The sequence below is a fragment of the Aquimarina sp. AWH4_224 genome (genome assembly GCF_056160245.1).
On sequence record NZ_JBSWWU010000004.1, the window covers coordinates 1 to 417,243 of the forward strand.

The 417,243-nt window shown below is 35.2% G+C and carries 433 protein-coding genes, 4 tRNA genes and 1 riboswitch; of the genes, 168 read left to right on the forward strand and 269 right to left on the reverse strand.

All coding sequences use genetic code 11. From position 1 onward, the window contains the following. The 3 genes from ACXAGJ_RS08855 to ACXAGJ_RS08865 form a co-directional block, all read left to right on the forward strand. Positions 1 to 692 (forward strand): RNA 2'-phosphotransferase (locus ACXAGJ_RS08855; protein ID WP_474839018.1); only part of this gene is annotated, 692 nt, incomplete at its 5' end. An 18-nt stretch (positions 693 to 710) separates the two neighbouring features. After that, complete coding sequence (locus ACXAGJ_RS08860) at positions 711 to 1,346, forward strand: hypothetical protein (RefSeq protein ID WP_474839020.1); 636 nt, start codon at positions 711 to 713, stop codon at positions 1,344 to 1,346. Beyond that, a complete protein-coding gene (locus ACXAGJ_RS08865; protein ID WP_474839022.1) occupies positions 1,331 to 2,713 on the forward strand; it encodes a hypothetical protein in 1,383 nt (460 codons plus the stop codon). Before ACXAGJ_RS08860 ends, ACXAGJ_RS08865 begins: the two co-directional genes overlap by 16 nt. On the opposite strand, the gene ACXAGJ_RS08870 is transcribed toward ACXAGJ_RS08865, so the two are convergent. After that, positions 2,688 to 2,852: a hypothetical protein gene (locus ACXAGJ_RS08870; RefSeq protein WP_474839024.1), complete on the reverse strand. Its 165-nt coding sequence runs from the start codon at positions 2,850 to 2,852 to the stop codon at positions 2,688 to 2,690. The genes ACXAGJ_RS08865 and ACXAGJ_RS08870 overlap by 26 nt on opposite strands. Positions 2,853 to 3,051: 199 nt before the next feature. On the opposite strand from ACXAGJ_RS08870, the gene ACXAGJ_RS08875 reads away from it, so the two are divergent. The 17 genes from ACXAGJ_RS08875 (at position 3,052) to ACXAGJ_RS08955 (ending at position 12,515) form a co-directional block, all read left to right on the forward strand. Continuing rightward, a complete protein-coding gene (locus ACXAGJ_RS08875; RefSeq protein WP_474839026.1) occupies positions 3,052 to 3,513 on the forward strand; it encodes an LEA/WHy family protein in 462 nt (153 codons plus the stop codon). Next, positions 3,513 to 4,388 carry a hypothetical protein gene (locus tag ACXAGJ_RS08880; protein WP_474839028.1) on the forward strand — a complete coding sequence of 292 codons (876 nt, stop codon included), beginning with the start codon at positions 3,513 to 3,515 and terminating at the stop codon, positions 4,386 to 4,388. The genes ACXAGJ_RS08875 and ACXAGJ_RS08880 overlap by 1 nt, the downstream gene beginning before the upstream one ends. Before the next feature lie 29 nt (positions 4,389 to 4,417). After that, positions 4,418 to 5,680, forward strand: coding sequence for a hypothetical protein (locus ACXAGJ_RS08885; RefSeq protein WP_474839030.1), 1,263 nt, complete (start codon positions 4,418 to 4,420; stop codon positions 5,678 to 5,680). 134 nt (positions 5,681 to 5,814) lie between these two features. After that, positions 5,815 to 6,414: a hypothetical protein gene (locus ACXAGJ_RS08890; protein WP_474839032.1), complete on the forward strand. Its 600-nt coding sequence runs from the start codon at positions 5,815 to 5,817 to the stop codon at positions 6,412 to 6,414. A gap of 51 nt (positions 6,415 to 6,465) precedes the next feature. Beyond that, positions 6,466 to 7,098 (forward strand): hypothetical protein, encoded by a 633-nt coding sequence (locus ACXAGJ_RS08895; protein ID WP_474839034.1) that lies wholly within the window; start codon positions 6,466 to 6,468, stop codon positions 7,096 to 7,098. A gap of 11 nt (positions 7,099 to 7,109) precedes the next feature. Further along, complete coding sequence (locus ACXAGJ_RS08900; protein ID WP_474839036.1) at positions 7,110 to 7,502, forward strand: hypothetical protein; 393 nt, start codon at positions 7,110 to 7,112, stop codon at positions 7,500 to 7,502. Positions 7,503 to 7,523: 21 nt separating this feature from the next. Then, positions 7,524 to 8,045 (forward strand): hypothetical protein, encoded by a 522-nt coding sequence (locus ACXAGJ_RS08905; protein ID WP_474839037.1) that lies wholly within the window; start codon positions 7,524 to 7,526, stop codon positions 8,043 to 8,045. Between the two features lie 13 nt (positions 8,046 to 8,058). Next, positions 8,059 to 8,337, forward strand: a complete 279-nt coding sequence (locus ACXAGJ_RS08910; protein ID WP_474839039.1) for a hypothetical protein — start codon at positions 8,059 to 8,061, stop codon at positions 8,335 to 8,337. 66 nt (positions 8,338 to 8,403) lie between these two features. Then, positions 8,404 to 8,769, forward strand: a complete 366-nt coding sequence (locus tag ACXAGJ_RS08915; RefSeq protein WP_474839041.1) for a hypothetical protein — start codon at positions 8,404 to 8,406, stop codon at positions 8,767 to 8,769. Beyond that, positions 8,723 to 9,538: a hypothetical protein gene (locus tag ACXAGJ_RS08920; RefSeq protein WP_474839043.1), complete on the forward strand. Its 816-nt coding sequence runs from the start codon at positions 8,723 to 8,725 to the stop codon at positions 9,536 to 9,538. Before ACXAGJ_RS08915 ends, ACXAGJ_RS08920 begins: the two co-directional genes overlap by 47 nt. 3 nt (positions 9,539 to 9,541) lie before the next feature. After that, entirely contained in the window at positions 9,542 to 9,724 is a 183-nt protein-coding gene (locus tag ACXAGJ_RS08925; protein ID WP_474839045.1) for a hypothetical protein, read from the forward strand. Then, the gene (locus ACXAGJ_RS08930; RefSeq protein ID WP_474839047.1) at positions 9,724 to 10,152 is read left to right on the forward strand and encodes a hypothetical protein; all 429 of its coding nucleotides are present in this window, start codon (positions 9,724 to 9,726) and stop codon (positions 10,150 to 10,152) included. Before ACXAGJ_RS08925 ends, ACXAGJ_RS08930 begins: the two co-directional genes overlap by 1 nt. Before the next feature lie 39 nt (positions 10,153 to 10,191). Then, positions 10,192 to 11,190, forward strand: a complete 999-nt coding sequence (locus ACXAGJ_RS08935; protein WP_474839049.1) for a peptidoglycan-binding domain-containing protein — start codon at positions 10,192 to 10,194, stop codon at positions 11,188 to 11,190. Between the two features lie 12 nt (positions 11,191 to 11,202). Beyond that, on the forward strand, positions 11,203 to 11,862 hold the full coding sequence (locus ACXAGJ_RS08940) for a hypothetical protein (protein WP_474839051.1): 660 nt from the start codon (positions 11,203 to 11,205) through the stop codon (positions 11,860 to 11,862). Positions 11,863 to 11,864: 2 nt separating this feature from the next. Further along, the gene (locus ACXAGJ_RS08945) at positions 11,865 to 12,041 is read left to right on the forward strand and encodes a hypothetical protein (RefSeq protein ID WP_474839053.1); all 177 of its coding nucleotides are present in this window, start codon (positions 11,865 to 11,867) and stop codon (positions 12,039 to 12,041) included. Between the two features lie 20 nt (positions 12,042 to 12,061). After that, positions 12,062 to 12,280, forward strand: coding sequence for a hypothetical protein (locus tag ACXAGJ_RS08950; RefSeq protein WP_474839055.1), 219 nt, complete (start codon positions 12,062 to 12,064; stop codon positions 12,278 to 12,280). A gap of 4 nt (positions 12,281 to 12,284) precedes the next feature. Continuing rightward, positions 12,285 to 12,515, forward strand: a complete 231-nt coding sequence (locus ACXAGJ_RS08955) for a DUF4248 domain-containing protein (RefSeq protein WP_474839057.1) — start codon at positions 12,285 to 12,287, stop codon at positions 12,513 to 12,515. Between the two features lie 17 nt (positions 12,516 to 12,532). Here ACXAGJ_RS08955 and ACXAGJ_RS08960 read toward each other — a convergent pair whose 3' ends face one another. From ACXAGJ_RS08960 to ACXAGJ_RS08990, 7 genes are all read right to left on the reverse strand, one after another. Next, entirely contained in the window at positions 12,533 to 13,033 is a 501-nt protein-coding gene (locus tag ACXAGJ_RS08960) for a hypothetical protein (protein ID WP_474839059.1), read from the reverse strand. 52 nt (positions 13,034 to 13,085) lie between these two features. After that, positions 13,086 to 13,158, reverse strand: a tRNA-Lys gene (locus ACXAGJ_RS08965). Positions 13,159 to 13,161: 3 nt separating this feature from the next. Continuing rightward, positions 13,162 to 13,234 (reverse strand) — tRNA-Lys (locus ACXAGJ_RS08970). After that, a complete protein-coding gene (locus ACXAGJ_RS08975; protein WP_474839061.1) occupies positions 13,234 to 14,622 on the reverse strand; it encodes a hypothetical protein in 1,389 nt (462 codons plus the stop codon). Before ACXAGJ_RS08975 ends, ACXAGJ_RS08970 begins: the two co-directional genes overlap by 1 nt. A gap of 149 nt (positions 14,623 to 14,771) precedes the next feature. Further along, positions 14,772 to 16,370: an SEC-C metal-binding domain-containing protein gene (locus ACXAGJ_RS08980; protein ID WP_474839063.1), complete on the reverse strand. Its 1,599-nt coding sequence runs from the start codon at positions 16,368 to 16,370 to the stop codon at positions 14,772 to 14,774. Positions 16,371 to 16,458: 88 nt separating this feature from the next. Next, entirely contained in the window at positions 16,459 to 17,520 is a 1,062-nt protein-coding gene (locus tag ACXAGJ_RS08985; protein WP_474839065.1) for an XRE family transcriptional regulator, read from the reverse strand. Positions 17,521 to 17,567: 47 nt separating this feature from the next. After that, positions 17,568 to 18,191 (reverse strand): hypothetical protein, encoded by a 624-nt coding sequence (locus ACXAGJ_RS08990; protein ID WP_474839067.1) that lies wholly within the window; start codon positions 18,189 to 18,191, stop codon positions 17,568 to 17,570. Positions 18,192 to 18,580: 389 nt separating this feature from the next. Between ACXAGJ_RS08990 and ACXAGJ_RS08995 the strand changes: the two genes are divergently transcribed. From ACXAGJ_RS08995 to ACXAGJ_RS09025, 7 genes are all read left to right on the forward strand, one after another. After that, positions 18,581 to 19,480 (forward strand): DNA adenine methylase, encoded by a 900-nt coding sequence (locus ACXAGJ_RS08995; RefSeq protein WP_474839069.1) that lies wholly within the window; start codon positions 18,581 to 18,583, stop codon positions 19,478 to 19,480. A 59-nt stretch (positions 19,481 to 19,539) separates the two neighbouring features. Continuing rightward, positions 19,540 to 20,709, forward strand: a complete 1,170-nt coding sequence (locus ACXAGJ_RS09000; RefSeq protein ID WP_474839071.1) for an antirestriction protein — start codon at positions 19,540 to 19,542, stop codon at positions 20,707 to 20,709. Positions 20,710 to 20,920: 211 nt separating this feature from the next. Next, a complete protein-coding gene (locus tag ACXAGJ_RS09005; RefSeq protein ID WP_474839073.1) occupies positions 20,921 to 21,901 on the forward strand; it encodes a hypothetical protein in 981 nt (326 codons plus the stop codon). Then, positions 21,894 to 22,418 (forward strand): hypothetical protein, encoded by a 525-nt coding sequence (locus ACXAGJ_RS09010; RefSeq protein WP_474839075.1) that lies wholly within the window; start codon positions 21,894 to 21,896, stop codon positions 22,416 to 22,418. Before ACXAGJ_RS09005 ends, ACXAGJ_RS09010 begins: the two co-directional genes overlap by 8 nt. A gap of 102 nt (positions 22,419 to 22,520) precedes the next feature. After that, positions 22,521 to 23,288, forward strand: a complete 768-nt coding sequence (locus tag ACXAGJ_RS09015; protein ID WP_474839077.1) for a hypothetical protein — start codon at positions 22,521 to 22,523, stop codon at positions 23,286 to 23,288. Between the two features lie 73 nt (positions 23,289 to 23,361). Then, positions 23,362 to 24,255, forward strand: a complete 894-nt coding sequence (locus ACXAGJ_RS09020) for a hypothetical protein (RefSeq protein ID WP_474839079.1) — start codon at positions 23,362 to 23,364, stop codon at positions 24,253 to 24,255. A gap of 107 nt (positions 24,256 to 24,362) precedes the next feature. Then, the gene (locus ACXAGJ_RS09025; RefSeq protein WP_474839081.1) at positions 24,363 to 25,259 is read left to right on the forward strand and encodes a hypothetical protein; all 897 of its coding nucleotides are present in this window, start codon (positions 24,363 to 24,365) and stop codon (positions 25,257 to 25,259) included. A gap of 656 nt (positions 25,260 to 25,915) precedes the next feature. On the opposite strand, the gene ACXAGJ_RS09030 is transcribed toward ACXAGJ_RS09025, so the two are convergent. Continuing rightward, positions 25,916 to 25,989 (reverse strand) — tRNA-Ile (locus ACXAGJ_RS09030). A 55-nt stretch (positions 25,990 to 26,044) separates the two neighbouring features. Next, positions 26,045 to 26,446, reverse strand: coding sequence for a methylmalonyl-CoA epimerase (gene mce, locus ACXAGJ_RS09035; protein ID WP_474839780.1), 402 nt, complete (start codon positions 26,444 to 26,446; stop codon positions 26,045 to 26,047). Between the two features lie 353 nt (positions 26,447 to 26,799). Between mce and rbfA the strand changes: the two genes are divergently transcribed. Continuing rightward, positions 26,800 to 27,192, forward strand: coding sequence for a 30S ribosome-binding factor RbfA (gene rbfA, locus ACXAGJ_RS09040; RefSeq protein ID WP_073316214.1), 393 nt, complete (start codon positions 26,800 to 26,802; stop codon positions 27,190 to 27,192). Further along, complete coding sequence (locus tag ACXAGJ_RS09045; protein ID WP_474839084.1) at positions 27,189 to 28,391, forward strand: ABC transporter permease; 1,203 nt, start codon at positions 27,189 to 27,191, stop codon at positions 28,389 to 28,391. The genes rbfA and ACXAGJ_RS09045 overlap by 4 nt, the downstream gene beginning before the upstream one ends. A 4-nt stretch (positions 28,392 to 28,395) precedes the next feature. Here the strand turns inward: ACXAGJ_RS09045 and dusB are convergent, their stop codons facing one another. Continuing rightward, positions 28,396 to 29,388, reverse strand: coding sequence for a tRNA dihydrouridine synthase DusB (gene dusB, locus ACXAGJ_RS09050; RefSeq protein ID WP_474839086.1), 993 nt, complete (start codon positions 29,386 to 29,388; stop codon positions 28,396 to 28,398). A 240-nt stretch (positions 29,389 to 29,628) separates the two neighbouring features. On the opposite strand from dusB, the gene lepA reads away from it, so the two are divergent. Beyond that, positions 29,629 to 31,425 (forward strand): translation elongation factor 4, encoded by a 1,797-nt coding sequence (gene lepA / locus ACXAGJ_RS09055; RefSeq protein WP_473283745.1) that lies wholly within the window; start codon positions 29,629 to 29,631, stop codon positions 31,423 to 31,425. A 378-nt stretch (positions 31,426 to 31,803) separates the two neighbouring features. Here the strand turns inward: lepA and ACXAGJ_RS09060 are convergent, their stop codons facing one another. Continuing rightward, the gene (locus ACXAGJ_RS09060) at positions 31,804 to 32,625 is read right to left on the reverse strand and encodes an HAD family hydrolase (RefSeq protein ID WP_474839088.1); all 822 of its coding nucleotides are present in this window, start codon (positions 32,623 to 32,625) and stop codon (positions 31,804 to 31,806) included. Between the two features lie 141 nt (positions 32,626 to 32,766). On the opposite strand from ACXAGJ_RS09060, the gene ACXAGJ_RS09065 reads away from it, so the two are divergent. Then, positions 32,767 to 33,189: a secondary thiamine-phosphate synthase enzyme YjbQ gene (locus ACXAGJ_RS09065; RefSeq protein ID WP_474839090.1), complete on the forward strand. Its 423-nt coding sequence runs from the start codon at positions 32,767 to 32,769 to the stop codon at positions 33,187 to 33,189. Positions 33,190 to 33,256: 67 nt separating this feature from the next. Here the strand turns inward: ACXAGJ_RS09065 and ACXAGJ_RS09070 are convergent, their stop codons facing one another. From ACXAGJ_RS09070 to uvrC, 10 genes are all read right to left on the reverse strand, one after another. Next, positions 33,257 to 33,700: a hypothetical protein gene (locus ACXAGJ_RS09070; RefSeq protein ID WP_474839092.1), complete on the reverse strand. Its 444-nt coding sequence runs from the start codon at positions 33,698 to 33,700 to the stop codon at positions 33,257 to 33,259. A 101-nt stretch (positions 33,701 to 33,801) separates the two neighbouring features. Then, positions 33,802 to 37,056: a TonB-dependent receptor gene (locus ACXAGJ_RS09075; protein WP_474839094.1), complete on the reverse strand. Its 3,255-nt coding sequence runs from the start codon at positions 37,054 to 37,056 to the stop codon at positions 33,802 to 33,804. A 273-nt stretch (positions 37,057 to 37,329) separates the two neighbouring features. Continuing rightward, positions 37,330 to 38,970 (reverse strand): glucose-6-phosphate isomerase, encoded by a 1,641-nt coding sequence (gene pgi, locus ACXAGJ_RS09080; protein WP_474839096.1) that lies wholly within the window; start codon positions 38,968 to 38,970, stop codon positions 37,330 to 37,332. 2 nt (positions 38,971 to 38,972) lie between these two features. Beyond that, positions 38,973 to 40,226 (reverse strand): peptidoglycan DD-metalloendopeptidase family protein, encoded by a 1,254-nt coding sequence (locus tag ACXAGJ_RS09085; RefSeq protein WP_474839098.1) that lies wholly within the window; start codon positions 40,224 to 40,226, stop codon positions 38,973 to 38,975. 12 nt (positions 40,227 to 40,238) lie between these two features. Next, complete coding sequence (locus tag ACXAGJ_RS09090; RefSeq protein WP_474839100.1) at positions 40,239 to 41,204, reverse strand: tryptophan 2,3-dioxygenase family protein; 966 nt, start codon at positions 41,202 to 41,204, stop codon at positions 40,239 to 40,241. Continuing rightward, positions 41,205 to 41,984 (reverse strand): DUF3108 domain-containing protein, encoded by a 780-nt coding sequence (locus ACXAGJ_RS09095; protein WP_474839102.1) that lies wholly within the window; start codon positions 41,982 to 41,984, stop codon positions 41,205 to 41,207. 396 nt (positions 41,985 to 42,380) lie between these two features. Continuing rightward, positions 42,381 to 43,520, reverse strand: a complete 1,140-nt coding sequence (hppD, locus tag ACXAGJ_RS09100) for a 4-hydroxyphenylpyruvate dioxygenase (RefSeq protein WP_474839104.1) — start codon at positions 43,518 to 43,520, stop codon at positions 42,381 to 42,383. A 160-nt stretch (positions 43,521 to 43,680) separates the two neighbouring features. Further along, positions 43,681 to 44,838, reverse strand: coding sequence for a homogentisate 1,2-dioxygenase (locus tag ACXAGJ_RS09105; protein WP_474839106.1), 1,158 nt, complete (start codon positions 44,836 to 44,838; stop codon positions 43,681 to 43,683). A gap of 171 nt (positions 44,839 to 45,009) precedes the next feature. Continuing rightward, a complete protein-coding gene (locus tag ACXAGJ_RS09110; protein WP_474839108.1) occupies positions 45,010 to 47,295 on the reverse strand; it encodes a patatin-like phospholipase family protein in 2,286 nt (761 codons plus the stop codon). After that, positions 47,295 to 49,094 carry an excinuclease ABC subunit UvrC gene (gene uvrC / locus ACXAGJ_RS09115; RefSeq protein ID WP_474839110.1) on the reverse strand — a complete coding sequence of 600 codons (1,800 nt, stop codon included), beginning with the start codon at positions 49,092 to 49,094 and terminating at the stop codon, positions 47,295 to 47,297. Before uvrC ends, ACXAGJ_RS09110 begins: the two co-directional genes overlap by 1 nt. A gap of 171 nt (positions 49,095 to 49,265) precedes the next feature. Here uvrC and ACXAGJ_RS09120 point away from each other — a divergent pair, with 171 nt between their 5' ends. From ACXAGJ_RS09120 to ACXAGJ_RS09135, 4 genes are read left to right on the forward strand one after another with little or no spacing between them, the layout of a single operon-like run. Next, positions 49,266 to 49,694, forward strand: a complete 429-nt coding sequence (locus ACXAGJ_RS09120) for an ATP-dependent zinc protease family protein (protein WP_073316216.1) — start codon at positions 49,266 to 49,268, stop codon at positions 49,692 to 49,694. After that, positions 49,694 to 50,566, forward strand: a complete 873-nt coding sequence (rimK, locus tag ACXAGJ_RS09125) for a 30S ribosomal protein S6--L-glutamate ligase (protein WP_474839112.1) — start codon at positions 49,694 to 49,696, stop codon at positions 50,564 to 50,566. The genes ACXAGJ_RS09120 and rimK overlap by 1 nt, the downstream gene beginning before the upstream one ends. A gap of 5 nt (positions 50,567 to 50,571) precedes the next feature. Continuing rightward, positions 50,572 to 51,552 carry a succinylglutamate desuccinylase/aspartoacylase family protein gene (locus tag ACXAGJ_RS09130; RefSeq protein WP_474839114.1) on the forward strand — a complete coding sequence of 327 codons (981 nt, stop codon included), beginning with the start codon at positions 50,572 to 50,574 and terminating at the stop codon, positions 51,550 to 51,552. Further along, positions 51,545 to 52,126 (forward strand): 5-formyltetrahydrofolate cyclo-ligase, encoded by a 582-nt coding sequence (locus tag ACXAGJ_RS09135; protein WP_474839116.1) that lies wholly within the window; start codon positions 51,545 to 51,547, stop codon positions 52,124 to 52,126. Before ACXAGJ_RS09130 ends, ACXAGJ_RS09135 begins: the two co-directional genes overlap by 8 nt. Positions 52,127 to 52,139: 13 nt before the next feature. On the opposite strand, the gene ACXAGJ_RS09140 is transcribed toward ACXAGJ_RS09135, so the two are convergent. The 8 genes from ACXAGJ_RS09140 to ileS all read right to left on the reverse strand — a co-directional run bounded on the left by ACXAGJ_RS09140 (position 52,140) and on the right by ileS (position 60,370). Further along, positions 52,140 to 52,742, reverse strand: a complete 603-nt coding sequence (locus ACXAGJ_RS09140; RefSeq protein WP_473283719.1) for a lipoprotein signal peptidase — start codon at positions 52,740 to 52,742, stop codon at positions 52,140 to 52,142. Between the two features lie 50 nt (positions 52,743 to 52,792). Then, positions 52,793 to 53,413 carry a hypothetical protein gene (locus ACXAGJ_RS09145; RefSeq protein WP_474839118.1) on the reverse strand — a complete coding sequence of 207 codons (621 nt, stop codon included), beginning with the start codon at positions 53,411 to 53,413 and terminating at the stop codon, positions 52,793 to 52,795. 52 nt (positions 53,414 to 53,465) lie between these two features. Then, a complete protein-coding gene (locus tag ACXAGJ_RS09150; RefSeq protein WP_474839120.1) occupies positions 53,466 to 54,173 on the reverse strand; it encodes a DUF4097 family beta strand repeat-containing protein in 708 nt (235 codons plus the stop codon). Between the two features lie 35 nt (positions 54,174 to 54,208). Next, the gene (locus ACXAGJ_RS09155) at positions 54,209 to 54,964 is read right to left on the reverse strand and encodes a DUF4097 family beta strand repeat-containing protein (protein ID WP_073316179.1); all 756 of its coding nucleotides are present in this window, start codon (positions 54,962 to 54,964) and stop codon (positions 54,209 to 54,211) included. Between the two features lie 29 nt (positions 54,965 to 54,993). After that, the gene (locus ACXAGJ_RS09160; RefSeq protein ID WP_474839122.1) at positions 54,994 to 55,785 is read right to left on the reverse strand and encodes an anti-sigma factor; all 792 of its coding nucleotides are present in this window, start codon (positions 55,783 to 55,785) and stop codon (positions 54,994 to 54,996) included. Positions 55,786 to 55,789: 4 nt separating this feature from the next. Continuing rightward, positions 55,790 to 56,323 carry an RNA polymerase sigma factor gene (locus ACXAGJ_RS09165; RefSeq protein WP_474839124.1) on the reverse strand — a complete coding sequence of 178 codons (534 nt, stop codon included), beginning with the start codon at positions 56,321 to 56,323 and terminating at the stop codon, positions 55,790 to 55,792. A 254-nt stretch (positions 56,324 to 56,577) separates the two neighbouring features. Beyond that, entirely contained in the window at positions 56,578 to 56,961 is a 384-nt protein-coding gene (locus ACXAGJ_RS09170; protein WP_073316181.1) for a TraR/DksA family transcriptional regulator, read from the reverse strand. 4 nt (positions 56,962 to 56,965) lie between these two features. Further along, entirely contained in the window at positions 56,966 to 60,370 is a 3,405-nt protein-coding gene (gene ileS, locus ACXAGJ_RS09175) for an isoleucine--tRNA ligase (protein WP_474839126.1), read from the reverse strand. Between the two features lie 358 nt (positions 60,371 to 60,728). Here ileS and ACXAGJ_RS09180 point away from each other — a divergent pair, with 358 nt between their 5' ends. The 3 genes from ACXAGJ_RS09180 to ACXAGJ_RS09190 all read left to right on the forward strand — a co-directional run bounded on the left by ACXAGJ_RS09180 (position 60,729) and on the right by ACXAGJ_RS09190 (position 62,230). Continuing rightward, positions 60,729 to 60,920, forward strand: a complete 192-nt coding sequence (locus tag ACXAGJ_RS09180; RefSeq protein WP_474839128.1) for a hypothetical protein — start codon at positions 60,729 to 60,731, stop codon at positions 60,918 to 60,920. A 106-nt stretch (positions 60,921 to 61,026) separates the two neighbouring features. Beyond that, complete coding sequence (locus tag ACXAGJ_RS09185) at positions 61,027 to 61,233, forward strand: hypothetical protein (protein WP_474839130.1); 207 nt, start codon at positions 61,027 to 61,029, stop codon at positions 61,231 to 61,233. Between the two features lie 208 nt (positions 61,234 to 61,441). Then, positions 61,442 to 62,230: an amidohydrolase gene (locus tag ACXAGJ_RS09190; RefSeq protein WP_474839132.1), complete on the forward strand. Its 789-nt coding sequence runs from the start codon at positions 61,442 to 61,444 to the stop codon at positions 62,228 to 62,230. Here the strand turns inward: ACXAGJ_RS09190 and ACXAGJ_RS09195 are convergent. Both ACXAGJ_RS09195 and ACXAGJ_RS09200 read right to left on the reverse strand, forming a co-directional pair. Continuing rightward, a complete protein-coding gene (locus tag ACXAGJ_RS09195) occupies positions 62,217 to 63,824 on the reverse strand; it encodes an Ig-like domain-containing domain (RefSeq protein WP_474839134.1) in 1,608 nt (535 codons plus the stop codon). The two genes, ACXAGJ_RS09190 and ACXAGJ_RS09195, sit on opposite strands and share 14 nt — an antisense overlap. Positions 63,825 to 63,880: 56 nt before the next feature. Continuing rightward, positions 63,881 to 64,561 (reverse strand): ComF family protein, encoded by a 681-nt coding sequence (locus ACXAGJ_RS09200; RefSeq protein ID WP_474839136.1) that lies wholly within the window; start codon positions 64,559 to 64,561, stop codon positions 63,881 to 63,883. 71 nt (positions 64,562 to 64,632) lie between these two features. On the opposite strand from ACXAGJ_RS09200, the gene ACXAGJ_RS09205 reads away from it, so the two are divergent. The 3 genes from ACXAGJ_RS09205 (at position 64,633) to ACXAGJ_RS09215 (ending at position 70,471) form a co-directional block, all read left to right on the forward strand. Beyond that, the gene (locus ACXAGJ_RS09205) at positions 64,633 to 65,514 is read left to right on the forward strand and encodes a hypothetical protein (RefSeq protein ID WP_473283692.1); all 882 of its coding nucleotides are present in this window, start codon (positions 64,633 to 64,635) and stop codon (positions 65,512 to 65,514) included. 140 nt (positions 65,515 to 65,654) lie between these two features. After that, a complete protein-coding gene (locus tag ACXAGJ_RS09210) occupies positions 65,655 to 67,190 on the forward strand; it encodes a glycine--tRNA ligase (RefSeq protein ID WP_474839138.1) in 1,536 nt (511 codons plus the stop codon). A gap of 221 nt (positions 67,191 to 67,411) precedes the next feature. Next, positions 67,412 to 70,471: a GEVED domain-containing protein gene (locus ACXAGJ_RS09215; RefSeq protein WP_474839139.1), complete on the forward strand. Its 3,060-nt coding sequence runs from the start codon at positions 67,412 to 67,414 to the stop codon at positions 70,469 to 70,471. Positions 70,472 to 70,481: 10 nt separating this feature from the next. On the opposite strand, the gene ACXAGJ_RS09220 is transcribed toward ACXAGJ_RS09215, so the two are convergent. Next, positions 70,482 to 70,850, reverse strand: a complete 369-nt coding sequence (locus ACXAGJ_RS09220; protein WP_474839140.1) for a hypothetical protein — start codon at positions 70,848 to 70,850, stop codon at positions 70,482 to 70,484. Positions 70,851 to 71,002: 152 nt separating this feature from the next. Between ACXAGJ_RS09220 and ACXAGJ_RS09225 the strand changes: the two genes are divergently transcribed. Then, positions 71,003 to 71,767 carry an exodeoxyribonuclease III gene (locus ACXAGJ_RS09225; RefSeq protein ID WP_474839141.1) on the forward strand — a complete coding sequence of 255 codons (765 nt, stop codon included), beginning with the start codon at positions 71,003 to 71,005 and terminating at the stop codon, positions 71,765 to 71,767. A 13-nt stretch (positions 71,768 to 71,780) separates the two neighbouring features. Further along, a complete protein-coding gene (locus ACXAGJ_RS09230) occupies positions 71,781 to 72,740 on the forward strand; it encodes an OmpA family protein (protein ID WP_474839142.1) in 960 nt (319 codons plus the stop codon). A gap of 66 nt (positions 72,741 to 72,806) precedes the next feature. Here ACXAGJ_RS09230 and ACXAGJ_RS09235 read toward each other — a convergent pair whose 3' ends face one another. Beyond that, on the reverse strand, positions 72,807 to 73,208 hold the full coding sequence (locus ACXAGJ_RS09235; protein WP_474839144.1) for a hypothetical protein: 402 nt from the start codon (positions 73,206 to 73,208) through the stop codon (positions 72,807 to 72,809). Positions 73,209 to 73,504: 296 nt separating this feature from the next. Between ACXAGJ_RS09235 and ACXAGJ_RS09240 the strand changes: the two genes are divergently transcribed. The 7 genes from ACXAGJ_RS09240 (at position 73,505) to ACXAGJ_RS09270 (ending at position 85,292) form a co-directional block, all read left to right on the forward strand. Then, positions 73,505 to 74,032: a hypothetical protein gene (locus ACXAGJ_RS09240; RefSeq protein WP_474839146.1), complete on the forward strand. Its 528-nt coding sequence runs from the start codon at positions 73,505 to 73,507 to the stop codon at positions 74,030 to 74,032. A 440-nt stretch (positions 74,033 to 74,472) separates the two neighbouring features. Further along, the gene (locus tag ACXAGJ_RS09245; RefSeq protein ID WP_474839148.1) at positions 74,473 to 77,721 is read left to right on the forward strand and encodes a CHAT domain-containing protein; all 3,249 of its coding nucleotides are present in this window, start codon (positions 74,473 to 74,475) and stop codon (positions 77,719 to 77,721) included. A 344-nt stretch (positions 77,722 to 78,065) separates the two neighbouring features. Further along, a complete protein-coding gene (locus ACXAGJ_RS09250; RefSeq protein WP_474839150.1) occupies positions 78,066 to 81,623 on the forward strand; it encodes a CHAT domain-containing protein in 3,558 nt (1,185 codons plus the stop codon). Between the two features lie 67 nt (positions 81,624 to 81,690). Continuing rightward, positions 81,691 to 82,371 (forward strand): TerB family tellurite resistance protein, encoded by a 681-nt coding sequence (locus ACXAGJ_RS09255; RefSeq protein ID WP_474839152.1) that lies wholly within the window; start codon positions 81,691 to 81,693, stop codon positions 82,369 to 82,371. Positions 82,372 to 82,542: 171 nt separating this feature from the next. Beyond that, positions 82,543 to 82,842, forward strand: coding sequence for a hypothetical protein (locus tag ACXAGJ_RS09260; protein WP_474839154.1), 300 nt, complete (start codon positions 82,543 to 82,545; stop codon positions 82,840 to 82,842). A 126-nt stretch (positions 82,843 to 82,968) separates the two neighbouring features. Next, positions 82,969 to 83,622 (forward strand): DUF434 domain-containing protein, encoded by a 654-nt coding sequence (locus ACXAGJ_RS09265; RefSeq protein ID WP_474839156.1) that lies wholly within the window; start codon positions 82,969 to 82,971, stop codon positions 83,620 to 83,622. A 638-nt stretch (positions 83,623 to 84,260) separates the two neighbouring features. Then, positions 84,261 to 85,292 (forward strand): aldo/keto reductase, encoded by a 1,032-nt coding sequence (locus ACXAGJ_RS09270; protein ID WP_474839158.1) that lies wholly within the window; start codon positions 84,261 to 84,263, stop codon positions 85,290 to 85,292. A gap of 2 nt (positions 85,293 to 85,294) precedes the next feature. On the opposite strand, the gene radA is transcribed toward ACXAGJ_RS09270, so the two are convergent. From radA to panC, 5 genes are all read right to left on the reverse strand, one after another. Next, the gene (gene radA, locus ACXAGJ_RS09275) at positions 85,295 to 86,662 is read right to left on the reverse strand and encodes a DNA repair protein RadA (protein ID WP_073318638.1); all 1,368 of its coding nucleotides are present in this window, start codon (positions 86,660 to 86,662) and stop codon (positions 85,295 to 85,297) included. Between the two features lie 113 nt (positions 86,663 to 86,775). Continuing rightward, complete coding sequence (locus tag ACXAGJ_RS09280) at positions 86,776 to 87,924, reverse strand: alpha/beta hydrolase (protein ID WP_474839161.1); 1,149 nt, start codon at positions 87,922 to 87,924, stop codon at positions 86,776 to 86,778. Positions 87,925 to 87,974: 50 nt separating this feature from the next. Next, positions 87,975 to 88,940, reverse strand: coding sequence for a lysylphosphatidylglycerol synthase transmembrane domain-containing protein (locus ACXAGJ_RS09285; protein ID WP_474839163.1), 966 nt, complete (start codon positions 88,938 to 88,940; stop codon positions 87,975 to 87,977). A 4-nt stretch (positions 88,941 to 88,944) separates the two neighbouring features. Next, entirely contained in the window at positions 88,945 to 89,295 is a 351-nt protein-coding gene (gene panD, locus ACXAGJ_RS09290; protein WP_073318628.1) for an aspartate 1-decarboxylase, read from the reverse strand. Between the two features lie 19 nt (positions 89,296 to 89,314). After that, positions 89,315 to 90,163 carry a pantoate--beta-alanine ligase gene (panC, locus tag ACXAGJ_RS09295; RefSeq protein ID WP_474839165.1) on the reverse strand — a complete coding sequence of 283 codons (849 nt, stop codon included), beginning with the start codon at positions 90,161 to 90,163 and terminating at the stop codon, positions 89,315 to 89,317. Between the two features lie 112 nt (positions 90,164 to 90,275). Here panC and ACXAGJ_RS09300 point away from each other — a divergent pair, with 112 nt between their 5' ends. From ACXAGJ_RS09300 to ACXAGJ_RS09325, 6 genes are all read left to right on the forward strand, one after another. Continuing rightward, positions 90,276 to 91,085 (forward strand): glycogen/starch synthase, encoded by an 810-nt coding sequence (locus tag ACXAGJ_RS09300; protein ID WP_073318622.1) that lies wholly within the window; start codon positions 90,276 to 90,278, stop codon positions 91,083 to 91,085. A 16-nt stretch (positions 91,086 to 91,101) separates the two neighbouring features. Then, positions 91,102 to 92,775 carry a DUF4270 domain-containing protein gene (locus tag ACXAGJ_RS09305; RefSeq protein ID WP_474839167.1) on the forward strand — a complete coding sequence of 558 codons (1,674 nt, stop codon included), beginning with the start codon at positions 91,102 to 91,104 and terminating at the stop codon, positions 92,773 to 92,775. A gap of 12 nt (positions 92,776 to 92,787) precedes the next feature. Next, the gene (gene glmS / locus ACXAGJ_RS09310; RefSeq protein WP_474839169.1) at positions 92,788 to 94,635 is read left to right on the forward strand and encodes a glutamine--fructose-6-phosphate transaminase (isomerizing); all 1,848 of its coding nucleotides are present in this window, start codon (positions 92,788 to 92,790) and stop codon (positions 94,633 to 94,635) included. A 357-nt stretch (positions 94,636 to 94,992) separates the two neighbouring features. Then, complete coding sequence (locus tag ACXAGJ_RS09315; RefSeq protein ID WP_474839171.1) at positions 94,993 to 97,758, forward strand: TonB-dependent receptor; 2,766 nt, start codon at positions 94,993 to 94,995, stop codon at positions 97,756 to 97,758. Positions 97,759 to 97,977: 219 nt separating this feature from the next. After that, a complete protein-coding gene (locus ACXAGJ_RS09320) occupies positions 97,978 to 100,770 on the forward strand; it encodes a TonB-dependent receptor (protein WP_474839173.1) in 2,793 nt (930 codons plus the stop codon). Positions 100,771 to 100,797: 27 nt separating this feature from the next. Further along, positions 100,798 to 102,279 carry a G-D-S-L family lipolytic protein gene (locus tag ACXAGJ_RS09325; RefSeq protein ID WP_474839174.1) on the forward strand — a complete coding sequence of 494 codons (1,482 nt, stop codon included), beginning with the start codon at positions 100,798 to 100,800 and terminating at the stop codon, positions 102,277 to 102,279. Between the two features lie 55 nt (positions 102,280 to 102,334). Here the strand turns inward: ACXAGJ_RS09325 and ACXAGJ_RS09330 are convergent, their stop codons facing one another. Beyond that, on the reverse strand, positions 102,335 to 103,594 hold the full coding sequence (locus ACXAGJ_RS09330; RefSeq protein WP_474839175.1) for a sterol desaturase family protein: 1,260 nt from the start codon (positions 103,592 to 103,594) through the stop codon (positions 102,335 to 102,337). A 173-nt stretch (positions 103,595 to 103,767) separates the two neighbouring features. Here ACXAGJ_RS09330 and ACXAGJ_RS09335 point away from each other — a divergent pair, with 173 nt between their 5' ends. The 7 genes from ACXAGJ_RS09335 (at position 103,768) to ACXAGJ_RS09365 (ending at position 110,588) form a co-directional block, all read left to right on the forward strand. Further along, positions 103,768 to 104,403, forward strand: coding sequence for a TetR/AcrR family transcriptional regulator (locus ACXAGJ_RS09335; protein ID WP_474839176.1), 636 nt, complete (start codon positions 103,768 to 103,770; stop codon positions 104,401 to 104,403). Between the two features lie 12 nt (positions 104,404 to 104,415). After that, positions 104,416 to 105,198 carry a class II aldolase/adducin family protein gene (locus ACXAGJ_RS09340; protein WP_474839178.1) on the forward strand — a complete coding sequence of 261 codons (783 nt, stop codon included), beginning with the start codon at positions 104,416 to 104,418 and terminating at the stop codon, positions 105,196 to 105,198. A 24-nt stretch (positions 105,199 to 105,222) separates the two neighbouring features. After that, the gene (locus tag ACXAGJ_RS09345) at positions 105,223 to 106,077 is read left to right on the forward strand and encodes a bile acid:sodium symporter family protein (protein WP_474839180.1); all 855 of its coding nucleotides are present in this window, start codon (positions 105,223 to 105,225) and stop codon (positions 106,075 to 106,077) included. Positions 106,078 to 106,265: 188 nt separating this feature from the next. Next, complete coding sequence (gene atpD / locus ACXAGJ_RS09350) at positions 106,266 to 107,774, forward strand: F0F1 ATP synthase subunit beta (RefSeq protein ID WP_073318578.1); 1,509 nt, start codon at positions 106,266 to 106,268, stop codon at positions 107,772 to 107,774. Positions 107,775 to 107,785: 11 nt separating this feature from the next. Further along, the gene (locus tag ACXAGJ_RS09355; protein WP_073318576.1) at positions 107,786 to 108,061 is read left to right on the forward strand and encodes a F0F1 ATP synthase subunit delta/epsilon; all 276 of its coding nucleotides are present in this window, start codon (positions 107,786 to 107,788) and stop codon (positions 108,059 to 108,061) included. A 179-nt stretch (positions 108,062 to 108,240) separates the two neighbouring features. After that, positions 108,241 to 108,960: a phosphatase PAP2 family protein gene (locus ACXAGJ_RS09360; protein WP_474839182.1), complete on the forward strand. Its 720-nt coding sequence runs from the start codon at positions 108,241 to 108,243 to the stop codon at positions 108,958 to 108,960. An 8-nt stretch (positions 108,961 to 108,968) separates the two neighbouring features. Further along, positions 108,969 to 110,588 (forward strand): ArnT family glycosyltransferase, encoded by a 1,620-nt coding sequence (locus ACXAGJ_RS09365; RefSeq protein WP_474839184.1) that lies wholly within the window; start codon positions 108,969 to 108,971, stop codon positions 110,586 to 110,588. 12 nt (positions 110,589 to 110,600) lie between these two features. Here the strand turns inward: ACXAGJ_RS09365 and ACXAGJ_RS09370 are convergent, their stop codons facing one another. The 3 genes from ACXAGJ_RS09370 to ACXAGJ_RS09380 are packed head-to-tail and all read right to left on the reverse strand — an operon-like array spanning position 110,601 to position 113,942. Continuing rightward, positions 110,601 to 112,112, reverse strand: a complete 1,512-nt coding sequence (locus ACXAGJ_RS09370; RefSeq protein ID WP_474839186.1) for an ArnT family glycosyltransferase — start codon at positions 112,110 to 112,112, stop codon at positions 110,601 to 110,603. Further along, on the reverse strand, positions 112,109 to 113,008 hold the full coding sequence (locus tag ACXAGJ_RS09375) for a lysylphosphatidylglycerol synthase transmembrane domain-containing protein (protein ID WP_474839188.1): 900 nt from the start codon (positions 113,006 to 113,008) through the stop codon (positions 112,109 to 112,111). The genes ACXAGJ_RS09370 and ACXAGJ_RS09375 overlap by 4 nt, the downstream gene beginning before the upstream one ends. Beyond that, positions 112,968 to 113,942 (reverse strand): glycosyltransferase family 2 protein, encoded by a 975-nt coding sequence (locus ACXAGJ_RS09380; protein WP_474839190.1) that lies wholly within the window; start codon positions 113,940 to 113,942, stop codon positions 112,968 to 112,970. Before ACXAGJ_RS09380 ends, ACXAGJ_RS09375 begins: the two co-directional genes overlap by 41 nt. 183 nt (positions 113,943 to 114,125) lie before the next feature. On the opposite strand from ACXAGJ_RS09380, the gene ACXAGJ_RS09385 reads away from it, so the two are divergent. Beyond that, positions 114,126 to 115,796 (forward strand): ArnT family glycosyltransferase, encoded by a 1,671-nt coding sequence (locus tag ACXAGJ_RS09385; RefSeq protein ID WP_474839192.1) that lies wholly within the window; start codon positions 114,126 to 114,128, stop codon positions 115,794 to 115,796. A gap of 8 nt (positions 115,797 to 115,804) precedes the next feature. Here the strand turns inward: ACXAGJ_RS09385 and ACXAGJ_RS09390 are convergent, their stop codons facing one another. Further along, entirely contained in the window at positions 115,805 to 116,860 is a 1,056-nt protein-coding gene (locus tag ACXAGJ_RS09390) for an NAD-dependent epimerase (RefSeq protein WP_474839194.1), read from the reverse strand. A 27-nt stretch (positions 116,861 to 116,887) separates the two neighbouring features. After that, positions 116,888 to 117,508 carry a dual specificity protein phosphatase family protein gene (locus ACXAGJ_RS09395; protein WP_474839196.1) on the reverse strand — a complete coding sequence of 207 codons (621 nt, stop codon included), beginning with the start codon at positions 117,506 to 117,508 and terminating at the stop codon, positions 116,888 to 116,890. 312 nt (positions 117,509 to 117,820) lie between these two features. On the opposite strand from ACXAGJ_RS09395, the gene ACXAGJ_RS09400 reads away from it, so the two are divergent. Then, complete coding sequence (locus ACXAGJ_RS09400) at positions 117,821 to 118,834, forward strand: hypothetical protein (protein ID WP_474839198.1); 1,014 nt, start codon at positions 117,821 to 117,823, stop codon at positions 118,832 to 118,834. A 172-nt stretch (positions 118,835 to 119,006) separates the two neighbouring features. Then, complete coding sequence (locus ACXAGJ_RS09405) at positions 119,007 to 121,886, forward strand: alpha/beta hydrolase family protein (protein ID WP_474839200.1); 2,880 nt, start codon at positions 119,007 to 119,009, stop codon at positions 121,884 to 121,886. Here the strand turns inward: ACXAGJ_RS09405 and ACXAGJ_RS09410 are convergent. Next, positions 121,864 to 122,406: a GNAT family N-acetyltransferase gene (locus tag ACXAGJ_RS09410; RefSeq protein WP_474839202.1), complete on the reverse strand. Its 543-nt coding sequence runs from the start codon at positions 122,404 to 122,406 to the stop codon at positions 121,864 to 121,866. The two genes, ACXAGJ_RS09405 and ACXAGJ_RS09410, sit on opposite strands and share 23 nt — an antisense overlap. A gap of 98 nt (positions 122,407 to 122,504) precedes the next feature. On the opposite strand from ACXAGJ_RS09410, the gene ACXAGJ_RS09415 reads away from it, so the two are divergent. The 3 genes from ACXAGJ_RS09415 to bioA are packed head-to-tail and all read left to right on the forward strand — an operon-like array spanning position 122,505 to position 125,626. Further along, positions 122,505 to 123,656 (forward strand): aminotransferase class I/II-fold pyridoxal phosphate-dependent enzyme, encoded by a 1,152-nt coding sequence (locus ACXAGJ_RS09415; RefSeq protein WP_474839204.1) that lies wholly within the window; start codon positions 122,505 to 122,507, stop codon positions 123,654 to 123,656. A gap of 18 nt (positions 123,657 to 123,674) precedes the next feature. Next, complete coding sequence (bioD, locus tag ACXAGJ_RS09420; RefSeq protein WP_474839206.1) at positions 123,675 to 124,316, forward strand: dethiobiotin synthase; 642 nt, start codon at positions 123,675 to 123,677, stop codon at positions 124,314 to 124,316. Continuing rightward, complete coding sequence (gene bioA / locus ACXAGJ_RS09425; RefSeq protein ID WP_474839208.1) at positions 124,313 to 125,626, forward strand: adenosylmethionine--8-amino-7-oxononanoate transaminase; 1,314 nt, start codon at positions 124,313 to 124,315, stop codon at positions 125,624 to 125,626. The genes bioD and bioA overlap by 4 nt, the downstream gene beginning before the upstream one ends. A gap of 22 nt (positions 125,627 to 125,648) precedes the next feature. On the opposite strand, the gene ACXAGJ_RS09430 is transcribed toward bioA, so the two are convergent. From ACXAGJ_RS09430 to ACXAGJ_RS09440, 3 genes are all read right to left on the reverse strand, one after another. Next, a complete protein-coding gene (locus ACXAGJ_RS09430) occupies positions 125,649 to 125,921 on the reverse strand; it encodes a hypothetical protein (protein WP_073318543.1) in 273 nt (90 codons plus the stop codon). 96 nt (positions 125,922 to 126,017) lie between these two features. Next, positions 126,018 to 127,052 (reverse strand): hypothetical protein, encoded by a 1,035-nt coding sequence (locus ACXAGJ_RS09435; protein WP_474839210.1) that lies wholly within the window; start codon positions 127,050 to 127,052, stop codon positions 126,018 to 126,020. Continuing rightward, positions 127,030 to 127,482: a cytochrome c oxidase assembly factor Coa1 family protein gene (locus ACXAGJ_RS09440; RefSeq protein ID WP_474839212.1), complete on the reverse strand. Its 453-nt coding sequence runs from the start codon at positions 127,480 to 127,482 to the stop codon at positions 127,030 to 127,032. Before ACXAGJ_RS09440 ends, ACXAGJ_RS09435 begins: the two co-directional genes overlap by 23 nt. Positions 127,483 to 127,623: 141 nt before the next feature. On the opposite strand from ACXAGJ_RS09440, the gene ACXAGJ_RS09445 reads away from it, so the two are divergent. The 3 genes from ACXAGJ_RS09445 (at position 127,624) to ACXAGJ_RS09455 (ending at position 130,909) form a co-directional block, all read left to right on the forward strand. After that, positions 127,624 to 128,787 carry a beta-ketoacyl synthase N-terminal-like domain-containing protein gene (locus tag ACXAGJ_RS09445; protein WP_474839214.1) on the forward strand — a complete coding sequence of 388 codons (1,164 nt, stop codon included), beginning with the start codon at positions 127,624 to 127,626 and terminating at the stop codon, positions 128,785 to 128,787. Positions 128,788 to 128,899: 112 nt separating this feature from the next. Beyond that, on the forward strand, positions 128,900 to 130,003 hold the full coding sequence (gene bioB, locus ACXAGJ_RS09450; protein ID WP_474839216.1) for a biotin synthase BioB: 1,104 nt from the start codon (positions 128,900 to 128,902) through the stop codon (positions 130,001 to 130,003). 39 nt (positions 130,004 to 130,042) lie between these two features. Then, complete coding sequence (locus ACXAGJ_RS09455) at positions 130,043 to 130,909, forward strand: cupin-like domain-containing protein (protein WP_474839218.1); 867 nt, start codon at positions 130,043 to 130,045, stop codon at positions 130,907 to 130,909. Between the two features lie 31 nt (positions 130,910 to 130,940). On the opposite strand, the gene ACXAGJ_RS09460 is transcribed toward ACXAGJ_RS09455, so the two are convergent. The 11 genes from ACXAGJ_RS09460 to ACXAGJ_RS09510 form a co-directional block, all read right to left on the reverse strand. Continuing rightward, positions 130,941 to 131,423, reverse strand: coding sequence for a regulatory protein RecX (locus ACXAGJ_RS09460; RefSeq protein WP_474839220.1), 483 nt, complete (start codon positions 131,421 to 131,423; stop codon positions 130,941 to 130,943). Positions 131,424 to 131,445: 22 nt separating this feature from the next. Further along, complete coding sequence (locus tag ACXAGJ_RS09465; RefSeq protein ID WP_474839222.1) at positions 131,446 to 131,871, reverse strand: hypothetical protein; 426 nt, start codon at positions 131,869 to 131,871, stop codon at positions 131,446 to 131,448. An 85-nt stretch (positions 131,872 to 131,956) separates the two neighbouring features. After that, positions 131,957 to 133,261, reverse strand: a complete 1,305-nt coding sequence (locus ACXAGJ_RS09470; protein WP_474839224.1) for an HlyD family secretion protein — start codon at positions 133,259 to 133,261, stop codon at positions 131,957 to 131,959. Positions 133,262 to 133,275: 14 nt separating this feature from the next. Continuing rightward, positions 133,276 to 135,537, reverse strand: coding sequence for a peptidase domain-containing ABC transporter (locus tag ACXAGJ_RS09475; protein ID WP_474839226.1), 2,262 nt, complete (start codon positions 135,535 to 135,537; stop codon positions 133,276 to 133,278). 19 nt (positions 135,538 to 135,556) lie between these two features. Then, positions 135,557 to 137,152 (reverse strand): vitamin K epoxide reductase family protein, encoded by a 1,596-nt coding sequence (locus tag ACXAGJ_RS09480; protein ID WP_474839228.1) that lies wholly within the window; start codon positions 137,150 to 137,152, stop codon positions 135,557 to 135,559. Between the two features lie 49 nt (positions 137,153 to 137,201). Beyond that, positions 137,202 to 138,461 (reverse strand): retroviral-like aspartic protease family protein, encoded by a 1,260-nt coding sequence (locus tag ACXAGJ_RS09485; protein ID WP_474839229.1) that lies wholly within the window; start codon positions 138,459 to 138,461, stop codon positions 137,202 to 137,204. A 29-nt stretch (positions 138,462 to 138,490) separates the two neighbouring features. Next, on the reverse strand, positions 138,491 to 139,690 hold the full coding sequence (locus ACXAGJ_RS09490) for a lanthionine synthetase LanC family protein (RefSeq protein ID WP_474839231.1): 1,200 nt from the start codon (positions 139,688 to 139,690) through the stop codon (positions 138,491 to 138,493). A gap of 345 nt (positions 139,691 to 140,035) precedes the next feature. Next, on the reverse strand, positions 140,036 to 140,203 hold the full coding sequence (locus ACXAGJ_RS09495; protein ID WP_139242034.1) for a class I lanthipeptide: 168 nt from the start codon (positions 140,201 to 140,203) through the stop codon (positions 140,036 to 140,038). Between the two features lie 203 nt (positions 140,204 to 140,406). Continuing rightward, positions 140,407 to 140,574 carry a class I lanthipeptide gene (locus ACXAGJ_RS09500; protein WP_139242033.1) on the reverse strand — a complete coding sequence of 56 codons (168 nt, stop codon included), beginning with the start codon at positions 140,572 to 140,574 and terminating at the stop codon, positions 140,407 to 140,409. A gap of 45 nt (positions 140,575 to 140,619) precedes the next feature. Next, positions 140,620 to 141,516, reverse strand: coding sequence for a thiopeptide-type bacteriocin biosynthesis protein (locus tag ACXAGJ_RS09505; protein ID WP_474839234.1), 897 nt, complete (start codon positions 141,514 to 141,516; stop codon positions 140,620 to 140,622). 2 nt (positions 141,517 to 141,518) lie between these two features. Beyond that, positions 141,519 to 143,699, reverse strand: a complete 2,181-nt coding sequence (locus ACXAGJ_RS09510; RefSeq protein WP_474839236.1) for a lantibiotic dehydratase family protein — start codon at positions 143,697 to 143,699, stop codon at positions 141,519 to 141,521. Positions 143,700 to 144,381: 682 nt separating this feature from the next. Between ACXAGJ_RS09510 and ACXAGJ_RS09515 the strand changes: the two genes are divergently transcribed. From ACXAGJ_RS09515 to ACXAGJ_RS09525, 3 genes are all read left to right on the forward strand, one after another. Then, positions 144,382 to 146,124, forward strand: a complete 1,743-nt coding sequence (locus ACXAGJ_RS09515; RefSeq protein WP_474839238.1) for a helix-turn-helix domain-containing protein — start codon at positions 144,382 to 144,384, stop codon at positions 146,122 to 146,124. A gap of 176 nt (positions 146,125 to 146,300) precedes the next feature. Continuing rightward, positions 146,301 to 146,489 (forward strand): hypothetical protein, encoded by a 189-nt coding sequence (locus ACXAGJ_RS09520; protein WP_073318496.1) that lies wholly within the window; start codon positions 146,301 to 146,303, stop codon positions 146,487 to 146,489. Positions 146,490 to 146,592: 103 nt separating this feature from the next. Then, positions 146,593 to 148,686: a prolyl oligopeptidase family serine peptidase gene (locus ACXAGJ_RS09525; protein WP_474839240.1), complete on the forward strand. Its 2,094-nt coding sequence runs from the start codon at positions 146,593 to 146,595 to the stop codon at positions 148,684 to 148,686. A 57-nt stretch (positions 148,687 to 148,743) separates the two neighbouring features. On the opposite strand, the gene ACXAGJ_RS09530 is transcribed toward ACXAGJ_RS09525, so the two are convergent. Together ACXAGJ_RS09530 and ACXAGJ_RS09535 are read right to left on the reverse strand one after the other, a co-directional pair. After that, positions 148,744 to 150,282, reverse strand: coding sequence for an Rne/Rng family ribonuclease (locus tag ACXAGJ_RS09530; protein ID WP_474839242.1), 1,539 nt, complete (start codon positions 150,280 to 150,282; stop codon positions 148,744 to 148,746). Between the two features lie 287 nt (positions 150,283 to 150,569). Continuing rightward, complete coding sequence (locus ACXAGJ_RS09535) at positions 150,570 to 150,860, reverse strand: HU family DNA-binding protein (RefSeq protein ID WP_024768281.1); 291 nt, start codon at positions 150,858 to 150,860, stop codon at positions 150,570 to 150,572. A gap of 133 nt (positions 150,861 to 150,993) precedes the next feature. On the opposite strand from ACXAGJ_RS09535, the gene mutY reads away from it, so the two are divergent. The 5 genes from mutY to ACXAGJ_RS09560 all read left to right on the forward strand — a co-directional run bounded on the left by mutY (position 150,994) and on the right by ACXAGJ_RS09560 (position 155,448). Further along, positions 150,994 to 152,046, forward strand: coding sequence for an A/G-specific adenine glycosylase (gene mutY / locus ACXAGJ_RS09540; protein ID WP_474839245.1), 1,053 nt, complete (start codon positions 150,994 to 150,996; stop codon positions 152,044 to 152,046). A 39-nt stretch (positions 152,047 to 152,085) separates the two neighbouring features. Next, complete coding sequence (locus ACXAGJ_RS09545; RefSeq protein WP_073318487.1) at positions 152,086 to 152,544, forward strand: single-stranded DNA-binding protein; 459 nt, start codon at positions 152,086 to 152,088, stop codon at positions 152,542 to 152,544. A 25-nt stretch (positions 152,545 to 152,569) separates the two neighbouring features. Next, the gene (gene gldE, locus ACXAGJ_RS09550) at positions 152,570 to 153,904 is read left to right on the forward strand and encodes a gliding motility-associated protein GldE (RefSeq protein ID WP_474839248.1); all 1,335 of its coding nucleotides are present in this window, start codon (positions 152,570 to 152,572) and stop codon (positions 153,902 to 153,904) included. Beyond that, positions 153,901 to 154,482: a gliding motility lipoprotein GldD gene (gene gldD / locus ACXAGJ_RS09555; protein ID WP_474839250.1), complete on the forward strand. Its 582-nt coding sequence runs from the start codon at positions 153,901 to 153,903 to the stop codon at positions 154,480 to 154,482. The genes gldE and gldD overlap by 4 nt, the downstream gene beginning before the upstream one ends. A gap of 90 nt (positions 154,483 to 154,572) precedes the next feature. Continuing rightward, positions 154,573 to 155,448 carry a DMT family transporter gene (locus ACXAGJ_RS09560; RefSeq protein ID WP_474839252.1) on the forward strand — a complete coding sequence of 292 codons (876 nt, stop codon included), beginning with the start codon at positions 154,573 to 154,575 and terminating at the stop codon, positions 155,446 to 155,448. 49 nt (positions 155,449 to 155,497) lie between these two features. Here ACXAGJ_RS09560 and ACXAGJ_RS09565 read toward each other — a convergent pair whose 3' ends face one another. Next, positions 155,498 to 157,564 (reverse strand): insulinase family protein, encoded by a 2,067-nt coding sequence (locus ACXAGJ_RS09565; protein ID WP_474839254.1) that lies wholly within the window; start codon positions 157,562 to 157,564, stop codon positions 155,498 to 155,500. A 17-nt stretch (positions 157,565 to 157,581) separates the two neighbouring features. Next, complete coding sequence (locus ACXAGJ_RS09570; RefSeq protein ID WP_474839255.1) at positions 157,582 to 158,907, reverse strand: M16 family metallopeptidase; 1,326 nt, start codon at positions 158,905 to 158,907, stop codon at positions 157,582 to 157,584. Between the two features lie 174 nt (positions 158,908 to 159,081). On the opposite strand from ACXAGJ_RS09570, the gene ACXAGJ_RS09575 reads away from it, so the two are divergent. From ACXAGJ_RS09575 to ACXAGJ_RS09590, 4 genes are all read left to right on the forward strand, one after another. Beyond that, positions 159,082 to 159,555 (forward strand): DUF4199 domain-containing protein, encoded by a 474-nt coding sequence (locus tag ACXAGJ_RS09575; RefSeq protein WP_474839257.1) that lies wholly within the window; start codon positions 159,082 to 159,084, stop codon positions 159,553 to 159,555. 95 nt (positions 159,556 to 159,650) lie between these two features. Beyond that, positions 159,651 to 160,199 carry a 50S ribosomal protein L21 gene (gene rplU, locus ACXAGJ_RS09580; protein WP_474839259.1) on the forward strand — a complete coding sequence of 183 codons (549 nt, stop codon included), beginning with the start codon at positions 159,651 to 159,653 and terminating at the stop codon, positions 160,197 to 160,199. A 52-nt stretch (positions 160,200 to 160,251) separates the two neighbouring features. Continuing rightward, positions 160,252 to 160,512: a 50S ribosomal protein L27 gene (rpmA, locus tag ACXAGJ_RS09585; protein ID WP_073318462.1), complete on the forward strand. Its 261-nt coding sequence runs from the start codon at positions 160,252 to 160,254 to the stop codon at positions 160,510 to 160,512. A 149-nt stretch (positions 160,513 to 160,661) separates the two neighbouring features. After that, on the forward strand, positions 160,662 to 161,243 hold the full coding sequence (locus ACXAGJ_RS09590) for a DUF3332 domain-containing protein (protein ID WP_474839261.1): 582 nt from the start codon (positions 160,662 to 160,664) through the stop codon (positions 161,241 to 161,243). 56 nt (positions 161,244 to 161,299) lie between these two features. Here ACXAGJ_RS09590 and ACXAGJ_RS09595 read toward each other — a convergent pair whose 3' ends face one another. Then, the gene (locus tag ACXAGJ_RS09595) at positions 161,300 to 161,902 is read right to left on the reverse strand and encodes a hypothetical protein (protein WP_474839263.1); all 603 of its coding nucleotides are present in this window, start codon (positions 161,900 to 161,902) and stop codon (positions 161,300 to 161,302) included. Positions 161,903 to 162,004: 102 nt separating this feature from the next. Continuing rightward, positions 162,005 to 163,321, reverse strand: coding sequence for an adenosylhomocysteinase (ahcY, locus tag ACXAGJ_RS09600; protein WP_474839265.1), 1,317 nt, complete (start codon positions 163,319 to 163,321; stop codon positions 162,005 to 162,007). Positions 163,322 to 163,455: 134 nt separating this feature from the next. Between ahcY and ACXAGJ_RS09605 the strand changes: the two genes are divergently transcribed. From ACXAGJ_RS09605 to ACXAGJ_RS09625, 5 genes are all read left to right on the forward strand, one after another. After that, on the forward strand, positions 163,456 to 164,088 hold the full coding sequence (locus ACXAGJ_RS09605; protein WP_474839267.1) for a 4'-phosphopantetheinyl transferase family protein: 633 nt from the start codon (positions 163,456 to 163,458) through the stop codon (positions 164,086 to 164,088). Positions 164,089 to 164,264: 176 nt separating this feature from the next. Next, positions 164,265 to 165,830 carry a DUF4301 family protein gene (locus ACXAGJ_RS09610; RefSeq protein ID WP_474839269.1) on the forward strand — a complete coding sequence of 522 codons (1,566 nt, stop codon included), beginning with the start codon at positions 164,265 to 164,267 and terminating at the stop codon, positions 165,828 to 165,830. Beyond that, entirely contained in the window at positions 165,827 to 166,228 is a 402-nt protein-coding gene (gene arfB / locus ACXAGJ_RS09615; protein ID WP_474839271.1) for an alternative ribosome rescue aminoacyl-tRNA hydrolase ArfB, read from the forward strand. Before ACXAGJ_RS09610 ends, arfB begins: the two co-directional genes overlap by 4 nt. A gap of 207 nt (positions 166,229 to 166,435) precedes the next feature. Then, on the forward strand, positions 166,436 to 166,753 hold the full coding sequence (locus tag ACXAGJ_RS09620) for a hypothetical protein (RefSeq protein WP_474839273.1): 318 nt from the start codon (positions 166,436 to 166,438) through the stop codon (positions 166,751 to 166,753). A gap of 169 nt (positions 166,754 to 166,922) precedes the next feature. Beyond that, the gene (locus ACXAGJ_RS09625) at positions 166,923 to 168,275 is read left to right on the forward strand and encodes a sigma-54-dependent transcriptional regulator (RefSeq protein WP_474839275.1); all 1,353 of its coding nucleotides are present in this window, start codon (positions 166,923 to 166,925) and stop codon (positions 168,273 to 168,275) included. Here the strand turns inward: ACXAGJ_RS09625 and ACXAGJ_RS09630 are convergent. Then, the gene (locus ACXAGJ_RS09630; protein ID WP_474839277.1) at positions 168,272 to 170,698 is read right to left on the reverse strand and encodes a hybrid sensor histidine kinase/response regulator; all 2,427 of its coding nucleotides are present in this window, start codon (positions 170,696 to 170,698) and stop codon (positions 168,272 to 168,274) included. The genes ACXAGJ_RS09625 and ACXAGJ_RS09630 overlap by 4 nt on opposite strands. 217 nt (positions 170,699 to 170,915) lie before the next feature. Then, a riboswitch (TPP riboswitch) is annotated at positions 170,916 to 171,016 on the forward strand. A 76-nt stretch (positions 171,017 to 171,092) separates the two neighbouring features. Between ACXAGJ_RS09630 and thiS the strand changes: the two genes are divergently transcribed. The 7 genes from thiS to thiH all read left to right on the forward strand — a co-directional run bounded on the left by thiS (position 171,093) and on the right by thiH (position 177,186). Next, positions 171,093 to 171,293 carry a sulfur carrier protein ThiS gene (gene thiS, locus ACXAGJ_RS09635; RefSeq protein WP_474839279.1) on the forward strand — a complete coding sequence of 67 codons (201 nt, stop codon included), beginning with the start codon at positions 171,093 to 171,095 and terminating at the stop codon, positions 171,291 to 171,293. A 52-nt stretch (positions 171,294 to 171,345) separates the two neighbouring features. Then, entirely contained in the window at positions 171,346 to 173,205 is a 1,860-nt protein-coding gene (gene thiC / locus ACXAGJ_RS09640; RefSeq protein WP_474839281.1) for a phosphomethylpyrimidine synthase ThiC, read from the forward strand. A 74-nt stretch (positions 173,206 to 173,279) separates the two neighbouring features. Next, positions 173,280 to 173,882 carry a thiamine phosphate synthase gene (locus tag ACXAGJ_RS09645; protein ID WP_474839283.1) on the forward strand — a complete coding sequence of 201 codons (603 nt, stop codon included), beginning with the start codon at positions 173,280 to 173,282 and terminating at the stop codon, positions 173,880 to 173,882. Between the two features lie 3 nt (positions 173,883 to 173,885). Beyond that, positions 173,886 to 174,656, forward strand: a complete 771-nt coding sequence (locus ACXAGJ_RS09650) for a hydroxymethylpyrimidine/phosphomethylpyrimidine kinase (protein WP_474839285.1) — start codon at positions 173,886 to 173,888, stop codon at positions 174,654 to 174,656. Positions 174,657 to 174,672: 16 nt separating this feature from the next. Then, positions 174,673 to 175,323: a thiamine phosphate synthase gene (locus tag ACXAGJ_RS09655; protein WP_474839287.1), complete on the forward strand. Its 651-nt coding sequence runs from the start codon at positions 174,673 to 174,675 to the stop codon at positions 175,321 to 175,323. Next, the gene (locus ACXAGJ_RS09660) at positions 175,311 to 176,081 is read left to right on the forward strand and encodes a thiazole synthase (RefSeq protein WP_474839289.1); all 771 of its coding nucleotides are present in this window, start codon (positions 175,311 to 175,313) and stop codon (positions 176,079 to 176,081) included. Before ACXAGJ_RS09655 ends, ACXAGJ_RS09660 begins: the two co-directional genes overlap by 13 nt. Next, positions 176,074 to 177,186, forward strand: a complete 1,113-nt coding sequence (thiH, locus tag ACXAGJ_RS09665) for a 2-iminoacetate synthase ThiH (protein WP_474839291.1) — start codon at positions 176,074 to 176,076, stop codon at positions 177,184 to 177,186. The genes ACXAGJ_RS09660 and thiH overlap by 8 nt, the downstream gene beginning before the upstream one ends. Positions 177,187 to 177,190: 4 nt before the next feature. On the opposite strand, the gene ACXAGJ_RS09670 is transcribed toward thiH, so the two are convergent. Continuing rightward, positions 177,191 to 177,625 (reverse strand): hypothetical protein, encoded by a 435-nt coding sequence (locus ACXAGJ_RS09670; protein WP_473283512.1) that lies wholly within the window; start codon positions 177,623 to 177,625, stop codon positions 177,191 to 177,193. 120 nt (positions 177,626 to 177,745) lie between these two features. On the opposite strand from ACXAGJ_RS09670, the gene greA reads away from it, so the two are divergent. The 3 genes from greA (at position 177,746) to ACXAGJ_RS09685 (ending at position 179,158) form a co-directional block, all read left to right on the forward strand. Next, complete coding sequence (gene greA / locus ACXAGJ_RS09675; protein ID WP_473283510.1) at positions 177,746 to 178,222, forward strand: transcription elongation factor GreA; 477 nt, start codon at positions 177,746 to 177,748, stop codon at positions 178,220 to 178,222. A 125-nt stretch (positions 178,223 to 178,347) separates the two neighbouring features. Then, positions 178,348 to 178,737, forward strand: a complete 390-nt coding sequence (locus ACXAGJ_RS09680; RefSeq protein WP_474839294.1) for an HIT family protein — start codon at positions 178,348 to 178,350, stop codon at positions 178,735 to 178,737. A gap of 4 nt (positions 178,738 to 178,741) precedes the next feature. Further along, positions 178,742 to 179,158, forward strand: a complete 417-nt coding sequence (locus ACXAGJ_RS09685) for an acyl-CoA thioesterase (protein WP_244548169.1) — start codon at positions 178,742 to 178,744, stop codon at positions 179,156 to 179,158. A 2-nt stretch (positions 179,159 to 179,160) separates the two neighbouring features. Here ACXAGJ_RS09685 and ACXAGJ_RS09690 read toward each other — a convergent pair whose 3' ends face one another. The 3 genes from ACXAGJ_RS09690 to ACXAGJ_RS09700 all read right to left on the reverse strand — a co-directional run bounded on the left by ACXAGJ_RS09690 (position 179,161) and on the right by ACXAGJ_RS09700 (position 181,024). Next, positions 179,161 to 179,523 carry a hypothetical protein gene (locus ACXAGJ_RS09690; protein WP_474839296.1) on the reverse strand — a complete coding sequence of 121 codons (363 nt, stop codon included), beginning with the start codon at positions 179,521 to 179,523 and terminating at the stop codon, positions 179,161 to 179,163. A 45-nt stretch (positions 179,524 to 179,568) separates the two neighbouring features. Continuing rightward, entirely contained in the window at positions 179,569 to 180,753 is a 1,185-nt protein-coding gene (locus ACXAGJ_RS09695; protein WP_474839298.1) for a sensor histidine kinase, read from the reverse strand. A gap of 91 nt (positions 180,754 to 180,844) precedes the next feature. Next, positions 180,845 to 181,024 carry a hypothetical protein gene (locus ACXAGJ_RS09700; RefSeq protein WP_474839300.1) on the reverse strand — a complete coding sequence of 60 codons (180 nt, stop codon included), beginning with the start codon at positions 181,022 to 181,024 and terminating at the stop codon, positions 180,845 to 180,847. A gap of 162 nt (positions 181,025 to 181,186) precedes the next feature. On the opposite strand from ACXAGJ_RS09700, the gene ACXAGJ_RS09705 reads away from it, so the two are divergent. The 4 genes from ACXAGJ_RS09705 (at position 181,187) to upp (ending at position 184,008) form a co-directional block, all read left to right on the forward strand. Next, entirely contained in the window at positions 181,187 to 182,059 is an 873-nt protein-coding gene (locus tag ACXAGJ_RS09705) for a flavin reductase family protein (RefSeq protein WP_474839302.1), read from the forward strand. 12 nt (positions 182,060 to 182,071) lie between these two features. Next, a complete protein-coding gene (locus ACXAGJ_RS09710) occupies positions 182,072 to 182,449 on the forward strand; it encodes a DUF3127 domain-containing protein (protein WP_474839304.1) in 378 nt (125 codons plus the stop codon). Positions 182,450 to 182,687: 238 nt separating this feature from the next. Next, on the forward strand, positions 182,688 to 183,326 hold the full coding sequence (gene aat / locus ACXAGJ_RS09715) for a leucyl/phenylalanyl-tRNA--protein transferase (RefSeq protein ID WP_474839306.1): 639 nt from the start codon (positions 182,688 to 182,690) through the stop codon (positions 183,324 to 183,326). Positions 183,327 to 183,345: 19 nt separating this feature from the next. After that, positions 183,346 to 184,008, forward strand: a complete 663-nt coding sequence (gene upp / locus ACXAGJ_RS09720; RefSeq protein ID WP_474839308.1) for a uracil phosphoribosyltransferase — start codon at positions 183,346 to 183,348, stop codon at positions 184,006 to 184,008. Here the strand turns inward: upp and ACXAGJ_RS09725 are convergent. Then, positions 184,005 to 184,568 carry a DNA-3-methyladenine glycosylase I gene (locus ACXAGJ_RS09725; RefSeq protein WP_474839310.1) on the reverse strand — a complete coding sequence of 188 codons (564 nt, stop codon included), beginning with the start codon at positions 184,566 to 184,568 and terminating at the stop codon, positions 184,005 to 184,007. The genes upp and ACXAGJ_RS09725 overlap by 4 nt on opposite strands. 110 nt (positions 184,569 to 184,678) lie before the next feature. Between ACXAGJ_RS09725 and ACXAGJ_RS09730 the strand changes: the two genes are divergently transcribed. Continuing rightward, positions 184,679 to 185,299 carry a thioredoxin family protein gene (locus tag ACXAGJ_RS09730; RefSeq protein WP_474839312.1) on the forward strand — a complete coding sequence of 207 codons (621 nt, stop codon included), beginning with the start codon at positions 184,679 to 184,681 and terminating at the stop codon, positions 185,297 to 185,299. A gap of 4 nt (positions 185,300 to 185,303) precedes the next feature. Here ACXAGJ_RS09730 and ACXAGJ_RS09735 read toward each other — a convergent pair whose 3' ends face one another. The 7 genes from ACXAGJ_RS09735 to ACXAGJ_RS09765 form a co-directional block, all read right to left on the reverse strand. Beyond that, positions 185,304 to 186,002, reverse strand: coding sequence for a hypothetical protein (locus ACXAGJ_RS09735; protein WP_474839314.1), 699 nt, complete (start codon positions 186,000 to 186,002; stop codon positions 185,304 to 185,306). Between the two features lie 33 nt (positions 186,003 to 186,035). Beyond that, positions 186,036 to 186,743, reverse strand: a complete 708-nt coding sequence (gene truB / locus ACXAGJ_RS09740) for a tRNA pseudouridine(55) synthase TruB (protein WP_474839316.1) — start codon at positions 186,741 to 186,743, stop codon at positions 186,036 to 186,038. A gap of 6 nt (positions 186,744 to 186,749) precedes the next feature. Beyond that, on the reverse strand, positions 186,750 to 187,544 hold the full coding sequence (locus ACXAGJ_RS09745; RefSeq protein WP_474839318.1) for an undecaprenyl-diphosphate phosphatase: 795 nt from the start codon (positions 187,542 to 187,544) through the stop codon (positions 186,750 to 186,752). 61 nt (positions 187,545 to 187,605) lie between these two features. Next, a complete protein-coding gene (locus ACXAGJ_RS09750; protein WP_474839320.1) occupies positions 187,606 to 187,872 on the reverse strand; it encodes a DUF3098 domain-containing protein in 267 nt (88 codons plus the stop codon). After that, positions 187,853 to 188,260, reverse strand: coding sequence for a hypothetical protein (locus ACXAGJ_RS09755; protein WP_474839322.1), 408 nt, complete (start codon positions 188,258 to 188,260; stop codon positions 187,853 to 187,855). Before ACXAGJ_RS09755 ends, ACXAGJ_RS09750 begins: the two co-directional genes overlap by 20 nt. A gap of 3 nt (positions 188,261 to 188,263) precedes the next feature. Continuing rightward, positions 188,264 to 189,091 carry a prolipoprotein diacylglyceryl transferase gene (gene lgt, locus ACXAGJ_RS09760; protein WP_474839324.1) on the reverse strand — a complete coding sequence of 276 codons (828 nt, stop codon included), beginning with the start codon at positions 189,089 to 189,091 and terminating at the stop codon, positions 188,264 to 188,266. A gap of 2 nt (positions 189,092 to 189,093) precedes the next feature. Then, positions 189,094 to 189,972, reverse strand: coding sequence for a cell division protein FtsX (locus ACXAGJ_RS09765; protein ID WP_474839326.1), 879 nt, complete (start codon positions 189,970 to 189,972; stop codon positions 189,094 to 189,096). A 177-nt stretch (positions 189,973 to 190,149) separates the two neighbouring features. Between ACXAGJ_RS09765 and ACXAGJ_RS09770 the strand changes: the two genes are divergently transcribed. Together ACXAGJ_RS09770 and leuS are read left to right on the forward strand one after the other, a co-directional pair. Continuing rightward, positions 190,150 to 191,073, forward strand: a complete 924-nt coding sequence (locus tag ACXAGJ_RS09770) for a 2-dehydropantoate 2-reductase (RefSeq protein WP_474839328.1) — start codon at positions 190,150 to 190,152, stop codon at positions 191,071 to 191,073. Positions 191,074 to 191,350: 277 nt separating this feature from the next. After that, a complete protein-coding gene (gene leuS / locus ACXAGJ_RS09775; RefSeq protein ID WP_474839330.1) occupies positions 191,351 to 194,164 on the forward strand; it encodes a leucine--tRNA ligase in 2,814 nt (937 codons plus the stop codon). A gap of 75 nt (positions 194,165 to 194,239) precedes the next feature. Here the strand turns inward: leuS and ACXAGJ_RS09780 are convergent, their stop codons facing one another. Then, positions 194,240 to 194,419 (reverse strand): hypothetical protein, encoded by a 180-nt coding sequence (locus ACXAGJ_RS09780; RefSeq protein WP_474839332.1) that lies wholly within the window; start codon positions 194,417 to 194,419, stop codon positions 194,240 to 194,242. 87 nt (positions 194,420 to 194,506) lie between these two features. Here ACXAGJ_RS09780 and ACXAGJ_RS09785 point away from each other — a divergent pair, with 87 nt between their 5' ends. From ACXAGJ_RS09785 to ACXAGJ_RS09795, 3 genes are all read left to right on the forward strand, one after another. Further along, on the forward strand, positions 194,507 to 194,812 hold the full coding sequence (locus ACXAGJ_RS09785) for a SemiSWEET family sugar transporter (protein WP_474839334.1): 306 nt from the start codon (positions 194,507 to 194,509) through the stop codon (positions 194,810 to 194,812). Positions 194,813 to 194,945: 133 nt separating this feature from the next. After that, on the forward strand, positions 194,946 to 196,061 hold the full coding sequence (gene ald, locus ACXAGJ_RS09790; RefSeq protein ID WP_474839336.1) for an alanine dehydrogenase: 1,116 nt from the start codon (positions 194,946 to 194,948) through the stop codon (positions 196,059 to 196,061). A 106-nt stretch (positions 196,062 to 196,167) separates the two neighbouring features. Further along, the gene (locus tag ACXAGJ_RS09795) at positions 196,168 to 196,860 is read left to right on the forward strand and encodes a zinc metallopeptidase (RefSeq protein ID WP_073318356.1); all 693 of its coding nucleotides are present in this window, start codon (positions 196,168 to 196,170) and stop codon (positions 196,858 to 196,860) included. Positions 196,861 to 196,914: 54 nt separating this feature from the next. Here the strand turns inward: ACXAGJ_RS09795 and ACXAGJ_RS09800 are convergent, their stop codons facing one another. Together ACXAGJ_RS09800 and ACXAGJ_RS09805 are read right to left on the reverse strand one after the other, a co-directional pair. Further along, entirely contained in the window at positions 196,915 to 197,385 is a 471-nt protein-coding gene (locus ACXAGJ_RS09800; protein ID WP_073318353.1) for an Lrp/AsnC ligand binding domain-containing protein, read from the reverse strand. 101 nt (positions 197,386 to 197,486) lie between these two features. Next, a complete protein-coding gene (locus ACXAGJ_RS09805) occupies positions 197,487 to 198,857 on the reverse strand; it encodes a saccharopine dehydrogenase family protein (protein WP_474839339.1) in 1,371 nt (456 codons plus the stop codon). A 150-nt stretch (positions 198,858 to 199,007) separates the two neighbouring features. On the opposite strand from ACXAGJ_RS09805, the gene ACXAGJ_RS09810 reads away from it, so the two are divergent. Both ACXAGJ_RS09810 and pckA read left to right on the forward strand, forming a co-directional pair. Further along, entirely contained in the window at positions 199,008 to 199,400 is a 393-nt protein-coding gene (locus ACXAGJ_RS09810) for a DUF423 domain-containing protein (protein WP_473283472.1), read from the forward strand. A gap of 59 nt (positions 199,401 to 199,459) precedes the next feature. Further along, complete coding sequence (gene pckA / locus ACXAGJ_RS09815; protein WP_473283470.1) at positions 199,460 to 201,076, forward strand: phosphoenolpyruvate carboxykinase (ATP); 1,617 nt, start codon at positions 199,460 to 199,462, stop codon at positions 201,074 to 201,076. A gap of 94 nt (positions 201,077 to 201,170) precedes the next feature. Here the strand turns inward: pckA and ACXAGJ_RS09820 are convergent, their stop codons facing one another. Both ACXAGJ_RS09820 and ACXAGJ_RS09825 read right to left on the reverse strand, forming a co-directional pair. Continuing rightward, complete coding sequence (locus tag ACXAGJ_RS09820; protein ID WP_473283469.1) at positions 201,171 to 201,917, reverse strand: uroporphyrinogen-III synthase; 747 nt, start codon at positions 201,915 to 201,917, stop codon at positions 201,171 to 201,173. Positions 201,918 to 201,950: 33 nt separating this feature from the next. Continuing rightward, the gene (locus tag ACXAGJ_RS09825) at positions 201,951 to 202,604 is read right to left on the reverse strand and encodes a DUF4271 domain-containing protein (protein WP_474839342.1); all 654 of its coding nucleotides are present in this window, start codon (positions 202,602 to 202,604) and stop codon (positions 201,951 to 201,953) included. A 95-nt stretch (positions 202,605 to 202,699) separates the two neighbouring features. Here ACXAGJ_RS09825 and ACXAGJ_RS09830 point away from each other — a divergent pair, with 95 nt between their 5' ends. From ACXAGJ_RS09830 to ACXAGJ_RS09840, 3 genes are read left to right on the forward strand one after another with little or no spacing between them, the layout of a single operon-like run. Next, complete coding sequence (locus ACXAGJ_RS09830) at positions 202,700 to 203,431, forward strand: polyprenol monophosphomannose synthase (RefSeq protein ID WP_474839346.1); 732 nt, start codon at positions 202,700 to 202,702, stop codon at positions 203,429 to 203,431. 2 nt (positions 203,432 to 203,433) lie between these two features. Further along, on the forward strand, positions 203,434 to 204,774 hold the full coding sequence (locus ACXAGJ_RS09835) for a dihydroorotase (RefSeq protein ID WP_474839782.1): 1,341 nt from the start codon (positions 203,434 to 203,436) through the stop codon (positions 204,772 to 204,774). Next, the gene (locus tag ACXAGJ_RS09840; protein WP_474839348.1) at positions 204,774 to 205,310 is read left to right on the forward strand and encodes a DUF4296 domain-containing protein; all 537 of its coding nucleotides are present in this window, start codon (positions 204,774 to 204,776) and stop codon (positions 205,308 to 205,310) included. Before ACXAGJ_RS09835 ends, ACXAGJ_RS09840 begins: the two co-directional genes overlap by 1 nt. Here ACXAGJ_RS09840 and ACXAGJ_RS09845 read toward each other — a convergent pair. Both ACXAGJ_RS09845 and ACXAGJ_RS09850 read right to left on the reverse strand, forming a co-directional pair. Then, positions 205,285 to 206,292 (reverse strand): NAD-dependent epimerase/dehydratase family protein, encoded by a 1,008-nt coding sequence (locus ACXAGJ_RS09845; protein WP_474839350.1) that lies wholly within the window; start codon positions 206,290 to 206,292, stop codon positions 205,285 to 205,287. The two genes, ACXAGJ_RS09840 and ACXAGJ_RS09845, sit on opposite strands and share 26 nt — an antisense overlap. A 31-nt stretch (positions 206,293 to 206,323) precedes the next feature. Next, entirely contained in the window at positions 206,324 to 209,461 is a 3,138-nt protein-coding gene (locus tag ACXAGJ_RS09850) for a CHAT domain-containing protein (RefSeq protein WP_474839352.1), read from the reverse strand. A 181-nt stretch (positions 209,462 to 209,642) separates the two neighbouring features. Between ACXAGJ_RS09850 and tyrS the strand changes: the two genes are divergently transcribed. Beyond that, positions 209,643 to 210,938: a tyrosine--tRNA ligase gene (gene tyrS / locus ACXAGJ_RS09855; RefSeq protein ID WP_474839354.1), complete on the forward strand. Its 1,296-nt coding sequence runs from the start codon at positions 209,643 to 209,645 to the stop codon at positions 210,936 to 210,938. 123 nt (positions 210,939 to 211,061) lie between these two features. Here tyrS and ACXAGJ_RS09860 read toward each other — a convergent pair whose 3' ends face one another. The 5 genes from ACXAGJ_RS09860 to ACXAGJ_RS09880 all read right to left on the reverse strand — a co-directional run bounded on the left by ACXAGJ_RS09860 (position 211,062) and on the right by ACXAGJ_RS09880 (position 214,599). Beyond that, positions 211,062 to 211,511: a YHS domain-containing (seleno)protein gene (locus ACXAGJ_RS09860; RefSeq protein ID WP_474839356.1), complete on the reverse strand. Its 450-nt coding sequence runs from the start codon at positions 211,509 to 211,511 to the stop codon at positions 211,062 to 211,064. A 103-nt stretch (positions 211,512 to 211,614) separates the two neighbouring features. After that, a complete protein-coding gene (locus tag ACXAGJ_RS09865) occupies positions 211,615 to 212,133 on the reverse strand; it encodes a DUF350 domain-containing protein (protein ID WP_474839358.1) in 519 nt (172 codons plus the stop codon). Beyond that, a complete protein-coding gene (locus ACXAGJ_RS09870; RefSeq protein ID WP_474839360.1) occupies positions 212,123 to 213,160 on the reverse strand; it encodes a hypothetical protein in 1,038 nt (345 codons plus the stop codon). The genes ACXAGJ_RS09865 and ACXAGJ_RS09870 overlap by 11 nt, the downstream gene beginning before the upstream one ends. Position 213,161: 1 nt before the next feature. Then, positions 213,162 to 214,142 carry an acyl-CoA synthetase family protein gene (locus ACXAGJ_RS09875; RefSeq protein ID WP_474839362.1) on the reverse strand — a complete coding sequence of 327 codons (981 nt, stop codon included), beginning with the start codon at positions 214,140 to 214,142 and terminating at the stop codon, positions 213,162 to 213,164. Between the two features lie 109 nt (positions 214,143 to 214,251). Continuing rightward, complete coding sequence (locus ACXAGJ_RS09880; RefSeq protein ID WP_073318309.1) at positions 214,252 to 214,599, reverse strand: T9SS type A sorting domain-containing protein; 348 nt, start codon at positions 214,597 to 214,599, stop codon at positions 214,252 to 214,254. Positions 214,600 to 214,890: 291 nt separating this feature from the next. Here ACXAGJ_RS09880 and ACXAGJ_RS09885 point away from each other — a divergent pair, with 291 nt between their 5' ends. Beyond that, positions 214,891 to 216,297, forward strand: a complete 1,407-nt coding sequence (locus tag ACXAGJ_RS09885) for an MATE family efflux transporter (RefSeq protein WP_474839364.1) — start codon at positions 214,891 to 214,893, stop codon at positions 216,295 to 216,297. A gap of 82 nt (positions 216,298 to 216,379) precedes the next feature. Here ACXAGJ_RS09885 and ACXAGJ_RS09890 read toward each other — a convergent pair whose 3' ends face one another. From ACXAGJ_RS09890 to ACXAGJ_RS09900, 3 genes are all read right to left on the reverse strand, one after another. Next, entirely contained in the window at positions 216,380 to 219,217 is a 2,838-nt protein-coding gene (locus tag ACXAGJ_RS09890) for a TonB-dependent receptor (RefSeq protein WP_474839366.1), read from the reverse strand. Between the two features lie 90 nt (positions 219,218 to 219,307). Continuing rightward, entirely contained in the window at positions 219,308 to 220,600 is a 1,293-nt protein-coding gene (locus ACXAGJ_RS09895) for a hypothetical protein (protein ID WP_474839368.1), read from the reverse strand. A gap of 770 nt (positions 220,601 to 221,370) precedes the next feature. Further along, complete coding sequence (locus ACXAGJ_RS09900; RefSeq protein WP_474839370.1) at positions 221,371 to 221,730, reverse strand: toxin-antitoxin system YwqK family antitoxin; 360 nt, start codon at positions 221,728 to 221,730, stop codon at positions 221,371 to 221,373. 471 nt (positions 221,731 to 222,201) lie between these two features. Here ACXAGJ_RS09900 and ACXAGJ_RS09905 point away from each other — a divergent pair, with 471 nt between their 5' ends. From ACXAGJ_RS09905 to ACXAGJ_RS09915, 3 genes are all read left to right on the forward strand, one after another. Next, complete coding sequence (locus tag ACXAGJ_RS09905; RefSeq protein WP_474839372.1) at positions 222,202 to 224,598, forward strand: inorganic phosphate transporter; 2,397 nt, start codon at positions 222,202 to 222,204, stop codon at positions 224,596 to 224,598. A gap of 136 nt (positions 224,599 to 224,734) precedes the next feature. Next, complete coding sequence (locus tag ACXAGJ_RS09910; protein WP_474839374.1) at positions 224,735 to 225,418, forward strand: response regulator transcription factor; 684 nt, start codon at positions 224,735 to 224,737, stop codon at positions 225,416 to 225,418. Next, positions 225,419 to 226,498 (forward strand): sensor histidine kinase, encoded by a 1,080-nt coding sequence (locus ACXAGJ_RS09915; protein WP_474839376.1) that lies wholly within the window; start codon positions 225,419 to 225,421, stop codon positions 226,496 to 226,498. On the opposite strand, the gene ACXAGJ_RS09920 is transcribed toward ACXAGJ_RS09915, so the two are convergent. Then, positions 226,436 to 227,491, reverse strand: a complete 1,056-nt coding sequence (locus tag ACXAGJ_RS09920; protein WP_073318287.1) for a glycosyltransferase — start codon at positions 227,489 to 227,491, stop codon at positions 226,436 to 226,438. The two genes, ACXAGJ_RS09915 and ACXAGJ_RS09920, sit on opposite strands and share 63 nt — an antisense overlap. Positions 227,492 to 227,700: 209 nt before the next feature. Here ACXAGJ_RS09920 and trmB point away from each other — a divergent pair, with 209 nt between their 5' ends. From trmB to ACXAGJ_RS09935, 3 genes are read left to right on the forward strand one after another with little or no spacing between them, the layout of a single operon-like run. Beyond that, positions 227,701 to 228,375, forward strand: a complete 675-nt coding sequence (gene trmB / locus ACXAGJ_RS09925) for a tRNA (guanosine(46)-N7)-methyltransferase TrmB (RefSeq protein WP_073318284.1) — start codon at positions 227,701 to 227,703, stop codon at positions 228,373 to 228,375. Between the two features lie 14 nt (positions 228,376 to 228,389). Then, complete coding sequence (locus ACXAGJ_RS09930) at positions 228,390 to 229,019, forward strand: LysE family translocator (protein ID WP_073318281.1); 630 nt, start codon at positions 228,390 to 228,392, stop codon at positions 229,017 to 229,019. Then, positions 229,010 to 229,366 (forward strand): methylated-DNA--[protein]-cysteine S-methyltransferase, encoded by a 357-nt coding sequence (locus tag ACXAGJ_RS09935; RefSeq protein ID WP_473283429.1) that lies wholly within the window; start codon positions 229,010 to 229,012, stop codon positions 229,364 to 229,366. The genes ACXAGJ_RS09930 and ACXAGJ_RS09935 overlap by 10 nt, the downstream gene beginning before the upstream one ends. Here ACXAGJ_RS09935 and ACXAGJ_RS09940 read toward each other — a convergent pair. Next, positions 229,363 to 230,202: a hypothetical protein gene (locus tag ACXAGJ_RS09940; protein WP_474839380.1), complete on the reverse strand. Its 840-nt coding sequence runs from the start codon at positions 230,200 to 230,202 to the stop codon at positions 229,363 to 229,365. The two genes, ACXAGJ_RS09935 and ACXAGJ_RS09940, sit on opposite strands and share 4 nt — an antisense overlap. A gap of 193 nt (positions 230,203 to 230,395) precedes the next feature. Between ACXAGJ_RS09940 and ACXAGJ_RS09945 the strand changes: the two genes are divergently transcribed. Then, the gene (locus ACXAGJ_RS09945; RefSeq protein WP_474839382.1) at positions 230,396 to 231,535 is read left to right on the forward strand and encodes an Mrp/NBP35 family ATP-binding protein; all 1,140 of its coding nucleotides are present in this window, start codon (positions 230,396 to 230,398) and stop codon (positions 231,533 to 231,535) included. 3 nt (positions 231,536 to 231,538) lie between these two features. Then, a complete protein-coding gene (locus ACXAGJ_RS09950) occupies positions 231,539 to 231,778 on the forward strand; it encodes a NifU family protein (protein WP_073318271.1) in 240 nt (79 codons plus the stop codon). A 16-nt stretch (positions 231,779 to 231,794) separates the two neighbouring features. On the opposite strand, the gene ACXAGJ_RS09955 is transcribed toward ACXAGJ_RS09950, so the two are convergent. The 5 genes from ACXAGJ_RS09955 to ACXAGJ_RS09975 form a co-directional block, all read right to left on the reverse strand. After that, a complete protein-coding gene (locus tag ACXAGJ_RS09955) occupies positions 231,795 to 232,940 on the reverse strand; it encodes an acyltransferase family protein (RefSeq protein ID WP_474839384.1) in 1,146 nt (381 codons plus the stop codon). A 106-nt stretch (positions 232,941 to 233,046) separates the two neighbouring features. Then, complete coding sequence (locus tag ACXAGJ_RS09960) at positions 233,047 to 234,234, reverse strand: helix-turn-helix domain-containing protein (RefSeq protein WP_474839386.1); 1,188 nt, start codon at positions 234,232 to 234,234, stop codon at positions 233,047 to 233,049. Positions 234,235 to 234,243: 9 nt separating this feature from the next. Next, a complete protein-coding gene (locus tag ACXAGJ_RS09965; protein WP_474839388.1) occupies positions 234,244 to 235,140 on the reverse strand; it encodes a serine/threonine protein phosphatase in 897 nt (298 codons plus the stop codon). 99 nt (positions 235,141 to 235,239) lie between these two features. Beyond that, positions 235,240 to 235,422 carry a hypothetical protein gene (locus tag ACXAGJ_RS09970; protein WP_474839390.1) on the reverse strand — a complete coding sequence of 61 codons (183 nt, stop codon included), beginning with the start codon at positions 235,420 to 235,422 and terminating at the stop codon, positions 235,240 to 235,242. 31 nt (positions 235,423 to 235,453) lie between these two features. After that, on the reverse strand, positions 235,454 to 235,723 hold the full coding sequence (locus tag ACXAGJ_RS09975) for a heavy-metal-associated domain-containing protein (RefSeq protein ID WP_474839392.1): 270 nt from the start codon (positions 235,721 to 235,723) through the stop codon (positions 235,454 to 235,456). A 170-nt stretch (positions 235,724 to 235,893) separates the two neighbouring features. Here ACXAGJ_RS09975 and hpf point away from each other — a divergent pair, with 170 nt between their 5' ends. Continuing rightward, positions 235,894 to 236,196, forward strand: a complete 303-nt coding sequence (gene hpf / locus ACXAGJ_RS09980; protein WP_474839393.1) for a ribosome hibernation-promoting factor, HPF/YfiA family — start codon at positions 235,894 to 235,896, stop codon at positions 236,194 to 236,196. Positions 236,197 to 236,277: 81 nt separating this feature from the next. Here the strand turns inward: hpf and ACXAGJ_RS09985 are convergent, their stop codons facing one another. Next, positions 236,278 to 236,550 (reverse strand): acylphosphatase, encoded by a 273-nt coding sequence (locus tag ACXAGJ_RS09985; RefSeq protein ID WP_474839395.1) that lies wholly within the window; start codon positions 236,548 to 236,550, stop codon positions 236,278 to 236,280. 125 nt (positions 236,551 to 236,675) lie between these two features. Between ACXAGJ_RS09985 and ACXAGJ_RS09990 the strand changes: the two genes are divergently transcribed. Further along, complete coding sequence (locus tag ACXAGJ_RS09990) at positions 236,676 to 237,515, forward strand: universal stress protein (protein WP_474839397.1); 840 nt, start codon at positions 236,676 to 236,678, stop codon at positions 237,513 to 237,515. 77 nt (positions 237,516 to 237,592) lie between these two features. Here the strand turns inward: ACXAGJ_RS09990 and deoC are convergent, their stop codons facing one another. The 6 genes from deoC to ACXAGJ_RS10020 all read right to left on the reverse strand — a co-directional run bounded on the left by deoC (position 237,593) and on the right by ACXAGJ_RS10020 (position 240,902). Continuing rightward, complete coding sequence (gene deoC / locus ACXAGJ_RS09995) at positions 237,593 to 238,237, reverse strand: deoxyribose-phosphate aldolase (protein WP_474839399.1); 645 nt, start codon at positions 238,235 to 238,237, stop codon at positions 237,593 to 237,595. Positions 238,238 to 238,239: 2 nt separating this feature from the next. Beyond that, positions 238,240 to 238,539 carry a thioredoxin gene (gene trxA, locus ACXAGJ_RS10000; protein WP_474839401.1) on the reverse strand — a complete coding sequence of 100 codons (300 nt, stop codon included), beginning with the start codon at positions 238,537 to 238,539 and terminating at the stop codon, positions 238,240 to 238,242. A 60-nt stretch (positions 238,540 to 238,599) separates the two neighbouring features. Then, positions 238,600 to 239,496, reverse strand: coding sequence for a hypothetical protein (locus tag ACXAGJ_RS10005; protein WP_474839403.1), 897 nt, complete (start codon positions 239,494 to 239,496; stop codon positions 238,600 to 238,602). Between the two features lie 7 nt (positions 239,497 to 239,503). Then, entirely contained in the window at positions 239,504 to 240,001 is a 498-nt protein-coding gene (locus ACXAGJ_RS10010; RefSeq protein WP_474839405.1) for a ClbS/DfsB family four-helix bundle protein, read from the reverse strand. Between the two features lie 147 nt (positions 240,002 to 240,148). Further along, positions 240,149 to 240,433, reverse strand: a complete 285-nt coding sequence (locus ACXAGJ_RS10015; RefSeq protein ID WP_073318238.1) for a hypothetical protein — start codon at positions 240,431 to 240,433, stop codon at positions 240,149 to 240,151. A gap of 64 nt (positions 240,434 to 240,497) precedes the next feature. Beyond that, on the reverse strand, positions 240,498 to 240,902 hold the full coding sequence (locus ACXAGJ_RS10020; protein ID WP_474839407.1) for a hypothetical protein: 405 nt from the start codon (positions 240,900 to 240,902) through the stop codon (positions 240,498 to 240,500). A gap of 106 nt (positions 240,903 to 241,008) precedes the next feature. Here ACXAGJ_RS10020 and ACXAGJ_RS10025 point away from each other — a divergent pair, with 106 nt between their 5' ends. From ACXAGJ_RS10025 to ACXAGJ_RS10045, 5 genes are all read left to right on the forward strand, one after another. Next, a complete protein-coding gene (locus ACXAGJ_RS10025; RefSeq protein ID WP_474839409.1) occupies positions 241,009 to 242,232 on the forward strand; it encodes a PAS domain-containing sensor histidine kinase in 1,224 nt (407 codons plus the stop codon). Positions 242,233 to 242,283: 51 nt separating this feature from the next. Further along, positions 242,284 to 243,342, forward strand: coding sequence for a response regulator (locus ACXAGJ_RS10030; RefSeq protein ID WP_474839411.1), 1,059 nt, complete (start codon positions 242,284 to 242,286; stop codon positions 243,340 to 243,342). Between the two features lie 77 nt (positions 243,343 to 243,419). After that, entirely contained in the window at positions 243,420 to 244,259 is an 840-nt protein-coding gene (locus ACXAGJ_RS10035; RefSeq protein WP_474839413.1) for a universal stress protein, read from the forward strand. Between the two features lie 16 nt (positions 244,260 to 244,275). Further along, a complete protein-coding gene (gene hemN, locus ACXAGJ_RS10040) occupies positions 244,276 to 245,637 on the forward strand; it encodes an oxygen-independent coproporphyrinogen III oxidase (protein WP_474839415.1) in 1,362 nt (453 codons plus the stop codon). 101 nt (positions 245,638 to 245,738) lie between these two features. Further along, positions 245,739 to 246,098 (forward strand): rhodanese-like domain-containing protein, encoded by a 360-nt coding sequence (locus ACXAGJ_RS10045; RefSeq protein ID WP_474839417.1) that lies wholly within the window; start codon positions 245,739 to 245,741, stop codon positions 246,096 to 246,098. Between the two features lie 6 nt (positions 246,099 to 246,104). Here ACXAGJ_RS10045 and ACXAGJ_RS10050 read toward each other — a convergent pair whose 3' ends face one another. From ACXAGJ_RS10050 to ccoS, 7 genes are read right to left on the reverse strand one after another with little or no spacing between them, the layout of a single operon-like run. After that, positions 246,105 to 246,809 carry a sulfite exporter TauE/SafE family protein gene (locus tag ACXAGJ_RS10050; protein WP_474839419.1) on the reverse strand — a complete coding sequence of 235 codons (705 nt, stop codon included), beginning with the start codon at positions 246,807 to 246,809 and terminating at the stop codon, positions 246,105 to 246,107. Further along, positions 246,810 to 247,256, reverse strand: coding sequence for a FixH family protein (locus ACXAGJ_RS10055; protein WP_474839421.1), 447 nt, complete (start codon positions 247,254 to 247,256; stop codon positions 246,810 to 246,812). A gap of 34 nt (positions 247,257 to 247,290) precedes the next feature. Then, positions 247,291 to 248,712: a cytochrome c oxidase accessory protein CcoG gene (ccoG, locus tag ACXAGJ_RS10060; protein WP_474839423.1), complete on the reverse strand. Its 1,422-nt coding sequence runs from the start codon at positions 248,710 to 248,712 to the stop codon at positions 247,291 to 247,293. A gap of 15 nt (positions 248,713 to 248,727) precedes the next feature. After that, the gene (locus ACXAGJ_RS10065) at positions 248,728 to 249,669 is read right to left on the reverse strand and encodes a cbb3-type cytochrome c oxidase N-terminal domain-containing protein (protein WP_474839425.1); all 942 of its coding nucleotides are present in this window, start codon (positions 249,667 to 249,669) and stop codon (positions 248,728 to 248,730) included. Next, a complete protein-coding gene (locus ACXAGJ_RS10070) occupies positions 249,666 to 249,851 on the reverse strand; it encodes a CcoQ/FixQ family Cbb3-type cytochrome c oxidase assembly chaperone (RefSeq protein WP_073318205.1) in 186 nt (61 codons plus the stop codon). Before ACXAGJ_RS10070 ends, ACXAGJ_RS10065 begins: the two co-directional genes overlap by 4 nt. Positions 249,852 to 249,855: 4 nt before the next feature. Continuing rightward, positions 249,856 to 252,063 (reverse strand): cytochrome-c oxidase, cbb3-type subunit I, encoded by a 2,208-nt coding sequence (gene ccoN / locus ACXAGJ_RS10075; RefSeq protein ID WP_474839428.1) that lies wholly within the window; start codon positions 252,061 to 252,063, stop codon positions 249,856 to 249,858. Between the two features lies 1 nt (position 252,064). Next, positions 252,065 to 252,259, reverse strand: coding sequence for a cbb3-type cytochrome oxidase assembly protein CcoS (gene ccoS / locus ACXAGJ_RS10080; RefSeq protein ID WP_474839430.1), 195 nt, complete (start codon positions 252,257 to 252,259; stop codon positions 252,065 to 252,067). Positions 252,260 to 252,381: 122 nt separating this feature from the next. Here ccoS and ACXAGJ_RS10085 point away from each other — a divergent pair, with 122 nt between their 5' ends. After that, complete coding sequence (locus ACXAGJ_RS10085) at positions 252,382 to 252,534, forward strand: hypothetical protein (RefSeq protein ID WP_170864617.1); 153 nt, start codon at positions 252,382 to 252,384, stop codon at positions 252,532 to 252,534. Positions 252,535 to 252,570: 36 nt separating this feature from the next. Here the strand turns inward: ACXAGJ_RS10085 and pdxH are convergent, their stop codons facing one another. From pdxH to ACXAGJ_RS10100, 3 genes are all read right to left on the reverse strand, one after another. Beyond that, positions 252,571 to 253,191: a pyridoxamine 5'-phosphate oxidase gene (pdxH, locus tag ACXAGJ_RS10090; protein ID WP_474839432.1), complete on the reverse strand. Its 621-nt coding sequence runs from the start codon at positions 253,189 to 253,191 to the stop codon at positions 252,571 to 252,573. Beyond that, positions 253,184 to 255,577 (reverse strand): heavy metal translocating P-type ATPase, encoded by a 2,394-nt coding sequence (locus ACXAGJ_RS10095; protein ID WP_474839434.1) that lies wholly within the window; start codon positions 255,575 to 255,577, stop codon positions 253,184 to 253,186. Before ACXAGJ_RS10095 ends, pdxH begins: the two co-directional genes overlap by 8 nt. A gap of 92 nt (positions 255,578 to 255,669) precedes the next feature. Continuing rightward, entirely contained in the window at positions 255,670 to 255,894 is a 225-nt protein-coding gene (locus tag ACXAGJ_RS10100; RefSeq protein WP_474839436.1) for a hypothetical protein, read from the reverse strand. 145 nt (positions 255,895 to 256,039) lie between these two features. Between ACXAGJ_RS10100 and ACXAGJ_RS10105 the strand changes: the two genes are divergently transcribed. The 11 genes from ACXAGJ_RS10105 to ACXAGJ_RS10155 all read left to right on the forward strand — a co-directional run bounded on the left by ACXAGJ_RS10105 (position 256,040) and on the right by ACXAGJ_RS10155 (position 264,361). Continuing rightward, positions 256,040 to 256,888 carry a universal stress protein gene (locus ACXAGJ_RS10105; RefSeq protein ID WP_474839438.1) on the forward strand — a complete coding sequence of 283 codons (849 nt, stop codon included), beginning with the start codon at positions 256,040 to 256,042 and terminating at the stop codon, positions 256,886 to 256,888. Between the two features lie 11 nt (positions 256,889 to 256,899). Beyond that, positions 256,900 to 257,748, forward strand: a complete 849-nt coding sequence (locus ACXAGJ_RS10110) for a universal stress protein (RefSeq protein WP_474839440.1) — start codon at positions 256,900 to 256,902, stop codon at positions 257,746 to 257,748. Between the two features lie 67 nt (positions 257,749 to 257,815). Continuing rightward, positions 257,816 to 258,664 carry a universal stress protein gene (locus tag ACXAGJ_RS10115; protein WP_474839442.1) on the forward strand — a complete coding sequence of 283 codons (849 nt, stop codon included), beginning with the start codon at positions 257,816 to 257,818 and terminating at the stop codon, positions 258,662 to 258,664. Positions 258,665 to 258,731: 67 nt separating this feature from the next. After that, complete coding sequence (locus ACXAGJ_RS10120; protein ID WP_474839444.1) at positions 258,732 to 259,577, forward strand: universal stress protein; 846 nt, start codon at positions 258,732 to 258,734, stop codon at positions 259,575 to 259,577. Positions 259,578 to 259,592: 15 nt separating this feature from the next. Next, entirely contained in the window at positions 259,593 to 260,006 is a 414-nt protein-coding gene (locus ACXAGJ_RS10125; protein WP_474839446.1) for a hypothetical protein, read from the forward strand. Between the two features lie 454 nt (positions 260,007 to 260,460). Beyond that, on the forward strand, positions 260,461 to 261,063 hold the full coding sequence (locus tag ACXAGJ_RS10130) for a matrixin family metalloprotease (protein WP_474839448.1): 603 nt from the start codon (positions 260,461 to 260,463) through the stop codon (positions 261,061 to 261,063). A gap of 114 nt (positions 261,064 to 261,177) precedes the next feature. Then, complete coding sequence (locus ACXAGJ_RS10135; RefSeq protein WP_474839450.1) at positions 261,178 to 261,591, forward strand: hypothetical protein; 414 nt, start codon at positions 261,178 to 261,180, stop codon at positions 261,589 to 261,591. A 97-nt stretch (positions 261,592 to 261,688) separates the two neighbouring features. Then, positions 261,689 to 262,132 (forward strand): Hsp20/alpha crystallin family protein, encoded by a 444-nt coding sequence (locus ACXAGJ_RS10140; protein WP_474839452.1) that lies wholly within the window; start codon positions 261,689 to 261,691, stop codon positions 262,130 to 262,132. A gap of 64 nt (positions 262,133 to 262,196) precedes the next feature. After that, a complete protein-coding gene (locus tag ACXAGJ_RS10145) occupies positions 262,197 to 262,715 on the forward strand; it encodes a hypothetical protein (RefSeq protein ID WP_474839454.1) in 519 nt (172 codons plus the stop codon). Then, entirely contained in the window at positions 262,708 to 263,376 is a 669-nt protein-coding gene (locus ACXAGJ_RS10150) for a hypothetical protein (RefSeq protein WP_474839456.1), read from the forward strand. The genes ACXAGJ_RS10145 and ACXAGJ_RS10150 overlap by 8 nt, the downstream gene beginning before the upstream one ends. After that, positions 263,357 to 264,361: a 2-hydroxyacid dehydrogenase gene (locus tag ACXAGJ_RS10155; RefSeq protein ID WP_474839458.1), complete on the forward strand. Its 1,005-nt coding sequence runs from the start codon at positions 263,357 to 263,359 to the stop codon at positions 264,359 to 264,361. The genes ACXAGJ_RS10150 and ACXAGJ_RS10155 overlap by 20 nt, the downstream gene beginning before the upstream one ends. Here the strand turns inward: ACXAGJ_RS10155 and ACXAGJ_RS10160 are convergent. The 8 genes from ACXAGJ_RS10160 to ACXAGJ_RS10195 all read right to left on the reverse strand — a co-directional run bounded on the left by ACXAGJ_RS10160 (position 264,350) and on the right by ACXAGJ_RS10195 (position 271,501). Further along, complete coding sequence (locus ACXAGJ_RS10160; RefSeq protein WP_474839460.1) at positions 264,350 to 264,763, reverse strand: DUF6691 family protein; 414 nt, start codon at positions 264,761 to 264,763, stop codon at positions 264,350 to 264,352. The two genes, ACXAGJ_RS10155 and ACXAGJ_RS10160, sit on opposite strands and share 12 nt — an antisense overlap. 4 nt (positions 264,764 to 264,767) lie before the next feature. Continuing rightward, positions 264,768 to 265,325: a YeeE/YedE family protein gene (locus tag ACXAGJ_RS10165; protein WP_474839462.1), complete on the reverse strand. Its 558-nt coding sequence runs from the start codon at positions 265,323 to 265,325 to the stop codon at positions 264,768 to 264,770. Between the two features lie 81 nt (positions 265,326 to 265,406). Continuing rightward, the gene (locus ACXAGJ_RS10170; RefSeq protein ID WP_474839464.1) at positions 265,407 to 266,819 is read right to left on the reverse strand and encodes an MBL fold metallo-hydrolase; all 1,413 of its coding nucleotides are present in this window, start codon (positions 266,817 to 266,819) and stop codon (positions 265,407 to 265,409) included. 119 nt (positions 266,820 to 266,938) lie between these two features. Then, on the reverse strand, positions 266,939 to 267,736 hold the full coding sequence (locus tag ACXAGJ_RS10175) for a sulfite exporter TauE/SafE family protein (protein WP_474839466.1): 798 nt from the start codon (positions 267,734 to 267,736) through the stop codon (positions 266,939 to 266,941). Positions 267,737 to 267,800: 64 nt separating this feature from the next. Continuing rightward, positions 267,801 to 268,433 (reverse strand): Crp/Fnr family transcriptional regulator, encoded by a 633-nt coding sequence (locus ACXAGJ_RS10180; protein WP_474839468.1) that lies wholly within the window; start codon positions 268,431 to 268,433, stop codon positions 267,801 to 267,803. A 2-nt stretch (positions 268,434 to 268,435) separates the two neighbouring features. Further along, entirely contained in the window at positions 268,436 to 269,206 is a 771-nt protein-coding gene (locus tag ACXAGJ_RS10185) for a patatin-like phospholipase family protein (protein ID WP_474839470.1), read from the reverse strand. An 11-nt stretch (positions 269,207 to 269,217) separates the two neighbouring features. Beyond that, positions 269,218 to 270,651: a cardiolipin synthase gene (gene cls / locus ACXAGJ_RS10190; RefSeq protein WP_474839472.1), complete on the reverse strand. Its 1,434-nt coding sequence runs from the start codon at positions 270,649 to 270,651 to the stop codon at positions 269,218 to 269,220. Positions 270,652 to 270,664: 13 nt separating this feature from the next. Then, positions 270,665 to 271,501, reverse strand: a complete 837-nt coding sequence (locus tag ACXAGJ_RS10195; protein ID WP_474839474.1) for a universal stress protein — start codon at positions 271,499 to 271,501, stop codon at positions 270,665 to 270,667. 163 nt (positions 271,502 to 271,664) lie between these two features. Between ACXAGJ_RS10195 and ACXAGJ_RS10200 the strand changes: the two genes are divergently transcribed. Then, positions 271,665 to 272,651: a hypothetical protein gene (locus tag ACXAGJ_RS10200; protein WP_474839476.1), complete on the forward strand. Its 987-nt coding sequence runs from the start codon at positions 271,665 to 271,667 to the stop codon at positions 272,649 to 272,651. Further along, the gene (locus ACXAGJ_RS10205) at positions 272,648 to 273,613 is read left to right on the forward strand and encodes a hypothetical protein (protein ID WP_474839478.1); all 966 of its coding nucleotides are present in this window, start codon (positions 272,648 to 272,650) and stop codon (positions 273,611 to 273,613) included. Before ACXAGJ_RS10200 ends, ACXAGJ_RS10205 begins: the two co-directional genes overlap by 4 nt. A gap of 6 nt (positions 273,614 to 273,619) precedes the next feature. Here ACXAGJ_RS10205 and moaA read toward each other — a convergent pair whose 3' ends face one another. From moaA to ACXAGJ_RS10250, 9 genes are all read right to left on the reverse strand, one after another. Further along, complete coding sequence (gene moaA / locus ACXAGJ_RS10210; protein WP_474839480.1) at positions 273,620 to 274,630, reverse strand: GTP 3',8-cyclase MoaA; 1,011 nt, start codon at positions 274,628 to 274,630, stop codon at positions 273,620 to 273,622. Further along, the gene (gene moaCB / locus ACXAGJ_RS10215) at positions 274,623 to 275,534 is read right to left on the reverse strand and encodes a bifunctional molybdenum cofactor biosynthesis protein MoaC/MoaB (RefSeq protein ID WP_474839482.1); all 912 of its coding nucleotides are present in this window, start codon (positions 275,532 to 275,534) and stop codon (positions 274,623 to 274,625) included. The genes moaA and moaCB overlap by 8 nt, the downstream gene beginning before the upstream one ends. A 68-nt stretch (positions 275,535 to 275,602) precedes the next feature. Then, a complete protein-coding gene (locus ACXAGJ_RS10220; protein WP_474839484.1) occupies positions 275,603 to 276,046 on the reverse strand; it encodes a molybdenum cofactor biosynthesis protein MoaE in 444 nt (147 codons plus the stop codon). A 7-nt stretch (positions 276,047 to 276,053) separates the two neighbouring features. Continuing rightward, on the reverse strand, positions 276,054 to 277,145 hold the full coding sequence (gene moeB, locus ACXAGJ_RS10225; RefSeq protein ID WP_474839486.1) for a molybdopterin-synthase adenylyltransferase MoeB: 1,092 nt from the start codon (positions 277,143 to 277,145) through the stop codon (positions 276,054 to 276,056). A gap of 9 nt (positions 277,146 to 277,154) precedes the next feature. Next, positions 277,155 to 277,391, reverse strand: coding sequence for a MoaD/ThiS family protein (locus tag ACXAGJ_RS10230; protein WP_474839488.1), 237 nt, complete (start codon positions 277,389 to 277,391; stop codon positions 277,155 to 277,157). Next, complete coding sequence (mobA, locus tag ACXAGJ_RS10235; RefSeq protein WP_474839490.1) at positions 277,375 to 277,959, reverse strand: molybdenum cofactor guanylyltransferase; 585 nt, start codon at positions 277,957 to 277,959, stop codon at positions 277,375 to 277,377. The genes ACXAGJ_RS10230 and mobA overlap by 17 nt, the downstream gene beginning before the upstream one ends. Next, the gene (locus ACXAGJ_RS10240; RefSeq protein WP_474839492.1) at positions 277,956 to 278,291 is read right to left on the reverse strand and encodes a winged helix-turn-helix domain-containing protein; all 336 of its coding nucleotides are present in this window, start codon (positions 278,289 to 278,291) and stop codon (positions 277,956 to 277,958) included. The genes mobA and ACXAGJ_RS10240 overlap by 4 nt, the downstream gene beginning before the upstream one ends. 124 nt (positions 278,292 to 278,415) lie before the next feature. Then, positions 278,416 to 279,591 (reverse strand): molybdopterin molybdotransferase MoeA, encoded by a 1,176-nt coding sequence (locus ACXAGJ_RS10245; protein WP_474839494.1) that lies wholly within the window; start codon positions 279,589 to 279,591, stop codon positions 278,416 to 278,418. A 285-nt stretch (positions 279,592 to 279,876) separates the two neighbouring features. Continuing rightward, a complete protein-coding gene (locus ACXAGJ_RS10250) occupies positions 279,877 to 280,443 on the reverse strand; it encodes a hypothetical protein (protein ID WP_474839496.1) in 567 nt (188 codons plus the stop codon). A 335-nt stretch (positions 280,444 to 280,778) separates the two neighbouring features. On the opposite strand from ACXAGJ_RS10250, the gene ACXAGJ_RS10255 reads away from it, so the two are divergent. From ACXAGJ_RS10255 to ACXAGJ_RS10275, 5 genes are all read left to right on the forward strand, one after another. Continuing rightward, on the forward strand, positions 280,779 to 280,937 hold the full coding sequence (locus ACXAGJ_RS10255; protein ID WP_474839498.1) for a hypothetical protein: 159 nt from the start codon (positions 280,779 to 280,781) through the stop codon (positions 280,935 to 280,937). Positions 280,938 to 281,030: 93 nt separating this feature from the next. Continuing rightward, positions 281,031 to 282,962, forward strand: coding sequence for a tetratricopeptide repeat-containing sensor histidine kinase (locus ACXAGJ_RS10260; RefSeq protein WP_474839500.1), 1,932 nt, complete (start codon positions 281,031 to 281,033; stop codon positions 282,960 to 282,962). A gap of 15 nt (positions 282,963 to 282,977) precedes the next feature. After that, on the forward strand, positions 282,978 to 283,646 hold the full coding sequence (locus tag ACXAGJ_RS10265) for a response regulator (RefSeq protein WP_073318122.1): 669 nt from the start codon (positions 282,978 to 282,980) through the stop codon (positions 283,644 to 283,646). Positions 283,647 to 284,439: 793 nt separating this feature from the next. After that, entirely contained in the window at positions 284,440 to 285,414 is a 975-nt protein-coding gene (locus tag ACXAGJ_RS10270) for a zinc-binding metallopeptidase (protein ID WP_474839502.1), read from the forward strand. 30 nt (positions 285,415 to 285,444) lie between these two features. Beyond that, positions 285,445 to 285,873 carry a DUF6438 domain-containing protein gene (locus ACXAGJ_RS10275; RefSeq protein ID WP_474839504.1) on the forward strand — a complete coding sequence of 143 codons (429 nt, stop codon included), beginning with the start codon at positions 285,445 to 285,447 and terminating at the stop codon, positions 285,871 to 285,873. An 89-nt stretch (positions 285,874 to 285,962) separates the two neighbouring features. Here ACXAGJ_RS10275 and ACXAGJ_RS10280 read toward each other — a convergent pair whose 3' ends face one another. Next, positions 285,963 to 286,187, reverse strand: a complete 225-nt coding sequence (locus tag ACXAGJ_RS10280) for a hypothetical protein (RefSeq protein ID WP_474839506.1) — start codon at positions 286,185 to 286,187, stop codon at positions 285,963 to 285,965. Between the two features lie 440 nt (positions 286,188 to 286,627). On the opposite strand from ACXAGJ_RS10280, the gene ACXAGJ_RS10285 reads away from it, so the two are divergent. From ACXAGJ_RS10285 to ACXAGJ_RS10325, 9 genes are all read left to right on the forward strand, one after another. Then, the gene (locus ACXAGJ_RS10285) at positions 286,628 to 287,350 is read left to right on the forward strand and encodes a glycoside hydrolase family 11 protein (RefSeq protein WP_474839508.1); all 723 of its coding nucleotides are present in this window, start codon (positions 286,628 to 286,630) and stop codon (positions 287,348 to 287,350) included. Between the two features lie 72 nt (positions 287,351 to 287,422). Further along, positions 287,423 to 288,265, forward strand: a complete 843-nt coding sequence (locus ACXAGJ_RS10290; RefSeq protein ID WP_474839510.1) for a formylglycine-generating enzyme family protein — start codon at positions 287,423 to 287,425, stop codon at positions 288,263 to 288,265. 674 nt (positions 288,266 to 288,939) lie between these two features. Next, positions 288,940 to 289,899, forward strand: a complete 960-nt coding sequence (locus tag ACXAGJ_RS10295; protein ID WP_474839512.1) for an FHA domain-containing protein — start codon at positions 288,940 to 288,942, stop codon at positions 289,897 to 289,899. A 52-nt stretch (positions 289,900 to 289,951) separates the two neighbouring features. After that, positions 289,952 to 293,962 (forward strand): TOMM system kinase/cyclase fusion protein, encoded by a 4,011-nt coding sequence (locus ACXAGJ_RS10300; protein ID WP_474839514.1) that lies wholly within the window; start codon positions 289,952 to 289,954, stop codon positions 293,960 to 293,962. Between the two features lie 24 nt (positions 293,963 to 293,986). After that, positions 293,987 to 294,622: a hypothetical protein gene (locus ACXAGJ_RS10305; RefSeq protein ID WP_474839516.1), complete on the forward strand. Its 636-nt coding sequence runs from the start codon at positions 293,987 to 293,989 to the stop codon at positions 294,620 to 294,622. Positions 294,623 to 294,643: 21 nt separating this feature from the next. Further along, positions 294,644 to 296,878 carry a TOMM precursor leader peptide-binding protein gene (locus ACXAGJ_RS10310; protein WP_474839518.1) on the forward strand — a complete coding sequence of 745 codons (2,235 nt, stop codon included), beginning with the start codon at positions 294,644 to 294,646 and terminating at the stop codon, positions 296,876 to 296,878. Positions 296,879 to 296,896: 18 nt separating this feature from the next. Then, on the forward strand, positions 296,897 to 298,183 hold the full coding sequence (locus ACXAGJ_RS10315) for a KamA family radical SAM protein (RefSeq protein ID WP_474839520.1): 1,287 nt from the start codon (positions 296,897 to 296,899) through the stop codon (positions 298,181 to 298,183). A 1,232-nt stretch (positions 298,184 to 299,415) separates the two neighbouring features. Next, positions 299,416 to 299,865, forward strand: a complete 450-nt coding sequence (locus ACXAGJ_RS10320) for a hypothetical protein (protein ID WP_474839522.1) — start codon at positions 299,416 to 299,418, stop codon at positions 299,863 to 299,865. A gap of 379 nt (positions 299,866 to 300,244) precedes the next feature. Next, positions 300,245 to 301,003, forward strand: a complete 759-nt coding sequence (locus ACXAGJ_RS10325) for a LytR/AlgR family response regulator transcription factor (RefSeq protein ID WP_474839524.1) — start codon at positions 300,245 to 300,247, stop codon at positions 301,001 to 301,003. A 127-nt stretch (positions 301,004 to 301,130) separates the two neighbouring features. Here ACXAGJ_RS10325 and ACXAGJ_RS10330 read toward each other — a convergent pair whose 3' ends face one another. From ACXAGJ_RS10330 to ACXAGJ_RS10425, 20 genes are all read right to left on the reverse strand, one after another. After that, positions 301,131 to 301,961 carry a hypothetical protein gene (locus ACXAGJ_RS10330; RefSeq protein WP_474839526.1) on the reverse strand — a complete coding sequence of 277 codons (831 nt, stop codon included), beginning with the start codon at positions 301,959 to 301,961 and terminating at the stop codon, positions 301,131 to 301,133. A gap of 164 nt (positions 301,962 to 302,125) precedes the next feature. Continuing rightward, positions 302,126 to 302,902: a hypothetical protein gene (locus ACXAGJ_RS10335; protein WP_474839528.1), complete on the reverse strand. Its 777-nt coding sequence runs from the start codon at positions 302,900 to 302,902 to the stop codon at positions 302,126 to 302,128. Between the two features lie 136 nt (positions 302,903 to 303,038). Then, complete coding sequence (locus ACXAGJ_RS10340) at positions 303,039 to 303,788, reverse strand: hypothetical protein (protein ID WP_474839530.1); 750 nt, start codon at positions 303,786 to 303,788, stop codon at positions 303,039 to 303,041. 66 nt (positions 303,789 to 303,854) lie between these two features. After that, on the reverse strand, positions 303,855 to 304,655 hold the full coding sequence (locus ACXAGJ_RS10345; RefSeq protein WP_474839532.1) for a hypothetical protein: 801 nt from the start codon (positions 304,653 to 304,655) through the stop codon (positions 303,855 to 303,857). Positions 304,656 to 304,890: 235 nt separating this feature from the next. Further along, positions 304,891 to 305,313 (reverse strand): PH domain-containing protein, encoded by a 423-nt coding sequence (locus tag ACXAGJ_RS10350; RefSeq protein ID WP_474839534.1) that lies wholly within the window; start codon positions 305,311 to 305,313, stop codon positions 304,891 to 304,893. A gap of 38 nt (positions 305,314 to 305,351) precedes the next feature. After that, entirely contained in the window at positions 305,352 to 305,978 is a 627-nt protein-coding gene (locus tag ACXAGJ_RS10355) for a hypothetical protein (protein WP_473283278.1), read from the reverse strand. Between the two features lie 168 nt (positions 305,979 to 306,146). Continuing rightward, complete coding sequence (locus tag ACXAGJ_RS10360; RefSeq protein ID WP_139242030.1) at positions 306,147 to 306,467, reverse strand: hypothetical protein; 321 nt, start codon at positions 306,465 to 306,467, stop codon at positions 306,147 to 306,149. A gap of 102 nt (positions 306,468 to 306,569) precedes the next feature. Further along, positions 306,570 to 306,851, reverse strand: coding sequence for a hypothetical protein (locus ACXAGJ_RS10365; protein ID WP_073318049.1), 282 nt, complete (start codon positions 306,849 to 306,851; stop codon positions 306,570 to 306,572). Positions 306,852 to 306,872: 21 nt separating this feature from the next. Further along, positions 306,873 to 307,754 (reverse strand): hypothetical protein, encoded by an 882-nt coding sequence (locus ACXAGJ_RS10370; protein WP_073318047.1) that lies wholly within the window; start codon positions 307,752 to 307,754, stop codon positions 306,873 to 306,875. Positions 307,755 to 307,824: 70 nt separating this feature from the next. Next, positions 307,825 to 308,358, reverse strand: coding sequence for a hypothetical protein (locus tag ACXAGJ_RS10375; RefSeq protein WP_474839538.1), 534 nt, complete (start codon positions 308,356 to 308,358; stop codon positions 307,825 to 307,827). 31 nt (positions 308,359 to 308,389) lie between these two features. After that, the gene (locus tag ACXAGJ_RS10380) at positions 308,390 to 308,935 is read right to left on the reverse strand and encodes a hypothetical protein (protein WP_474839540.1); all 546 of its coding nucleotides are present in this window, start codon (positions 308,933 to 308,935) and stop codon (positions 308,390 to 308,392) included. 28 nt (positions 308,936 to 308,963) lie between these two features. After that, positions 308,964 to 309,527 (reverse strand): hypothetical protein, encoded by a 564-nt coding sequence (locus tag ACXAGJ_RS10385; RefSeq protein WP_474839542.1) that lies wholly within the window; start codon positions 309,525 to 309,527, stop codon positions 308,964 to 308,966. Between the two features lie 31 nt (positions 309,528 to 309,558). Then, on the reverse strand, positions 309,559 to 310,161 hold the full coding sequence (locus ACXAGJ_RS10390) for a hypothetical protein (RefSeq protein ID WP_473283270.1): 603 nt from the start codon (positions 310,159 to 310,161) through the stop codon (positions 309,559 to 309,561). 34 nt (positions 310,162 to 310,195) lie between these two features. Then, complete coding sequence (locus ACXAGJ_RS10395) at positions 310,196 to 310,690, reverse strand: hypothetical protein (RefSeq protein WP_474839544.1); 495 nt, start codon at positions 310,688 to 310,690, stop codon at positions 310,196 to 310,198. Positions 310,691 to 310,708: 18 nt separating this feature from the next. Then, entirely contained in the window at positions 310,709 to 311,551 is an 843-nt protein-coding gene (locus tag ACXAGJ_RS10400) for a DUF4138 domain-containing protein (RefSeq protein WP_474839546.1), read from the reverse strand. 38 nt (positions 311,552 to 311,589) lie between these two features. Beyond that, the gene (locus ACXAGJ_RS10405) at positions 311,590 to 313,935 is read right to left on the reverse strand and encodes a TraG family conjugative transposon ATPase (protein WP_474839548.1); all 2,346 of its coding nucleotides are present in this window, start codon (positions 313,933 to 313,935) and stop codon (positions 311,590 to 311,592) included. Between the two features lies 1 nt (position 313,936). Further along, positions 313,937 to 315,190: a conjugative transposon protein TraM gene (gene traM / locus ACXAGJ_RS10410; RefSeq protein WP_474839550.1), complete on the reverse strand. Its 1,254-nt coding sequence runs from the start codon at positions 315,188 to 315,190 to the stop codon at positions 313,937 to 313,939. 9 nt (positions 315,191 to 315,199) lie between these two features. After that, positions 315,200 to 315,739, reverse strand: a complete 540-nt coding sequence (locus ACXAGJ_RS10415; RefSeq protein ID WP_474839553.1) for a M23 family metallopeptidase — start codon at positions 315,737 to 315,739, stop codon at positions 315,200 to 315,202. 20 nt (positions 315,740 to 315,759) lie between these two features. Next, positions 315,760 to 317,712, reverse strand: coding sequence for a type IV secretory system conjugative DNA transfer family protein (locus ACXAGJ_RS10420; protein ID WP_474839555.1), 1,953 nt, complete (start codon positions 317,710 to 317,712; stop codon positions 315,760 to 315,762). A gap of 364 nt (positions 317,713 to 318,076) precedes the next feature. Continuing rightward, positions 318,077 to 318,158 (reverse strand) — tRNA-Leu (locus ACXAGJ_RS10425). Between the two features lie 152 nt (positions 318,159 to 318,310). Here ACXAGJ_RS10425 and ACXAGJ_RS10430 point away from each other — a divergent pair. The 4 genes from ACXAGJ_RS10430 to ACXAGJ_RS10445 all read left to right on the forward strand — a co-directional run bounded on the left by ACXAGJ_RS10430 (position 318,311) and on the right by ACXAGJ_RS10445 (position 323,441). Further along, a complete protein-coding gene (locus ACXAGJ_RS10430; protein ID WP_474839557.1) occupies positions 318,311 to 319,699 on the forward strand; it encodes a dipeptidase in 1,389 nt (462 codons plus the stop codon). Positions 319,700 to 319,821: 122 nt separating this feature from the next. Then, positions 319,822 to 320,193, forward strand: a complete 372-nt coding sequence (locus ACXAGJ_RS10435; RefSeq protein ID WP_073318010.1) for a BlaI/MecI/CopY family transcriptional regulator — start codon at positions 319,822 to 319,824, stop codon at positions 320,191 to 320,193. Next, positions 320,190 to 322,220: a M56 family metallopeptidase gene (locus ACXAGJ_RS10440; protein ID WP_474839560.1), complete on the forward strand. Its 2,031-nt coding sequence runs from the start codon at positions 320,190 to 320,192 to the stop codon at positions 322,218 to 322,220. Before ACXAGJ_RS10435 ends, ACXAGJ_RS10440 begins: the two co-directional genes overlap by 4 nt. Positions 322,221 to 322,340: 120 nt before the next feature. After that, a complete protein-coding gene (locus ACXAGJ_RS10445) occupies positions 322,341 to 323,441 on the forward strand; it encodes a DUF4407 domain-containing protein (protein ID WP_474839784.1) in 1,101 nt (366 codons plus the stop codon). A 12-nt stretch (positions 323,442 to 323,453) separates the two neighbouring features. Here the strand turns inward: ACXAGJ_RS10445 and ACXAGJ_RS10450 are convergent, their stop codons facing one another. From ACXAGJ_RS10450 to ACXAGJ_RS10465, 4 genes are read right to left on the reverse strand one after another with little or no spacing between them, the layout of a single operon-like run. Further along, entirely contained in the window at positions 323,454 to 324,698 is a 1,245-nt protein-coding gene (locus ACXAGJ_RS10450; protein ID WP_474839562.1) for an NAD(P)/FAD-dependent oxidoreductase, read from the reverse strand. A 27-nt stretch (positions 324,699 to 324,725) separates the two neighbouring features. Then, positions 324,726 to 325,736, reverse strand: a complete 1,011-nt coding sequence (locus ACXAGJ_RS10455) for a 4-hydroxyproline epimerase (protein WP_474839564.1) — start codon at positions 325,734 to 325,736, stop codon at positions 324,726 to 324,728. A 1-nt stretch (position 325,737) separates the two neighbouring features. Then, positions 325,738 to 327,321: an aldehyde dehydrogenase (NADP(+)) gene (locus ACXAGJ_RS10460; protein WP_474839566.1), complete on the reverse strand. Its 1,584-nt coding sequence runs from the start codon at positions 327,319 to 327,321 to the stop codon at positions 325,738 to 325,740. Positions 327,322 to 327,360: 39 nt separating this feature from the next. After that, entirely contained in the window at positions 327,361 to 328,284 is a 924-nt protein-coding gene (locus tag ACXAGJ_RS10465) for a dihydrodipicolinate synthase family protein (protein ID WP_474839568.1), read from the reverse strand. 128 nt (positions 328,285 to 328,412) lie between these two features. Between ACXAGJ_RS10465 and ACXAGJ_RS10470 the strand changes: the two genes are divergently transcribed. Then, positions 328,413 to 329,258, forward strand: coding sequence for an AraC family transcriptional regulator (locus tag ACXAGJ_RS10470; RefSeq protein WP_474839570.1), 846 nt, complete (start codon positions 328,413 to 328,415; stop codon positions 329,256 to 329,258). A gap of 38 nt (positions 329,259 to 329,296) precedes the next feature. On the opposite strand, the gene ACXAGJ_RS10475 is transcribed toward ACXAGJ_RS10470, so the two are convergent. From ACXAGJ_RS10475 to ACXAGJ_RS10875, 81 genes are all read right to left on the reverse strand, one after another. Then, a complete protein-coding gene (locus ACXAGJ_RS10475; RefSeq protein ID WP_474839572.1) occupies positions 329,297 to 330,520 on the reverse strand; it encodes a DUF418 domain-containing protein in 1,224 nt (407 codons plus the stop codon). Between the two features lie 125 nt (positions 330,521 to 330,645). Then, positions 330,646 to 331,071, reverse strand: coding sequence for a hypothetical protein (locus tag ACXAGJ_RS10480; RefSeq protein WP_474839574.1), 426 nt, complete (start codon positions 331,069 to 331,071; stop codon positions 330,646 to 330,648). A gap of 15 nt (positions 331,072 to 331,086) precedes the next feature. Then, positions 331,087 to 332,040 carry an acyl-CoA thioester hydrolase/BAAT C-terminal domain-containing protein gene (locus ACXAGJ_RS10485; RefSeq protein WP_474839576.1) on the reverse strand — a complete coding sequence of 318 codons (954 nt, stop codon included), beginning with the start codon at positions 332,038 to 332,040 and terminating at the stop codon, positions 331,087 to 331,089. A 24-nt stretch (positions 332,041 to 332,064) separates the two neighbouring features. Next, positions 332,065 to 332,583: a hypothetical protein gene (locus ACXAGJ_RS10490; RefSeq protein WP_474839578.1), complete on the reverse strand. Its 519-nt coding sequence runs from the start codon at positions 332,581 to 332,583 to the stop codon at positions 332,065 to 332,067. A gap of 239 nt (positions 332,584 to 332,822) precedes the next feature. After that, positions 332,823 to 334,868: a penicillin acylase family protein gene (locus ACXAGJ_RS10495; RefSeq protein ID WP_474839580.1), complete on the reverse strand. Its 2,046-nt coding sequence runs from the start codon at positions 334,866 to 334,868 to the stop codon at positions 332,823 to 332,825. A 191-nt stretch (positions 334,869 to 335,059) separates the two neighbouring features. Continuing rightward, on the reverse strand, positions 335,060 to 335,617 hold the full coding sequence (locus ACXAGJ_RS10500) for a hypothetical protein (RefSeq protein WP_474839582.1): 558 nt from the start codon (positions 335,615 to 335,617) through the stop codon (positions 335,060 to 335,062). 82 nt (positions 335,618 to 335,699) lie between these two features. Continuing rightward, on the reverse strand, positions 335,700 to 337,343 hold the full coding sequence (locus ACXAGJ_RS10505; protein WP_474839584.1) for a serine hydrolase domain-containing protein: 1,644 nt from the start codon (positions 337,341 to 337,343) through the stop codon (positions 335,700 to 335,702). Between the two features lie 118 nt (positions 337,344 to 337,461). Continuing rightward, positions 337,462 to 338,508: a helix-turn-helix domain-containing protein gene (locus ACXAGJ_RS10510; protein ID WP_474839586.1), complete on the reverse strand. Its 1,047-nt coding sequence runs from the start codon at positions 338,506 to 338,508 to the stop codon at positions 337,462 to 337,464. A 69-nt stretch (positions 338,509 to 338,577) separates the two neighbouring features. Continuing rightward, complete coding sequence (locus ACXAGJ_RS10515) at positions 338,578 to 338,967, reverse strand: hypothetical protein (protein WP_474839588.1); 390 nt, start codon at positions 338,965 to 338,967, stop codon at positions 338,578 to 338,580. Between the two features lie 103 nt (positions 338,968 to 339,070). Further along, positions 339,071 to 339,319, reverse strand: a complete 249-nt coding sequence (locus tag ACXAGJ_RS10520) for a DUF7220 family protein (protein WP_474839590.1) — start codon at positions 339,317 to 339,319, stop codon at positions 339,071 to 339,073. Beyond that, positions 339,273 to 339,992 (reverse strand): metallophosphoesterase family protein, encoded by a 720-nt coding sequence (locus ACXAGJ_RS10525; protein ID WP_474839592.1) that lies wholly within the window; start codon positions 339,990 to 339,992, stop codon positions 339,273 to 339,275. Before ACXAGJ_RS10525 ends, ACXAGJ_RS10520 begins: the two co-directional genes overlap by 47 nt. A 68-nt stretch (positions 339,993 to 340,060) precedes the next feature. Beyond that, positions 340,061 to 340,915, reverse strand: a complete 855-nt coding sequence (locus tag ACXAGJ_RS10530) for a helix-turn-helix transcriptional regulator (RefSeq protein WP_474839594.1) — start codon at positions 340,913 to 340,915, stop codon at positions 340,061 to 340,063. A gap of 35 nt (positions 340,916 to 340,950) precedes the next feature. Continuing rightward, positions 340,951 to 341,646 (reverse strand): cyclase family protein, encoded by a 696-nt coding sequence (locus ACXAGJ_RS10535; RefSeq protein WP_474839596.1) that lies wholly within the window; start codon positions 341,644 to 341,646, stop codon positions 340,951 to 340,953. Between the two features lie 154 nt (positions 341,647 to 341,800). Continuing rightward, positions 341,801 to 342,949, reverse strand: a complete 1,149-nt coding sequence (locus ACXAGJ_RS10540) for a serine hydrolase domain-containing protein (protein WP_474839598.1) — start codon at positions 342,947 to 342,949, stop codon at positions 341,801 to 341,803. A 26-nt stretch (positions 342,950 to 342,975) separates the two neighbouring features. Next, a complete protein-coding gene (locus tag ACXAGJ_RS10545) occupies positions 342,976 to 343,410 on the reverse strand; it encodes a hypothetical protein (RefSeq protein ID WP_474839600.1) in 435 nt (144 codons plus the stop codon). Positions 343,411 to 343,453: 43 nt separating this feature from the next. Further along, on the reverse strand, positions 343,454 to 343,888 hold the full coding sequence (locus tag ACXAGJ_RS10550; RefSeq protein WP_474839602.1) for a hypothetical protein: 435 nt from the start codon (positions 343,886 to 343,888) through the stop codon (positions 343,454 to 343,456). Positions 343,889 to 344,056: 168 nt separating this feature from the next. After that, positions 344,057 to 345,094: an alpha/beta hydrolase family protein gene (locus ACXAGJ_RS10555; RefSeq protein ID WP_474839604.1), complete on the reverse strand. Its 1,038-nt coding sequence runs from the start codon at positions 345,092 to 345,094 to the stop codon at positions 344,057 to 344,059. A gap of 49 nt (positions 345,095 to 345,143) precedes the next feature. Beyond that, a complete protein-coding gene (locus ACXAGJ_RS10560) occupies positions 345,144 to 345,836 on the reverse strand; it encodes a hypothetical protein (RefSeq protein ID WP_474839606.1) in 693 nt (230 codons plus the stop codon). A gap of 80 nt (positions 345,837 to 345,916) precedes the next feature. Continuing rightward, complete coding sequence (locus ACXAGJ_RS10565; RefSeq protein WP_474839608.1) at positions 345,917 to 346,495, reverse strand: Crp/Fnr family transcriptional regulator; 579 nt, start codon at positions 346,493 to 346,495, stop codon at positions 345,917 to 345,919. Positions 346,496 to 346,564: 69 nt separating this feature from the next. After that, positions 346,565 to 347,671: a ligand-binding sensor domain-containing protein gene (locus tag ACXAGJ_RS10570; protein ID WP_474839610.1), complete on the reverse strand. Its 1,107-nt coding sequence runs from the start codon at positions 347,669 to 347,671 to the stop codon at positions 346,565 to 346,567. Continuing rightward, positions 347,661 to 348,506 carry a sialate O-acetylesterase gene (locus tag ACXAGJ_RS10575; protein WP_474839612.1) on the reverse strand — a complete coding sequence of 282 codons (846 nt, stop codon included), beginning with the start codon at positions 348,504 to 348,506 and terminating at the stop codon, positions 347,661 to 347,663. The genes ACXAGJ_RS10570 and ACXAGJ_RS10575 overlap by 11 nt, the downstream gene beginning before the upstream one ends. Before the next feature lie 141 nt (positions 348,507 to 348,647). Next, positions 348,648 to 349,148: a DinB family protein gene (locus ACXAGJ_RS10580; RefSeq protein WP_474839614.1), complete on the reverse strand. Its 501-nt coding sequence runs from the start codon at positions 349,146 to 349,148 to the stop codon at positions 348,648 to 348,650. A 5-nt stretch (positions 349,149 to 349,153) separates the two neighbouring features. Next, positions 349,154 to 350,197, reverse strand: coding sequence for an alpha/beta hydrolase family protein (locus ACXAGJ_RS10585; protein ID WP_474839616.1), 1,044 nt, complete (start codon positions 350,195 to 350,197; stop codon positions 349,154 to 349,156). A gap of 30 nt (positions 350,198 to 350,227) precedes the next feature. Beyond that, positions 350,228 to 350,860, reverse strand: coding sequence for a hypothetical protein (locus ACXAGJ_RS10590; RefSeq protein ID WP_474839618.1), 633 nt, complete (start codon positions 350,858 to 350,860; stop codon positions 350,228 to 350,230). A gap of 101 nt (positions 350,861 to 350,961) precedes the next feature. Further along, positions 350,962 to 351,384: a VOC family protein gene (locus ACXAGJ_RS10595; RefSeq protein ID WP_474839620.1), complete on the reverse strand. Its 423-nt coding sequence runs from the start codon at positions 351,382 to 351,384 to the stop codon at positions 350,962 to 350,964. A gap of 91 nt (positions 351,385 to 351,475) precedes the next feature. Further along, positions 351,476 to 351,997, reverse strand: coding sequence for a hypothetical protein (locus ACXAGJ_RS10600; RefSeq protein WP_474839621.1), 522 nt, complete (start codon positions 351,995 to 351,997; stop codon positions 351,476 to 351,478). A gap of 27 nt (positions 351,998 to 352,024) precedes the next feature. Further along, the gene (locus tag ACXAGJ_RS10605; protein ID WP_474839622.1) at positions 352,025 to 352,477 is read right to left on the reverse strand and encodes a nuclear transport factor 2 family protein; all 453 of its coding nucleotides are present in this window, start codon (positions 352,475 to 352,477) and stop codon (positions 352,025 to 352,027) included. Positions 352,478 to 352,515: 38 nt separating this feature from the next. Continuing rightward, positions 352,516 to 353,277: a carbon-nitrogen hydrolase family protein gene (locus tag ACXAGJ_RS10610; protein WP_474839623.1), complete on the reverse strand. Its 762-nt coding sequence runs from the start codon at positions 353,275 to 353,277 to the stop codon at positions 352,516 to 352,518. A gap of 149 nt (positions 353,278 to 353,426) precedes the next feature. Beyond that, positions 353,427 to 355,589 (reverse strand): TonB-dependent receptor, encoded by a 2,163-nt coding sequence (locus ACXAGJ_RS10615; protein ID WP_474839624.1) that lies wholly within the window; start codon positions 355,587 to 355,589, stop codon positions 353,427 to 353,429. Positions 355,590 to 355,663: 74 nt separating this feature from the next. Beyond that, a complete protein-coding gene (locus ACXAGJ_RS10620; protein ID WP_474839626.1) occupies positions 355,664 to 355,981 on the reverse strand; it encodes a DUF6660 family protein in 318 nt (105 codons plus the stop codon). 70 nt (positions 355,982 to 356,051) lie between these two features. Beyond that, a complete protein-coding gene (locus ACXAGJ_RS10625; RefSeq protein ID WP_474839628.1) occupies positions 356,052 to 356,474 on the reverse strand; it encodes a hypothetical protein in 423 nt (140 codons plus the stop codon). Positions 356,475 to 356,514: 40 nt separating this feature from the next. After that, entirely contained in the window at positions 356,515 to 356,817 is a 303-nt protein-coding gene (locus ACXAGJ_RS10630; protein WP_474839630.1) for a hypothetical protein, read from the reverse strand. 59 nt (positions 356,818 to 356,876) lie between these two features. Further along, positions 356,877 to 357,362, reverse strand: coding sequence for a DinB family protein (locus ACXAGJ_RS10635; protein WP_474839632.1), 486 nt, complete (start codon positions 357,360 to 357,362; stop codon positions 356,877 to 356,879). A gap of 57 nt (positions 357,363 to 357,419) precedes the next feature. Next, a complete protein-coding gene (locus tag ACXAGJ_RS10640; RefSeq protein WP_474839634.1) occupies positions 357,420 to 357,908 on the reverse strand; it encodes a nuclear transport factor 2-like protein in 489 nt (162 codons plus the stop codon). Positions 357,909 to 358,074: 166 nt separating this feature from the next. Then, on the reverse strand, positions 358,075 to 358,551 hold the full coding sequence (locus ACXAGJ_RS10645) for a VOC family protein (RefSeq protein ID WP_474839636.1): 477 nt from the start codon (positions 358,549 to 358,551) through the stop codon (positions 358,075 to 358,077). Positions 358,552 to 358,690: 139 nt separating this feature from the next. Beyond that, a complete protein-coding gene (locus ACXAGJ_RS10650; protein WP_474839638.1) occupies positions 358,691 to 359,215 on the reverse strand; it encodes a GNAT family N-acetyltransferase in 525 nt (174 codons plus the stop codon). A gap of 128 nt (positions 359,216 to 359,343) precedes the next feature. Then, the gene (locus tag ACXAGJ_RS10655) at positions 359,344 to 360,141 is read right to left on the reverse strand and encodes an RNA polymerase sigma factor (RefSeq protein WP_474839640.1); all 798 of its coding nucleotides are present in this window, start codon (positions 360,139 to 360,141) and stop codon (positions 359,344 to 359,346) included. Positions 360,142 to 360,196: 55 nt separating this feature from the next. Further along, positions 360,197 to 360,706, reverse strand: a complete 510-nt coding sequence (locus ACXAGJ_RS10660; RefSeq protein WP_474839642.1) for a YybH family protein — start codon at positions 360,704 to 360,706, stop codon at positions 360,197 to 360,199. A gap of 191 nt (positions 360,707 to 360,897) precedes the next feature. After that, positions 360,898 to 361,200: a DUF1330 domain-containing protein gene (locus tag ACXAGJ_RS10665; RefSeq protein WP_474839644.1), complete on the reverse strand. Its 303-nt coding sequence runs from the start codon at positions 361,198 to 361,200 to the stop codon at positions 360,898 to 360,900. A 21-nt stretch (positions 361,201 to 361,221) separates the two neighbouring features. Then, the gene (locus tag ACXAGJ_RS10670; RefSeq protein WP_474839646.1) at positions 361,222 to 362,217 is read right to left on the reverse strand and encodes an SMP-30/gluconolactonase/LRE family protein; all 996 of its coding nucleotides are present in this window, start codon (positions 362,215 to 362,217) and stop codon (positions 361,222 to 361,224) included. Between the two features lie 82 nt (positions 362,218 to 362,299). Continuing rightward, a complete protein-coding gene (locus ACXAGJ_RS10675) occupies positions 362,300 to 363,160 on the reverse strand; it encodes a helix-turn-helix domain-containing protein (protein ID WP_474839648.1) in 861 nt (286 codons plus the stop codon). 179 nt (positions 363,161 to 363,339) lie between these two features. Continuing rightward, the gene (locus ACXAGJ_RS10680) at positions 363,340 to 364,302 is read right to left on the reverse strand and encodes a S41 family peptidase (RefSeq protein WP_474839650.1); all 963 of its coding nucleotides are present in this window, start codon (positions 364,300 to 364,302) and stop codon (positions 363,340 to 363,342) included. A gap of 98 nt (positions 364,303 to 364,400) precedes the next feature. Continuing rightward, a complete protein-coding gene (locus tag ACXAGJ_RS10685) occupies positions 364,401 to 364,940 on the reverse strand; it encodes a sugar O-acetyltransferase (protein ID WP_474839652.1) in 540 nt (179 codons plus the stop codon). 59 nt (positions 364,941 to 364,999) lie between these two features. Next, positions 365,000 to 365,578, reverse strand: coding sequence for a hypothetical protein (locus ACXAGJ_RS10690; protein WP_073317879.1), 579 nt, complete (start codon positions 365,576 to 365,578; stop codon positions 365,000 to 365,002). 17 nt (positions 365,579 to 365,595) lie between these two features. Next, on the reverse strand, positions 365,596 to 365,991 hold the full coding sequence (locus ACXAGJ_RS10695; RefSeq protein ID WP_474839653.1) for a VOC family protein: 396 nt from the start codon (positions 365,989 to 365,991) through the stop codon (positions 365,596 to 365,598). A gap of 31 nt (positions 365,992 to 366,022) precedes the next feature. Further along, the gene (locus ACXAGJ_RS10700) at positions 366,023 to 366,427 is read right to left on the reverse strand and encodes a helix-turn-helix domain-containing protein (protein ID WP_474839654.1); all 405 of its coding nucleotides are present in this window, start codon (positions 366,425 to 366,427) and stop codon (positions 366,023 to 366,025) included. Positions 366,428 to 366,501: 74 nt separating this feature from the next. Beyond that, the gene (locus tag ACXAGJ_RS10705; protein WP_474839655.1) at positions 366,502 to 367,395 is read right to left on the reverse strand and encodes a hypothetical protein; all 894 of its coding nucleotides are present in this window, start codon (positions 367,393 to 367,395) and stop codon (positions 366,502 to 366,504) included. 34 nt (positions 367,396 to 367,429) lie between these two features. Then, positions 367,430 to 368,251: an alpha/beta hydrolase gene (locus tag ACXAGJ_RS10710; protein ID WP_474839656.1), complete on the reverse strand. Its 822-nt coding sequence runs from the start codon at positions 368,249 to 368,251 to the stop codon at positions 367,430 to 367,432. 63 nt (positions 368,252 to 368,314) lie between these two features. Beyond that, on the reverse strand, positions 368,315 to 368,845 hold the full coding sequence (locus tag ACXAGJ_RS10715; protein ID WP_474839657.1) for a helix-turn-helix domain-containing protein: 531 nt from the start codon (positions 368,843 to 368,845) through the stop codon (positions 368,315 to 368,317). Positions 368,846 to 368,892: 47 nt separating this feature from the next. Next, positions 368,893 to 369,429 carry a GNAT family N-acetyltransferase gene (locus ACXAGJ_RS10720; protein WP_474839658.1) on the reverse strand — a complete coding sequence of 179 codons (537 nt, stop codon included), beginning with the start codon at positions 369,427 to 369,429 and terminating at the stop codon, positions 368,893 to 368,895. A 28-nt stretch (positions 369,430 to 369,457) separates the two neighbouring features. Further along, positions 369,458 to 369,922 (reverse strand): hypothetical protein, encoded by a 465-nt coding sequence (locus ACXAGJ_RS10725; protein WP_474839659.1) that lies wholly within the window; start codon positions 369,920 to 369,922, stop codon positions 369,458 to 369,460. A gap of 141 nt (positions 369,923 to 370,063) precedes the next feature. Then, complete coding sequence (locus ACXAGJ_RS10730; RefSeq protein ID WP_474839660.1) at positions 370,064 to 370,888, reverse strand: hypothetical protein; 825 nt, start codon at positions 370,886 to 370,888, stop codon at positions 370,064 to 370,066. A gap of 123 nt (positions 370,889 to 371,011) precedes the next feature. After that, positions 371,012 to 371,305: a hypothetical protein gene (locus tag ACXAGJ_RS10735; RefSeq protein WP_474839661.1), complete on the reverse strand. Its 294-nt coding sequence runs from the start codon at positions 371,303 to 371,305 to the stop codon at positions 371,012 to 371,014. A 134-nt stretch (positions 371,306 to 371,439) separates the two neighbouring features. Beyond that, positions 371,440 to 372,114: a suppressor of fused domain protein gene (locus ACXAGJ_RS10740; RefSeq protein WP_474839663.1), complete on the reverse strand. Its 675-nt coding sequence runs from the start codon at positions 372,112 to 372,114 to the stop codon at positions 371,440 to 371,442. Positions 372,115 to 372,243: 129 nt separating this feature from the next. Further along, positions 372,244 to 372,687, reverse strand: a complete 444-nt coding sequence (locus ACXAGJ_RS10745) for a hypothetical protein (protein WP_474839665.1) — start codon at positions 372,685 to 372,687, stop codon at positions 372,244 to 372,246. Between the two features lie 56 nt (positions 372,688 to 372,743). Next, positions 372,744 to 373,352 carry a GrpB family protein gene (locus tag ACXAGJ_RS10750; protein ID WP_474839667.1) on the reverse strand — a complete coding sequence of 203 codons (609 nt, stop codon included), beginning with the start codon at positions 373,350 to 373,352 and terminating at the stop codon, positions 372,744 to 372,746. A gap of 118 nt (positions 373,353 to 373,470) precedes the next feature. Beyond that, entirely contained in the window at positions 373,471 to 373,839 is a 369-nt protein-coding gene (locus tag ACXAGJ_RS10755; protein ID WP_474839669.1) for a hypothetical protein, read from the reverse strand. A gap of 78 nt (positions 373,840 to 373,917) precedes the next feature. Beyond that, positions 373,918 to 374,478 carry a Crp/Fnr family transcriptional regulator gene (locus ACXAGJ_RS10760; protein WP_474839670.1) on the reverse strand — a complete coding sequence of 187 codons (561 nt, stop codon included), beginning with the start codon at positions 374,476 to 374,478 and terminating at the stop codon, positions 373,918 to 373,920. A 16-nt stretch (positions 374,479 to 374,494) separates the two neighbouring features. Beyond that, entirely contained in the window at positions 374,495 to 375,433 is a 939-nt protein-coding gene (locus ACXAGJ_RS10765) for an alpha/beta hydrolase family protein (RefSeq protein WP_474839672.1), read from the reverse strand. Positions 375,434 to 375,505: 72 nt separating this feature from the next. After that, on the reverse strand, positions 375,506 to 378,700 hold the full coding sequence (locus tag ACXAGJ_RS10770; RefSeq protein ID WP_474839674.1) for an AsmA-like C-terminal region-containing protein: 3,195 nt from the start codon (positions 378,698 to 378,700) through the stop codon (positions 375,506 to 375,508). A gap of 180 nt (positions 378,701 to 378,880) precedes the next feature. Further along, the gene (locus tag ACXAGJ_RS10775; RefSeq protein ID WP_474839676.1) at positions 378,881 to 380,125 is read right to left on the reverse strand and encodes a serine hydrolase domain-containing protein; all 1,245 of its coding nucleotides are present in this window, start codon (positions 380,123 to 380,125) and stop codon (positions 378,881 to 378,883) included. 118 nt (positions 380,126 to 380,243) lie between these two features. Next, the gene (locus tag ACXAGJ_RS10780) at positions 380,244 to 381,029 is read right to left on the reverse strand and encodes a hypothetical protein (RefSeq protein WP_474839678.1); all 786 of its coding nucleotides are present in this window, start codon (positions 381,027 to 381,029) and stop codon (positions 380,244 to 380,246) included. A 13-nt stretch (positions 381,030 to 381,042) separates the two neighbouring features. Continuing rightward, the gene (locus ACXAGJ_RS10785; RefSeq protein WP_474839680.1) at positions 381,043 to 381,576 is read right to left on the reverse strand and encodes a hypothetical protein; all 534 of its coding nucleotides are present in this window, start codon (positions 381,574 to 381,576) and stop codon (positions 381,043 to 381,045) included. 98 nt (positions 381,577 to 381,674) lie between these two features. Beyond that, positions 381,675 to 382,349 (reverse strand): hypothetical protein, encoded by a 675-nt coding sequence (locus ACXAGJ_RS10790; protein WP_474839682.1) that lies wholly within the window; start codon positions 382,347 to 382,349, stop codon positions 381,675 to 381,677. A gap of 17 nt (positions 382,350 to 382,366) precedes the next feature. Beyond that, on the reverse strand, positions 382,367 to 382,708 hold the full coding sequence (locus ACXAGJ_RS10795) for a hypothetical protein (protein ID WP_474839684.1): 342 nt from the start codon (positions 382,706 to 382,708) through the stop codon (positions 382,367 to 382,369). A gap of 92 nt (positions 382,709 to 382,800) precedes the next feature. Further along, complete coding sequence (locus ACXAGJ_RS10800) at positions 382,801 to 383,217, reverse strand: hypothetical protein (RefSeq protein WP_474839686.1); 417 nt, start codon at positions 383,215 to 383,217, stop codon at positions 382,801 to 382,803. A gap of 179 nt (positions 383,218 to 383,396) precedes the next feature. Further along, a complete protein-coding gene (locus tag ACXAGJ_RS10805) occupies positions 383,397 to 383,876 on the reverse strand; it encodes a hypothetical protein (RefSeq protein ID WP_474839688.1) in 480 nt (159 codons plus the stop codon). A gap of 133 nt (positions 383,877 to 384,009) precedes the next feature. Then, entirely contained in the window at positions 384,010 to 384,801 is a 792-nt protein-coding gene (locus tag ACXAGJ_RS10810) for a class I SAM-dependent methyltransferase (protein WP_474839690.1), read from the reverse strand. Between the two features lie 107 nt (positions 384,802 to 384,908). Continuing rightward, positions 384,909 to 385,166 carry a hypothetical protein gene (locus tag ACXAGJ_RS10815; protein ID WP_474839692.1) on the reverse strand — a complete coding sequence of 86 codons (258 nt, stop codon included), beginning with the start codon at positions 385,164 to 385,166 and terminating at the stop codon, positions 384,909 to 384,911. 232 nt (positions 385,167 to 385,398) lie between these two features. Next, the gene (locus ACXAGJ_RS10820; protein WP_474839694.1) at positions 385,399 to 386,058 is read right to left on the reverse strand and encodes a peroxiredoxin-like family protein; all 660 of its coding nucleotides are present in this window, start codon (positions 386,056 to 386,058) and stop codon (positions 385,399 to 385,401) included. Between the two features lie 98 nt (positions 386,059 to 386,156). Next, complete coding sequence (locus tag ACXAGJ_RS10825) at positions 386,157 to 386,609, reverse strand: Crp/Fnr family transcriptional regulator (RefSeq protein ID WP_474839696.1); 453 nt, start codon at positions 386,607 to 386,609, stop codon at positions 386,157 to 386,159. Positions 386,610 to 386,764: 155 nt separating this feature from the next. Continuing rightward, positions 386,765 to 387,298, reverse strand: coding sequence for a hypothetical protein (locus ACXAGJ_RS10830; protein WP_474839698.1), 534 nt, complete (start codon positions 387,296 to 387,298; stop codon positions 386,765 to 386,767). A gap of 51 nt (positions 387,299 to 387,349) precedes the next feature. Then, entirely contained in the window at positions 387,350 to 387,769 is a 420-nt protein-coding gene (locus ACXAGJ_RS10835) for a hypothetical protein (protein ID WP_474839700.1), read from the reverse strand. Positions 387,770 to 387,902: 133 nt separating this feature from the next. Continuing rightward, positions 387,903 to 389,147, reverse strand: a complete 1,245-nt coding sequence (locus ACXAGJ_RS10840; RefSeq protein WP_474839702.1) for an alpha/beta hydrolase-fold protein — start codon at positions 389,145 to 389,147, stop codon at positions 387,903 to 387,905. 167 nt (positions 389,148 to 389,314) lie between these two features. Then, positions 389,315 to 389,596, reverse strand: a complete 282-nt coding sequence (locus ACXAGJ_RS10845; RefSeq protein ID WP_474839704.1) for a hypothetical protein — start codon at positions 389,594 to 389,596, stop codon at positions 389,315 to 389,317. 62 nt (positions 389,597 to 389,658) lie between these two features. Then, positions 389,659 to 390,099: a DUF4174 domain-containing protein gene (locus ACXAGJ_RS10850; RefSeq protein ID WP_474839706.1), complete on the reverse strand. Its 441-nt coding sequence runs from the start codon at positions 390,097 to 390,099 to the stop codon at positions 389,659 to 389,661. Between the two features lie 268 nt (positions 390,100 to 390,367). Beyond that, the gene (locus ACXAGJ_RS10855; protein ID WP_474839708.1) at positions 390,368 to 390,715 is read right to left on the reverse strand and encodes a hypothetical protein; all 348 of its coding nucleotides are present in this window, start codon (positions 390,713 to 390,715) and stop codon (positions 390,368 to 390,370) included. Positions 390,716 to 390,750: 35 nt separating this feature from the next. Beyond that, positions 390,751 to 391,389, reverse strand: a complete 639-nt coding sequence (locus ACXAGJ_RS10860) for a YIP1 family protein (RefSeq protein WP_474839710.1) — start codon at positions 391,387 to 391,389, stop codon at positions 390,751 to 390,753. Between the two features lie 96 nt (positions 391,390 to 391,485). Continuing rightward, complete coding sequence (locus tag ACXAGJ_RS10865; RefSeq protein ID WP_474839712.1) at positions 391,486 to 392,106, reverse strand: hypothetical protein; 621 nt, start codon at positions 392,104 to 392,106, stop codon at positions 391,486 to 391,488. A 117-nt stretch (positions 392,107 to 392,223) separates the two neighbouring features. Then, positions 392,224 to 392,751 (reverse strand): GNAT family N-acetyltransferase, encoded by a 528-nt coding sequence (locus tag ACXAGJ_RS10870; protein WP_474839714.1) that lies wholly within the window; start codon positions 392,749 to 392,751, stop codon positions 392,224 to 392,226. 61 nt (positions 392,752 to 392,812) lie between these two features. Next, positions 392,813 to 393,463 (reverse strand): hypothetical protein, encoded by a 651-nt coding sequence (locus ACXAGJ_RS10875; protein ID WP_474839716.1) that lies wholly within the window; start codon positions 393,461 to 393,463, stop codon positions 392,813 to 392,815. 159 nt (positions 393,464 to 393,622) lie between these two features. On the opposite strand from ACXAGJ_RS10875, the gene ACXAGJ_RS10880 reads away from it, so the two are divergent. Further along, positions 393,623 to 394,372, forward strand: a complete 750-nt coding sequence (locus ACXAGJ_RS10880; protein WP_474839718.1) for a hypothetical protein — start codon at positions 393,623 to 393,625, stop codon at positions 394,370 to 394,372. 34 nt (positions 394,373 to 394,406) lie between these two features. On the opposite strand, the gene ACXAGJ_RS10885 is transcribed toward ACXAGJ_RS10880, so the two are convergent. Continuing rightward, complete coding sequence (locus ACXAGJ_RS10885; RefSeq protein ID WP_474839720.1) at positions 394,407 to 394,781, reverse strand: lipocalin family protein; 375 nt, start codon at positions 394,779 to 394,781, stop codon at positions 394,407 to 394,409. 251 nt (positions 394,782 to 395,032) lie between these two features. On the opposite strand from ACXAGJ_RS10885, the gene ACXAGJ_RS10890 reads away from it, so the two are divergent. Then, positions 395,033 to 395,449, forward strand: coding sequence for a DUF2178 domain-containing protein (locus ACXAGJ_RS10890; RefSeq protein WP_474839722.1), 417 nt, complete (start codon positions 395,033 to 395,035; stop codon positions 395,447 to 395,449). Then, on the forward strand, positions 395,433 to 395,624 hold the full coding sequence (locus tag ACXAGJ_RS10895; RefSeq protein ID WP_073317777.1) for a helix-turn-helix transcriptional regulator: 192 nt from the start codon (positions 395,433 to 395,435) through the stop codon (positions 395,622 to 395,624). The genes ACXAGJ_RS10890 and ACXAGJ_RS10895 overlap by 17 nt, the downstream gene beginning before the upstream one ends. A gap of 113 nt (positions 395,625 to 395,737) precedes the next feature. On the opposite strand, the gene ACXAGJ_RS10900 is transcribed toward ACXAGJ_RS10895, so the two are convergent. The 5 genes from ACXAGJ_RS10900 to ACXAGJ_RS10920 form a co-directional block, all read right to left on the reverse strand. Further along, a complete protein-coding gene (locus ACXAGJ_RS10900; RefSeq protein ID WP_474839725.1) occupies positions 395,738 to 396,331 on the reverse strand; it encodes an acyl carrier protein in 594 nt (197 codons plus the stop codon). A 144-nt stretch (positions 396,332 to 396,475) separates the two neighbouring features. Next, the gene (locus ACXAGJ_RS10905; RefSeq protein ID WP_474839727.1) at positions 396,476 to 396,937 is read right to left on the reverse strand and encodes a hypothetical protein; all 462 of its coding nucleotides are present in this window, start codon (positions 396,935 to 396,937) and stop codon (positions 396,476 to 396,478) included. 148 nt (positions 396,938 to 397,085) lie between these two features. After that, positions 397,086 to 397,532, reverse strand: a complete 447-nt coding sequence (locus ACXAGJ_RS10910; RefSeq protein ID WP_474839729.1) for a hypothetical protein — start codon at positions 397,530 to 397,532, stop codon at positions 397,086 to 397,088. A gap of 29 nt (positions 397,533 to 397,561) precedes the next feature. Next, on the reverse strand, positions 397,562 to 397,975 hold the full coding sequence (locus tag ACXAGJ_RS10915) for a hypothetical protein (protein WP_474839731.1): 414 nt from the start codon (positions 397,973 to 397,975) through the stop codon (positions 397,562 to 397,564). Between the two features lie 195 nt (positions 397,976 to 398,170). After that, positions 398,171 to 399,064, reverse strand: a complete 894-nt coding sequence (locus tag ACXAGJ_RS10920) for a LysR family transcriptional regulator (RefSeq protein ID WP_474839733.1) — start codon at positions 399,062 to 399,064, stop codon at positions 398,171 to 398,173. A gap of 77 nt (positions 399,065 to 399,141) precedes the next feature. Between ACXAGJ_RS10920 and ACXAGJ_RS10925 the strand changes: the two genes are divergently transcribed. Beyond that, complete coding sequence (locus ACXAGJ_RS10925) at positions 399,142 to 399,768, forward strand: NAD(P)H-dependent oxidoreductase (protein ID WP_474839735.1); 627 nt, start codon at positions 399,142 to 399,144, stop codon at positions 399,766 to 399,768. 89 nt (positions 399,769 to 399,857) lie between these two features. Here the strand turns inward: ACXAGJ_RS10925 and ACXAGJ_RS10930 are convergent, their stop codons facing one another. From ACXAGJ_RS10930 to ACXAGJ_RS11035, 22 genes are all read right to left on the reverse strand, one after another. Further along, on the reverse strand, positions 399,858 to 400,577 hold the full coding sequence (locus ACXAGJ_RS10930) for a YARHG domain-containing protein (protein ID WP_474839737.1): 720 nt from the start codon (positions 400,575 to 400,577) through the stop codon (positions 399,858 to 399,860). Positions 400,578 to 400,651: 74 nt separating this feature from the next. Continuing rightward, on the reverse strand, positions 400,652 to 401,293 hold the full coding sequence (locus tag ACXAGJ_RS10935) for a hypothetical protein (RefSeq protein WP_474839738.1): 642 nt from the start codon (positions 401,291 to 401,293) through the stop codon (positions 400,652 to 400,654). Between the two features lie 186 nt (positions 401,294 to 401,479). After that, positions 401,480 to 402,181, reverse strand: a complete 702-nt coding sequence (locus tag ACXAGJ_RS10940) for an SUMF1/EgtB/PvdO family nonheme iron enzyme (RefSeq protein ID WP_474839740.1) — start codon at positions 402,179 to 402,181, stop codon at positions 401,480 to 401,482. 164 nt (positions 402,182 to 402,345) lie between these two features. Next, complete coding sequence (locus ACXAGJ_RS10945) at positions 402,346 to 402,717, reverse strand: hypothetical protein (RefSeq protein WP_474839742.1); 372 nt, start codon at positions 402,715 to 402,717, stop codon at positions 402,346 to 402,348. Positions 402,718 to 403,022: 305 nt separating this feature from the next. Next, a complete protein-coding gene (locus ACXAGJ_RS10950) occupies positions 403,023 to 403,571 on the reverse strand; it encodes a DUF2199 domain-containing protein (RefSeq protein ID WP_474839744.1) in 549 nt (182 codons plus the stop codon). Positions 403,572 to 403,648: 77 nt separating this feature from the next. Then, positions 403,649 to 404,038, reverse strand: a complete 390-nt coding sequence (locus ACXAGJ_RS10955; protein WP_474839746.1) for a hypothetical protein — start codon at positions 404,036 to 404,038, stop codon at positions 403,649 to 403,651. A 112-nt stretch (positions 404,039 to 404,150) separates the two neighbouring features. After that, entirely contained in the window at positions 404,151 to 404,753 is a 603-nt protein-coding gene (locus ACXAGJ_RS10960) for a hypothetical protein (protein ID WP_474839748.1), read from the reverse strand. 192 nt (positions 404,754 to 404,945) lie between these two features. Next, positions 404,946 to 405,176 carry a hypothetical protein gene (locus tag ACXAGJ_RS10965; protein WP_474839750.1) on the reverse strand — a complete coding sequence of 77 codons (231 nt, stop codon included), beginning with the start codon at positions 405,174 to 405,176 and terminating at the stop codon, positions 404,946 to 404,948. Between the two features lie 239 nt (positions 405,177 to 405,415). Further along, on the reverse strand, positions 405,416 to 406,630 hold the full coding sequence (locus tag ACXAGJ_RS10970) for an alpha/beta hydrolase-fold protein (RefSeq protein WP_474839752.1): 1,215 nt from the start codon (positions 406,628 to 406,630) through the stop codon (positions 405,416 to 405,418). 122 nt (positions 406,631 to 406,752) lie between these two features. After that, positions 406,753 to 407,490: a LytTR family DNA-binding domain-containing protein gene (locus ACXAGJ_RS10975; protein ID WP_474839754.1), complete on the reverse strand. Its 738-nt coding sequence runs from the start codon at positions 407,488 to 407,490 to the stop codon at positions 406,753 to 406,755. Between the two features lie 347 nt (positions 407,491 to 407,837). Next, entirely contained in the window at positions 407,838 to 408,941 is a 1,104-nt protein-coding gene (locus tag ACXAGJ_RS10980) for a serine hydrolase domain-containing protein (protein ID WP_474839756.1), read from the reverse strand. A 195-nt stretch (positions 408,942 to 409,136) separates the two neighbouring features. Continuing rightward, on the reverse strand, positions 409,137 to 409,748 hold the full coding sequence (locus ACXAGJ_RS10985) for a hypothetical protein (RefSeq protein ID WP_474839758.1): 612 nt from the start codon (positions 409,746 to 409,748) through the stop codon (positions 409,137 to 409,139). A gap of 188 nt (positions 409,749 to 409,936) precedes the next feature. Continuing rightward, positions 409,937 to 410,404 carry a hypothetical protein gene (locus ACXAGJ_RS10990; protein WP_474839760.1) on the reverse strand — a complete coding sequence of 156 codons (468 nt, stop codon included), beginning with the start codon at positions 410,402 to 410,404 and terminating at the stop codon, positions 409,937 to 409,939. 147 nt (positions 410,405 to 410,551) lie between these two features. Further along, entirely contained in the window at positions 410,552 to 411,217 is a 666-nt protein-coding gene (locus tag ACXAGJ_RS10995) for a hypothetical protein (protein ID WP_474839762.1), read from the reverse strand. A gap of 205 nt (positions 411,218 to 411,422) precedes the next feature. Next, positions 411,423 to 411,923: a hypothetical protein gene (locus ACXAGJ_RS11000; RefSeq protein WP_474839764.1), complete on the reverse strand. Its 501-nt coding sequence runs from the start codon at positions 411,921 to 411,923 to the stop codon at positions 411,423 to 411,425. Positions 411,924 to 411,987: 64 nt separating this feature from the next. Beyond that, complete coding sequence (locus ACXAGJ_RS11005) at positions 411,988 to 412,428, reverse strand: hypothetical protein (RefSeq protein ID WP_474839766.1); 441 nt, start codon at positions 412,426 to 412,428, stop codon at positions 411,988 to 411,990. 242 nt (positions 412,429 to 412,670) lie between these two features. After that, entirely contained in the window at positions 412,671 to 413,099 is a 429-nt protein-coding gene (locus ACXAGJ_RS11010; protein WP_474839768.1) for a hypothetical protein, read from the reverse strand. Positions 413,100 to 413,182: 83 nt separating this feature from the next. Beyond that, positions 413,183 to 414,511, reverse strand: a complete 1,329-nt coding sequence (locus tag ACXAGJ_RS11015; RefSeq protein ID WP_474839770.1) for a tetratricopeptide repeat protein — start codon at positions 414,509 to 414,511, stop codon at positions 413,183 to 413,185. Between the two features lie 218 nt (positions 414,512 to 414,729). Further along, a complete protein-coding gene (locus ACXAGJ_RS11020; protein WP_474839772.1) occupies positions 414,730 to 415,275 on the reverse strand; it encodes a hypothetical protein in 546 nt (181 codons plus the stop codon). An 89-nt stretch (positions 415,276 to 415,364) separates the two neighbouring features. After that, positions 415,365 to 415,886: a hypothetical protein gene (locus tag ACXAGJ_RS11025; protein ID WP_474839774.1), complete on the reverse strand. Its 522-nt coding sequence runs from the start codon at positions 415,884 to 415,886 to the stop codon at positions 415,365 to 415,367. Between the two features lie 11 nt (positions 415,887 to 415,897). Then, positions 415,898 to 416,356: a DUF1877 family protein gene (locus tag ACXAGJ_RS11030; protein ID WP_474839776.1), complete on the reverse strand. Its 459-nt coding sequence runs from the start codon at positions 416,354 to 416,356 to the stop codon at positions 415,898 to 415,900. A 215-nt stretch (positions 416,357 to 416,571) separates the two neighbouring features. After that, complete coding sequence (locus tag ACXAGJ_RS11035; RefSeq protein WP_474839778.1) at positions 416,572 to 417,009, reverse strand: hypothetical protein; 438 nt, start codon at positions 417,007 to 417,009, stop codon at positions 416,572 to 416,574. Positions 417,010 to 417,243 lie beyond the last annotated feature (234 nt).

Here is a 417,243-nt window from a genome sequence, read left to right on the forward strand (position 1 = left end):
ATAAAGCTGGTTTAGTAAGCCTATCTGAAAGTTTTGATAAAGTAAGATGGAAAATTGATCTTACAGGAAACAAAATAAAAGCTACTCATGGGCATTCAATTTCCATATGTCAGGAATTGGTGTCTACTATTCCACCTCAGGTTTTATATCATGGTACCAGTGTCAAGAATCTGGAAGCAATCCTGGAAGTAGGTCTAAAGTCTATGCAAAGACAATATGTGCATTTGTCTGAGGATATGTATTTGGCAAAGGAAGTTGGGCAGCGATATGGTAAGCCGGTCATTATTGAGATAGATACTCCAAAACTTATAGATAAAGGGTGGGAGTTTTATAAAACTGAAGAGAACGTATGGCTGACCAGGGATATTCCTGCTTCCAACCTATCGTTTGAACCTTGGGATTTTGATATTGATCAGGACACCAAAGAAACCGTTTTGAAAGAATTAAAGAAAGAAATAGGTTTAACACATTCACTTTCAAACAAGACCAATAAACTTGAGCTGGTTGCAAGACATGGTTCTAACGATGATTGCTTATTCAAAAACTTAAAAAATAGTGAGTATTATGTGGTTCATCTTACATGGAGTGGTAAAAAAGAAAAAGATGGATGGCCAAGAATTGAAATATATCAAAGTTTTAAAGAGTGGGTCAATAAAAGATTAATATTTGATCAAGAGGATTGGTATAACTAAACATTATCTCTAAATAAAATGGTGGAGCATTTTAAAGATAAATTTAAAAATAAAACAGATGAAGAATTGTACTTCATTCTGGAAAATTCAGATAGTTATAATAAAGATGCTGTACAGGCTGCTGATATCATACTCGAGATGCGCAAAGGGATCAATATTGAGATAGTTGCTGAACCCTTAACAGAAGAATTACATGAAGAAGATGCAAAGATATCTCATTTTGACCTGAAACCTTTTTTGAGAACTTTTAACAGCAAGGATGTACTAACTGCATTTTCTTCAGCTGTTTTATGGACTGCCTTGCAAGAAGGTTTTGCATTTTTCAAAAGTGAAGACTATTTTGACGGTTTGGAAGTTTGGATTAACCTTCTAATATTCTTATTTGTTTTTACCGTTAACCACGTTATTTATCGAATGGACCACAATAGATCAAATAATTATTTGGGTAGAGTGCTTCATAGCTTATTGGTTTTAGCTTTTTTTATTGTGATAAAAAGTTTGTTTTACTCTTTAGTAGATTTGAGTTTTATTTCATTTATCGGAGGACATAACGTTTGGAATTTATTAGGCTTCATTATTTTTATTTCTTTTTCCGAGCTATTAATTGGGGTGTTAAGACGATTTTTTAAATTCATACGATGGGAAATACTCTAAAGATCAAAATAATCATATCGGTTTTCTCGATTTTATTGTTAATGAGTATTGCTCTGATCGAGAATAACTTTTACAAGACTCCTACTTATAAGAGATGGGGCAATTTGGAATGGAATGACTTTAATGGAATTACAAGCCCATTTACAGATTTTGACGCTGCCATTTTTAGTGACATATATTTAGAACAGGATTCATTGAATAATACGTTTAGAGCATATGCGGCTCAAAATAATCAAAGATCTTGGAAAAAGGATCAAGATGAGGACTCTGATGATTTATTAAATCATGAACAATACCATTTCAATATTGCAGAAGTTTATGCAAGAAAAATGAATGCTTTTATTAAAGAGAATCCCGGCGAAGATTATCAGTTTTATGAAGATCAGCTTTCTTTATTTAAGATTGAGGAGCAAGAAATGCAAGATCAATATGATCAAGATTCTGATCATAGTATTTCTAGGGTGAATCAAGTGATTTGGGAGTATAAAATTGATTCTTTATTACAACAATATTCAGATCAGACAGGTGTTATAACTGATTATTATTCAGGTGCTCAGGTATATTTTTCACAAAAACCTGAATTTCAAAATGGTATGGATTCAATTAATGAGAGTAGCTATAGAAATTTTGAATTGCAAAAATATGATATGGAGTTGTCTTTGACTTCATTTCAATATCTGATTCCTGAATTCGATGACATAGAACAAAGCATCAAGGAGTATTATGAGGATAATGATGTTGAATTGAAGTCATTTGAGAAAATTAATGTCAACGATGATATAAAGATATTCGCAACGGTCGAAGATACTAGTTATAACATTTTGGAAAAGAATACTTGGTTGTATTCGAAAGATTATTTATATAAGCTAGTAGCGAGCTATCCTTCGGAATACCAGGAAAATTTTAAGTATGTTAGGATTGTAAATAATTTCATGGACTCATTTAATGTCATAAATACGGATGAATATTGGTTAAAAAAGTTTCAGCATTCAGATATAGATTATAAACATAGAGATTTAACACAAACTAAAGAGGGTGAGGATTGTTTGGTTTATGGTTATGAAAATCAATATGTCTTTTTTAGAGGACCAATCTTTACAAAAAATGGCACCTTAGTTTTGGTTCAGAATATTCCTTCTAGGGACAAAATCGATATTAAGTACAATTTTTTGAGATTACACAATCATGCTTTTCAGTATAACATGGAGGACACACAGGATCAATTTCTAAAGATCCCTTTTGAAAAAGTTCCGAAAAACACTTTCGAAGTTGAATTTGGATTCGTGCCTGATAGTACTGTTGCCAACGACTGTTATGAGTTTAATTACCAAACCTTGGAAATTACTCCTCAACCCCAAACGCCTTAAAAACCATCCTTACCTCATAAGGATATAATAACTGCCTACGTCCTGTATCCAATCCTTTAATTTCCTTTAATTTTAATCGCAGTGTTTCACGACTAATTCCAAACTGTTGAGCAAGTTCAGCTTTGCTCCAAAATCTCATTTCCATTGTTTTGTATTTAAGGTTATATAGGTCTTTTTCAGATCAAAGAACCAAGTATATACTTAGGATATAAACATAGCTCAGAGACCTCACTAAACTACCATAGTTTCTGTAATAAACCATAACCAAAACAGGCTTGTACAATCCCATTTGTTACCTATAGATTGATCGCTTTCCTTTGATTAAAAATCAGTAGATCATGTTCAAATGGATTGCCGGAGGATTGGCCGCTTTTTTCTCGATTAGGTATTTGTCCCGTTTACAAAGGGCAAGTACCAATATTACATCCAGGATACGGGTAAAGATCCATAAGGTCAACCTAACGGGTATCGAATTAAAAGCAGAGGTACAGTTACAAAATCCAAATCCTGTGAATTTGAGAATTCAACATCCTTTTGTAAAGATTTTATTCAAAGATAAAGTGTTGGGCACTTCTACCATCGAGAATCGAGTCATCAAACTGGAAGATAACAGTGAAAAGCGATTTGACCTAAATATTAAATCTGCTGGATGGTTGACGTTGATCCAAATTCTCGGGACTAAAATTGCCAGTGATATCCGAACAGGAAATCCGGTGGAGCTACCCATACAGACCCAGGTTACTACCCGAGTAAATGGACTCCCTTATGAAAAGACAGATAACATCATAGTTCAATTATAATGCAGGCGCAGCAGTCAAGACATATTCATCCCGGTAAGCAATACGAAGCTTTAATTCCAAAGAGCATTCGACAAGATACCGTGATCAAAGGACCAGGAAAGGCAGAGCTTAAAGATACTCTTGAGCTTATGAAGCGGATGATTGTAGAAACGCTGTCGGACACCAGGTTACTAGCTCACAAATTGCGAAGTACTTCGCTGTTCAATACCTGTAAAAATATCTGGTATTTTGTATATCAGCATATCCAATACAAAATGGATAAAAGAGGGATAGAGCAAGTGCGTAGACCCTCTCGAACCTGGGCAGATCGAAAAACGGGTGTGGATTGTGATTGCTATACCGTGTTTATCGGAAGCATTTTGATGAACTTGGATATTCCATTTAAGATCCGAATTACCAAATATGGAGGGAAATCTCATTTTCAACATGTATATCCAGTAGTGTTTACAAAGGGTAAACCAATTATTATGGATTGTGTTACAGATCGCTTTGATCATGAAGTCCCTTATTCACAAAAAAAAGATATTGAGATTAACACTTCTGGTTTAAGTGGTGTGGATACAATTGACATTAGTTTAGATGCTCTGGAGCAACCCAGGATCCCTTTACATCAAATCATTAGGCCCAAGATTTTCCCTTATGTTTATTGTACTTCCAAGACTACCCCAACACCTATCTCAAAAGCTACAAAAACAGGAAGATCGGTATCTCCTTTTCGATTGGAAACTGGAAAAATGATGGATTCAGGAACAGATAAAGAAGGTTTTGATCTCTTGGATTTTTTGATCAAAGCAGGAATTTCTGTAGGACTAGGGATAGGAGTGATACGATTATTAACCAAAAGACAAACATCAAGAACCAGAGTTAAGAACTGATCTTTAAGGATTAGAAAAATGAAACAATTATGGAATTACACCGATTAGATGGATTAGATGCCACAGGCATAGATCATATGGAAATAGAGGATACTACATCTTTTATGGGTAGCATTGAAGAACCCCCTGAGATCGCTTATGAAATTTTGGATGAAGAAGGTAATGTAGTGCTGTATGCTGATGCTGAAGAAAATATCTATGTGATTGATGGTTTGAATGGCTTTTTTAGAAAGATAGGAAGAGGACTTAAAAAATTTGTAAAGAATGTAGGTAAAAAAGTAGTCAAGCCTGTAGTTCGAACCTTTAATCGTTTTTTGAACCCTGCCACTATTCTATTGCGAAATGGATTTTTGTTGGCGATGAAAGCGGATATGATGAAAGTAGCGAGTCGATTGCGCTTTGGATACCTTAGTGAAGCCCAAGCAAAGAAAATGGGCATTGATATTGGTAAACATCGAAAATTAAAAAAGGCCATAGCCAAGGCAGAAAAGATCTATCGTTTGGCGGGTGGTAGAGGTAGAAACCTTAGAAAAGCAATTTTAAAAGGTAAAGGGAATAAAGACAGAAAGGTACCTCTTAGTGGTTTTAGCTTAGGGACTATTGATAGCGAACCTGAAATCTTTAATGATCCATTTGAGAAATTTGTAGTAGAATCTGATCTGGATACTTTTGAAGCTTTTCTAAATAATGAAGTAGCAATTGATGGATTAGGTGCAGTAGCCACCGGAACTGCTATGGCTACAGCTAGTGGAGCAGTAGCAAGTGTGGCCACTATATTAAACAAGATTGGAAACATCTTTGGTCAGGCAAATAAGGTAAAAGATCAGGCTAATGAGATTAGACGACAAGCACAAACCTTATTTCGTAAACCAAGATCGCTACCAAGACTTCCTTCAAGAACACCTATTCGCAACGGGGTACCTAGATCTATTCCTTCTGGTTCTGTGATACGCCCTTCTCCTTTTTCAAGAAGAACAATACCGCGAGTGCAGACAATCTCTCAAAATCAATCCTTAACCAAAACAAATAATACTGAAGGTAAAAGAGGATTTTTTGCAAAGAATAAAACTGCACTACTAGTAGGAGCTGGAGTTTTGGTAGCTGGATCCGCAATAGCAATTGCTGTAAAATCAAACAAACCAAAACGCTCAAAACCAGTATCAGGAACTCCTAAAAAGAGAAACACAGGAAGGGATTCTTTAGGAAGATTCACCAAAGGACATTCGATTAAGAGAAAGAAAAGAGTACAACAAAAAGCCTCGGAGAAACTAGTGCCAAAAGCACTGCTGTAAACCAAGGCTCTGTTATGATTTTGATTTTTAGAATACTAATGCTCGGCTAATTCCAATTCAAAATCTCCCTAACTAAACACATTCAAAAGTAAAGCTACTCTGTAGCGTAAGCGTGAACTAAAGATTAAATTATTATGAAGACAAAAACAAACGTAAAAGATAGTCTACTTGATGTAGGCAAGCATTTAAGTTCCGGGGTATTAGGCATGGTATCCGGATCTTATGTAGGAAGGCATTCCCTCATTCTTGGTGCGCTGACCATTTTTGGGGGAGCCTACTATCAAAAAGATTGGATCGTAACTGCAGGAGCTACTATGGCATTTTCGGGAATGGCAAAGTCAGGTGATCCTCAAACCACCCAAGGTATAGATGGAGTTAAAGATGATTTAGAAGAAGCAAAAGATAGAGCTGTGACTTCGCTTAAAGCCATTGGTAAGAAGTTATATCTGGATAAGTTATCTCCATCACTAGCACAAAAACTCTCCCTTGGGAATCTAGAAGATAGACCTTTGGTTTTTATGGGTTCTGAAGTGGTAGACGAAGGTGATTTTGATACTTCAGAAGTTGATGATATCATCCAGCGTATTGAAGCTGGAGATCCTCTACCTACTGCTGATATCCAAAATGTCATTGAAGGAGTAGATGGAGATATGGCAAGCGAAGATTTTGGAAATATCGATATCGATGCCCTTGATGGGGCTGAAGATATCAGAGAACTCAACGCTATTGCATAAGAGACGAATCATTTCAATCAAACTAATAATTCTTAACAAACATAATAGACTATGAAACCCATGATAAAAAGCTCTAGAAGTCAATTTCTAGAAATTGTAAATGCACATATTTCGCTTAGAGATCAAGCTAAGAAATTTGATCCGGCAATGGTAAAAGTTGCTACGGATATCAAAGAAGGGCGGTTACAATTGGCAGATGCTGCCTATTACTCGATCAAATTTGCGGGTAACAGAGCAAATATCGACATGTTCGAAACCCAGGATGCCAAAGAGATCGGTATTACTAATGTCACTCAATCCAAACTACAAAAGGATCGCTTGTTTTTGTGTAATCGGATCATTCTTTTGGGAGCAGAGATAGAAGGAGATCTTCCTGATAGTGATCTGCAGCTTAAAAAATTAATGAAGCAAACAGACTTTGATAGTATCAAGAAAGTAGCAGGATTACAGAATGGTGTATTCTCTCTTGTAGCCAATAAGAAAACAATTATCGATGAGCGCCCTATGCAGGAGTTTATCACAGACAACAACCAGATGACCAATTTAGGAACGTATTATCTGGAGAGTCCAAGATTCATTCGAGATGATGAAGAATTTGAATTCAATATTGAATTGGGAGAAGATGCTCCAGAGAAAACCTTGCTTAAAGTAGTACTAGCGGGCACCGTAACTATTCCTGCATAATTCAAGAGGTAATGGAGCAAAAAGTAAAAGAAACCCGTATTGCTTTTCCCTTTACAGTAAAAGAAGCAAATAAACTAGTATCGGTAGATAATCTGGAGCTTCCTAAACATACGAAAATAGTAAAGGGAATACAGTTGCTCTCGGACAGGCCAGATAAGTTGTATTACAGAGGGAGTCAACGTATTGAGATTGGAGGAGAAGAACTTTTTCCAGATGGATTTGATAGTAAGATTCTGATGGCCTCTGTAAGCGTTGCTCCAAGAGAACGGTTCTTTGACTTGGGAGAAGTATTGCCGGGAGATCTACTAGTAAAGGTTCGATTTGAAGATAAAGATCATACGCAAGCTCCTTTTGAAGATGGATATAGGGTGACTTTGGTGCTGCTTATTGATGAACATATTTAGAACGAATAATAAAAGGCTAATATGAAATGTTTTAGTAGGTTATACAATAAAGAGGGCAGTAGTTCTGTTATTGTGCGCAGGAAGTTTGTGCCTATACGATTTCAAATAACAAGGGAAAATCAATATGTTAACGCAACTGCCAAACTTCCTTTTACTTTCAATACGCTTGTAGGGCTATTGACTATAAGTAAAGCAGAACCTTGCAATGAAACACCGTATCCACCCACTTATTATTTTGGTATCTCTGATACTGAGATGATAGATGATCAGTTTTTAACCACTGATTCAGGAAATACGTATGATAGCCCATATCCTCCAGATATACGAATTGAAAACACTGAAGGTAAGTGGTGGTATTTTGTACACCCTTTGCTAGATAGAAATCCTTATCAGTTAGGTCCACAAGGGTTTCGCCCTTTAGAAAACCCAAAGCAATTAGAGATACATCACCCAGGACAATGTCTGCCGGAATACTATGCCTTATGGAGTAGACCAGTAACAGCATCGGGAACTATATTTCTATCCTTTTTTCCTGAATCTTAAATAAGAAAGAACAATGGTATTAGGAACCTTACAATTACGACAACCAAGAGGATTGTTTTATCATGAAGATCAGTTACATGTGAGTGATAGTTTTGCCAATAGTGAGAAAGAGGAGCTAACTACAATGGCAAATACGTTTTCCAAGCTTGAAAAATTACCAGAACAATACCGGCTTACTCCGGTAGATGAGTCTGAAAATATAGATTATATCACTGCCACTTTTGAAGATAATGGTCAAGCCAGCTATCCTTATGAAGTTACCGTATGGCTACTAATAGAAGAGGCCACATAGTGGCCATTTGAAATAATAATACGACATCTTACCCATTTGAGTGAGATGTCAAAATTGACGATGTCAATGAGAGAAGAATTTGCAGTTACATATGCCGATAGAAGAGCAAAAGAACGAGGATATGAGAATTATCGAATCGTATATAGAGAATTTGTTATTCCACCTAATGGAGCTTTAAAGTTTCAGGGGTATAATGAGATTTGGTTGGTCACCTACATCTCCTGGGGACTTATTGTAAAATCTCCTTATGGGAGATACACCAATTGGTACACCCAGGGGATTGTAGAAAACACCCATGAGCATGCGGATCGAATAGAAATTATCAATACCCGAAAGTATCAAAGAAAGATTCGGTTTTTACAGGTAATTCTTAAAAAGGAAGAAGATGGAAGTACGCAAGAAAAAACCGGGATCGGTGAGGTTAACAGATGAGCAATACCAAGAGATGTATCAATTGGGTATAAGCAGTGAAAGCGCCTTTGTAAAGTATAAACTGGATCAGGCCCAGGGAAAACTAGAAGTGTTGAAAGGTTCAAAAGAAGAACCAGCGATAAAGACACTTCCTGTGGCTCAGGAAAAAATAGCTCAAAATACTATGGTTGAAGACAAGCTCACTATACAGCGTTTGGTTCTTGAAAACCAGAGTTTAAAAAACAAACTAGAGGAGATCTCAGAGAACAATCAGCAGACCTTAAGTGGAGTAAACCATAAGGTACATGCGATGCTGCAGGAGGAATTAATGAAACGAGACTTTGAAGCATTAAAAACCACTACATCAAAACAGGAAGAGCAAATAGAAAAGTTAGAAGAGGAGCTAAAAAAATCGCGAAAAGAAACTGAGACTAAACAGGAGGAGATAGAAGCTTTGGTCAAGAAATTAGGTTTAGTAGAATTAGGTAAGGCCCTGCTTCCTGGTGCGATATCTGGATTAGCCAAACAATATCCTCAACAAATGAAAGGTATAGCAACCACACTAGGGAGTTTGGGCCTTAAAGAAGCCAATGAAAATACTGATCAAGATCAAGATTATCTGCTTGAAGTATTAAATCACTTGAGCGAAATATTTACCGAAGAGCAGTTTGTACAAGTAGTGCAGCTAATGATGAAGTTAGGAGAGCAGATGGAAGAAGATCAACAGCTCGTACAAAAGATAAGTTACTATATGGATCAACTTAAAGAAAAAAGAAACAATCAAGAATAGAATATGAGAACACCAATAACCATAACCATAGAGGTAAAAGATAAGACAGAAGCGCATCAAGTCAGAAAGGCTTTTGAGACCATGAACAGACATTTTAAAGCTAGAGGGATTATCAAAATGGAGCAGCTTTTTTTAAGTGATGCCTTTATTAGAAATCTGGTTAAAATGAAAATCAATAAACGATAATGGCAGCACCATTGGTGGCATTGGCAAAGGGAGGAATTCAAAGAAAGCCACAAATAAATTTCAATTCCAAAGTGACGACAGTCCTTTTAGCCACAGGTTTGGGACTTGGAATGTTCTTCGGTGTACGATCGCTGGTTCGAAAGCTAAAAAGAAACCATAGAGAGCGACAAGCATTGAATGATGGGAATCCTTCTAGCTATGCCACCCGATTGAAGATGGCCTTTGAGAATGATAATGCTTTTGGATGGGGAACAGATGAGGAAGCTGTATACATAGCGCTGGAGCAGATACCATCTGCTTCTATGATGCGAAAAGTATTAAGAGCATATAAAGACTTATACAATCAAAACCTATCGGCAGATTTAAAAAATGAACTGACTAGTCAAGAATATGCTATTGCCCTGGATATCATCAACTCAAAGCGGTAAGCAAGAGCAATTTCTTTTAAACTTTAAAAAAACTTATAGATGAAAAGAAGAACAATTTCCAAATCAAAACCTAAGCCTAAAAGAGATTCAGAGAATAAACCTCCAAAGAAATATGTAATGTATGGTTTAGGTATTGCAGCCTTGCTCGGTGGAGGGTATTTAGCCTTTCAGTTTTTTAGAAATAAAGCTGCCAGGCAAAGAGGAATAGAAGAACCTATAGCAGTGCCCAAACCTAGAGATATTGTTACCACACCTATATTACCAGTTGCACCTTCCGGAGATTTTCCATTACGAAAAGGAAGCAGAGGATCTTTGGTACAATTACTACAAAAAGCATTGTTAGGTAAAGGAGGGCAAGCGGCTTTGATCATTAAAGAAACCAGTCTAAAAGCTGGACAACCTGATGGTATATTTGGCAGAGGGACGGAGCGTGCGTTACGAGCCGCTGGATTCCCTTCAGTAATCACACAAACGATATTTAGGTCATTGGTAGGCAATAGCAAAGATGGTTCGGCCTTTAATCCTGGAATGATAGCTAATGATATTATTGCAGCAGCCAATACTCGAAATTTGTTTGGAGTTCTAGGTGGGTTAAAGAAAATCGGTACCACAAAACAGTATAGCCAGGTCAGCAACTTTTTTCAAAACATTAGAATCTTGGGAGTAAGAGTTAGCTCATTAGTTAATGCGCTTTTAAGTGTAGCATTTGTAAGAAAGGAACTAGAGAAGGTGAAAATCCGTGCCGAGTTTAGACGAATGGGATTAAAACAAAACAGTCGAGGAATTTGGTTTATACCCTCCTTAGGTGGAGTTGAAGATTTTATGGATGTTGATGATCAGATAGCATACGAATGGAATTTAGCAGTAGCTAATACGCCTACTATACTTCGATCTGAGGATGGAACTTTTATTGTTCCGGAGGTGTTACCAAAGACTGTGGTTGGATATATTACAGGGATGAGGGATGGAGTAACACGAATACTTACACAATCTGGAGAAACCGTTTTTGCTCCAACACAGAATTTAAGTACAGTATAGATTTAAAAATGGATGTTGACCAAAAGTTTACAAATACTAAAAAGCAAACAATACAAGGTTTACCATGAACCTTATCGATTAAACATCGTAGGGTATAGAAGTCGTAAGGTCCGAAGTAATACATTTGATGATGAGATCCATGTGTTTTATACAACAGACAAAGGGAAGTGGGTTTATCATATATTTAAAGCAACTACAGATCCTGGACAATATTGGTTAGAAAATCCTATGCATCCGCAAGGAACGGCATTTTTAAAGAAAGGACAATATATCGACTCTCATAGCTTGGGATTACACAGAGGAGTATATCAAGCATTAGTACAAACAAAACCAGTAAATATTGTAAGAAACTATAATCGAAAAGGATTATTTAAATGGTTTGAAAGTGGAACTCAACACACAGGTAGATTTGGTATCAATATACATAGAGCTAGAAAACAAGGAACAACCAAGGTAATTGATGGATTCTCTGCAGGCTGTTTGGTTTTTGCAAATGCAAAAGATTTTGACCGCTTCATAGGGATTACTAAAGAACATCAAAAACGATACGGGAACTCGTTTACACTAACTCTTGTAGATTTTAGGGATGAGAGAAGAAGGCGATTACAAAAGATTGCTTGGGGATCCTTATTAGCTGGAGGAGCAATGCTACTTATTAATCGATTAAACTAACAATGAGGTTATCAAAAACGACAAAGAAAGCCGGACTGGCCCTTATAGGAAGTATGCTGGGATTTATCATTGCTAAAAGATACTCTCCAAAAGAAACCTATCCCTTTATTTTGATTGGAGGGTTTATTGGAAATTGTTTGGGAGAAGAATTAGTAGAAGAAGATCAACTAGGGCTATAATAATACCAAAAACGAAAACAATGAAAATCAATCTTAAGAAACTATATGTCGTATACAAACCTGTAAAGCATGCTGAAAAAGTAGATGTATTTAGTAATAGACCTACTTCTATACATGATCTGTATTTACAATTCAGAGGAGGGTTGCAACCTAAGAGAATTTATGGGATCTATACTACAATTTCAGAGGCTAAAAAGGTTGCCAGTGGTATTTACAGAAAATACAATATTAAAAGATGATAGTATGAGTGTAACAAAAACAAATACTACCTATTTTGAGGGCGAACAACCAGTAAAAATTAAGGCCTACTACAAATATGAATTGGCGGCTTTATATAATGTATGTACAAAAACTTTTGCATCCTGGATGCATATATACATAGAAGAGTTAAGACAATATGGGTATAAAAAAAGCACCAAACTTCTTAGACCAGAAGTGGTGCGTTTTTTGTTTGAGCGTTTGGGTGAGCCTTGATTTGTAATGGTTAAGTCTTAACTATTACAATTTACGTATTCATCGATCCATAGTTTAGCTTGTTCCTTAAGAATTTGTTCAATGTTGCTTAAATCAGCTTCTGGATAATAGTAATTTTCTTCTTCATATTCAAGTTGTGCCCAAGCATGGTAAATAAGATAAAAAACTGTTAATCCATGTTCATGGTCAATCCGATTATATAGTTTATAAAGTTCATTTAAGTTTTTTCTTAATGAACTATTAATCAGAATTTCGTTCAGGTGGAAATGCGCCTTAGCTATTGTTGAAAATACACCGTACTTTTCTTCAAGATTCAAGTCACTTAATACAGCTGAAACATAAGGTTTAATTTCGTAGCTTTCTACAGGTTTAGAAAATGAGGCTAACATAAGAACATTATCCGAAATAATTCCTTTATTCATTAACTCTAAAGCCCAATCTATTGTTAGATTGTAATCAAAGGATTCAATAGCATTATGCCATTGAATTAAATCATTATATTTTGATTCTTTTTTCATTTTAGATTACACGCATCGCTTCATATACCTAATTGCAGCCGGTTGTTTTTCGGTCTGATAGTAGGGCTCGAACCTACGTCCATCCGGTTAAAGAGCCGGACGCTCTACCACTGAGCTATATCAGACTTAGATAGGTGCAGGGCTCGAACCTGCGTCCATTCGGGTGAAGAGCCGAACGTTCTACCACTGAACTAACCTATCTAATTTCTTTCTGGGAAAAATGTTTCTGCTTCTTTTCCAGAAAAATATTTATGTTTTTTAAGAATAGTTGCTAAATAAGGATTTGAAACTATTACACCGTGTACAAGTTCGGGAGTAGGTTTAAATTCTACAACTCCGTGCATTCTTGGTGATATCCATCCTGATTTTTCTGGATCTATTCCGGCATTTTTACAATATTTTATAACTAGTTCTTTATTACAATTTTCATAGCCTTGAAATACTTGCCAAGGTAATGGTAATTTATTCCATACATCTGTATTTGGGTCAAGTTTACCACCAGTTGAATGATGCCAAGCAAAGACATCTGCAGCCATTAATCTTAATACTTTTCCAAAACAAATTTCATCGAGTATATATTCCATACCAAGTGAATAAATAAGATTCATCCAATTGTCTCTGGCTTTATTCCAAGCTCCAGCAGTATTATTCCACGTTGTTGAATCATTACCTCTTTTCACAATCATTGTCTGCCTATTAATATCGCTTTTTTTCCATATTTCTCCTAGGAAATAAGAGATATCCTGAAGCATACTTGTCCACTTCCCTAATAATTTTCCTTTTTGCTCATCAGAAAGTTTACTTAAAACTTCTTGGCTGGTATAAATATGCGAAATAGCCCACCAATTAGTCAAAACACTCGATTCTTGTTTTGTTTCTTTTTTGAATATCCCTAAAACAGAACTTGACTTTATTCCTTTACAACGATTTAGTAGCATTTCAGAGATTTCATCAAAAGCTCTTTCCTGACTTGTATTTGTAAATACACTTCTAAGGTTACATCTTGAATTAAAATATGCTATAAAACATGCAGAATTGAGATCTTTTTGAAATTCATCATAATCTATGGTATGAGATAGTCCGTGCTTTCCAACTTTTTGAAATTCAATTTTCTTAATTTCTCTACTATACTTGATAAGCTTTTTTTCTAATCGTTTCAATAGCCTCCATTTCTTATTATAGCTCCTTTTGCTTAAATCAAGACCTTTTTCTTTTCGCTGTTCCTTATTTAATCTATCAGTAAGAAAGTTATTTGCACCAACTATTTTGTTAATTAGGGGAGAAACTTCTTCAACAAACTTTTTAATATCATCTATACTATCGTAATCAATAGATTCTTTGTCATTTAATTTAAAGATTTCGATTGTCTTTTCAATTTGCTTTTTTGCGCCCACGGCTGTTGCAAATTCTTGCATCATTGATGTATATCCAAAAAGAGTCTTTTTCAGTGAACCTTTAGTCGCCTTTCTCAAAATGTCTTTTTCTGAAGAAGAGAGGTCATCTTCTAAAACTTCAAAAATTATTTGAGCTACATCCTCCGGACGTTTCCTTTGTTTTAGAGTTTTATGTAGTTCTTCTAATGCTTTCATTTAATAAGATTTTAAATCTTATGTAAGTTTATCAGCTAAGTGCGTAGTCTTTTTGCGTAGTTTGTTTAATTTACTACAACGTTTCTTGTATGTCCCGTTTGCTTCCCTAAAGAAGTACATATAATAGACAAATTGTTGCTATAGGTTTTTTATCCACAACATTTTTTGAATTTAATTCCACTTCCACAAAAACAGTAATCGTTTCTACCGATATTTTTAATGGTTTCTGGAAAATTCATTTCATATTTTTGCATTAATGGTCTATAATAATCTAGATCAAATTTTTGAGCAAAATCAGCATCAAATGCCACAAGATCCGAGTCGGATCTTTTTTGAAGTTTTGTTCTTAGATAACCACTAAAAAACCCCAATTCACTTTCAGCGACAAAGTATTTTGAATTAAGGGTACGTTTTTTAAAATAATCGAATAAAGTTTCAAAATTGTGTATGTATTCCATTATAATTTCAAGGTCAAAAATGCTCATTGTAATCGGAGTTACTTCTTCTTTATGAAAAAACAACCTAGTGTGAGCTGTAATTGAAGGATAACTATCCAACACTATAGAAGCTGAATAAATTTCATCTATTTTTTGAAATTCGATCTTTTCCCCATTAATTTTATATTGAAAGTAACACTTGTCATCTAAAATTAGTTCATAAGGTAATATAGCTTGATTGTATGCGTCTTGAACTGCAAGTTTAAAATCTTTTTCGAACGTTTCGATATTGCCGTTCTTAGATAGTTGACTTAATCTTTTTGATTTAACCTGGAAAATCAACATTTTATTACCTTTTACAACACAAACATCAATATCAGTTATAGTCTTTGCCTTTACTTCTTTTACTTCGACTTCTGAATGAATGAATTTCTGATTAATTTTTCTTGACAGCAATTCTGCTACAATTAATTCTGCAATATTTCCTCTATTTTCTAGAGCTTGACTTCGATATTTTTTATCTTCTATCATCCAATAGAAGGGGCTGTCGTAAATTGCTTCGGCTAACGTATATGGCAACGGAATAATATAGCTATTCTGTGTCTTGATTACTGGTCGAATTTTGAATTGGTTTAAATCTCCAATTCCGTTAAAATTTTGATTTAGGATTTCAGTTTGTTCAAATGATAGAGCATCTAATATTTTAATAAAATTTGGATTCTTCTTGAAAATGTAATTATTGAAATTAAAAGTGTAGAGTTCGGCAAAATTATCTCCGAAATCCTTTACATTTAGTTTGAGATTTATGATTGATTTTAAACTGACATAAAGTTTTTTGGCATCCGTAATGTTGAAGTTTTTATTATTCAATAACCATTTTCTATCATTCGAATATTTGGTTTCTAAAAAATTCATGAATTGATAGTCGTATGCACCAGAAGGTGCATAAAAGACTGTTTCTCTAACACATTCAGGAGTTGTCCTAAATGCCAAATGATAATTTTCATATTCTCTAGGATTAGGAAAATGTTTCAAAAAAGTTAGATGATATTCATCCATTAATTGATGAACTCTTTTTGCCCTAGTCTTAAAGTGTTCTTTGGTAAATATTTTTTTATGGCCGTTTTTTAGCCAAAGCCCAAATAAAAAGGTTATTTCATTTTCGTTTAAAAGAGCCCTAAAATCTCGGTTTGTTAATTGATCTGTATAACAATTAAGGTTTTCTCCAACTAAATAAAGTAAGACTTTTAGAAAATCAGAATGAGATGAAAACTCATTTAGTTTAGTAATAATTTCTTTTTCATCTCGCATTCTTATTAAATGTATGGCAACGTTAAGTGTATGAAGCATAGCATCCCGAAGGATGCTATAATTTCACGTACAATATTATCTCTAGTTTTTATATCAGAACTCTAAGTTTTGAATTTCCTTTTGAAAAGTTACAAAACCTCTTGATTACATCTAAGGGCAAACCAAAAGCTTCTGCTAATTCGGCATCCGAATATTCTAAATCATTCTTATGCATTTTGTAAGCGGTTTTAAAAAGCTTAGGTTCATCAATAAATACTTTTATTGGTTCATTTTTTCTGCCCCATTTTCTACTTAATTCAATGTTTAAATATCTGTATCTGTCAATAGAAATACTTCCATTATCTTTGGCACTTCTAATTATAGATGCCATTGAAGTCAACCAATACATTTTCAACTCTGCAAGATCTGAAAGTTTTAAATTTCTCAAGGATGACTTTATATGTTCTCCAGGCATTAAAAACTCTGAAGCAAAATCATTTGCTTCGTTTTCAACATTTCTATATTCTGGTATAATAAAATTCCCTGCAATATGCATTATTATATGACCTAATTCGTGAGCAATAGTGAACCTTTTCCTATCGTTGCTGAAATTTCCGTTAATGACAATTACAGGATTTCCTTTATCAGTAAGAAAAGAAACTCCATCGAATTTGTTTGTTGTGTCAAATTCTACGACGATTATACCGTTACTTTCTAGTAGGTTAAAGATATTTTTAACAGGTTCATCAATTAGCAAACCAATTTGTTTTCTTGTATATTTTGCTATCGTTTTTGGAGAAAAACCATCTTCCACATCTATTGGTTTAAGATTGAAATCAGGCCATTCAAGGGAACTTGTCATCTGGTCAATTATAAATCCTATTACTTTGGTGCTATACTCAATATCTAATCTAATAGCTTTAGTAATTGCTGATTTTTTTCTGTAATGCGCGTTTTCAACTCTGTTAGAAATCTTCTTATTAAAAAACTTTTCAGGAAAATCTAAAAATGAAATTATTTTTTGAATGATTTCTTCGGAAAGAGTACCTAAGCCCTTTTCAAATTTTGATAAATTTGATTGAGATAGTCCTTTAATATTAGAAGCTAAATCAGTTTGCGAATACTTCCTATATTCACGCGCAAAGATTAACTGCTTATAATTAATTTCCATTTCTTCATTTTATTTGTTTGATAAAAATAGGTTGCATCCAATTCTAATTATTTATTTGAAACATTTTTTTTAACAACTTCCGGCCGTAGTTTCGGAATGGCGACTTTTTCCTCTTTTGGAATAGAAATTGTTTTGGTGGTTGAGATATTATCTCTATTAATTTCCCATTTTACCTGGTCTTCATCGATATAGACAAGTTTAGGATTTATTATTCTTCCTATTTTGTCTTTACTGTAACCAAAAAATAAGATTGGCTCTGCCACAAAAGTGGTGTCATCAAACAGCGGAATTGATAGTTGCTGAGAGATAGCATTTACAGATTTGGTTTTAATATTCATTGGCAACCCTTTTTGATTAAACTTCTTAAAAAGGATTATATATCCATTAATACGTAGAGTGAAACGCTTGTATTTGCCAAATTTCCAATTTTTTGGAAAGTATTCTTGGATACTTTGAATCATTTTGGAATTTAAAAGCGACGCTTCAAATCCTCTAGCTCTTGCCTCTGGAGGCGTTTGAACAACCTCTTCTTGATATTTTTTCAGAGCACTGTAAAACGCTGAAAACATCAGTAAAAGTTCATTCTTTAAATCATTTTTACAACCTTTCAATGAGGCTAACCGTCTTTTATATGACGGATTTTCGGTTTTTTTTTGTATCTTTGTATTCATAATTACAAACTACCTTTTTAAATTATACAATAATCGGATGCAACCGATTTTCCATATCTCTGTTAGCGCAGAGATATTTTTTAATCTACAAATATATAAAAAATAATTTAAATTGTATAATTTATTATATAATTTTTTATAAAAATTGTATGCATTAAGTATTACGAGCTTTATTCGTTGTGTTAAATTAGCAAAGTTATGTTAATGAAGTGATTGTATATCCAAATATTAAGAAGTATAGTTATCCAAAGGACTTTATATTTGAGAAAGTAAAATAATAAAAACAACGTCTTGTAAGCTTTGGTCTTTTTTTGATGATAATCGTCAATCAGGAATGATCAGGAAATTGCTAGTGCTTAGTTTTTTATCATTGCTGAAATCTAGCAAAAATGATAGGATCTCCATTAGACAGGCCAATCAAAACCCCGATCACATATTATGGAGGTAAACAAACCATGTCCAAATTAATAATCTCATTAATTCCAGATCACAATTTGTATTGTGAACCTTTTGTAGGTGGTGGTGCAGTATTCTTTGCGAAGGAGCGAAGTTCTGTAGAAGTTATTAACGATTTAAATGGTGATGTGGTTAATTTTTATCAAATATGCATACAAGAATTTTCTAAACTAAATAAACTGATCCAAGCCACACCGCATAGCAGGAAGTTACATTCAGAAGCTGCAAGGATACTTAAAAATGGAAAGGAAAAAGATAATATAAAGAGAGCTTGGGCATTCTGGGTACAAACCAATATGAGTTTTTCTGCAAGGATATTTGGTGGTTATGCTTTTGAGCGGAAAACTAATGGAGTTTCCAAAGCTATTTTTAATAAAAAACAAGCATTCACTAAAGCAATTTGCGATCGTTTGGATTTGGTAGATATCGAATGTAATGATGCCTTAAAAGTGATTCAAAGCAGAGATACAAAAGATAGCTTCTTTTATGTGGATCCTCCTTATTTTAATTCAGATATGGGGCATTATGGAGGGTATACAGAAAATGATTTTAGGGACCTATTAGAACTTCTAAGTAAGATCAGAGGGAAATTTCTGTTGAGTAGTTATCCATCCAACATTTTAAGTGAATATAAAAGTAGAAACAACTGGTTTCAATATTCCTTAGAAAAGAAGGTAGCAGTCACAAAACAAACGGATAAAAAGAAGACTGAAGTGATTACTGCCAACTATAATATCAAAAGGAAAATTAATAATCTTTCTGGGATTGTCAATACAGAAAATATTCGATTACACTCCAAGGCTTTAAAATTTAGACTATTGAATCATAAATAATCAGGAACAAAAAGGAGGTAACTAGAAACCGATAGACCTGAGCTTTCTAGTATTGTTTTATGAAAAAAGAAATTATCTCTTTCGAGAACTATCAAAAGCAAGTCAATTCTACTACCATTACTAGTCTTCCTAAAACTTTGCAAGAAGGCCATCAATTTCTTTTGGATGCAAAAGAATTTTATCATATTGAACCATTAGTAAAGGAAACTATTAACTTATATCTTGATAGATTAAATACGCATTTATCTAGAAAGAGGAATGAAAATATTTTGGGAGAGGTTTCATTGATTGAATTAGAGTTTATAAAACGGTTCCTGGAGATGCATAGAAAAATTATATCTCGAGAGGAATTGAAACACTATATTTTTGATCTCCAAAAAGCAATTTTAGAGAAACAAATTACCAAGGATTCCCAAGTAGCAGATCACCTTACCTTAATACAAGAAAAACTCATTAAACAGCATAACAATCTAATTTTAAAAGAACAAGTTAGGATTGTTATCAACAGAAAATGGTTACGACAGTTAAGGAGCATTCTTAAAGATCCTTCCAAACTTGATAATACTATTAATGGGTTGGAAGGTGATCAAGAAAAGAATAGGTCTTTAAATTTATTCTTGCCAATCAATGCACAGCACATGGCAAAATCAAAAAATACGTTTAGACTCAATGGAGCTCTTGGAGAACTTTTAGGGGATCTAGAGAAATTTGAATTAGCCATAACCATAGAAGGTGATCAAGGGGGAGGGAAAACCAGGTTTGCTTACCAGTTGGCAGATGGCTTTGCTGAGATTGGGAATCGAATAGCCATCTTTTCTCTAGAGATAAGTAGTAAGTCTGATCTGATTACCCGTATGAAAGAAGAATACCTTCAACCAAATAATCAAAACAACATCTTTATTTCAGATCAAATTCCTGAAGGCTATAATACGATCTCAAAAGCAGCAAAAGATTTTGATGTAATTATTATTGATAGTTGGAACAAAACAGGATTGCCCTCACAAGATTTTGATAGACTACGAAAACAACATCCTAACACTATTTTTATAGTTATCTTCCAACGAACTACCCAGAAAACCATACGAGGGGGTACAGCTCCACTTTTTGATGCCGGGGTCAATATTGAAGTGGTTAAGGTTGATGATACTTTTGAGAATAATTATGCGGTAACTACTAAGAATCGGTATGGAATTACAGGGATTAAATACAATGTTTATACTCAAAAATAATACTGGTTTAAGTAGGTGAAGGGCTTAAAAGTACAATCCCGTCATAATGAATTTTATGTGTTCAAAGTATAAATATTTAATAGGAAAGAAAGGTGGTAATATAAAAAAACACATAAAATGTTATGCATTGTGGAAAACCATAATAAAACTATTGATAAATTATTGACATTGTCAAACAACAAATGTTTAATATAAATATTTTAATGAGCCAATGGCTAAGAAAAAACAATTAAGGGAACTAAAATTACATTTAAATACTTTGCGTTTCGATCCTTATAAAGAGTATGAAGGAAAATTAAATACTCAATCCATATTGAAAGGAGTATTTGATTATTTGAGAAATGAAAGAAATGAAGGTAAAGGACATTTAATAGATAAACATAAAAATCAGGATAAGCCAGAACCTAGGGAAATATATATGGTTACCCATAGATTTTATCCTAAAGAAAGACAGATTCGATGTTCCATGGCGTTACTTAGAAAGGGGAAACAACCTAAGCTAAAACCGAATGATGATTATAAACTTATACCGCTAAGTTCTATAGGAGGAGATATAGCAGAAGAAACTCATTTTTTTATAGATTTTAGTGGCTCAAGATGCATTGTATGTGCTGAATATAATCATAATGGCCCTAGATTAAGTGATTTTGAATATTATCTTCGTAATGTGGCAGGTCCAAATAATTTAAAAATTGCTAAAGCTACCACTGTTACAGCACTTTTTTCTAGCAATATTGAGGAAACTTTAGAAAGTTTACAGAACGTTTTACAAATGGATATTAAATTAAAGCCCGCTAATCTTGCAAAGATGGATTCAGATGTTCGGAAAAACTATTACTCTTCAATGGTAAATATTGAAAAGGAATTTAAACCAAAGTTTTTTCGGATCAAAACCTATTATCAAATACCAGGTTCAGGAAATACTGTTGATATAAATTATGAAGCTAATAACTGGTTTAGGGAGATGTTAAAAGTCTTTAAATCTAGAAGTAGAAATAAAAAGCTTTTTGATAATTTTGAGGTGAAGTATGAGGACAAAGAAGGGATGGAAAACATTTTTAATTTATCGAAAAACAGAGAAGAAATCATTTTAAAAATAGGAGCATACGATGATTTAAAAAATAAAGAAATGTATAATTTGGTAAAGCCAGCACTTGATCAATTTATGGTAAACTTTTATATGGATGATTGATAGATATTTTAGATATACCATTTTAATAGATATTATAATCTTTTCACTCGCAATTGGCGTGTGCCATTTTTTGATGGTAAAAAATTTATTGACAATACCAAAAGAAGAAACTTTACTATCTATTACTTCAGACATTGCGAATGTAGCTTTTACTTCTGCAGGATTTGTTCTTACTTTTTTAACTCTTTTGGTTAGTTTTAAAATTAGCATTAAGCCAATTAAAAAAATAAAAAACACCACCCTTGAGGACACATACAAAAAAGCTCCTTTGTTCGATCTGTTTTTAAATTCTGAGTTGTACAAAGAAACTATTAAGCATCTCAAAATAGGGATAAAAGAACTCATCATTCTTGCAGTAGTAGGTTATTCGTTAAAATTATTTGTTCCTAATTTGAACGTACTTACATTATTTTATTTTAATGTTACAGGAATCATAGCGATTGCACTAGTTCTTTGGAGGAGTGTGCTAGTTCTTTCAAGTGTACTTTCAATTCAAGATAAGAATAATGAGAACTAATCTTGTACCATATATACAATATCTTATTTTATCTGAATTTAGAGGAAATTTGGGAACTAGTATGATTGTTTAGATATAAAACTTTAAAAGTTCAATGAAGTAATGATTTGTAAACTTTGTAAGAATAATGAGGCTAATAAAAAAAACTCTGATATAATACCTAAGTTTTTAGGTAAAAGATTGTTTGAGGGTAATAGTCCGAGATATTCATTGCAAATTGATACAAAAGGAAAAACTAGGCAATTACAGGACACTCCGAAAGAAGATTATATCTTTTGCGAAAATTGTGAGAAACGTATATCTATTCTTGAAACCTTCTTTGCTAGAAAAATTATTTCCATTAATGATTATGGCAATAGAGCTAATGATTTTGATATTATTCAATCTGATCAGGGTTTAATATTGAAGTGTAAAAGAATTGCTCCTTTGGCCAATAAGCTTTTCTTTTATTCTATACTTTGGAGGGTTTCCATTTCGCAACTACCAATTTATAAAAGTTTTAAATTGCCAAATGAGATTGAAGTCCAGTTCAGTTCTTTTCTGAATAACCAATTAAAACCTAATCATAAAGAATTAATTAAATCATTTAATACACCAGTTCATATGCCTAAATATCATTTTATAATTTTCAAACCTATAGTTAAAAACCAATTTAGTCGTGGGGTGTTTACACCCTTTCAAGCTTCAGAGGATTTGTATGTAATATTTACCCCGGATATGGCAATATATTTATATACCAAAGAAGAAACAGTAAGTATGAAATTAAAAGAGTTCACAAATTATCAAGATGATGAAGTTTTTGTTAGCCTTTGTAGTATCGAACAATGGAAAAAAATCAATCAATTTGTGATTACTAAACTATTAAATTAAAGGTTCAATAAAACTATAAAATATAATGGGATATGTGGACTATTACACGTATTCCACTTTTAGGCAAAAATCAATGAAAATCGAAATCCAATTAGAGCTTCCCTTTGTTACAAGAACTTTAGATAGTTCTGATATCAATGTACCAGAAAAAGTAAATTTTAGAGGAACTGACTTTATCTTTAAAAGTAGTCTTAACCAAACAAGCACATCTACTTTCATATCATTCAATTATGAGATTAATGGAAACAATTTTAGTGACGAGGTTAAAACTAAACTTACTCAAAAGGCAATTGATTTAATTAATCATTATATCTATCACGCAAAAACGTTCGAGCATTATTCAACCGATATTGTTCAAATTTCACCACGAAACACAAAAAATGTTGTTTTAGAAATAACTGATAAAAATGATAATATAATCCTCAAAGAAGTAGTGGAATTACGACAGAAAAAACCTAAATATTTTCAAGAATTTTTTGACTACCTCAATGAACCGGGCGCATTCGACGCATTCGAAGATTTAATTAAGGATGAGGATGTTTATTTATTATATATCAACCTTCTTTCAGATGCCTTCTACGCAATTTATGAAGGTAGGTATAATGAAGCCGTAATAAATTGTTGTACGGCAATGGAGTCTTTAATTTTTCCCAAACTAACAGATTGGTTATCAAATAAGTTTCATCATACAAGTAAAAAGAACGCTGAACTTGTTCTGATTGAAATTCCAATGAACTTAAAATATGAATTAGTTTTTGGCGATTTGGAAAAGGATTTACTTTCCGTTCATGATGAATTGCTAGAGAAATTAAAAGGAATAAACCAATTAAGAAATAAAATTGTTCACAATGGAGAAAAGGCTTCAAAAAAACAAGCTGAGGATGCATTAAATTATTCTTCCAAATTTATTTTTATAGTATTTTTTAAAGTAGAACCAGATTCATTTACTGAAGATGAGAGAAGATAAAAACCTGTGAGTAACTACGGTTCTAAGCAATGCGGGATGATAAACCAAATTAAAGTTTTCAATCTAGCTCTGCCCATAACCAAAAACTTTATCAACAATAAATTGAAATGGGCAAACCCAAATACATAATTCCGGGGACAGTAAAAGAAGATCAAATTGAAAATGATTTATCCAATTTTTTTGGAATTATAAGTGGACGAATTAAAAGACAATTTCGCCTACTATGCACCGATGAACTAAAAACTGGAGCTGATAAAATATATAGTTCTTCACGAGGCTTTCTAATTTACCTTCAATATAAAGCTTCAGAAGGATTAAAATCTATAGAAGATTATCCTTCGGGTACTAGAAAAGATAGAAGTAAATTAGAAGATGTTAGGGAATATAGAGAGGATAAAAAATTTGATGACTGCCCCACATTATACTTTAAGCTTAGAGAAAAATCAAAAGTAAGAGCGAAAGATTATCAACATAATATCCTGCTCAAACATGCCAATAAAAAAAGTTCTCAAGCAATTTACGTAGCTAATCTTGAATTAGATAAAGAAAAGTATAATCAAAAGTTATGGCATTCAGCTAATGAAGTTAATCATCCATTTTATTGGTTTGACCACCCAAGAGTTCCTTTTAGTGACATTGCATATGAAATTTCTATGATACCATTTTTGAAAGAGCATGTTTCAATTGTCCCTCATTCGAAAGTAGATACTGCTAATCATTACTATTCGTATTCTGAATTGGGATCTAATGTTGCCTTTCATTCCCCTGAAATTGTATCTAAGAGAATCTCAAATTTAGCAAACTTTCTACGAGATCAATTACTTGGCCTGTACAACAGAAAAATTGAAACTAGCTCCATCGAAGACATTTTTAGCCAGATATTAAATGAGGATCTGTTCAACGAAGTGAGTCAAAAAGATCCAGTAGATGGATTAATTGAATACGGAAAATGGTTACACAATGAATTTGGTATCAGGCAATATTTAATATTAGACAATAGATAAAAAGTCAATAACATTATATATAGCAATAAATAGGGTGTTTAATGGTTTATGAAAGTACTGTGTCGGTATTATTCAACAACACCGCCAAATCGTTGATTTGGTTCTTAAGAATGAGTAAATTAAAAATAAAACACAACGTTTTGACTAAGTGTAAAACTTGAAGTTTATTGCCTTCTACATCATTGATTACTATATATTAACCACTAAAAGTTCAATAAAAAGTTTTAGTACTTAAAATAATAGCTTAAGTAATATTTCATTTGATCTATGTAATAGTAACATATTAATGAAATGATTGAAAAATAGTCTTAAGGTATAATCTTGAATTACAATTTGCTAGTGAGAAAAAAGAAGATATGCTCTCTTAAAGGAATTGATAGCATTTTAGGGTGAGATGTAAAGATTAAAAAATACATTTGAAAGCTAACCTAGATTTAGTTGTTAATATATGATTGCTAAAAGCTTTGAGGTATTTAAAGGTGGATTTTCGATGTAATTTATTGATTGTCAGATTTAAGTATGCGGTTCGCTTTTTGGCCAAATGATACTATATTAGTCCATATGATGCCATGAAAAGTGGGCAAAAAGTGGGCAAGGCTATAAGAAAACAAAAAGAGTTACGAAATTTGACGATCGTAACTCTTTGATTATAGGCGTGGTCCCACTTGGGCTCGAACCAAGGACCCCCTGATTATGAGTCAGGTGCTCTAACCAGCTGAGCTATGGGACCTAAAACGGACGGCAAATTTAAGGATTTGACCAATACAGGCCAAACATTTTTTATTTTAATTTATATCCTGACAAAGCTCTATCAAAACCCCATTGGTGCTTTTGGGATGCAGAAAAGCAACGAGCTTGTTGTCTGCCCCATGTTTAGGAACTTTGTTAATGATCTGAAACCCTTCTTTTTCCAGTCTTTCTAACTCTTTTTCAATATCATCTACATCAAAAGCAATATGATGAATGCCTTCTCCTTTTTTGGAGATAAATTTTCCTATCGGACCTTCTTCATCGGTGCTGGCCAGTAATTCGATTTTACTCTCTCCTACTTTAAAAAAAGAGGTGATTACGGCTTCGCTTGCTACTTCTTCCTGTTTATAAGGAGCTACACCCAAAAGCTGCTCATACAACGCATTGGCTTTGTCGATATCTTTTACGGCAATACCTAAATGTTCTATTTTATTAATATGATTCATTTTACCTTTTTATTATACGATGGGATAAAATTAAAATAATTTTAGTGGTTTTAAGAATAAACATATCACAAACCGATACGTTTAAAAGCAGCGCTTTCAAATATTTTTCTGTAAGCATAGCTATTTATTTTTCGTAGAAAATCTTGAAGCCTTGGAAAGATTTTAGGAAAATAAATATGGTTTTCAACCTAGTTGAAAAATGCCTAAGAAAAAGTGCCTTTTCTTTTGATTCTTTTCTTTGGGCAAGCAAAGAAAATGAATGAATTATGGAAAAGTACTGTTTAAGTTATCTAAAAGATAAAGTGTCTTAGTCTTAAATAATATTAATATGTATTTTTGCACCTATGGAAACAAACAGACAGAAAAAAATTGCTGGAGTATTACAACGCGATGTAGCCGATGTAATACAACAAGCGTTACGTGATGCTGGGGTGAAGGGGATTTTGGTTTCCGTAACCAAGGTAAGTGTTACTACAGATCTTTCTATCGCAAAAGTATATATGAGTATCTTTCCGCATGAAGAGGGAGAAAATGTTCTAAAAGAAGTAAATGCTGTAAAATCACAAATCAAACATCAGGTGGCATTACGCACCAAAAATCAACTACGTCGTATGCCAGAGATGTACTTTTTTATTGATGATTCTTTAGAATATATTTCTAATATAGAAAAAGCAGTAAAGGGAGAAGAAAATCCTATTCATAATCCAGATTTATTGGAAAGGCGTAAAAAGAAGTGAATTTTTCATACTACATCGCCAAGCGATATCTATTCTCTCCGGGTAGCAGTAATGCGATCAATATTATCACAATTATTGCAGCCACCGGAGTGGTTATAGGAGCGATGGCCTTGTTCTTGGTATTGTCAGGATTCGCTGGGCTCAAAGATTTTAGTCTTCAGTTTTCGTCATATTTTGATCCTGATCTTAAGATTTTCCCTGCCAGTGGTAAAACATTCACTTTTGATGCTGCCCAAAAAGAAAAATTAAAGGGTCTTGAGGAGATCGCCTATTTTTCTGAAATAGTAGAAGAGCGGGTTTTTTTAGAATTTAGAGATAAGCAAAAAGCAGCCTTTATAAAAGGAGTCGATCAAAATTACAGCAATGTGATCCAAACTGACAGTATTATTGTTTATGGAGAATGGTTGACGAACAACGACTTTCAGGTGGTCGCGGGTAATGGTATTAGCCGTGAATTAAGTATGACCGTCGAGCCAACCTATACCAATTTGTTGAGTATCTATGCTCCCAAACCTGGTAAAGGAATTCCTAATGACCCTTCCAAAGCGTTTCGGGTAGAAAAGGTGGTAAATATTGGGATTTATAGTGTAAATGAAGAGCTGGATAAAAAATACATTTTTGCAACTACAGGTCTTGCCAGAGCCTTGTTAGATCTTCCAAAAGATAAAGTTACTCATATAGAGTTGAAACTAACTCCAGGAGCAGACGAAGCGTTGCTGAGAGAAAAACTTTCGGCTGTTTTTGGTAACGATGCGATTGTAAAAAACAGAGTGCAACTTAATGATACCCTTTATAAGATGCTGAACACAGAGAATTTGGTTTCTTATCTGGTGATTACTCTTATTGCCATTATTGCTTTATTTAATGTTGCAGGGGCTATCATTATGATGATTATCGACAAAAAAGGGAATGCCAAAACGCTTTACAACATTGGGGCTACGGTGCCTATGATTCGAAAAATATTTTTATTTCAGGGATCATTAATGACGGTACTTGGAGCTATTTTGGGATTACTTTTAGGGTATATCCTTATCGTATTGCAACAGCAGTTTGGCTTACTAATGATAACACCATCGTTGGCCTATCCCACAAAAATTACAGTAATGAGTTTTGTGGTAGTATTTCTTACCATAACGGTCATAGGATTTGTAGCATCATTGCTAGCATCTAGTAGAATTAACTACGAGTTAGTGAGTTAAATCTCTATACAAACTGATATCCGGCAAATTTTTCCAAAACTTCGTCAAAAGAAGCAAAAACATCATCAGGATGATCGCTGGTTACCATTTTGGTGCGATATTCTTTGAAGTGAGGAATACCTTTGAAATAATTGGTATAGTGTCTTCGTGTTTCAAAAACGCCTAATTTTTCTCCTTTCCAATCGATAGACATTTGTAAGTGTCTACGTGCTGCGGTTACACGCTCTTCAATAGTAGGGGGAGCTAGATGTTCTCCAGTCTTAAAAAAGTGCTTTACTTCTTTAAAAAACCAGGGGTATCCAATGCTGGCCCTACCGATCATAGCACCATCTAAACCGTATTGATCTCTCATTTCTACAGCACGTTCTGGAGAGTCTACATCCCCGTTTCCAAACACAGGAATATGCATTCTGGGATTGTTTTTTACTTCTGCGATGGGTTTCCAGTCGGCATTACCTTTATACATTTGGGCACGGGTACGACCGTGTATGGAAATGGCTTTACAACCCACGTCTTGTAAACGTTCTGCTACTTCTACTATTCGAATAGAATCGTGATCCCAACCTAACCTTGTTTTTACGGTTACTGGTAATTTGGTATGCTCTACCATTGCCTTGGTAAGCGATACCATAAGATCAATGTCCTTTAAGATTCCTGCTCCAGCGCCTTTGCTCACTACCTTCTTTACAGGGCAACCAAAATTGATATCGATAATATCAGGTCGTGAGGCTTCTACGATCTCTACAGATTTAAGCATCGAATCCAGGTTGGCACCAAAGATTTGAATACCAACAGGTCGTTCTTTTTCGTAGATATCTAATTTCATGACACTCTTTGCAGCATCCCGAATGAGTCCTTCGCTCGAAATAAATTCGGTATATACCACATCAGCCCCTTGTTCTTTACACAAAGCACGAAATGGAGGATCGCTCACGTCTTCCATCGGCGCTAATAACAAAGGAAATTCTCCTACATCTATGTCTCCAATCTTAGCCACAGCAACTATTAATTTTTGGCAAAAATACGAATTATAATAGACCTAAGAATTGAAGCTAGGAATATCTGGGGTAAAAATACCGTGAGAGATGATATAAACCTTCTAAAATCAATTATATTTGCAAGTCATTAACAGTGTGAAAATTGCGTGAGGGATAGTAGCAAGCTACCCTGTAGCGCGGATAGCCCGACCTGTAATGAAATGGAAGGGCACGCCCAGAAACCTATTTGAGAAAGAAGAATGAAGCATATTAGAAACTTTTGTATTATAGCGCATATCGACCATGGTAAAAGTACGTTAGCAGATCGGCTATTGGATTATACCGGTTCGGTAACTGCTCGTGAGGCGCAGGCTCAGCTATTGGATAATATGGATCTTGAGCGAGAACGTGGGATCACCATCAAGAGTCATGCGATACAAATGGAGTATACGTACAAAGGAGAGCAATATGTATTGAATCTTATTGATACTCCGGGGCATGTGGATTTCTCTTATGAAGTTTCTCGATCTATTGCTGCCTGCGAGGGAGCATTGTTGGTTGTAGATGCTGCACAAAGTATACAAGCCCAGACTATTTCTAACCTGTATTTGGCTTTGGAGAATGATCTGGAAATTATACCTGTACTTAATAAAGTAGATTTACCTAGTGCGAATCCAGAAGAGGTAACCGATGATATTGTGGATTTGTTAGGATGTGATGCCGAAGAAGTAATCCCAGCCAGTGCAAAAACCGGTATTGGGATCGAAGAGATTTTGGAAGCGGTAATCGAACGCATACCTGCCCCAGAAGGAAATCCTGAAGAGCCATTGCAAGCACTAATTTTTGATTCGGTGTACAATCCTTTTAGAGGAGTGGAAACTTATTTTAGGGTAGTTAACGGAGAAATCAAGAAAGGGCAACAGATTAAATTTGTTGCAACGGGCAAGAACTATTTTGCTGATGAAATAGGAACGTTAAAGTTGAATCAGGTTCCTAAACAAGTTATAAAAACCGGAGATGTAGGATATTTAATTACCGGAATTAAAGATGCAAGGGAGGTAAAAGTAGGAGATACAGTTACCGATGCCAAAGTACCTACTCAAAATGCGATTGAAGGATTTGAGGATGTAAAACCCATGGTATTTGCAGGGATTTACCCGGTAGATACTGAAGATTATGAAGAACTTCGCGCTTCTATGGAGAAACTACAGCTTAACGATGCGTCGCTGGTATTTACACCAGAGAGTTCTGCGGCTTTGGGCTTTGGTTTTCGATGTGGATTCCTGGGGATGTTACACATGGAAATTATCCAGGAACGACTAGAGCGAGAATTTAATATGACTGTAATTACTACGGTTCCTAACGTATCTTACCATGCGTTTACCAATAAAGAGCCAGATGAGGTAATTATTGTAAATAACCCATCAGATTTACCCGACCCTTCAAAAATGAATCGGGTAGAAGAGCCTTTCATTAAAGCTTCTATTATTACCAAAGCAGACTTTGTCGGTCCGGTAATGTCATTGTGTATCGAAAAAAGAGGGCAAATTACCAATCAAACGTATCTTACTCCAGAACGTGTTGAGCTGACTTTTGATATGCCTTTAGCAGAGATCGTTTTTGATTTTTACGATCGTTTAAAAACGGTTTCCAAAGGGTATGCTTCTTTTGATTATGCCCCTATTGGTATGAGAGCGTCAAAACTGGTGAAAGTAGATGTACTTTTAAATGCAAATACGGTAGATGCACTTTCTGCCTTGTTACACCAGGATAATGCATACGATATTGGTAAGAAAATGTGCGAAAAACTGAAGGAACTCATCCCAAGACAACAGTTTGATATTCCTATCCAGGCGGCTATTGGAGCTAAAATTATTGCTCGAGAAACGGTGAAAGCCCTTCGTAAAGATGTTACTGCCAAATGTTATGGTGGTGATATTTCTCGTAAAAGAAAATTATTGGAAAAACAGAAGAAGGGTAAAAAGCGTATGCGTCAGGTAGGTAATGTGGAAATTCCTCAGGAAGCATTTATGGCCGTGCTGAAGTTGAATGACTAACCGGTCATCGACCTAAACTAGAAATATACTTGTAAGAAACAGACTTCTTTTTATTTGCGCTAAAATAGGTTTAAGTGCAATTTTATTCGCTGAAATACTCATTTTCTGTAAAAAATTTGTATCTTGCGGTCGGTAAACCCCTAGACCTAAGTAATTTGTAGCGATGCGTATGATTTACTGCTATATCATAAAGTAGCCATTTGTACGTTATCACTATTGCACTAAACTAACAACTATGCAAAATTTTTCGCCTACCCGTATCCCTATTTATGTATATTTTTTTGCGATTGCTGTAGTACTAGCTTGTTTGTCGTAAAGAAAATATAACATCTTTTAGTTCAGCAGAATTCTGCTTTTATTCATGAAGAATCCAACAGCTTATACTTGGGCTGCAAGTTTTTTGTCGTTGATCATTTTTGATAAGATGTATTCAACCCCATTATCATTATTACTCTTTGTGGTATAATTAGCAACTTCTTTTACGTTCGGATGTGCGTTTTCCATAGCGAAGCTATATTGTGCACGGGTCATCATCTCTAGATCATTATTATAATCTCCAAAAACCAGTGTTTCTTGGGTAGAAATCTGATATTTTTCCTGCAATTGCTGTAGCGCATGACCTTTGTTTGCCAAATTATGAGACAGATCCAACCAAATTTCCCCAGACACTTTTACTTTTAGTTTGTCTTCTAGATGTTTTAAGGCTGGATACAGATATTTTTCGGATCCTTTTTGATTACAAATTGCAATTTTAAGGTATTTGTCATCGGTAACTTCTGCCAGGTTTTCTACAATTTCATAACGGCCATAATATTCTGAAAACATATCTACAAAGTCTTGTCCGTAGTCTTCGATGTATCCTTTTTTTCGACCACAAAGAATCACCTGAGAGCCTTTCAAAGTTCTGGCAATTTCCAGTAACTCCAAATAGGTTTCCCGATCAATTTCGGTGGTTTGAAGCTCTTTGTTTTGCCTCATCGTAAGTGCCCCATTCTCTGCAATAACATAGATATCATCTTTGATAGGTTTTAGCTTATCGATAATACTATAATATTGTCTTCCGCTTGCAGCAACAAAGGTTACTCCAAGCGAATTAAGCTCTTCAAATAGTTCGAAGAAATGACGACTTACTTCTCCTTTAGAGTTGAGTAGTGTTCCGTCCATGTCGGTAGCGACCAATTTAATCTGTGATAAATCCATAACAATTGTAGTTTCCTTGGTTAAAGGTATAAGAGTTTGTGCTAAAACTAGGGCTATTTATGTGAAGATAATATTAATTTAGCCGAAAAGCGGTATTTTAGAACAGTTTGCTAAGCTTAACGGGACCAACAACAAAAAAATATGAAATTCTTCCAAAAAGAAATACAACTACAACCATATCCCAGAGGGTTTCACTTAATCACTCGAGAAATAGAGGCTTCATTTCCTGAGTTGAAACAGATACAGATTGGGCAGTTGCAGATATTTATTAAGCATACTTCAGCAAGCCTTACGATCAATGAGAATGCAGATCCTACAGTACGACAAGATTTTGAAAGTCATATGAATGTGATGGTACCTGAGAATGCTCCGTATTATATTCATACCTACGAAGGTCCAGATGACATGCCTGCACATATTAAAGCTTCATTGATGGGAACTTCGATACAAATACCGGTTACTAAGGGAAGGTTGAATTTGGGAACCTGGCAAGGAGTTTACCTATGCGAACATCGAGATTATGGAGGTGCCAGGAAGTTGGTGTTGACCGTGTTTGGATCCTAAAAAGAATTAGAACATCAAGCTTATCGAATCATAAACTTTACCATCCGATAAGCCTAATTTCTATATATTAATCAAACCATTGTGCCCATGGAATTCTGGATAACATTAAAATCCAAGCCAGGGTATAAAAAATGGCTAGCATTTTGAACTTTGGAGTAGAGGTCAATTTCTTTTTGTGCTTAGAATACCCTACAGTAATAAAAGTAATCATGAGAATCATGGTTAGCGGATGCTCTACATTATACAACCTTAACGTAGAATCTTTCATGATTTCTCCCATACCATGTGTTCCTGAAAACCACACGACAAGAGGAGATAAAAAGAAAATCACAATTCCGATCAGTAGTTGAATGTGTGACACAATAAGAGCAAATAAAGAAACTCTAAAATCTTTGGGCGCATACTCTTTCTTGGTAAAGAAACCGATTAAAGCATTTATAGTAGCCAAAGTAACGATTAATAGTACCAGATACGCCCAATAAGAGTGAACAATTTGAATAGCTTCGTACATAGTGAAGTGTTTATGTGTTTCGTTTTTTCAAAGGTAACTATAAAGAATAAAAAAACCTCATTCTATCAGAATGAGGTTTTTTGGTTGGTATGAATTACAGATTAGTTAAATAAGTAACGTAATCCGATTTGCATTTGCCATCTAGAAGATTGATTTCCGAAGTCATCAATTTGCTCTACGTCGTCAATTACGTTTTCGTTTAATTGGAAAGTAGGCACATTGTTTCCGTCGATATCAACGATATCTAATAAGTTTACTTCACTAGAGATAAACTTTCTAACTCCCCACTCCTTGTTTAAGAAGTTTCCAAAGTTTAAGATATCAGCAGTTAATTGTAAACCATGTCTGTTTTCTCCAACTTGAATAGAGAAATCCTGTACAAATCTCAAGTCGAAGATGTGGTTCCATGGTCCTCTGTCACCATTTCTTTCAGCATAATCTCCTCTTCTTTCGCTTAGATAATCGTCGTTTTCGATATAGTTGTTAAACGCTTCCCACTGTGCAGCTTGCTCTGCAGCTGTACCATCAAATTGGATTTCGCTAGCGTCTCTTGGTACGTAGATTAATGCACCATCATCAAAATCATCGTTAAGAACTAATTCGTTATTCTCATTTCCGTAAGTGTAAGAGAACGGACGAGATTGAGTTGCTTCATATACTAAACCAAGAGTAGTTTTGATATTTTCTGTCCATTTGAACTCATAAGAAATATTACTGATGATTCTGTGTCCAGCAGAGAAATCAGAACGAGTTAACGGTTGTCTAGCGTTTTTACCATTTACAGTTACCTGGTTGTTCCACTGAGAACTGTTCTGAGATGAAGTAGCATCAAAGATGTTTTCAGAATCACCATAAGAGTAAGAGAAACTTCCTTGGAAACCATTATCGAATGGTTTAGTTAATGTAAAAGAAGCATTCCAAGAATATCCTTCTCCAGTATTAGAAGCTAAGTAGATTCCAGAACCATAAGTTGAATCGATACGATCAAATAAGTTGTATCTAGGTCTGTTATCAGGACCATTATTAAGTACTTCTGAAGCTTCTCTAATATTTAAGTTCTCGTACTGTAACTGAGTAATGTTATCCTGATAAAGAAGGTCCGCAGAAGCGATAAGTCCCCACCAAGGTAATTTTTGATCTACAGCAATGTTGTACTTCATGATCTGTGGTAACTTAGTATCAGGAGCAAATAAGTCAATTTGTCCACCTACATCACCAGAACCAGGAGTTAAGTGTCTTGGCTGTGTATTTACATCTGGGTTAAAGAAGATAGGATCGTTAAAATCTCTTGCATCACTTACCCCTTGAGTAATACCGTTGTTGTTATATGTTCCACCTGCCCATACTAATGGTACTCGAGAAGTAAAGATACCTAAACCACCACGAAGTTGTGTAGTTCTGTCTCCGTTTACATCCCAGTTGAAACCAATTCTAGGAGCGATGTGTGCTCTTGATCTAATTGCTTTTCCTACTCTAGCACCCTGAAGATCTTTACCAGCTGCTTCAAGAAGTGCTACAGTTCTTGTATTAAAGTCTTCGTTTACTAATCCGTCATCCCACATTGGAATATCTACACGTAAACCAGCAGTTAATTTGAAGTTGTCTGTCATTTGTACTTCATCCTGAACGTAGAAACCAAGAACAAGACGATCAAATTCTGCAGCTCCTGTAGACTCATCACCAATACCACCTCCAGGAAGTAATGAGTAGTTGTAATCGTAACGGCTAGCTGCTTCGTTATTTAAGAATGCATCAACACCTGTAGTTCCTGCACCACTGTTGTCGAAATATCTGTAACGTCCAAAGTTATTTCTGAAGAATAAGTTCTTTGTAGAAGCAAATTCGTTTTGAGTACCAATAGTAATTGTATGTCTTCCTGAGAAGATACTAAAGTTGTTTGCGAATGTAAATACATCCTGATCAAGAAGGTTTGCAGTACTGAAACGCTCTGCACCAAAGTTGATTCCTCCGTCTCCATCATCTAAGAATACAGTAGGGAATGGGTCACCATCAGGATCCCGGTCATCTCTTACCAAAGAGTATCCTAAGATTAAGTTGTTAGAGAATTTATCTCCAATCGTAGAGTTCCACTCCAAAGTAGTTGTATTTGCAACACTTTCGAAGAACTCAGATCCGTTAGTAAAGTTAATAGTACCGTTACTAGATCCTCTTCCTTCTAAGTTTTCAGACTTCACGTAATTGTTCTTGATGAAGATCTGGTTGTTATCATCAATGTTCCAGTCTAAACGAATGGTAAATGTATTACCTAATAGAGTAGAAGCATTGTTGTCAAATGTTCCAATATCGTAGTTGTAACGACTTAATATTGTTTGTCTTAAGTTAGCAAGATCTTGAGCCGAAGAGTTACCTCTATAGTTCGAGATGTTGAAAGGAGCAGGAGTTTCGTTGTCTATTCTCTCGTAATTTGCAAAGAAGAATAATTTATCCTTGATGATCGGTCCACCAACTCTCATACCATAAGTAAGCGCAGTAAACTCATCAGTTTTTTCTCTTTCTTCTCCTTCTTCAAGTAAATCAACAGGCGTTTTACCTACTAAATCTTCATTTTTGAAGAAGGTATAGGCAGAAGCTTGCCATTGGTTAGATCCAGAACGAGTAATCGCGTTGATCGCACCTCCAGCAAAACCTGATTGTCTTACGTCAAATGGAGCAACATTAATCTGGAAAGTTTCAATCGCGTCGATAGAGAAAGGGTTGATTCCCGTTTGTCCACCATTTGTTCCTGAACCTGCAAGACCAAAAACGTCATTGTTTACAGCACCATCAATATAGATACCATTGAAACGGTTGTTTTGACCAGCAATAGAAACAGAGAAACCGTCATTTCCTTCAGTCAACTGAGCCTGAGGAGTTACTCTCACAAATTCTGCAATTGCCCTAGATGTGTTAGGTAAGGTGTTAATCTCACGCTGCGTTACCGTAGTTTCGGCTCCAGTTTTTCCAGAATCGAAAACACCATCACGAGTAGCAGTGATTACCACTTCTTCTAGCACATTAGATGCTTCTTGAAGTTGTGTATTGATCTTTTCGGCTTGTCCTAATTGAAGAAACACTCCATCTTTAATAAAACCTTGAAAACCAACATATGTAATGGTTACACGGTATGGTCCTCCTACACGCATGTTATTAATGCGATAAAATCCATCAAAATCTGTAGTTACACCGTACTTAGTCCCGGTTGGACCATGAACAGCTAGTACTGTTGCACCTGGTAAAGGCTCACCAGTGTTGTCAACAACCTTACCATTCATCGATGATGTAGTTACCCCTTGCGCATACGTTTCCCCAACGAATGCTAACAGGATTACAGCAAGTAAAAATGTAATCTTTTTCATTATAAATAATTGAGTTAATTAATCCGTGCAAATGAACAAATCTTTGTGGAAACCTACTTTATCTTAACGTTAAGACTTTTTCACAAAAATTTTATGGTATTAAAGTAACTACAAATATGGATGACGTTGGTTGTCAGTGAGTTGAAAATTTTCAAAAGTTATTAACTAAAATTATGTTAATTAATTCTGTTTTGAGAAATGCAACTTTAACATTTTTAAGCAGTCAATGAGTCAAAAAAAAGCCTTGAAATCATCACTTTCAAGGCTTTTGTTTTATTTGGATAAATACTTTTTTAGAAGGTTAGCTGTAGAAGAATCATGTTGATAACTCTCAGAATTGTTAATTTCGGACAAAATTTTTGTAGCCAATTGCTTACCTAATTCTACACCCCATTGATCATAACTGAATATATTCCATACAATCCCTTGCACAAAAATTCGTTGTTCGTACATAGATATCAGTGCGCCCAAATTTTTGGGAGTAAGTTTGTCGATTAAAACCGTAGTGGTAGGTTTATTTCCTTCAAATATTTTAAAAGGAGTAAGTTGATTGATTTTGGCTTCTGAAAGATTTTTAGAAGATAACTCTGCGACTACTTCTTCTTTGGTTTTACCGTTCATCAAAGCTTCGGTTTGTGCAAAGAAATTAGCCATCAATTTGTCTTGATGGTCCTGATCTCCAAACAAGCTATGTTTGAATCCAATAAACTCGGCCGGAATCAATTTTGTTCCTTGATGAATCAATTGAAAAAAAGCATGTTGTGCATTGGTGCCTGGTTCTCCCCAAATAATAGTTCCGGTTTGATAGGTAATCGGATTTCCGTTTCGATCTACGCTTTTTCCATTACTCTCCATGATCCCTTGTTGCAGATAGGCCGGTAATCGATGAAGGTATTGAGAATAAGGAATAATCGCTTCACTTTCGGCGTCAAAAAAGTTGTTATACCATACGCTTAATAGCCCAAGTATAACTGGAATATTTTCTTCAAAAGGAGTGTTTTTGAAATGTTGATCCATTTTGTATGCTCCTTCTAACAATGCTTCAAAGTTGTCATATCCCAAAGAAAGGCTTATCGATAAACCAACTGCGCTCCAAAGAGAAAAACGACCACCAACCCAATCCCACAGCGGGAAAATGTTGTCTTCGTCAATTCCAAATTTGGTCACGTTTGCGATGTTGCTGGATACGGCTACGAAATGCTTGCCTACCGCCTCGTTAGGTGCGTTTTGCGTAAACCACTTTCTAGCAGTAGTAGCATTAGAAAGTGTTTCCTGGGTAGAGAATGTTTTTGAAACGACTACAAAAAGTGTGGTTTCGGGATCTAAGCCTTTTAAATTTTGATGCGTGTGATCTCCATCAACATTAGAAATAAAATGAACGTTCAGATGGTTTTTATAGTATTCAAGGGATTCAGTAATCATTACCGGACCTAAATCAGATCCACCGATACCAATATTCACAATATCTGTAAACGCTTTTCCGGTATATCCTTTTAGTGCTCCAGAAATCACTTTGTCACTAAACTCTTTAATTTTTTGTTTTACCTCATTAACCTCGGGCAGTACACTTTTACCGTCAACTTCTATATTTTTATTTACAGGAGTTCTAAGTGCAGTGTGTAATACTGCTCTATCTTCGGTTTCATTAATTATACCACCTTCAAAATAGTGGGCGATGGCTTCATCTAATTTTACTTCTTTGGCAAGATCAATTAAAAGATTTTTGGTGGTTTGATCAATTCGGTTCTTTGAGTAATCCACATAAAAATCTTCCCATGTAATCGTAAAGAGATCGGCACGTTGTGGATGCGCCGTAAAAAGCTCTTTTAAATGCTTTCCTTTGATGTTCTCATAATGTGATTGTAGTGCTTCCCAGGCTTTTGTGGTGGTGGGGTTAATAGTTGGTAATGCCATTTTTATAAAATTTCTTTTGGTTTAAATAGTATACTGTCTAGCTCAGTTTTTATGGGTGCTATGTGGTTAAAAAAAGCAGGCCTTAAACTATCGGCTAGTGGTTTTGAAGAAGGTAAATCTTGTTTAAAAGGATCAACTTCTTTTCCGTTTTTCCAGAATCGGTAACATACATGAGGACCACTAGTGTTCCCGGTCATACCGATATATCCGATAACATCTCCTTGTCTTACATATTCACCTACTTTTACCGCCTGTCGGCTCATATGTAGATATTGAGTGTCATAGGTTGCGTTATGTCTTATTTTTACATATTTACCGTTACCTCCTCTACGTTCAGACTTGGTAACGATTCCGTCTGCTGTGGCCAGAATAGGAGTGCCTATAGGAGCAGCAAAATCGGTTCCTCGATGTGGTCTTATTTTATTTCCGTAATATTTGATTCTTCGTTTCAGATTATATCGTGAGGATATTCTACTAAATTTTACTGGAGCTCTCAAAAAGGCTCTTCGCAAATTATTGGCTTCGTGATCAAAATAATCTACGCCCCCATTAATAGAGTCGTCCTGAAACCTGAATGCGTAAATAGGTTTGCTACGATGTTCAAAATAAGAAGCTTTGATTTGGTCAATTCCTGCTGGGATAGTATCGTCTATAAATTTTTCGGTATAAATTACTTTGAAACGATCTCCTGCTTGTAACCTTGTAAAATCAATAGTCCAAGCATAGATATCTGCCATATTATATGCCACTAAAAAGTTGAGATCCAAATCGTCAAAGGTTTGCATTAAACTACTGGATATGGTACCTGATGCAGATTTTTCAACTAGTTTTACAGGTTTTTTTCTTTTTTGAGCAATAATCGAGTCTCTAAAATCGATAACCGTGTAATCTATCTTATTGTTTTGATATACAAATACCTGAGCGTTTGCTGAAGTGTCTTTGGATTTGAGTAACATGTAAGGCTTGCCAGCTTGTATTCTGGCTACATTGAAGGTATCTTTGATCGTATTAGTGATTTCAAACACTTTGGCTCTGGTCACACCATGAGCATCCATAATTGCGCCAAAGCTATCACCGGGCTTTACGGTATCTTTTACTACATTAAAATTTTGAAGTACATACCCAAACTCACGAACAACAGGAGCTTCTTTTTTTTCTTCTTTTACTTCAGGAACTGCTGCTTTTTCTTCTTTCTTTTCTTTTTGACATGAAAACACTACCACTATAAAGAGTAGCAAGTAACCTATATGCTTCAACTGATGACTATTTTATTGTTTGGTATTAAATTGATGAGTTACCCATTGTTGCCCCCAGTTTTCTTTCTCTTCGTCACTCCATAAATTCGGGAAAAACATAATTCTTTGAAAACTAGGAGGTAAAAAACTTTTCCAGTTTGTTCCTCCAGTAGCAAGTACTTCACCTTTATCTCTGTTAAGATACCTATATGCAGCACCCATATGCATTAATAACCAATTAATATTTACATTGGTGTCAAAAGTACGCAATGCTTCGATAAGGTGCACATTATTTTGCTCTTTTTCTGGTAGTTCGTGGTATTTGTGGAAAATCGTTGAGCGTTGTACTTGTTTAGCAATACGCATCATCCTAGGAGTATATCGATATTCGAATTGCTTTAAAGTAAGCGTTTTTTCACCGGTTTCGGCATCGGTAGCTCCAGATTTCCAATAGAGATGCTCAAAAACCTCTCCCAACGGATCTTGTTCAGAAAATTGATCCCTTTCTTTGGTATTTACCAAATTGACAAGAGGAGTACTGTAAATTTCAATCAATCGAAATTGAACAGATTGAAATCCACTGGCAGGTAGTAAGGACATTCTGTATTTTAGAAACTGATCTCGATCCATCCCTTTGATCATTACATCGAAGGAGTTAATCAATACCCTAAAATACCGGTTTACACGATCGAGTTTAGCTGTAAAAAAAGCCGCATTCTGTAATTTATCATCTATAATTTGCTTCAGTTCATGAATAATAAGTTTGAAATAAAGCTCAGTTATTTGATGATAGGTGATAAAAATTTCTTCATCAGGGAAATGAGTCCTGGGGATTTGAAGACTAAGCAAGGTGTCTAGATGGATGTAATCCCAATAGGTCAAATATCGATCATGAAGTAACCCATCAAGGTAAGATCCCAGATCTTGGCCTGAGTTCTTGAATTTAGTTTCTAATTGCTTTAGTTTTTCTGCAATTTCTGGCTTAACCGGTTCGCTCATTTAGTCTACAACAACTTTAAAAGGGTGTTTTAGACCTTTGAACGCATCCAGATCTGCTTTGATAGATCCTACAAGGATGTCGGCTTTAATTCTTACCGGCATGCGATTATCGTCGTCGCTCACCCAAACGGTCATACTTTCTTCTTCTTTGAAAATTCTATCCGCTTGTACAAAAGGTCTAAATTTTAAACATGCAATTTTACCCATTTTCGTTCGAATAACCTCTCTTCCTAAGAACTTTAACTTAAAAAGGTAGTTTTCATTGTCAAAAAACATGTTTACAAATTGTTCGTCACCCTTTTTCAGCGAAGTAGTGTTGATGCTGTTTCTCAGGTAGTAGAACGAAGACATCATATCCTGTACATTGGATTTTACAGGGAAAGTTTCTTTGGTATTGTACTTTTTATTAAAAACAAGTGCTTTTTTCTGACTGTGATCAAAGTTGATTTCGATATCCTTGGTATGCCCCCCTTCATTAATTTTTCTAATGAATCGATAGGGTTTTACCTCGCTTTTATCGATATAAGTTTCATATAAGTCTTCAACTTTAAAAAAGAGACTAAGGACTCCCGATGATTTTCCTTCTCCAATAATATGATGAACGGGTACGCCGTTTAGTGTTTCATCTTTTACTTGCAAGGTGGCATAACTTGCAGTAAACCAGCCATAGTGGATTCTGAATTTAAACCATTCTCCAGATTCAAAAGCTTGATGGCTCTCTTGTGCTGTAGCAGAAGAAAATGCTAAAACGGCAATGAATAGTAGGATAAGCTTTTTCATAGTTTGGGTATTATAATTGTTTCACCTAAAATGTATTATACCCCTAGATGATTACAATAAATATTCCAAAAGTAGTATTAAAAGTAATTACTTAAAAATGAATATTGTTATCAAAATATAAAAAAGAACAAAAAAGAGAGCCACCACAGCTCTCTTTTTTACTTTTATTAACCAACTAAAAACTTAAATTATGAGAATAATTATTGTTTTAGATATAAGTGGTAACCACTCCACTCATAATACAAAAATCAACTTTTTTTGAATAATTATCAAACGAAAACGTTTTTTTATTATGAATTTTAACAAAAATTTAGATGAAAATCCATAATTTTTCAATTTTCTCAAGATATTAACACTCTTTATTAGAATATCCGAAATGTTAAAAATCAGATATAATTACAAAGTTCCTCGTTGGGCTTGTTCTCTTTCAATGGCCTCAAAAAGTGCTTTGAAATTTCCTTTTCCAAAGGATTGTGCACCTTTTCTTTGAATAATTTCAAAAAACATGGTGGGTCGATCTAACACTGGTTTTGTGAAAATCTGAAGTAAATATCCTTCATCATCACGGTCAATCAAAATACCAAGGTCTTTTAATGGTTGTAAATCTTCATCGATTTCACCCACTCTATCTAATACTGTATCGTAATACGTTGCCGGAACGGTCAAGAACTCCACTCCACGGTTTTGAAGTTCAGAAACCGTTTCTATGATATTATCGGTAGCCACAGCAATATGTTGTACTCCTGCACCATTATAAAACTCTATATATTCTTCGATTTGAGACTTTTTTCTCCCTTCGGCAGGTTCATTGATTGGAAACTTAATTCGCCCGTTACCGTTGCTCATTACCTTACTCATAAGCGCAGTATATTCGGTAGAGATGTCTTTGTCGTCAAAAGAAACTAATTGAGCAAAGCCCATTACTTTGGCATAAAACTCACACCATTTGTTCATCTCGTTCCATCCCACGTTTCCAACCATGTGATCGATGTACTTCAAGCCTACAGATTTTGTTTTGTAAGGTTTGTTCCAAGCCATATATCCCGGTAAAAATGCGCCTTTGTAATTTTTACGTTCTACAAAAATGTGCACTGTTTCTCCATAAGTGTGGATTCCTGAAAATACAACTTTTCCATGCTCATCTTCTTCAGTTCTGGGTTCCATGTATGATTTAGCACCACGTTTTACAGTTTCGTTATAACTTTTGGTAGCATCATCTACCCAAAGGGCTACAACTTTTACTCCATCACCGTGAGCATTGATATGTTTGTTGATTTCACCGTCTGGTTGCAAAGGAGAAGTTAAAACCAATCGTATTTTGTCTTGCTGTAAGACATAGGAAACCCGGTCCTTTTTTCCTGTTTCTAGTCCAGCATAGGCAATGGGTTCAAAACCCCATGCGGTTTGATAGTAATAGGCCGCCTGTTTGGCATTACCTACATAAAGTTCTACATAATCTGTTCCTAACAAAGGCAAAAAATCTTCTGCTTGTGGAACTACTTTTTCTAAATTCTGTGGTGTTATATTGGTCGACATAATATTGTTATTTCGTAATTAATAGTTATAATGAGATTCAGAAATGGTATTATTTCCAAATCAATAAGGATTAAAAAATGAGAAACAACTTACCACATGGCTCGCAAATGTGGTGTAATATCAATTCTATTATTAAGCATGGTTTTACTATTCTGTGGTTTTACTCTAACCATGATTTATGATAACTTTCGTCGGCAATTTCCATAGCTTCTTGAGTAACCATTAATGGTTTAAAAGTATCTACCATTACTGCTAATTCATCGGTTTTGGTCTGCCCAATACTGCGTTCTACGGCTCCTGGATGTGGTCCATGAGGTATTCCAGCGGGATGTAAAGAAATATGTCCAGCATCAATATCGTTTCTACTCATAAAATCACCATCTACATAGTAGAGCACTTCGTCACTATCGATGTTGCTGTGATTGTATGGTGCAGGGATCGCTTGCGGATGATAATCGTATAATCTTGGTACAAAAGAACACACCACAAAAGCATCTGTCTCAAAAGTTTGATGTACTGGTGGTGGTTGATGTACTCTACCAGTTATTGGTTCAAAGTCATGTATAGAAAAAGCATAAGGGAAATTGAAACCATCATAACCTACAACATCAAATGGATGAGTCGCATAGATCATATCAAAAATTTCATCCTGTTTTTTTACTTTGATCAAAAAATCTCCCTTTTCGTCATTGGTTTCTAATTCATAGGGGGCTCTAAGATCCCGCTCACAAAAAGGAGAATGTTCTAACAATTGACCAAACCAGTTGCGATATCTTTTTGGAGTATAAATAGGTCGTCTTGATTCTACAATAAATAAACGGTTATCTGTAGTGTCAAAATCCAGTTTATAGATGGTTCCTCTTGGGATTAAAATATAATCTCCGTATTTGAAATCGATGTTACCCAGGTGGCTTCTAAATTTCCCATTTCCTTTGTGGATAAATATAAGCTCGTCGGCATCTGTATTTTTATAAAAATAATCCGTTGTAGGATTTTGAGGAGCAGCCAAAATGATGCTTACGTCAGAATTGGTCAATACATTTTTTCTGCTTTGTAAATAATCTTTTTCTGGTTGTACTTTGAAACCATGAAATCGATATGATTTGATATTGTTGGCTATTGCGATTTTTGGAGCAACACTATAACTCCCTTTGATTTCCTTTACCTGAGTAGGGCGATGACAATGGTACATGTTTGTAGACATGCCATCAAAACCGATGGTTCCAAATAATTGTTCGTAATAAAGATTGCCATCGGGCTTTTTGAAGATCGTATGGCGTTTAGGTGGAATTGTTCCTAAAGAATGATAAAAAGGCATGATGATTTTATTTAAGGTATTAACACTACTTTTTTTAAAACAAAAAGAGTGTAGGCCTTATTCCGGATTACGTTTAATAAGGTAATGTAACAGTAGTAATAAATCCTGCCAAAACAAACTCATAATAGTACAAATATCGGAAATATTTCTATTCTTTTGCGTGAGAATCTCTTAAAACCAAAAACCTACACTAAAGAACCACTCGCTTTCTTTCACTTCTGGGGAGTAGGTATATTTTACCTGAATAGGTCCTGCAAAGGTATCCAGACCATATCCAAGAGCGTAACCAGTAAATTCGGGTTCTTCAAACCATCTGCCTGTACTAAATAATTTGTTGCCTACGTTGGCAAAATTAGCTCCAACATTCACATGGTTTTTTTTGAATATCTCATAATCTACAGCAACAAGTCCTTTCATAAAACTTCTTCCCGTTATCCCCAAAAAATCATAGCCATAAAAAGGAATAAAATTATTAATGGTTTTAGCACCAAAACCTCCTAAGAGAAAATCCAGTGAATTAATCGCATTGTTTCCAATTTTAGTTCCTGCCTCAAAAGCAATATTCATCGAAATCTTATCGGTAATAGGGCGAGCATACCCCAATTGTGCTTTTGCGATGGAGAACTCGTCGAAACTGTCGGTAAAATCTGAAGAGAATAAATAGGTATGGATATCTCCTTCAAACAAGATTCCTTTGGAGGGAAAATATTTATTGTCGTAAGTATCAAATTTGAAGTAACCAAAAGCACTCCAGTAATCACTATCATCAAAAACGGTTCTAGGAATTTGGTTTTCGTCTTCGCCAAAAGTTTCGGAAATAATCCGTAGGCGTTTATATTCTGCACCCAACCCAACAGAGAAAGTTTGGTTCAACAGAGTTTCTGCATAGAATTGAAGATTAAAATCGGTATAATCAATGTCGATGGTATTAATCCCGAGGTTTGGGATTTCGCCAAACTGTCCGATAAAACTAAAGTCAAACGCCTTGGTAAAATTGGTATAGCTATATTTAAGTCCGGTACTCCAATAAAATCCTTTATCGATATAATAATCAAGATTATATCGGATATTATCGCCCAAAGCTACATCCAAAGAGAGGACATCGTTATTGAATAACAAACTTTTGCGGGTCACATTCACAAGAGCAGCGGTTTGGTATAAGTCGTCATAATGCAGTGCAAAACGTAGTAACATTTTGTTCTCGCTTTCTCTTACATTAAGAGCAAGCTCTTTTCCTTCTTCATGATCAATTAATCGATGACTTACTCGATCAAAGTTTCCGGTTCCCGAAAGGTTATTGATACCTTCATTGAGTTTGTCGTAAGAAATTACAGATGGTGTTTTTAATTTTAATTTCCCTCTGATATACGCACGAGTGTATCTTTCGTTTCCTGTTATAGACAAACTGTTGATTAGTAAAGTTTCAGCATTCTTAGGAATTTCAATATCTGGTCTAGGAGTTTTTTGTCTTCCGGCAATAGCTTTCAGGGTTTCATAGTTGGAAAAAGCGGCTTTCTCACCACTAGCCATAATTTCGTCGGCTCTATCAAAAGACATTACCGAAAAATCCATAATAGAAGGTTTTATGTAGATTTCGGTTTCATCTACTTTATCCTTCATAGCATTGATCGTTCTGAAATTGCTAATCTGAAGCATGATATTGGTTACCGAATTGAGCTGATCCCTTGGCATCAATGAATCCTGTACGTCTATACCAATCACGATTTCCGCTCCTTTTTCTTTAATTTCTCTAACGGGATAATTGTTAGAAACACCACCGTCTGTCATTAATATTCCGTTCACCTCAATAGGGCTAAAAATGGAAGGCAACGCTCCACTAGCCGCTACAGCCTCTGGTAGATACCCCTTATCGAGTATAACCTGTTCTCCCGTTTCGATATTTGTCGACATACAGAAAAAGGGAATAGGTAATTTATCAAAGTCATGAACATCATTCACATGGGCCGTAAATTGTGAAAATTGGTTGTAAAAATTTTGCCCTTTTGATAGCCCTTTGGGAAGGCCAATTTTAAACTTATCAAAAGGAAGGGTGACTGCGTATTTTTCAGAATCTTCTTTTTCGTAAAACGTTTTGGCATCCCTGGGAAGTTGGTCCTGGATAAACGCATCAAAATCTACAGACCTAAAAATAGAGTCTAGTTCTTTGGCCCGATATCCCGAAGCATAAAGTGCTCCAACAATTGCTCCCATACTGGTACCACCAATATAATCTATACGTACACCTGCATCTTCTATAATCTTGAGTGCACCGATATGAGCCAACCCCTTGGCACCGCCACCGCTTAAAACCAATCCCACTTTTACATCCTCTTGGTCGGTAAGACTTAGGGAATCTCGAACTTCTGTAGTTTGTGACCATAATGTTTCTGTAAAGAGCACTATAAAAAACAGTACGCTAAGCAGAAAATGGGAAGGGGTGTGGGTATGGGTCACCATTATTCTTTTTTAGAAAGATAGTAATTATATATTTTGGTTGCTTTAGAATCTCCTACTACTTGAGCAAGCTCATTCTTTGTGGCTTCCTGTATTCGTTTAACCGATCTAAAATGCTTTAGTAATTCGACTACTGTTTTTTCTCCGATACCTGAAATATCATCTAACTCGGTATTCAAAGCAGCTTTACTTCTTTTTTGTCGGTGAAAAGTAATCCCAAATCGGTGTGCCTCATTACGTAAATGCTGTATCACCTTAAGCGATTCTGATTTCTTATCCAGATAGAGTGGTATCGAATCCCCCGGATAATAAATTTCTTCAAGTCGTTTGGCAATTCCGATAATGGTGATTTTACCGCGTAACCCCAAAGTATCAAGGGCTTTTAATCCTGAGGATAACTGTCCTTTACCACCATCTACAATGACCAATTGTGGTAGTGGTTGTTCTTCGTCTAACAGTCGTTTATATCTTCTATACACTACCTCTTCCATAGAAGCAAAATCATTAGGCCCTTCTACAGTTTTGATATTGAATTTTCGATATTCTTTCTTGCTAGGTTTACCATTCTTAAAAACCACACACGCGGCTACAGGGTTAGTTCCCTGAATATTGGAGTTATCAAAACATTCGATATGCCTAGGTTCTTCTGGCAATCTAAGGTCTTTTTTCATCTGGGCCATCAATCGTTTTACATGCCGATCCGGATCAATGATTTTTATTTGCTTGAACCGCTCCTGGCGATAGTATTTGGCATTTCTTAAAGAGAGGTCTACAATTTTCTTCTTATCTCCTAGTTGAGGGATGGTGATTTTAATCTCTTCTCCCACATTAACATCAAAAGGCACAAATATTTCCTTGGATGTAGAACCAAAGCGCTGTCTAATCTCGATAATGGCTAGTTCCAAAAGTTCTTTGTCTGATTCTTCTAATTTTTTCTTGATTTCGGTAGTGTGAGATCGAATTATGGCACCATAAGACAATTGAAGAAAGTTGATATAAGCATACGATTCGTCAGACAGGATCGAAAACACATCAACATTACTGATCTTTGGATTTACTACAGTAGATTTAACCTGATATTTTTCCAAAACGTCAATTTTCTCTTTGATGCTTTGGGCATCTTCAAATTCCATTTTGGAGGCATGATCAACCATTTGTTCTTTAAAGCCTGACAAGGATTCTTTAAAGTTCCCTTTTATAATCTGTCGTATAGCATTGAGGTTGTCGTTGTATTCTTTTTCCTCCTGTAACCCTTCACAAGGTCCTTTACAGTTTCCTAAATGATATTCTAGGCATACTTTGTATTTTCCTGCATCGATTTTATCCTGAGACAAATCATAGTTGCAGGTTCTTATAGGATATAGCCCACGGATCAACTCTAATAAGGTTTGTACCGTCTTCACCGAGGTGTAAGGCCCGTAATACTCAGAACCGTCTTTGATCAGGTTTCGAGTTTGAAATACTCTAGGGAATCGCTCTTTTTTTATGCAAATCCATGGATAGGTCTTATCGTCCTTGAGCATCACATTAAACCTGGGCTGATACTTTTTGATCAGATTGTTTTCAAGAAGTAAAGCATCGGTTTCGGTATCCACTACAATGTGTTTGATCGTCCGAATTTTTTTGACCAATACTTTGGTCTTGTAGTTGTTGTGATTTTTGGTAAAATACGAGGATACTCTTTTCTTAAGATTTTTGGCCTTACCTACATATAACAGTTTATCATCTTTATCGTAGTATTGATATACCCCTGGTAAATTAGGTAAGGTTTTGATCTGTATGTCTAGTGAGGGTTGTTGCATATTCCGAAGGGTAAATTTAATAGTTTACCTAGATTCGTACCTATATCTTTAAGGTTTAATTTTTGTTAAATCCTACCTAATCACAAGGGTTTTTATTAAAAATACTTAATTCTGTACAATACAACCCGATTTTTATTACATTAGTAGTCCTATTATTCCAATTCAGTTTTTTTGAAAAAAGAAAAGAAAATAATTGGCAGGACGGATAAGGTGGATTTCCCGCTACTCGAATTAAATGATATCGATGCCAAAGTCGATACAGGAGCGTATACTTCTTCTATTCATTGCGTTGCAATAAAAGAGATTGATCAAACATTACAATGTAGTTTTCTGGATGCTACACATCCTGAGTATAATGGTAAGAAATTTACATTTAAAAATTATGATATCTCTGCAGTAAAAAGTAGTACCGGTAAGGTAGAAATGCGGTATGCGATCAGAACACAAATTACAGTATTCGAAAAAACCTATCCAATAACTTTAAACCTATCCCCAAGGGACGATATGCGTTTTCCATTGCTTATTGGGCGTAGGTTCTTGAGCGGAAAATTTTTGGTAGATCCTCAATTAGAAAATCAGAGTTATAATCAAAAACTGTAATGAATATCAAGATCTTGTCGCGTAGTGCGAGTTTGTATTCGACCAATGCACTTGTTCAAGCAGCGGTAAAAAGAAAACACAATGTTCAGGTTATCGATCCACTTAATTGTGATATTGTTATAGAGCGGCAAAAGCCAGAGATTTATTATCGTGGTCGTCGTCTCGATCATGTCGATGCGGTGATCCCAAGAATTGGATCCTCGATTACCTTTTATGGTACTGCGGTGGTACGACAGTTTGAAATGATGAATGTGTTTACCACTTTGAAATCGCAGGCGCTGGTTCAATCCAGAGATAAACTAAGAAGCTTACAAATACTTTCAAAGGCAGGTCTTGGACTTCCTAAAACAGTGTTCACCAATTATTCCAAAGATGTTTCTGAGGTCATATCTCATGTAGGGGGAGCTCCCTTGATCATTAAGCTGCTTGAAGGGACTCAAGGATTAGGAGTGGTTCTGGCCGAAACCACTACTGCTGCGGAATCTGTGCTAGAGGCTTTTAATGGATTACAAGCACGAGTAATTGTTCAGGAATTTATAAAGGAAGCCAAAGGAGCAGATATTCGAGCGTTTGTTGTAGATGGAGAAGTGATTGGTGCAATGAAACGGCAAAGTAAAGAAGGAGAGTTCAGATCCAATTTGCATCGGGGAGGTACCGCTCAATTGATTAAATTGAGTCGACACGAAGAACAAGCTGCTATTTTGGCGGCCAAATCTTTGAAAATGGGAGTTGCCGGTGTAGATTTACTGCAAAGTAACCGAGGACCGTTGATTTTGGAGGTAAATTCGTCTCCAGGTCTCGAAGGAATTGAAGGGGCGACCGGTAAGGATATCGCAAAGGCGATCATTAAATATATAGAAAGAAGCGTATAAGATACATGACACAAAGCAAGGAAAAAGATATTTTACGCATTTTAGGAAATGAGGTGCCACTAGGAACAAGTACTACGATCAACTTTAATATTGCCAAGTTATATACGTCGACCAAAGTAGAAATTCCGATTATTATAGAACGCTCAAAAAAACCAGGTCCAACGGTTTTAATCACAGCAGGAATTCATGGAGACGAAATAAACGGAGTTGAAGTGGTGCGACAAATTATTGCCAAGAAAATCAACAAACCAGCAATAGGAAGCATTATATGTATCCCGGTACTTAATGTATTTGGGTTTTTGAATATGGACCGATTTTTTCCTGATGGAAGGGATTTAAATCGCGTTTTTCCGGGGACCAAAAATGGTTCGTTGGCAAGTAGATTTGCCTATCAATTCGTAAATGAGATTCTTCCTTCGGTAGATTTTTGTTTGGACTTTCATACTGGTGGAGCGAGTCGATTTAATGCCCCGCATATTCGGGTAGACCAAAAGAATGAACGATTAGTAGCTTTGGCCAAAGTTTTCAATGCCCCTTTTATCCTGTATTCCAAAAATCTGGAAGGTTCTTATCGATCAACTTGTGCCAAAAAAGGCATAGACATTTTGTTATTTGAAGGAGGGAAATCTCAAAACAGTAGCAAGGATATTGCGGTAGAAGGTGTAAAAGGAGTGATGCGTATTCTTAATCACCTAGAAATGCTGAAGCCTACTTTTGAAGTGCCAGAGGCACATGCCGAAAGTATTGTGATTAATAAGAGTTTTTGGATGCGGGCCAAATACAGCGGATTGTTGCATATTAAAATACCGATTTGCAAGCATGTTGAAAAAGGGGAGATTCTGGCGACTATTACAGATCCCTACGGAAAAATGAGACATGTGGTAAAGGCAAGTAATGATGGGTATGTAATTAATGTAAATGAAGCTCCGATTGTGTACAAAGGAGATGCGATATTTAGAATTACCAAAGCCCTAGAAGATGAATAAAAAGGCGTTGAGGTCAAAATATAAAACGCTAAGATCCCAATTGAGTGCCGATGAGATCGATACAATGAGTATGGATATTGCCAACAAGGCATTAGAGCTTCCGATATGGGACAGTAGCTTTTATCATATCTTCTTACCCATACAAAAGCAAAAGGAGTTAAATACAGAATTTGTATTACATATTTTACAAGGAAAAGATAAACATGTGGTCGTTTCAAAAAGCAATTTTGAAACCTATACCATGGAAAATTTTTTACTCACAGATACTACCCCTTTAAAAGTAAATTCTTTGGGAATTCCCGAGCCTGTGGATGGAATACCGATTGCGAACAGCCAAATAGAAGTCGTTTTTATTCCACTGTTGGCGTATGATCGAAATGGAAATAGAGTGGGATATGGCAAAGGATTTTATGATAGGTTTCTAGAGAGTTGTCATCCAAATACACTGAAAGTTGGACTTTCATTTTTTCCGCCAGAAGATAAGATCGAAGATAGTACTTCAGAGGATGTACCCTTAGATTTTTGTGTTACCCCATCCGAGATATTCAAATTCAATAAAGAAAATAAACAATAAGGAACTAAAAAGATTATTTTTTTGGGAATGCCTTTTTGTTAAAAATGATCAATAAGAATACCCCAACACTTATTGCAGAATCGGCAATATTGAAAACCGGATCAAAAAACGAGAAGTGTTTCCCGCCCCAAACAGGAATCCAATCAGGTAAGATGTCATCATAAAAGGTAAACTGAATCATATCTACCACTTTTCCGTAAAAAACACTTTCATATCCACCGCTTTCCGGTAAAAAGGTCGCGACATTACTCACGGTACTTTCTTCAAAAAGGATTCCATAAAAGATAGAATCAATGATATTACCAAAAGCACCAGCAAAGATCAGCGCAATACAAAAAGTAAGTATCATCGGGCTGTTTTTTCGAACAGAATCATATAGCCAATACCCAATCCCCGTAATAGCAACTAATCGGAAAAGAGTAAGTACCAGCTTACCATAGCTACCTGGTAGTTCGAACCCCCATGCCATACCTTTATTTTCTACAAAAACAATTCTGAACCAATCAAAGACTCTTACCTCTTCATGTAATGCGAAATGTGTTTTTATATAAAATTTGGAAATTTGGTCGATAAGCAGAACCAGAACGATAACTAAAATAGATTTCTTCAAGGACATAGATATACCGTTTATTACAGGTAATAAAAGTGACGGACAAAAATAGTGTTTTATTTTGTTTTATAAACACTTATGTCTCCACTTATAGAGGTTAAATTGATTTTGTAGGGTCCATAGATATCCTGAGAACGAATTTTCCCGGTTTTTGTGGCAGCCTTAACGGTCGCATTTTTTGTAGACAGCGTAATATCTCCCGCAATAGTGTTTATAGTTGCATGACCTTGATAAGCCTCTAAGATGCAATTGCCAGCACTAAACTCTGCAAATAGATTTTTGAACCCTCCAACGATCTTTAAAGAAGCCGTATTGGATTTTACCGTTACTTTAAAATGTGAAGGGATTTGCAATACTACTTTTACAGCATATACTTTGTGAGCACTAAGCTTGTCATTGTGATGTTGTGAAAATGGTTGAACATCATCCTGTAGATACAGCTTATTTTCTTTTATAGTGCTTCTAATAAGTAAGTGGTCTTGATACTCTCCTTCAGAAATTGCATTGTAAGTGATATCAGATGTTTCTGCACTAGTAATTTCAATCTGGAATGTGTTGTGTAGAGTAATCACCACTTCTTCAAATCCATTAGAGGCAATGGTACGATCAAAAGAGGATTGAGCATGTACCTGGAAGTATAACAAAAGGAATAAAAGCAAAGAATTTAGCCACCTCATATTTTTCAAGGTAACTAAATTCTCTAGAATTATAAAAAAGATATACGAGTTCTTACTGTTTACGGATAAAAATGTTTCCGCTTATCGTTTTTAAGTGCAAATCACTTTGAGGATCCCCAAAGGTACCTGTTACTTTACTGCCCACAATTCGATTTTTACCTTGATCAAAATTGAGGTCTTTATCAGAGTAAATCATCCCAGAGATGGTTTCTGCTTTTAGTTTCGATTTTGCAATATTGATATCGATATCTCCACTAATGGTTTTAAGATCCATGGTTCCGTTATAATTTTTGATGTCGATATTTCCGCTGATAATGTCTACCTCGAGTTCTCCTCTATAATTTTCAGAAGCCACACTACCAGAGATACTTTTTACAGTAAGCTTATAGCTTTTTGGTAAATACAAAGTGTAATTAGCATCTATATCCATATTGTTGCAAGGCCCCCAGTTGTTTTTGGATTTTTTTTCTTTTTTCCATTTATCAAATAGATCACCGTAGCTTGATTTGATATCCAAAACCGAAGAGGAATTGTTGATTTCCAGATCAAAATACTCATCAAATTCACCACTGTTTATTTGTACTTCTGCTTTGAGGTATACTTGGTTTTTATCCCAGGTTTTGATATTAATATCGTCGGCAAATTTGAATTCTACTTTTACACGATCTGCCGAAGTATTGATCTCTTTTTCGATTACTTTTTGTGCGAATACTTGACCTACGAATAAGCATAGTGTCGCTAGAGTTATTAGATTTTTCATGTTTGTTGTTGTTTTTGATTGAATGATGACCTCTTTTACTGTTTTCTGAGGTAGATGTTACCTGTTGATGATCTCAGGCTGATTTCTACACCTCCGCTATTTAATTGTGTTTTGATGGCTCTTTTCCCTGCTACGATTTTCATGTTTTCGTCGTCTGAAGGAAATTTGATATCAAAGTCTGTATAGATTTCTCCCATTGTGGTTTTTAGTTCCAGGTTGGCCGGTGTGCTTGATGGTAAGCTTACATCGATAGCTCCTGTAGCCGAAACCAGAGATATTGGAGAGTTCTGACTAACTTTAGTAAAAATAATATTGATTTCTCCTGTAGCGGTTTTGGCAACGATAGGTCCGGTAACATCTCTAAATGTCATATTACCCACATTGGTCATCGCCTCTATTTCTGAAGAGAATCCTTTGACTTCTACATCGCCCAGATTGCTCTTTTCGATAGTGATGTTTACAGTTTTTGGCAGAAAAATTTGAAGTACCTCACTATGCATACCTTTTAAGTTCCTTACCACTAGGGTTTCTCCTTCTTTTTGAACGTATATTCCTAATCCTGTATTATCGCTACCTCCCGCATAAACGGCTTTTAAACCTCTTGCTTTTTCAGGCATCTCTCTTCCCTCGCCATTGATTTTTATTTCATTTTGATTCTGAGCCTTTATTACTACTCCAGAAGGGGAACTGATTTTTACTTTTTTTACTCCTTGAAGTGATTGATTAAAATCCTGAGCGGTTAGGCTACATGCAGTGATAAGTAATACTGCTATAAGTGCTATTTTTTTCATCTGTTCTTTTTTTGACTGTTTGACTGCTTTTAAATTAAACTTGGGAGACCTATTTTAACCTGATCTCTCACGTAATCTGGTGTTTCTTCTTTTTGAAGTAACATTTCCATAGAAGGGATTGCGCGCTTTTCTTCGATAGAAACTAATATTTGAATTAATTCGATTTGCATGCTTGGATCTTCTTCTGTTGCCAGAGCATGGATTAGTGCTTTACGTACCATTTCTGAATCTGCAAATTTTGCAAGTGCTTCTGCTGCAGCGAGACGCACATTGATATGATCATCGTATTGCATTTTGTTGATTAAAGCTTTTAGAATTTCATTTCCTGGTTTTTCAAACTCTTCAGCATAATTTACCGCCTGAAGCCTTTTGCTAGCCGATTGATTTTCGATCATCGAAATGGTCATCGTTTGCTTTAATTCGATTTTTTCTTTTTCCAAAACCGCTACTTCTTGAGATAGCGTTTCATTATTCTGAGATTTCCCAAAGAAATATGCTGTAAATACCAGTGCTACAGTAGCTGCTATCTGCAATGCTGTTTTCCAATGCGAACTGGATGTAGCGTTCAATTTCACTACTTTCGAATCGCTAAGAGTTTCCTTTTCCTTTTGTAGCATTTCTTCAAAATTCAATGCTAAACTAGCATCAGGTGTTTCTAAGGGTTCGCTATCAATCGCTCCAAATAACTCTTTGAGTTCTTGTAGAGAAGCCCTGCAATCTTCACATTGTGCAATATGGGTTTCAACTTCTTTATGTACATCCTCGTCTAAATTATGATCTATATAATCGATCAGTAATTCTTCTATTTGTTTGCAATTCATAGCTTTATGCATTTTGGAGGTAATATCCTTTTAGTTTATGTATAGCTCGATGTACTTTGGTTTTTACAGCACCTTCTGTAGAACCAACAATTTCGGCTATTTCATTATATTTTATTCCTTGATAACGATTCATGATGACCAGTTCTCGATCACTATCGCTTAACTGATTTAATGCCTGGTCGAGCTGCTGCTTGACTTCATTTTGTTCAATATGATCGGTTTCTTCACTCATGGTTTTATATTCAAAATCATCTAATCGTTTTGGTGATGATTTACTTTTTTGATAATGATCTGAAAACACATTTCGTGCTATGGTAAAAATCCAGGACGAAAACTTTCCATTTTTATAAGAGGTTCGATATTTAATGGCTTTATAAAATACCTCTTGTGTAATATCCTGGCTAATTACCCGATCTCTTGTCATCTTCAACAAAAAATTAAAGATTTTGAGATGGTATCTATCAAATAGCATCCTCATCATGTCGAGGTCTCCTTGAGATACCTTAATCATTATTTCTTCGTCAGTTAGTTGTTTCAAGATGTTACTCTTTTTGATCGGTTTCTATTTGTAATACCTGCGTTTTTTAAAAAGGTTACACATAAGATAAAAAAAGATTCACTTTTTTTCTGAAAGGTCAAAAAATGTAAGATGATATAAAAGAAAATGCCCTTTTGTATTTCATTACAAAAGGGCACTGATACTTTGGCTACTTAAGAGAATTAAACTGATTTTCCCTAAGTAGTTTTATGCTGTTTAAAATTTGCCAGAAGCGTATGTATTTTGCAAAGCAATTAACTCTGCATATTTTTTGCTTCTATACTTAATGTAGCGTGAGGTACTAATTTTAATCGTTCAGGATTGATAAGTTTTCCTGTAACACGGCAAATACCATAGGTTTTGTTTTCTATACGTAACAATGCATTTTTAAGGTCACGTACAAATTTTTCTTGTCGTATTGCTAGCTGTGTATTTGCCTCTTTGGACATGGTCTCACTTCCTTCTTCAAAGGCTTTAAAGGTAGGAGAGGTGTCATCTGTACCATTGTTTCCATCATTCTTATAAGCACTTCTCAACAATTCCAAATCCTTCTGTGCTTTCTCCATTTTGTCAACGATAATTTCTTTGAACATTGCTAAATCTTTATCGCTGTACCTTACTTTGATGTCTTCTGCCATACTCTTAATGTTTTTTTATTATCAATTGGGTTGCAATGTCATCAAACGCAATTTCTGTACCATTTATTACGTCGGTCGCAAACTCAATTGTCTCGGTTAAGGTTTCGTTTTTGATGTAAGCCTCGTTGGTTGTTATCGCTTCTTGAACCGCTTCATTCTCCTGAAATACGATTTCTATCTTATCAGTCACTTCAAAACCGCTATCCTTACGGATATTCTGGATTCTGTTAACCAGCTCCCTTGCAATTCCTTCTTTTTTAAGTTCAGGAGTGATTGTTACATCAAGAGCAACGGTCAAAGCACCAGAATTAGCAACCAACCAGCCCTCGATATCTTGAGAGCTTATGTCTACATCGTCTGTTCCTAATGTAATAATTTTATCATTAATTTCTATATCAAAACTGCCAGTTTGTTCAAGAATTTTGATTGTTTCCTGATCAAAAGAACGTATCTCGTTGGCAATCAATTTCATATCTTTCCCAAAGCGAGGGCCTAAAGTTTTGAAATTTGGCTTGATTTGTTTCACTAAGATGCCTGAAGCGTCATCAATAAGCTCAATTTCTTTTACATTTACCTCACTTTTTATCAATCCGGCGATATCATTTATCTCATTTCTTTCTGCATCATTCAATACCGGAATCATAATTCGCTGTAAAGGTTGACGTACTTTTATCTTTTCCTTTTGGCGTAACGATAAAGTTAAAGAAGATATAGCTTGTGCTTTTTGCATTTTATGCTCAAGCGCCTTATCAACATATGCTTCCTTATATTCTGGGAAATGTGCCAAGTGCACACTTTCATGACTTTCTTGTGCTGTGCCTGCGATCAGATCTTTATATAGTCTATCCATAAAAAATGGCGCAACAGGAGCTCCTAGCTTGGCTACTGTGATCATACAGGTATACAAAGTCTGGTATGCAGAAATTTTATCTTGTTGGTAATCTCCTTTCCAATATCTTCTTCGACTTAAGCGAACAAACCAGTTACTCAGGTTTTCCTGTACAAAATCAGATATTGCTCGAGTGGCTTTTGTAGGCTCGTAATCATTATAGTAAGCGTCTACATTTTTAATAAGCGTATGTAACTCACTCAAAATCCATCGATCTATCTCTGGTCGATCGGCTAGAGGGATATCAGCTTCAGCATAGGTGAAATTATCGATATTGGCATAAAGTGTAAAGAAAGAATAGGTATTGTATAAGGTTCCGAAGAATTTTCTTCGTACTTCTGCGATTCCTTCGATATCAAATTTCAGATTATCCCAAGGATTAGCATTACTAATCATGTACCATCTTGTGGCATCTGGCCCATAAGTTTTTAAGGTTTCGAATGGATCTACAGCATTTCCTAGGCGCTTGGACATTTTTTGTCCGTTTTTATCCAGAACAAGCCCATTTGAGACTACATTTTTGTAGGCAACATCGTCGAATATCATCGTTGCTATAGCGTGCAGTGTATAGAACCATCCTCGGGTTTGATCTACTCCTTCTGCAATAAAATCTGCTTTTCGTTCTCCTTGCTCTACCTTTTCTTTATTCTCAAAAGGATAGTGCCATTGTGCATATGGCATAGAGCCAGAATCAAACCATACGTCGATAAGATCACTTTCTCTTCTCATTGGTTTTCCTGATGGTGAAACCAAGGTGATTCTATCGATTACGTTTTTATGAAGATCGATTTTGTCGTAGTTGGCTTCGCTCATATCCCCAATTACAAAATCGGGAAAAGCATCGGCTTCTAAAACACCAGCTTTAACGGCTTTCTCCATTTCATTTTTGAGCTCTTCTACAGAACCTATGATCATTTCTTCTTTTCCGTCTTCTGTTCTCCAGATAGGTAATGGGATTCCCCAGAAACGTGAACGAGATAAATTCCAGTCATTGGCGTTTGCCAGCCAGTTTCCAAAACGACCTTCTCCAGTCGCTTTTGGTTTCCAATTGATTCCCAAATTAAGTTCGTGCATACGATCTTTGAAGTCAGGAACTCTAATAAACCAAGAGTCTAACGGATAATATAAAATCGGTTTATCGGTACGCCAACAGTTTGGGTAACTGTGCAAGTACTTTTCAACCTTGAATGCTTTATTCTCTGTTTTAAGTTTGATGGCAATTTCTACATCGATAGATTTTTCTGGTGCCTCACCGTCATCATAATATTCATTCTTCACATACTTACCTCCAAATTCACCCACATGTTTTGTGAATCTACCTTGAAGATCAACCAAAGGAACCAGATTGTTATTGTCATCCTCAACCAACATAGCAGGTACTTCTGGTTGAGCTTGTTTGGCTACAAAAGCATCATCAGCACCAAATGTTGGTGCAGTGTGTACAATACCAGTACCATCTTCTGTAGTTACAAAATCTCCTGTAATTACTCTGAATGCATTTTCAGGGTTGTGATAAGGCTGCACAAAATCCAATAGTTGCTCATATCGAGTTTCGGCCAGCTCAATTCCTTTAAATTCTTTTAGGATAAAGTAAGGTATCTTTTTGTCCTCTTGTTTGAAAGCATTAACGTCTTCTTCATTTTCAACTGCAACGAATTTGCCTCCAAATTGCTTTCCAACTAAGTTCTTGGCAAGAATCACATTAATGGGCTCAAACGTATACTGGTTGAATGTTTTTACAACTACATAATCTATTTTTGGCCCAACCGTTAATGCGGTGTTCGAAGGAAGCGTCCATGGAGTTGTTGTCCAGGCCAGGAAATAAATGTTTCCTTCGATATCTTTTAAGAAATCAGGAAGTGTCTCTTCTTTAGCCTTAAATTGCGCAGTAACCGTAGTGTCGGTTACATCTTGATACGTCCCTGGTTGATTCAACTCATGAGAACTTAATCCCGTACCTGCTTTAGGAGAATACGGTTGGATGGTATATCCTTTATAAAGCAATCCTTTTTTATAGATCTGAGAAAGCAACCACCATACACTTTCCATGTATTTAGGCTTATAGGTGATATAAGGATCATCCATATCCACCCAATATCCTATTTTTTGAGTAAGATCATTCCATATATCCGTATATCGCATTACTGCCTTTTTACAGGCTTCATTATACTCTTCTACAGATATTTTGGTTCCGATATCTTCTTTGGTAATACCAAGTTCTTTTTCAACACCAAGTTCTACAGGTAGTCCATGCGTATCCCAACCAGCTTTTCGTTTTACCTGGTATCCTTTTTGTGTTTTATAACGACAAAAAATATCTTTAATAGCACGCGCCATTACGTGGTGTATACCAGGTAGACCATTGGCAGAAGGTGGACCTTCAAAAAATACATATGGTTCGGCTCCTTCACGCTCACTAATACTTTTATCAAAAATATTATTCTGTTGCCAGAAATCTAGTATTTGGTCAGCTATTTCAGGTAAGTCAAGTCCTTTATACTCAGGAAACTTAGTGCTCATTTTGTCGTTCTTTCTATTAAGTTTGCGAAAATAAGGATTTTCTGGAAATTCAAGACAGAAATCAGCTATGGAAATGCAATAAATACAGCGGTATTACTGATTTTTAACACTGCGGTAATCTTTTTTGTAAAAATCGTAGTTTTTATCGCTATGCTAACCCAAATCTTTTTGAGTATGCAAAAGTAGGGTGATCTCTATTCTTAATCCCTTCATATTTTTTATCCCACAAGCAATTCACTTCATCTAGAAACATCTGTACCTGAAATTGGAACATGTGTTATACATCTTCTACTGGCAAAGAATTTTCTTTGGTCTATCACTTTTGTGGTGATACAAATACATGTTTTACACAAAAAGAATGCTAAAAAATATATTAAGAATACAGGGGGCAATGCAGTTGAGCAAATATGAACAACGCATGCTCAAAGGTGGCTGGGCAGATGATGAAGGATGTTACCAACAAGGTGATTTATGTTGTGTGCCTACAGCTTTTGGGAGAGAGGTTTGCAGGGTAGCGCAATGTAACCAAGGGATCGCATGTATAGGTTAGCATTTATAACAATATATAAAAAGGCAAAGTACTTTGACTGAAGACACACTGCCCAAGTGTCTTTAAAAGTTTGGGCTTATTCTAGAAACTTTTAAAATTAAAAATTATGCTAAAAAACATTTTGAACGTAAACGGTGTAAAGCGATTAAACAAAGACGAACAAGAATCACTTAACGGGGGATTTGGACCTGGATTCTGCTACCTAAGAGATAGAAACACATGTTGTTGTTTCTTTGATGACATCTATCCTAATGGGGATTTTTATTGTGCCAGAGGAGAATCTGATGGTTTTGGTAGATGTAGATACGTATAGGTCGTAAGATATTGTAATATTTTTGGACATATTACAAAATAATCATTGATAAAAACAGTTATTAAAGTAACCATAGGTTATTTAAGTGTGAAATTATCTATGATTTAGTGAGTATGAACCCTTGCAATGCCTGTTGCAAGGGTTTTTTTACAGGAGTTTAACGCTGTGATCAATACATATTGTAGTTTGATTTTACTAATTTTAAACCATGAATCAATATCTACATCTTGCACTTATACAAGCCCATCTTTCTTGGGAAAACCCAATTCAGAATCGAACGGCATTTGCTGAAAAAATCAGCACTATAGAGGATCATGTTGATCTTATTGTTTTACCCGAAATGTTTACCACAGGGTTTACAATGAATGCTGTCGATGTAGCAGAATCTATGGATGGAGAGACGGTGAAATGGCTTCAGGAAATGGCAAAGCAAAAAAAATGTGCGATTGCAGGAAGTATTATTATTGTTGAGGATGGTGGATATTATAACCGTTTTGTTTTTGCGTTTCCGGATGGAAAACTACAGACGTATGACAAGCATCAATTATTTACTCTGGCAAAAGAGGATGAGGTGTTTACCGCAGGGTCAGAAGAAGTAATTATTTCGTATAAAGGTTGGAAAATTAAACCACAAATTTGCTATGATCTTCGGTTTCCGGTGTGGGCCAGAAATACCAGTGATTATGATCTTTTGTTGTACGTAGCCAGTTGGCCAAAACCAAGAATCAATGCTTGGGATGCTTTGCTTAAAGCAAGAGCTATAGAAAATATGTGTTATTGTGTGGGAGTAAACCGAGTAGGATTAGATGGAAAAGGTTACGAATATAATGGACACACTGCAGCGTATGATGTATTAGGCCATCCGATACTCAAAGAAAATCCTGTAGAAAAAGAAACTATTCTATATGCCAATCTGGATAAAGCACACATCGAAACGACCAGAAAAAAACTTCCTTTTCTTGAAGATGCAGATCGTTTCCAGATTATTCGAGAATAAAGGTCTGTTTAATCTCCCAGTTGGCTCTTACTTCGATCACTTCAGGAAAGTGACTTACCCGTTCTGGCTGTAATCCCTTCAGGAAATTTCCTGGATCCCATTTCCCGTTGGCATTGTTGTCAAAAATAACTCGAATCAAAAATTTGGCCGGATCGAGATAGTTAAAGACTAATGTTTTTGGGTCTAAAGCGGTCTTTTCGACAATCACATCTCCTTTTTCGTTGGTTAATTGTACCAAAACTGGATATTGATCCACATTTTCTAAGGTCAAGAAAATAGTACCGTAATCTGTTATTTTTTTGGTTCTGAAGGTAAAGCTAAGTGAATCGTTTGCATTGCCAACAAAATCGGTTATCGCCTCTGGTAGCATTTCCAGAGTGTATGTATTATTTTCTGCTTTTTCAAAAATCAGTTTGGCCTCGTTAAGTGCTTTGTCTAACCCAATTGAAAAGGGAATATCTATGGTGTCCTTATCGGTAAGCGATATCAATTCTTGATTGATACTTTCCATAGGAGTATTAGCAAACAGCATAAAGTTCTTATCTGGTTTCAGGGAAGTGCCAGAAGAAGAGAGTTGCAAAGAGTCTTTATATTGATCTTTAAATCTCGGGATTAGTGTGTCTTTATAATTGGTGTTGGTGACTTCAAATACTAATGAGTCTACTTCGAAAAAGGGTTTAAACCAATAATGTAAAGAGTCTTTTTCTCTGTCGGGAATAATTCGAGTCTGCAAAGAATCCGGAGCCTCACTTAGCATTTTGATCTTCATGCTATCTAATTCTCCCTCATAAGGAAAAACAAATTCATTTTTAGATATCTGTTTAGGGAGCAACGCTTTGAAGTCGAGTACCTCCTTAAAAACGCTTATGTTGAATACTTTGGCAGTGTCCTGTGGTAAAGAAATGGTCTCTTCATAGAACCCTATTTTGTCTTGTTTGGGTTCGTATAAGTAATTACCTGCATTGTCTTTTAGAGCAATCAGTTTAAATTTCCCTTCTTTCAAATTAAAGAAATTAAAAGATACACTATCCAAAGTGTTGGTTACATATCTCGGAACGGTTTTGTATACACTTGAGTCTGTATAGGTACTGTCAATTTCATAAAGAGCAACCGTAACGTTGGATTCTACATCCTTTTTTATGGCATCTTTAATGGTTCCCTTTATAGATAAAGAATCCAAAAAGTCTCCTGTAGAAAAAACATATCTAAAAAAAGGAAGTGTATTTCCTTCATTATTGTCTTCTATACTCTCTCCAAAATTGATGCTGTACGTCGTATTTTGTAATAAAGTGTCCAGAAACTTAATCTTAACAAACTTACTAGCACCACCCAATGGACTAATTGTGGGTTTGGGATCCATAGGAGGTGATACGATGATCTGTTTTTGCGCGTCCTTTAATTTGATGTATTCATCAAAATAAATTCGGATTTCAGAATCTTTAAAGTTGGTAGAAAAATTAGGAGGAAATGCCTTTACAAAGACTGGCGGAGTTTCGTCTTTCTCACCACCATTTATTGTGCCCTTTTTTGCACAACCCAAGATTAGGATAAATAGCGACACAAGGGCCAATAACCAATTTAATCTTTTATTCATTTCTCCAACATTGATTTTAAGACACAAAGAAACAACTATCTTGAAAAACAAAAAAACTATTCTGTTATTGCCATGCAAGCCACGCTTATTTTGATTCCCGGTATGGATTTCAATGCTTGTGCACATGCTTCTATGGTCGCTCCGGTAGTAATAATATCATCTACCAACAAAATATGTTTGTTTTCTAGTAAAGACGGATTTTGTACCTCAAATGTTTCAGCAGCATTTTTCCATCTGGACTGTTTTTTCCGCTTCGATTGTTTAGAATTGTAAGAATTTTTTTTCAAAACAAAATCGATATAATCGGCATTTAATTTTTTGGAAATTTCAATTCCAAACTTGGCCACTTGGTTGTACCCCCTTTCTTTGAGTCTTTTGGGGTGTAAGGGTACAGGAATGACTGCATTAATGTTTTGAAAACCAGGTATTTCTGATAGATTTTGACCAAGCCATTTACCAAGCTCTTCTCCAATTTTCTGCTGGCCTCTATACTTTAAATTATGTATCAGATTTTGAACCAAACTGTCCTTATGGAACAGGAATAAAGAGGCGGTATTTTCTACTTTGACTCTTCCATAAAATACTTTTTCAATTTTTTTTGCGTTTACGTTATGGAAATCTCCCAAAGGAAGCTCATGTCGGCAAGAAGTACAGAGTGTCCTTTCGTTTTTGTGTAAAGTGCTGTTACAAGCTGCACAATACATAGGAAAGAATAAATAGACTAAGTCTCTTAGCATTTTATAGGGCGATTACCATTTATTATTATATTTTAGCTATAGAAATAACCATCAAAAATTAGAAATTAATTATGACAACTCAAAACAATAACTTAACCCTTAAAATTCTTATCGGTGTTCTTGGTGCTTTATTGCTAATTCTGGGGATATTTACGTATAAGTTTTACAACGAGGAGAAGCAAAATCAAGCGATTTTGCAACAGGAAAAGGATCTTATTGAAAGCGAATTAGGAGAATTAATTACAAAGTACGATAATGCTATTGCACTTAATGAAGTGATGGATGACCATTTATTAAAAGCCAAAGAGCGTATCGTTGTATTGTTGGACAGTGTAAAGGATAACGAAGCGAATCTGGCATTGATTTCAAAATACAGAAGAGAGGTAAGTAAACTTAAAAAAGAACGTGATAGATTATTTAAGCTTGCTGATAGTTTAACTACTGCCAATGCACAATTAGGGAAAGACTTAGACAGTACATCGGTAGCCTTAAACAAGAGAATTATCTTCTCAGACTCGCTACAAATGCAAAATGATAAGTTGGCGGATATTGTAGAAAGAGGTTCTGCATTAACTGCTGCCAATATCAAAGCAGAAGGAGTACGTGTTCGTAATAGTGGTAAGATTTCTACTACTTCAAAAGCTAGTAGAGCAGAGAAAGTAAGAGTGTGTTTTACACTTTCTCCAAATAAGTTAACTGAAAAAGGAGATAAAGAACTTTTTGTTCAAGTAGTAAATCCTGAAAATAATCTAATCGGAGATAAAGTATCAGTTAATTTTGACGACGGAGTATTAACTTACAGTGGTCGTAACAAAATCTTTTATGAGAATGATGCATTAGACGTATGTATTCTTGTAGATGCTGCAGAAGGAGAGTTGGTAAAAGGAAATTACGTAGTAAACTTATTCTCTGGACCTAGATTAATATCTAATACACAATTTGAATTGAAGTAATTTTTCAAAATCATATACATCACCGCCATATTGAGATTGATATGGCGGTTTTTTTATGCATTTTTTAGAAATTTTTGGGAGTTCTCATTAAACTCAATAAATTCGTTTTCAATTCATACAAATTCAACTATTTTTGCGCAATGGCAAAGCAAGAAGATAAATTTAAGAAGGTAATAGCCCATGCCAAGGAGTATGGGTATATTTTTGGTTCTAGTGAAATCTATGATGGATTAAGTGCGGTATATGATTATGGACAAAATGGAGCAGAGCTGAAAAAAAACATCAGAGAGTACTGGTGGAAAAGTATGGTATATATGCATCAGAATATTGTAGGTCTTGATGCGGCTATATTTATGCACCCAACTACTTGGAAAGCTTCTGGACATGTGGATGCTTTTAATGATCCACTCATCGATAATAAAGACTCGAAAAAACGCTACCGTGCTGATGTCTTGGTAGAGGATTTCAGAGAAAAAATCAATCAGAAAATTCAAAAGGACATTACCAAAGCCAAAAAACGTTTTGGTGATGCTTTTAATGAAGATGAGTTTAGAAGTACAAACCCTAATGTACTTCGTCGTCAAAAAGAAATGGATAAAATTACTGCTGAGCTCACTAGGGTTCAGGAGGAAAATGATCTTGTTGGCTTTAAACAGTTAATCGAAGATCTTGGGATTGGTTGTCCCGAAAGCGGATCCAAAAACTGGACAGAGGTTAGACAGTTTAATCTCATGTTTGGAACCAAACTAGGAGCTTCGGCAGAAAGTGCTACTGATCTTTACCTTAGGCCAGAGACTGCACAAGGGATATTTGTGAATTTCCTTAACGTTCAGAAAACCGGAAGAATGAAAATTCCTTTTGGAATTGCACAAACGGGTAAGGCATTCAGAAATGAAATCGTGGCACGACAGTTTATCTTCAGAATGCGTGAGTTTGAACAAATGGAAATGCAATTCTTTGTCCGACCAGGAGAAGAGATGAAATGGTATGAATACTGGAAAGAAACCAGACTGAAATGGCATTTATCACTTGGATTAGGAGAAGAAAATTATCGTTTTCATGATCACGACAAGTTAGCACACTATGCTAATGCAGCAGCGGATATAGAGTTCAACTTCCCATTTGGATTTAAGGAATTGGAAGGTATCCATTCCCGAACCGATTTCGACCTTAAAGCGCACGAGGAATATTCTGGTAAAAAATTACAGTTTTTTGATCCAGAATTACAAGAAAGTTATGTGCCATACGTAGTAGAAACATCTGTTGGATTGGATAGAATGTTCCTGGCTGTATTCTCTTCGGCTTTGCAAGAAGAAAGTTTAGATGATGGATCAAGTCGTGTGGTTTTAAAACTTCCTGCTGTGGTAGCACCAGTAAAAGCGGCTATCTTGCCATTGGTGAAAAAAGACGGGTTACCCGAAGTAGCACACAAAATAGTAGAAGAATTGAAATGGAAATTTAATGTAATCTACGATGAAAAAGATGCAATTGGTAGACGTTACAGAAGACAAGATGCCAATGGTACACCATTGTGTATTACCATAGATCATGACACTTTGAATGATCAGACCGTAACCATTCGTGATCGAGATACCATGGAGCAAAAAAGAGTGGCTATTACAGATCTTAAAACCATTATATCCGAGAAAACTGATGCCGAGTATTGGTTAAAATAATATATCATATCAAACGTTTTGATAATAAAGCTGTCTAATATAATCGAAGACAGCTTTATTTGTTTTTAAATGATATTAATTACTGGGTTTCAAGCTTTGAAGATAGCATGGTTTTTAAATGATAATTCAGAAATACTATTTGTGGATTGTCATATATAGAAGTTAAATTGTATTTTAGCCGCAATCTAAAGAGTTTAGACACTCATAAAACGTTAGTTGCTATGCTATTAAAAAAAATTGTTTGTGTCGCTTTTCTGTTTGTTGTAGCCATTGGATTTTCTCAAAAAAAGGAAACTGCTAATGCTACATTTTTTGGTCAAGCTACATCTATGATAGAAGTTGGTCCTTTGTCAGGAAAGAAACTGATCCCCGAAACACCAAGAAAAGGAGAAGTGAATCCCAAAAGAATGGGAGCAAATCAAATTGTTCCTGGAAAAGGGAGACCAATAAATGGCGAAGATCCACTTTTGTTTAAGCAAAAAAGTATGCAAGGTACAAGAGTAGGAAAAGCTCCTTCCTTAACTTTTGAAGCTACTTCGACAAATAGTGCACCTTCTGACCCTACGGGTGCTATAGGACCTAACCATTATGTAAGTGCAAGAAACTCTTCGTTTGCTATTCATGACCGATCAGGAAATGTGTTGGTGCCATCTACATCTTTGGCTTCCATTTTCCCTGGAGAAACGTTGGGAGATCCGATCGTGTTTTACGATAGTTTTGCCGATCGTTTTGTAATTACTCAGTTTGATGGAGATCCCTTCAATCCGGAAGATCCACAAAATGGATTTTTGGTTGCTGTAGGTCAAGGACCAGATCCTGTTAATGATGGGTGGTTTACTTACCGTTTCTTTACAGGAACTTTTCCAGACTATACCAAGTTTTCAATCTGGTCTGATGGGTATTATATTACTGCTAATAAAGATCAGGGAAATCAGAGTAACAGTGAAGTTGTATATGTGATTGAAAGAGATCTTATGTTACAAGGTAGAGAAGATGCTCGAATTGTTGGATTCCCTTTACCGGGAGTTAGAGATTTTGGGTTCTATAGCCCGGCATCTTTTAATGCTATTGGTTCAGAATTACCCCCAGAAGGAGACGCACGAGTTATTTACTTTCAGGATGATGCGTGGACAGGTGTTGCAGAAGATGAGTTAAAACTTTGGGAGATTAATGTTGATTGGAATAATATTGAACAATCTACTATTGCAGAGGCAGAAGAACTTACTGTTAGTAGTGGTGCTATTTCTGCTTTTGATACTACTTTTGATGGAGGAGATTTTGGTAACTTACCGCAACCAACAGGTGGAAGTGATATCGATGCATTGCAAGGAACCGTAATGTATGCTACCAATTACAGAAGATTTTGTGATTATAACTCGGTAGTGTTAAATTTTGCGATTGATATCGATAGTAGACAGGATACGTCAGGTGCAGATATTGATAATGTGGCAGGAATTAGATGGTACGAATTGCGTCAAAATGGAGACGGACAACCCTGGACGGTATTTCAAGAAGGAACCTATACTTCTCCAGACGGAAAAAGTGCATGGTGTGGGAGTATGGCGATGGATATTTTCGGAAATATTGGAATGGCTTATACTACTATGGGTACCGTCGAGGATGGAGCCACAGCAAACAGTTTTGCTTCTATTCGATATACAGGAAGATTGGCAACAGATCCCCCAGGAACAATGACGATAACAGAACAAGATATAGCGATAGGGACCGACATACAAAGAAACGGAGGAAATCGTTACGGAGATTATGCGCATCTTTCTGTAGACCCAGCAGATGATAGAACGTTTTGGCATATTGCCGAGTATTTTCAAGCTACAGGGAACAATGCTAGAGATGTAGTTGGGGTATTTACTGTGGGTGATGATGTTGCCAATGATGTTGGAGTGGTTCGTGTGGATTCACCAAATGATGCAACTTTTACGGGTTTAACAACCATTACAATATCGATTAAAAACTTTGGGACAACAGCTCAAAGTGATATTCCGGTAGTATATTCTGTAAATGGAGGAGCGGATCAGACAGAGTTATTTGCAGGCCCATTAGCTCCAGGAGAAACTGCTTCTTTCTCTTTTGCTACGCAGGCAGATTTTTCTACAGGGGATGAATTTTTTATCAATGCAGAAACTAATCTGGCCGGAGATAGTTTTCCGGATAATGATTGTGCGACCAAAAGTGTAGAAAATTTATTAGCTAATGATGTAGGGATTTTTGAATTAGTATCACCTACGACAACAGGTCAGTTTACTTCAACCCAAGAAATAACTATAATCATTAATAATTTTGGAGGGACACCTCAATCCAATATCCCTGTGTTTTATACAATTAATGGCGGGGCTCCGGTAAATGAAGTGTTTACAGGTACAATAGAATCATTAGGATCAGCAGAATATACTTTTACCACTACAGCAGATCTAGAGGCATTTGATACTTATACTTTTGAAATAGGTACGGCGCTTACTACAGATCAGCAAACTGCTAATGATGTAATTAATAGAACAATAGTAAACCAACTTTGTGCTCCCACAGCCAATTGTAGTCAGTTTGGAGATGGGATTACTTCGTTTATTTTGTCTAACGTTACCAACTCTCCTATTGCCTGTACTACGGGGTACGAAGATTTTACAGCAGACTTTATAATAGAATTAAATCGATTGGTGAGCACGTACACAGTTACGGTGCAATCTGGATTTGGAGACCCTAATGGTGCTGAACGATGCTCGATATGGATTGATTTTAATGACAATAATATATTTGAGGATAGTGAGTTGATTCTAAGCAATGGGATCATTACAGCGGCAAATACGAATATTGATTTTGATATCACTATTGCCGAGGATGCTGCTTTGGGGAGACACTTATTTAGAATAAGAGCTGGAGATACTAATTTGAATGATGGAGATCCTTTGAATAATCCTTGTGGTTCTATGCAATTTGGTAGTACACATGATTATATTGCCGAAATTTCCGAAGAAGATGTGGTTGAACCAGATCCAGAACCTATAGCAAATACGGATCTTATCGTGGTTACACAACCAGATAATCAGTTTTTGATTACCAAGGTAGATTCTAATGCTCCAGAGGAGTTAAGAGTGTATATTTTTAGTATCACCGGACAAATTGTTGCTTCAAATCTGGTAAAAAGAGATGCCAGTAATAGATTTGAATATACGTTGGATATGTCTTTTGCAAGATCTGGAGTCTATTTTGCAAGATTTGGAGAAAGCAAAAGTAGTGGTGATGTAGCTGGGTTTGTAGTAAGGTAGTATAATGCTCTTACTCTTCTCTTTTGCTAATTTCTTGAATTGATACTGGCCTTGCGATACTACAACGGCTATTCATTCGAAGACTGGCAAATTTTACCCAGACCTTTTCGGGAATATCATTTTTAAAAAACTGTTCAATATTTATAGGATCAAGGTTGTCCTTATATTCTTCAATATTTAGAATATAAGGACAACCTTGTGTTTTACTCACCTGTATGTTTCCTTTACGAAATCCTTTTTCTATCATTTCGGCAGCACTGACTTTTTGAGTTGTTGCCGAGGTTTCGGCGGTATCCTTTGCGGCAACGCCTTTTGCTGGACCACAGTTAAAAACGCTAAGTAGTAGCAAGAATCCGGTTAATTTGAGTGTGTTTATCATGATTTGTGGATTGTTTTCAATAAAGATCATAAAAAAATCTCAGAATTATTGTATGACACAAAAGATTACTTGCAACGATGCAAAGTTTAAGAGGTATTTAGAATATTGAAATAAACTAAGTTTTATTTTTACAAAAATTTAAATCGTAGTTCATGAAAATCATCTCTTACAACGTAAATGGGATTCGCGCAGCAATCAATAAAGGATTTATTGATTGGCTTACTCAAGCGGATCCAGACGTGATCTGTTTACAAGAAATTAAAGCCAATAAAGAACAATTAGATCTACAGATATTTGCTGATGCCGGATACAGCTATAATTATTGGTATAGTGCTCAAAAAAAGGGCTATAGCGGGGTCGCTATTTTGTCTAAAACCGAACCCGATCATGTCGAATATGGAACTGGGATAGATTACATGGATTTTGAAGGCCGTAATTTGAGGGCAGATTTTAATGGGGTATCGATAATGAGTTTGTATTTGCCAAGTGGAACCAATATGGATCGTTTGGAACATAAGCTAAAATATATGGCAGATTTTCAGACCTATATCAATGAATTAAAAAGCACTTATCCTAATTTGGTGATTCTTGGGGATTATAATATTTGTCATGAGGCTATCGATATTCATGATCCTGTGCGTAATAAAAATGTATCTGGTTTTTTACCCGTAGAAAGAGAATGGATTGGAAGCTTTATGGAGAGCGGATTTATTGATTCTTTCAGGCATTTTAATAAAGAACCTCATAATTACTCCTGGTGGAGCTACAGGGCCAATGCAAGAGCTAATAACAAAGGATGGCGTTTGGATTACGGAATGGTAGCAGAACCTTTACAAGATAAACTAAAAAGAGCCGTTATATTATCAGAGGCAAAACATAGTGATCACTGCCCTATCGTAGTAGAATTAGAAGTGTAAAAAAAACAATAATATGATCAAAAGAATTGTATGTGTACTGCTTGTTGGAACGGTAATGTCTTCTTGCGTTTCCTCAAAAGTGTATAAGGATTTAGAAAGCAAATATGCCGATTTAAAAAGAGCAAATCGTAGAATGCAAGATGAGTTTTCTGCCTTAGAACAATCAAATAAGGCTAATGAGAAAGCTTTGGCGCAATTGGATGAACAATATCAAAAAATGCTTGCCGAAAAAGAAGCTTTGCAAGCAAAATACAATGCTGCTTTGGCTAATTATGAGAACTTAAAAAACTCGTACGATGCGCTGGAGAAAAACAGTTCTGCTGCCATTGCTGCCAATAGCAAACGCAATCGAGAGTTATTATCTCAATTAGAGGACAAAGAACGAGCATTGGCACAAGAACGTACACGATTGGATCAATTGCAACGTGATTTGGATGCCAGATCCCAGCGAATTGATGAGTTAGAAGGATTAATTGCTGCCAAAGACGCCAAGATGCAATCGCTCAAAGATGCCATATCCAAAGCATTGCGCAATTTTGAAGGGAAAGGATTAACCGTAGAAGAGCGTAATGGAAAAGTATACATTTCTATGGAAAATAAACTGTTGTTTGAGTCCGGTAGCTGGGCTGTAGGTGGTCAAGGAAGAAAAGCGGTAAAGCAATTAGGAAATGTATTGGGAGAGAACCAGGATATAGCAGTATTGATCGAGGGGCATACCGATAATGTACCTTATACAGGTAATGGGCAACTATCTGGTAATTGGGATTTATCCACCAAGCGTGCTACAGCTATTGTAAATATTCTGCTGGAGAATAACCAGATCGATCCGCAAAATCTTACTGCAGCAGGTAGAGGAGAGTTTGCTCCTGTGGCTAGTAATGAGAGTAGTGAAGGTAAAAGTAGAAACCGAAGAATTGAGGTGATTTTGACCCCTAAACTAGATGAGATTACCAAGTTGCTCAACGATATCTAGTAGTGCAGTAAAATCATAAAAAAAGCGACCCTAATTGGGTCGCTTTTTTTATGATTTTCTTTTATTCTATAATTCATCAAGAATTCTTCTAATTTCTTCTTCGTTATCAGATTTTGCATTTTCTTTTACGCGTCTTAAGACGTCAAAAAACTTGTCTACTACTTTATTGGCCATTAGTGGGTCTGTAAGTTTAAGTTCTCTACCAGTAGACGTAAGTAATTTGTAATTATAAAATGTAATTGGGACAGACTTATCCAATTCCTTTACCAAAGAAGTAGTTCCAGTACTTTTTACAATAGAAATTACGTTACCGTTGGCAATTACTTTATCCGTAATTTCAGAAACATCTTTAGCTAATGGATATAATTCTTTTTCATGAAGCTCATCAAGTTCTCTCCAATTATATTGTTGAGCCTGAACTGATAATCCTGCGCATAGCACAAATGTAAGTAGAAATAATTTTTTCATAATGTTTGGGTGTTAAAAAATGTATTTAGTTTTAAAGTTAACTCCGCCTGTTTGCAAACGGAAAAATTTATTTTTTATTGTTAAAATAACCTTAAAAACAGGGTTAAATTACTTAATTTATTTCACAAAAACCAAAAAGTGTGCCACGGATTTAGGAAACCAAATTAAAATACTAAATTATGCATATATTGCGTAAGCATATTGTTTTTCTAAAAAACATAAAGATAAGGAAGACAAGTAATAAAAGGACGTTGCGAAACGTTTATTAAACCCCATTAATTTAAAACTACAGCGCCATGAAGAGGCTACCTATTTTTGTACTAGTACTACTATCTGTGATCAAAGGAGTAAGCCAGGAAAGTGAAGAGTACTATGAAGAAGAGTACCAAAACGAAGACGAATATCAGGACGAGGAAGAAGTGCCAGAGGAAGAAGAGGTGAAAGTCAACTACATAGACATCTATGATTATTTTAGCTTTACCAATGATGAGTATAACAACGCTTTGGATAAGGTGAATGATCTGGATCCGGCAGATCAAAATGTTTTTTACGCATTTGTATTAGAAGTCCAAAAAGATAAAGTATTAAAAGATCGTTTATTCGGGGAGTTGGCCGTTAAACCTAAAAAAAAGAAGCTTTACAAGGGTAAAGACAGCCCAGGATTTATGTGCGTGTTACGAGGTCTTTTGGAAAACAAAACCGTATACGAAGAGGTGATTAAAGACGGAGGGTCTGAAGGTCAGGCCAGAAATGTTGCTGCCCTTGCCGAAAGAACCGTGAGGAGGAAATGTGGTATTACCAAAAAAGCGAATACCCAGGAGTAGTATGTCTTGTTTTTCTGTCCCCTAGGTAACTCCCCCGAGGCGTGTACTTGGGTGCTTAAATCTAATCGATTTCCTTTAGATAAGATGATCAAGCAAATTTGTCTTAGAAACAGTATTGTATCCATATGTTTTCCAGAGGTACTGGATTTTCCCATTGAGCCAAATTACTTTTTGATCATATCCTGAGTTTCCCGAAGGGAAATCTCAATTACCCATGGCATGGCGTCAATTTACCTCTCGTTCGTAATCCGGAGCTCGTTGAAAGGGTAATCTGTTAATCCTTTGAATTAATACACCTCCCGTTTGTCACCCTAAGCTTGCCGAAAGGGTAATCGCAATAGTGCTTGGCTTCAATATATCTCTAGTTCGTAACCCTGAGCTTGCCGAAGGGTAACATTTTCATTTACTTTGCTATACACTAGTAAACATCTCATCTTATCATGAAATATATACTTCTTTTTGTTGGGCTTTTTCTATTCTTATGTACAAACTCACTAAGCGCTCAATCCGGTAATGATACGCTTGTGGCATGGCAGTACTATCAAAAGGCGGATTCTTTATTACAAGCAAGAAAAATGGATAGTTCTATCGTTTATTTTAATCGGGCATTATCCATTTATGAAAAGAATAATATGTTGGAGCGTATGGCGGCAAGTTATAATGGGTTGTCAGATAGTCAATTAAGAATATATAAGATCAATGATGCATTAGTAAATGCTAAAAAGGCACTTACAATTTGTCAAGAACACTTTTCGGAAGATCATGTTCAAGCTGCATATGCCTATGACAACATTGCTAAATCTTATTTGATCTCTAGAGATATTGATAAAGCCTTAGAATTATATAACAAAGCATTGGAGATTAGAACAAAAATATTGCCTGAAATTCATTTTGATAAAGCCAAGTCCTACAGTAATTTAGCTTTAATTTATACCCATACTTCTAAATACCCCAAAGCACTATTGTATAATAATAAAGCTCTAGAAATAATGCTAGAAGTGTTGGGTCCAGATCACCCTAAAAATGGTATTATTTACAATAACTTAGGTGTCATTTCTGATCGAATGGGTAGGTTTGATGAAGCTATAAAATATCATAAAAAAAAGATAGAGATTATGTCTAAAGTTTATGGCGAAGAGAATTTATCTGTCACACAAGCCTATGTTAATTTAGGAAGTGCTTTTCAAAACATGAATATGGGTAAAGAGGCCTTAAACTACTATGATTTAGCTTTAAACTACTATAAAAATAATAGTGTTAATAATAATGATGTGGCAGTCATCTATAACAACATGGGAGGAATATTTCGTGATAATGGAGAGTATGATAAGGCTTTGAGATATTATGAAAAAAGTCTCAAAATCTATACTGAGATCCTAGGGGAGAGCAATGCAAAATTAAGTAGTCAGTATTTAAACATAGGAGGGCTATATAATGTGAAAAATGAAAATGACAAGGCACTTTTTTACTATCATGCAGGGTTAGATCTTTTAAAAAAAGTGAGTAAAGATAACTTGCAAATTGAATCTAAACTTCATTTAAATATAGGTAATGCCTATAGAGATCAGGGAAGATACAATTTGGCTTTAGAATCGTATCAAAAATCCACTACTGTCTTAATCAATATATTCGGTAAAGAACATAATATGGTTATGGATAACTATTCTTTAATTTCTGACATATATATAGAAACAGGTGATTATAAAAATTCAAACCTATTCCTTGATAAAGCACTGACAATTTTAGAGTATAAAACGGGACAATATAATCCTATAACAACTATAGCTATAGATCGGATTGCTAAAGTCTATTTTAAACAGAAGAAATATGATGAAGCAATAGTATTTTATAACAGAGCATTGGAATTAAATACAAAAAAAGACCGAAGTTTTGTTAAAAGAGATGAATTTGCTTTAGACCATTATTATGATCTACAGGTTTTGTTATCAACTTTAAAAGGTAAGGCTGATTCCTTTTTATCCTTATATGAAATTCATAAGAATAAAAACCTAGTGGATTCTAGTCTTGTCACATACAGAAAGGCTGATTCTTTATTATTTAAATTGAATCAAACTTATCAAAGTCATAAGGATAAAATTTCTTTGGCAGAAAAGCGAAATAGAATATATGAAGCCTCTATTAGGCTTCAATTGATTTTGGAAGGAGATTTTAAAGATAAGAAGGCGCTGAGTAAAGCATTCTATTATAGTGAAAGAAGTAAATCAGGTATACTACAGGAGCTACTTGCTGATATTGAGTTAAATAATGATTTTTTATTGCCAGAGGCTATGTCCTATTTTAATAGGAATCTAAAAGTCAATAAATCAAGGTTGCAATCTCAAATAATAAATTTAGGATCCGAAGAGTCTGCCGACTCTTTAAAAATTTCAGAATTCGAAAATCAACTTTTTGATATAAACAGAAAACAGGATTCATTGACTACAGTGATAGAGACCAATTATCCAAAATACTATAATTTAAAGTATCAAAATAAGGTAATTTCTGTTGCGGATATCCAAAGTAAGCTCGATGAGCAAACCACATTGCTCGAGTTTTTTACTTCAGACAGTACTACTTATGCTTTTACTATTACCAAAAGTAGCATTGATGTGCAAGAATTAGCGACTCCTGATCTTGCCAACAAGGTGAACGGTTTTAATCAATCCATTACTTCCAAAGAGCTAAAAGCATATAAAACATATGGCTATGAACTATATCAAGAACTAGTTAGTCCTATAGCATCAAAAATCAAAGGAAATCAATTAATCATTGTGCCAGATGGTCCTTTATGGCATCTTAATTTTGATCTGTTATTGGCTGAGCGATCAGATGCTAACAATCCTAAGGAACTTCCCTATCTGGTAAAGGAGTATATCATCAGTTATGCGAATTCTGCTACCCTTTTGTTTGATGCTTTTAAAGAACCAAAAAGAGAAGACGTTGCCGAAGAGTGTCTTGCCTTTTCTTTTACAGATAGTACAAGTATCGAACAAACTAAAACGATGAGTTTGGCAGCCTTGCGAGATACAGGGGATGATTTGCCAGGCACTCGTGAAGAGATTAAGGCGATTTCAAACATTATTGATGGGGAATATTATTTTGGCTCTCAGGCTATAGAAACCAACTTCAAAAAGAACGCTAACAAATATAATATCTTGCATCTGGCACTTCATGGCGAAGTAGACAATGAAAGACCAGAAAATTCGAGATTGTTTTTTACCAAAAGCAATGATACGATAGAGGATAATTTTTTATATAGTCATGAGCTCTTTGCGCTAGATATCCCGGCAGAACTTACGGTGTTGAGTGCTTGTAACACAGGAAGTGGTAAAATTGCCAAAGGAGAGGGGATTATGAGCTTGGGTAATGCATTTCAATACGCAGGAACAAAAAGTTTGCTGCTAACGAGTTGGGAAGTTTCTGACCAAACTACACCAGAACTCATGAAGTATTTCTATACTAACCTTAAAAAGGGAATGAATAAGGCAGAAGCACTACAACAAGCCAAGCTACAGTATATCAATACTGCTGATGTGAATAGAGTAGCTCCTTTTTATTGGGGTGGATTTTATTTGGTAGGCGATCCGGAGCCTATTCAATTTGCAGATAACAATTGGTGGTATTGGTTGATTGCTGGGGTAATGGTTATGCTTATTTTGCTTTTGATACGGAAAACCAAAAGAGGGTAAAATAGGATTTTAAAAGAATTATAGAGTTCTGCAATTATGCTTGGATTGCCTATGAGTATTCCCAAGAGAATGATCCATTGATTGATCTACTCAAGCCTGTTGAAGGGTAATTGCAATTATCCTTGGTATCAATGTTCCTCTCGTTCGAAACCCTGAGCTTGCCGAAAGGGTAATCTGTTAATTCTTAGAATTAATACACCTCCCATTTGTCACCCTGAGCTTGCCGAAGGGTAATCGTCATAGTACTTGGCTTCAATATACACGTCATTCGTAACCTTGAGCTTGTCGAAGGGTAACATTTTCATTTTCTTTGTCACTTCTATATAGACCATACCCTTTACACAATGAAACGTACCCTCTATTTTCTTTCTTTTTTGGCTGTAGTATCGATACCACAAATTTCTATTGCGCAAACATTGGATACATTAACTGCTCACAGCTATTACAAAACAGCTGATTCTTTATTTGTTGATGCTCGATTTAAAAAATCATTAGAAACTTATGATAAGGCACAATTTGCCTATCAGGAAGCTCAGGCTTGGGAAAGGGTTGCTCATTGTTTAAATCAAAAATCCAATATTCAAAAAATTCAATCCAATTTTGAGACCTCTCTAGAAAATGCAAATAAAGCGTTAGAAATATGTAATCAATATTTACCAAAAAACAGTAGAGAGGAAGCATTTGCATATGATAATATTGGTCATTACTATGAGCAAAGTGTCTCAGACTTCACCAAAGCCAGAGAAAATTTTGACAAAGCTTTGGCGATACGACGTAAAATAGCTCCAGAAGAGCATGAAGATATAGCACTTTCTTATGACAAAATTGGGGTATGGTACCATAGACAAGGACATATTGATAGAGCTTTAGAGTATTATAAAAAATGCTTAGCCATAAGAGAAAATGTTTTTGGGAAGCATCATCCTGCCACCGGAGAAACCTATAAACGAATAGGAATGGTTCAAAATAGCAAAGGAAACTACCAAAAAGCTATTGAATTGTATACAAAAAACTTAAACATTACTCTGGATACTTATGGCGAAGGACACCCTCTTACTGCTTCTCCACACTCTGATGTAGGAGGGATCTATATGCGAACTTCAAGATATAAGAAAGCAGAGTTTTTCCTTAAAAAATCTCTTGAGATAAGAATAAGTAGTCAAATAGAAAGTAGAGAAAATGAAGCTCATTTATACTATCAACTTGGGACACTGTATAAAGAAATTGATAGAAGTGATTTATCCGAATCATATTATACCAAAGCGATCACTTTGTATAAAGAACTTTTTGGTGGAAATAGTATTTATGTTGCTAATTCGTACTACAGTTTGGGATTATTATCAGGTGGACTTGGACTTAATGATCAAAGGTTAGAGTATCTATACAAGGCATTGGAGATATATACTGCAAAATATAAGAATAGTCGGAATCTGGGAAAAATTTATAATGGTATTGGAAATGCGTACAGGAAGAAAGGGGCTTATGAAAAAGCGCAGGAGTTTTATAAAAAATCCTTAGACTTCTCTATAAAGAAAGCAGGCGAAAAACATTATCAAACGGCCACCGCTCTAAATAGTTTGGCTTATGTAAATATGGATATTGGGAATTACGACCAAGCATTGTTGTATGCCAGAAAAGCTTTGGAGATCAACAAGCAGGTCTTTGGAGAGACACATGAAAAAATAGGAGTTACATATAACGTAACAGGTAATATTTATCTTTTTAAGAAACAGTACGATGAGGCCTTAACATCATACAAAGAAGCCTTGGACATATTTCTTAAAATTTTTGGTGAAGATAATTCTATAGTTGCAGAAACCTTAGAATATATTGCAAAAGTAAAAAGCAAGATCAATGCTTATGATGAAGCTTTAGGCTATTATAATAGGGCAAAGAAAATACGAAAGAACATATTTGAAAGCGATAATAATTTTAGTATTAGATCAGATATTTATATTGCTGAAGTGTACTATGATCAGGGGCTTTATAGTAAAGCTTTAGATTGTTATACTAAGGTTGTTAGGAGTTGCATAGAAAATCAAATCAATCGTAAGTATGCAGAATACCTTGATAATAATATGTTGTTAACTGGCCTAATTGGTCAAGCAAAATGCTATACTGGTCTTTATCAGAAAAATAAAGATGAGCCTTACCTAAACAATGCCATTGCTCATTATAAAAAAGCAGATCTGGTGATTAATAAGATTCGTCAAGGGTATACTTCATTTAAGGATAAAGTTACCTTTTCTAAACAAACTAGAGAAGTATATCAAAAAGCTATAGAAGCTCAATTTTTATTGTATTCAATTACATCCGATCAAAAGTTACTAGAAAAAGCATTTTATTACGTAGAGAAAAGTAGAGCTAATATTTTGAGGGAAATGGTAAATGATCCGTCAACCAATCAATCTTTGGCTCTACCAGAGGATTTGGTTTCTTTGGAAAAAAAGTTGAGAATCAATAAAGCATTTCATCAATCAAAAATTGCCAATTTCCTGCAAAATGATAATGCTCGAGAGGATCAGGAATTGGCAAGTAAATCTGGTGATAGCTTAGATATTTCATACCATGAAAATAAACTCTTTGAAATCAATCGCAGACAAGATTCTTTAACTCAGGTGTTATTGACCCAATACCCTAAATATTATCAGCTCCTCTACGCGAATGATCTCATTACCTTAAACGATATTCAAAAACGACTTGACGAAAACAGTGCGTTGTTAGAGTTTTTTGTTTCAGATAGTACTACTTATACATTTTCGATTTCAAAAGATACTATAGTTGCAAAGAGTCTGTCAACCGCAGAATTAGAAGAAAAAGTAAAGTCGTTTAGAGATAAGATTGTAGAAAAAGATCTTGAGGCTTATCAAGAGTATGGACATGATTTATATACAATGTTAATTGCACCATTGCAACCACATTTAAACAGTAAACACCTAACGATAATTCCTGATGGGCCATTATGGCATCTCAATTTTGATCTGCTCCTTACGACCAAACTCACCAGTGTAGATCCTACAGTTTTACACCCCAAAGAGTATCCCTATTTGATGAAAAAGCATGCAATATCTTATGCGAATTCTGCTGATTTGCTTTATAATCGTCTTAAAGATGAATCCAGGGATGAATCTATGAAGGAACAATGTCTGGCTTTTTCGTACTCCAATAATGACAAAACTTCAAATTCAAAAATAAGCTTTGATCTTTTAAGAAACGCTACGGAGGATCTCCCGGGAACTAGAAAAGAAATACGATTTATATCAAATATAGTTGATGGGGAGTATTACTATGGATCAACAGCTACCGAATTTAATTTCAAAAGAAAAGCAGGTGGGTACGCTATTGTGCATCTGGCTTTACATGGGGAAGTAGATAATGAACATCCAGAAAATTCTAAACTGTTCTTTACAAAAACCAAGGACACTTTAGAGGATAGTTTTTTATACAACCACGAGTTGTTTGCGATGAATATTCCTTCAAGACTTACTGTGTTAAGCGCATGCAATACCGGTAGCGGTAAAATTGCTAATGGAGAAGGTATTATGAGCTTGGGGAATGCGTTTCAGTATGCAGGTACCAAAAGCTTATTGCTTACAAATTGGGCAGTTTCAGACGAAACTACACCTGCCATTATGCAATATTTCTATAAAAACTTAAAAGAAGGGATGCCTAAAAATGTGGCTTTACAGCAGGCAAAATTGAAATACCTAAACTCTGAAGAGTTTTACTACCTGTCCGATCCTTTTTATTGGGGTGGATTTTACTTGGTAGGTGATCCAGAGCCTATTCAATTTGCAAGTAAAAATTGGTGGTATTGGATTTTGGGAATAGGTTTGGTGGCAGTATTACTTATGGTTTTTTATATGATAAAAAGAAGCCGCAACATAGAGTTAACTACATAATTATTAGGAGGTTTGGATTATTGTGCTATCTTTAACAGTAACTAAATCTATAAAATTCTACCCTATTATGTTTATTATCTTCGGAACCCGAGGAATAAAACATACTGTTAATGACAGTCCTGTTTTATCCAATTCTTGTCCAAATTGTAACGACGGAAACCTTGTACATAAATTGTATCGCAGATGGTTCACCTTGTTTTTTATTCCTGTAATTCCACTAGATGTGGTGGATCGCTTTTATCAATGTGATCGTTGCAAGAGTGCATATAATGAAAACATCAAAACCGTTTTGCAGCAATCAAAACAAGAGATTGATGAAAATCAAAAACGTGCAAAACAAATTTTCGCAAAAGCTTTGGTGGCTTCTATGACTCATATGTCGATCATCGATGGAGATTTTGCTAAAGAAGAAGAGCGCGAAATTATGGATGTGATTGAAGGTTTTGCAGAAATGAGAGAAGAACTTATGGTAATACATGAAGATGTAAAAGTGAATGGAAATAAGGACAATCGAGTTTTTAATTATTTGAGCGAAGCTAGAAATGCCTTATCCTCTGAAGCGTTGATCAATGTATTAGCACAGGCTGCCGTGGTCTTATTGGCCGATGGATCTATTGAAGAGGAAGAAGAAACGCTAATGAAAGAATACTTGATCGCATGTGGATTGCCAAAAGAAATGTATCAAACGTTAATTGATAAATTAAAACAAAAAGACATATCCAAACTCAAAGAAGGGCAGCTAAACTAGCTTGCCTTCTAAAATATTTTAGCAAAAACAGCCGGTTTGATCTGGCTGTTTTTTTATTACATATCCTCATTATTTAAAAATAATTACCTTTGTGATGTACTTATAAGTACTCGTTCTTTGAATACCCATACTCCATAGTTTTTGAATTGAAGTTTAATTTAAAAATGAAAAATGATGAATTGGAAAATTCAAAAACTATTGAATGGAGAGACTATTGTCTCTAAAGAACCTGGTAATTCGATGTTACCTATTCTAAAATCAAAACAACCTGTGGTATTGACTCCTGTTAATTGGGAGGACTGTGATACCGGTGATATTGTGTTTTGTAAAGTGAGAGGTAACTGTTTTACGCATTTGGTAAAAGGAAAAAATGCGAAACGAGGATTACTAATCGGTAATAACCGAGGTCATCTTAACGGATGGACCAAAAAAGTATATGGCAAGGTGATTGAAATATTACCAATGTCATAGATGTGGCGCTTTAGGCGCTTTTTTTGTTTGTAAAAGTTACTTCAATTATAACGTCTTCAAGACAAAATGACTACACGTAATTGAGGAAAAGAAGCTAGTGATGACCGCTTGTTCGGAAGCTCTTTAATGCTTGAAAAACTAAAAGAGGCTGCAGAGGATATGTGTTATTTACGCTCGAGAGGGTTTGCCGAAAAGTCTACGATACAATTGGTAGGGAATAGGTATCGACTCAATGCCAGACAACAAAAAGCTTTGCGAGGCATTAGTGCAAGTAAACAACAAATCTTATTGCGAAAAGAACGAGTGTTACTCCCAAAAGAACTTAAAGGAATGACCGTTGCCATAGATGGTTTTAATCTGTTGATTACTCTAGAAAGTGCGTTGTCTGGGGCATATATTTTTAAAGGGCTTGATGGGTATTACAGAGATATTTCTGGAGTTCATGGTACTTACAAAAGAGTGCAAAAGACGCAACAGGTGCTTCAAATGGTAGCCGATGCACTTCAGGAACTAGACGTCCTCTCAGTACATTGGTTTTTTGATGCCCCAGTATCCAATAGCGGCCGACTCAAAACACATCTTAGAGAAATGGCCGAGCAACAAGATTTGCCATGGCATATCGACTTGGTCAATGATCCAGACAAAGTATTGGCAGATTCTTTGGATGTAGTAGTGACTTCTGACGCCTGGATATTAGATAGAGCAGAAAGTAATTTTAATTTGGTGGAGTATCTTCTCGAAAATAAAATCACTAAAAAATGTATTGTAGAGGTTTCTTGATCACTTCCCTCAACGAACGATAGCATTCCCTCATTTTGGATTTCACAATAACACGTTTTGATCTACTTTTAGCATATAAATAAGAAATATAATTAGTGTTTAGGTTGGTTAGTTGGTGCAAATAGATACAACTCTGGGGGTATAGTTGTGTCTGTTTGAGCAAAAAAAAGAGCTTCATATCGAAGCTCTTTTTCAGGTTAAAAGAGGGGGTATAGTCAGTCATCATCCCTCTTTGCTCGGGTCAAACCACTCTCCCCTGGCATTTGAATACACAATTTTGGTTGGGTTATTCATGCTTATAATTAATCTAAAATTTTGGTTGGTATCTATAATATATTTTGGTTAATGTCTCCTCCTGATCAAATAGATCAGAAAAAGTTTTTGTTTTCATAATTAAGTGTAGAAACAACTATTCCATTGCTATGTCTATTTTGTAAATATTTATATGTCAAATAGTTAAGTGAATGTTGAATTTTTTTTGACTTTCAAAATATGTAGAGAATTCAGAATTATTGTGGAATTATTGCACAGATTTATGCCTTACAACTGTTATTTATTATGATAATTTTTGGAATAGTTTAGCGCAAGAGTTTCTACTTTTGACGACATTAATCAACCAAAATACGAGTGTTTTAAGAATGAAGTACACTACTTTACCCAATACAGATATTAAAGTAAGTAAGATATGCCTTGGAAGCATGACCTGGGGAGAACAGAATACAGAAGAAGAAGGTCATCAACAGTTGGACTACGCAGTAGAACAAGGTGTTAATTTTATAGATACAGCAGAGTTATATTCAGTTCCTGCCAAGAAAGAAACTCAAGGAAGTACCGAACGGATTATAGGAACCTGGTTAAAGAAAACAGGTAAAAGAAACGAGGTGGTTATTGCTTCAAAAATCACGGGTCCAGCAGAGTTTAGTAAGCATATTAGAAGTGGCGGTTTTGCAAAAAATGAAATAGAAGATGCGATCCATAAAAGTCTGGAGCGATTACAAACAGATTATATCGATTTGTATCAGTTGCATTGGCCAGAAAGACAAACTAACTTTTTTGGTAAACTAGGATATACTCATGATGAAAACGAGGCTTGGACTGATAATTTTGCCGAGATATTAGGTCATTTGGAAGGTTTTATAAAAGAAGGTAAAATTAGACAAATAGGGATATCTAATGAAACAGCTTATGGGGCAATGCGTTATGCCGAAGAGGCAAAGAAAGGAATGCCAAAAATGATTACCATTCAAAACCCATATAACTTACTGAATAGAAAAGACGAAATTGGATTGACAGAAGTTTTGCATAGAGAGCGTATGGGACACCTTCCCTATTCTCCTCTTGGTTTTGGAATGCTTACTGGTAAATACCTCGAAGAAATCCCAAAAAACTCAAGAGTAGATCTGTTCCCGAACTATAATAGATATATGAACGAGAATAGTTATAAGGCTACTCGAGCATATAACGAAATTGCGAAAAAACACAATGTTAGTTTGACTCAGATGGCGTTAGCTTTTGTAAATGAACGACCTTTTGTAACGAGTAATATTATTGGTGCAACAAGTCTTACACAACTCAAAGAGAATATAGGTAGTATTGACCTTACCTTGTCTGAAGAAATTTTAAAAGAAATAGAAGAAGTACATAATAGTATTCCAAATCCAGCACCATAACGCTAACCAAAAAGATATTCTACAACATCTTCAATTTTGGCAACCAACTGAACCTTTATTCGGGGGTTTTGTATTGCAATTTTGTTGTATTTGGAAACAAAGATGGTAGAAAAACCTAGTTTTTCTGCCTCTTGTATGCGTTGTTCTACTCGTGTTACCGGGCGTATTTCTCCGGCCAGACCAACTTCGGCAGCAAAGCAATATTCTTTTGGGATAGGAATATCTTCACTAGAAGACAATATAGATGCTACAACCGCAAGATCAATAGCAGGGTCGTCTACTGATATTCCTCCGGTAATATTGAGAAAGACATCTTTTGCTCCTAATCGGAATCCAGCTCTTTTTTCGAGTACAGCAAGGATCATATTGAGGCGTTTCAGGTTATATCCGGTAGCACTACGCTGCGGAGTACCATAAACTGCGGTGCTGACCAGAGCTTGTATCTCGATCATTAAAGGACGCATCCCTTCGAGTGTGGCAGCTATAGAAGTACCGCTAAGGTCTTCGTCTTTTTTTGAAATTAAAATCTCACTTGGGTTGTTTACTTCTCGCAAACCATTGCCTAACATTTCATAGATCCCCAGTTCTGATGTAGATCCAAAACGATTTTTCAGTGCACGTAAGATCCGATATACATGGTTTCGATCTCCTTCAAATTGCAATACGGTATCGACCATATGCTCCAAAATTTTTGGACCAGCAATATTTCCGTCTTTGGTAATGTGACCGATAAGGATGACAGGAGTGGCAGTTTCTTTAGCAAATTTGATCAGTTCTGTAGTGCATTCCCGAATTTGAGAAATGCTCCCTGCACTGCTTTCGATGTAATCGCTGTGCAGTGTTTGGATCGAATCGATAACTACAATATCGGGTTCTGTAGCTTCAATTTGCCTAAATATGTTCTGCGTTTTTGTTTCGGTAAGTATAAGGCAATTATCAGTTTTGGATGTAATACGTTCTGCCCGCATTTTGATTTGCTTTTGACTTTCTTCACCTGATACATACAATGTTTTATAGGGTAATTTCAGGCAAATTTGTAGTAATAAGGTACTTTTTCCGATTCCAGGTTCTCCTCCAAGTAATGTCAAAGAACCAGGCACTAATCCTCCTCCCAAAACACGGTTTAGTTCTGCATCATCGGTATTATAACGTGCCTCTTTTGCGGTATCAATTTCAGAAATACGTAAAGGCTTCGCCATTTTCTTGTGGGGCTGATTGGTAGTAGCCGCTTTCCAATCCTTAGTGGTTGCTTTTTGTACCACCTCTTCAACAATAGTATTCCATTCTTTGCAAGAAGTACATTGTCCTTGCCATTTGGCATACTGGGCTCCACAATTTTGGCAAAAAAATACGGTTTTGGTTTTAGCCATATTACTTATCTATCAGCTGTAAAAATACTATTATTTGTAGTTTAATAGATACGGATATAAAATAAAAAAGATCCCGAAATTCGAGATCTTTTAAATAAGTTATATATGTGTTTTTACCAGCCAAAGTCATCTTTGATCTTATTTACTTTGTCTAGCATATAATCTTTTGTCAAGAAAGCAATTTCAGCCAACTGGAAACCATTTTCATAAGCTCTCATCGCCTTTTTCGGTTCTCCAGTTTGCTCATAGAACATTCCAAGATAATAGTGTCCAAGCATCACATCTGGATGTTCTTTTATAGCTAATTTACCAAGAGGTTCTAGTTCTTCCCACTTTTCATTTTTTTCTATTGCTGTTGAAACTGCAATAAAATCATTCACTCGAATTTGGCGTTTGATCCCATAGAGTTTCTCGGTGGTTCTATACATGTCTACCAAATAGTCGTAGGTAGAAGTCTCTAATGGAAGTAAGACTTCTTTATACGTTTTTTTACTTATAGGACGATACATTTCGAAGATACCTTCCAATGCTCTTGGAATTCCTCTTCCTACTAGTGTATAGTGTGAAGACTCATCAAAATTATCAAAGAAAAAATGCATATCAGGGTTTTCTTCCAGTGCCTCGATTTGCTCACTAAAAGCAATTGCATCTTTTTTGATGTTATCAGCGTCATTGGTGGCTGTGGCTGCATAATACCATACATCTGTAGCACTGGACAATACATTAGTAATACGCTCTTTCATTGGAGGAGCAAATTCTGGACTAAGGCATATATATCCTTGAAAAATAGGGTTGTCTTTAAATAAGAAATAATTGATAAAGTTAGCCGTAAAATCATGGCCAACAATAATCTTTAATTGAGCAGTTCTATAGGTCTGATCCAGATATGGCATCAATTCTTGTCCGATAAACTCAAAAAACTGCGCTCCTTTTTGATCTGGTAAATATTCTGCAAGATCATATCGGCAATCATCAGTTCTTGTTTTTCTTTGATTAACGCCCACTACTATTGATTCTGGCATATCTTCCCAATAGGAAAAATAATCAACATTTCCAGCAACGGGTTCAAACAAATAATCTCCATCCAATACCAAAATCACAGGATAGGTTTTGTCTACATTCTTTTTGTAATTTCTGGGTAATTGAATTTTCAATTCTCGGCTTTGATCTAATTTTATAGATCTAAAGGATTCATATATAGCTTGGGTATACCCTGAAATGGTAAGACAACAGGCCATAATAAGAAGTATACTTTTCTTCATAAGTAATGCGTGATTTAGGTTAAGCAGGTGACAATATATAAATTATTTCCCTATTTCTTCTGATTTACAATAGGTAGCAATAAAAACGATAACGCACCAACGACGATATTTATTGCAGTTTGAGACCCCCATAATATCCATCCAAAAGCTTCTCCAGCAGGTCGATTGACTCCAAACAAAACTAAAATAGCAGCTGTAGCAATAGGAAAAGCACCAATACCTCCGTTGGTTGTAGTCATGGCAATAGATCCTGCTACAAAAGTGGCTAGAACCGGACCAATAGAAAGAGCAGCAGTTTCGGGAACGGTATATTTGATTACATAAAACATAGCTACATACAATACCCAGATGAGTAAAGTGTGAAAGATAAAAGCCACTTTCTTTTGCAATTGAAATATACTTTTAACCCCCTCCAAAATGCCTTCTCCAAAGTTTTTTATTTTCAAAAGAAATGGGTGATTTGATTTTCTGATGATTCTCAAAAAGAGGATACCTAATAAAATACCCACTATCATCACAACTAGTATCAAAATGGTATTGGTAAATATTTCTTGAAGGTAGTTAAATAGATCTTTGGATTGAAAAAGAAGGGTGATTGCGATAATGATCAGCAACATGATCGAATCCACAACTCTTTCAGAAATAATGGTTCCAAATGCTTTCTTGAAAGGAATATCTTCATAGGTAGATATGATTCCGCCCCGTAGTACTTCTCCAGATCTGGGGATACCGAGATTTGCCAGGTACCCGGCCATTACTGCCATAAAACTATTAGATACCTTTAGTTTGTATCCAATCGGCTCTAGTAAAAACTTCCATCGATAAGCTCTGGAAAGATGAGAACAAATTCCCATTATGATCGACAGTATAATCCATTTTGGATCGGCTCCTAGAATGTATTGTAGTGTTTTTTGCCGCTCTTCTGGAGTGGCAGAGCTTATAGAATACCAGATTAAAAAAACTCCCAATAGTAATGGGAGTGTTATTTTAAGAATTTTTGTGAGTCTTGGATTCACGCTTTTACTTTAACAAATTGTTCTCTTCATTAGGGAAAAGAAGCTTAGGCTTGAAGTTTTTGGCTTCTTCAATATCCATCATAGCGTATGTTATTAATATAAGCACATCACCTTTGGCTACTTTTCTGGCTGCAGCACCGTTTAATGTGATTTCTCCACTATTTCTAGGGCCAGGGATAGCATACGTTTCTAAGCGTTCCCCGTTGTTGTTGTTCACAATCTGTACTTTTTCTCCTTCAATGATATTGGCAGCATCCATAAGATCCTGGTCAATAGTGATACTCCCGATGTAGTTTAGGTCTGCACCGGTAACTTTAACGCGATGAATTTTTGATTTTACTACGTGTACTAGCATGTTACAAAGTTAGTTATTTTTAATTTAGGGCAATGTTATCAATAAGTCTTATTTCTCCGGCAAAGACTGCAATAAATGCTCGATACTTTTTGTTTTTTTGTTTCCTCTTTATCGTTTTAAGATCAGATGCTTTGGCAATCTCAAAATACTCTAATCTAAGCTCGTTATGGTTTTCGAACTGAGTCGATATCCATTCATTTAACTTACTAACACTTTTTGTGCCAAAATCTTTTTTTACTTGTTTTAATGTCTTATAAATCAATGGAGAAGCCTCAAGTTGTTGCGGGTTTAGCCTTTTGTTTCTGGAACTCAACGCTAAACCGTTTTCTTCTCTGAAAATTGGACACCCTACTATTTTAACTGACATTTTTTCAATGTCAACCAATTTCCTGACGATTTGAAGCTGCTGAAAATCTTTTTCTCCAAAATATGCCCTGGTTGGAGAAACAATAGTGAAAAAATGCTTAAGAACAGTACCAACACCATCAAAGTGACCAGGTCTAAACTTACCTTCCATTTCGTTTTCTAATCCTCCAAAGTTATAATTTGTAGCTATTGTCTCTTCTCCGTAAATCTCTTTTGGAGGGGGAGCGAATACTACAATGTCTTTCGAAATGCTAGATAATAATTCAACATCACTATCTAGTGTTCTTGGGTAATTCACCAAATCCTCGCTATTATTAAACTGAGTTGGATTAACAAAAATACTGACCACTACTACGTCGTTTTCATCAAGAGCTCGTTGAACAAGAGCTAAATGACCCCTGTGCAAAGCTCCCATTGTAGGGACAAATCCTATTGATTTTTTCTGTGTTGAAAAAGTTGCAACACGCGACATAATGTCCAGTCTTTTTTCGTATACCTGCATTGGGCTGAAACTTAAAGGCGTGCAAAAATAAGATATTACTAGCAGACTGCATAAATTTTCGTAATTTTGCAAAATTAATTCCAAAACGGAGGACGATAAAAGTATCGATTATATGAAAGATAAGAGGATATTGTATGTATCATCAGAAGTAATACCTTACCTGCCAGAGACCGAAATTTCATCCATGTCTTTTGAAGCACCTAGAATGGTGAACAGCAAAGGGGGCCAAATTAGAATTTTTATGCCTAGGTATGGAAACATTAATGAAAGACGTCATCAGCTTCACGAAGTGATCCGACTTTCAGGAATGAATCTTGTAATAAATGATTTAGATATGCCTCTTATTATTAAGGTGGCGTCTATACCAAAAGAGCGTATGCAGGTTTACTTCATAGATAACGAAGATTATTTTAAAAGAAAAGCAACTTTGACCGACGAAGATGGAAACTTGTTTCCGGATAACGACGAGAGAGCAATATTTTTTGCAAAAGGCGTTATAGAAACGGTTAAGAAGTTGAATTGGTCGCCAGATGTAATTCATGTACATGGCTGGCTAGCTTCTCTTTTACCTTTGTATCTGAAACATTATTATGCTAATGAACCTCTTTTTGGCCAAAGTAAAATCGTTACCTCGGTTTACGAAAGAGGATATGAAGGTACGCTAGATATGAATATGATGGAAAAGGTGAAGTTTGACGGAATCGGTGAAGAAAAAGTAAAAGATCTAGCTACTCCAACTTATAGCAATTTAATGAAAGTTGCTATTGATAATTCTGACGCTGTTATTGTCGGTTCGGCAGAAATACCAGAAGACTTATCAAAGCACTTAGAAAATGTTGACCAACCTGTTCTAGACTATAAAAACCCAGATGAATTTGCAGATGCTTATGAAGCCTTCTATCAGTCAGAAGTGCTAGTGTAAGCAAAATGATTTATTTATGATTTTGAAGAATTTTTTGATTAGATCTACAGCAGTAGTTGTTGTGTGTATTGCATTGTTTTCTTGTGATGATGAGTTCAATACAGTTGGTAGTGAAGTAATTGGTGATGTTAACTTTGAAGATAGGCTTTATGAGGCTACTCCTGTGGCATACAGCGCACGATTTGAAAGAGTGCAAACTTCTGGTTTGCCCGGTTATCTGTTAGGAGTTTATAATGATCCAGTATACGGTCAGTCGACGTATGGAGTGTTATCCCAACTACAACCAGAGCGTTTTGACCCTGTCTTTGGAGACAATGCACGATTAGATAGTGTGGTTTTAAATATTCCGTATTTCAGTACTACCACCAATACCGAAGCTAATGATGACGGGGAAATCATAAATACTTTCGAATTAGATTCTGTGTATGGAAGTCAACCATTCAGACTTTCCATTTATAAATCCAATTATTTCTTAAGAGATTTTGATCCAAATTCTAATCAAAGGCAATTGTACTTTTCGAATGACCTGAACGATATAGAAACAAATTTTGGTACAGAACTAAAACAAGAGTTATTGTATACAGACGAAGGTTTTGTGCCATCTGCAGAAGAATTGATTTTACTAAGTCCGGATGGAGAAGACGAAAATGATGATCCGGATGTAACAAGATTACCTCCAGCTTTTCGCATAAAACTTCCGGTTGATGTTTTTACAACAGCATTTTTGGACATGGAAGGATCGGCAGAATTAAGTAACGCCAATAACTTTAGAAATTTTTTCAGAGGTATCTTTTTTGAAGCAGAAGCTGTAAATAATGCAGGCAACCTAATGTTTTTGAATGTAACCAATGGAGATATTACTTTGCATTATACCTTTGATAAAGTAGATACTGCTGATGAGGATGAGGATGGAAGCACAACAGATATCGTTCAAGATCAGGGAACACTAGCCCTGTCATTCGCGAATAATGTTGTTAATGGTATTGATACACAATTTGATGCTACTATTTCCAATGAATTGTTGACCGAGAATCAAGATGCTATAAATGGAGAAGAAACCTTATATTTGAAAGGTGGAGATGGATCGATAGCTATTATTGATTTATTTAGAGGTATGGTCACTAATGAAAATGGAGAGGAAGAAAATGAATTAGATTTTCTTCGTAGACAAAACTGGTTAATTAATGACGCTTCTATGACTTTCTATATCAATCAAGATCGAGTGTCCGGGGGTGATACAGAGCCAGAACGGATATATATATATAATATGGAAACAGATGAGGTGTTGTTAGATTATCGTTTTGATAATACCATTAATAATGATAACCCTGTTGTTTCGATCACTAATCATTTAGGAAGAATTTCCAGGGATTCAGATGATAATGGAGAGTTCTTCAAGGTAAGAATGACGCAGCATATTAATGATATATTAGATGGTGATACCGAAAATGCGAGATTAGGTCTCTCAGTTTCGCAAAACGTAAATATAATTAATAACGCAGATGGTTTTGCTCGTGTAAGAAACGATGAAACCGACCCTAATAGTGACATTGAAGTTACAGAAAAAACAACCCCCTTTGCTTCTGTAATATCGCACGAAGGAACCGTTCTATATGGAAATGGACCAAGTGTTCCTGAGGCGAAACAATTAAAACTTAATATTTTTTATACCGAATCAATAGACAACTAAAAAAATTAAATCATGTGTGGAATAGTGGGGTACATAGGTCATAGGGAGGCCTATCCAATTGTTTTAAAAGGATTAAAAAGATTAGAATACCGGGGATACGATTCTGCCGGTATTGCTCTTTATGATGGCAATGAGCTAAAGTTATCAAAAACAAAAGGTAAAGTAGCGGATCTAGAAGAGCGTTTAGAGAAAGAGATTTCTACCGATGGAACCATCGGGATAGGACATACAAGATGGGCTACTCATGGGGTTCCTAATGATGTTAATTCGCATCCGCATTATTCTAATTCTGGAGATCTTGTGATTATTCATAACGGAATAATCGAAAACTACGAATCCCTAAGAAAAGAATTGTTAAATAGAGGATATGAGTTTCGATCTGAAACAGATACAGAGGTCTTAGTTAATCTAATAGAAGATGTAAAGACCAAAGAAAATGTAAAACTCGGAAAAGCTGTTCAAATTGCACTTAACCAGACTATCGGGGCGTATGCTATTGCCGTTTTTGATAAGCAAAAACCGGATGAGATAGTTGTCGCCAGATTAGGAAGTCCTTTGGCAATTGGTGTTGGTGACGATGAGTTTTTTATAGCCTCAGATGCTTCTCCTTTTATAGAGTATACAAACAACGCGATCTATCTGGAAGATGGAGAGATGGCGATTATAAGAAGGAATAAAGGGGTTAAGGTTCGAAAAATACATGATGATAGTCTTGTAGATCCTTATTTGCAAGAACTACAGATCAATCTTGAGCAAATAGAAAAAGGAGGATATGACCATTTCATGCTCAAAGAAATCTATGAACAACCAAGCGCTATTAGTGATACGTATCGCGGAAGAATGTTGGTTGCTGATGGAATTATAAAAATGGCAGGTATTGATGATAATCTGGCCAAACTTCTTAATGCAAAACGAATTCTAATTGTTGCTTGTGGTACATCATGGCATGCAGGATTGGTTGCAGAGTACATCTTTGAGGATTTGGTTCGTATTCCTGTAGAAGTAGAGTACGCTTCAGAGTTTAGATACCGTAATCCTGTCATCCATCAAGATGATGTGGTGATCGCTATTTCTCAAAGTGGAGAAACTGCAGACACTATGGCTGCCATCAAATTGGCCAAAGAAAGAGGAGCATTTGTTTTTGGAGTATGTAATGTTGTAGGATCTTCTATTTCTAGAGAAACACATGCTGGAGCATACACACATGCCGGACCAGAGATAGGAGTAGCTTCTACCAAGGCATTTACGACGCAGATTACCATTTTATCCTTAATCGCGTTAAAATTGGCAGAGCGAAAAGGAACTATTTCTAACAGTGATTTTCATTACTATCTACAAGAACTAGAAAGAGTTCCTGAGAAAGTAAAAAAAGCATTAGAGTCAAATGATCATATCAAACTCATTGCAGATACTTATAAGGATGCAAAGAATTTCTTGTATTTAGGAAGAGGCTATAATTTTCCTGTAGCTTTAGAAGGAGCACTAAAACTAAAGGAAATTTCATATATCCATGCAGAGGGGTATCCTGCGGCAGAAATGAAACATGGTCCTATTGCACTTATCGATGAACAAATGCCAGTGGTGGTTATCGCAACCAAAAAAGGACATTATGAGAAGGTGGTAAGTAACATCCAGGAAATCAAATCCAGAAAAGGTAAGATTATTGGTATTGTTACAGAAGGAGATGTAACTGTTAAAGAATTAGCAGATCACGTTATTGAAATTCCGGAGACCATAGAGTTTTTAACTCCTCTTCTTACTACGATACCATTACAGTTATTATCGTACCATATTGCAGTAATGCTTAATAAGAATGTGGATCAGCCTAGAAATTTGGCAAAATCCGTTACTGTAGAATAAGTACTTTTATATTGATATATTATCAAAGGCTGTCTTACGGGATAGCCTTTTTTATTTTTACATTAAGATTAGGTAAAAATATGATAAAAGAATTGTACAGGTACAAAACAATTAATTACATTTGCCGTGAAAAATGAATTCATAATACTTCTGCATTAATTTGTGCTCACTCACCCCATGTTATGATCATTTTTTAAAGATTCCTTAACGTTGCAGATCGTCAAACAGCATTTTTTTACGATAAAATGCAATATTTTCTTTGTTTTTAATGAAAAAAGTGTAGTTTTGCATCCCAATGTTTAAATCCTTATGCGTGCATAAGAAAAAAACAACTTAATTATAATTACAAATCTACTTATGAGAACAATTACATTAATGGTCGTGCTCTTAATGAGCATAGTAGGTACCGCACAGAATGTGGTTCAAGGTAGGGTTATCGATGGTTTCGATCAGCCTATACCAGGAGTTAGTGTTACCGTTAAAGGAACTGATGTTTCTACAATAACGGATTTCGACGGAAACTTTACGTTGACTACTGACAAGGATTATCCTTTTACTTTAGTAGCAAGCAGTATTGGATTTGATGATGCCACTCTTGTGGTTACTTCACAAACCGGTGAAGTTACTATTGTATTAGAAGACATTACCTTTTTGGATGAGTTGGTAATCTCGGCATCTCGTGCTCCAGAACGTTTATTTGAATCTCCTGTAACGATCGAGCGTTATGGTATTAAGGAGATTAAAAATGCAACTTCTGCAGATTTTTATGGAGATTTAGAAAATATCAAAGGTGTAGATATCAATACCAACAGTTTGGCATTGAAATCTATCAACACCAGAGGTTTTGCAACGTTTACGAACACACGTTTTGTACAGTTAATCGATGGAATGGACAATACCGCTCCAGCATTGAACTTTGTACTTGGTAACTTGGTTGGTTTAAGTGAGCTTGATGTGGCAAGTGTCGAATTATTACCAGGAGCATCTTCTGCACTATATGGAGCGAATGCTTTTAACGGTATCTTGTTCATGAATAGTAAAAACCCATTTGATCATCAAGGAATCAGTGCTTATGCCAAAGGAGGAATTACATCTCAGGAAGCAGCAGGAGACAATGAGTTTTATGATGTAGGAGTTAGAATAGCACATGCATTTTCTGATAAGTTTGCTGCAAAAGTGAGTTTCTCACTTTTAAATGGTACTGATTGGCTTGCAGCAGATAAAAGAGACTTGGATAATCCGGGAGCAACTAGAGAGAATACTCCAGGATATGATGGATTAAATGTGTACGGAGATGAGGCCAAAGGTTCTTTAAGAGGACTTGCAGCGCAAAACCCAGCAGTAGACCCATCGGTTTTACCTTTCTTACCGGATACAGTAGTAAGTAGAACAGGTTATGATGAGGCAGATCTTAATGATAATGATGTAGAGAGTTTAAAGTTTGATGGAGCATTGCACTTCAGACCGTTTGCAGATGATTTTGAAGTGATTTTGGCAAGTAAGTTAGGTAGAGGTACAACAGTAACTCAGGATGCCAACAGAACATTACTTCGTAATTTCTTTTTGCAACAACATAAATTAGAAATTAAAAATGACAACTTCTTTTTAAGAGGTTATGTAACTGCAGAAGACGCTGGAGATTCGTACGATATTCGTTTTACAGGTCTTAACATTAATAACCGATGGAAATCGGATACACAATGGTTTACCGAATATATCGGAACATATTTGGCTAATATTGGTGCTAACCCAAATGATCCTGCTGCACAAGATGCCGCTCACGCAGTAGCAAGACAAGTAGCAGATACAGGGCGTCTTATCCCTGGGACACCAGAATTCCAACAAGCATTTGAATCAGTAACTAATGATCCAGATCTTGCTAGTGGATCTAAGTTCTTAGAAAAATCATCATTTAGACATGCCGATGGTAATTATAATTTTAGCCATTTGACTAGCAACTTTGCAGACATACAAATAGGTGGATCTTTTAGAGAATACAAATTAGATTCTGAAGGAACAGTATTTACTGATATCGATGGACCGATCAGATATTCTGAATATGGTTTATATACACAGCTCCAAAGAAAGTTGTTGGATGAAAGATTGAAATTAACAGGTTCTGTGCGTTATGATAAGTCTCAGTTATTTGATGGAAACTTCTCTCCTCGATTCTCTGTGAGTTATACATTCGGGGCAAATAAGACTCGTAACCTACGTGCTTCGGTACAAACAGGTTTCAGAAACCCTACTACTCAAGATTTATTTATTGGTCTTGATATCGGACGAACTCTTCTTGTGGGTTCTGCTGAAGAAAACTTGGATAGATTTACTACAGTTGACGATTTCAACAATGTATATACAGCAAGAGATGCTTATGAGAATTCGTACTCTGCTAGTTCTGTACAAAGATTTGCCGAAACAGGAGATATTAATGATCTTGAAGTAGCGAGTATTGATATCGTAAAGCCAGAAAGAGTAACAGCATATGAGGTTGGATATAGAGCACAGTTCGGAGCTTTCATCTTTGATGGTAGTGTATACTACAACCAATTTGAAGATTTTATCGCTAACGAAAATGTTATTGTACCTGGTCAAGGTGTGGTAAATGGTACTCCTGCAGAGCAGCTATTGGCAGTTCAGTCATTGGCTAGTGCAGGAACTCGAAGAACCTTTACAGCTTCTACTAACTCTGAAGTAGACATCAATTCATACGGAGCAATTGCCGGATTTACTTATAAATTGAACGGGTTTGATTTTAATGCAAGTTATACTTTTGCTGAGCAAGATTTTGATCAGGAAAAAGATCCAGACTTTAGAAGTAACTTTAACACGCCAAAGCATAAGGTAAAAGCCTCTATAGGTAACGATGAGTTGTTTAAGAACTTTGGATTTAATGCAAATGTAATATGGAGTGATGATTATTTCTGGGAATCTGATTTTGGTGTAGGTGCGATTCCTTCGTACACCGTGATCAACGCACAGGTTAATTATTCCATTCCTGTATTAAAAGCCAGATTAAAAATCGGAGCCAATAATATTGGAGGAGATGAGTATTTTACAGCTATTGGATCTGGATTTATAGGATCTCAATATTACGTAGGACTATCGATCAACAATCTCTAAGAGATTTTAAAATAAATAAAAAACCCATCTGATATTTTCAGATGGGTTTTTTTATGGAATTAAAGTAAGAAAATTCCTGTATTTCATCAAAAAAACCAAATTATCAAAACTGAAGTGATTAGTTTTTTTTCATAATTAATAAACAAAGGTTTAACAACTTTATTAAAAAATTCCTAAAAAAACGTATATTGTTGTCATAACTTTAAAAAATTTGAGGGTATGAGAACAACTACATTAGTGATAATGCTATTATTGATGAGTATTATCACTTCTGCACAAACAACAATCAAAGGAAAGGTGGTGGATAATAATGATCAACCGATTCCGGGAGCAAATGTGATTTTGGATGGCTCATCAGTGGGTACAGTTACCGATTTTGATGGTCTCTTTTCACTAACTGTCGAACAATCGCCTCCTTTCACAGTTACGGTAAGTAGTGTTGGATTTGAATCCAGTTCGGTTGTTGTTTCTTCGGCATCGTCTGACTTAAACATTACACTTAAGGAAGGAACAGAATTAGATGAGGTAATCGTTTCGGCATCGAGAACGCCAGAACGTATTTTTGAATCTCCTGTAAGTGTCGAACGCTTCGATGTAAAGAAGATAAAAAATACCCCTTCAGCAGATTTTTATGATGGATTAGAAACTCTAAAAGGTGTTGACATTAATACCAATAGTTTAACATTTAAATCTATAAATACGAGAGGTTTTGCCACTTTTGCGAATACTCGTTTTGTACAGTTAGTAGATGGTATGGATAATACTGCTCCTGCCCTAAACTTTGTTTTAGGTAACTTGATCGGTATGACAGAGCTTGATGTGAATAGCATTGAACTACTACCTGGAGCATCTTCTGCATTATATGGAGCAAATGCCTTTAATGGTATTTTGTTTATGACTAGTAAGAATCCTTTCGATCATCAAGGAATAAGCGCGTATTTTAAAGGAGGTATTACATCTCAGGAAGCTGCAGGGGACAATGAATATTACGATTATGGAGTTCGTATTGCACATGCGTTTTCTGATAAATTTGCTGCGAAAGTTAATTTTTCATATTTACGTGGTACAGACTGGTTTGCTGTAAGTGAGGTTAATGTATTAAACCCCAATACAGATAGATCAGATATCAATTATGATGGTCTTAATGTATACGGAGATGAGGTAAGTACCAACATAAGAGGTGTTGGAGAAATCTTAACCAATACTATTAACCCTGTTACAGGTCAGCCAATATTGCCACCAGGGGCCGAAAATTTACTTCCTGATGCACTTGTAAGTCGTACGGGATATCTTGAAAGTGATTTGAATGATTATCCTGCAGAGAGTATAAAATTTGATGCAGCATTACACTATAGACCTTTTGCTGATGATTTAGAGCTTATTTATGTAGGAAAAGTGGGTAGAGGTACAACAATTTATCAGGGAGCTAACAGATACTCTATACGAAACTTCTTCTTACAACAGCATAAATTAGAAATTAAGAATAGTAATTTCTTTATAAGAGGTTATATAACCGATGAAGATGCAGGAGACTCTTATGATACCAGATTTACGGGAATCAATATCAACCGTTTCTGGAAAGATGATTCAACTTGGTTTGGAGAGTATGCAGGAGCATTTGTACAGGCTACATTAGCAGGAGTACTACCAGAACAAGCGCATGCTCTTGCAAGACAGACGGCAGATACAGGAAGACTTATTCCTGGAACACCAGAATTCCAGCAAGCATTTAATCAGGTAATTAGCGATCCAGACTTATCTACAGGATCTAGATTTCAGGATAATACGCAATTAAGACATGTGGATGTAAATTATAACTTCAGTCACTTGACAAGTAATTTTGCTGATATTCAAGTAGGAGGATCTTTTAGAGAATACAAATTAAATTCTTCAGGGACTATTTTTACAGATTTTGATGGACCAATTCGATATTCCGAATTTGGTGTTTATACCCAGTTACAAAAGAAGTTTGCAGACGAAAGAGCTAAAGTGACAGGTTCTGTACGTTATGACAAGTCAGAATTATTTGATGGTAACTTCTCTCCAAGGTTATCGATAGGATATACACTAGGGGAAGAAAGAAACCACAACATCCGTGCATCGGTTCAAACTGGTTTTAGAAATCCAACAACTCAAGATTTATATATTGGATTGGATGTTGGGCGTGCCATATTAGTAGGTTCTGCACAGGATAACTTAGATAGAGATGTGAGAACTTTTAGTGGTACAGATATTAGTGGTGAAGGCCAGGGTATTTTAAACTCTGACAGCGTAGATATTGTAGGTAGAGCTGCTTACGAGAATTCTTTTTCGGCCTCTTCTGTGCTTGCAGGCAATCCTGTACGATCTTCAGCAGCTCCAGTAGAACCAGAAAAGGTGACTGCTTTTGAAGTAGGATATAGAGGAAAAGTTGATCGATTTGTAATAGATATTAGTGCTTATTATAATCAATATAAAGACTTTATCTCTACACAGAATGTGATTGTTCCTTTTTATGGTCAGGTTGGTGATGGAGCATTGTCTCTGTTAGCTTTGCAAAATGATGATTTTGCAGTATACCAGGCATATACAAATTCCGATGTTGATATTAAATCTCTAGGTTTTACAGCAGGAGTAAACACCAAATTACCAGGTAATTTTGAACTAGGTGTAAATTATACATTTGCTGAGCAGGATTTAGACAGAGAAAGAGATCCAGATTTCAGAACTGAGTTCAATACACCAAAACATAAAGTAAAGGCAACTTTTGGTCATCCTAATCTATTTAAAAATTTTGGGTTTAACACTAGCTATCGTTGGAGTGATGATTATTTCTGGGAAGCTTCTTTTGGAGATGGAGACGTACCTTCATTTTCTGTTATAGATGCGCAGATCAATTATACAATTCCGTCTTTGAAATCGACATTAAAAGCAGGGGCTACGAATATAGGTGGTGACGAATATTTTACAGCCTTTGGTACTGGACTAATAGGATCTCAATACTATATCGGTCTTACCATAAACAATTTATAATAGATAACTATAAAAAAGAAAAGACAAATGAATACTCAATATAAATGGCTACTTATTTTATTCATCTTTGGTTTTATTGCCTGTGAGGATGATGATGATGGCCAAGTAATGGAAGAGGTTGTCATTACCTCTGGTGAAGCTGATTTTTCAACATTTGTTTCATTAGGAAACTCATTAACTGCTGGATTTACCGACAATGCGTTGTTTATTTTAGGTCAGGAAAACTCTATGCCTAATATTTTGGCTCAGCAATTTGCCTTGGCGGGTGGAGGAAATTTTGTTCAACCTTTGATGAGTGATAATGTAGGTGGAGCATTGCTTGGAGGAAACCAAATCTTAGGCCCTAGGTTGATTTTTGATGCTACTGCAGGTGGTCCAGTGCCAGTGAGTGGAACACCATCTACCGAAATATCGGCAACACTTTCCGGAGCATTTAATAATATGGGTGTACCAGGTGCAAAAAGCTTTCATCTTGTAGCTCCTGGGTATGGAGATATCGCAGGATTGGCAGCTATGCCGGCAACTGCAAACCCTTATTTTGTGAGAATGGCTTCCAGTCCAACAACAACTGTTTTGGCAGATGCAATGGCACAAAATCCAACATTTTTCTCTTTATGGATAGGTAATAATGATGTATTAGGATATGCCCTTAGTGGAGGTGATGGTACAAACCCAATAACGGATACTGCATTGTTTACTCAAGTATATAATACCTTGGTAGGTACATTAACCTCTGGAGGAGCAAGAGGAGTAGTTTTTAATATTCCAGATGTAACAGCTATTGCACATTTTACTACTGTGCCTCATAATCCAGTTCCACTAGATGCAGCAACTGCAGGAGCTGTAAATGGAGCATACGCAGCGTATAATGCTGGAATCGTATCAGCGTTTGCTTTCCTAGTGGGTAATGGAGCGATTTCACAAGCAGATGCCGATGCTGAGATCGCAAGAAGAACGATAACTTTTGCAGAGGCAGCGAATAACGCTGTAGTTATCGAAGACGAAAGTCTAACAGATCTGACCATGATTAACTCTGCCTTGGTAAGTATACGACAAGCAACGGAAGATGATCTATTGGTACTACCTGCAAGTAGCTTTATTGGTACAGAAGCTGTGCCGGGAAATCCACTTACGGTAAACGGAGTAGCGGTTCCTTTGGCTGATAAATGGGTGTTAACTCCAGAAGAGCAAGCAGAAATAGCAACGGCAACAGAAGCGTTTAATGGGGTGATTTCATCTGCAGTTCAACAAGCAGGTTTGGCCTTTGTAGATGCAAATGCACTATTGGATCAAGTTTCTGATGGAGGAATTCAGTTTGATGAATTTTTGATTCAAGGAAATTTGGTATTTGGAGGATTGTTCTCTTTGGATGGTGTGCATCCAACGGCAAGAGGATATGCATTTTTGGCAAATTCTGCAGCTACAGCAATTAATGAAACCTATGGTTCTAACTTACCACTGGTAAAAGCAGTAGACTATCCTACGTTCTACAGTCCTATTTTACCATAGTTTAGGATATTAATTACATATAAAATTGACCCACTAGAGCGATTTAGTGGGTTTTTTATGAGGCTACTACAAACTTGCGTTCTAACAATTGAAAATAGAAAGATAGTAGTAAGGATATGATAAGATAAATAATTACCATCATCGTAGCTCCCGTAAATACTGCATCCATTTCGAACCACCCTCCTTCTTTAAAGATCAAATAAGCCGCAAAAGTAATCTTAACAATTTCAGCGTATACTGATATAATGTGTCTATCCATCAACGAAGTGTAAGCGAAAATAGAAATGGCAATAAACAGTGCGTAGTTGATAATTTGTGGTAATTCAAAATCTCCAAAACTAACCAATAAATAGTACAAAAACGCCAAAGTGATAAGGAGTTGCGACCAGGACCATAATTTTAAGGAGAGCGAACTTTCGGTTTTGTATTTCTCTCGTGTATAAGGGTCGGTGATGATTTGTATTGGGTATTTTTCTTTTACGTCTTCAGGTCTCCATCCTGTTGGCATATACCATATCCGTATTTTGTCCCACCAATTTTTGGTTCTCCAGGCGTCTTTCAGAATCCCCCAGGCATGCATGAAATTGATAAAGAAAGGATTCCATGTGTTTACAGGTTTTTTTACCCCATACACTGGAGGTTTATCAGGTAACTCTTCTTGAAAAGTGCCAAATAGTTTGTCCCAAAAAATGAATATTTGAGAATAGTTTTTATCCAGATATTCGTCATTAATTGCATGGTGTACTCTATGATGTGAAGGTGTTACGATAACATGTTCCAGAATCCCCATTTTGTTTACCAATCTAGTATGATACCAAAATTGAGCAAACAAGTGAATTGGGGCAACTAGTGCCACGATGTGCGAAGGTATTCCTAAAAGAGCAAGCGGAATGTATAAAAAGAAATAAATGGAGATGATAGCAGAGATACTCTGTCTTAGTGCACAAGCAAGGTTAAACTCTTCGCTACTATGATGGATAATATGTCGATTCCAAAATAGGTTTATAGTATGATTAAAACGATGAGACCAATAGCCAGCAAAGTCAAGCCCTATAAAGGTAAGGATGTATAGCCAAACAGAGGATTTGATACTTATTAAAGCAATATGATCCACCATCCAATCATAGCTGATAATAATTATAGCAAGACCAGTTAGGCTTCTTAAAGTATCAGTAATGCCAGAACTTAAGCTAGAAATTGTGTCCATAGCTTCATTAACCGGTATTCCTTTCCATCTACTTATGAGATACTCTATAAGGATCAGAACGATAAAACCGGGAATAGCATAACTTAAGGCGATAGCATATGTTTCCATTCAATAAAATGTAAGAATTTTCAATCTACAAAATAGTCAAAATTTTGGAATCTGAAGCCGTTCTGAAAGCCTGTATGAGCCACATAAAAAGCAACTTAGTGGCAATAATCTTAAATTAGTATGTTCATACTAAAATTAAAAAATAATTAGTATATTTATACTAAATTGTAAGAATGAATACCAAATCCTCAATTATAAAGCAAGCGGTTTACCTTTTTAATAAAAAGGGCTTTTTTAATGTTAGTATTAATGATATTGCACAGGCTATGGGTATAAGCCCCGGGAACTTTACCTATCATTTCAAAAGAAAGGAACATTTATTAGCTGCGATTCAGGAGGAAGTATTGGATAATGCCATAGAGGTATTCCCAAAGGATGAACATGTAACTCTTTTTCATTTTCAGGAGTTGTTTACCCAGTTTTATGGCATTCAAAAACGATACAGATTCTTCTTTATGGATATCCTTTATCTGATAGAGGAATACCCTGATATCATGAACCAATACAGGCTAGCTACTTCAAAGCGGTTCCAAGATGCGAGAAGTTTGATCAATTATTATGTGGATAGCGATCGGTTAGTTCCTGAAAAAGAGCGGGTGAATTATGATCTGATCATTCGTACACTTTGGATGACAAGCACTTTTTGGAGTGCAGGAACTACTTTATTAGATAAAAAGAATACGTCTTTGGTCGAGGATTCACCTTTGCAGACATTGTGGGAGGTATTGAAACCTTATTTGACAGATAAGGGATACAATGAGTACTTGGAAATCACCCAAAATGCAAAACAAAAACAAATAAGAACTTAAAAAAATATAATTATGGCAGTACAAAATCCACCATTAGAAATGTTACCGGCTAACATTCCCATGCCTCCAAAATTTGACAATGTAGCCGAAGAAAGAGCCTATCTCAAAACAAAACTTGCCGGGGCGTTCAGAATATTCGGTAAATTTGGTTTTTCTGAAGGTGTTGCAGGGCATATTACGGTACGAGATCCAGAGCATCAAGATCATTTTTGGGTAAATCCTTTTGGGCTTTCTTTTAATCGAATTACGCCTTCTGATCTATTGTTGGTGAATCACAAAGGAGAAGTGGTAGAAGGTAAATTTCCTGTAAATGCAGCTGCTTTTGCGATCCATTCTCAAATCCATGCCGCCAGACCTGATGTTGTTGCTGCGGCACATGCGCATACGGTTTATGGGAAATCGTTTTCTGCCTTAGGCCTGGAGCTAGCGCCGATTACTCAAGATGCGTGTGCATTTTATAAAGATCATGCAGTTTTTAATGATTATGCAGGTATTGTTAATGAACTAGAAGAAGGAAAGAGGATTGCCAAAGCCTTGGGAGATAACAAAGCGGCAATTTTACAAAATCATGGGTTAATCACCGTTGGACATTCTGTAGATGAGGCAGCGTGGTGGTTTATTACCATGGAAAGAAGTTGCCAGGCACAATTGCTAGCCATGCAAACTGGAGAAAAACTGATCGAAATAGATCATAATATCGCTATGAAGACAAGAGCAGAGCTTGGTTTTCCGCTTGCAGGATATTTTCAATTTCAACCGATGTGGCAAGATATAAGTGCAACATTTGATTTTTAGAATACATCATCAAAATACATAACTATGAATAGTACAGGAACCTTGATTGTCGCCATATCCTTAATGATCATCATGTTTGGTATGGGGCTATCGCTTACCAGTGATGATTTCAAAAGAGTAGCCAGAAATCCTAAGGCAGTTTTGTTGGGATTGATCAATCAATTACTCTTTTTACCCATTATTGGTTATGCATTGGTTTCTTTACTTCAACTACCCTCAGAAATTGCTATCGGAATCATGATTCTGGCGGCATGTCCTGGCGGGGCAACCTCAAATGTGATTGCTCATTTGGCCAAAGGAGATACTGCACTCTCTGTAACGTTAACCGCAATATCGAGTATCATTACGATTGGTACTATACCCTTCATTGTACAATTTTCACTTTTGAACTTTTCTGGACAAGAAGGAGAGGTGCAATTAAATATTTTGCAAATGATCGGTCAGTTGTTGGGTATAGTAATTGTCCCAGTATTTTTAGGAATGCTGATACGTGCCAAAGCTACCAGTTTTGCCTTAAAAATGGGAAAGCCAGTTCAGGTAGCTTCGGTACTTTTGTTAGCATTAATCACCACAGGGATTATTCTGAAAGAAAAACACAATATCATCCCTTATTTTCAGCAGGCAGGATTACCAACGGTTTTGTTAAATGTAAGCAGTATGATTCTGGGATATATGACTGCTGTAGGTTTTAAACTTCGAAAACCTCAGGCGATTAGTATTGCAGTAGAGTCAGGAATCCAAAACTCAGGATTGGCAATTACCGTAGCAGTGGTGACCCTTCAAAACACCTCATTTGCCATAGCTGGAGCCATATATACACTAGTGATGTATGCGGCTGCTTTTATCATAATAGTGTATGGACGATATAGTAAATCCTAAAAGGTTTTTAATGAGATAATTTCCGTTAAAAAATGGGATAAAAGCCACCTTTAAAAAAACAAAATAAAAGGCATTATTTTTTCATTTTAAAAGACTATATTTGCAGCCTGAAAAAAGGTGCTATTGTAGCGTTGTTTGTAAAGTATCTTTTTTCCATAGTTAAATACTAAACATTAAATAGTTAGATAATGTCTAAAGTTACGGGTAAAGTATCTCAAATTGTAGGTCCGGTTATCGATGTAGAATTCGCTGCAGGGACTGAATTACCAAAAATTTACGATTCATTAGAAATTAATAAAACAGACGGTAGTAAACTAGTATTAGAAGTGCAGTCTCACATTGGTGAGGATACTGTTCGTACTATTGCGATGGATTCCAGTGATGGATTAAGCAGAGGGATGGAAGTTGTAGGATCTGGAGCTCCTATCCAAATGCCAATCGGTGAGGATGTATATGGACGTCTATTTAATGTAATTGGAGATGCAATCGACGGACTTGGAGATCTTCCTAAAGCAGGAGAAGATGGTCTTCCAATCCACCGTCAGGCACCAAAATTTGAAGATTTATCAACTTCGACAGAAGTTTTATTTACAGGGATCAAAGTAATCGACCTTATCGAGCCTTACGCAAAAGGAGGTAAAATTGGATTATTTGGTGGTGCTGGAGTAGGTAAAACAGTATTAATCCAGGAGTTGATTAACAATATTGCAAAAGGACACGGTGGTCTTTCTGTATTCGCAGGAGTAGGAGAAAGAACTCGTGAAGGAAATGACTTGCTTCGTGAGATGTTAGAATCTGGAATTATCAAGTACGGTGATGATTTCTTGCATTCTATGGAAGAAGGAGGATGGGATCTTTCAAAAGTAGACAAACAAGCAATGAAAGATTCGAAAGCTACTTTCGTATTCGGACAGATGAATGAGCCACCAGGAGCACGTGCTCGTGTAGCACTTTCTGGTCTTACTATTGCAGAATATTTCCGTGATGGAGCTGGAGACGGACAAGGGAAAGACGTACTTTTCTTCGTAGATAACATCTTCCGTTTTACACAAGCTGGATCTGAGGTATCTGCACTACTTGGACGTATGCCTTCTGCGGTAGGATACCAACCAACATTGGCAACTGAGATGGGTGTGATGCAGGAGCGTATTACTTCTACCAAGAAAGGATCGATTACATCGGTACAGGCGGTATATGTACCTGCGGATGACTTGACGGATCCTGCACCAGCAACAACCTTTGCTCACTTGGATGCAACAACAGTATTATCTCGTAAGATTGCAGAGCTTGGTATTTACCCAGCGGTAGATCCATTAGATTCTACATCGAGAATTCTTACTGCTGATATCCTTGGTGATGAGCACTATAACTGTGCACAAAGAGTTAAGGAGTTATTACAACGTTATAAAGAATTACAAGATATTATCGCGATTCTTGGTATGGAAGAATTATCTGAAGATGATAAATTAGCGGTAGGACGCGCTCGTCGTGTACAACGTTTCTTATCTCAGCCATTCCACGTAGCAGAGCAGTTTACAGGAATCCCAGGATGTTTAGTAGATATCAAGGATACTATAAAAGGATTTACAATGATTATGGACGGTGAGTTAGATCACCTTCCTGAAGCAGCATTTAACTTGAAAGGGACAATCGAAGAAGCGATTGAAGCTGGTGAGAAAATGTTAGCTGAAGCATAAACTAGAAAAATATGTATTTAGAAATAGTAACTCCAGAAGCAGTATTATTTAGTGGTGAAGTAACCTCTGTTGCAGTACCAGGTGTGAATGGAGAGTTTCAGATGTTAGATAATCACGCACCCATCATTTCTTTGTTAGGAAAAGGAAATGTAAAGGTGTATGGAGATATGAATTTAGAAGAAGAAGTAGCAGAAAAGTTTGTGAAAGAAAACGGTGTTACTTTGCTTCCGATTACTTCTGGAACTATTGAAATGAAAGACAATAAAGTAATTGTGTTAGCTGACTAATACGAATTACTTTTGAAAATAATGAATCCCAAATTCTGATTGCAGAATTTGGGATTTTATTTGTTTACCAATATTGAAATAACAATAAATTAAAAAATAATAATATTGGTAACCTAAGTTATGAGGAGCTATAACATAAAGGTAAAGACAACTAAAATTGTTTAAAATATCTTTAAGTTATGAAAGTTTTACAATCCTATGTACTATACCCTTTTGCATTCATCCTTGTAATGCTTTTACCTTCCATTGCGGTTCCAAAAATTTATAGCCTGTTATTTATTAATGGACTCCATTCTTCATTTGCAGACGAATTCTTTAAAAAAGTTACCTGGTTGGGTGAGGGATTTTTGATTGGTTGTTGTGTTTTTTCTTTGGTATTCCTAAGGGTTAAATGGCTATTTGTTTTTATCATTGGATTGATCATGCATATTTTGTGTATTCAACTTAATAAACAACTTTTTTTTAATGATGTATTGAGACCTTTTGGATACCTCGAATTGCTATGCAGAGAACAAGTACTTCATTATGCATCGGGGATAACCATCCGCCATGAGGTCAGTTTTCCTTCGGGTCATACCACAGGAGCAGCATTTGCAGCTTCGTTTCTTTCATTAATTTTTAATAGAAGGAAAGTATCAATTGTTCTGGCAACCGTAGCTTTGACTATTGGGTTTTCAAGAATTTATCTAGGACAGCATTTTTTGATTGATGTGTATTTCGGATTTTTCTTCGGAACGGTTTCTTCTGTAATTGGTTTTGTAGTTGTAGGTAATTTAGAAACTAAATATCAGTGGATGAATAACTACCTGATCCATATTAAATCTAAGTGCATTAAAACAGGAATTGAAATGTTGAAAGATAGTGTTACAAAAGGACTTCATTCCTCACCCAAATATTAATTTATCAGTTGAGTTCAGATTCCAAAATATTTCATTCATTCACAAGTAGTATAAAACAGATCGCCAATAATAAAGAAGACGTTATTGTAGTAACTATGAGTGCTTTTTTATGTCTTATTGGTATTGGGGATTATCCTATCTACATTCTGGATGAAGCAAAAAATGCAGAAGCCGCGAGAGAAATGCTTAGAAATGGTAATTACGTTGTTCCTACATTTAATGATATTATAAGAACCGATAAACCACCATTGCATTACTATTTTATGATAATAGGATACAAATTATTTGGAGTAAATGCTTTTGGAGCACGGTTTTTTTCCGGAATATTTGGAGTGTTGACTTTATGGGGGTCTTTTTATTTCGTTAGAAGGTTTGTAGACAAAATTTCTGCATGGGTTTTTATAGTAGTCCTGTGGTCATCTATCTTTTTTATTCAAGAATTTCATTTGGCGGTACCAGATCCCTACCTTATTTTTTTTATCAGTATTGGGTTATGGTTCTTTTATACTTTTTATACGACCAAAACAAAAAAACACCTGTGGTTCATGTATGTAGCATTTGCCTTGGGAACACTCACAAAAGGTCCGATCGCTGTTGCATTACCTGGTTTGATTTGCTTGTTGTTTTTGATCACTACCAAATCTCTTACTATAAAAAATATCTTAAGCTTTCAACCTGTCATGGGCATTCTGATTTTTACTACCATTGCTTTTCCGTGGTATTTATGGGTTCATATTGAAACGGGTGGAGCATGGACAAGAGGTTTTTTTCTGGATCATAATCTTAATCGATTTGGAAATAAAATGGAGGGACACGGAGGGATTTTTTTTATCACTTGGGTTTTTGTTTTATTGGGGTTAATGCCTTTCTCCTTTTTTTGTATTCAAGCCTTCACCAGAGTTTTTGCTGAGCGAACTTCGAATTCAGTACTATGGTTTTCAGGAATTGTATCCCTGGTATTCATCATTTTTTTTAGCATATCAGGAACAAAATTACCTAATTACACTATGCCTTGTTATCCTTTTTTAGCACTGATTATTGCAAATGGATTGATGAGATTTTATAGAGAAGAAAGAAAAAAATGGGATATTACTCTGGTGGTTATGTTAATTATGCTCTTGGCAATAGCCCTGCCCATAGTGGGAAAATTTGCATTACAACAAGAGAAAGAGTTGCTACCAGTAAGCGATGTTGCTTTTTGGTTGCTACCTACTTCTTTAATTATTGTATTAGGTGCAGTTTTTTATGTAAGAAGTAAGTACAAACAGTCATTTGTTACAATTAGTTTGGGATGGATGATTTTGATCCCAATGCTCTTTTTAGTCATATACCCTAAGCTTACTCAACAAAGTCCAGTAGAAAAGGCCAGAATGATCATAAAGCAAGATCATAAGATTGCAGCTTATCAAAGGTTTGACCCCGCTTTTCCAGTAAATTTTAAAAAAACGTTCGAGGTTTACACTACAAAAGAGGAGGTAGCATCCTTTTTTAACAAATTCCCTAACGGATATCTTATTACCAACGATAGAAATGTAAACACATTGACCGAAAATAAAGAGTTGATCATGATTTTTGAAGGGAAAGCGCTATTTGAATCCCATATAACAAGAATCTTCAGAAAGAAGTAAGATATTCGAGCATTATAATTTTACCTCACAAACATATAAGGTATAATACTGCTCTTTACTATAGGTAAATGGTATTGTTTTTTGGTAGCTTTTTTCGATGACTACTTTTTTTGGATATACTAGCTGTTGGAGCTCTTTAATTAAAGTATGGTTATCTTCTTTGGTAGTAATGAGTAGCAGAGATTTGCTGTTTTTCAGATTGGTGGAACTAAAGAATGTTGGATACTCTGGAGTAATAACTTCTACCGTGTAATTGGGCAGTTGAAACTTTAGGTTTCCAGCCAGGTCGATTTCGTCACAAATCACATAATCCAAGGTATCAAGTATATCTTTCTTTTGGTTTAAGAGGTAGTTACAAAACAAATCATACGGCCTATTGATACGTTCTACAAAACCTAATGAAGGTCCAAAAACAATTCCAACAAAAACATATACTTGAAGGCCAAAGGCAAGAACAATCAAAAACTTTTTTAGAGTTTGCAACTTAAAATTGGGTTGTGTAAAAATTTCTTCCTTTCCGAAGAGATATACAGAAATCAAAAAGAGTAAAGGTTGGATCCAGCGTTCATGAGCATTGGTAGCTTTGGTTATGATCAGTATACCACCAAGAATAATGATAGAACACAAAAGGAACTTTCCCAAAAAATTGATAAAAGGATTACTGTTGGTTTTTAAAACTGCATGAAAATTAAATTTGAAGAAAAGTAGCATGCAGACTATGTAGATTCCTCCAAATGATATAACTCCTTTACACAAAGCCCAAATGCTGGGGATAGCAGTATCTACATAAGAATTAGTTTGCAAAGTAGCTAAATCTTGAATCGTTTCTTCTCTAGTTGCATCACCATTTTGGTATAACCAAAACAAATGAGGAAGGATGAGGAGTACCGCTATACCTAGGCTGATCATTATTTTTCTGGAAAAAATAATTTGTCGGTATTCTTTTATCCACCCCGTAATTATGAATAAGGATAACACAGGAATTACGAAATTGTATTTGGACAGTGCTCCAAGGGCAATGGCAATCCCGAATAGAAAATAGTTTTTGATACTCTTATATTGAGTAAGTGCAAAAAAAGAAAAAATGAGGTAAGCAACTGCAAAAGTCACCAATACAGTATGGGTTTGACGAAGACTTTCTATAGACAACTGAAAGAAAAGAAGTAGGCTTAAACTTGAAATGATAGCTAAGGATCTGTTTCCATGGGTTAACCTTCTGGTCAACTCGTATACCAAATAAAAAATGCCTAATAGCAGTAAAATCCTTAGCAATATTATACTTAATAGTTGATACCCCAACAATTTAACTAAAAGAATAATTACCCAAGTATATAATGGAGGTTGTTGGTTATAGCCTAACTGAAATTGCTGACTAAGGAATGCCTGTTCAGCTTCATCCGTTTCAAGAGTATTTGTAAAGCATAATCGAATTAATAGATGTACAAAAAAATAAATGAATATGAGATAACCATATTTAATAGAAATCCGTTTGTTTTGGATACTTTGAAATAATTTTTGGATCATGTGTTTGGTATGGATATAGAAGTCATGTTTTTCATTTTGGGAGTGTACCCTTTAATGTGAAAAACAATACCGAATAGAGAGACCAATGCAGTAAGCATAGAGAATAAAATGCTTATCGAAACTGCAACGGTGGCATCAAAAACAAAAAGGCTTGAAGCTTGGTAAAATACCATTTCTCGAACCCCAATTCCTGAAAAAGAAAAAACAGAAAGTACAGAAGAAATTAAGAATACAAAGGCGTACATCATATAATATTGAGGACTGATGGAGGAGGTTCCCAGAAGCAAAAGAATAATACAGCTACATTGCAAGAGTTGTACCACTATCGAGTATCCCAATGTTTTGGTATATACACCTACAAAATATGGGAATAACCGTTTTGTAAATGCATACGAAATAGAAATGCCGATAATAAGTGCTATAGGACTACCCCATAACCAGATTTTTTCTTTGATTAATGGAGTGAATATACCTGTAAAGAGAAGTATGGTACCAATGGCAGTTAGTCCTATAAATCGATCTGCAAATAAAGCTGCTGTTAGTTTTTTAATGGGCCATTTAAATTCCTTATTGAGTATATAAACTTTGTAAGCGTCCCCTCCTATTCCTCCAGGGATAAAGAAATTATAGAACATTCCGATTAAATATAGTACGTAGTTACTTTTGGAAGACAAAAAGAAGTTTGCTGACTTAAACAAAACTTGTAATCGCTCAGCAGAAACCCATTGTGACAAAAGAAATAAGCATAAAGAAAAAGTAAATAAAATACTATTTGTTTGCTTTATCACCTCCCAAATTCCCGCAAAAGAGATTTTGTTAAAAACGAGAAATAAAAGTAGGAGTGTAATAGCTGTTTTAAGAAGCGTATAGAACAGGCTCTTTTTCTTTTTTTTCAAAAGTGGTAATTTTTCTAATGTTATATGGTGTTTTGTTTTGAGATTCGTAATAGGTTCTCATCAAAAGATCAGTAACAATACCTATAGTAAAAAACTGAATCCCAACAAGAATTAATAGCACTCCTAGAAGCAGTAATGGTCTTGTCCCTATGTCATTTCCCATAATTTTTACTGCGATCAGATACATATTGATCAATACCCCTATACCGAAGAAAATCATTCCAAGGTTACCAAATAAGTAGAGTGGTTTTTGAAGATATTTTCTCTGAAAAAGAAGTAATAATAGATCGTTCATTACTTTAAAAGTTCTACCCAATCCATATTTTGAAACCCCGTGTTTTCGAGGGTGATGTTTTACAGGGACTTCTGTAATTCTGGCACCGTCAATATGTGCATTGAGAGCTATAAAACGATGCAATTCTCCATACAAAGGGATTGCTTTTGCGGTCTCTGCAGTCATTACCTTAAGGGCACATCCAGCATCCTTAATGTCAAATTTTGTCGCCTTTCTAATAATATGATTTGCTATTTTTGAAGGTAAGGTTCGCACAAAATTGTCCTTCCTTTTTTGCCGAATACCGGTCACAAGATCCCACTCTTCTTTTATCGCTAGTTCTAGCATCATGGGGATATCTGATGGATCGTTTTGCATATCACCATCCATGGTTATGATGTAGTTGCCTTTGGAATATGCAATGCCAGCGGCCAGTGCAGAGCTCTGACCATAGTTTCTTTTTAATTCGATCAATACAATGTTGGAATGCGCTAATGCTTTAATTTCCTCCCTGGTATTATCAGTGGAAAAATCATCGACATATATGATCTCGTATGAAAAACCTGTTAACCCTCTCTCGATAGCTTGAGTAAGTAAAATAGTGTTTCCTTCTTCATTATATACCGGAACTACGACAGATAAAAATAATGGAGTTTGCATACAAAACAATTTAGGATATAAAGTTATTGGCTAGATATCAATTTAATATTTAGTAACTGATACCAAATTAATAAGTAAAACGTCTAGAATTATATAATCGTTAAGTCCTGAATGGGATAGTACTTTATACATTATTCTTATGTTATTTTGGCGTAATTGGAATATTTTATTTTCTCATGAACCATGAGCGCATATCTTCTTAAGAGAGATTACCTTGTTTTATATCTATTATTAGTCCTTGTATATCTATCGGGGCTTTGGATTCCTTTGATGGAAAATGATTCTGCTCAGCATGCAGTTATGGCGATGCGAATGTATCTGGAGAATGACTTTGTCAATTTATACAAAGGAGGTGAAGATTATTTGGATAAACCGCACATGCACTTTTGGCTTTCTGCTATTTCTTTTAAACTTTTTGGGGTTTCTCAATTTGCCTATCGTATACCCGCTCTACTGTTTACAATTTTGGGGGCATATTCTTGTAATAGGTTGGCCAAAGAGTTTTACGGAGATACTGCTTCTCATGTTGCTTCTCTCGTATTCTTGTCAACTCAGGCAATTTTCTTATCCAATCATGATGTGAGAACTGATGCTGTGCTTACGGGGACAGTCATTTTTGGAATTTGGCAGCTGATTTTGTTCATAAACTATCAGAAGTTAATTCATATTATACTTGGAGCAATTGGAGTAGCTCTTGCATTTTCTACAAAGGGCCAGCTTGGTGTTTTCTTTTCTGGAGTATGCGTAATAAGCTATTTATGGTATGCAAAAAAATGGAATGTATTGTGGTCTTGGAGATTACTTGTTGGGATACTAGTATTTGTTTTTGCCATAACCCCGGTTTTATATGCGTACTACTTGCAATTTGATATGCATCCGGGAAAAATAATCAATGGCAAGGCAAATATTTCGGGTATACGATTTATTCTTTGGGATCAAAGTTTTGACAGATTAACAGCCTCTGGATTCGAAGAAACAGGATCTGATTATTTTTTCTTTTTCCATACTTTATTATGGGCATTTTTACCATGGTCGTTAATAGGGTATTTGGCGCTGTTTCATAGGTGTAAAACATTTTTGGGAAGAAAATTTAGATATATATCGGGAACCGAGATATTAACTTCGGTTGGCGTATTAATTATCTTAATTGTAATCAGTTTTTCCAAATTTAAACTTCCTCATTATCTCAATAGTCTTTTTCCTATTTTGGCAGTCCTGGTTTCAGGATATATTACTGAATTGCATCAAAAAAACAGACGTAGAGTGCTCAAGGTCTTAGTGTCGTTTCAGTATGTAGTACTAACCCTGGGAACAGTCTTTATTTTGTTCTTGATTTTTTGGGCATTTTCAATGCCACACGTTGGGATTATTTTATGTTATCTTTTTTTGTTGGTTGGGCTGTGTTTTTTGATAACCACCTCTATGGTCAAAGCCAGAAAGTTGGTCATAACATCGGTATACTTTATGATACTAATCAATTTTTGTTTACATACCCAATTCTACCCTAGATTATTACTTTATCAGGCAGGAAATAATACCGCAAAAATTATTCAATCTGAAAACATTGAGGAAGAATCTGTTTTCAGATTAGCAGGAAGACCTAGCTGGTCACTGGATTTTTATACAAAACGAATAACACCCATACTTCGTTTGGATTTTTTTAATGCAAAACATACTAATAAATGGCTTTTTGTATACCAAGATCAAATCGATATTCTTAAGGAGCGAGACATTCACTGGTCAAAACAATATGAGATTAACCATTATCGAATTACTAGATTGAACATTCGATTTTTGAACCCTAACACCAGAAACCAAATTCTTGAAAAAGCATACTTGTTAAAACTAGAATAAAGAATGTTTTAAAAAGCCAATACTTTTGTTTTGCCCCTGTTTTTATCCATCAATACATATGAGATATACCAATCAACAAACTTTTTTACTCCTTGATTGACAGTGGTTTTTGGAGCATAATTAATTGATTTTTGCAAACCTGAAATATCTGCATAGGTTATCTTTACATCTCCAGGTTGCATTGGCAAGAAATTTTTCTTGGCTTCGGTACACAGATGTTTTTCAATTTGACCGATAAAATCCATTAGTTTTATAGGTTTACTATTTCCAATATTATACAGGGCATAAGGTGGCTTTTCATTTTCTTGTGAAGGAGGGTGAATGGATACCCTAAGAATCCCTTCTACGATATCATCAATATATGTAAAGTCCCGCTCCATTTCACCATTATTAAAAATTTTAATGGGTCTATTATTGATAATTGCGTTTGTAAATAATGAAGGGGCCATGTCAGGTCTTCCCCATGGACCATAAACTGTGAAAAAACGCAACCCTGTTGTAGGAATCTTGAATAGATGACTATACGTATATGCCATCAATTCATTACTTTTTTTGGTCGCAGCATATAGACTGATCGGTTTATCTACTGAATCTTGGGTTGAAAAAGGAACGTTCTTAGTATTCCCATAAACCGATGAGCTTGAAGCATAAGTAAGATGTTGTACGGGATAGTGTCTACATGCCTCTAAAATATTAAAGAAACCTTCTATATTGCTTTTGATGTATACATCTGGGTTTTCTATACTGTATCTCACTCCGGCTTGAGCCGCAAGATGGATTACGACTTCAAACCTTTCGTAACGAAACAGATCCATTAGAGCCGCTTTTTGGGTAAGATCCATTTTTATGAATCTATAATTTTTAAAAACAGTTGAGGTAACGTATTTTTTATCGGTAATGAAACCTAATTTAATACCCATTTCATCAAGACGGTCATATTTTAGCTGAGGTTTATAGTAATTGTTAATATTATCAAATCCAACAATATGATGCCCCATTTGGGCAAGTTTTTGAGTTACATGAAACCCAATAAATCCTGCAGCTCCGGTTACTAAAATTTTCATTATCGACTAATTTTAATATATGGTTATTTACTCTTGTAATTTTTCATCCCGAATAGCAGTAGTAACTGCATATTCTTCATTATCTCTTTCTGTATAAGTAAATTGTTTAAGCCATTCTCCTTTTGGTGCTTCATTATCAAATGGACTTAAAAGAGTTATAGGTCTAGTTTTTAATCTGGCTTCTTCGTTAGTCATCCCCTCATATTGAATACGATAAAGTGCACTATATAAAACAGCTCTTCCGGTTCCATGATGACAATGGATCAAGACAGGATAGGATCCCTCTTGATCTAGTACTTTAAAAAATTGATCAAGATTTTTTTTATTCGGAATTTGATCCGAAGGTATATTAATATATTGTACATCATTTATCTTCTCAACAGCCTTTTTCTCCTCGAAAATTTCGACATTAAGAGCCGGGTTAAGCGGGTCTCTTACACTCCCCATTCGCAGATCTATAACCGTTTTAATGCCATACTTGTTAATGTATTTATCAATTTTATCTGGCGGAATAACGGCTGATCGATATACTTTATTAGGGGCAACCTCAGTGAATCTATAATTGCAATGTACTTGATAGAGGTAAAAAGAAGTGAATATAATCGCAATTCCTAAGATTGTGAACACAAATCTTCTTGTGGTTTTCATGTCGATTCAAATTAGAAGTTTACTCCTCGAAGTTATATAATCTAAGTACAGAAAAGGGTTTAATTTTTAAAGCCTAATGATAAAATAATCAAATGATAAAATTGGCAATAAAAATTTTAAAAAAGCAGTAACATACAGCTAATAATGTATCGTAACTTATTGATTAATAATCTATTAGATGAAATTCGTTTTTTAGCCCAACAATAATGGGAATAATAACTTTTGGTTAAACTTACTTGATATTGAGGTAATATTCTAAGGGTTATTAAAAAGTAATTTTAATAACCAATACTAACCTTAAATTCACAAAAAATGAAAAAAACCTTGTTTACATTTGTGCTTTTTGCACTATGTGTAAGTTGCGAAACCACTGATGATCTTTTTCAGGATCAAAAGAATGTCGAAACATTAAATGATATCACAAAAAACCAAAACTTTTATCTCGATCTTGCGTATCACCACGCACCTGTTCATTACCAGGATGTGGATCGAACTGGCTCGCATGGATTAAGCGGCAAAGCAGATTATATCACACGGTATGATTTTGACGGAGATCTAAATGCTAAGAACAATTGGAACAATATTGCCAATTCATCCAGAAAAGGAAATGCCGTAGGGTATTATTCTGTGGTAGAAACATCAACCCATTATTTTATTATTTATGCCTTTTTTCATCCAAGAGATTGGACAGACATTTGGTTTTTGTATCGACTTGATGAGCACGAAAATGACCTCGAGGGAGTGCTAACCATCGTAAAAAAGGACAATACGACTTATGGTGCTGCACTTGGCGCAGTTACTGTTTTTCACTCTGACTTTTACTCCTATAAAACATCAAATTCGGGCCTTACCGACGGAAATGAGGATATCGATGGCACCCTAACCTTGCAAAATCACAATGGCATCAATCGCTTTAAAACCTCTGCCGAAGCAAAAGGACATGGGATCAAGGCCCATTCAAAACAAAAACCGGGGGGTAGTGACTATGTGGTGTATTATCCAAGTAAAACGAGCAGCGAATATCCTTCAGACATTTATGATAGAAATGTGAAGTATAAATTGGTAAATATTTTTGAGAACGGTGGGATGTGGGATCAACGTTTTACTACTAGCTTGTTCAGCAATGCCAAGTCATTTCAAAAATCCTATGGAAATGGTTCTGCAAATGCACCATGGAATTGGGACGACAAAAACGATGGAGGTAACCAAGGGTTACTTGCCGGAGGGATGGCTTATTATCCTGCTCACTTGGTAGATGAGTATTTTAACGGACTAGGAAATTTCAGTAAAACCTATACCTATAATCCTTATTTGGGGATAGAATAGTAATAGATAAATAACTAATTAGCAGAGGGGTTAAAAGAATGTTTTAACCCCTCACTCATATAGAAATACTTTTGACCTTAAAAATTAACGTGTTTTTTCCCTAAAGTTATGTTAAACGATAATCAGTGGATAAAAGGTTTTATACTTTTCGGAGAAGATATAGCTCAACAAAATGATTAAGAATAGTATTACCCTCGTTTTTTTATGTTTCGCAGTGTCAATTTTTGCTCAGAAACGAGCATTAACTCATGAAGACTATGATCTCTGGAAAAATATAACAGATACCAAAATATCCAACACCGGAAAATTAATTGTTTCGACTATCGAAACCACTACAAAGCGAGGTGATGGATATCTGCAGATATACAATACAGAAACAAAACAAAAGTTCACAGCTTTCAATGGGTATGATGCTTCAATAACCGCAGATGAACATTTTGTAATCTTCAAAAGAAAACCATCGTACAACAGTGTTAGACAAGAAAAGAAGAAAGAGGTTAAAGAGGACGAAAAAGCAAAGGATGTTCTTTTGATTTATGATGTAAAGACAAATAAAATATATGATTCTATAGCAAGAGTAAGTGGGTATAAGGTTCCCGAAGTTTCTAATGGATGGCTAGTGATCGAAAATTTTAAGAAACAAACACCTAAGGCTAAAGACGAAACTAAAAAAGACGCTAAAAAAGATACGGTAAAACCAAAACTAGGAAAAGGATATAAGCAATCTTATGCATTGGTTTACGATCTAAAATCCAAAAGAACAGATACCATTTTTCAGATTAAAGATTTTGTTGTTCCTGAAAAAGGGGATGCATTTTACTATACCACAACCAATCATATAGGTGGGAAAAAGAAAAAAGGAAATCAGGTAAGGAAAAGAGATGTAGGGATCTTTGCATACGATATACCTTCTGGAACAAAAACAGTAATAGATTCTACAAGATATTTGTATGATAAATTAGCTGTAGATAAAACAGGAGAACACTTTTCGTTTATGGCTGCAAAGGACTCTACACATTTGGATTCCATTCGATATGAGTTGTTTTATTATGGGGATAAGCAATTAGCAAATTTGGTGGATACCCAAGGAAAAAATATTAGAAATAATTGGGAATTAGGAAACGGGAAAGCGTCATTCTTTTCCGAGAATAGTAATCGACTTTATTTTTATTCAAAACCAAAAGTGACGTATGAAAAGGATACGACTTTTTTGGATGATGAAATCCCTCAGGTCGACGTTTGGAATTGGAGCGATAAAATGATACAACCTGAACAGAAAGCCAGGATCAAGGACTTAAAAAATGAAGCATACATATCTTACTATGACCTTGAAAAAAAATCAGTGGTTGAGATTCAAGACGAAACCTTTAAGGATGTCCTTTTTGATAAAAACAGAGAGCAAAGATTTATTTTGGGAGCTACAGGAGCACCTTATGATGTAGAACGGTCTTGGAATTTCCCTTGGACCAGAGATTTTTATGTAATCGATACCTATACAGGTAAGAAGCGTTTGTCTCTTACCAAAACGGCATTGCAACCTTTTTTATCGCCTGATGGGAAGTATGCATTGTATTATGATATGGAGCAAAAACATTGGTTTTCTCTGAATCTGGAGACTTTAGAAAAAAAGAATCTTACCCAAAAATTAAAAGTGGCCTTTTATGATGAAGATGATGATCATCCTGCATTGCCTTTTATGCATGGTTTTGGAGGGTTTGATAAAGCTGGCAATGGATTGATTTATGATAAGTTTGATGTTTGGATGGTGTCTTTATCGGGAAATACAAAACCTGTAAATATTACAGGTAACGGAAGAAAAAAGAACATTGAATATAGAACCTTAAGATTGGATGAAGAAAATCCTAACCTTGCTTCCTACAGTAATAATGAGTTGTTGATTACCAGTTTCGATAAAACTACTAAGTCATCAGGATTATATACTTTGACAGATACTGGTATGAAAGAGAAAATAAAATCGACAACGTATTTTATCAATCGATATAAAAAAGCAAAAGAAGCAGATGTTTTTACTTTTCAACAACAAAACTTCGACACCTTTCAAGATTTGCATTATACGGATTCTAATTTTCAAAAGAATACGCAGCTAACCGATGTAAATCCTCAGAAAAAAGATTTTAAATGGGGAACTGCCGAGTTATTTACCTGGAAAAGTTACGATGGGAAAAAACTAGAGGGGATTATTTATAAACCCGAAGATTTTGACCCTTCAAAAAAATACCCATTGATCACGTATTTTTATGAGAAAAGATCGGATAGCTATCACACTTATTATACACCAAGACCCAGCGCATCTGTTGTAAACCCTTCTTATTTGGTAAGTAATGGGTATATTATGTTTGTTCCCGATATTGTTTATGAAGATGGTAAACCTGGACCTAGTGCTTACAATTGTGTAGTTTCTGGGGTAGAAGCTTTAGAAAAGTTAGGATATGTTGATAGCTCAAACATGGCGCTTCAAGGGCAAAGCTGGGGTGGATATCAGGTAGCCTATTTGATCACAGTAACCAACAAGTTTAAAGCGGCTATGGCTGGTGCTCCCGTGAGTAATATGACATCGGCCTATGGAGGAATTCGTTGGCAATCTGGTCTGAGTAGAGCATTTCAATACGAACGATCTCAAAGTAGAATAGGGAAGAATTTATGGGATGGCTTTGATTTGTATATAGAGAATTCTCCATTATTTGGAATTCCAAAAATTGAAACCCCATTATTGATGATGCATAACGATAGTGATGGAGCAGTGCCATACTATCAGGGAATTGAGATGTTTATGGGGATGCGAAGACTGCAAAAACCAGTTTGGCTTTTGGTATACAATGATGAACAACACAACCTGAGAAAAGAAAAAAACAGACAAGACTTATCTATAAGAATGATGCAGTTTTTTGACCATTATTTGCAAGGTAAGCCTGCTCCAGTATGGATGACAAAAGGTGTTTCTAGGGTAGATAAAGGAAAATATTTTGGTTATGATCTGGAACAAAATGGTTCAGCTGCTCCAAAAACCACTATTCCCAGTTCCAATAGATAAGATGCCATTTGGTAGTATTATCTTCGTAGATCATTAGGTCTTTAAAACCAATAGCATAATGGGCATTGAGTGACCGGGTATTACTCGCAGCAACTTCTGTAATTAATAGATCGTACTTGGTGTTCAATTCATCGCGCATTTTGTTATATAAACCTCTGAAAATGCCTTGTTTTCTATAGGCTTTATCTATACAGATTTGTCCCATTACTAGATATGAAGACTTTCCTTGTAATTCCTCATCTATTTTTAAAAACATAGGTTGTAATACTGGGATCTGATTTTTAAAGTCTTTGACCATAGATAATGCATAACCAATCACATTACTTTCATGTTTTGCAATGATATGAGGTTGCCTATCATGCATTTTTTTTAAAATATCAAGATCATGCTCAACGGTTACAAAACCCTCTCGTTCTTTTTCTGTTTTAGAAATTGAAACCGGTAAATTCGTTTTTTGAAGTTGGAGAATTTGTTGTAACTCTTCTGCAGAAGAAGTAATGGTATAGGTAATATCTTTCATATTATAAAAATACGGTCAATCTATATCTTTTGGTAGAATTAGGCGCATAATTTTTGTAGTAGGTTTCTGAAATCTAATGGTCTTTGTACCTTTGAGCTGTGTTACCTAAAAAACTTATAAAACGACTAAATGAACGCAGTGCCAAGAATGCACTACGAACCTTAAAAACCCAAAGCGATTTGGTTGATTTTGCATCCAATGATTATTTGGGATTTGCAATGTCTTCGTCTATTTTTGATAAGGCCCATCAAATTCTTGCCCAAAACAAGCTTCATCAAAATGGAGCAACGGGTTCTCGTTTACTCACAGGTAATCACAAATTGTATACAGAAACCGAAAACTTTTTAGCGAAATATCACAATGCCGAATCAGCGCTGATTTTTAACTCTGGATATGATGCTAATATTGGTTTCTTTTCTAGCGTACCACAACGTGGGGATGTGATCTTTTTTGATGAATTGATTCATGCTTCTATTCGAGATGGTATTCAGATGAGTCACGCCAAATCCTATAAGTTTAAACACAATGATCTGGAGGATTTGAGCAAAAAGCTTGAACAACTAATTTCAAAGAATGAAGAACATCAACACTTGGGAGATGTATATGTTGTTACCGAATCTGTTTTTTCGATGGATGGTGACTGCCCAGATCTGAAAGAGCTCGTCAATTTGAGCAAAACATATGGCTTTTTTCTAATCATTGATGAAGCTCATGCTACAGGAGTATTTGGAGCAAATGGAGTCGGTTTATTGCAACAATTAGAAGTAGAGCAAGAAGTGTTTGCACGCATAATCACCTTTGGTAAAGCTATGGGGTGTCATGGAGCTGCAGTGCTAGGATCAAAGATATTACAACAGTATTTGGTTAATTTTGCCAGAAGCTTTATTTATACCACTGGATTACCGGCACATGCAATAGCGACAATTCAAGCGGCGTATGGAGAGTTGCAGCGTACAGATCAAACCAAAAAACTGCTCGAAAACATCAGGTATTTTAGACAAAAGCTAAAGGACTACCAGATAGCATCCCTATGTATTGATAGTGACTCGGCAATACAGTGCTGCATTATTTCGGGTAATGAAAAAGTAAAAAAGATTGCACAAGGATTACAGAAGAAAGGTTTTGATGTAAAACCCATTATGTCTCCTACGGTACCTCTCGGAAAAGAACGTTTGCGCTTTTGTTTACACAGCTATAATTCTAAAGAAGAAATTGATGAAGTTTTAAAGCTGTTAGCTACCTTTGTTTAAAACTTTAAAGACATAATTATGCCTGGCAAATCAAAGGCAACTCCTAAAAAAGTATTCATAACCGGGATAAGCACAGAAGTTGGTAAAACTATTACTTCGGCAATCGTTGTAGAAGCATTACAAGCAGATTATTTTAAACCTGTACAGGCTGGAGATCTGGCTTTTTCGGATACCGATAAGGTGAAAAAACTGGTGTCTAATTCAAAATCGGTATTTCATGAAAACAGCTATGCATTGCATACGCCTATGAGTCCTCATGCCGCAGCAGCAATAGATAATCTTGTTATCGAAAAAAGTAACATTACACTTCCAGAAACAGATAATCATCTGGTGATTGAAGGTGCGGGAGGATTGTTGGTACCGCTCAATGATACGGATACGATAATGGATTTGATAGCACCAGATTATAAAGTGATTGTGGTATCTAGACATTATTTGGGAAGTATTAATCATACCTTAATGACGGTAAAGATTCTAAAAGAGCAAGGTTTTGATGTTTCGATCATTTTTAGTGGAGATGAACACAAAACAACCGAAGAAATCATTAAAAAAATGGCAGATGTTCCTGTGATCGGGAGAATCGAAAATGAGCCTTTTTTTGATACTAGTGTAATCAAAGAATATGCAGAGCTGTTTCAGGAAAAATTGGAGAAGTTATGAAGGTAGAACAAGACAATAAAGTAAGCGATTTGATGATTGAGGAGAATGGACTGAGAGTACGTGATCAAAAACACATTTGGCATCCGCTTACGCAACACAAAATTCATCCCGAAGCATTGCCTATTGTAAAAGCAAAAGGAGCTTTGTTGTATGATGAATCGGGGAAAGAATATATCGATGGGATTGCATCGTGGTATACTGCAATGTATGGGCATTGTAATGAGTATATATTGGCAAAGGTTGGAAAACAAATGCAACAACTCGATCAAATTGTATTCGCAGGATTTACACACGAGCCCGCCATTCAACTTTCTGAAGCATTAATTGAAATACTTCCGGAAAATCAGGAAAAAATATTCTTTTCGGATAATGGTTCAACAGCAAATGAGGTTGGGATCAAGATGGCATTGCAATACCATTTTAATCAAGGAGAAAAGAGGAATACGATTATTGCTTTTGAAGATGGTTTTCATGGGGATACCTTTGGAGCGATGTCTGCATCGGGTTTATCAGTATATAATGGGCCATTTGAAGATTTTTTTATTGATGTACAGCGCATTCCGACCCCAAATACCAACAATATTGATGAGGTAATTGAGAAATTACATAATATCATCGATTCAAATTCTGTTGCAGCTTTTATTTATGAACCTTTGGTTCAAGGGGCCAATGCTATGCATATGTTTGATGCAAAGTATATCAACCAAATTCTTAAGATCTGTAAAGAAAATGAGGTGATCACTATAGCAGATGAGGTGATGACAGGCTTTGGTAAAACGGGGAGTATGTTTGCCTCAGATATCATAGAGATTAAACCCGACATCATTTCAATGTCAAAAGCACTTACGGCAGGATTTGTACCGATGGCTGTGACGAGCTGCACTCAGAATATTTATGATGCTTTTCTTGACGATTCTGTAGGTAAAGCGTTTTTTCATGCGCATACCTACTCGGCTAATCCTATAGCATGTGCAGCGGCATTGGCAGGTATAGAATTATTACAAAGTGAGGAGTATCAAAATCATATTGAAAGAATAACAACTTCGCATCAAGAGTTCGATCAAAAAATTAAGAATCATCCCAAAATAAAAACAACCAGACAACAAGGAGTGATCTATGCGTTGGATTTACAGATTGAGATGGATCGATATGGAAAAAAGAGATATGAGATTTTTGATCATTTTATGCAAAAAGGAATCTTTTTAAGACCTCTGGGGAGTACTATTTATATCCTTGCGCCATATGTTGTAAGTACAGAACAGTTGAACAAAATGTATGAAGCTATACTTGAGCTATTGGGAAACGTCTAGTAAGATATTCACAAATAAAAAACTATAAAGAGGCTAAGAGTCGCTTAGCATAGTTTTTGGATAGTTTTTCGGGATTTCGGTAGTAATTAAAGCTGGTTTGGTCTATTTGATAGCAATCCGATAAGTACTTGATCTCATTTTCAAACTTTTCTTTTTGATAGTCATCAAAGGATTCTTTGAATTTTAAAAAACTATCCGATATCCCCTCAAAAACGATGATTCCATCACTTTCTAAGATCTCTGAGAACGACTCAAAATCTTTTGAATGATGTTTACTTGGTAATTTTTGAAACATTAGGGGTACGGTTTGCTTAACACAAAAGTAACTTTTTTTTAACAAAAAGAAATGAATCCAATGTTAAGAATCACCATAAATCTTGTGCGTAAATTCTTATAAATCAAAGAGGGTATCTTCTTGTAATTGTTCTTCCAAACAACTTTTGAATTGCTCTTTATGATCCACAAAAAATGCCAGTGTGGTGAAGGTTTTTTTCATTCCATAAAGTCCGTAGAGTACTTGCTCCTCCTTTAATGTGATGATCACATTATGAGATTCTAACTCCCCAAGAGGGGATAATTTACGAGTAGTTGTATTCCATTCCAAATCTTTGCTGCTTATTTCAACAGATTCAATATGATGCAAATCGATACTGGTTTCACTCAAAAGACCATATCTTAAGTGTAGTTGATTATTGTCTATAGAGATAGGTCTTTTCATCAGAGATTTCAGAAAGCCAAAAATTTGAATTCCTGAATATACACTGATCCCGGAAACAATCCAGGCAGCAATTGTACTCCATTTTTCTAAAAGTATATGCAGTACATAGGTTTCTATGCCGATGATGGGGATGAGTGCAATTAATAATGAAATTGTTCCGCTATTTTTATGATAGGTAAATTCGTTTTGGGTTACTACACGTTTTTTCCAATACAAAAAGCCATAATAGAAAACAGCTATTTCCATAGCTAATAAAGTCCCTACTTTACCAGGAAATATTTCTTCGCAAGCATTTTTGAGCGCCGAAAAAAAATCCGGAATAGATTGGGCTCGATCACGATATAGGGCAAAGGTCTGTTTTACTTTATACAAGATAAAGGTAACCACTCCTAATTCTACAATAGGAAAGATCCAGGTTTTCACCCATTGCAACAAGGTTTGATGTTCTTTAGGTAGAACATTAGAAGCAATGATCATCCCTAGCCCAAAAACAGGAACAATCGTAATTTTAGGAATGTTTTTCTTTCGGATTAGCAAGAGATAAATGATCGGTATCGTAAAGAGTAAATCGATGGTTACACCCTTAGCAAGTAAACCAGGGCTTTGATCAAATAATTTTGAAGAAGCTAGCCAAACCAATATACCAATAAATAATAAAGGTATTCCAATCGTAGCGATATTGATCTTATTCAAAGTCTTCGTCATCATCGATTTTTTGTTCGTATCCTAATAAGTCAATTTGCTCATCGGTCTCCGAAATGATCACATACATTTCAGAATATTCCCACTGATCATTTGTTTTGGTACCCACAACATAAACTCTCGCTTCACCTTTTGGTCCTTTTATGGGTACAGAAATATTGGCATCCCCTACATTATTCTCATAAGAAAGACTTCCTTGCATGATTCCATTAGTTTCTATAGGCTCTCCAAGTATTTCTATCACATAATCATCTTGTTTTACCTTGGCAAGAGCATCTTTATAAGGATCAGCATTGGTCATAAGTTCACTTACTCCAAAAATTACAGATCCTAGAAATACAAAAAATAAAATAATAATGGTCAAACAGCCTCCTACCGGAACTGCCCAACCCCAGTTTCTTGCAAACCAACTTTTTTGTTGTTCTTGATGTGCCATAGGGTGATGAATATTAGTGTTTAACTATAGGTAGTTGAGATCTCTATTTTGTTACTAATTTTAACGATTTACTGTAGTAAAAATAGCGCATAAGTGTTGAACAAAATTGAACAAACCCCTACATTTGCCAAAACTTAAGAATTGCAACAATCAATATCTATTACTGGGATCGCATCTATTTCTCCTCTGGGAGTTTCTGAGGATGAAATCTGGGAGCAATACAAGAATCAGAATCATTGTATTTCTATTCGGGATTTTGGTAAACAACCTACCGTAGTAGCAGAACTTACCAAACAGACGAAGCAATTTATTTCAGAATTAAGAAAAGAGAATCACCATTACGAAAACCTGGACGATTCGGTGCTTTTTGGAATATTTTCGGCTAGAAAAGCAATTGCTTGTGCAGGTTGGGGAGAGGACAAGAATTTTGGGATTAACATAGGTTCTTCAAGAGGCGCTACTCAGCTATTTGAAAAGTATCACCGGGAATTTTTGGAGACTGGAAATTCATCCACTTTGAGTTCTCCTACGACTACTCTTGGTAATATATCTTCCTGGATTGCTCATGATTTGCAAAGCGTAGGTCCAGACATTAGTCATTCCATTACATGTTCTACTGCATTACACGCGTTTTTGAATGGTGTAGCCTGGATTCAATCAGGATTAACCGATAAGTTTTTGGTTGGTGGTAGCGAGGCGCCACTTACTGATTTTACGATTGCCCAGATGAAAGCCTTAAAAATCTATGCTTCGGATACCGATTTGGCATATCCTTGTCAGGCGTTACAATTGGATAAAAAGAGAAATTCGATGTTTTTGGGTGAAGGTGCAGCTGTAGCCTGTTTAGAAAAAGGGCAACAAGAAAATGCGATTGCCTTGGTAAAAGGTATTGGATATGCTACAGAAACATTAAAGCACAATATTTCGATATCCACCAATGCAGATTGTTTTCAAAAATCGATGAGAATGGCCCTCGAGGGCAGTGGAGATAAGGAAGTCGATTGTGTGATTATGCATGCTCCGGGAACGACCAAAGGAGATCTGGCAGAATACAATGCTATTCAAGAGGTTTTTAGAAATAAAAAATTACCGGCACTTACCACAAACAAGTGGAAGATTGGACATACTTTTGGTGCTAGTGGGATTTTGAGCATAGAAATGGCTATATTGATGCTAAAACATCAAAGATTTATATCGGTCCCGTTTGTACAGAATACTACGAACCCTGATCGAATACGAAGAATTATCGTAAATGCCGTAGGTTTTGGAGGAAATGCGGTAAGTATATTATTAGAAGCACCCTAACGTATTAAGACTTTAAATCGTCTTACTGTTGGTAAAAACAACGAATTTGATGTTTTGAAGTTGTGTTTTTTGATTTTAAACAATTACTTTTGAACACTTACATATCTTATTTATGAGCGTTATTAGACACGATTGGACAAAGGAAGAAATCCTTGATATTTATAATAAACCAATGATGGATTTACTTTATGAAGCGGCTAGCATTCATAGAGAACATCACGATCCCAATACAGTACAGGTATCTACCCTTTTATCTATAAAAACAGGAGGTTGCCCAGAGGATTGTGGATACTGTCCACAAGCTGCAAGGTATCATACAGATATCGAAGGAAATGATCTAATGAGTGTACCACAGGTAAAAGCACAGGCACTTCGAGCAAAAGCTTCAGGAAGTTCCAGAGTTTGTATGGGTGCTGCATGGCGTAATGTAAAAGATGGTCCTGAGTTTGAAAGCGTATTAGAAATGGTACGTACCATCAACAAATTAGATATGGAGGTATGTTGTACCTTGGGTATGATTACCGAAAATCAAGCGCAACGATTAGCTGAAGCTGGTTTGTATGCGTATAACCATAATTTAGATACTTCTGAAGAGTACTACAAAGAAGTTATCTCTACAAGAGGATATGAAGATCGTTTAAAGACGATTGATAATGTTCGAAAAACAAATGTTACTGTTTGTAGCGGTGGTATTATCGGAATGGGAGAAAATGTTGAGGATCGTGCAGGAATGCTGGTAGCCTTATCAAAACTAAGTCCGCAACCAGAGTCAGTTCCTATTAATGCGCTAGTAGCGGTTGAAGGAACCCCTATGGAAGATGAGAAACCTGTAGCTATTTGGGATATGATTAGAATGGTAGCAACCACTCGAATTGTAATGCCAAAGACTCAGGTACGTTTGTCTGCAGGAAGAACGGAAATGAGTAGAGAAGGACAAGCAATGTGTTTCTTTGCAGGAGCTAATTCTATTTTTGCTGGGGATAAATTGTTGACCACACCTAACCCTGATGTTAATGAGGATATGGAAATGTTTTCGTTACTAGGATTGATCCCGCAAAAACCATTTGTGAAGAAAGCACAGCCTGAAACTGTAGAATCCGAAGATTCTAAGTTCGAATCAATGGGCGAAAAGCCAAAGTGGTCAAGACCAGGCCATACAATCGAAAGAAATGAAAGCGCTAAAAACAATGCCAAAAAGGCTGTAGCGGATAAATAAACAAGAAATTTTTTCGTTTTAAAATTATTTTCATCCTACGTGAAATTAAATTTAGAGCAAATACCAAGGGTAACATCAATTACCAAAGAGGAGTTCCTTTCACAATATGTCGCATTACAAAAGCCTGTAGTTATCGAGCGATTGATTGTGGATTGGCCTGCATTTAAGAAATGGGACCTTGATTATATTGGAGAAATAGCTGGAGAAAAAGAAGTACCGATTTATGACGATCGACCTATTTCTTCAAAGTTTAAGTTTAATGAAGCTCATGCCAAAATGAAAATGAGCGAGTATATTGACTTGCTTAAACAAGGGCCTACCAGTTATCGAATTTTTCTGTACAACTTACTCAAAGAAGTGCCTGAACTTCAACAAGATTTCAGGTATCCAGAGATTGGCTTGAAGTTTATGAAAAAGCTGCCTTTCTTATTTTTTGGGGGAAGTGGATCCAAAGTCTTTATGCATTATGATATCGACTTGGCTAACATATTTCATTTTCATTTTCATGGAGAAAAACAATGCATTTTGTATCCTCCTTCTGAAACGAAATACCTTTACAAAGTACCTCATGCGCTTATTTCTCACAACGATATAGATTTTACGAATCCAGATGTGGAGAAATGGCCTGCCCTAAAAAAGGCTAAGGGATATGTTACTAATCTGAAACACGGAGAAACATTATATATGCCAGAAGGATATTGGCATCAAATGACGTATTTGACTCCAGGTTTTTCGATGAGTATACGTTCTGTTCCGAGAAACCTCAGAAACTTTGCCGAAGCCACATACAATGTGTTTTTTATGCGTTATTTTGATAATTTTATGAGAAAACGAAGAGGACAGCAGTGGATCGATTACAAAAACAACATGGCCATCCGCAAGACACATTCAAACCTTAACTTGTAGAGGAATGTACTTTTTGCAAAAATGTAAATAGTTATAGGTTTAGGTCATTTATTTTGTCAAAAACCAATTGGTTTTCCCATCCTCGGTAGATCAGATAATCAATTAGTTTCTTTTTTTTCTTGTAGTGATCTTTTTCGGTTAGGGAAGCGTATTTTTTATCAGCAAGTTCATGAAATGTCTCTAGATAACTAGATTCTGGTATTTCTTTGAGTGCAGTTTTAATATTGTATGCCGATATATTTCTGAATTTTAGTTCTCTTACGATTCTTTGTTTACCCCATTTCTTAATTCGAAATTTTCCTCTGGCAAAGCTTTTGGCAAATCGTTCTTCATTCAAGAAATTGTGTTCCAAAAGGTGCAGAATAATCTGTTCTTTGGCCTCTGGAATGAGTCTCATCCCACTGAGTTTGTTCATTACCTCTTTATGGCATCGCTCTTGATAAGCACAATATCGCTCCATTTTATTGAGTGCTTCGCTAACGGTTATTGCTATCGGAGCATTTTTTTTATCCATTCTTCAAAAGTAAAACACAATCTTATATGGATAAAATTAAAAATTTATCAGTAATAAGGTTCTTTTTGGTAATCTTATATTTTTGTAAAAACTCCAATACTACCTTTTCTTCAGATTTGTCCTTAAGACTATGAAGAAGATTCTTTTTGGTAAACTTTTTGAGCTCCAAGGGATTGTACTTCGTTTTGAAATAATAGTTGTTCATCAGGTATCTGCCAAAAATAGAGGTGCTATGAGCCTTATAAATATGTAACCAATCATTTTGACCAACAAATTCACAGGGTTTACCATTGGGTAAAATCGAAAAATGGAAAGGATCAATTTTTTTATTTTCTATTTCCGATATAATATCATTGGGGTTAACATTATTCATATTTATGGGATTAGGTAGATAGTATAACAGGACTTCTAGCTTATGAATAATATTAAAAGCGTCAATTTTATTCATCCCTTGAAAATGCTTTAAAATTGGTACTATTTTTTTGGGTTGATGTTCCATTTTTTTAATTTTTCATGTTTAGGTTTTTAGAGAATTAATTATACTTAAATATGTTTCTAAATTGATAAAATACACGTTCAATTACTCTAAGATCTTCGGTAACTATACCTGCCGTACCTCGCATTTCTCTATTAAATGCTAGTGTTTTTCCATAAGTGGTTTGCAAATCTTTGGGTAAATCTACCTCTATATAATAGTTTCCATCACTATCTGGTGATAAAGACATGCTGATTACCTGGCCATTAATCATTCCAAATTCTTGAAAAGGATAATTGTCTAGTTTTATCAGTACGTTTTGTTCAGGCTTGATCTTTCCGGTATTTACTGCTGGAGTGGTAATTTTTCCAACAAGAAGTGATTGCTTTGGTAATATAGTAAGCACATTATCTCCTAGTTTTACAAACTGGTTTTCACCCCAAAATTTTTGAAAACTTACCTTGCCATCAATTGAGGCGATCAGCAAATAGTTTTGCTCCCAAAGTTTTATTGCTCTCTTTAATTGTTTGTAAGAAGAAATAACTTCTTTTAAATATTTGGTTTCGTTTTGAATTTTGGTAATGTTAGACCCTTGTATACCTCTACGAGTATTGTTTTTGGATTCTTGTATTTGAGACATATTAATTTTTGTATTTTCATAATTACGTCTGGCTTGCAAGTATCCTAATTCTTTATTTTCGAGTTCTACTTTAGAAATAACCCCTTTTTTATATAGCATTTGAGTACGTTCCAAATCTTGTTTTCGAACGTCTAGCTCCTTTTTTTCTAATTCCCTTTGTGTCTCTAGAACCTGAATCCTGCCATTTAATTCGGTTAGTGTTTGTTGTCCAGAGAGTGTTTCTATCGAATAAGGTTTTAAGTGCTTGTTTAATAAAAAATCGGTGTATGATTTTTCAAATAGGGCATAATCCTGTTCAAGCTCCCCAAGTGATAAATGTTCTGTTTTTTCTATGGGAAATTCAAAGGTTTTGTAATCCAAAGTAAGGGTATCAACAATGCTTTTTAAACGTAAGAAATCTTCAAATTTTGCAGTATTTTCGATCACGGCCAATATTTGACCATGCTTCACATATTCTTGATCTTTTACCAATAGTTTTACTATTCTACCACTATTTTTTGCTTCAATTTTTTCTACCGGGACTTGTGTGGTAATGGTAATGTTTGAAGTTACCACATCCGGATATTCAACGATACAACTGGCAGTAATGATAAGTACAAGAACAAAAAATACTACTGTAATCCCCCATCGGGTCATCCATCCTGGTGGATTACTTAGGATTTCTTGTACTTCTTCAGAGCGGAGTTCTAAATTTTCAAATTCTTTTTTTTCCTTGTCAGACATAATTATATTTTTTTTTAACCCACTATTGCTGGGATATGATTTCCGTTCAATAATCCAGGGTTTTGTGATTTTTTTCCGTTTAGTTTTTCTAATTCTAGTTGATTTTTCACCAACTCGTAGTATTCTCCTTTAAGTTGCAGAAGTTCGTGATGTGTTCCTTTTTCTACTATTTTTCCTTCATTCATTACTAGGATTTGATCTGCATTTTTTACTGTACTCAAACGATGAGCAATCACTATTGCTGTTCGTCCTTCAAAAAATGTATTCAGATTTTTCATGATCGTTTTTTCATTATTAGCATCCAAGGCACTGGTCGCTTCATCAAAGAATATAAAATCGGGATTTTTGTATACGGCTCTGGCAATAAGCAAACGCTGTTTTTCTCCTCCGCTTATTCCTACTCCTTCATTTCCTATTTCGGTATTATAGCTTAAAGGTAAACTTTCAATAAAGTCTTTTATGTTGGCGATTTTTACAGCGTGTAATAATTTGTCTTTGTCTACATAATCATCTCCTAAAGCAATATTATTAGCAATGGTGTCATTAAAAATATATCCGTCCTGCATCACAACACCACAATGGCTTCTCCATGTTTTTTGAGATATGTTCTCGAAGTTTTGATCGGCAATTTTTATGTGCCCTTTATTAGGTTTATAAAAACGTATTAGCGTTTTCATTAAGGTAGTTTTACCGCTACCAGATGCGCCAACAATTGCGGTAGTTTTGTTTCTGGGAATAGTAAGGTTCATATCCTTAATAATAGGTTCTTCGGCACCAATGTATCTAAAAGTAAGGTTGTCAATTTTGATATCACCCTGCTCTGGGATCTCATAAACTTTTGCATCCTCTATATTTTCTTCGTTTTTTTCATCATGAATCTCTTTCAGGCGCTCTAAGCTGATTTTTGCATCTTGGGTTTCCTGAATGAATTGTAATAATTGTGAAATAGGACTATTTAATTGTCCAATGATATATTGAATAGACAGCATCATTCCCAAAGAGATTTGTCCGTTTAATACTAATGAAGCAGAGATAAACGTGATAAGGATGTTCTTGAACTGATTAATAGAAGTGGATCCTATAGTTTGCGTTTGCTCAAGGGTTAATCCTTGGGTTGCTACTTTGAATAAACGTATTTGAATAAACTCCCATCCCCATCGTTTTTGCTTCTCGGCATTATGCAATTTTATTTCTTGCATACCTTCAATAAGTTCGATGGTTTTGCTTTGCTCATCGCTCATCTGTGTAAAGCGTTTGTAATCCAACTCTTTTCTCTTTTTCATAAAAAAGAGAATCCAAATAACCAATAAAGTACTACCGATAGCAAAGATTCCGAATATTTTAAGATTGTAATATGCCAAAACTGCACTAAAAATGACAATGTTGAAAAAGGAAAACATAGTATTCAATGAAGAATTGGTAAGTAACCTCTCAATTCTTTGATGATCATTAATTCGTTGCATTAAATCACCTGTCATTCGAGTGTCGAAATAGGAGATTGGCAAATTCATAAGTTTTATAAAGAAGTCCGAAACTAAGGATATATTAATCCGGGTACTGAGATGCAGCAGAATCCAACCTCTAATAGCTTCTATGCTTATCTGGCCAATAAATAACATGATCTGAGCGGCCAAAATCAAGTAGATAAAATTGATATCCTGGTTTTGAATTCCAATATCGACAATACTTTGAGTTAGGAAAGGAAAAATCAATTGAAGCAGACTCCCGGCCAGGAGTCCAATTAATAGCTGTACCATTAGTTTCTTGTACTTAAACAAGTATTTGAACAAGAAAGAAAAGCCCGACTTATTACTTTTTATTTTATCCCAATCGGTATCGTACAGTTTTGGAGTCGTATCCAGGGATAAAACAAGTCCCTCCTGAGTTTTTTCTTTTGCATTATTACCAATCCAGGAGGATATAAATTCTTCTTTGTTATATTCTATAAGCCCGTATGAGGGATCCGATACATAAACGATGTCTTTTTTAACTTTGTAGACTACTACAAAGTGATACTTTTTCCAATGTACAATACAAGGAAATGGGACATCTTCTTTAAAAGTGTCATAATCGGTTCTAATACCAACTGCTCTAAAACCAAGATTTTCGGCTGCTTCGGCAAGACCGAGAAAAGAGCTTCCCGTTCTTGTGGTTTGACTTAAAGTTCTTATCGTTTCCAAAGGAATTACTTTACCATAATGTTTGCTAATGATTCGCAAACATGTAGGACCGCAATCTTTGGCTCCAGGTTGTTTATAGAAAGGGAAAGTTTTCATTGTGGTATTGTTTTATCGTTTAAACAAGTTGTAAATCACCGCTATACTTGCGTTCTTGAGTTAAAAAATCATCGTCATTAAGCAAATCTTGGATGAAATAATCTAGATGTTCTATGTCATATATTAAGGGATATTTGTATCCATTAATGAGTACTGCAGGTGTAAAATCTACTTGATTTTGGATGCACCATTGTTTTTGAGTTATCAAAGTTTTATTCGCCTTATTTTCATCAATTTCTAGGTCATATTTGACCAACCATCTGTTCGGATTTTCATCTTCAAACCAATCATGTAGTGCCGCAACAAATTGTTGCCCTTTATTATTTAATTGCATGGTAATCATACGTTGGCAAACGAGTTTGTATTCCTCATATTCGTCTTCTATATCAATATTAAGTAGAAGATCCAGAGATACGCGATTAGTATATTTTGCTTTTATTTTTTCTAATAGAGAATGTGCTTGTTGGCAATAATCACAAAAGGGGTTCGTAATTAAGGTAATAGTTAGATCCGCATTATTACTATTCAGCGTTAATGGATCAATAGAATGCGTTTTGAGAATTGCTGTTTTGAAAACAGAATAGTTGCGCAAAAAGCGGGTTGATTTAATCTCAATTTCTTCTAGAAAACGAAGTCTGTTAAATAGTTTTTTAAGATGTGTCCAGCTAAAAGTCAATCCTAGTACAATAGCTCCAAAAAGAAGTAGTGCATTGGTATTGTAGTGATGTTTAAATTCGATAAGATATTGAATATAAACAGCTTCAATGATCAGAATAGCCGAAATCCCTAGGCATATAGGACACCATTTTTTTTCTACAAATTTTTGAAAATAAATGGAGGATGCAATTACTATTAAACTGCAATAAAGAATTGTTGTTTGATAAGCAAAGAAAGCTGATGTATAATCGGCTACAGATAAAGCAAAATACGAAACAAGTTGTGATAAAAAGAAAATCAAGCTGATATCAGAGAAGCTGATTTTTTCTAAAATTTTCCATTTTTTTGAGTTGATTACGGAATTACAGTCCGAATTGGTGGAAATTTTGCAAAACTTGTCAAAAACAGGATTTTCTATTTGAAATATATGTTTTAAAGAAAGTATAGAAAGGACTAAGCCTGTAAGTGGAAATATATAAAATAGACTTTCGAGAACAGTATTGTAATTGGCGATAAGGCCAATGAATATAAGCAAAGAAGATATACCTAAAATAGGAATGAGCGACTTTGTTTTTGTTGAGTTTTTTGAAGCTTGATTGGTTTTACCTTCCAGAAGTAAAACGATGCCTTTCCAACGGTTTTTTAGGTGTGCTATTGAAGTTTTTTGGGTGTCGAGATAATATGTATTATCCTTTTTTTGGACATGGTGTAGATCTTGTTTCCCGTAGCGCCCTTTTAAAAATGTCAGATAATGATCCGGAGTCGAATTTAGGTTTTTTATGTCTACCTGATATGCATCGCAGGTGATATCAAAATATTCTAAAGTATTTACAATAGAAGATAGACCAGGATAATTAGGATGCGTTAATAACCTGAAATTAAAAGCCTCTTTATCTAATACGATGTTTTCTTGCTTTAGATAGCTCAATATTGAAGTTGAAAGATTGTTATTTTTCATGGTTATTTTACCGTTTTTTATCTGATAGCAGATATCCATTTATTAATGATTAGTTCAATTCTTTTTTCCTCATTTCGTTTGTAATTCTTGGTAAGATTTGGTTTTTGGTAAGTGTTATTTCTTTTGAGGTGTTTGAGTCCTCTTCAAAAATTTCTATACGCATAGTACTCTTACCGTGATGTGTTTTCCATTGGTTATTCCAGAAATCGCATAATTCTTGTTTTGTAAAGTTTGAAACATCAACACTATTGACACCTATGATTTGGCTCCCTGGTTTTATAGTTGTCTCTAATGAATGCTCTTCGAAAATATTTTTTACGATTATTCTATTCGTTTGATAATCAGGTCCGATTTTGAGATCAAAATCTATGATTTTTTCATTTTCCAAGTCTTTTATTGGATCGAGAAAAAGTTGTTTTTTCTGGATATCTATGATGGTGATAAAGTTGTTTAGAAAACCATTTCCCAATAATAATGGGGTATTTTTGCTATTATAAATAATTTGATTTTCTAGTGTGATATCTCCGATTTGGATATTTTCTGCCTGAATAGTATTAAGAGTACCATTGTTTTTACCATGAAGAGAGGTTTTTACCCAACCGTGAGATTTTACTTGTTGAATGTTGCTGTTTTTACTTTTTAAGTATTCGTAAAAAGGATAGTTAATACAGAAGTATTTGTTAAAACCAGTATCTAACTTAAGCTTCGTTTTACTTCCATTTATTTTGGTATCGATATACGATACATATTCAGTTGTTTTAAGTCTTAACTTATGTTGTGTTTCTTGAATATTGAAATTCTCGATTTGATCGGAAAGTGTTATTTTTTTGTTTTTAGGGTCAATTTTCCATTTTACTTTTTTGATAATATCATACCCTATAATTCCATCAATTTTTTCACAGCCGAAACGTTTAAAATAATCTGAAGTTGACATACTAATAACAACAGGGTTTTTAAACTCTTTGTCTCCAATTCTTATCCTAGAGATTGCTACTTTTTTTAATTCTTTGGTGTCTTTGTTGGCGTCTTTTATGATCGTAGTGCCTGCTATGTTATGATTGATCTGGTTTATGATGGTACTATTTACAACCGTGGTTCTAGCTCCGGTGTCAAAGATGAATTGGTAGGTGTTATTATTAATCTCAACAGGGATAATATTTAGATTTCCGATAATTCTATATGATATCTCTGTTGTAAAATTCTTATCACTTTTGGGTACATCTATGGTAAATGCTAGCACTTCATTTTGCTGAAAACAAAGTATATTCAGTAAAAGGAAAAAGAATGCTATTTTTTTAGTAATGATCATTGTGTTTTAGTTTTAAGGGATTAATAATGCTAGAAAAGCAGGAAGAAATCACTCCAGTCGTATTTTTTGTAGTGCAGTGATAGTAACACCAGACCAGTTCCACATAGGCCGTTAAGCACAGACACTTGATCTACGGTATAAGTATAGTCGCTGTTTTGTCTATACCAGGGCAGATAGATGTACTCTTCAACATTTAGTTGCTTGTCGAGGTTTTCTAGCAGTTGTTTTTTCCAAAACTCAATTCGTTTATCTAGAGTTGCATTATTGAGATGGTTATTGATCTTTTGAAAGATATATGTGATTCCACCAAGGCCATGGCAAAACGCAGTGTCAAAAAAGGAATAATCTTCATAATGATCTAATTTGGAGTTGCTCATTCTTCTAAGAACTAAGCTGTTTATAAGAGGGAGAAACTCTTTCTTGAGATCATTTCTTTCTAGAATTTTGCTCGCATATAATATTGTATTTGCAGTACTAAGGTCACCGTAGCACCATCCAAGACGACTATTTACATTTCTTTGATCTATGTCTTTAGAAAAATAATCAGGGAAATAACTTAAGAATTTTGCTTCATTTTTAAAACTACCAAAGCTTTTTAGTATACCATCTATTAATATATCAATAAGCTCGTGTTGATATCCTAATTCTTTTAATCTTAATAGAAAAGCTAATATTCCCGTAAGTCCATGAGCCATGCCTAAATTGACCAACTCTTTATTGTCTTCATTTTTATCATACCAGAATATTCCATCGCTTGTTTCTTGGCGATGATCATATAATGAGTTTAAAAATTGATCGATAAGATCGTTAACTTTTTCACTGTCGCGATTTTGAGAATTTATGTAGTATAATAACTTCCCAATACTACCATGCATTGGATCAAAATAGTTATTCTTAAAATCTATGGAAAGCGATTGTAATAAATACTCTTCGAGACCTTCTAACATACTTTCATCCTCAATAATCCCGCACTTATGAAGATATTGCACCACATAAAAGATTCCCTCAAATCCCTCAAAAAATCCAGACCCCAGATTTCTATTGCCAAATGTTTCTGTTAATGTTTTAAGAAGCTTTAGTGCTTTTTGTTTGTAAACATCTTCATTAGAATAGCGATATAATGTAGCTTCAAAAATCAGTACCCCGAGATCATTACGAATGGTAGGTTTTTCCATTTGTATCACTTCATCAAAAAGAATAGATTCTATTTTTTTTATATACTTTTCCATCGTTTTTAACGTCTTAGGTGTTATGATTTGTGCTGTCGAACTTTAACAGCTATAAATTCGAGGTGACTAGTATTTTACTATGTCTAAAATTGCTTTTGAATAGAGTACAAGGAATTCCTATATCAATTCTCTATCAAAAAGGAATTTTTTGTTTAATTTTGTTTACAGAAGTATTTATTGTATCTTAATAATCTGTAATTAATATTGCAGTCAATTAGGAGAGATTTTGCCAGCAATTTCAGACCTTTTGCTGACAAAAATCTCGCTTTTGTTTAGAAGTACATTCAGGTTTGGTTATATGTATGGTTTTATATTGAAATAACGTCTACCTGTTTGTTATTCTAATTACTCTATAGCTATTACTAAGTGAGTTGGATCTTCGCAGCAATCTTTTCCTAATCTTGTGCTTCTTTTACAACTTACGATACAGATATCTAAGCCCCCATTTACGGTTGCCATTTCGTTGTTGTCCATTTGAGAAATAGTTTCTTTGTTTAAATTTAATTTATTCATTGTTTTAATTTTTGTGAAGTATTTTTACTTCGTATTAATATTGATTTGATTCCATGTAACATGGAAAAGAATTAGGAGAGATTTTGCCAGCGATTTTTAGACCTTTTGCTGGCAAAAATCTCAGTTTTGTTTAGAAGTACATTCAGGTTTGGTTATATGTATGGTTTTATATTGCAATAACGTTTACCTGTTTGCTATACTAACTACTCTATTGAAATTACTAAGTGTGTTGGATCTTCACAGCAATCTTTTCCTAATCTTGTGCTTCTTTTACAGCTAACGATACAGATATCTAATCCCCCATTAACGCTAGCCATTTCATTGTTGTCCATTTGAGAAATGGTTTCCTTGTTTAAATTTAATTTGTTCATTATTAAAAAATTTAAAATTTACCTACTCTTTAAAGGATTTTCGGTTTACTCCTGTGCTATTAATATTTTCTTAGATGTTTCACTTTTCATCTGTGCTGCTTTACTTCGGTAGTACTGGAACAAATAATTGTAAAGTACCCATTCGTTTAACCTCTGATTAGACTTGAATAATCGATTACAGTGCATATGTATGTAACTGCCTAATAGGTCTGCAATATTTAATTTGGGTTCGATTGCTTTTCTTTTGGTTAGGATTTGAGAAACAATCTCTCTAGTTTGTTTGAAATAATTCTGCAACACCATATCGAATTCCTGATCACTGTTTTGCTCTAATATCGTATTGATGTCCCCTCGGTTATTTCTAAATTTCATAGATAATTGACGATTAATATCTGTGGTGGCTCCCATCTCCCTATCAAACCCTTTTTTAAGACCTTCAAAAAAATCTCTTTTTTGTTCTATACTCATATTCCAGGCATCTAGAAAAGTGTCTATGGTTTTCATGCCCCACAACCATCTTTGATTATCATTGGTAACTCGAGAGATGAGATAAACAATTAACCTGCTATTGATGAAAAATATAGATTCAGATTCTTCGATGGTTTCGGTGCCATATCGTTCTAATTCTCTCTTGTATGTATCTATTACCACCTTATTAATTGTTTTCTCATTTACATAGCTGTTTATAGCTTTGTGCAATATTTGGATTACATAGTTGAGGTTTTTGGGATCTATAACCCGGAAACGAATACGTACATGTCTTTCGGGGTCTTTATAGTTAATGAAAAACCATTTGTCTATTATCTCTTGCTTTAGTAATTCATTGGCTATAGGAGTAAGGGTCGATGTCAAAAAGATATCCGAGATTCGAGAACCCATATATAATTTGTAATAGAGCCACTCACTGCCTATAAAAAAATATCGTTGTGTTTTAGAGTCCATAATCATATCTTATTTTGTTTCACAAATGAAAAAAACAACTCATTACAAAATGCTTTTCCTTGTCTCGTCACCAGTGGATTTTTTTCATCAAACAGATACTCTACCAATGTAATTTGTTGTCTGTTTTTTATTGTTGATAAAAAGGCCTTTACACTCAAAGGATGCTCTAGATCAATCACCAACTCATTATCATCATCACGTAACATTATTTTTTGAGGTAACTTCTTTTCTTTTCGCCATTCGGTTAAATCATCGAGTTGTATAATTTTTTGAATCTCTTTTTTTCCTACACGCCATTGGGCTAGCGAAATAATGATGTTTTTATAGCGTATTCTCGGTAGAAAATCTCTATTTATAGCTGCGTTGCGCCATTCAAACACTAGATTGTCACGTAAGTGCTGCGTTTGTATATCACATAGAAAGTGATAAATGGGTAAAGAGTTATAAGAGAAATTATGAGCTGTTGCCATACGAGGGATAACTTCTTTATTGAGCTTTTTAGAAAACAGTACGATTCTATCTTGCTCTACAGACACCCAGATATCATCTATGGCTATTTGTTGTTCACTTGGTAAAGTACTTTTTGTTAAGTACGGAATTTCATGAGTTCTTAGATGACTTCTGTTTATTATATTGCCTGTTCTTTTTTCGGGGAGATGGGCAATTTCTGCAAATACAACATCTCTTTCCTCACTTTCTTTTTGTGTTATTTTCTTTAGGAATTGTTCAATATTTTTATCAGCTTGAGTAAACCTTCCTAGCATATAGGTAGCAGAGGCTCCACCAACATAAGACATATTAATTAAGGGACTGTCATTATCATTATTGAGTAGATGGATGATAGCAGTAAAAGACAGAGGCAAATTATTCCAGTTTTCCTTGAAACTATCAAGATCATTGTCTGTAATCAACATTTCAATAGCGTCTTTTTCTAACTCCATTAGTTTTTTATTTAAGAAGCTATCGGTTTTTGTCCACTTGATTTTTTTATGATCGGCGATACGGTTGCTGGTAGATAAATTTAAATCGTTAATTAATGGAGATATATCATAATCTTCCTCGCTATTAAAACCGTAGCCAACACCTGTCTCTACATCCAATGCCAATGACAGAGGGACTTGTTCTTCTTCAAACATGTCAAAAAACTTTCGTCTGAATTTTGTTAGTTTTTCATCTTCTTGATACGGAACAAGTTTGTTAAGAATCTCAACACCTTTATGGATATCTTTTACTATTTTATCTGATAGTGTGTTTTGTTGTGTGGAAATCGTTAAATCGGTTTGAAACAAGAATTTTTTGTTATAAGCAATTTCAAAAGAATCTAGGATATCAGTTAATTGCTTGTAATAGGTGAAGTTGTTTTCGTAAGTGTTACTATCCAGTTTCTTGAGTAATTCATCAATCGTATGTAATCGATTTTTGGTGTCTTGATCTGGTATTTTATCCATTAGTATTTGAAGATAGTTTTCTCCAGTTACCGATGGCGAAATAGAGCTTATTAAAATCTGGTTGTCAATTAACTGATTGATAAAGGTTTTTGCATCGTCGATAGAAATATCGGGCTCTACAATAAATTGTGCCAATTCTTCGATATTTGCTCCTTTGGTAGCCTTCTTTAATATAAGGTTTATATATTCAGAATTATCAATTGATACTGTATAGTGTCTTCTGTTGGTCCCTTTATATCTATATTCTATATAGCGTAATTTATTTCCAACAGGATAAAGACTTGTGTTAGGGTAGTACTTTAGTTCCTTTCGTATTTCATGAGTTTTTTCCAATTGTTGAACCAATGAGCATATGTAACTCATGTCTATACGAGTGAATCTTTTATGTTCTGTAGACGCGTCTAGTTCAATGTTCGTTGTTTCAGCAATTTGGCCAAGAGAGCAACCGCTAAATAACCCGAATGGAGTACAACGATGGCCCATACGCAAAAGATATTTTAGTAAGGATTGAACTAATTTATCCTCATTCTTCATCGTTTTCCCTTTAAGATACTTGGTCATTTCCTGATGTAATTCAGGAGAGGCTAGAAATATCGCTTCAGAAACAATAGGAGAGGCACACAATTCTTTTATGCTGTTCACGTCCAGTCTGGAAACTTCATTTGTAGAAAGATTGTGCGTTCGTAAAACGTAATCTTTAGCTAGTGTATATGTTTCTGTCATTTCTTGTCGCATGATGATGATTTGTGATTTATTAGAACTGTTTTTTCGTTGCTTATAGAAGATCAGTATAAATCTTTATGACTTTGCTTACTTCTAGATTGAACCTTAAAAGAAAATTTATAACAACTGTTATCATGTTCTTTTTTTAAATGCTTTTAGCGTTATTGTTGGTTCAAATATAGATCGAGAAAAAGGGTGAAAACAAGTGAAGAAAGTCTGTATTCCAAGAATTCAGAGTCTGTATTCCAAGAATTCAGACTTCAATAAATGATTTTAAAATACTGATTTTGAGATAATTGTGATATGTGGAGAATAAAATGGAAACTAAAAGAGAAAATGGTATCTTTATATCCTATTAATTGGATATAGAATGGTTGATTAGGCTTTGAGTCTAAAATTTTAGGATATCTTTTTGATAGTATTCTACCCCAACCTACCTTTGAAATTCTGAAGTGAATTCATCAGGAGTATTATTAGCTCTAACAGTTTAGTTGGAGATATGTATACACCTGAAACTAAAAATGTATTTCTGTATACGTTACGCTTAGCAACATTTAAGCAGGAAAAAAGTACTTATTAGAAAAAATGTAATAGCATACTATGTTTAATTGTTTATCAACTTTTGTTCCTTAACAATATGAGGTCCATGAGTTATTATATTTAAAAAGACTCTTGGAATAAAATCTACTGTTTAATGAGAAAGAAATACTATTCAACCAAAATAAATGTTTGCACGGCTTTTGTTTTGTTTTTTTTGGTTGGGATTTATGAAATTAAAGCTCAAGTTACCGTCGAATCGGATACTGATTCTTTACATAAAAAGGATTACAGTGAATTAAATTCACAATATGACAAGTATTTTGCAGACTCCATATTGTCAAAAAAATATGCAGAAGCCTTTTTAAAGAAAGCAAAATTAGATAATGATGTAATTAAGCAGGCAGATGGATATTACATGATTGCACAAATAGTTCCGCACCTTACATCCCTTTCTTATGCAGATAGTATAATTGATATCACAGTTAACAAAGAAGATTTCGAATATCCTGCAAAAGCATTTTTGTTCAAAGCAAATAGACTTGGAGCAAATGGAAGGTACAAGGAGTCTATGGAAGAACTGGTAAAGGCCAATCTTTATGCCAATAAAAGCAATAATATTGATCAGCAATATCGAATAAAGTATTTTATTGCTTTGTTGAAAAACAACTTAGGAGAATACAATGAAAACTTAGAGATTTTCAAGACCATAAAAGATTACTACAAAAAGAAATTTGATGCAAATCCAGAGAACAAATATGATTATTTAAAATCCATATTTGCTCTGGGCGATTCTTATAATAACAATCAAATTTATGATTCTGCATATTATGAAAATAAAAAAGGTATAGCATTATCTCTTAAGCTCGGAGATAGTGTGTTGTATGGAAATTTCTTATTGTCTTCGGGAATGACTCACTTTTATAGAGAAGAATATCAAACTTCCCTGGATAGTATTTCCAAATTAAAACATATATATAAGGACAGGAAGAATGAATTGAATGACGTTATACTAACGGTTGCAGATTTGTATTTGGGTAAAACCTATTATGAATTAGGTAGAATAGATGAATCTATAGAATATTTAAAAACTGTAGATTCTGTTACTTTCGAAAAAGAAAATTTCTTTGCTGATTTACGACCGGCATATGAATTATTGATTAAAAGCTATAGAGAAAAAGGAGATACTGAAAAACAATTGTATTATATAGACAGGTTATTAAAATTTGATAATATACTCAACAAGGATTTTAAGCAATTGTATAAAAAGATTAATGAAGAATATTCTACGCCAAACTTAATTCGGGAGAAACAGGAGATAATTGATTCTTTGGAAAAGAATAAAAAAAATAGAATAATAGTCATTATAGTTTTATCCTCGCTATTATTTCTGGTCATATTTTTCTTGGTCAAAAACAATAAGAAGAAAAAAATCTATCAAACAAGATTTCAGGAACTATTTGAAAAACAAGAGAAAGGGCCCTCGACTGTTGAGAAATACGAAAATAAGCAACCTCAGGATATTGGAATATCAGATGTTATTGTAGAGGATATTTTGAGAAAACTTGGCTCTTTTGAGGAAAAGGAGAAGTTTTTAGAACCCAATCTTACTGTAAGTATATTATCAAAGGAACTGAAGACAAATTCTAAATACCTATCAAAAATCATTAATAGTTATAAAAATAAGAGCTTCAGTAATTATGTTAATGATCTAAGAATTGATTTTGTAGTAGAAAAACTTAAATTGGATTCTAAGTTCAGGAAATATACAATCAAAGCTATCGCCAATGAGATTGGATTTAACACTACCGAGGCATTTTCCAAATCCTTTCACAAAAGAACAGGTATTTACCCTTCTTTTTTTCTGAAACAATTAGAGAAAAAAGTGAAAAACAAGTAATGGCGATCAAATTCTACGAGAATAAAAACTACTGATAAACAGGGGTTTACATTTTATTTTCCTTGAAAACAGACTCGGAATTCATGAAAACAGACATCTGGGCCATGTAAATCAGATCTTTTTTTGGAGTTAATCTATACTTTTGAATCAGTATTAATCGAATTAAATTTTAAGTCATGAAAAAAACATTCATCCAAAACAAGCTGAGTCTAAAAAAATTACAAATCTCAAGATTAGATAATCTTAATGCTATAAAAGGTGGAAATAACGGAGATGATACAAATGGAGGCGATGATGATGATGGTAGTGGTATTTCAATTACTTGGACAAAGACTTTAGGTAACCCAGTATCAATTATTAAGTAATTCGTAAGTCGTCATAATTATGGGTTCGATATTTTATATGCGTATTATTAAAATCACATTACTTCTTTTATTGATAGTTGGATGCAAAAATTCTAAGGACAATATGCTTCAACCAAGAGTAGTTACCAACAGTTATCACGGTCATAAAATAAAGGACCCTTACAGTTATGCTGAAAATCTGGAGGATCTAGAGATTAAGAGTTGGATCGAAAGAGAAAACGAAAGCTCCAAAAGTATATTGAAAAGAATAGAAAAGCTGAATTTTCTAATTGATAAACAGATAGAATATGATGCTAATAAAAAATTCAAAATTTCCAGACGTCGTATCACCGAGAATGGCAAACATTTTTATCTGAAACGAATGTCAAATGAAAATGTTTCTAAACTTTATTATAAAGCCTCTTTTAGTGAGGACGAAATACTTTTGTACGATCCAAAGAATTTTAAAAACACCTCCAACACCGAATTTCTAATCAATTACATTGCTCCTAATTGGGATGGTTCAAAGATTGTTGTTAGCCTTACTGAAAAAGGTAAGGAAATCTCAGAATTGATCATTTTGGACGTAAATACTGGGAAACAGTATCAAAGATCTATTACAAATACCTGGCCTTCGGTTGGAGGGATAAAATGGTTGCCAAATAATTTTCAGTTTATTTATTTACATCACCCGGTAGTAGATCAAAATAAAGAAGGTTTTCTAAAAAATACCAAATCTGTATTGTTTGATATTACTAATCCTTCTTTTGAGATACAAACTGTTTTTTCAAAAGAGAATAATAAAGATCTGGATATTAATGAAGAAGATTTTCCAATAGTAACTTTAGAAAATTCGAAAAGCAAATACCTGATTGGGAAAGTTTCTGGAGGGTTAGATTATTATGATTCTTATTATCAGCTCATATCTGATGTAGGAGAGAAAAGCTGGATTCCACTGTTTAAAAAGACAGATCAAATTAAAATATTCTTTGTAAAAGGAGATTCCTTAATATATAGAACATCCAAAGATGCTCCTAATTTCAAAATTTGTAAAACATCAATTTCAAATCCAGATTTTGAGAATCCTGTAGTCCTGGTTAATGAGTTTGAGGATAAGGTAATCACTGATTTTGCTATCACCAATGACGGATTGTATTTTGTTACCAATAAGAACGGTGTAAAGGCTAGTCTGTATAAGCAAGAAGGAAATGGTTTTGGAGAAATAGAACTTCCAGAAACCTATGGAGATATTGGCATAAGGTCCAAAGGATATGATGATCCAGAATTATGGATTACGGCCAAGGGATGGACAACGGATAATAAGAGTTACGAATACAAACAAGGTGTTCTCAAGGATAACTCTGTAAGTGTTCCTTTTGAGAATCAAAAAATCAAGAATATTATCGTAGAGGAAATTGAAGTAACTGCACATGATGGTAAAAAAATTCCTTTATCATTAATTTATAACAAAGGATTAAAAAAAGACGGGAAGAACATTGTAATGATGGATGGATATGGTGCTTTTGGAATTTCTATGGAACCTTCTTTCTCTTTAAGAAGATTATTATGGGTAATGGAAGGAGGTATTTATGCTATTGCTCACATACGAGGAGGAGGAGAAAAGGGTGATGCATGGCATAAAGGAGGGTATAAGATAACCAAACCTAATACTTGGAAAGATTTTATCTCTTGCGCAGAATTTTTAATAGAAAACAAATTTACCTCTCCAGAAAAAATGGCTATTTGGAGTGGGAGTGCTGGAGGAATCTTAATTGGTAGATCAATAACCGAACGCCCTGATTTATTTAAGGCTGCTATTGTAGAATTTGGTGCTCTTAATGTAATTAGATCTATGGAAGATGCAAATGGAGCAAATATTGCGAAAGAACTGGGTGATATTAATGATCCAGAAGAATTTCAGGGGTTGTTGGAGATGGATTCTTATCATCATATTAATGATAGAGGAGAAAAGTACCCTTCAACATTATTAACTGCTGGGTTAAACGATCCAAGAGTTCCTGTTTGGAATTCTATCAAGTTTGGGGCAAGATTGAAGGCTGCAAATACCTCAAAAAATACTCATAATTTGTTGTTGATCGATGCTGAAGCAGGACATGGGATAGATGACACAAAACGAAAAGAATTTGAAAGGTTCGCCACCATTTTATCTTTTGCCCTGTGGCAAACTGGACATCCTGATTATCAGATAAAAAGCTGATAGATTCAAAATTAGTAATAAACAAAAAACCCAGTTCGTTTACGAACTGGGTTTCTGTTATTTTATCACATCACCATTTTTATCGTGAAAATGATATTCTAAATACGTGTAAGCGTCTCTAGGTACAATCTTCACCCATTTTTTATGGTCAAAAAACCATTTTGAACGGGTAGATGGAAATCCTTTGGTTAAAAAAGCGGCTATAAAAGGATGCGCACTCAGCGTTATCTTCTTATGCTCTTTTTTAATTAATTTTTCTAATTCGACCTTTATTTTATCTACTAGAACAATTGGCGCCTCAATTTCGCCATTGATACCGCTAGGGTCTACCTCGCGGGTTTTAATGTTCATTTCTGGTCGTACGCGTTGTCGCGTAATTTGAATCAATCCAAATTTACTAGGGGGTAAAATCTTATGCTTTGCCCTATCATCTTTCATCTCTTCCCGAAGATGATTAAAAAGGGTTCTACGATTTTCGGCATTATTCATATCGATAAAATCGACAACTATAATACCACCCATGTCTCTAAGGCGTAATTGCCGTGCAACTTCGGCAGCGCTGATTAGATTAACTTCGAGAGCAGTGTCTTCTTGATTTTTGGCTTTATTTGATCGGTTACCGCTATTTACATCGATAACGTGCATGGCTTCGGTATGTTCTATTACCAAATAAGCTCCTTTGCTCATCGATACGGTTTTGCCAAAACTAGTTTTTATCTGTCTTTCGATACCGTATTTTTCAAAAATAGGTACTCTTGCATTATGAAGTTTGACTATTGATTCTTTTTTGGGTGCAATTTCTTGCAGATACTCTTTTATTCGATTGTAGAGCTCTTCGTCATCTACAACTATCGAAGTAAAGGTATCATTGAATACATCTCTCAAAATCGAGGATGCTCTGTTCATTTCACCCAATACTTTTGATGGATGGTGTGCTTTGTATAATTTTTTACACATTGCTTTCCAGCGGTCCATCAGATTTTGCAAATCTTTATCTAGTTCTGCTACTTTCTTGCCTTCTGCTACAGTACGAACAATAATACCAAAACCTTTGGGCTTAATGCTTTTTACAAGTCTTTTTAAGCGTTCTTTTTCTTCTGAAGATTCTATTTTTTGAGAAATAGAAATCCGGTTCGAGAAAGGAACTAAGACTATATATCTTCCGGCTATAGAAAGCTCAGAGCTTATTCTTGGGCCTTTGGTAGATATTGGCTCTTTTACTATTTGTACTAATAGCGATTGATTTGATTTAAGCACATTGGTAATAATACCGTGCTTATCAATATCGTTCTCAAAAGGAAAATCCTTCAGAGAATAGTTTTTTAATTTACCTGTGCTTACACGTTTAATGAATTTAAGCAAAGAAGATACTTGAGGACCCAGGTCGTGATAATGCAGAAAGGCATCTTTTTCATAACCAACATTTACAAATGCGGCATTTAACCCAGGGACAGACTTACGGATTTTGGCAATAAAAATATCACCAACCGAAAAATTACTGTCATCTTCTTCCTTGTGTAATTCAATGAGTTTTCCATCCTTTAATAAGGCAAAATCTGTAGAGGAACCAGATCTAATGATCAATTCTTTGTTCACTCTTAATTAGATTTTTATCCCGATGGTTATCGGAATGGATTAAACAATTTTTTCACAGGAATTTTTTAGAATTCCGTTGAAACAAAGCCTACATTTTGGTAGCCGAAGTGTAGTGTCTTTATTTCGATTTCAAAGAACTTTTAAACGAAAAAAGTAGTTAGAAACTACTTTTTCTTGTGGCGATTAGCTCTTCTTCTTTTTTTACGCTTGTGCGTCGCTACCTTGTGTCTTTTACGTTTTTTACCACTTGGCATAGTGTACTATTGTTTATTTATTACTATTCTTTATTACTTTACTTCTACATTCGTCTTTACACCTTCTACGAATACTTTAGCAGGCTTAAATGCAGGGATGTTGTGTGCAGGAATTTTGATGGTAGTATTTTTAGAAATATTACGTCCAGTTTTTTCTGCTCTTGTTTTGATGATAAAGCTACCAAATCCTCTTAGGTAAACATTGTCTCCACTTTCTAAAGAACTTTTTACTTCTTCCATAAAAGTTTCAACTGTTGCTTGTACATCTCCTTTTTCAATTCCTAGCTTTTCTGAAATTTTTGCTACGATATCTGCTTTAGTCATTATAATTCCTATTTAAGGGGTTTTTCTAAATTTTCAAGGGGGCAAATATAAGAATTTAAATTCCAAAAAATCAATACTTAAGATTAAATTATCATCTTTAATGCTTTAATTTTGCAAAACCTATAATTTTGCTATGAAATTTTCTAAAAAACTCATTACGTGGTATTTACAAAACAAAAGAACAATGCCATGGCGCAAAACCAAAGACCCATATCGAATTTGGTTGAGTGAAATTATTCTTCAACAAACTCGAGTTGCGCAAGGATTACCGTATTATTTGTCATTTACAGAGGCTTTTCCGACAGTGTTCGAACTCGCTTCTGCAACCGAAGAACAGGTACTAAAATTATGGCAAGGTTTGGGGTATTATTCCAGGGCAAGAAATTTGCACGCAACCGCCAAATATATCGTAAACGAGCTAGAAGGTGTATTTCCTGATACTTATAAAGGACTACTCGAGCTTAAAGGTGTTGGAGATTATACTGCAAGTGCAATTGCTTCTATCTGTTATGATGAGCCGACACCGGTTGTCGATGGTAATGTCTATAGAGTATTGTCTAGATATTTTGGGATCGCTACTCCTATTAATACAACTGCAGGTATCAAAGAGTTTAAAGAGTTAGCCGTTCAATTAATGGATCACGAACAGCCGGCCACTTACAACCAGGCCATTATGGAATTTGGCGCTCTACAATGCAAACCAAAAAATCCGTATTGCATTGTTTGTCCACTTAATGATAGTTGCATAAGTTTGGATAAAGGAACTGTAGGAGAATTGCCCGTAAAGCTAAAGAAAGTAAAGGTAAAGAAAAGATATTTCAACTACTTGGTTTATGATAACGGCAATCAAACTGTGTTACAACAACGTTTGGGAAAAGGAATATGGGAAGGTTTATACGAATTCCCTTTAATCGAAGATGAAAAATGCACTGTGGATACAATTCCGGCAACACAAACGTTTAAAGAAATGGTAAATGGCGGTGAGTATGTTATTACTCCCTTCAAAGAAGAACCAATCGTTCACAAGTTATCACATCAACATATTTATACCCGATTTTTTATCATTAAAACCGATACAGATCTGCTGCTCCAGGGCATACAAAAAAATGTAAATCGTCAAGAAATACACAATTATCCGGTTCCTATATTGTTAGGTAATTTTATAGATTCGTTTTTTAAGGTATGATCCTTTTTTATTACATTTACTATTAATAACAAACAGAAAATGTCAGGTACACTAAATAAAGTAATGCTCATTGGGCATACAGGAGATGAAGTAAAGATGCATTATTTTGAAGGAGGAGGTTGCATAGGGAGGTTCCCCTTGGCTACTAATGATTCGTATGTAAATAAAACGACAGGCGAAAGAGTGACCTCCACCGAATGGCACAATATCGTAGTTCGAAATAAAGCAGCGGAAATTTGCGAGAAATATCTTAATAAAGGAGATAAAATATACATAGAAGGCCGTTTAAAAACCAGAAAATGGCAAGACGAGCAGGGTAAGGATAGATATAGTACAGAAATACAATGTACAGATTTCACCTTTCTAACCCCAAAGAACGAAGCCCAATCTGTTGGGGGGACTCCTCAGCAAGCAACAAATATGAATGCTCCTGTTGCTACACCGCAACAAGGTTCATCCAGTACACCAGATATGGAAGAAGATGATCTTCCGTTCTAAGCAAGTTTAACTAAACCAATATAATTTGGACCCTGATCCCGAACCCTTATTTACCTTTTTATTCTTTTTTGATGCGATGCACACTTTGAATGTAGTGGCATTACTAATCCTGCTTGTTTTTTCAGCGTTAATCTCTGGTAGCGAAGTTGCCTTATTCTCATTAACGGCTTCAGATATTAAAGAAGAAGATGAAGCATCGAATTCTAAGAACCTTAGTATAGTATCCAAGCTGCTTAATAAACCGAAGAAACTTTTGGCAACGATATTGGTAGCCAATAATTTCATCAACATAGCCATAGTACTTTTGTTTGATTCCTTAGGGAAAATCTATTTTAAGAGTTTAGATAATATTGTGCTCTTTGATTTGGATTGGTTCAAATTGCGGTTTTTTGTTGAGGTTGGAGTGGTTACTTTTTTGATTTTACTTTTTGGTGAGATTTTACCAAAAATATACGCCAGCAGAAACAAAGTGAAGTTTGCTAAATTCATGTCCAGGCCTCTAGGTATATTGGATTGGGTATTAACCCCGATTAGTGTTCCTATGAGTCGATTTACAGTTCGAATTCATAATCGATTGGGTAAACAAAAATCAAATATTAGTGTAGATCAATTGTCTCAGGCGTTAGAACTTACTTCGGATCAGGATACTACTGTCGAAGAGAAAAAAATTCTAGAAGGAATCGTTTCTTTTGGGAACACAGATACCAAACAGGTGATGCGCCCCAGAATAGATATTTTTGCACTTAATGCAGAAGCAAAATACAAAGAAATACTTCCCGAGATTGTTCAAAATGGGTATTCTCGTATTCCTGTTTATGAAGAAAGTATAGATAAAGTTGTGGGCATTCTTTATGCAAAAGATCTTTTACCACATATTGGTAAAACGGACTTTGATTGGGTGAGTTTAATTAGAGATCCGTATTTTGTTCCTGAAAATAAAAAATTGGATGATCTTCTCAATGATTTTAAAAATAAGAAGAATCATTTGGCAATTGTAGTAGATGAATATGGAGGAACTAGTGGACTTATATCGCTAGAAGATATCATTGAAGAAATTGTGGGGGATATTAGTGACGAGTTCGATGATGAGGATCTGGTGTATTCTAAACTAGATGATCAAAATTATGTATTTGAAGGAAGAACAGCACTCAAAGATTTTTACAGGGTATTGAAGTTAGAAGACAATAAGATTTTTGAAGAAAGGAAAGGAGATGCAGAGACTATTGCCGGTTTGCTTTTGGAAATATCAGGAAGTTTCCCAAAACGAGGGGAGCAAATTAGTTTGGGAGCTTATATTTTCAAAGTAGAATCTTTGGATAGAAAACGAATTAAACAAGTGAAGTTAACTATAACTGAATGAATCGAGAATTTAGAATCTTACTATTTGTGATCGCATCTTTATTGATGGTATCTTGCGGAGGAGAAGTAATTCCAAAGCCGAAGGGAATGTTACGATTGAGTTATCCCGAACCTGAATATAAAAAGGTAGAGCTTCCTTGTCCGTATACATTTGAAAAAAACGAATTTTCGGATTTGCGAAAAGCCAGAAGGAATAAGAATTGCTGGTATGATCTGGATTATAAAAGACTAAGAGCCACATTATATATCTCTTATTTCGAAGTGGGAAACAACCTTGATTCTTTGTTAAGAGACGCTCAGAATCTTACTCAGGAGCACTTTATCAAAGCCGATGGAATCACTCAAGAGCCTTATATCGATGTCGAAAACAAAGTGTATGGTATGTTTTATGAGGTTACAGGAGATGCTGCTTCTCAATCTCAGTTTTATTTAACGGATAGTGTTCAACACTTTGTTGTAGGGTCTATTTATTTTAGAGCGAAACCAAACTACGACTCAATTCTACCTGCGGCAGATTACTTGCGAAACGATATGAAACATTTGATTGAGAGTCTTCGTTGGGATGAAGAATATAAATGAAAGCTAAATGTAAGTTAATTTTCTCTTTAAACACCTTCTGGTCGTCAGGATTTTTACCATTTTTGTTGCTTAACATTAAGGGGAAAATACATGCCAACCACAAAAGTAAAATGGATTTACCTTGCTGTTCTATCTCTTATCTGGGGTAGTTCATTTATCCTAATCAAAAAAGCCTTAATTGGTCTCACCCCAATGCAACTGGGGGCTTTAAGAACAGTATTCGCTGCGTTGTTTTTGTTTTCTATAGGTTTTAGAAGCATCAAAACCATTCAAGCCAAGGAATGGAAATGGATTGCCATTTCTGCACTTGTAGGAACGTTTATTCCGGCATTTTTGTTTGCTTTTGCCGAAACTGAAATCGATAGCGGTATCACTTCGATATTGAATTCGCTAACTCCGTTGATCACCTTTGTATTAGGAATATTGTTTTTTGCCACACGATTTTATAAAAATCAATTGGTAGGGGTTATCATTGGTTTTATTGGTTGTGTTGGTTTGATATGGGAGGGCGCAATTATTAATCCCGATCAAAATTATGAGTATGCACTTTTGGTGATCATAGCGACTTTTGGATATGGACTAAATGTAAATATCATCAAACGGTACTTGCAACATGTTTCTCCGATGGCGATTGCCAATGGTAATTTTGTAGTTCTATTTTTTCCAGCGCTAATTGTACTTTTCTTTGCTGATTTCTTCAGGAGTGAAATGTTTTCGAACCGTGATATACAAATGAGTATTGCTTATATGGCAGTATTGGCAGTGATAGGTACCGGGATAGCTAAGCTAATGTTTAATAAATTAGTACAAATAAGTACACCTGTATTTGCCAGTTCGGTAACCTATACGATGCCTATTATTGCTCTGGTGTGGGGGTTATGGGACAATGAAAAATTTTCTTTGTACCAATTATTGGCTTCGGGAGTGATAATTTTTGGGGTGTATTTGACTAATAGAAATAAATAAAGGTCCGTTTTTGCAAACGAACCTTTATGATATTTATGCTATTGGAATTTTATTTAAAATCCTCGTCGGTTACTCCTTCGTTGATTTTGATTTCTTTTACTACAAAATCAATTTTTTGAGGCCCTAAAGCTTGTGATATAGTAAACGGAAATTTAATTCCATTTACTTCTTTGTAATCGCTATACATTACCGTAACAGGTATTTTTTGTCCACCTTGTTCTTGTATAGTTACTTCTTTTACTTTTAAACCAGTTTCGGTATCAAAGAATGCTGTTTTCTTATCGCTTAATTTTACAGCATAGGCTTTGCCACCATCATAAGGTTGTGTGCCCTCTAATTTTGCCGAAGCATTTTTAAGCTCTGAAAAAGGATAAGAATCTGTTTTGGCTTCTTTTATTTGGTCTTCGGTGTAATCAATACGCTGTCCTTGAGCCATTACATATCCAGTAGTGCCATCAAAAACTACTTTTTGCGCAGTTATTGCACCAAATTTTACTTCGATTAAAGACTGGTTTTTTGCCGTAGTTTTTGCAACTAGCCCAAGTGTGTTTCCATTAAATGCAGCTTCTGCAGTTGTGAAAACAGATTGCACTGCTTCTAGTTTTTCTTTACCACCAATATTTTTAAAATAGGTATCTAACACAGATTGGCCAGTAACACCTTCTGGTAATGCGGCATTATAATCAGGCTTTTCTGTTTTACTTCCGTATTTATCAAAATATAAAATAGGAACTTTTTTACCATCAAAAGATACTTTTTCAAGGTTTTCTAGTACATCACTTCCTTTACCTACCAAAACAATTCTTGCTTTGTCTACATTGAAGTATTTGTTAGCTACTCTTTTTATATCTGCTTTATTTACCGCATTGATTTTTGCGATAAAAGTTTCATAAAAATCCTTCGGAAGATCTTGAGTTTTGATATTAATACTTCTTCTGGCAATTGTTCTATCGCTTTCAGAAGCTAGAATAAACTCTCCCAAGAACTTTGCTTTGGCATTTTTAAGGATCTCGTCATCTACATCTTCTGTTCTTATTCTTTTGATTTCTTTTAGAATCTCAACAACAGAGCTATCAGTAACCATGTTTCTAACCTTTGTAGTAGCACTGAAAGCAGAGTTGTAATACTTTTCTCTTGGAAATCTAGTTCTGGCTCCGTAGGTATATCCATGCTCTTCTCTTAAGTTCATATTGATGTAACTTCCAAAAGAACCACCAAGAATGTAGTTGGCAACCAATGCAGCATGGTGATCTTCGTCCGCTATTTTAAGATCAGTGATATTCATAACAGCTACCTCAGTCTGAACAGCATTTGGCATATCTACAAAATTGATTTGTCGATATTGAGCATCTCTTACCTCTGGTAAGGTAAAAGAGGGTGCTTTTCCTGCTGTCCAGGAAGTAAAATGTTTTTCAACTACTTTTTTAGCTTTGTCTGTAGTGATATCACCGCTAATTACCATATAAGCTGAAGAAGGAACAAAATTCATTCTGTAATAGGTTTCTATATCACTTAGGCTAATATTATTTACAGTTTTTTCTGTAATGTATTCTCCGGCAGGATGATTTTTACCATAAGCCAATGCCGCTCTTACTCTTTGAGCAACTGCTTCAGCACTGTTTTCTCCGGTTTTGATTCCTTCAATGAGTTTTTTCTTCTCAAGATCCAGCTCCTCCTGTGTGAATTTTGGATTAAGGGAGGCGTCAGCAAATAATTCGATAATTCGATCCGTATATTTTGACAAAGATTGAGCAAACCCACCTTGAGTACCAATATCTAAAGATGCTCCAAGAAAATCTACTTCTTCGTTAAATGTATCCTTATCGATGCTTTTCGTTCCTTTTCCCATCATTCCGGAAGTGATCGCGCTGATTCCTGCTTTTTCACCTTCAGCGTTAGGAGGATTGTCTAGAGATAAGCTTATACTTACTCTTGGTAGTTTATGATTTTCTACAACCAAAACGGTAAGACCATTACCCATTTTAAAAGTAAAAGGTTCTCCCAAATTAATAGTAGGAGTAGGTCCTGATTTAGGCATTTTAGATCTGTCGATCTGCGCATTTGCACTGATAACAGTCAATAAAAATGCAACTAAGTATATGATATTTTTTTTCATTTCGATGATGCTTTGTATTATTTACTTGACTCTGAAACGTAATCAAGATTAAGACGTTGGTTTTTGTTAAGATATTTCTTAGCAACCTTTTGAATATCCTCTCGTGTAATAGATCTGTAAATTTCAATTTCCTTATTGATAAGATCGGTATTACCATAAAGTACATTGTAGGTAGCCAAAGAACTTGCAATACCTTCTATGCTCGAATTGGAGTTTACAAAGTTATTTTCGAACTGATTTTGTAGTTTTTGAAATTCTCTTTCTGTAATTAATTCGTTTTGTAATTTCTCGATTTCAGCATCCATTTCCTCTTGTAACTTGTCCAAACCTACTTGTCCTAATGGTAGCGCGACCATGGTGTATGTCCCGTAATCTTCTTGCGCATTAGCAAAGGCAAATACCTGCAAAGCTACTTTTTTGTCCTCTACCATATTTTTGTACATTCTAGAGCTATTACCACCGGTAAGTATGGTAGAGATGTAGTTTAAAACATAGGTGTCTCTGTCTGTCTGCTTTGGGGTTCTATATACCAATACTTTTGCAGGAAGCTGAATATTAGCATCGGTTTCTGTCGCCTTTATTTCGGTAGTAATTGGGTCTTCTTTTATTACTGTTCTTGTGATTTTTTCACCATTGTTTTTGATATCTCCAAAATAATCAGCGATCATTTTTTTTGCACTTTCTATTTGGATGTCACCGGCCACTACCAAAGTTGCATTATTTGGATTGTAAAACTTTTGATTAAAAGCGATAAATTCATCTAATTTGGCTGCATCCAAATCCGCCATGCTACCAATTACAGACTGTCCATATGGGTGTTTTTTGAATAAGTGTTTACCAATGGCAGTTTGATAAATAATTTTTCCATAGGGAGCATTATCGATACGTTGTCTCTTTTCTTCCTTTACAACTTCGTTCTGTGTATCTACCCCAATTTGATTAATCACGGGATGTAACATTCTTTCAGATTCCATCCATAAACCTAATTCTAAATTGTTAGAAGGTAATGTTTCGTAATAATACGTTCTGTCTTGTGTGGTATTTGCATTATTTCTTCCTCCATTTGCAGAAACAATATCAAACCACTTACCTCTTTCGATATTTTTGGTTCCTTCAAAAAGTAAGTGCTCAAAGAAATGAGCAAATCCCGTTCTTCCTGTTTCTTCATCCTTTGCCCCAACATGATACATAACCCCCACGGTTACTACCGGAGCTTTGTTTTCTTGGTGTAGAATTACATGAAGACCGTTGTCTAGGTCATATTCTGTAAACTCTACTTCTTGTGCAAATGCGAATGTAGTAATCATAAGCCCACATGCAATTGCGTAAAATTTCTTTTTCATTAGTAATAATTTTGTTTTATGGATTTGTGTTAAAAAATGTGATTTTGTTACAGTTTGCATGTAAAAAAAGCACTTTGGTTTAAAAGGTTCAAAAACAATAAATTAACAAGCTTTTAAGGTTAAAAAACTCTTAAATTTCTTAATTTTAAATTACAAATCCTAAAAAATGAAGAGATGAAAATGTCAGCGATCCCTGTTAAGTATGGTGTTTATATAGCAATTGGACTTATTGCTTACTTTTTAATTTTATCCTTGTTTGGAGTGCAAACCAACCCTGTGTTTAGTCTTGGAAATGGGATAATTGTTGCTTTTGGACTTTATAGGGCTATGAAAATATATAAAGAGGAAAAGCGAAAAGAGTTTGATTACCAGAAAGGATTTATGACAGGTCTTTTAACAGGATTTAATGCTACGCTTATATTTACTACGTTTTTTGCAGTATACGTAACCAATATTCAAACCGACTTCTTGCCAGAAATGCTGGCCAACTGGAGTTCTCATTACCATGTTGGTGTAGGTATAGTGGTATTTATAGCAGCAATAATGGGATTCGCTACTACCTTTGTTTTGACACTATCCTTTATGCAATTATTTAAGGAAAGTTGGAATCCCAGAAAAAATCATCATTCTTCCCCAGTTGAGGCGTAAAAATATTTGGCATTTAATTAATTAGCAGTATATTTGCACCCGCCTATCGAATAGGCGTGTTCTTATATTTAACATAATTAATTAAACGTTACGCTATGTACGCAATTGTAGAGATAGCAGGGCAGCAATTTAAAGTTGCGAAAGACCAAAAAGTATTTGTACATCGTTTAGCAGGAGAAGAAGGTGATAAAGTAGCCTTTGATAAAGTTCTTCTTGCAGCAGACGGAGACAAGGTTACTCTAGGCGCCCCAGTTATAGAAGGAGCTCAAGTAGGAGCCAAGATTACAAGACACCTAAAAGGTGATAAAGTTATTGTTTTCAAGAAAAAGAGACGTAAAGGTTACCGTGTGAAGAATGGTCACCGTCAATCTCTAACAGAGATCATTATTGAAGACATCGTAACTTCTGGAGCTAAGAAAGCTGCTCCTAAGAAAGAGACTAAAAAAGCAGAACCTAAGGCGAAAGCTGAAAAAGCAGTAAAAGAAGCTGCTCCAAAAGCAGAAGCTAAACCTAAAGCAACAGCAGCAGAAGATTTAAGCTCTAAAACTGTAGCTGAATTGAAGGAGATGGCTAAAGCTCAAGGAATTTCAGGAATTTCTTCTATGAAGAAAGCTGAGTTAATAGAAGCTTTACAAGGAAAATAAATAAATAGCAGGTACACCCTGTTTAGTATTAACAATATAAAACCTAAAGAAAATGGCTCATAAAAAAGGAGTTGGTAGTTCGAAGAACGGTAGAGAATCAGAATCGAAACGCTTAGGTGTAAAGATATTTGGTGGACAAGCTGCCGTGGCTGGTAACATCATTGTAAGACAAAGAGGTACAGCCCACAAACCAGGAGAAAATGTTTATGCTGGTAAAGATCACACCTTACATGCCAAAGTAGATGGTATCGTAAAGTTTACTAAAAAGAAAGATAATAAATCTTATGTTTCTATAGTTCCATTTGAAGCATAAGGACTTTCCTTTGTAATATATAGGAACCCTTTTCATGAAAATGAAAAGGTTTTTTTAATTCCTGCATATTTTGAATTAGCGAATAAAAAATAGGGTATTCGAAAAAGTTAGTTTAACTTTAATTACATAAATCATTAAAATTCTTAATTATGAAAAAACTAACTGTGTGTACTTTATTGTCGGCTTCGATTCTATTTTCTAGTTGTTTGGGTTCTTTCTCGGCATTCAATGGTCTTAGAGATTGGAATGATGGATTAACTGATAGCAAGTTCTTGGATAACCTTATTTTTTGGGTGTTTAATATCATACCTGTTTATGGATTGTTCTTTGTTGGGGATGTGTTAATCTTTAACGTAATTGAATTTTGGAGCGGTTCTAATCCTTTAGCAATGAATGAAGGAGAGATGGAGATGCAAGTTGTTGAAAAAGATGGAAATACTTTTGAGATGATCGCGACAAAAAACAGAATGCAAATAAGGGTTATAGAGGGCGAAAGAAAAGGGGATAAACTGGATTTGGTATATAGCCCTACACATAAATCATGGAGTGCAATAAAGCCTAATGGCGAGGTGATCAAACTTTCTTCTTTTAAAGACGGATTTTATGTAATGCATTTGCCAAATGGGGATGCTGTAAAAATAGATCCTATGACTTCTAGAAGCGAAGGTTTAGCAATGATTCAAAACAAAATTGCTTCTTATGAAGATTGCCTGGTAGCAGAGTTAGATTAAATGATTATATCATACAAAAGAGAATCCCTTTTTTAATTAAAAAAGGGATTTTTTATTCAATACTCGAGCAAACATAGGTTTTTAATGGGGTTGGTAAGTTCAAGATATGTTTGTTTGATTTTTTGTATTTCCTCTTCAGTACAGTCGACTTGCTTGTTTTTAAAATAGTTTGCAATAGGCAAATCGTTGGATTGCATCTGATCTGTTATATCTTTACTTCCGTATTCTTTTAGTAGGCATTTAATAGGGGTTTCCTTAAAAAAATAAATTCTTTTTTGAATAACGTTCCAGTTTTCATTGGTTGCTATCAAATTTTGATTCGTACTGTCATAGATCGATTGATCGTTATCAAAACCTTCTTCGATAAAACAGAAAAAAAGCAAGTTGTTATTGATGTAATAATGATAAGTTACAGAATGATGTCCTTGATCAAGTGTATGCGTGATTAGTTGAAGCTTTGAACCTTGATAGAAATATGATAAAATCCCTTGTAAACTTTGATCAGGACAAGAATAAGAATTGGTCTTTTCTTGTAACAATCCTTCTTCCTTTAGGTTTGTAATGGTCTCAAATTGTGTTTTAATCGTTTGAAATACTTCCTCGTTGTTTTGTGAAAAAACAGTAATACTTACTAACCAAAAACTAAAAAAAAGCCTCATAGCGTTTTAATTATGCTTTCTAAATGTAGTTAAAACTTGGTTATAAAAAAATAACCCTCTACAGAGGGTTATTTTGAATTATTGTAATAAACAATACTTATTTTAGTATCTGTAGTATTCTGGTTTAAATGGCCCTTCAACCGTTACCCCAATATACTCAGCTTGCTCTGGTCTCAATGTTTCCAATTCGACTCCTAAACGTGCTAAATGCAATTTCGCCACCTTTTCGTCAAGGTGTTTAGGTAACATATACACTTCATTCTTGTAGTTCTCAGAGTTATTCCAAAGCTCTATTTGTGCCAAAGTCTGGTTGGTAAAAGAATTACTCATTACAAAACTAGGGTGTCCTGTAGCACAACCAAGATTCACCAAACGACCTTCTGCAAGGATGATCACATCTTTTCCGTCGATGGTATATTTATCTACCTGAGGTTTGATCTCGTCTTTGGTGTTTCCATAATTGTCATTTAACCATGCCATATCGATTTCATTATCAAAGTGACCAATGTTACAAACAATTGCTTTGTCTTTTAACGCTTTGAAGTGTTGTCCTTGAACGATATCTTTATTTCCGGTTGTAGTAATTACCACATCGGCATTACCAATAACGGTATCTAGTTTCTTTACTTCATATCCATCCATCGCAGCTTGCAAAGCGCAGATAGGATCGATTTCTGTTACGGTAACGATAGAACCTGCTCCTCTAAATGATGCTGCAGTACCTTTACCTACATCCCCGTATCCACAAACTACAACACGCTTACCGGCAAGCATGGTATCAGTAGCACGACGGATAGCATCAACTGCACTTTCGCGACATCCGTATTTGTTATCAAATTTGGATTTAGTCACAGAGTCATTAACGTTTATAGCAGGCATCGGCAATGTTCCGTTTTTCATTCTTTCGTATAAACGATGAACACCAGTGGTGGTTTCTTCAGACAATCCTTTGATATCATCTACCAATTCTGGGTATTTGTCTAATACCATATTGGTAAGATCACCTCCATCATCTAGAATCATGTTAAGCGGTTTACGATCTTCTCCAAAGAAAAGCGTTTGCTCGATACACCAATCAAACTCTTCTTCGTTCATTCCTTTCCAAGCGTAAACTGGAATTCCTGCATCCGCAATAGCAGCTGCTGCCTGATCCTGTGTAGAAAAGATATTACAAGAACTCCAGGTAACCTCTGCTCCTAAAGCTACTAGTGTTTCTATTAATACAGCAGTTTGTATCGTCATGTGTAAACATCCTGCAATTCTAGCTCCTTTAAGGGGTTGTTCGTCTTTATATTCTTCACGTAGAGACATTAATCCTGGCATTTCTGCTTCTGCCAATTCAATTTCTTTTCTTCCCCATCCTGCAAGAGAAATATCTTTTACTTTGTAAGGAACATAAGGTGCTGTTTTAGTACTCATAATATTTATTTTATGTATATCCAGTGCTTTTTGGTATTTAGCACTAAATTGTTCTAAATTCGTTGTCAGAAAATCTGAGAAATATTCTTTCGATTTTCAGTTTGCAAAGGTACGTAATAACTTTAATACTTTAAATGCCTCTTTACAAAACTATAACAGTAGATCAAAGTACTAAAGTGTTGATTTGGAAGATTGAAGAATCTTATGAAACACTAGCAGAAGGAATAGCATTAACTCCACATTGCAGTGCAAGAGTGAACGGGATGAAATCAGAAATGCATCGCAGAGGTTTTATGAGTATACGCCATCTTTTAGCAGAAGCAAATTACAGTGATTTTGATTTGTTTTATGATGATTTGGGGAAGCCTCATTTGAGAGATGAAAATTATATTTCGATCACACACTCCTATAATTTTTCAGGAATTATTATTAGTGATAAACCTGTAGGGATTGATATTGAAAAGCAACGTGAAAAAATCAATAGAATATCACACAAATTTGTTTCTGAAACCGAACTGTCTTTTATTCAGAATAAACAACTAGACGTTACCAGAGCACTAACAATTATCTGGGGAGTCAAAGAATCTCTTTATAAGTTGTATGCAACACCAGGTTTAAGCTTTGAACAACATGTACAAGTTGCTTCTTTCGATTTTAGCTCTCCATTTGTTGGTGGAAAGGTTAATTATGAGAATCAAACTACCGAATTTGACCTCGTTTATGACGAATTTGAGGGTTTTACATGCGTTTATGTAACTCCTTTTTGAATGAGAAAATTGATAGGTAACAAAGTATTGCGTCAAGACACTAAAAAGAAAAAGAATTTAAAATGAAATTTCATCAAGAAATAGTTAGGTTTTATATCTTTTAACTTATCTTGATACGATGTAAACCTCGATTTTAATGCTTTTTCAAATTATTGACAAATTAATAATATACAAAAGTGAACATTACAGATAAAGATATTAAACTCATAAAATCGAAAGGCTTAACAGTAGATAAAGTTTTATCCCAAATAGAAACTTTTAAAAATGAGATACCTTTCGTTCCATTAAGGCACGCAGCCACACTTGAAAATGGAATACTTAAGTTTTCAGATCATTATCAATCTGAACTTACCAAATTATATAATTCAAGATCTGCACATCTCGATACTATAAAGTTTGTTCCTGCATCTGGAGCAGCGTCCCGTATGTTTAAAGAGTTATTTCGATTTCTTGACAATTACGATTTCAAAAAAGAAAGTTTAAACTCGTATACCAATCACGAAAAAGCGAATGCTATTCGACTTTTTTTGATAGGACTAGAGAAGTTCCCTTTTTACCATACAGTAATGGAAAAGGTAAAAGATGTTTATCCAAAATTTGAATCGCTATCAGAAGGTAGGCAGCTTCATATTTTTGTTGAAATGATGCTAAAAGAAAAAGGATTGAATTTTGGAGTCTATCCAAAAGGATTGCTTCCTTTTCATAAATATAATGAGGGTATTGCTACCGCTTTTGAAGAGCATTTATATGAAGCAGCAGGATATAATACCAACCAAAATGGAGATTCAAAATTACACTTCACCATTTCTAAGGAACATTTAAAAGCATTTAAGGGAGAATTTGAAAGGATTAAGAAGAAAGTTGAAGAAAAAACCAATACTAATTTTCAAATTTCATATTCTTTTCAGAAACCCGATACAGATACAATTGCGGTAGACGAAAACAATGAACCTTTCAGAGCTGATAATGGTTGTTTGTTTTTTAGACCTGGAGGACATGGTGCATTAATTGAAAATCTGGATGATCTGGATGCCGATATTATTTACATAAAAAACATTGATAATGTAGTTGTTCGCAAGTATCAGGATGAGGTAACTGGTTTTAAAAAAGTGTTAGCTGGTAAATTGTTGGAGATCCAGGACGAAGTTTTTAGAATTTTGCAAGCGCTAGACGAAAAGACTCCAACGGAAGCAGAACTTACGGACATTAAAAAATTCTTGGTTCAACAATTAAACGTAAGACTACCATTAGATTTTGATAAGTTCTCCGAAAAATACAAACTACAGTTTCTGAGAGAATCCCTAAACCGACCCATACGTGTTTGTGGTATGGTAATCAACGAAGGGGAGCCTGGAGGTGGGCCGTTTTGGGTCAAAAAAGAAAATGGTCGTTTAGTATTGCAGATTATAGAAACTGCCCAAATCGATAAAGATGATCATCGACAGTCTGAGATTTTGAATAGTGCTACACATTTTAATCCTGTGGACCTTGTATGTGGAGTCAGAGATTATAAAGGAAAGAAGTTCAATTTATTAGATTTTGTGGATCCTGAAGCGGGGTTTATTACCAAAAAGACGATGAATGGTAAAGTGCTTAAGGCATTAGAATTGCCTGGTTTATGGAATGGAGCAATGTCCAATTGGATCAGTGTCTTTGTAGAAGTTCCTCTAACTACGTTTAATCCAGTAAAAACAGTGAATGATTTGCTAAAATCAGCCCATCAAGTAACGCTTTTCTCTTGAACATTGCGGTAATCATAAGTGAATTAAATTTTAAGGCTGTACGGAGTTCGGGTGCAGGTGGACAACATGTAAATAAGGTGTCTTCTAAAATTGCGTTGAGCTTTGATATTAAAGCTTCTTCTGGACTTACAGATGCTGAAAAAGTTATGTTGCAGCATAAGTTGTCTTCCAGATTGACTAAGACGGGACATCTGATTTTGTTTTGCAGCGATAGCAGGAGTCAACACAGAAATAAAGAATTAGCGATTAAAAGATTGGTGGAGCTTTTAAAGACACATTCAAAAGCACCTCAAAAAAGAAAACTAACTAAACCTTCCAAAAGTTCTGTAAAAAAGAGATTGGATGCCAAGCACAAACAATCTTTAAAGAAAACCAACCGTAAAAAACCCTTGTTCTAGAAATACATTATAAAAAAGTGTGTAATATTTCTACACTTTTGTGTGTATTCTACAGTTTTTTTGACACTTTTTTTATTTCTTAAAATGTGTAAAACACTGGCAATCATGTGTTTATTTGTTTTTCTAATTGTTTTAAAGAATTGGAACAATTATTACTATATAAATAGTGTAGAAACGACTTTTATAAAACCCATGAAAAAGTTACCAATGATAGTAGCAATTGTAGTAAGTATTTTTTCAGCACAGGGTGTTTTAGCTCAGGATGAATTAGCTGTAAATGATGGATTTGAGTTTAGAGAGTATGAACAAGAGCATCAAGAGTATACTGAAATTACAACATCAGAAATGTCATTACTGGTGCATCAAGCAGCGGTGAGGGATTATAAAGAATTTAGAATTGTAAGAGCATATATGTCAAAAGACAACACGTATAAGATGCTTTTGCATGATAACGATAACAACAACAAAGTTGTATTTGCAAGCGCTACGGGCGAATGGATAACGCCAAACGACAATAAATCTTAAATCTAGGGGTAGAAAAAGGATATCGTTTTGCAACCAAAGGACGATATAAAGTTGTTTAGTGCTAAAAAAGAGACTCATTCCCAAGGGTCTCTTTTTTTATGTTTTTATTCGAACGAACTGTATTAAATTGTACTTTTATAACACAGATTTGCTTAATAAATTACCGAATATGTCAAAAATACTTATTGTAGAGGATGATGTTGCTTTTTGTACAATGCTTAAGACCTTCTTAGAAAAAAAGGAATACCAGGTCGTTACTGCATTTTCTGGTAATGAGGCTGTGGCTAAAATTAAGGAGGATACTTTTGATGTTGTTTTAGCAGATGTGAGACTTCCGGATCGGGATGGTATTACGTTGCTTGAAGAAATTTTGACGAGTAACCAAAGCACACAAGTGATTATAATGACTGGATATGCCGAAATTAATATGGCGGTTAATGCAATCAAACAAGGAGCTTTTGACTATGTGTCAAAACCATTTAATCCGGATACAATTTTACAAACCATTGAAAAAGCTTTGAATACCAGAGGTGTCGTAGAGAGTAAACCTCAAAAAAAAGAAGTGCGCACCAAAGAAGTACCTGCATCTTCAGGCGATAGTTTTGTTCGTGGAGTAAGCGATGCTTCAAAAAAATTGAATGAATATGTAGCCTTGGTAGCACCTACTCGCATGTCGGTTCTTGTAGTTGGAGACAGTGGAACAGGAAAAGAATATGTGGCCAGTAGTATTCATAAGGCTAGTAAAAGATCAGAAAAACCCTTTGTTGCTGTAGATTGTGGGGCTATACCAAAAGAAATTGCCTCAAGCGAATTTTTTGGTCATATTAAAGGTTCTTTTACCGGTGCTGTAAATGATAAAGTAGGGCATTTTGAAGCCGCAAATGGAGGAACATTATTTTTGGACGAAATCGGAAATTTAAGTTACGAATTACAGGTACAGTTGCTTAGAGCACTTCAGGAAAGGAGAATAAAACCTGTTGGAAGCAATAAGGAAATTGAAGTAGATATAAGAGTAATCGCAGCAACCAACGAAGACTTAAGTCTTGCGGTAAAAGAAGGCGAGTTTAGAGAAGATCTATATCATAGATTGAATGAATTTTCAATAAAAGTCCCTCCGTTAAAGGATAGAATTGAAGATTTGATGCTCTTTGCGAATCACTTTTTGGAAGAGTCGAATGCAGAATTGGATAAACATGTTGTTGGATTTGCAGACGAGGTGCTAGAAGCTTTCAAAAATTATACTTGGCCAGGAAACCTTAGAGAGCTTAAGAATATAGTTAAACGTTCTGTACTTCTTTCTCAGGACGAAATGATCACCTTAAGTATTTTGCCTCATGATATTGCATATGCTACTCATAATTCTAAGCAAACCTATGGATTATTTAAGAATCAAAATGAGCAAGAGTTAATACTGGATGCTTTAGAAAAGGCAAATGGGAACAAGGCAAAAGCAGCCCGAATGTTATCTATCGATAGGAAGACCTTGTATAACAAACTGAAGCAATACGATATCAGTCTTTAGTTTTCTACTTTAAGTTTGTCAATTAGGCTTTCTATACTGCTTATTGCTTTTTGGGAAAGCTCAAGAACTTCCGAATCTTTCATGTCATACTGTTCAGGGTGCTCTAGTCGAGTTAAAACAGGAACTACTTCTTTAGCTTTTATTTGCTTAAACATCGGAAGCATTTTATGAGCAATCTTCTTGATTTGGCTGATGTTTTTTTTGGATACCATAGTCTTTAGATCTTTGATGTTATCGACCGTACTCTCATAAAAAGTATCCAAAATAGCGTACAAAGAGTCAGAGTCACCGTGGGCAAAAAGCATTAAGTCATTAAGAGAATATTCTTCTGAATCCGAAAGATTAGGCATCTCGTTTTCATATTCGATAAGATCAACATTTAATATCCTGGCAATAAGGTCGATCAATTCTTTGGGAGCATATGGTTTTCTTAAATTTCCCGAGAAACCTGCATCCTGATATTCAGAGACAGAAGTATCTGTTCTTCCAGATAAGGCAATCACGGGTAAGTTCTCTTTTTTCAACTCTTCTTTTATGGTTTTAATGAGTACAAAGCCATCCATTTTAGGCATTTGTATATCGGTCAAAACCAAATCATAGTCGTTTTTCTCTAGCAAGGCAACAGCTTCAAGTCCATTCTCGCAAACGTCATATGTCAGACCGGCTAGCGTCGCTACCTCACTAGTTAAAGATAGTTGACTAGGGTCGTCATCAACAATTAACACCTTTTTATTTGAGAAGTTTTGTATCTCCAGTACTTCGGTTTCTTCTTCAGGAACCAAAGAGTTAGATTGTTTTATTGGGATATAGATGGTAAAGACACTCCCCTCTTCTGGTTCACTTTTTAAAGTGATTTTACCATTCAGTAATTGTATAATTTTCTTAGTAATCGACAGTCCTAATCCGAAACCACCAAATTTCTTTTCGGTATCCTCATCTCCCTGAGAGAATTCTTCAAAAATAACTTGCTGTTGCTCTGCAGTAATTCCTATTCCTGTATCTTTTACCGCAATTACCAACTGTTTTTCTGAAAGGCCATTTTCAATAACCGTGCTTTCTACGACAATTGAACCTTCATCAGTAAATTTATAGGCATTATGAAGTAGATTAGTAAGAACTTGCTTAATCCGAAAAGGATCGCTGATGTATTGCTTTTTTAATAAGTCATCGGTAATGATCTTAATATCCAGATTCTTTTTATCGTTAACAGGAATAACACTGGAAATGGTGTTTTCTATTAATTTTTCGGGAGAAAAAGGCAGCTCTTCGATAATCATTTTGCCCGCTTCCAGTTTGGATAAGTCCAAAAGGTCATTCACTAAATGAAGAATATAATCAGAAGACTTTTTGAGGTGTCCCAAATAGTGCTTTTGTTTATTGCTTAAACCAGTTCTCTCCAAAAGATCAGAGTACCCTATTACGGTATTAAGTGGAGAACGAAGATCATGGGTAACCGTATTAATCAAGGATTCTCTTGTTTTTAGAAGAGATTCGGTATAGGCTTTTTCGGATTCTAATTCGTTCCGGTATTTTTGACTTTTAGAAACATCTTTGGTAATCAAAAACAGAAAGATGATGGCGATCAATACGCTGATTACCGCAATAATCATAATGATATTCGAGGTGTTGTTTAAAATTCGATTAGAAGCCTCTAATCTTGCGCGATATTGATTTCTTTCATTGCGTTCTATTGCTGCCAACAAGTCTCTAAGTTGTTTGGTAATGACCTGATCGTTCTTGAGTAGATTATTTTCTTTGACAGAGATTTCTCGCTTGTATTTTTGATCTCTCCTCTCTAATTCTGCAAGTACTTGTTTTACAGAGGTTGCCAAAGAGTCAACGGTTTGATTAGTTAGTCGTTTTGCATTATCTTTTTTGGTATATTCTAAGATGTCGATCAGTGCTCTTTTGGTGCGTTCATCATAGTTTTTGAATCGTTTGTCATAGTCTTCGTATCCGCCAAAACTTTTATTTACTTTTTTCAACTCATCGATAGCGGTTTCATATAACCCTTTCTGTTTGCGTTGCTTATAGATTTTAATAAGCTCTTCGAGGTTTTTATTCTTGCGATCAATTAAGGATTCTATGCTATCAATTTTTTGGGTCTGTAATGTGTCGTCTGAGATTTGTGATACCTTATCAATAGTATTTAGAATAGTATCAATTTTGATCTTATAAGTTTTAAACTTATTAGTGTCATAGGTTTGAACAATATTTCTTGTTAAGCTTTCTGCCTCATACAGACCAGTGATTGCTTCACCTACTAAGAATAATTTTTCATTATTATAGTTTTCCATCTCTGCCGTCTGGGTATAATTATTTAGCTGCTGATAAATAACCCAAAAAGCAGTAACGGCAAGTAACCCGGCAAGTAGGTAACCCGCTATAATTTTATAAGTAACCGATCTTTTAGTGTTCTTCATGTTGTCTTGTTCACCTAATAGTACTAACTTAAAAAATGCAAAACCATTGTTTTAAGTGTATTAAAGTTACAATAAATCAATATAACCTTGTATTTTTGTATTCAAATTTAAAGAGTACAGCGATCTTTGATCTAAAACTCGAATAAATTCAGTAATAGAACGTTAAAAAATTAATTTTAGCGGCTTTGTTACTAGAAGATTAAGTATTTTTATCATAAATAAGCTTTAGGGGTGTCCTTAACTTTGGTTTTGGTCTGAGAAATACCCTTTGAACCTGATGCGGTTAGTACCGACGAAGGGAAAAGTTATGATCACTTCAGTATGTTGTGATTTTTCTTATCAACCTGGTTGTATAGATACTTTCTAAAGTTTATGGATTAATCCAAAAAATGATATGACCATAAACGTAAACAATCAGTCTCAATCTATTTCAGAAGATAGTTCTATTGAAAAGCTACTGGCGCAGTTACAGATTTCTACAAACGGAATTGCTGTTGCCGTTAATAATGAGGTGATTTCAAAAGAAAACTGGAGACAATTAACACTAAAAGAAAAAGACGAAGTTACCATTATCCAGGCTACTCAAGGTGGATAAGATTTCTATTATATGAATTATTGCTAAACCACAAAACTCAAAATTTATACCGATGAAGAAAAAAGATACTGCTCCCAAGGAGAACATTATTACAACCAAACCATTTCCTAACTCACAAAAAATTTATGTGCCAGGAAAAATTCATCCGCAAATCAATGTGGCTATGCGGGAAATTTCACTTTCAGACACTACAGATAGTTTTACTGGAAAAAAGACACCAAATCAACCCGTAACGGTTTATGACACTAGTGGACCATATACTGATCCTTCCAAAACGATAGATGTTCATAACGGTATAGAACCTATAAGAGAACAGTGGGTGATGGATAGAGGTGATGTAGAAGAATTAGAAAGTTTTACCTCTGTATATTGTAATGAGCGGTTAAATGATGAGAGTTTGGATCACTTAAGATTTAATCATATCCGTAAGCCTAAGAGAGCCAAAAAAGGAAAAAATGTATCTCAAATGTATTATGCCAAACAGGGGATTATTACCCCAGAGATGGAATACGTTGCGATAAGAGAAAATCAAAAATTACAGGAAGCGAAACGATTGTCAAAACAACATCCAGGGCAAGATTTTGGAGCTAGTATTCCTGATGTAATTACTCCTGAGTTTGTAAGAGATGAGGTGGCGAGAGGTAGAGCGGTTATTCCTTCAAATATTAACCACCCAGAAAGTGAACCTATGATTTTGGGAAGAAACTTCCTGGTAAAAATCAATGCTAATATTGGTAATTCTGCTACGACTTCTAGTATCGAAGAAGAAGTAGAGAAAGCGGTTTGGGCTTGTCGTTGGGGAGCAGATAATATTATGGACCTATCTACTGGTAAAAATATTCATGAAACCAGAGAATGGATCATCCGTAACTCTCCGGTTCCAGTAGGTACTGTACCTATTTATCAAGCCTTAGAAAAAGTAGATGGTAAAGCCGAAGATCTTACCTGGGAAATTTTTAAAGACACGCTTATAGAACAAGCAGAGCAAGGGGTGGATTACTTTACGATTCATGCTGGGGTTCGTTTGGCATATGTTCCTATGACTGCCAAGAGAATTACTGGGATCGTATCTCGTGGAGGTTCTATAATGGCAAAATGGTGTTTGGCTCACCACAAAGAGAGCTTTTTGTATACCCATTTTGAGGAGATTTGCGAAATCATGAAAGCCTACGATGTAGCCTTTTCTCTAGGAGATGGATTACGACCAGGTTGTATCGCCGATGCTAATGACGAGGCGCAATTTGCTGAGTTAGAAACCTTGGGTGAATTGACCAAGATTGCCTGGAAACACGATGTACAAACCTTTATCGAAGGACCAGGTCACGTGCCTATGCACATGATCAAAGCTAATATGGACAAACAACTTGAAGCCTGTGGAGAGGCTCCTTTCTATACATTAGGACCTTTAACTACTGATATTGCACCAGGATACGATCATATTACTTCGGGAATTGGAGCAGCAATGATTGGATGGTACGGTACGGCAATGTTATGTTATGTAACTCCAAAAGAACATTTAGGATTACCAAATAAGGACGATGTTCGTACTGGGGTGATTACGTATAAGCTTGCAGCTCACGCGGCAGATTTGGCCAAAGGACATCCGGGAGCACAGCATAGAGATGATGCGTTGAGTAAAGCAAGGTTCGAGTTCCGTTGGGAAGATCAGTTTAATTTATCTCTGGATCCAGAATTAGCTAGAGAATATCATGATGAAACACTACCGGCCGAAGGAGCAAAAATTGCGCATTTCTGCAGTATGTGTGGACCTAAATTCTGTTCGATGAAAATCTCTCAAGAGGTACGTGATTATGCAGCTAAGAAAGAGATTGATGATCAAAAAGCCATCGAAGAAGGAATGAAAGAAAAGGCTGAAGAGTTTAAAGAAAAAGGTAGCGAAGTATATCTATAATCTTGTATAAATGGGATGAGTAAAAGATTCGTAATAGATATCGAATCTTTTGCCAATTCCGATAAAAAAAGAATATGCTAATTGTACTTACTTCCGAGAGAGCTATCGAAGATGAAGCGGCCAAAATCAACGCGTTGTTTGATGCAGGTTTAGAGCGATTACATCTCAGAAAACCTAGCTTCAGTATTGATGGTTATCGGGCACTTTTGGATCAGATAGATCCAAAATTCTATAACCGAATTATGCTGCACGAACACCATGAATTAACCCAAGAATATGCTCTTAGAGGTATTCATCTGCAGGAGCAAGCAAGACTAAACCTGGAAGATGCACTACAAGCTACTTTGAAGGTTTATGAAAATAAGGGATTAAAAGTTTCGAGTTCTTTTCATAGCATCGAGGATATTGTTGATAGCTCAGGAAATTTTGAGTATGTGCTTTTAAGTCCGGTTTTTAGATCGATATCCAAGGCAGGTTATGAAGGGAAAGGTTTTGATGTAAATCATCTCGACGAGTTTGTTGTGGGTATGGGTGGAATTAACAAAGATACACTTCAGGCAACATTTGATTTAGGTTTTAAAGGCGTTGGAGTGTTAGGTGGCGTATGGAATACAGATGACCCTTTGTCTAGCTTTGGTGCTATTCATAACAAGTGTAAAGAAGTAATAGCATCGTAATCGATGAAGACACGACCAAATGTATTGACTGTGGCAGGGTTTGATCCATCAAATGGAGCAGGTCTAACCGCCGATATCAAAACTTTTGAAGCATTAAAAGTGTATGGTTTGTCGGTCTGTACGGCCAATACTATTCAAAATGATGTGGACTTTGTTTCGTCGCATTGGGTAGATCTAGAGGTGATTAAACATCAAATAGACATTTTGTTTGATCGTTTCACCATCAAATATGCCAAAATAGGGATTGTTCCTGATTGGAGTAGACTATTAGAAATTATAGAGGTATTACAAGACAAAAACCCGGATATAAAGATTGTGTTAGATCCTGTATTAAAATCCAGCTCAGGTTTTGATTTTCATGATACAGATGCGTCAATTTTGGAGAGTGCGGAACAGCTTTTTAATACTATTTTGAGTAAAGTATACCTGTTAACGCCTAATTATAAGGAGATTGAAGAGTTATTTCCTAATAAAACTATTGAAGAGACTATACAGCATATAAGCGGTAAAACCAATGTCTTATTAAAAGGAGGTCACAGAAAAGATGCACTGGGAGTCGATGAGTTATTTACCGTAGAAGGAAAACACTTCGTGTTTAAACCGAAAATAGATAGTGTTTCAGAAAAACATGGAAGTGGTTGTGTTTTTTCTTCTGCAGTAGTAGCCTATTTGGCACAGGGATTTTCATTGCAGAAAGCCTGTTTCAGAGCCAAACGATATATAGAACGAGTGCTAAGCTCTAATCAAAGTCTTTTAGGATATCATAGTATATAGAAATTAGAATGCACCTATGAAGGAAATAAGTTTACAATATATTTCTCAAGGAGATACGCCAGAAAAGCACCTTGAAAATATTACTAAGGTATGCCAGGCCGGAGGTAGATGGATACAACTACGGTTGAAAAATGCCGATATGGGCACCTCTTTGGCTACTGCTATCAAATGTCGAGAAATCTGTGATCAATACGAGGCTATTATGATTGTAAATGATCAGGTGAGTATTGCCCAGGCAGCGAAGGCCGATGGCGTGCATTTGGGATTGGAAGATATGAATCCAATAGAAGCAAGAGCCATCCTTGGTGATAATTATATCATCGGAGGTACTGCAAACACCCTGGAAGATTGCATACAACACTCAAAAAATGGAGTGGATTATATTGGTTTGGGGCCATTTCGTTTTACGATAACCAAAGAGAAATTAAGTCCAGTTTTAGGAACAGAAGGATATACCAAGATACTGTCAGAGCTTCAACAACGACATATTGAAACTCCGGTAGTCGCTATTGGAGGAATTTTGGGAAAAGACATCTCTAACCTTTTAGAGACAGGAATTACAGGTATAGCGGTTTCAGGAATGTTGACCAATCAGGAAGGCGATGATATCAAAGAAAAAATTGAAAATATTAAAAACACGTTTAGATTAAAGCAATGGATACATTAAGAATAGCAGACAAAGAGTTTTCTTCGCGCTTATTTACAGGAACCGGAAAATTTAGTTCTTCGGTGTTGATGAGGGATGCATTATTAGCTTCAGAAAGTGAGTTGGTTACCGTAGCCTTAAAACGTGTCGATGTGCAAAATGAAAATGATGATATTTTAAATCATTTAAGTCACGAGCGCATTAATTTATTACCAAATACCTCTGGTGTTCGTAATGCAAAAGAGGCCATTTTTGCGGCTCAGTTGGCAAGAGAAGCTTTGGAAACCAACTGGATAAAACTCGAAATTCACCCAGATCCTAAATATTTGTTGCCGGATCCTATAGAAACATTAACTGCAGCAGAAGAATTGGTGAAACTAGGATTTGTGGTGATGCCGTATATCCATGCAGACCCCGTTTTGTGTAAAAGACTAGAAGAAGTGGGAACACAGTGTGTAATGCCTCTGGGAGCCCCAATTGGGAGTAATAAAGGTCTCAAAACCTTAGATTTTTTGGAGATTATTATCGATCAAAGTAATGTTCCTGTAATTGTAGATGCGGGTATCGGTAGTCCTTCTCATGCAGCTCAAGCGATAGAACTTGGAGCAGATGCCGTTTTGGTAAATACAGCAATAGCAGTTTCACAAGATCCGGTTGCCATGGCAAATGCCTTTAGGATGGCAGTAGAAGCTGGAAGAATAGCATATAATGCAAAGTTAGCCCCCATAAAAAAACATGCAGAGGCAAGTAGCCCGTTAACAAGTTTTCTAAATGAATAATAACTTCAAAGACATATTTGATCAGTATGACTGGGATACGGTTCTGAATGATATTCTGACCAAAACCGAGGCGGATGTACTACAGGCAATGCACACTACCAAAAGAACCACCGAAGATTTTAAAGCATTAATTTCTCCGGCTGCAAAACCGTATTTGGAGCAAATGGCTCAGATGAGTAGTCAAATTACCAAAAAGCGCTTCGGAAATACAATGCAGATGTATGCACCCATGTATTTGAGTAATGAGTGTCAAAATATCTGTACTTACTGCGGGTTTAGTATGACCAACAAAATCCCAAGAAGAACATTAACCGACGACGAGATTCTTAGGGAAGCGGATTATTTAAAAAGTAAAGGATACGACCATATTCTATTGGTAACAGGTGAAGCTAACAAGACGGTGGGTGTGGATTACATTAATCATTCCATCCAATTGATTCGTTCGAAATTTTCAAATATTAGTATCGAAGTGCAGCCAATGGATCAAAATGATTATGAAACTTTGATGGAGAGCGGTTTATATGCGGTATTGGTGTATCAGGAAACCTATCATAAAGAAGAATACAAAAAACATCACCCCAAAGGACGGAAATCAAATTTTGAATACCGTTTAGAAACACCGGATCGATTAGGTCGTGCAGGCATACATAAAATTGGATTGGGAGCCCTTTTTGGATTAGAAGACTGGAGAGCTGATAGTTTTTTTACAGCTTTACATCTTAAATACCTTCAAAAAACGTATTGGAAAACAAAATATTCCATTTCGTTTCCAAGGTTACGTCCACATAGTGGAGGATTAGAGCCTAAAGTGGAGATGACGGATGCAGATTTGGTACAGCTTATTTGTGCGTACCGCATGCTTGATGAGGATGTAGAATTATCGATGTCTACCCGTGAAAGTGAAATTTTTAGGGAACATATCGTTAATTTGGGAATTACCTCAATAAGTGCAGAATCCAAAACCAATCCGGGAGGATATGTGGTAGCACCGCAATCCTTAGAGCAATTCGAAATATCAGACGAACGCGCTACAGAAGATGTGGTGACAATGCTTCAAAATCGTGGATTAGAAGCCGTTTGGAAAGACTGGGATCAAAGTTGGTAATCTCCTAATTAGAAACGGTAAGCGTGTTGCCATTTTTTTCTACTCTATACGGAAGAAGAGGTTGGCCACCTTCGCCCTGTACTTGTTGCCCAAAAGAAGTAATTTCATATACATTATCATTACCACAATTAGAAACCGCTCTAGTGGCTTGAACATCCAAAGCAGAACAATCCATAAGAGGGATATTGGGATCACTTAGTTCGTAAGCAAAAAACTGCTGATCATTTTGATTGTATAAAATTAATCCTCGAATACCTCTTCCTTCAGTTCGATCAACTACAATTCCGCCAGGAAATCTTAGATTCACGAATTGAGGTAAATTGAGATTGATTTGAGCTGTAAAACCAACATTTGGTAAATTAGGATTGTTTCTATTGTCATCATCACTGCTGCATGAGGCAATTAAAAGTATACCTAACAAAAACACTATCTTTTTCATAACACTATTATTCTGTTGCCAAATTACGTAAATTTGTGGTCTTCCGTAAAATTTTTGTTATCTTTGGATAACGAATCCCATAGCTATGGGATTTTTTGTATTTATATAAACGATGAAGTTATGAGCAAAGTATCTTATTACACTGCAGAAGGGCTAAAAAAATTACGAGACGAATTAAATAATCTTAAAGATATAGAACGCCCAAAGGCTTCGCAAGCTATTGCTGAAGCACGTGATAAAGGTGACCTTAGTGAAAATGCCGAGTATGATGCTGCCAAAGAAGCGCAAGGTCTGCTAGAGATGAGAATCGCTAAATTAGAGGAAACCCTGGCTGGAGCCCGTCTTATAGATGAGTCGCAATTAGACACTTCTAAAGTGTTGATTCATTCTACGGTAAAAATTAAAAACCAGACTAACGGAGCTGAGATGACATACAAACTTGTAGCTCAAAGTGAGGCGGATCTTAAAACAGGCAAAATTTCTGTAGATTCTCCTATTGGTAAAGGCCTTTTAGGAAAGAGTGTAGGAGAAGTTGCCGAGATTCAGGTTCCTAATGGGACAATGAAGTTTGATGTCGTTGAGATTACCAGAGAATGAGAATTAAATTTAACAACTAACCCAGAAAGCCTTTTTTATCTTTTTAAAAAAGGCTTTTTTATGGTTTCGACTTACAAATAAATAACCTATATTTCGAATATCATAAACCGACTAAAATTTAATTAATGCCTACCCTATTCACTAAAATTATTAATGGTGAAATTCCGTCGTACAAGGTTGCCGAGGACGAGAATTTCTACGCTTTTTTGGACATAAGTCCAAATGCAAAGGGGCATACCTTGTGTATCCCGAAAAAAGAAGAAGACAAAATATTCGATCTTGGGGAAGATGAATACCTGGAGTTGATGCGTTTTTCGCGCAAAGTTGCCAAAGCTCTGGAAAAAACAGTTCCTTGCAAGAGAGTTGGAATCGCTGTTGTAGGATTAGAAGTGCCGCATGTACATGTGCATCTTATTCCTATTAATGAAATGAAAGAAATGACATTTCAACATAAAGTTTCTATGACTACCCAAGAGTTTGAAACCTTGGCTGCAGAGATCCAATCGAATTTATAGCGCAATGATGCAAGATTCAGAATTTAAATTATCCCTTACTCTGCGAATTGATTGGAGTGAGATGGATACGTATCAGCATGTAAATAATGTAAATTTTATGAAATACATGCAAAGTGCTAGAGTGCAGTTTTGGGAAGTAAGTGGGTTAGCTCAAATGTATGCCGAAACCAAAAAAGGGCCTATGTTGGTCTCTACCAAATGTGATTTCAAACATCCTTTGTTTTTTCCTGGAAATGTCATCATCAAAACGAAAGTTGAGTTTATTAAGAATTCCAGTTTTGGACTACATCACAAGTTGTATAACGATGATGGTACGCTTTGTGCCGAGGGGCATGATGTAGCCGTATGTTTTGATTTTAATATTGACAAAACATTTGCAATCACAGATGAGTTGCGATTGGTAATGTCAAAATATGAATAGGACTAAGCCAGACCCAAAAGATCTGGGTGATATAAATATAAATATCCACCCAAAGCGATTACAAGTACCAAAAAAGAGAGTAAGTAAAAAAGACCAGTAAATTGAATAGAAGCAGGTTGTGTGTTGATGGTTTTTTTATGATACTCATAAACACGCTCTATGTCCTTGGTCCATTGACCAGGAAAAATATGACTTCCACACTTGTTACAATGAATATCCTCTATGGTATCCTTTTTGGTTTTTATAAAAAGGCTGGATATTTTTTTCTCTTGTTTAAAAGAAAGGACCATCCCGTCGGTGGCATAACATTCAGGGCAATTGTTGGTAAGTCGCGCTTCTTTTAGAATAATATATTCTGTTTTCACCTTGTTTGGGTTTTGGAACTATATAACGTATTAGAATTTATATTGTTATACGCTAGCACCAATTTTACGAAGGGTAATCTGAAAAGTAGTTCCTTTTCCGATATCAGATCTCAATACCTTGATCCGACCAGAATGATATTCTTCTATAATTCGTTTGGCGAGAGATAATCCTAACCCCCATCCTCTAGCTTTTGAAGTGTAACCAGGTTCGAATATCTTGGTGAATTTTCCTTTCGGGATACCTTTTCCAGAATCTTTAATTCTAATAAAAACACGTTTGGCATCATCGGTAAGGTGTATATTCAAATCTCCTTTTCCTTTCATAGCATCAATGGCATTTTTTACCAGATTTTCTATAGTCCATCCATATAATTGAGAATTCAAATACACAGGAATGGGTTTGTCCGGCAGATCTATAGAAAAGTTAATTAGTTTAGAGCTTCGAGATTGCAAATAGGTATAGGCATCTTGAGTTTCTTTTACAATATCGGTTTCCGCAAAATCAGGGATAGATCCAATTTTGGAGAAACGCTCTGTAATCACTTTCAGACGTGAAATGTCTTTTTCAATTTCAGTAATATACTCAGGATTTACGTGCTCACTTTTTAGAATTTCATTCCACCCCACCAACGAAGATAATGGGGTTCCGATTTGGTGAGCTGTTTCTTTTGCCATACCAGCCCAGAGCTTATTTTGTTCGCTAACTTTAGAGGTGGTAAAAAAGAAATAAATTACTCCGATCAATAAAAATAAAATAAGAGCGATGGCTATAGGATAGTATTTCAACTTATTCAAAACGTCTGAGTGACCGTAGTGGATATAAGTTGTTTCTTTTAAATTAAGTTCTATAGGATCATTCTCGGACTTGATCTTTTGTAAAAAGGACTGCAATTTTCGTTCACTTTCGATAGTGCTTTGCGGTACATTTTGAATATATCGAGGATCTGGTTTTCCCAACGAGTCTCTGATAAAATTTCCTTTAGAATCTGTGATGATAATAGGCATGGATTGATTAGTTCCCCCTATCAAAAGAACCAAATCCAAATAATCATCGGATTGATCGCTGATGAAGGCTTTTCGGGATTGTGTCCAGATTTCTATTTTGGTTCGTTCATCATCTTTAAAACGTTGCAGGAAAAGCGAAGTATTCCATAAAACCAGCGCAGTTATCACCAAAACAGCAATGATAATGAAATAGCTCGAAAAATTACGTTCGTCGGAAAAATTCATTTTTTTAAGAAGCAAACCACAATTTCTAAATATATAAAAGTGAAATTTTTGAACTCAAAAATTTCACTTTTATATATTTAGAAGAAAATGCTTATTGTACTTGATAGCCAAGAACGTTCCACATTTCATTTGTTTCTGTATCCAGAATATAAAGCCCTGGAGGATGACCATTACAAGGATTGCTATCATTAACAATGATTTTTACCAATTCTCCTCCTTTAATAAGATTTCCTTCAGATCTAGAAATCTCATATTTTTTGAATTTTTTCATGATTTGTATGATTTATTTTTAAGTAAACTTACGAAAATATTTGAATTTATTAACTTCCATAATAATAAATTGAAGGATCTATTGTTCCACAAGATACAAAAGCCAGAGTTTACCTTTTAAGGACCAAACTTTGGTTATCTTTGCTGCAGATAAAATAAAACAATGATAACAATAGATCCTTCTCAGGTTGCAACAGGAAAGTTACACGGGTATTTACTGGGAGCAGTAGGTCCAAGACCAATAGCATTTGCCAGTACAGTAGATAATGATGGGAACCCCAACTTATCTCCTTTTAGCTTTTTTAATGTGTTTAGTGCTAATCCTCCTATTCTTATTTTTTCTCCTGCCAGGAGAGTGAGAAACAATACTACCAAACATACTCTGGAGAATGCCGAGCTTACCAAAGAAGTAGTGATTAATATTGTAAACTATGATATTGTACAACAAATGTCCTTATCTAGTACCGAATATCCCGAAGGAGTCAATGAATTTGTAAAATCGGGCCTTACGATGGTAGCTTCAGAAAAAGTAAAACCATTTCGTGTGGGAGAGTCTCCTGTTCAATTTGAGTGTAAGGTGAATGAGATCATTCCAATGGGAAAAGAAGGTGGAGCCGGGAATTTGGTGATTTGTGAAGTAGTATTAATGCATATCAATGAAGATATCCTAGGTCAAGATGGTAGAATTGATCAGAAAAAGATTGATCAGGTCGCTCGTATGGGTGGTAATTGGTACACTAGAGCAAAAGAAGGAATGTTTGAAGTGCCAAAACCATTAAGTACTATGGGGATTGGCGTAGATGCCTTGCCCGAAGCGATTAGAAATAGTACGATTTTTACAGGTAACGATTTAGGAAAGCTGGCTAATGTAGAGCAAATTCCTAATAAAACTGAGGCCGTTGAGATTGTTAATAAGATAGGGGACATTATGGATAAAATTCAGCAGGCTAACCAAATAGAAATTCATAAATTTGCTAAGCAATATCTGGATCAGGATGATACAGATACGGCATGGAATATTTTAGCAGCAAAATAATACTTAAGAAAGATGGAAGTACAAGGTAAAGTAAAGATGATCGGTGAAACTCAAACCTTTGGTAGCAATGGTTTTAGAAAGAGAGAGATTGTAGTGACAACAGAAGAACAATACCCGCAACACATTATGGTGGAGTTTGTTCAAGATAAATGTGACCTTTTGAATAGTTTTCAAGTAGGGCAAGATGTAAAAATAAGCATTAACCTACGGGGAAGAGAGTGGGTAAATCCTCAGGGAGAAACCAAATACTTCAATTCTATCCAGGGATGGAGAATCGAAAGTTTACAACCAGCTGCTCCAGCAAATGCTATGCCACCAACACCACCGGCTGATGCTTTTGAACCAGTAAATGATCTGAATGAAGAAGATCATGATGATCTACCATTCTAAGAGATAAAGAACGCTATAAATAGCACGCTTGTCGTGTTGTTAAGTATAAAAGTAAAAAGTCCGATACAGCTGTATCGGACTTTTCATATTGTGGTTTAGGTTAACCTTTTAATAAAACTCAAAAAAGCAATGATGAACAAAATTTATCTTAAAAGGTCTTAACAAATATTGCGATTTTTTTGGTCAATTCAAACAACTGATTGATATTTAACGTTGTAGAAACCTTTATAATTTTGTTTTGTTTATTCTCAGTGATTCTATAGACTTTCCTCCAGTAGGTTATGCCAATGCTGACGGCCTGTTGGCGTTGGGAGGAGACTTATCTGTAGATCGATTGATCAAGGCATATCATAGTGGGATATTTCCTTGGTATAATGAAGGAGAGCCTATTTTGTGGTTTTGTCCTGATCCCAGAATGGTCTTATTTCCCGATGAGTTGAGAATAAGCAAAAGCATGCGCCAGTTATTAAGAAGAAATGCTTTTACCGTTACTTTCAATACCGATTTTGATGGAGTCATCGAGAATTGCGCAACGGTTAATCGTCCTGATCAATACGGAACTTGGATTACCAGTGATATGCAAGAAGCGTATAAGAAATTACATAAAATAGGATATGCTATTTCTGTTGAGGTGTGGAAAGACAACGATTTGGTCGGGGGATTGTATGGAGTTTTATTGAAAGAAAAGAAAGTGTTTTGCGGCGAGAGCATGTTTGCCAAAGTAAGTAATGCTTCCAAGTACGGTTTTATTCATTTGGTAGATTGGTTACAACAAAAAGAAGTGAAGCTTATCGATTGCCAGGTATATACAGATCATTTAGCTAGCCTTGGAGCTAGGGAAATTGAAAGGAAGGATTTTTTACATTATCTGAAATAAACTCACATAAATAACTTTTATGAAAATTCATAATTTAGGAAAAGAACAGACCGTTTTAAATCAGTTTGTATTAGAACTTCGGGATAACATGATCCAGAAAGATGCCATGCGTTTTAGAAGGAATATTGAACGAATTGGAGAAATCTTAGGGTATGAAATGAGTAAAACGCTAGATTTTGAAACCCAAAAGGTGCAAACTCCATTAGGAACCAAAGAAGTTTCTGTGCCAGCTAATGATTTGGTGTTGTGTGCTATTTTAAGAGCAGGTTTACCCTTGCATCAAGGGCTGCTTAACTATTTTGACAAGGCAGAGAATGCTTTTATATCAGCCTATCGTAGTCATGATCCTAATCAAGAGGATGAAAATGCTTTTGAGATCGTGGTGAACTATTTGGCATCCCCCACTATAGACAATAAAACCCTGGTATTGATTGATCCTATGTTGGCTACGGGAAAGACTCTAGAAACTACTTTTGAAGCGTTGAAAGGACATGGCGTACCAAAAGCGATTCATGTCATTTCTGTAATCGGTTCAGAACAGGGGATATCTTATATCGATAAGGTTTTTGATGATAATACCCATCTTTGGATCGCCGCTATTGATGAGGAGATGAATACCAAAAGTTATATCGTTCCGGGATTGGGTGATGCGGGAGATTTATCGTATGGCAGTAAGCTTTAAACTTCGTTATATCGAAAACAATCTACCGTATGGTCATTAACCATCCCCGTTGCCTGCATAAAAGCATACATCACGGTAGAACCTACGAACTTAAAACCTCTCTTTTTAAGGTCTTTACTCATCCGGTCGGATATTGGGGTAGTAGCTGGGATTTCTTCTTGAGATTTCCATGCGTTTTTAATTGTTTTTCCATCCACAAATCCCCAGATATAGCTATCGAAACTTCCAAATTCCTTCTGGATTTTTATGAAGTTCTGTGCATTAGTAATCGCAGAGTTGACTTTCAGTTTATTTCTGATGATCCCCGGGTTTTGTAGCAGTTCCTCCTTTTTTTGATCGGTATATTGCGCTATTTTGTGATAGTCGAAATTATCGAATGCCAATCTAAAATTTTCTCGTTTTCTTAAAATCGTGATCCAGCTTAGTCCTGCTTGAAATGTTTCTAATACCAAAAATTCAAAAAGTAATCGATCATCGTGCAATGGCACGCCCCACTCGTTATCGTGGTAAGATTCATAAAGTGGATCTCCAATACACCATCTGCATCTGTGTTTTGTCATAGTTCTCGTTTTGAAAGTTAAATATATTACTTTCGTACTCAATTTTGAGGTTTGTAAGTTTTAAAGATTTGTATCGTCTTATCTCTTAACCAAATTTAGGAGAAGATAACATGGAAACAACGACAATGACAGTAAATGAATTAATCGAAAAAGGAATTGAAAATTCATATTCCTATCAAGAATACAGAACATTAGTAAGTGATTTATTGGCCGAAGGTAAATCTACGGGTAATGAGCAGTCTGAAGCATTAACAAATTATAGTATGCTTAATGACCGCCGAATGAAAAGATTGGATAAAACCTTAAAACTGGATGAAGCCGTTACAGAAGCTTTTTCTGATGCCAAAGTAGACCATATTACCTGGGTAGTATTGACCGAAGGTTGGTGTGGGGATGCTGCGCATTCTATACCAGTCATTAACAAATTGGCTGAGCTTAATAGTGGGATTGATTTAAAAATCGTTTCGCGAGATAATAATGACGAGTTGATGAATAACTTTTTAACCAACGGTGGTAAGTCAATTCCAAAATTAATTGCTTACGACACTCAAAATAAAGAAGTTATTGATACTTGGGGGCCAAGACCTTCTATAGCAACCCAAATGGTGAATGATTACAAAGAGAAGCATGGGGGGTTAGATCCAGAATTCAAACAAGATCTTCAAGTGTGGTACAACAAAAACAAAGGAGCGAACATTGCACAGGATCTGTTGCAATTATTACCTAAATAATCGTCTAATTCGAGTAATTAAAATAATACGTAATAGAGCCTTCTTGCTCTTCGATTGTAGAACGCGAAAACAGTGCTTTTCTTGCATAATTCATAGCATTATCAAATAAGCATTCGTTTCGCGTTGTAGATCGTTTTTTATCCACCTTGGTATCGATCACGTACCCATTTTTGTTCACTTCAATTTTTACAACTACTTTACCACTAGCATTACATGTATATACTGGGTTCGGTAAATCGATAGATTTTCTGCCTTTTAGTGTATAGGTAAGTGAGCTATTTCTGTTATTCGTTTCTTTATCATCCTCTTTGGTAGCCTCTTCTTTATTCAATTCTTCGCTCTTTTCTGCCTCCAAAGGTACTTCGCCATTTTCGTTGGTTAGTGTTTCTTCATTTTGTGCTGCAGTTTCGTCAGATTTCATCAAAGATTTGATTCGCTCTTCGATTTCGTCATGATCTTCAAAATCCTCGTTGTAAGCAGCATGAGTTCGTTTCGAAGCGATAAGGTCTCTGGTTTCCTCTTGTTGAGGTTCTTCTTCTTCAGCTTGTTCTTCTTCGGCAATGAACTCTTCAGGAATTTCCATAAGAATTTCGGATTGTTCTTTTTGTTTTCTAAACATATTGATGTTATAAAGACTAAGAACAAAAATCCCCATCAATAATGATGTGATTATAAGGGCTTTATGTTTTTCTATAAATTCCATAGGTAACTATAACTAATTTTTTTATACAATATTTTAATTAGTTTCAATTTTTATCGGTAACTGATTTTCAAAAGATTGAATGCTCATCGCATCGTCTACTGAAAATGCTCCAATTTTAGTTCTTCTAAGAACGGTCAAGTGCCCCCCACTATCTAATGCTTTTCCAAAGTCATGAGCTAAGGACCGGATATAGGTACCTTTACTGCATACTACTTTAAAGTCAACTTCAGGTAAAGCAATTCTTGTGATTTCAAATTCGGTAATTGTTATTTTTCTTGGTTCAACTGCTACTTCTTGTCCTTCTCTAGCATATTCATATAACCGCTTTCCGTCCTTTTTAAGGGCAGAAAATACGGGTGGATACTGTTCTATTTCTCCAATAAATTGAGAGGTAGCTGTTTTGATATTTTCTTCTGTGATATGATCAATAGGAAATGTTTGATCGATTTCGGTTTCTAGGTCATAGGATGGTGTAGTGCCTCCCAAAGTAATAGTGCCGGTGTATTCCTTGATTTGCCCCTGAAACTCCTGGATACGCTTGGTAAATTTACCAGTACAGATTACCAAAAGACCAGTAGCCAACGGATCTAAAGTTCCTGCATGCCCAACTTTAATTTTTTTGATACCAAAACTTTTTCGGATATGCCAACGAAGTTTGTTTACAACCTGGAAAGAAGTCCATTGTAATGGTTTGTCGATCAAAAGGATTTGACCTTCTTTATAGTCGAGTTCGGTTAACATTGGGGGCTATTTAATAAAACCAAAGCTGATGGCAACAAGGCCAACAATAATACAATATACGGCAAAATAAGTTAACTTGCTCTTTTTCACCAGGGAAATCATCCATGTACAAGCAAAAAGGCCAGAAATAAAAGCAGCCAAAAAGCCAATTCCCATAGCAGTGCTATTCTCTGAAGAGAAAGTGAGCTCACCCCCCATAATATCCTTTGCTATTTTTCCGAAAATCAATGGGATAACCATCAAGAACGAAAAACGGGCCGCCTTGGTTTTATCATTTCCTAATAACACCGAAGTAGAAATGGTAGCACCACTTCTAGATATACCAGGTAACATTGCAATTGCTTGAGCAACACCAATTACAAATGCGTTGGAGTTGCTTACAGATTTTTGAGTGTCTTTTGCTTTATCGGCCAACCATAATAATATAGCAGTAATGATGAGCATAAAACCGACAAACATAATATTACCTCCAAATAGTTGTTCTAGTTGTTCTTCAAAAAAAAGTCCTACCAAAACGGCTGGAATCATTGAGATGATAATTTTTAAGGCAAATAAGGTTTCTTCATTTTTTTTGAATTGCAACAACCCTTTGATAATCTCTATAATATCTTTTCTAAACACCACGATAGTACTTAGCGCTGTGGCAAAGTGCAAAACAACAGTAAAAAGTAGAGATTCTTCAGGGACGCTGTTATCTCCCAAAATGGCTTTTCCTAATTCTAAGTGACCACTAGAAGAGACTGGTAAAAACTCGGTTAGTCCTTGTATAATACCTAAAATGACCGCATCAAAAATTTCCATAAAGGATTCAGGCTTTTAAATTTGTGGCAAATATAGGTGTACTCCTGTAATAAAATGAGGATTATTCTTTTTTCTTCTTATTTGGATCCAGCAAAATAGCGTATATCTCGATCCCAAAACCAAGCAGTACAATAGTAGGAGCTAGCCTAATTCTTCTGAAGTTGTAAATCTCTGGGTTAAACACATTAGGATCATCACTTCCTCCTCCCGCCATAAGGATAAAACCAAGCGCAATAACAGCAAGACCTATGGCCATTACAACATAATTTTTCTTACCGAAAACAAAACCAGGTTTCGAAGGAGTGTTTTTATTGGACTGTTTTTTCATGCGTATCGTTATTTATCTCGTTATATAGAACTCGGTCACCTATCATCAATTTGGAAATGTGCCCCATATTGCTGTCGCGGGTAAATATAGTCCATCTTTTGATAGGATACAAAGTAACGGTTTTGTTTAGGATTTCTTTTTGAAGTCCTTCGATGGTTAGCCCTGTCTGTAATCCTCTATTGATATAATAGTAGTGTGTATCAGATTGTAAGGTGAGGACAATATCAAAACCTGCACTTTCTTTAACCTCTATCACCATACCACTCACCTTAAGTACGTCATCAGGTTGCACGTTTCTTACTGGTTTAAAGGTTTGTACCATCATCCACATAAATCCAATGAATAAGACAAAAACAATCGAAAACCATATTTTTCCTGCTTTTCTCATAGGCTAAGCAGTTACTTTGTTTTTACGTAATCCGAATACAAGCAAAACGAGTCCGCATAGGATAAAAGGAATACTTAGCCATTGCCCCATATTTAATGCCATTGCATCTTCAAAAGCAACCTGATTCTCTTTATAGAATTCAATAATAAATCGCATAATAAATACCAAAGCGATTACCAGTCCAAACAACACACCTTTGCGATGTTTAAGATTCGTTTTTTGATACAAATACCAAACAATCCCGAAGATAATCAGATATGAAAAAGCCTCATATAACTGGGTTGGGTGTCTGGCAATCAAATCATCTCGTACGAAAATAACTCCGTAATCACCATCGGTGGGTTTTCCATAAATTTCAGAATTCATAAAATTTCCAAAGCGGATAAAAGCTCCGGTTACAGGAGCAACCATTGCAATTCGATCCAAAATCCAGAATAGAGGAGCTTTGTATTTGTAGACATATAAAAACACTGCGATTATCGCTCCAATACTACCTCCATGACTGGCTAGACCCGTAAATCCGGTAAAATGCCAGGTACCATCAACAATTTGGAAAGGCAAAAATATCTCTAGAGGATGTTGAGAGAAATACTCAAAGTCATAAAACAGACAATGCCCAAGACGCATTCCCGCAAAAATCCCAACAAAAAGATAGGTAGAAAGTTTTTCTAGATCCTTTACAGGAACTTTTTCGGTCTGATACACGTATTTAACCAGGGTATAGGATAATATAATCCCGGTCAAAAACAGAAGGCCGTAATATTTTAAAGGAAAAATGCCGAATAATTTTATGATTTCGGGATCAACATTCCATTCTATAGGTCCTATCATGGCTAGTAATATAATTCGTCTGTTCTAAGATTAAGAAAACGCTGAGTGGCAAAGAAAGTACTGATCCAGGTAATAACTACTCCAATTCCAAAAACACCGGCAAACAAAATGACCAGCAGAATTTTGTCTTCCAGAAGGGCTAATTCAGGGAATGTTTTATTTAGGTAATACAACACGACACCTACTCCAATTAGTGCTACAATAGCACCGATCATACCCAGGCGAACGCTTTTCCAAACAAAGGGTTTTCGGATAAATTTTTTGGTCGCTCCTACCATCTGCATGGTTTTTATAATAAAACGCTTGGAGTACACCGATAATCGAATAGAACTGTTGATTAACAACACCGCGATAAAAGTAAAAATAGCACTGACCAGCAATACCCAAAAACTTATTCGCTTGATATTGTCGTTTAATAATGAAATAAGAGGCTTGTCATAAATCACTTCGTCTACAAAATTCTTTTTGGTTATAGATTTTGAAATCTCCTCTATTTTGGCCGGATCCACAAAATCGGCTTTTAGATAGACATCGATAGAGTTTTGCAATGGGTTATACCCAAGAAATTCCATAAAATTTTCTCCAATATCTTTGCTGTGTTCTTCGGCAGCCACATCTTTGGATATAAACTGAGTGGATTTTGTATATTCTGCCAAAGCCAGTGTTTTCTCCAGTTGTTTTATTTCAATTTCTTTGGCGGTATCTTTTAGATAGATGGTTAACGCAATTTTTTCTTTGAAGTGATCGGCTACTTTTTTGGTATTAAGCACCAAAAGACCTAAGAGTCCTAATAAAAATAGCACTAACGATATACTAATAACCACCGAAAAATAGGAAGAGATTAGCCGTCGTTTTTGATATTTTTCGAAAGAAGAACTCATAAAGAAATATTTTGCAGTAAAAATAGTAAACTTAACTAACTTTGATAAGTGAATAACGCATTCTTATTTACGATATTTTTACAAGGACAGAAAAGCGCTTTCCTTTTTTGTATAAAGGAGTAGAAGAAAGCTATTTTTTAGTCAACAAACAGTTTTAATCATACAAAACCATAGATAATGCACACAGTTATTATTGGAGTTGGAGGTGTTGGGGGATATTTTGGAGGAAAGATTTCTAATTCAAATCAAAAAGTAACGCTTGTAGCCAGAGGGCAGCATCTGGAAGCTATACAAAATAATGGACTACAAGTAAAAAGTATACAAGGTGATTTTGTAACTCATCCGTATATGGTAACCGATGATATCACTGAAGTTGAAAAGGCAGATCTTATTTTGATTTGTACCAAATCCTGGCAGGTCATAGAAGCAGCGAAAATGGTAATTCCTTTACTTAAAGAGGGTACTGTAGTAATGCCATTACAAAATGGAGCAGATAATATCGAAAAATTGCTTTCGGTTTTGCCCCCAAAACATGTGGTAGGAGGATTGTGCAAGATCTACAGCAAGATTGAAGATTATGGTGTGATTTCTCATTTTGGACACGATCCCGAGGTTGTTTTTGGGGAGATTGACAAAAACAAAACCGAGAGAATACAAAAGATAAAACAGTTGTTTGATACTGCTGGTTTTCGAAATACCATTTCTGAAGATATTTACGTAGATATCTGGAGTAAGTTTATGTTCATTGCTACGGTAAGTGGATTGGGCGCACTTACTCGCATCACTATAGGAGAAATGTATGAAAATACAGGGACAAAATCCATTTTAGAACAAACAGCTACAGAAATTTTTAAAGTGGGGATGGCCAAAGGTGTACAATTGCCAGATGATTTGGTGTCTCGTATTATGAATTTTATCGGTAAGCAGCCTTATGATTCTACTGCCTCTACCCAACGTGACATTTTAGAAGGTCGCCCTTCAGAATTGGATAATTTTAATGGATTTATTGTAAAAGAAGGAGAGAAACTAGGAATTGCAACACCAGTAAATTCTTTTATTTACAGTTGTTTACAGCCTATGGAAGCTAAAGCAAGAAGTTAGGAGATTTGCAAATAGCGAAGCGTTCAAAATCCTTTTACAAAGAATATGCAGGCAAAAGCTTCGGGATGCAGGAACGGAAATATGGAGTGACGCGAAGTTTTGTTTGTGGTTTTCAATTGGAAATTGAAAAATTCCTTGTAAAAGGTGTCTTTTTCTTTGTTTCATTTCTTTTGGACAAGCAAAAGAAATGAAAGCGTAGTGAAATGATAATTACTTAATAGGATAAATCTGTTTAACTCGCATAAAATCGTAAATTTGCGATCTTAATTTTAGATTGATGAGCTACGATTTTAATTCCCTAGAAGCCAAATGGCAAAAATATTGGGCAGAGAACCAAACGTTCAAAGCAGAGAATAACAGTTCTAAACCAAAATATTATGTTCTGGATATGTTTCCATATCCTTCTGGAGCAGGTTTGCATGTAGGGCATCCTCTGGGATATATCGCTAGCGATATTTATGCCCGTTACAAAAGACATAAAGGGTTTAATGTATTGCATCCGCAAGGGTATGATTCTTTTGGATTACCTGCAGAGCAATATGCCATACAAACAGGTCAGCATCCGGCTATTACCACCAAAGAAAATATCACCAGATATCGCGAGCAATTGGATAAAATTGGATTTTCTTTTGACTGGAGCCGTGAGGTAAGAACTAGTGACCCTTCTTTTTATAAATGGACACAATGGATCTTTATCCAATTGTTTAATTCCTGGTATGATTTTGATAGCGACAAGGCCAGAGCTATTACTGATTTGGAAGCTGTTTTTTCTGAAAAAGGAAATGCGACAGTAAATGCTAGTTGTGATGAAGATGTTACAATTTTTAGTGCAGATCAGTGGAATGCTTTTTCTTCAAAAGAAAAGCAGGAGGTATTATTAAAATATAGACTTACCTATTTGGCAGAGACAGAAGTTAATTGGTGTCCGCAATTAGGAACGGTATTAGCCAATGACGAAATCGTAAATGGCGTTTCAGAACGTGGAGGGTACCCTGTAATTCGTAAAAAAATGACGCAGTGGAGTATGCGAATCTCGGCATATGCACAACGTCTATTGGATGGATTGCAAACCATCGATTGGCCGCAGCCATTAAAAGATTCTCAAACCAATTGGATCGGCAGATCACAAGGAGCAAGTGTAGTTTTTAATGTAAAAGATCACGATGAAGTAATTGAAGTATTTACTACACGTCCTGATACTATTTATGGAGTTAGTTTTATGACTTTGGCTCCAGAACACGAATTGGTGCAAAAAATCACAACTGCTGATCAAAAGCAAGAAGTTGAAGCTTATATAGAAGCCACAGCCAAGCGAAGTGAACGTGAGCGTATGGCGGATGTAAAAACCATTAGCGGAGTATTTACAGGAGCCTATGCAGAGCATCCTTTTACCAAAGAACCTATCCCGGTTTGGATTGGGGATTATGTTTTGGCGGGTTATGGTACCGGAGCAGTTATGGCTGTACCATGTGGAGATCAAAGAGATTATGATTTTGCCAAGCATTTTGATATTACTATCCCTAATATTTTTGATGGAGTTGATATTTCTGAAGAAGCTTTTGCTGACAAAGACACTACAGTAATCGCAAATTCAGATTTCTTAAATGGATTGAGCTATAAGGAAGCCACCAAAAAAGCGATCGAGGAGTTAGAAAAGTTAGGTCAGGGAGAAGGAAAGATCAATTATAGGTTACGTGATGCGGTATTTAGTAGACAGCGTTACTGGGGAGAGCCATTCCCGGTGTATTATGTAGACGGAATGCCTCAAATGATTGCTAAAGAGCATTTACCGATACAATTGCCAGAGGTAGAAAAATATTTGCCAACCGAGACTGGAGAACCTCCGTTAGGAAGAGCAACGGTTTGGGCATGGAACACCGATACCAATGAGGTAGTATCCAATGATCAAATTGATCATAAAACTGTATTTCCTTTAGAATTGAATACCATGCCAGGTTGGGCAGGTAGTTCGTATTATTTTAATAGATATATGGATCCTCGTAACGAGGAAGAGGTTTTTTCCAGGGAAGCAATTACCTATTGGAAAGAAGTGGACCTATATATTGGAGGTAGCGAACACGCTACTGGGCATTTGTTGTATTCTCGTTTTTGGCAAAAATTCTTGTTTGATCGTGGATATGTACCTGTAGATGAGTTTGCCAAAAAGTTGATCAACCAAGGAATGATTTTGGGAACGAGTGCGATAGTGTATCGTGTGAGCGGAACAAATACTTATGTAAGTAAAGGATTAAAGGATCATCATGAGACTGAAGAGCTACGTGTAGATGTGAATTTGATCAATAGTTCTGACGAATTGGATGTTGACGCCTTGAGAAACTGGCAGCCTCAATTTAAGGATGCAGAGTTTTTGTTAGAAGATGATAAATATGTTGTAGGGAGAGAGGTTGAAAAAATGTCCAAGCGATGGTTTAACGTAGTTAATCCAGATGATATATGTAATGATTATGGAGCAGATACCTTACGTTTGTACGAAATGTTTTTGGGACCATTAGAGCAGGCAAAACCTTGGAACACCGCTGGAATTACAGGAGTACATTCTTTCTTGAAAAAATTATGGAAGTTATACCATAACGGAGATACTTTTGAGGTTACGGATGCCGAGCCCACCAAGGATAATTTGAAAACATTGCATAAAACGATCAAAAAGGTTGAAGAGGATATAGAAAACTTCTCATTCAATACCTCGGTAAGTACATTTATGATTGCTGTTAATGAATTAACTGCTCAGAAATGTAATAGTAAACAGATTTTAGAATCGTTGTTGGTATTGATTTCACCATATGCGCCTCACGTCGCAGAAGAATTATGGAGTCGATTAGGGCATGAAAATTCGATTTCAACGGCTTCTTTTCCAAAATTTGATGCTTCACACTTGGTTGAAAGCGCAAAGGTATATCCAATTTCTTTTAATGGGAAAAAACGATTCGAATTAGAGTTGCCATTAGATATGAGTAAAGAGGATATAGAAGCTGCAGTAATGGCTCACGAAAAAACACAACAGCAACTTGCCGGAAGAGCACCTAAAAAGGTAATAGTCGTTCCAGGTAAGATTGTAAATGTAGTGGGATGATAAAATTCACTAGATGAAATTAAAAAAAAGACCGCTTTATTTCTATAAAGCGGTCTTTTTTTTAAATATATCCAATTAGTAGGTTACTCTTCCTGGTTTTTTACGTACTACTCTGTCATTTCCCTGTTTAAATTCAACAATTTCATCTTCCTTTGGTGGAGTGGTAGCAGTTCCTCCAAATACCATTGTCAAAGCACTTTTGTTCAATTCTTTTGCACCCCATTTTTTTAACGAATTGTTATTTCTGTGTTTCATTGGTTTTCTGTTTTAGAAAAAAATTATATTTGATTAAGATATTGCTTTTTTGCTTGGGAAGCAACAATTTTTCAATGGTTTAGGGAAATGGAGTATATGTTGACTGTTTATTTTACGCATCTGTTATTGCTAGGGTTTGATTTTGTAGAGCTGTTAGGGTTGATTGCGGCCATCTTAACCACTGCGGCATTTTTACCACAGGTGTATAAAACCTGGAAAACAAAATCTACCGATAGTTTATCACTATCGATGTTGCTTATTTTTGTTTCGGGTGTGCTCAGCTGGTTGGTTTATGGTTTTTTGATAAATAGTTTTCCTATCATCCTGGCTAATTTTGTTACTGCAATTTCCGGAATACTTCTTCTTTATTTTAAAATCCGATATAAAAATTAATAAAAATTAGAAGGTTTGCTGATTTTTAACAATTTAAATTAAAACCTGTCAAAATTATCAATAAAATATTTTTGAAGGGGTATTTATTGTTTTATTTCATAAAAACAGCTATTTTCGACCAAAAAATAAGAATATGATAATTGGTGTTCCTAAGGAAATCAAGAATAATGAAAACAGAGTAGGTGTAACGCCTGCTGGAACCATGGAATTGGTTAGACATGGTCATACTGTTTATATTCAAAAGGATGCTGGTCTTCAGAGTGGATTTAGTGATGAAGAGTACATAGGTGCAGGAGGAAAAATTTTACCTACTATTGAGGATGTTTATCAAACAGCTGAAATGATCATCAAGGTAAAAGAGCCTATTGAGCCAGAATATAAGTTGATCAAGAAAGATCAATTGTTATTTACCTATTTTCATTTTGCTTCTAGCGAGGTGTTGACCAAAGCAATGATCGATAGTGGATCAGTTTGTGTTTCTTATGAAACTGTTGAAGATCCTGATCGTAGTTTACCGTTATTAACTCCTATGAGCGAGGTTGCCGGAAGAATGTCTATTCAGCAAGGAGCTAAATATTTAGAAAAACCTTTAAAAGGAAGAGGTATCCTATTAGGAGGGGTACCTGGTGTAGCACCGGCCAAAGTATTGATTCTTGGTGGTGGTGTAGTAGGAACTCAAGCTGCAAAAATGGCTGCGGGTATGGGAGCAGATGTAACCATTCTTGATATCAGTCCAAAACGATTGAAATATCTGGATGATGTGATGCCAGCCAATATTAATACAGAATATTCAAACGAGTATACCATCCGTAAGCATATCAAGACATCAGATTTGATCGTAGGAGGAGTATTGATTCCTGGTGCCAAAGCACCAAAATTAATCACTCGTGATATGTTGAAAGAAATGCGTCCGGGAACTGTCTTGGTAGATGTTGCTGTGGATCAAGGAGGATGTTTTGAGACGACCAAGCCTACAACGCATCAGGACCCAGTATATATTATTGATGATGTGGTGCATTATTCTGTGGCAAATATGCCAGGAGCAGTGCCATATACCTCTACTTTGGCACTTACGAATGTCACTTTGCCATATGCTGTTCAATTAGCAAATAAAGGTTGGAAGAAGGCATGTGCAGAGAATGAGCCACTTAAAAAAGGATTAAATGTTATTAATGGAGATGTAGTGTATCCCGCTATTTCAGAGGCGTTTGAGCTTCCATTACACGACGTGAATGATTATATAAGTTAAACTCGACTTATTGGCTAACTCAAGTTTATTTAACCTTAGACCTCGTCATTTTGGCGAGGTTTTTGCTTTTTTTATTGTACATTTAATACAATAAAAAGTAAAAGTTATGATGGGATATTATGTCATTGCAGGAATCATCTTTTTGGTGAGTTCTTTTGTAAGCAATAGACTCAAAAGCAAGTTTAAAGAATATTCTAAAATTCATCTTCGTAACGGAATGAGCGGTGCAGAAATCGCAACCAAAATGTTACAGGATAATGGTATTAACGATGTACAGGTAATTTCTACACCAGGAATGCTTACCGATCACTATAACCCTCTAAAAAAGACTGTTAATCTAAGTGAAGGAGTGTATCATCAGCGTAATGCCGCGGCAGCAGCAGTTGCAGCACACGAGGTAGGACATGCAGTACAGCACGCTACAGCTTATAGTTGGTTGACTATGCGATCTAAGATTGTTCCGGCTGTGGGTATGGCAAGTAAATTGTCGAATATCGTTATTATGGCTGGTTTAGTGCTTTCGGCTTCAGGAATGTTGCTAGGGAATACTATATTTCTAGTAGGGATACTGCTATTTGCGGTAACTACCCTATTTGCATTTATCACCCTTCCCGTAGAATATGATGCCAGTAATAGGGCTTTGGCTTGGTTAGAGAATAATAGAATGCTTACCTCAGAAGAACATGCTGGCGCAAAAGATGCATTAAAGTGGGCTGCCAGAACCTATGTAGTAGCCGCACTTGGTTCTTTAGCAACCTTGCTATATTTTATATCTATATTTATGGGTAGAAGAGATTAAAAATACTTTATCCGAATATGAAAAAGCCTCTTGTTTGATATGCAAGAGGTTTTTTTAGATATTAATTTGTCTATCAATTTGTTGGTCGAGAGAAATGAAAGTTTCTGTACGCGAAACACCTTCAATAGCTTGTATATTTTTATTCAAAACATTCATCAAGTGCTCATTATCTTTGCATAGTATTTTGATGAATATCGACCAGTTTCCTGTTGTGTAATGGCACTCGATAACTTCTGGGATTTCTTTCAGTTCCTTTACGGCTTTGGGATTGCTTACGGCTTTGTCCAAAAACACACCCACAAACGCCATGGTTTTATATCCTAAGATTTTTGGATCTATAATGAATTTAGAACCCGCAATAAGGCCTGAAGCTTCAATTTTACGTAGCCTTTGATGGATTGCTGCCCCAGAGATACCTACTTTTCGTGCTATTTCAAGGATAGGTCTGCGGGCATCTTCCATAAGATTACGCAAAATTTCTTTGTCAATACCATCAATTTTTAAAGTAGTATTTTGGTTTTTCATAGAATTGAGATTTCAATTTTTAATCAAAAATACAATTCTATAGTAGAAAAGAAAGTTAAAAACTTACAAATGAAGAAATTTGTAAGTTGTGATTAAGAGTATTATCCTTTTACTCCATCCGGATTATAACCTAAATAGTCCCGTTCTTTTTCTTTAAAAATGATATCATAATCTTCTAGTTCCTGAAGAATAGGATCGTATACCTCTTTATGGATAGGAATTTGTACTCCTGTTAGTGAAACTTCATTATTTAAGATCTTTAAAGCGACCATTGCTACGGGTAGACCAACGGTCCTGGCCATTGCTGTGTAGGTCTGATTTTCTCCAAGGCAAACCATGGTGGCATCTATTTGTTGTCTTTTTCCGTCAAGTTCGTAACCAAATTTATGATACATTACAATCATATCTTTGTCTTCGGGATCCAAGCTCCACTTTTCGGTAAGTATTTTTTGAAGAATTTGAGCAGGAGTAGCATTGGCAATTCCGACTTTCTTATTTGGGTTAAAGAGATCAAGCTCTTGCAATTTTTCCCACATGATATCGTCTTGATCTATCTTTAGATAATGGCGTAGTTTTAGCTCCGCAGAATCTGTGGGAGAATAGGCTAAGAAAGAGTTGATAAAATCGCGATAACTCATGTTTTCAGAATTTTCGATAGTATAGTCATCTGCCGTCATTCCTAATTGAACAAAAGTATTCCACGCTCTGGAGAATCCAACGCGTCTGATCGTTCCTCGATACAACGTAAGTATATCATCAAGACCATAAATGCTTTGATACTTCAGAGAATTTCGATTGGCATAAGCTTCAAATTTGCCATATCCTTCTACTTCCAAAAACTCAGTTCGTCGAAACAGTTTATGATAAGGGATGTATTTGTAAGCGCCTTCTTGTAAGAACTTCGCTGCTCCACCTTGTCCAGCTACGACGACATTACGAGGGTTCCAGGTAAACTTATAGTTCCATAGATTAGAATCACTTTCAGGAGCTACCAAACCACCGGTAAAGGATTCAAAAAGAATCAGTTTTCCTCCCTTGTTTCTAATGCGATCGATCACTTGCATGGCGCTCATATGATCAATACCCGGGTCAACACCTATTTCATTCATAAATAAGAGCCCCTTGCGTTTCACATCATCTTGTAATTCTTGCATTTCAGGACTTACATACGAGGCAGTGACCATGTTTTTGCCAAATTTCAGACAATCTTTGGCTACTTCAATATGAAATCGTGCGGGCAACATAGAAATAACAATATCTGCTTCTGAAATCGCTTTTTGTCTTGAATCTTCATCAAAAACATCTAACACAATGGCTTTGGTATTGGGGTGATCACCAGCCAGCTTTTCTGCATTTTGCAACGAAATATCTCCTATAGTGATACATAGGTTTTCACTCGTGGATTTATCCTGAAAATACTTGATTAACACCGCAGTAGATTTTCCCGCGCCAATAACTAAGATGTTACGCATAGCCGATTATTTTGATAACTTTAATACGAATGTAGTAAATACCTAAAAAAATAAGAATGCTATCCTATTACATTCGTTATGTTTCTGGTAAATTTGTGTTTAAAATTTCTTTTTTATCTCAATCAATAGTCAAATTGAATCGAAACTACAATGAACAAAACAATTTTGATTACCGGCGCTTCTCTTGCTTTAACCGCAGTACTTTTTGGTGCTTTTGGGGCACATGGTTTAGAAAAACTAGTAGATGCCAAGAACATTGCTTCATTTAATACAGGAGTGCGATATCAAATGTATCACGCTATAGTTTGTATTATTTTAGGGAATATGAATGTTTTGGAATCTTCTTCCAAAAAACGAATCTTTTATCTTTTTGTGGCTGGAATTGCTCTTTTTTCAGGATCAATATACCTTTTGGTATTGGATGAAGTGTTAGGGATTTCTTTGTCAAGTATTGGTTTTATTACACCTTTGGGAGGTTTTTTGTTAATTTTTGGATGGATTTTCTTTATTATATCTCTTGTTAAGATTAAGTCAAATTTTTGAAGGTTAGTGTAATTATTATTTATAATTTTGCATGTACATAACATACACAACATATTTTTATGGGAACACTGTATCCAACTACGAAAACGTTTTCGTTAAAGAATTACGGTATTGAAGATGCTACTATGCACTACCAATTGTCTGCTGAAGAATTAGAACAAGAGGTAGTAAAAAAGGGCCAGGGAGAAATCACTAAATCGGGAGCATTAGCGATCAAAACAGGAGAGTTTACAGGACGATCTCCTATGGACCGTTTTATTGTGAAAGATGATATCACCAAAGACAAGATTTGGTGGGGTGATATTAATATTCCTTTTGAGCCAGAAGCATTTGATAAACTTTATGACAAGGTAACTAAGTATTTGTCTGGAAAGGAAATTTATGTAAGAGATAGTTACGCTTGTGCTGATCCGGAATATAGATTAAATATTCGAGTGATCAACGAATATCCGTGGTCGAACATGTTTGCTTATAATATGTTTTTGAGGCCTACTGCAGAGGAGTTAAAAGATTTTGACCCTGAGTGGACAGTAATCAATGCGCCTGGTTTTATGGCGGATGCTGGTGTTGATGGAACTAGACAGCATAACTTTGCGATTTTAAATTTTGGAAGAAAAATTGCACTTATTGGAGGAACAGGATATACTGGCGAGATCAAAAAAGGTATTTTCTCTGCCTTAAACTTTATTCTTCCTGTAGAACGTGATGTATTACCAATGCACTGTTCTGCAAATATTGGTAACGAAGGAGATACTGCAATCTTCTTTGGGCTTTCGGGAACAGGTAAAACTACACTTTCTACAGATCCTAACCGCAAGTTGATTGGTGATGATGAGCACGGATGGACGAATGAGAACACCATATTCAATTTTGAAGGAGGTTGCTATGCAAAAGTAATTGATCTATCTTCAGAGAAAGAGCCAGAGATCTATGGAGCAATCAAAAAAGGAGCTATTCTTGAAAATGTAATCATAGATGACAATGGCGAGGTTGATTTTGCTGATACTTCTATTACGCAGAATACCAGAGTAAGTTACCCTATTCATCATATTGAAAATATTCAGGTGCCTTCTATCGGGAAGGATACCAAAAATATATTTTTCCTTACGGCAGATGCTTTTGGAGTATTGCCTCCGATTTCAAAGTTAACACCTAGTCAAGCGGCATATCACTTCATATCAGGATATACGGCAAAGGTGGCAGGTACAGAAGCAGGAGTTGTAGAGCCACAGCCTTCTTTTTCTGCATGTTTTGGAGCTCCGTTTATGCCTTTGCATCCTACAAAGTACGCAGAGATGCTGATAGAGAAGATGCAGGAAACCGGAGTTAATGTATGGTTGGTGAACACAGGATGGACTGGTGGACCTTATGGAGTAGGAACACGTATTAAGTTGAAATATACACGTGCAATGATTCAAGCGGTATTGAATGGTGATTTAGGACTGTATTCTTATGATGATTATCATATTCACTCGGTATTTGGAGTGGCGCAGCCTAGAACTTGCCCAGGAATTCCTGATACCGTTTTAAGCCCTAGAGCAACATGGAATGATGATGAGGCGTACTATACCACAGCATTTAAATTAACGAATGCGTTCAGAGAGAATTTCAAAAAGTTTGAATCTTATGCTAATGAGGAGATCCGAAGAGGAGGGCCTCAGCGATATGGATTCTAAGAACTATAGATAATGTATTAAAAAAGGGTTTGAATAATTTCAAACCCTTTTTTGTTTTAGTTAGTTGTTGGATAACCTGGTTTTTTCCGGTTATCTATTTTTTGTTTACTTCTTTAATGTATTTCTGAAGCGCCATAGTCATAGAAGGAGTTTCAGGAGTTGGAGCCTGAATGTTTACCACCAATCCATGCTCTTCTGCAGCTTTTACGGTAGAGTTTCCGAATACAGCAATGCGAGTGTTGTTTTGTTTGAAATCAGGAAAGTTTTCGAACAAAGATTTTATACCAGATGGACTAAAAAATACAAGAACATCATAAAATACATCTCTTAGGTCCGAAAGGTCGCTTACCACAGTTCTGTAAAAAATCCCTTGCTTCCAATCTACTTTCAATGTGTCTAAAGTATTAGGAATCTCTGGTTTTAATTTATCTGAAGACGGTAATAGGAATTTTTCGTTTTTGTACTTCTTGATCAATGGAGATAATTCCTGGAAAGTACGCTTACCTACATATATCTTTCTTTTTCTGTATACTACATATTTCTGCAAGTAATATGCTACCGCCTCACTTTGGCAGAAGTATTTCATAGTATCGGGTACTTTGTAACGCATTTCTTCAGCAATTCTGAAAAAATGGTCTACAGAGTTCCGGCTTGTAAGAATAATAGCAGAGTATTGTGATAAATCCACTTTCTGCAGCCTTACTTCCTTTGCATCTACTCCTTCTACATGAATAAAAGGAATAAAGTCGATTTTTACTTTTTCCCTTTCTTCTAAGTCAAAATAAGGTGAATTTTCTACTTTAGGCTCTGGTTGTGAGACCAAAATTGTTTTCACTTTCATATATTATTCTTTTCTAACGTTCCTAAATCCTATTTAACTTACCAGCTTGTATAGTATAAAATAAGGTGCGATTTCAAGTGCGCAAAGATACAAAATAAAATAAAACAAGTGGTTTAAAATGATATTTTCATTTTTCTTGTAAAAAGAAATCATCACGATCATATTCAAAATAACCAAAAGGATAAATATGATTAAGAAGGCAATTTGGGAGGCTTGAAATGTATATATAAATACAATATTTATGGGGAGTAATATCAACCCCATAAAATTACGGTAAGAAACTTTATAAAATAGATATTCGTCGATCACGGTGTCGATAGAAAAAATGGTGGCTACTATTTTCTCTATCAATAATTTAAAAATCACAATAAAGGTGTATACAATAGCAATTTTAAAAAATAAATTAAGCTCAAAAGATTGTACTTCCCATTGGAATACCTCTACCCCAAGATATAAAAACAGGGATGCTGAAACGATTTGCATGAGTAACAAAAGGCTATTAAAAACAGTAGAAAGACGATTTGCTTTTTGACTCGATAGAATGTATTTATTGGTGCTAAAAAGCATAATAAACTCATTAAATCGTAGAGCATTGAGACGCTTTGCTGCAACCAACAGGGAAAGGCATGCCAAAATCAAAATGGTAAGCCAATTGGTGGATAGTATTTCTCTAGTGACGAATTCCATAATATATGCAGGGCTAAAATTACAATCAATTAACTTATAAAAACAAAAAAATATCTAGTAATTATTTGCCTATATTTGCGTGAAAAATAGCCTAGATGGTAGATGCTGTAGTCATAATCCCTACCTATAACGAGATTGAAAATGTAGAACGTATCGTCAAAAATGTGTTTTCTCTGCAAAGAGGTTTTCATATTTTGATTGTAGACGATAATTCTCCTGATGGAACGGCCGCCGAAGTGAAAAAAATGCAATCCGAGTTTCCAGAACGTTTGTTTTTGGTAGAACGAGAGGGGAAATTGGGTTTAGGCACTGCTTACATAACTGGTTTCAAATGGGCCTTAGAACGATCTTACGAATTCATTTTTGAAATGGATGCAGATTTTTCACATAATCCCAACGATTTGATTCGATTATATAATGCGTGTGCTAAAGGTAGTTCACATGTTGCTATAGGTTCCAGATATGTTACAGGTGTCAATGTGGTAAACTGGCCAATGAGCAGAGTTTTGCTGTCGTGGTTTGCCTCTAGATACGTACGTTTTATAACTGGAATGGATATTCATGACACAACTGCGGGATTTATCTGTTATAAAAGAGAGGTATTGCAACGCATTAATCTCGACAAAATTAAGTTTATGGGGTATGCTTTTCAGATCGAAATGAAATTCAAAGCCTATTTGCTGAAATTTAAAATAAAAGAGGTTCCAGTAATTTTTACTGATAGAACCAGAGGAAATTCCAAAATGAGTAAAGGAATTATTTCTGAAGCTGTATTTGGGGTAATAACAATGAAATTGAAAAGCTTATTTAAAAGTTACGAAATATGATTATGGATAGTGTGCTTATCAAGAATGCCAATATCGTAAATGAAGGAAAAATTACTAATGGGGATGTATATATAGAAAAAGGGGTGTTTAAAGAAATTGCACCTCAGATTAGTGCAAAATCTCCAGATGTACATATTTTTGATGCCGAAGGAAAGTATTTGATCCCAGGAGTAATTGATGATCAGGTTCATTTTAGAGAACCGGGACTTACGCACAAAGCAACGATCGAAACAGAATCGAGAGCTGCAGTTGCTGGAGGTATTACTTCGTTTATAGAGCAACCGAATACGGTCCCTCAAGCAACAACTATAGAACGCTTGGAGGAAAAATATACCATAGCTTCCAAAACCAGTTATGCGAATTATTCGTTTATGTTTGGAGGTACCAACGATAACCTCGAAGAGATTTTAAAAGTAAATCCAAAAAACGTCGCAGGTCTGAAACTGTTTTTAGGTTCTTCTACAGGAAATATGTTGGTCGATAATCCCGAAGTATTAGAGAAGATATTTTCTTCTACGGATTTATTAATCGCTGTACACTGTGAGGATGAACAGACAATAAGAGATAATACTGCCACTTACAAGGAAAAATATGGGGATGATATTCCTATCGAATTTCACCCTAAGATAAGAAGTGAAGAAGCATGTTACTTGTCTTCTTCTAGAGCGATCGAATTGGCAAAGAAAACAGGAGCTCGACTTCATGTATTCCATTTATCAACTGCCAAAGAAATGGAGTTGTTTACTAACAAAATACCATTGGAGGAGAAAAAAATTACTGCAGAGGTATGTATTCATCACTTATGGTTTTCTGAAGAGGATTATAAAGAAAAAGGCGCGTTGATCAAATGGAATCCTGCAGTAAAAACAGCCGAAGATCGAGATGCTTTGTTCGAAGCTTTATTGAATGATACTATTGATGTGATTGCAACCGATCACGCACCACATACCAAGGAAGAAAAGGATAATGTGTATACCAAGGCACCTTCGGGAGGGCCATTAGTACAACATGCACTACCAGCGATGCTGGAATTCTATCATCAGGGAAAAATCAGCCTAGAGAAGATTGTAGAAAAAATGTGTCATAGTCCTGCGAGATTGTTTCAGGTAGAAAAACGTGGGTATATCAAAGAAGGATACTTTGCTGATGCCGTTTTGGTGGATCTTAATGCGCCATGGACGGTAAATAAGGAAAATGTAGCGTACAAATGTGGTTGGTCTCCTTTTGAGGGAACCACCTTTAAATCAAGAATTACACATACCTTTATCAATGGAAGCTTAGTCTATAAGAACTTTAAATGGTATGATGTAAAGAATGGAAAGCGATTAACGTTTACAAGATAATGAAGAAGTTAATACTAATATTTATCTTATGCATACTCTCTTGCCAGAGTATTGATACTCCCGAAGAACCGGAAACCGTTTTGGAGGAGGAGCTTATGATCAATATCCTTACCGACATTGCTTTTATACGAGCTGCAAAAACTTCTAGTAGAAAGGTATTTGATGAAAAAGGGATCAACCCTGAATCTTATATTTTAAGAAAGTATGGAGTGGATAGTATTGTCTTTGCCGAAAATAATGCATGGTATGGAGGGCAATTAGAACGCTATAAGGAAATGTTTACCATAGTAAAAAGCAATATAGAGGTTTCTAAAATAAAGTATGAAAAACTGAAAAAAGAGGAAGACTCGATCAAAAAGGTGCAAGATTCCATCAAAAAAGCCAAGGGTGATAAGAAAGATGATAAAAAGGATAAAAAGAATAAAAAAAATAAAAAGAAAGAGTTAGAGATTGATGACGCTAAAAACCGAGCGATCGAAGAAGAAATGGAAAAAGCTCGAGTAAAGCGATTCAATAACCTTTCAGGAAAAGAGTAGCAGCTTCTTCAATAGATTTTTGTACGGGTTCGAATTTATAATCTAAAGTCTTCTTGATTTTGTCATTTTTGTAAAGGGAGGTGGATAGTGCACTTCGTATTGAAGACTTAAAAATGGACCGCTTTGTTCTAAATAAAAAATGACTTATTCGTTGTAATTGATAGGCAAAATTTAACAAGAAAGGCGTGGCTAATTTTGTAGGTGCAGGTTTTTGTAAAGCCAAAGCAATTTTTGAGAATGCTTCCTGATAGCTTAAGTGCTCTCCTACTAGTACATAACGTTCATTTTTATGATCTTCTTCCATCAATCTATACATGCAAGTAATCACGTCATTTACGCTTACATAACCTGATGTTCCTGAAGTGTAATATTTCATGCCTGCATGAATTCTTTTAAATAAAAATCCACTGCCTCCATCATAAAACCCTGGGCCTAGAATGATCCCGGGATTTACAATTACAGCATCCAAACCTTCTTGAACACCTCTCCAAACTTCCATTTCAGCTCCGTACTTGGTAATTGCATATACGGAATTTAAAGCTTCCGGATTCCATTCAGAAGTCTCGTCGGCAGGACTGCCTGAGGTGTTTTCTCCAAGAGCAGCAATAGAACTTACATGACATACTTTGTTAACGCCATGTGCTAAGCTAAGATTGATGATGTTTGCAGTACCATCAATATTAACCTTGCGTAGTTTTTTGAAATGGGAAGGGTTAAAACTAATTTTTGCAGCGCAATGATAGACTTTGGTGATACCAACAAAAGCCTCGGATAGCTCAGGGATATTGTTAATGTCTGTTTGTACCCATTCGATAGCTTCAAATGCAGCCTCTTGATTGGGCAAATAGTGTAAAAAGATTTTTCTCGAATATTCCTTTTTACGATCAGAGCGGTACAGGGCGCGTACAGGTAACTTCTCCTCTACAAGTTGAACTAATAAGTGTGTGCCTACCAGGCCTGTTGCTCCTGTTACTAAAACCATAGTGTGTGTTCTGCAATGCTAAAGTAATGAATTAAGCTCTTATATGAGGCTTTTTCATCTTTCTTTGATAGATAAAATACATCCCTAAAAGTAGTGCTAAAACACCAATTCCAATACCCCAGTACCATATCGGATTATTAGAAAAGTTGATAGGTGTATCTTCTCCAACCAGGTAAAAAGCTCCCCAATAGAAAGGATGAGTACGATTTACATTAGCCGATTGTAAATAACTCAATTTAGCCTGTTGTAAAGCCTTGCTTTTTGGCATTCCTTTTTTAAGGTTGGTATAAAAATATTTCATTAACTCTGGAGTAGTTTGGTCTGATACTTCCCAACTTGTTAATAATAGGCTTTTAGTCCCGGCATATTGAAATGCATTTCCCAAGCTCATTATTCCTTCGCCTTTTGCAATTTTTCCTGTACCTGTATTACAAGCACTTAATACGGTTAACTCCGCAGGAATGTCCAAGGCAAACAATTCGTGACCGTATAGTAAATTATCTTCTAGGGTATCTTTACTTTTGGTAAAAAACAATCTTGAGTTTTCTGGTCTTTCGTTGTCTACTTCACCGTGCAATGCCAGGTGCAATATGTTATATTTTTCTGCATTCTTCTTGAAGTTAGTTTCTATGGCTTGAGATCCATAAAAATATTGCCCATCTATAATGTTAGAGATCGCTCTAATTTCTTCACGAGTTCCAGGTAAATCGTCTCCGGTGTCACGAAGGGTGGCAAGACTCACCATTGTATTGTCATTAGTATTGGTGCTATCAGAAAACGAGAACGCTAGACACTCTTGCAGGATTTTATTCGTTCCTTTGGTCGTTTGAGTTTTAAACAAAAGCGTTGCAGAATTCGCATAGTTAATAGCATACTCTTTTAAAAGATAAGGGAAGTTTTTCGGGTTGTTTGATGGATCATTTTGGGTAAGCAACAGATCAAAATTAAGATGCCAAAGCGGTCCGTCGGGAACAATGATCAGTTGGTCTCCATCAAGCTGATCTTTTACAGGAGCAATTAACAACTGGTGTAAGGCGTGCGATAGGGTTTTGAAATTCTTTGTATTTTTTGATGTGATCGCCTTACGATAGGCTTCTATTTGATCATTTAATCCTGGAGTATTAAGTTCCTTGACTACAAAATTGTTTTTTGAAATAGTAAAAGCATAAGTGATGCTATCTGTTGTAAAGAATTCCAAAAGAGTGGTTTTGTCGTCTAGTTTTTGTTGCACATCTTCTACTGATATGACGTGGTTGTCGTATTTTAAAAGGTGGTATTTGGGGTAGTCATCGTAAATTTTTTTGTATAAGGAATCTTGTCTCGTGTTAATGTAAAACAATTCGTTTTCAAAAGCATTTAATTTAGTAGAATCGATAGTATGATTTTTATTTTCTTTGGCAATTTGGGATTGGTAGAAAGAATGATTAATTCTTAGTTCCTTTTCTAGTTCTAATATATTTTTTGGTAATTCTGAGAATTTTTTAGCATTGATATCATTTACTATCCCTTTCAATACGCTTGCTTTGCTTTTTTCAGCAAGATTAAATACTTTTAATGAAGGACCGTCTTTTTCTTTTTTGATCTTAGAGTTTAGTAGTTGAGCCTCGATAAATTTTGCAAAAACCCCTTTTGTATTTCCTGCAAAATCAAACTTGTCTTTGTGATTATCAATACTTCGTTTTGATAAACCGATTAGTTTTTCTGTTTCTGTGTATTTTTCAATACTTTTTTTAAGATGATCAAAATTATTTTGCTCTTTAAACAAACTCAAATAAGTTATTGCTTCCTTGCTTAAAATTGATAATGCATATTGGCTAGAGTAGTACTTTTCACTTGTAGTTAAATTGCTTTTTTCGATCAAATTTTCCCTATAAGCTTTATTGTAATATTTTAATGCAATTAGATATTTTCTTTGATCATAAAATACGTTACCCAAGCCAAGGAAGGAATCGATAATTTGATAATTATTTTTAGTTCTGTACTTTCTTTCATTTGAAATAGCTTTTTCAAAAAAGTTTAAACTTAAGGGGTATTTTTTTTGAAGATGATAAATGAATCCAATATTATGATACGCTTCGGATAAATGAATACTTTCTTTATTAGATTTTTCAAGAATTCTAGCTCCTTTTAAACAATATTGAAGCCCTAATTCATAGTTTTTTATATCCTGATTTGCGTATATCATACCTATATTCATATAGGTGGTCCCTAAAGATTGATAATTTGATCCGTATAATTTCTCCACAATATCAGCACTCTTTTTATAGTATTGCAAAGCCTTTTTGCTATCACCTTTTGCATTCATAACAACACCAAGATTATTGTAGATTCTTGATGTTTCCTCATGGAGTTCACCATGCAATTCTAATGTAATAGCTAATGAATTTTTATAGTGTACAAGGGCGCTTTCATATTGATGTTTATAATTGTATATGTCTCCTATGTTTGTCAGTACAATTAAAGTGTTGACAGATGTTTTTCCATTTTCAATACCTGAAAAAATTGATAAGGCCTTTTGAAAATAATCTAACGCTTTGTCATAAGCCCCTTTATTCATTAAAATACTTCCAATATTGTTATAAAGAATAGCGATATTTGGATGATTTTCCCCTAGAAGTTCTATCCAAATTGGCAAGGCCTTTTCGTTATAATGGATGGCTTTATTTAGAAAGCCTTTTCTCCGATAAACAATTGCTAGGTCACTGTAAACAATCAATGTGTTTTTGTTTGTTTCCCCATAGTTGTTTTGAGAAATCTTTAGGGCATCTAGATAATGCTTTAAAGCGTTATCGAAATTACCAGTGATATTAAACATTCTTCCTAAATACAGATTAGATTCAAATAATCCATAAATTCCTTTTTTATTTGTGTTTGAAAAAAATGTTAAAGCCTTTTCAAAACTTTCTATTGATTTTGGGTAGTCATTTTGATTGAAATAAACCTTCCCGATTTTTGAATAGCAAGTAGCCTTCTTTTCTTTGATATTATTTTTGTCATAAATAACCAATGCCTCTTTAAAAGATCTTAGAGATTGATCATATTTCTTGTTATTTAATAGTGAATCTCCCTTATCAAAATACTTAGCAGCCAATAGGGTGTCTTTCTCTACCTGGGCATTGACAAGATTACAAGCTAAAGTAAAAAGTAAGATCAATGATATCTTAATCAAAAGAAGTAATTTTTGTCGAGTCATAATAATAATTATATGTTCTTCAAGGGTTAATAGCAAAGTAACTAAAAATGTTACTTTTTTATGGGGGTTATTTTTAACTTATGAATTCTATCAGGTTCCTGTAGCATCATTTCGTCCTTATTTTTATCTTTGTCGCTCTTAAAAAGAACGTTACAAAATGATCAAGAATTTTATCGAAGAATTACAATGGCGAGGGATGTTGCATGATGCTATGCCTGGTACCGAAGAATACCTTAACGAACAAATGCGATCTGCATATGTAGGTTTTGATCCAACAGCAGATTCTTTGCATATTGGTAATCTGGTACCCATCATGTTATTGGCTCACTATCAAAGAGCAGGGCATAAACCTTTTGCGCTGGTTGGTGGAGCAACAGGGATGATCGGTGATCCTTCGGGGAAATCTGCAGAACGTAATCTTCTCGATGAAAAAACACTACGTCATAACCAGGAAGCTATCAAAAGGCAATTAGGTAGGTTTCTTGATTTCGAAAGTGATGCGCCAAATGCTGCGGTGTTGGTGAACAACTACGATTGGATGAAAGAATTTTCGTTTCTAGGTTTTATTAGAGACGTTGGTAAACATATCACCGTAAATTATATGATGGCCAAGGATTCTGTAAAAAACAGAATCTCTTCAGAATCGTCAGAAGGAATGTCTTTTACGGAGTTTACCTATCAATTGGTGCAAGGATATGACTTTTTGCATTTGTATAGAGAACACAAGTGTACGTTGCAAATGGGAGGAAGCGATCAATGGGGTAATATCACCACCGGAACCGAGTTGATACGAAGAATCGCGGGAGGTAAAGGATATGCATTAACGTGCCCATTAATCACCAAATCTGACGGATCCAAATTTGGGAAATCAGAAGGAGGTAATGTGTGGTTGGATGCAAATAGAACTTCTCCTTATAAATTCTATCAATACTGGTTGAATACCAGTGATGAAGATGCTGAAAAGTATATCAAGATCTTCACGTTTTTAAGCAAAGAAGAAATAGAAAGGTTGATTGAGGAGCATAAAGAAGCGCCACATATGCGAATTTTACAAAAAAAATTGGCAGATGAGGTAACTGTGATTGTGCACTCTCAAGAGGATTTGGATAATGCGATAAAAGCGTCGAGTATTTTATTTGGAAAATCTACGTCGTCAGATCTAAAGGAGTTGGATGAAGCCACATTTTTGGATGTTTTTGATGGAGTACCTCAGGCTGAAGTCTCAAAAAACGAAATTTCTGATGGCCTAGATATTATTGGAGCCTTGGCAGAAAAAACAGGTTTTCTAAAATCAAATGGAGAAGCTCGAAGAGCATTGAAGGAAAATTCGATCTCGGTGAATAAAGAAAAAGTAAATGATAGTTTTTCTATCTCAGAAAAAGATTTAATCAATGATCAATTCGTTTTATTACAAAGAGGAAAGAAAAACTACTTTGTAATTAGAGCAGTATAGATCAAGACATATAAAAAACAAAGCCTACCCTTAGCGAGGTAGGCTTTGTCAACTAACCAATCAATTATTGAAAAAAACTTAGCAATTAAAACAGTTCGACGCAACTGATTTAAAAGATCTTTATTACTTCTTGGCTTTTATTTTTTGCCAATTCGTATCTGCTTTTACTTTTAATTTATCTGCACCTTCGTCATTCCATTTGTCCAGGGTATTAATGCCCCAAGAGTTATAGAATAAATACAGTTTTCCGTCTCGTATTTCGAAGGTTTTGGGGTTGATATCTACTTTTTCACTATTTACTGCTACAGCATAGGCACAATAACCACCGTACTGAGGAACATATTTGTCTGGGTTACTTTTGAACTTATCCAGATTTTGTTGACTTGCAAACTTATATTTTACATTGTCGTGTGTAGCGGTGTATTTACTTTCTCCTTTTACGGCTTTATTATTAAAATATTCCGTTACATCATATCCTTCTGCAATAAAACTTTTCTTGGTGTTATAATCGATTTGCTGAGCGCTTACTACGGTCGCAAAAATTAATAATATTGTGGTTAAATATTGTCTCATTTTTTGTTGTCTCATTTTTTGTTGTCTCATTTGGTTACACCTATTGAGTCGTAAAAAAAATGGTTCATTACAATTTTAACATACTTATAAGATTTTTAGGGAGTTACATCAGGAAATTAGAGGCTTCGGGATAGGGAACCAAGGCGCTTATCAGTAAACTTATACTGTCTTTGGCAATTAAGGTAATCGAAAGTAAAGTAGCACTTACCACTATGGCAGTCGAAAGATTATTGCGTTGTATATCTTTAAATTCATTAACACCTTTGGTGAGTGCAGAAAAAAGTAAAAATACCGAAGTGTTGATGACCACTGCAAAACCAAAACCAATCAAAAGATATAGACCAGAGTATTGTATGATCTTGCCAAATGAGATTTCGTCTTCTGCAGACATAGACAAACGAACGATGTTGGTGATCGAAGGGATGATCTCACTCAAAATAATGCCGATAGATAAAATAATTCCTGCGGTGAATACAGAAAACGCCATGTTGTTCTCTCCCAGAGCTACATCTTTAAAAAATACTCGTTGTAATATTTTGAAAGAGATAAAAAGAATCAGTACTGATATCAATATAGCTAGTGCTATTTCTATAAAAGCGAGGGTTAGCAATTTAGTTTGCATGTTGTTGTGTATTTGTAAGCATTATATGCCAATGATTGATATTTTTAAAATTGCTGGGTAATGTGCCCAGTGTAAAATATTTACTGGTGGTTTCCCAAACATAATAGCGTTTTCCTTGATGTAATTTGTAAACTCCCTTTGTGGGAACATTTAATCCCAGAATAGAATGTCTGTAGTAATCGCTATTCAGGATTGCTACGTCATATCCAAAATGGCTAAGAATCGTATAAATAATTACCGTACGAGTATCACAATCTCCTTTTAGATTCCCCATAAACCCTACAGGGTTTTGCACTCCAAAAGGGATGCCTCCGATACAACAGTCCGGGCATTTTACCAAAATATCCCGGATAGAAGATTCGTATTTTTCTGGAGCTTCACAAGCGGTTTCAAAAACCAAAGAATATGGTATGTCTTGTATAAAAGTGACAACTACATCAGCAAACTCCAGTTGATTGAGTTTGTGATTTGTTTTTATTTCTAACAGACGGTGTAATATCAAATCCAGTTTAGGGCCATCATTTTTGGCAAGATGCTCATACAGGTCACCCCAGGAAAATCTTTTATGAGTATTGCTATGATTAGCATATTTTCTTTTGGACACTACATAGTCCTTTTCTCGAACCGAGAAATAACCTTCAAATGCATCTCCATAATTGTTTTTCCAGGTTCTGTGTTGACTGAGAAGCACGATAGAATCTCCATCCTCAAGTATTTTTTCCCGGTAAATCTCTTCTGAAATGTCTTTTTTGCCTGTTGTTATATCTGTAGTTATGTCCTTAAAAACATATCCAATACCCACTAGAATAGCGGTAAACAATGCACTATATATTACATATTTCCAGGGAGAGGTTTGATGTTGTTTATAAAGGAGTCTTCCATAGATGAAAGAGACCAAAAACAACAATAGCAGAAAAGCGGAAAAAGTGGAAATCGACAAAAAAGACTTAACAAAACTGCTTCCTACAATTGCGGTTAATACAATTGCGGGAAAAGTAAAACAGCCAGCTCCTTTGTTTTTTGTCATGTTACAATGCCATTAGATTACATCCTCTTATATCGCTGTGATCAAATCTACCTAAAATTTGAAAACTACCATCTTGGGATACTTTGCCCAAGTCCTGAGTGGCAATAAATGAACATGAATTTATATTTGCCAGATCAATAATATTAATTCCTCCAGTTCTGTTATACCCAATAGTAGATAGGGGATCTTCTGGATTTCTAACAGACATTTTCATCCACGGTGGGCATTCAAAGATTCCATCACCTTTGGAGTAAGCTTGAGATAACAACTCTGTCATCCCGTATTCACTATGGATTTTTTGTATCCCAAACCCTTCAGATAATTTTTGATGTAGTTCCTCTCTTATCAGTTCCTTTCGTCTACCTTTCATACCACCGGTCTCCATTACCACTACCTGATTAGTAAGATGGATTTTATGTTGTTCAATAAGGTCTAGTAATGCAAATGATACCCCAAGAAGTAAAATTTTCTTATCACCAGTTAACAACGTTTGTAAAGTATCGATTAATTTTTCGGTTTCATAGAGGTAAAAACCGCTTTCTGGATGTTGGCTGTCTTCGATTAATTTTTCTGCCATATAAACCAAAGAAGACCCTTCTCTTTCTAGATACGAAGGTAACAGTGCTAATACTACATATTCAGTAATGTCACCATAAAAATGTTGAAACCCTTTTCTGAAACTATCTTCGTAAATCGAAAGATCACTCACATAATGTTTGCTGGTAATACTCCCGGTGGTCCCGCTACTCGTGAATACTTTTTGAGGGATTTTGGTTGTACTTATTACCTTTTCTTTTTTAAAGAACTCAATAGGTAAATACGGTATACCGTCAATAGAAGATACAGAAGATCGTGTGACCCCCAAAAGATTACAGAATCTTTGATACACTAAGTTATTAATGTATTGATGATGGAATATTTTTAATGCTGTCTCCTCAAAATCGATATGGTTTTGAATAGAAAAAATGGATTCGAAGAGCATAGGTATTGTTCAACAAATTAGTGTAGAACAAAGGTATGAAAAACCGTGTTTTTGTGTGTTAAATAAGCAGGTCTAATGTGAAAATAAAATACAACGAGCGTAATTACGGCTATGGCTTGATGAACTTCACCGTAGTTTTATTCTCTCCTTCAGTGATCTTCAGGATATAAACTCCAGAAGGTAGATCTCCAATGTGTAATTCTCTTCCAGTAAGTACTTCATAATCCACTTGTTTACCCAAAACGTTGAAAATCTTTACGGTTTTAGTGAGTTGTAAATCAGAAGTAATGTATAAAATATCTTTGTTAGCAGGGCTAATAAAAACGCGAAGTCCTTGGATACTTTGTTTGGTCGTTCTTTCTTGTCTTTCAGATGTGTTTGACTGCGCTTGAATTCCTGAAGTAAAGGACAAGCATATCAAACCGACAAATATGAGTAGCAAGTAGATTTTTTTCATACAAAATTATTTTGGGGCAATAAAGATACAATATTAAAATTTAAATTCCGCTATTAATTTTGCACTCTTTTATGTTAAACCTTAATATAGACGGCTGATCGTCATTGGTTTTACGGTTTTACCCTAAATTAAATTTTGTAGTTCAAAAATAATGCCGCATCTTTGTGTCATCATGAAGTTATAAGAATTTATGTACATAATTGTGCACATAGTCACACCGCGATTTAGAAGCTAAGGACCTTCCTTTCTACAGCTTCCTATTCTTTATTCAACTTATAATTCTTTTACATCATGACTCAAAATAGACTCACATTACAACGTATATTTTCATATTTTAAAACTGCAGTTTCTGGTAAGGAACAGGAATTTACTTCTGGTAGTATTCGCCGTGCGATTTTTATGCTTTCGGTACCGATGGTACTCGAAATGATGATGGAATCCATTTTCTTTTTGGTAGATGCGTATTTTGTTTCCAGTTTGGGAGCCAATGCGATTGCTACCGTTGGACTTACCGAATCTGTACTTACTTTGGTTTACGCAATTGCCATAGGATTAAGTATGGGTGTTACGGCTATTGTAGCGCGTAGAATCGGAGAAAAAGATGTGCCTGGCGCTTCTCAAACAGCAGTACAATCTATATTTCTTGGAATTGCAGTGGCAATTTTAGTAAGCATTATTGGTATTCTTTTTCCAAAGGAAATCCTTGGATTGATGGGAGGAGAACCAGAATTGATTGCAGAAGGTTACAGGTATACTCAAGTGCTTCTTGGGGGTAATGTAACCATTATGTTATTGTTCTTGATTAATGCCGTATTCCGAGGTGCAGGAGATGCCTCTGTAGCCATGCGAGTATTGATTTTTTCTAATTTGCTGAACATCATTCTCGATCCAATACTGATTTTTGGTTTTGGCCCGATACCAGCCTTTGGAGTACAAGGCGCTGCCATTGCCACTACTATTGGTAGAGGAAGCGCTGTGATTTTTCAACTATTAATTCTCTTTTATGGATGGAGTAAAATCAAAGTTACCTTTAAGGACCTGGTTTTACGAGCCGAAATTATGATGAATTTGATCAAAGTATCTCTAGGAGGAATTGGTCAGTTTATCATAGGTACTTCTAGCTGGGTATTTTTAATGCGTATCATGGCAGAGTTTGGTAGCGAAGTACTTGCCGGGTATACCATAGCGATTCGTGTATTGATGTTTACACTGATGCCTTCTTGGGGAATGAGTAACGCTGCAGCTACACTAGTAGGACAAAACCTAGGAGCTCAAAAGCCGGAACGAGCAGAGCAATCGGTTTGGAAAACCGGGAAATACAATGCGTATTTTATGTTAGGAGTTTCGCTCTTCTATCTGCTTTTTGCCGAGGCAATTATTCGAATATTTAGTGCTGAAGCTTTGGTAGTAGAGTATGGAGCTCTAAGTTTAAGAGTAATTGCAGCGGGTTACGTATTTTATGCCTACGGAATGGTAATTATACAATCTTTTAATGGCGCTGGAGATACCAAAACCCCTACAATTATTAATTTTTTCTGTTTCTGGGTGTTTCAATTACCCTTTGCTTATCTGGCAGCACTAGTTTTTGAATGGGGTGCTATGGGAGTATTCCTAGCGATCACTTTTGCAGAAATCTTGATCGCGGTTATTGGGATCATTTGGTTTAGAAAAGGTAGTTGGAAGAGCATACAAGTGTAATAAAACTACAACATATATGATAATAATAAGGCTACCTAAAGAGGTAGCCTTATTTTGTATACTTTTAAAAATGAAATGTTTCTTAGAACTTATAGGTGTATCCTAAAGAGATTTCCTGACCAGGACTCCATCTAGAATATACTCTGTCTTCAGAACCAAAAGATTCGTAAACGCTTTCGATATCGTCGTCTAATAGATTGCTAAACTTCAAAGAAATAGAAGAGTTTCTCTTCTCTCCAAAAGTTTTACCAATATTGAAGTTTAAACTATGAAATGGCAATGTAAATACATCAGGGATGTTGCCGTTACCTACAATTTGAAGGGTTCTACCTTGTACATTGTAGAAAACACCTCCTTGCCAACCGTTGTCTTGACCATTGTAGTTCAAACCAAAGTTTAACAAGAATGGAGATTGTCCTTGTAGCGTTCTACCATCTTCCAGCTCTTCACCTACTCTAAGGTTGTCTAGTCTTGCATCTCTTTCATCTTCACTAAAGTTTTGCTCAGACTCGATGATAGAGAAGTTCGTAGTTATATTAAAGTTTTCAAATCCTATAAAATCCAAGTTTCTTCTAAACTCGATTTCAGCTCCATAAACTGTAGCATCACCAAGATTTAAAGGTGTAAACTGACCTGTAGCTTCTCTAATAAAACTCAATTCGATCGGATCATCAAATGATTTGTAGAATGCACTTACAGCAAAGAAGTTAGCGCCTTCTCCATAGATCTCGTAACGTAAATCAAAGTTGTCTATATAGGTGGGTTGAATGTTGATATTACCAATAAAAAAGGTATTTGATGTTGGATCAAAAATCTCTGCAATAGACGCTTCTTTAAACGACGGTCTTGCGGTAGTTCTACTATAGGACGCTCTAATTTTTTGGTTGGCGTCTTCATTAAGATCATAGATTAAGTTGGCCGAAGGAAAGAAATCAGCCTCGTCCAAAATGTTTTCTTCATCAAATCGAAGTCCGCTTTGACTTTCTCCAGTATAGATCAAATCATATTTCTCAAAACGCACCCCAAGAATGGCATTAAAACGATCCGATAGTTTGAATTCTTCAGAAATATAACCTGCGGCAATTGAGATCGTAGAGTCAAAAGTATCAGAAATATTGGAGTCTCTTCTTGCAAAGAACCCTTGGCCTGTTCCTGTATTAAAAATGTTTTCTGGAGCAAGAACTTGATCGGGATCTCCACCCAATACAGAGGTGTCAAAACTACCCGCAAATGGAAGCGAGAATTGATCTACAGCAAAATCACGCTGCTTATAGGTATACGCACCACCAAATTTGGTTTTCGCATCTCTTCCAAAAAGTTTGTGCTTTTTGGTGATATCTAGTTTTCCTGCCAGGTTAATTTCTTCGAGATCTCTCCAGATTCTTCTAGGATCTCCACCTTCACTAGGACTAATAGTAAATACGGATGGATCACTTTCGCTTACTATAAAGTTAGTCGTTCTTAAATCCTTATCATATACTCTAGACAGGGTAGGTGATAATTTCCATTCTATTAACCAGTTGGTGCTTTCGCTACTGTGTCTACCTGATAGTAATACGTTGGTAATCGAGCGTTGCGTGTAAATCAAGTTATCTTGTTTGATCTGGTTAGAGTTGATGATTAAGTTTCTTTGATCAAAAATAGAAGCTTCAGATTCTCCATTTTGGATATGAAGCACGTTGAATTTGTATTTTGATTTTTCAGTCTTGTAGGACAAACCAATTAATCCATTCAATAATATATTGTTCACCCCAACTTCTCCTTGTTGGCTTCGATCCACTCCCAATTCGAAGATAGAAGGATCTGCATTTTTTCTAAAAACCTGTCCCTCGATATAGTCCTCGTAATAGGTAGTTTCGTTTCGATACGATGCAGAAGCCAAAAATCCTAATCGATTATCACCTAACTCAAATTGCTTACCTGCAGTAAATCCAAAGCTAAAATCTGTAAAACTTTGGTCTCTTTGTGCAGCCAACGTACGTTCAAAAGCTTGCGTATTTTGGATGGCAGCGTTAGGATCAACTTGAGGAAATGGTAATACACCTGGAGTGTTTTCTAAAGGATTGTCTCTTGTACCATCGTCAAACCCTAAGAAATCTGTATTTCCTCCATCATATTGAAGGTAATTGTCATTAAAGTGCATTGAAGAGTTATACGATGCTCCTACAGAGATGCTGTATTCTTCTCTTGATGGTAAATCTTTGGTAATGATATCTACTACACCCCCTGTAAAATCAGCAGGTTGGTCTGCGGTAGAAGACTTAATTACCAAGATGTTTTCTAAGATATTAGTAGGGAAAATGTCTAACTGTAGCGTGTTTCTGTCTGGATCTAATCCGGGAACATCTACACCGTTTAATATCGATTTTGTGTATCGATCTCCTAGTCCTCGTACGTACACAAACTTTCCGCCTTGTACTGATACACCAGGGACATTTTTTACGGCACTTGCAATATTGCTTGCTCCTGTAGTTTTGATACTTTCGATAGAAAGCCCATCAAGTAATTTTACGGAGTTTTTTTGCAGCGTTAATACTGCTGCTTCGGTATTTTTACGTACCGTGGTTGTAATCACTACATCTTCAAGGGTGGCAGCTGTAGCGTTAATCGTTACATTAAGATCTACTACGTCTCCAGAAGATTTGATTTCTACTCCGCTTACTTCTTTGGTTTCGTATCCAACAAATGAGAATACAATGGTATAGGTACCAGGATCTAATGAGAGCTCATACAAACCATCAAAGTCTGAAGTAGAACCAATAGTTGTGCCTTTAACGGCAATATTGGCAAAAGGCAGTACATCATTTGTCTCCCCATCAATAACTTTACCTGTCACCTTTCCTTGCGCAAAAGATGCAAGACTACCTCCCAAAATAAAGAGTGTACAAAGTAGTTTCTTAATCGATATTGTAATATGCATTTTCCTTGTGTTTATTATAAGTATTGCTCGTCCCTAATCGGAGACGAGCAATACCTTGTACTAACTAGTTTTGACTATATTCAAATTATATTAGAAACCTAAATTAGCTTTAGAGTTTGCAAATGTCCAGCTAAATGCTGAAGTCGTTGCACCTACAGTTGCAGAAGCAGCGTCAGCTACAGCAGTAGTCCAAGCGTCAGCTCTTTCAGTAAACGTAGGCATCAAGATGATAGGATCTTCAGCAACATCATTAGTGTCATCAGCATCGTCACAGTTCATGGCACATCCTACTTTTTCTACGAAGATGTCTTCTGCAGCAGCAACACCTGTTGGTAATACTACCTCCCAGTTTGCGAAAGTTAATGCACCATCAAGGAAATTTTGAGAAACACCATTGTTATCTAATTCAACATCGGCAGAAGCTGTGAATCCAGTTACCAATACGTTGCTTGTAGTTCCAGTAGCACCACTTCTGTAGTCAGCAACTTCACCAGAATCAGATCCGAATAAAGTTACATTTTGAAGCGTGAAAGAACCAGTAGCAGATCCTTCAGGTCCGTCGATTTCCAGACCGTGGTCAGAAATAGCTCCTTGTACCACTACTACGTTATCGATAGTTCCAGAGTAAGCCTGGTCGATGTCGATAGCGTCGTCTCCTTGTGCCCATACTAATAAGTTAGAAGCGTTTACCGTTCCTCCAAAGAACTCAACACCATCATCAACGTTACCTACTACTTCGATAAACTCTATAGTAGTACCAGTACCAACCCCTCCAAGAGTTAATCCGTTGATCTCGTTTCCTTCTCCGATTAATGCTCCACCGTGACGGATAGAGATGTATCTATAAGTTCCAGAATTATCTGCAGGATCGTTTCCTCCATACAATCCATTGGTATCACTTGCAGGAATACCTTCTATCTGTGCAGCATCAGCATCACCATTTAGGGATACAGGAGCATTACCAAGAACGATAAGTCCACCCCAAAGTCCTCTTTGGTTTTCATCAAGGTTGGTTCCTTCTGTTTGTCCAACTTGGATATCATCTGCAATAGAAGTAAAGATGATAGGATTAGCAGCGGTACCATTAGCATTGATTACACCACCTCTTGCGCAAATCATTACAGAAGCATTTGGACCAGTTCCCCCTTCTGCTTTGATGATAGTACCTGGCTCGATTGTTAAGGTAACACCACTTGTAACAACAACACGACCAGATAATGTATAAATGTTGTTAGCAGTTAAAGTTCTGTCTTCAGTAATTTGTCCTGAAAGCGTAGTACTTTCTGTTGGTGGGGTAGTTGGTTCTCCACCGTCGTCATCACTACCACAACCTGTAAAAGCTAAGATTGACATTGCAAAACCTGCAATCAATAATTTTTTCATAATTAAAAGTTTAAAGAATTTAAGATTTTGTTCTTATTTTGAGTTTAAAAACTTTTACAAATAAATACGGTTTTCCAGTAATAGGTTTTATCCCATTATTATCCTTAGATTAAGGGATTGTGATGTAGGAAAAAAATGTGAAATGATGGTATTTGTAGGATTTTTGGGGAAATATGCGTTCAAGAGTTGGTGAAGTGATAAATTGATAAAATTTTTATAATCAATCAGTTATGCTTTTTTTTATTAGTTTTTGGTAAACTAGTTTTTGTTATTGAAGGGAAATTTTGACTAATCTATTTATGTTTCTTTAATGTTTTTTAAAAGTTATGATAGTGTTAATTCAAGATGTTTTTTAAGAAATAGGGTAACATAGGCATAAAATCAAATTTGTCTATTTTGGAATTGTCATCTCTTTTTTTTTATTTTTTATTGTTGATCTATAGTTCTTTGGTGCCAGAAAAAAATAAACAATTTGATAGGTTTTGTCTTGTTTGTTTTATGGATTTAAAATTCGGTTAATTTCGAAGAAAGTTTAACAGGTTTGGAAATGTTTAAGTTGAAAGTATTTTTAATGATAGATTTAAATATAGTTGATTTTTGATTGTTCAATCTTTGAGATAGGGTATAAAGAGATTTATAAATAACGCAAATACAGCATCAAAAGATTAAGAGGGAATTAGAATTTAATTTGCGATTTCACAAATGAAAATATGGAAACAAAAAAACGCTTCAGCATGCTGAAGCGTTTTTTTGTACTTTTTGAGGAGTATTTAATTTTTGTAGTTGACCACTACATTGTCTTTTCCAGTCCAGGTGGTCACACCTGCAATTTGATTGTCAGAATAATTTACTTCTGATAATTTGTCTGCATTCCAAAAAAACCATTTTCCGGTTTTTGTTCCATTAACATACTGCCCCATAGCAATCTTCTTTCCTGTAACATCATAAGCTTTCCATTCACCATGAAGTTTTCCTTCGGTATTATAAAATCCTTGTTGACTTACGGTTCCGTCTTTATAATAATACGTACCTTTAATTAAGTCACCCTGTTTTTCGAAGGTAGGTTTCACTTCCTGAGCATAGATAGTTACTGAAAATATCAATGCTATTACTGTTACTAAATTTCTCATAACTCAATGTTTTTGTTCGGGGTTCTTAATATTTATATTACAAAAGTAACATTAATTTTACTTTTAAACAACATTTAGATAACATTAAATTAACATTAAACCTGTAAAATATTGTATATCAATATATTAAATTGTATTTAAAATTAATGCTTAATAGAAAAAAATACCAAATTTTATACGATAAGATTGGAAAATCATCAATCTGGTTTTTATGAAAAACGTATTGTTAATTTTTTTTAAGATCTTACTTCTTTGAAAAACAGTGATTTGATGATTTAATATGTAGGTTTGGTTTTTTCTCACCTTAGGAGCCTTTAAGATATCGTATAAGATCATTGTTGATGCCGATAGATTTTGCTGAGTGTTTACAGCATATTTTGGATGTCAAAAGCATCAAAAAGATAACGTTTCAATAACATATGACTTAATTTTAAATAACATTTTTGTGATCATTAAGTAGGCATAAAATATATGAGTGATATTTACATATTTATGATCGTTGCTTTAGCAGTTTTGGCTATTGCGGATCTGATTGTTGGGGTGAGCAACGACGCAGTAAATTTTTTGAATTCTGCTATTGGTTCTAAGGCTATTTCTTTTAGAACGATTATGATTGTTGCAAGTGTGGGAATAGCAGCTGGAGCTATCTTTTCTAGTGGATTGATGGAGGTTGCCAGAAAAGGAATCTTTGTCCCTGGAGAGTTCTATTTTGATGAAATCATGATCATCTTTATGGCAGTAATGATTACGGATATCTTACTGCTGGATTTTTTCAATACGCTTGGGATGCCAACTTCTACTACAGTGTCTATTGTATTTGAATTACTCGGAGCTGCGGTTTGTGTGGCTTTACTTAAGATATTTGCTGATTCTTCCTTATCTATTGCTGATCTTGGAAATTATATCAATACAAAGAAAGCCGGAGAAATTATTGCCGGGATACTACTATCGGTTGTAGTGGCTTTTTCGGTAGGAGCAATTGTACAGTATATATCCAGATTACTACTATCATTTAATTTTGAAAAGAAAGCCAAATGGGTAGGCGCCTTATTTGGTGGAGTAGCACTAACGGCAATATTATACTTCATTTTTATCAAAGGAATCAAAGGAACCAATTATGCAAAATCTGTAATTGATGTTGTCTATAATGGTGGTGCCGAAGGACTTTTGGATTGGGCAAATGCTTACTTTAATAGTTCATACGAATCTGTAAAAGAACTGATAAAAGCCAAAAAGGATCTTTTTGCTATTGATGCTAACGCAGGAACTGTAGCGATAACGCTAAGAGGGTTTTTAGAAACCAATGTATTGTTGATTGTAGCTGTTGGGTTTGTTTTTTGGTCGATACTTTCTTATTTGATCATTTCTGTTTTCAAAACCAGTATTTATAAAATTATTATTATCGTTGGAACCTTTGCATTGGCATTAGCTTTTGCAGGTAATGATTTGGTGAACTTTATTGGGGTACCTATTGCAGCATGGCAATCCTATGAAGCGTGGTCCGCCTCTGGAGTTTCTGCAGATGCATTCACAATGGAGGTGTTAGCATCAAAGGTAGCTACACCAACGTTTTTGTTGTTAGCCGCAGGGTTGATTATGGTACTCACCTTATGGTTTTCGGCAAAAGCGCAGAACGTTGTAAAAACATCTATTGATTTATCTCGACAAGGAGAAGGGGACGAAAAATTTAGACCTAACTTTTTGTCTCGAGGGATAGTACGTACTACCATATCGATATCCGAATGGATTTCTGCAATTACACCTGGTTCTTTTAAAGGGTTTGTAGAAAAACAATTTGATGAAGAAGCGACAAAGACGAATTTCTTTGCTTCAAAAAAAGAAGATAAGCCTGCTTTTGATTTAGTAAGAGCAGCTGTAAACTTGATGGTGGCAGGTATTTTGATATCGATTGCTACTTCTATGAAATTACCATTGTCTACTACCTATGTTACGTTTATGGTAGCCATGGGTACTTCGTTGGCAGATCGTGCATGGGGAAGTGAAAGTGCTGTGTATCGTGTAGCGGGAGTACTTAATGTAATTGGAGGATGGTTCTTTACCGCAATTAGTGCGTTTTTGGCAGCGGCTTTGATTGCATTTCTGATTAATATACATCAACCTATAATGACAGGTGTATTGTTGTTGGTTGCTTTGTTACTAATTATCAGAAGTACCATTAAGTATCGTAATAAGACCAGAGCAGAGCGCGCCGAAGATCGATTAAAGAAATCCGAAAGTAGTTCTATACAAGGAGTGATCGAAGAAAGTTCTGATAATGTAAGATCTTTTATCAATAGAAGTAATAAGATTTATGGAAATACGATCGAGAGCCTTGCAAAATATGATTTGACAGCGCTTAAAAAGAGTAGAAAAGGTATTGCCAAATTAGAAACCGAAGTAGAAGAGCTAAGAGATAGTATCTTTTACTTTATTAAAAATCTAGACGAGTCCAGCGTTGGAGCCAGTGATTTCTATATTTCCATTTTGGGCTATTTGGAAGATATCACACAATCTTTAGAATATATTGCCAAAGTAAGTCATAAGCACGTGAACAATAATCACAAACGTTTACGATTTAATCAAATTAAAGACCTTAAAGAAATCGAGAACCAACTCGGCAATTTCTTTGATAACATAAAAACGGTGTTTGACGAAAAAGAGTTTGGTAAGCTCAACGGTATTATCGAAGAAAAACAAGAGTTATACACATTGGTAAGCACCAAAATCTCAAAACAAATTGCCAGAACCCGAACAGAAGAAAGTAGTCCTAAAAATACAACCCTGTATTTTGGATTGCTCACAGAGACCAAAGACCTGATTACGGCAACCATGAATTTATTAGCAGCGTATAGGGATCATCAGGATTAGAGCACATCTTGTAAAGTTAAGGAATTGTTATCCTTATGAGATTTTTGTGTTAGTTTAGTGTTTCCTAATAGCTTAGAGGCAAAACTTTCAAACGAACATAGTATATTTACCCGAAGTGATCTAATTCAATAAAAAGATGAATAAAAAGGATATTACCATTCTATTAGTAGACGACGAACCTGATATTCTAGAGATCGTTGGATACAATCTAACTGCAGAAGGGTATAATGTACTTACCGCAGAAAATGGTGTAGAAGCCGTAAAAATTGCAAAGAAAAAGAAACCACATTTAATTATTCTGGATGTTATGATGCCTGAGATGGATGGTATCGAAGCCTGTGAACAAATACGTAAGGTTCCGGATTTGCAAAACACCATTATTACATTTTTGACCGCAAGAGGAGAAGATTATTCTCAGGTAGCAGGTTTTGATGCTGGTGCAGATGACTATATCACAAAGCCAATTCGACCAAAAGTATTGATTAGTAAAGTAAAAGCTTTGCTAAGAAGGCTTAAAGAAGATGATTCTTCAGATAACGTGGTGAAAATTGGAGATCTGGTAATTAACCGAGATGAATATAAGATCATTAAAGACAAAAAAGAGATCATTTTACCCAGAAAAGAGTTTGAATTGCTATCTTTATTGGCCTCCAAACCAGGTAAGGTTTTTAAGCGAGAAGATATCCTTGATAAGGTTTGGGGAAATGAAGTTATTGTAGGAGGACGTACCATCGATGTACATATTAGAAAATTAAGAGAAAAGATAGGAGACAATAGCTTTAAAACGATCAAAGGTGTCGGATATAAGTTTGTAGTATAAATGGCAGAAAACTTCAGGAAGTCGTATAGGTTTGCATACCTGTCGTCTTTATACATAACGATAGTATTAACGCTCGCATTGAGCGTTTTTTTATTCATACAATCACAGCTGAATTTCTTATTTCTTTTGGCATTTGCTGTGGGTTGCTATGCGGTGTGTTTTATTGTGGTGCAGTATCGAGTAGAGCGTTTTATTTATCGCAGAGTTCGACGTATTTACGACGATATCGAAATGCTTGAGGTAGATAAGGTCAATGATGGTCCGGTAACTACAGACATGAGGACACTTATTAAAGAAGTAGAAAAGTTTGCTCAACAACGAAAAACAGAAATTGAGACCTTAAAAATCCGAGAAGCCTATCGTAAAGAGTTTATGGGAAATGTATCTCACGAACTTAAGACTCCTCTTTTTACAGTACAGGGATATATCCTAACCTTGTTGGATGGGGCTATGAACGAGCGCAAAATTTTGGAAAAGTACTTGAATCGTGCGGGCAAAGGAGTAGAGCGTCTGATTTATATCGTGAATGACCTGGATATGATTACCAAGTTAGAAACGGGGGATTTGAACTTAAACTATGTAAATTTTGATATCGTAGAATTGGTGCAGAGTGTATTTGATTTGTACGAAATGAAAGCTTCCAAAAAGAATATAGCATTGGCTTTTGATATGAATTATCAAGATCCAATAATGGTCCACGCCGATAAAGAACGTATACAACAAGTGTTATCGAATCTGGTGGTCAATTCTATAAAATACGGAAAAGAAGACGGTACTACAGAGGTAAGTATCGAAGATCTGATCCGCAATAAAGTTATTGTTCGGGTAACCGATAATGGCGAAGGTATCGCGCAGGCGCATATCCCTCGACTGTTCGAACGTTTTTACAGGGTAGACAAGAGTGGATCCCGAAAAGAAGGAGGTTCGGGACTCGGGTTAGCCATAGTAAAGCACATTATCGAAGCACATCACGAACGTATTTATGTAGAAAGTGACTATAGAGTAGGAAGCGAGTTTTCATTTACTCTGGAAAAAGTGAAAAAGTTCCCGGTAATCGATGTCGGTACTAAAACTGCTTAGTCCTCTATACATATTCAAATCATGTAATTTTTTTAATGTAAACTCGTGCTGATTACAACTGGGTACCAACTTATTAAGCGTTAATCGTTGTGCCAGATACTCCTGTTCAAACTGTCCTGGAGTAGGGATGAAAAATGCCTTCTTCTTTAATTTGGCAAGATCCATTACCGTGGTATATCCCGAGCGAGAAATGATTAAGCTGCTGCTATTGATGGTATCTTCAAGCTCTTTTCCCATCAGGTAGTTATGGATGGTAATATTATTCTTTACATAGGTCTTATGCGTATCTTCTATAATACCTTGTACAAAGACGATACTTTTATCACTTTGTTCAAATTCTCTAAATAGTTTTTGTTCGAGTAAAGTACGTTGCGGTTCCGGACCCGAAAGCAGTACCATAATATCATACTTTTTTGGCATTGCTTTATACTCAAATCGACTTAACGGACCCAAATAGGTTACAGGTACATTGCTTTTTTTAGGATGTCCTAGCTCGCCACTCAAATTAGGATCGTCTGCCATATCTGGCACCCAACACAAGTCAAATTTTTTGATGTATTTGTTGTGCAATTTGGTGCTGAAAGATGTAGTATTTCCACTAAGTACTGTTAGCTGATGCGTAATAAAAACCGAAGGGATTTTTTTGTGTCTAACCCCCATACGGTTATCAGAGATGATCCCACAAAATTCTTCCTGTTCCATTAGTTTTTTTATGGCCTTTTTCTCGGCACTAATCGCATGCGCAATTTTTGGGCTATTCAAAAGCATCTTTAACTTAAAGTTACTTCCCTTTTTTGCGTATTCAATATTATACGAAGGAAGTTCTTTGGTTTGTAAAGAAGGAAACTCTTTTTTCAATAGCGCAAGCGCCGCTCCATCTGAAGCAATTACAGGTTCTAATCCTTCTTCGATTAATGCATTGATAATAGGTATGCATCGCGTTGCATGGCCTAATCCCCAATTTAGAGGAGCTACAAGTACTTTTTTGTCCAAATGTCTTAGTTTTTAGTTTGTTAGACCGACTAACTATTTGTTCTAAAGAATAAAAGTAATCCTATTTCCTTATGCGTATATTTCCTTAATTTTACCAAAAAATTATGTTTAATATAATTCGACACTCATAATTGCACACTTTTTGTAGATTATCGAGATTGTAACGAATATTTAGTAATTGAGACTAGTAGAAAAGAAATAGTGGATACGTGGGAAGTAAGAATAAACTAAAACGCTTTAACGAGAATAAAACCTTTCAAAATGTAATCGAGCCTACCCGAGACGAGGTGCTTAACAATTCCTTGGGATATAAGGGAAAATGGAAGGAGAAATTTTTTAAAAATCAAAACCCAATTGTATTAGAATTGGGGTGTGGTAAAGGTGAATATACTGTTGGGTTGGCAGAGCGATATCCTGACAAAAATTTTATCGGGATAGATATCAAAGGTGCCAGGTTCTGGAGAGGTGCCAAAACAGCCATAGAAAATGAAATGAATAATGTGGGTTTTATACGAACCCAAATAGAATTGATCGAATATATTTTTGAAGAAGGAGAGGTCGATGAGATCTGGATTACCTTCCCTGATCCGCAGATAAAATATAAGCGGACCAAGCATCGTTTGACTAACCACGATTTTCTGAATCGGTATAAGAAAATATTGAAAGCTGAAGGTTTGGTACACTTAAAAACAGATAGTGAATTTATGCATGGATACACTTTGGGGTTACTGCACGGTGAGGGGCACGAAGTGCTTTATGCCAATCATAATGTGTACCATAATTCGGGCGCTCCAGAGGTGGTGACAGCCATACAAACTTTTTATGAAAAACAATATTTAGAAGAAAATAAACCCATAACTTACATTCAATTTAAAATTACTTAATCGGCCTTACCATCTTGGAAACAACCAAACTATTTCTTGTCACTTTTTTTGCGTCATTGATTGGGGTAATACCTCCAGGATTGGTGAACATGACGGTTGCCCGCACCTGTCTTGAGCGAGGTAAAAAGAATGGTGTTTTGGTGGCTATAGGAGCTTCTGTGATTGTTGTGTTTCAAGCATTGGTAGCTATTCTATTGGCAAAATATATCTTTTTCAGCCCATTTGTAAAAAACATACTACTTCGTACGGGAGCAGTAATCTTTTTTTTGATGGCGATTTATTTCTTTGCCAAAGCAAAACAAAGAGAAACCAAGATAAAGGTATACAGACATAATAACACTCGGAGTTTTTTTAAGGGAGTAATGATGTCTGCTATTAATGTCTTGCCTATACCCTACTTTGTGGCTATTGCCGCAGGGATGAGTGTTAGTGGTAAGATAGAATACGATGCGCCAAGAATTATTGCTTTTATTATTGCTGCGGGATCGGGAACTTTTGTAACCCTTTATTTTTATGTATTCTCCTTTCTGAAAATTGAAAAGAAAACAGCAACGATCACCAAATACTCTAATTATTTTATGGGGATTTTGATGTTAATTCTGGTAGTGATTACCTTGGCACGAATTATTTATACATGGGAGTAAAAGAAAAGAACAACGAATCAGGATCGGAGGGCAACTTCTTTGAAAGAGTTTATGAAGTAGCGAAGTTAATTCCATATGGGAGAGTAACCTCGTACGGAGCGATTGCAAAAACATTAGGAGCGGCCAGAAGCGCCCGAATGGTAGGATGGGCGATGAACGCCTGCGATGGTAGGGACGATGTTCCCGCGCACAGAGTCGTGAACCGAAAAGGAATCCTTACCGGGAAACATCATTTTCAAGGTACCAATCTGATGCAACAACTTTTAGAAAGCGAAGGGGTAGAAGTTATCGATAATCAAATACAGGAGTTTGATAAAATATTTTGGGATCCTATGAAGGAACTCTAAAAAGCAATACCTAATCCTGCAGAGAACATGGTAAAATCAGTGTTTCCAATTTTCAAATGTTCCATTCCTCCAGAAAGCTTATAGCGTCCGATGTGATAATTTACCAGCCCATTAAATTTATTAATAGTTTCATCGTTGATAAACGTTTGGTTGAAATTAGATTCCAGACTGAAGGGTTTGGCAAAGAACCACTCGATTCCTACGCCATAGGTAAATCCCCATTCGTCTATAGCGCCATCAATGTAGGTAGCTCCTAATCCCCACCAGGCATCAAAGCGTTGTGTGCGTACTCTGTGATATTTTGCTAATGCTGTATACAACGCCAAGGAATTACGACCAAAATTGGTGTTTTCTTCCCAGAGTTGCAGGTAGTCAATTTCAACACCGACTCTTTGTAGAAATCGCATATTCAAATTAAGGTGGTTTCCATAAAGTTTACTGTTTTCAGCAACAAAACGACTAGACAAAGTAGTACGAAACCCTTGAGTATCATTCCCCGGTTGATACGCATAATTGCCCTTATTTCCATCAAGATAGGGATACTTGGTGATCGATGCCATACTAGCTGAATACTCTTGCTCGATGGGTGTCTCGATCATGGCATAATACGAACCAAATAAAACCACATCTACGAATAAGGCAGCAAAGGTTTCTTCAATAAAACTACCTTGATAATCATCATAATCCACAGTTGTACTTTGAGATCTTGAACCTCGACTTTCTCGTCGTTCTTTTTTGGAAATACTTTTTTCTGCTTTTTCGAGTTTTCCTTGCCCCATAATATTGGATATACTGAATATCATTAGGAGAGCTAAAACTAATGCTGTTTTTTTCATTGTGGTTTGCTGTGAAAATTCAAAAAGCCTAAGACACATAAATCATACCATACTCAAAAACATAATATTATCAAAGACGATGGTACGATAGATCATTTCGATTTTTGGGCTTTATAATGTTAACTTTTCGGGTTATCTTTGCATGTAGAACAAATTCGAATTGATTTGTTTTAAAAAGGAAAAAGAGAAACGCATGAAATTGGAAAAATCTGAGATCCTAAAAGCGCTAGAGACTATTACGGTTGCAGGAGAAGGAAAAAATATGGTAGAGAGTGGTGCCGTAAAAAACGTAATCACTTTTGGAGATGAGGTCATCGTCGATTTGGTTTTAGGAACACCAGCATTGCATATCAAGAAACGTGCTGAGGTAGATATACTGAAAGCGATTCATGAGCATGTTTATGAAAAGGCAAAAGTAAAAGTCAATATCAAAATAGAAGCACCGGCTGCCCAGCCTCAAAAAAATGAAATCAAAGGGAAACCAATTCCTGGGATTACCAATATCATTGCAGTAGCTTCGGGTAAAGGAGGTGTAGGAAAGTCTACAGTTACTTCAAACCTGGCGGTTACGTTGGCCAAAATGGGATTCAATGTTGGATTGCTAGATGCAGATATATATGGTCCTTCTGCGCCAATTATGTTTGATGTAGAAAGAGAACGACCACTTTCGGTAAAAGTGGGTAATCAATCCAAAATGAAGCCTATCGAGAATTATGGAGTAAAAATACTGTCGATAGGATTTTTTACACAGCCTAATCAGGCGGTGGTTTGGAGAGGTCCAATGGCTGCCAAAGCATTGAATCAGATGATTTTTGATGCTGCCTGGGGAGAATTAGATTTTCTACTTTTGGATCTACCTCCAGGAACAGGAGATATTCACTTATCTATAATGCAATCCTTACCAATTACTGGTGCTGTGGTAGTAAGTACTCCACAAAATGTGGCACTGGCAGATGCTAAAAAAGGAGTAGCAATGTTCCAGCAAGAGAGTATCAATGTTCCGGTTTTAGGAATTATCGAGAATATGGCGTATTTTACTCCAGAAGAGCTTCCTAACAATAAATATTATATATTTGGAAAAGAAGGGGCTAAGTATTTAGCAGAGGATCTAGAGGTTCCTTTCTTAGGAGAAATTCCATTAGTACAAAGCATACGAGAAGCGGGAGATGTGGGTAGACCAGCAGCATTGCAAACAGCTACTCCTATCGAGAAAGCTTTCGAGGAAATAACAAAAAGTGTGGTTCAGGAAGTGGTAAACAGAAATGAAAATTTACCTCCTACCGAAGCGATTAAAATAACAACAATGGCAGGATGTTCTGCTGTAAAAAAATAAGAAATGACTTCAGAAGAATTAAGAGCAAATGTAGAAAAGGCGTTGGATGAGATTAGACCCTTTTTAGAGAGTGATGGAGGTAATATTTCTTTGGTTTCTATTGAAGACGACAAGAGGGTTATGGTACAGCTAGAAGGTGCCTGTGTAGGTTGTAGCGTTAATCAGATGACTTTGAAGTCTGGAGTAGAAATGACGATCAAAAAATACGCTCCTCAAATAGAAGAAGTATTAAATATAGGATAACAAATAAAGGTTCTTTTTAAGAACCTTTATTTGTATTACGATATCCCTTTTTTAATCCAAATAATGGATGTAGAAAAGGGATTTTGAGTATTATAAAGTGATATAGTATCCAACTTGCCAGAAAAGTTCCTATCACCATAATCGTAAATTTGGCAATAAAACCCCAGTGCAAATTCATTATAAAATACCCAATAATAACGGTGATCGTTTGATGTAATATATAGAAAGGGTAGACCGCTCTATTGCAGTATGCTATAGTTCTGCTTTTGTGATTTAAATATTTTGCTGCATATCCAAATATGACCAAAATCCAGGACCATAAGTTGACTACTTTAACCATCCCTTCAGTAAAATGAATAAGGACGCTGTCTTTCCCTATTACCCAAATGGTGGTCTGCAATGAAAAAGCAATAATCCCGATCCAAAGTGCCTTTTTCTTGATTCGATCTATGTGTTCCCAAAATACATTTCCGGTAGCCAGTAAAACGAATCCATAGAAAAATAAAATGAGGAAATTGATAAAGGTAAACCAATCGTCAACCAGCGCATGCGTTATAGGAAAGAAAGGTTCTATCAAGACTTCAACAAAATACAATGGGATTACAAATAGGTAAAATCCTAATGGTTTTTGTAATAATTTAGTAATCCATCTCATTAGTTTAGTCTTTCTTCTCTTCAGAAAAATTAAAAAAGGAGATAACAAAAAAGAATACACAAACAAGTAGGGTAAAAACCAGAGATGGTGCCAGCTGATGTTTCCTTCGGGATAGATGCCAACATAAGCAGGTCCTTGAAGATAGGCCCAAAAAGAGCCAGTAAACTCATGATTTGCCAAACGTTCTACATATACTTGAGGGGGAACGATAAGTAACATTCCTACCGCCAGGGGTATTCCCAGACGCAGATATCGTTCCAGATTAAATTGCCAAAGATTACGCGAGGACAGTGCGTAATACGTTCCCATTCCAGAGATGACGAATAAAATAGGTAAACGCCATTGGTTTAAAAAAAGCATAGGCCAACGTAGCCAATCATAAATGACATTGTTTTTAATGTGCCATCCCCAGGGTACAAAAAACATCCCTACATGATAAAAAATTAATAATCCAAAAACGATGACCCGTAACCAGTCAATGTCGTAACGTCGAATTTTCTGTTCCATATTTTTCAAGATTGATGAGGTCCAAAATTGAAATAATTCTGGGTTGATTTGATCAAAATCCGCGGTAATTAGGTGCAGAATTGTAATTCTGGACGTTTTCAAATATTTAGAAAGAAGACTTTTGAAGAGTGACAAATGCTTTTGGAGACATTTGTACATGTTTTTTGAAAGCATTATAAAAAGAGGATTTGGATTTAAACCCCGCAAAGTTCCCGATAGCCTCTATGGTAAGATGATTATACTCTGGATCTACTAAACGTTGTTTGCACAAATCAATTCGATATTGATTGATAAAATCATTAAAATTAAGCCCTGTTGAAGTATTGATGATTTGCGAGATATAATTAGCACTAGAATTCAATTCTTGGGCAAGCGTTTTTAGTGATGCAGATTCCAAAAGATAAAAGCCATTAGTTTCTACAAACTCTTTAATTTTTTCAATAGATATTTCTTGATGGGTATAGCTCAGCGTTTCATATTTATCCGAAATCCATGAATTCTGAAAAAATCTGGATTCTGATACCATAATTAATGTAATCGCTACCACGGATAGATTCACAAAAGTGGTAATATAATGATCTCCAGAATCGTCTTCAAAATTCCAATACACTGCAAAAATGATTACGAAAACAGTTAGAAACGAGAGCACTAAATTTCGGGTAAATGAGTATTTATTATGAAGTGTGCTTCGGGTAAGATGTATGTTTTTTTGACGTAGATAATGATATAGAACACGAAATGACAGTATAATATAAACGATCAAACTCCCTAAAATTACCCAACGAAACTCATCCTTGATCCATAAATAATTATAGGTTGTGCCATCAGGGATTATTGCCTTTGTTAAGTGATCGTGATAGGCTCCCAAATACGCATTGACTTTAACAGGAGTGGGATGTAGGTAATACCCGATTTGGGTCAAGCCATAAAAAATGGCTGGTGCGAAATGAACCCCAATATTCTTGATGGTAACCGGTTTTCTTGTGAGCAAGCTATACACGAATAGGTACATACTAGGCCCCAGAATAAGTACGAGAGGCTCTGTAGCGTCATTAAATGCTATAGCATATTTCATCAGCCCAGTATAGCATGAAAAATTATCTAGTGATATAATGGCTTGAGCTATTAGAAAAACACCTAAAAATTTGAAGGCTACGTTTTTTTTGTTGGTTTTTATTAGAATGAGTATTCCTACCAACAATCCTAATACGATTCCCAAAAACATGATATATGAGGCTATATCATGCCGAATAGGGATTTGGTCTAAAATATCTTGAATATTTTCTGCTCGCATCTCAACAGATCATTCTGTTATAAATTCAGTAAGCTTTTGTGGACCTTCTAAAGGAACTCTGATGATTTGTAATACTCCATCGTCTGTAGTTGCGATTTGCCATTTGATCAATGTGATACATCCGTTTTCAATTTCCATCCCGGTGATCGATCTAGGATGTACACAACTCCCATCATTAAATAAGGCCAATTCGCCTGCCTCGGGAAAACGTGGTCTGTGCGTATGCCCGATTACTGTAAATAAGTTGTTTTTTGAAGCGATCCATTTTTTTATTCTACGCTCTACTTTAATGGTTTCTTTATAATTTTTGGCAGGGCTTGTGGGATCTGCAATACCAACAACCTGAAGAGGTTTCCATAATACTCGTACCAAAAACCTATTGATACGCCAGCCTATATAATTCATAAAATCAGCCTGATGCCCGTGCAGTAAGAAGATTTCCTGACCGTTGTCCTGATGTTTTAGTATGATCGCTTCATGGTACTTGATATCAGGAAAAAGGGGAACGGTAGAATCTGTTTTTTGATCAAAATATGAGCTCAGATGCTTCTTTACGTAACTAGGATCCCGGTAAACCATATCGTGATTACCCCAAATCATTTCTAGTCGATTTTCCTGAAAAAATAACTGAAGGAGTTCATAAACATTTTTATGCGCTCTGAAAATGGTTTCGAACGTAAGATTTTCCCATAATTCGTCACCATCTCCTAGTTCACAATATGTAAAGCCTTGATTGTAATAGTGTTTTAGTGCATGAAAGTAGATATTTCTATTGTTTGCAAAATCATCTGCAAAGCTATTATCCCCACGATGACAATCACTAAATAAGACAAACTTTGAACTATCATTAAACTCAATAACTTTGGCATTTTTATATGCACGATCTAGTCGGGATTGAGACGACATTGGGTATGTTTTTTAGTAAATATAAACTATTCCCTTTACTTATAAGTTAAGAGAGATCTTCATTTCAAAACAAGAAAGGAAAAATTTACTAAAAAACGATCAGGCTTTGAGATATTTTAACGCTTCGTATACCAAAATGGCGGGCCAAACAATAGCTTTTAAAACTCCAAGTACACCCATCCAAAAACTGGTTGCAGTACTTATAAAATAGATAGCAGAACCGATAAAGCCAAGACCATATACCTTACTGGACGAGGCTTCTTTTTTTGCAGTTTCTTTCATGATGATGTTATTTAGGTTTAATAGTGGTGGTTTACGTATTGAATCTACCCAATGCACAGCTAATATAAGACTTTGCTTTTTTTTCTATTGTGTTGATTTCACCTTCAATGGGATACCCTAATTTGGATAGTTCTTTTTCGACCGTTTCTATCCCGTTATCGGTCTGATAGCAGAAAGAAACGGTACAATTATCTGTATCGACATCGATATCTTGTATCCCTGGGAGTTGATGTAGCTTTTTTGCAATTGTGCTTTTGCAGCCACCACATTTTAAGTTTTGTATCGTTACCGTAGTTCTCATGGTTTCTAATTTTGAGCTAAACCTATATAAAAACTATACGGTAAACTATGACAAATGTCAATGTGATGTATATAGAGATCTGATATATATCATAGTTATTGATTGGTACTGGGTCTATATTTGGATGGTGTAAAAAACAAGAAATACATCAAAAATTTAAATTAATGTCTATGAAAACCAATATTCAATTTGTACAAATGCCAACTAGTGAAAGTATGGAAGAATATGTACATCAAAAATTAAATAAACTCTATAAAAAATACGAATGGGTCATCAAATCGGATGTTTTTTTCAAGAAAGAGAATGATCCAAAGGGTGAAGGGAAAATTTGTGACCTACAGCTTAGTTTACCCGGTCCAAAAATCTTTGCTACCTCCAACGAAAAGAACTTTGAACTTGCGTTTAAAGAATCTTTGAGCGATGTAGAAAAACAGCTACAAAAACGTAAACAGGAAATGAAACCTTATATGTAGATGATCAGCTTGCTGACGATCTCATATTTAGTTCGACAAACAAAACAGATGGTATAAAATCATCTGTTTTTTTATTATAATCTATCGTTCAATCTCAAAATGACAAAACGATTTTAGGTCTGCTTCTTCAAAAGACACTTGTTCTACCCTAGCGTATTCTGGACCTATTGCACACCAATCCAATAGTAATTTTAATTGTTGTTCGTTTCCTTCGGCCTCAAGATAGACATCCCCATTGGGCAAGTTTTTTACAAATCCTTTGATCTCTAGTTCTCGTGCTTTATCCTGAGTGTTTTTGCGGTACCAAACGCCTTGTACAATTCCTTTTACAGTAATGTTATAATGTTTTGTCATATCAAGAAAGTGAAAATCTGTGATAATGAAAGATACTACAAAATTGTGATAAGCATGATAATTATCATATTTAAAGATCAGCACACAGGGTACATTTGATGTATGAAATTTTAAAAACTGAAAAGATGAAAAAAATTCTTGTCCCTGTTGATTTTTCCGAATATTCAGAATATGCACTACAAGCTGCTGCAACAATTGCGAAGCAACAACAAGCTGAGGTCTTGGTGTTGCATATGTTGGGTCTTTCAGAAGCGATTTTAACCAAAAATGAAAGTCAGGAAGTCGAAGAAGCCATGTATTATATGAAATTGGCCGAAACACGATTTGATACTTTCCTGGATCAGAAATATTTGGAGGGTATTGCGGTTACCCAATTGGTTAAGAATTATAGAATATTCAGCGAAATTAATGATGTAGTTCACGAAAACAACGTTGACCTTGTTGTGATGGGATCACATGGAGTGAGTGGACTACGAGAGGAGGTTTTTATTGGATCTAATACAGAAAAAGTAGTTCGTAGCTGTGATGTTCCTGTACTGGTGATCAAAAATCCCGTAGATAGTTTTGAGCTTAATAAAGTAGTTTTTGCCTGCGATTTTAAAATCGAAAATCTGCGTGCCTATCATAATGCTATGCAGATATTCGAATCTTTTGGAGCTAGGGTAGACCTATTGTATGTTAACCTTCCCGGAGAACGATTTAAAAGCTCAGGACAAATAGAAGAAATCGTAAAGGAATTTCTTTTTAAAGCAGATGAAGGTAACCTGGATAGATTTAATGATGTAGTACATTATTACGATTATACAGTAGAGAAAGGAATATTCAACTACAGTAATAAAATTAATGCAGACCTTATCGCCATACCCACCCATGGGCGAAAGGGATTAGCGCATTTCTTTAGCGGAAGTATTGGTGAAGATGTTGCCAATCACGCCAACAGGCCTGTGATGACCTTTAGGATTTAATAAAGTGTTTCACACCAATTCTGGGGTTGCTACCAAGTTAGTTTCCCCAGTTTTTTATGATTATAAGTAAATACTAACTAAGGAACCGTTACGATTACTATTCCCGAAGACGTGCCAATTCGGGACACGCCTAAATCAAGATATTGCAATGCTGTTTTTCTATCTCGAATTCCTCCAGATGCCTTAATTTGCATATGGTTTCCGACTTCATTTTTCATAAGTTTTACGTCTTCTAGAGTTGCGCCTCCAGAACCAAAACCGGTAGATGTTTTGATAAAATCTGCACCTGCATTCAATGATAACTTACAGGCCATTTTCTTTTCTGCTGTAGTAAGGTAACAGTTCTCAAAAATGACTTTTAATTTGTGATTACCTATAGCTTTTTTGATGGATCTGATTTCGTCTTCGACAATTTTATGATATCCGGATTTTAGTAGGCCAATGTTTAAAACCATATCAATTTCTGTAGCGCCCTGATCCACGCATTGTTGTGCTTCAAGAACTTTAATACGAGTAGTCATTGAACCCAAAGGGAACCCCACTACAGCAGCCACTTTGATATCAGTTTGCATTAGTTCACTATGTGCCAGAGCAACATAATAACTACTTACACAAACTGCATAGAAATGATGTGCTTTGGCTTCAGAGCATAGGTGTTTAATGTCATCTACGGTAGCAGATGCTTTTAATAGGGTATGGTCTATGTATGGATTCAATTCCAAAACTATTGGTGAGATTGAATGGTAGCAATGATATCATTTTTTTGCAACACTCCAGATTGTCTCCAAAGTAGCTTTCCGTCTTTAAATAAAATCATGGTAGGCACCCCACGAACTTGATATTTGGCTGCCAAGGGTTGATTTTTGTCTACATCGATCTTTACAATTTTCACCTGATCACCCAGCTCATCTTTTACCTCTTTTAAGATTGGCGATAACATCTTACACGGGCCGCACCAATCGGCAAAGAAGTCTACTAATACTGGTTTTTCTGAATTGATGATATTGCTAAAGCTGCTTTTCATAAGCTGTATTTTATGGCTAAGGTAGTATATTGATTTGATAAATGATCAACGATACCGTGATTAACTCACTTCTGGAGGGGCATTGTATTTTTTGAGTAAATGCATGATTTTGGTTGTAGGGATTTCTATGAAATAGGTTCCCGTATAAGAGGGACAGATGATACAATCGTCAAAATAGAATTTGATCATATCGTCATCAACCACAAAGTTGTTTTTATACACCTGAAAATCCCCTTTGGATAGTTCCCAACAGTCGTAATATAGCTCTCCAGAATTGATACTTTCTTTGATTATAGTGTTGATGGTCCTATATACTTCTTCTTCAGACCCGGTTTCAAAAAAAGTGTCAAAATAAACAAAGTTGTGATTGTTGAGATCAAAATTAATACAATCAAAAAGATAGGTAGAATGCTTCATCCCAGAGTAATAGTTCTCCTTATATAAAACAACACTGATCAGGTCGTTTTTGGCGTTGTATATTTTATAGTCGATGATCCTTTTGTCCCTGAATTTTTTAATTTTTAAAGTGTCGCATAGGAGCTCTTTATCTTCAAGGATTTGATTTTGAGTTTTTTCGATATCCAGATAATTCTCTTTTATATAACTATTGAAAGCTGAGTATCCTGGATCTATGGTTTCATTGAGATAAGGATATTGATAATCGATAATATATAGATCATCTTCTTTGTACAATTTTTTGGAGACTACCAATTCCTGTAGTTGAGATTTATCATCTTTGGCTTTGATCAGTTGTTCTCTTTTGATGGATGTTGTGCTTTCTTGATTTTTTTCCAGGTTTTTTTCTGAAAAAACGGCCAAAGAATCCTCCATTTTTTGATCTTTACTTTTGTGTTGTGATTCACTTTCGGTGTTCGTATTTACCACCTGTTCTGAGGATGTATTTTTTTTACAGGCCAAAACACTGAGTACAATAAGGCAAGCAATTAGAGTTTTCATAAGATCTTTATTTTTTACATTTTTTGATGAGTTTGTATGCCCAGTCGTAGTGACTGGATGTAGCCGAAATAAGATATGAAGCCAATGAGGTGGTTCCTGTCCATTTATATTTTCGCTTTTCGAATAACTCTTCTTCGGTGTGGTTATGTATTACTTTTTGCAAATCGGCAAAGGATTTTTCTAGCATTGAAATGACTATTTCCAGATCTTCATCTCGATATTTTTTCCAAATTTCCCGATTCAAGTCTGGAGTCATTTTCCAGGTATATCCCTTTGCGGGCATATCCGGTTTTTTTCCAGTCATTCCTACCTTGTACCATTCCAACATCATCAAATGCCAATGATGAAGATGAGCCAATACATCTCGAACATTTCTGTTTAGATATCCTTCAGGGAATTCGACATGTAATTCATCAGGAGCCATCGAACGGATATATGCCAACAGTTTTTTGTAGTTGCCATTACTTAGGGTAATTAATTCTTCTTTGGTCTTTGGTCTGGGCATTCTTAAGGGTTTATATGGGTATAAATATAAATGAGAATGAACCAAAAAAATATGATATTGATCAGTTCATCAATAGGTGTAAGGGACAAAAGAAAAGGTGAGCCTTCTTAAAGAACTCACCTTTGACGAACATAATATGTAGTATAGTTAAAAAAGCCCGTTTCCTATGATGATTAAACTATTAACCACCAGACTTGTGATCAAAAGATCCAGAACCAATTTAGGTTTTTGAACCGTAAGAATAGCTGCATTATGTGCACTACAAACAACAACACTTAGAAAGACCAGAAACATTTGTAGGGGAGCGTTACCATTCATTAATGTAGTCATAATAGCGATAGAACCTAAACAGGTAGAAACAATAATAGCCAAAGCAGAATATCCTGTGTAGTTTTCGGTAAAATCGGCGTTTATTTTTGCATATAGTGTCATAATATTAGCTTTTTAATGATGAGGTAAAATTATAGTGTAGAGGATTCTTAAAATATGATAAATGTCAGTTTTCCAGTATTAGTTTCAATCTTCCTAGCATCATGAGTTCGGATTTGTTTTTGCCAGAAAAAGCGTCGGCAATACTATTGGCCGTTTCCCAGATCAGTCCTTTGATACTTTTGGTAAAATGAGATTTATGATCTGTATAAAAAGACTCAAATTCCTGAAAGCAAGGTTCGGCAGAAGGAGTTTCATAGTCCATCCAGTCAAAAACAATTTCAATCTGAAACGCAGCATCTACGTCAAATTCGTCCACTACGTCATCTACTTGCAACCATTTTGATTTTACAATTTTTCGCAAAGAATTGTATTCAGATTTTCGAACTACTTTGTCTGAAGCTGCAATGGCATAGAATAGTTTTCCGAGATTTTGATAAAATGCTAATCCTATATTTTGAGTAGTATCCATGGTATGTTGTTTTTATGAGTTATTTGATAAAATTACAAGGCGCTTTGGGATTTTTTTATGACATCCGTCAGTAATTGGAAATAGTATAAATGCGTACATTTGAATTATGAAGGTATTTGAAAAACAGGATAATGTTTTTAAAATTCTCTCCGAAGCAGTTTCAGAAGGAATAATTGTTGTTAATAAAGAACAAATTATAGTAGCTACCAATGGTTCTGCCAATGAAATATTTGGATATGATCAAGGAGAACTTATAGGAAAATCCCTTAATGTGCTCATCCCTCAGAACTATCACCATAATCATGGGGCTCATTTTAAAAGCTTTGTGAATAATGCCGAAAAGAGGCATATGGGTAGAGGGAGAGATATCCATGGAGTACGGAAAGATGGAAGTGAATTCCCTCTAGAAGCGGGACTTAATCCTTTTTCTATCTACGACAATAATTATGTCATGGCTTTGGTAATAGATATTACCGAGCGTAAGGAACAAGAACGTAGAATTCATGAACTCAACAGTGAACTGGAACAAAAAATTGAAGAACGTACCGAAGAACTCCACCAATCGATTCAAGAGCTAAAGGAAGAAGTAAAACTTCGAAAAGAAGCGGAAGCCAAGGCCAAAGAATCCTTGAAAAAAGAACGAGATCTTAATGAGTTAAAAACAAAGTTTCTGTCATTAGTATCACACGAATTTAAAACACCCTTAGGTGGTATTCTTACCTCGGCTACCCTTGTGGGGAAGTATACCAAAGGAGAGCAACAGGATAAAAGAGAAAAGCACCTTAAAACTATTAAGAATAAAGTAAAGTATCTGGATAACATTCTCAGTGACTTCTTATCTATAGAACGTTTAGAAACCGGTAAGGTAACCTACAAGTTCAGCAAGTTTCCGTTAAGTAAGGTGGTAAATGAGGTGGTGTATAACGCCAATATGTCACTAAAAGATGGACAACGCATCAACTATCCCAAAGATATCGATGAGTATATCGTTGATTTTGATGAGAAAATTCTTGAGTTGGTGTTGTCTAACTTAATCCATAATGCAGTAAAGTACTCTGGGGAACATACCATTATAGATGTAGAGGTTAGTTTTGAAGATGATAAGATCGTATTCAAAATTTCAGATCAGGGTATCGGAATTCCAGAAAAAGAGCAGGAGTTCATTTTTAAACGATATTTCAGAGCAGAGAATGCGTTGCTCAATCAAGGTACAGGGATTGGACTAAACATTGCAAAAAATCATTTAGAAAACTTAGGAGGCACTCTTACTTTTACGAGTAAAGAGGGAGTAGGTTCTACTTTTACTGTAGAAATACCGATCCAACCATAACCAAACCAATGTTTATTGCCTCAATTTTATAAACAACCAAAATCGATATCAGTGAAAACGATTTTATTAATTGAAGACGATACAGTACTAAGGGAAAACACAGCAGAACTCCTTGAGCTTTCTGATTATGATGTGATTTGTGCTCCTAATGGCAAAATAGGGATAGAAAAGGCAAAAAAGGAAAAACCAGACATTATTGTTTGTGATATTATGATGCCAGAGGTAGATGGATATGGGGTTTTGGAGGCATTATCTTTTGATTCGGGTACTAGCCAGATTCCTTTTATCTTTTTATCGGCCAAGACTGAGCACAAAGAGATCAGAAAGGGAATGGATTTGGGAGCCGATGATTATTTGACGAAACCTTTTGAAGAAGAGGAGTTGTTGAGCGCTATCGAAAGTCGGTTGGCAAAGGCTCAGATCATTGCAAATATTATCGAAGAGCAATCCGCACCCAAAGAGGTACAGCAGAAAGATGATGGATTAAGAAATTTGAATGAACTCAAAAACTTCTTTGATGATTATGGGGAAATTTCGACCTGTAAAAAGGGAGAGAGTATTTATAAAGAAGGAGAGCACTCCAATACCATCTATTTGATCCTAAAAGGAGTGATAAAATCTCACAAAATGGATGAAAACGGTAAAGAGTTGATTACTGCATTGTATAAAGCCGATGACTTTTTAGGATTTACCTCATTTGTGGATAACGTTCCTTATCAGGAGTCGGCCACTGCTGTCGAAGAAGTAGAATTGGCAGGAATTTCTAAAAGTAAGCTAAAAGATATTCTCGAGAAAAGCAAAAATATTTCTTTGGAGTTGATGGAACTTCTTACTGATAACCTTTCGGAAATTAAGGAGCAATTACTGCAAATGGCTTACAGTTCTGTACGTAAAAAGACAGCGCAGACCATCTTACAGTTTGCCGAAGTTCTCAATAAAAAAGCAGAAGATAATATAAAGATTTCTAGACATGATCTTGCCAGCGTAGCTGGTATTGCAACAGAAAGTCTGATCCGCACATTGTCTAGTTTTAAGAAAGACGGACTCATCGAAATTGAAGGCCGTAATATTAGGATTCTCGACTTATCCGGTTTACAAATGGTAGAATAAAATCACCTAAACTGATTTTTGTCATACTTTTAGTTTATTCGTTCTGATACATTTGTTTTCATTACAACGTATTAGACATGAAAAATATCCTGATTCCTACAGATTTTTCAGAAAACTCGTGGAATGCTATTGCGTATGCATTATCATTTTTTAATAAGATCACATGTAGTTTCTATTTATTACATGTTTCGCCCTATGATGAGATTATTGGTCAAGGTAGTTTCTTAGATTCGGGAGAGACAGTGGTAGATCAAGTGACCCAAAACGACAAGCAACAAATGCAGGTACTGTTGGGGCGTATTGAAAAACTACCGCTTAATACAAAACATCGTTTCTTTACTGTGTATGAACATCATTTCTTTATTGATGCTATACGAAAGCAGATCGTCGATAAGGAAATCGATTACATTGTAATGGGTACCAAAGGAGCCTCTGGACTCAAAGAAATGACCGTTGGGAGTAATACTGGTGATGTGATCACCAAAGTGAAATGCCCGGTATTGGCTATTCCAGAAAAAGCGAGATATCAAAAACCCAAAGAAATTGCTTTTCCTACCGACTACAACCAGCAATATAAAAGCAAAATCTTAAATACGATTACGAATATTCTTTCTACAAATAATGCTGCTTTAAGAGTATTGCATGTTTCTAAAAAGGAAAAAGAGCTTTCGGAGTTACAAAGACGAAATAAGGATTTGCTTGATGATCATCTTAACGATTTGATTGAGCATAGTTTTCATTTTCTTTCGAACACCAAAATTGAAGAAGCCGTTCAATGTTTTGTAGAAAGTAGGAATATAGATATGATCACCATGATTGCAAAGAATCTCAATCTTTTTCAACGTATCCTATTTCATCCTACTGTCGAAACGATCAGCTATCACACTGATGTTCCGTTTTTAGTACTTCACGAATAATACAAACAAAAATAATATGTGCACAAGTTTGGTTACCAAATACAATATCCCGGGGCCTAGATATACAAGTTACCCAACGGTTCCTTATTGGGATATGAATACATTTTCTTTAAAGGGTTGGACACAATCCGTACAACAAGCTTTTACAGAAAGCAATAGTACAGAAGGGATTAGTCTATACATTCACTTACCGTTTTGCGAAAGTATGTGCACATTTTGTGGATGTCATAAACGGATCACCAAAAGGCATGAAGTAGAGGTGCCCTATATTCGATCAGTTTTGAAAGAATGGCAATTATACCTTGCTCTTTTTGATTCGAAACCTAAAATCAAAGAGCTACATTTAGGAGGGGGTACACCTACCTTCTTTTCTCCTGAAAACTTACAGTACTTGATCAATGGGATTTTTTGGCATGCCGAAAAAGCAGAGGGTTGCGAGTTTAGTTTTGAAGGTCATCCCAACAATACAACTTCGGAGCATCTACAAGCGCTTTATGATGTTGGTTTCAGAAGAGTGAGTTTTGGAGTTCAGGATTATAATGAAACCGTTCAAAAAGCAATTCATCGGCAACAATCCTTTGCAGATGTAAAAAAGGTTACCGAAGCCGCCCGAGAAATTGGGTATACTTCGGTTAGTCACGATATTATTTTTGGATTGCCTTTTCAAACGGAAGAAGCGGTAAAAGCTACCATTGCAAAAACAAAAGAATTACTTCCGGATCGATTGGCGTTCTACAGTTATGCCCATGTGCCCTGGCAAAAAGGAAATGGACAACGCGGCTATAATGATCAGGATTTACCCAAAGGAGAAGAAAAAAGAAGGCAGTATGAGATGGGAAAAGAGATGTTATCCGATGCTGGATATGTAGAGATTGGAATGGATCATTTTGCTGTGCAAAGCGATTCCTTATATCAATCTATGGAGAATGAAACTTTACATCGAAATTTTATGGGGTATACCGCTTCAAAAACACAACTAATGATTGGTTTAGGAGTGTCTTCTATAAGCGATAGTTGGTATGGTTTTGCTCAAAATGTAAAGAATATCGAAGAGTATCAGCATTTGGTAAGCGAAGGCATTATTCCCGTGTTTCGGGGTCATATTCTGGATCAGGAAGACCAGATTATTAGACAGCATATATTGAATTTGATGTGCCATTTTGAAACGGAATGCAGTGAGGATTTATATTTTGAAGAATTACCAGAGGTTCTGGGTAAGTTAAGCGAAATGGAGCAGGATGATCTGGTCGAAATTTCAGGCTCAAGAATTAAAATATTAGATAAAGGAAGACCTTTTGTTCGCAATATCTGCATGGCTTTTGATTTAAGACTACAACGTAATCAGCCAGAAACACAGTTATTTTCTATGACAGTGTAAATAGCTTTCAAAATTGTAATCCAGTTGATTGTGACTTTTGTTACAAAAATTAAAAAGCTAACCTCATATTTTTGTAGAGAGAAAAATCTTTATGCATTATTATGAGGTTATTTATGTTGTTTTCAGGATTATTATCGCTATTTCAAGCCCAAGACACGAATAAAATTGAAGTATTAGATGTCACCGCATTTAAACAAGCTGTTAGCCAAGGTAAGGTTCAACTGGTAGATGTACGCACACCCAGAGAATATAATGGTAGTCATATCCAGGGAGCAATTAACATTGATTTTTATAAGAAAATCGCATTTGATCAAAGTTTTAACCAATTGGATAAAGAGCAACCTGTTTACATTTATTGTCATTCTGGAGGTAGAAGCAAAATGGCATCTAGAAGACTTGTAAAAATGGGTTTTACCAAAGTGTATGACCTAAAAGGAGGTTATGTTGCCTGGAATAGATAGTATTTTTTACCTGTGGCATTCCAAATTTGCCGAAACGATTTCAGTAATCGGTTTTGGAGAAAGATAAGGAATACCTAATCCCATACCTCTAAGAATAAAGAGTATACCAATAGTAACGATAACTATTGGAATTGCTTTTTGGATGTATCTGTTCAGTTTTTCTGAAGTAAAATTCCCAGCATACACTGTTATGGTCATAAGCGGAACAGTCCCTAATCCAAACATCAACATATACAAGCTTGACTCAAAAACATGGGTAGAAGCAATCGCCCCAAAAACTGCCATGTATACTAATCCACAAGGTAAAAAACCATTTAAGAATCCTATGGTTAAGAAGGTATCAGGAGTCTTTTTTTGCAGTGCTTTTCCCAATCCACTTTTCACCTTACTGATGATTTTATAAATAGGAGCAGCAAATGCATATTTTCTTGATGGATTTATTGGAAGTACCACAACAGCAATCATTAATATTCCCATAGCAATAGAGATTCCTTGTTGGATGTCAAAAATATGCAAGCTTCGTCCCACCAATCCAAAGAAAAAACCAATCATACCATAAGCCAGTAATCTCCCCAGATGATACAAAGAAATCTGAAATAGTTTTTGTGTTGCATTGGATCTATGCACAGGTAGCATAAAAGCAATAGGGCCGCACATTCCGATACAATGAAAACTTCCTAAAAGACCTAATATGAATGCAGTTGCTATCATTTAATAGGTAAATGAGTGTTTAAATAGATAGGAGGTATTCTCATATGTCCAATCAATAGTCATGTTCCATCTACCTTCGATAAGTTGATCGTTAGGGATTTTCAATTCGGCATCCGACAAACGAATAGGAATCTCGAAATCAAGCTTTTTGTTGGACGGCCGATACATCAAAATAGTTCCTGAAATTCCATCGACGTTGATATCCTCAGGAAATTGAATGCTTAAACCTTCAGGCGTTTTTTGTACGCTGATATCTTTTTTTAGATTTTTTGCATTTTGTTCTGCATCAATTTCTTTTTGAAAAGCAAGCTCTTTTTTATAGTACTCTTCGGTTACCAGATCGTGCTCGTATTTTTCATTGGTATTCATTTTTACAACAAAAAAAAGTATAAAAGAGATAAACCCTGCAAATACCAATACAATTGCTGTTCCCCAGTTTATTTTCATTTTTTTGACTTTTGAGTTATACCTTGTTTTACAATTATCGATAGGTTCGTGGACCTAAAAATGCGCTAATAGTTGTCTCTATGAGTTGATCGTTGCTATACACGCCAATCTTCACTTTATCCTTGTCCCCATTTAGGGCAGAAGCGTTGATCTCTATAAACAGAGTGCCTTCGGCAATGCCTTGTTTTGGGACCTGAAAGTTTTGATGTGTCACTTCTTCAATTTTTCCATGATGGGATAGGAGTTCAAAATGCACATCCGTAATATCCTTGGTGGTTTTGTTTACCAGTTTATAGGTATATACATTACTGATCACATTATTTTCTTTTCGTTCATACAGCTGTCCGGGCAATCTTAAAATGGTAGCTTCTACATCGTTTCGTAGAAAAAGCATTCCAACTAATACTCCTGTAAGAATCAACAGCACTCCACTATATCCTTTTAAACGGGGATTAAATTTGAATTTCGCTTTTTTAGCAATGTTTTCTTCGCTGGCATAGCGAATCAATCCTTTTGGAAGATTTACGCTTTCCATCATGTGATCACAGGCATCGATACACGCCGTACAGTTTACACACTCCAGTTGTGTGCCGTTGCGAATATCGATGCCAGTGGGACAAACATGAACACATTGGAAACAATCAATACAATCTCCTTTTCCGGAAGCGATCCGGTCTTCGTTTTTCTTGAATTTGGCGCGACCTTTTTCTTTTTCGCCACGCTTATAATCGTAGGCAACAACAATAGATTTTGAATCCAAAAGCACCCCTTGTAATCTACCATACGGGCATGCTATAATGCATACTTGTTCTCTAAACCACGCAAATACAAAGTAGAATACTGCGGTAAAAATCAGCAGCGAAATTAAAGTGCTGACGTGTGCAGATGGGCCTTCGATTACATATTGTAAAAGTTGATCACTACCAATAAGATAGGCTAGAAACACATTCGCAATTAGAAAGGAAATCAAAAAGAATATACTCCATTTGGTGATTCGTTTTCTAATTTTTTCAGCATTCCAGGGTTGCTTATCTAATCGTATCTGTTTTCCTCGATCTCCCTCAATCCAGTATTCAATCCTTCTGAAGACCATTTCCATAAAAATGGTTTGGGGGCATACCCAACCACAAAACAACCGCCCAAAAGCAACGGTAAATAATGTGATAAAAATGACCCCTATGATCATGGAAATCACAAACAGATGAAAATCCTGTGGCCAGAAAGGAGCGCCGAAAATATTGAATCTTCGCTCCAGAACGTTGAACATCAAAAACTGATTTCCGTTGACCTTGATAAAAGGCGCGGAAAACAGAAAAATCAATAGCCCATAACTTACCCATTTTCGGTAACGATAGAATTTTCCACTTGGTTTTTTAGGATACACCCACGCGCGTTTTCCCTCTTCATTTACAGTGGCTATCGAATCTCTGAATTTCTCGTTTGTAGGTGTTTCCAAAGGTGTTTCTTTTAATTATTCGCTGACTACTTCCGGGATCGAATCAGACACTGCAGTAGATACTTCTTCATTGGGTGCATCTGGATCTATCCAAATCTCACCCTGAGGTTCTTTGGGTTCTGCAGGCGTGGTGCCTTCTAGAGTCATAATATAACTGGCTACCTGGGCCATTTCTGCAGGTTTCAAAGTTTGTTTCCAGGCTACCATTCCTTTACCGTCTCGACCTCCTTCTGAAATCGTACGGAATATATTTTTTATTCCTCCGCCTAGGATCCAATATTGATCAGTTAGGTTGGGACCAATACCCCCACCACCATCAGCTTTGTGACAAGCCACGCAATTGGTAGCAAAAATGGCTTTTCCTTTAGCAAGATCAGCAGCTTCTGTAAGCAAGGTTACCGTGTTTACATCTACCAGATCTTTGGCGGTCCTTTTATAGTTTTCGATAGCAATCTTGGCTTCGGCTACTTCTGTTTCATATTCTTCTGACTGGGTATAGTCATTAAACACATGAAAGCGTACCATATAGATCACTCCAAAAAGGATAGTAGCATAAAAACCATACACCCACCAAGGTGGAAGGTTGTTGTCCAGCTCTTTGATACCGTCGTAATTGTGATCCAAAATAATTTCATCTTCCTGATCTACTGGTTTGCTATCAAGCAGTTTTAGATAGATATCCTTAATCCATTTAAATTGCTTTTCTTTTTTAGCTTTTTGAGCCAACAAATAGCGTTCTTGAGCATCTGGTTTTAAAGATTGAAATAGTATGTTCTGTAATGCGGCGAGACTTATTTCTATAGCTATGGCAAACAAAGCGACTATTCCTAACCCCAACCAGCTTAGAGGCTGCTCGATAAAAGCAGATCCAGAATCTGTAGTAACAGTTAATTCTATAAGTATATAAGCTAGAATTAAAAATGTAAGTACGCGTATATAAGATGCGGTGGTTTTCATAATGTGATATCTTTATTGGTTTCTAGAGGTATATTGCTCACTTCTTTGATATGTTCTTTTTTGGCGGTAAAAACCCACCAGAAGAGCGCAGCAAAGAAGATGAAAAAAATGAGTAGCGAAATCATAGGGTAGATTTCTATACCTTCAATACTCTCCATATGTCCTTTTACAAATTTTAGCATGGCTTTATTCTTTATTTTGTACTACAGTTTCCTCAGTATTATCTTTCACCTTAATATCGGTTCCTAATCTTTGGATATAAGCGATTAAGGCAACTACTTCACGATGTCTCATTTCTACAAAGTCTAACCCATTCTCTTGTGCATATTTCTTATCGGCTTCATAGGTTTTTGCAAAATCCGGATCGGTGTATAGGTTCTTTTCTATCTGTGTTGCTTGCTCATCCATCCATTGTTGTGCTTTGGCAATTTCTTCGGTAGTATAGGGCACGCCTAGTGCTACCATGGCTTCCATTTTTGCCTCGGTTTGTGAACGATCGAGTTTGTTTTGGATTAACCACTTATAGCTTGGCATGATAGACCCCGATGAGGTACTTTGGGGATCATAAAAGTGATTAAGATGCCAGTTGTCAGAGTATTTGCCACCAACACGGTGCAGATCGGGTCCGGTACGTTTACTACCCCATAAGAATGGGTGATCGTATACGTACTCTCCCGCTTTGGAGTATTCGCCATAGCGTTCTACCTCACTTCTGAAAGGTCGTATCATTTGCGAATGGCAGGAAACACAACTTTCTCTGATGTATAGATCTCTACCTTCTAGCTCAAGAGGAGTATATGGTTTCACGCTAGTGATCGTTGGAATATTCGAATCAATCATGAGTGTAGGAATGATTTGTACTGCTCCACCAATCAGAATAGCGATAGTAGCAAAAATGGTCAGTTTTACTGGTCTTCTTTCTAACCAGGTGTGATACGTTTCTTTTGCTGTTCTGCGTCTGGTTACTTTGGTTAAAGGAGCGGCTTCAGCTAGCTCATCTTTCACACTGCTACCACTTTTTACTGTTTTTACTACGTTGTAGAGCATGATGAAGATTCCCAGAATGTAAATACTTCCTCCAATGGCACGCATCCAGTACATCGGGATAATCTCATTTACGGTTTCCAAAAAATTACCGTAAACCAAACTTCCGTCAGGGTTAAATTGTTTCCACATAGAAGCCTGTACGAACCCAGCAACATACATAGGTAGAGCGTACATGATGATTCCTAAAGTACCTAACCAGAAATGTACGTTTGCTAGTCCCGTAGACCATAATTTGGTTTTGAATAGTTTAGGAATTAACCAATAGGCCATTCCGAAGGTTAAGAATCCGTTCCAAGCCAAGGCTCCAACATGAACGTGTGCGATTACCCAGTCGCTGAAGTGCGCGATGGCATTTACGTTTTTTAAGGATAGCATAGGCCCTTCAAAAGTGGCCATACCGTATCCGGTAATCGCAACAACCATGAATTTTAAAACAGGATCGGTACGCACTTTATCCCAAGCCCCTCGTAGGGTAAGTAATCCATTGATCATACCTCCCCAGGATGGTGCAATAAGCATTACCGAAAAGGCAACTCCAAGGTTTTGGGCCCAATCTGGTAAAGCCGAATAGAGTAAGTGGTGGGGTCCTGCCCAGATGTAAATAAATATTAATGACCAAAAGTGTACGATAGATAATCGATAGGAATAAATAGGTCTATTCGCCGCTTTTGGGATGAAGTAATACATCAATCCCAGGAATGGAGTAGTCAAGAAAAACGCCACCGCATTATGTCCGTACCACCATTGCACCAAAGCGTCTTGTACCCCGGCATATACCGAATAACTTTTTAAGGCGCTTACGGGAAGCTCAAGACTATTAAAAATATGAAGCACCGCAACGGTAACCACGGTTGCGATATAAAACCATATGGCAACATAAAGATGTCGTTGTCTTCTTTTTAAAATAGTCCCTATAAGGTTCCAACCAAAAACCACCCAGATGACCGCAATGGCAATATCAAAAGGCCATTCTAGTTCTGCATATTCTTTTGATGTGGTAAATCCAAGAGGTAGCGTAATTGCGGCCCCTACAATAATTAATTGCCAACCCCAGAAATTGATATTACTCAGAACATCACTAAACATTCGGGCTTTTAATAAACGCTGGGTAGAGTAATAAACCCCGGCAAAAATTGCGTTACCTACAAAGGCAAAAATTACAGCATTGGTATGCAGTGGTCTTAATCGACCAAAACTTAGCCAGGAAATACCATCTGTAAGGTTTGGGAATAAAAACAGGAATGCGAGTAGTAAACCAACAGACATTCCCACAATACCCCAGAGCATTGTAGCGTACAAGAATTTTTTTACGATTTTGTTATCGTAATAGAATTGTTCCATTTCCATTTTATGATTGTTTAGTTTTAGGGGTTGCAGAAGATTGTTCGTTGTTTTCTTTTATGAGCTCGTCTTCAAAAAGCATTCGAACCGAAGGCGTATACACATCGTCATATTGACCGTTTCTTATCGAAAAGATAAACGCAATAAAAAAGATGATCGCGACGACAATACTTATTGTTAAGAGTACATAGATAACACCCATACTTTTTTTATTATGCATCAAAAGTAGGAGCCCAACTTTTCTTAAAAAATGACATTTGTCAGGTTTTAATCGCTATTTATTTATGAACTTTCATTAGTCAATAACCCTTAAAACTTTTAGTTATGAAATCTAAATCGACCCCCCTTGATCTGAGAAGAAAAATCACTACTGGATTGTTAATTATCGGTATAGGTATTATAGTTGCTTATTTGTTTTATAATACCGGAATCGTAGATATGGTCTTGGATTTATTTTCTCCCTATCCTGAGAAGTAGACATTTAAATACAAAAAAGTAATAGCATACAGCTTTTCAATAAGCTTCATTTGTGTGCGTATTAAAATGAATGTTCTTATTCCAAATAAAATCTGATCTTAGGGTGTATGACGTAACTTTACTAAAGGCTTCCGTAGGATACTTTTGAGTAAATATCATCTTGCTGGGTTTTACGATATATCCTCCCCAATATTCTGGCATAGGAATAGTACCGTTTTCAAATTTGTTTTCAAAAAATTCTAGTTGCTCATCCAGCACTTTTCGCGAAGAAATCTCAGTGCTTTGTTTGGATGCCCAGGCTCCCAACTGACTTCCCTTTGGGCGGGATTCAAAATACCCTTCGGCAAGATCAGTAGCGATCTTTTCTGCAGTTCCTGAAATAAAAACCTCTCGATTTGCCGACGACCAATTAAAAAGTAAGGCGACTTTGTTATGATGCGCAATAGATTTCCCTTTTTCGCTTTCGAAATTGGTAAAAAACACAAACCCTTCCCAGGTAAATTTCTTGAGCAAAACAATTCTACTTTTTGGAAATTCATCCGTGCCTATGGTAGCTAATTGCATGGCATTAGTCTCTTCTTCAGGATGTGAAGTGTCTACTTCATGAAACCACTGTTGAAAGTGTTGCATAGGATTATGATCAGTAGCTTCATTCATTTGTTTTTACGCTTACTTTTTTACTCAGGATATTAGTGAGTGCAGTTACATAAACAACCACAGAAATAGAACTTAAAGGCATTAAAATAGCCGCAATAACAGGAGATAATTGACCCGTTACCGCAAAATACAATCCTATACTATTATAGAAGAAAGATAGTATGAAACTGGATTTAATAATGCCCATTGTCCTTTTGGAAATGGTTAAATAATGATTGATGTTTTCAAAGACTGATGCATCCAAAATGGCATCGCAAGCAGGAGAAAAGACGTTTACATTTTCAGAAACTGCGATTCCAACATCACTTTGTGCCAGTGCTCCTGCATCGTTGAGGCCATCACCTATCATGACTACATTGGCATCATGGTTTTGCAAGCTTTTGATATATTCGAGTTTATCATCTGGTTTTTGATTAAAGAGTAAGTTAGTATTCTTAGGTAACAGCTGTTCTAGATGCCTTTTTTCTCCCTCATTATCTCCCGACAAAATGGATAGGCGATAGTTTTTTGATAAGGTCTCGAATAGTTCTTTAACCCCTTTTCTGTATTGATTGTAGAAAACGTAGTGTCCTTTGTATTGATCATTGGCATTAACATGTACCGTAGTATTCAAGGCATTAGTTCCGTTGGAATTTTTTATGAAATTTTGAGAACCGATTTTAATACTATCTTGGGCTGATCGAGCTTCAATACCTTTACCGAGATGCTCCTGATATTCATCCAAAGTGAGAATATCATGATCTTCCAAAATTTGATACAACGACCTACTTAACGGATGATTCGATGCGCGAAGTGTACTTTTTAATAAGGCTTCCTCTTTTTGGGAAAGTGGTTTGCCATGGTATTCGATTTTATTTTTCCTGTTTGAGGTAATGGTACCTGTTTTATCAAAAATAAGAGTATTGACTTTTGATAATTGTTCGATCACATCTGCATTTTTTAGGTAAAAACGGTTTTTCCCAAAAATCCTCAACATGTTTCCTAATGCAAAAGGTCTGGCCAGTGCTAGTGCACAGGGACAAGCAATAATAAGTACTGCGGTAAATACGTTCATCGCTTTTGAGCTATCCGCAATTAACCAATAACTGGTTGCAATAAAAGCAATACATAAAATAATGATCGTAAAATATTTGCTAATGGTATCTGTAAGATTCGTAAAGGATGATGTTTTGTTTTTACTAAAAACATCATTACTCCATAATTGAGTCAGATAACTTTGCTCAACAGATTTTAAGGCTTCAATCAATATGGCGCCATTCAGCTGTTTTCCTCCTGCAAAAAGTTTATCGCCGGATTGTTTGGTTACCAGATCGCTTTCTCCGGTAACAAAACTATAATCGATTTGTGCATCCCCTTCGATAAGGATACCATCAACCGGGATTAATTCTTCGTTCCGGATTAATAAACGATCTCCTTTTTTAATATGATAAACCTGAATACTTTCTTCTTTGTCATTTTTTTTGGATACTCGGGTCACTGCAATAGGGAAATACGATTTATAGTCCCTTTCAAAAGACAAAAATGAGTAGGTTTTTTGTTGGAAAAATTTTCCGACCAGTAAAAAGAAAACTAACCCGGTAAGGCTATCAAAAAAACCCGTTCCCAGATCAAATATGATTTCTACAGAACTTCTTATGAATAGTACAAGAATCCCTAATGCAATGGGGATATCTATATTTAGTAGTTTACTTCGAAGGCCTTTGTATGCTGAAATGAAATACTCTTGTGCGGCATAAAATACAACGGGTAAAGAGAAGGCAAACATCAACCATCGAAAAAGGTGTTTGTACTTTTCTAACCAGTATTCTGATACTTCAAAGTATTCTGGAAATGATAAAAACATCACATTACCGAATGCAAACCCAGCGATTCCTAATTTGTACAGTAATTGATGATTGTTGTTTTTTGGAGTACTCGTATAATCGCCCAGACTAATGTATGGTTCATATCCAATGGAATTCATTAAAACCACTACTTCTTTGAGTGTTGTTTTTTCTGAATTGAGGGTGATTCTAACTGTTTTTTTAGGGAAATTCACTTGAGAAGAAGTAATTCCCGATTTCAATTTATGTAGATTTTCTAAAATCCAGATACAAGAGCTACAATGTATATGAGGGATGTAGAGCGTAATAATCTGAGTATTCTGATCTGAAAATTCTATTAGCTTTTCAGCAATATCAGGATTATTGAGATAATCGTATTTTCCTTCAATTTCTTTAGGAATCGCTCCTGGAGCAGATTGTAAGTCATAATAATCGGATAAATCATGACTCGAAAAAATTTCATATACAGTTTTGCAGCCATTACAGCAAAAGGTTTTGTGGTCGAAGTTGATAACTGTTTTATCGCAATTATTTCCACAGTGAAAACAAGTTGATTGTGTCATAAACTCACTGTTTTGCTGCAAAAATGCATAAGTTAAGGGTAAAAGAATATGATAATTATCATGTTTTGCCCTTTTCAGGAAATAAGTGGATGTTACTGATGGTTATCAATGGGGTAATCCTCATACAAATCTTTAAAAGTTTTATCGGTTGTGTAGTTGTCTCTAAGTACTTTATAAACCATTACAATGATCATGATTTGACCTAAACAAGTGAGGTAAAATACCCAACTAAAATGAATATTCATTACCACCAAAATAGTAACAAGTAAGAGCATAATCGAGGTGAGTACTACCATAGCTATCGCTGAAATTTTCATAACACTTTTTATTTACAAAATACCCTTTTTTGGAAACAGTTTGTCATAAGAATTCGCTAAAACATAAGTGTAGACTGACAAAAATCATATTTTCTGATCATGTGCTTATCTACTTTTGAACGTAAGATATCAAATAGTAGAACCTATGAGAAAGATACTTATTCCAACCGATTTTTCAGAAAATGCAATGAATGCCATTCGGTATGCATTAGAACTTTTTAAGTACGAGAAAAGCATTTTCTATATCATGCATGCCTATGCCGATGAGGTGTATGATCATGATGCATTAGTTTCGAGAGAAATTCTTGAGGAGTTAAAAGAAATTGTAAAGAATAGTTGTATCGTAGAGTTAAAAGACACCCTTAAAATTATTGATCAAATATCTCCAAACCCCAGGCACGAATACAGAGTAATTCCTGCTTTTGGGACATTAATTGATGAAGCCAATGCTATCGTAGATAGCGAGAACATCGATGTTTTGATCATGGGTACCAAAGGGAAAAGAAATGACCAAAATCTCACATTTGGAAGCAATACACTGCAGGTACTAAAATATGTAAAATGCCCTGTGTTGGCTATACCTAGTGGGTATAAATGGAAGCAACCGAAAAATGTATTGTTCCCTACGGATTATTTTTTACCATATAAAAGAAGAGAGCTTAAATTGGTGAGTACATTGACCAAAAGCTTTAGGTCTACTATTCATCTACTCCATGTTTCTAAACATGAAAAGATTTCGATACGACAAGAAGATAACAAAGCCTTTCTGAAAGAATGTTTGTTCGATACAGACATTAAATCTCATACGATTGCATCCGATACGCTTACCGAGGCCATCAACAATTTTGTAGAAAGTCATAAAATTGATTTTTTAATCCTTGTGAATTCCAGGCATTCTTATCTCGAAAACATATTGTATCAATCCACAATAGATAAAATAGGGCTGCATATTAAGATCCCTTTTTTAACCATGCAGAATTTGCAACGATATTAAAATGTGAAAAGATGAAACGAATTTTGTTACCTACGGATTTTTCAGAAAATGCATATAATGCCATACGATATGCCATGCATTTATTTAAGGGAGATAGTGCTACTTTTTATTTGTTAAACACCTTTACCCCAGCTTCGTATAGTGCTGATTTTCTTATTGAAAATCCAACTCCTTATGGTTTGGAAGAGGTAGCCTTGATAAATTCAAAAAAGAATATTGCCAAAACTGAAGAAAGTATTATAACAGAGTTTAATAATCCAAAACATCAATTTGAAAGATTATCCATCTTTGGTATGTTGACAAGCGAGATCAAAGAAATTATCAAACGAGAAAATATAGATCTGATAGTGATGGGAACCAAAGGCGCTACCGGAGCCAAAGAGTTTTTCATGGGGAGCAATACACAAGACGTAATCAAGAGTGTTGACAATTGTCCGGTTTTGGCTGTGCCAGAAGAATCTTCTTTTAATGAGGTTTCGAATATCGCTTTTGCAACCGATTTTGAACGTGTGTATTTCAAATCAGAGATAGTTCCTATAGTGAATTTGGCAAAATCGCAGGATGCAACCGTACGAATGATTCATGTATATGACGACCCAAAATTATCGAATATGCAGCGGTTCAATTCAAGTTCTTTGGAACAATATTTTAAAGAGATCAACTATGAATTTCATGTTATTTCAGATTTTTCAACTATAAAAAAAGCAATTCAGGCATTTGTAGAAGAGCTAGAGATTGATATGTTGATGATGATCAAATACAAGCATAGTTTTATAGAAAGATTAACTCGAGAACCTGTGATTAAAAAAATGACGTTTCATACCACAATCCCATTTTTGGTAATCCCAGCGGATAACTGATTATTGTCATAGTATTCTTCAGGTTTGGTGTATAGTTTTATGTCATAATTCATAAAAACCAAACATCATGAGAAGAGTATTAGTTCCTACAGATTTTTCTAATAATGCATATAGTGCACTGTTCTATGCAACCCGGTTTTTTCAAAATGAACCTTGTCACTTTTTTATTCTAAACACTTTTGATGTTAATACTCCTGTATTAACCAGCAGAATCGATACTAGTAAAGGAGATGCATTATACCGACAATTAAGCGCTACATCCAAAGATAAACTTACCGAAACCCTTCATTGCATAGTAAGAGATACCGAAGATTTTGAGCATACTTTTGAAACGATATCAGTTTCCAAAGATTTGACAGAAACGATCAATAAGACCGTACAGAGTAAGGAGATCGATTTGATAGTTATGGGAACCAAAGGCGCCAGTGGTTTGAAAGAGATTTTTATTGGCAGTAACACAGTCAAGGCCATTCAAAATGTCAAGCAATGCCCTATACTCTTGGTCCCTGATGAACTTGATTTTAAATCACCAAGACAAATTGCTTTTGCTACGGGGTTTGGACGATCTTACAGCAAAGAAGAGTTACAACCTATTATATCAATGGCCAAGATGTTTAAGGCCTCGATAAAGGTGTTGCACATTCATGAAAATGAATTATTGAACGAAGAACAGGAGCAAAATTTCAAAATTCTAAGAACACTTTTTGAAGGCGTAGAACTAAGTATGCATTGGCTGGCAAAGGATAACCAAAAGGCAGAAGTTATTCAGATGTTTCTCGAAGAAATGAATATTGATATGCTCACCATGTTGCGATATCCGCATAGCATTACAGAAAGTATAACTCATGAGCCTGTAGTAAAAAAGATGGGCTTTCGTATTGACATTCCTTTCTTGGTAATTCCGGTGAAGAGCTGACAATTATCATAGTTTTTGGGCGTGTTTCCTTATACATTTATTTCATAAACCATTAAAAAACAAAGTAATGAAAAGGAAGATATTATTACCAACCGATTTTTCTAAAAACGCATGGAATGCGATGACCTACGCGATAGAACTTTATAAGGATGAAGTTTGTGAATTTTATATACTCAATACATTTAATGCTACAGGTTATGCATTAGAAAGTATGATGGTTCCAGAACCAGGAGAACGTTTTTATGAAGAAGCAAAAAAACAATCAGAAATGGGATTGGCTAAGATGCTAAAAGGACTTTCTTTTAGGAATGAAAATCCAAAACATCAATTCTTTACCGTTTCTCAGTTCAATAGCTTACTAGAGGGAATTAAGGATATGATTGCCAAAAAAGATATCGAACTGGTAGTTATGGGCACCAAGGGTGATACCGATGCTGCAAGTATCGTATATGGAAGTAATACCATACTAATCATGGAGAAAATTCGGAATTGCCCGGTAATGGCCATACCAAAAGAAGCTGATTTCAAAAAACCTAAGGAGATTGTGTTTCCTACCGATTACAAGACCCCGTTCAAAAGACGAGAATTACAACATCTTATGGATATCGCCAAAATTAGTGGAGCTGTCATTAGAGTATTACATATCGTAGATACAGCCGGGTTGGATGAGGATCAACAAAATAACAAACGACTTTTGGAAGAGAATTTTGAAAATTTAGAATATACTTTTCACACACTTCACAATGTAGATGTACAGGGAGGACTTAGTGCTTTTGTAGAAAGTAGAGATAGCGATATGGTCACTTTTATCAACAGGAAGCACAGCTTCTTTGGAAGTATATTCTCCAAACCCATGGTAAAGAATTTAGGATACCATTCTCGAGTACCCGTATTAGCATTACATGACGTATAACCAAATCAATATATTATGAAAAACATAGGCATTTGGATGGATAAGCAAAAAGCGTTTATCATCACCATAGAAGATCAAAAAGAGCATATAGATAAAATACCTTCTAATATTGAAGATTTTCGGATCCATGGAGGATCTGGAACTCGAATGAAAGGAGGGCCACAAGATGTAGTACAAGATAGAAAATACCTCGAACGAGAAAAGCATCAATTTAGAACCTACTTTGAAACACTAATAACTTTTATACAAGATGCGGATAAAGTTGTGATTTTCGGACCTGCTGAAGCAGGCGAAAAATTTAAAAAAGAACTAGATCAAAACTACAAGGATATCGCAGTAAAGGTAGAAGGTGTTTTTAAGGCAGATAGCATGACAGAAAATCAAACCAAGGCTTTGGTTAGAGATCATTTTAAAAGAATAAAGGTGTAGTATAGAGATAGTTTATCCAATTAAAAAGATGAAAAAGCAACTCGTTGAAGAGTTGCTTTTTTGGTTAAGTAATTGATATTATGACAATTATCATTCTTTTTGACCTATGTTTACTGTAAATTGATAATATCTTAAAACAAAATGTTGAAACCAACTTCACAAAAACAGTGAATATTCATTTTATGCTTATCTCTCTTCCACAATCTTAATTAAGTATTTGCAAAGTTAAAAATGCAGATATCCATCCTAGGAAGATATCAGGGAATTTAAAAATTGAAATCAATAAACAAGATAGCCATTGTATTAGTCTTGAACTATATAAGTCTTACTTCTTATCAGTTTGAGAGTGGTCCGGAAACCTTGTTTATGATTAGTTGATGGAGTGACTACAGGTCACCTGTGTAATTGCAGTATGTATAACCAAAGCCTTTGGCTTTATTAAAACCCCGATGAGATGAGAAATTTATACTTTTTAGTTTTTACGATAGTGCTATTTTCATGTACCGTTGAAGAAGACCAAATACCAGTTTTTGAAGAAGAATATTACCACTATGATGCCAATTATCAAGTTACTCTGGATATCATATATGTAAAGAGTGCAAAGACAATGAACGGCATATGTAAGTTTGATGAGTATAAACTATTAAAAGACCTGAACACAAAGTATTTTAATCATTACGATATTGGTATTCGATTGGGAGATATTACGATTATCGAAAATGATGAACTATACGATTTCAGAGATAATCGAGGAGGAGAAGAAAGAGTTTTTCTAAATGAAACGAAACCCTATTGTGACCCTACGAAATTAAAGATGTTTATAATTAGGAGATCTAATATTTATGCAATAGCCGGGATGGGATACGACAAGAGACTTTTGGTTACCGATGAGAATATTTTTAATACAACCACGCCACATGAAATAGGACATGCATTAGGATTACCTCATTCTACGAATAAAGATAATATCATGTGCTACTTAAAATCCAATTCTCGTAAAGAGTTTACAAAGCATCAAGTGGAGAAGATGAAAGCCAAAATAGAGCTAATGAAGTGATCACTTATAGATAGAGATTTAATATAGTTAACGATAATTCTATCCTGATAAATATCATTTTTTAAGGGTGTGATGATCAGTACATTGTAGAGAACATAAAAACCAATTTGAAAGATGAGTGCAATAACACAAATTACCGAAAAACAATTAAAGCATATACATTTTGTAACCTTGGAATGGAAATCTAGCCTTGAGTTTATAAAAGGTGAAATCCAGTTCATACAACAGTTACTGAATTCATATGTATTCGAACCTAATACGCCGAATCTTTTTGAAAGATTAGAGGAGTACAAAGAACAGCTCAGTAAGATTGTAGTCGAAGCTGACCAGCTTATGAAAAGTATCAGAAAGCACGAAAGTGAGCTGGGAGGAATATTAGAATGCGACACTATTGCCGAGGATCATTCTTATTATCAAGAACATGAGCTCATGAATGTAACCTTCGAAAAATTCTATAAAAATTTTAGAAAGTTAAAAGCGGATGTCTTTGCCTACGCAGCAAACATATTGAAACGTAGGAAAAATTAATGTAATAAATGTAATCTGATAAATATCATTTTTTACGATACCGTATACCACTAGTTTTGAGGTAAATCATTTAATAACTCTAAAAAAACCAAATGTTATGTCACTAATTAAATTTAACAAAAACCGATTCCCCTGGTTTAATGACAAAGTGCCAACTTGGTTGGACACCGATGATTTTTTTGCCGATGATTTTTTTATTCGAGAAAGAAATCTTCCGGCTATGAATGTAAAAGAAAACAAGGACGATTTCGAAATCGAATTGGCGGTTCCTGGGTTTTCTAAAAAAGATATCGAAGTCACTATGGAAAACGATGTACTTCATATTTGCGCCAAACAAAAAAGAGAGGAAGTAGAAGAAAATGAAAATTACACACGTAAAGAGTTTAGCTACAACTCCTTTGATAGAAAATTACAATTACCTTCAACAGTTAATCAGGACGAAAAAATAAAGGCTACTTACGAAGATGGAATTTTAAAACTTCTCTTAAAGAAAAAAGAAGATACAAAAGAATCTGCCAAAAAGGTAATTGATATTAATTAAAAAGTAAAGAGGCAGGAAAGAGGAGTTTTTTCTGCCTTTTTAGCAAGCTAAAACCAAATCCAGAATGAAACTATATCTAAAAATTATTGCTATTGTGATTTTGATTGGTTTTGCTGGATTTTGGGTATGGTATGAGTATACCTACAGCATGGATACGGTAATCCCCTTTGAAGTGAATAGCCCCAAAAATAACACAAAAGTATTGGTGGCTTCTCAAGGAAGTCCATTTAAAGATTCTTTGGTACAAGGAATCATAAGACACTATGATAAGGATACTATTTATTTTAAAGTAATCGATGTCTATACCTTATTTACTGTTAATATTAACAAATGGGATGCCTTGGTCATTATCAACTCCTGGGAGTATGGAAGCCCTCCGCGAAATGTTAAGCGGTTTATAAAGGATCACCCAAACGAATTGGATAAATTGATCATTCTGTCTACCGTTGGAAGTAGTCATATCACATTGAAAGACGTTGATGTGATCTCGGGAGAATCCATTATAGAAAAAACACATCAATACACGGATATCGTGGTAAATCAATTAAATCAAATCATACATAAACCTTCAAGACATGAATAAGTTTGAACACTATATATTACTATTGTTAGTCATTTTATTAAGTGGATGTTCCTCAAGTGAGCTGGTCGAGAACTGGAAAAATCCAGATATAGAAACTTTTGAAGCTCAAAAAGTATTGGTGATCGGGATTACATCAAATGAAGATAACCGTAAGTTTTTTGAAAGGAAATTGGTTTCAGAACTAGGGAGAAATGGTGTAAATGGAGTAAAAAGTATTGATTTTTTTGAAAAAAACTTTACTACTTCTCCAAAGACTGAAGCTGAAATTATGGGTTTGGAATCTCAATTGATCGAACAGGGTTTTGATGCTATTTTGTTATCAAAAGTAGTAGGAGTTGAAGACAAGGTTACTGTAGTAAAAGCATATCGAAATTTGGATAGAACCTTCAATAACTTCAGGGATGACTATTTCGACAATCAGGAGATCTTTCATGATCAAGAATATTACGAAGAGTACCAGATTTTTCATGCAGAGTCGTCTTTGTATTGTATATGTCCGGACAAAGCCAAAGAATTGATCTGGAAAGGATCAATAGATGTAACTGAGCCCGACAATACCAGAAAAGCAGTAGGCGATTATGTAAAAGTGGTGATTTGGGCATTAAAAGCACAGCAATTATTAATTATAGAAGAATTTATCGATGAAGATTTTGATTTATAGTGCCAAGGATTTTGAGATTCCTTTTTTGGAAAAAGCGAACAACGAGGTACATCAGGTTAAATATATCCCTGATCGCCTTACCGATCAAACAGCGATACTAGCATTAGGTTTTGATGCAATATCGATTTTTTCGGCAGATGATGCTTCTTCCAAAGTATTGGGGTTATTAAAGGATTTTGGGATAAAATTTATTGCCTTACGATCCACGGGATACGACAATGTAAATCTGGCCAAGGCCAAAAAAATCGGAATGAAAGTGGCTAATGCCGCGGGATATTCGCCATACGCTATTGCAGAACATGCAGTAGGATTATCGTTAGCTTTAAATCGGAAACTGATACTTTCTAATACACAGGTACAGAACTTTAATTTTTCTTTGAGTAACCTGGTGGGGTTTGATCTTTATCAAAAAACAGTAGGGATTATAGGTATGGGACGAATAGGAAAAACGATTGCCAAGATTATGAATGGCTTTGGATGCCAGATTATCGCATTCGATCCCAATAAGGATTTAGATTTTGCAGAGCAATTCAATGTAGAATATCTTGACCTCGAACAAGTGTATCACCATAGTGATATGATTTTTTTAAGTACTCCACTTACCAGCCAGACCCATTATTTGATTGATAAAAAGGCGATAGAACAAATGAAAAGAGAGGTGGTTTTGATCAACGTGGCCAGGGGAGCAGTGGTCCATACCAAAGAACTTATCGAAGCCTTGAGTGCAAAAAGACTGAAGGCCTACGGAGCAGACGTGTATGAGTTCGAAAATGGATTGTTTTTTTACGACCACTCTCAAAATGCCTCCAAAGATGAATTGCTACAAAAACTATTAAGTTTTCCGAATGTGTTGATAACACCGCATCAAGCTTTTGCTACACATGAAGCATTAACCAGCATTGCCGAAACTACGTTTTACAATATCAATAGTTGGGTAGAAAATAAAACTCCAGAAAATGAGCTTACCGTAGAACTAGTGGGGTAGTCGGTTCTTTAGAACACCATACAAGAAAGTACCTAAAATAGCAGAAGCAATCACAATTACCATAGGTAAATATCCAGCTCCCAATAAAACAAACATAGGGCCAGGGCAAGCTCCCGCAAGGGCCCATCCAAAACCAAAAATAATCCCCCCTAAAACGTAACGCTTTATCCCTTTTTCTTTGGGAACTACATGGATTGGAGCTCCGTAAAAGGATTTTACATTATATTTTTTAAGAAATTGAATTGAAAGTATCCCTAGCAAAACAGCACTACCAATAATACCATACATATGAAAAGATCCAAACTGGAACATCTCATAGATCCTGAACCAAGATGCCGCTTCTGACTTGATCAAAACGATACCAAACAAGATACCAATCACTAAATATATAATTGAATGCATACTGTTAAAAAATTAAAGGAAAAATAAGATGAACCATAATTAGCCCACCAATAAAAAAACCAATGACCGCGATTAGCGATGGTATTTGTAAATTACTTAATCCCGAGATGGCATGTCCCGAAGTACATCCTCCTGCATAGCGAGCACCAAAGCCCACTAGTATACCCCCTATTACCAGTAGAGAGAGTATTTTGGGATCGGTAAGAATATCATTTGAAAACAGTTCATGGGGCATATAGACCTTACCAGCACTGTCTATACCTTTTTGTTTAAGGTCTAAAACCACAGTTTCGCTAAGTTGTACTGCATGATCTGTGGATAAGAAATTAGAACCCAAATATCCACCAATAATCACTCCTAATACTACGATAAGGTTCCATTTTTGTGCTTTCCAATCAAATCTAAAAAAATCAGAAGTTTTACCTGCACCACAAATGGTACACAATGTTCTTAAGTTTGAAGACATTCCAAACCTGTTGCCTGTCATAATTAACAAGAACATTACCAGTGTGAGTAGTGGCCCTGAAACATACCAAGGCCAAGGTTCTAATATCCAATGCATGATTTCTATTTTTTGAAAACAAAGAAATCGAAATTTAAAAGGGATATCAGTAACAAATGTTACAAAGGGTCTATGTTCAAATTATTTGAGTGTAGTAGGGCAAACGTAGTCCGTGGTAGCAATACCTACACCTTTTATATCCTTAAAACCTCCTGCAATATCAACTAGGTTATGAATACCTCTACTCTTCAATATTGAAGCAGCTATAACCGAACGATATCCACCAGCGCAGTGTATGTAAAATGTTTCTTTTTCAGGAAAATCCTGTAGGTAGTCATTCAAATAATCCAAAGGAGAGTTTTTAGCCTTGTCTATATGTTCTGCTACAAATTCACTTTCCTTTCTTACGTCAAAGACCGGGATTTCGTCTTTATCTAGTACTTCTTTAAATGCAGAAGCCGGGATAGAAGTGATGGTATCAAACTCTTTATTGGCCTTTTTCCAGGCTTCGAATCCGCCTTCAAGATACCCCAGGGTATTATCAAAACCAACACGAGATAAACGCGTAATGGTTTCTTCAACGCGCCCTTCTGGAGCTACTAATAAAATGGGCTGTTGTACATCGGCAATTAAGGCTCCTACCCACGGTGCAAAGCCTCCGTCGATACCAATAAAAATAGACCTTGGGACGTGTCCTTGTACATATTCATTTTGATGTCTTACATCTAGTACCACCGCACCTGTTTCGTTAGCCAAAGCTTCAAAAGCTGAAGCGGACAATGGTCTGGCGCCTTGTTCTATTACTTCATCGATATCCTTATACCCTTCTTTATTCATTTTTACATTCAGCGGGAAGTACAATGGAGGAGGTAATAAACCTTCGGTAACTTCTTTTACAAATTCTGCTTTGGTCATATCTGCACGCAATGCATAATTCATTTTTTTCTGATTGCCTAGGGTATCCACAGTCTCTTTCATCATATTTTTACCACAGGCAGAACCAGCACCATGAGCGGGATATACAATAACATCGTCTGCCAGAGGCATGATCTTATTCCGCAAGCTATCATACAAGGTTTCTGCAAGTTGCTCTTGGGTCATATTTGCTGCCTTTTGCGCCAGATCTGGGCGACCTACATCTCCAAGAAACAAGGTATCTCCACTAAATATCGCATGATCCTTTCCGTTTGGATCTCTTAAGAGGTAAGTGGTGCTTTCTATGGTATGTCCAGGAGTATGCAATGCTATTATGGTAATATCCCCAAGTTGAAACTCTTGATTGTCTTTGGCGATTGTAGCCTCAAAAGATGGGTTGGCTAGCGGGCCATAGATAATTTCGGCTCCTGTTTCTTTTGCTAATGTGAGGTGTCCGCTAACGAAATCCGCATGAAAATGCGTTTCAAAAATGTATTTTATTTTAGCGTTATTTTCATTCGCCTTTTCAATATAAGGTTTTACCTCTCTCAAAGGATCAATAATAGCAACTTCACCATTACTTTCTATATAATATGCCCCCTGGGCCAAACATCCTGTATATATTTGTTCTATCGTCATTTTGTTCTTCTTTTGAATATAATCCATCTCAGGATGGAAATATAGTTTATTGATTGAGTATTATGCAAAAATAAGCCAATTATTATTTGAAATCAGTAACTATTGTTACAAAGCTTTTTTTAGGTAACTTCTTTGAGGAGGATGTAGATACTCATTAGCAAAACAAACCATCCAAATCCTTTTTCAAGTTTTTTTCCTTCGATATATCGGGTAAAATAAGTGCCCAAAAATATACCTAAAACGGCAACAAGAGTAAATGGCAATAAAAAATGCCATTCGATTTCTAAATTTTCTACATCGCCCAGAAAACCGATAAGGGATTTTATGGCGATAATGAGCAGGGATGTTGCTACCGCTTTTTTCATGGGTAACTTTGCCATAAGTACCAAAGCCGGGATAATTAAAAAACCACCACCGGCACCAACCAACCCAGTTAAAATCCCTACCACAATACCTTCTATAAAGATCAAGGTATATGATGTGTTGGATTTTACGAGAGGTTTTGTTTTCCTTTTATCATTCCTAATCATGGATATTGATGCTATAAACATGATAAGAGCAAAAAAGATCATCAGTCCAATTTCCTTGGTGATGATTATGTTCTTGTAGCTTATTAATTGGTTGGGAATTGCAGGCACTATATATCTTCGGGTGCCATATACTGCTAAAAGGGACGGTATCGCAAATATTAAGGCGGTTTGAAAGTCGATTAATCCTTTTTTTAGATTTTGAATAACACCCGCGCTGGATGAAACTCCTACAACAAACAAAGAATATGCTGTTGCCGTTATAGGGTTAATATGTAATATGTATACTAATACGGGTACGGTAAGGATGGAACCTCCTCCACCGATTAAACCTAATACAATACCTATAATTAATGCTGCAATAAACCCAATAACTTCAGTTATTTCCATTACATTTTTTCAGCAAAAATAACTTGAGCAAAAGGGGACTACAGTAACATTTGTTACCGAACCATCAAAGATCTATTACTTCAATACTGTTTCTGTTGAGTTTTACTTTTCCTTTGGTTTCAAGCTTTTTAAGAAGTCTGGAGATGACTACCCTAGATGTATGAAGATCATAGGCAATTTCCTGATGTGTATTTTTTAATACATTATCACTGGTTACTTTGGATTTGTCGTGTAGGTATTTCAACAAACGATCATCCATTTTTAAAAAGGCAATGCTGTCGATGGTTTCTATGGCTTCAATTAACCTTTTGTGATAACTATCAAAAACAAAGTTTCGCCAGGATTTGTACCTGGTAGTCCATTCTTCCATTTTTTCTACAGGAATCATTACCAATGAAGCATCAGTTTCGGCAATCGCCTTAATTTCACTTTTATGATGCCCCAAACAACAAGATAATGTCATTGCGCAAGTATCGCCTCGTTCCAGGAAATATAGTAGTAATTCATCACCTTCAGTGTCTTGCCTTAGGATTTTAATAGCACCATTAATGATCAATGGCATGGATTTGATATAACTACCTGCCCTAATAAGTTCATCCCCTTCTGATACTTCTTTAAAAGTGCCAACGTTTGTGATTTCTTTTAAAAGTGCTGATTCAAAAAAATCACCATAGTTTTGCTGTAATCCGTTAATCATTGTTAGCTGCTTAGAAATTGTTCGATTTTTGCTTTCGCTTCATTATATCCCAGATCATATACTTTATCCAGGTTATTGCTATTAAAAAGACCATAATTGGCTAATGCTTTGGCTTGTATGATCATATCGCATTGTGAAAATCTGGTTTCAGAATTAGGTACGGCTCTTAAATAATAGGCCCTTTGCATAACATTATAGGAGTGTTTAAAATCTGAAATCTTTGGTTTCTTGATAGGGGAAACATCCACTCCAATAATAAAGTCACAATTTTGCTGTAGCGGCGCTACCGGGAAATTATCCAAAATTCCACCATCTGCATACAGCTGATCACCAATCATCACAGGAGTAAACACTCCCGGGAAAGCTGCCGAAGCTAATAAGGGTTTAATGAGTTGCCCGCTGCTAAATACCTCGGTTACTCCCTCTACCAGGTTGGTAGTAGTGACAAACATATTTTTTTGCAATGACTCGAATGTATTTTCTGGGAAAAAGGAAATGAGATCATGATAGAACTTCTCTGAATCCAGAAAACCAGCTTTTTTGCGGGTAAATCTATTGAAATTGAACAAAGAGGTTCTTTGAAAAAAACGTTTGATCACTTCGGGAGAATGCCCTGCAGCATACATGGCACCAACAAGAGCCCCAGCACTGGATCCTGAAATGTATTTGATAGCAATTCCGGCTTCTTCTATAGCTTGTATGGCACCAATATGGGCTACTCCTTTAAATCCTCCTCCCGATAAAACTAGTCCTATGTTTTTTGACTCTTTCATAGCATATTGTGTTATAGTACAGGGCTAAAAATTTTAGCTACTCCTTCTTTTAATTTGTGATGCCAAGGTCTTTTTACAAAGGTATCATACTTTAGTTCAATGCTATGATTACAATCCTGTAAAAAATCATTTTTTAAGGCAATAGAAAACGAATCTTCATAAACCACGGCATTCACCTCGTAATTCTGTTCAAAACTTCGGATATCAAGATTCGTAGTTCCTATCGAAGAAACAGTATCGTCGGCAACGATCGTCTTACTGTGTACAAAACCTTCTGGGAATAAATATATTTTTACTCCCGCTTGAAGCAGATCTTCAAAATAAGATCGTACACACCATTTTACAATTGGGTTATCTGATTTTTTGGAGAGTAACAACCGCACATCTACACCGCTCAAAGAAGCTACTTTTAGGGATTCTAAAATACTTTCTCCCGGAATGATATAAGGATTGGTGATATACACATAGTCTTTTGCTTCATTGATCATAGAGAAAAAAAGCTGTCTGGCAGCCGAGAAATCCGAATCCGGTCCAGAGTGAACAATTTGTACAGTGGCTTCTCCTGTTTTTTGATCTGGCGCAAAGTAAGCCGTATCCAAAATATCTTCGTCTTCAGTTATTAAAAACCAATCCATTGCAAATATGGTTTGTAGACTATGTACCACTGGTCCTTGGATTTGTAAATGTGTATCATGCCACACCCCAAGATTAGGATCTCCTTTTACATATTTGTCAGAGACATTAATACCTCCGGTAAAGGCGATTTCATCATCGACAACAATAATTTTACGATGGTTTCTATAGTTTATAGAATTCAAAAGTTTACCGAATCGAATAGGAAGAAATCGACTTGTTTCTACTCCTATTTCGTTGAGTTTTTTGATGTATTTTTTGCTTAACGATCGACTGCCAATACCATCATAAATGATTCGAATTTGGACTCCACTTTTCACTTTTTCAGAAAAAAGCTGAAATAGCTCTTTTGTCAATTCCCCTTCTTCGAAAATGTAATACTCCAGATGAATAAAATGCTTAGCATTTTTTAGGGCTTCAAAAATTGCGCTAAATGTAGGCTCTCCATTTTTTAGTAAAGTTAATTGGTTTCCAGAACTGGGGGCGAAATACGAGTTTTGGGTAATTAATGAGATTAACTTTTGATGTTCCTTATATTCTTGCTTAGAAATGGGAACGTAGTGTTGTAATGCCCTTTGGATATATGCATTAACTTTTGGCGTACGTTTTAATTTGAAAAGTTTATTTTTTCTGCGATTTCTACCCAGCATTAAATACAAGAGGATACCTCCCACAGGAATCGTAAAAATGGCAAGCATCCAAGCAAGAGTTTTGGTGGGCCTCATACCATTTAAAAGTAACCGTACTATAATAAATACCCCTACCAGGATATACGTAACAGATAAAATGGTGAATATGATCGGTTGATTCACGTTTTAGCAGGGTTTACATATGCATGATCAATAAAGGAACTCTGGTGCCATAACTTATTTTTGACATCTTAGATCCTTTAAAAAATCGATCTATAAAGGTATCTTGTTTAATATACATAGCTGTCATGTCAACATCCATAATTTGCACAAAACTATTTATGGCTAAAGCCGTTGGGACCGCTATGATAGAATGAAAGGTATGATTAATTTCTTTAAAAAATGTACTCATTCGATTTTTATCATCAAACTCAGCTTTGGTCACCGTATCATCTTCTTTAATTTTCAGTATTCGTAAAATAGCTTTATGCTTTTCGAGAAGATGAACCAAAGGTTCTATGCCTTTTGTAGTAAAGTTCTCAGAAAAATCAATGGTAAACAATACACTCTGTAAGGGAGTAAAAGAGAATCCCTCGGGGATGGCAAGTAGAGGGCAATCTACTTTTCGGATTACATTAATGGTATTACTGCCAAAAACCACCTCTTTGGCTCCGGTAGCGCCATTTGTGCCCATAACGATAAGATCTATTGCTTTGGTTTTTATAACCTGTTTGATGGCATCGGTAAAGATGTCGTAATCGGTAATGGTATGAAATGTGTAATTTTCTTCTGAATATTCTGATTCTAGCTGTTGTGATAGTTTCTCAAGTTTCTCTTTGGTGCCTCCCACTACAGATTGATGTATAGATGTATTTGCAGGAGCTGCCATTAAATCATCTGTGGTATAGGTAGATGCTTTTTGAACATGAAGAATATAAAACGTGCACGCCTCATTTTTGAAGAATTGCAAGGCATAGGCAATAGCATTTTTGGAATTATCTGAGAAATCGGTGGGAAGCAAAATATTTTTCATGATCATCCTATTTTATGAGAATAAAGATATACCCAATGGGATTCAATAAAAATGATATTAGTCATACTAGGAGCTGGGGTAGAATTCTTAATATTATATTAAACTTGTTCAGATATGGCATCAAAATTGTAACAACTTTGGTATTAGTGATGTCATATTTTGTATGAGAAAGATGCTACTATGCATAGTGCTATGTTTGTCTTGTATGATGGGAGGGTTAGCCAAAGAAAACCCACCTAGACATTCGTTTTTCTCTTCAGAGGATATTGTGTTTTCTAAAGCTGAAATTCTTAATGAGTATACCGCCCGTATTCCTTTTAAGTTGGTTGATCGACTTATCGTAGTAGAGGCAGAGTTATTAGGGAAAAAAGGAGATTTTATTATCGATACCGGGTCCGATACGATGATATTGAATGAAGTTCATTTCCCGTTAAAGTATCAGCATCAATCCAGAAAAAGAAATACATCAGGAGTCATAGAGGTAATGGATGACACCTTTGAGCAAGATGTAAAAGAGTTTATCCTTCAAAATTTTAATCTCAAGAATAAAACTTCTGATATTGTTAATCTATCACATATCGAAAAAGCAAAAAAAATGCGACTTCTCGGGGTGATAGGATACAATATCTTAAAAGACTACGAGGTTTTTATCGATATGCACCTTAATCAAATGACCTTAAGTAAGGTGGACGAAAATGGAGATAAATATGACCAAAAGGTGTATGCAGAGAAAATTACAGATAGTGTTGATTTTAAACTGAGACACCATACCATTGTACTTAATGGCCATATAGGTGACAAACCGGTTATTTTTGGATTAGACACTGCTGCAGAGTTCAACCAAATCAATAAAAAGATAGGAAGAAAGGCACTTAAATATTTTTATCCGGGAAAAAGGTTATTGCTTTCCGGTGCCGGGGATCATAAAATTGAAGTGATTGCAGGAAAGTTGTTTCGAGTACGACTAAGCAAAAGTGTGTATTTTGGTCCGATGAATACCGTACTCACCAATTTGAATAAAATGAATGAAGCTTTTGGCACGCAACTCGATGGTGTTTTGGGCTATGAGTTTTTTCAGCAGAAAAGAACAATCATCAATTATCAGAAAGAAAAGCTTTATTTTGTAAAATATCCGATACTTAGAAATTGAAAGAAAGAGTATTACATATCATTTTTTTATTCCTTGCTTTTGCGGGGGAAATGGTGTTGGCACAAACTGAAAGCTTCAAAGGATATAAAATTGAAGGAGATGAGATCGTATTTATTTTTGACAAGAGAGACTATAGCATTGCCATGGCCGATAAACAAAACAGACGATATCATTTTGAATATCTTGAGATAGAAAATGTGGTGGTGGCAGGTTCATTCAACGATTGGTCAAAATACAACTGGAAGATGTCTAAGATCGATGAAAATCGATACGAACTAAGAAAGAACCTGAAGGACTTTGATGACGAGTTTTCGTGGGAGTTCAAGTTTGTCGTCAATAATGCCTTGTGGGCAGAACCATCAAAAGAGTACGCAAATGTAGTTAGAGCTTTCAGAAATGGTCATGCATTACCGGCATATAATCTCAAGATTTATGCTGCATATCCAGATGATAGCGGTAATGTAACTTTTACATTGGGAGGCCATGAAGATGCACGTAAGGTAATATTAAGTGGTAGTTTTAATAAATGGAACGAGGATCTTTTTAAAATGAAGCGTACCGAGGATTGTTGGAGCATTACTTTAAAAATACGACCGGGAGAATATCAATATAAATTTATTATCGATGGAGAGTGGATAGAGGATCCTGTGAATCCTGATAAAAGGAGAAATGAATTTCACGGTTATAATTCTGTAGTTCATGTTAAGGCTCCGGCATCATTTATATTAAATGGGTATGCAGATGCAGAAAAAGTAATTCTGGCGGGCTCATTTAACGATTGGTCAGAGAGTGCGTACGAAATGACCCGTACCCAAAAAGGCTGGGTGTATCGAACCATGCTCTCTGGAGGGAAGCATCATTATAAGTTTATTGTTGATGATACTTGGATTTTGGATCCGGACAATCCGGTTAAAGAATACGATGATCAAGGAAATATAAATTCAGTTTGTATGGTGAAATGATCGAAACTATCCTCCTATCTGGATCATACTTCGATTGTTATGACCATCTGTGTCTTTGAACTTATCCAGCGTATCCATTCCGTTTCTTACCTTTAATTTTGATCGAATCGCACTCTGGATAACCGAAGTGATTGGTTTTCCGTCTCGTAAAGGAGTTAATAGATCAGACTCTTTTGAAGAAAACAAACAATTTTTGATTCTACCGTTGGCAGTAAGTCGAATTCGATTACACCCATCGCAAAAGGGATTGGTAACAGAACTAATAATCGCAAAAGTACCTTGGTATCCTTTAATCTGATAGCTTTTTGCAGTATCGTTGGGGGCGTTCTGTAATTTATGAACCTCGTCTTTTGTAAAATGCGTATGGACATGATCCAATATTTCTTTTAGAGATACTAGTTTGTCCATATTCCAACGATTTCCATCAAAAGGCATAAATTCGATAAAACGAATATGAACGGGAAGATCTTTGGCCAGATTGATAAAATCAATAATCTCATCGTCATTAAATCCCTTCATCAATACACAGTTAATTTTTACCTCAAAACCTTCATCAACTAGCAAAAGGATATTTTGATATACTTTTTCGAAATAAGATCTTCTGGTGATTTGCTGATTTTTTGAGGAATGTAGAGAATCCAGGCTTATGTTTAGCGATTGTATTTCGCATTTTTTGAATAGGTCAATAAACCGGTCTACGATAACTCCATTTGTAGTTAAGGTAAGTTCTACAGGGAGTGAGGAAAGCTGTTCTATAATCTTTGCAGCATCTTTTCGTACCAAAGGTTCTCCACCAGTTAATCGTATTTTGGTTACCCCTCTGTTTACAAACTCTTGAGCAATGGTAAAAATCTCTTCGTAAGTCATGATATTTGCCTTTGGAGAGAGTTGAATCCCTTCTGCAGGCATGCAATAGGTACACCGAAGATTGCATCGTTCGGTAAGCGATATACGCAGGTAATTATGCGTTCTACCAAAGGTATCGGTAAGTATGTTGGATGTTTTTAAATCAGTCATGCCGCACACCTTTTAAGATTCGAAAAACATGAAGTACTTCAGGAAAAATAGCATCCATAGATTCTTTTGCGCCATTGGTAGATCCCGGTAATGCCATAACAAGGGTGCTGCCAATGGTACCCACCACACTTCTGGATAACATGGCATAGGGCATACGATCCTGGCCATATTTTCTAATCGCCTCTTCTATACCAGGAATGGTTCTGTCTAACAACGGTTTTAGTGCTTCAGGAGTCACATCTCTGCTGGATAAACCGGTACCTCCGGTATAAATAATAAGGTCAGCACCTTTCTCTTTATATTGCGAAGCTTTCTTTTGAATACTATCTATTTCATCAGGAATGATGCTATAATCCATAATTTCTACTCCGCAACTTTCAAGTTTATTAATAATAGCTTTACCTGCTTTGTCCTCTTTCTTCCCTTCAGAAATGGTATCAGAGCAAACAACTACAGCTGCCTTTAGATCCTTTCTGAAACGGTCTTTAAAATCGGATTTCCCTCCTTTTTTATTCAGTAATTTGATATGATGGATTTCAACTCCTTTGTCAATGGGTTTCAGCATATCGTACATATTTAATGCAACGATACTTGCTCCATGCATAGCCTCTACTTCTACACCTGTTTTGTAAATGGTTTTGATGGTAACCAAAACGGTTATCTCTAGGTCATTGATCTCATAATCAATACCTGTATATTCTATGGGTAGTGGGTGACAATCGGGCAGTAACTCTGGAGTTTTCTTAACACCGAGCAGTCCTGCCGCTTTGCTCATAGCAAACACATCACCTTTGGGAACCGTGCCATTTTTGATAGCTTCTATGGTTTCTTGGGTACTTACTTTTACTACTGCCTGAGCTGTTGCAATTCGTAATGTTGAGGTTTTATGTGTGATGTCTACCATGATAGGTGTTGTATTGAAATATTTCTTTGATATCGGTTGTAATTACTCAATTTGAGGGTATTATGCTTTTAGGTGTTTTGTTTCCACTGATGGGTTTCGTCTTCAAAAATTTCTTTACCAAAAACGGGAACGTCTGCTTTTATGGCCTCTACCACATATTCCAAAGCTTCAAAAACGACTCTACGCCTTGGCGAAGACACAAAAACAAACAGGCAGATCTCTCCAGCATTTACAGTACCTAGACTGTGATAGATGTGCATGCAGGTAAGATCGAATTTGGCAAACGTACGTTCACGTATCTCTTGGAATTTTAGATTTGCCATTTCCTCATAGGCAGTATATTCAATCCCTGTAATTGTTTTACCATCAATAACATCTGCTCGTACTTGGCCGAGGAATATATTATGAGCTCCGATTGTAGTTTTGGTTTGATGTTTGGCTATGGAGTTGCCAATAAACTCAGAAGAAATAGCTCCCTGAACAAAGACGTTTTTAAGTTTCGTTTTTTCCATAGTATGACTACTCGATTTTTGTAGTTTGAAATTCATTAAGAGCAATGGCCCCTCCTTTTACATGAGCGATGCGTGTATATCCATATTGTGATAAGATTTGCAAGGCTTTTTTACTTCGTATACCGGATTGACAAAAGACAATCAACTCCTTTTCTTTATTTAATTGATGTAATTCATTCTCCAAAGTTCCTAGCGGGATCAGTGTTGGAGAAAGGTGATCTATTTTTGGATGTTCATGAGGTTCGCGAACATCAAGATACTGTACATCTTCTTTTTGATAAGCCTCTTCGGCAGAAATTTCCTGAATATACTCAACTCCACAAAACAGATCATAGTTATTTTCGTCAAAACGTGGAGCAGTAGCTAATACACTTTCGATTTGAGAAGCAACACGTTGAATCGAGAATGTCGAAAATTGGGTCGATAGACTATCATACATCATTAGTTTTCCATTGAGCACGTCACCAATTCCTAAGATCATTTTTAATACTTCGTTCGCTTGAAAACTACCTATAATTCCTGGCAAAACTCCAAGCACCCCAATTTCTGAACAAGAAGGTACGGTGCCTGCACTTGGCGGTTCTGGGAATAGACATCTATAACTTGGTCCATTGTTGTAATTGAACACAGATACCTGGCCCTGATACTTAAAAATAGCACCGTATACCAACGGTTTGCCGGTGATAATACATGCATCGTTAACCAAATATCGTGTAGAAAAGTTATCTGACCCATCTACTACAATATCATAATCAGCAAAAAGTGTCAATGCATTTTTTACCGTAAGTTTTTCGGGATAAACATTGATAACGATATCTGGATTAAGATCACTTAGACGTTTTTTGGCGGCCAGTGCTTTATTTGTACCCACATCGTTCTTTCCATAGAGTACTTGTCGGTGTAGATTAGAAGTTTCTACAACATCAAAATCTATAATGCCAATAGTTCCTATGCCTGCTCCAGATAGGTATTGCAATACAGGGCACCCCAAGCCTCCTGCACCTATAACCAATACCTTGGCAGCGTTGAGTTTTTTTTGACCTTCTTCACCAATTTCTGGCAGTATGATCTGGCGGTGATATCTTGAATTAAAATCCATAGGCAATTTTTAACCTCCAGCAAATGGAGGTAGTAAAGCGATTTCTGCTTCTTTGGTAATTGTATAATTTTCCTGAACCAATTGTTGATCAACAGCTACCTTAAAATCCATATGATTCAACTTTGGATGGGCGATTTTTAATTTTTCCAGCAATTCTGATACCGAACAATGCTCTATCTGCAGTTGCTCTTCGGGCATAGCAGTTGCCTCTGCAATCATGCCAAAATATTTAATCGTTAATTGCATATCTAACATTTTTTAGGTCTTCTGGGGTGTTGATATTACTCACCAGAATATATTCTTTTTCGTCTACAGGAATAGACTTGGTTGATAGCGAAGCCACTAGTTTTCGCAATCGCCTTTCTCCTGTTTCTAACTGTTTTTTACAGATAGCAGCGCATCTTTTCTTATACAGAGCGATCAAAGGCATGGATTTGGCTCGAAGCTGAAACTGAATCACATCAAAATGCTCTTTGTCTGAGTTCTGCAATTTTGAAAGCAAAGCTGTGGTAATCAAAGGAACATCACAGCTGATCACAAAATTGTTACTAGTTATAGAAGACAAAAGACCAGCATACAACCCTCCAACCGGGCCAGCATTTTTAAAGATATCTTCTACTCTTCTGTGTCCAAATTGGTCGTACTCCTCCTGATCACTTACAATAATAATTTCTTTTACAAGTGGTTGTAACGCCTCTGCGATATGTAGTACAAAAGGTTTATCATCTAGTAAAAGCAATCCTTTTTCCTCACCCATTCTAGAGCTTTTGCCTCCAGCTAATATGATTCCTGTATGCTCTTCTTTTTGAGTCATAATGAAATTTGATCAAACTCTTTATCCAGAAAATCCCAACATTTCTGATTGATATTATCAAAAGCTTGTATGGCTTTATTTCCATATTCGGTAAGATGAGCGCCTCCACCTCCTTTCCCTCCGGTTGTTGTAATCACCAAAGGCTCTTTGGCAGTCTTATTCATGCTGTCTAAGAGATTCCAGGCTTTTTTGTAGGACATCGACAAAACATTGGCCGCTTTGCTTAGCGAACCCGTTTGATCGATAGCTTTTAATAGCCGCACTCTTCCTTCTCCAAGATATACTCCATCTTCAGTCTCGATCCAGATTCTGCTTTTTATTTTGTAGTCCATAAACAACCGTTTGGTTTTTAAAGATACAACGATTTTTTCTGACGAAACTTTCTTTATCTAAATTTTAGCAAAAAACGATTTAGAGGGGAGTTTTTTTAATAATTACTTATGATTTAAGGTCTTTTTATGGCAAGTTTATGATCTCGATAGTATCTCCAATGGTTACTTCTGTGGTATCTTCAGGAAGATATACCAAAGCGTTGGCCAAGGCAAAAGATCGTAACATTGAAGAGGCTTGCGCATCTAGAATGGTAATTTGCCCAAGATCATTATGAGCTTTTAGGAAAGCAGCTCGTTCTCCTTTTTTGGTAAAATTAGTATTTGCAATCCCTTTACTGCGTTCAAGATGATTGTTGGTATACCCTGAAAGTTTAAGAATTGCAGGCAATACATAAATGTAGAAGCAGGATAAAGAAGATGCGGGATTTCCGGGTAGGGCAAAGATGGTTTTGTTTTTATGTTTTCCATAAAACAAAGGTTTTCCTGGCTTTTGTTTTACTTTGTAAAATACCTCTTCGACACCTATATTTCGAAGGGCTTTGCCCACAAAATCATAATCGCCAACAGAGATCCCTCCAGAAATCAGAATAACATCATGATCTGCAATGGTCTTATCTAGTAGGGCTTGAGTTGCTTCATAATTATCAGACACCTTGTAGGTGTTCACTGCAGAAAGACCAGACTTTTGCAATGCACTGACCAGCATCAAAGAATTGCTTTCGTAGATCTGCCCGTATGATAAAGGTTGTCCGGGAGCTATAAGTTCATTCCCTGTAGTGATTATAGCAATAGCTGGTTTTTTGTACACCTCAATTTCGGTAACACCAAGCGTAGCTAGATATCCAATACCAGCGGCAGTAATTTTTGTATCTTTTGATAATGCAGTATCTCCTTTCTTAATTTGTTCTCCTACTTCTCGGATATTGGCCATGGGCACAGTTGGTTCCTGAAGCGTTATTTGATGGTTAGAGACTTCTACTTTTTCCTGAATAACTACCGATTTTGCAGCAGATGGGACAGGAGCACCGGTAAAGATGCGTATAGCTTGTCCTTCCTTTATTTCGGGATCCTCGGTATCTCCTGCTTTCACTTCATTAACCAAGGTATAGGTCGTTTCCTGAACAGAGCCTAGTGCATAACCATCCATAGCCGATTGCCGAAATGGTGGCATATCGATAGGAGAAAAAACATCTTTTGCTAACACACAACCTAAAGCTTCGGATACCGAAATTGTTATAGTATTGCTGGTCTTTTGGGTATGTTGTTCTATGAATTGAAGGGCTTGCTGTACAGATATCATAATTTTATTTACTAATGAGGTAAAGGTACAACGAATTGGGGTGAGAGAAAAAGAAAGAGGTTGTCTAAAATGTAAATTTTGTAAACCTCTTTCGTATAAAAATCAGAATTCTCACAAACTAACTTTTACTATAGTTCCAATGTAGAGCATTTGTTAGTACTAGTAGCAATACTATTTTTAAAACAAAAAACGGTCAGGTTAAACACCCTGACCGTTTTTCGTTTGTTGAATGTAATTTTTTAATCAAATAAGTTGTTTGTTTTTGATAGCATTTTTTTTAATAAATCATAGAGACACGATGGTTGTAATTTTGAGTGAAGGATTAATTTGAGAAATGATCGTGATACTCTTGTCGGTTTGTTGAATCACCTTAGTCTCTGGAATATCGATTATTTCATTATCCCTTTTAATTTGCAAAGGGCTTCCTCTCTTGTACAACGTATCCGTTTGACTCATAAACTGAACCGGTTTAGGATCTTCTCTCACAAAGTCCGACCTTAAATATACTGATAATGGCCTAGGATTAAAATCAATTAACCAGCTTATTAATTCCAAATTTGCTGGTGTTGTAGATTTTGTTTCTCCGTTTAAGAAATTTACGATCGGCTTAAATTTGTCACCTTTAACCCTTTCGATTGCATGAAGCTTGTTTTCTCCTTCTTTAAATTTAAAGAAGCGATTGAGAATACCCTCATCATACTTTTCATTTCTTCGAGACAATAGCCATATACATGCCTCTTTAATCTGCTTTCTAGTAGGTTGGAGAAGATAGCTACTCATCTCTCCGCCTTTTTCCCTTTTGTACTTTTCAAGAATTTCATTCTTGTAAGTAACACTCGTTTTTCTCTCCATAATGGTGTTAAATTATTGGAATCTATAGGATTTCTAAGGAATCTTTGGAATCCCTGGAATTGTTTATGCACATAGATTTGGGTTCTTAGTAAATTCACATTAACAATTTGTTCCGATTACATATTGCTAACATAGTAAATGTATGGACTTACTTGTTACGGGAATCCGTAAAGTGATGCCGATGGCACCGGGAAAGTAGCCATAATGTATCGCCTCTGGATTTTCAACTTTCCAAAAATAAAATAGGAGTACTCCCTTATTAATCACCCCTGCCTAGAAATACCGGGTCAACCCTGGCAGGAACCACTATGTATAAACCTAAAAAATGAAAACGTATGAAAACTATATTGTATACCCTAGTAGCCCTTTTTATGATTGGAAGTTTCACCTCTTGTACAACAGATAGTGTTGCCGACGAAGATGTCTCTTTTGAGTTTCATGCAACAGAAGGAGGAGATACAGATGTAACTGAAGAAGATCAAGGTGGAAATTAATAAAACAGCCATTTAAAACTAATAAATTAAATCGGGAGAAGACAAACCGTAAATAAACGAAGTTCCTCCGATTTAATTTATTATTTTTAATGCATGAAACTTTGGCGTGTCTACTTCCCACAATGGTTAAAAATAGGGGGGCTTTTTTTTTGTATATGTCTTTCTGCTTTTAGTCAAGAAAAAAAACAATCTAAATTAACTAAAATACAACTCGATAGTGTTTTGGAATATTATGAGTTGAGTAAGAATAAATCCTTAGAACTAGAGGAGCGATTAAGCAATATTAACTTATTTTTAGAAGGTGCTCCATTTTATGATACAGACTCCTTAATTTATAACGGTTTGATGCAAAAAACAATGTTGTTAGGGAGAATGAAAAGATATGATAGTGCAATTATTTATTCTAGGCAGTTACTTCATCTTGCAAAACAAAATCATGATGTTGATTATATGGGTAAATCGTATATTAAATTAGGGATTTATCATAGGAATAACCATGAACTATCAAAAGGATTTAACTATTTTAATGAAGCATTTAAAGTTTATAAAATGGTTAATGATAGTGTGATGGCTGGAAGAAGTCTCAATTATATGGCTAGCATTCAAAAAAACCTAGGAGATTATTCGGGAAGTAAAACCACTGCTATTGATGGAGTTGCTTATTTGGAAAACACAGAAGATAAAAGAAGTTTAGCTAGTGTTTATCACATGATTTCGGTAGCAAATAGAGAACAAGGGAATTATGATGAAGCATTAAAGTACAATAAACGAGCTTTAGAAATCAATAAGAATAAATTCAGGAGTTTAGCTTATAAAAATACTACAGGTAATATTTTAACCGATCAAAAGAAGTATGAAGAGGCAATAGCTATTTTTGTGGAGCTTCTAAAAGATTCTCTAATTAAAAACAATCGAAAAGAGTATGCTAGAATACTGGGTAACCATGGACATACGCTTTGGCTGAAAAACAAAGAAAATACCGAATCCGAAAAGTTTCTATTAGAGGCTTTACAAATAAGAAATGAGGATCAGGATGTACAAGGATTGATTGCGAGCAATATTTATCTCACAAAATACTATTTAGATAAAGATAATTCTAAAGCTTTACAATATGCAGAAGCTGCATATACCAATGCTAAAAGAAGAAGTAGTTTAACTTCTATAATAGAGGCTTTGGGGTTTATCTTTAAATTAAGAACAGCTTCCAAAGAAGAATCTGAAGAATATGATAGAGTTAGTGTTGAGTTGCGGAAGATCAATCAAAGCAACCGAGAAATATATGCCGTTACGCGGTACGAAAATGACAAGCTCACTACAGAAAATCTGGTTTTAAAAGCAGAGACTGCCAAAAAAGAAAGACAACGTATTATTTACCTGTTTGGCTCTATTCTTATCGTATTAATTGCAGGTTCTGTATTTTATATGGTTCAACAACGACACAAAAGACAAATTATCCGTAATGTCTATGATGCGGAGGCCAGGATTTCCAAAAAGTTGCATGATGAGCTGGCCAATGACGTGTATAACGTGATGATCCAAATACAAAATGAACAAAGTCGCAAAGAAGTATTGGACAAACTAGAAGACATTTATAATAGCACTCGTGATATCTCCAGAGAAAATAGTAGCTTTAATGAAGTAAGAGATTTCCATTTGGAGTTGAGTAATATGTTGAGTAGTTATAGTGCCGACTACACCAAGATCATCATTAAAGACGTAAGTGAAATCAATTGGCAGTCTATTACTCCAGAAAAAAAGATCATTGTGTATCGAATATTGCAAGAGCTGATGATCAATATGAAAAAACACAGTGAGGCAAGCTTGGTAGCGATCACGTTCAAGAAGGAGCAAAAAAATATAAAAATCACCTATGCTGATAATGGTGTTGGAGTAGATAAAGATGAGATAATTTACAGCAGTGGATTGCGAAATGCGGAAAACCGTATAAAAACGATCGGAGGATCATTTATATTTGATTCAGAAATGGAGAGAGGCTTTAAAGCCACAGTACATTTCCCGAATTAATAATAATAGTGAGCTATGTTTAAGAAAGTTTTAGTAAACGAAGATCTCGGAAGTATTAATCATGGAGTAGCTAACATCCTTCATGAAAGAACGAGAATAAAGGAGATACAGCAAGCACAGTATTGTGATGATGCCTATCTTAAATTTAGAAGAGCACTAAAAGATCAAACCCCATTTGACTTATTAGTAACTGACTTGTCTTTTAAAGAAAGTCATAGAGAACGAAAATTAGTTTCAGGAGTAGAACTTATCGAGGCTGTACGTCTTATACAACCCAATATTAAGGTCATTGTCTATTCTATGGAGGATCGACCTGCAAAAGTGAGATCTCTTTTTGATGAACATAATATTAACGGATATGTATGTAAAGGTCGTTATGGGCTGAATGAATTGGTGCAATCGGTGTACGAAGTGTACAACGAGAATCGATTTATTTCGCAACGATTGTCTAATATGATGAGTAAGCACAATGTTTTTGAGCTTAAGGATTATGACCTTTTGTTATTGAAACATTTGTCTGATGGACTTACACAAGAACAGATTGGAGAATATTTTAAAAAGAATCATATCTCTCCAAACAGTATTAGTTCTATCGAAAAACGATTGAACAAGCTAAAATTTAATTTTAAAGCTAGAAATGCCATTCATTTGGTAGCAATGACCAAAGATTTGGGTCTTTTATAGCAACAAAAGATGGAGCTTACGGGTTCCCGTAAGGAATTGTCATTTATTAATTTTAATTTTGAATTTCGCCCTATTTATGTACAATAGTGGCGAAATTTGGATATTGTATAAATAAAAACAACCCCGCAATTGTAAAACTTTGGCGAGCCAACAAAAGCAGGGTCTGAATAACGATTGATTTAAAAAAAATCAACCATTAAAGGATTTTATTAAATAGATATATTCAAAAAAATCTTGATATGCTTTTTTGAATATAGCTATAGTAAATCTTACTATAAATGTTTGTATGTATCGATGGAGTCTTTCTTATTCCTCATGCACAATATAGTAAGAAGCTTTTAAATATTTATCATATAAACTCTTTTTTTGGTTGATTTTTGATCAATCTAACAGCGTGTTTTTCGAAGAAAATCTATAAATAGTTGGTAGAATAAATATAGAAATTTATTTTTAATTAACTGATAGCAAAGTATTTGTGTGTGCTTTAACAAGTGTGCATCAAAATTATTACAAGTCACTATTTACCTACGTTAAATCTTTGTTTTTGGGTCAAAAAAATGATACACTCGCCCCACGCTATTCATTAAGAAGTGAATGATTTTTTTGATCAGCGAACAAAGATTGCAAATGGTCCGTTTCTATACCCAAAAAGCCAGATCTGGTAAAAGATCTGGCTTTTTTATTTCTCTTATTTACATAGTCTGTGGATTAGAAAATATCCAAAAAATTTAGGGTGACTTCATAATTCTGTGTTCTAATAAAAAAGCGTTTAATTTTTTAAAGATCATTAATTATGAAAAAAGTGAGGTGGAATTATTTACTAGTGATTTTTGTAGCTATGGCAATGCTTAGCATACAATCATGTAGCAAAGATGATGATGCAACTGGACCCACGGATACACCGGTCGTAGGAACCGATCCGGGAGATGAAGATGGAGAAGATATCAAGAATATCACACGCTATAAGGTGGATGGAGAAAATATCATAAAAGACCAAGATTTTGAAGTTACGGGACAAGCATTAGCATTTCAAAAAGATACCCAGAAACATCAGGAAATTTGGGAGCTAACAAAAAAGATAATTCCACTGGATTATAGATCCAAAATGAATGAGTTTATGATTTATCTGGGTGGAGAAAGCGGTGTATTGGGATATGTAGTAGAGCGAACACCAGATCTAGCTAAATGGCAAATGGGAATTGCAATCGATTATGCGTATGAAAGAGGTTTTAACGCAGACGGGGAGCTAGCATACACAATTATCCATGAATTTGGCCATATCATTACTTTAGAAAAACAACAAGTAGATTCTGCGGTGTTACCCACAAATTGTAAAACCTACTTTACAGGTGAAGGATGCGCAAAAGATGAATCCCACATCAATAAAATTTACCAAAACCATTGGGCCGATATCTGGAGTGAGTTTCAAGATGTAAATACGGAAACTGATGCACAAAACTTTTATAACAAGTATCGAGAGCGTTTTGTTACTCAGTATGCATCTACAAATCCAGGAGAAGATATAGCCGAAGTATTTGCCACATTTGTTACCCGAGCCGGAGGGGTAAATGGGACGAGTGGAGCCGAAAAGAAAATCCAATTGCTATATGATAGTACAGAAATGGTGAAGTTAAGAGATTATATCAGAGGTAATATTGCCAAGAGTGGTAGAAGTTTCTTACCAGCACCAGGAGCATGGAGAAGAGCTAACACTTTTGGGAATAAGCATAAATCTCATTGTAGTCATGGACATAAAGTAAGCAAATAGGAAATTAAGAAACTCTAAAACAAGAAAAGTATGAAATATTTGATGATGCTTTTGGTCCTGCTGAACTTTTCATGTCAGTCTTCAAAATCAGTAACTGAAGATCCAGAAGTTTTGGTGTATTATTCCAAAGGAAGGTGTTTAGGTAAATGCCCGGTATATGATCTTTGGGTATATCAGGATGGAAGCTTTTTGTATTCTGGCATAGATTATGTTTCAGTAAAAGGAAAAATAAAAAGCAGATTGAAAAAAAAGGAGTTCAATGCTTTAAAAAATATGATTGATCAAGGTTCTTTTGAAAAAGTGGTTTTGAATAAAGGAAAAGATAGATCCGTTACCACGCTAATAGTTAATGGAGAAGAGTACAAATATTACCCATCTGCATTATCAGGAGATATCAAAGAGCTGAACGCAAGGATGAAGCAAATAGTGAATCAAATTGTTGCTAATTCTTCACCTTGAAAAGAGATAAAGGAATAGTTAGCTGGATATACGATAAAAAGGGTAGGCAAATTATTTTATTTTATATTCCAGAAGGAGAACCTGATGAGCTAGCTCATCAGGTTTTTTCGTTCCAACCGAGCAGCATGTAATAATTTTTTAAGCTTCTTTTTTTTTACTTTACATCTGGTTTCAGCCACATCTTTCTCTGTCCTGTATACTAATGATTCGCAATAATCAATACGATTAGCATCAGGAAGCTTTGAGATCACTTTTCTGTACAATTTGTCTACTTGAGACAAGGTCCTGGGTACTTTTTTTCTAAAAAAGAACATTTTACGTTTAGTTTGGGGTTATTTAATCAGGTTTTAAGGTATCGTGACCTATATCAAAATCTATTCCCAATCCCGTAGGTAAATCATAAAGTTTGTTAAGGTTATTCTACTTGCCACAAGCTCTCATTAGCGAAACATCTCTGTTTTGAGTTATCGATTACCTTTCAAAAAGATGTAACATGATCAAAATACCAACTTGTTACTGTTGGATATTTGATAATCAGCTGATTATGGTTAGGCGGTTTTTACGAAAATATTTCGTGGAATTAATTCTTAAAACACTTCAATTATCAAATATTTATTTTTTCAAGATTTACTTTAGGATACTTATAAATTTTTAACACAAACTAAGTGGTATTGATAATCAAGATGTTCCCGAAAGGTAAAATTTGATTGTTGATCCAAAATCGAAGTAGTATTCTAACTTAAATCATCTAATTATGAAAAGAATAGCAAGTATTGCCGTATGTTTTACCCTTATGTTTTTTAGTTGTTCAGATGCCTTGGACACTGATAATTTACCAGAAGATACAGAAGCACAAGAAAAATTCATAGATGCCAATGGTTATATTAGTGATAACCGTACCGATGGTTATAACCAGGGGTATTTTTGGACCATTTACAAAGAAGGAGGATGGGGAAGACTTACCTTTCCTTATGCCAATCAATATGCAGGAAATTTTCAGATCGAATATAAAGACAATAAGGATATTGTTGGTGGAAAAGGTTGGAGAACAGGAAGTGGCAGAACGATCAACTATAACGTAGGATCTTTACAAGGCTCCTATGATTTTGTAGGTGTTTATGGTTGGACAAGAACACCTCTGATAGAATACTATATCGTAGAACGGGGAAATATTGCCGGGCAAGATCAAAACAAAAATTTTAATGCCAATGGCCGGAATTACAAGTTCAAGAAAAACACTAGATATAATGCACCTTCTATTTTGGGAACCAAAACATTTAATCAATACATCAGTCAACACGGAAACGTCGGTACTGGTAGCAATAAGAAAATAAGTATGCAAACCCATATCAATCACTGGAATCAGCATGGAGGACACCAACAGCAATGGGGTAACCTTAGAGATTTTGATTATCAGGTATTCGGGATAGAGTCTTTTAGCCAGGGTTGGGGAAAGATTAACGCCACCGTTTGGTAAAAACTAGTATAAAAAAGTATCAAAAAGGCCGTTGCTATTGCAAACGGCCTTAAGTTGTTGTTTAGGATAATTATGAAAAAACTAGTTGTTTTTTTAGGTGTGCTCTTTTTTTATTCTTGTACATATATAAAAGATGATAAGCCTGTTTCTAATGATTTGGTTCTGGTAAAAGGAGGTTTTTTTGTCAATAAAAACTCAAATCTCTATAAGCGAAACGTCCGTGTCAATGATTTTTACATCAGTAAAACCGAAATCACTCAAAAAGAATGGATAAATGTAATGGGTACTAATCCTTCTAAATTTAAAGGAGATGATCTTCCTGTAGAAATGGTGAGTTGGTATGATTGCATCGCTTACTGCATCCAAAGAAGTAAACAGGAAGGATTGGAACCGTATTACAAAATCTTCAAAGACACTATTGATGAGTTCAACAAGTCTAAGTATGATACTGTGAAATGGGCGGTTAGTATATATCCACTTTCTAATGGGTATCGATTACCAAAAGAGATAGAATGGGAGTATGCCGCAGGAGGAGGACAACTCAGTAAGAGTTATACGTATAGCGGAGGTAATGATATGAATATTATAGCCTGGTATTGGAGGAATTGTGGAGATCAATTTTTAACTGAAAATTGGAACTATCAAATTCTAGAGAACAATCATGGAAGAACAAGGCCAGTGGCTAGTAAAATACCAAATGAACTTGGTCTTTTTGATATGACGGGAAATGTTCGTGAATGGTGCGAAGATTGGTTTGAAAACCAAGAGATACCCTCAGGACATTTTCGGAGTCATAGAGGAGGAGGTTGGATAGGTATCGAAATGTTTATGAAAAATAATGATAGAGATTATTTTGAAGCGAATGGGGTGGGACCAGATCAGGGATTTCGTGTTTGTCGAAATGTTAGAGAATAGTAGATTAAATATTCATTAAAAAAACAAGAATTTAATTACTCCTCTATGTTGAGATCATTCAACTCGAATCTTCAAAATATTTGAATTTTTACAAGTATAATTGGACGCAAACTCTTCATAAAAAACATCTTGTCTATTGCTTTGTAATCAGCAAATTACATGCGCAAAATTGCCTTCAGAATTCAAAAAAAACGCTCTAAAATTACAGGTCTCACAAGGTTCAAATACTACAAGAAAATGCCAAAAATGATCGGTCAATTAAATTCAAAAATGCGCTGTTAACGCAGTAATAATACGGGTAAACCGCAAAATATAATCTGTTAATCACATAATTTAGTTTTAATGATAAAAAGAGTGAGATTCTTTTTTATATTTGGGAAAAGGGCTTATGTTAAAGAAAGATACTTTACAATCTTCAAAAGATGATTTTTGATAGGGATTAGGGATAATATTTAACATCAAAATGTAACTCACAGAATCTAATAGGATTATAGTTGGTTTCTATTTTGAACCTTAGGAAAATATTTAAAAAATTTGCTTAGAAAATACATTGATCATAAACTAAATTTCTTGTTTGTTGAAAGCTTAGTTGTTGTAGATTATGAAATCCGAAATTTAAAAGGTCGATTTTATTCTGATAAGAATTTTAATGAACTTCATGGGCTAGTTACGTAATGGCAATCATTAAAAATAAAAGTACTGGAGAAATTGTATACCTTAATACCCAACATACATTTGGGAGAAATCGCAACGTTGCTAATACGTATATTGCAGAAAAGGATATATCTCAATCACATGCGCTAGTATCATGGCGCGGTAGTAATTGGTATCTTCAAGATCATAGTAGAAATGGTACTATTGTAAATGGAGAGTATATAAACAATACAGCGGTAAAGCTTTCCAAAGGACATAAAATACAGTTTGGAGAGCACGAATCAACACAATGGGACATCTTAAATGTGGATCCTCCATCCAGTTATCTTAGATCTGTTAAAGACCCAAACAAAGTAATAGAACTTACCTCGGGTCATGCATTTCCAAATGAAGAAAAACCAGAGATTTTGATCTATCCTGAAGATGCTATCTGGAAACTCGAAAAAAAAGGAACTATAATAGATTTGATTCAGAATAGCAGCTACATCATTGATGATGAAGAATACATCTTTATCGAAAATCAAGTCTTAGAAGATACTATGGATAATGGGTATGTGGTAAACAATGCCTACTTCCAATTTATCTTGAGTTCTGATGAAGAACATATTAATATCAAGATTATTACTCAAAATCTTGAACTGGATTTAGGAGAACGCGTTCATAATTATATTCTCTTGGCACTTGCCAGAAAACGATTAGAAGATGTACAAATGGGAGCTGTTATAGGAGATCAGGGCTGGATGTCAATCGAAGATTTACTGGAAGACATGAGCAAGGAGTTTGGTAAAGAATTAGATCCTTACTACTTGAATCTAAAAATTTATCGCATCAGAAAATTATTACTGGAAACAAAACCATATGGTTACCTCTTCTCTAATATTATTGAAAGACGATATGGTGAAATACGTTTTGCTCATCAGTTTTTTCAAATCTTAAAAGAAGATCAGTGTATTGGTGAAGTTTTAGCAACAGCAAATTAAATGGAATTATAAACTTAATAAATACGGAAAGACAATAATTTAAAACTAAATCATGGAAAATCCCTCGACTAAGCATACCCCCAATGTCGATATTGAACTTGAAAACTACAGCATAATTGAAAAGATTGGTGAAGGAGGTTACGGAATTGTATATAAGGCCAAACAAATTAGTACGGGCCAGACCGTAGCCATCAAAATACTGAAGTTTAAAGAAATACCGGATCAAAAATCTATAAAGCAACAAATTGCTCGTTTTGATCGCGAGACAAAGCTTTGTGCAGAAATTAATCACCCCAATATTGTAAAGTTATTGGATAAGGGTTTTACTGCCAATCAGGAGCCTTTTGCTGTCTTCGAATATATCTCTGGGCAGACTTTAAAAGATTTAATCACTTTACATAACGGCTTGTCTGCTGATGAAACGGGTGTCCTTATGGGACAAGTCCTGGATGCTCTGGTAGCAGCACATGCCAAAGGGATTATTCATCGCGACCTTAAACCTCATAATATCATGGTGACCCAAACCGGAACCAGGTCACACATTAAGATATTAGATTTTGGAATAGGAATATTTACCCATGATTTCAGAACTGACGATTATAAAGATATTACACTTACTCATGAGGTGATTGGTACCCCTGCCTATAGTTCCCCCGAACAGCTAAGAGGAGAACCACCCACGGTAAAATCAGATTTATATGCATGGGGGTTAATTGTACTGGAATGCCTCACAGGCCAACCTGCGATTCAAGGATCAAATGTAGCAGAGGTATTTCAAAAACAATTAAACCCGGCAGATGTACCTTTACCTCCTTCAATTTTCGGACATTCTTTGGGTAAAGTACTCAATCGTGTTTTAGAAAAAAATCATACGAGACGTATTGCTAGTGCTGCATTGGCTTACGAAGAGTTTTCTAAAATCAATTTTAATACTCTGGTAGGGCAAGTACAACCTCAAAAGGAAACTGCATTACAATCAGATGACGCTACCGAAGTAAATCAATTAGTATGGCGAAGTGCACATAGCGAAAAAAGACAGATTACAGTACTGTGTGCAAAACTCATTCTATCTGTATCCGATCATGCAGTGATGGATATGGAAACATTAGAAACGATTCAGAAAGATCAGTTGCATTTATGCAAGGATGTAGGGGTTCGTTTTGGAGCACATATTTCGGGGATTATGGCAGATACGATTGTCATGTGTTTTGGCTATCCTCAAGGAAGCGATAATGATGCTAGAAGGGCAGGACGAACAGCGCTAGAACTGATAGGTCAACTACAAAAAAGAAGTACTTTGTTGTTTGCAAATCATGGAGTTGCGTTAGAAATCAGAATAGCCATGAATTCTGGAACAGTACTAATTAAACACAATACAGCTCCTGAAGGATTGGTAACCAACACTGCTTTTAATCTTTTATATACAACCCCACCAGGACAGATTCTGGCAACCGCAACAACCAGAAAATTACTAGATGCACATTTAGAATTTGAAGAATTTACTACCAAAGAATTCTCTGGAATTGTAAATACGACAGATGTGTATTTGTTAACAGGAGAGCGCCAGACCGAGGCTCTTTCTAATTTGAGTCCACGTAGCGCCGATCAAAAGATGATTGGTCGTGAGAAAGAACAGAAACAGATCTTTGCCACTTGGGAATCTATACAACCTGATAACGGAAAAGCGATAGTAATCAAAGGACAAGCTGGAATAGGAAAGTCCAAGTTGATTTACGAAACCAAAAAACAACTGATCAATAGTGGGTTTGTAGTACGTGAGTGTCGATGCCTTCCAGAGCATCAGAACAATGCGTTGCATCCTGTTTTTGAAATGTTGAAAAGAGATATTGGGATACATGATCCAGAATTGGTGATCCCACATCTAGAGGAAGCCTTAAAAGAAGCAAACTGCGATACTGAAAAAGCGATCCCCATCATATGTTCTTGGTTTTCTATTCCATTAGGAGACTCTTATCAAGTTTCTGAAGCCTCCCCTGCTGAACAAAAGGAGATCTTATATGATGCTTTAGAAAAACTAGTATTTCATATAGATACACATAAAAAGTTTACGGTCATCGTCGAAGATTTGCATTGGATTGATCCAACAAGTTTAGATTTTTTGAGTACGATAATTTCGAAATTGGATCAGAAAAACTTCTTTTTGTTAGGAACCGCCCGTCCAGAGTTTGAGTACGATTGGAATTCTGAAAACATTTCCGAGATATCACTGCAAACACTGGATCAGATAGCTACAGAATCTCTGATTAAAGATATATTATCACAACAACCAATAGCGTCTGCTGCTCTAGATTATATCGTAGAGAAAGCAGACGGGATACCATTATTTATAGAGGATTTGACCCGCATGTTGTTGGAAGAAAAGTATTTGGTTCAAGAAGAGGGAACATATACGTTGGCACAAAGTTTTGATGCTACTTCGGTTCCTGTAACACTGAAAGGGTTGTTAAATGCTCGATTGGATCATATCGGTTTTGCTAAAGAAACGGCTCAATTAGCTGCTGCCATAGGACGGGAGTTTACTTATGATTTATTGGTAAAATCATCACTACACGATGAGGGTATGGTACAAACTAACTTGAATGCGCTGATGGATGCCAATCTGATTTATCATCATCGTAAAGTGCAAAATGAAAAGTATGTATTTCGTCACGCTTTAATTCGGGATGCAGCTTATGATAGTATGGTGTCCTTACTCAAACAGGAGGTCCATGGTAGAATTGCAGAGACCATCGAGAGTGATTTTGATGATATGGTGAGAGATAATCCTTTTGAACTTGCAGAGCATTATGCACATGCCAGGTCTTACGAAAAAGCCATACACCACGGGCTGAACAAAACAAAATTCTCTATACGAAGATCCTTAAACCAAGAAGCCTATAACGAATCCTTAAAATGTCTGGAATGGATTGAGCAATGTGATGAGGGAATAACCTCATGGAAAAATGAGTTGGAAACCAATCGAATTATTATTCCAGCCCTTATGGTTTTAGAAGGATATGGTAGTGAGCAGATTGAAGTGTTTTCGAAAAGAGCAATGCAATTAGAAGAGCTGCTCAAAGACGATGTTGATTTTATGGAAACCTTCCAATCCAGTGGTGCGGATCATACCAGTAACTGGGGATTAGCGCAGTATCATCATATGCGTTCTAATCGAAAGGAAGCGATGTATCTGTGTAAGGCAATGATAAGAAAAGCCAGGAAAACAGAAACAAGACAAAATTTATTGGATAGTCTACCTCTTATGGGAATGTTTGTGACTACCGATGGTTTTCTGCCTGAAGCATCTGCACATTTTGAAGAAGCGTTGTCCTTATATAATAAAGATTTGGATGTAGAAATCGCTTTTCGTAATGGGATTGATCCCAAAGTTCATGCGCATGTCAATTACGCATTTAGTTTAGCGCTACAGGGAGATATTGAAGCGGCCAAACGTCATGTCAAAGAAGGTCGTGATTGGGCGATACAAATAGAACATGTACCTTCTATTGCGATCACAAATGTGTACTTTATACAAATCGCTTGGCTAACCAGAGATGAAAAGTGGATTGAGGAACTTAACGATATCAGTACTACATTTTTTGAAGAGTATCCCGAAATGGGATTTTTGGCAGAGTACTCCAATGTATATAATTACTGGAGGATAGGTAAAACGGAAAATCAAGAAGGTTTTTCTGAGATGAGGATTGTTTCAAAACAGACCTATCTACATTCTTATCTGGAGGGAGTTTTGATTGACACTTTGAGTAATCTGAAATTGTATGATCAAGCGATAGAAAGAGCTAAAAACGGTATAAAATGGTGTGAGGATAGTGATGAAAAAGCGTTTTTATCCTCATTATATCATATGCTCGCAAACGCGCAATGTGCTAAACAAGGAAAAATATCAGATACCGAAGTTGAACTCTTTGAAACTGCAATAGAAATTGCCAAAAAACAAGGCGCCGGAATCCTTGAACTACATGCATGTAATGCATATAAAAGTTGGGTTAAAGATCAACACAAAGAAGAAATTATATCCAAACGGATAGAATCATTGAACTAAGTATTCACATCTAAATAATTAAAAATGGAAAACTCTAAAACTGATCAATTACAAAGTATTATCAATAAGGCAGAACCTGCAGTGTCAAAAAAAATTGCATGGGGAGATGACCAGGAAAAGATCTTTGAAATTTGTAGAAAATACTACGAACTATGTCTAGCCTGTGCCAAGGATAGTGACCTGTATGATGCATTCACAAATCCTAAAAAGACGATCGCTTTTTTAACCGATGGGAAATTACACGACCAGAGTAAATATGTGTTTTATTTTGATGATGAAGAAAAAATACCTTTTGAAGGTGTAGGTATGACGCTTCCAAAGCAAGGATTAGAAATCGTTTTGGATCATCACACTGCCTGGCCTACATTATTGGTTACGCCAAAAGAAAAATTTGCGGATGACGATCATCAAAAAATTATCACAGTAAAGGAATCTCCAATGGTGGTAGAAAAAGTAGTTTTAAGCGATAGAGGTGAAAGCCAAACTATTGCAAAAGTGAATAAGGATAAACCTACCGCATCTATGAATTTGGGAATTAAAGATTTGGATAATTACAATCAAACATTAGTGATGCCAAATTATATACCTAATACGGATATGCTTTTAACAATTAAAGCTAATGAAAAAGCAGATGCAGAAATCATCATGACTTGCTGTTAAATAGTAATCATTATAGAATTTATGATTGACAACCCTAGGTTAAAATCTAATCTTAATATCACAAAAATTGATCAGAAATTACTTCATGTAATTTCTGATCATGATATTATTACCTTATCTGATCCATTAGAAATAGATGTTTTAGAAGAAATAGGAAAGGGTAAATTTTCTACCCAGGAACTTGCTCAAAACTTTTTGGATCGGTCAGATTTCATTTCAATTTTTAAAATTATATCCTCTTTCGAATGGAAAGGATTTATCAGAGAAGGTGATTCCTCTTTTTCAAGCGAACAAACAGCGTATTGGGAGCAATTGGGCTTTGATGTAGAAAGGCTAAAAAAAGTATTGTCAGAAAAATCAATTCAAATCCATACCGTAGGGAACGTTGATGATACTGTTTTAAAAAACATCTGCGGCGAAACAGGAATACGAATTAGTACGGATCCATCTTCAATTACTATTGTAATAACGGATGATTACAGTCATAACTCCTTAAAAGAACTCAACAAGAAGTTTATAAAAGAGAAGAAAACATGGTTAATGGTTCAACCCACAGGTGTTGAAACTATGATAGGCCCAATTTTTGTTCCAGGTCAAACAGCATGTTGGGAATGCTTGCATCATAGGTTGATGATTAACCAACCGTTTAAGCAGTTTTATAAATCAACAGGGTATAACGAGGAGGATCAAATACGTCCCGAACACCCTATTTCTAATCGTATTACCAGTAATATGGTAGCTATGGAAATCATACAATGGTTATACGAAGAAAAAAATCACAAACTGGAAGGAAAAATTGTTTCGTTTGATACAAAAACGATGCAAAGTACACTCCATACAGTCACCAAACGACCACAGTGTAAAGCATGTGGTGATGAACATATTTTTAAGAAAAAGACCACTCCAATTACTATTGATGCAGCGACAACTATTAGCAATACTTTGGGAGGTTATAGAACCGTTCCAGCCGAAGAAACATTTAAAAAATATAAGCATCATATAAGTAATATCACAGGAGTAGTGCCCAAGGTATCACCATACCATAAAAAGGAAGGTACACCTATATTCAATTTTGCCTCTGGTCGTAACAGAGCATTACAAAGCACTTCATTATTTTGGCTCAACCATCATTTGCGAAGTGGAAATGGAGGTAAAGGAAAAAATAGTAGTCAAGCAAAAACAGGAGCACTTTGCGAAGCTATCGAACGCTACAGTTTGATGTATCATGGTGATGAATATAGCTTTATGGCGTCTTATGAGGATCTAGAGGATGCTATTTTGCCAAATGAATGCATGAATTTTAGTGAAGCGCAATTTGAGAACAGAGAAGAAATTAACAAGAATACTTCCAAGTTTTATGCGTATGTTCCACAACCTTTTGATGGTAAAGAAAAAATGGAATGGACTTCTTTTTATTCTTTAACCCATCAAAAACATAAACACTTACCTTCATGTTTTAGCTATTCTCAATATCCGGCAGAAGACGAAAACAAACTGTACTCGTATCCCGACTCTAATGGTTGTGCTGCAGGAAATACTATAAAAGAAGCTATTTTACAAGGTTTTTTAGAACTGGTAGAAAGAGATGCTGCCGCTATTTGGTGGTATAACCGAATTAGAAGGCCCGAGGTAGATTTGTCGACTACAAAAAACCCTTATCTGCAAACGGTAAGTGAATATTACAGATCTTTAGACCGTACCATTTATGTTTTGGATATTACTTCTGACCTAAATATACCCACATTTGTGGCAATTTCATCCTTGATTAATGCTGAGAAAGGTGACATCATTTATGCGTTTGGTACACATGTAGATGCCAATATTGCCATAGAGAGAGCAGTAATAGAGTTAAATCAATTATTACCCATTGTTCAATCAGAAACCTATCTCACAAAGGACCCTGTTTTTATAGATTGGTTGAATACAGCAACTTTAGAAACAGATCAATATTTAAAGCCAACTACAACTCAAAAGAAGAATCTTCAGACAGATTACCCTGCCTTGTGCAATCCAGATTTAGAAAGCGCACTAAATTTTTGTATTCAAACGGCAAAAAGAAATGATCTGGAAGTGCTGTTTCTTGATTTGACAAAAGGGGATGTAGGTTTGCCCGTTGTAAAAGTAATAGCGCCGGGGCTGCGTCACTTCTGGAGAAGGACGGGACCAGGGAGACTATATGATGTACCCGTCAAAATGGGGTGGTTAGACAATAAATTGTCTGAAAGCCAACTCAATCCTAAAAGTATCTTTATTTAATCAACAACAACACATCTTATGATATTCAAATCATTCAACAATAAAACTTTTAAAAATACCCCATATTACGACAGATTACCAGAAGGAGAGCGAGAGGTTTTCGACATTTTATCTACTGTTTTTCATTTTAAGGCAAATAATTATGTTTTAGAACACCTGATTAACTGGGATGAGGTTCCAGAAGACCCAATTTATAAGTTGATTTTCCCAAGAAAGGAAATGTTAAGTGCTTTTGATTTTGAGCACCTAAAACAATTGTTTCAATTGGGTATGGATGCAAAAACCAGGAATAGTTTTGTACAAGCCGTCAGAAAAAAAATGCATCCAGAAGTAAAGCATGCCGATACTGGGTATCCCGAAATGGATGGCAAGATTATTACCGGAGCTTATAGAAATTTTCCAACCATATTAAACCTGTTTCCTGATCCTATGGTAAAGACTTGCCATGCGTATTGCTCTTATTGCTTCAGATGGGTGGCGTTTGATAATGTAGAAGCTCAAAAAAAGACTGCGTATAGAGATCCATACGATCCAATACCTTATTTAAAAGCTAATCCAGAAATTACCGATGTGTTATTTACTGGTGCAGATCCATTGGTGTTGACAGCATCAAAAATTAAAGAATATATAGATCCTGTTTTAGAAATAGAATCGGTACAAGTTATTCGTTTTAATTCTAAGGCATTAGCCTGGTGGCCATACCGATTTACTACCGATAAAGATGCTGAGCCATTATTAGAGCTCTTTGAATACATACAATCCAAAGGAAAACATTTGAACTTTTGTGCACATTTTACGCACGCAAGAGAGTTGGAAAATGAAGTGGTAAAAGAAGCTATCCAACGTATACGACAGACAGGAGCCGTGATACGTTGTCAAGGGCCCCTGGTAAAAGGTATTAATGATACTCCAGAGGATCTTATTGCGCTATGGAAACATCAAATAGCGAATGGTCTAGTGCCCTACTATCTGTTTGTAGAAGCAGATCATAATCCAGAATCGTGCTTTAGGGTACCTCTTGCAGAAGCACTTCGTGTTTTTCAGGAAGCTCAAAAGGAAACTAGTGGTCTGGCAAGAACAGTAAGAGGGCCGGTTTTTATGAATGACCTTAATCGAGTATTGTTGGATGGAGTAACCGAGCTTAACGGAGAAAAGTATTTTGTGCTTAAAAGTCTTCAATCTCCTCCCGAAACTGATGGAGAAGGAAAAATTAAATTGATCCCATACGACGAGCATACCAAGAGTGCCGGTGATCTGTTTGAATTATTCAAAGAAGAAAAGGTGCCGTTAGCGCAAATGCATTAGTGACTTAGAGAGTTTCTGAAAATAAAAAAGATATCAAAGAGCAGTAAATCAGGTGATTACTGCTCTTTTGTTTTGTGATGAAATATGATGAAATATTATTTTTTGCTAGCCCCACATATATTTGTCTTGTCAAACTAATTAAACGTATTAAAGAATAAAGCAGCATCAGATCAATCAATAATTCAGGGAGAACATAGGGAGAAATGATTTGATGCTAAATGAATGTCAAGAGGACGATGTTAGATGGCCAAGCTGTAGGATCAGGGGGTAGATTCTACAGCTTTTTTTTATAGCATTTTAGGAAGGTGAAATATGATGAAATATTATTTTTTATGAGCTCCACATATATTTGTCTTGTCAAACTAATTAAACGTATTAAAGAATAAAGTCGCATCAGATCAATCTATAATTAGGGAGAACATAGGGAGAAATGATTTGATGTGTGATGAGAGTTAAGAGGACGATGTTAGATGACTAAGCTGTAGAATCAGGGGGTAGATTCTACAGCTTTTTTTGTAGTGTTTGAGGATTATGAATTAAGTAATGAAATACGATGAAATATTATTTTTTGCTAGCCCCACATATATTTGTCTTGTCAAACTAATTAAACGTATTAAAGAATAAAGTTGCATCAGATCAATCTATAAATTAGGGAGAACATAGGGAGAAATGATTTGATGTACAATGAGTGTTAAGAGGACGATGTTAGATGACTAAGCTGTAGGATCAGGGGGTAGATGCTACAGCTTTTTTTTATAGCATTTTGGGGAGGTGAAATAAGCAGTGAAATATGATGAAATATTATTTTCTGAGCGATCGAGATATATTTGTTTCATCAAACAATAACAATTAAAAACATCTTTTAAAATGATAACTCAAGACACACAAAACTCGTATAGAAAAAGTATAGTGTTCGGGATATTGAAGGTATTTTTTGTGTTTACAAAATAAAATTAGCCAACATTAAAAAGAAAGTTATATCAAATCAATGAGCAAGGGAAAATTACAGGAAAACAAAATGATTTGATATTCATAAAGCCAAGTTTACAATCTAACATAATTGTGCTGTAGAATCTGGGGGGTATGGTTCTACAGCCCTTGGCATTTAAGGGAATTTCTAAAATCAGTTAAACTTCTAATGAAATACCATGAAATAGTTCTAGCCCTCATTATTCTATAATTTTATTCCATAATTAATTTACTACTTCATTATTAATCTAAAATTGAAAAGTATGTCATATCCTATTATCAATACAAGAACGCAAATAGTCAAATTGGGGAGTGGGCTATTTGGGAAACGTATAAAAACAACTTTACAGTTGGTACAACGTGGAGAGAATTGTTATGATATCCATTACTCAAGTCAGTTTAATAAAATGAGAACTGGGAAAATTGAAAACATGGAGATCCCAGTTAACAGCTACATTACTGCACAACTTAATGATGATCCTGATATAAGGATTGAAGTGTATAATTGTAGTACAGTAAATAAACATATTGCGATACATATAAAAATATGTGCAGACTTGGGAGCTTTTGGCACTAAAACGATTTATGATCAGGTTTTGGATAGCTACATCATACCGTCAAAAAATAAGACTATCGAACCGGGAAACATTTCCAAATATGTTATGAAAATTAGAAAACAACTAGGTTATACCCTGGTAGATCCATATTTATAGGCGGTAAATAAAAATAAAATAGAAGTAGATTTAGGTGGGAATACGTATTTCATATTAAGATTTCTGAAACTACATTTGATACATAATCTTAAAACTACTCTATAGATGAAAAATTACTTTTTTACCAGCGATCTTATTGAAAAACTTTGGGGCTTAAACAAAATGAATCATAATATTACCCAAATACTATTTCAGATTTTAAAAATACATCCCAAATTAATAATGGTTAAATCAACGAAGTAAAACACCTTCGTACTAGATGTAAATTCAATCGTCAAAATTCCCTTTTCGTGAATACCTACTAGCACTATTTATATTAATGAATAAGGTAGATTGAATACAATTAAAATCATTACAAATTGTTGATTAAAAATATATTATGAATAAGTTAGATGTATTAGAAGCAATTATTATTGAAGATGATTCCTGTCAGGTAGAGTTACTGAAACAGGTGATACGAAGAAATTGTCCAAATGTGGTGATAAAGACAGTTGCAAAATGTAAGAAAGGAGCTCTTAAAATCCTTAAACAAGGTAAATTCGATATTATCTTTTTGGATGTTAATTTGGGAGGTGATTGCGCTTTTGAATTATTTGAACATTTTCCTGAGCATCTTAAGGAAAAGGAATTAATAGTTATTTCTTCAGAAAAAGACTATGCATTAGAAGCGTTTAGCTATGCAGCAACAGATTATATACTTAAACCGATTATTGCCGAGGATGTAATTAAAGCGGTCGAAAAAGCACAGTCTAATTTAGAGCTTAAAAGGTCTTATACAAGAAAAGACGAAAAACCTGTCGCAGCAGATCCATTAAAAATTATAGCTATCTCGTGTCTCAACGAGGTGAAAATCATTAAGGTAGATGAGATTCTATATTTAAAATCAGATGGGAATTACACGGTTTTTCACACCAGTAATGGGGAGATGATCTTATCGAGTAAAAACCTGGGGAGCTACGAAAATTTACTACAGCACAACAACTTTTTTAGAACACATCACTCGTATTTGGTGAACATGAACTTTGTATCCAACGTACAGAAAAAGGATGGGGTATATTTAGAAATTGTAGATCAGCAGTTTTTGCCGGTATCAAAAAGAAGAATAGATTCTTTTTATCAATACTTAAGGATAAAGTAAAACCTATTTTTTCTGTAAAATAATGATCAAAAACCTTGTGTAAAGGAGTTTCGTTTATCAACGATTTCTTTATACAAGGTTTTGAGGTTTTGGGATGCATATTGTTGGTATCATATAGGGTGTTAGATTAGACGCTAAATCTTCTGTTTATCTTTTTTGGTTGATCAAGTTTACTATTATTCTTTTGCTTACTCTTCTGTTTGTACTTATCCCTAATAGGGCTGTTTTTTTGATTTAAAGGTTGGCAAAAAGCAGCTCTCATTCTTGGTTCATACTGTCGGCTTTTTTCCTGTTTCTCCTTTTTATTTTCAATAACACTATGGCTACGTTTTTTGTTTTTACCTTGTGCTTTTAATGGATTTGGAAGTATCTCAGGCTTTTGCTTGACATTTTTCTGCTTTTCAACTTCTTTATTTGGGTCAGGTTTTTGTACAATATTTTCTTCTTTCTTCTGGCTAGCATCTTCTTTTTGATGCTTTTCTTTTAAGGGCTCTTTTTGGTTTTGCCCTTGGTTTTTAACCGCTTTTTCTTTTTTCTCGACTTCTAATCGGTGCATCACATTTTCGGTAGTCATTTGTACGACGGGCTGCAAATGCTCTGGTACATCTTTAAAAGATGCTTCGAGCACTTCATCTAGTTGAGCTTTGCTGGGATCTGGGTGTTTCTCTACAAAGGCTATGATATTTTTTTCAATTTGTTCTATCACCGATGCTAATTCAACTTCAGATTCAATCTCTTCAGAAGTATCGTCTTTTGAGGAGTGTTTTTTATAAAATTTCCAAGCTGTATGAGGAGACTTAATGATTTGAAAAGAGAGTTTCAAAGCATCCATAATCAAACGTAAAGCAAGTTGTGCTTCCTGAGGCATAGCGTCTATGGCTTCCTCAAAGCTGATACGTTTGTTTTTTTCTTTCTCTTCCTGACCTTCTTTTTGTTGTTGTTTCTTGTCTTTGGACATGTTATTTCCTTTTTGAAGTTATTCTGATTTTTTTGAAGTTTGGAAGTATTCATATTTGAAATATCAAAACGAATACCTCCACTTCAACCAACCAAAATGAAATCATGTGCAACATGAATCCTTCGGTTTTATCACAATTTTTGAATATCCAGAGGGGATACTACCTATAGTTGTACTGTCTTCTTGTTATCCTTGCTCTGTTTTGGATCCTTCTGCGACTGCGCGTTTTGTAATTGAGATTTTTGAGAGTCGCTTAGTTGGCTTGATAAATTTACTGGCTTACTCATTCCCATAAGATTCGGTTTTTCATTTACCTTCTCTTTTTCTATTTTATCTTTTTGTAATGTTGTTTTCTCTATGTCTATTAGATCCTTGCACCTTTTCTCCCTTGCTTCATACCTTAGTTTGTTACCAGGCTTTTTCTTTACATATTTTTTGGTTACCTGTTCAATGGTCGTACTTAATTCATCTAATTTTTTTTCAAAATCAGGAGTGTCCTTATACTCTTTTATTTTGTCTTGTACATATTGATCAAGATATTTTGGCTTAATATCCTTACAGGATCCGATCGATTCAGCAAGTTTTGCTATGGTTTCAAGATCATTAGGGTCTACTTTTATATGTGGATTACGACTCCTATGAAAGTGAGTGCCCTGCTTTACATTCTGGTCATATTCAAAAGATCTCAACTCATTTAGTTCGGTCTCTTCGTTATATACCATTTCATTTTTAAATTCATAAGAATCACTTGTTCTTACTTCTTCTTTACCAATATTGAATTTGTTCTTATGATCTTGTGTGATGTGTCCATAGGTAATATCACCATTATCATGGTTGATTTGAAAATACACAGATGGATTTTTATCAATATCTCCGGTATATGCTACGATGTTTTCTGGTTTATAAAGTTCGTTTCCGTAGTCTTTTCCTTTTTTTGGCATTGTAATCGTTTTTTGAAGTTACTATTTATTGATGATGAAGTTTGGAAGTATTCATATTTGAAACATCAAAACGAATACCTCCTCTTCAACCAACCAAAATGAAATCATGTTGAACATGAAAACCTTGGTGTTATTCCTATACTTTAAGTGGTTTTTTTGTTTTCTGACTTTTGTTTTGACTACTAGAACTATCTAGTTGTGCTTTTTGATCACTACTAAGCTTAGCCGATTTATTTAAAGGCTCGCTAAAGTTTAATTTTGGTTTGTCTTTTTGACTCTGTTTGTTAATGTTGTCCTGAACCTTTTCAAACTCTTCTATTAAATCGTCTTCAAAAGCTTCCAGTTCGTTTTCGAGACGGACAATCGTCTTCGGTTTATGTCTGCGAATCTCTTGTAACTGATGATTGATCTCTTTTATTTCGTCTTTTAATTCGACTAATTGATTCTGCTGATCTTTAAGATCTTCTTGCTGGATGAATTCTAATTGCTCTTGTACATAATCTTTGGTATACATTTTCTTGATACCAGGATTATTTTCAATAGCTTTTGCTAGTTTGTCCTTGATCTTGTGATCATTTGGCAATACTTTTTTATGCGGATTTCTACTGGTATGGAATGATTTACCATTTACGTATTCTTTGGATACCAAATCTTCACCAACTACTTCGTTAACCAATTTATAGGTTTTGTTAGTGCTGATTTTTTCCTTTCCAATGTTTACTTTATCGTATTTATGAGCTTGGGTGATATGCCCATAAGTGATATCTCCGTTACTGTGTTCTTTTTGGAAGTAAACCGTAGGGTTGTCATCAATATTTCCTGTGTAAGCCACAATATTGTCTTTGGTGTAAAAATCTTCTTCGTAATTTTTTCTTTTGTCTGGCATGATATTTAAATTTTAAAGGTTATTACTTGATTTGATTGTATGTAACGTGTTAGAATTGTTGAGGAGTTATCTCTTAAAACTGAAACTTCTCTTTTTCTTAGTATTTGTAGATTTTTTATTGTCTTTTGATGTGTTATTTGATTTTTCTTTAGGTTTTTTGTCTTTGTTTTGTGCCCTGGAAAAAGAGGAAAGCGACCATTTTCTACCTGTTTTTGAAACTTTCTTTTCTTTTTTCGAGTTTTTGGATGCTTCCAGAGCGACTTTTTGTTCCTTTCGTACTTCAACTAACTTGAAGTATTCATTTCCTACTTTTCCTTTTAATTCACTTTTCATTTGAAGCAAATCCTTGGTGTGCTCAGGATAGGTGTCAACATATTGATCCATGATTTCTTCAAGCTCTTGGTTAAGATCGGCTAATTGCTCTATTTGATCTCCAATCTTAGGTTCCTGTTTGATAAAATCCATTTGTTCCTGGATATAATCGCGGGTATACATTTTTTTGCAGCCCTTGTGCTTTGTGATTGATTGTGCGAGCTCGTCCCTTATCAGATTATCGTTGGGACCTACTACGGTATGGGGGCCTCGACTGGGATGAATGATTTCTTTGTTCACTCTTTCAACAGAAATGTATTCGTTGTCGATAGTTTCGTTTTTCAGAGTATAGGTAGGATCAGACTCAACCATTTCCCTTCCAATATTAATTTTATCACGTTCGTGAGTCTGAGTAATATGTCCAAATTTGATATTACCATCCTCCATGATTTGTTTGAAATATACCGTTGGATTGTTGGTAAGATCCCCGGTATAGGCTACAATATTTTCAGGCTTATAAAAGTCACTCTCATATTCTAATCTTTCTTTTGGCATGTTGTACTAATTTTAAAGGTTACTATTAATTTTAATTACTATGTCATCTATAGAAATTGAAATGAAGAGTGGCTCCTGAAAAGATGAATGCATCTCCAGATAATTTCTATGTTTTTGATTTTTAATTAGTTATTTAGCTCTTGTGAAAAGGTTAACGATTAGCCGAAAATCTGGATAGAATCATATTCTTTTGACCCTGATTTTGATATTTTGGGTGCTGTCAATTGTTCCTAAATTAACTAAAATCTAGTTCTCTTACTCGTTTAAGGTCTCTTCTAATATCAATGGCAATGCGCAATTGTTCTTTTAGGTTTTTTCCTCCTTTTATGGCTTTCAGAACAAATGTTGGACTGGAGTGGTCTGCAGTGACCAAAACAATATTGGATAAGCCGAAAATTCTGAGAAAAAAAGGTTGTTCAAACGTAAGGTCTTTTACTCTGTATAGTTCTATTTCGTTAGTGGTTTTAGAGAAGATCCCTCGTTCTTCAATGATGCGTTGATCGGTTACTAGCAACTTATGAAGTCTTGTGTCATAATATTTCCATAAGGCGAGTATCAACCCCAATCCGAAAGCTGCGGTTAATGGTATACAACAAAGGTAAAACATGAAGTTTATCCATTGCGAGGGAACTCCTGCCCATAATTTTTTTTCTTCCATACTTCAATTTTTAACCTTAATTGATTAGTGTTTTTTATCTATTTCTTGGATTCAATAGGCTTTAGATCCAAATGATAGTTTTCTATAAGCAATCCATGTGGATTCTTATCGGTTCTGGAAACGTTGTGTAAAACAAATTTGGCTCTTAGCTCATTTATCGACTCTGTCTTTTGATCTGTTCTCAATACTCTTAATTTTCCGTAGAATATTCCCTGATAAGGCTTGACCTGATCATTCACTTGTATAGAATCTATAATGAGTTTTTGTTTCAGATTTTCTGTAGATATCTTGGCAAAATGTCCATTAGCATCTAGCGTTTTATAGAGTTGTTTCCCTGAGGTTCCTGCAAGGTATAATGCCTTGTCAATGTTTCTTTTGTAATTGAACTCATCTATCTCCCAAAATGCGGTATGAAACATCCTTACATGATTAAGAATTTCGGGCTTTCTATACGCGTCTATTTCGCTTACGTTCACGCCTTGCATTAAGGCTGCTTTTCCGTCTTTGGTAAGTACATAGGCCGTATCTCTAATACTCTGTGTTGTAAAAAAGGCCCAAGTAAGACTACCCAAAGAAACTAACGTAGAAATGATGAGTCCAAAGAGTAGCGATTTTTTTGCCAACGCAAAACTAGCTGGAATATCTTTTAATGATTTTAAATCCATTGTGTTTTCTTTTTAAGTTGAAGAATGTGTGCCGAGCTCAAGGACATGATTTATCCCGGCCGATAACCTCCCTGGGCTCAGCTATACATTCTTTACAGCGACATTGCAGGTCTTTTATTAAGACATTTTAATGGCTGTTGATTATTAAAATTTCAGTGTGTTAACTAATTATGGGGTAGTGGTTGCTGTTGCGTCTGGTAAGAAAATATTTGCTATCAAAGCCACCAATCCGAATATCGCTAATCCGATAATGAATCGAATAAAGTTTCTTTGTGCCTGTTCGTTACCTTGCATGTATTGAACGAAGATTAAAAAACCTCCGGCAAAAGAGAAGATCCCTACTACTGCATTAAGAATGGTTTTAATGTCTTCTCCCCAAGACGCTAGCTTGGTGTTTACATCATCGGTCTGGGCAAATAACGGTGCTATGTTAATGGCGATTAACAATACCGTTAACCATAGTTTTGAATGTTTAATTTCAAGTTTCATGTTGTTTAATTTTAAATTTTTAATATTAAATTTTGAAGTTTTCATTTTGTTGTTTGGTTAAAGTTTGACAATTATTTTATTCGTTATTTTTATAATTCTTGATTACTTGTTTTTGACCATCGATCTGATTTGCTGATCGATCCTAATACACTTTGTACTTGAGTTGTATTTTAATAAAGTGGTTAACTCTCCTTTTTGCGGGAATTTCTTATTTACATAGACATACATAGCGCCAATGGCAAGAAATATGAGTGATAACAAAAAGGACTTGAATATGGTAAATACAAATAGGAGTATAGATGCTACTATGATAACAATAGTCTGAAGGTCATACCCAGCTATTACCGGCTTTTTTTCTAATACTTTTGGTGTTTTATATTCCATGATAATTTGTTTTTTTAATGATTATTTCCCTCTTAATTTCTTATACATCGCCATGGCAGGTACAGTCATAAAACTAGCTGTAAAATTGCTTCCAGAATCACTACCAGCACTCACCAAAATGTTCGCGTATTTTGGAACTCTAAGCACTGCAATGATCATCACCACTTGTAAGCATATAGACATGAGTATCTGGGTAAAACCTCCCGATGCAGTATTATTATGAACTAATATTAAAATGGTTTTGAGAATGGTAAGAATAGGGATCCATAACAGGACAGCTAAAAAACCGAAAAACCATTTTTTCAATACATCTTGGTTGCCTGGGATTAAAGCTAATGGTAAGGCAAATACCCCGATGACAAAATAAATAGCTTTGTAAATAATCTGCCGCAGCATGATATATCCTGCAACTACAGATGCAATAAAAAAGATGATAAGGTGTAGTAGTTCTAAGAACGGATTGATTTGTAGCACGTCATAGACACCATCACCACTTCCGTCGGCATTACTATCCTGAATATGTGTGATACTTCCATTGTAACTGTCTTCAAATTCTTTAGCGTCACCCACTTTGGTTACATAATGAGCCGCATTTTCGGTCACATCGGCTATAATATCTGTAGGGCTAAATAAAAGAAGCTCTACTAGTGGTTTATACAGTACTAAGGCTACTAAGATTAAGATGGGCCTTACCAGAGTATATGGGTCCAAATTCCCCGATGGGTTGGCAAAGTAAGTGATTACTTTAGACCCTACTAAGATGATCATTAGTACGGCAGCTAAGCCATAAGCATAATCTATGATTTGATCTATATATTGGTATAACCCAAATAGGTTTTTATCTCCAACATTCCCTTCAAAAATAGCAGTCTGTAGACTGTTTATAATATCTGTTAAATCCATTTTTTTGTTTTTTGTTTATTCCCAATACGACATGATTATTATTCCAGAGTCCTCTCAATAGGATTGTGTTCTACTTTGCCAGGATCCTGGAAACCCCCATTAGATTTAATACGTCTTTATCTATCTGATGTACTTTTTCTCTAACTCTCATCATCCGAATTAATAATTTTAAGAAGGCGGTGTAGTTATATCCGGTTCCTCCGCTAAGGAGCAAACCACTTGAAATAACTTCTAACTCAGACTTTAATTTTTTATAGTATTCTTCTTGTTTTTCCAGATCAGCTTCGTGACGTTTAAGTCCATGCATGATACCAAAGGTGGCGTACTTTCTGGTCTTTATATTTGATTTTACTTTGTCTATTTTAGTACTTAAACTATTAGACATGATATACACCGCTCCATACACAGGAGAAGTTTTGAGATTACCCGTAACTCTTCTGTTTTTTGCATAAGTAGTTTCTTTGGTTTTTAGGTTTCTAACCTGTCTGCGTTGATCCTTCTTATTGTCTAATTCCACTCCTAGAAGCCCCGCAATAACTCCTTTTTCTGCAGCGACGACTACATCGGCTATAGATGAGGAGTGCGTTTGTGATTGAATGCTCATACACCAGCACAAACAGATGATTGTAACTATGCTAATATTCTTCATTGTGTAAAGTGATATTTAGTACGTTTTCTATGGTTGAGAGTATGAGATAAATACGTTCTCCTTCAGGAATTGGGTTGTCGGGATTTGCATAGTTTTCAATCCTCTTTTTTTCCCTATTTAGTTTAGTGCTATATCTTCTTCTTATAACAAGATTTCTAAAGGTATCTCCAGGATTTAGATTGAGTACAGGGTACTTTGTATGAATATATCCCATACTGTCATAAACATTATTACTAAAGGTTGTCCCATTTGCGAATCTTGCTATACTTCCTTTAGCTCTTAACTCAAACCAACGATTTAATGTTTTTAGTTCATCATATTGTTCTTTATACACCCTGCTAAGCCCTAGGATGAAAGGAGTGTTTGCAGTTAGTTTCCCGGTTAACTTATGATTTTCGCTATTGATGCTTTTATATCGGCTCTGAGAAAGGTTATCCGTCCAGCTTACATTCACGGTATGTGTAATAACCGCTTGTGACTTTGCCGAAAAGCTTAGCATAGCAAACAGTACATATATCAAAATTCTTTTCATGTCTTAGTTCTTTAATTCAGTGTCAGCGTTATTTTCGTCTTGTAATAAAATCAGTCAGTGCACTTTGTTCTACACTATCCTCAATCATATCGAGAAGTCGATGAATATTGAAAATAGATTCCATCGCATTTTGATATAGATTGAGCCTGTCTCCATATAGAATAATCAGCGAATTATTGTTGTCGAGTTCTCCTTGCAGATTATCGATCATCTGTTTTGCAGTCGCCAGGTTCTTGGTGTTTCTCTTTTTCTTGGTGTAATTAAAGAAAGCCATGGTGCTATTTCTATTGGTTAGTGTATTGTATCGTTTTCTAGCATTAGACATTTCCTCATCCAACTTGTCATTAACATAAAGAGCACCTGCTGCAGTAGGACCTGTTAGGTAAGCAAGTCGTTCATAGTATTTGTTTCTGTAATTGTTAATCTCAGAAGTTAATTTCTTCTCTTCAGACAGTAATGATCTGTATAAGTAATAGGCACCAACAGAACCTCCCATAGATCCTGGATCTGTTAGAAAAGGATATTCCTGTGCGGAAATGGTTAACCCTTTCAAAAGACAGATCACTATCGTTATTTTTTGTATAGCTTTCATTGCTGCAATGATTTGTTGATTACATTGATATTTAGAGTACGATGTTTGCTACCTTTAATGTTCCGGATAGCTCAGAGAAAGTAGCATAGTTAATAACCACTAATCCAAGGGCAGAAAAGAATAGAATCCTTCTGGCATCTTTATCGTATTTTGAAAACTCCTTTATGAGCTCACTTCGCAGTTGATAAATCTCTTGACGCTTAGAGGATTTAATTTTCGATTTATCTAAATACATTAAGGCAAGAAGAATAGCTCTGTCTTTAGAGAGGTTCTCAAAGTATTCTCTTTTCGTTCTTGTCATATACGGTAGTACAGCATACTTGGATACAGTAGTGCTGGCCAAAGAGGATACGATTGAAGCAGCTAGAGATGCCCCATCCTTTTCTTCATAGTTATGTTTTCGCTTGTAGTTTTCGTCCAACATTTTTTCCATATTCCTATTGGATTGTGATAGCAAAGAATTCTGGTATTCCATGATACCGTTTCTCGCTCCTACAGTGACTCCAAGCTCTACTAACTTTTGACGTGTTTTCTTGTCGTTATTGTTGAAATGTGTATGTACATGAACAAATTGTCCGAAACATGTTTGACTAATAAATAGTAGTCCGATGATTAATTTTAGTGTCCCTTTCATGATATTGTATTTTTGTTTTTTAATCCCCTGTGTGTTAGCTTTTGGATAATAATCGATACAGAATTTTCCGCTCTGCTTCCCGTTTCATTGCTTCAAGCTCTTTATATATGGTATTGGTGATACTCACATACTTCTCTTCAATTTGCTCCATAACCCCTACGTTTACCCTATTTTTGGTGGTCGTCAATAAGAGGTACAGTACCCTTTTATGAGCGTATATCAGATAGTTCTTTTTATTGTTGCAGGCACCTCTTGATTTAAACCCTATGTATCCATTACAGATATCATTATAATCATCATATTTGATAGTGATTCCTGGAGTAAAAAAATAGCGCTCTTTTGCAGCCATAATCGTTGCGGTGGGTGCTACAGTACTGGTATAGGCTGTAGTCGTTTTTGTCATTTGACGACCCCATTCTCTTACCTTATTTCTTTCGGTTCCTCTCATGAACATTCCTGGGAAATCCAGATATTGAGCCGATGAGGACATAGTGATAAAAAGACTTCCTATTACAATAAGTGCTCTCATTTTTTTGCTTTCAAGTTTTTAGATAATCTTTGGGCGTAATAATCGCTCTCTTGGGATATCGATACTTACTGATCTACCGCCATTTTCTTCAAAAATGTCTATGGCCAGTTTCTCGTTTTCATTCAACATGAACTTGTTAAACAGTAAGGTTACCGATTGTTCACCATGACCTATGATTTCAAAATTATCGGTACAGGTAAAGATTGGAGGAATGACACGTTCCTGATATAGATAATCCTTACTCATTCGTTTGCGTAGCTTGGTTCTAAACAGGATATTGTCGATATCGAAATCTAGTGTAGATTCGTTTTTTAACGCTATGCGAATGGCGATTTTCTCTTCGATGTAGTATATTCCTGAAACCTCTATTCTCAAATCCCCTTTTTTACCATCTTTAATGTTCATGATATTTCGGCTATGCCTTGCCAATTGAGTGCATAGCGATTCAAACTGATCTTCTTTTTCTTTTTCTTCCTCCTCTTCTTTTTTAAAGACAGATACTAAATGATCTGAGGCTTTAACTTTATAAGTCACAGATGGAGCAAAACGATCATATCCCAATGCGATAGAATAGTAACCTCCATCATCAGTGATCACGGTAAGGTTAGAGAGTTGGCTTCGGCTATCGATAAGTTCTTCTCCTATATGCTTTAACCGAATCATCTGTGGTAAAGTGTCTGCAACAAAATATGGAGATCCTATATCTACATACTTGATTTTTTTATCAAATAACAGATGTGTTGTTTTTACGTCAGAGACTAACAAAGTATCTTGTTTGTTGATAGGTACCAGATTATCCTGACCGTGAATTAAGCAGTGATTTGCTATAATCGTTAGTAGTATTAAAAAAATGCGTTTCATAATTGGTTGTCTTTTATGCTGTTCGTTTAAACTGTTTATTATCTTTCTACAAATTCTCGTAATGCCAATTGCATATTTTTCTTCTTGTTGTAGACATCGTATATGAATTTGTTTTCATCTGCGTTAGAGGAGTAGCAAGCATATCGCTCTGGTGATACGGTTACTTTGTATACATTGGATACACTACCCACTTTGATAAAAACTTCTCTTTTATCGGTAGAGAATAGTTTTTCAAGATCAGACTCACTGAAGGATAGATATTGTGCAAACTTATCCTTGGTGGCCATCTTCTTTTTATGAGAAAGAAGAATCATCGTATCTGTGTTGTTAATCATAGCTGGGCCTGCAGGAGTGTCTAAAATATCTTCAACATCTTGTGTTGCAATAGCTACTTCTCCGTAAAATTTCCTTACCGTCTTGTATAGGTATTTGATGAATTGTGCCATTTCTCCCTTAGAAATAGGTTTCCAGCACTCGTCTATAAATATGGATTTCTTGATCTCAGGGATTTTTCTGATTTTTCCCATGACCACATCTATACATAACATGGTAACCAGTGGGAATAAAACCGGGTGATCCTTGATGTTATCCATCTCAAATACTATAAATCGTTCTTGTACCAAATCGATCTGATCTTTGGAGTTGAGTATTTGACTGTATTTCCCATCATGAAAATCTCTTAGTGACAACTGGAAACTCGTTTTGTCGAAGTACTTCTCCTCATTATCCATTACCGAATGTTGATCTACAAACTCGTAGAAAGAAGACATACAAGGAAACTTGTCTTTATTAGATTCAAAACTTTCGTAGTAAGCGTCCAGATACAACCCGATAATTTGTTTTTCTTCTCTCATATGCGGATCATCACCTTTCCATAAAAACAAGATCAGAGAAGTAAGGAATACCTTTTTTTCGTTATCTATTTCACTTAAGCTCTGGAAGTAAAAAGGATTAAACTGTAGTGGCATATCCAAATCGTAGGCAAAATATTGACCGTTTACGAGTTGACACAATTTCTTATAGGAGTTACCGATATCGATCATTACGATATGATGTCCTTGCTCATAGTACTGGCTGGCGATATGATTGATCAGGAATGATTTTCCTGTACCCGAAGGACCAAAGATGAGTCGATTACGATTTACGATAAGTCCTCGTTTTAAGGGCTCATCCCATAAATCCAATCGTACAGGAGCCCCGTTTTTACGGTCGGTTAATAAAATTCCGTTGGTATTTCCTTCATAATAGCTCTCGAAATTCAGGAATACTGGGGTTTGCTCAGAAATCCCGATGAATTTGTAGTTTTCTGGAATGTAAACCGAAGCACCAGGAGCATTATTAATGTATAAATCTTTTAAGGCGTATTTTATTTGGTATGGAGTAATCCCTAATTCTTTAAAGGAATTCTCTAACTGGTTTTTATGGTTTTCTAGTTTTTCTTCAGAAGTATCCCAAAGAATGATATTGAAATGTTGGTTTACGAATTTCAACTCTTTCTCAATCACCGTACTTACCAATTCATCAATTTGATCATAGGTAACTTCATTTTCTTTGGATAAAATGGCTAAACTTTTAAACTGGTTGAGTTTGGTCTTTAATTTTGAAAAAATACTGTCAGAGCTACTGATGTAGATCACCTGGTTATAAATATGATTACATTCTAATCCTAGACATACTGGTTGGATAAAAGGAATCTGAAAATTTGTTTTCTGGGTAGAGAAATCGATATTCTTTTTCGTCGTCTCTATGGTAAGCGGTAATTGATCGTATGAAGTTATGGCATACATTTCTCCTACTTTATTACCTACCTGAAGCTTTTTATCAAAGAAGATATCTTGCAATGCTTGATTCCCTTTTGGAGATAATGAAAAATACTTTCCGATAACCTCCAGCATACAATCGGTTTTCATCTTTTCGACTTCAAAAAATTCTTCTTTGATCAGGAAAGAAATACTGGTAGTTACTGTTTTTAGAAAAGTATCTACTTCTTCCATATACTTCTCGTATTGTTTTGGACTACTGGTGATACTCATTTTCTTTTTAGAATCCTTGGTGATAAACAAGTAACACTCGTGACTTAGGGTGGGTTTCTCGTAGAAAAACTTGTTATCACTTCGGGATAGCATGTGCTCTCCTTTTGCAATAGCTTCTTTTACGGTATCGACAAAGAAATAATCTTGTTTTTGAATAATCGTATCTTCTGGTAAGGACCTGATGATTTTATCAAATAACTGATTGATCCTTTCGATAGCAGCCATATCCAGAGAATATATTTGTGGCAGTTTTAGCTTGTACCCAACGCTGATATCTCCCTTTTTTGATACGATTAGATCATTCTCTACAGCATATATCGGAAATACGGTATTTAGTGTGTCGTTTTTCATGTTACTTGGTGTTAATGTTAAACCATAGGTGATATTTCTTGGGCATATACACTGTTCTTTTATCGAATATCTCTGTGCTTATTTCTTTGGCAGCAGATAGGATCGCGATGTCTTTTGCCTCATCCAGATTAATGCTGTTGTTTCCTCCTAATGCTGCGGCTTGAGTTCCTCTTTGGTAAGCATAATCATATACATCGTTAGCTACTTTGGAAGGAATTTTGGGCCAGGTTCGATTGCCTAAATGAATCCCCTCTCGTCCATCGTAATCGTAGAGACTAAAATCCAATAGGTAAAGTTTATCATGGGCCTTGTAGCTATTGACGTCGATCATTAATCTATTCGTTGAAAGATTAACTTTCCCATAAACCACTGATCCTTTTGGAATATATAAGGCGGGTTCTTTTAATCGTACATCTTTCTTGGTTCTTATCGCTATGGTGCTTCCATTAACCAATACCCCTTGGTCTACAGTTTCTGCGGGTACTAATCCTACGATTTTATCATCCCCTCTGGCAGATCCCGCTCCCTGAAAGTGATTTTTTGCGGTAAACTTATCTTTAATAGCATTCGACATTCGTTCACTTGCCATTTGAGCAGTTTTAGCAATATCTTCTGGGTTAGTTCCACCAACTCCGGTTCCAAGGCCAGTTTGACCGTTTTCATATTTCATCTCCATAGAAGGTTGTCCGTGGGCAGCAGCAACTTGGTTATACGAATCCACAAAAGCACTTAGATTTTCTTCGGGATTATCGGATTGTGCAGCCATTCTGGATTGCTCCATAAGTTGATCTTGCAAGGCCATTATTCTTTGCAATTCTTCGTCTATATAAACCTCTTCAACTTCTTGAGTATTCCGAGATTTTGTTGCTTGATTATAAGCCGGATTAGCAGCGCTAGCATAAGCATCGTTTTGATATAATTTTTGTTGTTGTTCTAATTCTTGTGGATTCAGGGAATCTTCCATTCCTCTGATGATTGATTCTTCTACGTAAACTTGTTTCTCAGCATCTTCTACATCACTAAGGTTTTTTACTACCTTGTTGAGCCCAAAAATGGATTTGTCTTTTTCGTAGTTTTGAATTTTTGAAGTTCTCTTAATTTTTTTGTCATCAACCTTTGGCGTCAAAATATTGATTTTGGCTTCTGATTTATCTGACTCACCAGATGGCATGATGGCTACTTTTATGAAAACACCTATCAGCGCCATAAAGGCTACAAATACAACTGTCGCTATTATTTTTTTGTTTTTGTCCATTTTTGTTTTTTATTGATTCATTGCGATTTCCTTATCCTCTTTTTTGATCCAGCTTCTCCAAACTAGCAGTGGGTCTACTCTTTTCCCTTTGAGCCATATTTCGTAGTGCAGGTGTGGGCCGGTTACTCTTCCGGTATCTCCAACCAAACCGATGAGTTGCCCTTGTTTTATAGTATCCCCTTTCTTTACCATTTTAATCCATAGGTGACCATATAGTGTTTTGATCTCTTCGCCGTGAGCTAGTAGAATTCGATTTCCATAACCTTTAACAAAATCAGCCTTTTCTACGGTTCCGTTAGCAGCGGCAAATACAGGCTTCCCCTTTGTGGCTACCAGATCGATGCCCTGATGTAGTCTGTTTTCTTTAAGAATCGGATGGTTTCGAAATCCATATGGTGAAGAAACAGTTACAAAATCGTTCTTATCCAATGGGAAATAAACCGGAATGTTCTCATACTTTTTTACTGTAGCGGTTTGTGCGGCTATGGTAGCTACGCAGAACATGAGTAGCAATAGGCAAACACCATATGTTGCTTTACAATTTTTCATCTTTTTTCTCCTTTGTTTTTTTATGCAGTTTCAGATACAGTATTGGTTTCGTTTTCCTGAGCAAACTCAATATTGTATAGTTCGGTGGCGACGAGGATATCAATCTCTTCCACGATTCTGTTGAAGTTGCCATCCATTAAACTATCCACGTCATCATCTTCATCCAATACTTTTGGAATGGCTGTTTTTATAGCATCCGTACGTTTATCTATTTGTATTTTCCCTCTGAATATTTTTCGATTAATCTCTTCTCCAAAGTTGTCGGCCACTATACCTACAAACTCTCCTTGGGATAATTGCGAAAGCGTAGCCACTGGCATTACATATTCCAGATTTTCGCTAATGCTATAAGAGGTAGCACTGGTATCTACAGATACACTTTTCATTTTTTGCTTTTTCTTACCAAATACCTCTTGTAGTTTGGTAGCTGTTTCGCTTCTAACCGATCCACTAAAAATGTTTCCTACAATATTGAAGATGGTTTCGGCGATTTTATCTCCATAGTCTCTTTTTAACTGCTCTAGATCTTGCATCCCAATAGTCGTAGATATTTTGTTGGATCTTGCCGTTGCAATCAAGTTGTCTAATCCCATAAAATACATGGTTGGCAACTCATCAATGATCACAGAACAGGGTTGTCTGTTTTGCTGATTGATCTTTTTTAATATCTGTGTAGCAATCAAACCTAAGGCTGGTGAATTTGTGGTTTGCGTAGCTGGCGAATTGGCCAGAATCATGATCGAAGGCTCCTTGGGATTGTTGATTTCTAAAGGGACATTTAGTTCTGGATACACATTATTACCCATTACCCAGAACAATTCTTTGGTAGCTAGTTGTGATAGCGGAATTCTGGCTGATGCGGTTTGTCCGGATAACTGCTCAAATGCTTCTTTTTCGAGTGCGTCAGCAAACGGTGTCATAAAGAATTTGAGCTCTTTGTACTCTCCAAATATTTTGAAGACCTTTTCATCTGGACAAGCAGCCAATGTTATGGCATGTGGTAGTGTGCAGTATTTACCATCCTCATATATCTTTAAGAAATAGATACAAGAAGCGAAGTAAGAGATAGCGGATTGCGCAAAGAAATCCTTTTGAGTAATCCACTCTTTATTGAGGTTGTATAATACAGTTTGTGCTGCTTCAATCGCATCTGCCGCTTTATTGATCAAATCGGGACTGATCGGGTTTACGAAGTTCGAACGTTCGATATCATCCAGTGAGATAACACTGAAATCGGGTTCTATGTCATATTGTTCTTTATAGTATTGAAAAAAAGCATAGGTTTCTTTGGCTAATGATGGGAATTTGAAATCATATACCAGCATGGTAAATTTCTTTTGAATATGCTGTCTGATGTATTCTTCTATAACAGAGTATGATTTTCCCGAACCTGGAGTTCCTAATACCATAGTAGCTCTAAAAGGATTCACCACGTTTACCACTCCGTTACTCGTCTTAAAGTTTACAGAATACGGGTTCTCCATCACATCTTTTTCTTGCTTGAAGATGAGGTTCTTCTCATTAAACTCATCCTTTTGGCCATAGAAATCAAAATGCCTTCTGAAGTTGATAAACCCCCAAATAAATGCTACAAAAGAAACAACTGTAAGTCCTAAGTTTAGGAAAATTGGAGTGGGTATTGAAGGGGTTAAAACAAATACGATAACCCCAATTGCTAGACCAATAATATAATATTTGATCTGATGATTGCCTTCTGGTTTCTTTTTGACTTGAAATCCTAAGGAAGCGAAAGCAAATAATAAAATACAAACGAACCTTGTAAATACAGAAGATTGTAAAACAGGTGCCTTACTATAAATGCTAATTAGAATATTGTTCAGGTAACTATTCACTAATCCTTTGTCTACAAAGAAATCCAGATAACTACCGTAAATATCAGCCGATAGCATTGCCAAGCACACTACGAAAGCAAAGATGATGATGATGTCTATGGATAGTTTACCGTCTTTCATGATGTGATATTATTATATTAGTTGTCAGTGTTTTACGGTGTAAAATTAGTCCAGATGTATGGGTCTAGGTAATGAAAATGAGTAAGTGTCCGATTGAGTTGATAAGTGGTTTATTACAATCTATAAATGTATTTTTTGGATAAATAAGTGATAGATACTTTTGTCGAATGTGTATAAACAGAAAAGCCGAATCAACTGATTCGGCTTTTCTGTTGTAGTGTGGACGGAGAATCTTTCTTCGGCTCGTACCTTGTGTCACTTTGAGCAAAGTCGAAGCGCTCAGGATAAACTTTTCGTCTCTCTAAGTAGTATTTAACTTTTGGGTATAAAAAAAGCTCCTCAAAAAAGAGAAGCTTTTCTTCGGTGCGGGCGGAGAGACTCGAACTCTCACACCTCGCGGCACTAGATCCTAAGTCTAGCGTGTCTACCAATTCCACCACGCCCGCATTTTTAATTTTGTACCCCTTAGGACTCGGTACAAAAAGTCTCACTTTTATTAGTAAGCGGGTGCAAATATAAACAATACTTTTAAAATAAAAACAACCTTCTCAAAAAATATAAAGTTTTAGTACTTTTAGGCCTTAATTAACTCAATTTCATGCAAAATATAAATTCATACGTTCAAGAGCATAAGGATCGATTTGTAGACGAACTTGTTTCCTTGCTTAAGATTCCATCGATCAGCGCAGATTCTGCCTACGAAAAGGATGTGATAAAAACTGCTCAGGAGATCAAAAATAGTCTTGAAAACGCAGGATGTGATAAAGTAGAGATTTGTGAAACTCCCGGATATCCTATCGTATATGGAGAAAAAATAATTGACAAAAACCTTCCAACTGTATTGGTGTATGGACATTATGATGTGCAACCACCAGATCCATTAGACCTATGGGATAGTCCTCCATTTGAGCCTGTGATAAAACCAACAGATATTCATCCCGAAGGAGCAATTTTTGCTCGTGGTTCTTGTGATGATAAGGGGCAGATGTATATGCATGTAAAAGCATTGGAGTTCATGACCAAAACTGATCAATTACCTTGTAACGTCAAGTTCATGATCGAAGGTGAAGAGGAAGTAGGTAGCAAAAGTTTAGGATGGTTTGTAGAGAGAAATCAAGACAAACTAGCCAACGATGTTATTTTGATCAGCGATACAGGAATGATCGCAAAGGATGTTCCGTCTATAACAACAGGATTAAGAGGACTAAGTTATGTTGAGGTTGAGGTTACAGGACCTAATAGAGATTTGCATAGTGGATTATATGGAGGAGCAGTGGCGAATCCGATCAATGTGTTGACCAAAATGATTGCCTCATTACATGACGAAAATAATCATATTACCATACCAGGGTTTTATGACAAGGTAGAGGAGTTATCAAAAGAAGAAAGAGCTGAAATGGCTAAGGCACCTTTTTCTATTGATGCTTATAAAAACGCATTAGCGATTAATGATGTATATGGTGAGGAGGGATATACTACAAACGAGCGCAACTCGATTCGCCCTACACTAGATGTAAATGGAATTTGGGGAGGATATACGGGCGAAGGAGCCAAAACTGTAATTGCAAGTAAGGCTTACGCCAAAATTTCGATGCGATTAGTGCCTAACCAGGATTGGGAAGAGATCACTGAGTTATTCGCAAAACATTTTGAAAGCATTGCTCCTGAAGCGGTAACCGTAAAAGTGACACCACACCATGGAGGTCAGGGATATGTTACGCCAATTGATAATATCGGATATCAAGCTGCTAGTAAGGCCTATCAGGATACTTTTGGTACTACTCCGATTCCACAAAGAAGCGGAGGTAGTATTCCTATCGTTTCACTATTCGAGAAAGAACTAAAAAGTAAAACCATTTTGATGGGATTTGGTCTGAATAGTGATGCTATTCATTCTCCAAATGAACATTTTGGAGTATGGAACTATCTAAAAGGAATAGAAACGATTCCGTTGTTTTATAAATATTTTACAGAACTAAGTAAATAGTAACCTTTTTAAGGATATCATCAACATAAAACCACTCAAAATGAGTGGTTTTTTTCATTTAAGATTTGGAAACTTAATTTTTTATTCTACATTTGTAGAGTTAATTCTAATTTAGTAGAGCAATGCAATTATCCAAAGCCGAAGAACAACTGATGAAATACTTATGGAAGTTAGAAAAGGCATTTATGAAAGATTTGCTGGATGCTTTTCCCGAACCTAAACCGGCAACAACTACTGTAGCAACATTGCTTAAAAGAATGAAAGACAAAGGTTTTGTGGATTATACGCTCTACGGAAAATCAAGAGAATACTATCCTTTGGTAAAAAAGACCGATTACTTTTCGAAGCATGTTAATGGATTGATTAAGAATTTTTTCAATAATTCTGCTTCTCAGTTTGCCTCTTTTTTTACTGAAGAGACGAACTTATCAACTTCAGAATTAGAGGAGCTTAAAAAGATTGTAGACCAACAACTTCAAAAACAGAAAAAATGATAGCATATATCCTTAAATCTACGCTTTGCTTAGTGCTGTTATGGGCTTTCTATCGATGGTTTCTGGAGAAAGAAAGTATGCACGTTTTAAAACGCTTTTACCTTTTGTTTAGTTTGGTTTTTGCATATACGATCCCATTAATCACAATTACATATACGGTAGATGTTGTAGCCGATCAAGAAGCCCTTGTCGCTCCTACAGCATCGTATATCTATCTGGAAGATGTTCCACAGCAAGTAGCGCCTTCTATTAATTATTGGCCTATTGTATTATGGACATTGTATGGGATCGGTGCTCTTATTTTTGGTGCCAGATTTCTATTGAATTTGAGGAGGATGGTTAAAAAAATTACCACTAATGAACAACTAAAAACACCTTCGTTTATCCATGTTTTATTGGGTAATACAGTAGTTCCTCATTCTTTTTGGAGTTACATTTTTGTACCAGGAAGAGCATTTAAAGAAAACAAAATCCCCAAAGAGGTCTTACTACATGAACAAACTCATGTAGCACAAAAGCACACGCTCGATATCTTATTTGTTGAGATCATGCAAGTTATATTTTGGTTTAACCCAATGTGGTATTGGATCAAAAGAGCAATAAAATTAAATCACGAATTCCTGGCAGACCAAAGTGTACTGCATCAAGGAGATTCTTTAATAAAATATATAGACCTACTCGTTAGGTATAATAGCAGTCCTAATCACACTGTACTAGCGAGTTCAATCAATTATTCATTAACCAAAAAACGAATCGTTATGATGTCACAACAATTTTCTAGAACGAAAGCAGCGACAAAGCTGTTGCTGATTTTACCCCTTTTGTTTGGGTGTATGCTGTTATTTACTAATGAAATTGTAGCCCAACAAAGAAATGTCAATTATTCCAAAACCGTTCAGGATAATGATTCTGATAAACAAATAAAGATAAAAGTAACAGGAAACCAAATCACGGTAAACGGGAAGGTTACTAGTATCTCCAATTTTGCTACGGTTATTGATAATACCACCAAACAATGGAAAGATGACGAGTTGAAAGGGTTTAATTTTGATGTGAAATTACAAAATGCTAATGATGATTTTATCGTGGCATTAAACAAAGAGTATAAAAAAACTAGGTTATATCAATCCAATCCGGATCATGATTTAATCCCACCAGCTCCACCATTACCTCCTGCACCAATAGTGCGCAAAGGAGAAGCAAGTGCGATTCCACCGCCTCCAAAAGAGGCTAAAAGGATAAAACGTAGTGGACCACCAGAGCCACCAACACCTTCAGCAGCTCCAACTCCATCTTCAGATTCTCAGGTTTTTGAAGGTAGTGAAGAAGAGGAGATGTTGGCCGAAATTGAAGAAGCGGAAGAGGAAGAAGAGCGAAGAGCTGAAGAGATAAAAGAAGCCACGGCTTCTTTTAATGAAGAAGAAGCTAGAGAAGCACGTGAAAGGGTAAGTGCAATAGCGCAAGAAGTAGCACGTAGAGTAAGTGAAGAGCAGTACGCAGCCGGCATTGAGGGGGATCGAGAAAGAGCTAGAATAGGCAGAGAGGCAGCAGCAGAAGCTAGAGCTGCGGTGTTGGAAATAAGCAGAAGATCTAAAGAAAGAATTAGAGAGCAGAGAGCCCAGCAACAAGAAATTTTGATGAAAGCTCAAGAAGAAGCAAGAAAAGCTGTTATGATTGCTCAGGAACATGCTTTGAAAGCACAACGAGATGCAGAAAGAGCAAGAGAGCGAGCCATGAAACAAGCTATGGAGTCTAGAAAAGAAGCCATGTTCCAGGCAGAAAAGGCGAGAGAACAAGCCATGAAACAAGCTTTGATGGCAAGAGAAGAAGCAGAAAAAGCAAGAGCAATGGCTATGGAGCAAGTAAGGAAAGATAGAGAAGTGGTAGCCAAAGAGCGAGAGCAATTAAGAGCCGAAGCTAGAAAAAATTTGGAAGAAGCTCGTAAAGAGGCTGAAAAAGCTCGTAAAAAGGCAAGAAAAGAGTTGAAAAGAGCTAAATCCAAAGCCAGAAAAGATAATAACCGCTAAAACGCTTGATTTATTTTTATAGCCGCATATAATTTTTAACTCCCTTTTGGGAGTTTTTTTGTGCAACATTTACTTATAAATCAGCGTTATACCTAGTATCAATCAAAAAACCCTTAGATGATGTTAAAGAGATTTTTTATTTTATGCTCGGGAGCAGATACTGCTATTTTAGAAAATTGTGCTAATGGAGAACAGAACAAGTATGCTGGTATAGGAGCTACTGTTTTTTTTACTGCAGTAATGGCTTCTATTGCTGCGAGTTATGCACTGTATACTGTTTTTGATAATTATTTTACCGCAGCTTTTTTTGGGCTGATTTGGGGATTGTTAATCTTCAATCTGGATAGATTTATAGTATCCACTATCAAAAAAAAGGACAACTTTCTGGATGAACTGCTACAAGCATCCCCTAGAATAATTTTGGCAATAATCATCGCCATTGTCATTTCAAAACCATTGGAATTGAAAATTTTCGAGAAAGAAATAGATCGCGTGTTATTAGAGCAGAAGAATGACTATACTCTTGCCAACAAAGAACAAATCGCAACTCAATTTACTCCGGTGATTAATGGAATCGATCAGGAAATTGGAGCCCTAAAAGGAGAAATTACAACCAAGGAAACTGAAGTTAATGACTTATACGAAACCTATATTGCCGAAGCTGAGGGCCGAAAAGGAACTGAGATTGTAGGTAAAGGTCCAGTGTATAAGGAAAAAAGAGAAAAGCACGATGCTGCCCTAGAAGAACTAGTAGCACTTAAAAAGAGTAATGCCGAGAAAATAGCTACGCTAGAAAGTCAAAAAGTGCAGCTAGCTACCGAGTACGAAACTCAGGTAGATAACTCACAACCTATTATCGATAACTTTGATGGATTGATGGCAAGGATCAACGCGCTTAACGAATTACCGTGGTTGCCCTCATTCTTTATATTTTTATTGTTCCTGGCTATCGAAACCTCTCCGATTTTTGCCAAACTGATATCTCTAAAGGGAGAATACGATTTTAAATTGCAAGATGCCGAGGGAGAAATAAGAACCTGGGTAGAACAGAAAGAAGGTCAGCGAGCTGTGGTATTACAAACAGACTTTGATATCAATGACCGTGTATACGGTGATCTTACTGAAGAGGAAGAACTTTATGCTTATAAAAAGAAAGTGGCTAGAGAGATGATGAAAAAACAGCAAGATGCTTTTTATAAAAAACAAACAGGAATTTTATAAAAACAACTGAAGCTAGAATTTTCTGTCTGGATGATATACGTCCAGATCTAGAGAAGGTTTTTTATCGCTAATTATTTCGGATACTAATTTTCCGGTGGCTGAACCCATGCTCCAGCCCATCATGGCGTGACCTGTTGCTATAGTAAGGTTATCACACTTTGATGATTTTCCTATGTATGGCAGACCATCTGGAGTCACTGGTCGTAATCCACAAGCAGCTTTTCCTTTTTCTTCCGGGGTTAACTCGATATTAGGAAAATAGCGCTGCGTAGCTTTAGCAATAGCTTCTACTCGTACTTGATTAATCCGATGATTAATTCCGGCAATTTCCATAGTTCCGGCAAATCGGGTAAATCCATCCATTGGGGTGATTGCTACTTTTGCTTCTGCAAGAATTGCGGGAATGGTGATGCCTAGGTTTCTGTCAGAATTGATTCGATATCCTTTTCCGGCTTCTAGTAATAGCTGGATACCAAGTAATTTACTTAACTGGTTGGACCATGAGCCTGCGGTTAAGATATATTCGTCCGCGGTATAAGTATAAGTGCTATTGCCTATAGAAACTATTTTTCCATTGTTGAAGGACAGATTTTCAATCTTTTCATTTTTATGAAATCGAACTCCAGAAGATTCCAGATAGTCTTTCATTTCTTTCATAAAAGTATTGGGTGTAGTATGTGCATCACATTCATACCAGGTTGCACCAATTGCCTGTACCGAGGTATCAGGATGTAACTCTTGTAGTTCTTGTTTTGATAATGTTTTGGCGACTAGTCCTTCTTTTATAGCGATTTCTGCTACCCGAATTTCTTCTTCCAGCATTTTTTCGGTTTGACAGAGCATCAGAAGTCCTTTCTTTTCTAACTGGAAGGAAAAGTTTTCATCATTTTTGATGTCTGTATACAAATCTCTACCCAAAATTGCGATCTCTTTGATGGCAGGAATTCCTTTTTGTACATTTTTGTTAGAGCATGAAGCATTAAACGCTAAAGTCCATTTCAGAAAATTAGAATTAAGTCGTGGTTTTATAAAAAGAGGACTTGAAGGATTGAACATCCATTGTAATCCCTTTTTCATGACTCCTGGAGCGGCTAATGGAATGATATGACTTGGGGATAAATACCCTGCATTGACATAAGAAGCTCCAAAATCCATCGAGGATTGATCGATAACCGTAACTTGATGCCCTTCTTTATAAAGATAATATGCAGTGCATAAACCAATAATACCTCCTCCAATAACAATACAATTTTTCATTGCTCTGTTTTTTAAAAACTACATCTGTTAAATTACTTGAAATCCATGGGCATAAGGATCATCATCATCATCGATAGTAATCGTGTTGTATCCATATATTTTGGCCCAACCTTGTATGCTTGGGATAATGGCTTTTTGATCACCTAACATGGTTTCTTGTTCTATACGTCCTATAAATGTACTACCAATGATGCTTTCATGTATAAAACTCTCTCCTTTTTTTAATAACCCTTTTGCATGTAACTGAGCCATTCTAGCAGAAGTGCCAGTACCACAAGGAGATCGATCGATAGCTTTGTCTCCATAAAAAACTGCATTTCTTCCAGATGATTTTGGATCAATAGGATCTCCTGTCCATAACATATGGCTTACGTCTCTAATTGTTTCGTCCTTTGGATGGATAAAGGTATTTGGATATTTTTGGTTGATGCTTTTGCGTAATACTTGTGAGTATTGAATTAGTTTGGATGCTTCGAAAGCGTGCATTCCTTCAAAATTGGATTGCGGATCGATAATGGCGTAAAAATTCCCGCCATAGGCGACATCAAAAACAAGTGTTCCCAATTCGGGACAATCTATCTCTAATCCTTCAGCAGCTAGATACGATGGGACATTAGTGAGTTTTACCCAATCGACTTTTTTCCCGGTTTGTTGATATTCGATTTCAACCAACCCAGCAGGGGCTTCCATTCGGATTTTTCCCGGTGTTTTGGGATGAATTAATCCTTCTTCGATAGCTATGGTGATGGTACCAATAGTTCCATGACCACACATGGGCAAACAACCTGAAGTTTCAATAAATAAAATTGCAAAATCATTCTCTGGATCATGAGGTTCGAATAAAAAACTACCACTCATCATATCATGACCTCTGGGTTCAAACATTAATCCCTTCCGAATCCAGTCATACTCTTTTAAGAAGTGTTGCCGTTTTTCGCTCATAGAATTTCCTACCAGAGGAGGATGACCGGTAGTCACTACTCGTACAGGATTGCCACAGGTATGTGCGTCTATGCATCGATATACTGAGATACTCATATTACAGTGGGTTTCGTGTGAAATCTCCATTCACCAATCTGGAAATACCAAGAGGGTTCTGATTTTGTAACTCATCTGGTAATAAATGATCAGGCCAGTTTTGATAACTCATAGGGCGTACCCAACGCTTAATAGCATGGATTCCCACAGCGGTAAATCTACTATCCGTGGATGCAGGATACGGTCCTCCATGAAGCATCGATGGACATACTTCTACTCCTGTGGGTACTCCATTAAAAATAAGTCGACCTACCCTGTTTTGCAGCGCCTCTATAATAGTATGGTGATCTGCTATCTCTTCTTGCTCTGCCAAAATAGTCCCGGTAAGTTGCCCCTCGAGATGATCGATAATAATGGTTAATTCCTCCAGATCTTTACATTGTACTACCATAGAGAACGGTCCAAAAACCTCTTGGTGCAGATTGGTGTTGTTTAAAAAGGAATCTCCATCTACTGTGGTAATCATTTGGCCTGCAAAGTTTGGTTCCAAATCACCTTGATAATCGGCTGTTTTAGAAATACCTGATTCTTGAAGCATATTTGCTGAGTTGTTCTTGTAGTTGTTTACAATATTGGGATGCAACATACAAGAAGGAGTGATCGTTAAGATTTCATTAGATAATTTATCAATAAATTGATCCAGTGCTTCACTTTTTACCCCCAAAATCAAACCTGGATTTGTACAGAATTGCCCGGTACCCAAAGTGATAGATTTGGCATAAGTAGTTGCCAAAGATGCTCCTCTTTTTTGCAGAGCTTCCGGCAAGATCACAACGGGATTGATACTTCCCATTTCTGCAAATACGGGTATGGGTTCTGGCCGTTGAGCTGCAAGATCAAATAATGCTCGCCCTCCTTTGATACTTCCGGTAAAACCAACTCCCTTTATTTTTGGATGTTTGACCAATTGCACACCTACTTCGATACCCGAACTGTTGAGATTTGAAAACACTCCGTTGGGCATTTTCGTTTTTTCTGCAGCAGCTATGATAGCAGATGCAATGAGTTCTCCCGTACCAGCGTGCATTGGGTGCGATTTTACAATCACGGGACATCCAGAAGCTAAAGCAGAAGCTGTATCACCACCAGCGGTTGAATAAGCCAGAGGAAAGTTACTGGCACCAAAAACCACCACCGGACCTAATGGAGTCAACATTTTTCTAAGATCTGGTTTTGGGATGGGTATTCGATTAGAATCTGCTGTATCTATAGTAGCTTCGACCCATGTTCCGTCTGCTACCAAATTTGCAAAAGCTCTTAATTGACCTATGGTTCTTGTTCGTTCTCCAATAGCTCTTTTTTCTGGGAGTCCACTTTCGGAAATATAGGTTTGAATTAATAGATCACCCAGAGCAAGAATTTCTTCGGCGATCGTATTCAAAAATTGAGCTTTATCTTTTCCAGAAACCTTTTTATACGCAGCAAATGCCTCAGAAGCCAGATCAACTGCTTGGTCAATTTCTGTTTCGGAAGCCTCGTAGTACAACTGTTCATTTTCGATATTAACCTTTGGATTAAAGGTTGTGTAGGTTTTATCTCCTTGGGAAGAAAGATGATTGCCTATATAATTTTTACCGGTTATCATGTTTTTATTGTGTATTGATACGTGTGATTTTATTTGATCTTATGCATTTTGAAGGGCCACTATATTTGGTAATTTTGGTCTGTTTTTTATTCCCGTTTCAATAATTTCGAGCACCTGTTTTCGCTCCTCTCCAGATAATGGTAATCTGGGAGGTCTCACATTTTCGGTCCCTATTCCTGTAGCAACTTCAGCCAGTTTAATGTTTTGTACTAATTTAGGGTTTATGTCTAACTCTAGCAATGGTAAAAACCATCTGTAGATGGCGATAGCTTCCTCAATTCTTCCTGCTTTTTGAAGCTCATAGATAGCTACGGTTTCTTTAGGAAATGCATCGACCAGACCTGCTACCCATCCATCGGCGCCCATGATCAGACTCTCCAGGGCCAGGGTATCAACACCACATAAAATTTTTAAGCGATCTCCGAATCGATTTTTAATTCTGGTTACATTAGAAATATCTCGGGTAGATTCCTTTACGGCCTGTATATTGTCCAAGGTCAGTAAATCCTCAAACATATCTAGAGTTACTTCGATTGCATAATCCACAGGGTTGTTGTAGATCATTATGGGTAGATCAGTATTTTTGGTTATTTCTTTAAAATAAACGATCGTTTCTTTATCACTAGCTTTATATCGCATTGGAGGAAGCATCATCAAGCCACTAGCACCGTCTTCTTTTGCGTTTCTAACTGCCTGTATCCCTCCTTTGGTAGTTTGTTCTGCGATATTAATAATGACAGGAACCTGTCCATTTACGATATCTACCGTTGTTTGCACCAAAGTTCTTTTTTCAGGGTCACTTAATGTACTTGCCTCACCAAGAGTACCTCCGAGAATAATTCCATGAACTCCTGCTTCTAACTGAGCTTTAATATTCACCTCAAACATTTTGAGGTCTAAGGTGTCCTGTGGTGTGAATTTTGTAGTCACTGCGGGCATTACCCCTTTCCATTGAATTGCCATGATAAATGTTTTGACCAAAAGTAGAATCTCTACTTAGCATGCAATACGCATAAGTTATCTGATATTGATACTATATTATCTTAATTTGTGTTTGTTTTGATTTTATTGAGTAATATTGATGAAGTAAGATGAAAGCACTTTCTTTTAAAATACCCAAAACTACTACTGATGCCCTTATTGTGCAGGAGGATCGAGGAGCTACATTTTATGATGCCTTTCACCAACATGAAGAAATTCAAATCTCATGGGTCATTTCTGGAGAAGGGAGTTTGATTGTAGGTGATACGGTTTCAAGTTATCAACCCAACGATATATTTATTTTTGGAAGTAATGTACCTCATGTGCTAAAAAGCAGTAGGATCGCATCGCATTCTCATATGATTTCTTTGTTCTTTACTAGAACATCCTTTGGGGATGATTTTTTTGATCTATCTGAATTTGATGAGGTGAGAAGTTTTTTTGATTTGTTTCCATTTGGAATAAGAGTACTTTCAGAAAAGGAAAACTTAAAAAAGATGTTTTTGGATGTAAAGAATGAGCCTAATAAACTGGAAAGATTGCTCATTTTTTTACAAATGCTAAAAATACTCTCTCAAACCCGTAAAGAGACCATATCTTCCTCTTTATTGAAGAAAAAATACAGTGATAATGAAGGGAAGAGAATGGCTCAGGTTTTTCAATTGGTAATGAATGAATTTTATAGAGATATTACCCTGGAAGAAGTTGCTAAGAAGGCAAACATGACAAAAAATGCCTTTTGCAGGTACTTTAAAAAAAGAACCAATAAAACGTTTTTTGAATTTTTGACCGAAATTAGAATTGAAAATTCATGTCTGCTTTTGTCAAAAGAACCGGACATATCGATTGCAGAAGCTTCATACAAAAGTGGGTTTAAAAATTTATCTCATTTCAACCGGAAATTTAAGAAGATAAAGAAGAACACTCCTACTGAGTTTAGAAAAAAGCTTTGGTGATATTCACTGATTAAACTGGGCTTTAATAGAAAACTTTTCTATGTGGATTTGATTTCTATTCTTGTATCTCTTTTGATAGGAAATACTTTTTTATAAGTCAAACATCTCCATATCCATTCCAGAGGACCAAATTTAAAGTAAGTTAGCCAAACTTTGCTTAGTATTACCTGGCATACAAAGACTACCAGAGCTATGAGTAAGGTTTGAGATGGACTCAATGTTTCATACCATCCTAATCCAATCGAAGAAAATAGCAAAACCCCAATCAAGCTTTGAGCCATGTAATTCGTTAAGGCCATTCTTCCTGCATATTTGAGAGGAGCAAGTAGCGTTTTCCATTTGGTATTATACCATATCCAGCCTATTACCCAAAGGTAAAACAACCCTATAACCACATCGGAGACGACCATTCCTTTGATGAAAAGAGTTCTTACAAATTCTATTCTATAGATTTCCAAATCGGTAAGAACAAATAAGAATAGGATTCTATAGAGATTGGTCAGTAAAGCAACTAGAATCATAGGTTTTTTTATACTCAGGATAAAAGTGTCCATAGATTGGTAGACTTTATTTTTACCCAAATACAATCCTAAGAGAAACATGGATAATGCGATCGGACTCAGAAAACCAAGCAACATCGGGATATTAGATGGATATTCTAATAACCGTAAATGTATGCCCTCTAGATATGTTCCGTACCGGATAATTTGATGCACGGTTTCTCCTGTATATCCTTTTAAAAAGATTTCTGGTTGAAAATGAAGTAGCTCGAATATATATCCAAAACACTGATCATAGAAGGGGGAAAACAGAAAAAAACCAGAAAGTATAAGAATGAATTGATTAGATTTTCTCAGCAGTAAAGTGGTCATAAGTCCTAGGATAGCATACAGATGCAATACATCTCCAGACCATAGAAATAGAATATGGATGCTCCCAAAAATGAATAAAATGAACATTCTTCTAGCAAAAAATGAAAATGATAGTTGATTCCTTTCCATCATTTTGATCGCCTGCATAGAAATCCCTAAACCAAAGAGTAATGAGAAAATAGGGAAGAATTTGGTGTAGAAAAATAGCTGTAGTATTTTTTGAGAAATTAAGTCGAGTTGAGAAGTCCATTGTTTTGCAAATTCATCCTGATTTAAAAAGGTAGAATTCATGATGACAATATTGACAACAAAAATTCCCAGAATTGCAAATCCACGGAAAATATCTAATACTTCAATTCGCTTGGTGTTTTTGGTAGGTTGTTGATCCAACGTTTGAAATTTTATGGTACTGATAAATGCGGTGCAATATATAAATAGTTAGTGGTTTCTTAAGGCTTGCAAGATCAGATTAAACCTGTTTTTCCGTAAGTGGAAATACGTATTTTTAGGGCACATTAGTTAAAACCCAAATCGGTAAGCGTAATCAATATCAGCAGTAAACTAATGACTCCCACCACTGTTGTGAAAATTCCCATTTTTTTTGATTTTGTCCACCCAGAAAGCGCAATTAAAAAAGACAAGGCAAAAAGCCCAATCATAAAGGTGAACATCCCTATGATTCTGGCGGGTAAAAAATCATCTTCGGTTACATCTTGTAGATATCCACCAGGAGTTGTCGTCATCGAAATTTTGGTCATAGCAAATAGAGCAACTAGAAAGCAACCAGCAGAAATTGTGGCTGTTTTTAATAAGCGATTTGTCAATTTATCAGCTTTTTCGGATATGATCAGATTGGCAACAATGGTTATAGAAAAACCACTTAATAAAGAACTAATTAAGATCATTTGATTGGCAAGACTATTCCAATATTCTAGAGTCATTTGCATATAGTATTTTTAGTTATTGTCGATGAAATAAATGAATTTCAATACCTCTTTTCTGGACTCGATCATTGCTTTTTTTGTTCCTTCTTCTGTTCCTCCGTACAAAAACCGATGTTTTTTGATGCCTGTCAATCGTAAAGACTGACTGGTAGCTACTCGAGTAGGTTCTCCTTCAGAAAACCATAAAAATTGATGTCCCGCATTTTCGTATCCAATTGATTTTATGGTATTAGACCCTTTGGTTTCTTCTACCATCATTTCAGACATTTCATACGATGGCCATACCAAATCTGCTTTTCCAGACAACAATAATGTAGGGCATTTAATTTTTGAAACATCAATAAATCCTTCTGACGAGTTAACTCTATTATTCAATATGGGATCGATGTATTTTTTATACATAATTTTACCTGCTTCGTCATCAAATCTTTTGATGTTAGCAAAGGGTATGTCCCTACCCTGATAGGTCCACGAAGATAGTAATGGCATTGTATCGTCTACTCCAACATGATCGGGAAGTATAATGTTAGATGGAGAATACCCTATTAAACCATCAATATCATCAAATTTGCTCGCATATAATAAAGCCAATTCAGCGCCTCTAGAGATACCCAATAGAATAATTTTCCTAGTACCTTCATTTTTTGTTTGTGCCCAATTGATACACTTTTTTACATATTCGATAGGTATTCTGTTTATTCTTTTTGGGAGTAGTTTATGGCCTTGATAGGCAACAGAAAAAACATCGTATCCTTCTTGTACCAATCCTTCTAATTCTCTGGCATGTAATAGCCCTTTACCAGATCCTGGCAAAACAACAATGATGGGGTTTTGGATGTTTTCCTTTTGAAAAAGATATTCTCCAACAATACCATTTTCTTCTACCGCTTTAACGTCTACGTTTAATGCTGCTTTTTGGCAACTTAGCAGTAATGTGATGATAAATACCTTGATTAGATGTCTCATCCCACAAGTAAATACGAAGTTTTATTAGTTTTTAAAATCACCTTCAAAATCTGTAAGTGATATATTCTTTATCTGCTTTGAATAGGTTCCAAACACCTTATTTTTATCCAAATCCACTGCCAAATAATCCGTCCAACAAGAAAAGAGGTGGAAATCATCCTTTTTTCCGAATTCAGAATCTTGTTTGATTTTGCGCGGAGCTATAATGTAATAACTGTCCAATTGAAAGGTAGAAGCATAGGGTCTGCATAGCATGCCATCATCTCCCCATATTTTGATTCTTTTTCTGGACTCATTTCCCTGGTATATTTTAACGATTTCTACCGTAGTAGAGAAAGGCATTTTTTTATCATAGCCCCGATCGTCTTTATAATACAAATAATCAGAATACTCAATTACCTTTACCAAGGCTATAAACTCTGCCTGATCAATAATACCTTTAAAACTGCAGTCACCCTGGCAATCGCAATCACAGGCAAATGAGTTTAATGATAAGAACATAAACAACAATATAAACATTCTGGTTGGTATTAGACATTTCATGAAAAAAGGGGTTAGGGGTATCATTTCAAAATTTAGAATTTGAAAATCAACATCAAATTCTAAAAGCTGAAAGTGTTTACTTCGTTTAATACTACTAAAATATCAAAAATAACAGTTAACCAGAAATATTGTGTAACTGTTTGTATATGAGTTGTAAACTAACCGTTAGTTGTTATGTGTTATAAATGATATTGCGTCTGTGGGCTTTCCGAAAAGAATTATTTAGAATAAGTAGGATACTACATTTCACTAAGTTTTTCAATACGTTCCAGGTGTTTTTCTTGTTCCACCCGAGTATACCAAACATCTCTAAGTTTCTTTTCTGAAAATAATTGTAATTGATCGCCCACATGGGCATTTCCTTTTTGAGTGGCATTACCATAAGACATTAAGGCTTTGGCTTTAACTTGTTCGCCAAACTCTGTTGCACAGACGTAACTATCCCCGTGATAAGGATAAAATTTACCATTTTTTCCCGGGACATAGTGCATAGTTCTGAATAAACCGATTTGGCCGGGTCCACCATTTCCCGGATATTCATATGATCCAACCTTTAACCTAAAAATGTCTCCAAAACTTGGAGTTAGCGAACCTATCTTATCCATTTGTTGTTTAGCCGTCTTTTGTATCGCTGCCAATATTTTGTCATTATCTGCAAGGCCATCAGGAGAATTTATGGGATCTTGATAAGACCATGGCTTTTCAAAGTATCCTCCTGTCCCAATGTTTCTGATAAGATTCATAAATAAAACAGCTCCTGTGCTAGAAGCATCAAAAGAAGCATCCCAATTGGTCAATACATCAAGGGCAGCCAAAGTAAGACTATCTTTGGTTTGTTGTTTTAGAGATTTGAGTTCGTCTTGGATTCTTAAGGCGAGTTCGGATTTTGTATCGTGCTTAAGAGTAATAAACTGATCCAAGGTCAGATTGTTAGCATCCATGATTAGTTTAGCTGATCGCTGAGGCCTGAAGTACATACTATTGGGAGCGATATGAGATGCGTACTGATCTGGAGTTATTTTTGCAGGAAATGTACTGGTAAAAGGAGGGTCGTTTGCGTTTTGGATCCAACCGCTATCAGGATTTGTATAACTTGGTAGTTTTGAAGCAGGATAATACCCTTTCCAAATATCTTTGCTGGAAGAAGTAGGTAAAATACCTTGCCATTTTTCCCAATCCCCATTCTTTTCTGGCACATGACCTCCAAAGTGATATAGAATATTATCATTCTTATCGCTGTAGATGACATTAAAAAGAGGAAGTGCATTTTTATCTAGTGCTGCTTTAAACTCCTCTAGATTTGATGCCTGTCCCATAGCTCTCCATTGTCCTATGGCATTCAACTTACCATCCATATTAGGCCAACGAATGGCAATGGCTTTATCTTCAGATTCCCTAATGATCATTCCGAAATCAGATTGTTTTTTAATGACCATTTCTTTTTTTAACGAAGCATCAGTTTTTACTAAAATAGGCATACTATCTATCTCAAACTTCTTGTATTGACCGTCGATCAGATATGTGTCATTTTTGATACTTAATTCATAAAAATCTACATTATCCAAAGTGTTCACCGTATGGGTCCACCCTAAATTTTCATTAAAAGCAATACCAAGAGTTGGTAGGCCAACTAGAGTAGCTCCATAAAGGTTATTGTTGGCTGTAATGAGATGAGCTTCAAAAAATAACCAAAAGTCATTCCAAGGAAGATGAGGATTAGCCAAAAGCATTGAATTTCCAGATGCTGTTTTTTTTCCATTGACTGCCCAGGCATTAGAACCAGGAGACCATTGCTGTACTGTTCTTAAGTTTCTATTGATCAAAAATTCCATATACATCACCCGGGTGGCATGGTAGATGATATCTACCGATTGCACTGGTAATACAGCTTTGTATTTTTCATCTATTGAATTTGGATTTTTTTCAGCATAAGCATTAATACCTTCAACAAATGATGCTATGATTTTTTTGTCCTCTTCTTCCATGCTTTCGAATGTTTTTTCTGAGGCTTCCAGTAGTCCTAGTTGATGGAGTAATACATCTCTTTTCGAATCAACACCCCAGTATTCTGAAGATTTAGCTCGTGCCTCGCCATAAAGTTTTAGCATAAGATCAGCATGATTATGCATTTGTGCCCAACCCATCATTTTATAAAGATTAGCATCATTATCTGCATACATATGTGGAATACCCCAAGTATCCCAGAGAATTTCGTTTTCGTAGTCGGAAGTAGAAGTGTTAGAAATTAAAAAGGGCAAGGTGAGTAGTATAAACAATTTTTTCATAGCCTTATAAAAATGAAATGTGATGGTTTTATGATTTTTTGTGTAAAAAGAGCTTAAAATGTTGGTCATTTAATACTCAAATGTATTAAATATCTTTTATTAAAATTCATTCCTCTTGATTTTTAGTTTTTATAGGGGTGAGGTATTTATTCATCTCCAATATTTTAGAATAGATTAGTTCCTAGCTCGTATCATTTATACTTTTTAAGTATCTTATCATCCCATAATTGAACTTCGATATACTTGTCATACTTGTATCGCTCTTCTGCTTCACTTTTTTCTTCAGAGGGGAGTCCATAAGTTGCAATCAAGTCATTGAGTTCGTTTAGCAAAAAAATCTGACCATTACAGTCTTTTCTGTACGTAGCAAGTTTGGGTTCGTCATGAAACTGAAATGATACCATACTATCGGGATACGTAAAGCTAAGATGCTCTGGATTTAGATCAGTCAATGGTATTTTTATAACTCCAGGATTGATGTACCAGGATTTTGCCCAATCACATGGTCCCAAGGTAAAATAAAAAGGATCATTTCTATTGGGTAATCCACCTTTTTGCTCGAATTGCTTTTTGATTCTTTTTTCCAAGGAGAACCTTAAATCCAGATAGTTATCGGGTCTTTTACTATTCCATCCTTCGGTGATTTGGTTTTGAATTTGAGCGGCCTTTTGATAGCCCAATTCGGTAATATTACGAAAGGGGCCATTATCAATTTCATAATAATGATATAAGAATTTTGGTATTACCATTTGCTTTTTTGGTAGATTTAAGATGTATTGTAGATGCAAGAAACAGTAGGTTAAGATACTCATTGTATTTTTATAGAGAGCCTTATTCGCGATATTTTATAAATGGAATATTGTAAGCTGTTTGTCCGCTTATTTTACAGGAAATGATAATGTTTTGTTCATTTCGCTCAAAATCAACCCTCCCCAAAATAGAACTATCTGTGATGAAAGAATCCTTATCGATTGGAACCAGTTCTACATCCGAATTGAAAGCATGTTTTGCAATTATCTTTTCTCCTTTTTTTACAAAAGTATAGGTGGTTTGTAATTCGTCGTTATAGAAAGTACCTAGATATTCTTCGATTTGGATTTGAGAATTGTCAATAGGTGTAAGTGTTACCTTTTTGGCCGGATATGAAAAGTCTGAAAAATGCCATAACAATTCATCTTTATCAAAGACCAGTTTGCTGTGCTGTCTAGGAGTAAACTGAAATGAGTTTTCAGAAATTACTGGAAGAAAGACTTCATTTGTAGTATTATGCGGTTGAAGAAACAGTGAATCTCTCTTTGATTTGATATGGATATAAAAACCAGGAAAAACTTGGTAGGTTCCAGTATATGCTTCCAACTGAGTCTTAGTGGGCTTAGGGTTTGATGGTGTCGTTTTTGGCGTAAGGGATTGTTCTAAAAAAACATCTATCATTCCGTAGGCGATGGTAAGAGGATTAAAAGATTCGTAGTTTCCGGCAACGGCAACGGTAAAATTATGTTCAGGAATGTGTAATAGATATGCTCTAAAGGCAGCATCTCCACCTCCGTGAAAAATGACCTTAATTCCTCTGTAATTTTTGGTTTCCAAACCTAAACCGTACGGGATTTTTTTACCCGAATTTAGTGTAGAAGGCTGGATCATTTTTGAAATGATAGCAGGATTTCCAAATTTAGAATTGGTAAAACTTTGTGTCCACTTGATCAGATCTTGTGTGGTAGTATATAATCCAGTGGATCCTACAATTGATCTGTTCATGGGATAATAGTGATATTGACCTTCATTTTTATAATACGAATTTGCCTTTTTGGTGATCACAGATGTTGGCCCATTTATAAACTGGCTGCTAGTCATGTTCAAGGGTTTAAAAATACGTTCACGGACAAATTCTTGAAATGGCATTCCGGAAACTCTGGTAACAATTTCTGCCAGCAAAACATACCCTGCATTGTTATATTGAAAACGCTCTCCCGGTTCGAAGTTTAATCCACGTTGTCTTAATAAAAGGGCAACCATTTCTTTTTGCCCAATCAAATCTTGATCAGATCGACCTCTTAGTCCGTTTAGGTCTGTATTATTGCGAAAACCATTGGTATGATTGGCCAACATTCTAATTGTGATTTTATGAGGTAACGCTTTGAGTTCGGGGAGGTATTCTGTGATGGGGTCATCAATAGATAATTTGTTTTCTTGTTCCAGTAAGAGCATCGAAAAGACTGTAAACTGTTTGGATATCGAACCTACCAAAAAGCGTGTGTCTTCGGTTATAGGAATCTGGTGTTCTATATTGGCATAACCTACATGGTTTTTGTAAAGGGTTTCATCATTTTTGGATACGATAATAGAAAGTCCAGGTCCGTTTTCTTGTTCATGAATATAAAATAGGCTATCTGCTTTTATTGCCTTGGATTGTGCAGTACAGGTAAATGTGATACTGCAAAGAATAGCTAAAAACGTAAGTGATAATAGATGTTTCATTTGTCTCAAAATTTAGTTTGAAACAAAATTGAGTAATCATCATAGTTAAAAGGTCCGAGTTCCGAATGTCGAACTCATTTTTTGATAAAAAAATAGTCCGACTTTAAGTCGAACTTCTTCAAAGAGTTGATTTTCTATAGGCAGTAGGAGTGATCCCGGTAGCTTTTTTGAATGCGGTATAAAAAGAAGATTTTGAGTTAAAACCTACATCATACAACACTTCCAACACGGTTAAATCAGGTTGTTCCTTAAGCAAGGTTTGCGCATCTTTTATTCGATAGCTATTAATAAAATCGAAAAAGTGCATACCGGTCTTTTTATTGATTAAAGTAGATAGCCGTTTTTCTGGAACGTCTAATGGTTCTGCCAATTTTTGTAGGGTGAGTTTATCATCTAAATATGGTTTTTCAGTTTCGATATACTCAATTAGTTTTTTTAGATCTTCTGGTTTTTCGGTTTCGGGCTTATGCGAATGGACAGGCGTTAAGTTATGATCAACACCAACAAACAAATTAGGTTTCCGCAATCCGTTTAATACAAACCAGCAAATCACAAATAGTGCAAATAAGCTAATAAATAGGTTAAGGTATATCAAAACTGGATGGTTACTATTCATTAATTCACGAACGGTAACAAAAGTGTTCCCAATTAGGAACAGAATGGTAGTACGCAACAACCATTGATGCGTGATCTTATGATTGCTTGAGTAATTATTCTGATATACCCTTTTGAATATAGTAAGAGAATAAAAAATAGCAATGATATAATAGTAATATTGGATTTTTGACAGTATTTCAAAAGCGGTAAGACTTTGATCGGATAGATCCATCAAGATGAATAGGATAAAAACCGCCAAAAAAAGAATACCGTGTAAGAGGTGTTTCGTGCTTAGTTTGAAATTGTAATAACAAGCAGATTTCACATACAGATAGAACAATGGCATCTGAAGCAGGACGCTAGAAATTTTAAGGCCTCTTAGTATAGTACTTTGTGATGGCTCGATAAACCATCCCGTCATGTCGAATGCAGTGACTAATAGGAAGCTAGCAAATAAATGATTGGGGAGCTTACGTTTTGTTGGTGCAGAAAACAGATACAACGCTAACAAAACCAATAGAAAAACGGTAATCTTACCAAGATCTCCAATAATATTTTCGGGATTCATAAAAAATTATATCAGGTTATCTTATGTTCTATACGCTTTTGATAGATAAAAGGCCTAAGATAACCATTACTAATGAACTTTTTGTTTTAAGCTTTGAGCAACTTTATATTCTACTAGGGACAAGGTGGCGACAATCAACGTTTCACCCATAAAATAGATCCAACCCCAAGCAGTAATGGTTTGTAAATGATAAAAAGCGAGACCAATAGACAAAAAGCAATACAATAGATTTAAAATGGCAATACCTTTCAGAAGTGATGGAGTCTTGTTTGCTTGACTGTAGTAGCCACTTATATCATAAATAACAAAAAGTATGGGCAAGCTAGCAAGTACGTATAGGGTAAAAACTGGGATTCCAAAAACACTTTCAAAATGTACTAATACAACTCCCAATAAAAATGTAGATAATAAGGCACCAAACCCATCAATTATAAAAAGTTGTTTGGGTTTTGACACCATTTTTTTTGTAATGAGATTTAGGGACATATTAGATGATAAATAAATTTGATTAAGTCTATTTTGGAACCAATATTTTACCTATTTGTGTTTTAACACAAGTTGATCATCTCAACGACTTTTTATTAAAATACCGTCTTAAAAGATAATTTCTAAGAATGCTCAAAATAGTTAAATATACCGTTAATATCGTGTTTTTTCCAGAATGATTTTCGATACCCAAGACTGGAAATATAAGGTGTAGTGAAATGATGGTAATCAAAAACCCAATAGTCACATTAGCTAGACTTTCTAAAAGAGATTGCTTTTTAGTCTGCATGAGAAATTCGATTAACAGTTGAAGAAACCTGATCATCTGTGATTTCTATGATTCTATAGCCTGAAGAAGTGGTGTCAATTTCAATAGTGTCCTGATGTTTCTTTATTTGATAGGATATCGCCGGGGTGATATGTTGTGTTACGTTTTTAAGACTTACCGAACTTTCTATGTGATAATGCCCACAAAAAATAGTGATTTGATTTGGGACTTGGGTGAGTATAGTGGCAACCTCTTGCCTGTTTTGAAGTTTACCCACACTGTCTACCATTAGATTAAGTCCAATGATCGGATGATGAATAAAAACAACAATAGATTTGGTGGTGTTCAGCTCTTGTTTTAACCAATTGAGTTGGTTGGAGTCGATAGTACCAGATGAAGAATCTAAGTATATGAATTTTGTATTCATACTTTCGGTACTGTAGTAGATTTGTTGAGTATCCTGCCTTGCGCCAGTATTCAGATATTTTACAGTTTCTAAAAAGGTATCGTGATTGCCTAGGGTAATTGAAAGGTCTTTTCCCTCCAACTGTTGGAAAAAATAGGGTATACCTTCATTTTCTCCAATATCTCCTGTGCATACAATCTGAGTAATGTTTTGATCTTCGATATGTTTTAGAATACGATCAAATCGTTTTCTTGCTGAGATCGAATCCTTAAAAGGGAAAGATTCATCCAGGTGTGAATCAGTGATATGGGCTATTCGTATCATTTTGTTTGATCTTATACAACCAAAAATAGTATTCCATTTTGGGTTTGATTTATAAAATCTTGCAGATTTTACGAATTGACCCTGAATTGAGTCGGGGAAACACCAGTATACTTCTTAAAGGTATTAGAAAAATAAGCAGTGTTGTCGAAACCACAATCTAAGGCTATTTCAAAAATAGAGTCTTTAGAATGCCTAAGTTTATCTTTTGCCTTTTGTATGCGAATGTTCGTAAGATAGGTTAGAGGGGTACAACCATTGATTTCTGAAAAAAGTCGATGCAAATAATATTTACTGATGCCCATGGTCCTGCTCAGACTATCCAGATCGATATGTTCTTTTAAGTTGTCATTGAGATAAGTTTTGGCATCGGTAATCAATCGGTATAACTCCTTTTTGGTATGGTGTTTTATGATATTTAATTTCCTGAAATTAGCATCAATATGAGTTTGTTCTTGTACAATGAGTTCTGAAAGCTTGATAAACAAATCTTCCATACGCTGTGTGAAAGCAGTTTTGTCGTATTGGTATAAAAAAGCAATTTTATGGAGTAAGATATGCGCATCACTGCTAGGATCTTTATGTGTTATTTCCAGGAACTCTATTGAAGAGTCACTAGGTGGTGAATGATGATGATAAATTTCATTAATCAAATCTTTGGATAAGAAGAATGATAGTCCCTGGGTACCTTTTTTGGCTTCCGTAGTGATCTGCCGATCCTTGTTTAAAATCAAATATTGATTTTTTGAAACCTCAATATCCTGATGGTTGTAGTGATAACACTTACTGCCCCTGATAACATATTTTAGGGTATACGTAGACTGATAAGACACTGAGATATCATCGGCATGATTAGAATACAACATCTTATTTTCAAACTGTTTTGAAAAGGTAGGAATTGTCGTTATTTCTTCAAGTTGTATCATTACAATAAGCTTGCAAACTCAGTTTAGTATCGCAATTAATCTTCGAATATGGCAACAGCTCTTACTGGGGAGCCTGTGCCTCCTCTTATTTTTAAAGGTAAGCCAATAAATCGAAACCGTCCTCGACCAATAAGTAAATGTAGATTGATCATGTTTTCATAATGGGTAAAATTCAATTCGCCGCAAATATGATGTACTTCTTTGTTGGATACTTTTGGTACTCCGGGTGACATCGTTTCTACACCAAACGCAGCAATATTTTTATTGCCTAACCAGCGGGCGGCAGCTGTCGATAATCCTGGTCCATTACCCCAGTTTTCAGTATTAAAATGGTTTCTATAGTGATCGGTATAAATAAGAACGGTATCACCTGGTTTGATTTCAAGCTTGTCTTTCTTGCAAGCATCTGCTATCTCATCAGGTTCAATCAATTCTTTTAGTTTTTTATGTGAAAAATCCAGACAAATCCCCTCGGTATAGAACATGGATAAGGGCATCGTATCAATAGATTGCCCTTCGTACTGTTTGGCCATATGATTAATGGCATCTACATGTGTTCCCGTATGTTCGCCAAGTTCTAACTTATGAACAGCTGGAGTTTTCTTTTTCGGGTTTTTGATACCATCCCATTCTTCGTGCGAATTGTGAATGGACATTTTAACTTGAGGGAGGTCCTTAAAAACTGGCATTCCTTCATAAATTTCCTGGCTCAAGTCGATAATTTCTGGCATAAAATCTTGTTACGTTTTTAAATAGTAAAGGTAGCAAAACTAAAGCTCAATTCAGAGCTAAGAATTGGGCTGGGAAAACATGTTGGTTGATTTAAATGATTCATAGTTTTTGGGTATTAATTAAGCAAATAGCACAAACTTTTTTTGGTTTATTTTATTCTATAATCCCTTCGTCAATTAATATTTCTGCAATACCATTTGCTTTGCGAAAAGCTTCTCCAGAACCCAGATTCGAAAGTACAATTATAGCTACGCCTTGATCAGGAAATCTAACCAATTGCGAGCTAATCCCCCAGTCGCCTCCATCCCAAGCTACAATTTTTCTGCCATCAAAATCACCAATATACAAGCCAAATGCCTGGTTATCTCTGTCATGATTAAATCGTATGGTTTTGTGCATGAGGTCATAAAATTGCTCCCCACCAAAGCCTTTATTGACCATATTGGTGCTCCATTTTAATAAATCATCTATGGTAGTCACCACTCCGCTGCCTCCGTAGTGAGGAGAATTTCTAGGATGTTGGATGTATTCTCCTTCTTCTTTTAATTGAATACCATACTCCTTGTATCCATTTACATATTCTTCTGTTCTTGGATTATAGGGTGTGACTCTATTTTTAATGATCTGAGTAATATCATCGTTAATTAATGTATTGGCTATTCCAAGTGGTTCAAACAGTTGTGTCTTTGCAAAAGTGCTAAAGGATTGTCCACTTACTTTTTCTACAATTTTGGTAAGCAGCATAAAATTTACATTGCAATAATCCCATTGATCTCCAGGTTTGAACTGTAGATTTTCTTCTGCCAGAGAAGTAGTGATACATTCATCGATATCAAAGTAGTTGAAAGTTACCCAGGATTTACCACCTTTACGAGGTAATCTCGGATAATCTTTGATACCCGAGGTGTTGTAAATAAGGTGTTTGATTCTAATGGTATCCGGGTATTTTTCTAGTTCAGGGATGTATTTTGAAACTGGAGTCTCTAGGGAAATTTTATTTTCAAGAATCAATAAAGCTATACAAGCCGCGGTAAACTGCTTGGAAACAGAAGCAATACTGAAAGCCGAATTTGTTTGAATAGGAATATTATAATCCAAATTTGCGGCACCATATCCATTCTTATAAAATGTGTTTTCATTTTTTGAAATCCCAATAGCATACCCGGGAGAATCAAGGTTGTTAAATTGGGTAAATAAGGAGTCAATCCGTTGTTTTGCAGAAGAAGATAAATTGTTTGATGTTTCCTGGCCACAACTGATAACAGCCATTAAGGGTAAGATGAGTACTATAATTTTTTTCATTAATTACGATTTAAAAATCTAGTGGCTTAGTTGGATGAACCATTATTTTGATCGACAACAGCATCGATTTTAGGTTTAATAATCATGATCATAGTAAAACCAACTGTTAATCCGATAATTGAAAATATGATATCGTTGATGTCGAATACATTATTCCCTCCTAAGTTATGAATTTTTAGTTCTTGAGTGATTACATAGATAGCAGCTAATATCGTTGCCATTATATAGATTAACTGTCTTTTTATTTGCTTTGTTAGTACTCTTGCGTTAAGATAGAGCCCTATTGCGGTAAGTACCAAAGTACCGATAACCCCTTCAAAGAAATTAGGTAACGAAAGTAAAATGATTTTGAATATCTCTGGAGTGTTACTAGCTAATACTTTCGGTCGTATGAACTTAAAAAACGCAAACAGTAGAATAAAGACCATTTGGATTCGAGCCAATTTTGAGATGTCCTTCATAATATCCAATTACTTTTTTTGTGAAATTGCATACATCTTCATTTTAGATCGTGGGGAGGCAAAATGCTTTCAAAAAACGAATGCCTGCAATCAAAAGTAAACTTATTTTGAGTACTTCGAGTATAATAAACAGAATATGATGATAGGTTTTAGGCACTTTTTGACCCGCTATGATACGGTCGGCTCTTCGATGTAATATTGGGATCAACCAAATAGTTTGAATACAAAGTAAAAAAAGGACAAGGCCATAAACGAAATTGTATTTCAATGAAAATTCGCCTAGTAAAAAGCTAATAATCAATACTGTAGAAAAAACAATTTCTATTTTATTTAAAGCTCCAAAAACAATTTTACCGATCCCCAAGCCCAGTTGCCTGGTTATGTTTGGAGCACGAAATTTGAGTGGTGCTTCCACAAATGAAATCCCCAATACCATTCCTACCCATACGAAGGTGATTATTGTAATTATTAATTTCATTTCTTTAAACTAAGGTTACCTTTTCAACATAAAAATAACTTCCTGTAAGGATCTTATTTAGAAACGAATTTACAATATTTATTGCTGCGATCAGTATTTTTCTTAGGGCATTACCTAACCATATTAAATTACAGATCTTGATTTTTAAGTCATGTAATATCACTTATTTCATAAATGTTCTTCAAAAAAATCTAGAGCCATTGTTAGTGTTTGTTTATGTATTTCTTTTCGATTCACCTCGGGATGATCTATGGTTATTGCTGGCATGATTTCTTTACCAAAAGGAGTAGCCTCATTTAGAAATACATAATGATCTACATGTTCGTTATAGAGATGGAGTTTGCTGGTTTCGATCAGATTGTGATAGTTGATTGCATTGCGTTCTACATTGGTATTTGTATCGCCTTTTCCTGCTACAATAAAAACCGGTGCGGTAATCTTATTGGTCTGTTCTTTTGAATGAAATCCAAACCCAATCGCCGGAGCCATTACAAAAAAGGCCTTTATTCTATTATCTTTTACGTGATCTTTATAAGTGTGATATGAGGAAACGATGAGGCTGTCATTTTCAAAATCTATAATCTCGTCGGTTTTTGGGAATTCTGCAGGCATGGCACGATCGTCTGGATTTTCACTTTCTCGTATAGTTCTATCTACGTAGCCTCCCGCCAATGCAATATTGGTATATCCTCCTAATGAAAAACCGACCCCGCCTATTTTTGAGGGATCTATTTTTGATCCAATTTCGGGGTCTTCCAAGATATAGGTCAATACAAATTGAACATCAATTGGTCGTTCCCACCATTTTACAAATTCTCGAGGGATCTTATTGAAAGTGGAGTTTCCATAGTGGTCAAGAGAGACCACAACATACCCTTCTTTTACCATTTTTTCGATAAACCAGGTTAACGAAAATCTGTTACCCCCAGTACCATGAGAAACTAATAACAATGGAAATTTTTGATCTACAATGGCTGCTCCTTGTATGGTTGTAATTGGCTTGAAAATTTGTTTTTGATTTTCTTTAGGTACTGTTTCTTTAGGTTGATCAAAAGTAGGATACCATATTTCTGTCAATAGCGGTCTATCCCTGGATTCATCTACCAGAGTTAGAGATTTTTGTCCTATGTTGTATATTTTTTCTTCTTTTTGGGTACAGGAAATACATAAGATGATGACCAATAGAATTATCAATGTTTTTTGCATGGGTTTACAGGTTGGTTATAGATGTACAGACCCACAAAAAAATGAATTGTTACAGTTGTTGGATGAGGGGTTGTTTATTACGAGTTAGTTGTCTTATACTGGCTAAGTGAGAAAACAAAACGATAGGCACAATAACAGCAGGAAGCCATACAAAAGGGAAATAAGTTACCCCGACATTGGGTTGATCAAATGCCAATTGTTGAAAAGGGCTCTTTGCACTTAACGCTGCAATGGTAAGAATATTAATCAATAACGCAAGGCAAATAAAATTCCAGACCAAAAGCCCTTTTCGTCCTATTTTTTTCTTTACAAAGACCAAATAATACAAAATGGGAGCGGTAATGCCAGATATGATATCATAGTTGTATCCGTCAAAGGTCATCAAATCAGGAATGAGCCCTTCTAGAAAAACTGCATACAATATGAACTCTACAGGAATGCGAACAACATGAAGAAGGGTCAGCCATTTTAGATGGAGTTGATCGATAAAGTTTTTGCCTTTCTTTTGTGTAAAAAGGAAAAGTACAAATAAGATGGTAGGTGCGATGAGTAAGACAAATCTAGGAGGAAGTGTTCCTGATTTTTGATAGAACCCTGTTATTCCCAGAAGGGCTACAATAACCATCCAGATCCCAATACCATAAAGTACTTTGCTATGATTTGAAGCTTTGAAAAACAACCAAACGGTTAGTATTGTAGTTGCAATTAGTGCTAGAGATGTGAAAATTGAAACTTCTGCCATGTCCTTATTTTTTAAGTATACAACCAAAAGTATGATGTAAAAAATGGAGGCTACTTGACAAAAGGCAAGAAAATGAATAGCTAGATTTTCTTTCGGATTCTGCTTAGGGTACTATCTGTAATCCCCAGGTAGGAGGCGATATATTTCAAAGGCACGTGTTTTATAATATCAGGTCTGTTGGTCAGTAGGTTTTGATAGCGTTGCTCTGCAGTTTGATTGATCATCGAATAGTTTCTCTTCTTGGAAGTAATAAATTCTTTTACCAAAATAGCTCTTCCAAAATCTCTGAATGCTGGTTTATCATGAAACAGTTTATTTAATTCCTGATAAGAAATACGATAGCCTACGCAATCGGTAATGGCTTCAATATTAGCTTCAGATTTTACCCGATTAAAAAAAGAAGTGATTTCAAAAACAATGTTATTCTCACTAAAAATATCGGTAGTGATTTCATTTCCTTCCAAATCATATAGGAAAATACGCATTACTCCCTGCTGTAGGTACAAGTAATCATCACTAATTTGATTTTCTTTCAGGAATAGATCACCTTTTTTAATTGCTACAAAATGAAATGAGTCGGCAATTGTCTTGGCGTCAACTTCTGGAATAGGGATTACATTCTTGATAAAATTGGTTAACAATGAATTGGTTGTATCCATATTTTTTGAGTAGTTAAAATATACTGCGGTCTGTTCTTGAAGAAATACATGTTGTTTTTTGGTAGTAATTTACCAGGAGCTATATCTGGTCATGGCTACAAAACGTTCACCATCATAACGGTATAATCCGTTAAATCCTCCAAACCAGAGATTTCTGCTATTATCTTCCAAAATCGAATGTACATTTATAGGGAGTCCTTCTTTTTGATGAAAATTGGTTAATGAAGTTCCCTTGTAACGGTATACTCCTTTGTTTTCTACCGGAAACCAAACAGCGTCAGATTTGTCTTCATAAAGACTCCACACTTCTAGATCTTGTGATTCTAATTCTTCAGTGATATGAGTAATTGAGTTTCCATCCCAAAAACAAACTCCATTATGATGAGAGGCAAACCAAATGTTTCCTTGTCGATCCTCCAAAATATCATTTATGGTATTATTACAAAGGCCATCTTTTTCAGAAATATGGTGTAACGTTTTTCCATCATAAAAATAAGCACCACCATTGGTGCCAAACCAGATGTTTCCTTTACGGTCCTCGGTAATATCGTGAACGATTTTGGCACTTGTAACTCCTCTGGTTTTGTCTGGAATTGCCTCTGGTATTTGGAAAGTAGTAAATTCCTGACCATCAAATCTACTTACACCCTCTAGAGTACCGATCCAGATGATCCCCTTATGATCAATAGCCATACTCCAAACATCGTTGTCGATAAGCCCTTGTTGTTTGGACAACTTTGTGAATGTACCAGTATCTGGATGGATATCTTCTTCTGGTTGATATTTTATGATCCCACCTGAAGTTCCAAACCAGATATTTCCTTTTTGATCTTCTGTAATTTGTCGTACGACCGTTTTATTAAAAATAGGATGATTAGAAAAATCGATAAGCGTTTTCCCGGTATAACAAAAAACGCCATCACCAACAAACCATATATTTTGATGACTGTCTTGAAATACCCTTCTTAAGACCAACATCAGTTGCTCGTCTGCATTAAAACCGGAAAAATGATTGTTGTATTCCTGTAACTGCTCAGACTTTTTTTGTTCTGAAGTGGAGATTGCTGTATCTGATTTGATTTTTTGAGAGTCATCAACCACTTTTGGATTTGTATGATGACTGCTAAGGCAAGAAATCAGCAACAGAAATAATAGAGATATGATTTTACTTTTCATTGGATAATATTGACAGCATTGTTGAAGCATATCTTTTCCCTAGTTCTCTGTAGCCAGCTGCATCAAAATGAGCATTATCCTGAGCGGTGCAGTCTTTTGACGAAATGATATGTGCCGTAGTTACTACTTCCGGTAGTTTATTAATGATTGTATTCATATCAGAACAACAACTATTTTCTACAGCTACCACCTCGCCGGCAAGCAGAGGTACTTCTTTGGCATCCAAGGATAGGTCATTTAGCATATCGCTATAAATTTTTTGCACATATTTTGGCCATTGCATGTCACCAGTATTGGTTTCCCCTTGATGCAATAAAATTCCTTTGATGACCCCATCTTTCTTAGCAACTCTCGCAAGATCGATTAAATATTGATATGGATTTCCATGATAAGATGCTACCTTATTTGTAAACCAATCTTCTTTATAGGTGCTGTCAAAATCTTTGTAAATATCTTTGTCAAACAATCTGATATCGCAGCCTCCTATGGCTACGCTGATTACCCCTACTTTAATACTATCAGGTAAGCTTTGAACCATAGATCTACCAAAATAGTCTAATGGACTTAACCCAGAATTACATTGACAAAGGGGAGGTGTGGCTTTGTACCATTTTCCTTTTTTTCTTCCAATTTCGGGACAATCCAAGGTTTGCATGACCAAAAAATTAGGATCAACGTCCTTATCCATACTTTCAATAGTGCCTTGCCCTTCCATATTGGATTGCCCAAAAGCTAAATAAATATGGAAGTTAGTGTCCTGCCCCGTTACGTTTAGTACACATATAATCCCTATTACTATGGGAAATAATGCGTTTGTAACTCGATTTTTACTCATGGCTTGAGTGTTTATTTATCTTTTGAAAATTAGTGTAGTTAAGCTCTTACAATATACATAGAAATGCGTCAAATTACTATTGGGTTTTGATCAACCTATTTGAGGAAATTTTGGATTGTATTTAGCGGATTGTTTTTCTATTTATTCGAAAGATAAATACTTCTGTTTGATGATATTGATATGGTGCCATTCGTGACCAATAATTGACTTTAGGAACTGCTGAAGAGTAATTGTATGCGTTCTTGCGTTGCCTTTGATTTGTAGCTGTTGAGGAGATAAGCTTGCGATAAAACTAAAAGATGATTGTCTAACGTTGGATAGGTCGCTTAGTAATTGTTCTACTGAGAGTTCATCAAATCTGGCGTTGTCTACCAGAAGATTCTGATCATATCCCCATAGTTCAATAACCTCTTTTCTGCTAAGTCGAAAAGCTCTAAACATTTTTATTCGCTCGTGGTCGGTAATATGGCCAATAATTTGTTTGATCGACCATTTGTCTGCAGCATATCGGTAATTCCCTTTATTATCATCAATTGACCGTAGTAGCGAAAAATTAGTATTTGAAGAAAACAGGGCATGCAGTTCTTTATCTTCTACTAAACTATAGTAATAAGGAAATCCATCTTTGGGTGTATACTGCATGTGTGTTATAACTTTTCATTCAACCATTGGGCCATTGTTTCCAAAAAGCCTTCAGGTCGTATCCATGGTAAATTGTGATCCTGAAACTCATAAAACCCTCCTGTTTCACATTGAAATAGATTGTGATTCGCATTAGGAAACGAGACTACTGCAAGATCGGTATTTTTCCCTAATGTTTTTTGATATAGGACCTTAGTTTTTTGCCAATCTACGTTCTTGTCTTTTTCTCCAAATAATGCCAAAACGGGGCAATTTACATTGGATAGTATGGTATCAAAATCTTTGACGTATATCTGCAGTCCTGTCTCCTGATCAAATTCTTCTTGCATAAATTTTTTCTGGTAATCGTAATAGCCTTTCTCTGTAACATCAGTATGATTATTAAACCTTTGTAAAAATTCGTTTTTTCTAAGGTTTTGTGTGGCTTTCATATAGGTTTCAAAACTTTTTCCTTCATAAGACAGGCGGGGACCTTCTTTTAATTCTTTGGATAAAAGAGCAATGGTGTCTTTGGGAACTCCTTGTATTTTTAGGTTTTCTTCAAAAAGATAGTTGAAGTTTTCTTTATCATCGACACCGCTTACCGAAATCCAGAATGCAATATCTTTATATTGATTAATTACAATGGGATTGATCCAACCCGCTCTGCTAATCCCCCATAATCCAATAGTTTTTGCTCCGGGTACTTTCTCTTTTTGCAAAGTATGAATTGCGGCGATTACTTCTAAAGCGCTATTAGAAACGGTTTGATTATAGTCAAAAGTACCTTGACTGGCACCACATCCCATTTTATCCCACATGTAAGTGGCATAACCGGCATTAATCATGGTATTTCTCACATCAGCATACCAATCTTGAGCTACCGCATTTGTTTTTCCAGAACCATGAACAATAAGGACAATCCCTTTTGGTGTAGTGGTATCAGGAATATTTAATACACCATTCAAAACGACTCCTTCAAACTCAAAATTAAAACTTGCTTTGGTAGACTGTGCATTGGAGATAAATCCTAAAAATATAAGTGCAAAGGTGTGTATGAATGTTCTCATGTCATGAAATTACAAATTATGATGAAGAAGTTAGAGATGTGCTCTCAGCTTCTTTCTTTTTTTATTTCTCAATATTCCATTAACCAAACCAACTAGACCAATGGTAAAACAGACCACAAACCAAAATCCGATATTGTATTTATCAATGACAAGTCTATACAAGAAGGTAAAAGAAAACAAGAGCAAACCAATGAGTTGCCACCAACGATCTTTTTCTAGTCTGTAGTCGGTATCTATAACTGGTTGTAAGTTGAACAAAATTTTGATTTCGTTCCACTCCCAGAGAATAAGAATCAGGTTAGCCAACAACATTAAGCCTGTAACCACAGGAGTGTAGGCAAAGTAATAGGATAATGTAATCACAAAGATATTTACAATGATGGGCAGATTGATCAGGGCCCCAAGTTTTGAATAGCGTTGTGTCATCAGCAACATACCAGCGATCAATTGTCCAACGCCTATAAATTTCCAGTATAGGCCAGATTGATACATGGTTTCAAAAAAATGCCACGCACTATCTATCGGGTTTGAAGCGCCACTATCTGTGGTAAATCGTTTTCCTTTTATCTTGATAATACTAGCAAAAACAAAAGCCCCCCCAATAAGATACCGGGTATAGATAATAAAGATTTGTGTCCAGATATAGGTTTTGATTTTTTGCATAGAATGATCTCTAACCTAATAGGAGGACGAATGTTTTTATAGTTTGTTACTCCATGAGGCTATAAAACAAATCAAACATTTCATTCTTGGGAGGTAATGCTTTATTTTATTCGGTCTGTCATAGCGTGATTTGGACTCAGTTGTATAAGGTCCCACAGGTTTCCATAAAGATCTTTGAACACTGCTACAGTTCCATAGGGTTCTTCTATTGGATCTCGCACAAATTCGACTCCTTTTGAAGTCATTTCGTTATAGTCTCTCCAAAAATCATCTGTACTTAAGAATAGAAAGACTCTTCCTCCTGCTTGATTTCCAATAAAAGGTTCTTGTTCTGGAGCTGCAGCTTTTGCTAATAAAATAGTAGTTCCTGTCGAATTGGGAGGAGCAATAACCACCCATCTTTTATCTTGTTCTGGCTGATATGTATCCTCAATAAGATCAAAATTTAATACTTGGGTATAGAAGTGAATGGCCTCATCATAATCTTTTACGACCAATGCAATATGAATGATAGATTGTTTCATTGTATTTTTTGCTTAAAATGAAGATTGCTTAATTACTATTTTTCCAATCTTTTGGTTTGATGAAATAGGTTATTTATAATTTTGAAGAAGACTAGCTCAGTTTATCCAACATTTTTTTGGCTCTACCCGTAACTGATTTTCTTCCGTCGGCTTGTAGTCGTTCCAAATGTGGAATTATCCATTGCTTTAATTCACCGTCTTTTGCAGACCATTGGGTTAGGGTATCCATAGTTTGATTAAGAACAATCCAATCCTTATGATGGGCAAGATTTCCTTTCATGATTTTCTTGGCATGTTCGATTTGGGATTCATTCATATCTTTTTCTAACAATCCAAACAACTGAGAAAGTGTCCATTGCGTAGAGGCTTGATCGATTTTAGAAATTTCATTTAGAAATCGATCAACATAGGGTATAAGTAGCGCTTTGTGGGCCTTACAAATCCTTTTCATCGCATTGGATGTTCTTAATCTCACAATTTCGTCATTACTAAAGTAGCAGTTGAACAACTCATTGAACAGTTCATGTTGAGCAAGAACTTCGTCAACGATTTCTACCGTATTTCCCAAAGAATTGGGATGTCCTCCTTTTAAGCGTTCTTCAAAATTTTTCATTAGTCGCTATTTTGATCGCAGTATATATTAATGCTCTTTGGAGTCATTAAACTGCCATAGTACATTTACGATTTGCCATTTGCCGTTTAATTTTACAATATGCATGTAATCAATCCAATCGTCGGCAATGAGTTTTACAGAAGCCGTTTTGTCAAAAACATCTAGAATAATCACTTCTTTTTTAGGATTTTCTGGAAACTTATCTCCCTTTTGATTATAGGTTTCGGCCAATAATATCATAGCATCTGTAAAGGTTTCTCTCAAGTATTCGGTATTGGTTTTTTTATTTCTCCAAAACGTCCTTTTTACCATTCTGGGGTGTGCAGAACGTTCAAATAATTCTGGTTTTACCAGGTGCTGTGATTCGATATAATCTAGTGCAGCTCTTTTAATGGCCAAAGAATCCTCTTTGGATTGTGCTTTAACGCTCATTGCAAATAATAGGATTAGCGTAAAGGAGAGTGTTATTTTTTGTTTCATAAGATGTAAAATGATTTGTTTAGATAGGTTAAAGCCTGTCAAAATTTGTTGACTGATGATTTTATTTTACGGTTTACATAAAAGTTGTTAACCTGATTGGTTTGAGTATCATAGATGAATAGACCTGGTCTTTCCTGGTCAAGTTGCGATAATAATTCCCCGCTATCATTCCAAACGGCACTTTGCCCATTACTTAAAAAATTATCGCAATAGCCAATGCTATTCGACATAAGGATGGGGATTTTAAATTCTTTAGCCATCGATGGAAAGTGGATGTATGCTTTTTCTAACCCTCGTTCTGGCTTGGCTACGCTAGCTATAAAAACTGTTGCCTCATTCCGAACAGCATTTATAAAGTGTTCTCTTTGTAATGTTTCATAACAGATGCCTATGGCAATTTTCTCTCCTTTCAATTCTAAATACGGAGGGAGATCACCACTTACAAAGTAAGGAAGTTCGTCTTGATGTAGTATTCGTTTTGCATACGTCTTTCTGTTCTTTTTGGTCTGAAAGATTAACATGCTGATGTGTATTCCATTTGGCGCTAATGTTGGCATTCCTACCCCTATTACTATATCATGATCATCCGCTAGTTGTTGAAAAGGGTCAAAAATAGGATCATTAACCTCCAGTGCAAGTGCTTTTGCTAATTCTGGTTCGTAACCTGTAATGGAAAGCTCGGGAAATACGACCATCTCACTGTTTAATGTAATGGCATGTTGAATAATCTTCAAGTGATTTTGAATATTCTCTTGAATGTTACCCTTCAAAGATTGGATTTGAGCAATACAAATTTTCATTGGTTCCCTATTTTCTATTCGTAATGACTATACAGATACGTGTGGGATTTAAATTTACAGAATTAGAAAGAAAAAACGGTTTAAGTTTTTCTTAAACCGTATTCTCAATTGTGTTGGTAATAGAGATCAAATTATATAAGCTCAAATATTTAATGGTCGTGGTGATTTCCGAAAGGTTTGATAATAACACCAATACTAAAAATAAATCCATCGGTTGGAGCATATATTTCAGGAAAAACGGGATCTTCTACAGGTGGTAACACCAAAGGAGAAAATCTACTTTGTCTTCGATCTGTAAAATTTTCAAAATTCATATACGCACTAGCATATTTGAAATTTCGAATAATAAGCAATCCCATACTCACATAATCAGTAGTTTCGGTACCATTAGATAATAATTGTTTCCCGGTGTAGTAGGTTTCGAATCCCAATCGCCATTTTTCACCTTCATACATCCATACGCTACCTGCGTTATGTCTGGCAGTTAATGGTCTTTGTGGGTTCCCTGGGAGGTAGTTCAGTTGCGTATCGATCAAGGCATAGTTTAAAAACCATCTAAAATCCTTGTAGGTAAACTTGATATTGGTTTCTGCTCCTTTACTCACAATTTGATCTGGGGCGTTTTCGAATTCAAAAAAACCATTGTTTGCAGGATTTAGTAATAAACCATCATCAATTACTGTGGCATAAAACAATTGGTTGATAGAAAAACCAATAGTATTGAACAATTGTGTTTGATAGTTTATGTCAAAATTAGCGCCATAGGAGCGTTCTGCATCTACTATAGACTTGTCTATAGCAAGAACATTTTCAAAATTGATGGATTCTGCTTCATCGGTAAAAATATCAGGAATTCGATATCCTAATCCTCCACCGATCCTACTGGAAAATCCGTTATCGTTTTTATACAACAATGATACTCTTGGCAATGGAAAGAAACCAAAGTCGGTATCGTAATCTGCTCTTAATCCGGTTTCGAGTATCCAATGATCCGAAAAGTCATAAATGTTATTGATAAATGCTCCGTAGGTAAGGTCTTTTTGATCGCGTTGTAGTGGTGCATTGTCATTTTCATCAAAGTCCGAAGAATATACGTTTGCACCAAAAATCCAATTGGTTTTGGAGGTTTCTCTTTTATAGGTGATTTCAGAAAAGGTATTGATCTGTTTGCCTTCAAAGTTGAAATTAGGGATAGCAAGACTTCGATCAAAAAACGAAATACTGTTTTTGATACTTAGCGAAGCTATGGAGTCAATTTGGGTTTCGTAAACTGCTTGAGTACTCAACCTTTTGGATAGATTCTCTTCGATATATTGATCTGTGCCGTTATCACCATTTTCAATTCTAGAGATATCCCCTCCAATACGGTCATCATATGTTCCATTTACACCCAACCAAAATGTAGTTTTTTCTGAAGGGTAATAGAAAAACTTAGGATTTAATACTACGGATTTTGTGTCTGGAAGGTTGCTAAAGCCATCATCTTCGGGGTCGTATGCTTTTTGATAATTTCCCGAACCAAAAATTGAGACTCCAAACTTTTCATTTCTTTTGCTGTAAAAAGTATTTACGGTGCTTCCTAAGGCATGTGTTTGAGTCAGCATGATATCTAGTGTTGGTTCCATTTTGGGTGTTTTGGATACCATATTGACCAAACCTGCAATGGCACCACCTCCATACAACGTGGATGAGCTTCCTTTGATGATTTCAAATTGCTGTAAGTCCACGGGTGGGATTTGCAGGATGCTCAAGCCACTTGAGAATCCTCCATAGAGCGGGAACCCGTCTCTGAGTAGTTGTGTGTATCGACCATCTAGTCCCTGTATTCTAATATTGGTATTTCCACTACTTAGTGAAGTTTGTTGCATCTGGATTCCGGTGCTTTCCCGAAGGGTCATCGAGATGTTGACGGGATTCATAGTTACCTTTTCTCCTAATTCTTCGGGTCCGATAAATTCAATTCTCGTAGGGATTTTTTGTATGGTTCTGGTACTTCTTGAAGATTGAATAATGACTTCGTCTAATTCGTCATGCGCTGTTTTTAACTTGAAAACAAGTTTTGAATTATTTGGTATTTGAACACTAGTATTTAGGGGCTCAAAGCCTAAATAAGAAATACTAATAGTATATGTTCCATGAGGAATTTCATTAAACGTAGCGACTCCTTCAAAATTGGTAATTGTTCCTTGATCCAGTGCTTCAAAATAGACGGTAGCTCCGGGTATGGGTTTTTCTTCGGATGCTGAAATTACGGTTATAGTTATTTCAGAAGTCTGTGCCTTTACACAAAGGCATGCTATAAGCGTGAGCATAATGCTCAATCGATATGTATTCATTGAAAATGTAAAGTAGATTAACTAAAAAAATGATTTTAAATCCGTGTATTTTAGCTAATCCCCTTTGGAGGTTGCCAGATATTGGCGAGAAAACCAAATCGATAAATGGATTGATAGGTAGAGAATAATGAGAAAGAAATATCCGCATTCAACTCTAAATTAAAGTTAGGGATGGGTTGATAAGTAATGGTGGTTCCACAACAACTGCAAATGCAAGTTATAGCACACGAATCCTCATTTTCATCCTGATGATTATGGTCATCACCTGTTTCGTTTTGACACAGATCTTCAGTGGGACTCTCATCAGAGCAGGGAACTGCTGGAGGTGAGAATAGGAGAAGTGCTAATATGATTGCAATTACTTTCATAAGGTATTGCAAAGGTACTAAAGTACCAGATATTATTTATTGATTTTTGAAATACAGTGTTTTTTGCTATTTACCTTTTGTTTTTATGTGGAGTTTCCCAATGCCGCACCATTTCTCTATTAAATAGCGTTTTCCTAAAATCTCCTGGTTTTTTTTCATTCATCAGATCTAATGCTCCTTTCTCTTTGATTAACTCTTGAAAATGATCTTCTCTTTGGTCATACTGCTCTTTGTTAGCATAGGTGGTAATTAGGATGATTTCAAAAGGTTGTTCTTCGCTAAAAGGGGTTTCTAATACTTGATAAGATTCGATATACCCTTTCTTTATAGCCATATCACGTAATACTTTCCAGTTGTTTTGATAATAGTAGGTCACCTCTTTTTTGTTATTGTTCAAAACCTGAACAAAATCCATTGTTGAAATTCTTTGGTCTAATTGTCCATAGGACAAAGAAGTAAAGCTTAGGATAAATAGTGTAAGAATAAGTCTCATGGTTTGTTTTTTTTGAATTATTAGATTGTTAAGTGTACGATCATAGTTTAGTGCCCTTAATAAGATAGCTGTAACGAATCGATTCTTCTTTAAGGTGTAAAAAATCCTTACGTCTTTCATCTTTTGTGAAATTCAAGAAATCATCTTCAGATTCAAATAACAAAAAATGAATTTCATAAGGAAGTTCATCCTGCTGGGTAATACAGGTGTCTTTTGTTGGTCTGATACGATATATTAACTTTCCGTTATAGTCTTCAAGCAATGGGATGGCAAATTCTTCGAATTGATGAAAAACAGCTTCTTTACCTTCTTTTACAAAAATCATCATGGTTAAATAAATCATGGGTTTTAGGTGCATAAGGCTTATTAAAATTTAGTGTGTTGATCACAAGATCAAAGAAATTACTGATGTAAATACTTGATGATGATTCCCAATTGCCCAAGATGATAAATATCATGCTGTAACATACCGTTGATTAAAAAACTATAGGTATACTCTCCTTTAAAATCAGTATCATAATATTTCTCATCCAAAAAACTATCGTCTTTTTCTTTTAGAAGATTAATGAGCTGCGATAAGCTAGTATCGTATTCAGATTTTATGCGTTCCCAACCTTTGGTTTTTAGCACTTCATTTGGCAACCAATTTTCTTCGCAGTCATCTGTTTTACTTCCTTTCCCGGTTTGTATTTTTAAAATGGCTTCCTGTCTCCATAGGGTGACATGCGAAAAGATCTCCGCGATACTATGTAAACCTTCAATAGGTCTTGTAAAAAATAGATGTTCGTCAACCTTACTCAATTTACTTTGATAAGAGCTTCCGATCCATATTTTTCCGTGTTGAATCTCTGTAAGTTGGTCAATGATATAGTTGATCAAAGTATTCATATAGGTACTACTAGTAATTAAGAAAAACAGGCTATAAGGTTTGATTGGCTTTTATCATTACCAATACTCAAAAATCCGGGATATTTTTCCTTTTTTAAATTCAAAAAGAGCCATCTGTGGTTCTCCTTTTTCTACTTTTCCATCTTTAGTTTCGATAAATCTTTTTTGAGTAACCACTGCATTTAAACCACTAATTTTATTTACTATTTCGATATCAGTAACCGTTCCATCATAACCCCCGTTTTTTTGATTTCTGACATATCCGTTATACAAATCTTCTCTGCTATACGTTCCTCCGTATTTTGGGTGAACATAGGTAAAGTCCTCTGTAAAAATCTCAAAGACCTTATTAATGTCTTCTACTGTAGAATTTGCCTGAAATATCTTCAGGTTTAGATCATAATATTGCTTAACGATAGCGTTAAGTGAATCTTTATGAGCTTTTGACGCTTCCTGAGCACTTACTTGATGCACTCCTAAAAGAGTAAAAAGAATAATGAAAATGAATTTAGATACGCTCCTGATTATCTGTACTTTCCTACTCATTTTTTTGTTTTAGAAAGTAAGATAATAATGTTTTGCGGTTTTGTATCAAGTATGCTTCTGTTTTAAGGATAGCTTAACATACCTTCGAATGTTCTGAAAATATGAATGTTCAATTCGTATTTTGTAGCGTCTACTTGTGTTTTTTAGAGTTTTGTATGTTATATATCTAGTTTTCAAAGATTTGAATTCTATTGTGGTCTGGATCCATAATAATTACCATTCTTTTTCCGGTTGCTTTGTCAGTTACAACGTTACCGTGAAGTTTAACTTTATTTCTGTTGATATGGTCTATAAAACGATCAAATTCTGATACTAGAAATCCAATCTTAAATAATCCGATTAGTTTTGTTTTGGAATTGTGATTTGGAATTACTTCATGAGGGAGTAAAGCCGAATCTAGTTCGATAAGTTCTATATGAGCATTTCCCCGTTTTAAGTTTGATTGTTTTAACCCAATTTCTGAAACTTCTCTCTTATCAACAACATCGTACCCCAAAATTTCTGTATACCATGCAGAGGAAATATCGATATCTGTTACGATAATTGCTGTGAAATTAGAGTCTAGTTCGGGCACTTTTTTTTCTTGCGCATATCCATGAATCGATACGATACATAAGCTTAAAAACATTACTATTATTTTCATGACAATTGAAGTTTGATATATGATTTTAAATAGCATCCCTTTTCATTACTAAGATGCCAAAACTGTATGAAACCTGAGATATGGACCAAGCTTTACCAATGAAAAGCTTTTGATACAATGCCTGGAGGTTTACCGTTCTTTAATTTCCTTTTTCAATCGTATACAATAGTAACTCTTCATCATCATTAGGGATTTTGGTAGTGCCTTGTAATTCTAGTCCAAGTTTTTCCAATAATTTTTGAGAAGAGATATTGTCTTGTGTGGTTATCGCATGAATGGTGTCAACTCCAAACTCTTCAAAAGCTGCATTTTTTATCCGGTTTGCAGCTTCAAAAGCAAATCCCTTTTTTTCAAATGCCGGAAGAAAGGCAAATCCAATATCAATCCCTTCTAAACCTTCTCTGTCATATAGCCCACAAGTCCCTACTTTTTGATTGCTTTCTTTTGTAATTACAGTATAACTTGAATACCCGAGTTTGATAAGTTGTGGGGTCATTTTTGATCGAATATACTCCCCAGCACTCTCAATCGAAGTAACATTTCGATCTCCAATATACTTGATCCATTTGGGCGTGTTTAACAATTCAAAAATAAATGAAGCGTCCTCTTCTGTGGTTGGCCTTAGATGTAATCGTTCTGTATCAAAAGTTTTGTGTTCTTCCATTGTTTGAAATTGATTGAGAGATGAGAGATTACCACAGGTACTCAGCTCCATCAAATATAAGTAATGCACTTGGTTTTTTGAAGGAATTTTCAAACTCGTGAATGGGTCCGAAGAACTATCAACTTCTCTTAAGCATCAAAGATTTTCTTGGTAGCCAAGGTTTTGTTTATTTGTTCGAGAAAATCAGATTTATTTTTGAAGTTTCCATGGTTTTTGTAGATCCCAGCCATTGAATTTAATTCTTCCATTTCTTTATTGTAAGTCTCTAGAGGATCTACAAAATTCAAATTGTCTCTGTCTATTCTGCCTATTGCAATGGCAGAAGGTATTCTTTTATTACATCTGCAGCCGTTTTTGGGATTATAAACCCCACAATTTGCACCCAAAAAGGAACCGATTAGTTTTCTTGATTTTTCCAGTCTTTTTCTGAAATTTTCTGGAGTGGTATCTACGATTTCGCAGGCGATATTACTTTTTAGTTTCAGAATGCTTCCCAGTATAAAAGCCATACGTAAATCTCTAGTCAAACATTGAAGCATTGCTAAGGTACACCCGGTTTTCATTTCTTTTTCTAATAAATTTTTATCCGGTAAATCATAAGTAGCTGGTTCTTTAATGGATTGCAATTCTTGCGAAAAGGAATCAAATGATAAAGGAGATTTCTCGATAGCGGTTTTTTTCAGACTGATTAAATAATTGGTTGCTACTCGGTACACCCAGGTGTTTAACTTACTGCGATGATTAAACTTAGCAAGATTGGTAATGATTTTTATTAAAATCTCTTGAGTGGCATCTTCGGCATCTGCCCGATTCCATAAAAACCGTAGTGAAATGTTGAATACCAGAGGTTGTATAGCAGTAATGAGTTGTTCAAAACTCTTCTTATTGCCAGCTATGCAAGATGCGATGAGTTCTTTTTCTGTCATGATCCACAGTGTTAGAAACGGGTTAAACCTAAATTTAACCCGTTTTTTTCTTTTATTACTTATTTATTGAAAATTGTCCGTGAGGATTATCTTGTATCATCAACCATTTCCCATCAGGTTGTTTTCTTAAAGTAGCCACCGACAATCCATTTTGTTCGATTTTAGTTCCATCGGGCATACTGCCAACCATGTGCCACGGAGCAATATGGGTGGCAATGTTCTCTGCAATATACACTTCGTGTTCACCAAATGTATATTTTGGATTCATCGAAACAAACTGTGTAAAGAATGTTCTTAGGTTCTCTTTACCTTGTATCGGTTGTTGAGGTTCAAACATTACTATGGCATTGTCTTCATAGGTTTCCAATACACCGTCAATATCTTTTTTCTCAAAGGCGGCTACCATTTGTTGGATAGTACCAAATACTTTTTTTTGTTCTTCATTAAAATTGTGTTCCATGTTTTTACTTGTTTTTAAATGATTTTCTTTTTGCTTTACTTGTGCATTTCCGCTAGAGATGATTCCCAATAACAATGCAATAAATACGAGTGCTGTCTTTTGCATAATTTTTAGAGTTTATGTAATCGATTTGTTTCGGTTACATTGTATTTGACAGTCACAGATGGGAACTGTGAATTTTTTACTAAGAATTTTTTTTAAAAACTTGGATTGTTGGAGATGAAATACCAAAAAGCGGTAATAAGAACTATAACTCTTATTACTGCTTATACCTAATTCCACTTTTTTACTGAAGCTTAAGATTCACTGATGTACACATCTAAATTTAAAAATGCTTTGTCTCTTAACGGTAAAATGAATTTATAATCTTCACTTTCAAAAACTTTCAGTAAACTTTTTTGGCTCGGAAACTCCATAATAGAGACTAGACTTGTGGGGTGGCTACCTACTAATTGACCTTCAATTTTGTATTTGTTGATGGGGGTGCCTCCTGCAGCTTTAAACATAGGCGCAGCAGCTTCAAGATAGCCATCTAACGCTTCTTTTTGGTTTGGATTAATTTGAGCACTAACGATCATAATGACTTTTTCGCTATTCATATTGTTATTATTTTTTAATGGTTAAAAATTTACTCTTACAATTGGGAAATCTGTAGCAGCAGGATTATTGCCAGCCACCAATGCTTGTATACGAGTATATTGAACAAATAATGCATCATCGACCATAGTAAATGTGGTAGGAAATGAATTTGTACCAGCTTGAACGGTTTTTTCTATGGAGGCTGTGGCCCAGTTATCCGTCGATTTTAATTGATAGAGCGCTTCGGTAATTGGGGCAGTGCCTGTAAGATTGTTACTGGAAACTGCAAGTGTATTATTATCCGTAAGCAGAATACCATCGATCGCAGGAATATTGCCATTGGTGATGGTTATTTCAGAAAAACTATTCGGATTTGATAGTGGTATTTTGAATAATTTTCCTTCATCGTATTTGGATACGATTAAAAAATCATCATTGTGATACGTTAATCCATTCAAACCAAAATTCATGGGTTGAGGTTGAAATGCAGCATCCGTAATTAAGGTGGTTACGTTTCCATTGGTATCTATTTTATGTATACTTGGCGAGAAACTATCGCTGACATACATATTTCCTGCTTTATCCAAAACAACATCATTAGCAAGATGTGGGGCACCGTTGGTTAATTGAATAAAATCTGTTTGATTCCCGCTAGATAAATCATAAATGGCAATAGCTGCTAGCTGAGCCAAAGTGGTAGAATCACTTCTTGCTTGGTTAAATCCCGGATCGGTAACACATACTAATAACCGATTGTTTGCTTTGTCAATTTCCATCCCCAATGTAGTAACCAAATTAGGGTTGTCAGCAAAAGTTTCGATGTTTCCATCCAGCGTTACCTTACTTATTTTTCCTTTGGCTACAGAACTTACGTAAAACACATTTTCTTCAGCATCAAAAGCAACACCTTCTGGATATAAACCGTTTTCTTCTATAGAAATCTGATCTGGGATAGAAATTCTAGGTCTTTCGTCATCTTTGTCACATCCAAATATGAGTATAGCAAGACAAAGAGATACTAATTTTACAACATTCATAATCTTTTTTTTTAAAAATTTATGTTGCAAAGATGAGGTGAGAAGTGCCCTCTATGATAGCTCGTTTAGTTCAAAAAATAGCTTATTTGGTCAACAGTTTTTTTGGAGTGACTCCGTATTTCTTTTTAAAAATATGTATAAAATGTGAAGGGCTTTCAAAACCAACTTCGTAAGAAATATCAGCAATGCTTTTGTCAGTGGCATTAATCAAAACCTTTGCTCTTTTTAGTCTTTGTTCCCTCAACCAATGTGCAGGCGAATCCTGAAAGACTTCTTTGAATTTCCGCTTAAAACTTGATACGCTTTGATTAGACAAAAAAGCCCTTTCTTCTATAGTGAGGTTTTTGAAGATACTGTTCTCGATGGTTTCTTTAAAAGATGTATTAGCAACCTTATCTAGTGATAGTAAATAGTTTTGAAATTGATTTTTGGTGTCCGACAATAAAAGGCTAAGCAGTAATTCTTCTAGTTTTATTTGTAAAAGAGGTTGTGCGGTCTTTTGAGGATGATCAAAATAGGGAAGTAGAGATTTGATATAGGTATCCAAATTTTCGGATCGCTCTACCTTGAACATTTTTGATACTGTAGTATTGGCAACTTTTGTCAAGTAACCATGATATTTTTTCTTAAAGGTGTTTAGAAAATCTTCATGAATAAAAAATAAAAGAGAAGAAAACGCTCCATCTTCCAGTATTTTCTCCGAAGTTAAATACGTTCCCTTTTGTACAAAAAGCAATTCATTTTTTTCGGCAGTGATCTCCTGTTCTGTCGAGATCAGTACTTTTTTCCCTTTTAGAATGATAGTGATTACATGTTGTTCTAATTCTATAGGGCGTTTGGAGCATTCTTCCTTTTTGTGAAATTGTATAAAGTTTTGATTGTCAAACTTTAGAATAGCATCGGTTTGCTCCGGTTGAAATGGATTGGGGATGTTAAAACTCATTCCATAAAAATAGAGGTTACCAGCGTATAAAAATGTCGTATTTAGGTCATTTTAAGGGATTTTAAGACCTTTTAACAATAAGTGAATTCCTTTAAAATATAAATAACAATGGTTTGATGATCTCAAACCATTGTTATTTTATTTTTATAACTGCATATAATACAGTCAATATTTGCGATTTAGTTATTAATATAGTCTATAGCCGTTTGAAGAACATTTTCGTCTGTGGTAGACGTATCAGGAGTAATAGATATTGATCCATAAAGAACTTTATTCCTATCCGCCATAGATTCTACCGCCAAAAACAATGTTGAACCATCTAACAAAGAAAATCGAGCATTGTCGGCTGGAATACCGCAGGTTCCACTTCCAAAACTTCGAGTATTATCTCTACCAATAAAAGATATAGCAACTGCCTCTGCGCCAGAAGCAACCCCATTATTAATTAAAACGGCTACTTTGGTATTGGGATTGATCAATTCATAAGGATTTGGTACTACTATTACTCTTCCCTGATCTAATCTGGACGCTCCATCTTCATAAGACCAGGCTTGCATATTATCATCTGCATCTATAAAAAAACCTGCAGTTCCTTCTCCCAAAATAGGTCCGATACCGGCTATCATCGCAAACATATTACCGCCCAAGTTATCTCTTAAGTCAACAATCCAACCGTTGATATTTTGGTTATCCTGAGATCTAATATCTTCGTGCATATTTTCGGCAAATGCTACAGCTTCAGCTGTTGTTCCTCGGAACCCATTGACACGTACGTATCCAATACCATCAGGCACGGAGGTAACGGGGGAGATATTCGAAAGGCTACAAATTGACGGAGTGGCAGCAAGAAATGTTCCATCTTCTTTTTCGATGAAACTACTGTTTTCTCCAAGTAACCGCAATGCAAGAATTACGGCCTCATCAGTTTCATCAAAGGTTTGTGCATCCGCAGCTGCATTTAAAACCTGAGTTCGAAAATTATCCCAATCGATGGTCTTTCGATTCATTGAATTGGCTTGCATCTGATCCACCAAGTTGTTTAAGAAATTGGTTACTCTGGTATTGTTTGGACCATCATCATCAGAGCTACAGGATACGATGATAAACAGGCTGATAATGAATAGGTATTTTAGATTTTTCATAGTAATTACTTAACGTGTTGTTTTTGGATGTTTATTGTACGTGTATGAACAAGGCAAGAAGTTACCACGCATTTTGTAAATTTTTTACCTATTGTTTTTCAAAGAGTAATATCTTTTATCTTTTTGGCCGGATTTCCCGCAAAAATGGTGTTTTCGGGAACATCTTTTGTCAATACTGCACCTGCTGCAATAATTGAGTTATCCCCAATTCTTATGCCTCCTACAATTACACAATGTCCCCCGATCCAGACATTGTTTCCTATAGTTATGGGTTTCGCAAATCCAGACTTGTGTCGATCGACAGGATGTATGTTGTGCCCTGCCGTATACATACCAACATTAGGCCCTATCAGACAGTTGTCACCTATTCGTACTGCTGCCATATCTAATATGGTGCAGTTAAAACCTGCATAAAAATTCTTGCCCACATGTATATTATATCCTAAATCACAATGGAAATTATGCTCTACAAAAATTCCAGAGCCAACAGTACCCAGAAGTTGAGTTAATATTTCTGTTTTTATACTTTCCTGTTCGTAATCCACTGTATTGAATTTTTGCAAAAGTCTTCCTGCTCTTACAAAATCCTTTTTAAGGTTCTGATCACCTCTTTGGTATTCGATCTTTTCAGGATTCATAGGACGTCTAGGTTTATTTTACGCTGTGGTGAATGATTCACTATAATTTTACTCATATCCTATTTCAATATTTGGGTGAGATATACAATTCCAAATATCCATCCAGTATATAAAGTGGTATACCCCAGAGCATAGAAGGCTGAAATTCCAATTTCACCTTTGGTATCTAAGGATTTGGAAAAAACAAGCTTTAGCGCTCTGAAAAAGATCCAATACATCATTCCAACAATTATTGAAATTGAAATCCAGAAAACGGCTTCTAATAATAGCAATAAGATAATGAAAAGAATGGTCAACACTATCCATAGGACTATTGATAAGACAATTGCTCCGATATCATCATCACCATCGATGTCTGGTAAATCCGGGATAGTTCCCGATTTACCAATCAAATTTCCTGTTTCGAGGATTTTAAAGTTGGGCAAATCGTCTTTTAGTCCTATTCCGGTAAAAAGACCATACGTCATAAATGAAAACAGAGCAGTAGCAATAATGGATAGCGATATGTATAAGTTGGAAGTTATGCTACGATTGTAATTTATCCCGGTAAGATACACTGTGAGTGCGGCAATTATGACTACGATTAGGGATATAAAGAATACCGACTTACCACTTAGGTACGTTTTTTTTATTTTCAATATCTAGTTGTTTTTATTTAAAGTGTTTCTACAATTTGAATGTTATTCCCGCATGTATCATTAAAAACAGCAAATTTTACAGTTCCCATCTCTTTTGGTTTTACACTAAAAACTACATCAAGCTTGCAAAGCCTTTCATATTCGGCATCCACATTATCAACATCAAATTGTGTATACGGAATTCCTGCTTCCATCAATGCGTCTTGAAACACTTTGGAGGGTTCAAAATGATTTGGAGCTGGTTCTAATAATAATTCTGGTCCGTCTTGCCAATCTTTGGATACCAAGGTTATCCATCTGTTTCCTCCCTCCAACGGTGCATCCTTTTTTATGAGAAAGCCTAATTTTTCAGTGTAAAATTGTAATGCTTTTTCTTGATCTCTTACCGGAATGCTAATTAGTGTTACTTTCATCTTTGATCTATTTTTATTTGTTTTTCAAAGTTTAGAAGTCTGTATCTAATTTGCTTCTCGAAACTTGCTCTTTTTGAAATTTGCTAGGTGATTTCCCTGTTTTTGTTTTAAATAATTTACTGAAAGAGCCTAAACTTTCAAAACCTACCGCAAAACAGGTTTCTGTAACAGTCATTCCGCTTTTTAGATATTCTTTTGATTTCTCAATCCGTTTATCAATTAAGTATTGTCTGGGTGTAAGTCCATAATACCTTTTAAATAGCCTTTGTAAATGATATTTGGAAGTAAATCGTATGTGCGATAAAACGTCTAGCTTTAAGTCTTTCTCAAAATTATGATCAATGAAATGACGAGTGTCTATAATTGCTTTAATCTGTGCATCATTCGAATAACAGGCATTTTTGATATGATTGAGTTTTTCTTGATAGAATGTCATTTCTGGTTCATTTGGAATGGTGGTCTAATGATTCGTATAAATTACGTTTTAATACCGTAAATACATCAAACGAACTAGTTTATTTTTAATTCAGACGCAATATTCACCCATTTTATGTTCCATTTTTTCTCATGATGATCTCCGGTTGCGAAAAACAGAAATTGATGATCTGGGGTTACATACGGATTTCCTTGTCCCAAGTTATTGATAGTATCATTTAATTTTTTGGTTGTTGACCAGTTCCCTTGTCCATCGTTAAAACTTACGTGCAAATCCAGCTGATTTCCTATCGTAGCAAAAATGAGAAAGTCCTCATTGGGGCCAACGTAAGGAGTACATTTTCCTGGATCTTTGGGTATAGATACAGCAATTTTTTCTGCATCTTCAAATGTTCCATTCACTTGTTTTGAACGATAAATATCCATTTCGCTATAATCTAAATTACTGGAATGAAAATATAAAGTGCCAGAATTCGTAATGGTTGGGTGAGATACCAATTTGTCTTTCAAATTTGGAATATCAACAAACTCAGGTTTCGCCCATTGGCCATTAACGTTATCTGATTTCCAAATATGCCAGGTAGAGGGTAGGCTATCGATACCCACAGGTCGTGTAGAACTGAAATAGATGGAATTTCCATCTGGAGAAAAACTCATCCCATGTTCGTTGTATGTGGTATTGAAAAAAGCTTTTTTGGGCTCAGACCAGGTACTATCCACTTTGTGGATGACATAAACGTCAAATTTTTGAAAATCCTTATCGGATAACGTATAATAATATGCTTCGAAGTCTGGGCTGAATATACCTCGATGTATAATTCTATGTGCAGGAACGATATCTTGCTTAAAAATCATTGGAACATCTTCGGGAATCTCCTGAGACAGGAACCGCGTTTTGAGATTTGCGGGATCATTTTTACAACTCAAAAAACTAATGGTGACTAATATTATAATTTTGAGTTTGTTCATTTCTATACGTTATACTAGGGTAAATCATGTTAAGCTAATGATTTTCATTCCAAATCCTTAAGGCTTTGGGTATAGAATAAAAAGCATTGGTTCCGTGATTGGCATTTTGGGTAAATTCATAGTGCATCTTCAATGCTGTTGAATTATCTCGATCCAAAATCTCGATCACTTTATCAAATCCATTTTTCATCTTCTCGTTCTCGTCTTGCCCGAGACTAAGATATATAAAATTGTGAAATGTGTTTTTGGCTATCGCTGCTTCTAACTTTTGAGCAATTATGGTATCATCTCTCCAAAATGCAGGACTGTAGCAAAAATACCCGTTAAAAAGCGTAGGCTTTTCTAGCATAGCATACAACACAAAAAGCCCTGCTCTCGAATGACCAGAAATCATTCTGTAATCGGTAGTTCTGTATTCGTTGTCAATTAGAGGAATTACTTCGTTCTCCAAAAATTCTAAGAATGCATCTCCACTACCTGGTTTAGAAGCATCCTGGCTTTGGGAGATATAGTGCGGAGTTAAATCTCTGTTTCTGTCTTCATTTACAATACCAACAATGATCATCTCAGGGATGTGTTTGGCAAGACTTAGTATTGTCGCTGCGTTAAGAATATCCCGATCATGGGACGTGGCATCAAGCGCATAGATGACAGGAAATCTTTTTTGGGTGTTTGAAGAATAATCTTTGGGTAGGTGAATCAGTAATTTTCGCCCTTCTCCTAAAATAGAAGAATCTATAGTTTCGATATTGCTAGCGTTAAGCTGGGCTTTCTGAGCGTTGAATTCGAAGATGGTTAATATGGCTAAAGTGGTAAGAATCCCTGTGATAACGATAGAAATAATTAGTTTTTTCATATACCAAGAACTGTTTTACTATTATTTGAAACAAGGTATTAGAAAAGGGGGGAACCATTAGTATCAGTCAGGTGTCATTGAGGTGTCTTTTTCAGAATTGACTGGTTTTATCAAGTATATTGATGAAATCGTATTGAAGACAATAAAAGAGATATACAATATTAACTGACTATTATATTGGCCATACATCTTTTGCCCTGTAAGGATATAAGTAATACCAGGTACAAGGAATAACAATACCAAAAATAGAATGAAAGAATAGCTTTGAAATACCAAGAGCTGGTTCAAATTCTTATTGCTTTTTGATCGATGTTTTAAAAGAAACAAGATATGGAGAGGAGGAAGAAAAGTTAGAAGTGTGGATATTAGTATAGTGATTCCCTCATTTTCACTTTTTTCGTTGCTTAAGGAAACAGGAAGTAATTCTACTTCCAATATTTCTGATAAGATAGTTAAGGTATAAACTCTAGGGATCACTTTCCCATTTTCGATCCGTTTGATGGTGCTTAAGGATAAGTTGGTTTTGTCTGCCAGAGTTTGTTGCGTAAAGCCTTTTGCTTTTCTAGTGATCAAGATTTTTTCTGAAATATCCATTAGTTCAAATTTTCTGTTTTACACTAACCGATATCTTGCAATTCACTTTATTGATCTGCTAATTTTGCATAAATATCGATACTGATAAATACTCCGTTCTTAACCTCACAGTCTTGCATAGTACCTTCTAAATTGAATTGAAGTTTTGCTAATGCTTTTTTACAATTCAAGTTTTCTGTTTCGACAAAACCTTCAATTCTGTGTAGCCCAAGGGTATCAAAAGCGTATTTTAAGATGAGAGGCATAGTTTCTGTCATTAATCCTTTGCCCCAGTTTTCTGGCAACAACCAAAACCCAATTTCTGCCTTTTTATTGGTTGTACTCAGGTCGTTTAGTCCTCCTGCTCCCAGAAATTTTCCATCATCTTTTGAGCAAACTGCCCACCAAATACCCCTTTCATTTTTTTCGAGATCAGCAAACCAAATCATTTGTTCTTTTGTTGCTTCCAGGCTATCAAAACTAACTCCGTAATATTTTATAATATCAGGATGAGAAAGTCCTTTAAAAACGTTTTCTATATCTGACGGTACAAATTGTCTTAAGGTTACACGTTCGGATTCTAAAATGGGAAAAGTATTAGGCATTTTGTATTTGATTTCTATTTGTTATGTTTTATTTCTCAAACCATTCCCGTACTTCCATGATGTATTTTTCTCTGTCAGGGGTTTGTTCGAGTATAGAGACCCCACTATCAAATATTTTGACTTCAAAGTCACGTTTCGTTAGATACACATCATTAAATTCATATGATATAAACAAGGCGCCTGCGATAACCAGGGAACACCCTATCCAAAATAGGATAGAAATTTTACGTGGAATGTGAATCGTCCAAATTTTATTGATGAATACACTGATGATTAACCAAAAAACAAAGTATGTTGCAAGATTAACCATTAATTCTAGCATGAAATATTGAGTAGCCAATGAAGTATGGAATGCCGAACATTTATAAATCATGGGAAATCCATACAAAAATACATCTGGTCCATCGATTATCGCTCCGTACCACCATTTTGTTATGAGCGCAAATGAAATAAAGGTTAAAGGGAGCGCAAATCTCAAAATCAAATTTTTCATGTAGACTAGGTGTTTAATTGCATACAACAATAAGATTACTGAGATTCGAAATGCTTACAACAATCGAACTACCAATACTAAAGTAACAAAATTACAATGAATTCAGATATAGCGTGCTTCATTGCGATATTGTGTTTTCTTTTAATTTTTAGTCCCTTCCAATGTTTTTTGAAGTTCAGAACTAAGTTCTTCTTCAATAATATCGATTAACTCTTCCTGGTTATAATCGTATTTTTTTATGATTGTAGGTTCATTATAATCCTCGAATTTACCATCTTTATTTTTGTCAATCCCGAAGGTAATAACAAGGTCCTTACTCTGGTTTAAAAATTTGAAGGAATCTACATCCATATTTTCAATTCCAATTTTCTTCAATTTCTTTTCTTTTAAAGAATAGTGATACAGCGATTTGAAATCTAATAGGTTGATAACTCCATCTTTAAAAGTATCTTTTTCAGAAACTTTAAACAGTAGTATAATATCATCAGCAAAATACTCTGTGGAGATATAATTGAAATTGACTCTATTTTCAAATAGTTTTTTTGTGGATTCATCTTTTTGATCATATACGATCACATTATTAAAAGCTCCATAATATTCTCTTGAATATCTGTGGTCTTCAGATTTGTAGTCCCTTGATTTAAAAGCTGACAAAGTATTAATATCTTCTACTTCGTTTAAATTCTTATGAGCTACCGGTATAATGTATATTGAATTTATGGTGTCCACCAATCTAGGTGTTTGGAAAGAAACGACCTGTTCTCTTTTACTTTCTTTTTGTAGTTCTTCTATTTTCTCATTAGAAAGGATACCCTCTTCAACATCACTACTCCTATTGAATCTAGAAAATTCAGCAATGGTGATTCCTCCAATTCCAATAATAGCACTAATAACAAGGATTATGGCAAGAGTACCTAATATTGCTAGTATTCTTTGATTATATCGTTTTACTTTTTCTATTTTCATTGATTATCCGATTCTAAATGATACACAACTATTTATGTAAAAGCGTGGCAAAGTGTTACCTAGTTTTGTGTTAGCCAATATACTTCAGTATTGATAGCTATACCATTGGTTGTATTTTTATACTTATTTTTTATTTAGAATTTTTAGATCCAATTTTATTTCAGCAGGCTTTCGCTTGGCATATTGGATACTGTCAATTTGTTTGTTGGAAATAAATCTATAATAGATACTTTGTTTTGTATCTGTTGCATACCAAACATAGTTAGATTTATTTTCAAAAATATCTAGTAAAGCAATGTGAGTGTTTTTTAGATTCAAAAGAGACTTACTGGTTTCACTTATATTATCAATCAGTTCTGTTAACCGATCATCCTTAACCTGAATATATGTTCCTCCATTATTTATAGTGTTTTCCAAGTTAAAGGTGTCTGAAATTATAACAACTTGTTTACTGGAGTTGGCACATCCAATAAGAAAACATAGACAACAATACATAAAAAATTGTTTAATCAATTTCATAATAGTAATCTGATGATTTATAGTTACCGAGTTTATACCACCGACGGCCTGTCGTTTAATAATTTGTAATAGCCTTGCTCCATCAATTTTTCTGCAACCTCAATTCTACCTTTGGCGCCATTTTGCATAATATATGCGAGCTCTTCCTTGGTTAAAAGAACTACATTGACCAACATTACCTCTTCAATACTTAATTGAATTTTATCTGAAACTTCGTTATTTTTTAATCCCATTAAAACACCGGCCTCTCCATTTTCTCCTAAGAACGCACTCGGTAAACCGTCTCCGTTTACAGCCGAAGACAGATAGGTGTAGTCATTCAGCATATAAGAGATATTTGGATTGGAAGCCGGCATACTGCTTACTTGCCTTAAAATCTTGAATTCCCAGGAATCAATAATCTCTTGGATGTTGGTGTACTTATTGTCCGTTAGGGTATACAACTCAATTCCAATACCATTATATCCTTGATTGTCTGCATTGGTATCGAAGTCATCATAAGGATCGCTCAACCCATCGGTAGCGATAATCGTTCCCTGATCGGTTTGAACACCGATATGCGCTTGTCTCATAGACGGCCATCTGGGACCTCCCATAAAGGATGGATTAATCATGTTCCCTACAACATCAGAAAAAGGTTCTCCAATACTTTTCCAATAGTTGTCTCTTTTTTCGCAAGAAATTTTAAAATGATCGTCGTATTTCATAATGGTTGTCTGTTTCGATTGTATAAGTTAGGTATATTGGAAATATATCACTCAAGCACCAAGATAGGGAAATCGTTACGAATTTCATTTCTTGTACAAGGTTCATAGCCCGTGTGCTAATCTTTATTTTTACGTTCCTAAGGAATTGCTGGTAAGATACTCCCAAATCGTTTTCAAAATGGATTTTCCTTTTTCATGATTTGGATCAGATAGCCAAAACCCACAAACATTGCAAATCGCTTGATCAGTATAGGTTGCACGTCCAGCTAGACCATCTAGTGTTGCAATCTCATCTGCATATCCAATTTTACCTGCCGTGTCGGTCCATTCTACCTGATCTTTTCTGATTTTGTCAGAATAACATCTAGGGCACCTTTCTTTTTCGTCATCTAATGTTGCATATCGATGTTCAGCAATTAGCTGTTCCATTTTGGATTCGGTTAGATTTCTTTCTGTCAAATATGCTTGTATTTCCAACTGAGTTGCTTTCATATACGTCAGCAATTTGAATTTGGCAAAATATGCCAATTCATAATCGTCTAACTCAGTCAGAAAATTTCGTACTCTACTCATTTTGGAATTGCAACTAATGTTTAATACATAGGTATCGTAAGAAGATAAAATGTTACCTATTTCCTGGCTTGATTGTTATTACCAAAGATTTTTTCTTCACTGGTTACAATCTTTTCTCGTGTGTTTGTTTTTCCTTTTTCAATGATGAGATCTATAAATTCATTTACATAACGCTCCTTCAATTCGGCATAGATGGTTTTATTTTGATCGGCTTTTTCTGCAAGTTCATACTTCATCTCTTGATATTTCAATCTTGCCCACTCATTTTTTCTTAGATAATTTCTGGACAAAATATGTCGTTCTAAGGCTTTGCTGTTTGCAGGGCAAACATAAAGATGGTGTGTTATATTATCCAGAACTTCATTTTTGAACACTCCGTTTCGTTTAAAAACCTCACGCTGTTCAATACCTTGGTTCCCGTTATGGTAATATCCAATTTTAAGTAATCCTGCCTTTATTTTCTCAAATTCTGATTCACGTTCATAGATGATATCCATATCAATGATATCTTTTGCATCCAAATTAGGAACCGAGGTACTCCCCACATGTTCTATATGATATGCCAACCCACTTAACCCTTTTTCAATTTCATTTTTTAAATGAGTAAAGTTTGTAATCCAATCAGCAGTGTATTTTTTGATCAACATATTTTTGGAATGGGACATAACAGGTTTGAATAGACGCGATTTAACTTCTGGTTGGCCAAGATACTTAATTAAACACAATAGCGGTTTGATCGTGCACTCAAACCGCTATTGCATTTGTAATTGATCAGCAAAGGTTTTATCCTTCCATTTGCTCATACACTTTTCGCCATTTGGAAGCATCGTAAATCAAAATGGACTCTTGAATGATGCCCTTTTCCAATCGAAACCATTCTGAAGCAAGATTGCTTTCCAAACCTGGGATAGAGGATTGAAATTCATAATGCGTAGCTACCCAATCTTCATTTTGGGCGGTACTAATCAGTTTTACACCTGTTAATACTTTACCCATTTCAGTAGCTAATCCAATAAATTCGGTTTTATGATTAAGCGCTACCATAGGGTTTTTGAATCGATAATGATCTGCCAGTAAAGCCAAAGATTCATGAATACGTTGAGGGTCGTTGAAGCCGTTTAAGAATTGGATTACTATTTCTTGATTTGTCATAGTTTTCTTTTTTGTCATTGATATGATGACAAAGTTCTAAAACGTCTTCAAGCTAGATCTTGGTAAAAACCAAGATTTCTAGATGTTGATTGAGTTGATTAATTTGCTGAAATTGGTAGGGTCTATTCGCAAGTAAGAGGAGATATCTTTTTGAGGAACCATATTGAGCAAATGAGGACTTCTCTGTGCAAAATTTCTAAAACGAGTTTCCACATTAAAAGCCATTAATTCGTGGTGTCGTTCAATGATTCCTAATAAAAAAGATTCGGTAATTTTTCTGAAGAGTGTTTCCAATTCTCTATGCTTTTGTATCCATTCGGCATGTTTGGCAAAAGGTATGCGTAGCAACTTACTATCGGTAATAGTTTCCAGGTAGTATTTTGAAGGTGTTTGTGTGAGAAAAGATTCGACAACACCACTAAAGGAAGGTGCATATGCAAAAAACATCACATGCTGTTTGCCATCATTTAAGTAATATGATTTTTGAATTCCCTCTTCTACAAAATAGAGATATCGTTCCGTTTTTCCGGATTCGGTGATGATGGTCCTTTTGGGTACGGAGTATGCCGACCAATTAGAGATATACGACTCCAGAATGGGTTCATTTACTTCGTAAAATGACGATAGATATTTTTTCAAAAGTGATAATGGATTTTTATTCTTTATCTCGCATTTTTTTAATCTTCAAAACCTCTTGTTGTATCCAATGAATAGAAATATCAACTGGTTCTGTCGTATCTGCAAAAGCAGTATTGTGTCCTAATGTTGGGAAAAGTACATATTCATAAGGTTTGCCTTGGGCTTTGAAGGTATTCAAATGCTCCATACCCATTTTTACAGGGATTTGGATGTCTTTTTCGCCAAACAACCATAATCCCGGAATTGAAAGTTTGCTCAACATGTCTTTTGGATCAGTGGCTGTAAATTGATATTGATCGGGATCGTTTTTGATATGGTAGTGCGCATCTTTTTCGGTATGATTTTCCCAAAAATCAGTTCTGCCATTGGTATAAAACTGAAATCTCAGTTGTTCGAGCGTGGTAATGGTAGGGCAACTAAATAACACCATGAATTCAATCAGTGGGTTATTGTGGGCAGCAATGGGGATGATCCATCCCGCCTGACTAAAACCTAGCAAACCTATTGGTACATTGTTGTGATGTTGATGAATGATTTGCGCAGCAGCGTTTGCATCTTTTGCTAATAGCGTTAAATTATCTGTACTGATATTGTTAGTGCCCACTTCTGGGCCTGCATACACTCCACCAGATGCTCCAACTCCACGTTTATCATAGGTGAGGACTAGTAAGTTTTTTTTGGCTAATAACTCGGCAAACTTAGGCATTCGGGGAACACGATCAGAGCCGTGTACAATCACTACAGCAGCATCAGGTTGTTTGGGAGCATATAAGGTGCCTGCCAGGGTAACTCCTTCATTCTCGAAGATCATTTCTGTTGTCGTGATCGAATCTGTTGATTGTGCTACTGCCTGATAAAGAGAAAGGAATAAAAGAAAAAGTATAAAAAAGATAGGAGACCCCTTATGTTTCTCGATCACCTTGCTATCGATCCAAATGCAATTTCTTTTATTCATAAATGTAATTCTTTTCAGATTTTTTGTCGGATATACAACATCAAAATATTTGCTCGGGGGCAATGCAAAATGTTACTTTTCTTTTTTCTTACCTAAGGATACCTTGTAGTCATCTATATTTCCTTTGATCTTAAGGTTGAGGTATTTTATTTTTTCGTTGGGATCTACTTCTACAATCTCATCTTCTTGCCCGGTACTGATGGAATCATTTTTCTTGTTCCCGAATAATTTTTGCCAGGCGGCTTTGCGTACCGTTTTCCAGGGGATACGCAGATAGTAATCTATATTTTGATTGTTATCATGAGTACCAGATAATTCCATATGACCCAAAGTAGATTCGATCGTCATCGCAGGAATGGTAATCTTACCTTTCTTGATATCCAGACTGTTTTGCAAGGTGTCAAACCGAATATTTTGTAGGTTTCGATCCCCCATATAGTCTGAAAGTGCTAGCATAGGGTCGTAATTTTTTAATCTTCCATTCAATACTTTTACATCCATTTCTAAGGTAGATTGATCCAGATCTGGTACCATATCTGGGTATACTCTGATTTTTCCTTTGATTCTGGAGGTGAGCTTCCCTTGTAAATTTTCTGAAACGAGATGATCTTGTCCAAAATTCTCGAATTTGAATAGTAATTTATCCAAATCTACATTGTTCATCACCAAATCTGGCTGCATGTAGATATGTTTGGGATCACTACCGTTAAAATACCCATTTAATCGAATATTTCCTCCCGCTGCATCCATATGTAAAGTATCGATATAGATGTAATGATCTGGAGTAGTTCTTAAATCTGCTTTGATATTTTGGAGATCTATGCGATGATAAATAAAATGTGCAATATCGGCTTTAAATTGCATATCAGTAAATGGCAATTCGTATAAATTGAAAGCCTCTGCATGTTCTTTTACATCTGCAGTTTTTGAAGCCACAGCCGCTGTAGATTTTGGTGGATTTAAATCGAAATTAAACAGAGCATCAAAGTCGATGTAATTTGCTTTTAATTCGAAGTAATTGTCCCTTTTCTTTATTTGTGGATCTTTCCCAAGGTAATAGTTTAACGCAAAATTGAAATTGGTGGTTCCTATTTCCCCATGAAAAACTTTGATCACCAAATGCTCGTCTTCGTAATGGATGTTTCCTCTAAAATCATGAAAACGAAGCGGATGCAATTTCATTTTTGTGTCCAGCTTGTCTAAAGCCAAATCGATGGAATGTAATGCAGAGTCTTTATAATGCATACTGGAGGCAAAATGTAAAGCCAATTCATCAAAAGCCTCATGTCGGTATTCTTTTGGGACGTAATTTTCTCCTTTATACGAAAAGACATCCTCCAGTCTTAGTTTCTTAGACGTTAAGTTGATATCCAAATCTACATCTCCGTTCAATTCGGGTTGCATCCAAAATGCATAATCATGAATGAGCCCGTCGAAATGAAAATCACTATCGTCTATATAACCGGTAAAATCCACAATTTTCAAGTCTTTGTCATCGATTAATACATCGGCATGAAAATCATGCAGATTATGCGGATAATGTTTCAGGTCTGCATATAAACTATCAATAAAAAATTCCCCTTTGGGTAAGTATTCAGATTCTGTAAAATCTTTGGCAGAAGCTTTAAAAGAAAGCCCTAGGCTAAGGTCTTTTATTTGTTCATCAACACCGGTTTGGGTCGAATCCTGTTTTGAAAAACGGGTTAGTTCTGCAATATCAAGATTTTTGGAAGCTATATCCAAATGCGCCTCTACTGGGATTGTCGTATGATGTACAATTGCAGGTAAGTCTGAAAGAAAACCGCTTATGGATAGATCCGAATTTCCCATCAACATTTCAAACTGATTCAAAGTGGCTTCTTTGCCATTCATTACCAAATTGATATTCAAATCGTGCAGGGGAGCAGGAAGATTTTTGGAGACTAAACTCAGGTCTTTTACAATCAACTCGGTAAAATATGCCTGATTGAGTTTTTGCAATGCTTTTTCCGGATGGTCAATATCGATAATATCATGAAAATTCATTTTCAACGACACTTCTCCAGAGGCTTCTTGTACTTGCTCTAGTTCAAAAAACTCTGCAATAAAATCCAGATTGAAATTCGAATTGATTTTCATATCCACTTCCGGAGATTCAAAATTCTTTACCAAAATAGACCCTTCAAACTCTCCTTTTTCCAGGGATGCCGTCATATCGGTTAGCGAGAACTCCATGGTACTGGCATCTCTATTGGCACCATTGGTAAAATGACCGTTGAAGCCCATGTGATCTATCTTTTTTGCTCTTTGAGTATTTTCCAAATAGGCTTTTCCAGCTCCAAAATTAGCATTGATAAAAGGTCGGTTTCCTTTGTTGGCAGGACCTTGGATTGTGGCATTAAAATAAATCTCACCAGCATTTCTATATTTTTCCAAAACAGGGATTACATCTGTAGGAGCAAAGGCAATAAGCATATCAAAGTTAGGCTTGGTACCTTTTATAGAAAGGTCGAGGTCTACATCATTTTTGGTGTCGATAGATCCCTCTAACTCAAAATCCCCATTTTCCATGGCAATACCAGAGGGTTGTATGTCGAGAATACCTGTAGATTCATTAAATACAACATCGGTATGTACTTCAAAGTGTTTATTATGGATAAAAGTGGTATCCCCATCTTTGATCACATTTAATTCAAAATGAGTATCGATATGCCCAGCAATGATGCTGTCTTTTTGACTAAAACCACCTGTGCCGGCATACATGAATTTTTCGACATCTGTATTGGTGGCTTCATCTAGAGTATGGATATCCAGATTTTTAAACTTTATTTTTTTGAGGTGAATATTGGTAGAAGGGGTTTCTGTTTCTGAGGTACTAGCCAAAGAGTTCTGAATATTCGTCGTGTTGTTTTCGTGGATCACAAGATTTAATACTCCCTCTTCTATAATTAAAGATTGAATGTCGTAGTTTCCTTTTACAATATCGATGAGGTTAAAACCAATGTAGATGTCTTTTACATCCATGATAACGGGTGCATTGTCTGCCTTGGTTTCAAAAATGCCAACATCATAAACCTTTATAGAGATATACGGAAAACTGCCAAAAAGAGATAATTCACTTTCACCAACGCGAATAAGACCTTGGTGTTCTTGGTTGAGCTTTGCGATCTCTCCTTTAATGATTTCGGATTGGTTGCTCTGGATATATAGCATTAGCCCTCCAACTACTATTATGGGGACCAGAAGTAGTGCTAATAAAATTCGTTTCCAGAATTTTTTAATTTTCAAAGTAGGTGTATTTAGGGTTACAAAAGGAGTTAAACTTTAAAAATAACGAATTCGTATGAAAAAAACCTTATTAAGAGCCTTATTTAGCATTTGGAACAACGAGAAGTATAGATTAGTAAGAACAAGTAGCAGCAACTTCAATTTTTCAAACATACTTCCTAATTTTCGACCTGATTATCTCTAGTTATTGTGACTGCCTTCTAATCTGGACTCATATTTCATTAAAGATTTCCAAATTTCCTGTACTTCGGGCCAAAAACTATCATTAAAATCAGAATCTGTATTGACTAACAGTATTCTACCTATTTCAGTTTCGGGGTTAAAATACATAGCGGTCATTACTCCAGGGTCGGATCCATTGTGACCAATGATATGATCTTTAATTCGTATAAACTCATCGCTGAATTCCATAAAAATGCCAAATTCCTGATTGTTTTTTACATTGGGGAATTGGTGCTTTTCAAACAATTTTTGATAGGATGCTTTGCTTAGTAATGTGCCAGAGCCTTTATATCCTTTGATTAACTCTGTTAAGAATAATCCTAAATCCTGGCTAGAGGTAATAAACCCACCATCCGCTTTTGTAATAAGCGAATATTCGGCGATCATCATTTTTTGATGGGCAAACAACTTAGAACGATTTGTAGTGTCTATATCTTTTGATGACCAACCCGAAGCTTTCATTTTCAAAGGCTTTAGGATATATTCTTTGGTAAAAGACTCATAGCTTTGACCTGTAGCTGATTCGATAATGTAAGCACAAAGTCCAGCACCGATATTTGAATATTCACGTGTTTTTCCCGGTTCTGTTTTTAGGAAGATTTCATTTTTGTACCATTTCCCATTTTCGGTCAAACTATTTCTCATAAATTCAATTTGAGAAATCTTGTCTTCTGGCTTTGAAAACCATTCGTATACGCCTTCATTGTCGTTATGTTTGGACTTTTCTAAAACATAGGATTTCGAATAAACCTCGTCAAGATCTGTAATTGAGGAGGTATGGTAGGCCAGATAATTGATCAATATAGGTTGTTCTGGATAATGTGGGTTGATGATTTTGAATGGTAAATAATTGTTGATTGGATCATCGATATTCAACTTACCCAATTCTTGAGCTTTCAAGAGTGCAATTCCGATCAACGTTTTTGATATCGAGGCTATGTTTTGAGTGGTATTAGAAGTATAAGGTTTTTTTTGTTCGATATCGGTGTACCCAAATCCATTCTCGTAAATCAATCCTTTATCGTCTACTACAGCAACCGAAAAACCAATAATAGCCTCTTTTTCAAAAGCTGATTTCAAATTCTTTGTTAATGTATCGTTTATTGCAGCAGAACTATTTTCTAGGGTATTTGGAGTTTCCTTTTTGTGTTTGCATGAAAAAAAGAGTATTGAAAAGATGAAGACTAAAAAGAGGTTTTTCATGTGTTGATTAGTTGTTTAAGTATAAGTAATGTCTTAATAGTTTATGGAAGAATATTCTTTACAGTGTTTTATTCTACCAAAACGGTTCATGCAATATACAAATTGCGGTTCGTAGTTTTTATTCAATTATTTTTTCAAGCCTAATTTGAATGATCTGTTGGTTAGACATGTCGAGAAATACACCGAGATCATTTTTGTCATCAGTTTTAAGCAAAATTGTCATTTCCATTTTGATATCTGAGCCTACATAATGATGGTTTTCTGAGTTGAAATAGTATGTTGCTTGACCTTTGGTACTGCTGTTATATGCTCCTTCAAATTCACTTGGAACCTTGACTTTAGAAATGTCAAATTCACTTTTGAGAACCGCACATTTTATATCGTCAATAGTTTGGTAACCAGTAAAAGTTAGTTTGTTAATTCCATGAGAAGATAGTATAACACCATTAGCATTAAATGGATTTTGCATTCTAATTTCATCATACTCTCCAATTTTTAAATCTATTGAAGGTAATGGAAAGATTAGATCAAAGAAAATGTCTGTGTTAGGATTGCTAAAACTTCCATTTTCCTTCATATCATAAATCACAGTGGTCGGAATTTCCCTAAGGATAGTATCTTTTGAACTTCCATCTTCATTAAGGGTAACAACATTTTGCTTAAGATTTATTAAGCTTATATCTGCTAGGTTATTCTCTTTCGTTTTCACATACAAAAAACCCTTACCTTTGATTTGACTTTTTTCTACAGGTTTTTCAATACTCGGTTTATTTGTTGTTTCTGTCTTTGAAGATAAAGTATAAATAAATGTTTTTTTTGAACTGAAATCCCAAACAAATTCTGAATTACTGGGCTTGTAACTCAGCAAAAGTATAATTAGTATCGCAAATGAGATTTTTTTCATGTTTGCTGATATTTTAAGTATATATTTTTTCTTCAATCAGTTTTAGAATAGCAACGAATTTTTCAAATTGACTGATGTCTTTAACTCCATATTCTGGTGTTAAAACAATTTGGTTAGTTGGTTTTTTACCGGTTTTTATATAAACTCTTTCGTCTATAATGTTTTCAATAAAAGTTTTATCAAGTACAAGCTGTTTGATCAAGTTTTGATCTCCATCTAACCAAAATTGTTGTGAAATTCGTTTGGGAATAAAAGTTCTTCTTTCTGGTAGAATGAAGTCCAAAATTTTGTTCCACAAACCTTTTGGGAATAACATCAATTCGGTCTCGTAAGTTTCATTGAGATGTAGGATTATTCGGAATGGTTCTGTTACGGGCATCGCTCCTCCTACTTCATTAAGATTGATGCTAATTTTGGTCCCGTCAATAATTATCGTTCCTTTTTTAGGTTGATATATGAATTTGCCAAATGGACTATTTATTTCTTTGGTAAAATCCTCTGAGTATTGTCCATTATATTTTTCCGCTAAATCTTGAATAATATTCATTTATTCAAAGTTTTCAAATTGCACTCAATATATAATATAGGTGTCGCAGCAGCGCAAAACGTTACCTTACTCTTTTTGTAAAATTGTGTTGTTTTAAGTTATTCTTTTGGTTGAGTTATAATTGTATCAGTAATATCATCATAACAGGCATAATAGGCTCGATTTCCAAATTTGCTAAAAGACCATTGTGCAATTTGGGCCTCAGTTTTTATGTCTTTTGGGATCATATGAGGGAAGGCTTGACCCACCGCATGGGTTTTAATTAAAAAATGGACATCGTTTATTGCTTCTTTTTTTGATAAATCATTCTCAAATTGGATTTCGGATATCGATATTTTTTCGGTTGTAATGGTATATTTGGCTTTATAAACCAATCGTCCGTCCCAACTTCTGGAGAAAAACAGATAATTATCATAAGCGTAAATATCCCATTTGCAATCCATAGAGTCAGCCTTAAATGCTATGCCTTCTAACTGTTCTCCATTATGTGGATATTGAAGATTAGCCGATGTTGTATCAAAACCCGAAGTGTCAATCTCGATTAGTTCCTTTCCCAAAGAAGCCCTTAATTCATTGTACTTTTCTGCAACGGCCTTTTCTTTGGTAAATGCCATTGCTGTTGTCGTGTAGGGACTAATGTCAAGAATTCTTTTGTTAAATGGGTTGTCAGGGTCTTCTTCTTCAAACCAACGAAAAGAATATTCATCAGAATTTGTTTTTAGAACTTCAGATTCTGACTTGGGCTTTTTGTTCTTTTTAAACCAATTCAACATATTTATCCATTTTACAATCAAACATAATCGTTAAAATATACAATAACACACCAAAAAGTATAGATGCAACTTACAAAAGTACCAGAAATGAAAAAGAATAACCTGAAATTTTTGATTCCGATTTTATTGTTCAAATAGTACCATTCAAACAGTTCGAGCAAGGTTCCTAAGGAATAAAAGATATTTGCTCCAATCCCCCATATAATTATTCCTAAAGTGTCTTCAAGTCCCCATTGGTAGGGGATTTCTGCAAGAGCATTGAAGATAGCGATTACTCCAGATATCCCAACTAAGATATTGTAAATCCATCTTTTGGATTCCCACCATTTTAAATTAGATTTTAATTCTTCTATTGTCATTCTAAATTATAGTATAGTTGTTGTAGTTGAATACAATGTTTGCTAGTTAGTGATTCTACTGCAGGAACATGTATTTTGTAAGGTTTTTATTTTTACAATCCGTCAAGAATCCCTCCAATAAATTCTCCGATTCCCTCAAGAATTCCTTCAAAAATATCTCCAAAATCTAGCCAAGAAGCATCTATATCCAGATCAGGAATGGACAGCCAATCTGCCGAAGCATTCGTAGCAAGTCCTCCTAACATCTCTGTTTTCATTGCGACATAATCGCAAGCTTCCCCGGTTAGCTTGTGGTAAGCATCAAAGTCAGAATGAGAAGAAAATGTACTCATCGCCCAACAATGCCAATCTATTTCGAGAGTATCATAATATTTTGTTTGTTTAGAAGCTTTTTTGACCTCTTCTGGCTTATAATATTTTTTCTTTCCGTGTTCTTTAACCAGAATTTTTCCGATAGTTGATATATACTCTTTCTTATGTGGGGGAGAAGGAGGGCATTTTAATTCCATATTTTTTGCTGAAATTGTTTGGGGTGTTATATGTATGATTTTACCGTGTAATTTTTCAAAGAAAAGACTTCAATATGCACCGAAGTTAGGAAAACTGTATTTAATTTTTTGTTTTACTGCAGTACAGATCTCTAGGAACCTAAAATGAAATGGGCCTTATACCTTTTTACAAAGTGTTTTTACTTGCTCATTCTTGTTTCAAACTCTTTCAAAATATATTCAATATCTTCAATTTTTAATACGTTTACGTCTGCATTATTCTTTACTTTTTCCCTTTGCATCATAGTTCTCATAAGGATAGTTTTAAAGACCTCTTTTCTTTGGGACGTTTCGGAGTATTTTTTTTCTTGAATGATGTATTCGAATGTTTCTTTCATTGTTATCCAAAGATTAATCTCTTGATCGATGTTTACATCTCTTTTAAAATTAGTAATTGTCGCTTCGAGTGTAATGGGGTAAACTTCTTCAAAAGCCTTATGAATTGATTTGATTTTTTCTAGTTGAGAACCTGTCAATTCGCTATGCTGAATAGGTCCAGGAATCAGATCGTTTGGATCCATGGATACTATTTTTCCATTCTCTTCTTTGGGTTTACTTGAGCAGGAATATGCAAATAAGGAAATTCCGATTATGGTTAATAGGAATATAATTGTTTTCATATTTATTTTAATTTTTATAATACATATTATATGTGTCGTTGTGGTTAATATGTTACCCTATCTATTGCTTAAATAAACTTTGTGTTGGTGGATTAGGTAATTAGAGATGGCGGATTTTTAAATTTCATTTGCATTATATAGCTTTATAGGCTTCATTTTCTTTTCTAGCTACGATTCTAATTCTTTTGTAATCTGCAAACCATTTCTGATTGATTAAACATCGTTTTTTGGTGTTTTCCTGTACTTCATTTTTAATTTCTTCTACGTGATTTTCTGTAACTCCAGAAAAAAAGCTTTCAGCAAACATCGAAAGCCAATCTTTGATACCAGAGTGCTCATCATTGAGCTCAGTAGGTCTGTCGTAGTGTTGAGCAAAAAGAACTCTAAATCCTGCGGATTCGAGTGCAGTAGTATACTCTCCGATCGAAGGGAAATACCACAAATCCAGATTGGATTGTTTGATGTAGCCTCTTTTGTTTAATGAGTCTCGCAATGCATGGACTATGGTTTGTACATTTCCTTTGCCACCAAACTCCAAAACAATTTTTCCGTTTGGGTTTAAATTTTCGTACATGCAGCGGATAGCATTTTTGTAGTCTTTTACCCAATGCAGCGTGGCGTTCGAAAATATAGCATCAAACTTTTCACTGAATCTAAAATTACTGGCATCTGCAATTTCAAACTTAATGTCCGGGAACTTGGATTTGGCATCGGCAATCATTTCAGCAGATTTGTCGATTCCAATCGTCTCTTTGGCAAATTCGTTTATTTTGGAAGTCAATTGTCCAGAACCACACCCCAGGTCCAAAATTCTTTGATCTTTTTTAGGATCGAGTAGTTGTATCAGGTCTTCTCCATATTGATAAACGAAAGCATGTTTTTCATTATATAGTTCAGGTTTCCATGTTGTTTTAGGGTTATTCATTTCTAACGTTTAGGGGATTGGTGGTTTAAAATCCAGGTAGTACCAAAGTAATAAAATTGTAATGACATTTGGAAACAACGAGCTGTGTAGGTTGTTATAACAAGATTTTAAATGGAACTCATATATCGATATCCAATGTAAATCATGGTAAGTAGTATGGTCATTTTAAATAACCATCCTATTATTGCATTCTTTTTTAACTGTTTTGGATTGTAAATAGTGTCAAATTTTTTTCTTCCCAGATGCCAAAAATATCGAAGAATAGCTCCAATCCACTCAGAAGAATTAAGTTCGGAGTCTGCCTCGGTTTGCCAATGCAATCCATTGTGTTTTTTTGATTCTTCTTTTTTTGTTTCCTCAGTCATTTGGTCAACTTTTATGTGTACTTAATAGGTCTTAAGATTATTGCATATGTTACAATGTTTTGACCAGGAGGAGTAGATCTTGAAATCAGAAATTATGGAATCCGAATGCTCATATCCTTTGGTGAAAAGGTGCTTTATGGGATAATTCTTCTAGCGATTCTTCATGCAATAGAGCAATCACAAAACCAGCTTTGTCCATTACTGATTCTGTGATTGCCCTGTTCGCCTTGATCTACTTTTTTAATGCATTTATGATTTCTGAAACATCTACACGATTCCTATAATCGCCGCCCAGGGATTTTGCAAAGGAAATCGTTGCGTCCTTTTCGATAACAAATACAGCGGGGACCGGTAATTCTCTCGAATCGTCAGAATAATGAGCGTCAAAATCAAAACCGAGTGCTGTCATTGTTTGTAGCGGGGCATCAGCATTAGTAAATACAGTGGTGTATTTTCTCGCTACGATATTGCCATTATCACTTAAAACTTCAAAATTGAGTTGGTTTTTCTCTTTTATATTTAGAGATTCATCCGGGGTTTGAGGTGAGATAGCAACCAATTGTGCGCCCAAATCATGAATCTCATCAAGTGAATTTTGATAGTGGGATAATTGCAAATTACAATATGGACACCAAGAGCCTCTATAAAAAGTAAGAACTACTTTTCCTTTTTTGAGTACATCCGAGAGTTTTATTGTTTTGAGAGTAGCATTTGAAAGAGAAAAGTCTGGAGCTTTGTCACCTGCTTGTACTTTTAGTATAGATTGATGGTGCTCTTGCAAATGCTCTGCGTCTTTGTCAAATACATCCAGCGCCTCTTTGGGAAGCATTGTACCTAAATTGTTTCGCAAATCTTGTAATCCTTCTTGATAAGAAATTGTTTTTGTATTCATCTTATTTTGTTTTAATTATGTCAAAATCGACAATACAAAGGTGTAGCGATATAGAAACTTTAAAAATGAACTGGATTAGGAAATTCTCTTGAAGTAGTTCAAGATTTTTGTATCAAACGCTTCCGGATTTTACTTAAAAACTCGGGAGACATTCCTAAGTATGAGGCCAAGGTATATTGCGGAACGCGTTTTACAATCGATGGGTACAAATTCTCGAATTCTACATAGCGCTCTTCTGCAGTTTTGCCCAGATTAGACAATATCCGTCTTTGCGAAAAGGCAAATGATTTTTGAGCTACTAGTCTAAAGAATCGTTCGAATTTTGGATTTTTGCGACACAAGTTTTCAACGTCTGTGTATGAAATTTGCTGAACTATAGAGTCTTCAAGTGCCTCTACAAATAAAGAGGCTGGTGATTGATTAATATAACTGTTGAAATCACTTATAAACCAATCTTCTATCGCAAATTGTATGGTGTGATCAACTCCTTCATTATTAACAAAATAGCTACGAAAAGCACCTTTTAATATGTAAGTCTGATGTGAACACACAAAATCGGGTTGGACAATAAATTGTCTGCGCCTAACTTTTGTTGTTCTTACAATGGCACAAAATTGTTTTTCGTCTTCCTCATTTAAAGAAACGTATCTATTAATATTAGCGAGTATGTTTTCGTATTCGTTCAAGCTTTTTTTTCAATATAAGTTTATTGTTTACTCAATTGCTCTAGCTCAAGAATATCCTTTTCGGCATATTGTATATGACTAGAGTTTCCATTACAATAAATATAAGGTGATTTTTGAGTCTCGCCCTTTACAGCATAAATCAGATATTCTCTATCCAAAAAAAGTAAAGGAGATAAGGTGCTAAAGATTCTTGAATAAATTTTTATTCGTTTCTTTTTCTTGCCTTTAAAAACTCTATTCGGTTCAAGAATATACCAGTAATGCTGTATAGGTTGAAAATCGAGTGGGATAGATTCTCCATTTGGCCCAGACCCATAATCAGAGGGTTCCATTTTTTCTATTCGAATAATCTCCATGACTTTTCCTGTAAATACTAATTCGGATTCTTCAAAAGCCTCTCGAGTACTTTTTAATCTGGTTAATCCAGGATAATCTGTGCAAAGTCTTTTGGAGTGTATACTGTCAATCAAATCTCTATTCCACCAGATTTCCTTTTGTTGACCATAAGTTAAACAGCCAGAGAACATGGTGATATAGAAAAGAAGTTTATTCATACATCTCGATTGGAGATAGCTATTTCAAAGGTAAGATATAAAATACAGTTTTCATTTTCCAAATGATTCATAGACTTGCCTAAAATTTTGATACTCGTTTGGGTCATCATAGATCGCCATTAATTCAATGATTTTATCTCCGTCAACGTAAACTCTACTGTAATAATATAATCCTTCCAAAACAAAAGTAAAAACTAAATCTTTACATGGTAAATGACATTTTTCATGAAGTCTTTTAACTCCAATTGAGTTGTTTTTCCATGTTCTCACTATGGAGTTTTGCCATTTGTCGATTGCTTCTTTTGCTCCCCAGTTATCAGGTTTTTGTGCAATAGATACCGCTAGTTTCCCTTCAATTTCATAAGTGGTAGTTTGTAGTTCGGTATTGCCAATTTGTCTACTACTTATTTCTGGAGTTATATCGGTGATCGAATTTAGATCATATTTTGTTCCACTATAGGTAACGGTCATTTTAGAACTTTTTGTTGACGTTACTTTACAACTACAACATAAAATTGAAATAGTGATTAATACAAACAAAAATGTGAATCGTGTTTTCATGTTACTTCAATGACTTTGTGGCAAAAACAGTGATCATTTATAATTATAGTTGCTCCAAGGCAGTTTTATATTGCTCCAGATTTGAGTCTTTATTTTTTTCTGCATATGCAATCGCCTTCGTGTAATGCTCCTTTGCTGTTGATTGGTCTCCTTTGTCTTTATAAAACCTACCAACTGCATGATGAATTGCTGCTGATTCTGGGAATTTTGCCAATCCTGCAGTATAAGTTTTTAAAGCATCTTGATCTTTGTCGTTTTTGGCAAAATAATCTCCAAATCTAATGGCCCATATTTCCAAAGTAGGGTCTTCAAAGTATTCCTTAAACTCTTTGGCGTATACTTCGAAACGCTCAAAATTGTTCTCTTTCATGGCATTATACAATAAGAAATGCTTTGTAGTTCTATGAACGTCTGTAGAAATACCATAACGATTCCCTCGATGTTGATAATACTTTTTGATACTTTCTAAACTGCCAAAATCATCAAATTCTTTGAGGGTATAAAATCGTAAGGTGTTATAGTCCTGAAAATGGTTCCTTAAACCATTGTTTACAGTTTGAAAAGGTGTAGTGTAATGATCTTCATCTGCTAAATTATCAATTTTCCAAACGATATTCGAAAGATTCTTGATTTTGAGAATACTATCCGTTTGATGTAATGATTGTTCTATATAAGTTTCTTCGGGTGCTATAGAGAAATATAGAAACTTGGTGTCAGAAGAATGGTTTGTTATATTTTTACTTAAAGCATTAATTCTATTTCCAGTAATATGCGTAGGACTTGCTATAAAGAAGGCATTAAAGGCATTTTGATGTTGCGTTAAAATCTCTAATCCGAAACCTCCAGACATTTCCCAACCAAAGTATATACGTTCTTTCTCTTTTAATGTTCTGTAATTTCTATCTATGTGGGGGATGAGTTCCTCCATCAAAAAATTGCCGAGCTTGTCAGCATCTTCATATAGCAGTTTTCTTCTTCTCTTTCTGTCGGTATTTATACCCACCACAATAAATTCTGGGGATTTGTCTTTGAATCGTAACATCCTTTGATATGCGACCGGATGCAAAAAATACTCTTGCCCGTCCATGACATACATCACCGGGTAATTTTTTTTCTCTGATCTTTGATAACTGGGAGGGAGGTATATTTCTATAGTTCTTTTTTCGGCTAAGTGTTTTGATGCTATCTCAAAGCTATTAATAACACCTGTCTTTTCAGAAAACTGTTGTGTGTAAGCATGCAGTGATATGAGCAGTAAAACAAATAGTGTACGTTTTTGTATTAGCATGGTAATTATTGTTCTTGAATTGGTAAAAACACTTTGTGCATAGTGGTTGCAGGTTTCTAAAAGATTCCCTTTCAGGATACAATATATTTTAATTGAATAAAACAACCATTCGAATTAACATTACAATCACAATTAATTATGGATATCGTTACAGGTAGTTTTAGTTGTTAAGTTAAGCTTATCATTAAAATAAAACAGACAATAGATAGGATACAATTCCAGGGATTACCAATTTGTGAGCTGATATATTTTCGATTCCATAAGTTCTTTAGTTTGATCCACTGATTAAAGGTTGCCAAAGAAATCAAGGTCAAAAAGGTCATTTTGATCAATGTACCTATCGAGGTAAGAATCAAATAGGGGACAAGATATACAAGGAATTCCCCAACTTTTCCGGTCATTTCCAAAAGATCAAATATAGAATTAGAGTTCTTGTTTGGGGTTTTCAAAAATTTATGTTCTTTTTTAATCATGAATTACATCTAATGATCCTAGTAAGGATATGTGCTTTTTAGTTCCTGATTTCGTGCCGTCTCATAGGCATAACATCTATGGTTTTGAACAGTTCTTCTTTTGTTAGAACTTCACTCTGTTGTAGTTTTGTTTGCCCATCTAAGCCTATTAAGACTATTTCAAAGTCCTCTTGTTTATTCAAAATACTATCTGCAAATCCTTTTGATAGTTTTCCTGAGTCATTCCATTTACTATTTTCAAAATTGGCTAGAGTAAAATCATTCTTAGTTATTTTATAGAGTATCAATTTTCTTTCAATGAGCTCATCATTGGCGTTCACAAATTCTTTTAATTGTTTTTGATACTTTTTTGATGTTGTATTTTGTGTTTTAACGATTAATATTCTATTCCTCCATTGATGCTTTTCTATATTTTGTGCGTAACTATTTACAACAAAAAAGGAGAATATCAATACCAAGATGGTTTGAGCTCTTAGCATTGTATTCGTTTTTATTTTTTGTGTTACAGATTTAAACATGGTATATCCCAATTTGTATATTGCTTATTGCAAGTTTTTGGAAATTCTTATCTCCTATGTCTTACTAAGGTAGTAAATCTGTGATGAACTTTGTTTTTTTAATTGCCTAATACGAATGCTGCGTATTTTATTGATTTGTTAGTGAATTATGATCATGTATGTTGTATGGAAACTAGTTACTTTTTATTGAGTTTACTATCTTTTAGTATATTTTTTTAGCATTATTTTTTTAATTCAATTTTATTTCTCTCTCTAATTCTCCCTTTCTTTTCCTTAATCTCTTTAATTTTTTCTTATCCTGAAATTTCCAGGTAAAGTGAGCAAGAAAGCAAAAAATAACGTAGACTAGTGCAGTCATTATAACAAGTTCAAAATATCCTAGTTCGGACATATCCATAGCCGAACGTTTCCCACTTAATTCATCACCTCCAGAATAAGTAGGAGCCCAGAATGAAAAAAACAGCCCAAAGCCAACAACTTTCCAAATATTCTTAACGAAAAATCCAGACTCTTGAATTGTAGTTTTGATTTTTCCTTCGACAGCACTTAGTTCTTTTTCCTTATAATATATTGACATGATTAGGTTCTTAGGCCGTTGTTGGTTCCAGTTCATTAGAACCATTCAAAAGCAAGAAGCGCGATCAAGGCACTAAATGAAACAATATAAAAGAAGGCAGGTAGCACGATGAACCAAATTACAGCTCTGGTTCTCTCTGCTTCTGTGGTAGACATAACCCCAGAAAAGCTTACATAAATGGTATAAAAAATTGCTAAAATAACGACGATCCCTGTAATCCCATCAAAGACACTAAATTCTGCATATGGATCATAAGGTCGGGATAAGATTAGAGTAGCGCAAACAGATACTAAGGCTATGCTGAGATATAAATAGAAGTTCGAAAATAAGTAAAGCCTTCGGGAATGGCCCAAATCTCCTTTTCCTTTGGACCATTTGACGCGCACATGGTAAAACCATCCCCCGATTAAGTATAGAATATAGCCACCAATAGCTCCACCAATTATTGAAATTGACCAATAACCAATCCAAGTATTAAAGAATCCAAATTCGTCAAGGGTACCTCTAAGATCAAGTTTTACCAATTGGCGATCCATTCGATCAATTCCGTATCCAATGCAAAACACCACCATTGCGATAGCAAAAAGATTCTTGTCATTGGTTTCCAAATCATTTTTAAAAAATGATTTTGGATCGATTAGTAATTGTGCAAAAGCATCGATTTGTTTTTTCATGAGCTAGATAAATTGTACATATAGTTTTATGTAGGTGTCGTAGCTGATCAAAATGTTACCCCGTTTTGGTTTTTCAAAATCAATGGGAAGCAGCAACTACTGATCCTCACCGCTGCGCGACGTTTTTAATTCTGTGATAGCTTTTTCTAATTTTGTTGATAGTTCTCTTTCTAAACCCAGTAAATCCGAGGTCATTAACCTGATTGTACCTATCATATCTGCTATTTTCATAGAAGAATTTATACCTATAGCTTTGTTTAAAATAGAATTTGCAAAGCCCAAATACGTATCCTGGAAATAATAAATGTCGGATAATTTTTGTGTGAGTTCTATATCGAATTCTTTTATCAATCCGCTAGTTTTAGTGCTTTCAAAAGCTGTTTTTTGGAGTCTGGCAAAATTAAATCCAGTCCAACCTTTAATTTCCATATGTTTAAATGTAGACTCTGTAAAATCCGAATACATTTCTTTTTCACTTAGACTAGGAACGATACTGTCCATCTCGACTTTGATTTTTGCGTGATATGCTATATGGTCTTCGAGTAGTTGTTGGTTGAACTCTAATTCTTTGATAATTAAATTTAAAGACCTCTCTTTTTCTTTTTTCGTTTTATTATCTGCATTGATATTGCTGTAATTGACTCCCAAAAATACCCCAAAAGCAACAATGACAATTTCGACAAGGTATTTTAAAATACTTTTTAATGTTTTATTCATTTTATTTCAAATGTATTTTATAAAAATGGTTGGCATGCTAAATATATGAATTGGAGCGGATCAAACACTTCTTGTCTTTTTCTTTTTGCTGTTTTTTGAGTTTTAGATATCTTAATTTCAAAGGATATATCTAAATCCAAAAACCCCTAAATCGCCCAGCATGAAATCTAATTCTTCGGCCCTTTTAAAACCTAATTTTTCATATATTTTCCAAGCAGTATGCATAGTTTTTGTGGAGTGAATTATGATTTGCTCAAAATTAGAGGCTTCACTTCTTTGTATGCATTCTAAAATCAATTTCTTTCCTATTCCCATTCCACGGGTTTCCGGGTCTACCGCAAGCAGTCTGAAGCCAGAAGCATTTTTTTCATTTTCTAATGATATAGACCCCCCAGAACCATAGTCTTTCAAATCTCTAAAATAGACTACGGCACCACCAATTTTCCCTTGTTCTGATACCGCTACAATCAGTTCGGTATTTGAGTTTTTGGTTAAATCACCAACGTTTTTGAGCACTTCATAATATTCTGGTTGGTCATTAATTTTTGGAAATCCTTCGAGTGCTGAATATACTTGAACCATTAATTCACCAATATTCTTGAACTCTTCTTCTTTTGCATTTCTAATTATAAATTCTTGATTCATAGGTGATTTTTCTTATGCGTAAGCAACTTAGTATAAATTACCCTGGCTGTTGGCAAATGTATTAATACATTATTTCGGTAATAATTAATCTTTTGATAAAATAATCGTCTACATCTACATCTGATTCTATCATTTCACTTGCAACCATTTCTGGAGGAAGAATGCCGAACGAATTTCTAATCTCAACATATTTAGTCATAAAGGGACTTGAATCTGAAATAGAATTTAGAGCTTTATTATACTTTCCTTCAAAATTAGTTTCCACGAAATTCCCATACATTTTCAAAATTGAATCTAAATCAGATATTTTATGATTGAAAGGAACAGCAGACGAATCAACCATAATAGAGCCATCTTCAGTTTTGCACTTTAATTTTGTTCTTATCAATGGAGAAGTTGTTTCAGCTGGGTTCAGATCTAACCAGGAAGTGTCGGCAACACAGTAAATTTCTAATCGCAAATCACTCCTTTTGAAAACTTCTCGCGCTTCTTTCGATATTTTTTGCCAGTGTTCAATTTCTAAATTACTTAATTCAACTAAAAACCTTTGATACGCCTTCTTTTTGCTAAGATTTGGATATTGTTTTTTAAGAAAATCATTTTCAAAGTCAGAGACTAAAAAGTTTAAAGTTTCGCTATTTTTTTGGCCTAAAACGTTTTCAAACCCTTCTATGTATTCATTCCCGGAGCAACTGGATAATATTGCTGCCATCAACAAGAGTATAAAATGTTTCATTATGATTTTTATATTTTCCAATATTTAATATAAGTGTTGTTGCAGCCCAAAATGTTACTCTGCTACTCTTGAGTAAAATTATACTAAGAGTAACAAATATATGGTTTGATCGTCTCCCAATAAACATATACAAATATGAAATACCCCTTGATTAAGCCCAAATATTACTTCTTGTTATTCATCGAGGTTTTCAGTTTTATTAAAAAACCTACACTAGAAAAGAACTACGAAAAATCGACAAAAACAAAAATTTATGATGCTATTGGATTGTATATTTTGAAATTAGTTTTTCTTATCCCAGTAGTGTTGTTTTTTGCTTTGGTATACGATCCCGTTAATGTACAAAGTGCGAGTATGTCAGAACGTTTTTCACCACTGGTTCTGTTATTGGTCGGAGGAATCATTTTACCATTTTTTGAAGAGCTGGCCTTTAGACTTTCGCTACGATTCAAGCCTATATATTTTGTTTTGTCATCAACGGTATTGACCTATTATATATTGACCAAGTTTGTCTTTTTCACAAAAATTAGTGCCGTAGATGATACCTTTATAACTCGAGTTATACTATCAAGTGTAGTAGGATTAGTTCTTTTTCCGATTGTGAATGTGCAATGGCTTAAAGATAAATTGGCAGGATTTTGGAGTTCTAATTTTCGGACTATTTATTATTTGTCCTGTTTGTTTTTTGCCTGGGGACATATCACAAAGTACGAATTGAATGTCACCAATGTTCTTTTGTTGCCGATTCTTACCTTACCACAGTTAATGAGTGCTTTGATGTATGGATATCTTAGAATTTCTTTTGGATTCAGATACCCGCTTCTTTTTCATATGTTTACCAACCTATTAGCACTAAGCTTGTCGCTATTGCCTTTTTCTGATTGATCCCAAAAACTAAATGGTGTTTTGCCCAGGCTTATTATTCAATTCTAGTAAGCAAGAACTCTCCAAATCCAAGTTTTAAGATTAGCTCACTTTCAGTTGATTTTAAAATTTTGAATTCTCGAGAACCTCCTTCGGCTCCAGATATAGTTATGGCATTTGAGCTTGAATCAAAACTCCAGGTTCCGTTTGCTTTTTCTCCTCTCATAGAAGTATCGAATTTTCCATCTGATTTAAAATTAAACTTCCATTTCCCGATCACTTCAGCTTTTATGTATGCTAATCTCTCTTGATCAATGCCTTCATTCAGTGCTTTTGTAAAAACCCAATTACCAACAATTAAGTCAGATTTTTGAGCATTAGAGTTAATCGTTACGAGTATGAATGCTACGAATAGTATTATTTTTTTCATGTTTTTATTCATTTAATGAGGTATAACCGTTTGTGTATGATTAGGTGCAGAAAAAGGTCTAACCATTTTCCTGATATTGGCTAAGATAATTAATGTGTGTGATTTTCTGAAGTTAAAACCCATGGTAATTAATTATACCAGTTGTGGTATACTATTTTATAGTTCCTTAAATTTTTATGAAAAACTCCTTCTACTATGTTAGAAATACTTAACTTTGTGTTAGAAATAAATAACATAATAAAAAGATTACAATGAAAACAAAATATAAGACGCTCATTTCTTTTCTGGGGACTGTCTTGGGATTAGTTCTTTTGGTGTTGTGGGTATATATGGCTCAAAAACCATTTCATCCAACTGGTTATCTAATTTTTGGGTTAAGTTTTATTATGATATTAATAGGTGTATACTTTAAGATTCAAACTTATAAAAACCAAAGATTAGGTTTGACTTCTGAGGACGAATTCTCAAAGAGAATAAAAGAGAGAGCTAATTCTAAAGCTTTTAGCATATCCTTTTATATATGGCTTGGGATCATCCTTTTTGTCAAGGATATAGAACCTAAAGCTAAAATAATAATGGGGCTTGGTTTGTTGGTAATGGCGCTTGTTTTTCTTCTTAATTGGTTATATTATTCAAAGGTTGGTATTTCAGATGAAAACGAGGATTAAGGAGTTGCGCTTCAAAGAAAATTTAACTCAAGTAGAACTTGCTGAAAAAGTGGGTGTGCGAAGGGAGACTATTGTTTTTTTGGAGAAAGGAAAATACAACCCATCTTTGAAATTAGCATATGATATTTCTAAGGTGTTCCATTTGAAAATTGAGGAAGTTTTTATTTTAGATTAGCTATCCATGAGGGTTGGAGCAACAAAAATTAGAATGAATTTCGTTCCTTAGGTTAGTTTTACTGAAGTAAGGAGAATAAATACAGTGAGTTACGCGAATAACTATAAAATATTTTAATCAATGCCTAAATCATTTGTGAAGGAATGATGTACTTCAATTTCACTTATTGGAATTCCAATGTTATCTTCTGTAATTCCACAAATGATTCGTTCAACTTCATATTTACTTGATATCTTTTCTATGTCGATGAGTTTATCTCGATTTCGAGATATTGTCCAATCCACCAATTGTCTAATTGTTCCTTTTGAAACAGGTGTTGTTCGTTTAATGGTTTTAATTCCAAAAATTTTGACATGCGAACCTAATTCTGGATTGAAATCTAATGCCACCAAATCAGGTAATTCAAGTTCAAGTTCTGTTCTTAATTGACTCCACTTTTCTTTCAGTTCTGTTTGAGTGAATACTTCAGATATTTTCGTATCAGGTTTTATCTCCTTTTCGGTTGAAGTCAAATTTCTTAAGGCTTTTCTAATTCGGTAAAATACTATTTGAGTGAGACATTTATCCGTAGGGTTTGTAACAATTCTGCTGAAAATGATATCCGCAAAATCCTGAATCGTATAAATTTTTTCTGCTTCCGAATCTTCAATTCGTATTCCAAATTTGTCCTCAATAGACATTACCAATTCGACTGAATCTAATCCCATTATCAATTCATTTTAAATGTTTTTACCACGTTTTCGTGTATAGCTCGTACTTTTCTGAAGAAAGAGTAAATAACACAAAAACCTATTTGATTTAAAAGTAATGATTTTTTGCGTTTAGCAAAGCACGAACTTCCCTTTATGAGGCTAGATATGATACGTTGCCTTTACTTTCTTTATAACAGCTCCCATTTGGCTATGGTCATATGTAGCAGTATATGATCCAATGCTAACGCTCATGAGGCTAAAAACTGATTCTGTAGGGAAAATAAAGGATTTTCCGTGGATGCGAGCTCCATACATTGGCTTAGAAAATGACCAGACACGATAAACGCTGGAGACCTCATTCCAAGGTACAACTTTTTCAACGCCTTTTTCCTGATAAATGATTTTACTATGATCTATTTTCACCTTCTTGATTTTATCAAAGTAGAAAAAATTGAGAATCATAAGGACAACGCCAATGGATGAAATCACCGTCAACTTTGTCCAATCTGTGGTGCTCTCAGGATTGTAGTACTTCAGGATGCTAAGTGCAATAAGAATTGTGCCAAATACCACGCCAGAAAATTTCCGGGTTGCTACACGAAATGCGCTACTTTCAATCATCGATTCGTTTTGTTTTGATGTTTAAATATAGGTGTAACAGAATGGTAAAATGTTACCTGAATTTTCGATTTTTCTGTCTTCCGATAGCAGAGTTCGCTCATTGATTGCTTACTTAACAGCTATGATCACATATATATTTGAGTTTTGTTTAATGCTGAATGATATGCATGATTTCACCGGAATATTTAAATTTTGGATTTCCAGTATATTTTTTAAAAGGCTTAGATACACATTCAACTCTTGCCATTAGGGTATCTCCTAATTTGTATTTAGCCTTGTTAAATTTAAGGTTGAAAGATTCTAATGGGATAGAAGAGGAATACTTTTTTCCAAATGAGGGGTAATCAGACCTCAATATAATCTCGGGAGTAATTGTGTCTGCTAGATTAATAATAAAGGCTTTTGACATAGTAGGGCGGATAAAAACCAATTTGATGGTGTCATTTTTGAAGACCTCTGCTGTTACTGATTCAAAAATATATCCAGAAGTTTTGAGGAAGGTTTTTTCAGTAATCAGAGTAGCATCAATTTCAATGTTTTGTGCTAAAACATTGATTGTCAATATAGATATTAAAGATGAAATAATTTTTCTCATAGTATTGTAAGTCAATTTTATTTCAAGAATCATTTGACTCTCAGTATTCTATTCAACAGAATTCCAACATAAGCAGTTAGAATTGTAATAAGCGATAAAGTTATTTGCCAAGATTTTGATTTAGGGTTGTCAAACAATACTTCAAATTGTGAAATCTGAACTGTAGTCAATATGATGATGAGGATTGAAAATACGAGTAATGATTTCAAATTCCAATTTGAAGATTTTGGTCTATATCCAAATAAGATTTCTTTTGTATAGATGATAAGTATTCCAATCGTCAGGATATTTGGCAGTAATAAATTCCAAAAATCATATTTTTCATTAAATATATTTCCTAACCAAAAAAGAATGAAAGTCAACCAACCAAGCATATAGATTGTAAATAAGGTAATACCTAACCACAATAGTTTAAATGCTATTTGCAACTTATTGTTTTTCATTTTCAGATGGAATTATATCCAACGGTACGTACAAGAAATGTAGGCCAGGGGATGTAGCAATAACTTCAGAGCTATAACTATGCCAAATATAGTATTCTGCGAATATCTTCAATATTGAAATATTAAATTTCGTATTTGACAATACAGTAGATGAACTCAAAATTTTGGAACCATCCAAAACAGCACTATTTCTTTTTATGCAGTGTTAGTACTAGTTTTTTCTATTAGCTCTTTAAATGTATTGATTTCTTTCAACCTACTATTTTTTAATTTATTTGAATAAAATCTTTTTTGATGTATAGGCATTGATGCTTCAAATGGTATTTTAATTGAGTTGCTTTCTAATGCTTCTTTACACAAGTGTTTAGGTACAATACTAAAGCCTTGATTATATTTTATAGACTCTATAATATCAAGATAAGAGGGTAAAATATACCTTGGTACAATTTTAGGTGTAGTACTGAATGTTGTTTCCCAAAACTTTTTTATATCATCTTGTTCATTATCAAAAGTGAACCAAGTTTGTCTGTGTAGCCATTTGATGAGTTGTTTTTCATCTTTTTTTAAATCTTTCGGTATTTCAATGTCATTTGAGCTGATTATAATTAATTCTTCTTCTTTCAAAAAAGTGAATTCATGGTCGTATTTATAGTATTTTTTTATTCCCGCAAGTAATTGAACGTTATCAGCTTCAAGGGCTTCAACGAGTTCTTTTTCGGTACCGAAACAAGTAACGATATACATATCAAAAGAATAGATTATTTGTCTTAGTTCTTTTCGGAAAAAGTCTGTGGTACAGCCTATTGTTATTGCACTACGTTGTTTCTTTGCTCTTTGACTTGAATAATATTCTACTTTCTCCAGTTCCTGTAATGGGGTCTTTATTTGAGAGTAGTAAAACTTGCCATATTCAGTAGGAGTTAATTTACGGGTGGTTCTTTCAAATAATTTTTTTCCAATATGATTTTCTAGTGCAGCCAAATGTTTACTTACTCCTGGTTGCGTCATATTTAATTTTTTAGAAGCTTCTGTTATCTTCTTACATTCATATATAGCGCTAAAAGTTCTCAACCATTCTAAATTAATCATAACAATAGTTATTAATTGGCTAACTAAAATAATTAAAATTATCAATTGACTCTGATTACTTTTGAAAAAAAGAAATCATGACAAAAACATTAGTAATTAATTACACACCAAGAAAGGGTTCTTACACAAAAATCTTGTTTGATGAATTCGTTAAATTGGCTAATGGAAAAACAGAGTTAATTCACATAGACTTATCCGAAACACCTCCAGATTTATTATTGGTAGACAACCTTAATTTGATCATGGAATGGAACAATGGAAAAAGAGATTTTTCAAAGTCTGAACTTTCTCTTTTATCAAATCATCATGGATATATCAATCACTTACTCAAAGTGGATCATATTGTTGTAGCTTTTCCTATTTATAATTTTACCTTACCAGCTACAGTTAAAGCTTGGATTGATGCTATTGTGGTAAGTGATAAAACATTTTCTTTTAGTCCTGAAATGGGATTTAAAGGTCTATGCACCAACAAGAAAGCTTTATCCATTATTGTTAGTGGTTTTGATTACAGTAATGCTGATGATGTAAAGGAATATGCTTCATCAACAATAAAACAAAATTTTGATTTTATAGGAATAAGTTCTGAACAAATATTAGCTTTTGGGGTTGATCAAAATAGACATAAACTAGATTCGATTTTGGCTAAAGCCAAATTGGAAATTAAGGATGTAATAGATAGTTGGTTTTCTAATCAATCCTAGCATTGTATGTGATCTCGTTGTATGTTTAAGGAACTAATTTTATCTTTTTCATCTTTTCAAATACACTACACAAATTGTTAGGTACTTTTTTAAGGTCTTCCTTCCATTTCTTGGATTAGCTTAATATTTCGTTTCTCCAAAGAAGTTAAAAATTTGTCCACATTTGAATGTTGAGGCTTATACCAATTTTGTTTTCTAAAATGAAGGTCCATTTTACCTCCTTTAATAAACCTGTATCCATATCTGGCAAAGATTTCATTTCTCATAATTTGAAGTTCTCTGGATGACATTTTTTCGAGATTTTCAGGGCTTAGATTTTCAAATGAAGCATTTGTATAGTGTCCGTAAAATACTTCAGATACGTTTTGATTTGTCTTACGGCCAAGTTCGTATTCTCCTTTTTTCTCTGATACTCCACTCCAGGAATCATAAATTTTTAAGCATTTTATTGGATTTCCATTATTTTCATAAATAACGAATTCTCCTTGATATTGGTCAGATGTAAACTGTCCATTCTTATCAATCGTAACCTTAGTCAAGTTATCATAAACAGATATCCATTCAGTTGCTTTCGTATCGGAGTTCCACTTTCCACTTTTTACTTGGGCAATTATTTCAGATCCCGTGCCGAATAGAACTAGGGTAGATTCTCCTTCGGAATCCCCAAAATCATAGACTCCATAGTATTCCATTTGGTATTTTGGATTCCATTTTGTTACATCCGAATCATCTATGGGCGAATAACCCAAGTATTGTCCCAAAACAATATTCGAAATAAAAAATATTGATATTGTAGTTATGATTTTCATTCTTATAGCTGCTTATAATATTCCTTGTATGTTACGTTTACCAGCCGAAGGCGGTATATACCATATGTAAACTTTTACCACATGTTTTTTATTTCTGGTTGATACGTATATGGATTTTCAAATTCAGTTTTTCCATCATGATGTATTAAAAACTCAATTTTGTTTTCTTCAAAATGTAAGGTCTCAATTTTATTAATTCCAGTTGCACAAAGGTTATTCCCCACGTGTTTTGTTTTATCCAAAATAAATATAGTGCTTTCTGTAATAAACAGACTTTCGCCACAAGCCATAAATCCACCATTTCTAACTTCTATGTTATGTTTTTTGTCAATTTCAAATTTTTCTTTTGGTGGGTGAAAAGGCATTGCTAAAAGATAGAAAAAAATGATAGGCATTTCCCAAACCAAGCTCAAAACCCCAAATATTGTGATTGGGATAGTTAAAACTCCACTTACTATTTTAGTTTGTAATTTTTTAGTCAATCCGAATAGAAGAATTGTTGAGAGCAAGAAAGTCAATCCGATAATTGTGATTGTATACTTTCCTTTAACACGAAGATCAAAAACCAAAAGTAAACTGCAGATTAAAATTCCAATTAAAGAGTAAAACGAAATTCGCTTAATTACTTTTTCCAATCTAGGGAAGTCAGATTTTGTTAAAATCAACACCAGGCTGATTCCTAAAAATATGGTTAGTAAAGCTAAAAATGTCGTCATTTTTTAAATGTGTGCTAAGGTTTAATATATGGATCGGAGCAAGGCAAACACACCTTAACCCATTGATCTATCTGCGCATTTTTATTTCTTGTTAAACATATAAAAATCTAGCGCCATCGCAAAAAGGAAAATACCTTTCGATCTAGTACTAAATTGCTCTGATTTTATATGTAATGTTAGCAATTGTTATTCATCAATTTCACAAACACATCTAAATCCAATAAAATTTCTTTTGTTGATTCCTTCATTGATGAATAAATTGTCATTTAGAGTAAACTCAAGAATTGGTATAACTCTATACCCTTTTGGTTCATATGTAAAATTGGTCCTTAATAATCTTTTGTTTTTAAAGTTTACCAATTCATTCCTTTCCTTAAACCAAGCTTTTGCATGTAACAATTCACCTTTGCTTGGTAGTCGATATAATATCTTTTTTGCAATATTTCTTTTTGCTTCATCATCTTTTTTTGAAAACCAGAAATCTCTAACTACTTCAGTTCTCCATTTACAATAATCAATAGCTTGTTCTTTGGAAATATTTAGTATAGGATGATTAATATAAAGAGTGTCTTTATAATAATTTTTTCTTTCTAAGTATTTATTTGAAATGGACATTTTTATTAAGAAAGGAGAAGGATAATCGTATTCGAAAATTGCTTTTTCATAATCTATATTTTCGGAATTCGCTTTAGAATATTCTTCATAAGATTTAAACCCCTTTTTTTCAAAGTGGTCTTTGCTCATTAAATATTCGAGAAACATAAAATTGGTTATTGGAGTACTATCTATATATAAACTATCATTAATTTTTATTGTTCCTGGAGGATTAATGGATTGACAATTAGTAAAACCTGGAATAAAGAATATTAATACTAAAATTTTTTTCATAATTATTGCTAACGATCAGCTATGATGAGTGGTATTAGCTGATACAAATCTATCTTCTAGCACATAGTTGCGCCTTGATTTAAATATATCACTTGTGGCGGATTTTCCAATCCCCATGAAAATATCTTGATCCATGAAACCTCATTCATTCATAACATTTGTTATCAGCTTTTATTCTTTCTCAAGAATTTTATTTCACGTTGAGCTCTTTGTTGATTTTTGTTGAAATCCCTTTGCGCTTGTCTTCTGTATTTGTCTTTGTAAGGATTGTCTGGGATTGTCCTATCAGTTAACTGTGCACTACGACTGCACAAGCCTGACCAGTGTTTGCCTTCATAGAAATTAGTGAAGATGTACCACTGCTCACCCGATATAAAATGCGGTTCACAATCCCGAGTTGACCAAATTTCAACTGTTTTGCCAAGCTCGTCTTTCAGTAAATTTTCTTCCACTTCAAATGCTGTTTTCATCAAGTAATCATCGATATAAGTTACTTCTATAACACGTCCAACAAAAGAAATTCGCTCCTTATTCAAGAGCTTCTTTGTTAGTTTGTCCGGCTTGCCACAACTACAAGCTATGGTAGTGAAGGTTCCCAGATGAGTTAATAGAAGAAGTGTAAAGAATCTTTTCATTGTGTAGATATTGTTTATAACGTTAAATATATGTTTCTTGGCATAGCAAAACGTTACCTTGCTTTTCGGTTTTTCTGCGCATTGGTTGCTTCCCGAAGTGTCGAGATTACTTTCTGCAAGCATTGCGCCTTCATAAATATAAACAAACCAATCTATTGATCACTTTGCTGCTATGACATCATATATGGTGTTGTATGCTGGCTTTTTTATTCAGTTTTATGTTTGTCTTTGAGGATAAATTGAACTATTTCTTTTGCTCTTTCTAATGTAATTCCGTTTTCTTGATCAAAAGTAAGTTGATGATTTTCTTCCCCAACCTGAATTTCTACTATATTACCGATATTTTGTTCGATTGCTCTGGATTTGATGTTAAGAGTGTTTTCGTATGTTGGAATTTGATTTTGTAACCATCCAAAATATGGTTCATTGTTTATTCTTTCAGGGTTATTCCAGTCATCCATTCTTTTTTCAAAGTTTTCAGGGCTTATTGAAGTCCAAATATCAAAATAAAGATCTCCAGAATAATCTATTATAGGAATGGTTAATCTCCCACGATGAAAAAAATACTTCTCATCCACAACGCAAAGACTTTTTTCAAGTTCAATTCTTGATTTACGCTCTTCGGGAGGAATTGAGTAATAATAGTCAGGAAATTCAGATCCAAAGCACAGAGGCATATCATCATATTCCATTCCGCAACATTCACACTTAAAGGTTTCTTTATCCTTTCTATTAAAAAAATTACTCCGTTTCATATTCGGGTTTCACAGCTTGTATACAACGTTGCGTGTTGAAATCGATGTGGCGAAGCCACTATGATTTATACACCTTGTTATGTACTTTTTTTATTTATTACGTCTTCGATTTTAATAGTTTTTAAGTTATTAAGAGACTCATTTAGAAGTATATCAATATTCTCCTCAATTACTTTAAAATCCATTTTGGTTATCAAATTTTTCGCCCAACCTGGTTTTTGAGCAACTCCATTTTTCTTTATCCAAGCGAGATTAATGAAGTTCCAGATAGATAAATTTACACCAGTAATCTCAAAAGTTGGTTGAATAATTATAGCTTTATTTATTCCATCTTCTACCCAATCAATTCTTCTTTCCTCAAAAGTCTGTAAAGCCTCTGGAGAGCTTGGTCTGTCTTTTGTCAAATTAGTCCCAAGTCTTGCGAAAAGCTCATCCAATTTAACATCTATATTTTTAAATCTGCTCATTGACTTTAATTGCACATAACATTTAATTTATGTGTTGTAGTAAGGCAAATTGTTACCTGAATTTTCGATTTTTCTGTCTTCCGATAGCAGAGTTCGCTCATTGATTGCTTACTTAACAGCTATGATCACATATATCATGTTGGGTACAGTTTTTTATTTCTATTGGAATAATATTTAGAAACGGTTCTTTGTCAACTTTAAATTCCGATCTGTCAAATGCGATCGCAGATTTACCATTTTCTATTTCCGAATTCACCAAACTTTCTAAAAAACCAATTCCGTTAGCATCGATTCCATAGTAGTCCAAAATTATACTATCGTTTTTATCAAATAGCGCTTTTATTATTAAAGCTTTTCTATTGGTAAAACTTAAAAGCTCTAATTTGTCCTTTAAATTAATTCCGATCTCTTTTGTGATTCTCTGCGCTCTTAACTTATCAATCCGCATTTTATTGATCAGATATTTATTTACTGTCAAAGGATTTATTAATTCCATTAATGTCCCTTGTCGATAGTTTTTTGCCCAAGGAAAGTCAGGTTTTTGATTTTGAAAACGTTTTATTAATTCAATTGCTAGGTCAAAACCTAGTGGTAGACTTTTTGTGTCAAAATTTGGAATATAAATTCGGATAAGATTCCCTTTTTTTAATTCAAATTCAGGTATGGAGATTCCATTTATTTCAAATTCTTCGTTATGAAAAAGGGTATTTGTCATAATCGTCTCCAACAGGCTGGCTAAATGTTATACCGACGGATAACCGCCATGAACATTTTAGTCTTTGTTTTAGTAGTTTTATTTTTTTATCCATTCAATTTCATGATTCACTTCACCTTCTTCTATTTCACGAACCTTAAATCCAAGAATTTCCGTTGCGATTTTTTTGAATTCAGTTTTCCATTCCGTCCATTAATTTAATTCCATATTCGCCGAAAATTGAAGTCCACTGGGTTCTACCGATGCTAAAATGAATTTTTCTTCTTCGTTATAGCTAAACCAATATGGAATTCCGTTTTCTCCATTTCCATCTTTTCCAAACCCGATCCAACCATTCATTTTTTTATAAATCAAAGGAACCTTATCCAAAACCTCTTTGGGTAAATCATATCTTATATTTAGATTGCATTCTTGATATTCCATTTTTTTAATTACCTACAACTTTCGGTATAAGATTGGTTGAATTGTTTTAGCAACTAATTTAGCAAATAGGAATATAATATAAAATTCGAAAGAATATCCAAAAGTAGATTTGAAATAGCAATTAATTTTATGCAGTATTGCCTTTTCGTTTATTTTTAAATTCAAATTATTCCGCAACACCTTAACATTTCTAGTACTTTTAGTTATCTGGAAAACCGTATTGTTCTAGGTCACAATTTTTATTTAATTAGTTTTTTGAGCTTTTTTTGAGCATCTTTATTACCATCTATTTCAATAGCTTTTTGATATTGCTCTATGGCTTTTTTCTTTTCTTTTGTTTTTAAATAAAAATCACCCATTGCTGCATAACTTCTAGATTCTTCTGGATAAAAGTGCAAATTAATATCAAGATAAGCTTTAGCTTTTTTAGGCAAATCGTGTACGTCTAACATGAAGAACCCTAATTCATTAACAAATTCCCAATTTGGTTTCTTGTCGCGTTTAAACCGAACACTAAGTTTGTTGAAGTGATCGTAAAAAGGTTGTGTTAACTCTTCTTTACTATATCTTTTTGGAGTATTAAAACGCCATCTTTCTTCAAATTTATACCATTTATATACAGATCGTAAACCATTGTACATCCCCAGTGTAACAATACCTCCGTGATCTTCTTCTGGATAATATTTCCAAGAGGTTTCAAGATGTTTTTGGTTTTCTACTAGTATGTCATGAAAGTTAAGATTGGCTCTTAACGCTTCGGTGGGTTCATCATCCATTCTCCTAACTTTAACAGTGTCTACTTTGTAACTATTTGCTACAGCAAGGTGTAATGATTTGTTTTGATAATTATCTTTTTCAAGTAACTCTTTAGATTGCTTTACTAGATTTTCTTTATCCCACCAAAGGCTTGGGTCTATAGCTAGATAATTGTCAAAAACATCTGGATGATTTACATATGCATAAATCGTAAAAAGCCCTCCCAACGAATGCCCTACAATGGTACTCATTTTATCTGCGGGGTATTTGTTCTCAAGAAATGGAGCAAGTTCACATTGCATAAATTCTAAGAAATTAGAAGCGCCACCCGAAGTTTCTACGGATCGTCCTTGACGGCCTTCAAGGACATTTGTAGGAGTAAAATCTCTAGTGCTATCTGTATTTGTAATCCCCACAACTATGGATTTTGGGATGTCAAATTCTTCTAATAATTTTAACATGCCCGTCACCGGGTAAAAATGTCTAGGAGAATTCAATACATATATCAAAGGGTACTTTTTTCCTTCTTCTATTTCTTCCGGAAGATGTATCCAAATATCACGTTGTTCTTTAAGAACATGAGAATATAAAGAATCTGCTATTCCAATAACTATTTCGTTTTTTTCGTTTTTACAAAACTGAGCATTGATCTGAAAATGTATGCTTATAAGAAAGAGGAATAATGATATGTTTTTCATTGATGAAGCTTTTTTGAAGAATCGTTAGTACTGTTATCACGGGATAAAAATACATTTTAAAAAGCTTCAAACCTTTAAATAATATGGGTTTGGGACTAAATGTGATTTTTCAGGTACGAAAATTATAAGGCTAAAATAATATCTTTAAAATTTTTGGAAACATTAACCTCCATTTGGGTAACGTAAATCGTATTTTGGTTTTTCCACGATTTAAAATGTGTTGGATTTATAAAGTGAGAACGATGCACTTGTACTAAAAAAGGGATCTCTTGATGCAGCTTTTTTAATGAAGAACGAATAAGCTTCGAATTTAATTCCCCATCATCTAAATAGAAAATCTCCACATAGTTTTGCGAGCTAGATGCGCTTATTAATTCCGAAGGGTATACTTTAAGAATATCCAGTTTATTATCTCCTCTTATAGTGAGTTGGGTTTCTTTAGGAGGAATGAGTCTTACAACATATAGTCTAGAGAATATTAATAACGGTACTAATACAATGGATGTCTTAGCAAATAGAAAAGAAAAGAAAGAAAAATTATAGACACTATTTATAATTGAACTTTTAGAATACCTATAGAAAACAATATTTAAAATCAAACATAAACATAGAATAGTTACCATCTCAAAAGCAACATTCCACCTCAATATCTTTTTATAAACCTTGTTTTGGATCACAGCTACAATACCGTAACACAAAAATGTAAGAAAGGAAAACCCAATTCCGAGGCCTACCCAATTAGTATTTGAAGAAGTTTCAATCTCAAATGGTCTTATAAAGTAAACAAAACAGAATATCCAAATTCCTATAAATACCCCTATCAATAAGTGATGTTTTATAGACGGATTAAGTTTATTCATTTGCTAATAACATTTGAGTTTGGGACTAATTTAAGCATTTAATAAATTATGTAAATGTTGTTGGGATTACGCTGATATTTATCAAATGAGCAGAGTTTTTTTCAAGCGAACTCGAGAAATACGGGGTGTAGGCTTCTGTTGATGACTTTTCATTCTTAAAATTCGAAATAAGCTCAAAAAAATAAACTCGTTTTTTTATTTCAATAGTGCCTTGGAATGAATGGTAACGGGTTTGTGTATGGAACGTAGTGTGCAAAAAGACACCAACTTATCGGTTTAACACAGCGCCGAATTTTTATATTTTGTTTTTATTTTTTTCTCTTTTGAATATTAACTGTTATTTAATTCTAATTCAACTGTAAAGCAACATTCCATAAATCAAAATCACTGCTATAATATTGAAGTGAATTACCGCAGTGAACAATTACAGTTTCTTTTTCGGGAATCATGTAGATGTTTTGTCCAAGATTTCCATTTGCATAGAAATGATAAGTACCGTTTTTATTTATATGACCCCACCATTGGTAATTGTAATAAATTCTTTTGTCGCTTCTTCCAAACCATTTTGGATAAATATCCCGTGGAATTGATTTGTTTTCTCGGGTAGATTCTTGTACCCAATCTTTGGATACGATCTGATTACCATACCAATTTCCTTCATTGAGCATAAGCTGACCAAAACGTGCATAATCAATCGCTCGGGCAATCAAACGACTTGGCATATATTCAAAATTAGATTCCTTACTATCTAAGGAGAAAAGCGCATCATATTCCATTATTCTTGACCATAATTTCTGCTCCAAATAATTTGATACAGTTAAGTTAGTAGCTCTTTCTAGAATTAATCCTAAGTAACTTGTATTATAATTGGAATATTGAAAATCTTTTCCCGGTTCGGATGAAATTTCTACATTCTCAAGTAACAGCTTTCGAACATTGGGATGATAGTATCCAACCGCTTCGTCGTGCCAAGGAGAATGAATATTGGTAAAAGGTATAAGACTTGTGTTATATGCAAGCCCAGAGCGCATTTCTAATAAATCTTTGATGGTTATTTTTTTAAAGCGCTGATCACGCTCCAAAAGTTCGGGAACAAAATTTGTTATCGGATCATTTATACTTTTTATTAGACCATCATCAATAGCAGCTCCTATTAAAAATGATATAAAAGATTTTGCCACAGATTGAGAATGGAAATAGGAATCTCTCTTAAATCCATTAAAATACTTCTCATAAATTATGGTGTCTTTTTTGATGACAATTAACGCAGTGGTTTGAGATTTGATTGCCCACTCTTCAAAGCTATTAAACCCAGTTTTAGTTACGAGTTCTTCGAATAAAGATTCTATATACTTCTCTTTTGGATTTGAAATAAATGTATTAGTATGCTCTGCTCCTTTAATCCTATGGTTTTCAAAGTTCTTGTAATCATAAACATCCGCTACATTCATGGTTATGAGTCGATAAACGTAAGTAGGGGTATATTGAATAGACAAAAGTACCAAGAGGAATAGGACAATTGAAAGTATTGTAAGAAATATAATTTTTAGTTTTTTTCTCATTTAATATTTTTGACTATTTGTAGAATGTTTTGAGCAATTGGTTGTAACGTTTAATATAATAAACGTTGCTGACCCAATGGGCAGCTATGTTTTGTTATATCGTGTTGTGTACAGTTTTTTTCTTTTTATTATTTCAAATATTCCCAAAGTCAAAATTGTAATTATAGCTCCTTGTAGTAATATCATTACAATTCCGTGTAAGAATAAATCTATTAATTCTACACTTCTATTTTCTGACTCAGTATTTCCATTTTCAGGTAAATAATCTCGATGAAAACTGGTCACAATTATTACAAAACGTTCAAAATACATTCCACTTTTCATTCCAAATGCGACCAAAAGTACATACCAAAATTTTGATGATAATTTTTTAATGAGCAAAGTCAGAGGTAAAATTAAAGCAGATAAAAACATTATCCAATAAACCCAAGCATAAGGTCCAGTTGCTCGATTAATAAAAGCGTATTCATCCGGATTCATGGCCATTCCAATCAGATAAAATGTAAAAGTGACTATCGTATAAATAACGATTAACCAACGAATTAAATTCAGCGTTTTTCTTGTTTCAAATCGATTTTTGAAGAAGAACTCTACCAGTATTAAAATCAAAATTATTGGGATCAGACAAAAAATCAGGTTTGCGTCAACTATTTCGATAATCCTTTTATATAATTCCATTTTAATTTCTTCTGTCACTTCCGCAATTGTACACAACGTTTTGTTTATGCATCATAGCAGGGCAAAATGTTACCCTGTTTTTCGATTTTTCTGCGCATTGGTTGCTAAGTTTTCCTTTTTGCAAACATTGCTCCTAATTAAAAATACAAAAACCATTTGATTAATCATTTAGCTGCTATGATCACGTATATGTTGTTGTGGCCAGTTTATTTATTTAATCTTGTTATCATAATCATAATATTCCAGAGAGAGTATAAGTCACTTCCTTTTTTAGTAATAAAAATCGTTTCTTTCCCGTCAAATTCAATAACTAACAATTCGCGTTCGTTGCGTTTTTTAATTTTTTTGAGTTTAGTTTCACCAGCCTCTGCTTTTTCGAAATATTCTTTCCGATTTTTAGAATCTACATCTACAATTGCATCTAATTTTACAGAGTTGAGTTTTGTTCCATCATACCCAATAATTCTTTTTGTTCCCAATGCTGTCCAATTATTCTTTGAATCCGTAAATAGTAAGATTATTTTTCCGCTATCTTTTTCGTTAAAATGATTTAAGTATTTCACTTTGACTTCGTCAGTCAGGTTCTCAAATAAAAAGATATTTTTATTCGGTAGATTATGTTGAGAAGCTCTCCACTTAATTCTATCTTCTATAAATTCGACTGTTTTTCGCATTCAGTTTAATTGGCTACAATGTGTTCGTGTATGGCTCGTGCTGATTTTTCAGCAAAAGTAAGTAACACGAAAATTTATTAAAATGAAAGATAATGAATTTTTGTGTTTGGCAAAGGCATGAGTTATGCACGTTGTTCTACACCGTTTTTATTCAGATGTAAATTTCCAGTTCAACTTATTTTCAAGCACTTTTTGTTCCTTTTTTGTTAACCGCATAATTGCGATAGCTTGTCCATATCCGTATCCATCATCAGACAAACAGTCAGCAATTCTAACACCTTTGCGTTCTAACTCTTCTTGGCAAATCTTAAAGACACTTTCGTGAAGCCAGTCGTCTTGATATTCTGGCTCAAATTTTATTAACAAGCCGTCAGACTTGAAAGAAACTCCGATTGGTCCGGTTTCGGATTTCCATTGTTCCTTTATGTCAGTTGGTTCAAATTTCTTGTTCGACAGAATACCGAAAGCTTTTATAACTTCCACATAGATATTATTATCTATTGCAACGTCCGCCTCTAAGTCAATAAACAATAGTTTGGTTTTATCGCATTCTGCAAGTCGGATTGCATCTAAATCCATTCCTGGGTCATATTGCTTTTCAAAAATTTCAGAATATCTTTTTTTTCGGTCAGCATAAATAGTATCATAGATGTCTGAATTACTCATACTTTTATAAACTTCAAAAAATCCAGCATCGCGCAATGTCTGAATATTTTTAAGAACTTCTGCTTTCGCTATTTTATCTTCTTTTTTGGGCTGCAAATTGCAAGATATAAGCGTTGTCAATCCTAAAATCAGAAATATTATTTTCAATTTAAAAATTTATTTTAAATGGTGTAGAACGGGTTATATATGCATCGTAGCAGGGCAAAATGTTACCTTGCTTTTGGATTTTTCTGTGCATTGGTTGCTAACTTTTTTCTTTAGAGCTAGCATTGCGCCTTACCAAAAATACATAGACCTTTCGATTAAACCTTTAACTGCTTGCTATGATCACATATATGGTGTTATCTGCTTTTTAACAAGGAGACCAATATCTCCATTTTGTTAATTTTCCATTTTTCAGTTCCAATCGAATTCCGTCATCATTTTTGGAGTGAAATATTACTATTCCACCAGTAAAATTATCCGTTAACCATTTCGCTGTTTTTCCACCAAATATTTCTATAAGTTCTCTAGAATCTGTTTCACAGGTCAAATTATAATTTCCGTAATTGAGTTTAGTATCGCAATTTTCAAAATTAACTTCTTCAATCAGATATTTTCCCTCTTCGGTTCCGGTAAATTTGATTTTTTCGAAGTCCAGTGTGTAAAAAGTTACACCTTGCTCATAACTAGACAAAAATCCACACTCATATTTCGGTTCGAAAGTTTTATTTGGACTCCCAAGTTTTTTTTCAATTTCTGATTTCGAAGATGAGAATCCAAGTCCGTTATACTCAACAATGTCAAAATCTACAGTTTGAGCTAGACCTAATTGACAAACCAAAGTAATTATTAGAAATCCAATTTTTTTCATTTTTCTAGTTGCAGATAACGTCCCGCATAAATGGCGTTGCGAGCTTTTGCTCGCAATGAACATTTTATGCTTTGTTGTGTGCTGTGTTCTTTCTCATCTTTTCTAAATAGTAGTTTCGATTTAACTGATATATGATAATAGCAAATATTCCTCCCGCTAACGTAGAGATAATATCATCTACATCAAAAATTAGAGTTTCACTTGTCCTTTGCATGAATTCCCAAACTATTAAACCGACCTGTGAACTAATCAGACTTATCCAAAACCAATTGTTTAAATTATGCTTGTCACCTTTTTGTATGTCATTAGTGTAACTATCTCTAATTGTCAGTAATATAAAAGGGAAAATTAAACCTGCGGCTAAAAAATTTGGAGATATTCCAAGTAAGTATTGTAGTATTCCTTCACCAATTCCATATTTTGGGCGGATAAATTCATCTATCAAATAGTGTAAGATTAATCCTGAAAATCCAAGAATAATCCATATTGTTAGTTTTACTCGCATCGATTTCTTTTTGTTAATAATTAGAGTAGTTTTCCATTTTTAAGTACGGGTTTTATTTTATCATAGCACACAACGTTTAATATATGTGTCGTAGCAGAGCAAAATATTACCTTGTTTTTCGGTTTTTCTGCGCATTGATTGCTAACTTTTCCTTTCTGCAAGCATTGCGCCTGACCAAAATACAACAACCATTCGATTAATCACTTAGTTGCTATGACATCATATATCGTGTTGTGTACTGGCTATTTTATTTTTTCAATTTTAGGTTCTAAATGCGTTGCTACATTCAGTATATGATTTTCGCTAATGAATGCATAGTGCTTAAATTCTCCAGGATAATCTTTAGTGGCAAAAGTTTCCTCTTTTATATAATTCAGAAAATTTGATTCAGAATAGATTCTTGGATTATTTCCGGTGAAATTATCACCTAAATTATCCGCGTAACTCTCATCTAAAATAGTATATCCAATATAACGATCAATTGTAATTTTATATCGTTTTTTGTCATCTTCTAAAATTCTACGTGCCGGTCCAAGGTTTTTATTACCAATTAAGACATCTTCCTCATTTTCAGAAACCACTCCGCAAACAAGTTCAAATTCAAGTGAATTATCTTCAGGTTCATTTATTCCAGTTATAAAATAATATTTAGCGTTTTCTATTTCATTCATTCTTTTCCTGCTTGTACACAACGTCTCTTGTATGTTGCGTTTGTCTGCCGTAGGCGGCATATGCAATATACAAACTGTTGTGGTTAGTTTTTCTTTATTTGATTCATTTGTTCTATTGCCTCAGGCTCTCCTTTTTTTACAGCTATCTCTAAATATTCCATACCTTTTTCTGTTTGCCCTTGTTTTATAAGGTAATTAGCGTAATGAAATTCCAACAAGTCAACAGGTACAGTTTTAGATTTAAAGGCTAGTTTAAAATTAGATTCAGCTTTTTCCATTTCATTTATTGCTATGTAATAGAGTGCAAAGTTTCTGTAGGTATATGCATTATCATTATTGTCTGTTTCCAAAGCTTTTTCAAGTTGTCGTTTCCCTTTTTCAAATTCGCCTGTTTGGATTAAAGCATATCCCAAATTGTCATAAGCAAATCCATAATTTGGATCTATCCCAAGTGCCTTATTAAAGTTTGAAATACTATTTTTATATTGTCCATTTCTTAACTGATAATACCCAATATTATTATGAGTATCAGACTTTAGTAATGGATCTTCTGTCAAAAATAGAACTTTTTGAAGAGTAGAAATGGCTAATTCAAAATCTCCGTTTTGATATTCTTTATCTGCTTTATTGAATAGATTATTTGCTTCTAACTCTGATTTATTAAAAAGTAACGAGGGGTTATCATTTAAATATTCAATAGCTTTATCAAATCGAATTCTAAGTTCTTTAGAAAGTTCGTTTTTCCAATCAGGATTATTCTGTCCAATTATTTGAGAATGAATTGCAAGCGCATAAATCATTACTTCTTTAGGCATTTCAGAAACATAACTCCATTTAGTTTCCCAGAATCCATTATTTGATCTGCCTATGTCTAACAAGTTTTGACATAATATGAACCCAAATCCAAAATAGACTCCTGCGAGGTAGATGAAAAGACTTGTATCATCACCAGTATCGTATTTTAATTCGTCTTCTATCAGACATATTCTTGTAAGTTCATAAATTAAACTAAAAACTAGTCTTTTTTTTCGTTTGATTACACTTTTTTTAATGTGTAACTTATAATTCTTCTCATTAATGATTTCGGTTTCAATATCAAATACTTTGCCTTCTATTTTATAAGGGGTACCATACGAATCACTTAAATCTGAATGTATTTCAAAACTAATTTTATTAGAATTCAGATTCACTAAATTACATAGGTCATCTATTAAATTTTGAACTTTAATTTCTTCTGAAGTGAAAGTTTTTGGGAAGTATTTTTCAGATATTAAAATTTGTCTTGCTTCATTATTTGGGTAACCATAAACTTGAATTAACCATTTGAAATTATCTTCAATCCAATTTTTATCTGGTTCAGTTATTCGAAATTTATCTTCTTTTATTTTCTTATTGAATCCAAATAATTTCATTTTTTTCTAATTAACCACAACGGTCTTGTGTATGAAATGTAGCATGCAAAAAGACGCTAACTTTATGGATAAACACAAAGCCGAATTTTTATATTTTGTTTTTAATTTGCCATTTTTTAAAAGCCAAATTAAAAATTTGGTCGACTTTCTAAATATACATAAGCCTTTCGGTTAAGCACTTATTCGCTATGTTTTATACTCCGTGTTGTAGCACGTTATTATTTCCTTTGTGATAACATAATATCATTGATGTTTTCTAAACATTTAAATCTTATTCGATTATTTCCCCAATGAAAAGAATTCATTTTTTTCTCATTTGTGATGTCAAATTCTATTTTTTCTCCATTATAACTTTCTTCGTTTTTAGCTCCAATTACTGGTGTTATTTCAATAATTGCATCAGGATTACCTATCGAATCATTTGAGTGAGTCAAAAATCTTTCGGATAAATGAATTTCTTTGATAAATGGTTTCCAACCTTTTTTATAATTTAAACTTCCTTTAATTCTATAGCTTATGAGAGATTTGCTATTAAACAGATTTAATTTGCTATCAATTATTTTAACCTCAAAAGTATCAACACTCAAGGCTTCTTGTTTAGACCACCATCCGATTAAATGTGTTTCATCTATTTCGGTTTTAGGATTTCTGGGTTCAGTCGATAAACTATAGAAAAGTAATTTTGGTAAAAGAAAATAATAAGCCAAAGCAAGAATAACTATTATTATTCCAGTCCATATTAATATTTTTTTCTTTTTCATCATTTATGTCAGAATGTGCTACAACGTTCTTTGTATGTTGCGTTTGCATCCCAAAGGGTGCATATGCAATATACAAACTGTTGTAAGTAGTTTTATTTTATTTTGCTTTTTATCAATTCTATTAACTTAATAAAATTCATTTCGCCTATTTCGTTTTTACCCAGAACTAACATGTCTCCATCCACTTTTTTACGTATCAAAAACAAGTTTGATTTAACCAATTTATAATCTTCAAATTCAGACCATTTAGTTTTACTACACATTATTTCGTCCATATAGACTACATAATCATCATTGAAGTCAAAAACACCGAATTGAGGAACATATTGATCATTTTTTAGGTGATTTTTTGTCGCAGACATAATATTATTCTTAAACTCCGTATACTTTTGGTTTTTTAAATAAGAGTCAAAAAAAGAAATAACACCGATTAAAACAAAAATTACTCCTATATCACCTTTTCCAAATAGAATTGTTGTCCCAAGTGCTGTAAAAATTAATCCGGAAATTAATGAATTCCTTCTCCGTCTAATTAATTCAGAATGTATTATAGGAATACCTAATAGTGTTTGCTGTAAATACGTTTTTTTGTCAAAAGAAAGTTTAAAATTCAAAAATCAGTTTTTTAATAAAAATATATTACTATTCCGCTATTTAATTCGGATGCTTTTTTAAAACCAGCTTTATAAGCTTTTAAATGGTGGTTTATATAATCTTTTTCTTCTATTTCCGCCCAATAAACTCCATTTTCAATCATTTCATTCGTGTCTAGAACTCTCATTAAATCATCAATAGAAATTTTTTCAAGAACGGTACTTATTAATTTAGTATTCTTTGACTTTATAAATCTCAAGTCAAGTCCATTTAATACATTGTTTTTTGACGGATCTACTTTTTTGAGTAAAAATTTTGTAACATCCCAACCTTTGTCCATATAGAAAACAGTATCATTTTCTTGATGAAATTCACCTTCTGTACAAGCGTATTTTTCGTCTAGAAACTCTTCAGCGTCATCATATGAAAGTTCAGATAATTTAGTGATGTCAGTATCAGACATTCTATATAGTTCACATACTATTCCCAACTTATGTTTTTTGGTTATTTAATTACTTACAACGTTTAATATATGTGTCGTAGCAGGGCAAATTATTACCCTGCTTTTCGGTTTTTCTTGCGTATTGGTTGCTAACTTTTCCTTTCCGCAAGCATTGCGCCTTACCAAAATACAATAACCATTCAATTGATCACTTAGCTGCTATGACATCATATATGGTGTTATGGGCTTTATTTTTTATTTATTCATAATCCATTCACAATATTTATAAAATCATTTTTTGTGTTTGGAGGTGGTATATGATAAGAAACCATCCCATATTCGCTTCCTAAAAAGAGCTTTAACTCATTCAGTAATTCATTTTCTTTTTCGTCATTTTGATTGATGTTTATACAGCAAATCATTCCTCCATCACTCAGATAGTATAATTGAACCATTCTTAATAATTCATTGTCATTTATAGCGTAGAAAGGACAATTAAAAGTCAATGTTTCATGATTTTCGATAAGTTCCAACATTTCATTTTCAGTCCTACATTTAAATTCCAACTCCTGATCATTTGTGTAGGAGTAGAATTCATATTTTCCATCGTTATAATTCCTTTTCGGAAGATATTTGTTCAAAAATTTCTGCGCTGTTGCTGCGCTTCTGGTTTTGGCTAGCACATAAATATCTGCATCCATTAATTATTTTGTTTTATTGCCCATAACGGTCTAGGCTATGAACAGTTGCGTGGGTTAGCACGGACTTTTGCAAGTACACAACAAGCTGAAAATTCCTGCGGAATTTTCAAGATAAACCCGTATAGCAATTGTTTATAGCCAATGTGCCTGTTGCACAAGTTAACAAAAATGTAAGATAGATTTGTTATTGATTTTGGATTGGTATGTTATCTTTAAGTATGCAAGGCAAGAAAA

Coding starts and splice junctions, on each gene's coding strand:
- hemN (WP_474839415.1), top strand. CDS start 244,276: ATGTGCACAAGTTTGGTTACCAAATACAATATCCCGGGGCCTAGATAT.
- ACXAGJ_RS09335 (WP_474839176.1), top strand. CDS start 103,768: ATGAATACCAAATCCTCAATTATAAAGCAAGCGGTTTACCTTTTTAAT.
- thiH (WP_474839291.1), top strand. CDS start 176,074: ATGAATAATAACTTCAAAGACATATTTGATCAGTATGACTGGGATACG.
- ACXAGJ_RS10570 (WP_474839610.1), bottom strand. CDS start 347,671: ATGAAAAGTAAAATCATATCTCTATTATTTCTGTTGCTGATTTCTTGC.
- ACXAGJ_RS10550 (WP_474839602.1), bottom strand. CDS start 343,888: ATGAAATTAATAATTACAATAATCACCTTCGTATGGGTAGGAATGGTA.
- upp (WP_474839308.1), top strand. CDS start 183,346: ATGAAAATTCATAATTTAGGAAAAGAACAGACCGTTTTAAATCAGTTT.
- ACXAGJ_RS09900 (WP_474839370.1), bottom strand. CDS start 221,730: ATGAGAAATTTAGTAACAGTAATAGCATTGATATTTTCAGTAACTATC.
- ACXAGJ_RS10085 (WP_170864617.1), top strand. CDS start 252,382: ATGAAATCTAAATCGACCCCCCTTGATCTGAGAAGAAAAATCACTACT.
- ACXAGJ_RS10675 (WP_474839648.1), bottom strand. CDS start 363,160: ATGAGTTTTAACATCCCCAATCCATTTCAACCGGAGCAAACCGATGCT.
- ACXAGJ_RS10840 (WP_474839702.1), bottom strand. CDS start 389,147: ATGCTAATACAAAAACGTACACTATTTGTTTTACTGCTCATATCACTG.
- ACXAGJ_RS08870 (WP_474839024.1), bottom strand. CDS start 2,852: ATGAGATTTTGGAGCAAAGCTGAACTTGCTCAACAGTTTGGAATTAGT.
- ACXAGJ_RS09130 (WP_474839114.1), top strand. CDS start 50,572: ATGACACAAAGCAAGGAAAAAGATATTTTACGCATTTTAGGAAATGAG.
- ACXAGJ_RS10510 (WP_474839586.1), bottom strand. CDS start 338,508: ATGAATCCCGAAAATATTATTGGAGATCTTGGTAAGATTACCGTTTTT.
- atpD (WP_073318578.1), top strand. CDS start 106,266: ATGTCTAAAGTTACGGGTAAAGTATCTCAAATTGTAGGTCCGGTTATC.
- ACXAGJ_RS10070 (WP_073318205.1), bottom strand. CDS start 249,851: ATGCTAAAATTTGTAAAAGGACATATGGAGAGTATTGAAGGTATAGAA.
- ACXAGJ_RS09300 (WP_073318622.1), top strand. CDS start 90,276: ATGAAAGATAAGAGGATATTGTATGTATCATCAGAAGTAATACCTTAC.
- ACXAGJ_RS10600 (WP_474839621.1), bottom strand. CDS start 351,997: ATGAAAAATTTTGAAGAACGCTTAAAAGGAGGACATCCCAATTCTTTG.
- rbfA (WP_073316214.1), top strand. CDS start 26,800: ATGGAAACAAACAGACAGAAAAAAATTGCTGGAGTATTACAACGCGAT.
- ACXAGJ_RS10980 (WP_474839756.1), bottom strand. CDS start 408,941: ATGAATGTAGCGGATGTTTATGATTACAAGAACTTTGAAAACCATAGG.
- ACXAGJ_RS09705 (WP_474839302.1), top strand. CDS start 181,187: ATGATAACAATAGATCCTTCTCAGGTTGCAACAGGAAAGTTACACGGG.
- ACXAGJ_RS08860 (WP_474839020.1), top strand. CDS start 711: ATGGTGGAGCATTTTAAAGATAAATTTAAAAATAAAACAGATGAAGAA.
- ACXAGJ_RS09430 (WP_073318543.1), bottom strand. CDS start 125,921: ATGTTTCAAAAATTACCAAGTAAACATCATTCAAAAGATTTTGAGTCG.
- ACXAGJ_RS09240 (WP_474839146.1), top strand. CDS start 73,505: ATGAAGAGGCTACCTATTTTTGTACTAGTACTACTATCTGTGATCAAA.
- ACXAGJ_RS10685 (WP_474839652.1), bottom strand. CDS start 364,940: ATGAATCCTGAAAAGATCGAATACCAAAGAGGTGATCAGAACCTTAAA.
- ACXAGJ_RS09370 (WP_474839186.1), bottom strand. CDS start 112,112: ATGATCCAAAAATTATTTCAAAGTATCCAAAACAAACGGATTTCTATT.
- ACXAGJ_RS09190 (WP_474839132.1), top strand. CDS start 61,442: ATGAATCAATATCTACATCTTGCACTTATACAAGCCCATCTTTCTTGG.
- ACXAGJ_RS08895 (WP_474839034.1), top strand. CDS start 6,466: ATGAAACCCATGATAAAAAGCTCTAGAAGTCAATTTCTAGAAATTGTA.
- ACXAGJ_RS09010 (WP_474839075.1), top strand. CDS start 21,894: ATGATTGATAGATATTTTAGATATACCATTTTAATAGATATTATAATC.
- ACXAGJ_RS09770 (WP_474839328.1), top strand. CDS start 190,150: ATGCACACAGTTATTATTGGAGTTGGAGGTGTTGGGGGATATTTTGGA.
- ACXAGJ_RS09510 (WP_474839236.1), bottom strand. CDS start 143,699: ATGCGACAAGAAATGACAGAAACATATACACTAGCTAAAGATTACGTT.
- ACXAGJ_RS10270 (WP_474839502.1), top strand. CDS start 284,440: ATGAAAAAAGTGAGGTGGAATTATTTACTAGTGATTTTTGTAGCTATG.
- ACXAGJ_RS09075 (WP_474839094.1), bottom strand. CDS start 37,056: ATGAAAAAGATTACATTTTTACTTGCTGTAATCCTGTTAGCATTCGTT.
- ACXAGJ_RS09835 (WP_474839782.1), top strand. CDS start 203,434: ATGGATAGTGTGCTTATCAAGAATGCCAATATCGTAAATGAAGGAAAA.
- ACXAGJ_RS09170 (WP_073316181.1), bottom strand. CDS start 56,961: ATGGCAGAAGACATCAAAGTAAGGTACAGCGATAAAGATTTAGCAATG.
- mutY (WP_474839245.1), top strand. CDS start 150,994: ATGAAATTTTCTAAAAAACTCATTACGTGGTATTTACAAAACAAAAGA.
- ACXAGJ_RS10240 (WP_474839492.1), bottom strand. CDS start 278,291: ATGGACTACAAAATAAAAAGCAGAATCTGGATCGAGACTGAAGATGGA.
- ACXAGJ_RS10460 (WP_474839566.1), bottom strand. CDS start 327,321: ATGATAACCGGTAAAAATTATATAGGCAATCATCTTTCTTCCCAAGGA.
- ACXAGJ_RS09210 (WP_474839138.1), top strand. CDS start 65,655: ATGGCAAAGCAAGAAGATAAATTTAAGAAGGTAATAGCCCATGCCAAG.
- pckA (WP_473283470.1), top strand. CDS start 199,460: ATGGGAACACTGTATCCAACTACGAAAACGTTTTCGTTAAAGAATTAC.
- ACXAGJ_RS08910 (WP_474839039.1), top strand. CDS start 8,059: ATGGTATTAGGAACCTTACAATTACGACAACCAAGAGGATTGTTTTAT.
- ACXAGJ_RS09360 (WP_474839182.1), top strand. CDS start 108,241: ATGAAAGTTTTACAATCCTATGTACTATACCCTTTTGCATTCATCCTT.
- ACXAGJ_RS10940 (WP_474839740.1), bottom strand. CDS start 402,181: ATGAAAAAAATTTTAGTATTAATATTCTTTATTCCAGGTTTTACTAAT.
- ACXAGJ_RS08875 (WP_474839026.1), top strand. CDS start 3,052: ATGTTCAAATGGATTGCCGGAGGATTGGCCGCTTTTTTCTCGATTAGG.
- ACXAGJ_RS09560 (WP_474839252.1), top strand. CDS start 154,573: ATGCCAACCACAAAAGTAAAATGGATTTACCTTGCTGTTCTATCTCTT.
- ACXAGJ_RS09385 (WP_474839192.1), top strand. CDS start 114,126: ATGAGCGCATATCTTCTTAAGAGAGATTACCTTGTTTTATATCTATTA.
- ACXAGJ_RS10890 (WP_474839722.1), top strand. CDS start 395,033: ATGAAAACAAAATATAAGACGCTCATTTCTTTTCTGGGGACTGTCTTG.
- ACXAGJ_RS10855 (WP_474839708.1), bottom strand. CDS start 390,715: ATGTCAATATATTATAAGGAAAAAGAACTAAGTGCTGTCGAAGGAAAA.
- ACXAGJ_RS09355 (WP_073318576.1), top strand. CDS start 107,786: ATGTATTTAGAAATAGTAACTCCAGAAGCAGTATTATTTAGTGGTGAA.
- ACXAGJ_RS10800 (WP_474839686.1), bottom strand. CDS start 383,217: ATGGAATTAAAATGCCCTCCTTCTCCCCCACATAAGAAAGAGTATATA.
- mobA (WP_474839490.1), bottom strand. CDS start 277,959: ATGACTCAAAAAGAAGAGCATACAGGAATCATATTAGCTGGAGGCAAA.
- ACXAGJ_RS09060 (WP_474839088.1), bottom strand. CDS start 32,625: ATGGATTTATCACAGATTAAATTGGTCGCTACCGACATGGACGGAACA.
- ACXAGJ_RS10360 (WP_139242030.1), bottom strand. CDS start 306,467: ATGAAACTTGAAATTAAACATTCAAAACTATGGTTAACGGTATTGTTA.
- ACXAGJ_RS10300 (WP_474839514.1), top strand. CDS start 289,952: ATGGAAAATCCCTCGACTAAGCATACCCCCAATGTCGATATTGAACTT.
- ACXAGJ_RS10390 (WP_473283270.1), bottom strand. CDS start 310,161: ATGAAAGGGACACTAAAATTAATCATCGGACTACTATTTATTAGTCAA.
- ACXAGJ_RS09250 (WP_474839150.1), top strand. CDS start 78,066: ATGAAACGTACCCTCTATTTTCTTTCTTTTTTGGCTGTAGTATCGATA.
- ACXAGJ_RS09630 (WP_474839277.1), bottom strand. CDS start 170,698: ATGAAGAACACTAAAAGATCGGTTACTTATAAAATTATAGCGGGTTAC.
- ACXAGJ_RS10020 (WP_474839407.1), bottom strand. CDS start 240,902: ATGGATACTACTCAAAATATAGGATTAGCATTTTATCAAAATCTCGGA.
- ACXAGJ_RS09895 (WP_474839368.1), bottom strand. CDS start 220,600: ATGAAAAAATTATTGATTGCAGGTTTTGCAATGTCAATCTTAGCTTTT.
- ACXAGJ_RS09490 (WP_474839231.1), bottom strand. CDS start 139,690: ATGGAAAAGTATATAAAAAAAATAGAATCTATTCTTTTTGATGAAGTG.
- ACXAGJ_RS10445 (WP_474839784.1), top strand. CDS start 322,341: ATGTTAAAGAGATTTTTTATTTTATGCTCGGGAGCAGATACTGCTATT.
- ACXAGJ_RS09320 (WP_474839173.1), top strand. CDS start 97,978: ATGAGAACAACTACATTAGTGATAATGCTATTATTGATGAGTATTATC.
- ACXAGJ_RS10775 (WP_474839676.1), bottom strand. CDS start 380,125: ATGAAAAACCTCTTTTTAGTCTTCATCTTTTCAATACTCTTTTTTTCA.
- ACXAGJ_RS10095 (WP_474839434.1), bottom strand. CDS start 255,577: ATGACACAATCAACTTGTTTTCACTGTGGAAATAATTGCGATAAAACA.
- ACXAGJ_RS10765 (WP_474839672.1), bottom strand. CDS start 375,433: ATGAATAAAAGAAATTGCATTTGGATCGATAGCAAGGTGATCGAGAAA.
- ACXAGJ_RS10120 (WP_474839444.1), top strand. CDS start 258,732: ATGAAAAGGAAGATATTATTACCAACCGATTTTTCTAAAAACGCATGG.
- ACXAGJ_RS10895 (WP_073317777.1), top strand. CDS start 395,433: ATGAAAACGAGGATTAAGGAGTTGCGCTTCAAAGAAAATTTAACTCAA.
- ACXAGJ_RS09915 (WP_474839376.1), top strand. CDS start 225,419: ATGGCAGAAAACTTCAGGAAGTCGTATAGGTTTGCATACCTGTCGTCT.
- pdxH (WP_474839432.1), bottom strand. CDS start 253,191: ATGAATGAAGCTACTGATCATAATCCTATGCAACACTTTCAACAGTGG.
- ACXAGJ_RS10125 (WP_474839446.1), top strand. CDS start 259,593: ATGAAAAACATAGGCATTTGGATGGATAAGCAAAAAGCGTTTATCATC.
- glmS (WP_474839169.1), top strand. CDS start 92,788: ATGTGTGGAATAGTGGGGTACATAGGTCATAGGGAGGCCTATCCAATT.
- ACXAGJ_RS08955 (WP_474839057.1), top strand. CDS start 12,285: ATGAGTGTAACAAAAACAAATACTACCTATTTTGAGGGCGAACAACCA.
- ACXAGJ_RS10100 (WP_474839436.1), bottom strand. CDS start 255,894: ATGAAAATTTCAGCGATAGCTATGGTAGTACTCACCTCGATTATGCTC.
- ACXAGJ_RS09700 (WP_474839300.1), bottom strand. CDS start 181,024: ATGAAAAAATTCAAAAAATATGAGATTTCTAGATCTGAAGGAAATCTT.
- ACXAGJ_RS10010 (WP_474839405.1), bottom strand. CDS start 240,001: ATGCCCAGACCAAAGACCAAAGAAGAATTAATTACCCTAAGTAATGGC.
- ACXAGJ_RS09840 (WP_474839348.1), top strand. CDS start 204,774: ATGAAGAAGTTAATACTAATATTTATCTTATGCATACTCTCTTGCCAG.
- ACXAGJ_RS10105 (WP_474839438.1), top strand. CDS start 256,040: ATGAGAAAGATACTTATTCCAACCGATTTTTCAGAAAATGCAATGAAT.
- ACXAGJ_RS10555 (WP_474839604.1), bottom strand. CDS start 345,094: ATGCAAAAAACATTGATAATTCTATTGGTCATCATCTTATGTATTTCC.
- ACXAGJ_RS10625 (WP_474839628.1), bottom strand. CDS start 356,474: ATGAGACTTATTCTTACACTATTTATCCTAAGCTTTACTTCTTTGTCC.
- ACXAGJ_RS09325 (WP_474839174.1), top strand. CDS start 100,798: ATGAATACTCAATATAAATGGCTACTTATTTTATTCATCTTTGGTTTT.
- ACXAGJ_RS09520 (WP_073318496.1), top strand. CDS start 146,301: ATGAAAAAAACATTCATCCAAAACAAGCTGAGTCTAAAAAAATTACAA.
- ACXAGJ_RS09890 (WP_474839366.1), bottom strand. CDS start 219,217: ATGCATATTACAATATCGATTAAGAAACTACTTTGTACACTCTTTATT.
- ACXAGJ_RS09780 (WP_474839332.1), bottom strand. CDS start 194,419: ATGAAACACAGAAATAACAATTCGTTAAAAAAATGGGGTGCAAAAGAA.
- ACXAGJ_RS09875 (WP_474839362.1), bottom strand. CDS start 214,142: ATGCTCTTCGAATCCATTTTTTCTATTCAAAACCATATCGATTTTGAG.
- ACXAGJ_RS10150 (WP_474839456.1), top strand. CDS start 262,708: ATGAATAAGTTTGAACACTATATATTACTATTGTTAGTCATTTTATTA.
- ACXAGJ_RS10405 (WP_474839548.1), bottom strand. CDS start 313,935: ATGAAAAACGACACACTAAATACCGTATTTCCGATATATGCTGTAGAG.
- ACXAGJ_RS10485 (WP_474839576.1), bottom strand. CDS start 332,040: ATGAGACATCTAATCAAGGTATTTATCATCACATTACTGCTAAGTTGC.
- ACXAGJ_RS10200 (WP_474839476.1), top strand. CDS start 271,665: ATGAGAAAGATGCTACTATGCATAGTGCTATGTTTGTCTTGTATGATG.
- ACXAGJ_RS08865 (WP_474839022.1), top strand. CDS start 1,331: ATGGGAAATACTCTAAAGATCAAAATAATCATATCGGTTTTCTCGATT.
- ACXAGJ_RS10960 (WP_474839748.1), bottom strand. CDS start 404,753: ATGACAAATACCCTTTTTCATAACGAAGAATTTGAAATAAATGGAATC.
- ACXAGJ_RS09025 (WP_474839081.1), top strand. CDS start 24,363: ATGGGCAAACCCAAATACATAATTCCGGGGACAGTAAAAGAAGATCAA.
- ACXAGJ_RS09205 (WP_473283692.1), top strand. CDS start 64,633: ATGACAACTCAAAACAATAACTTAACCCTTAAAATTCTTATCGGTGTT.
- ACXAGJ_RS09605 (WP_474839267.1), top strand. CDS start 163,456: ATGCCTCTTTACAAAACTATAACAGTAGATCAAAGTACTAAAGTGTTG.
- ACXAGJ_RS10310 (WP_474839518.1), top strand. CDS start 294,644: ATGATTGACAACCCTAGGTTAAAATCTAATCTTAATATCACAAAAATT.
- ACXAGJ_RS10815 (WP_474839692.1), bottom strand. CDS start 385,166: ATGACTGAGGAAACAAAAAAAGAAGAATCAAAAAAACACAATGGATTG.
- ACXAGJ_RS10725 (WP_474839659.1), bottom strand. CDS start 369,922: ATGAAAAATTTGATTTTGAGATTTGCGCTCCCTTTAACCTTTATTTCA.
- ACXAGJ_RS10500 (WP_474839582.1), bottom strand. CDS start 335,617: ATGGTAATACCAAAATTCTTATATCATTATTATGAAATTGATAATGGC.
- ACXAGJ_RS09330 (WP_474839175.1), bottom strand. CDS start 103,594: ATGGAAACATATGCTATCGCCTTAAGTTATGCTATTCCCGGTTTTATC.
- ACXAGJ_RS09220 (WP_474839140.1), bottom strand. CDS start 70,850: ATGATAAACACACTCAAATTAACCGGATTCTTGCTACTACTTAGCGTT.
- ACXAGJ_RS09180 (WP_474839128.1), top strand. CDS start 60,729: ATGCTAAAAAATATATTAAGAATACAGGGGGCAATGCAGTTGAGCAAA.
- ACXAGJ_RS10230 (WP_474839488.1), bottom strand. CDS start 277,391: ATGCAATTAACGATTAAATATTTTGGCATGATTGCAGAGGCAACTGCT.
- ACXAGJ_RS09800 (WP_073318353.1), bottom strand. CDS start 197,385: ATGAAAAACCAAAATACTACTTTAAAAATTGATGGTATTGACAAAGAA.
- ACXAGJ_RS09380 (WP_474839190.1), bottom strand. CDS start 113,942: ATGCAAACTCCATTATTTTTATCTGTCGTAGTTCCGGTATATAATGAA.
- ACXAGJ_RS09910 (WP_474839374.1), top strand. CDS start 224,735: ATGAATAAAAAGGATATTACCATTCTATTAGTAGACGACGAACCTGAT.
- ACXAGJ_RS10605 (WP_474839622.1), bottom strand. CDS start 352,477: ATGAAACAAAAAATAACACTCTCCTTTACGCTAATCCTATTATTTGCA.
- ACXAGJ_RS10635 (WP_474839632.1), bottom strand. CDS start 357,362: ATGAATACTTTGATCAACTATATCATTGACCAACTTACAGAGATTCAA.
- ACXAGJ_RS10505 (WP_474839584.1), bottom strand. CDS start 337,343: ATGAAACATCTATTATCACTTACGTTTTTAGCTATTCTTTGCAGTATC.
- ACXAGJ_RS09405 (WP_474839200.1), top strand. CDS start 119,007: ATGATTAAGAATAGTATTACCCTCGTTTTTTTATGTTTCGCAGTGTCA.
- ACXAGJ_RS10885 (WP_474839720.1), bottom strand. CDS start 394,781: ATGAAAAAAATAATACTATTCGTAGCATTCATACTCGTAACGATTAAC.
- ACXAGJ_RS08885 (WP_474839030.1), top strand. CDS start 4,418: ATGGAATTACACCGATTAGATGGATTAGATGCCACAGGCATAGATCAT.
- ACXAGJ_RS10435 (WP_073318010.1), top strand. CDS start 319,822: ATGCAATTATCCAAAGCCGAAGAACAACTGATGAAATACTTATGGAAG.
- ACXAGJ_RS10305 (WP_474839516.1), top strand. CDS start 293,987: ATGGAAAACTCTAAAACTGATCAATTACAAAGTATTATCAATAAGGCA.
- ACXAGJ_RS09065 (WP_474839090.1), top strand. CDS start 32,767: ATGAAATTCTTCCAAAAAGAAATACAACTACAACCATATCCCAGAGGG.
- ACXAGJ_RS10695 (WP_474839653.1), bottom strand. CDS start 365,991: ATGAAAGTAACACTAATTAGCATTCCGGTAAGAGATCAAGAAAAAGCA.
- ACXAGJ_RS09655 (WP_474839287.1), top strand. CDS start 174,673: ATGAAGGAAATAAGTTTACAATATATTTCTCAAGGAGATACGCCAGAA.
- ACXAGJ_RS11005 (WP_474839766.1), bottom strand. CDS start 412,428: ATGCGAGTAAAACTAACAATATGGATTATTCTTGGATTTTCAGGATTA.
- ACXAGJ_RS09940 (WP_474839380.1), bottom strand. CDS start 230,202: ATGAAAAAAACAGCATTAGTTTTAGCTCTCCTAATGATATTCAGTATA.
- ACXAGJ_RS09625 (WP_474839275.1), top strand. CDS start 166,923: ATGTCAAAAATACTTATTGTAGAGGATGATGTTGCTTTTTGTACAATG.
- ACXAGJ_RS09215 (WP_474839139.1), top strand. CDS start 67,412: ATGCTATTAAAAAAAATTGTTTGTGTCGCTTTTCTGTTTGTTGTAGCC.
- ACXAGJ_RS09620 (WP_474839273.1), top strand. CDS start 166,436: ATGATAGTAGCAATTGTAGTAAGTATTTTTTCAGCACAGGGTGTTTTA.
- ACXAGJ_RS08980 (WP_474839063.1), bottom strand. CDS start 16,370: ATGCGAGATGAAAAAGAAATTATTACTAAACTAAATGAGTTTTCATCT.
- ACXAGJ_RS10470 (WP_474839570.1), top strand. CDS start 328,413: ATGAAAGCACTTTCTTTTAAAATACCCAAAACTACTACTGATGCCCTT.
- rpmA (WP_073318462.1), top strand. CDS start 160,252: ATGGCTCATAAAAAAGGAGTTGGTAGTTCGAAGAACGGTAGAGAATCA.
- ACXAGJ_RS10910 (WP_474839729.1), bottom strand. CDS start 397,532: ATGAGAAAAATTATTTCATCTTTAATATCTATATTGACAATCAATGTT.
- ACXAGJ_RS10750 (WP_474839667.1), bottom strand. CDS start 373,352: ATGTCCCATTCCAAAAATATGTTGATCAAAAAATACACTGCTGATTGG.
- truB (WP_474839316.1), bottom strand. CDS start 186,743: ATGTTAACCGAACTCGACTATAAAGAAGGTCAAATCCTTTTGATCGAC.
- ACXAGJ_RS10920 (WP_474839733.1), bottom strand. CDS start 399,064: ATGATTAATTTAGAATGGTTGAGAACTTTTAGCGCTATATATGAATGT.
- ileS (WP_474839126.1), bottom strand. CDS start 60,370: ATGAGCACTAAGTTTCCTGAGTATAAAGGACTTGACTTACCTGAAATA.
- ACXAGJ_RS10365 (WP_073318049.1), bottom strand. CDS start 306,851: ATGGAATATAAAACACCAAAAGTATTAGAAAAAAAGCCGGTAATAGCT.
- ACXAGJ_RS10535 (WP_474839596.1), bottom strand. CDS start 341,646: ATGCCAGAAATTATCGACTTGAGCCAGGAAATTTATGAAGGAATGCCA.
- ACXAGJ_RS10145 (WP_474839454.1), top strand. CDS start 262,197: ATGAAACTATATCTAAAAATTATTGCTATTGTGATTTTGATTGGTTTT.
- ACXAGJ_RS09860 (WP_474839356.1), bottom strand. CDS start 211,511: ATGAGACAATATTTAACCACAATATTATTAATTTTTGCGACCGTAGTA.
- ACXAGJ_RS10975 (WP_474839754.1), bottom strand. CDS start 407,490: ATGAATAAACTTAATCCGTCTATAAAACATCACTTATTGATAGGGGTA.
- ACXAGJ_RS10395 (WP_474839544.1), bottom strand. CDS start 310,690: ATGAGAGCACTTATTGTAATAGGAAGTCTTTTTATCACTATGTCCTCA.
- ACXAGJ_RS10790 (WP_474839682.1), bottom strand. CDS start 382,349: ATGTTGAATTGGTTTAAAAAGAACAAAAAGCCCAAGTCAGAATCTGAA.
- ACXAGJ_RS10465 (WP_474839568.1), bottom strand. CDS start 328,284: ATGGCAATTCAATGGAAAGGGGTAATGCCCGCAGTGACTACAAAATTC.
- ACXAGJ_RS10925 (WP_474839735.1), top strand. CDS start 399,142: ATGACAAAAACATTAGTAATTAATTACACACCAAGAAAGGGTTCTTAC.
- ACXAGJ_RS09880 (WP_073318309.1), bottom strand. CDS start 214,599: ATGAAAAAAATCTACTTGCTACTCATATTTGTCGGTTTGATATGCTTG.
- ACXAGJ_RS10455 (WP_474839564.1), bottom strand. CDS start 325,736: ATGAGTATCTCAGTATATCGATGCATAGACGCACATACCTGTGGCAAT.
- ACXAGJ_RS10865 (WP_474839712.1), bottom strand. CDS start 392,106: ATGAATAAAACATTAAAAAGTATTTTAAAATACCTTGTCGAAATTGTC.
- ACXAGJ_RS10745 (WP_474839665.1), bottom strand. CDS start 372,687: ATGAGTAGAGTACGAAATTTTCTGACTGAGTTAGACGATTATGAATTG.
- ACXAGJ_RS08920 (WP_474839043.1), top strand. CDS start 8,723: ATGGAAGTACGCAAGAAAAAACCGGGATCGGTGAGGTTAACAGATGAG.
- ACXAGJ_RS10385 (WP_474839542.1), bottom strand. CDS start 309,527: ATGAAAGCTATACAAAAAATAACGATAGTGATCTGTCTTTTGAAAGGG.
- ACXAGJ_RS10170 (WP_474839464.1), bottom strand. CDS start 266,819: ATGACGATAGAACAAATATATACAGGATGTTTGGCCCAGGGGGCATAT.
- ACXAGJ_RS09960 (WP_474839386.1), bottom strand. CDS start 234,234: ATGCGAGCAGAAAATATTCAAGATATTTTAGACCAAATCCCTATTCGG.
- ACXAGJ_RS10780 (WP_474839678.1), bottom strand. CDS start 381,029: ATGAAAAAAATCTCATTTGCGATACTAATTATACTTTTGCTGAGTTAC.
- greA (WP_473283510.1), top strand. CDS start 177,746: ATGAGCAAAGTATCTTATTACACTGCAGAAGGGCTAAAAAAATTACGA.
- ACXAGJ_RS10245 (WP_474839494.1), bottom strand. CDS start 279,591: ATGATATCTGTACAGCAAGCCCTTCAATTCATAGAACAACATACCCAA.
- ACXAGJ_RS09970 (WP_474839390.1), bottom strand. CDS start 235,422: ATGAAAGAAACTGCAAAAAAAGAAGCCTCGTCCAGTAAGGTATATGGT.
- ACXAGJ_RS08905 (WP_474839037.1), top strand. CDS start 7,524: ATGAAATGTTTTAGTAGGTTATACAATAAAGAGGGCAGTAGTTCTGTT.
- ACXAGJ_RS10005 (WP_474839403.1), bottom strand. CDS start 239,496: ATGAAAACTCTAATTGCTTGCCTTATTGTACTCAGTGTTTTGGCCTGT.
- ACXAGJ_RS09390 (WP_474839194.1), bottom strand. CDS start 116,860: ATGAAAATTTTAGTAACCGGAGCTGCAGGATTTATTGGGTTTCATGTA.
- ACXAGJ_RS08950 (WP_474839055.1), top strand. CDS start 12,062: ATGAAAATCAATCTTAAGAAACTATATGTCGTATACAAACCTGTAAAG.
- ACXAGJ_RS10035 (WP_474839413.1), top strand. CDS start 243,420: ATGAAAAATATCCTGATTCCTACAGATTTTTCAGAAAACTCGTGGAAT.
- thiS (WP_474839279.1), top strand. CDS start 171,093: ATGACCATAAACGTAAACAATCAGTCTCAATCTATTTCAGAAGATAGT.
- ACXAGJ_RS09650 (WP_474839285.1), top strand. CDS start 173,886: ATGAAGACACGACCAAATGTATTGACTGTGGCAGGGTTTGATCCATCA.
- ACXAGJ_RS09095 (WP_474839102.1), bottom strand. CDS start 41,984: ATGAAAAAGCTTATCCTACTATTCATTGCCGTTTTAGCATTTTCTTCT.
- ACXAGJ_RS10930 (WP_474839737.1), bottom strand. CDS start 400,577: ATGAAAATCATAACTACAATATCAATATTTTTTATTTCGAATATTGTT.
- ACXAGJ_RS10915 (WP_474839731.1), bottom strand. CDS start 397,975: ATGAAAAACAATAAGTTGCAAATAGCATTTAAACTATTGTGGTTAGGT.
- ACXAGJ_RS08925 (WP_474839045.1), top strand. CDS start 9,542: ATGAGAACACCAATAACCATAACCATAGAGGTAAAAGATAAGACAGAA.
- ACXAGJ_RS09105 (WP_474839106.1), bottom strand. CDS start 44,838: ATGCCTTTTTATCATTCTTTAGGAACAATTCCACCTAAACGCCATACG.
- ACXAGJ_RS10660 (WP_474839642.1), bottom strand. CDS start 360,706: ATGCAAAAGACAGCACTCGTATTTATTGCATTGTTATTGGGAATCATC.
- ACXAGJ_RS10350 (WP_474839534.1), bottom strand. CDS start 305,313: ATGGAAGAAAAAAAATTATGGGCAGGAGTTCCCTCGCAATGGATAAAC.
- ACXAGJ_RS10335 (WP_474839528.1), bottom strand. CDS start 302,902: ATGCCAAAAAAAGGAAAAGACTACGGAAACGAACTTTATAAACCAGAA.
- ACXAGJ_RS10805 (WP_474839688.1), bottom strand. CDS start 383,876: ATGAAAACAATTATATTCCTATTAACCATAATCGGAATTTCCTTATTT.
- ACXAGJ_RS09185 (WP_474839130.1), top strand. CDS start 61,027: ATGCTAAAAAACATTTTGAACGTAAACGGTGTAAAGCGATTAAACAAA.
- ACXAGJ_RS10650 (WP_474839638.1), bottom strand. CDS start 359,215: ATGGAAGAACACAAAACTTTTGATACAGAACGATTACATCTAAGGCCA.
- ACXAGJ_RS10430 (WP_474839557.1), top strand. CDS start 318,311: ATGCAAAATATAAATTCATACGTTCAAGAGCATAAGGATCGATTTGTA.
- hppD (WP_474839104.1), bottom strand. CDS start 43,520: ATGTCGACCAATATAACACCACAGAATTTAGAAAAAGTAGTTCCACAA.
- ACXAGJ_RS10970 (WP_474839752.1), bottom strand. CDS start 406,630: ATGAAAAACATATCATTATTCCTCTTTCTTATAAGCATACATTTTCAG.
- ACXAGJ_RS09935 (WP_473283429.1), top strand. CDS start 229,010: ATGGGAGTAAAAGAAAAGAACAACGAATCAGGATCGGAGGGCAACTTC.
- ACXAGJ_RS10710 (WP_474839656.1), bottom strand. CDS start 368,251: ATGAAAAAACTAATTATTTCTATCGTTATCACAGGGATTCTTACCACT.
- ACXAGJ_RS10325 (WP_474839524.1), top strand. CDS start 300,245: ATGAATAAGTTAGATGTATTAGAAGCAATTATTATTGAAGATGATTCC.
- ACXAGJ_RS09795 (WP_073318356.1), top strand. CDS start 196,168: ATGATGGGATATTATGTCATTGCAGGAATCATCTTTTTGGTGAGTTCT.
- ACXAGJ_RS10905 (WP_474839727.1), bottom strand. CDS start 396,937: ATGATTGAAAGTAGCGCATTTCGTGTAGCAACCCGGAAATTTTCTGGC.
- ACXAGJ_RS10630 (WP_474839630.1), bottom strand. CDS start 356,817: ATGATTTATTTAACCATGATGATTTTTGTAAAAGAAGGTAAAGAAGCT.
- ACXAGJ_RS09965 (WP_474839388.1), bottom strand. CDS start 235,140: ATGTCGTCTCAATCCCGACTAGATCGTGCATATAAAAATGCCAAAGTT.
- ACXAGJ_RS09465 (WP_474839222.1), bottom strand. CDS start 131,871: ATGAATAAAATTGACGCTTTTAATATTATTCATAAGCTAGAAGTCCTG.
- ACXAGJ_RS09135 (WP_474839116.1), top strand. CDS start 51,545: ATGAATAAAAAGGCGTTGAGGTCAAAATATAAAACGCTAAGATCCCAA.
- ACXAGJ_RS10280 (WP_474839506.1), bottom strand. CDS start 286,187: ATGTTCTTTTTTAGAAAAAAAGTACCCAGGACCTTGTCTCAAGTAGAC.
- ACXAGJ_RS09985 (WP_474839395.1), bottom strand. CDS start 236,550: ATGACAAAACATTATAACATTACTGTAAAAGGAATTGTACAAGGCGTT.
- ACXAGJ_RS09575 (WP_474839257.1), top strand. CDS start 159,082: ATGAAAATGTCAGCGATCCCTGTTAAGTATGGTGTTTATATAGCAATT.
- ACXAGJ_RS09090 (WP_474839100.1), bottom strand. CDS start 41,204: ATGAGCGAACCGGTTAAGCCAGAAATTGCAGAAAAACTAAAGCAATTA.
- ACXAGJ_RS09505 (WP_474839234.1), bottom strand. CDS start 141,516: ATGGACTCTAAAACACAACGATATTTTTTTATAGGCAGTGAGTGGCTC.
- ACXAGJ_RS10400 (WP_474839546.1), bottom strand. CDS start 311,551: ATGAAACGCATTTTTTTAATACTACTAACGATTATAGCAAATCACTGC.
- ACXAGJ_RS10680 (WP_474839650.1), bottom strand. CDS start 364,302: ATGAAAAATCTAAAATACCTATTCATTATCAGCCTGTTTATCATCGTA.
- ACXAGJ_RS09670 (WP_473283512.1), bottom strand. CDS start 177,625: ATGAAAAAGATAGTGTTTTTGTTAGGTATACTTTTAATTGCCTCATGC.
- hpf (WP_474839393.1), top strand. CDS start 235,894: ATGAAAACCAATATTCAATTTGTACAAATGCCAACTAGTGAAAGTATG.
- ACXAGJ_RS09685 (WP_244548169.1), top strand. CDS start 178,742: ATGATGCAAGATTCAGAATTTAAATTATCCCTTACTCTGCGAATTGAT.
- ccoS (WP_474839430.1), bottom strand. CDS start 252,259: ATGGGTGTTATCTATGTACTCTTAACAATAAGTATTGTCGTCGCGATC.
- ACXAGJ_RS11035 (WP_474839778.1), bottom strand. CDS start 417,009: ATGGATGCAGATATTTATGTGCTAGCCAAAACCAGAAGCGCAGCAACA.
- uvrC (WP_474839110.1), bottom strand. CDS start 49,094: ATGCAACAACCCTCACTAGACATACAGATCAAAACCTTACCTAATTTA.
- ACXAGJ_RS10645 (WP_474839636.1), bottom strand. CDS start 358,551: ATGAAAATAATAGTAATGTTTTTAAGCTTATGTATCGTATCGATTCAT.
- ACXAGJ_RS09820 (WP_473283469.1), bottom strand. CDS start 201,917: ATGAAAGTGAAAACAATTTTGGTCTCACAACCAGAGCCTAAAGTAGAA.
- ACXAGJ_RS10575 (WP_474839612.1), bottom strand. CDS start 348,506: ATGAGTAAAAATCGAGTTACAAACGCATTATTTCCCATAGTAATAGGG.
- ACXAGJ_RS09475 (WP_474839226.1), bottom strand. CDS start 135,537: ATGAAAACTTTCCCTTTCTATAAACAACCTGGAGCCAAAGATTGCGGT.
- ACXAGJ_RS09905 (WP_474839372.1), top strand. CDS start 222,202: ATGAGTGATATTTACATATTTATGATCGTTGCTTTAGCAGTTTTGGCT.
- ACXAGJ_RS08985 (WP_474839065.1), bottom strand. CDS start 17,520: ATGGAAATTAATTATAAGCAGTTAATCTTTGCGCGTGAATATAGGAAG.
- ACXAGJ_RS09680 (WP_474839294.1), top strand. CDS start 178,348: ATGCCTACCCTATTCACTAAAATTATTAATGGTGAAATTCCGTCGTAC.
- ACXAGJ_RS09725 (WP_474839310.1), bottom strand. CDS start 184,568: ATGACAAAACACAGATGCAGATGGTGTATTGGAGATCCACTTTATGAA.
- ACXAGJ_RS09235 (WP_474839144.1), bottom strand. CDS start 73,208: ATGAAAAAATTATTTCTACTTACATTTGTGCTATGCGCAGGATTATCA.
- ACXAGJ_RS09020 (WP_474839079.1), top strand. CDS start 23,362: ATGAAAATCGAAATCCAATTAGAGCTTCCCTTTGTTACAAGAACTTTA.
- ACXAGJ_RS08995 (WP_474839069.1), top strand. CDS start 18,581: ATGATAGGATCTCCATTAGACAGGCCAATCAAAACCCCGATCACATAT.
- panC (WP_474839165.1), bottom strand. CDS start 90,163: ATGCAGGTATACGAAAAAAGACTGGACATTATGTCGCGTGTTGCAACT.
- ACXAGJ_RS09200 (WP_474839136.1), bottom strand. CDS start 64,561: ATGCTAAGAGACTTAGTCTATTTATTCTTTCCTATGTATTGTGCAGCT.
- ACXAGJ_RS10540 (WP_474839598.1), bottom strand. CDS start 342,949: ATGAAAAAAATTATAGTACTCATCTTACCCTTAATGGCTGTTATCAGT.
- ACXAGJ_RS08960 (WP_474839059.1), bottom strand. CDS start 13,033: ATGAAAAAAGAATCAAAATATAATGATTTAATTCAATGGCATAATGCT.
- ACXAGJ_RS09470 (WP_474839224.1), bottom strand. CDS start 133,261: ATGTCTGACAAGGAAAAAAAAGAATTTGAAAATTTAGAACTCCGCTCT.
- ACXAGJ_RS09255 (WP_474839152.1), top strand. CDS start 81,691: ATGTTTATTATCTTCGGAACCCGAGGAATAAAACATACTGTTAATGAC.
- ACXAGJ_RS09280 (WP_474839161.1), bottom strand. CDS start 87,924: ATGAAGAAAAGTATACTTCTTATTATGGCCTGTTGTCTTACCATTTCA.
- ACXAGJ_RS10900 (WP_474839725.1), bottom strand. CDS start 396,331: ATGGGATTAGATTCAGTCGAATTGGTAATGTCTATTGAGGACAAATTT.
- ACXAGJ_RS10165 (WP_474839462.1), bottom strand. CDS start 265,325: ATGCATTGGATATTAGAACCTTGGCCTTGGTATGTTTCAGGGCCACTA.
- ACXAGJ_RS10835 (WP_474839700.1), bottom strand. CDS start 387,769: ATGACCGTTACCTATAGTGGAACAAAATATGATCTAAATTCGATCACC.
- ACXAGJ_RS09145 (WP_474839118.1), bottom strand. CDS start 53,413: ATGAGGTGGCTAAATTCTTTGCTTTTATTCCTTTTGTTATACTTCCAG.
- ACXAGJ_RS10705 (WP_474839655.1), bottom strand. CDS start 367,395: ATGAACAAACTCAAAATTATAATATTAGTCACCATTAGTTTTTTGAGT.
- ACXAGJ_RS10610 (WP_474839623.1), bottom strand. CDS start 353,277: ATGAAAATTTGTATTGCTCAAATCCAATCTTTGAAGGGTAACATTCAA.
- ACXAGJ_RS10965 (WP_474839750.1), bottom strand. CDS start 405,176: ATGGAATATCAAGAATGCAATCTAAATATAAGATATGATTTACCCAAA.
- ACXAGJ_RS10580 (WP_474839614.1), bottom strand. CDS start 349,148: ATGCAGTATACACCCAAAGATGGATTTCCTTATTACTATAGTTTAGTA.
- ACXAGJ_RS09070 (WP_474839092.1), bottom strand. CDS start 33,700: ATGTACGAAGCTATTCAAATTGTTCACTCTTATTGGGCGTATCTGGTA.
- ACXAGJ_RS09260 (WP_474839154.1), top strand. CDS start 82,543: ATGATGAATTGGAAAATTCAAAAACTATTGAATGGAGAGACTATTGTC.
- ACXAGJ_RS09785 (WP_474839334.1), top strand. CDS start 194,507: ATGGAGTATATGTTGACTGTTTATTTTACGCATCTGTTATTGCTAGGG.
- ACXAGJ_RS10565 (WP_474839608.1), bottom strand. CDS start 346,495: ATGGATACAACCAATTCATTGTTAACCAATTTTATCAAGAATGTAATC.
- ACXAGJ_RS10880 (WP_474839718.1), top strand. CDS start 393,623: ATGAAATACCCCTTGATTAAGCCCAAATATTACTTCTTGTTATTCATC.
- ACXAGJ_RS10740 (WP_474839663.1), bottom strand. CDS start 372,114: ATGAAATACGACGATCATTTTAAAATTTCTTGCGAAAAAAGAGACAAC.
- ACXAGJ_RS10370 (WP_073318047.1), bottom strand. CDS start 307,754: ATGGATTTAACAGATATTATAAACAGTCTACAGACTGCTATTTTTGAA.
- ACXAGJ_RS10955 (WP_474839746.1), bottom strand. CDS start 404,038: ATGAGCAGATTTAAAAATATAGATGTTAAATTGGATGAGCTTTTCGCA.
- ACXAGJ_RS11020 (WP_474839772.1), bottom strand. CDS start 415,275: ATGATGAAAAAGAAAAAAATATTAATATGGACTGGAATAATAATAGTT.
- ACXAGJ_RS10140 (WP_474839452.1), top strand. CDS start 261,689: ATGTCACTAATTAAATTTAACAAAAACCGATTCCCCTGGTTTAATGAC.
- ACXAGJ_RS10135 (WP_474839450.1), top strand. CDS start 261,178: ATGAGTGCAATAACACAAATTACCGAAAAACAATTAAAGCATATACAT.
- ACXAGJ_RS09745 (WP_474839318.1), bottom strand. CDS start 187,544: ATGGAAATTTTTGATGCGGTCATTTTAGGTATTATACAAGGACTAACC.
- ACXAGJ_RS10950 (WP_474839744.1), bottom strand. CDS start 403,571: ATGAAACGGAGTAATTTTTTTAATAGAAAGGATAAAGAAACCTTTAAG.
- ACXAGJ_RS09005 (WP_474839073.1), top strand. CDS start 20,921: ATGGCTAAGAAAAAACAATTAAGGGAACTAAAATTACATTTAAATACT.
- ACXAGJ_RS10015 (WP_073318238.1), bottom strand. CDS start 240,433: ATGACACTATATGCAAAAATAAACGCCGATTTTACCGAAAACTACACA.
- ACXAGJ_RS09845 (WP_474839350.1), bottom strand. CDS start 206,292: ATGGTTTTAGTAACAGGAGCAACAGGCCTGGTAGGCACACACTTATTA.
- ACXAGJ_RS09140 (WP_473283719.1), bottom strand. CDS start 52,742: ATGTCCTTGAAGAAATCTATTTTAGTTATCGTTCTGGTTCTGCTTATC.
- ACXAGJ_RS09000 (WP_474839071.1), top strand. CDS start 19,540: ATGAAAAAAGAAATTATCTCTTTCGAGAACTATCAAAAGCAAGTCAAT.
- ACXAGJ_RS10065 (WP_474839425.1), bottom strand. CDS start 249,669: ATGAAAACCACCGCATCTTATATACGCGTACTTACATTTTTAATTCTA.
- ACXAGJ_RS09150 (WP_474839120.1), bottom strand. CDS start 54,173: ATGAAAAATCTAATAACTCTAGCGACACTATGCTTATTCGTAGGTCAA.
- ACXAGJ_RS09885 (WP_474839364.1), top strand. CDS start 214,891: ATGACTCAAAATAGACTCACATTACAACGTATATTTTCATATTTTAAA.
- ACXAGJ_RS08880 (WP_474839028.1), top strand. CDS start 3,513: ATGCAGGCGCAGCAGTCAAGACATATTCATCCCGGTAAGCAATACGAA.
- panD (WP_073318628.1), bottom strand. CDS start 89,295: ATGCTAGTACACGTAGTAAAATCAAAAATTCATCGCGTTAAAGTTACC.
- ACXAGJ_RS09710 (WP_474839304.1), top strand. CDS start 182,072: ATGGAAGTACAAGGTAAAGTAAAGATGATCGGTGAAACTCAAACCTTT.
- ACXAGJ_RS10810 (WP_474839690.1), bottom strand. CDS start 384,801: ATGAATAACCCTAAAACAACATGGAAACCTGAACTATATAATGAAAAA.
- ccoN (WP_474839428.1), bottom strand. CDS start 252,063: ATGGAAATGGAACAATTCTATTACGATAACAAAATCGTAAAAAAATTC.
- ACXAGJ_RS10185 (WP_474839470.1), bottom strand. CDS start 269,206: ATGAAAGAGTCAAAAAACATAGGACTAGTTTTATCGGGAGGAGGATTT.
- ACXAGJ_RS10520 (WP_474839590.1), bottom strand. CDS start 339,319: ATGATCAGGTTTCTTCAACTGTTAATCGAATTTCTCATGCAGACTAAA.
- ACXAGJ_RS09805 (WP_474839339.1), bottom strand. CDS start 198,857: ATGCGTAACATCTTAGTTATTGGCGCGGGAAAATCTACTGCGGTGTTA.
- bioB (WP_474839216.1), top strand. CDS start 128,900: ATGAGCGTTATTAGACACGATTGGACAAAGGAAGAAATCCTTGATATT.
- ACXAGJ_RS10655 (WP_474839640.1), bottom strand. CDS start 360,141: ATGACAGAAAAAGAACTCATCGCATCTTGCATAGCTGGCAATAAGAAG.
- ACXAGJ_RS08935 (WP_474839049.1), top strand. CDS start 10,192: ATGAAAAGAAGAACAATTTCCAAATCAAAACCTAAGCCTAAAAGAGAT.
- ACXAGJ_RS10720 (WP_474839658.1), bottom strand. CDS start 369,429: ATGCCTAATACTTTTCCCATTTTAGAATCCGAACGTGTAACCTTAAGA.
- ACXAGJ_RS09755 (WP_474839322.1), bottom strand. CDS start 188,260: ATGAGAAAAGCAGGAAAAATATGGTTTTCGATTGTTTTTGTCTTATTC.
- ahcY (WP_474839265.1), bottom strand. CDS start 163,321: ATGAGTACTAAAACAGCACCTTATGTTCCTTACAAAGTAAAAGATATT.
- ACXAGJ_RS10375 (WP_474839538.1), bottom strand. CDS start 308,358: ATGAGCATTCAATCACAAACGCACTCCTCATCTATAGCCGATGTAGTC.
- bioA (WP_474839208.1), top strand. CDS start 124,313: ATGAAGGTAGAACAAGACAATAAAGTAAGCGATTTGATGATTGAGGAG.
- ACXAGJ_RS10785 (WP_474839680.1), bottom strand. CDS start 381,576: ATGAATATTATTCAAGATTTAGCGGAAAAATATAATGGACAATACTCA.
- ACXAGJ_RS10130 (WP_474839448.1), top strand. CDS start 260,461: ATGAGAAATTTATACTTTTTAGTTTTTACGATAGTGCTATTTTCATGT.
- ACXAGJ_RS10320 (WP_474839522.1), top strand. CDS start 299,416: ATGTCATATCCTATTATCAATACAAGAACGCAAATAGTCAAATTGGGG.
- ACXAGJ_RS10250 (WP_474839496.1), bottom strand. CDS start 280,443: ATGGAGAGAAAAACGAGTGTTACTTACAAGAATGAAATTCTTGAAAAG.
- ACXAGJ_RS10495 (WP_474839580.1), bottom strand. CDS start 334,868: ATGAAAAAATTGTTTATACTACTCACCTTGCCCTTTTTAATTTCTAAC.
- ACXAGJ_RS09990 (WP_474839397.1), top strand. CDS start 236,676: ATGAAAAAAATTCTTGTCCCTGTTGATTTTTCCGAATATTCAGAATAT.
- ACXAGJ_RS10730 (WP_474839660.1), bottom strand. CDS start 370,888: ATGAAAATAGAAAAAGTAAAACGATATAATCAAAGAATACTAGCAATA.
- ACXAGJ_RS10595 (WP_474839620.1), bottom strand. CDS start 351,384: ATGAAACAATCTATCATTCATATTGCATTGGTCGTAAAAGATTATGAT.
- traM (WP_474839550.1), bottom strand. CDS start 315,190: ATGGACAAAAACAAAAAAATAATAGCGACAGTTGTATTTGTAGCCTTT.
- ACXAGJ_RS10265 (WP_073318122.1), top strand. CDS start 282,978: ATGTTTAAGAAAGTTTTAGTAAACGAAGATCTCGGAAGTATTAATCAT.
- ACXAGJ_RS10480 (WP_474839574.1), bottom strand. CDS start 331,071: ATGACTCTAGAATATTGGAATAGTCTTGCCAATCAAATGATCTTAATT.
- ACXAGJ_RS09305 (WP_474839167.1), top strand. CDS start 91,102: ATGATTTTGAAGAATTTTTTGATTAGATCTACAGCAGTAGTTGTTGTG.
- ACXAGJ_RS10045 (WP_474839417.1), top strand. CDS start 245,739: ATGAGGTTATTTATGTTGTTTTCAGGATTATTATCGCTATTTCAAGCC.
- ACXAGJ_RS10195 (WP_474839474.1), bottom strand. CDS start 271,501: ATGAAAAATATTTTGCTTCCCACCGATTTCTCAGATAATTCCAAAAAT.
- ACXAGJ_RS10380 (WP_474839540.1), bottom strand. CDS start 308,935: ATGAAAAGAATTTTGATATATGTACTGTTTGCTATGCTAAGCTTTTCG.
- ACXAGJ_RS10420 (WP_474839555.1), bottom strand. CDS start 317,712: ATGAAAGACGGTAAACTATCCATAGACATCATCATCATCTTTGCTTTC.
- ACXAGJ_RS09410 (WP_474839202.1), bottom strand. CDS start 122,406: ATGAAAGATATTACCTATACCATTACTTCTTCTGCAGAAGAGTTACAA.
- ACXAGJ_RS10115 (WP_474839442.1), top strand. CDS start 257,816: ATGAGAAGAGTATTAGTTCCTACAGATTTTTCTAATAATGCATATAGT.
- ACXAGJ_RS09395 (WP_474839196.1), bottom strand. CDS start 117,508: ATGAAAACCACAAGAAGATTTGTGTTCACAATCTTAGGAATTGCGATT.
- ACXAGJ_RS09955 (WP_474839384.1), bottom strand. CDS start 232,940: ATGGAACAGAAAATTCGACGTTACGACATTGACTGGTTACGGGTCATC.
- ACXAGJ_RS10795 (WP_474839684.1), bottom strand. CDS start 382,708: ATGACAATAGAAGAATTAAAATCTAATTTAAAATGGTGGGAATCCAAA.
- ACXAGJ_RS10450 (WP_474839562.1), bottom strand. CDS start 324,698: ATGAAAAATTGTATTGTTATTGGAGGAGGTATTATTGGTTTATGCACT.
- ACXAGJ_RS09535 (WP_024768281.1), bottom strand. CDS start 150,860: ATGACTAAAGCAGATATCGTAGCAAAAATTTCAGAAAAGCTAGGAATT.
- ACXAGJ_RS10330 (WP_474839526.1), bottom strand. CDS start 301,961: ATGTCCAAAGACAAGAAACAACAACAAAAAGAAGGTCAGGAAGAGAAA.
- ACXAGJ_RS09870 (WP_474839360.1), bottom strand. CDS start 213,160: ATGACAAAAAACAAAGGAGCTGGCTGTTTTACTTTTCCCGCAATTGTA.
- ACXAGJ_RS10665 (WP_474839644.1), bottom strand. CDS start 361,200: ATGAATAGCGAAAAAGTCATTATGATCGTTAGTGCTCAAATTAATCCA.
- ACXAGJ_RS09515 (WP_474839238.1), top strand. CDS start 144,382: ATGAGAAAGAAATACTATTCAACCAAAATAAATGTTTGCACGGCTTTT.
- ACXAGJ_RS09495 (WP_139242034.1), bottom strand. CDS start 140,203: ATGAATAAATTAAATTTAAACAAAGAAACTATTTCTCAAATGGACAAC.
- rplU (WP_474839259.1), top strand. CDS start 159,651: ATGTACGCAATTGTAGAGATAGCAGGGCAGCAATTTAAAGTTGCGAAA.
- ACXAGJ_RS09340 (WP_474839178.1), top strand. CDS start 104,416: ATGGCAGTACAAAATCCACCATTAGAAATGTTACCGGCTAACATTCCC.
- ACXAGJ_RS09825 (WP_474839342.1), bottom strand. CDS start 202,604: ATGGAATTCGTCACTAGAGAAATACTATCCACCAATTGGCTTACCATT.
- moaCB (WP_474839482.1), bottom strand. CDS start 275,534: ATGGTAGACATCACACATAAAACCTCAACATTACGAATTGCAACAGCT.
- ACXAGJ_RS09565 (WP_474839254.1), bottom strand. CDS start 157,564: ATGAAAAAAAATATCATATACTTAGTTGCATTTTTATTGACTGTTATC.
- ACXAGJ_RS09810 (WP_473283472.1), top strand. CDS start 199,008: ATGAACAAAACAATTTTGATTACCGGCGCTTCTCTTGCTTTAACCGCA.
- ACXAGJ_RS10415 (WP_474839553.1), bottom strand. CDS start 315,739: ATGAAAAATTGTAAAGCAACATATGGTGTTTGCCTATTGCTACTCATG.
- ACXAGJ_RS09225 (WP_474839141.1), top strand. CDS start 71,003: ATGAAAATCATCTCTTACAACGTAAATGGGATTCGCGCAGCAATCAAT.
- ACXAGJ_RS10870 (WP_474839714.1), bottom strand. CDS start 392,751: ATGAATCAAGAATTTATAATTAGAAATGCAAAAGAAGAAGAGTTCAAG.
- ACXAGJ_RS09160 (WP_474839122.1), bottom strand. CDS start 55,785: ATGAATTGCAAACAAATAGAAGAATTACTGATCGATTATATAGATCAT.
- ACXAGJ_RS09245 (WP_474839148.1), top strand. CDS start 74,473: ATGAAATATATACTTCTTTTTGTTGGGCTTTTTCTATTCTTATGTACA.
- ACXAGJ_RS09730 (WP_474839312.1), top strand. CDS start 184,679: ATGGAAACAACGACAATGACAGTAAATGAATTAATCGAAAAAGGAATT.
- ald (WP_474839336.1), top strand. CDS start 194,946: ATGATAATTGGTGTTCCTAAGGAAATCAAGAATAATGAAAACAGAGTA.
- ACXAGJ_RS10715 (WP_474839657.1), bottom strand. CDS start 368,845: ATGGATATTTCAGAAAAAATCTTGATCACTAGAAAAGCAAAAGGCTTT.
- ACXAGJ_RS09460 (WP_474839220.1), bottom strand. CDS start 131,423: ATGGATAAAAAAAATGCTCCGATAGCAATAACCGTTAGCGAAGCACTC.
- ACXAGJ_RS10830 (WP_474839698.1), bottom strand. CDS start 387,298: ATGAATAAACTTCTTTTCTATATCACCATGTTCTCTGGCTGTTTAACT.
- ACXAGJ_RS10285 (WP_474839508.1), top strand. CDS start 286,628: ATGAAAAGAATAGCAAGTATTGCCGTATGTTTTACCCTTATGTTTTTT.
- ACXAGJ_RS09265 (WP_474839156.1), top strand. CDS start 82,969: ATGCTTGAAAAACTAAAAGAGGCTGCAGAGGATATGTGTTATTTACGC.
- ACXAGJ_RS10530 (WP_474839594.1), bottom strand. CDS start 340,915: ATGATACAACTTGAAGAAATAACGACAATTCCTACCTTTTCAAAACAG.
- ACXAGJ_RS10860 (WP_474839710.1), bottom strand. CDS start 391,389: ATGAAAAAACAAATCGATGCTTTTGCACAATTACTAATCGATCCAAAA.
- ACXAGJ_RS08900 (WP_474839036.1), top strand. CDS start 7,110: ATGGAGCAAAAAGTAAAAGAAACCCGTATTGCTTTTCCCTTTACAGTA.
- ACXAGJ_RS09400 (WP_474839198.1), top strand. CDS start 117,821: ATGAAAAAAACCTTGTTTACATTTGTGCTTTTTGCACTATGTGTAAGT.
- ACXAGJ_RS08975 (WP_474839061.1), bottom strand. CDS start 14,622: ATGAAAGCATTAGAAGAACTACATAAAACTCTAAAACAAAGGAAACGT.
- ACXAGJ_RS09590 (WP_474839261.1), top strand. CDS start 160,662: ATGAAAAAACTAACTGTGTGTACTTTATTGTCGGCTTCGATTCTATTT.
- ACXAGJ_RS08915 (WP_474839041.1), top strand. CDS start 8,404: ATGAGAGAAGAATTTGCAGTTACATATGCCGATAGAAGAGCAAAAGAA.
- ACXAGJ_RS10590 (WP_474839618.1), bottom strand. CDS start 350,860: ATGCAAAAAATCAAAACCTATATCTGGACACAAATCTTTATTATCTAT.
- ACXAGJ_RS10175 (WP_474839466.1), bottom strand. CDS start 267,736: ATGGAAATAACTGAAGTTATTGGGTTTATTGCAGCATTAATTATAGGT.
- ACXAGJ_RS10440 (WP_474839560.1), top strand. CDS start 320,190: ATGATAGCATATATCCTTAAATCTACGCTTTGCTTAGTGCTGTTATGG.
- ACXAGJ_RS10255 (WP_474839498.1), top strand. CDS start 280,779: ATGAAAACTATATTGTATACCCTAGTAGCCCTTTTTATGATTGGAAGT.
- ACXAGJ_RS09525 (WP_474839240.1), top strand. CDS start 146,593: ATGCTTCAACCAAGAGTAGTTACCAACAGTTATCACGGTCATAAAATA.
- ACXAGJ_RS10615 (WP_474839624.1), bottom strand. CDS start 355,589: ATGCTCACGCTTATAGCATGCCTTTGTGTAAAGGCACAGACTTCTGAA.
- ACXAGJ_RS10295 (WP_474839512.1), top strand. CDS start 288,940: ATGGCAATCATTAAAAATAAAAGTACTGGAGAAATTGTATACCTTAAT.
- ACXAGJ_RS11000 (WP_474839764.1), bottom strand. CDS start 411,923: ATGAAAAAAATTGGATTTCTAATAATTACTTTGGTTTGTCAATTAGGT.
- ACXAGJ_RS09480 (WP_474839228.1), bottom strand. CDS start 137,152: ATGAAAAATAACAATCTTTCAACTTCAATATTGAGCTATCTAAAGCAA.
- ACXAGJ_RS10275 (WP_474839504.1), top strand. CDS start 285,445: ATGAAATATTTGATGATGCTTTTGGTCCTGCTGAACTTTTCATGTCAG.
- ACXAGJ_RS11010 (WP_474839768.1), bottom strand. CDS start 413,099: ATGAATGAAATAGAAAACGCTAAATATTATTTTATAACTGGAATAAAT.
- ACXAGJ_RS09750 (WP_474839320.1), bottom strand. CDS start 187,872: ATGAAAAAACAGTCCAATAAAAACACTCCTTCGAAACCTGGTTTTGTT.
- ACXAGJ_RS10155 (WP_474839458.1), top strand. CDS start 263,357: ATGAAGATTTTGATTTATAGTGCCAAGGATTTTGAGATTCCTTTTTTG.
- ACXAGJ_RS10220 (WP_474839484.1), bottom strand. CDS start 276,046: ATGGAAAAAACGAAACTTAAAAACGTCTTTGTTCAGGGAGCTATTTCT.
- ACXAGJ_RS09950 (WP_073318271.1), top strand. CDS start 231,539: ATGACTTCAGAAGAATTAAGAGCAAATGTAGAAAAGGCGTTGGATGAG.
- ACXAGJ_RS09595 (WP_474839263.1), bottom strand. CDS start 161,902: ATGAGGCTTTTTTTTAGTTTTTGGTTAGTAAGTATTACTGTTTTTTCA.
- ACXAGJ_RS08945 (WP_474839053.1), top strand. CDS start 11,865: ATGAGGTTATCAAAAACGACAAAGAAAGCCGGACTGGCCCTTATAGGA.
- lepA (WP_473283745.1), top strand. CDS start 29,629: ATGAAGCATATTAGAAACTTTTGTATTATAGCGCATATCGACCATGGT.
- leuS (WP_474839330.1), top strand. CDS start 191,351: ATGAGCTACGATTTTAATTCCCTAGAAGCCAAATGGCAAAAATATTGG.
- ACXAGJ_RS09500 (WP_139242033.1), bottom strand. CDS start 140,574: ATGAACAAATTAAATTTAAACAAGGAAACCATTTCTCAAATGGACAAC.
- ACXAGJ_RS08890 (WP_474839032.1), top strand. CDS start 5,815: ATGAAGACAAAAACAAACGTAAAAGATAGTCTACTTGATGTAGGCAAG.
- ACXAGJ_RS09230 (WP_474839142.1), top strand. CDS start 71,781: ATGATCAAAAGAATTGTATGTGTACTGCTTGTTGGAACGGTAATGTCT.
- ACXAGJ_RS09270 (WP_474839158.1), top strand. CDS start 84,261: ATGAAGTACACTACTTTACCCAATACAGATATTAAAGTAAGTAAGATA.
- radA (WP_073318638.1), bottom strand. CDS start 86,662: ATGGCTAAAACCAAAACCGTATTTTTTTGCCAAAATTGTGGAGCCCAG.
- ACXAGJ_RS09440 (WP_474839212.1), bottom strand. CDS start 127,482: ATGGCACATCAAGAACAACAAAAAAGTTGGTTTGCAAGAAACTGGGGT.
- ACXAGJ_RS09015 (WP_474839077.1), top strand. CDS start 22,521: ATGATTTGTAAACTTTGTAAGAATAATGAGGCTAATAAAAAAAACTCT.
- ACXAGJ_RS09570 (WP_474839255.1), bottom strand. CDS start 158,907: ATGAAAAAGAAATTTTACGCAATTGCATGTGGGCTTATGATTACTACA.
- ACXAGJ_RS10990 (WP_474839760.1), bottom strand. CDS start 410,404: ATGCGAAAAACAGTCGAATTTATAGAAGATAGAATTAAGTGGAGAGCT.
- ACXAGJ_RS09545 (WP_073318487.1), top strand. CDS start 152,086: ATGTCAGGTACACTAAATAAAGTAATGCTCATTGGGCATACAGGAGAT.
- ACXAGJ_RS09435 (WP_474839210.1), bottom strand. CDS start 127,052: ATGATGACGAAGACTTTGAATAAGATCAATATCGCTACGATTGGAATA.
- ACXAGJ_RS10935 (WP_474839738.1), bottom strand. CDS start 401,293: ATGACGACATTTTTAGCTTTACTAACCATATTTTTAGGAATCAGCCTG.
- ACXAGJ_RS09345 (WP_474839180.1), top strand. CDS start 105,223: ATGAATAGTACAGGAACCTTGATTGTCGCCATATCCTTAATGATCATC.
- ACXAGJ_RS10850 (WP_474839706.1), bottom strand. CDS start 390,099: ATGCTAAGAGCTCAAACCATCTTGGTATTGATATTCTCCTTTTTTGTT.
- ACXAGJ_RS09765 (WP_474839326.1), bottom strand. CDS start 189,972: ATGAGTTCTTCTTTCGAAAAATATCAAAAACGACGGCTAATCTCTTCC.
- ACXAGJ_RS10545 (WP_474839600.1), bottom strand. CDS start 343,410: ATGAAGGACATCTCAAAATTGGCTCGAATCCAAATGGTCTTTATTCTA.
- ACXAGJ_RS09485 (WP_474839229.1), bottom strand. CDS start 138,461: ATGATCATTACTAAAAAAATAGCATTCTTTTTCCTTTTACTGAATATA.
- ACXAGJ_RS09945 (WP_474839382.1), top strand. CDS start 230,396: ATGAAATTGGAAAAATCTGAGATCCTAAAAGCGCTAGAGACTATTACG.
- ACXAGJ_RS09315 (WP_474839171.1), top strand. CDS start 94,993: ATGAGAACAATTACATTAATGGTCGTGCTCTTAATGAGCATAGTAGGT.
- ACXAGJ_RS10315 (WP_474839520.1), top strand. CDS start 296,897: ATGATATTCAAATCATTCAACAATAAAACTTTTAAAAATACCCCATAT.
- ACXAGJ_RS10670 (WP_474839646.1), bottom strand. CDS start 362,217: ATGAATGTTGTAAAATTAGTATCTCTTTGTCTTGCTATACTCATATTT.
- ACXAGJ_RS10490 (WP_474839578.1), bottom strand. CDS start 332,583: ATGAAATGTCTAATACCAACCAGAATGTTTATATTGTTGTTTATGTTC.
- ACXAGJ_RS10160 (WP_474839460.1), bottom strand. CDS start 264,763: ATGCATTCAATTATATATTTAGTGATTGGTATCTTGTTTGGTATCGTT.
- ACXAGJ_RS10515 (WP_474839588.1), bottom strand. CDS start 338,967: ATGGTGTCAAAACCCAAACAACTTTTTATAATTGATGGGTTTGGTGCC.
- pgi (WP_474839096.1), bottom strand. CDS start 38,970: ATGGCATTACCAACTATTAACCCCACCACCACAAAAGCCTGGGAAGCA.
- thiC (WP_474839281.1), top strand. CDS start 171,346: ATGAAGAAAAAAGATACTGCTCCCAAGGAGAACATTATTACAACCAAA.
- ACXAGJ_RS10560 (WP_474839606.1), bottom strand. CDS start 345,836: ATGGCAGAAGTTTCAATTTTCACATCTCTAGCACTAATTGCAACTACA.
- ACXAGJ_RS10875 (WP_474839716.1), bottom strand. CDS start 393,463: ATGGCAGCAATATTATCCAGTTGCTCCGGGAATGAATACATAGAAGGG.
- ACXAGJ_RS09645 (WP_474839283.1), top strand. CDS start 173,280: ATGCTAATTGTACTTACTTCCGAGAGAGCTATCGAAGATGAAGCGGCC.
- gldD (WP_474839250.1), top strand. CDS start 153,901: ATGAATCGAGAATTTAGAATCTTACTATTTGTGATCGCATCTTTATTG.
- ACXAGJ_RS10640 (WP_474839634.1), bottom strand. CDS start 357,908: ATGAGTAGGAAAGTACAGATAATCAGGAGCGTATCTAAATTCATTTTC.
- ACXAGJ_RS09865 (WP_474839358.1), bottom strand. CDS start 212,133: ATGCAAACTAAATTGCTAACCCTCGCTTTTATAGAAATAGCACTAGCT.
- ACXAGJ_RS10700 (WP_474839654.1), bottom strand. CDS start 366,427: ATGACATTCTATCAAGAAAAACTCAATCATATCAAAAATGCCTGTTAT.
- lgt (WP_474839324.1), bottom strand. CDS start 189,091: ATGATAGGACCTATAGAATGGAATGTTGATCCCGAAATCATAAAATTA.
- ACXAGJ_RS11015 (WP_474839770.1), bottom strand. CDS start 414,511: ATGAAATTATTTGGATTCAATAAGAAAATAAAAGAAGATAAATTTCGA.
- ACXAGJ_RS10110 (WP_474839440.1), top strand. CDS start 256,900: ATGAAACGAATTTTGTTACCTACGGATTTTTCAGAAAATGCATATAAT.
- ACXAGJ_RS08940 (WP_474839051.1), top strand. CDS start 11,203: ATGTTGACCAAAAGTTTACAAATACTAAAAAGCAAACAATACAAGGTT.
- bioD (WP_474839206.1), top strand. CDS start 123,675: ATGCCTGGCAAATCAAAGGCAACTCCTAAAAAAGTATTCATAACCGGG.
- ACXAGJ_RS10820 (WP_474839694.1), bottom strand. CDS start 386,058: ATGAATACAAAAACAATTTCTTATCAAGAAGGATTACAAGATTTGCGA.
- ACXAGJ_RS08990 (WP_474839067.1), bottom strand. CDS start 18,191: ATGAATACAAAGATACAAAAAAAAACCGAAAATCCGTCATATAAAAGA.
- ACXAGJ_RS10755 (WP_474839669.1), bottom strand. CDS start 373,839: ATGACAAATCAAGAAATAGTAATCCAATTCTTAAACGGCTTCAACGAC.
- ACXAGJ_RS10585 (WP_474839616.1), bottom strand. CDS start 350,197: ATGAGAACATTCATACACACCTTTGCACTTATATTTTTAGGATTTATC.
- ACXAGJ_RS10345 (WP_474839532.1), bottom strand. CDS start 304,655: ATGCCAAAAGAAAGATTAGAATATGAGAGTGACTTTTATAAGCCTGAA.
- ACXAGJ_RS09695 (WP_474839298.1), bottom strand. CDS start 180,753: ATGAATTTTTCCGACGAACGTAATTTTTCGAGCTATTTCATTATCATT.
- moeB (WP_474839486.1), bottom strand. CDS start 277,145: ATGGATTTTAATTCAAGATATCACCGCCAGATCATACTGCCAGAAATT.
- trxA (WP_474839401.1), bottom strand. CDS start 238,539: ATGAAAAGCAGCTTTAGCAATATCATCAATTCAGAAAAACCAGTATTA.
- rimK (WP_474839112.1), top strand. CDS start 49,694: ATGAATATCAAGATCTTGTCGCGTAGTGCGAGTTTGTATTCGACCAAT.
- ACXAGJ_RS08930 (WP_474839047.1), top strand. CDS start 9,724: ATGGCAGCACCATTGGTGGCATTGGCAAAGGGAGGAATTCAAAGAAAG.
- ACXAGJ_RS09735 (WP_474839314.1), bottom strand. CDS start 186,002: ATGGAATTTATAGAAAAACATAAAGCCCTTATAATCACATCATTATTG.
- ACXAGJ_RS10620 (WP_474839626.1), bottom strand. CDS start 355,981: ATGAAAGTAATTGCAATCATATTAGCACTTCTCCTATTCTCACCTCCA.
- ACXAGJ_RS10525 (WP_474839592.1), bottom strand. CDS start 339,992: ATGATACGAATAGCCCATATCACTGATTCACACCTGGATGAATCTTTC.
- ACXAGJ_RS09155 (WP_073316179.1), bottom strand. CDS start 54,964: ATGAAAAAAATAGCACTTATAGCAGTATTACTTATCACTGCATGTAGC.
- ACXAGJ_RS10055 (WP_474839421.1), bottom strand. CDS start 247,256: ATGAAAATAAACTGGGGAACAGCAATTGTATTGGTATTTGCAGGGTTT.
- ACXAGJ_RS09660 (WP_474839289.1), top strand. CDS start 175,311: ATGGATACATTAAGAATAGCAGACAAAGAGTTTTCTTCGCGCTTATTT.
- ACXAGJ_RS09110 (WP_474839108.1), bottom strand. CDS start 47,295: ATGGTGACCCATACCCACACCCCTTCCCATTTTCTGCTTAGCGTACTG.
- ACXAGJ_RS09195 (WP_474839134.1), bottom strand. CDS start 63,824: ATGAATAAAAGATTAAATTGGTTATTGGCCCTTGTGTCGCTATTTATC.
- ACXAGJ_RS09975 (WP_474839392.1), bottom strand. CDS start 235,723: ATGAGAACTACGGTAACGATACAAAACTTAAAATGTGGTGGCTGCAAA.
- moaA (WP_474839480.1), bottom strand. CDS start 274,630: ATGACTGATTTAAAAACATCCAACATACTTACCGATACCTTTGGTAGA.
- tyrS (WP_474839354.1), top strand. CDS start 209,643: ATGATCAAGAATTTTATCGAAGAATTACAATGGCGAGGGATGTTGCAT.
- ACXAGJ_RS09830 (WP_474839346.1), top strand. CDS start 202,700: ATGGTAGATGCTGTAGTCATAATCCCTACCTATAACGAGATTGAAAAT.
- ACXAGJ_RS10025 (WP_474839409.1), top strand. CDS start 241,009: ATGAAGGTATTTGAAAAACAGGATAATGTTTTTAAAATTCTCTCCGAA.
- ACXAGJ_RS10050 (WP_474839419.1), bottom strand. CDS start 246,809: ATGATAGCAACTGCATTCATATTAGGTCTTTTAGGAAGTTTTCATTGT.
- ACXAGJ_RS10260 (WP_474839500.1), top strand. CDS start 281,031: ATGAAACTTTGGCGTGTCTACTTCCCACAATGGTTAAAAATAGGGGGG.
- ACXAGJ_RS10355 (WP_473283278.1), bottom strand. CDS start 305,978: ATGGATTTAAAATCATTAAAAGATATTCCAGCTAGTTTTGCGTTGGCA.
- ACXAGJ_RS10340 (WP_474839530.1), bottom strand. CDS start 303,788: ATGCCAGACAAAAGAAAAAATTACGAAGAAGATTTTTACACCAAAGAC.
- ACXAGJ_RS10290 (WP_474839510.1), top strand. CDS start 287,423: ATGAAAAAACTAGTTGTTTTTTTAGGTGTGCTCTTTTTTTATTCTTGT.
- ACXAGJ_RS10180 (WP_474839468.1), bottom strand. CDS start 268,433: ATGATTAACGGATTACAGCAAAACTATGGTGATTTTTTTGAATCAGCA.